Source organism: Lutibacter flavus (assembly GCF_900188355.1).
GTDB classification, from domain to species: Bacteria; Bacteroidota; Bacteroidia; order Flavobacteriales; family Flavobacteriaceae; genus Lutibacter; species Lutibacter flavus.
Genome location: NZ_FZNX01000003.1, coordinates 180514 through 504831 on the forward strand (window position 1 = coordinate 180514; position 324318 = coordinate 504831).

A 324318-nucleotide genomic window follows, 5' to 3' on the forward strand; every position below is an offset into this window, starting at 1 on the left:
CAGCGCTTTTACCTCTACCAAATAAATATTTCCAAGATTGTAAACCGTAATAAGACCAAGATATCATAGTTGAAAATGCGAATAAAATAATAGCAATTGTTAACACATAACTAAATCCTGGGATTACAGAATCAAAAGCCATAGAAGTTAAGTCTACTCCTCCAATATATTGTTGAGTTTCATTTAATAATACGGCGCTATTTACAGAATTTCCGTAATCAAAGGCTCCAGCATCCATATTAAAAAAGATAATAACTAAAGCTGTCATAGTACAAATAACTACAGTATCTATAAAAGGCTCTAGTAATGCTACAACACCTTCACTTGCTGGATATTTTGTTTTCACTGCTGAATGTGCAATTGCGGCAGATCCTGCACCGGCCTCATTTGAAAACGCCGCTCTTTGAAATCCAACTATTAATACTCCGAGAACACCCCCTAAACCGGCCTCAGGAGTAAATGCACCAGAGAATATCATTGAAAATGCATCTCCAACATATTTTATATTTGCAAAAATAATTACTAGTGAAGCTATAATATAAATTCCAGCCATAAATGGCACTATTTTTTCGGTAATCTTAGCAATTCTCTTAATACCTCCAATAATCACAATTCCAACTAATATTGCCATAATTACACCAATAATAAATCCAGAAGCTCCACCTTCTAAACCTAACATTGATTCTATTTGAACTGCTGCCTGATTGGATTGAAAAGCATTTCCCCCTCCAAATGAAGCTCCAACACATAATACTGCAAACATTACAGCCAAAATCTTACCTAAAATAGCCTTATTCTGTGCTTCAAGCCCTCTTTTTAAATAATACATTGGACCTCCATATACTGTACCATCTTCACCTACATCTCTATATTTTACTCCTAATGTACATTCTACAAATTTAGTTGACATACCAATTAAACCACAAACAACCATCCAAAATGTTGCACCAGGCCCACCAACAGCAATTGCTACTGCAACCCCCGCAATATTACCTAATCCTACGGTACCTGAAACTGCTGTTGCCAAAGCTTGAAAATGACTTACTTCACCATCTTTACTTTCATCTCCTATAGTATCAACTAAATCTCCATCAACAATATTCAAATCTGCTTTTTCCACACCATGATGATCAATCTCATCGTATTTACCTCTTACTGTATTAATTGCCAACCTAAATTTTGTAACTGCTGGAAATCCAAAATATATTGTAAAAAAAGTTGCTCCAATAACCAAAAGCAAAACTACTAAAGGAACATTATTTCCAGCGATAGGAACCGTAGTTAATACAAAACCTTCCCACCAAGTGGCGAAAGGCATAAAACCTTCATTTATTCTTTCATCTAATCCTTTTTCTGCTGATTCTTGGGCAAATGTTAAAAATGGCACTACTAATAATAGAAGTGATAGAAGCTTTTTACTCATAATTTTTTGGTTAATTTTTAAAAGTTGCTGCAATATGGCGAAAAAATGATGTTGCTACAAATAAATAATAACTAAATCTTAAAAATGTTCGTTTTTTATTCCTTTTTTAAAAAAGCGCTCGTAACTTCAGAATTTGGTCTTTATCTCCTAAAACAATTAAATAAGTATCTTTTTCTAATTGAGTTTTTGCATCAGGATTTATTAAGTAATCACCTGCTTTGGTTTTAAAACCTATTACATTACATCCCGTTTTTTTGCGCAAATCAAGATCCAAAATTGTTTTATCAATATACTCTTTAGGTAATTCATTTACAGAGATTTCTTCTAAATTAGCTTCAACATCGCCCGCAATAGTAAGTCTATCAACAAATTCAACTAAATCTGGAGTCACAACTAATGAAGCCATATGCGCCCCTCCTAATTTATCTGGCATTATAACATTTGTAGCTCCCGCAAATTTTAGCTTCCCGTATGAAGATTCATTAGAGGCCCTACTTATTATAGTGAAATCCTTATTAAATTGCCTTGCTGATAAAACAACAAATAAATTATCAGCATCAGATGGCAGAGCTGTTATTAAACTTTTTGCCCTATCCAAACCTAGTTTAGCCAAATCTTCATCTTTGGTAGCATCTCCATCAACAAACAAAATATTATCTCGTTCTAATTCAGCAATTTCAGCCGTTCTTTTTTCTATAACCACACAAGGCTGATTAAATTGAATTAATTTAGCAACCGCTTGTTTTCCATTTCTGCCATAACCACAAACCACCGTATGGTTATTCATATTTTCAATTTTCTGTTCCACCTTTTTAATTTTTAATTGTTCTAAAAATTTTCCACTTGCCAAATATTCTGTTATTGCAGTTACTGCATAACCATAAGCTACTATACTTATTAATATTAAAAATATTGTAAAAAGTTTTTCACTCGGGCTAAAAGAGTGTATTTCACCAAAACCCACAGTAGTCATGGTAATAACAGTCATATAAAGAGAGTCTACAAAATTATCTCCTGAAATTATCATGTAGCCAGAAATTCCAATAGCCATAACTATAAGTAATAATGCAATTGAAATAGATAATTTGGGTCTCAATATCATATATTATAAATCAAATACTGACCTTCTTTTAGTGTAAAACAAATCTTTTAAACGCAATAAAAAAGCCAATGTTAAGTATATCCCAAAAGAAAAACCTAAAGTTACAAATGAGATATATATAAAAAACAAACGAACGTTTGATACATTTATACCTAATCGATCAGCAAATCTTGAAGAAACAGCAAAACCGTGTTTTTCAAAAAAATGTCTTAAAGAATCTATCCACTTCACAGGCTTTAAATTTTAATGCAATATACTAATTTTCAAAATAAGATATAGTTGAATATCTAAATTGTAGTTACAATTTTTTAACTTTGCAACTTTCCAAAAATCTAATGGCAAAACACGAAGAGTATATTGAAGTATTAGGAGCCCGAGTTCATAATTTAAAAAATATTGATGTTCGTATTCCTCGAGAAAAATTGGTAGTTATTACTGGCTTAAGTGGTAGTGGTAAATCTTCATTAGCTTTTGACACTATTTATGCCGAAGGCCAAAGAAGATACATTGAAACTTTTTCTGCTTATGCACGTCAATTTTTGGGTGGATTAGAAAGACCTGATGTTGATAAAATAGATGGGCTTTCACCAGTTATTTCAATAGAACAAAAAACAACCAATAAAAGTCCGCGTTCAACAGTTGGAACCATAACTGAGATTTATGATTTTTTAAGGCTACTATTTGCCCGTGCAGCTGATGCTTATTCATACAATACCAATAAAAAAATGGTAAGCTATTCTGATGAGCAAATTAAAGAATTAATTCTAAGCGAATTTGAAGATAAAAAGATAGTAATACTTGCTCCAGTAATAAAATCGAGAAAAGGACATTATAGAGAATTATTTGAACAAATTGCTAAACAAGGTTTTGTTAAAGTTAGGGTTGATGGTGAAATTAGAGAAATTGAAAAAGGAATGCGTCTTGACCGTTACAAAATGCATGACATTGAAATTGTAATTGACAGATTATTGGTAAATACAGCTTCAGAAAAAAGATTGGAAGAAACAATTACAACTGCTTTGTATTCTGGTGAAAATGTAATTATGGTTTTAGAGCACAATACAAATACTCCTAGGTATTTTAGCCGAGATTTAATGTGTCCCGAAACAGGAATTTCATATCCAAATCCAGAACCAAATACGTTTTCATTTAATTCGCCAAAAGGAGCTTGCACAACTTGTAACGGATTAGGAAGAATTAATAAGGTTAATGTTCAAAAAATTATTCCTGATTCAAAAATTTCAATAAAAAGCGGAGGAATTGCTCCTATTGGAGAAGAAAAAAATAGTTGGATTTTTAAGCAATTACAATTAATTGGAGATCGCTATAATTTTAAACTTAGTGACCCTATTTCAAGTATTCCAAAAGAGGCTATTGATATTATTTTAAACGGTGGAAAAGAAAAGTTTGACATTGCTTCAAAAACAATGGGAATTACCCGAAATTATGAAATAGATTTTGAAGGAATTATCAATTTTATTGAAAATCAATATAAATTAAGTGAATCAACTTCCATAAAACGTTGGGCTAAAGATTTTATGAATGAAATGAATTGTGACTCTTGCAATGCAAATCGTTTAAAAAAAGAGGCTTTATATTTCAAAATAAATGATAAAAACATTTCGGAACTAGCACAGCTTGATGTTTTAGAACTTGCTGAATGGTTTTCAAAAATTGAAGATAAATTATCAGAAAAACAACTAAAAATAGCTTCAGAAATATTAAAAGAAATTAGAACCAGAATTCAATTTTTATTGGATGTTGGTTTAGATTATTTAACGTTAGACAGAAGTTCTAAATCACTTTCCGGGGGTGAAGCTCAACGCATTAGATTGGCTACCCAAATTGGATCTCAATTGGTTGGAGTGCTCTATATTTTAGATGAACCAAGTATTGGGTTACATCAGCGTGATAATGAAAAACTAATTAAATCGCTTATAAACTTAAGAGATATTGGTAATTCTGTAATTGTTGTTGAACATGATAAAGACATGATTGAGCACGCCGATTACGTTTTAGATATTGGCCCGGGCGCAGGTGTACACGGGGGAGAAATTGTTAGTGAAGGAACTTTTGAAGAGTTAAAACAGCACAAAACTTTAACAGCCGATTATTTAAATGGAACTAAGGAAATTATGGTTCCTAAAAAGAGAAGAAAAGGAAACGGAAAAAAAATAAAATTATCTGGTGCAACTGGAAATAATTTAAAAAATGTAACCGTAGAATTTCCATTAGGGCAAATGATTTGTGTTACTGGAGTTTCAGGAAGCGGAAAATCTACCCTTATAAATGAAACATTATATCCAATTTTAAACAAGCATATTTATAGAGGTGTAAAAAAACCAATGCCTTACAAATCTATAGATGGATTAGAACATGTAGATAAAGTAATTGATATTGATCAATCACCAATTGGAAGAACTCCCCGATCAAATCCAGCAACTTATACCGGGGTTTTTAGTGAAATTAGAAGTCTATATACCAAAACAAGTGAGGCTGCAATTAGAGGCTACAAAGCTGGCAGGTTCTCTTTTAATGTTAAAGGTGGAAGATGCGAGACTTGCCAAGGAGGTGGAGTTCGTGTTATAGAAATGAATTTTTTACCAGATGTTCATGTGGAATGCGAAACGTGTCAAGGGAAGCGTTTTAATAGAGAAACTTTAGAAATTAGATATAAGGGAAAATCAATTTCTGATGTTTTAAAAATGACTATTGAAGAAGCTGTCGTGTTTTTTGAAAACATTCCGAAAATTTACAGAAAACTAAAAACAATTAACGATGTTGGTTTGGGTTATATAACGCTCGGACAACAATCTACTACACTTTCAGGTGGCGAAGCACAACGGATTAAACTAGCTGCAGAATTATCTAAAAGAGATACAGGAAATACTTTTTATATATTAGACGAACCAACTACAGGCTTACATTTTGAAGACATTCGCGTGTTAATGGAGGTACTTAATACGTTAACAAATAAAGGAAATACGATACTTGTAATTGAACATAATATGGATGTAATAAAATTAGCAGATTACGTTATTGATATAGGTATGGAGGGTGGAAAAAATGGTGGCCAATTAATATGCTGTGGAACCCCAGAAGAGATTTGTTCTGATAAAAGAAGTTATACTGCTAAATTCTTAAAAAAAGAATTACATTAGGCTCCTAATTTTTTTAAAATTAAATTATTAATATCATAGAAAAGACATTTTTGAAATATGACACCAAATGACGATAAAAAAATAAGAGAAAAGTTTCAACAAAAAACATGGAACCAAATTAAAGCCAATGACTCTTGGGCCATTTTTAAAATAATGGCAGAATTTGTTGAAGGGTTTGAGCGTTTGAGTAAAATTGGCCCTTGTGTTAGTATTTTCGGTTCTGCTAGAACCAAAGAAGACCACGCCTATTATAAATTGGCAGAAAATATAGCTTATGAGTTAACAAAAAACGGTTATGGAGTTGTAACTGGTGGTGGCCCTGGAATTATGGAAGCAGGAAATAGAGGTGCGCATCGTGGTAAAGGAACCTCAGTTGGCTTAAATATTGAATTACCATTTGAACAACATGACAATCCTTATATTGATTCTGATAAAAGCTTAGATTTCGACTACTTTTTTGTTAGAAAAGTGATGTTTGTAAAATATTCACAAGGATTTGTAGTAATGCCTGGTGGATTTGGAACAATGGACGAATTATTTGAAGCCATTACGCTTATTCAAACAAAAAAAATAGGAAAGTTTCCAATTATTCTAGTTGGGCGAAAATTTTGGGCAGGTTTATTTGAATGGATTAAAAATACCCTACTTGAAGAAGGAAATATAAGTCCAAAAGATCTAGATTTAATTTCATTAGTCGATACCGAAAAAGAAGTACTTGAGGTTATTGATAATTTCTATAAAAAATACAGTTTAAGCCCTAATTTCTAAACTTAATTCTCTTGAAAAAGCACGCATTTTTATTCTTAATTTTTATAACTATTTGTTTCAATAAAATAAATTGTCAAACAAATAATATAAGAATATTTGCGGCATTAAACTCAGAAACAAACGAAATTAAGATTCAACAAGAAACTATTTTTTATAATAAATCTAAAAGTGTTCTAAATGAAATTTATTTTCATAATTGGCCTAATGCTTATAAAGACAAAAAAACTCCTTTAGCAAAAAGATTTATTGAAAATTATTCGAAAACATTTCATTTTGCAAACGATAAACATAGAGGGAATACCACCATTAACGGAATTTCTGCAAACTTTAACACAGCAAATTTTGAAATTACTGAAGAAAATCCAGATTTTTTAAAGGTTAATTTATATGAACCTCTAAAACCAAAAGATTCAGTTAAAATATCTATCACTTATTTAGTTAAAATCCCAAACGATAAATTCACTAAATACGGAGTAAATGAACTCGAATATAATTTAAGGTACTGGTATTTAACACCTGCCATTTTTGATACAAAATGGCAACTTTATAACAACTTAGATTTAGATGATTTGTATGTTGATTATACAGATTACAACATTAGTTTTAAAGTTCCAAAAGATTATGAAATAACTAGTGATTTAATCGGCTCCTATTATGTGAAAGATTCCATTAAAAGTTATGGCTTAACAGGTAAAAAAAGATTTGATATTGAATTAAATATTTCTAAAATTAATGGCTTTAAGGATTATACTTTTGATGGTCAAACAATTACTAGTAATATTATTTCTGAAGATTTAAATGACGATGTAAAAGCAAGCATATTAAAACGAGAATTTTATTTTATTAAAACATTTTTAGGTAATTATCCACATGATAAAATAGTGCTAAGCCAGATAGAATATGATAAAAATCCAGTTTATGGCTTTAATCAATTACCTTCATTTTTAGCTGCTTACAATAACGCTTTTGAGTGGGATATTAAACTTTTTAAAATGCTTTCGCAAGAATATATAGACCAGCTTTTTCTTTTTAATAAAAGAGAAGATTATTGGTTAGCTAATGGGTTACACACTTATTTAATGATTAAATATGTTGAAAAATATTATCCAGAAGTAAAAGCAATTGGAAATATATCAAAACTTTGGGGAGTTAAAAATTTTAGCATAGCAAAAATAAATTTTAACGAAAAATATCATTTTGTATATCAATTTGCAGCACGAAAAAATTTAGACCAAGCGTTAGAAACACCAGCTGACTCTCTATCCAATTTTAACAGAAAAGTAGCTAATAGTTATAAAGCTGGTTTAGGTTTAAAGTATTTAGAAAATTATATGGAAGACGCTTTTGTACCCTCATTAATTTGGAATTTTTCTTATGCAAATTCTGGGAAACAAGTAAAAAGTGAGCAATTTTTAAATTATTTAAAACAAAAAACAGAGAAAGATTTGTCTTGGTTTGAAAATGATTATTTAAAGACCAACAAAAAAATAGATTATAAAATTCAAAAAATTACTGAGAAAAATGATTCACTAGAAATTAGCATTGCAAATAGAAGAAATTTTACAGCACCTATTCAATTATATGGAATTCAGGATAAAGAAATAAAATTTAAAAAATGGCTTACAGGAATCGATTCTTTAACTACAATTACAATTCCTAAAAGTGGTTTTAATAAACTTTCATTAAATTATGAATCACAATTACCCGAATATAATTTAAGAAATAACTGGAAAGATCTAGATAGAAAAATATTTAATAGACCCTTACAATTAAAATTTCTAAAAGACATTGAGGATACTTACTATAACCAATTATTTTACACTCCTGTTTATAGATTTAATTATTATGATGGTCTCGTTTTAGGTATGGCTTTATCAAATAAAACACTTTTAAATAAAAATGTAAACTATAAAATAACACCATCATATAGTACTAAAAGTAATACGCTTTCTGGTTCTGCCTCTTTTCAATATGAATACCTGCCAGAAAACAAAAAAATAAATCGATTTGCTTTAGGAATATCCGGTAGTAGCTATCATTATGCCCAAGATTTATCTTATACAACAATAAATCCATATGCATTATTAGAATTTAGGAGAAAAAGTTTAAGGGATGTTAGAAGTAAAGCTTTAGTTGCATCTTATACATTAGTAGATAGAGAAAAATCCCCAACACAAACTCAACATATAGAAACTAATAAATACAATATTTTTAGACTTGGTTATGGATATTCTAAACCTGCAATATTAGATGATGTTAGATTTTCAACCGGATTACAAGTTTCAAATAAGTTTAGTAAACTTTCATTAACAGCTAGATATAGAAAATTAACTGATGCTAACAGACAGTTTGACTTTCGGTTTTTCGCGGGTGCATTCTTAAGGAATAAAACAGAAACAAACTATTTTGATTTTGCACTGGACCGACCAACAGATTATTTATTTCAATATGATTATTTGGGAAGGTCTGAAACTTCTGGTTTTTTCAGTCAGCAAATAATAATAAATGAAGGTGGTTTTAAATCTAAACTTCCCGTTTCTTATGCAAATCAATGGTTATCTACTTTAAATATTAGCGTTGGATTATGGCGTTGGTTTGAAGTTTATAATGACGTTGGCTTTGTTAAAAACCGAAACCAAAAAGTATACTTTGCACATGAAAATGGTGTTAGACTTAACTTTATTCAGGATATTTTAGAAGTATATTTTCCATTTCATTCTAATTTGGGATGGGAATTAGGTGCTCCTCAGTATAGTTCGAAAATTAGATTTGTATTGGTAATTAAACCAAAAAGAATTTATAATTTTGTTAAAAGAGGGTTTTATTAAATTTATCGATTTTATAATTTAATTGAATTATCCTTATTCTTTCTTTGCTTTTAATATGTATTTTACAACAATCATCTGTTCTAAAGCTTAGTTTTTAATTATCATTTAGAATCTATACCTTTGCAAAACTAAAAAAATTAAAAGTATGCCGCTAGAATCATCTAAAACAAATCATGAGCAACTTTCATTTAATCAATTTAAAAAGGAAGTTTTACATGATTATAAAATAGCCGTAATTAGCAGAGAATGCAGCCTACTTGGACGAAGAGAAGTACTTACAGGAAAGGCAAAATTTGGTATTTTTGGAGATGGAAAAGAGATTCCTCAATTGGCTATGGCCAAAGCTTTTAAAAAAGGAGATTTTAGATCTGGTTATTACAGAGACCAAACTTTTATGATGGCAATTGGTGAACTTACACCTCAACAGTTTTTTGCCGGATTATATGCACATCCAAGCTTAAAAGATGAACCTATGTCTGGTGGGAGGCAAATGGGAGGTCATTTTCTTACACATAGTTTAGATGAAAATGGTGAGTTTAAAAACTTAACTGAACAATACAATTCAACGGGTGATATTTCACCTACTGCAGGTCAAATGCCAAGAATGTTAGGTGTTGCATATGCATCAAAATTGTTTAGAAGAATTCCCGATTTAGAAAACCCAAAATTTTCTGTTAACGGAAATGAAATATCTTGGGGAACAATTGGTAATGCAAGTACATCGGAAGGTGTTTTTTTTGAAACCATCAATGCTGCGGGTGTATTACAAGTTCCAATGGTTATTAGTGTTTGGGACGATGCTTATGGGATTTCCGTGCCTGCTAAATTTCAAACAACAAAAGAAAATATTTCAGAAATTTTAAAAGGATTTCAAAGAGATGAAAACAATAAAGGTTATGAAATTTTTATAGTAAATGGTTGGGATTATCCTCAACTTATTAATATATATATTAAAGCTTCAAAAATTGCTAGAGAAGAACATGTACCGGTTTTAATTCATGTAAAAGATTTAACTCAACCACAAGGACATTCTACCTCTGGTTCTCACGAACGTTACAAATCTAAAGAGCGTTTAGTTTGGGAAAAACAGCACGATTGTATTGCCAAAATGCGAGATTGGATTTTTGAATTTGAATTACAAGATGAAAAAGGTAATCTTTTAAAGTTTATCGATTCTGAAGCTGACCTTATTCAAATTGAAAAGGATGCTAAAAAATTAGTTTCCCAAGCAAAAAGGGATGCCTGGAATGCATTTTTAACACCTATAAAGGAGCAAAAAATTAGATTAATAAATCTTTTAGAAAAACTTTTATTAAAAAGTGAGAACAAAGTATTTATAAATAAATTAAAAAATGAATTATCAGCTATTTTAGAACCATCTAGAAAAGATCTATTATCAACAGCTAGAAAAGTGGTGGTTTATGTAAGAAATGAAAATTCAATAGAAAAAACACAACTTCAAAATTGGATTACAACGTTTTTAAGTTCGGAACAACCAAAATTCAGTTCACATTTATACAGCCAAACGAGTAAAAAAGTTTCGCATGTAAAAGAAGTTTTACCAACTTATAATGAAAATGCTGAATTGGTTGATGCCAGAATAATTCTAAAAGATAATTTTGATACAATTTTTTCAAAAAATAAAAACGTTTTTATTTTTGGTGAAGATTCTGGAAATATTGGTGATGTAAATCAGGGATTAGTTGGACTGCAGGAAAAGTATGGAAAACTAAGAGTTTCCGATACTGGAATTAGAGAAGCTACAATAATCGGACAAGGAATTGGTATGGCGTTAAGAGGTTTACGCCCAATTGCAGAAATACAATATTTAGATTATTTGCTATATGCAATACAAATATTAAGTGATGATTTAGCATCTCTTCATTATAGAACTGTTGGAACACAAAAAGCACCGCTAATTATAAGAACAAGAGGCCACAGATTAGAAGGTATTTGGCATTCTGGATCTCCAATGGGAGCAATTGTTCATTTATTAAGAGGTATAAATATATTAGTGCCAAGAAACATGACAAAAGCGGCTGGTTTTTACAACACATTGTTGGAATGTGATGAACCAGCATTAGTAGTTGAAAACTTAAATGGATATCGTTTAAAGGAGAAATTTCCTAATAATTTAGGAGAATTTAAAACGCCAATTGGTGTTGTTGAAACAATTAAAGAAGGTACAGATATTACAGTTGTATCCTATGGATCAACTCTAAAAATAGTGGAAGATGTTGTTAAAGATTTAAATCAGGTTGATATAAGTATTGAAATAATTGATATACAAAGTTTACTCCCTTTTGATGTAAATCATGACATTGTTAAAAGTGTTAAAAAAACCAACAGATTAATTGTTATTGATGAAGATGTGCCAGGCGGTGCATCGGCTTATATTTTGAATGAAATATTAGAAAATCAAAATGCTTATGAATATTTAGATAGCAAACCAATAACTTTAGCAGCAAAATCACATAGACCTGCTTACGGTACCGATGGTGATTATTTCTCTAAACCAAATGCAGAAGATATTTTTGAAACAATTTACAGCATTATGCAAGAGACAAATCCATCAAAATTTAAAAAATTATACTAAGAAACAATAGTTACATCCACATAAAACATCAATAAAAACCCCTTCTCTGGGGTTTTTTCATTCCCAAAAACACCAAAATTATATGATAATTATCATGTAATTGATATATATCATACTTTTTACAATAAAATAGCTATAACTTTGAGGATAATAGAATTACAAGTCGATATTCACTCAAAAAATTATTAAAATGGCAAAAGTTAAAGGAGCGATTGTAGTTGATACCGAAGCGTGCAAAGGATGCGAAGTTTGTATTCCGGTTTGCCCAGAAGATGTAATTGGTATGACTTCAACTGTAAATAGAAAAGGATATCATTATGCTTATATGAATAATCCTGAAGCCTGTACAGGTTGTACTAATTGTGCAATTGTTTGTCCAGACAGAGCAATATCAGTATATAGGGTAAAAGTAACTGCATAACTAAAAACATTAATAAAAATGTCAGAATTAAAATTAATGAAGGGAAACGAGGCATTAGCTGAAGCTGCTATTAGAGCAGGTGTTGATGCTTATTTTGGTTACCCGATTACACCACAATCAGAAGTTATTGAATATTTAATGACTGAACGTCCAGAGGATAGAACTGGAATGGTTGTGTTACAAGCTGAAAGTGAAATTGCAGCAATTAATATGGTTTATGGAGCTGCCAGTACTGGAAAAAAAGTATTGACATCCTCTTCTAGTCCGGGAATCTCCCTAAAGCTAGAAGGAATATCTTACTTGGCTGGAGCAGAATTACCTGCTGTTATTGTAAATGTTGTTCGTGGTGGACCAGGTTTAGGAACAATTCAACCTTCCCAGGCAGATTATTTTCAATCAGTAAAAGGTGGTGGTCATGGAGATTATAAATTATATGTATTGGCTCCGGCATCTGTGCAAGAAATGGCAGATTTTGTTGAAGATGCATTTGATATTGCATTTAAATATAGAGCTCCTGTTTTAATCTTATCCGATGGATTAATTGGACAAATGATGGAAAAAGTTTTTCTAAAAGACCAGCAAGAAAGACTAACAGATGAAGAAGTTATAAAAAGACATGACAGTTGGGCTGTAACAGGAAAAACTAATAGAGAAAGAAATATAATTACATCGCTAGATTTACAATCTGAAAAAATGGAAGCTCGTGTTCGTAGATTAATGAAAAAATATGAGCAGATGGAAAAAGAAGATTTACGATATGAAGAATATCAAACTGAAGATGCTGAATATCTATTTGTAGCTTATGGATCAAGTGCAAGAATTGCTCAAAAAGCAGTTCAATTAGCACGAGCAAAAGGAATAAAGGCTGGTTTATTAAGACCAATAACTTTGTTCCCTTACCCAAAACAAGTTTTATTTGATTTAGCGGACCAAGTAAAAGGAATATTAAGTGTTGAATTAAATGCTGGGCAAATGGTTGAAGATGTTCGTCTTTCTGTTGAACATAAAGTGCCTGTTGAACATTTTGGAAGAACTGGAGGAATTATTCACACACCTGAAGAAGTATTAGAAGCATTAGAACTAAAAATAATAAACAATGAATGTATTAGACATCATTAAACCTGAAAACCAAGTATTTTGTAAGTCAAAATTAATGACTGACAATACATTATCATATTGCCCTGGTTGCGGTCACGGAACTGCACATAATTTAACAATGGAAGTAATTGATGAAATGGGAATTTCTGAAGATACCATTGGAGTTGCTCCAGTAGGCTGTTCGGTATTAGCCTATGACTTTATGAATATAGATATAACTCAGGCAGCTCACGGACGTGCACCTGCAGTTGCAACAGCAATAGCGCGTACCTGGCCCGAAAAATATGTATTTACGTATCAAGGAGATGGTGATTTAGCAGCCATTGGTACTGCTGAAACTATTCATGCTTGTAATAGAGGTGAAAATATTGTAATTATTTTTGTTAATAATGGAATTTATGGAATGACTGGTGGTCAAATGGCACCAACTACTTTAGAAGGAATGAAATCTTCAACTTCACCATATGGTAGAGAAATTGAATCAATGGGTTCACCATTAAAAATGACTGAGTTAGTTGCCAATCTTCCAGGTGTGCATTATGTTACGCGTCAAGCGGTACATACACATAAACACGCTCGAAAAGCAAAAAAAGCAATAAAAAAAGCTTTTGAAAACACACGATTAAAAAAAGGGCTATCTTTTATTGAAATCGTTTCAAACTGTAATTCTGGTTGGAAAATGACTCCACTTGAATCAAATATTTGGATGGAAGAAAATATGTTTCCATATTTTCCACTTGGAGATATTAAAGTAAATGGAGTTTTAAAATAAGAAATTATGACAGAAGAAATTATTATCGCAGGTTTTGGTGGTCAAGGAGTATTATCAATGGGAAAAATATTGGCATATTCTGGAATAATGCAAGATCAAGAAGTGAGCTGGATGCCTTCTTATGGTCCGGAAATGAGAGGTGGAACAGCCAATGTTACCGTTATTTTAAGCGATGAAAGAATCAGTTCTCCTTACTTAAAGGTTTTTGATACTGCCATAATCTTGAATCAGCAATCTATGGATAAGTTTGAAGAAAGTGTTAAGCCAGGTGGTATTTTATTATACGAGCCAAATGGGATTTCACAGCATCCTACCAGAACTGATATCAACATTTATCAAATTGATGGGAATAAAATTTCCACTGAAATGGGAAATAAAAAAATATTTAATATGGTTGTTTTAGGCGCCTATTTAAAAATTAAACCCACAGTTGAATTAAACAATGTTATAGAAGGATTAAAAAAGTCTTTACCTGAACGATATCACCATTTAATACCTTTAAATGAAGAAGCAATTACAAAAGGTATGAACAGTGTTAAACTTTATACAATAGAAAATCAAGTTTGCTAAATTAATTAACAGTGTTAATCATTTTTAATATCGGTTATTTTGTAATATCTTTTCCTACAAAATAACCGATTTTATATGGCTTCAATTTTAGTAACTGGTGGCACCGGATTAATTGGCAAATATCTATGCAATTTATTAAGACAAAAAGGACATTCAGTTTCTATTTTAAGTAGAAACAAAACTTCTCAATTAAATACTTTTTATTGGAATGTTGATGCTAATTATATAGACCCAGAAGCTCTAATAAATATTGATTTTATAATTCATTTAGCAGGCGCAGGAATTGTAGATAAACGCTGGACCAAGTCAAGAAAAGTTGAATTAATAAATAGCAGAGTAAATTCAACAAATTTATTATTTGAAAAAATTAAAGAGCATAATCCAAATTTAAAAGGTTTTATTTCAGCTTCAGGAATTGGATATTACGGAGCAACAACCACTGATAAAATTTTTAAAGAAGAAGATAAACCAGGAACCGATTTTATAAGTGAAATTTGTATTCTTTGGGAAAAAGCTGTAAATCAATTTAATTCAATAGGCATAAAAACTGTAATTTTTAGAACTGGAATTGTACTAACAAAAGAAGGAGGAGCACTTGAAAAAATATCCAAACCAATAAAACTAGGTTTTGGATCTGCTCTTGGAAGTGGACACCAATATATGCCTTGGATTCATATTGATGATTTATGTAAAATGTATCTTGAAGCTATTGAAAAAGATAAATTTAATGGAATTTACAATGCTACAGCTCCTGAACATATAACTAATAAAGCATTTACAAAATCTATTGCTAAACTACTGGGAAAACATATTTGGTTACCTAATATTCCTTCTTTTATTCTTAAAATTATATTGGGTGAAATGTCTATAATTTTATTAAAAGGAAGCCGAATTTCTTGTGAAAAGTTAGAAAAATTAAACTTTCAATTTAAATATCCTAAACTAAAAATTGCACTTGAAAACTTAGTTGAAAAATAATTAAAAGGACTCTTTATTTTTCTTTTTAAATGGTCTAATAATTAGTCTTGTTTCCCTATCAAATCGAATGTAGTTATACACCCAATTAAAAAACACAACCGCTTTATTTCTAAAACCAATTAATGACAGTAAATGAACGAACATCCAAACAAACCAAGCAAAAACCCCCTGAAATCTAATCTTTTTTAAATCTACAACCGCTTTATTTCTTCCTATTGTTGCCATAGAACCTTTGCTTTTATATGCATAAGGAATCATAGGCTTATTTTCTAATTGAGCAATAATATTTTTTGCCAATTGTTTTCCTTGTTGCATCGCAGGTTGCGCCATCATTGGATGCCCTTTTGGATAATGAGAAGTTTCCATACAAGCAATATCTCCAATTGCAAATACGTTTTTGTGAGTTTTTACAGCATTAAATTCATCAACTCTAATTCTTGCGGCTCTTTCAATTACACATTCTTGACCCAATCCACCAATAGTGGCTCCTTTTACACCTGCAGCCCAAATTAGAGTGCTGGCTTCGAATGATAATTCTGTATTAGTTTCTACATTATAGCCATTATAATTGGTAACGTGTGTATTTTTCCAAACATTAACTCCAAGTTCAATTAAAAAATCTTCAGCTTTTTCAGAAGCTTTTTCACTCATTGCTTTAAGCAACCTATTACTCCCCTGAACTATATTAATTTGCATTTGTCTTATATCCAAGTCAGGGTAATCGTTTGGTAAAATACCTTTTTTCATTTCAGCCAATGCTCCGGCCAATTCTACACCTGTTGGCCCTCCCCCAACTATTACAAAATTCATTAGAGCATTTCTCTGTTCAAGATCTTTGGTCAGTAATGCATCTTCAAAATTTTCAATTATTAAGCTTCTTAAATTTAAAGATTGAGGCACATCTTTCATTGCCATACTATACTTTTCAATATTAGTATTCCCAAAGTAATTTGTTGTTGAACCCGCAGCAATAATCAAATAATCGTACTTTAATTTACCAATATTTGTATGAATTTTTCTTTTTTCAGTATCCACCTTAGAAACTTCAGCAAGCCTAAAATAAAAGTTTGGTAGATTTTTCATAACTTTTCTAAGTGGATATGCAACAGAATCTGGTTCTAATCCTCCAGTTGCAACTTGGTACAATAAGGGCTGAAAAGTATGATAATTATTTTTATCTATTAAAACAACTTGAATTTCTTGATTTTTCAAACCTTTAACTGCTGCTAAACCTGCAAAACCACCTCCAATAATTACAACACGAGGAAAACTCGTTTTAGGGATATTCATATTACTATCAAAATTAATTTTATTGACAAATTTACTTTTTTATTTAAAATCGCTTTCCAATACTTTGCTTAATTTCCTGTAACGACTTATCAGAATTAATTAACAACCCAATCAATTCTTTTCTTACAACATCAATATTTACATTAAAATATAATGCCCATTTATATTCTTTAAACAATGTTTTTATTTCTTTCAATCTTTTAAGTGCAAACTCCAAAGACATCAAAAAAATAGCTGGATTTTTTACCTCTTTTAATTTATAAATTTTTGCAGATTTTTCTTCAAAATTCACTTCTAAATAAAAATATTTTTCAGAAGATTTTAATGAATGAAAATCCAACCAATTGGCGTACCCCGTATAATAGTACTGATTTTTATATGCTGCAATTCCATTAATTTTCCACCTACAATTAGCAACTCTTCCCCAATGATTTGAATGCCTATAAACTCCTTTCTCTGTATAAAAATACAAACTCCCCGATTTACTTTTAAAATGGACTGATTTCTGATTGAAATAATCATCATTAATCATTTCAAATTCACAATAAGTATGTTTAAAAAAATTGAAATTATGATAATTCTTCAAAGTAAATTTCGCTTTATAAATATTCTCATCAAAAATATCAATTAACTAACTTAGCTACAATTAATTTTACAGGCAAAATCTCTCTTGTATATTCAATACTTGGCCCTGCAACCCATACAGTTTTGTAAGTTGCTTTAGTTGCTGCGTTAGTAACAGCGTTTGTTCCTATTAAAAAACGAATCATTTTCACCCATTTTTTTAATTTTTTATTCTTATTCAAAAATGATTCTATCCAAGTCTGTTTAGTTCCTATTTTTTGAACATATGGAGTATTTATTACGGTACAAGGAGAACCCGAAATACGCTCTGTCATTACAATATCATCTGCTCCATTTTCAATACAAGCTTGCTTATATTCTTCAGTAACATTAGCTTCTTTTGAAGCAATAAAAGGACTTCCTACAGATACACCAATTGCGCCAAAACTTAGCATTTTTTCAACGTCTGCCTTACATCCTACTCCTCCCGCAGAAATTACAGGAATATTGCATTCTGTAACGAGTTGAGTGATTAAATCTTTTGGAGAACTATTCCCTCTATGTCCTCCGGCTTCATTATTAACGGCTATAATTGCATCTGCTCCAAGGATTTCCACCTTTTTAGCAAATTTTAAATCGGTGACATCACAAAAGACTTTAATATTATGTTGATGTGCTTTATTAATAGTTTCTTCAGGACTTCCTAAAGAAGTTATAATAAAATCAGTACCTTCTTCACAGATAACTTCTAATTGCCCTTTATATTTAAGATTCGATTTATTTACAATTAAATTAAATCCAAATGAACCTCCATCAACTTTAGCTTCTTTAAGCTCCTTAATCGAAGCTCTTAATTCTTCAAGTGTTCTATAATTTAATGCAGGAATACAACCTGCAATTCCACTTTTCATAGCTTCAATAACCATTGTGGTATTTGATACTAAAAACATTGGGGCTTGTATAATTGGATACTTAATATTTAAAAGTTGGTTTAATTTAGCTGATTTCATTCTTATGATTTTTTCAAATATACTAAATATTATGCACGCATAGCAAAACGTGCTTAAACAAAAAAAGGCCTCCAATTATGGAAGCCTTTTTAATATTTCAGAAAAGAAAATTAATCTTCTTTTACTTCTTCAAAATCTACATCTTCAACATTATCTCCTTCAGCTTTTGGTTCACCGTTACCTGAAGATTCTCCAGTTGGAGCTCCTTGAGCCTGACCTTCTTGTTCTGCTTTGTACATTTCTTCACTTGCTACTTTCCAAGCTTCATTAATTTTTTCCATTGCAGCATCAATTTGTGCAATATCTTTAGATTCATGAGCTTTTTTCAATTCTGCTAAAGCAGCTTCAATTGGGTCTTTTTTATCTGCTGATAATTTTTCTCCAAATTCTTTTAATTGCTTTTCAGTTTGGAAAATCATAGAGTCAGCTCCATTGATTTTTTCCGCAACTTCTTTAGCACTTTTATCTGCATCAGCATTTGCTTCAGCATCAGCTTTCATTTTTTGGATTTCCTCATCAGTTAATCCAGAAGAAGCTTCAATTCTAATATCTTGAGTTTTCCCTGTAGCTTTATCTCCAGCTGTTACATGAATAATACCATTCGCATCAATATCAAAAGTTACTTCAATTTGAGGAGTCCCTCTTTGTGCTGGTGGAATACCATCTAAATGGAAACGACCAATAGTTTTGTTATCCGCTGCCATAGCACGTTCACCTTGTAATACGTGAATTTCTACTGATGGTTGATTATCTGCCGCAGTTGAGAATACTTGTGATTTCTTAGTTGGAATTGTAGTATTAGCTTCAATTAACTTAGTCATAACATTACCCATAGTTTCAATACCTAAAGATAAAGGTGTAACATCTAATAGCAATACATCTTTAACATCTCCTGATAAAACTCCACCTTGAATAGCTGCTCCAATTGCAACAACCTCATCTGGATTTACACCTTTTGAAGGAGCTTTTCCAAAGAATTTCTCAACAGCTTCTACAACCGCAGGAATACGAGTAGAACCACCTACTAAAATAACTTCATCAATATCACCAGTTGTTAAACCCGCACCTTTCAATGCTGTTTTACAAGGCTCAATTGTTCTTTTAATTAAATCATCAATTAATTGTTCAAATTTTGCTTTTGTTAAACTTCTAACCAAGTGTTTTGGTCCTGAAGCCGTAGCAGTAACATATGGTAAATTAATTTCAGTTGTAGCAGAAGATGATAATTCAATCTTCGCTTTTTCAGCAGCTTCTTTTAAACGTTGTAAAGCCATTGGATCTTTACGTAAATCCATATTTTCTTCAGCTTTAAACTCCTCAGCTAACCAATCAATAATTTTTTGATCTACGTCATCACCACCTAAGTGTGTATCTCCATCTGTTGATAATACTTCAAAAACACCATCTCCTAACTCTAATATAGAAACATCATGTGTTCCACCACCAAAGTCAAAAACAACTATTTTTTGATCAACTCCTTTTTTATCCATACCATATGCCAAAGCAGCTGCTGTTGGCTCATTTATAATACGGCTCACTTTTAATCCTGCAATTTCACCAGCTTCTTTAGTTGCTTGACGTTGTGCATCGTTAAAATATGCTGGAACTGTAACAACAGCTTCAGAAACTTCTGTACCTAAATAATCTTCTGCAGTTTTCTTCATTTTTTGAAGAATCATTGCCGAAATTTCTTGCGGAGTATATAATCTTCCATCAATATCAACACGAGGTGTATCATTATCTCCTTTGACTACTTTATAAGGTACACGTTCTGCTTCCATTTTAGACTCAGAATATTTATTACCCATAAAACGCTTAATTGAATAAATCGTTTTTAAAGGATTTGTAACTGCCTGACGTTTTGCAGGGTCACCTACTTTTCTTTCACCACCTTCAATAAATGCAACAATAGAAGGCGTTGTTCTTTTTCCTTCAGCATTAGGAATTACAACTGGTTCGTTTCCTTCCATTACAGAAACACATGAGTTGGTTGTTCCTAAATCTATTCCTATTATTTTACCCATAACTATTCTATTTATTTTTTATTCTTAAATTTTTTTAACTTACAACAACAAATAGTCAATGATTATGCCATTAAATTTTTTATGTCAAGTTGTCATAATTTAATTTTAACCCTAAGTTTATTTGTCATTTATTATAGGATTATTATTAATAATTTTATAAAAAAGGACATCCATATTTATTCAATAACATATATTTACAGGCTATAATAAATTAATATAAAAGAATGGAGTGTATTTCTGTTTTTGATATGCTTAAGATTGGTGTTGGTCCATCTAGCTCTCACACTTTAGGTCCTTGGCGCGCAGGAGAACGTTGGATAAATCATTTATTGAAAGAAGATCTTTTTAAAGAGATTAATTCTGTAAAAGTTGATTTATACGGCTCACTTTCGTTAACAGGGAAAGGTCATTCAACAGATTTAGCTGTTGTTTTAGGTTTAACAGGTAGTGATCCTGAACAAATACCTATTAATGAAATTCATTCGTTAGTTTCAAAAATTAACCTTGAAAAACAATTAAAATTTGGTAACAGTTTCTTAATAGATTTTGATCCAAAAACTGACATAATTTTTAATAAAGAGTTTTTACCTTTTCATGCCAATGCAATAAAGTTTACGGGCTTTAAAAACAATATTAAAATTTCTTCAGATACTTATTATTCAATTGGAGGTGGTTTTGTTGTTAGAGAAGAGTTAATTCATGCAAAGGAAAATATTGAAATTTTAAAAACATTTCCTTACCCTATTCAAAAAGCCAAAGAATTAGAGTTGTATTGCAAACAAACGCAATTAAAAATTTCAGATATTGTTTTAGAAAATGAACGATCTCTTAGATCAGATATAGAAATTGACTTTGAAATTCAAAGAATTTGGAATACTATGTTAGAATGTATGTATGCCGGATGTCATACAGAAGGTACTTTACCTGGCGGATTAAATGTTAGACGTCGCGCATTTGATATGCACAATAAACTTATTGGTAATTCCATATATAACTCACCAACAGAATGGCTGGAAACCATAAGAGGTACCGAAGTTAAATTTCGTCAAATACTAAAATGGGTTAGTTGTTTTGCCTTAAGTGTAAACGAAGTAAATGCAAGCTTAGGAAGAGTTGTAACAGCACCAACAAACGGAAGTGCTGGTGTAATTCCTGCAGTTTTAATGTACTATATTGTAATTGAAAATCATGAAGCAGATTTTAACCATATAAAACAATTTTTATTAGTAGCGAGTGAAATAGGAAGTCTCTTTAAAAAAGGAGCTACAATTTCAGCGGCTATGGGAGGCTGCCAGGCAGAAATTGGTGTGTCTTCTGCTATGGCAGCTGGAGCTTTAACAGAATTGCTTGGAGGTACTCCAGAACAAGTGTTAATGGCAAGCGAAATAGCAATGGAACATCATTTAGGTTTAACTTGTGATCCTATTGGAGGTTTGGTACAAATACCTTGTATTGAAAGAAATGCCATGGGTGCAATTAAAGCAATTAATGCTGCTGAGCTTGCTTTAGAATCCGACTCTTTAAATGCTAAAGTTCCTTTGGATAAAGTTATTTCTAGTATGTGGGAAACAGCTAAAGATATGAATTCTAAATACAAAGAAACCTCCGAAGGCGGATTAGCGGTTGGAGTAAATCTTTCAGATTGTTAAATTAAATTTAATTTTACGAAGAATATTTTTTATATTTGGTAAAAGGAATATTAATTTAATTAAAAAAAAATTCGTTACTCATGAGTAAATTAGATGAAAAAATAGCACTTTATCAAAGTGAAATGAAAAAATTAGGTATCAAATTTGATGCTGATTTATTAGCAAAAGTAACTAAAGGTTTAGGTCCATCTATCTATAAAAAAGATGCAGAAACTGTTTCTGGTTCAGATGCTAAAGAATTAGGGACTGTAAAAAAGAATTTCTTAATCAAAAAATTAGGACTTTCTGATAGTCCAAAATTAGATAGTGCAATTGAAGCTGTTGTTGAAAAAATGGGTAAATCTAATCGAAATAAATACAGAGCCATTTTCTATTACTTATTGGCAGTAGAATTTAAAAAAGAATCTGTTTATAAATAAAATTATATAAATAAAAAAACCCGCAAGTTGCGGGTTTTTTTATTTATAAGATCTTAATCATCATCACTCTCGTCAGGTATTTCTTCAATATTATTATCATCATCGTTGTCATAAACATCATCAAAGTTATCTTCATCGGCATCATAATCTTCCATTGTCTCTTCTAACTTCAAACTTATTTTAACTAAATAAATAGTATCTTCTGTTCTAACTTCTACAGCTCTTACAGTTTCATCTTTCGCATTTTTAAAAGTGATGATATCTCTATAACCATAGCCCGATGGAAATTTTTCAACTAATAAGTCTAAAATATCGCTAGTTAATTTACTATAATCTACAATTACTCGTTTCATAATCTACATGTCTAACAAATAAGCAAATATTAATGGAGCAACAATGGTTGCATCTGATTCAATTATAAATTTTGGTGTATTGATATCCAATTTTCCCCAAGTTATTTTTTCATTTGGAACTGCTCCGGAATAAGAACCATAACTAGTTGTAGAATCTGAAATTTGACAAAAATAGCTCCAGAAAGGAGTGTCTGTTCTTTCCATATCCTGATACAACATTGGCACTACACAAATTGGAAAATCTCCAGCGATACCGCCTCCAATTTGAAAAAATCCAATTCCATCTTTAGAGTTTTCGGTATACCAATCTGCTAAGAAAGTCATGTATTCAATTCCAGATTTCATGGTACTTGCTTTTAACTCTCCTTTTAAAACATAAGAAGCAAAAATATTACCCATAGTGCTATCTTCCCACCCAGGAACAACCATTGGTAAATTAGCTTCTGCAGCAGCAATCATCCAACTGTTTTTTGGATCTATTTCGTGGTATTGGTCTAATACACCTGAAAGTACTAATTTGTACATAAATTCATGTGGAAAAAAACGTTCTCCTGCATCTTCTGCATCTTTCCAAATTTTAAAAATATGCTCTTGCAAACGTCTAAACGCTTCTTCTTCAGGGATACAAGTATCGGTAACTCTATTCAATCCTTTTTCTAATAAATCCCATTCATCTTGCGGAGTTAAATCTCTATAATTTGGTACTCTTTTATAATGTGAATGTGCTACCAAATTCATGATATCTTCTTCTAAATTAGCACCAGTACACGAAATAATTTGAACTTTATCTTGTCTAATTATTTCAGCAAATATTTTACCTAATTCTGCAGTACTCATTGCTCCTGCTAAAGAAACTAACATCTTAGATCCTTTTGCTAATTGATTTTCATATTCTTTTGCTGCATCTACAACTGATGCTGCATTAAAATGTAAATAATAATTTTCAATAAATTGAGAAATTGCTCCTTTAGTAGTCATTATCTTCGTCTTCAAATTTGGTTGATTTATTATTAGGTTCTTTATAACCGGCTATATCATCATAGTCAGAATCTTCGGTATTTTCAAATTTATAGCTTAACATTTTATAGTACAATTTTGCTGCTAAAAAGTCTGATGATTTATCTTTTTCATTTGGACATAATTCTACAATATCAAATCCAACAACATTTTTCTCTTTAAATATTTTTTGTAAAAAATCTAAAGTTTCATACCAAAACAATCCTCCTGGTTCTGGTGTTCCTGTTGAAGGCATAATTGAAGGATCAAAAGCATCTAAATCAATTGTTAAAAATACATTTTCTGTCATTAAATCAATTGCATTTTCCATCCAATAATCATCAGTAGCCATTTCATGAGCAAAAAACACTTTATCCTTATCCATTATTGTTGTTTCAATAACATCCATGCTACGAATACCAACCTGAATTAAGTTTGTATTTTGGCTTGCTTCATAAACGGCACAAGCGTGGTTGCAAGAAGAACCTTCATACTCTTTTCGTAAATCTGCATGCGCATCAATTTGCACAACAGTTAAATTATTAAAGCATTCATTAAATGCTCTAATTGTACCAATTGAAATGGAATGTTCTCCTCCAAATAACGTTACAAATTTATTTTTTGTAATATATGATTTCGTTATTCCATGAACTGTTTCAACCATACTCTCAGGTGAAGAATTCTCAGTTATTGGATCGGCTAAATAAATACCATTTTTGTACACTTCTGACTTGGTTTCAATATCATAAAGCTCCATATTTTCTGAAGCTTGTAAAAAAGCTTCTGGTCCTTTATCTGCACCTTTTTGCCATGTACTTGTTCCGTCATAAGGAACCGGAATTAAAACTACTTTTGAAGTTTCAATTTTACCGTATTGTTCAGGAATTCCTGCGTAAGTTCTTTTATTCATAACCTAATATTTTTAAAAAATCGCTTGCTGTTTGTTTTTCTTTAAAAACTTTATATTCTAATTTACCTTCGTCGTTTTTTGAAATAATAATATGTTTTGGTTGTGGAATTAAGCAATGCTGTAAACCACCATAACCACCAATTGTTTCTTGATATGCACCTGTATTAAAAAATCCAATATATAAAGGTTTTTCTTCTTTATAGGCTGGCATATAAATAGCATTTATATGTTGCTCCGAATTATAATAATCGTCACTATCGCAAGTTAAACCACCTAATAAAACCCGTTCGTAATTATCGTTCCATCGGTTTAAAGGCAACATAACAAATCGTTTATTTATTGCCCAACTATCTGGCAATGTAGTAATAAACGATGAATTAATCATATTCCAACGCTCTCTATCGTTTTGTTTCTTCTGATATAATACTTTATATAAAGCACCTCCACTTTCACCTACGGTATAACTGCCAAACTCCGTAAAAATATGTGGAACCTTAACTTCAGCTTCATCACAAGCTATTTTAATTTGTGAAATAATTTCATCAATCATATATTGATAATCATAATCAAAAGCTAATGAGTTTTTAATTGGGAAACCTCCACCAATATTTAAGCTATCTAAAGTTGGACAAATTCGCTTTAAATTAATGTAAACTTTTAAACATTTACTTAATTCGTTCCAATAATATGCATTGTCTTTTATACCAGTATTGATAAAGAAATGCAACATTTTTAAATTAACTTTTTTATTTTCTTTTATATCTCTTCTATAAAAATCAACAATATTTTTATAGCCAATTCCTAAACGAGATGTATAAAATTCAAACTTAGGTTCTTCTTCAGAAGCAATTCTAATTCCAATATTTATTTTTTTGCGTAAACCATTGGTTAACAAATCAATTTCTTCATAGTTATCAATTATGGGAATGCAGTTTTTATGGCCTCCGTTTACTAATACTTGTATTTTTTGAATGTATTCATCTCTTTTAAAGCCGTTACAAAGAATAAAGGTTTTATCCGAAATTTTTCCACTCTTTTTTAGATTTTCAACAATATCAATATCAACTGCCGAAGATGTTTCAATATGAATATCGTTACTTAAAGCTTCTTCTAAAACATGCTTAAAATGAGAGCTTTTAGTACAATAGCAGTAATGATATTTTGCTTTGTATTTATTCTTGCGCATTGCTTCTTTAAACCAACCTTTAGCATTTTGAATATTTTCGCTAATTTTTGGTAAATAGGTGAATTTTAAAGGTGTTCCAAATTTTTCTGCTAATTCCATGGTATTAATATCATGAAAATGCAATTGCTTTTTAGAATCAACCTTAAATTCTTCTTGAGGAAAATCAAAAGTTTGATTTATTAAATCAATATATTTTGTGTTCATTTTTACTCTTAAATTGTATTTATTTTAAATAATTTATTTTACAGTCGGACGACTGATATTTTCATAAAAAAATAAACACCTATACAATTAACACTAAATTAGAATTCTCATTATTTGCAGTCAATGATAATTGACTGGAAATATTTAAAGTGTAGAAACTAGAAGTTGTCTTTTGCCTTAATTTTTCGTTGCGCTTCCAAAACGCATAGTAACTTAAAAACTTCTTGATAAAAAAGTTACGACCGAAAAAATATAAATTTTTCAAATTTAATTAAAAATAACGCAACAAAATTATATAAAAAATCAATACCATTTTAAAAAAATAAAAATTATCGTGTAAAAACTAATTCTTTTTCACTTGAAAGGTTAGCATCAAAACCATAACCTTCTAAATTAAAACCTTTTAACCCCTCAATTGTTTCAATATTATTATCAATTATATAACGCACCATTAGCCCTCTGGCTTTTTTTGCAAAAAAGCTAATCATCTTAAGTTTACCATCTTTGTAGTCTTTAAAAACTGGAGTAATTACAGGGACTTTAAGCAATTTTGGTTTTATAACTTTAAAATACTCATTACTTGCTAAATTAACAAAAAGTTCATCATTTTCTAACTCAGAATTAAGTGCATCTGTAACTTTTTTATCCCAAAATTGATATAAATTGTCTTTTCTGCCTACTTTTAGTTTTGTTCCCATTTCTAAACGATACGGTTGCATTAAATCTAATGGTTTTAAAATACCATATTGACCGGAAAGTATTCTTAATTTGTTTTGAAGTTCCTCTAATTTTTCCAGCGGAAGTGTATACACATCTAATCCATTATAGACTTCACCATTAAAAGCATAAACTGCCTGACGTGAGTTTTCTAAAGAAAACGGTAATTGCCATTCCTGATTTCTTTGCCAATTTAAGTCGGCTAATTTTGGAGAAATACTCATGAGTTTAGATAAAACTTTTGGCGATTTCTTTTTTAAAACATTACTCAGCTTTTCTGCCTCATTTAAAAAAATTCCTTCTGTAAATTGGGTCGTAGGAACCGTTGTTTCAAAATCTAATGATTTGGCTGGTGATATTACTATTTTCATTTTTATATTATTCTATTTAACAAAATTAAGCTATTTCAATAATTTTTCCGTTTACATATTCAAAATTATAATTGCCCTTAATAATAAAATCTGACACATAGATTTCATCATCTGTTGGAAACCATTTTTTAACACTTTTATTTACCAAAATAAATAAGCCTTCTTCATTTCCAATAGCACAAAAACGTTCAAAACTACCATCAAAAATATCAATACTTTTAATAGTGTTTATAGAATTATATATCGATTTAATATCGCTTGTACCAATTCCTATTTCACTTATATTTAAAATTGAATTTGATGAAAATGCTTCTTCACTATTTATTTTCAATTCTTTTCTTGAAATAAACTCTAAAATATTGTTATCAGCATCATAAAAATACAATGCTTTTGCATTCCAATGTTCAAATTCTATAATTTCATTGTCGCCAAATGGCAATAAATCAACTCGTTGCTTTAACCAATTTAAAGCTCGATTTTCTCTATTTAATGGTATATTAAAAGCAATATGATAAGGTGTACAATTTTCGCGAAATTTAAAAGTAAGTTTACTACATCCTACTTTTAAACTAAAACTTTTTGAAGTTTGTTTTACAAGTTCTAATTCTAAAACATTGGTGTAAAATTCCAATTGTTTATTTAAATTATTGGTAAATAATATGAGTTCTTTAATCTTCATTACAAAGTAAAATTACTATAATTAAGTATTAATAAATAGTAATTGCAATACATTAAAATTATATTTAAATAATTAAAACCTATTATAGAGAATCAATATATTGTTGCATATTATTAAGAAGTACTCCAACGTGAAAACCATCTACCAATGCGTGGTGAACTTCCACAGAAAAAGGGATTTTTTTTATTTCATTTTCTGTAAACAGTTTTCCATATACAATTTTTGGAATTCCTTTACCTGCTTCATCTCCTTTTCTTGCGTGTTTTATACTTGTAAAAGAAATCCAAGGCAAGGTTGAACAGTGAACAATAGCAAGTTCGTTTTCTTGAGGGTCAAATTTTACGCCTTTTTTATGATTTTCAATTACTTGTTTACCAATAGTATCAAACTCAAAAATTGTTGATTGATATGTAAAATCGCAAAATGAAAAGGTGTCATCATCATTTAGGACTGTTGAACCAATGTTAACACTATCAAACTGATAAATTCCATCGCTTTTAATTCGCAATTTAAATTCTAAAATTTCATTTATGCATTTTATTGCCACATATAAACAGGCCAATGAGAATGATAAATTGTGTTTTTTACAATAATCATAAAGGTTTGTAACTTCTAAATTGGAAGTTATATTAAAAAAAGGATCTTCATATGTTTTAAAAAACTCGTATTGCTGTTTTCGTTTCCAATTTTCAATATCTAATGCTTTCATTTATTTTATGCTAAAAGGGAAATTTTAAGACCCAAAAATACAACGAAAAAAGTAAATACCTGACAGTTAAATTATTTAGTTTACTATTAAATATCATAAAATCAATTCAAATTACAATATTTATTTGGAGTATGTCCAACACGAGTTTTGAACAACCTTATAAAATGCTGCGGGTATTTAAATCCTAATTCAAAAGGAATTTCATTGATAGATTTATTAGAAATAAATAGTTTATTTTTAGCCTCATCAATAATTTTGTTTTGTATATATTCTTGTGCAGATTTTCCTGTTTCATTCTTTGTGAAATCACCAAAATAATTAGGCGATAAACAAAGCTTATCAGCAAAATAAGCTACGGAAGGCAAACCTATAGTTTCTGTTCCATCAGATAAAAAATAGTCTTTTAAAAATTCGCCAAAGCTTTCTAAAAATCTTTTATTTACATTCTCTCGGGCAATAAATTCATGGTCATAGAATCGCAAACTATAATTTAAAAACAACTCTATATTTGATACAATTAATTGTTTACTATGCTTATCAATTGATTGTTCCAATTCATATTCAATTTTAGAAAAGCAATCGAACAGCAACTTTCTTTCCCGTTCCGAAAGATGCAAAGCTTCACTGGTGTTATAGCCAAAAAATTTATAATTATGAATTTTTTAGGTTCCATATCAGTAAAATTGGTATTAAAAACAGTAATTGGTATACCAAAAAGCTCATGCAAAATCTTGACATTTGTTATATTAGAAAAAATTCAACGAAGTATTTACATAATTAAAATTTTAAGCAGATGAAAAATCAGAAAGAACCACAAAAGTCCACTGAACAAGAAAAAAAGGGAAATAATCGTAGAGATTTTTTAAAATCTGGGGTTCTAGCAGGTGCTGGTTTAGCTGTTGGTACCATTGCATTTGCAAGTTGTAAAGACGAAAAAGAAATTCAAGAAAAAAGAAAACAACCACAGAATAGCAGCAAGCGTAAATTGGGTACTTTGGAAGTTTCAGCTCTTGGTTTAGGCGGACTGCCAGTTAATGGTTTTTATGGAGGTGGAATAAGAGAACAGAAGCATGTAAATAAACTTTACCAAGGAGCATATGAAAATGGCTTAACTTTTTTTGATACCGCAGAAGTTTATGGTCCGTTGACAAATGAAAATCAAGTTGGAGCAGCTGTTAAACCTTTTAGAAAAGATGTAGTTATTGCTACAAAGTTTGGTTTTAATGTTGATCAGGTTACTGGTGAAAGAAAAGGTATTGATAGCAGGCCCGAAACTATTCGTAGCGCTGTTGAAGGTTCTCTTAAACGTTTAAGAACCGATTATATAGACCTATTATATCAACACAGAGTTGATCCAAATGTACCTATTGAAGACGTAGCTGGAACCGTTAAAGATTTGATACAAGAAGGAAAAGTTTTAAATTGGGGTTTATCTGAACCAGGTTTAAACACTATCCGTAGGGCTCACGCTGTACATCCTTTATCAGCAATTCAAAATGAATATTCGCTTTGGACTCGTGACTCGGAAGCTGAAGTGCTGCCACTTTGCGAAGAATTGGGAATAGGTTTTGTTCCATGGTGTCCGCTTGGATATGGCTTTTTCGCAGGAGCAATTAATGAAAATACACGATTTTCTCAAGGTGATTTCCGAACTATTTTACCTAGAACTACACCAGAAAACCTAAAACAAAATTTACAACTATTATATTTTGTTAAAGAATGGGGACTTCGTAAAAATGCAACACCTGCTCAAATATCATTAGCTTGGTTGCAAGCTCATAAGCCTTGGATTGTACCAATTCCAGGCACTTCTAAATTGGTGCATTTAAAAGAAAACTTAAGAGCCAATAACATTAATTTTACACCTGAGGAGCTAAATGAATTTCATACGGAATTATCAAAAATTCAGGTAGCTGGAGCTAAAAATATTCAACCAATAGTTGACGATATGGGTGTTGAATCAGCTCCAAAAAAATAAATTTTATTCATTAAAAAATATAACTATTAAAATACTTAAATGATGAAGCAACTAGTTTTTATTCTATTCATATTATTTGTTACACTAACTCCTAAAGCAATCGCACAAGAAAAAATCAATACTAATTTAAAGCAAGAAATAATAAATCTTTCAAAAGATAAGTGGGATTGGATGGCAGAGAAAAATGCTGATACGCTAGATAAACTCTTCCACGAAAAATCTGTTTTTGTTCATATGGGAGGTTCTTGGGGAAAAGATCAGGAGCTTAATATTATAAAAAGCGGTGGAATTTGGTACAAAAAAGCAGATATCCATGAAGTGTCAATTGAGATTATTCGAGACACAGCCATTCTTTTGAATAGAATCAATTTGTTGGCGGAAGTTGGCGGAAATGAAGTAACAAACCCATTTATGGTTACGGAAGTATATATCAAAGAAAATGGCTCTTGGAAATTAGGTTCTCTTTCTTTTACAAAATTATTAGGTGAACATTAAAAGTTTATTTCACTTAATAGTTTATTAATAATTTTAATGAATTATTTAGTTTGCTTCTTAGCTTAAAAAAATTGAAATTCGATTATCAAACTACAAACTCAATTAAAACCAATTTTATTTAACCGTTTGGTGATAATAAAAGCCTTCTTTTTTCGTTGAAAAAATATTGAACCTTTAATAAATAGAAATTATGAAAACAATAAATTTAAAACTGGTCTTTTTATTAATTTTAGGAATAAGTTTGTTCAATTATTCTTGTTCATCAGATGATGACAATTCCAACAATTCATCAACTCTAAACGAAATTAAAACGAACATTGAATCGGGAACTTGGAGAATAACTAGCTTTATCGACTCTGGAACTGATGAGACAAATTATTTTACTGGCTACAACTTTACTTTTAATAGTTCTGGTGTTCTTAATGCAAATAATGGAACGAATAATTATAATGGTACATGGAGCATTACGGATAGCAGTAGCGATGATGATAGTCAAGATGATTTGGATTTCAACATTAATTTTAATCTTACCAATGATTTTGAAGATTTAAATGATGATTGGGATTTTATTTCACAAACAGCTACCAAAATTGAATTAATTGACATTAGTGATGGAAATAGTGGAACAGATTATCTAACTTTTGAGAAAAACTAAATTACTGCCACCAACAATGGCTATAAATGCAACCCTAAAAACCCTTCCTTCTAGTTCAAAGTATAAGTTCTCCACTTCTCCAAACAATAAAATTAGTTTCGTTGCATTTTAAAATCAAGATTTAACTAAATTATAATTCTTCAAAATTAACAGTCAAATACTATTATTTTTCCTTTAAGTGATTCTCTATATCACTAATATGAAATTTAAGTGCTTGAGCAGAAATTTGAATTTCTTTTATTAAAAGAATTAAAGAGATTATTAGTAATATCAATGCAATTCCAAATACCCAAACAGCAATAATCTGTTGATGTATGTAGATAAGAAACATCGTTAATACACATAAAAGCAAACTTGAAATTCCAAATATCTGCATCCAACGAGTGAGGTTAATTCGTAATTTTAGGTTTTTAATTTGATGAATTAAAGACTTGTCATTATTTTTCAAATATTCACTATGCAAATTTCTTATAACTGCGGCATAAGCTAAAAATCTATTGGTATAGGCAAGCATTATTAATGATATTGCCGAAAACAAAAGTGCCGGTGTAGTTAGCGTAAGTTCTTCCATAAATAGTTACTCTAATGCTCTTCCTTTTGGTTTACCGTATAGTTTCTCCACTTCTCCAAACAATCTAACATGTCTTGAGGAATTTCAGAATTAAAACGTAAAAATTCTTTTGTAATTGGATGCTCAAAACCTAAGGTTTTAGCGTGTAGTGCCTGTCTTGGTAATACTTTAAAACAATTGTCTACAAACTGCTTGTATTTAGTAAAAGTTGTTCCTTTTAATACAGCATCGCCACCATAACGTTCATCATTAAAAAGTGTGTGCCCAATATGCTTAAAATGTGCTCTAATTTGGTGCGTTCTTCCAGTTTCTAATTTACATTGTACAAGCGTTACATAGCTAAAACGCTCAATAACTTTATAATGTGTAACTGCGTGTTTTCCAAAATCTCCTTCAGGAAAAACATTCATTTGTAGTCTGTTTTTTAAACTTCTGCCAATATTTCCTTCAATAGTTCCTTCGTCTTCTTTAACATTTCCCCAAACAATTGCGTAATACAAACGCTCTGTTGTTCTATCATAAAATTGTTTCGATAAATGTGCCATTGCAAATTCAGTTTTTGCAACAACTAACAATCCACTGGTATCTTTATCAATTCTATGAACCAATCCCGGACGTTCATTAGAATTGGTTGGTAAGTTTTCTATATGATAAATTAAGCCATTTACTAAGGTTCCGCTATAATTTCCATGACCTGGGTGCACCACCATTCCGGCAGGTTTATTTACCACCATAACCTGGTCATCTTCAAATAAAATATCCAAAGGAATATCTTCTGCTACCAGCAAATTTTCGTGCGGTGGATGTGCTAAAACAATTCTAACAACATCGTTTGGTTTTACCTTGTAATTGGATTTTACAGCAACATCATTAACAAGTATATTTCCTGCTTTTGCTGCCTGCTGAATTTTATTACGTGTAGCATTTTCAATAAAATTCATTAAAAATTTATCAACACGCAAAGGTTCCTGTCCAGGTTTTGCAATACAATTAAAATGTTCGTAAAACTCTTCGTTTTCTAATTCTTCAGCACTCATTATTAATTTTTGTCAGAAGATTGTGAATATCTGCCACTTCCATTACCATCTCCTAATTTTAAGGTAATTACAGAGTTTTTAGGAATTTCGTCTCCAGCTTTTAACGTTTTTCCATCAAATAATAATCCTCTAACCACATCTTTGGCAATATCAGATACATAAATATATTTGGAATCAATTCTAAAACCAATAGCTCTTAATTGAGAAGTAACCTGTCTTTTAGTTTTTCCTAAAACATTTGGCACTTCAATACTTCTATATCCAGATGGATTTAAGGTTAAGTATATTTTTCTATTTTCTTTTACAAAATCTCCTGCTTCCGGATCTTGATCAATCACCGATTTTTTAGGATATTCTGGATTGTAACTTGCTGAATCTATTACCACCAACTTTAAATCTAATTCTTCCAATGTTTTTTCAACTTCACTTAAACTCATTTTTTCTAAACTTGGAACTTCAATTTTTTGATCGTGGTTTGTTGAAATATTTAACCATTTCATAACCACAAAAGCAAACACAACTAAACCAACAACTGCAAATAACAATTGCTTTAAAAATGTTTTTGATTTAATAAACTGAATAAGACTCATTTTTTTCTTTTTATTGAATTTTGGCAAAGATACTTTATAAATACCAACTTACAAATTACAATATCCATTCTAAATTATTACATTTTTAATAATCTAAATAAGAATTTATGTAAGTTTGTATTATTACATATAAACTTAAAATGAAAAAAAATATTGCCATAATTATGGGTGGCTATTCTTCGGAAGTAGAAATTTCTTTGAAGAGTGGGAATGTTGCTTATCAAAACATTGCAAAAGACCAATACAATTGCTATAAAATTCATATTCTAAAAAATAAATGGGTACTTGTTGATGACAACAACAATGAATATCCAATAAATAAGCACGATTTTTCAGCTGAAATAAATGGCAATAAAATAACTTTTGATTGTGTTTTTAACGCAATTCACGGTAACCCGGGAGAAAACGGAACCATTTTAGCCTATTTTGATTTAATTGGATTAAAACATACTTCTGCCCCATTTTACCAAATGGCTTTAACATTTAATAAACGAGATTGTTTAAGTGTTGTTAAGGAATATGGCATAAAAACTGCAACTTCTTTTTATCTTAATAAAGGAGATAAAATTAATCTTGACGAAATTATTAAAAAAGTAGGATTGCCTTGTTTTGTAAAACCAAACAATGCGGGTTCTAGTTTTGGAATTTCTAAAGCTAAAACTAAAGCAGCAATGCTTCCTGCTATTGAAAAAGCCTTTAAAGAAGATACTGAAATTTTAATTGAGTCTTTTTTAGACGGACCGGAAATTACTATTGGCGTTCTTAATTATGAAGGGAAAACGAAAGTTTTACCAATGACAGAAATTGTAACTGACAACGATTTTTTTGATTATGAAGCCAAATATTTAGGAAAGTCGGACGAAATTACACCTGCAAGAATTTCAGATGCAACACATAAAAAATTAGAAAAAGTAGCTAAAAAAGTTTATCGGGTTTTAAATATGAGTGGTTTTACACGATCAGAATATATTTTGGTAAATGATGAACCGTATTTCTTAGAAATGAATACTGTACCCGGTTTAACTAACGAAAGTATTATTCCTCAACAAGCAGCTGAAGCAGGTATTAGTTTACAAGAACTTTTTCATAACGCCATAAATATGGCTTTAAAAAACTAACTATGAGAAGAGCAATTTTCCCTGGATCGTTTGATCCTATTACTTTAGGTCACGTAGATATTGTAAATAGAGCTTTGCCTTTATTTGATGAAATTATAATTGCTATTGGAATTAATGCCGATAAAAAATATATGTTTTCATTAGAAGAACGTGTAAATTTTATTAAAGAAACTTATAAACATGAGCCTAAAATAAAAGTGCTTACTTATACTGGGTTAACTACCGATTTTTGTGAAAAAATAGATGTCGATTTTATTTTAAGAGGTTTAAGAAATCCAGCCGATTTTGAGTTTGAAAAAGCAATTGCTCAAACCAATAGAAAACTCACAAAAATTGAAACGGTATTTTTATTAACTTCTGCCGATACTGCTTTTATAAGTTCGAGTATTGTTAGAGATGTTTATAGACATGGCGGTGATATTAGCAAATTTGTTCCAAAAAGTGTTTTAAAAAAATAGGTTGACATTGTATGAAAAAATTAATACTGCTCCTTTTAATAATTAACTTTTCCTGTACAACTTCTGAAAAAAAACCGAATGCTGATTTTACTACAAAGTTTGAAAAATCTGAAGGAACTGAAACCACAACTTACATAGAAACTATTGAGTATTTTAAAGAATTAGCAAATTCATATCCAGAAATCTCACTCAGTGAAATTGGAGAAACCGACAGTGGAAACCCGCTAAATTTAGTAGTTTTTAATAGCTCAAAAGAATTCGATTTCAGTAAAATATCGAGCACTAAAAACACAATTTTAATAAACAATGCAATTCACCCTGGAGAATCTGATGGTGTTGATGCTACTATGTTGTTATTAAGAGATATAGTACAAGATAAAAATAAATTAGAACAATTTAAAAATATAGTAATTGCCGTTATTCCTATTTACAATATTGGTGGTACGCTTAATAGAAATAACCATTCCAGAGCCAACCAAAATGGCCCAAAAGAATATGGTTTTAGAGGAAATGCACGGAACTTTGATTTAAATCGTGATTTTATAAAAGCAGATACCAAAAACGCATTGTCTTTTTCTAAAATTTATCATTTGGTTCAGCCAGATATTTTTATTGATAACCACGTTAGTAATGGAGCAGATTATCAATATGGTATCACACATTTATTTACACAACACAATAAATTAGGAAATAATATAGGCAAGTTTTTAGAAAATGAAATGAGACCAAATATTGAAGCTTCATTACTAAAAAAAGACATTATTATTACACCTTATGTAAATGTTTGGGGAAAAACTCCTGAGGAAGGATTTAGTCAGTTTTTTGATTCCCCGCGTTATTCCAGCGGATATACAACACTCTTTAACACATTGGGCTTCATGGTAGAAACCCATATGCTAAAACCATACAAACAACGTGTTGAACAAACATATAGTTTTATGGAATCCACCTTAGAGTTTTTAGTTGAAAACGGAACCAAAATAAAAGAACTTCGAAACAGTGCAATTGCTGAAATTTTAGATAAAAAAACGTATCCAATTTCTTATGAACTTGATAGTGAAACTTTTTCAACACTTGAGTTTAAAGGTTATGAAGGAAGTTATATAGATAGCAAGGTTACCAATGGAAAGCGCTTGTTTTACGACAGAACTAAGCCTTATACAAAACCCGTTAAATATTACAATACGTTTAAAGTTACCAATGAAATTGAAATACCAAAAGCTTACATTTTAAAACAAGGATGGTGGAAAGTTTTAGAACGATTAAAAGCAAATAATATTAGGTATAAAACATTCTCAAAAGACACTACAATAAGTGTTCAAGTACAACACATAAAGGATTATAAAACCGTAACAAATCCTTATGAAAGTCATTATCCTCATTACAATACAACCGTTTCAACTTCAAAAAAATCTGTTACTTTTTTAAAGGGAGATAGTTACATTCCTGTAAATCAAAAAGGAGCTCGTTATATTATGGAAACTTTGGAAGCTTCGGCAACAGATTCATTTTTTAACTGGAATTTTTTCGATAGTATTTTACAACGAAAAGAAGGTTATTCTGCCTATGTTTTTGAAGACATTGCTGAAGAGTATTTAAACAACAATTTTGTACTTAAACTTAATTTTGATGAAAAAATGAAATCTGAAGAAGACTTTGCAAAAAATCCAAGAGAACAATTAGATTTTATTTATAAAAACTCCCCTTATTACGAACAAGCATATTTAAAACTGCCAGTTTATAAAGTTTTTTAAATCTCGTTTTAAATTAAGTAATTTAAATGTTTCGTCATTCTGAACTTAATTCAGAATCTAATTACTTTTCCTATCAATTAGAATGACAAGATACAACGAAATGATAATACGTGAGATTCTTCTCTATCGATCAGAATGACACAATCGCTTGTCATTCTGAATGAAATGAAGAATCTCATGCGGCTGATCTCAATAAATTTAACACTACCAATCTATTGGCATATAATCCTTTAAAAATTTTCCGCACCAATGTTTTCCAGTTTTAATTCCATCAAAAAGTGGATCTATAACTCTTGCGGCTCCATCAACAATATCCAAAGGTGGTTGAAAATCGTGAACCTCAACTTTTTTCTTTGACAATTCAATTGGATCTTCATCTGTAACCCAGCCAGTATCAACGGCATTCATATAAATACCTTTTTTGGCTAAAGAAGAAGCACTAGTATGTGTCATCATATTTAAAGCGGCTTTTGCCATATTGGTATGTGGATGGCGATCTTGTTTTTTAAAACGATGAAATTTCCCTTCCATAGCCGAAACATTAATAATATGCTTCATTCCTGTGTTTTCTTTCTTCATTATGTTTGAAAGTCGATTACACAATACAAAAGGAGCCACAGAATTTACCAACTGAACTTCAATCATTTCAGTAGTTTCAATTTCTCCGAGTTTTAAACGCCAACTGTTTGTTTTACGTAAATCAACTTGCTGCAAATCAACATCTAATTCACCTTCAGGAAAAACTTCACTCGTTTTTAAAGAATTGTCGAAACTATAAGGTATTTGTGATAATTTTGCCGAAGAACTTAACCCAATTCCGGGTTCTGGTCCGTGCCAGGTAACTGGCATATTCTTGTTTGGTGATGCACTTGAAGTTAAGGTTTTTAATTCATTCAAACATTCAAAGTGATCAGCCAAAACACTTTTTGCAGATTTTGGTAGTAAATCTAAATTCATCGTTTCATTTTCCATTAAATGATGATAAAAACCTGAAGGGCGACGAACTGTTTGCGCTGCATTATTTATTAAAATATCCAATCTTTTATAATGCTGCTCAATATAATTACAAAATATTTCAACACTTGGAATATGTCTTAAATCAAGTCCGTGAATTTTTAATCGGTCTCCCCATTTAGAGAAATCATCTTCTTTAGAAAAACGCAATGCTGAATCTACGGGAAAACGAGTGGTTGCAACTACAGTCGCTCCGGCACGCAACATCATTAAAGTAATATGGTATCCAATTTTTAAACGAGAACCTGTAATTACAGCTACTTGCCCAGTTAAATCTGCCGATTGAAAACGTTTTGCATAATTAAAATCACCACATTCTGTACACATCGTATCATAAAAATGATGCAATTTGGTATAAATAGTTTTACATACGTAACAATTACGAGGCGATTCTAATTCAAGTTCTTTTTCTTGTTGTTTGGTAAGCGATATTAATTTTGGAGCTTCAAAAATAGCTGCTTCACGAGCACTTCTAATTCCAGTTTCCTTACGAGCGTGACGATCTCTGGCAATCATTTTTCTCTTTGCCGTTTTCTTAGCATCCTTCTTCCATTTAGCAAAATCATCTTTATTTGGTCTTGATAATAAGCCAGCAGCCTTCAATAAAGCAACTCTTTTTTCTTCAGAAAGTTCAAAAATCTGACCTCCATTACCAACTAACTTTTCAAGCGTAGCAATACATTCATCTATTTCAGCTTCCCCAACTTTATCATTTTCCAAATCACTCATTTTCTTTATTTTAAGGCTGCAAATATACTTTATAAAATGTAGCAGCAATTAATTTATTGAAATATGTACTTTTACCAAGCTAATGGATTTAAATACAAAAGACATACAATTACAATATGAAGGTTTTTTAAACACGCCTTTTTTATGGAATTCTGATGCCGTTTTTGACTTAAAACAATTTGAATTTCTGAAAGAAAATTCTGCAACATTTAATAATGGAATTGTAAAAAATTTACGCTTAGGAAAACGTGTTGAACGTTTTGTAATGCACGAATTAATTCAGAAAAAAAACATTAATATTTTAGCAGAAAATATTCAAATTCAAAATGGAAAAACCACCGTTGGCGAAATTGATTGCATTTTAACCGAAAACGAACACCCATTTCATTTAGAAATAATTTATAAGTTTTATTTATATGATGAAACCTTTGGAACCACCGAAATAGAACATTGGATTGGCCCAAACAGAAATGATAATTTGGTTAAAAAATTAACTAAATTAAAAAACAAACAATTACCACTACTATATAATTCATTTACAAATCCCCTGTTAAAAAAAATTAACTTAAAATCGGAAAATATAGCGCAACGGGTTTATTTTAAAGCACAACTTTTTGTGCCACTTTCATTAAAAAACAACTCTTTTGACTTGATAAATAATGAATGTATTCAAGGATTTTATATTCATTTTAATGAATTAAAACAGTTTTCAGATTGTAAATTTTTCATACCTTCAAAAATAAACTGGCTACAAGCAGTTCAAACGCAAACCAGATGGTTAACCTACAATTTATTTTTAACAAAAGTTGAAGATCTTATTAAACAAGAAACTGCACCTTTATGCTGGATTAAGTATCCAAATGGAGAAGTTCAAAAGTTTTTTGTTGTTTGGTGGTAAAAATTTATCTCAAGATTCCCATAGTTTTAGCTATTTTAGCAAAAAATCAAATTAAAATATAAATGCTTAACTATACTACTTATCTTCATAAAACAGCCACCGAATGGGTTACTTTTGTACATGGTGCTGGTGGAAGTTCGTCTATTTGGTTTAAGCAAATACGCAGTTTTAGTACAAATTTTAACGTATTAGTTTTAGATTTACGAGGTCATGGAAATAGCAAAACCAAAATTAAAGATGCCTTTTCTGAAAAATACACTTTCGACTCTATAACTCATGATATTGTTGAAGTTATTGATCATTTAAAAATAAAAACCTCGCATTTTACAGGTATTTCATTAGGAACCATTCTTATTAGAAATTTGGCAGAAAAATATCCTGAACGTGTTAAAAGCATGATTATGGGAGGAGCAATTATGAAATTGAACTTTAAATCTCAATTACTAATGCGTATTGGTGTTTTATTTAAATCTATTGTTCCCTATTTAGTTTTGTACAAATTATTTGCCTTTATTATTATGCCTCGAAAAAACCATAAAAAATCACGTTTGATTTTTGTAAATGAGGCCAAAAAATTATATCAAAAAGAATTTGTTCGTTGGTTTAAATTAACTGCAGAAATAAACCCATTATTACGTTTTTTTAGAGAAACCGAAATTAATATTCCAACATTGTATATTATGGGTGAAGAGGACCATTTATTTTTGCCAGCTATAAAAATAATAGTTTTAAAGCATGTACAATCTTCGTTATTAATTATTAAAAATAGCGGTCATGTGGTTAATATTGAGCAATCAGAAACATTCAATAAAAAATCTATTCAATTTATTAACAATCAATAATTTATTCCTAACCAATTTAATTTTTAATAAAGAATTTCAAAAGAGGTTTAGATAATTAATAGAACTAAAAAAAGAGACTATTTTTAAAAAAAAAGTCTCTTTTTTAACTTTTATTTTAAAATTATTAGAATTGCAAATCCACAACTAAATCGAATTCATCATAAATAGCTTTGTCTTTCAAATCATCAAAGAAATTGCTTGAACCGTATTTTATATCATATTTAGTTCTGTCAATTTTTAATGATGCAGTCGCTTTATTTCCATAAATTGAAATCTCAAATGTAATTGGGTTTGTTTTTCCTTTAATTGTTAAATCTCCGGTTACAACATATGAGTTTTTCCCTTTTGCATTGACACTAGTGAAGACTAATGTTGATGAAGGAAAATTTTCAATTCCAAAGAAATCATCAGATTTTAAATGACCTTCTAACTTTCCTTTGTATTCACCTTCCATATCTGTATTTACAATTGTTGTCATATCAATTACAAATTCTCCTCCGGATAAAGCATTTTCTTCAAAATTTAATGAGCCTGATTTTAAATTAATCGTTCCTTCATGAGACCCTGTTACTTTATAACCTTTCCAAACAACTGTGCTGTTTTCTGTTTTAATTATCTTTTTTTCTGTTACTATCTTAGTAAAGGATAATGTAATAATTGCAACTAATGCTACTAATGTTAAAGTTTTAATCGTGTTTTTCATTTTTTTTAGTTTTGATTTATTGTACAAAAATACGTACTTTTGGTATACAATAATAACTAGTATACTTTAGTATATCGATATACTAAAGTATACCATACAGATTTAATTATGAAAGAAGAAATACAATTAGAAACCATAAAGAGGTGTTCAAGTCAATATATACTTGCCCTTAATGATACTTTAAATGTAATAAATGGCAAATGGAAACTGCCGATTATTGGAATATTACTATATGGAAAAAAGCGTTTCAAGGAGTTACAAAGGGAAATCACAAAAATAACACCTCGAATGCTTTCAAAAGAGTTGAAAGATTTAGAAAATAACGGAATTGTTAAAAGAACTGTTTATGATACGACACCAGTTATGGTTGAATATGAACTAACAGAATCTGGTAAAACCTTTAATAGAGTATTAGACACCATGGTTGAATGGGGTATTGAACACCGCGAAAATATTTTGCATAAATAACTTATTTAAGCCCTTTTATTATCTACAAATTGAGTTGCAATAAAAAGCATCCCTAGGGATGCTCCTTTTTCTTTCCTTTTAAAGCAAAAGCTGCTGGTTAATAACCAACAAACATATTTTAAAATTATTTAGGCCATTTAATAGTATCATCATCTATAAATAATGGAGACCATTGCACTTCATCACAAACCCCATTTGTTAACCAAAAATTAATTGATTTCTCATCAACTTCAATCACTTTATGATCTTCGTTATCACTGTCAGAACAATCTTCTAAATTAAGATACCCTAAATCAATTTCGTCCAATTCGTCCATCAGTTTTTTCTCTTTTAAACCAACTACTGAAGTTTCTTCTAATTCATAAAAATCTGAAGTAACAGAAATCATCATTAATCTCCAGTTTTCAGCTTCATCAAAACTAATAGATAATTCCAGTTCATCATATTCCCAAGATTCAGTTGCATCATTTGGTTCTTCTGAATGCGAATATTTATCAATATACGAAGGTTCTCCTAGCATGGTTTTCACATCATCTCTGGTCATTCCAAATTTAAGAGGACCTAGTCCATAACCGGGTTTTATTTCTTTTAATTCTTTTAACATTTTTAAATATAATTAGTAATATAATAACAAATATAGATTTTAATTCAATATTAAATTGCAGTTAATAAAAGTTTAATAATTAACCTTTTGCAAGTTTTCGTAACGCTACCCACTGTCTAAACATATCTCTGGAATCCGTGGCTGGATATCCAACAACAGATTTTCCGGCAGCAACATCATTCATTACTCCAGAACCTCCACCAACTACTGCACCTGCGTGAATTGTTAAATGGTCTTTTATTGAAGAACTTCCTCCAATAATTACACCATCTCCTAAAGTTACTGAGCCAGCTAAACCACTGCTTCCAGCCATTATACACGATCTACCTAAAACACAATTATGTGCTATTTGCACTAAATTATCTATTTTACAACCATCACCAAGAATTGTTGAACTAAACTTTCCACGATCTACTGTAGAACTCGCTCCAATTTCAACATAATTACCAATAATTACGTTGCCAATATGTGGTATTTTCACCAAACTTCTGCCGTCTTCACTTGGTCTATAACCAAAACCATCTGCTCCAATACTTACATTTGTATGAAAAATACAATTGCTACCAATTACACAACGTTCGCGAATTACAGTACCAGACCAAACCACCGTATTATTTCCAATAGTAGTTTCATCAAAAATGCTAACATTGGGATATAGAACAACTCCATCTCCTAAAACAACATCATTTCCAACATAACAATTTGCTCCGATTTTACAGCCTTCACCAATAATTGCTGATTCATGTACAACAGCTGTTGGATGAATATCTGTCTCAAATTTTGGCGGATCAGGATTAAATAACTCCAATATTTTTGCCATTGCCAAATCGGCATTTTTAACTCTTATAATTGCCCTATTTTCTCCAGGCTCAACAACTAAACTATCATTAATTATTGCAGCACAAGCTTTTGAAGTTTCCCATAAATTAACATATTTTCTATTTCCAATAAAACTAATTTGATTAGTTGTTGCTCTTTCCAATTGTTCTGGTCCATTAATTTTAAAAGTTGTATCTCCTACTATTTCACCCTTTAATATATCATTTATTTCTTTGATAGTAAATTCCTTCATTCCATAAAATTTGTTTTAGCTCATAAAAATGAGCTTGATAATTATTTTGTTAAATATATAATAATTTAACAGCTTACAATAACCTGAGTTCAATTATTATTTGATTTATATCTGGAGATTTTCGCACTATTTAATTCATTTTCAATTTCAAAATAAATGGCAATTACAATTCTATTATTTTATCTAAAAATACGTATTTTGCAAACTCTAAAATTAGTTATTAAATGAAAGTATGCATTGCGGAAAAACCAAGTGTTGCGCGTGAGATTGCCACTGTTTTAGGAGCTAACACTAAGCGCGATGGATATTTTGAAGGTAATGGATATGCCGTTACCTACACATTTGGGCATTTATGTACTTTGTTTGAACCTAATGATTATAAACCGTATTGGAAAAGTTGGGACTTAAATAATTTACCAATGTTGCCTGAAAAATTTGAAACCAAAGTTGTTGAAAACGCTGGAATTCAAAAGCAATTTAATATTGTAAAAAGTTTATTTGATAAAGCAGAAGTTATTATAAATTGTGGAGATGCCGGGCAAGAAGGTGAACTCATTCAACGCTGGGTAATAAATCAGGCAAATTATAAAGGTAAAGTGGAACGGTTATGGATTTCGTCTTTAACTACCGAAGCTATAAAAGAAGGATTTCAAAACTTAAAACCTTCTGAAAATTATGATAATTTGTTTTATGCCGGTTTTTCAAGAGCAATTGGAGATTGGTTATTAGGAATGAATGCTACACGATTGTTTACTGTAAAACACGGAGGCTATAAACAAGTATTATCAGTTGGTCGTGTGCAAACTCCAACATTGGCAATGGTTGTAAACCGATTTAAAGAGATTGAAAATTTTAAACCTCAACCCTATTGGGAACTACAAACCTTGTATAGAGAAACCCTTTTTAGTTATGAAGAAGGTAGATTCTTAAAAAAAGAAGATGGTGAAATTTTAGCGAATAAAGTTAAAGAAAGTGATTTTGAAATTGTTTCTATAACCAAAAAAGCTGGAAAAGAATACGCTCCAAAATTATTTGATTTAACTGGTTTACAAGTATATTGTAATAATAAATTTGGCTTTTCTGCAGATGAAACTTTAAAAATTGTACAGAAATTATACGAACAAAAAGCGGTAACGTATCCAAGAGTAGATACTACCTTTTTACCTAATGATGTATATCCTAAAGTAGCTGGAATTTTAAAAAACTTAACAAAATATAGTGCCTTAACTCAACCATTACTAGCAAAAAAAATTAAAAAATCGAGTAAAGTTTTTAATGATAAAAAAGTAACAGATCACCACGCAATTATTCCAACTGGCGTTCAAATTAACTTACAATACAATCAACAGCAAGTTTATGATATTATTACAAAACGCTTTATTGCTGTTTTTTACGATGATTGTACGGTTTCAAATACAGCAGTAATTGGAAAGGCTGCTGATGTTTCATTTAAAACAACTGGGAAAGAAATTATTAAAAAAGGTTGGCGAGTTGTCTTTGAAAATTCTAATTCTGCCGATAAAAAAGAATCAGGAATTTTACCAACTTTTGTAAAAGGCGAAAAAGGTCCTCACGAACCTTCGTTTTTGGAAAAACAAACAAAACCGCCCAATATTTTTACAGAAGCCACGCTTTTAAGAGCAATGGAAACTGCTGGAAAACAAGTTGATGATGACGATTTACGTGAGCTTATGAAAGAGAATGGCATTGGACGACCTTCTACCCGAGCAAATATTATTGAAACACTTTTTAAACGTAAATATATTGTCCGTAAAAAGAAACAACTTTTACCAACTTCTACTGGAATTCAACTAATTGACACTATTCAAAATGAGTTGCTAAAATCAGCTGAACTAACTGGTAGATGGGAAAAGCGTCTAAAAGAAATTGAACAAGGAACTTTTAATGCCGGTACTTTTATAAAAAATATGAAAAAAATGGTAGATCAGTTAGTTTATGAAGTTCGTTCAGAAAGTGTGAGAGCAAATATTTCTGCTGTTACTGCTGCTTCAAATAAACAAATTTCTGCTGCTGTAAATAAAACAACTAAAAAAGGGACAGGAATAACTTCAGAAAAATGCCCGAAATGTAAAAAAGGAACCATTATAAAAGGGAAAACTGCATATGGTTGTAGCGACTATAAAAATGGTTGTACTTTAAGATTGCCTTTTAACTTTTTAGAAAAGAAAATATCCGAAAATCAATACATTCGATTAATCCAAAAAGGATGTACTGTAAATTTAAAAGGATTTAAAACTGAAAATATTAAAGTAGATGGTTTAGTACGTTTTGATGACAATTTTAAGTTGAAATTGGAAGAAAAAAATACTTCGACTTCGCTAAATGTCCGCAACAAAGTACCTAAAAAAATTAGTTGCCCAAAATGTAAAAATGGAACTGTATTAAAAGGTAAAACTGCATATGGCTGTAGTGAATATAAAAATGGTTGTGATTTTATTTTTAGTTTTGATAACATCAGAAAAAAAGCAGCAGGGCAAACACTCTCAAAAGAATTAGTTTACGCTATTATAAATGGGACAAACTAAGCATCAGCATTTTATACTATTTAAACCGTATGGTTATTTGAGTCAGTTTGTGAACAATCAAACAAAACGGACTAAGAAAAAGTTGTTGGGAACCTTATATGATTTTCCTGAAAACACCATGGCAATTGGGCGTTTAGATGAACCCTCAGAAGGTCTATTATTATTAACTACTGATGGCAAAACAAGTGAGTTCATAAGAAGCAACAAAATTGAAAAAGAATATTATGCTCAGGTTGATGGTGAAATAACACAAGAAGCTATTGAACTTTTAAAAAATGGCATAGAAATTAGCACCGAAACAGGGAAATATTTAACAAAGAATTGTAGTGTTATAAAATTAGAAAAAACGCCTAAATTACCAGAACGTGCTAAAAAAATTAGAGATGAACGTCACGGCCCCACAAGTTGGGTTTCTGTTACTTTAACTGAAGGAAAATTTAGACAAGTTAGAAAAATGACAGCTATAGCAGGTTTTCCAACTTTACGTTTAGTCAGAGTTCGAATTGGAACAATTAAAATTAATAATTTACAGCCTGGAGAAATTATTGAAACAACTCAATTTTTTGCTTAATCATTTAAAACTGCTCCTAATTTAGTTAAGATTCTGTTAAACACAAATAACCCTTTTTTAAGTTTCAATAATAATTATTAACTTGTTAAATTAATCTAACTAATTAAATCAAAACAAATGATTACACTTCGTATAAACGGGGAAAAACATAAAATTGATGTTGACCCAACTATGCCTTTACTTTGGGCAATTAGAGATATAATAGGACTCACTGGAACAAAATATGGATGCGGAGAAGGTGTTTGCGGGTCTTGTAAAGTTTTATTGGATAATTCACCAGTTCAATCTTGTATGATTCCTGTTTCTGTAGCTGAAGATAAAAACATTACAACAATTGAAGGGGAATCAAGAAACTTACAATTATTGCAAGAATCCTGGGCTGAATTAAATGTTCCTCAATGTGGATTTTGTCAGCCAGGACAATTAATTGCAGCTACTGCGCTACTTGATAAAAACGACAATCCAACAGATGAAGATATTAATGCAGCAATGATTGGAAATATTTGCAGATGTGGTACTTACCAACGTATTAAAAATGCGATTCACAGAACTGTTGAACTTAAAAACCAAAACTAATTATGAGTACTATTAAAAATATAAGTCGTAGAAGTTTTGTTAGAAGTATTGGTTTAGCATCTGGTGGATTAATTTTAGCATGTAACACTTCAGTTTTTTCAGATAAAGAAAAAGCACCAGAAAATTTAATCGATTTTAATCCAAATTTATTTGTTCAGTTAAATTCAGATGGAAGTTTAATATTAGTTGCTTCTCGATCGGAAATGGGTAACGGAGTTAGAACTTCTTTACCATCTGTAATTGCTGATGAAATGGATGCTGATTGGACAAGAGTTTCAATAAAACAAGCTGTTGGAGATAAAAAATACGGTGATCAAAATACCGATGGTTCTCGAAGTATTCGTTATTTATATGAACCTATGCGGAAAATGGGAGCAATGGCTAGAGCTATGCTGATTTCCGCTGCTGCTCAAAAATGGCAAGTTCCAGAAGAAGAATGTAGCGCTGAAAATCACTTCATACTTCACACAAGTGGTAAAAAAATTGGTTTTGGTGATTTAGTTCATATTGCTAAAACTTTAGAAATTCCTGCTGAGGATACATTAACTTTTAAAAACCCAAAAGATTTCAAATATATTGGAAAACATTTAAGAAGTATTGATGTAGAAGAATATGCAAATGGTAGTGCTGTTTTTGGTTTGGATAAACGTTTACCAAATATGAAATTTGCAGCAATTGCACGTTGTCCGGTTACTTTTGGTTCGGTAAAATCTTTTGATAAAACTGCAACTTTAAAAATTGCCGGGGTTATTGATGTAATCGAAATCCCTAGAATTGAAAGACCTTTTGGTGCTCTTGGAGGAATTGCTGTTGTAGCTACAAATACCTGGGCTGCTTTTAAAGGAAGAGATGCCTTAAAAATAGAGTGGGATTTTGGCGACAATCAAGTATACGATTCTGATGAATATATGAAACAAATTACTGAAAATGTTCACAAACAAGGTAAGGTTTCAAAAGATGTTGGAAATGTTAATAGGGCATTTAATGGTGCTGATAAAATTGTAGAAAGCACATTTCAATTACCACATCTTGCACATGCACCTATGGAGGTTCCAAATGCAGTTGCTTGGGTACAAGGTGATACTTGTGAAGTTTGGGCTCCAACTCAGGAACCTCAGGCTTCAAGAACAGAAGTAGTCGAATATTTACAAACAGATAGAGAAAAAGTTACTGTTAACGTTACTTTTTTAGGTGGTGGATTTGGAAGAAAATCGAAGCCGGATTATGTTGTTGAAGCCGTTGCAATTTCAAAAGCAATTAATGCTCCAGCTCAAGTAGTTTGGTCTAGAGAAGATGATATTAGACACGGTTATTACCATACTGTTAGCGCACAATATTTAAAAGCTTCGTTAAATAAAAACGGAAATGTAACTGGCTGGCTGCATAGATTTGCACTGCCTTCTATTGTTTCAACTTTCTCTCCCGGTGTCGATTATGCAGCTGGATTTGAAATTGGAAGCGCTTCAAACGTACCTTTTGAATTAGAAAATATGAAAGTTGAAGTTGGTCAGGCACCAGCTCATGTAAGAATTGGTTGGTTAAGATCGGTAATCAATATTCCTCATGGTTTTTCATTAAATGTTTTTGCTGATGAATTAGCAATTGCAGCAAATGAAGATCCTCTTGAATTTAGATTAAAATTAATTGGTAAAGATAGAATTGAAGAAACCCAAGATCCTATAAAATACAATACTGCCAGACTTAAAAATGTATTAAAAATAGCTGCTAAAAATGCCGAATGGGGAAAAGAACTTCCTAAAGGTCACGCATATGGTTTAGCTGTTCACTATAGCTTTTATTCTTATGTTGCTTCTATTGTTGAAGTATCTGTTGTAAATAATAAAGTTCAAGTTCATAATGTATTTACTGCTATAGATTGCGGAACAGTTGTTAACAGAGATACTGTTAAATCTCAAATGGAAGGTTCTGCAGTATTTGGTATTTCTTTAGCTTTTTACGGTAAAATAACTGCTAAAAATGGAGCAATACAACAAGGAAATTATAGTGATTATCAAATGGCACGAATACATCAGGCTCCGAAAGTTCATGTAGAAATAGTTGATAGCGATGAAAACCCAACTGGAGTTGGCGAACCTGGAGTTCCCGTAATTGCACCTGCAATTATAAATGCCATTTATCAAGTTACTGGAAAACGCTATCATAATTTACCTTTATCAGATCATGGTTTAGTTTAATGCCTATGAATAATTGGATTGAGTTACTTTCAGAATTTAAACAAAAAAAACAGCCTATAGCTTTTGTAACTATTACAAAGGTTTTAGGATCTGCTCCTTGTAGAGTTGGGTCAAAAATGATTGTTACCAAACAAAAAGAAATTTTTGGAACCATTGGAGGCGGAAAATTAGAATTTCAAGTAATTGATGAGGCTGTAATTGCGATAAATAAAAATCAGTTAAAAGATTTTAAATATACACTTGGCCCTGAATTTGAGCAATGTTGTGGCGGAGTTGTAGAACTAATAATAGAACCTATGAATCAAGCTCCTGAATTATACCTTTTTGGTGCCGGACATATTGGAATAGAAATTTGCAATGTTTTAAAAGATACTCCGTTCAACATAACTTTATTAGATAGTCGAAAAGATTGGATTAACACTATTAAAATTGATAAAAGCATTAACTATAGCGATATCGATTTTGATTTGTATAAACAAACTATTAATTGGGGTCCAAATTGTTATGTGGTAATTTTAACACACGATCACAAATTAGATTTTGAAATTACCGCTTTGGCTTTGCATTCTGAAACCAACTATATTGGATTGATTGGTAGCAAAACCAAAAAGAACAAGTTCAATAATATGCTAAAAAATGAATTGAATTTTGAAGCAGGTATTTCTCCAGTTCATTGTCCTGTAGGTTTAGATTTAGGTGGTAATACACCAAAAGAAATAGCCATTAGTGTAGCTGCCGAATTATTGAAGGTTTATTATGGAAAATAAACCCGTTTTTGTACTGTTAGCTGGTGGAAAATCGGAAAGAATGGGTGTTGCCAAAGGATTGCTAAAATACCAGCGAACTTTTTGGATTTTAGAACAGTTAAACAGAATTTCAAAATCAAACATTCAAGAAGTTTATATTGGTTTAGGTTATAACTTTCAACATTATTTTGATGCAATTCCCGGGCTTGAAAAAGCTCAAGTTAAGTTTGTAGATTTTCAGGGTTTACTAGTGAAAACCATAATTAACAAAACTCCCGAGTTAGGTTCTTTTTCAACACTTCAAACTGTTTTAAAAAATATTGAATCTTCAAAAGAAATACTTTTCAACCATATAGATATTCCAATATTAAATACTTCAGAATTAAATAAAATTATCGCTACCAAAAATGAGATTGTAGTTCCAATTTTTGAAGGTAAAAAAGGACACCCAATTAAAATGAATCCTTCTTTTTGGAATGGTTTAATTAATATAAAAGTTACTAATAAAGACGCTAGATTAGATTATCAGCTAAAAAAAATTAACCCTATCAAAATTTCAATAATTGAAGTTTTTGATAGGGTAATTTTATATAATTTAAATACTAAAAAAGATTGGATTTCTTTCTTAGCAGCATCTGAAATTTAATGGATACCTGCCTGCGCAGATACGACACTCTTATTTTTCAAAAAGACCTTTTGTAAATTCTTCTGGATTTGCAGCTAAATGATAACGAGGATCATCAATAGCTTCAATAATAACCTCTCTAAATTTAGGACTCGATTTGTACAATAAAATCTTACACTCCTCACTTAAATGTTTTAAATGAATTGTTTTATTAGCGGCTTCGTATTTTTCAACTAAATTAAAAATAGCTTCAACAGCCGAATGATCTGTTACGTGAGATTCTACAAAATCAATTTCAACACTATCGGGATCGTTTTTAACATCAAACTTATCTAAAAAAGTAGTTATTGAACCAAAGAATAATGGTCCCCAAATTTCATATATTTTAGTACCATCCTCTTTCATTCTTTTTCTAGCTCTAATACGTGTTGCACTTTCCCAAGAAAATACCAACGCACTTACTATAACACCCGCAATAACTGCAATTGCTAAATCAAATAATACAGTTAATCCAGAAACTAAAATCAATACAAATAAATCTGCTCTGGGAATTTTGTTCATAATTCTAAAACTACTCCAGGCAAAGGTTCCTATAACCACCATAAACATTACACCTACTAGCGCTGCAATTGGAACTTGCTCTATATATGAAGAACCGAAAAGAATAAATATTAGTAACATAACAGCTGCCACAATACCAGATAATCTTCCTCTACCTCCACCTTTTATATTGATAATAGATTGACCAATCATAGCACAACCTCCCATACCACCAAATAAACCGGTAACAACATTTGCACTACCTTGAGCGATACATTCTTTGTTTCCATTACCACGAGTTTCTGTTAAATCATCAATTAAATTTAAAGTCATTAATGATTCAATTAAACCAATTGCTGCCAATATTAATGAATATGGCAAAATAAATTTTATAGATTCCCAATTGAATGGAATTTTAGAAAATGTTTCTAATTTTAACGTTGGTAAACCTCCCTTTAATCCTTCTCCTCCACCATCTTTAATAAATGAACCAACGGTAGCAACATCAAAGTTCATAAAAATAGCGATAAAACTAACCACTAAAATTGCAATTAAAGCTTCCGGTAATTTTTTTGCTTGTTTAATTTGAGGTAATCCCCACATTATTAACATTGTTAACGCTACTAAACCAATCATTAAATATAATTGACTTCCTTGCAACCAAACCTTTTCACCAGCAATTGTTTGTTTGAACATTCCCAATTGAGATAAAAAGATAACAATTGCTAAACCATTTACAAACCCCATCATTACTGGGTGAGGAATTAAACGAACGAATTTTCCAAGTTTTAAAACCCCTGCTAAAATTTGTATGATTCCCATTAAAATAACCGTAGCAAACAAATAATACAATCCTAAATTTTCACCCGGATTTCCTAAAGCATTTCCTTCAGAAACCAGCGAAACCATCACCACTGCCAATGCACCAGTTGCTCCAGAAATCATACCTGGTCTTCCGCCAAAAATAGATGTAATTAATCCAACAATAAAAGCAGCATACAAACCAACTAATGGATCCACACCAGCAACAAATGCAAATGCAACCGCTTCTGGCACCAAAGCTAAAGCTACAGTTATTCCAGATAAAACATCGTTCCGTACGTTAGATACTTGCTTCTTAATAAATTCAGTCATAATGAGTTATTTTCAAAAAGGGGCAAATATAGGTTTTTTAGATGGGTACTAATAATTTAATAGTGCTAGTTAACGAAATCGTTTAAACTTCATTTATTATAATTTGATCCAATATTTAATAAAAACATATTAAAACAATAACTTTATGTTCTCGTAAGTATTTTCTAATGCTTTTTTAATCTCACTATTACTTTTGTAAATAACAGCTTCTATGCCTTCTTCTTTTTGAGGTGTAAGTTTACCGGTATAATCAGTTTTCATTAAAAACCAATACGTAATTTTTAAAATAATTTTGTTTTTACGTGTGAAAATATGATACGTAGTTTCTAATTGATTTTCAACTTCTAAGTTGGTGATTCCGCACTCTTCTTGAACCTCTCTTATTGCTCCTTCTTCAATTGTTTCTCCTTTTTCTAATTTACCTTTTGGCAAATCCCATTTATTAAATCTATAAATAAAAAGCACCTCATTATTTGCATTCAAAACTTTTCCTCCAGCCGCTTCCTGAATTTTAAACTGGCTTTTAAAAGCTTCCCAATTATCCTTTAAACTACTGCATAATAAACAAATACCACCTAATTCGTTTTGAAACAAACGTTCAACAATTTGATATATTCTATCACTTTTAAATTCAACAATATTGTAAACTGATGAAATATTCTTATTATCTGTCAATATTATTGGACAGTCATTCACAAAAACTTTATACATTTGCATTATGATTATGAACAAAGATACTGCAAAAAAAACAGCCGAACTTTTATTACAAATAAAAGCTATTAAATTAGAACCAAACAATCCATTTAAATGGGCTTCTGGTTGGAATTCTCCAATTTATTGTGATAATAGAACAACACTTTCATTTCCTAAAATAAGAAATTATTTAAGAGAAAATTTAGCTGACATTATTGAAAAAGAATATGGGAAACCAGATGTAATTGCTGGTGTTGCGACTGGTGCAATTGCGATTGGAGTATTGGTGGCACAACATTTGAATGTTCCGTTTATATATGTTAGACCCGAACCAAAAAGTCACGGTAGAAAAAATCAAATTGAAGGATTTTTAGATAAAAACAAAAACGTAGTAGTTGTTGAGGACTTAATTAGTACTGGAAAAAGTAGTTTAAATGCTGTTAAAGCATTAAAAGAAGAAGGTGCAAATGTTAAAGGAATGGTTGCAATATTTAATTATGGATTTGATATTGCTGCAGAAAACTTTAAAAATGCTGACGTAAAACTAACAACACTTAGTGATTACGACCATCTATTAGAACAATCTTTAGACAGCAATTATATTTCAGAAAAAGAATTAGAAACACTTAAAAACTGGAGAGAAAATCCAAGTAAGTGGAATCAATAAAATAAAATTATGAAATTAGAAACTAAAAAATCCGTTATTAACAAATCTCAAAAAGAGTTTTTTGAATTTTTAACAGACTTAAATAATTTTGAACAATTAATGCCCGAAAACAACACTAAATTTGAAGTTGATGGTGACTCGTTTATATTTGGTTTAAAAGGAATGCCCGAAATTAGATTAGTTGTAAAAGAAAAACAAGAATTTGATAAAATAGTTTTAGGTGCAGCAAGTAGTAAATTAGACTTTTCTTTAACGGCAAATATTAGTAAAATTTCAGAAAGCACTTGTGAAGCTCAATTGTTGTTTGAAGGTGATTTTAACCCAATGATGGCAATGATGGTTAAAAGCCCACTTCAAAAATTTATTAATACACTTACTGAGAACGCTGGTAAATTATCTTAGTAAACTTTTTTAACGATTCGCAAATTTGATTTCTTTTAAATTGAATTTGCGAATTTTTTCATTTTCCAATTCTACAATCAGCCGACCTTTTTCGGAGACATCAATTATTTTTCCTATAAACACATTCCCTAAATTATCTTTAAACATTGTGGGTTTTTCAAATTTATAGAGCGCAACTATATACATTCTTTTAAGTTCCAAATATTCCTTTCTTATAATATATTGAACAAAATTCTCAATTGATTTTAATAATTTTGATAGCAGATCATCCAAAACAAAGGTTCTATTAGAAATATTATTTAATGAAGTTACATTATCAATATCTTTTGGGAATATTTCCTGATTCACATTCAAACCAATCCCAACAATAGAATATTTAATAAATGTACCTCCAATTGTATTTTCAATAAGTACACCAGCTACTTTGTCCTTAACTGCCAAAATGTCGTTGGGCCATTTTACCCAAAAAGGACAATCAGCTTCCTTTTTAAGTACATTTAAAATCCCTAATGCTACTGCCATACTTAAATAAAATTGTTCTTCAATTTTAAAACTGGGTAGACTAATTAAAATACTAAATGTCAGGTTTTTACCCCTCTCAGAAGACCAAGTGGTACCCATTTGTCCTCGCCCCGAATTTTGATGATCTGTAATAACTACTGTGAAGTTTTCTAATTCATTTTTAGACACCAAGGTTTTTAAGTATAAATTGGTAGAATCAATGGCACTAAGTTTGATTATATTCATGTAGAAAATTAGTATATTTAACAAAGTTACTGAAATGATTATTTATTATAAAAAAATAATAACTTTGTAACCAAAATAAAAAAAAGTTAATGACAAAAAAAAATGTAAGCGCAGACGATTTAATAGCAGTAATTTTAAAGGCAATTGATGAGATAAAAGGTGAGGACGTGCAAGTTTTAGATTTACGAGATATTGAAAATACAGTTTGTGATTATTTTATTGTAGCTACTGGAACTTCGAATACACATGTAAATGCTATTTCAGGAATTATACAAAAACAAGTAGGTAAAATATGTCAGGAAAAACCTTGGCACGTTGAAGGTGAAGGAAATGCTGAATGGATTTTAATTGATTATGTTAATGTTGTGGTACATGTTTTTCAAAAAAACATTCGCGAATATTATGATATTGAAAGCCTTTGGGGTGATGCAAAAATCACATTAATTCCAACTTCAAAATAATTATTATTTCAACTTATTGAAAAAACTATAAATGAGTAAAGAGAAAAAAAATACATCTAAAAATATAAAAGCACCTAAGTTTAACTTTTATTGGATTTATGGAATCCTTTTTGTGCTTTTTGTTGTATACCAAGTTTTTAACAGCGAAAGTTTATCAACAAAGAATTTAAGTCAAAATGAATTTAAAACAATTCTTAAAGATAATGACATTGATAAAATTGTTATTGTTAACAAAGACATTGCTAATATTTACATAAAAAGCGAGGCTTCAGAAAAAGAAAAACATAAAAAGAATAAAGGTTCGCTTTATTCAAGTAACTCACCAATGTACTATTATGATTTTGGTGATTTACAAAATTTTGAGAAGGAATTAAGTGAAGAAAGAATTGCTAACGATTTAGATTTTGATTCTGCAAATATTGAAAAAACCAACTTGCTAGATCAATTATTTATTTACTTACCATTTATCTTTTTAATTGGTTTGTGGATTTATTTTATGAAAAGAATGTCTGGTGGTGGTTCTGGAGGTGGCGGTGGCCAAATTTTCAGTATTGGAAAATCTAAAGCCAAATTATTTGATCAAGACCAAAAAGTAAAAACTTCTTTTAAAGATGTTGCTGGTTTAGAGGGTGCAAAAGAAGAAATACAAGAAATTGTTGATTTTTTAAAAAGTCCGGATAGATATACTTCTCTTGGAGGTAAAATACCAAAAGGAGCTCTTTTAGTAGGTCCTCCAGGTACTGGTAAAACCTTATTAGCCAAAGCTGTTGCTGGAGAAGCAAATGTGCCTTTTTTCTCTTTATCTGGTTCAGATTTTGTTGAAATGTTTGTTGGGGTTGGAGCATCTCGTGTTAGAGATTTGTTTAAACAAGCACAACAAAAAGCGCCTTCAATTATTTTTATTGATGAAATTGATGCAGTAGGTAGAGCCCGTGGAAAAAGTAATATGACTGGTGGAAATGATGAAAGAGAAAATACTTTAAATCAGTTACTAACTGAAATGGATGGTTTTGGTACAGATACAAATGTAATTGTTATTGCCGCAACTAACCGTGCTGATGTTTTGGATAAAGCCCTATTGCGTGCAGGAAGGTTTGACCGACAAATTTATGTTGATTTGCCTAACTTAACTGAACGTGCCGAAATATTTAAGGTTCATATTAAACCGATAAAACTTCATAAAGATGTTGATTTAGAATTTTTATCTCAACAAACACCAGGATTTTCAGGTGCTGATATTGCAAACTTATGTAATGAAGCGGCTTTAATTGCTGCCCGTAAAGGTAAAAAAGCTGTACATCACCAAGATTTTTTAGATGCTGTTGATAGAATTGTAGGTGGACTTGAAAAGAAAAATAAAATAATTACTCCTAAAGAAAAGAAAACTATTGCTTTTCACGAAGCTGGACATGCAACTGCAAGTTGGATGTTAGAGCACGCTGCGCCTTTAGTTAAAGTTACAATAGTACCAAGAGGTCAATCCTTAGGTGCTGCCTGGTATTTACCAGAAGAGCGACAAATTGTACAATCGGAGCAAATGTTAGATGAAATGTGTGCGACTTTAGCTGGTAGAGCCGCTGAAAAAATAATGTTTGATAAAATTTCAACGGGAGCGCTAAATGATCTTGAAAAAATTACAAGACAAGCACGAGCAATGGTAACGGTTTATGGTTTAAATGACAAGATTGGTAATATTACGTATTATGATTCTACAGGTCAATCGGATTATAATTTCACAAAGCCATATAGTGAACAAACTGCTCAAACTATCGATAAAGAAATTTCAGAAATTATTGAAACACAGTATCAAAGAGCAATTGATATTTTAACTGAAAATAAAGATAAGCTTATAACTTTAGCTGAATTATTATTAGAAAAAGAAGTGATTTTCAAAAAAGATTTGGAAGTGATTTTTGGAAAAAGACCTTTTGACAAAGAAGAAGAGGAGCCTAAAAAAATTAGCAAAGAAAAATCGGTTAAAAAATCAGAGGGGAAATCAGAGGGGAAATCAGAAGAAAAAACAACTAAAAAATCGGAAGAAAACTCCGAAAATGAAAATTCATCAAAAACGGAGGAGTAAATTCATAAGTTTTTTATAATTTTGAGTTTATTCAATAAGATAAATGAGTTTTTTCAAAAAATTATTTAATTCCCCAAAGGAAAAAGAACCTGAAGAGGCTTCTTTAGACTTACAAAACTTGCCACTTGATCAAATTTTTGTAAAAAATTTCATCAAAAATAATGGTAAGTTTTTGTATTGTACAACTTTAGAAGAAGTAACATTAAATTTATCTAATATTATTCAAGAAAATTCTTGGGATACTGTTAGTTGCAACGATATTGATTTATTAAAACTCATTAAAAGTATTAAGGTTAAAACAACAGATAAACTTTCAAATTTATTTCCAATTTTTTTAAGTTGTGAACATTTAATTGCCGAAAATGGAAGTATTTTATTTTCATCTAATCAATTAAAAGAAAATAAAATTTCTGAATTAGCTGAAAATTTTATTGTTTATGCGACAACAAGCCAATTGGTAAAATCCAAAGGCGAAAGTTTAACCGGGATAAAAACACGGTATAAAGGCAATATTCCTAGTAATATAAGTGCTGTTAAGAGTTACAATCCTAACAGTGAAGACAATGATTTTATGAATTATGGAAACACAAATTCTAAAAACTTATATTTACTACTTTTTGAAGATTTATAATTTATGGGAAAACTTTTAACACGTGCACTATCAGGGCTTGTTTTTGTGAGTGTATTAATATTTTCAATACTATTTAGTAAAATAGCATTTATTTCTCTTTTCTTTATTTTAATGATGTTTTGCCTATATGAGTTTAAGAAAATGATTAAGCTTAAAAGTGTGTTTCCTTATATTATTGGAACACTCCTATTTGTATTTGGAAACATTTTAAATGTTGAAGATGTACCATCAAAAATAATATTTGAATATGTTGGTGTTGTATTATTTTTAACAATTTTTATAACTTTTGCTTCTATCCTATTCGCAAAAAAAGAAGAAGTTATTAGTCACCTAGGAAAAATATTTTTATCCGTAATATATATTGTTGTTCCATTTACATTAATGGTCCAAATTCCATTCTTAAATTCAACATTTAATTATATAAATAATACGATTTTAGGCGTTTTTATCTTAATTTGGGTTAATGATTCTTTTGCTTTTTTAGTTGGTAAAAATCTAGGAAAACACAAGCTTTTAGAGCGTATTTCTCCAAATAAAACTATAGAAGGCTTTTTAGGAGGAATGGTTTTTACATTTATTACAAGTTTTATATTGGCACACGAATTTACAAGTTTATCACAAACTCAATGGATTGTTATTGCCGGAATTGTTAGTATCTTTGGGGTACTTGGAGATTTAATCGAATCTATGTTTAAAAGACAAGCAGGTGTAAAGGATAGTAGCAATTTTATTCCAGGTCACGGAGGTTTTTTAGATCGATTTGATAGTGTAATTTTTGCGGCACCCTTTATATTTATATATTTACAATTAGTTCAATAATTATGTTTCATAAAGAAGGTTATAAAATAATTTTAATTGCCACTATTATTTTGGGAATAGGAATTATATTAATTGAAAACTTTGTTTCAATTAACTGGCTAAATAAATTGTTAGCTTTAATATTACTTGGATTTTACATTTTAATATTGCAATTTTTTAGAAACCCTAAAAGAAATACAATTTTAAATGACAATACTATAATTGCACCAGTTGATGGTAAAGTTGTAGTAATTGAAGAAGTTTTTGAAAAAGAATACTTTAAAGAAAAAAGACAACAGATATCTATTTTTATGTCACCATTAAATGTACATGTTACAAGATATCCTGTTGGCGGAAAGGTGAAGTTTAGCAAATACCATCCTGGAAAATTTTTAGTTGCTTGGCATCCAAAAGCATCAGAAGAAAACGAAAGAACAACCGTTGTGATTGAAACTAAATCAATTGGAGAAATATTGTATCGACAAATTGCTGGCGCACTTGCAAAAAGAATTGTAAATTACGCAAAACCAGAATTAAACGTTGTTCAAGGTGATGATGGAGGTTTTATAAAATTTGGTTCAAGAATTGATGTTTTCCTTCCTTTAAATGCTAAAGTAAAAGTAAATTTAAATGATAAGGTAAAAGGAGGAGAACAAGTTATTGCTGAAATATAATTTATTTATGAATACTGCTATGAATAAAGATATAAATAAGGAATTTGAACAAGCCTACGAGACAGCATCTAAAACGGACCTTAAACTCCCGCCAGATGTTATGCTTCAATTTTATGCCTTTTACAAACAGGCCACCAGAGGAAATAATTATGAAGAATCTTCAGGTGAAGTTAAACTAAGAAATGCTTTTAAACTAAATGCTTGGGTTCAATTAAATCATCTTTCAGAGAACGAAGCGAAACAAGAATATATTAAACTCGTTAACAAACATTTAAAATCATGAAAAATAGCTATTTACTAATTTTACTAATTTTATCAATTACATTTGTAACTTCTTGTAAAGAAAATAAAAAAAAGGAAGTTGTTACTACAGAAAAAGGTTATTCTGTAGAACCTAAAACTACAACCATAAATTGGATTGCTTATAAAACTACTAGTAAAGTTCCTGTGAAAGGTCAATTTACGAAACTTAATATTGAAAATAATAAAAAATCTAAGACAGGATTAGAAGCTTTAAACAATTTAAAATTTAATATTCCTGTAAGTAGCTTATTTACAAATGACACTATTAGAGATGGGAAATTAAAAAAGTTCTTTTTTGGTTCAATGAAAAACACTTCTTTAATTTCGGGAACAATTCATATAAATAATGAAACTTCTGGAACTGTAAATATTGTTATGAATGGAATTTCTCAGGTATTACCAATAACATTTGTAATAAGTGATCAAATGGTTACTTTAGAAGCCTTAATGGATTTAGATAATTGGCAAGCACAAACTGCATTAGAAGCCTTAAATGTTGTATGTAAAGATCTACATACCGGTCCTGATGGTATTTCCAAAACTTGGTCTGAAGTAAAAATTGAAGTGGCAACTTATTTAAAATATGATTAATTTGAGCTATTATTTTTAACCCAAATAGGTGTTGTATAAACTTTCGCACACTTCACTCCTATAATCAAATAATATTATATCTCTTATTATTTTTTATTAAATAATTTGCAACTCCAATTATGGATAAAAAAGATGTATTAAAGGATTTCATCTTCTTTTTTTCTGTAATATCATTTTGATATACTTTTATTTTCTAGTTCCATCAAAAAAGAAAAATTGTAATTGGTTTGCTATTCCATACAATTAAAATTTACTCTTATTGTTTTTTGGTTATAAGCATTCAATAATCTTACAAAATATTTACGATTTAGTGAATTATTTTACGATTTGAAAACTACTTCATGAAATTTGTTTTTAATTTTATAAGAACTCCAACCTTTTTTAATAAGATTAAATCAAAGATCTAAATAAACTATTTAGAACATGTTAATTGCCAAAAAATACTGTGCAAAAAAAAATGGAGTTCTATTATTTTTAGTATTGATCTTGTTACTTTTGTTTTCTTACCTAAAATTTTATCAAAGAATTACAGTAAAAAATATTATTCATTTTAAAAACCTCCATAATGGGGATATAGTATTACGTTGTGGTAGATCTACAGAAAGTTTTACTGTTTATTTAGTAGATGACAATTCTGAGTTTACACACATAGGTATTATCTCTTTAGAAAATGACATTCCATATGTAATTCATTCAGTACCAAGTAAAACAAACTTCATACAAAAAGAAAAATTATCCATTTTTTTAAATTCAAAAAATGCTTCAAAATTTGCTATTTACAGAAGTAATTTCAATGAAGTACATTTAGATAAAGTTGTAAAAACCGCTAACAGCTATTATCTAAATAAATATGTGTTTGACCCTAAATATGATTTAACTACAAACACAAAATTGTATTGTACTGAACTTGTTTTAAAAGCATTTAATGCTGTTGGTTCTCCATTAAAAGTAAAGCCAAAAGAATTAAACTATATCATAGGGAAACATTCTATTATTTTTCCATCTGAATTTACAAAACTCCCCTTTTTTACCAGAATAATTTAATCTAAATAAATATTAATTTTAAAACTGTAATTATGAAAAATTTAAAAATTTACGCAATCCTTTTAGTATTAGCAGTAGCTTTTAGTTTAAACTCATGTTCAAGTGGAACTTCAGCGCCTGGAGATGCCATTGTAAGAGCGTATGATTTCATAAAAAACAAACAATTTGAAAAAGCTGCAAAAATGTACATTTCAGGAAAAGGTGAAAAATTTACAGAGGCAGAAACAAAAAAAATGGAAGGTTTAGCTGCAATGGCATTTGAACAACATGAGAAAAAAGATGGTGTTAAAAATATTGAAATAACAGAGGAAACAATAGGTGAAGATGAAAAATCTGCAAAAATTAAATTCATTGTTCATTTTAATAATGGAGAGACAGATAATGAAAAAGCGGATCTTCTAAATATAGATGGAAAATGGTTAATTAAAGTTAACTAATAAATTAAAACCCCTTAGTTATAAATATACCTAAGGGGTTTTAAAATTTAACTTAAAATTCAGTTCGTTAATTAAATATTAAAGTCATGAAAATAAAAATACCTATTTTTATTATTGCTCTTACCCTCTTTTTCATAAACAAAACTCTTTCTCAAAATACAAAATCTTGTACTATTGAAAATGTGTCTTCAGAAGTTGTTTGGGATGCCGTTTTTGATGCATTTAAAGAATTAAAATTACCGCGTCCTTTAATTGCTACTCAACAAGGAACTGGAGAAACTAACTATTATAATTATAAAAGTTTAATGATTAAAAATAGACTACGCTTTAGAATTAACTATCGAGAGAACAAATTAATAATATCAATATTTAAAAGACAGTATTATACAAAATCCGGTTGGACAGATAATCCTTTGCCAATGTCTAAAAAGCAAGTTAAAAAAATTTTAGACCCCCTAAAAGAAAGGATTACCAGACTCACAAAAAATAAAACTGTTACAAATATCAATAACAACACACTAACAAATCAAGGTTCAAAAAAGCTTAAAAAAGCTGGAATTTATGAAAGTTTTGCTATTGTTAGAACTGGTGATAAGGATATGGATATACTTGCTATTCACGAAAATGGTACTATTGTAGGCTATGATTTGTCGGATGATAAAAAAAATGTGAAGTCATTGGTATTCAAAGAAAAAGAAGATTCAGAAGCAATTATCATGTTCTTTGATGAGCAAGGGTTTCCGAAAGGAATGGTGACAGATCACATAATTGTTAATCTTTCTTCAATTGGAGAGAACATGGCTGAACTAGCAGTTCTCGATTTACAGGGTAACAAAATTGGCAAGAATAAAATAGAATTACCTGTTAATAGGCAAGCAGATATTAAGTTTCAGGAAGATAAAAATAGTCACGGACCATCAAGTTCAAGTGTCTTTATGTTAAATAATGAGGATTACTTATCTATGTATATTGGAACTTCATCTACTCTCACTAAGGCTGTCGCCTGTGGAACAGGAATTGCTGGCGGAATGGCTGCTGAAGCAGTAACTATAGGGGCTGCAACACCACTAGTAATAGTTGGAGTAATTGCCGCCTGCGAATCAATTTATTTTGATTTAGTAGCAAGATATGTTGGCGAAGATCATTTTATGTTTAAAGAATTAAATTTGGCTTCAGACATTTCTTCAATTATTTCAGTAATTAACCCTTTAGATATGAATAAATGGATTAATATACTGTCCATAAGTAATGATGCTATTCCTAGTTTAAAAAACGCAGTTGAGGGAGGAACGAGACTTTTTAATAAATATTCTCCCAAACCTATAGATTTCATCACTTCTAAAAATGATTTTCAAAAAGAGGTAATTATAGCAAAATCAGACGCAGCCGATAAACTAGCCATTATTTCATTAGTTCATGAGGCAAGTGAGAAAATAAGTATAATTGAAGAAAAAATAAAAGGATTACATAAAGTTGCAAACGAAACAAACTATCAGAAAATAGCTATTGATATTCAAAAGTTAGAAAAAAACATAGAACTTATAAAAATAGAATACACTGAGAAAATAAAAAAAATTGCTCAAAAAAGAACTATTAGATACACTATTGAAAAAACTGATTCAGAAGGTCCATATTATAGTGTGTCTGGAGCTGAAATTATGGGATTTAAATGGGGGGAATATGGAGGTCCAAGTGTTGAAATGGAAGTGTTCTTTATCCCAAAAAGAACAATATTAAAGGTAAAACAATTTAGTAGAAAACTTCGATTCTATCAAGATTTAAAACAATTTTCTTTTTCTTTTGAAGATGGTTCAGATAATCCATTAAAATATGCTCTTTTAATAAATGATAAAATTAGACAAGAAGGAGCAGTAAAAACTATACTTAGAATTAAAGATTTTGAAAAAGATGTAAAAAAACTTAATTTCTACAGATCAAATGCAAAAACAACTAAAATTAGTAAATAAAAAAATCCCAGCTTAAAAGCTGGGATTTTTTAAATATTATCTAATCAATTTTTTATACTTAATTCGTTTTGGCATTAAATCTCCGCCCAAACGTTTTTTCTTATTCTCTTCATAATCTGAGAAGGAACCTTCAAAGAAATACACTTGACTATCACCTTCAAAAGCTAAAATATGTGTACATATTCTATCTAAAAACCATCTATCGTGACTAATAACAACCGCACAACCAGCAAAATTTTCTAAACCTTCTTCTAAAGCACGTAATGTATTTACATCTAAATCGTTGGTTGGCTCATCTAATAATAAAACATTTCCTTCTTCGCGTAAAGTCATCGCTAAATGCAATCTATTTCTTTCACCACCAGATAGCGTATCTACTTTTTTATTTTGATCACTTCCTGAGAAATTAAATCTACTTAAATAAGCTCTGGAATTTACTTGCTTACCTCCCATTAAAATCAACTCTTGCTCATCCGCAAAATTTTGCCAAATAGTTTTCTCAGTATCTATGTTTGAATGACTTTGATCAACATAAGAAATTTTTGCAGTATCACCCACTATAAACTCCCCTTTATCAGGTTTCAATTCATTCATTATCATTTTAAAAATAGTGGTTTTACCAGCACCATTCGGACCAATAATACCAACAATTCCTGCTTGCGGTAAATTAAAATTTAAATCTTCATATAACAATTTATCTCCAAAAGCTTTTGAAACCCCTTTTGCCTCAATAACATTTGTTCCTAAACGCGGTCCATTTGGTATATAAATTTCTAATTTCTCATCCAATTTATTTTGATCTTGGCTCATTAATTTATCGTAATTCGCCAAACGAGCTTTTGATTTTGCGTGTCTTCCTTTTGGTGCCATACGCACCCACTCCAACTCTCGTTCTAAAGTTTTTTGACGTTTAGATGCTGTTTTAGACTCCAATGCAAGACGTTTCGATTTTTGATCTAACCAAGATGAATAATTCCCTTTCCAAGGAATTCCTTCTCCTCTATCCAATTCTAAAATCCATCCAGCAACATTATCTAAGAAATATCTATCGTGGGTAACTGCTATTACAGTTCCCTTATATTGTTTTAAATGATGTTCTAACCAATGCACTGATTCAGCATCTAAATGGTTTGTTGGCTCATCTAATAATAATACATCTGGCTCTTGTAATAATAATCTACAAAGTGCAACTCTTCTTCTTTCTCCTCCAGATAAATTCTTAATTGGCGTATCACCATCAGGAGTACGTAAAGCATCCATTGCAATCTCCAATTTTGTATCTAATTCCCAAGCATTAGCCGCATCAATTTTATCTTGCAATAAAGCTTGCTGCGCCATTAATTTATCCATTTTATCTGCATCAGAATATACTTCTTCCAATCCAAACATATCGTTTATCTTATTATATTCATCTAATATTGCAACAGTTTCAGCAACACCTTCTTTTACAATATCTAACACTGTTTTAGTATCATCTAATTGAGGCTCTTGTGATAAAAAACCAACAGAATAGCCTGGTGCAAAAACCACATCTCCCTGATAACTTTTTTCTAATCCTGCAATTATTCTAAGTAAAGTTGATTTACCTGATCCGTTTAAACCTAAAATTCCAATTTTAGCGCCGTAAAAGAAACTTAAATAAATATTTTTTAAAACTGGTTTATTTGCTCCTTGGTAAGTTTTGCTTACCCCTGACATTGAAAATATAACCTTCTTATCGTCTGACATCTTATCGTATTATTAATTTTTTTGATTTTTGGTGTTTAGTAGCTTGTATTAAGTATCAAGAAATTCGACTTTCAAATTTTAAAACTTTTGGCTTTAAACTTTCCACCTTTTAAACTAAGTTTTTAAACTCTCCCTTTTAAAGCATTAAATACCCAAGCATTCGCTAAAAATCCAACTCCAACAGCCGCAAATCCCCAACCAGAAACATCTCTATATCTAAATGCTCCTAAAGCAATCAGTCCTAATCCAGTTACAATCATTATAAATGTAGCCCAAGCCAATACGGTGTTTTTATTCATTAAACTCATTTAAATAAATTTATTAATTGGCTGCAAATATCGTAAAATTTAGCCAAAATCCATAAAAAACGCCCTCATATTGAAGACGTAGAAAACAAAAAACATATATTAATAGTTAAAATCGCATTGGAACTTCTATAAATAGTAACTGCGTTTTTTTAATTGCTTTTATTTCAAAATTGTTTGTTTGTTCGACACCAACAGCATCTCGTTTTGTTAACGTTTCAGTATCAATTTGTACCTCACCGTCAATAACCATCACATAAACCCCTTGAAATTCTGATTCTATTTTATAATTAAAGTCAGTGTTTTCGTCTAAATCAATTCTAGAAATTTTCGCATTTTGATGAATAGTTAGTGAACCTTCAACTTCATTAGAAATTGGAGAAACCAAAACTTGAAGCTTGTTTTTTCGTTCTGAGGCTTCAAACTTTTTTTGATCATATCGAGGTTCAACTCCTTGCTCATTTGGTATTATCCAAATTTGAAATAAATTAATTTTCTCATTTGGTGAATTATTCATTTCGGAATGCTGCACCCCGGTTCCGGCAGACATCACTTGCACTTCTCCAGTTTCAATTGGAATCCACTTATTACTCATTGAATCTCTATGCTTTAAAGAACCTTGTAATGGTATTGTTATGATTTCCATATTATCATGAGGATGTGTTCCAAAACCCATTCCACCATCTATGGTATCATCATTTAAAACTCTTAGCGCACCAAAATTCAATTTTTCCGGATTGTAATAATTTGAAAAACTAAATGAATAATTAGCTTTTAACCAACCGTAATCTGCCGTTCCTCTATCCTTTGCTCTATATATTTTTGTCTTCATTTTTTTTTAATTTAGTTAAAGTATTTCATCAAATACAAATAATAAACTTACATAAAACTCTATTTCTTCTATCATTCCAGAGAAGGCAAGAATTACAAAAAATTATTTTATCGTAATTTATCTAATAACTCGTTTAATAATTTAGCTTCTTTTTCTGAAATTTTATTCATAGAATCTCCAAGTTCATCAATCTTAATTTCATCTAATAACGCCAATCCTTCTTTATTAATTTTAACATAAACTACACGCCTATCGTTTTCGCATCTAACGCGTTCAATCAATCCTTTTTCTAAGAGTTTATCCATTAAACGTGTAGAATTTGGTGATTTTTGAACCATTCTTTCCTTTACCGTTTTAACAGAAATCGCCTCTTTTGCTCCTCTTAAAATCCTTAAAATATTGTATTGTTGTTCAGAAATATTAAAAGGTTTTAAAACTGAATTTCCAATATTATCTAAGTAATTAGCAGTAAACTTTATATTGAGTAAAGCCTTTACCCGGTCATTTGGGAACGTAGAATTTATATCTTTTGAAAAATCTCCCATCGCTAAATATTTTTTTCAAACACACTTACCAAATTCAACAGTTCCGATTTTAGTTCTAAATTAACGATTTCATTTCCTTTAAAGTTTTCGTTAAAAAAAGGAAAACTTAAACTACCAACGATATTTGCACCCATATAAGGAAACCTGTCAAGAGCAATATCTAACATCGTTTTACCTCCTCTTGCACCAGGAGCAGCTGTTAATAGTAACATTGGCTTATCTCTCCAAACTTTTCCTTCCATTCTCGAAAGCCAGTCATATGCATTTTTGAAAGCTACTGAATATGAGCCGTTATGCTCCGCTAATGAAACTATAAAACCATCTGCATTTTCAAATAGCTCATTTAACCGAATTAAATCTTTTGAAAATCCTTGCTCATTTTCTAAATCAATAGAAAACATAGGTAATTTAAAATCATTCAAATCAATTTTTACTAATTCTATATTGTTTATTAAGTCGCCCGCATATTCTGCTAAAACTTTATTTATTGAATTTTTGCTGTTACTACCTCCTATTGTAATTATATTTTTCATTTTTTTAGTTTAAATTCTTTACAAATATACATAAAATAATTTTAATTACCTAGGTAATTAAATTCTAGGTAATTATTTAACATTATTTAACATTCATTTTGTACTTTAGCTTTCATAAAATATCAATTATAAATGGACATCAACTTCAATAAAAACGAAGATTTCAACAAACTTCTGTTAACGGAATTAAAAAAGAAACTGTTAAAAGTTTATAAAGGCGGTGGAGATGCAAAGATTGAAAAACATAAAGCAAAAGGAAAATTAACAGCAAGAGAACGAATTGATTACCTCTTTGATAATAATTCTGATTCTATTGAAATTGGAGCCCTCGTTGGAGAAGATATGTACCTGGAACATGGTGGCTGTCCTTCTGGAGGTGTAGTTGTAAAAATTGGATATATTAACAATAAACAATGTATTGTTGTAGCTAATGATGCAACTGTAAAAGCAGGAGCTTGGTTTCCAATTACGGCTAAAAAGAATTTGAGAGCTCAAGAAATTTCAATAGAAAATAAATTACCAATAATTTATTTAGTAGATAGTGCTGGTGTTTATTTACCAATGCAAGATGAAATTTTTCCAGATAAAGAACATTTTGGACGCATTTTTAGAAACAACGCTGTAATGAGTAATATGGGAATTACACAGATTTCTGCTGTTATGGGCAGTTGTGTAGCAGGTGGCGCTTACTTGCCAATTATGAGTGATGAAGCGATGATTGTTGATAAAACTGGAAGTATTTTTTTAGCAGGAAGTTATTTGGTAAAAGCTGCAATTGGTGAAAGTATTGATAATGAAACGTTGGGTGGAGCAACTACACATTGTGAAATCAGTGGCGTTACCGATTATAAAGCACTTGATGACAAAGATGCATTAGATAAAATAAGAAACATTGTTGACAAAATTGGAGATTTTGATAAAGCTGGTTATAATAGAAATGACCCTATGCAACCAATTGAAAACCCAGAAGAAATTTATGGTATTCTACCAAAATCTAGAAGTGATCAATATGAAATGCGTGCTATAATTGAACGTATTGTTGACAACTCTGAATTTGAAGAGTACAAAAAAGATTATGGTAAAACAATTGTTTGCGCTTATGCTCGAATTGACGGTTGGGCTGTTGGAATTGTTGCAAACCAAAGAAAAGTAGTGAAAAATGGCAAAAAAGAAATGCAATTTGGCGGTGTAATTTATTCCGATTCTGCAGATAAAGCAACTCGATTTATTGCAAATTGTAATCAGAAAAAAATTCCTTTGGTATTTTTACAAGATGTAACTGGCTTTATGGTTGGAAGCAAAAGTGAACACGGAGGAATTATTAAAGATGGCGCAAAAATGGTAAATGCTGTTAGTAATTCCGTAGTGCCCAAATTTACAATTATAATAGGGAATTCATACGGCGCAGGAAATTATGCAATGTGTGGTAAAGCCTATGACCCTCGATTAATTGTTGCCTGGCCATCAGCAAGATTAGCAGTTATGGGAGGTGAACAAGCGGCTAAAGTTTTATTGCAAATTGAAACTGCTTCACTAAAAAAACAAGGGATAGAAATTTCAAAAGAAAAAGAACAGGAAATTTTGGAATCTATTCAACAAAAATACGATGCGCAAACTTCACCATATTATGCTGCAGCTCATTTATGGACTGACGCCGTAATTAAACCTTTAGACACCAGAAAATGGATTTCTATGGGTATTGAAGCAGCAAACCATGCTCCCATAGAAAAACAATTTAATTTAGGAATTATTCAAGTATAAAACAATTGTAAAAACAGTTACTAATAATTACATTTGCACCACTAAAAAATAGTTAATTATGGGAAGAGCCTTTGAACTTAGAAAAGGAAGAAAAATGAAACGCTGGTCTGCAATGGCAAAAATTTTTACCAGAATTGGTAAAGATATTGTAATGGCTATTAATGAAGGAGGCGGAAATCCTGATACAAACTCTCGATTAAGAGCTGTAATGCAAAATGCAAAGGCAGCAAACATGCCAAAAGAAAATGTTGAACGTGCTATAAAAAAAGCTGCTGACAAGGACACAAGCAATTATAAAGAAGTTTTATTTGAAGGCTATGCTCCTCACGGTATCGCGGTTATTGTTGAAACTGCTACGGATAATAACAATAGAACTGTGGCTAATGTTAGAGCTGCATTTAATAAATGTGACGGAAACTTAGGTACTTCTGGTTCTGTAGTTTTTATGTTTGATCATACGTGTACTTTTACATTAAATAAAGAAAATATTACAACTGAATTAGAAGAACTAGAATTAGAATTAATTGACTTTGACGTTGAGGAAGTTTTTGAAGATGAAGAAGGGATTATCATTTATGCTCCTTTTGAGCAATTTGGTGCGCTACAAAGTTATTTTGAAGAGACTAATATAGAAATTTTATCTTCTGGTTTTGAACGAATTCCAACAACAACAGTAAAATTAAATGAAGAACAACAAGCTGATGTTGAGAAATTATTAGAAAAATTGGAAGAAGATGATGATGTTCAAAATGTGTATCATTCAATGGAAATATAATTATTAAGTATGGTTTTAGTTGGTAAAAAATATTCAAAATTAAAAAGTGAAACATCTAGCGATGTTGTTTGTCCTAATTGCAAATCAGCAAACACCACAAAAGTTTTAATATTTGGCACCTATAAACATTTAATTCATATTCCTTTTTTATCTGGTAAAAAATCTGGTCATTCAATTTGTAAAAATTGCAATCAAGAATATGATTTAAAAAATATGCCAAATTCAATAAAACTGGCTTATTACGAATTAAAGGAAACTGCTAAAAATCCAATTTGGTTTTACGCAGGCTTAATTGGAATTAAAACTTTAGTACTTATTAAAATTTTCAGTAAGTATTTTTAAATAGAAAACATACTTATTTACAATTAAAAAGCTCTGATTGCGCGAACATTATAACTATTTCCTTTAAAAGAAAATTGTTGTTTTCCATCCAAAAAATTCTGCGCCCATGCACTCTCTTCATCATACTCTGTAGAACTCCAATAAAAAGAATTAATATTTAGAGGATTACCTCCTTTTGCTTTTGACGCTGCATTAATGGCCGTTTTATTAAGATATATTATTTCTAATTCATCTTTAGACGGCAAGTACCACTTCTTATATGTTTTATTCTCCTCTTTAATCTTTAATTTGGCACAGATACGTTTAGCATTAGTTTTGCTGTTTCTACGATCCTTTCTGTTTTTAGAATTAAAAATTGATTTAGATGTATTGTTTTTACTCGAAAGAAAGCCATCTTTTGTTGGCAATCTATTTTCATTCCACCTCAATCCTAAACTTTGATCATTTTTAGCGATAACTAAACCGTGCTCACCAGATTTGTCAACAAAAAAGATAACTCCACCTTCTGCAAAATCTCCAACAATGTATTTATTGTTACTCGAATTCGAATCTATTTCATTATTTCCACTTTTATTTTGAGATATAATACTTGTTGAAAATAGAAGTATTACTATAATCTTAAAAAAGAATTTCATAGATTGATAATTTTAGAATTATTAAATTAATTCAGCTATAATAGCATAAATATATTACAATATTATGCTTTTTAATTAATTAAAAAATTTTGCACACTTAATTGTTTTCTTTCTATTTATTTTTTGAGTAGGAGTTTCAATAAAATTTGTTACAAAATAAATTTCTTTAGGAACTTCAAAACGAGACAACGTTTTTAAATTTTTAATTTCATTTAATATATCAGAGGCTGAGATTTTATTCTTTTCAATAATAAGTACTAATTTTTCTCCTAAAACAACATCTGGAATTCCAGTTACAAAAAATCGTTGTGTAATTATTCCAGAAAGTTTTTCTTCAATTTGTTCAGGAATTAATTTTATGCCTCCAGAATTTATAATTGAATCAAATCTTCCTAGCCATTTAAATTCTGTTTCAGAAAACAGTTCAATCAAGTCATTGGTAATAATATTTTTAGTAGAAACTTTAGGAGCATCAATTACTAAACAATTTCTTGAATCTTGAGATAGTTTAATATTTGGAAGTGTAATATAATGAGGTTGCTTCGTTTCACTCGCAATGACGTAATCAACGTTATTAAGCCTTTTTACGGCTATATGTGTAATGGTTTCTGTCATTCCATAAGTTGCGAAAATCTCGGTATCAATATTTTGAATTTTATCTAACAATTCTTTCGAAACCATACCACCACCAACAATTAGTTTTTTTATTTTATGAATTTCATTAATAGAATTATGCAATTGCATTGGAACCATCGCAGTAAAATCGTAGCTCTTTTTACTGTTCTTAAGGGGATTTGAAATCGGTTCAACTACATCAATTTCCCAACCTGAAACTAGTGCTCTTACTAACATCATTTTTCCAGCAATAAATTTAGGGGACATACATAATAATGCAGTAGTTTTTTCAGGTAACTTAAAAAATTCGCCAGTAGCTTTAGCACTATTTATCATGTGCTTTTTATGAAGCTGAATTAACTTTGGTGTCCCAGTAGAGCCAGAAGTTTTAACTTCAATATATAATTTATCATTAAACCAATCCTTTAAAAAGGAAGCTACTTCTGGAGAAATACTCTTACTATAATCAATTAATTCTTCTTTTGAATTAAATGACTTTCCTTGTAATTTAAAGTCTATATGAAACTGTGAATTACTCAATATATTTAAGCTATAAATTCATCTTCGTTTAATACAACTGGTTTTCTTATTGTTCCAAACATTTTTTCTTTCCAATTATTCCAACCATATTTTATTGAGAAAATCCAAATTATTAATGGATATAAAACTAATACCGGAAAAAACATTTCCCAACCAACAGAAGGTTCTGATGTATCCATTAGCAAGGCATCAGTTTGAAAAGCTACCCAATCTGCAGTTACTAAAATAGCTGCAATAATATTATTGGCAGCATGAAAACCCAAAGCCAATTCCGTTCCTTCATCCATTAAAGTGAATATTCCTAAAACTAAACCTGTTCCAATATAATAAACCATCGTAATCCATCCTAATTTTTCAACTTCAGGGTTTAAACCATGTAGTAATCCAAAAATTACGGACGTTAAAATTAGAGCAACAAATCCTTTTTTAAACCAAGTTCCAAAACCTTGCATTAAATAACCTCTAAACAATACTTCTTCCATACTTGTTTGTATTGGTAAAAATAAAAATGAGACAATTACTAAAATAAAAAATGAGACCGGCTTAAAATTCCATTCATAATCTTCTGGAGCCATATAATAAGCAACGGCTGTCATTACAATTCCTACAATTGCCCAAATTGAAAATGCATATAAAACACGATTCCAATCAATTTTTTTTCTACTTGTTAAAACTGTAGTGATTTTACGTTTATGGATTGTTTTAATTCCTAAAAACAATGCTAACAAACCTCCTAAAAAAGTTATAATCATTAATAATAAATACAAATTGGAGTCCATACCAACTGACATAAAATTATCCTGAGCCGATGTAATAAAATCATCCAATCCATCAGAATAAAAATAGGCTGTGCCAACCAATGGAATAATTCCAATAAATTGCCAACCGATTAGCAATAAAACAATCGTTAATAAATATGCCCACCACTCATTAATTCCTTTATATGCTTCTTGAATAAATTTCATTTATACTTTTTTATTTAAATTTTAAAACACATTTTAAGCTAGGTACTAGAATATATTAATACTCCACTTTTTTCTATTATTATAATGCAAATGCCCATTTTCAACTTCCAAAGGACTCTCAATATTATTGGTAAATAAACTACCCGTACCTAAACCTTGAGGCATTGTATTATTTAATGTATAAGTCCATTGTGCAATTGCATTTAGACCAATATTACTTTCTAAGGCAGATGTTATCCACCAACCTATTTCTTGCTTTTCCGCTAAATTGATCCATTCTTCACTACCTTTAATACCGCCAACTAAACTTGGCTTTAAAATTATGTATTGTGGATTTATTATTTGTAGTAATTCTTTCTTTTTTGTTACATCAAAAACACCAATTAATTCTTCGTCTAGTGCAATTGGCAATGGTGTTTTGGAGCATAAGTTGGCCATTTCATTTATTTGACCTTGTTTTATTGGCTGCTCAATTGAATGAATTTCAAAATCTGAAAGTCGTTTTAACTTTTCCAAGGCTTCATTTGGATTAAAAGCACCGTTTGCATCAACTCTCAATTCTATCTCTTTTGAAGAAAAATTTTTCCGAATACTTTTTAATAATGAAATTTCAGTTTTAAAATCAATAGCTCCAATTTTCATTTTAATAGTTGAAAATCCTGCTTTTAATTTTTCTTGAATTTGTTCTGTCATAAAAGCTTCGCTTCCCATCCATATCAATCCATTTATGTTAATGGCATCTTTAGATTCGGTAAATTTAGAAGGAAATAATTCAAAAGAATTTTCATTTTTAAGTGATATTATTGCTTGTTCCAATCCAAATTGAATTGATGGAAACTCTATAAGTTCATTTAATAATTCATTAATATTATTAGTAATATTGTTGCAAACCCATTGTAATTTCGCTTCATAATCTGGTCTATCATCAAAACTTAAACCTCTAAACAAACCACATTCTCCATAACCAGTTTTTGAGCCTTGATTAATTTTTAAAAAGAAAGTTTCTTTAGTTCGCAAAACCCCGCGTGAAGTTCCGCTTGCTTGTTTAAAGTTCAAAATATATTTTTGATAAAATGCCTTCATTTTTTTTATAAAACCGAAAGGTACAAATAAATAATATTTTTTATATATTGGGAAAAATTAATACTCTCTTATGGAAATCCCAGAGTTGCCAAATTTAATCTATTACGCAATACCATTTTTTATTGTGACTGTTACTTTTGAAGGAATTGTAATTTTTAAAAAGAAACCATACAATTATAATATTAAAGACACATATGCTTCATTAATAATGGGTATTGGGAGCGTATTTATTGACCTAATAAGCAAATTATTAGTCGTTTTTGTTTTTACATTTATATATGAAAACTTTAGAGTTACAACAATTCCTTTTACTTGGTGGGCCTGGGTTTTAGTTTCATTAGCAGATGATTTTTGCTATTATTGGAATCATAGAATGGGTCATGAAAGTCGATTTTTTTGGGCTTCACATATTGTACACCATTCATCGCAAAAATATAATTTAAGTACAGCCCTAAGACAAACCTGGACTGGTGGTTTTTTTAGTTTTATATTTTATATTGCATTACCTTTTTTAGGTTTTCACCCTTTAATGATATTTGCTCAAATGTCTGTTAGTTTAATATATCAGTATTGGATTCATACAGAGCTAATTCACAAAATGCCTCGATGGTTCGAAGCTGTTTTTAATACACCATCCCATCATAGAGTTCATCACGGTTCTAATCCATTGTATTTAGATAGAAACTATGCCGGAATTTTTATTATATGGGATAGAATTTTTGGAACTTTTCAACCAGAATTAGAAAACGAAAAAGTTGTTTATGGCTTGGTATCAAATATAAATACATTTAACCCTTTAAAAATTGCTTTTCAAGAATGGATTGCATTATCTAAAGATGCTTTTACTGCTAAAACATCCTTTATTAATAAACTGAAATATTTTATAAAACCACCTGGTTGGAAACACGATGGCACTGGATTACTTTCAAATGATTTAAAAAAAGAATGGCTAAAGTCTTCTAATGAGAATAAAAAATTAAATAATTGGAAATAAAAAAGAGAAGCAAATTGCTTCTCTTTTTTATTTATATAAATTATTAATCTCTAAAAGAAATCAGCTTTATAATTACCATTATGTGGCTGATAATCTCCCGTAATAATTCGTATCATATCAATTATCCACCAAATTCCAAGACCACCTAAAGTAATTATAAAAAGCACATTAATATACCATGGATTTCCTAAATACCATTTATGACCTGCCAATCCACCTAGAAAAATTCCTAATAATAAAGCAATTCCTTGGCTTTTTTCTGATCCGGAAGCTGCTGGAGAAACTAAAACCTCAGTAACTGAGTCTTTACTAATTTCAGAAGAATTATCAATCACTGCAACTCTTTTCACAGGAAAAGAAGCATAACTAAAACTTGTAACCAATAGTATAGATACTATTGTAAATATAATTTTTAATTTCATAACATAAAAGTTTAGATTTGTAATCAAATTTAATCAAAAAATGCTCATAAAAGGAAGTTGTCTTATCTTTATTTTAACCTTTTTATTTAATAGTGGTATTATATATGGACAAACAGAACAAGAATATCTTGGAGTTATTAAATTAAACGATTCATCCTTTATCTCTTATCGATTAAATTTACTGGAAAACAATAATTTAATTTCTGGCTATTCAATTACCGATATTGGCGGTGAACATGAAACTAAATCTAATATTACTGGAAACTATAATAGTATAACCAATATGTTATCTTTTAAAGAAGTTGGAATTATTTATACCAAATCTGCAATCTCTGATTATGATTTTTGCTACATTCATTTTAATGGAAAAATGAATCATGTAGGTTCTAAAAAAAATATAGAAGGTGATTTTGAAGGACGTTATAACGATGGAAGCACTTGTATAAATGGACAAATAAAACTAAGGAATATCATTAAAATAGACAAGAAAGCTGTAAAAATTGATAAACTAATTCAAAAATCTAAATCAATAAATAAAGAAGTAAAATCCAGTGTAAGTATTGTTCAAACCTTAGATTCTTTAAAAATGAACATTTTAAAACCTGATCAAAATTTAAGTATGTTTTCATCTTCCTCTGTTCTTAAGCTATCTATTTTTGATGCTGGAAAAGTTGATGGAGATAAAATTAATATTTATGTCAACGATACTATTTTTTTAAAAAATTATATAGTTAGTAAAAAAACAAAAGAACTTATAATTCCCTTAAATTCAAAAATAACTACTATTAAGGTAATAGCTCTAAATGTTGGAACTATCGCTCCAAATACTGCGAAAATTGAAATTACCGATCAAGAAAATACCATTAATACATTAACCCGCTTAAAAACAGGAGAAAAAACTTTATTAACTATTATAAAAAATAATTAATTATTTCGCCTTTTTCACCATATAAATACCCCCTCCAAATAAAACTACAGCTAATCCCAGATAAATATAACCTTCTTCCTTACCAGATTTATCGGACATATCTACTTTTAAATCTAATAATTTCACTGATACTGAACTTTCACTTATTTTGTTAATTCCAGTATAGCCTAAAAATAAGCTTGCTAAAATTAACACAATTCCTATAATTTTATTTGTATTCATTTTAAAAATTTATATTTTAATTATATTTTCAAGTTCCCTCCTATTGGTAATAAAAATAATTCTTTTTTTGCATTTGCAAATTTTGTAAATGCTTCTTTATGATCAATTTTTATATATCCAAAAGTATCATAATGATATCCTAAAACCTTGTTACAGCTTAAAAATCTACTTGCTTTTATTGCTTCATCTATACCCATTGTAAAATTATCTCCTACTGGTAAAATTGCTAAATCTAATTCACCAATTACCTCAGGAATTAATTTCATATCATAGGTTAAAGCTGTATCACCTGCAATATATAATCTATGATGACTTGTTTCTATTACAAAACCACCTGGTTGTCCACCATAAGTTCCATCAGGAAATGAACTTGAATGAATTGCATTGGTATAATGCACAGTTCCAAAATCGAAAGTCCATTTACCTCCATGATTCATTGGATGACCAGAAATCCCCTTATTTTCAAAGAAAGTAACTATTTCATAATTAGAAATGACTTTAGCTCCTGTTCTTTTTGCAATAGCCTCCACATCTAAAATATGATCTTGATGCGCGTGTGTTACTAAAATATAATCTGCTTGTAACTTATTAATATCTATTTCCTTTGCTAACTCATTCCCTGTTATAAATGGATCAATTAATAATGTTTTATCTTTCGTTTCAATGCTTAAAGTTGAATGTCCTAAATAGGTGATTTTCATGCTGAAGTGGTTTTTAGTTGATTTACTGCAATTTAATTAAATTATTCCATAAAAAAGAACCACAGAAAAATTAATTTCTGTGGTTCCAAACAAACAAATAAGTATAGTCTAATATCTAAAACTTATACTTGAGATAGGTAGTAAAATTTCTACCTGGTTCGTAAATTCGTCCTGATAATGTATTTGAGTTACTAAATGAATAATTTAAATGCTCATAATAAGTTTTATCAAACATATTTAATACTGCAGCTCCAATTGAAAATCCTTCAAATGGAATAAATCCAACTCTTAAATCCATAGTTCCAAATCCGGGTGCTTCTTGTTCCATAAAAGAAGTTGAAATACGATCTTGTGTTGCCACTAATCTTGAATTTAACGAAATCCAAAATTTATCATCTTCAAACTTTGCTCCTAAATTTGCCATAAATGGTGGTATTTGAGCTAATGGTTCGCCAAAATCTTTGTTTTGAGCTCTTGTATATGATACATCGGATGTAAACGTTAATTTTTCAGTAGCTTTTATATTTAAAGTGAATTCTACTCCAGTTTGTGATGCTTTATCAATATTTATAAATTGTTTTGTATAAATAGGCGGTGTGGTTGGCATAAATTTTCTTGGAATGTCTTGATTTACTTTTGCCGTAATATAGTCTCTTAAAAAGGAATGAAAAACAGCTGCACCCACTTCAATTGTTTCAAATTTCTTAAGAAAAGATAATTCGATCTGATTATTAACCTCTGGCTTTAAATTTGGATTTCCTACATACTCATAAGGGTCTACTCCAACTGAAAAATGATTGATATAACGTTCAATCATTGATGCTGTTCTAACTCCTCTACCTAATGCTAATTGTGTTTGAAATCCATTTTTTTGATATTTTAAAGAGGCATTTGCACTCACATTCACTTCTGATTCATCATCAATTACACCTCCATAAAGAGCCTCAAAATCAGGTGCTGCATCATCTAATGAAGTAGTAATAAAATCTGCCCTAACACCTGTTGTTAAAACCATATAATCAGCAACTTTAAATTTTCCTTCAGCAAAAACACCAAGATCATTTATGCTGGCATCTTGCCAAATTTTATCTACAAAAACTTTAGGAGTTGGAAGCATATTTCCATTCATCATTTTTACTACTCGGGTTCTATCACCATTTCTATCAATTAAATTAGCATCAATACCTGTATAAATTCTTGAATTTGTTGAAGGACTAAACACCAACTCCGCTTTACCGCCATACGTCCAAGATTCTACAGGAGATTGTGCATCAACCATCATAAAATTAGGTCGATTTTCATTGGTCATTAAATGATCAACATTTGATATAAATGCTTTCACTGAAAAACTGTTTATCTTTTCAGAAATATCTTTTAATTTATAATCAACTCCAGCCAATAAACTATCATCATAAGGCGAATCCATCGGTAAACCAGCGTGATCAATATCTCTTGCAAAAGATTGTCTCCAAGTTAATTGAAGTCGTTGTTTTTCAGTTGGATCGAATCCTAATTTTACTGAATAATCTGTTGTTTTAAATGATGAAGGAACTTCTGTACCATCACCATCTTTATAATCTCCAAAATCTCTGTATGAACCGTTAAAATGAACATCAAATTTATTTCCAACATATAACATTGAAGCCCCAGTTACTAAATTATTTCCATTGGATTCAAAACCTCCCTCTACACTTCCGTGAAAACCAATTTGATCTTTAGTTGGATTTTTAGAAACCAAATTTATAATTCCTCCAAAGTTTTGTCCAAAACGAACTGTAAATGGACCTTTTACAATTTCTATTTTTTCAATTTCTTCTGGAATCACGTGCGTTGTGATAGGATCCATTCTATTAGGACACGCATTTAACACTTTAAAACCTCCATCGTACTGAACATTTAATTGTTCATATTTAAATGAACGAAAAACAGGCTCTGAAGCATAAGCACCTCTTTTAACAATTCCAAAACCTTTAATATCCTTAAATAAATTTCCAACACTTCTTGGTTGACTTATTCTCTTTTCTGCATCATCAATAATTACAGAATGTGATATATCTTGAAGCGGATTTGCTGCAACCAAAATTTCGTTTAACTCAATTTGAGTAGGCTCAAGTTGTATATCATTTAGATGTTGCAATACTATAATTATTGTTTTAAAACTTATATGTGAAACTTCAACTTTATCACCAATAATTGCTTTTAATGTAAACTCTCCATTTATATCTGAAGTTGTAAATACGTTGTTTTTTAAAACTTTAATTGTTGCAAATTCTATTGGTTCATTCGAGTTTTTATCTGTAATTCTACCGTTTATTTTAATAGTTTGAGCAATTGAGCCCACACTAATTAGTAGTACTAAAAAGCATAGTTTTATTTTATTAATCATTATTTTTTAATTAGTTCTTATTATTTTTTCCAATTGTATATGTTATAATAAATCAATTCTTTCAAAACTTTTGAATGAGATATTGATACTGGAAATATTAAATTTATATTTTATGTTAATTCATTACGCATCAACAACATACGATTAACTTATTATCATAGATAATTAACCAATAATATGTTTATTTTGGATTTAAAAAGCGTAATTATAAAGTTAAGAAACTAACTGGGGTGGTTTTAAAATAGAGGTATGATAATCTTGTGTAGAATAATTTATTTCCTTCAAATATTTTGAATGAAACTGTTTGAATTCTACTATTTTTAATGCATATTGATCTAATGGACTTACTGGATAATCAGCAAGATTAATTTGAGGTACAGTTGATTTATGATCGTGGTTATTATGATTGTTCTTTTTAATCTGACTCTCTAAATAACACTTACCATTACATTCCAAATAGGGCTTGTCACGGTTTTCACAAAGTACTGTTGCTATATAATCATAATTAGCATAATATTCTATTATTGGAACAATTGGACGCATCATTGCCAATAAATAAAGAAGATAAAAAAATATGCCTAAAAATTGATTTTTCATTAACACTTCTAATAACGGACAAATATATCTTTTATATTTTTAATTTTAGTAATTAATGTCACAAAAAAAAATCATTACAAAATTAATCCTAAACCAAATAATATTGAAAATAAGAATGTACTTATAGCCAACTTTTTTAATTCTGGATCTAATAACTTTAATACACTATTTTTATATACAACCATAAAATGCCTGGTTATTGGAATATATGCTATTATAAACAGAAATTGAAAAGGTGATTTATAATGGATCATCGCATACAATAAAGCAAATAAAAATGATGCTATTAATAAATAATAGTGATAGTATTTAGCAAATTCACTTCCAATTTTAACAACCAATGTTTTTTTTCCCGATTTAATATCCGATTCCCTATCACGCATATTATTCAAATTTAAAACACCAATACTCAATAATCCGATAGAAAAGGCTGGTAAAAAAATTGTAAAATCTAATTGCTTTGCAAATAAATAATAACTTCCACAAACACTTACTAGTCCAAAAAATATAAATACAAAGAAATCTCCAAAACCGCTATAACCATAAGCTTTTTTACCCATTGTATATTTTATTGCAGCAACAATACTCATAACTCCTAAAATAAAAAAGATAAAAAGATTTAAAAAATCTTCCTTTCCAAAAGAAATATAAATTAACAGTACGGCAATTACAAAGGTTAAACCAACAGCTATTTTAATAGCACTAAGCATTTGACTTGGAGTGATTACACCACTCTGTATGGCTCTTTCTGGTCCAATTCTATCCTCATTATCGGTTCCCTTTACTCCATCACCATAATCATTTGCAAAATTTGAAATAATTTGAAAACCAATTGTAGTTAATAACGCTAAAACACAAATAACTATATTAAAATAACCTTGAGAAGCTGCAATAGAACTACCAACAATAATCCCTGAAACTGATAATGGTAAAGTTCTTAAACGAGCAGCTTTAATGTAGTGTTTAATCATATACTACTATTATAATAGTTTTTATGATTATAAGTCATCGGCATTTGCAATTAATTCTGCAATATCCAACACTTCAATTTCTTCTTCTTTATTTGTGGCTTTTACACCATCAGTCATCATTGTATTACAAAACGGACAACCAGTTGCAATAATATTTGGTGTTACCGCTATAGCATCTTCCGTACGTTCAACATTAATGTCTTTATCTCCTTTTTCTGGTTCTTTAAACATTTGAGCTCCTCCAGCACCACAACATAAACCGTTGGTTTTACAACGTTTCATTTCAACCAATTCAACATCTAACTTTTTAATAAGCTCTCTAGGTGCTTCATAAATATCATTTGCTCTACCTAAATAACAAGGGTCGTGAAAAGTAATTTTTTTACCTTTAAATTTACCACCTTCAATAGAAAGTCGTCCATCATCCAATAAAGACTTTAACAATTCTGTATGATGAACAACTTCATATTTACCTCCTAATTGAGGGTATTCATTTTTAATAGTATTAAAACAATGAGGACAAGCTGTTACAATTTTTTTAATTTCATATGCATTTAAAATTTCAATGTTTGTCATTGCCTGCATCTGAAATAAGAATTCGTTTCCTGCTCTTTTAGCAGGATCTCCTGAACAACTTTCTTCAGTACCTAAAACTGCAAATTCAACATTAGCTTTGTTTAAAATTTTAACAAAAGCTTTTGTAATCTTTTTTGCTCGATCATCAAAACTCCCTGCACACCCAACCCAGAATAAAACTTCAGGTTGTTTTCCTTGTGCCATCATTTCAGCCATTGTAGGTACATTCATACTAAAATATTTTAAATTTTATTCGTGTTTTCCGTCATCAAAAACTTCAATAGTAACTTCTTTAGCTACTAAATCTGTAAACTGACCTCTATATCTTGTTGCTTTTACTAAATGGTTATCAATCCAATGGTAGTTTCCTCCTCTTGGTTTTCCCATTAATAAACTATGATATTTAAAATTGTGCTTACTTAACCACGCTTCTGTTACTTCTCTGTGCTCTTCAGTTCTTGATGTAAAGAAACAAATAATATGTCCTTCGTCATACCATTTATTTAAAGTTGCTAAGGCATCTGGAAAAGGTTCACAAGTTCCCATTCTTTCCGGCTCTTCATTCGGAACATCTTCAGTTACGGTACCATCAATGTCAATTAAGTAATTTTTAATTCCTTCAGGTAAGATAGGGCTGATATGCAATCCATCTTCTACTTTGTCATGTAACAACTTTTCAACATCTTCTTTTTTCATTCTTTTAAATTTTGATTTTTATAGTTATGTTATTCGTCTTTCCAATTTAATCTATCCATTTGGTTATACTGCCAAGGAGCTCCATTGTTTTCAATATTCGTCATCATCATATTTAATTCTTGTGAGGCTGCTGATTGCTCCATAACTAAATATCTTCTCAAATCAATTATAATTGATAATGGATCAATATTTACAGGACATTCTTCCACACAAGCGTTACAACTTGTACAAGCCCAAATTTCTTCAGCTGTTATATAATCATTCAATAATTGCTTACCGTCATCTTTAAATTCGCCATTTTTATTAATATTTTCGCCAACTTCTTCTAACCTATCACGTGTCTTCATCATAATAGCTCTTGGAGAAAGTTCTTTTCCTGTAATGTTTGCTGGGCAAGATGAAGTACAGCGGCCGCATTCTGTACACGTATAGGCATTCATTAATTGAACCCAATTTAAATCGGTAACATCACTAGCTCCAAATTTTTCTGGCATTTCATCTTCAGAGCCTTCAGGTGGAGCTGCAAATGGGTCTGCACTTGGATCCATCATCATTTTAACCTCATTAGTTACAGCTTCCAAATTTGTAAGTTGTCCTTTTGGATTTAAATTGGCAAAATAGGTGTTTGGAAATGCTAATAAAATATGTAAATGCTTAGAATAATATAAATAATTAAGAAATATTAAAATACCAGTAATATGCAACCACCAAGCACTACGTTCAATATAGTAAAGCGTACTTGAATGAAAGTTTTCAAAAAATGGCACTAAAAATTGACTAATAGGATTTCCGGAATCTGCTTGTTGAAAAGGTACATCTGTAGCATTCATTATTAAAAATAACGACATTAAAACCATTTCAAAATATAAAATATATAAGGCATCATTCTTTGGGAAACCTTTCATTTCTTTATTCCAAAAGCGAGGAATTCTTATAATCATTCTTCTTATCCAAAATACACAAACTGAAACTAAAACTAATAGTGCTAATATTTCAAAGGAACCAATTAAAAAATTATAAAAACCTCCTAAAAAATGTAAAACTCTATGTGTACCAAAAAGTCCGTCAATAATTATTTCAATTACTTCTATATTGATAATAATAAATCCAACATAAACAATAATATGTAGTATACCTGCAATAGGACGCTTCACCATTTTTGATTGCCCAAGAGCAATCATAGCCATATTTTTCCAACGAGAACCTGGGTTATCAGATCTATCTGCTTGTTTTCCAAGTTTTATATTTCTAGTTAATTTATTAATATTTCTTACAAAAAATCCAACTCCTAAAAATAGAAGAATTGCAAATAATATGTTGTCAATATAATTCATATACTTAATTTATTGATGATTCCAACTTTTTTCGTTAAAAATATCGTTTGGTGATAATCCTAATATATCATCATTTGTATTTACTCCCAGCCCTAAAACAGTTCTATTTGCATAATTAAAATATGCAACAACTTGATTTATTTCTAACACTTCTCCATTTGAAAATCCTACTTTAATAAGCTCATCTATATCAGCTTTTAAAACCTTTTCTGGATTTAAAGTGAGCAATTTAGAATAATTTAAAGCTTTCTCATATTTATTATCAAATATTTTACAAAATAAATGAGATTGTAAATTTACTATTATATTATTAAATTCCTGACTGTTATTTAATAGTTTTTCTAAACCTTTTGAATGGTGTTTTATGCAATAATCGCAATTATTTAATTTGCTTACATATACTCCAATTGTCTCTAAAAACCATTTTGGAATTGTATTTTCAGAATTATGCAACACATTTTTATAAAGTGCCATGTGCCCAGCCATTGAATGTGGCCTTAAGCTATGAGCCAACATAATGTTATCTACATTATTGTTTGGTCCTTTTACCCTATCATAAAGTTTTTTGAGTTTTCCTGTAGCTTCTTTGTATGGAATTATAGTAATCCAGCTCATTACAAGTTTATTTTATTCCTTAATCTCCGGATTATAAGCTTTTTCTTTTTTTCCAAATAATGAAAAATGAACAAAGCGTTTTGGATGTAATTTCATTTCATTTAACAGTTCTTCTAATTCTTTAGAGGCATTTGTTAAATTGTTATACATCGCTTCATCTTTTAATAATTTACCTAAAGATCCATCACCAGCTTCTAATCCAGCTAAAACCTTATTTAAGCTATTAATAGTTGATTCTATATTTTTTACTGTAGCGCCAATGTTTGCATTCATTAAAGTATCTGAAAGTTTAGACAGATTTGCTGTCATTTTCTCAGCATTATCTAATGTTTTAGAAATTTTTTCATCATTTTCCTTAACCATTTTATTAATGGATTCAGAGGCAGATTTAAAATTTGAAACAGTTCCATTTAACTCTAAAATACTAGCCTTTAAACTTTGTCTGCTTTTAACATCTAAAACATCTGTTAAACCAGTCATTAAAGAATCTGCACTTTTAATAACATTCTCAACTTTTGCTTGTAACGGGTTTAATTTTTCAGTAACAGAAGAAAATAAATCAGACTCTATTTCTCCTTGCAGAAAATCTCCTGGTTTAGCTGTTTCTCCTTCATAAGAAGGCACAATTGCTAAAGATTTTCCACCCATTAAACTTGCACTGTAAATTTTAGCTACACTATTTTTTGAAAACTCAAAATCGTTTTCAACACTGAATTCAACTATTAAATTCCCTCTTTTATCAACATCTTTATTGAAGTTAATATTTACAACTTTCCCTACCTCAACACCATTAATTGTAACCACACTAGCCGTGTTTAAACCCTGAACATTACTATATTCAGTATAATATGTTTTTATTGGTCCATCAAATATGTTTAGACCTTTCATAAAATTATAACCCCAAATAAATAATGCTATTACCGTTACTGCAACAACACCTGTTTTTAATTCTCTTGAAATTTTCAAAATATAAATAAATTTAAAGCAATATTACTAATTATTTTTGGTAGTAAATGTCAAAAATACTATGATTTTTTTAAAACTTCTTCAACTGAAATTTTTTCTCCATTTTTAAATGCAACAATAAAAGCAGTAGAATAACCTTTAGATTTTGCGATACTGTGCATTTTTTTTATTTCGGAATAATTGGAAGTATTTCCAAAATAATACTTATAACTGTTTCCTATTTTAATTCTGTCTATATTATTTAAACCCTTAAAATTATATGCTTTAGTCACTAACTTTCGAGATCCTGATGCAATTTGAACCTTAAAAAATACATTACTATCCTCTTCTGAAACTTCGGTTACTTCATCTTTTTTAATATTATCAATAGCTTCAACTTCATCAATTGCAATTGTATTTAGATTTAACTGTTCAATATATTTAGTAACACCTTTAAAAATGGATTCAGAAAATTTTTGCTGACCAATTTTAGAATTTAAATAAGTACCTTCTTTTGTATTAGTTATAAAACCTGTTTCAATTAAAATACTTGGCATATACGTTTGATGTAATACAACAAAACCAGCTTGCTTTACTCCTCTGTTTTTTCTTTTCAATTTTGTTGTAAATCCGTCCTGAATAATACTTGCCAATTGAATACTTTGGTCTAAATATTCTTCCTGCATTAAAGTTAAACCAATTAAAGATTCTGGTGAGTTTGGATTAAAGCCTTTATAATTAATCTTATAATTATCTTCCAGCAAGATTACTGAGTTTTCAGCTTTTGCAACTTCAAAATTTTGTTTATTCGCATGGGTCCCCAAAACCCAAGTTTCAGCCCCTGAAGCCTGAGTATGATGTGCATTACAATGTACCGAAACAAACAAATCTGCATCTGCTTTATTTGCAATACTACCTCTTTCTTTCAATTCAACAAAAACATCAGTTTTTCTAGTGTAAATAACTTTAACATTTTGTTGTTGCTCTAGTAATTTGCCAACTTGCAACACAATATTTAAGGCAATGTCTTTTTCTTTAAATTTTTTATAACCAACTTTTCCCGGATCTTTACCTCCATGACCAGCATCTAAAACAACTATAAAATCTTTGTTTTGTGCATAACCTTCAAAATTATTAAAAAGTATTGCAAGAAAAAATACGAAAATCATACTGAATTTCGTTGATAATTTAAATATATAAAAGAGTAGTGAGTTCATCAATAATTTTAATTATTTTTGGCAACTGTTATTTGGTGATACAATTATTGAGCCATACATTTACAAACAATCAAAAATGTGCTTGATTGATTGAAAGCTAAATTAAATAAACTTATGCTATCAACCCAATTTAAATCACGTTTTTACAAATATTTTAATTATTAAAACGCACAATAAAAAAATATATTCTCTCTTTTTTTTGATATTGGCTTTTTGCTTTATCAATTTAACCATTTATTCACAAGAAATAAAGCAAAGTTCTTCTGAAGAAATTCCGGTTAAAGTAAAAGACACCACTATAATACCTCTAAAAGATTCACTTAATTTAAAGCTAAGTGATTCGCTCCTAATTAAACCAAAAGATACTATTAAAAAACCTGTTGAATTGCTTGAAGGAATTATAGAGCATAGTGCAGATAGTTTAATAAGACAAGATATTATAAATAATAAAATTATTTTATATAATAATGCTCATATTCATTATAAGGATATTGATTTAACTGCTGGTTATATTGAAATAGACAATAATACAAATTCAGTAATTGCTAAAGGAATTATAGATAGCGTTGGAACTTATTCTCAACTCCCGGTATTTAAACAAGGTAATCAGGAATCTGTGCAGGATACTATTCAGTTTAATTTCAAAAGTGAGAAAGCAAAAATATGGAATTTAAAAACTGAACAACAAGGAATTATCATTTTAGGTGAAGTAAGTAAAAAACATAATGATTCCATTATTTTTATTGAAAATATTAGACTTACTACTTCCGATAAAGAAAAGCCTGATTACTACATTAAAATTCCTAAAGCTAAATTTATAAAGGATAAAAAATTGGTTGCTGGTTCAAGTCAATTAGTTATTGCGGATGTTCCTACTCCAATTGTATTGCCATTTGCATATATTCCATTAACCAAGGGAAGAACTTCAGGTTTTTTAATGCCAACCTGGGGAGAAAACAACAGACAAGGATATTTTTTGCAAAATGGTGGTTATTATTTTGTACTAAATGATAATTTTGATTTAGCCGTATTAGGAGACATTTATACAAATGGAAGTTGGGGTTTAAGAACTGAATCTGGTTATGCTAAACGTTATAAATTTTCTGGAAATTTTAATTTTCGATATGAAAACCTAATAAACAGCTTAAAAGGTTTTGATGATTATTCCAAGGCTACAAATTATAATATTAGATGGAGCCATTCCCAAGACGCTAAAGCAAGTCCCAATTCAAGATTCTCTGCTTCAGTAAACTTAGGAAGTAGTCAGTATTACAAACAATCTAACAACGAATACAACACCAATGCATTTTTAAATAACAATTTAAGTTCATCTATTTCATATTATAAAAACTTTGTTGGAACGCCTTTTAACGTGTCGTTATCTATGACGCATTCCCAAAATACAAATACAGAAGAAATAAATATGACTTTACCTTCTTTACAATTAAATATGGATAGAATATATCCTTTTACTGGTAAAAATGGAGTTAAAAAGAATGCGATACAAAAGACTGGTTTAACATATACTATGAAAGGAGATAATAGAATTGTTACTAATGATGAATTTTTCTTTAAAAAAGAAATGTTTGACGAAGCTAAATCTGGAATTCAGCACAATGCAACTATGAATACCAACATGAAGGCTTTAAAATATTTTACAATTTCTCCAAGTTTAAACTATAAAGAAGTTTGGTATTTTGATAGGCTAAGCAAAAAATTTGATGACATACAAAATGCAGTTGTTACTGATACAATAAGTAGTTTTAGTACATTTAGAGAATACTCAACAGCTGTTTCTTTAGGAACTACATTTTATGGAATGTTTAAATTTAAAAAAGGAAATATTGAAGCAATTCGTCATGTTGTTAGACCTAGTGTATCTTATAGTTATAGACCAGATTTTAGTTCTTACAACGAAGAGTTTCAACAAAGTGACGACCCAAATGACATAGGAGAATATTCACCATTTGCTAATGGTATTTTTGGTAAACCTGGAACCGGATTATCAAATAGTTTAAATTTTACGTTAAACAATAATTTAGAAGCAAAACTTAGAAAAAAAGATTCAACAGATACAGAAACAGAAGCTAAAAAAATTATTTTATTAAATAATTTAAATTTCTCATCTAGTTATAATATGGCTGCAGACTCTTTAAAATGGAGTCCCGTAGGCGTAAATGCAGGAACAAAACTTTTTAATAACAAGCTAAATCTTAATGTTCGAGCTACCTTAGATCCATACGCATTAGACGTTAATGGAAAAAAAATAAACACTTTTAATATTAATAATGGAGGTAGTTTATTTAGACTTACAAATGCAGGTCTTACAATGAATTATTCCTTAGCAAGTAAAAAAGATGGTAAAGGAAAGTCTAAAGAAGAGCAAAATGAAGAAGACAATAATTCTGATGGCGTATTTGGTGAAAATTTAACGGCTACCAACCAACAAACTCCTGCTGGTACTGGTAATAAATCTGAAACAAAAGAATCTAAACTATTTGAGTCAAAAATTCCTTGGACTCTAAAACTTGCGTATGCTTTAAATTATGCAAATTCTAATCGTCAAAAGGAAATATCTTCACATTCATTAATGTTTTCTGGTGATATTGAATTAACTCCAAAATGGGGAGTTGGTTTCTCCTCTGGTTACGACATGAAAAATCAAGGATTCTCTTATACGCAATTAAGGTTTTCAAGAGATCTTGATAGTTGGAAATTAAATTTTAACTGGGTTCCTTTTGGAGACAGACAAACATATTATTTCTTTATTGGAGTTAAATCATCTATGCTTAGTGATTTAAAATACGATAAACGACAAGTTCCAGATAAGCAATTATTCTAATTTATTTATTATGAAAAAAATTATAAATACTTCAAAAGCTCCAGCACCAATAGGCCCTTATAATCAAGCCGTTTTGGCTGGAAATACATTATTTACTTCTGGTCAAATTGCAATAAATCCATCATCTGGTGAATTGGTTTTAGACTCTATTGAAAATGAAACGAAGCAGGTAATGGAAAATATGAAGGCTGTTTTGGAAAAAGCGGAAATGACATTTGAAAACGTGATGAAATCAACAATATTTATAACAAATATGAATGATTTTTCAAAAATAAATGAAATTTATGGCAGCTATTTTAACAGTGAAACTGCTCCTGCACGTGAAACTGTTGAAGTTGCAAACTTACCAAAGTTTGTACATGTTGAAATTTCAATGATTGCTATTAAATAATAAAACTAAATAGATTTTATTAATAGTTCTGCTGTTGCCGGATTTGTAGCCAATGGAACATCATGAACATCACATAACCTCATTAACATTGCAATATCTGGTTCATGAGGATGCATTCCTAATGGATCTCTAAAAAAGAATACCATATCTGTTTTCCCTTCAGCAACTCGGGCAGCAATTTGAGCATCACCACCAAATGGACCAGAAAGAAATTTCTCTACTTTAAATCCTGCCTTTTCAGCATTTTTACCCGTAGTTCCAGTTGAAATTAACGTGATTTTTTTTGCTTGTAAAACCGCTTTAAAATCCATTAAAAATTGAACCATTTCAGTTTTCTTTCCATCATGTGCTATAATTGCAATTTCCATATTTATATATTTTTTTTCTATGTAAAATTAATCTTTATTTGTGAATTAAAGTGATGCAGAATATTCTATTAAATCAACTATTTTATTCGCATAACCAAACTCATTATCATACCACGAAATAATTTTAAAAAAATTCTCATTTAGCTCTAAACCTGCTGAAGCATCAAAAACTGATGTTCTTGGTTCCGATACAAAATCTTGTGATACAACTTCATCTTCTGTGTATCCTAATATTCCTTTTAACTCATTTTCAGAAGCATATTTCATTGCGCTTTTTATAGCCTTGTAATTAGTCGATTTTTTTAATCTAACAGTCAAATCTACTAATGAAACATCAACTATTGGAACTCTTACTGCCATAGCTAAAATTTTACCATCCATTTCTGGAATTATTTTAGACAAAGCTTCTGAAGCACTTGTTGTAGTTGGTATCATATTATTTAATGCCGCTCTTCCTCTTCTCCAATTTTTAGATGGACCATCTACTGTATTTTGACTAGAAGTTGTTGAATGAACCGTAGTTACCAAACCTTCAATTACACCAAAATTTTCATGTAAAACTTTAACAATTGGAGCCAAACAATTTGTAGTGCAAGATGCATTTGAAAAAACTAAATCATCTTTAGTCAATTCTTTATTATTTACACCCATTACAAACATTGGAGCATCTATAGATGGTGCCGAAATAGCAACCTTTTTAGCACCCCCTTTAAGGTGCAAAGCAGCACTATTTATATCAGTAAAATAACCCGTAGACTCAATTACAAAATCTACATCTACTTGATCCCATTTAATATTTTCTGGTTTTTTTTCTGAAGTAATTCTTATCGATTTGCCATTTACAATCAACATTTCTTTTTCTATTTCAATGGTTCCTTTAAATCGACCATGAACAGAATCAAATTTTAATAAATAAGCCAAGTGGCTTACATCTAATAAATCATTAATTGCAACAACTTCTATATTTTCTCTATTAATAATGGATCTTAATGCTAATCTACCAATTCTACCAAATCCATTTATACCAACTTTTATCATTTATCTTTACCAGATTTTCTTTAATAAAATGTAAGTTATTTCAATTAAATTGACATAATATCACTTACTCGTAATAATTCTTTATTGATATGATGATGCCCCTTTACGGCATTCTCTAAATTGGTAGTTTCAACCTTATTATTTAACAATCCAACCATTAAATTAGTTTTACCATCTAACAATAATTCTACTGCTTTAACACCCAATCTTGATGCCAAAACACGGTCAAAGCAACTAGGTGAACCACCCCGTTGCATGTGACCTAAAACAGAAACTCTAACTTCATATTGCGGTAAATTTTCTTCAACATAATCTGCCAATTCAAAAACATTTTTCCCAATTTTATCACCTTCAGAAACCACAACAATACTAGATGATTTACCAGATCTTTTAGTTCTTTTTAGTGATTCTAACAAACGCTCTAAACCTAAATCTTCCTCTGGAATTAAAATTTCTTCAGCTCCAGCTCCAACACCTGCATTTAAGGCTATAAAACCGGCATCTCTGCCCATTACCTCTACAAAAAATAGTCTGTTATGTGAGCTGGCTGTATCTCTAATTTTATCAATAACCTCAACAACTGTATTTAATGCAGTATCATATCCAATTGTATAATTTGTTCCAAAAATATCATTATCAATAGTACCTGGGATACCTATACAAGGAAAGTTAAATTCATCATTAAAAACCATTCCTCCTGTAAATGTTCCATCTCCTCCAATTAATACTAATGCATCAATACCTTCTTTTTGAATTTCTTGGTATGCTTTTTCCCTACCTTCTTTTGCTCTAAAATCTTTTGATCTTGCCGATTTTAAAATTGTTCCACCTCTGTTTATTATATTACTAACATGTCTTGCTGAAAGCAATTTAAAATCACCTTCAATTAAACCCTGATAACCTCTATATACGCCTACACATTCAATTTTATAATAAGCACATGCTCTAACAACTGCACGTATTGCAGCGTTCATTCCTGGCGCATCTCCACCAGAAGTTAAAACTCCTATTTTTTTAATTATTTTACTCATAAGCTAATTTCAAAAGTAGAATCAAAAGTAGATTTAAATTTTGAATGTAAATTATTTTAAATTAAAATATTTAATTATTTCAAATGGCTGAATTTAATATCTATAGACTATTAAAAAAGTTTTAATTACCATAAATTGATTGGATAAACACCTTTATTCTTTAATTTTTGAATTTCAGAAGTAACATATTCTTTATCTTGTTTATAAGTTACACCAAACCAACGTGCATTTGATTTTAGCACTTCCATAGTAGCTGTTTTATTAACAATGCAATGATTTACAACTAATGGGATAAAAAATTCAGCTTTTGCTTCTTTGTAATTTTCTTCTAAAAATTCTTCAAACAAAGATTCAGAAATATCAAAATATCTTGGTGTAAATCCAAAAAAGTTCATAGCAACTATTGTGTCTTCAGAAATTGGCTTCAAATCACCTTTATCATCCTTAAACATTAATTCTCCATTAACTTTTTCAATATGTGTACGTTCAACAATTCCTGTTAAAAAACCATTCTCATCAACACTACATTCTCCTCTTGAAACAAATCCGTAATCGGAAATCGTGTTTTTTAACACATAACCCATCATGTTAAAATCTGTTGAATTTTTATCAGTTTTCTTAAGCGCCTCAGCAATTCCTTCAAAAGCTTCTCTCCCGTAGAAATCATCTGCATTAATAACTGCAAAATTTTCAGAAACAGCATCTTTTGCCATTAATAAGGCATGACCTGTTCCCCAAGGTTTTTGTCTATTATTATCTTTATATTTTTCAGGAATACTATCTATTTCTTGAAAAACATATTCAACTGCTATTTTACCTTCTAATTTTGGGTTAAAAAATGCTTTAAAATCGTCTTCTATACTTTTTCTAATAATAAATACTACTTTTCCAAAACCAGCTTGAATTGCATCATAAATTGAAAAATCTAAAATAGTATCTCCTTGCTCCGAAAAGGTGTCTAATTGTTTCAATCCTCCATATCTACTTCCTATTCCAGCAGCCAAAATTACTAAGGTGGGTTTATTCATTTTTTTTATTTTTAAAATTAATTAAATTTTTATTTTTTAAAAGTTTATCATTCGTTTTAATAGGGTCAATAGAATCAGTCACTTTTTTCTTTTTTAGCCCTAATTTTTCTAATAATTCTTTTCCGTTATCAAAATCTATTTGATAACTTATTCCAACTCCTTGTGTATATCCCTCTTCATCTTGTTCTGAATATTGAATTTCGTTTTGACGATTAAATATTGACGATTTTAAGGTTCCTTCTTCATTTAATAAAATATCAATATTTACTTCTCCAATAATACTTGTTTGCTCTTTTGAATCTATTGGCACACTCGCTTTACCATTAATAATAATGCGATCATTAATTTCATAACCAAAATCAAATCCAAACTGATCTTTAATATCTAAATTATCTATTCTGTTTCTTTCACCAAATGTATAAACCGGTTTTAATCTAAACTTACTATCGCCTCTATTAACTATATTATCAAATGCATTTGAAAGTAAATCGGAAGTAGTTCCATAAACCAATCCACTACTATTTACACTTAAATCACTTTCATTATAAAAACTTCCAGTTGCAAGTAATGCCATGAAATGAATTGTTTTGCTATTTGTATCGTTATTATTTAATTTAAATGCCAACTCAGAAGCTACCGTTGAACTTGAATTAGGAATTTCGATATCAAACTCTCGTTGGGAATTAAACAATTCTCCAGAAAAACGAGTAATCAAATCAATTGGTATTTTTCTGTTTGTAGTAATATTTTCCAATAATGATTTTGGATTTGCTGAAACCCTATAAATTGCATCAATATTTATATCTGCGGTAAATGGGTCTCCACTCCATGAGACACTTCCTCCTCTTTTTACAATAAAAGGTTTATTTATTATTCCTCCATATTTAAAGTTATAAACACCATCATCTACAATAAAATCTCCATACATATCAAACTTATCCTTTGTATCTAACTCTAATTGTAAATTCCCTGTCCCGCTCGCTTTTAAATAACTTCCTGTGGCTTTATCTAAAACCATTTCTACAACAGCGTCTTTTGTAACTTCTATGTTAAAATTTAAAGAAAGCCCTTTAAGTTTGTCATAAATTAGCTCTTTTCTTGATTTTGTATTTTCTAAAACTTCCCCTTTACTTACAAACCTAATTAATTGAGAAGATTGAACCGTTTTAACATCACTGATTGGGATTACAAAATGAGTACCTTTATTTGTTTTTCCAACAACATCAATTACTAATTTGTCTGTTGGTCCTTTTATTGTTGCATTACCGCCAATATAACCTGTTCCATAATATAAAGAAGTTTCTTTTTCTTCTGTATTTAACACTAATAAATTTTTAGTAGTCAAGGCCAAATCCAGTTTCCAATTATCAAAATACTCATGAGAAATTGCCCCTCCTAATCTACCTTTTGTTTTATGCAAACTATCGCTTAATAATATATCTTCTAAATTAAAAGTTTGGTCGTTTAATGTAACAACGCTTGTTCCATCAAACTCATAATCTACATTTAAATAAGGAAAGGTGATCCCTGCCTGATCTAAATACAATTCACCCGTCATAGTTGGATTGTTTAATAAACCAGTTAAAACAACATTGCCATAAGCAAAACCTCTTATGTTTGTAAGGACATCTTCTCCTAACGGACTAAACGCATCTAATTTAAATTCTTCAAAATCTACAACTATATCTAATGTTGGTTTTCTAGGTGTAAAATCTAAATCTCCTTTTGCAGAAAAATTAATATTTCCATTTCTTTTTAAAGAAATATCTACATCATAATTTTTAACAGAATTTTTTCCTTCAATTCCTATTTTTAAATCTCCTTGATAAGAATTATTAACGTTAAAATTTGAAATTAATAAATTGGCCGTTGGTTTAACCTGCTGATTAAATTGATTGTAATTTAAAGAGCCATTGATTACTCCTTTAAAATTTAAACTATCTATTTCTGGTGTTATACTTGAAAGCTTAACGTTTTTAAAATTAAAATTAAGGTCTTTTGAAATCGTATCTTTTAAGGTTCCATAAAATTCAATTTGCTCATTTTTTGAAGCAATTAAAAATGGGTTTACATTATATATTTTAGTAGTATTATCATAAACTACTTTATTTTGTAAATTATCTTTAGGGTTAACAGTCCACTGGTTATCTTTAAAGGTAAAATTAGATTTTTGTAAACCAAAAACTGATTGATTATCTTTATTAAATGTATGATAAAATGATAAATCAAACTTTTCAGTTTTGTCTTTTCCACCATCAAATTCTGTTCTAAAATATAAAGTATCACTTAAAGTAATATTTACTAAATGAAGTTTAGAAATATCGTAATATTTAGAATTTATTTCATCTATAGTTAGCTGGGTATTAAATAATGGATTTTTATTATCTATTTGAAGGTTCAATTCATTTATAGTATTTTTATATGCTTCAACCTTTGGAGATTTTATATTTAATTTAAACAAATTATCATTTGAACTAATATTTCCTTTTATAGAGGTTGTTGGACTTAAAATTACCTCAGGATAAAAAACTTCAACTATTTTATTATAAATATTAAACCTGAAATCCAGATTTTGATTGGGTGTAACCTCAAATGGCTTATAATTCGAATATATGCTCCCTATAGAATTTTGAGTTAATTTACCCAATTCTTTAAATTTAAACTTACCAATTATTCTACCCGTTAATATTTCAGGTGAATTAATTGTTATTGTTCTAATACTATCTGTAAAAGAAGATGTTACATTAAAATCTTTAAAAAAGTAATTGCCTTTTTGATTTACATATAATGAATTTTTAAAATCAACTGTTCCAACTAAATCATCAATTGAATTTCCTTTTACATTAATATCAATATTACCTTTTATTTTGGATATACTATCTCGCTTAAAAAGATTAATTGTATTTAAATCGCAATAATCTACAGTGGTTTTAAAGTCAAATGAATAAATATCCCTAGAAAAATCGGCCAATCCATTAAAATTAAGCTTAATATTATTGTCGTTTACCTCCATTTCTCCATCAAAATGCTTGTTTTTTACAACACCATTTAATCTAATATTTTGATAGGTATAATTTTTATATTGATGCTTAGTTACTTTTCCTTTTATTGAAGTATTTAAATTATCTAAGGTAAATCCTTTACCATTAATATCAGCCTCCATAGATAGTTTACCAACTAAACTATCTTGCATAATTTCGCCTAATTTAAAGTCAATAACTTTAATGTGTCCAGTATATGATGCATTATCTATATTATCTATGTTGGTTAAAACCAATTCAGAAATCGTAGTACCTAGATCCGTTTTTAATGTTAATTTTGCATCAATTAATTTTTGAGTGATATAGGTATTTCCACTCATTGTAAATCTTCCAAGTTTATTAAAAGTAGATGGTAACGTACTTCCTAAAATTTCAGGTAATACAATTTTTAAATGGTTATAATCTGATGTTAAATTTGAAAAATTTCCATTCATTGAAAACCCATTTTCTTGATTGAAAACATTTTTAAAGTTTATATTCCCATTAATTATAGCATTTTTATCAGATCTTAATTTTAAATCGTTTAGTACAAAATCATTTAATTTTCCGTTTATAACTGTTGAAAAATGCAACACATCATTTGTACCAAATTCTTTATAAAAGTTTTTTAAATCTACTAAGGAAACATCTGCTTGCTCTACATTAGCACTTATATTTACAAGATTATTAAAATCTGAAAAATCGTCTCTGTTATATTCAAATTTTATATTTGCTAAAATTAATGAAGAATTTGTTTTTAGTTCCGTATTTTCAAAGTTCATAAAGGATTTTGTGTAGGTGAAATCGCTAGATAAACTTTCTACTTTTAATTGGTGATTTTCAACAAAGCTAAGATCTCTAATTTTTGCATTAACATTAGGCCCAGAAACTTTAAAGTTATTGGCTACACCAGTTATGTCTTTAAAAAATAGAGGTGTACTACCTTCATTATTTTCATCAAAAATTTCAACATACCCTTTATTTAGTTTTAATTTTGTGGCAGTTAATAAAAAACTTGATGGCTTGTCACTACTAGTTCCATCATCAAATTTATCTACAAAAACTGTTAAGGCATCATCATTTTCATTTTTGTAAGTTTTAATATTCAATAAAAAATCATCTAATGAAATTTGATCAAACTCCAATTTGTTTTTTATAATATTTCGATAACTAAATATTGAAGTTTCTAAGTTTTTAGCATAAATTAAGGTATCTAGATGATGGTCTTTTATAAAAACTTCTTTGAGCTTAATATCTCCAAGATAAGAAAAGTCAACTTTGTTTATATTTATATCAACATCAAATTCTTTTTGCAAATAATTAGTAGCTGTTTTACCTAATCGAGTTTGCACCGCCGGAATAGCAAATAAAATACTTGTTACTACTAAAATTAGTAGTAAGGCAAGTAAAATTTTGACAACTATTTTTTTAAATCGTTTGATAAGCGCTAAATTTGCATTTTAACGGCAATTTTCGTGCCTTTATTTGTTATTAAATGATTAAAAATAAACCAATTTACATACTTGGTATTGAATCTTCTTGTGATGATACAAGTGCTGCTGTAATTTGCAACGGAAAAATACTCTCAAATGTTGTAGCAAATCAAGAAATTCACACCAAATATGGTGGCGTTGTTCCTGAATTAGCTTCACGTGCACATCAACAAAATATTGTTCCTGTTATTCAACAAGCAATTCAACAGGCAAATATCGACAAAAAAGACTTAAATGCCATAGCTTTTACACGCGGACCTGGATTAATGGGTTCACTTTTAGTTGGAACCTCTTTTGCCAAGTCGCTTTCACTGGCTTTAGACATTCCATTAATTGCTGTAAATCATATGCAGGGACATGTTTTAGCTCATTTTATTGAAGATGAAACTCAGCAAAAACCGCCATTTCCCTTTTTATGTTTAACTATAAGTGGAGGACATACACAAATTGTAAAAATTACTAACTATTTTACAATGGAAGTTCTTGGTGAAACTATAGATGATGCTGTTGGGGAAGCTTATGACAAATCGGCAAAAATTTTAGGGTTACCATACCCTGGTGGACCTTTAGTTGATAAATACGCACAACTTGGAAACCCAAAAGCTTTTAAATTTACCAAACCAAAAGTTGACGGATTAAATTTTAGTTTTAGTGGTTTAAAAACTGGAATCTTATATTTTATTCAGAAAAAGGTTATAGAGAACCCAAACTTTATTGAAGAAAACCTAAATGATATTTGCGCTTCAATTCAATATACAATTGTTGAAATTTTATTTGACAAGCTAAAAAAAGCTGTTAAAGAAACTGGTATAAAACATATTGCAATTGCTGGTGGTGTTAGTGCCAATTCTGAAATTAGAAAAGTATTAAAATCTACTGAAGAGCGATTTGGTTGGAATACTTATATTCCAAAGTTTGAATTTACAACAGATAATGCTGCAATGATTGCTATTGTAGGGTATTTAAAATATTTGGAAAATGATTTTTCTGATGAAAATACCTCTGCTACAGCTAGATTGAAAGTAAGCGAAAACTAAAAAGCATAAAAAAACCTTCAACAAATATTGAAGGTTTTTTACTATAAATTATTATTTTTAAAACTCAGCATTTACATTCCAAGCTTCTAAACTTTCTTTAATTGCTTTAATAAACATTCCTCCTAAAGCTCCGTTTACAACTCTATGATCATAAGAATGTGATATAAACATTTTATGTCTAATACCTATAAAATCTCCTTCTAAAGTTTCAATTACAGCAGGTACTTTTCTAACTGCTCCTAATGCTAAAATTGCAACTTGTGGCTGGTTAATAATTGGTGTTCCAAAAACACTTCCAAAACTTCCAACATTGGTTACAGTATAAGTTCCACCTTGAATATCTTCTGGATTTAATTTACCAGTTCTTGCTCTAGCTGCTAAATCATTCACAGATTTAGTCATTCCAACTAAATTTAACTGGTCTGCATTTTTAATAACTGGTACAATTAAATTTCCATCAGCTAAAGCAGCTGCCATTCCTAAATTAATCGCTTTTTTCTTAATAATCTTATCGCCATCAACAGCAATATTAATCATTGGAAAACCTTTAATTGCTTTTGCTACGGCGTGCATAAAAATTGGAGTAAATGTTATTTTTTCACCTTCACGTGCAAAAAACTGATCTTTTACCCGGTCTCTCCATTTAACAATATTAGTAACATCAACTTCTATAAAAGATTGAACATGTGCCGAAGTTTGAACCGATTGCACCATATGATGTGCTACCAGTTTCCCCATTCTACTCATTTCAATTATTTCATCTTCTCCATTTACTGAAACTGGAACCGCTTTTTTAACCGTTTCTTTCACTTCAATTTTTGGCTGCTGAATTTGAACTGGATCAGCAACTTTATTTTCTATTGATTTTTCAACTTTCTTATCGCTTTTTAAATACGCTAAAATATCATTTTTAGTAACTCTATTTTCTTTCCCTGTACCAATAATGGATTCTAGTTGCTCCATTGAAATCCCTTCCGTTTCAGCAATATTTCTTACCAATGGAGAAAAGAATTTTCCAGAAGCAGAAACTTTACTTATATTCTGATTTTCAACAACATCATTTATCGTCTTTTCTAACTCAACAACTTCTTCTTTTAAATCATTTGAAGATAAGTTTTCATTTTCACTAAAACTAGTATCATCATCCGAACCTGCGGTTTCTATAATTGCAATGGTTTCTCCTACTTTAACAACTGCATCATTTTCAAATAGTATTTCAACAATTGTTCCTTCAACTTCACTTGGAACTTCAGAATCTACTTTATCTGTCGCAATTTCAACAATTGCCTCATCTTGTTCAATACTATCACCCACTTGTTTCAACCATGAGATTATGGTTGCTTCTGCAACGCTTTCACCCATTTTAGGAAGTTTTATTTCAAATTTTGCCATTGTGATTTTTTTAGGTTTTGCAAATTTACAAAAATTATGCCCTGTTTTTATAACAGAATGCTTTTTATTAATAAAAATAAAACTAAATTAGATTATTGTTTTCATAATAAGATACTCATAAAACTATACCTATTTATTAATAACACTAAAATTAATTATTTAAATTACATTTTCAACAAATTGAATTATTTCATTCAAAAAAATAATTACCCTTTGTAACAAAAATTACAGTACTCTGTAACAATAATTGCTGAAAAATATGACGAAATTACTTTTAACCATTCTAAATAAAGCTTAGTTAACTGATTTTCAGAGTTATAAAAATGCTAAAACAATGATTTAAATCATAATATTAATTTATTCAAGTTCATAAATTTATATAAGATTTAAAACAAACAAATATCTAATATTATGAAAAATTTAAAATTAATAGGATTCTTGATGATTATAGCATCAAGTTTAATGTTTATTCAATGTACTAGTGACCCAATTGCAGGACCACAAGGTTTAGCGGGGGCCGACGGTATAGATGGTATTAATGGAGTTGATGGTACCAATGGTGTAGATGGTATGGATAGCACTGCATCTTGTGTTGCTTGTCACTCTGAAAGTCACAGAGGTCCAGTTGAAGCATCATATAAATTATCTCTTCATGCAATGGACCCTTTACATACGGATCGTGGAACTGGAGATTTAATTAACACCTCAGATTACACAAATAGAGGTTCTTGCGCACAATGCCATACAAGTGAAGGTTATATTGACTATGTAAGTGGTTTTCCTGTTGCTCCTGGTGGAGGTTATCCAGATGACTTATCATATGATTACGGAAAACAAACAATTTCTTGTAATACTTGTCATAGTAGTCACAGTTCATTTGATTTTGATAATGACGGACAAGATTTTGCTTTAAGAAATGTAGCTCCTGTAACATTAGTATATGATGATGTAACTATAATTGATTTTGAAGGAACAAGTAATAATTGCACTACTTGTCATCAACCAAGAAATTCTTATGCTGTACCTGCTGGAATTGATGATTATGCAATTACAAGTTCAAGATTTGGACCACACCACGGACCACAATCAACTTTGCTAGAAGGAATACTAGGAGCAAATATTGCAGGGTCTGAAGCATATCCTGGAAGTGGGGCTGATGGAGATAACAGCCACAGAACTGGACTTGGAGATGTTGCATCAAATTGTGTTTCTTGCCATATGGGTACTACTACAGATGAAAATGATGGATTGCATTCAATGTGGCCTACAACAAATGCCTGTACAGCTTGCCATACAAATGGAGCTCCAACTGAAGTTTCTGGCTACGCGGTCGACTTTGAAACTTTAAAAGGTTTATTAATTGCTGCTGGTTCATTAACTGAATCAGGAAGTACAGTTTCTGGTACTTATCCAATAGCCGTTGCTCAAGCAACTTGGAATTGGAAAACTTTAGAAGAAGACAAAAGTAATGGTGTACATAATCCAAAATACGCTAAAGCTTTACTTAAAAATTCAATTGAAGCATTACAATAATAGTTAGATATTTTAGAAGTTCAGGAGTTTAATCAACTCCTGAACTTTATAAAATAGATGCTGTAATGATAAGATTAACTTAAAATTTCAAAATAGAAATTTAAAAGTAGAAGTTAATTAACATTAAAAATAAAACAAATGAAAAAACTATTGCAAATAGTTCTAATTAGCAGCTTAAGTTTATTATGCTTCTCTTGTTATTATGATGAAATTCCAGAACATATATTAAATCCACCTGAGATTCCAACAGATCCAGGAGATCCTAATTATGTTGAAATAACATTAAGTACTGATGTTCAACCACTTTTTACTGCTAATTGTATTGGTTGTCACAGCGATAACAGAGATCCTGATTTAACAGAAGGAAATTCATATTCAGCATTAAACCCATCCTATGTTACTGCCAATAACGCAAGTGGAAGTAAACTTTACACTATAGTTAACAGTGGACATGGCGGTTTGTCTCCAGAAGAAGTTGAATTAATCAAAGCTTGGATAAACCAAGGCGCACTAGATAACTAAATTTTAAGATATTTAATATGAAAAATTTTATAAAATTACTTTTTATCTTTTTAATATTACCTTTTGTAGCTGTTGCTCAAGAAGATGATAGTAAAGATAAAAAAGTGAAAGAAAAACTTGAAAGAGACGCCTTTGAAAGTTCTAACATTATAGATAATCCAAGTAACGTTTTATTAAGCAAAGATGCATTAGAAGTTCAAATGCAACATAGATTTGGCTTAATTAATAGTGAATCTGGTAACGATTTGGCCGGTTTCTGGGGAGATGCGAATATTAGAATTGGGCTTTCTTACGGAATTCATGAAAGACTTACCATTGGATATGGTACTACAAAGTTTAATCGTTTACAAGATTTTAACTGGAAAGTAGCTTTGTTAAGACAAACACGTTCTAATAGCATGCCTGTTAGCGTTTCATACTATGGGAACTTTACCATTGACGCACGTAAAAAAGATAAATTTAATTTAGAACAAGACAGATATTCTTATTTTAATCAATTGATTATTGCTAAAAGATTTAGCCCAAATGTATCATTTCAAATTGCACCAAGTGTATCTCATTATAACTTAGTGCACCCTGATATGAAAAATGATATGTTTTCTATTGCTTTTGGAGGAAGAGTTAAAATAAGTCCGCAAACATCTATTTTAATTGACTATAGCCAGCCTATTACTCAATTTGATGCTATGCAACCGAAACCACTTTTTAGCATTGGGGCGGAATTTGCAACATCGGCACATGAGTTCCAAATTTTCTTATCTAATAATAACGGAATTGTTGCTCAAAAAAATTATATGTATAACCAAAATGATTTCTTTAAAGGAGATTTCTTAGTTGGATTTAATATAACAAGAATCTATAATTTTTAAATTATTTTATCACCCCAAGTTGAAAACAAAGTATCGGCAAATTCTCTGATATTTTGTTTTCTTTTGGTATATAAAAAAAATAACAAAATAACACCTTAGAAGTTACTTTCACTGACAAAAATCATAATAAGATACATCTTATGTAACTAACTTTACATAAGTAAACTAAATACAGATACTCGTATAGATTTTAATATTATGGAAAACAATAAAACTGAAAAAGGAGGTACCAACAGACGTAAATTCCTAAAATTAGGGTTAATGTCTAGTGTAACAGCAGTTGCTGGTGCATCATTAATATCAAACTTAGCAATTCAAGACGAAGAAGTTACAGACTCAGGGGAAAAAATGAGATTGTTAACTCCAGATGGAAAAATAGTTGAAGTAGATGCATCTAATATTAATAAATATCCTGAAGCACTTATAACTCCAGAAGAATCCAGAAAAGGAATTCCTAACAGAAAATTTGTAATGGTTATTGATTTAGCCAAATGTAAAAATGCGAGAAAATGTGTTGAAGGTTGTCAAAAAGCTCATGATTTAGATTATAATGAAGAGTTTATGAAAGTTCAGCTGATTCAAGACAATCCAGAAGCTTCTCCTTATTGGTTACCAAAACCTTGTTTTCATTGTGATGAACCTCCTTGCGTAACTGTTTGCCCAACTGGAGCAACGTTTAAACGTGAAGATAACATTGTTTTAATTGATAATGATCGTTGTATTGGTTGTAAATTCTGTGTAACAAGTTGTCCTTATTCAGCTCGTCAATTCAATTGGGGGCATAAAGATAAATTTGATGACACATCACAACCTTACTCACCTGAAACCAGCGTTCCAGCTGCTGAAGGAACAGTAATGAAATGTGATTTTTGTCCAGATATGTTGAGACAAGGTAAACTTCCTCATTGTGCACAATCTTGCCCAATGGGAGTTATTTATTTTGGAGATAAAAATGAAGATATTGTAACAAACGGTGAAGAAACCGTTCGTTTCTCTCAATTAATAAAAGATCGTGGTGGTTACCGCCATTTAGAGCATTTAGGTACAAAACCTAACGTTTATTACTTACCTGCTGTAAACCGTCAATTCCCATTAGAACGAGGATTTAACGTAGACGAAGATATTATTGAACGCTACAAAGATGTTCCCTATGTTCAAGATTTAAAAAAACAAGGTAAAATTTAATTTTAATACTCTTAATTATGAATTTAGAAAATAGAAAAAGAGAATTAGCAAAAGAATTTTCTCCTTTACTAGAAAAAACAACCAAAACCTCAAAAATTTGGATTGGGTTTTTAATTGCCGTAATTCTTGTTGGAGTTTATGCCTTCTTTTTACAATTATTTAAAGGCCATATAGTAACAGGGATGCGTGACAATGTAGTTTGGGGAATTTATATTATAAACTTTATATTCTTTGTGTGTTTAAGTTATTCTGGTGCTTTTATTTCAGGTATTTTACACTTTTTTAAAACACCTTGGAAAAATTCAATATCAAGAATTGTAGAAATTATTACGGTACTATCTTTAATAATTGGGCCAATATTTATACTATTATGTATTGGTAGATTAGATAGATTGCATTATTTATTTCTTTACCCAAGAATTCAATCTCCTATTACCTGGGATATTATCGCTATTATGACAGATTTAATAGGTTGTTTTATCTATTTATTCCTAACCTTTATACCTGACTTTGCAATACTAAGAGACAACAGTGAAAACGCTCCAAAATGGCGTCAAAAAGTTTATAAATTTTTAGCAATAGGATACCAAGATACGCCAGAACAAAGAGAAAAACTTCATAAAGTAACTCGTACAATGTCTGCAATGGTTATTGCTTTAGCAATTGTTGCATATTCTGTACTTGCCTGGATTTTTAGTTTAACATTACAACCAGGATGGAATAGTTCCATTTTTGCACCTTATTTTATTGTTGCTGGATTATACTCTGGAGTTGGAGTAATAATTATAGCAATGTATTTAATTCGTAAATATTACAATTTAGAACATTATATTAGAAAAGTACATTTTATTGGAGCAGGTATAATTTTACTAGTTATCTCTTTATTGTTTGGATATTTTACTTTTAGTGAATATTTTTCAAGATGGTTTAGCCATAAAATTCAAGATGCAAACTTACTAAATACGCTGTTTACAAGATATTTCTGGATGTTTATTTTTGCTAACTATATTGGAGTATTAGTTCCAATTGTAATTTTATTCTTTAAAAAATTTAGAACAATAAAATCAATAACATTTGCAGCAGTTATTGCTGTTGTTGGTTTATGGTTTAACAAATACTTAATTATTGTTCCTACTTTAGAAACCCCATATTTACCTATCCAAGATACAAGACCAGAATTTATTCATTATACAGCAACTTGGGTAGAATGGGCATTAAGTTTTGCTGGTGTTGCAGCATTTATATTATTTTTTATTTTAATTATGAAATTGGTCCCAATTATTCCAATGTCTGGTATTATAGACAATGAAAGAGATCAAAAAAAGAATAAAAAAGTTTATAAAAAAATAGTAACTGAATAATAATGTTAAATTTAGAAATTATGAAAAGTAACCTATTAAAATATACATTTATTACTTCATTTATTATAACATTACTATTTAGTACTAATGGAGTTGCCCAAGAATTAGATGCTAGCAACTATAAAATTAGATTTAACCTTAAAACGGTTAAACAATCTGATAATTCTCGTTTACTTGAAGTAATATTTTTCGGGCAAAATAAAAAAGATAGAAAAGATAAAGTTCCAGTTTTTGATGCAGAAATTAAATTTTATAATGATGATACCCTATTAGGTACTTCAAAAACTTCAAATGAAGGGATTGCTCAAATTACTGTTCCAGAAAATCAGACTTACATTAAAGATAAAGACGGTTATATTACATTTAAGGCTGTTTTTGAAGGTTCTGACGGATTAGATGAAGAAGATGACGATGTGAGTATTAAAGACCTTCATCTAGAACTAAATTTAGAAGAAATTGATAGTATAAAAACAGTTATAGTTAAAGCATTTACTCTTGATAGTTTAGGCGTGAAAATTCCAGTTGAAGAAGCTGATATAATTATTTCTGTTGAAGCAATGCTTTCTAAAATGAAATTGGAAGAAGGTACTATTGAAGATGGTGAATTTGAATTTGAATTCCCAACTGATATACCAGGAGACGCAAATGGAGACTTAATCGTTTATTCAATAATTGAAGATCATGATGATTTTGGAAATGTTATTCAAAAGAAATCTGAAAATTGGGGTAATTTTCAAAATCAAATTGTTAAAGAAGAAAATAAATTATGGTCTGAAGCTGCACCAATATGGATGTATATTGTGTTAACAATTTTACTAGTTGGAGTTTGGGCTAATTATGTATATACGGCACGCTATTTATTTAAAATTAAAAAAGAAGGAAAACAATTAGAAGTAAACACAGAAAAAACAAATTAAACACAGAACAAAAGAAAAATATTATCGTTAACTTTATTGGTATTGTTTTTGATAATTAACTATTAACAACTTAAATTAATTAAAATGAAGACACTAAAAACATTAATGATTATCGGAGTTATAAGTTTAGGCCTATTCTCTTTCACAAAAGCTATGCAAGAAGAATGGAAAGTTCCTGCTAAGTATGAAAAAATGACAAATCCAGAAGAAGCTTCAAAAGAAAATTTAGCTATTGGAAAATCTTTATACGCTAAACATTGTAAATCTTGCCATGGTAAAGATGGATTAGGAGATGGACCAAAAGCTGATGAAGTAGATGGAGATTTAGGAGATTTTTCTTCTGAAGAATTCCAAGCTCAATCTGATGGAGCATTATTTTACAAAAGCTATATAGGTCGTGATGATATGCCTAACTTCGAAAAGAAAATGACTGAAGAAGATATGTGGTTAACAGTACACTTTATGAGAACTATGGGTGAATAGTTATTCAAATACTATTAGATATAAAAAATCCGAACAAGAATTTGTTCGGATTTTTTTTATGTTTTACTTTCGTTTAAAATGATTAAACCCAAAATACAGAGCCTAAAGAAGCCTTTTTCTACCTGAAACTTTCAACATTATTTTATAACCATTTCAATTATAACATAGCCTAAAAATTCATAAAATATTGATTGTCAAACTTTAAGTAATTTTCTTCTTGACATTTATCATATTATTTCTTAAAAATTTATAGTAAATTACTGGTAGATTAAAAAACTCTCTAGCAATACTTCACTATTATGAAAAGTAAATCCTTCAAAAAAAACTCAATCACAAGAAGAAAAATATTACCAATTCTGGGAAGTAGTTTGTTTTTTCCTCTTTTCGGGTTTGAAAATTCTGACAACAAACCTGCTACTGAAAATACCAACGAAGAATACCAAACTTTACTAAAATCAGATGGAACTATTGTTAAAGTAAGGGTTACCACAATTAGAAAAGCCAAAATAATTGAGAATAACATTTCTAATAAATCGCTATTCAATTGGCTAAACAAAAAACTATAATTTTAATCAATATCTATTTATTATGGCAATCAATAATAATTCAAGACGTAGTTTTCTTGACAACGGATTAAAACTAGCTTTTGTTACTGCATTAGGCGGAATTGGCCTTACTAAAATAGCTGCTAAACTATTCGCTCAAGCAAATAACGATTCAAATGATAAAACGGAATTAATGACAACTAACGGAACATTAATTCAAGTAGATTCATCAGAAATTATAAAAATGAATCATTCTAAAGATGGTGATAAAAAATATAATGTAAGAGAAGGGATGCCCAACAGAAAATTTGTAATGGTTATTGATTTAGCAAAATGTAAAAATGCTTTAAAATGTCAGAGCGTTTGCAATAAACACCATTTTATAGCTGGAGACCATGCTTGGTTAAAAGTGTATAAAATGCAGGAATCTGAAGATACTGCTCCTTATTGGATGCCAACAACCTGCATGCATTGTGATCATCCAGCCTGCGTTACTGTATGCCCTGTGGATGCCACTTTTAAAAGAAGAGACGGGCTTGTGCTAATTGATAATGAAAGGTGTATTGGTTGTCGTTTTTGTATGGCAGCTTGCCCCTATTCAACTCGCGTTTTTAACTGGAGTGAACCAAATCAAGAAATTACAATGAAAATGGACATGAACCACAATACAAATAACTCGGTAGAATATGCCGGGATGCCCAGTATAAAGGGAACTGTAGATAAATGTGATTTTTGCCCCCATACCATTAAAGAAAATAAATTACCTCATTGTGTTACTGCATGTCCAAATGGTGTATTCTATTTTGGTGATAAATATGAAGATACAGTAACAAATGGTGATGAAACCTTACGGCTAAGTAAATTATTACGCGATAAAAATGGCTATAGGTTAATGGAAAGTTTAGGTACAAAACCTAGTGTATATTATTTACCTCCTGTAAACCGTTTGGTAGATTTTAAGGATGGTTTAGAAAATTATACTGATTTTAGATCTGTTGAAAAACCTGAATAATTATGAAAAATTATAAGATTTTACTAAATGATTTAGCTCCTCAAAAATTTGGGAAAGCAGGTATTCTTTGGACTTGGACATTAATTGTAATTAGTATTGCTGGTATTATTGCTTATATCGATCAAATTATAAAAGGCCAAGTAGTTACCAATATGCATGATTATGCATTATGGGGAATTTATATTTCCAACTTCGTGTTTTTTGTAGCAACAAGTTTTGTTGGTACAGTTACAGTAGCCGTTTTAAGGCTAACCAGCAATTCCTGGAGAACTCCAATAGTTCGAATTGCTGAAATAATTTCTCTTGCAGCAATAATTATGGCAGGTATTACAATAATGATAGATATGGGTAGACCAGACCGTTTATTAAATTTGTTTATACATGGACGCCTCCAATCTCCTATTATTTGGGATGTTATAATAATTCCCATTTATATTATTATTAGTTTATTACTTCTCTATTTTCCTTTATTACCCGATTTTGCACTTTTAAAATCATTTTATAAAGAGAAAAACCCAAAACTTAGTAAATGGTATGGTAAATTATCATTGAATTGGACTGGTAGTTTGGCTCAAAAAACAATACAAGTTAAATCAATTCAATTAATTGCTGTTTTAATTATTCCAGTTGGTTTTATGCTACAAACTATTGATGCTTGGTTATTTTCAACATTATTTAGGGTTGGATGGGATAGCACTAATATGGGTGCTTACTTTATTTCAGGCGCTTCTGTTGCTGGTGTTGGTGCTCTAGTAACTGTTGTATATGTTCTACACAAGGCTTACAAATTAGAAGACTACATTACTGACTTTCATTTTGATAAATTAGGTAAATTTCTAGTATTAATGTGTTTAATTTATCTATACTTTAATTTGAATGAATATTTAATACCTCAACTTACTTCAAAAAAAGAAGCAACAACTCACGTAAATGTATTGCTAACAGGTCAATTTGCTCCATTATTTTGGTTTGTTATAATTGGTGGATTAATAATACCTATCATTGTTTTATTATTTAAAAAAGGGAGAAAACCTTTTCCTATGTTTTTAATAGGTATACTTGTTGTCGTAGGCTCATGGTGGAAACGATATTTGATAGTAACACCAACTTTATTACATCCATTTTTACCAATACAAGGTGTCCCTGAATCTTGGCATCATTATTTTCCTAGTTTTCACGAATGGCTAATAACATCGGCTACATTGGCAATGTGTTTACTAATTATTACAGTATTAGTTCGCTACTTGCCTATTGTGCCAATTCAAAGAACAGCTGATGAACAAGAATTATTAAATAATAATAAAAATACTAATTCATGAAGAGTTTATTAAATTTTCGTTATTCCATTCTGGTTTTGTTCTATATCTTTTTAAATAACTCCACCCATCAAGATACATATGCTCAAAACACTAAAAATAACATTGTAAGATTAAATGTTACATATGTAAAAATAATGAAAGGTGACATGTTTTTTGATATCAAAGCAACTTCAAAAATCGATAAAAAAAGTGTAGGTATAGCCAACATTAACTTAGACATTTACAATGAGATAGATAGTAGCGAATCTATTTTACTTGGTAAAACTACAACTAACCTGAATGGAGAAGGTAAATTTATTCTTGATAATATAAATGCTATTAAAACAGATTCAACAAATTTTTATAACATAAAAATATTATTTAAAGGAAATGATTCTTTTAAAAAAGCATCAAAATATTTTAGTTTTAAAAATGCCGACATTAATTCTAAATTAATTACAAAAGACAGTATTAATTATATATCTGCAACATTAATTGACAGAACAAATGATAGTCCAATTGAAGGAGAACCTCTAACAGTTCAGGTTCAACGATTATTTAAACCTTTAAAACTTGGGAAAGAATTAAATTTCACAAATGAAAATGGTTCTATTGTTGTTCCAATTGAAGAAGGAATACCCGGTGTTGATGAAATTTTAACATTTGAAATAGTTCTAACAGACCATGATGATTTTGGAACTATTAAAGCATTAATAAAAGCTCCTATTGGAATACCTATTGTTGAAGAATCAACTTTTAATGAAAGAACCATGTGGTCACCAAGAAATAAAACCCCAATATTTTTATTAATTATTCCAAATATATTAACTTTTGGAATTTGGGGGTTTATAATTTATCTAATTGTAAATCTTTTTAAAATTCAAAAAACATAAAAAATAAACCCTAAAAAAACCGAACTATAGTTCGGTTTTTTTAGGGTTTATTTTTTATGTTTTTATATTGTCATTGAAAATACTCGAGTCTCGGGTTTATTTTCTAACAGTCTTAAATCAAAGGCCATACAAATATTTCTAACAAACATTCTTCCCTCATCTTTCACTGTTATTTTAGTATCAGAAACTTCAATTAAGCCATCATCAATAATTTCACTTAAACGCTCAACAATTTCATTTTTAATTTTATTGTCTAAACCAATTTTCCATTCAGTTTCTAAATTACACATTAAATTTAAAATGTGTTTTCTTATTATTAAATCCTGTTCAGTTAATAAATGACCTCTAAAAATTGGAATTATTCCCTTATTTACTTTTTCAGTATAATCTTCTATTGTTTTTTCATTTTGAGCAAATGCATACCACGAATCACTAATTGAAGACATTCCTAAGCCAATCATTAGTTCAGTTTTACCTGCAGTATAACCCATAAAATTACGATGTAATTTTTTAGATTCCATTGCTTTATGAAGTGAATCTGAAGGTAATGCAAAATGATCCATTCCAATTTCTACATATCCATTATCAAAAAACAATTGTTTTCCTAATTCATACAGATGACGTTTTTCACTATCTTTTGGCAAATCATTATCATCAAAACCCCGTTGCCCCACTCCTTTAATCCAAGGCACATGTGCATAACTGTAATAAGCTATTCTATCAGGTTTTAATTCAATGGTATTTTTTATGGTATTTCTTATACTTTCTTCAGTTTGAAAAGGCAATCCGAAAATTAAATCGTGACTTATTGATTCATATCCAATTTTACGAGATAAATCATTTACACGCTTAACCTGCTCAAAACTTTGAACTCTGTGAATTGCTTTTTGAACTATAGGATCGTAATCTTGAATACCAAAACTGTTTCTTCTTGAACCTAAATCATATAAAGTTTGTAATTGATCTTCTGAAGTATGGTTGGGATGGCCTTCATAACTAAAATCGAAAGTCTCAAATTTATCAGCTCTTTTAAAAATCCCGTTTATTAATTTTCTTAAATTTTCTGAAGAAAAAAATGTTGGAGTACCTCCACCTAAATGAATTTCTCTAATTTTTGGTCTTTCAACCAATAAATCACAATATAAATCCCATTCTTTTAGTACCGTTTCTATATATGGTTGTTCAACTTCATGCCTTTTTGTAATTTTTTTATGACACGCACAAAACGTACATAAACTTTCACAAAACGGAAGATGAATATATAAGCTAATCCCCTCTACATCATTACTTTCATCAAATGATTTTTTAACTGTACGCTCCCAATCTTGTTGAGCAATTCCCTCTTTGTCCCAAAATGGCACCGTTGGATAACTGGTATATCTTGGCCCAGGAATATTATATTTTTGAATTAAATTTGTCATATTTCAAATATTTAAAACTGAGAGTCAAGCATTTAGATTTTTCTAAATACTCAATATTCAAATTAAAAAATCTACTGATTATATTCTTTTACAGCATCAATAAACGCCTTGGCATTATCTAAAGGAACATGCGGTAAAATACCATGCCCAAGATTAACAATGTATTTATCTTTTCCAAATTCATCAATCATTTGATGAACCATTTTTTTAATAACTTTTGGTGGCGACAACAATCTTACCGGATCAAAATTACCTTGCAAAGTAATTTTATTTCCAGTTAATTCTCTGGCAACTTTTGGAGAGACAGTCCAATCCACTCCTAAAGCTGAAGCATTTGAGTTAGACATTTTTTCTAAAGCAAACCAACATCCTTTTCCAAAAGCAATTACAGGAGCATCATCTTTTAACGCTTCAATAATTTGGTTGATATATTTCCAAGAAAACTCATCATAATCTGTTGGAGATAACATTCCTCCCCAAGAATCAAAAATCTGAACAGCATTTACACCCGATTTTACTTTCTCCTTTAAATAAGCAATAGTAGTATCCGTTATTTTTTGAAGTAATGTATGTGCAGCGATTGGTTGAGTAAAACAAAATTCTTTCGCTTTGTCAAAGTTTTTAGAACCTTGTCCTTGCACACAATAACATAAAATTGTCCAAGGAGAACCTGCAAAACCAATTAAAGGTATGTCATCATTTAATAATTCTTTAGTAGCTTTAATCGCCTCCATTACACAACCTAATTCAACAGTTACATCTGGTACAATTACATTATCCACATCTTTTTGAGAACGAATTGGATTAGGCAACCAAGGCCCAACTCCAGGTTTCATTTCAACCTCAATATTCATTGCTTGCGGAATTACTAAAATATCAGAAAACAAAATAGCAGCATCCATTCCATATCTGCGAATTGGTTGTACTGTTATTTCTGAAGCTAACTCAGGAGTTCTACAACGAGTAAAAAAGTCATACTTTTCACGAATTGCGATAAATTCAGGCAAATAACGGCCTGCTTGTCTCATCATCCAAACTGGAGGGCGCTCCAATGTTTCTCCTTTTAAGGCTCTTAAAAATAGATCGTTTTTAATTTTTGTCATTTTTATTTTTTCGTTTTATTAGCAACCGCTTTCATTGCTATATTTATTGCCTCTTTAACTTTGTACATATCTCTTTTGGTCATAGCTGTTGCTAAAAACCAAGACTCAAATTGTGAAGGAGGTAAAAACACCCCATTCTCCATCATTTTCCAAAAGAACGTTTTAAACTTATCTGTATCACTTGTTTGAGCAGTTTTAAAATCAACCACTTTTGTTTTCGTAAAAAATGGGTTAATCATTGAGCCAAATCTATTTACTTGTAAATCTATACCATTTTCTTTGGCAGCTGATTTCATTTCACGCTCTAAAAAAGCAGCCGTTTTTTCAAAATCTTTATATGGGTCTTGCTTTTTCAATTCTTTTAAAGTTGCAATTCCACAAGCCATTGCTATTGGATTTCCAGATAAAGTTCCAGCTTGGTACATTGGTCCTAATGGAGCAACCAATTCCATAATTTCATTTCTTGCACCATAAGCTCCCACAGGAAAACCTCCACCAACAACTTTACCTAAACAAGTTATATCTGCTTCAAACCCTAATAGTTCCTGAGCTCCACCAAATTTGGATCTGAAACCTGTCATTACTTCGTCTGCAATTATTAAGACTCCACTTGCTTTTGTAAGGTCTCTTAACTCTTCAATAAATTCTTTACTAGGTTTAATTACCCCCATATTACCAGCAATTGGTTCAATTATAACTGCTGCAATATCTTTGTGTTTCGCCAAATGAGCTTCAACACTATCAATATTATTAAACTCTGCAATTAATGTATTTTTTACAGCATCATCAGGAACACCTGCACTACCTGGAATACTTAAAGTTGCTAAACCTGAGCCCGCCGCTACTAATAAAGCATCGGAATGACCATGATAACAACCTGCAAATTTTATAATTTTATTTTTTCCAGTGAATGCTCTAGCTAAACGAATTGCACTAAAAACAGCTTCAGTTCCTGAATTCACAAAACGAACTTTGTCCATTCCTGGAAAAGCATCACAAACTAATCCTGCTAAAATAATTTCCCCTTTAGTTGAAGCACCAAAAGAGTAACCTTTTTTAAGGTATTTTTTTATGGTTTTTTCAACAACACTGTTTCTATGACCTAAAATCATTGGACCATAAGATAAAACCATATCTACATATTCATTTCCATCAACATCAAAAATTTTACTTCCTTTTGCTTTGTCAATGAAAATAGGAACCCCACCTACAGATTTAAAAGCTCTAACTGGTGAATTTACAGCACCAACTAAATGTTTTTTACCTTTAGTATATAATTCTATTGACTTTTCTAACTTCATATTAATTTATTTTTTTAATAAAACTTTCGCAACATCTTTTGCAAAATAAGTAATAATAATATCTGCTCCAGCTCTTTTCATTGAAAGTAAAGCTTCCATCATAACACGCTCTTCATCAATCCAGCCATTTGCTGCGGCAGCTTTAATCATTGCATACTCACCACTTACATTATAACAAGCAATTGGACGATCAAAGTTATTTTTTAAATCTCTTATAATATCTAAATAAGATAATGCTGGTTTTACCATTAAAATATCCGCACCTTCCTGATCATCAAAAGTTGCTTCGCGTAATCCTTCATCTCTATTAGAAGGATCCATTTGATACGTTCTTCTATCTCCAAAAGTTGGAGCAGAATCGGCTGCATCTCTAAATGGTCCATAAAATGCTGAAGAATATTTTACAGCATAAGACATTATTGGAAGATTAGGAAAACCTGTGTTGTCTAACGCTTCTCTAATTGTAGAAATCATTCCATCCATCATTCCTGAAGGAGCAACCATATCAACCCCTGCTTTCGCATGAGAAATAACTTGTTTAGCTAAATTTACTAATGTAGCATCATTATCAACATCATTGTCATGAATAATTCCACAATGTCCGTGGCTTGTATATTCACAAAAACAAACATCCGTTATTACATATAAATCTGGATAATTCTTTTTAATAAAACGTACGGCTCTCTGCATAATTCCATTATCATTCCAAGTTTCTGAGCCAGTATCATCTTTTTCTGAAGGAATTCCAAAAAGTAATACCGCAGGAATATCTAATGCCACAACTTCATCTAATTCTTTTGAAATAGTATCTAAAGAAAAACGTTTAATTCCAGGCATTGAAACAATTTCCGTTTCAATATTCTCACCTTCTTCAATAAATAGAGGATAAATTAAATCATCAATTGTTAGTTTATTTTCTCTAACTAATCGACGAATATTTTCTGTTTTACGAAGACGTCTTGTTCTATTTATCATGCTTACTATTTTTATTCTTGAAAATAATCATTAACTGATTTGATAACACTCTCAACCGTTGATAATTTTGATACTACAACATTTTTAAAATGGTCTTTAGCTTTTTTCGCAGTGGTTTCACCAATACAAAAAGCTACAATTTCATTTGCTGTATTTTCTTTTAAATAGCTTTCAACTCCAGATGGACTATAAAAAAGTATTCCTTTGTATTTATCTTCAATTAATCTTGGTGTTAATTGAGTTTGGTAGCATTCAACCTCATTTACAATAAAATAGTTGTTTAATAAAGTGGTTGGTAAATCATCCATTCTTTTATCACCACAAAAGAAAGTAACTTCTTTAGTATCTAAATTTTTCACTAAATAATCCGCTAATTTTTCCGAATTATTTTCGATATGAGTTACTTTACCAATTTTCTTTTCAATCAACCTTTTTGTTCTTCTGCCTACACAATAAATATTTTCAAAATCAAGTTCTACCCTAGAAAAATTATTTAAAAGCGCTTCAACTGCATTTTGACTTGTAAATAGTGCATTTTTAATTGGTTTTTTTACTATAACTCGTTTTAAACGATTATTTCTAATTGTAATAAAATCACTACTAGTTACACCTATTTTTGAAGATAAATTATTTGTTTGATCATGCGAAAGGCTTTTTGTTGAATAAACCAGTGTTGATTTTTCAATATCATGAACCTCACGCATTAATTTTTTACCACCTCTTTCTAAAATATAATTGGCACCGTATTCACCTAGATCAGTAGCATTATTTACTGGCACTTCTTTGTAAAACTCCATTTTATTTTTTCCATCTGGACTAAATAAAGTACCCTTAAATTTTATTTCTTCATCAAAAATCATTGCCAAAGCACCAATTGGAGCTGTACAACCACCTTCTAAAACACGTAAAAAATCACGTTCAATACCAACACAGGTTGCGGTTTCTTCGTGATTTATTTCTTTACAAGCCTCTAATATATCTTCATCTTTCTCCAAAGCAGCAATCATAACGGCTCCTTGAGCAGGAGCAGGAATCATCCAATCTAATTTTATATGCTTCTCCTTTTCTGGCAATAACTTTAACCTTTTTAATCCTGCAGCTGCAAAAATTGCTCCATCCCAATCATTATCCTCCAATTTTTGCAAACGCGTAATTACATTTCCACGTAAACCTGTAATAGTATGATGCGGGTAACGATACAACCATTGTGCTTTTCTACGCAAACTTCCTGTTGCAATAATTGCAGCATCTTTTGTGAAAAAATTCTCGTCTTCTTTAATTACCAACACATCATTAAAATCCCCTCTTTTTAAAACTGCGGCTTGCACAATTCCTTCAGGTAATTTTGTAGGTACATCTTTAAAAGAATGTACAGCGATATCAATTTCACCATTAAGTAAAGCAATATCCAAATTCTTGGTAAAAACACCAGTTATTCCTAATTCATAAAGAGGTTTGTCTAATACAATATCTCCAATAGAATCTATTTTAACAATTTCCGTTTTATGACCGAAATGCCCCAATTGCTCCGCAACTGTATTGGCTTGCCATAGTGCTAATTTACTAGAGCGAGTTCCAATTCTTATAATTTTATCCATTTTAAATTTCGGTTATTTGGGTGTTGAAAATTTTGCTTATCACATTTATACTTTGATCAACCGAAGTCTCATCATCCTTTAAATGTTTTACAAATTGTGTAGTTATTTTTTGAATCATTCTATTAGTAACAAACTCAGCATGTTCCATATTAAAATCTTTGATTTTTTTTGAATGAAAATCAAGTTCATCGTGCTGAATAACTTGTAATGATTCTTTTAAAGCATTTACTGCTGGTACATATTTTCTATGTGAAATCCAATCATTAAATTCTTGTCTGTATTTTTCAATTATCTTTTCAGCTAAAGGAATTTGTTCTTTACGAGTTTCAATAGTTTTATCAGTAATTTTTGAAAGTTCATCAACATTAATTAATTGAATATCTTTCATTGTTTTAACATCAGCTGCTACATTCTCTGGCATTGATAAATCTATAATCAATAACTCTTTTCCTTCTTTTAAATTTGCCTTACTTACAGTTGGCACATTAGAACCTGTTGCAACAATTAAAACATCCGCCTTATGTATCTCATCCGTTAATTTGGAATACTCAGCAATCTTTATATCACTATGTGATTGCTCAAAATAGGTTGCTTTTTCAAGCGTTCTATTAATTACAGTAATGTTTTTGTTTGAAGTGTATTCCAACAAGTTTTTACAAGTATTTTTACCTATTTCACCCAAACCGAAAATAAGAATATTCTTGTCATTTAAATCTTCAACAGAATCAATTATATATTGAATAGAAGCATATGAAACAGAAGTTGTTCCTGAACTTAACTTAGTGTTGTTCTTTACATTTTTACTTGCCTGCAGCACTAAATTCATTAATCGTTCTAAATAAGCATTTGTGGTTTCTAATTTCTTCGCTAATTTAAATGATTGCTTTAGCTGACCAACTATTTCGTAATCTCCTAGTATTTGACTATCTAAACCAGTTGCAATGTTAAATAAGTGCCTAACAGCATCATTGTTTTTATAAACATTTGAAACGCTTATAAAATCTTCTACATTACCATTTGAATATTTAACCATTAAACTAATTAACTCAAAAGGATGTTTTGCAAAGCCCGTAATTTCAGTTCTATTACAAGTAGATAAAACAAAAATTCCATCAATCCCCTTTGCTTTCGCTTCTTTTAATAATAGTTTTTGATTCTCTTTAGTTATACTAAAAGCACCACGTACTTTTGCATCTGCTTTTTTATAACTTAAACCTACATTGTAAAATTTTGCAGGTAGATTTTCTTGACTCATAAAATTAGTATTACCAATAAGTATCGACAAAAGTACAACTATATTTTTGCTCAAAACAACGACATAAGTACTTTTATTGTCGGCATAAGTTATTTATCATAATTTAGAATATTTCTAAATAAGCTATTTTTTAAATAAATTATGACAAAAGTCAGTAAATCCAAGGGCTTAAAACTATGACATATGTCATATTATTTGAACAAAAAAAAATTATATTCTATTTATATTTATTGTACTTTTGTAAATGTTTTAACGATAATTCATAAAAATACCTTATGAAATCCAATTTAGATAATTACAAATATGTCGACAAAAGTACTAACATTCTTTTTAATGAAGCAAACACTTTTAAAGTATTTTATTTCAATAACTTATCAGACGAAACGCAATTTCTTAAGCAACCTTTAACAAATAATTACATACAATTATTTTTTTGCACTAATCAAGATTGCACTGTTGCATTTAATTTTGAACATTGTTCTATAAACTTATCCGCAGGCAATTCAAGTATGGTTTATTTTAAAGATGAAAAAATGGATATTCTTTTTAAAATACCAGAAAAAGCTGAATTAATTACCATTTTAATTTCAATAGAATATTTTCATTCCTTGTTTTCTATAGAAGGAAATTTTTTATTTAACTTCAGTAGTTTTAAAACTGGAAAACCCATAATAGAACCAAAAGAAATAAGTTCATCTATTAAATTAATTTTAAACCAATTAATTACAAAACAAACAAATCAAAGCCTTAGACCTATTTTTATAAAAGGTAAAGTTTATGAATTATTGAGTTATTATTTTAGTACTACTTCTGAAAATGAGACTGAACATTGCCCTTACATTGCAAGTGAAGAAACAGTAAGTAAAATAAAACACGCTAAAGATATTATTATTGAAGAAATGATAAATCCTCCTTCTCTAGATGAATTAGCAAAAGAAATTGGACTTAATATTAAAAAATTAAAAACAGATTTTAAAGAGTTTTATGGCGTTCCTGTATTTACATTTTTATTAAATTATAAAATGGAATTGGCCAAAAAATTATTACAAGAACAACAATTAAATGTAAATGAAATAGCATCTCAGTTGGGATACAGCACATCAAGTCATTTTATTGCGGCATTTAAAAGAAAATATAAAATTACACCAAAACAATTTGCAAAATCATAAATTTGAAATTAGCATATTACAAAAATAAAATTAAGAAATGAAAGGAGCTTTATTAGTTAATTTAGGATCACCAAACAGCACATCTGTAAAAGATGTAAAAAACTATTTAGACGAATTTTTAATGGATAAACGAGTGATAGATTCTCCTTATCTTATAAGAGCATTCGTAGTTAAAGGAATTATTTTAAACACACGACCAAAAAAATCTGCAGCAGCTTATAAAAAAATATGGTGGCCAGAAGGCTCTCCTTTAATCGTTTTATCTGAACGGTTGCATAAAAAAGTACAGGAAAATACAAAAATTCCAGTTGAACTTGCCATGCGTTATGGAAAACCATCTATAAAAAGTGGATTGCAAAAATTAGTTGACCAAGGTGTTACCGAAATTTTCCTAATTCCATTATATCCACAGTTTGCAATGGCCTCTACAGAAACCATTGTTGTTTTAGCGAATAAATTAGTAAAAAAACATTTCCCACAAGTTACATTAACTGATCTTCCTGCATTTTATAACAAAGCGGATTATATTGAAGTTTTAAGTGAATCAATCCAAAGTGAACTAGAGAAATCAAAACCAGAACATTTACTTTTTTCTTATCACGGTCTTCCAGAAAGACATCTAAAAAAATCGGATGTCACAAAATCTCATTGTAAAATTGACGGAAGCTGTTGCAACACACCATCACCTGCACACGAGTTTTGTTACAGACATCAATGCTACGAAACAACCAAGCAGGTAGCGGAAAAATTAAACTTAAAAGAAGGGTCTTATAGCGTTTCTTTTCAATCTCGATTGGGAAGAGATCCTTGGATAAAACCATATACAGACCATGTAATTGATGATTTTGCTAAAAATGGTTTAAAAAAATTAGCCGTTGTTACTCCAGCATTCGTGTCCGATTGTCTAGAAACTTTGGAAGAAATTGGAATGGAAGCAAAAAGTTCTTTTATTGAAAATGGTGGTGAAGAATTTACTGCAATTCCTTGCTTAAATGAAAATGAAAAATGGATTAAAACCCTATCAGGCTGGATTAATAATTGGGCAGAATAATTTATGGAGTATTTATACATAAAATCGCTTCATATTATTTTTATAACCACTTGGTTCGCTGGTTTATTTTATATTATTCGGTTATTTATTTATTTTAAGGAAGCACAAGAAAAGCCCGAAATTGAAAAAAAAATTCTAACTGTTCAATACCAATTAATGATAAAACGGCTTTGGTATATAATAACCTGGCCTTCAGCAATATTAGCAACCATATTTGCAGCTTGGCTCTTGTTTTTGCAACCCGGATGGTTACAAGCCAGTTGGATGCAGACAAAACTCGTTTTTGTTGGTTTACTTTTTGCCTACCACGGTAGTTGCCAATTTATGTATAATCAAATTGAAAAAGGTTATTTAAAATATTCTTCATTTGCTTTAAGAATTTGGAACGAAGTTGCCACAATTATTCTATTTGCCTGCGTGTTTTTAGTAGTTCTTAAAAACGCATTTGGATGGATTTTTGGAACTATTGGAATAATTGGAGTTTCAATTTTATTGATGCTTGGAGTTAAATTATATAAAAAAATTAGAAAAAAGAAAAGCTGGGAGCATCAATAAAATTATTATTACAATAATTACTTTATTAATTCTTTAAATACTTTTTAATGATATCTTCTATTTTCATTAATAATTCGCAACAATCAATTCAAAATAATACATATTTAATAATCTGAATATCAGTATTTTAAATATATTAAGTTGATTTAAATCACTTATTTTTCGAAAACGTTTTCGTATTTTTATCCAATTATAAATATTATTTTATAAAAAGGAAATTTATGAAAAAACTTCTATTAGGAAATGAAGCTTTAGCACAAGGAGCAATTGATGCCGGAATATCAGGTGTTTATGCATATCCTGGCACACCTTCAACCGAAATAACAGAATATATACAACGATCTAAAACAGCAACAGCATTAAAAATTCACTCACAATGGTCTGTTAATGAAAAGACAGCTATGGAAGCGGCATTAGGAATGTCTTATGCCGGTAAAAGAGCATTGACAGTTATGAAACATGTAGGTTTAAATGTTGCCGCTGATGTTTTTATGAATATGTCAGTTTCAGGAATTAATGGTGGATTGGTAGTAGTTGTAGCTGATGATCCTTCAATGCACTCATCTCAAAACGAACAAGATTCACGGTATTATGGCAAATTTGCAATGATACCAATTTTAGAACCATCTAACCAACAAGAAGCTTACGACATTACAAAATATGCTTTTGATATTTCAGAAAATTTAGGATTACCAGTACTCTTAAGAATGGTAACTAGATTATCACATTCAAGAGCAGGAGTAACTATTTCTGGCAGAAGAGCACAAAATAATATTCATTTATCTAAAAATCCAACACAATTTCAATTAATACCAATGCACGCCAGAGGTAGATATAAACATTTAGTTGACATTCAACCAGATATCCAGGAACTTTCAGAAAATAGCTACTATAATGAGTACACAAATGCTCCAAATATATCTATCGGAATTATTGCTTCTGGTATTGCATATAACTATTTAATGGAAAACTTCGAAGATGATAAATGCCCATACCCTGTTTTGAAAGTATCCCAATATCCTCTTCCTAAAAAACCTATAAAAAAATTATTTGACACTTGTAAAAAAGTATTGGTTTTAGAAGATGGCTATCCTTTTATTGAAGAAGCCATTTCCGACTTTTTAGGAGAAAACAGAAAAGTAATTGGACGTTTAAGTGGTGACATTCCAAGAGTTGGTGAATTAACTCCTGATAATATTGCCAATGCACTAGGCTTTGACATTATTATTAATGAAAATATTCCAAAAGTAGTTTCTGGAAGACCTCCAGAATTATGTGTTGGTTGCGGTCACCGTGATTTATTTGATGCCATTAATCAATTGGGCAAAGAAATGAAAAGTCAGCAAGTTTTTGGTGATATTGGTTGTTATGCTTTAGGGGTTTTAAAACCTTATGAAAGTATAAATACCTTAATTGATATGGGTGCTTCTATAACTATGGCAAAAGGTGCTGCCGATGCAGGTATTCATCCTGCAATTGCAGTTATTGGAGATTCTACCTTTACACATTCCGGAATGACTGGTTTATTAGATGCAGTAATCGAAGACACCCCAATAACAGTGATTATTTCAGACAATTCTACAATTGCTATGACAGGAGCGCAAGATTCTTCGGCTTCCGGAAGGTTAATTGATATTTGCAAGGGTATTGGAGTTGATGAAGCCCATTTAAAAGTATTAACTCCACTTCATAAAAATTTACAAGAAAACATTGACATTATTAGAGAAGAAATCAACCATAAAGGAATTTCAGTAATTATTTCTCAACGTCCTTGTATTCAGATTCCAAAGGAGAAAAAAGACCAACTTAAAGCTTTAAAAAAGGTTAACTTAAATTAAAAAAATAAAACGAGCATGCTAAAAAGTTTATCACACAACGAAATGACTGATAGCGAACTGTATGTACCCGTTAAAAAAAATAAGAAAGACACATGAAAACAAATATTATTTTAGCAGGTGTTGGCGGACAAGGAATATTGACTATTGCAGCTGTTTTAGATACTGCTGCATTAGACTGTAATTTAAACATCAAACAATCTGAAGTACACGGAATGAGCCAGAGAGGCGGTGCTGTTCAAAGCCACGTAAGAATTTCAGATAAAGAAATTTTTTCAGATTTAATTCCTCAAGGAAAAGCAGATATTATAATTTCTGTTGAGCCAATGGAATTGTTGCGTTACTTACCATATCTAAAAAAAGGAGGTTTTTTGGTAACAGACTTAAATCCATTTATAAATATTACAAACTATCCTGAGCTAAAAGAATTGTATAATGAAATTAAATCTCACAAAAACACGATATTAATCGATGCTAAAAAAATGGCAAAAGAGATTGGAAATTCAAAAGCAACAAATATTATTTTATTAGGCGCAGCTTCGTCTTTAATTCCATTAAGCGATGAAAGTTTACAGAAAGCAATTAAAACGCTATTTGAACGAAAAGGAGAACGCATTGTAATAAAAAATTTAGAGGCTTTTGAAAAAGGAAAAGAAATTGCAGCAGAAATTGTTTCTTTAAACTAAAACGGAATGTTGAACGAAAAATTAACAAACCCAAAAAGCATTGCAATTATTGGGGCATCAAATAATTTACAAACTCCAGGAGGTCGTGTTTTAAAAAATTTAATTGATCAAAAATATAAGGGGGAATTATTTGCAGTAAATCCAAAAGAAATCATAGTACAAGGAGTAAAATGCTTTCAAAATATTGACAACCTTCCAAAAGTAGATTTGGCGATAATTGCTATTGCTGCAAAATATACACTTGATACAGTTAAAATTTTAGCTCAGCAAAAAAATACCAAGGGATTTATAATTTTCTCTGCAGGATTTAGTGAAAAAGATGAAGAAGGCAAAAAGTTAGAACAGGCAATTGTTGATGAAATTAATTCCGTTGGCGGCACATTATTAGGCCCCAATAATATTGGATTAATCAATCAAAATTTCGCAGGCGTTTTTACAACTCCAATTCCAAAATTAAATAGCAAAGGAGTTGATTTTATTTCAGGATCTGGTGCCACAGCTGTATTTATTATAGAAGCTGCAATGGCAACTGGATTAACATTTTCAAGTGTATATTCCGTAGGAAATTCTGCTCAAATTGGTGTAGAAGAAGTGCTGGAACATTTAGATGAAACTTTTGAAGAAGCAACAAGTTCAAAAGTAAAACTACTATATATTGAGAGTGTTGAAAATCCGCAAAAATTATTAAAACACGCTAATTCCTTAATCCAAAAAGGTTGTAAAATTGCTGCAATAAAAGCAGGAAGTTCTTCAGCAGGAAGCAGAGCTGCTAGTTCACATACAGGAGCTTTAGCAAACTCTGATGTGGCAGTTGATGCTTTATTCAAAAAGGCAGGGATTGTTCGCTGTTATGGGAGAAACGAGTTAATTACTGTTGCTTCTATTTTTATGCATCCTGAATTGGTTGGAAAAAACATAGTAATTATTACGCATGCTGGTGGTCCAGCTGTAATGTTAACAGATACACTTTCTAAAAACGGCTTAAATGTTCCAGAAATTAAAGGAAAGAAAAGTGAAGAATTACTTAGTAAGTTATATTTAGGATCTTCTGTTTCAAATCCGATTGATTTTTTAGCAACTGGAAATGCTGAACAATTAGAAACAATTATTGATTATTGTGAGCATAAATTTGAAGAAATTGATGCAATGGTAGTTATTTTTGGAAGTCCAGGATTATTTGAAGTTTTTGATGTGTATGATGTGCTTCATAAAAAAATACGAACATGCAAAAAGCCGATTTTTCCTATTTTACCTTCGGTAGTAAATGTTAAAAAAGAAATTGACTTTTTTATTGAAAAAGGGAATATTACTTTTCCAGATGAAGTTTTATTTGGAAACGCCTTAGGAAAAATAGTAAATACTTCGAAACCAAAAAGAATTACCAAAATAAAATCAACATTTAATTCTGATAAAATTAGAACTATAATTAAAAGCGTTACAAATGGTTATTTGCAACCTCAGATTGTAAAAGAACTATTATTGGCTGCTGATATTCCAATTGTAAATGAGGCAATTTGCACTTCTAAAAAAGAATGTAAAAAAGTAGCTAATGAATTGGAATACCCCGTTGTTATGAAAATTGTTGGGCCAGTTCATAAAAGTGATGTTGGCGGAATTATTTTAAATATTTCTTCAGAGGAAAAATTGATAGCTTCATTTGATACAATAATGAAAATTGAAGGAGCAACTTCAGTTTTAATTCAACCAATGAAAAAAGGAATTGAATTATTTATTGGAGCAAAAAAAGAAGATAAATTTGGACATTTGGTTTTATGCGGTTTGGGCGGAATCTATATTGAAGTTTTAAAAGATACACAAGCAGCACTTGCTCCTGTTTCAAAAAATGAAGCTCTTGAAATGATTCAAAATTTAAAATCGTATAAAATAATACAAGGTTTTAGAAATCAACAAGGTGTCAATGAAAACAAATTTGCAGAAATTATTGAAAAGGTATCAGATTTATTAGCAATTGCTCCTGAAATAATTGAGCTTGATTTAAATCCGCTTTTAGGAAATTCGAAAGAAATAATTGCTGTTGATGCCAGAATTAGAATTGAAAAATAATTCTATTATTCAATAATTTCAACTTGTCCTCTCACATTTGGACAAGTACTTCCAATTAAAAAGTTAGTTGTTCTTGGATGAATTTTAAAAGATACATTTTCATTTTTTAATTCTTGAAAATGTTCAATTATTTTTTTATTAGAAATTGTTAAATTATCAAAAACAATAGTATCAATTTTATTGCTTTTGATAATTTGTTTAATTTTAGAATAATCATCAATAATAGGCTCTTTTATTAATAAATATTTTTTATTTAGATAATCTACAATCAATTTATTATCGCCTAAATACAACAAATTAAAGATTGGGTTTGTATTAGTTTTTACCTTTTTAAATTTAAAGAATTTTAATAAATACCAAAACTCAATTCCAATTCTCATTATAAAATCATAAATAAGATTTAATTTGAAATGCTTTTTATAAAAAATTTCCATTGCATTATGAAAATAGCTTAAATATTTAATGTCTTTTTGAGTGCTTTCACCCTTAAAATGAATAATTTGAGTGTTGGCATAATAATAATTTTGGTATCCTTTGTTTAATAAATTCATACTTAAATCTATATCCTCACCATACATAAAATAAGCCTCGTTAAATCCTCCAACCTCATTAAAAATTACTCGGTTTACAAACATAAACGCCCCAGACGCAACATCCATAATACCCGATTCATTTTCATCTAAATGGGTTGCATAATATTTTCCAGTCCTTTTACTTGAAATCCCAAAAAGCTTGTTAAATGAAACCATTGGTGTTGGAATTCCTCTTTTGCTTTCAGGTGCAAAATCACCAGAACCATCTATTAATTTAACACCTAAAATTCCTAAATTTGGTTTTGCTTTTGCAAAAGAATATATTTTATCTAAGGTGTCTTCAGCTATTACTGTATCAGGATTTAGAATTAAAATATATTCTCCTGTTGCAACTTTAACGCCTTGATTATTAGCTTTTGAAAACCCTATATTTTCTTTGTTTTCAATTAAAATAACTTCTGGATATTTATCTTTTATTATTTTACACGAATCATCATCTGAATTATTATCTACAACTATAATTTCAACAGATAAATTTCCTGAAGCTGAATGTACACTTAAAATACACTGCTCTATAAAATACTGAACATTATAATTAATAATTACAACCGATACATCCATAAAAATTTATAGCGAATTTTCAAATGGAATTCTATTAATAATACTTCTTCCTAAAGTAATTTCATCTGCATATTCAAGTTCATCACCAACCGCAATTCCACGAGCAATTGTTGAAGTTTTAATGCTATATTTTTCTAATTGCTTAAAAATATAGAAGTTTGTTGTATCACCCTCAATAGTTGAACTTAATGCAAAAATAACCTCTTTCACAATTCCATCATTTACTTTTTCAATTAAACTATCAATTGTTAAATTATGAGGTCCAATTCCTTCAATAGGTGATATTTTACCTCCCAATACGTGATATAATCCTTTAAATTGTGCGGTGTTTTCTATTGCCATTACATCTCGTACATCTTCAACTACACAAATTATTTCTTCATTTCTAGAAGGGTTTGCACAAATCTCACATATTTCAACATCAGAAATATTATGACATTTTTTACATAACTTAATTTCATCAACTAAATTAGTTAGTGAAGATGATAATTGATGTGTTTGGGAAGCTGGTTGTTTTAATAAATGTAAAACCAATCTTAATGCTGTTCTTTTACCAATTCCTGGCAACTGAGACACCTCATTTACGGCATTTTCCAAAAGTTTTGATGAAAAATTCATTTGGCAAATGTACAATTAGCAATCGATATTCTCAATAATTTTAGTTTCTTTGTTATCTTGTAATTTTAAAATTTATTAATGCAACCAATTTATATACTTTCTTTAATTATAGTTTATTTTTGTGCACTCTTGTTAATTGCTTATTTAACTGGAAAAAACGACAACAACGAAACCTTTTTTAAAGCTAATAAAAAATCACCTTGGTATGTTGTGGCATTCGGTATGATTGGCGCTTCACTCTCAGGTGTTACTTTTATTTCAGTTCCTGGTTGGGTTCAAAGTTCTCAATTTAGTTATATGCAAATTGTAATTGGATATTTGTTTGGCTATTTTGTAATAGCATATGTTCTTATACCTATTTATTATAATTTAAAAGTCACCTCAATTTACGAATTTTTAAAACATAGATTTGGACCTGTAACTCACAAAACCGGTGCCTTTTTCTTTTTTATATCTCGTATACTAGGCGCATCTTTCCGTTTGTTTTTGGTGGCTTCTGTTCTTCAATATTTTATTTTTGACGCTTGGAATGTTCCATTTGAAATCACCGTAATTCTTTCAATATTATTAATTTGGATTTACACTTTTAAAGGTGGAATTAAAACGATTGTTTGGACAGATACTTTACAAACCCTATTCATGTTAATTGCTGTTTTTACTACTATTTTTATAATTATTGATAAATTAAATTGGTCTATTTCAGATATTTTTGCATCAGCAGAATTTGATAAATTCAGTAGAATAATTTTTACAGATGATTTTAATGATAAAAAACACTTGATAAAATCCTTCTTAGGTGGAATGTTTATTGCAATTGCAATGACTGGTTTAGATCAAGATATGATGCAAAAAAACCTTACTTGTAAAAACACAAAAGAGGCCCAATGGAATGTAATCTCATTAGGTTTTGTGCTTATTTTTGTAAATTTTGTTTTCTTAACCTTAGGCGCATTACTTTTTATTTATGCTGAAAAATTTGGAATTGCAATTCCAATAGTTGACGGAAATGCTAAAACAGATTTATTATTTCCTGAGATTGCTTTAAATGGTGGTTTGGGAATTACTATTGGAATTGTATTTATTTTAGGGTTAATTGCTGCAGCATACTCAAGTGCCGATAGTGCACTTACTTCCTTAACCACTTCATATTGCATCGATTTTTTAGATATTGAAAATATAGAGCAATCAAAACAAAAAGCCGTCCGTAAAAAAACACATATTGTAATTTCTATAGTATTAGTAATTGTTATTGTAATCTTTAGATATGTATTAGAGGATAATGTTATTAGTAGTGTATTGCAAGTAGCTTCGTATACTTATGGTCCACTTCTAGGAATATTTGCATTTGGTATTTTTACAAAATTTAATATTAAAGACAATTTTGTGTGGGTAATTGCAATTATATCAGTAATTATAACCTATTTATTAAACGCTTACTCTATTAAATTATTTAATGGTTATGTTTTTGGATACGAGCTTTTAATTTTAAATGGAATCGTTACTTTTGTGGGGCTTCTTTTAATAAAAAAGTCGGATAATAAATTAGTTGAAAACAATTAATAATGGAACGAATCTATATTTTAGACTAATGGAGAATGACTTAAGCAATTATCGCAGAAATTATAAGAAAATAGAACTCTCCAAGAATGAAATTTCTGACAATCCAATGGAGCTTTTTCAAAAATGGTTTTATGAGGTTGAAGCATATGGTGGTGATGTTGAATCTAATGCTATGACACTTTCAACTATTGGTTTGGACGGATTTCCAAAAAGCAGGGCTGTTTTATTAAAAAAATACACTTGGGAAGGATTTATATTTTTCACAAATTATAATAGTGAAAAAGGTAAAGCAATAGAAACAAATCCAAATGTGTGCTTATCTTTTCTTTGGCATAATATAGAACGACAAGTTATTATTAAAGGTGTAGCAGAGAAAATTGCAGAAAATTTATCTGATGGCTATTTTGAATCTAGACCCGAAGGAAGTAAACTTGGAGCTTGGGCCTCAGATCAAAGTGAAGCTGTACCTTCTCGTAAATATTTAGACAATCGTTTAAATGAATTTGAACAACAATTTAAAGACAATGAAATTACTCGACCCAAACATTGGGGAGGTTTTATTGTAAAACCAATAAGTATAGAATTTTGGCAAGGAAGACCAAATAGAATGCACGATAGAATTAGATATACACTCCAGGAAGATTATGACTGGAAAATTGAACGATTAGCACCATAATTTTTTTATATTTGAAATCAACTAAAATTAAATGAAAACACTTTATATAGTTAGGCACGCAAAATCTTCTTGGGAATATGAAGGAATTAAGGATATAGATCGTCCTTTAAAAAAAAGAGGAATAAAGGATGCTTATTTAGTTTCTAAAGTTTTGCACGAAAAAATTTCAACTCCAGATGTTTTTATTTCAAGTTGCGCAAATAGAGCACTTCATACTGGAATGATATTTAGCTATACATTTAATTATCCATTGGCTAACTTAAAAATTAGTAAGTCTCTTTACAATTTTAGTGATGGTTATTTAATTAAAACAGTAAAAGCTTTAGATGATGGGTTTGACTCTGCAATAATTTTTAGTCATGACCATGGCATAAGCACATTTGTAAATAAATATGGAAGTATTCAATTAGATCACGTACCAACTTGTGGTGTAGTTGGAATTAAATTTGAAACTAAACATTGGAAAAATATCAAAGCGGGAAATACTTTTATAACCGAATTTCCTAAAAATTTAAAATAATTTTATTTTGAAAATTGAAAAACTTGCAGGTATTGATATTGGATCCAATGCAGTACGATTATTAGTTACAAATGTTATTACAGACGATAACGGTGCTAATCCAAGTTTTAAAAAATCTGCTTTGGTAAGGGTTCCAATTCGTTTAGGTGCAGATTCTTTTATTAATGGTGAGATTTCTGAAAACAATAAACTGCGAATGATAAAGGCTATGAAAGCCTTTAAGTTATTAATGAATGTTCATGGTGTAATCAAATTTTATGCATGTGCAACTTCTGCAATGCGAGATGCATCAAATGGTGTAGATGTGGCTCAAGAAATATTTGAAAAAACAGCTATAAAAATTAATATTATAGATGGTAAAAAAGAAGCCGCTATTATTTTTTCAAATGATTTAGCCAGTATTATTGAAAAAACAAAGTCCTATTTATATGTTGATGTAGGTGGTGGAAGTACTGAAATAACAATTTTTTCTAATGGTAAAATTATCAATTCAAAATCTTTTAAAATTGGTACAGTACGTTTGTTAAATAAAGAAAAATCATTTCAACATGTTTGGAAAAGTATGGAAAGCTGGATTAAAGAAAATTCAGAAAAATTAAAAAATACGTATTTAATAGGCTCAGGAGGAAACATAAATAAGTTGTTTAAACTTTCCGGAAAACCAATGGGTAAGCCCTTATCAATTAATTATATTGAATCTCAATTTCAATTTTTAAAACAACTTACTTACGAAGAACGCATTCAACAATTAGATTTAAATCCTGACCGAGCGGATGTAATTGTTCCTGCAATTAAAATATACTTAAACGCTATGAAATGGAGTGGCGCTAAAAAAATATTTGTACCAAAGATTGGTCTTGCAGATGGAATTGTAAAAAGTCTTTATTTCAAAAAAATTTAAAAAACTTCACTAAGAATTTCATCCAATTTTAACATTCATTGTGACTATTAAAAAATTTGAGTGTCTTAATTACGTCTACTAACAATTTTTAGGCTAATTATTAGAAAAATCAAATTATTTAAATTACGTATTATGAAAAAACTATTATTATCTATTACTTTATTGGTCTTTGGGGTGAGTGCATTTGCACAAGATTTACCAGATAATCCTGAACCAGGGAAATGCTATGTTCGTTGTAAAACTCCAGATGTTTGGAAAAATGAAGATGTAACTGTACAAGTTAGTCCAGCTTACAAAAAAATCTCTACACGCCCTGCAGAATTTAAAACTGAAACTGAAAGAGTATTAGTTAAAGAGGCCAGTCAACGTCTTGTGTCAGTTCCTGCTGTTTATGAAAGCAGAAATATTGTTGTTGTAACTAAAGAAGCTAGTCAAAGACTAGAAAAAATTGCTGCATCTACTACAACTGCTACAGAAACAGTGGTAATTAAAGAAGCTAGTCAAAGATTAGAACTTGTACCAGCTGTATATGAAACTAAAGATGTTGTTGTTGAAGTTCAACCAGCAACTTACAAACTTGAAGTAGTTCCTGCAGTATATGAAACTAGAGATGTTATTGTTGTTACTAAAGAAGCTAGTCAAAGACTAGAAGTAGTTCCAGCAACTTATGGAAAAGAAACAATCACTTACCATAAAAAAGATTATGGTTCATCTTTAAAAGTTGTTCCAGCATCATTTTCTTCTGATTCAGAAGTTATTGAAGTGAAAGCGGCATCTGCACAATGGCAAATGAGTGATGTAGCTCCAGATTGTGAGTCTAGTGATCCTAATGATTGTAGATACTGGTGTTATAAAGAAATTCCTGCACAATTCGAAACTGTAAATAAAACAGTTTTAGCAAGTGATGCAAAAGTTGTAAGAACTCCAGATTGTGTTAATAATTCTGATGGAAAAAATTGTGGTGATGCTTCATATTCAAGAGTTACACTACTTACACCTCCTTCAACAAGAGTTATTACTATTCCTGAAGTAACTAAAATTGAGAAAAAAACAGTAATGGTTAAGCCAGCCACTACTAGAAGAATTGAAATTCCTGCAGTGTTTAAAACATTGAAAAAAACAGTAATGGTTACACCTCCTACAACAAGAGTAATAACTATTCCTGCAGAAACTACAACTGTTAAGAAAACAATTTTTACTCCTGAATCAACTAGAGTTGTAGATATTCCAGAAGTAACAAAAACTGTTAAGAAAACTGTAATGGTAACACCTCCAACTACGAGAGTTGTTGATATTCCTGCTGAATACTCAACAGTATCTAAAACTGTATTAGTTAAAGATGCTTGGGAACAAGAAGTTGCAGTTCCTGCTCAATTCAAAACAGTAACAAAAGAAGTATTGGTTCAAAAAGGTGGTTTAACTACTTGGAAAGAAGTTGATTGTAAATTAACTGAAAATAGTATCTTACCAATTAACTGGAACTTAGGTAGTGCAAGTTTAACTGCTGAAGCGAAAAGAATTATTGACACTCGTTTATTACCAGTATTAAAAACTGGTGTTGCTATTGCACTTGAATCTCATACGGATGCAAGAGGTACAAAAGAAAGCAACCAAAACCTATCTGAAAGAAGAGCAGTTGCTGTTTCTAACTACTTAATTTCAAAAGGAATTAATGCTAGTCAATTAACTGCAAATGGATTTGGAGAAAGAAGATTAACAAACAGATGTGCTGATGGTGTTTCTTGTACTGAAAAAGAACACGCTCAAAACAGAAGAACTACTTTTAGAGTTATTAATCAATAATAACTTTCTAAGTTAAAATAAAAAAAACCCGCTAAAAGCGGGTTTTTTTTATTTTACTTTATTTAGAGTATTTTCAAAAAAAGAATAATGATAACTTGTATCGCGCATTAAATTATAGCCTTTCAATTTCCCTAATTCCTTTCCTTTACTATCAACTATAACAATTGTTGGATAAGAATTAACATTGTATTTATTCTTTAATTTTAGATTATCACTTCTTTGAGAATTCGAAACTAAATTCTTATTTCTAGGAAAATCAGCTTCATATAAAACAAATTCTGAATCACTTAACTCTTTAAATCTTTCAGATTCAAAAACATCTGCAACTAACATTTTACAAGGTCCACACCAATCTGAACCCGTGAAAAATATTAAAATTGGTATATTTTTAGATTTTGACAAAGAATTAGCCTTTGATAATTTTTGTTCCCAACTTACTTTAGAATAAGAAACATCCTCAATACTATCCTGAGCTCGTAATAAACCACTTGTAACTATGGTAAAAACACAAGCCAATAATACTCTCTTCATAAATTATATTTTTATCAGATAACGCTAAAATAGTGCCACTATTATAATTTTACAAATTCTTCAACTAATTTACCTACTGTTTTTTCTGCAATTTTTGCAACTTTTTGTACTTCTTCATGAGAAACAGCTTCAACAATACCTTCAACACCTAAATCGGTAATAACAGAAATACCAAAACATTCCATTCCCATATGTTTAGCAACAATTACTTCTGGAACAGTTGACATTCCAACCGCATCTGCTCCTAATATTTTAACCATTTTATATTCTGCAGGCGTTTCAAAAGTAGGCCCTTGTAAAGCTAAATAAATTCCTTTTTGGATAGAAACATCTAATTTTTCCGCAATTAAATCCATTTTAGCAATCATTTTTCTACTATATGGCTCGTGCATATCAACAAAACGAGGTCCAAAACGCTCTTCATTTTTTCCATGAAGCGGATGAACAGGCATTAAATTAATATGATCTGTAATTACCATAACATCACCAACCTTAAAAGCAGGGTTAACCCCTCCTGATGCATTAGAGACTATCAAATTTTCTACACCTAAAAACTTCATTACTCTTACAGGTAATACAGTTTGCTCCATTGTCCATCCTTCATAATAATGAAAACGACCACGCATTGCAATTACTTTCTTTCCTCCTAAAATTCCAAAAATTAATTCTCCTGAATGACCTTCTACAGTTGAAACAGGGAAATTTGGAATTTCATTATATGAAATAGTCATTTCAATATTAATTTTCTCGACTAAATTACCTAAACCTGTACCCAATATTATACCATAATCTGGTACTGTAATTCCTTTATTTTGTAAAAATTTAACTGTCTCTTGAACTTTGTTCCACATATTTTTTTATAAGATTATCAAAATCTATTTTATGACTAATAAATTTTGTTTTTATTGATATAAAGTGCAAATTATTTATCTTTTCAAAGATACGAACATAATCTTTTTCAGTAGTTAAAACTATACTGTTTTTTGATTTAAAGTTTGCTACTCTATTATTTATTTCACGAAGATCATTATTATTAAAACTATGATGATCTGGATATTTTAAATGCTGAAATTTAATGTTTTTTTCCTTTAAATAATTTAGCAAAGGAGTTGGATTGGCTATACCTGTAATTAATAATACGTCCGTATTTTCAATTTCCAATAAGTTAATAACAGATGCTCCTTTTAGATTATTATCATATTCTATCGATGTAAAAAACACTGTTTGATAAAAGGTAGGGTTTAATTTTTTGGTTAATTCAAATTGTTCTTTATCCGAAAGTGTACTTGGACATTTTGTTACAACAATAATATTGGCTCTTTCTGCACCTGAAACTCGCTCTCTCAAATTCCCTGTTGGCAACATAAAATCATCAATATATAAATCATTAAAAGAAGTTAACAAAATATTAAAGCCCCCTTCAACTTTTCTATGCTGAAATGCATCATCTAATAAAATTACATCTGGACGATTTTTTAAACTATCTAATTGCTTTATTCCATTTATTCTGTCGGCATCTACACAAACAATAATATCGTTAAATTTTTGATAGTATTGAAAAGGTTCATCACCAATGGATTCAGCAGTTGCATTCTCATCAGCAATTAAAAATCCCTTACTTTTTCTTTTATAACCTCGGCTTAATACCGCGACTTTATAATCATTTTGCAATAATCGAATTAAATACTCAATTTGAGGTGTTTTTCCAGTTCCTCCTACACTTAAATTACCTACCACAATTGTTGGTGTTGCAAACTTTGTAGATTTTAAAACATGTATATTAAATAAATAATTACGTGTTGAAGTTATTACTCCATACAACAAAGAAAAAGGGTATAATATTTTTCTAAAAACACTCATTTAAGGCGAAAATACAAAACAAATTATAATATATCTCTCAAAAATCTTTAACTTTATTCTGTAAAATTTATCTTTGTTTTCACCAACATTAATAAAACTATGATAATTAAAGATATTACAACGTGTATTGAAGAAATTGCACCGTTAAATTATGCCGAAGGATTTGACAATGTAGGATTGTTAGTTGGAGATTACAATACTATAGTTACCGGAGTTTTAGTTACGCTAGATACCCTAGAAAATATTGTTGATGAAGCAATTGAAAAAAATTGTAATTTAATTGTGAGTTTTCACCCAATTATTTTTTCAGGATTAAAAAAAATAAATGGAAAAAATTATGTTGAACGGGTCATCTTAAAAGCAATTAAAAATGACATAGCGATTTATGCGATTCATACTGCTTTGGATAATTCAATAATTGGTGTTAACGCTAAAATTTGTGAAGTCTTAGGCTTACAAAATAACAAAATACTAATCCCTCAAAAAAATACCATAAAAAAACTCACAACTTACGCACCTAAAGAAAGTGCAGAAGAAGTTAGATTAGAACTGTTTAAAGCTGGTGCTGGCAACATTGGAAATTATGATAATTGCAGCTTTAACACAGAAGGTTTTGGAACCTATAGAGGCAATGAAAATTCCAATCCAACTGTTGGAGAAAAAGGGAAATTACACAAAGAAAAAGAAACATTTATAAGCGTAATTTTTGAAAAACATAAAGAGCAACAAATATTGGCTGCTCTTTTTCAAGCGCATCCTTACGAAGAAGTTGCATATGATATTGTTCCTTTAGATAATATTAATCAAGAAATAGGTATTGGTATGATTGGTGAATTATCTGAAGAAAAAAATGAACAAGAATTTCTAAATTTTCTTAAAAAAAGAATGAATGCTAAAGGATTAAGGCATTCTAAATTATTAAACAAAAAAATTAAAAAAGTAGCAGTTCTAGGAGGATCAGGAAGCTTTGCAATTGAAAATGCAATTAGGGCTAACGCAGATATTTATGTAACTTCAGATATAAAATATCACGAATTTTACAAGGCAGAAAATAAAATAATTATTGCAGATATTGGACATTATGAAAGTGAACAATTCACAAAAAATCTTTTAGTTGATATTCTTACAAAAAAATTCCCTAATTTTGCAATCATTTTATCACAAAAAAACACAAATCCAATTTATTACTTATAATATGGCTAAAAAGAAAGAAGTAACTGTTGAAGAGAAATTAAGAGCCCTTTACGACTTACAATTAATTGATTCGAGAGTTGATGAAATTAAAAATGTAAGAGGTGAATTACCTTTAGAAATTGAAGATTTAGAAGATGAAATTGTTGGTTTAAATAAAAGACTTGCTAATTTTGATAATGAAGTAGCTACTTTAAAAAGTGAAATTTCAGCTAAAAAGCTAGTAATTGAAGAAGCTAAAAATTTAGTAAAAAAATATGCTGAACAACAGAAAAAAGTTCGTAATAATAGAGAATTCAATTCTATTACTAAAGAAACTGAATACCAAGAACTTGAAATTGAATTAGCTGAAAAAAGGATTAAAGAGTTTAAAGCTAAAATTGAGCAAAAAAACGAAGTAATTCTTGGAACTAAAGAAACGATAGCAAAACAAGAAGAATTATTAAAACATAAATCAGCCGAATTAAATGATATCATGGGTGATACCATTAAAGAGGAAGAATTATTACTTAAAAAATCTAAAGAATACGGAGAATTAATTGACGACCACTTATTAAAAGCTTACAATAGAATTAGATCTACAGTTAAAAATGGTTTAGCCGTAGTATCTATTGAAAGAGGAGCTTCTGGAGGTTCATTCTTTACAATTCCACCACAAAGACAAGTTGAAATTGCGAGTCGTAAAAAAATTATTACTGATGAATATAGCGGTAGAATTTTAGTTGATGGTGCTTTAGCCGAAGAAGAAAAAGAAAAAATTGACAAATTATTAAAATAATAATTTCTTAATATTACATAAAAAAAGCCTCCATACGGAGGCTTTTTTATTTTTTAGTTGCCTTTATTGAATATAAAAGTGGAAATAATTTTGCCTCATCTTTTAGAGTAAACATTCTATCGCTGGTTTTTATCAATTCCGGAAAAACATTGTATGGGGATTTTTCAAATTCATGCAAAAACTCAATATGTAACCCTGCACCTGTTAATGCTGAAATTACTTCTCCCAAACCGTGATTCCAACCATACTCTTTACTAATTATTTCTGCTTCATTGTTTGTATAGGTTCCTTTATATTCCTCATAAATAGCTTCACTATTTTGATAAGGATATGATAGTTCTGGAGGTGTTTTTAAATAATCAAACATCCAAACAATAGGATGAAATTCAATTAGATAAAACACCCCTCCTTTTTTAAGTTTATTTGCTATAATTTCACCCCAAGTTTTTAAATCAGGAAGCCAACCAATTACACCATACGAAGTAAAAACAATGTCAAATTTACCTTTAACATTTTTAGGCACATCATATAAATTACTTTCAACAAATGTAGCATCCAAACCTAATTCATCATTTAATTTTTTCGCTTTCTTTATTCCTTCATCAGACAGGTCAATACCCGTGCATTTGGCTCCTAACCTACTCCAACTTAATGTATCCTGACCAAAATGACACTGTAAATGCAATAAAGATTTACCCGAAACATCTCCTACTTCTTCAAGTTCAAAAGCATTTAATGAAGTTTTACCATTTTTAAATCCTTCAATATCGTAAAATTCAGATTTTGAATGAATACCTACTTTTTTATTCCAAGTATCCTTATTTACTTCAAAGTATTTCTTGTATTTATTTTCCATTTTAAATTTTTTAATCATAATAAAATTGTAATAATCAACCATATTATTGGGATTGATTCCACCCAAAAACTTGTGTAATATTTCGATTTTTTGTCTGATGTAAACCAAAGAAAAAATCCTGTAATTAATGCTATTCTTAAATCGGAAATTAAATAATCATTATTTAAAAGACTAAAACCTAAAAATAAACCTAATAAAACTGTTCCAACTATTTTTGACTTTTCTATTCCAATTAATTGAGGTATTGTTTTTAATGATTTAAAATCTGAATTTACATCTCTAATATCAAAAGGAATTGTAATTGCTATCAAAATTAATACGCGCTGAATAAATTCAAAATAAACAATAGAATTAATTGTTACTTCAGCTTCATATAAAGGAAAAAAAACTGAAATACCCGCCCAGGCAATAGCAATACTAAATATTTTTATCGCAGGAAAATATCGAAATGAAAATTCAATTCCTTTTAATTTAAATAAAGGTACCACATAAAAAACGGTCATTAGTGCAAAAGGAAAAAGTATAATTAATGAATTTCGATTAAAATCAGTAAAAAAAGTAATATAAATAACAACAGAAATTGAAATAATAGATAAACTTAAAATCAATAATTTATTTCTATAAAACCAGCTTTTAAACCAGCTTAACCTCTTTTTTTTAATTTCATAAAATCTAATGAAATTATAAGATGCAATTATAGAAAGCCCAACAAAAGAAGGCACTAAATTAGAATTTATACCAAATTTTAGTAATGATAATTTAGTAATGCAAAAGCCAGCTAAAGCAACATGAATATTACTAAAAACATAAAAATCAAATATTCTTTTTAAAAAAGGCATCTGTCAAATTTACAATTTGTTAAAATAACAAAATCTTGGTTAACAAAATATTATAATTAAGTAAATCTGAGCTATTTTGATTGTAGTATTTTCATTAATTTTGAACCGCTTATAAATTATATACCATTTTAGTAAATGAAAACAGATTCTTTTGTTTTAAGACACGTAGGTCCTCGAGAAAACGAGACTAATGAAATGATTAAAACTATTGGAGTTTCTTCAGTAGATGAATTAATTAATAAAACCATTCCAACTGATATAAGGCTTGCAAATGAATTAAATTTGCCAACTGCAATGAGTGAATATGAATATATGTCTCATATTCAAGAGCTTTCAAATAAAAACAAATCATTTAAAAATTACATTGGTTTAGGATATCATCCAACAATTCTTCCAGGAGTAATACAGCGTAATATTTTGGAAAATCCAGGTTGGTATACTGCTTACACTCCTTATCAAGCTGAAATCGCTCAAGGTCGCTTAGAAGCTTTACTAAATTACCAAACAATGGTTACTGAGCTAACTGGTATGGAATTGGCAAACGCTTCTTTATTAGATGAAGGAACTGCGGCTGCAGAAGCAATGATAATGTTATTTAATACTAGATCCAGAGCTCAAAAGAAAATTGATGCACTTCAGTTTTTTGTTTCCGAGGAAGTTTTACCACAAACTATTGATATTTTAAAAACTAGATCAATTCCATTAGGAATTGAATTAATATTTGGTGATTATTTGAAATTTGAATTTACAGAGAATATATATGGTGCTTTACTTCAGTACCCTTCAAAAAATGGACAAGTTCACAATTATAAAAGTTTTGTTGAAAAAGCGAATACTGTTGAAGCAAGAGTAGCTGTTGCAGCCGATTTATTAAGTTTATCATTATTAACTCCTCCAGGTGAATGGGGCGCTGATATTGTAGTTGGAACAACGCAACGTTTTGGAATTCCAATGGGATATGGCGGACCACATGCTGCTTATTTTGCTACAAAAGAAGATTATAAGCGCAATATTCCAGGTAGAATTATAGGCGTAACACAAGATAAAAATGGTAACCGTGCTTTACGTATGGCATTGCAAACGCGTGAACAACATATTAAACGTGAAAAAGCGACCTCTAATATTTGTACAGCACAAGTTTTATTAGCTGTTATGGCAGGAATGTATGGCGTTTATCATGGACCAAAAGGCTTAAAATATATTGCAACTACAATTAAAAATTTAACAGCCACTTTAAATAATGGTATAGTTAAATTAGGTTTAAAACAATTAAATTGTACGTATTTTGATACATTAACTATTGAAGTTTCAAATGCTTCAAAATTAAAAGAAATTGCAGAAAACAAACAAATAAACTTCTTTTACCCAGCAACAAATCAAGTAAGTATTTCAATAAATGAAACATCTACATTAAATGATATTAATGAAATCTTGTCTGTTTTAGCTGAAGCGGAAGGAAAAGAAATAGTTAGTTTCAATAAGGTTTCCGAAAATGATTTACCTGAAGAATTAAAACGTACTTCTAATTTTATGACAAATGAGGTTTTTAAAAAATACCATTCAGAAACTGAAATGATGCGTTATATTAAAAAATTAGAACGAAAAGATTTATCATTAAACCATTCAATGATTTCTCTTGGTTCTTGTACCATGAAATTAAATGCTGCTTCAGAAATGTTACCATTAAGCTGGCCTAACTGGGGTGTTATGCATCCTTTTGTTCCAATTGAACAAGCTCAAGGCTATCATGAAGTTTTTAAAGGTTTAGAAATTGCCTTAAATGAAATCACTGGTTTTTATGCTACTTCTTTACAACCAAATTCTGGAGCACAAGGTGAATATGCAGGTTTAATGGTTATTAAGGCATATCACGAATCTCGGGAAGACAACCATAGAAATATTTGTTTAATTCCAGCATCTGCTCACGGAACAAATCCGGCATCTGCAGTGATGGCAGGTATGAAAGTTATTGTTACAAAATCTACCGAAGATGGAAACATCGATGTTGAGGATTTACGTGAAAAAGCTGACCTTCATAAAGATAAATTAGCAGCACTAATGGTTACTTACCCATCAACTCACGGGGTTTTTGAAAGTACCATTAAAGAAATTACTGAAATTATTCATAAAAATGGCGGACAAGTTTATATGGATGGCGCCAATATGAATGCTCAGGTTGGATTAACAAATCCGGCTACTATTGGAGCTGACGTTTGCCATTTAAACCTTCATAAAACTTTTGCTATCCCACATGGTGGTGGTGGTCCGGGAGTAGGTCCTATTTGTGTTGTTAAACATTTAGCTCCTTTTTTACCTTCTAATCCAATTATACCAACTGGTGGAGAAACTCCAATAACTGCAATTTCATCTGCTCCTTGGGGTTCTTCTTTGGTTTTATTAATTTCCTATGGATACATAAAAATGTTAGGAACTAAAGGCTTAAAAGAAGCAACTATAAAAGCAATATTAAATGCAAATTATATTAAAGCCCGATTAGAAAAACAATATAATATTTTATATACTGGTGAAAATGGATTTGCCGCACACGAAATGATTGTTGATTTTAGAGAATTTAAAGCAAAAGGAATAGAAGTAACCGATATTGCTAAAAGGTTGATGGATTATGGTTACCACGCTCCTACAGTTTCATTCCCAGTTGCAGGAACATTAATGATCGAACCTACAGAAAGTGAAAATAAAGCAGAATTAGATCGTTTTTGTGATGCATTAATAAGCATTAAAAGTGAAATAGATGCTATGGAAAGTGGAGACACAAATTCACCTCTAAAAAATTCACCGCACACGCAAGAAATGCTAACTAGTGATGAATGGGAGTTCCCATATACAAGACAAAAAGCTGCTTTTCCTTTACCATATTTAAAGGAAAACAAATTTTGGCCATCAGTTAGAAGAGTTGATGATGCTTATGGTGATCGTAATTTGATTTGCTCTTGTAATCCTATTGAAGATTACATAGACAATTAATATAATAGATTAATTTATACCAATATTTAATTAAAAGCCTCTGGAATCCTAGAGGCTTTTTCTTTTAATAAAATTTCTTTGACATAATAATTATCATTTCAATAAAATTGATAGCTATTTTCTTTAATAGCTTCAAAAAAGAATGATATTATTAATTATTTGGTAGTTCGAAAACATTATCGTAAAAAATATTTACACTTATTTTTATTCTATTATTCAAAATAGTACTTTTGCAATTCGATATAAATTAAATATCTTTTTATAAATGAAAAAAATAACGAAAGAAACCTATATCAATTGGTATAAAGACATGCTTTTCTGGAGAAAGTTTGAAGACAAATTAGCGGCCTTATATATTCAACAAAAAGTTAGAGGATTTCTACATTTATATAATGGGCAAGAAGCTGTATTAGCAGGTGCTTTACATGCAATGAATGAAAATGACAAAATGATTACAGCTTACCGTAACCATGTTCAACCAATTGGTTTAGGAGAAGACCCAAAAAGAGTTATGGCTGAATTATTAGGTAAAGTAACAGGTACATCTCAGGGTATGGGAGGTTCTATGCATATTTTTTCACCTAAACATAATTTTTATGGAGGTCACGGAATTGTTGGAGGTCAAATTCCATTAGGAGCTGGTTTAGCTTTTGCTGACAAGTACTTTGAAAGAGACGGTGTAACATTAACTTATTTTGGTGATGGTGCTGCTCGTCAAGGTTCTCTTCATGAAACTTTTAATATGGCAATTAACTGGAAACTTCCAGTTGTTTTTATTTGTGAAAATAATGGGTATGCAATGGGTACTTCTGTTGAACGTACTGCTAATCACGATGATATTTGGAAGTTAGGTTTAGGATATGAAATGCCTTGCGGACCAGTTGACGGTATGAATCCTGTAAAAGTTGCTGAAGCAATGCACGAAGCAATTGAAAGAGCCAGACGTGGAGATGGACCAACTTTATTAGATATTAAAACATATAGATATAGAGGGCACTCAATGAGTGATGCTCAACATTACAGAACTAAAGATGAAGTTGACGAATATAAAAAAATTGACCCTATTTCTCAAGTTTTAGAGGTTATTTTAGAAAAAAAATACGCTTCAAAAGATGAAGTAAAACAATGGGATAAAGATGTAAAAGATAAAGTTGCAGAATGTCAAAAATTTGCAGAAGAATCTCCATTCCCAGACAAACAAGCGTTATACGATATGGTATACGAACAAGAAGATTATCCGTTTTTAAAACATAGATAAATAATGGCAGAAATAATTACAATGCCACGTTTAAGTGATACAATGACAGAAGGAGTTGTAGCACAGTGGTTAAAAAAAGTAGGTGACAAGATTGAAGAAGGCGATATTTTAGCTGAAATTGAAACAGATAAAGCTACAATGGAATTTGAGTCTTTCAACGAAGGAACTCTTTTATATATTGGCTTAAAGGACGGTGAAAGTGCTCCTGTTGATTCATTATTAGCAATAATTGGTGAAGAAGGTGAAGATATAGATGTAATAGTTAAAGGATTTAAAATTGAAGGAGCATCAGAAGCTGCTCCAGCAAAAGAGGAACCTACATCAGCTCCTGCAACTTCAACTCCAGTAAAAGAAACGGCAACTCCTGCTGCAACTCAAACAGCGGTACAAGTTCCTGTTGTGAACACTGGAAGAATTGTTGCTTCTCCATTAGCTAAAAAATTAGCAGAAGAAAAAGGGATAAATTTAGCCACTGTTACTGGAACTGGTGAAAATGGTAGAGTTGTAAAACGAGATATTGAATATTTCGTGCCTGCAACTATGGCCGCTCCTGCTGCATTAAATCAAACCACTGCATTAGGTGAAGAAAGTTTCGAAGAAACTACTAATTCTCAAATGCGTAAAACTATTGCTCGCCGATTAGGTGAATCTAAATTTACAGCTCCGCATTATTACCTAATGTTAGAGATTAATATGGATAGTGCAATTGCATCACGTAAAGTTATAAATGAAATTCCTGACATTAAGGTTTCATTTAACGATATGGTTGTAAAAGCATGTGCAATGGCTCTTAAAAAACATCCACAAGTAAACTCACAATGGTTTGATGATAGAACTCGTGTAAATCACCATGTAAATATTGGTGTTGCCGTTGCTGTTGAAGATGGGCTTTTAGTCCCTGTAATTCCATTTACAGACCAAAAAAGCTTGACTCAAATTGGTGCAGAAGTAAAAGACAAAGCTATTAAAGCAAAAACAAAAAAGTTAACTCCAGCAGAAATGGAAGGAAGTACATTTACTGTTTCTAACTTGGGTATGTTCGGTATTTCAGAATTCACTTCAATTATCAATCAACCAAATTCAGCAATTTTATCAGTTGGAGCAATTGTTGAAAAACCGGTTGTAAGAAACGGAGAAATTGTAATTGGAAACACAATGAAAGTAACTTTAGCTTGTGACCATAGAACCGTTGATGGTGCTACTGGTGCAGCTTTTTTACAAACATTAAAACAATTTATTGAAAATCCTGTAACTATGTTAGCTTAACATTTCTCAGTATTTATAAAACAAAAAACCCATTACATATGTAATGGGTTTTTTGTTTAAATGGAAATAATTTTACAACCCAATTACAGCACCTTTCATAGAGTATAAAATATATAACATATCCTTTTTGGTTTCTTCATCAATGTTATGCTTACTTAAAGTCATTAAAATATCATCCACAGCACTCAAAAATTCTTTTTCCGTTGTATTCAAACCTTTATGGGCTGAAGGCAAATCCTTTCCTGTATAAGTTGCATCACCTCCTGTGCCTGCAGATAAAAATTCTTTTACATGCGTTTTGAAACTTTCAAAATGTTCTGGATTTTCTTTTAAAGGTAAAAATACATGGTTAATTACAGGGTTTTCTAAATGAGCTTGAACAATATCATCCACAATAGATGAAATCCCATCTGTCCCCCCTAAACGATCAAATAAGCTTACTTCAACCGGTTCTTCATTAACAACAACAGCCAAATTTTCATTTGAAACTTCTTGAGTATTTGGTTTCTTATTTGAACAATTAGAAACAAATACTGCTGCTAATACAATAATAATTAATTTAATAGTTTTCATATTTCTCTTGATTTAATTAGTTACTTGGTTTAATATTTTGATTTACGTTAAATAAATTAGCTGGATCATATTTCTTTTTAATTTCAGTTAAACGGTTGTAATTATGCTTATAACTGGCTTTTACACGCTCCTGGCCTTCATCCATCATAAAATTTGAGTACGCCCCACCTGATGAAAATGGATGCAAGGCATCCCAATACTCTTTACACCATTTGGTTATTTTATTTGCATCTTTTGGATTTGGAGATACTCCAACAATTACACCTGCATATTTTGCATCACGGTAAGCCCAAGGCGTATCTTCAGCTCCAACCCTACTCGCTGCACCGGTAATTGGATACAAATGCATTTGTGAAAGAGGCGTTGGAATATTTGAACCAAATTTTAAATGTTGCGCTCTAACTTCCGAACCTAATTCATTAAAAAAGTCTGCTCTCCAATACCATTGTAATCCATGAGGTAATAAACCATCAAACAAGGTTTGTATTGATGGATAAGGCATTTCTCCTACATGTTCAAAAATTGGATTTAATTCTTTAACAGTTTTAAACAATTCATTAAATTTATCCTGACCCCCAACATAGCACCAAACAATTCCACAAAACTGTTTATTATGTAAATATTCAGGAAAAGGTGGTCCGGGAATAACCATTGTAGCAATAAAACCGTTTAATTCATCAGGAGCATTTTGAATAAATTTATGATACCACTCCATAATTTCTTCAGTTCTTTCAATAGGCCATAAAGTTGGACCTCCAATAACGTTTTTAATAGAATGCGCTTGAAATTTAAAGGAAGTCACAATTCCAAAATTTCCACCACCACCTCTAATTGCCCAAAATAAATCGGTATTTTGATTAGCATTTACAGTAACAAAAGAGCCATCAGCCAAAACCATATCTGCTTCTAATAAATTATCGATTGTTAATCCGTATTTACGAGATAAATGTCCTACTCCACCTCCAAGTGTTAAGCCCCCAACTCCAGTAGTGGAAATAATTCCTGCAGGAATAGCCAATCCAAAAGGGTGTGTTGCATGGTCTACTTCGCCCCAAAGGTTTCCACCTCCAACTCTTACTGTATTATTTGAAGTATCTACACGAACAAATTTTATTCCTGATAAATCAATTACCAATCCATCATCACAAATTCCTAGCCCTCCACCATTGTGTCCACCACCTCTAACTGCTAATAATAGATTGTTATATCTTCCAAAATTTACAGAAGCCATAACATCTGCAACATCCTCGCACATAGCGAATAATCCTGGACGTTTATCTATCATTCCATTATAAACTTTTCTGGTTTCGTTATAATCGACATCTGATGGCCTAACGATGTTTCCTCGCAAATGTGTGGCAAATTCTTCAATAATTATAGCGTCTAAATTTTTTACTGAATTTTTCATAATCATTAATTTTTTTAAATAGTTAGTAGTTAGAATTCATTATAAATAAAAATGAACTCTACAAATTTGTGCTATAAAAAACTTAATCAATGTTAGTTTTAGTTCAAAAAATGATACAATTGATTCATTGTAAATTTGGAAAGAATAATTATTTATTAGAATTTATAATGAAAGCTGTTGGAAGCATTCCAAATATTTTTTTTAAAACTCTGATAAAATATATTGGAATGTTAAAACCTAAATAATATCTAGTTTCTGATATGTTTTATTGTTTTTTTTAATTTCATTAATAGCCTGAAAAAGACGTAGCTCTTATATTAATTTGTTAGGAGCTATTCCTGCTAATGACTTAATATTTCTGTAAGCTTGTGATTTACTCAGTCGTTAAGGTAAAATAATTAAGAATATTTAAACAATATGTTGTTGAATATATTTAGAAGGAAGGACTCCATATTTTTCTAAAAAACATTTTGAGAAGTAAGCCGGGCTATTAAAACCAGAATCATATGCTATTTCAGATATATTTCCATGTTGTTTATGAAGTAAATCCAAAGCTCTATGCAATCTAAATTCTTTAATGAAGTTATTTGGAGACTTCCCTGATAAATTTATCAATTTACGATATAACTGAGATTTACTATATCCTAAATCTTTACTAAAATTAGTGATATTAAAATTAGGTTTGTTCCAAATCCCCTCAATATAATCCATCAACTGAGTAAGAAATTTTTCTTCAGCAGGTTTTAGAGTTTTTACTAATTCCGTATTAATAATTGCATTTCTATTTTCACTTTCATATAATGCTTTTATTTCATTGGAAAAAACTAGTTGCTCTTTTACAACTTCACACATTCTGGTTGCCAAAACAATTGTTTCTTCAAAAATATTTTCTTTATCAGAAACTGGTACACCTGCATTTAAAGCAATATTAATTTTTCGATTTGATAAATCAAATTTTGGAGTTACATATTTAAAATTAGATTTAATTTTTAACACACAATAAACAGCATTACTTACTGATTTAAAGGAAACTAAATAATTTTCATTATCTTTTTTTACAATGCTTCCTTTAAAATACTTAATTGATTTTGAAACACTATTATGAAATTTCTTCGTAAATAAACTAAGTTGATTTGCCTCTAATCTATTTAAATAATTACTGGTTTCAATTACCATTATAACCCTAAAAGCAGGATCATTTATTATATTTAATTCCGTATTCAATGCTTTTTCAGGATCTTCAATTCTTCCTAAAAAAGATTCAACAATTGTTTCATCTACTTCAATAATTCTGTGAGGAATTTCACCATGTGCGTGATTATGCATATCATGAACAGATTGTTTATTTGGTGCTTCAACTAAACAAAAAGCAGTTTTTCTTTTATCATCAAACCAATATGTTAAACCTCTACATCCAAATTTATGCTCAATTTTTAAGTCTTCATGATGTAATTGTGCTACGTTTTCTGCAGTAACTGTTTCAGAAACATCATGACGATCCATGTATATTGGCATAGTAAGTTTTTTTCTACAAGATAAACTTTTTTTATGAAATCAGTTTAATCTGTTAAAAACGAACTATATATAAACAAAAAATCCCCAACTTTCGTTGAGGATTTTAAAATATTTTTAATTCTAATCTGCTTATTTTTTAAATTTAGCATATTTAGATTTGAACTTATCAATACGTCCTGCAGTATCTATTAATTTAGATTTACCTGTATAAAAAGGATGTGATGTTCTTGAGATCTCTAATTTTACTAATGGATATTCCACACCATCTACATCTAGAGTCTCCTTCGTGTTTACTGTTGAACGGGTTAAAAACACATCTTCATTTGACATATCTTTAAATGCTACCATTCTATAATTTTCTGGATGTATACCTTTTCTCATCGTGAACTCGTTTTAATTCTATTTTTATTTTTCAGACTGCAAATTTAACTATATTTTTGAAACTTCAAACAAATAATTTATTTTATTTACATAAATATTAATAAAAAGCTATTTTAAGTTATGTTGAACAAATCTTTTTTAGGTCTAATTCTGTTAATTTCATTGATTTCTTGTAAAAGTGAATATAAATTTATATTAAATACTCCAAGTAAAATTCAATCAAACCAAGAGTTATCTGTCTCAATTTCTGAGAAAAATAATTTACCTATCGATTCTGTACAATTTTCTATTGATGCTGTAAAAATAAGCAGCATTCAAAATACTGCTTCAATAAAAATTAATGATTATAAATTGGGTAAGCATACACTAACCGCAATTATTTTTTATCAAAATAAAACCAAGAAAGTAACCAAACCAGTTTACTTTATGGCTGATACAGCGCCTGAATTATATACATATAAAATTATAAATACGTATCCACATGATAAAGAAGCTTACACACAAGGTTTAGAATTTCACAACGGCTATTTATATGAAGGAACCGGAAGAAAAGGAACTTCTTTTATTAGAAAGGTAGAATTAAATTCTGGTAAAGTGCTTCAGCAAAAAGATTTAGACGCTCAATATTTTGGTGAAGGAATTACAATATTTAATAACAAAATATACCAACTTACCTGGCAAAGTGGAATTGGAATTGTTTACAATTTAGAAACATTTGAAAAAGAAAAAGAATTTAAATATACCAAAAGTCTTGAAGGTTGGGGATTGACAAATGATGGTGAAAAAATTATTAAATCTGATGGAACTGAACGCATTTGGTTTTTAAACCCAGAAACATTAATTGAAGAAAGCTATATTGAGGCGTACACAAATAAACAAAAAGTTGAAAAATTAAATGAGCTTGAGTATATTAATGGTAAAATATATGCAAACATTTGGCAAAAAAACTCTATACTTATTGTAAATCCATTAACAGGAAAAGTTGAAGGTGTTGCGGATTTAATTAGCCTAAAGGCTAAAATTCAACAAGAACAAAATTTAACTGAAGATGATGACGTTTTAAATGGGATTGCTTTCGACAAAGAAAATAATAGAATTTTTGTTACAGGAAAACATTGGAATAAACTTTATGAAATTGAATTGATTAAAAAATAATTTTCTATAAATTATTTTTACATTTACAAAAACAACCTTAATGCGCTATTATTTAATCATTTTAATAGTAATTAGCTTAGTAATTGTGTCTTCATGCAGAAAAGACTTTAGCGCTGAGTTAAGTACCGGAAATTTATCCTTTTCAAAAGATACGGTGTATTTAGATACTGTTTTTACAAATATTGGGTCTAGTACCTATAATTTAAAAGTTTACAACAAAAGTAATAATGCCATTTCAATACCTTCTATAAAGTTAGGACGCCAGGAAAATTCAAAATACCGATTAAATGTTGATGGAATTGCGGGTAAAAGTTTTGAAGATGTTGAAATTTTAGCAAATGATAGCATTTATATTTTTGTTGAAACTACCATTAATTATAACGAAGTTACCAATCCTATCTACCTAGATTCCATTGTTTTTGATAATGGAGAGCAGGAGCAAAATGTAAAGTTAATAACGTTGGTTAAAGATGCCCATTTTTTATATCCCTCAAAAGACTTAAACGGGCTTGTATCTTCTATTAATATTGGTATCGATGAAGATGGAGATGCAATTAAAATTAATGGATTTTATCTTGATAACAATACAACTTTTACCAATGAAAAACCGTATGTAATTTATGGTTATTGCGCCGTACCGTCAAACAAGACACTTACAATTGAAGCAGGGGCAAGTATTTATTTTCACGCTAACTCTGGAATAATTGTTGATAAAAACGCAACCTTAATTGCTCAAGGAGAATTAGATAAAAAAGTACTTTTTGAAGGTGACAGATTAGAACCATCCTTTAGTGATATTCCCGGTCAATGGGGTGCAATTTGGTTAAGAGCTGGAAGTAAAAATAACTCAATAAATAATACAATTATTAAAAATGCCACTGTTGGTATTATAATGGATTCTATTGGAAGTCATTCTACACCTACATTATCAATTAAAAATACAGAAATTTATAATAGCGCTAACTTTGGATTGTTAGGCAGAGAAACAAATATTAAAGGTGAAAATTTGGTGGTAAACAATAGCGGACAAGCATCTTTAGCCTGTATTATTGGAGGAACTTATAACTTTACACATTCAACATTTACAAATTTTTGGAACAATAGTTTAAGAGAGTACCCAAGTGTATTAATTAATAACTATTTTACTTATAGTAATGGAACTACGCAAGTTGCAGAAATACGTGATTTACATGCTGCTAATTTTACAAATTGTATTATAGATGGAAATTCAAATATTGAATTGGTTATTGATAAAGTTGAAGGGTCAATTTTTAATTATTCATTTAATAATAACCTTGTAAAATTCAACGATTATAATACAAGTTATACAAACATTCCTGAATACAATTTTGAAGATTCCAATCACTATTTTAACAATATTTTTAATGGAGAACCTGATTTTAAATCACCATTAACCAATCAATTAATTATTGGAGAAAATTCTGATAGTAATCAAAAAGCAAACCTACAAGGAAGTTCATTAGTTCCTTATGACATTTTAGGAACACTTAGAACTTCACCTGCCGATATTGGAGCTTATCAACATATAATTTTTAATTAAACTATGAAAAACGTAATTATTACAGGAACCAGCAGAGGAATTGGTTTTGAATTGGCACAGCTATTTGCTAAAAACAATTACCAAGTTTTGGCTTTATCAAGAAATTCTAAACCATTAAATAAACTCAACCTTAAAAATATCTCAACAATATCAGTTGATCTTTTATCGGAGGAAGATTTAAAAAAAGTAACATCTTTTGTTTCTGAAAATTGGAAAAGTGTAGATATTTTAATTAATAATGCTGGTAAATTAATTAGCAAACCATTTAATAAACTTTCAACCAAAGATTTTTTGGAAGTGTACCAAGTAAATGTATTTGCAGTTGCCGAATTAACAAATAAAATACTTCCATTTTTATCAAAACGAAGTCACGTTGTAAATATTAGCAGCATTGGAGGTATTCAAGGAAGTATGAAATTTCCAGGATTGGCAGCTTATAGCTCCTCAAAAGGTGCCTTATTAACATTAACAGAAGTATTAGCTGAAGAATATAAAGATGAACAAATTTCTTTTAATGCCTTAGCTTTAGGTGCTGTACAAACCGAAATGTTAGAAGAGGCTTTTCCAGGTTATAAAGCTCCAGTTTCAGCTAAAGAAATGGCGAGTTATATTTATAATTTTGCTATAAATGGGCATAAATTTCAAAATGGAAAAATAATTCAGGTTTCTTCAACAACCCCTTAATTTTATGATTAAAAAGCTTGCCAAATACCTCCCGGAAAATGCGGTTGAATATGTTGATGAAATTATTACAGAACATCCTTTAGAAATAAAAATTGTTAATGAACGAAGCACAAAACACGGAGACTTTAAAAGAACTACAAATCGTAGATTTCAAATTACTATTAATAATAATCTGAATCAATATCAGTTTTTATTAACTCTAATTCATGAAATTGCACATTTTGTTACTTTTAAGCAAAATAACCGAGTTAAACCACATGGTATTGAATGGAAAAGAAACTTTCAACATTTGATGTTGCCTTTTATAAATCCTACTATTTATCCTGAAAATATATTACCTTTATTAGCAAATTATCTTAAAAATCCAAAAGCAAGCACCGGATCAGATGTATCACTCACCTATGCTTTAAAGCAATTCGACGAAAATTCAGAAAAGAGTTTTATCTTTGAGATAGCTTGCGGGAGTAATTTTATATTTAAAAATAAAATTTACAAAAAAGGAAATTTAAGAAGAACAAGATTTGAGTGCATTGAATTAAGTAGTAAACGAACCTATTTATTCAATCAAAACGCTGAAATTGATAAATTATAGTATTATGAATAAAAATTATTACGCAGTTATAATGGCTGGAGGAATAGGATCTAGGTTTTGGCCAATAAGTACGCGTAAATTCCCAAAGCAATTTCATGATATGTTGGGTACTGGAGAAACGTTAATTCAACAAACTTTTAATAGGTTTGAAAACTTAATCCCTTCAAAAAATATACTTATTGCAACTAATAAGGAATACGAAGCATTGGTTTTGGAACAGCTTCCAAAAGCTTCATCTAAACAATTGCTATTAGAACCTGCAATGCGAAATACAGCACCTTGCATTTTATATAGCGCTTTAAAAATTTTTAACGAAAACCCAAATGGAATAATGATAGTTGCTCCATCGGATCATTTTATTGAAAATGAAACAGAATTTTTAAATAACGTTCAAACTTCTTTTGATTTTTGTGAAGATAAAGATGCATTAATGACCCTTGGGATAAAACCAACGGAACCAAATACTGGATTTGGCTATATTCAATATAAAAACTCTGAAGATACTATCAAAAAAGTAGCAAGTTTTAAAGAAAAACCAAATTTAGAAACTGCGAAAGAATTTATTAAAAGCGGCGATTACCTTTGGAACGCGGGCATTTTTGTATGGAGTGTAAAAAGCATTCTAAAGGCATTTAAAAATCATTTACCAGAAATGTTTGAACTTTTTTCAAAAGGCGAAAAAGATTATAACACTCCTAAAGAAGTTAATTTTATAGAAAATAATTATGCCTCATCACAAAATATCTCCATAGATTTTGGAATCATGGAAAAAGTAGCTAATGTATTTGTTTTGCCAGTTGATTTTGGATGGAATGATCTTGGCACTTGGGGATCTCTTTATAATAAATTAAATAAAGATGAAAATGAAAATGCAACTGTTAGTGGGAATGTTATTTTTAGAGATGCAGCAAATAATATTATTAGAACTCAAAGCGGAAAAAGAGTTGTAATACAAGGGTTAAGCAATTTTATTATTATTGAAAAAGAAGATGTATTACTTATTTGTCCAAAAGATAAAGAGCAAGAAATAAAACAAATAACCGAAGATGTTAAATTAAAATTTGGAAATGAATTTGTTTAAAAAATTAAATGATGGAAACTGAAAATACAAATCAAGAAACTGAATTTACAAACCCAGAAAAGTCTACTGTTAATGACTTTAAAGGTGTTTGGCAAAGTATCAGACAATTTATTATTGAATTACTTGATATTAGAAAAGATACAGATAAAAAAGGTACTATTGAAGATATAAAAGAAAACATTTCTATGAAAGGCCATACGGCCTGGGTATTGGTTTTTTCAATTTTAATTGCCTCGATAGGATTAAATGTAAGTTCAACTGCAGTAGTTATTGGAGCAATGCTAATATCACCTTTAATGGGACCCATTTTAGGTGTTGGATTATCTATTGGTATTAATGATATTGATACGTTAAGACGATCTCTTATTAACTTAGGAGTTATGGTTGGTTTAAGTTTAGCCACTTCATTTTTCTTCTTTTTAATTCCAATTTTTAGAAATGAAACTCCTGAATTATTGGCTAGAACAGCTCCTGATGTTCGAGATGTTTTTATTGCAATTGCTGGTGGTTTAGCGTTAATAATTGCACTTAGCAGACGAAGTAAACAAACTAATACTATTGCAGGTGTTGCAATTGCAACTGCATTAATGCCTCCTCTATGTACAGCAGGTTATGGGCTTGCAACTTGGAATTTAAGTTATTTTGGCGGAGCAATGTTTTTGTTTACAATTAACACCATTTTTATTGCGTTGGCAACCTTTGTAATTGTAAAGTTTTTACGATTTCCTATGCTTAAATATATTAATTCAACTAAAAGAAAACGAATTGCCAGAACAGCTTCTTTTGTTGCCCTTTTAGTGTTTTCTGGCAGTATTTATATGTTTTTTAATCTGTTACAAGAAAATCAATATAGACAATCCGCTCAAAATTTAATTGATGATATTAAAGAAAGTGGAATTAGTATTATTGATGAAGAGGCTGATAATATTAATTATGATAATAAAACTATAAATATTGTTGTTTATGGAAACAAGCTTTCTACTGAAGATCTAGCTAAATGGAATGCTAAACTTCCTGAATATGGTTTGCAAACTACTAAATTAATTGTTCATCAAGGAGCTGACGATTCTGACTTAAGAAGCGAAGTAAAAAACCTATCCGATTTATACGTTCAAAATCAAAAAATAATTTCTTCAAGAGATGAAACTGTAAAAGAAAAAGAGGATAAAATTAAATTATTAACAACTCAATTATCAAAATATGAAAAAAACCAAATTCCTTTTGTTCAAATAAGTAAAGAGGCCCAAATAAACTATAATGGATTGGCTAATTTAAGTTATGCAAAACTAGTACGTACTAATTTTAATACAGTAGATACAATCACCGTTTTTAATGCCAAATGGCACGATACTGTTCCAAATATAACTAATCAACAGTTATTATTGCAAAAGTGGCTTAAAACTCGTTTAAATCTTGACACGCTCCAGTTAAATAACAACTAAAAGTCTAAAATTACACCAAATCTCGGAAACATATTTCCTGAAGAATTTTCTATTTCTTCAAGGTTATATTTTGTAGCGTCTGATTGATTTATCGTGTTATTTCCATTTTCATCTTGTAAAGGAATTAAATACGATTGTGATGTAAACTCACTTTTATATAAGTTTTGAATATCTACATAAAAATTAAATGAAAGCTTTTCCCAGTACCAAGTTTTATCAATACGAATATCTAATTGATGGTAAGTTTTAAAACGTTCTGTATTTAGTTTATCATAATTTAGTATTCCGCTGTTTGAAACATCATAATTTGCAATTATTGAAGACGCTTCAAAATCATATGGCGTATAAGGTTGTCCACCAACAAGTCTAAACTTACCTCCTATTTCCCAGTTTTTTTTCAATTTTTTACCACCTGTTATAGATAATAAATGACGATTATCCCAAGAAGAAGAAATGTAGTTCTCTTGTTTGTCTTTAAATTCACTTTTAACATACGTATAAGAAAGGATTCCATACAAACCATTGTAAGATTTCTTTTGCGCTAACAACTCAATTCCATAAGACCTTCCTTTAGATGTAGATGTTACCTCCTCGTTACCAATAACTCCAAAATCGGAACCTAAATTTGCCAAACTAATTTGATCTCTTACCGAAAAAGGATAGTTTTTGTATGTTTTATAAAAACCTTCCAATGAAATTTTTGAAGTAGCATTTGGATTCATTTCAAAACCAGAAACATAATGAGTAGCTTCAATAAATTTTAATCCGTTATTTCTATTTACCAATTCATTTAAATTATTTCTATACCCCAAAATTGTATATGCTGGTAGTTGATTATAAATACCTGTTGAAGCATTTAAACTTATTTTTTCGCTTAATTTATAAGACAAAGAAACTCTTGGAGAAAATTGATTTAAAGGATTTTTCATTTCACTATTATAATCCAAAGCATCAAATCTAACCCCAATAGAAATGCCTAAGTTAGCATTCAAATATTTTTTAGAAATTTGTCCAAATAAATTATATTTCAACATAGATAATTTTGAGGAAAAATCTATTTCCTGTACTCCATCTGAAATTGCCAACTGCTGAAAAGTACTATTTGTATACGTTGCATTTTCCAAACCTATCCCAACATTTAACTTATAATTATTTTTTAATGTCGAAGTGTTTTCAAAACGCAATTTATTTTCTATTTCTTTTGAAGAGTAATCCAATAATAAATCGTTTGGACTGTTTGTATTATTAAAATATTTTTTCGCATTATTATTCCAAACATTTCTACTTAAAATAATTTCTTTCATACTATTTTCTCCGAAATGTCTGTAAACCGCTCCAACGGTATAATTCCATTGCTCTTGAATAGGAATATTACTTAAAGCATATCTATTTCTTTTCAAAGTTTCTTCATCAGTAATATTATCATTTACCTCTTCATTTAATTCAAAATTATCAATAGCTCCCAAACCTATTAAAGAAATCTCACTGTTTGATGTTAGTTGATGTTTTACTTTAAATTGAAAATCGTTGTAAGTTGGTAAAAAAGGCAATTTTATTAACTTGAATAAAAACTGTAAGTAAGATTGACGTACAGAAGCAATAAAAGTAGTTTTTGAACCCAATGGACCATCAAAGGTTATTCCGGCATCAGAAGTACCCAAAGTAACTCTAGTATTTAACTTTTCCGGGTTTCCATCCTTCTGTGTAAACTCAATAATAGAACTTAAAGCATTTCCTTCACTTGCTGAAAAAGCACTTGTAAAAAAATCTACTTTTCTAATTAAATCTGCATTAATAATACCAACCGGACCACCAGAAGAGCCTTGCGTTTGAAAATGATTTATTACTGGTACTTCTACACCATCTAAATAAAATTTATTTTCTGAAGGCGCACCACCTCTAATAATAATATCGTTTCTAAAACTTGGGTTTGAAGCAACACCTGGCAACGATTGCAATACTTTTAAAATATCTCTATTTCCTCCAGGGTTTTTTTCTATTTCTGCAATACCTAAAGATTGAACTGATACCGGACTTTCAATTGATTTCTTAAATAATTTGCTTTGTACAACAATTTCATCCAATTGTTCATTACTTTGAGATAACGCTATTAAAATAAAGGGCGTTTTGTCAATTGTAACCAAATAATCGTCTGAAAGCACTGTTTGATATCCTAAAAATGAAACAGCTACTTTAACATAACCCAACGGTACATTTTTAATTGTAAACTCACCATTTTCCTCAGAACTGTTGCCTATTGCAGTTCCCTCTACAATAATACTTACAAAAGGTAAACTTTCCCTTGTTTGCGCATCAATTACTTTCCCTTTAATAGTTCCTATATTTTGTGAGAATACTACTATTATATTTAAAAAAAGAAGGAGCAGTGCAGTTATTAATTTTTTCATTTCTAGAAATTATTTAGCAAATATACTATTTTTGTTTAATTATTTATTGTTTTCATTAAACATTTTGAATTGCTCAAAAAAAAACCTCAAACTTTTGTTTGAGGTTTTTGTGGTGAGAGAAGGATTCGAACCTTCGAAGCTTGCGCAGCAGATTTACAGTCTGCCCTCGTTGGCCACTTGAGTATCTCACCAAAATTTAAATAAAAAACTTCCCAATAACGAGAAGCTTTTTGTGACCTGGCTGGGGCTCGAACCCAGGACCACCTCCTTAAAAGGGAGGTGCTCTACCAACTGAGCTACCAGGTCGCTTTTTTCCTTTTTAGCGGGTGCAAATATAAAGGTATATTTTAAAAAAACAAACTTCTTTTTTATTTTGTTTCATTTAAATATGCTTCTCTGACTTTCTTAAATAAATTAGAAGAATAAACAAAATTCACAATTGCCTCATTTTCAGTTTTAAATATCTCTTTATTCGATCCTTCCCACGCTTTTACACCGTCTTTTAAAAAAACTATTTTTTCTCCAATTTCCATTACCGAATTCATATCGTGGGAGTTTATTACGGTAATCATTTGATATTCTTTTGTTATTTCCTGAATTAAATTATCAATTACAGTTGCAGTATTTGGATCTAATCCTGAATTAGGTTCATCGCAAAAAAGATATTTTGGATTCATTACAATTGCTCTGGCAATTGAAACTCTTTTTTGCATTCCTCCTGATATCTCTGCAGGAAATTTTTTATTTGCATTAACTAAATTAACTCTATCCAATACAAAATTTACTCGTTTTAACATATCTGAATAAGAATCCCTAGTAAACATTTTTAAAGGAAACATTATATTTTCTTCAACTGTTAAAGAATCATACAATGCACCTCCTTGAAATACCATTCCAATTTCTTTTCTCAATTGCCTACGCTGCTTTATATCCAGTTCGGTATGTTTTCTTCCATCAAAACAAATTAATCCGCTTTCTGGCACATGCAAACCAACTAAACATTTTAAAAATACTGTTTTACCGGATCCACTCTGACCAATAATCATACTGGTTTTCCCTTTTTCAAAAGTTGTTGAAATACCTTTCAAAACAGGAACACCATTAAATTCTTTATATAAATCTTTTACTTCAATCATTAACCTAAAAGCATTTGAGTTAAGAAATAATTCAATAAAATTATCACAACACTTGTCCAAACAACAGCCTGTGTACTTGCCCTTCCCACCTCTAAAGAGCCTCCTTTAACATAATAACCATGATAAGCAGGTATGGTTGCAATTACAAATGCAAAAACAAGCGTTTTTATTAAGGCGTATTTAACAAAGTAAGGATCAAAGTCTAATTGAACACCATAAATATAATCTTCACTAAAAAACTTACCTGTTAATAATCCAGCAACATAACCTCCATATATCCCTAAAAACATAGCTAATATTATTAACAATGGATAAAATAATAAGGTCGCCATTATTTTAGGCAAAACCAAGTAATTTAAGGAATTAATACCCATTACCTCTAATGCATCTATTTGTTCAGTAACACGCATTGTACCTATACTTGAAGATATATATGAGCCTACTTTTCCTGCTAAAATAACTGACATAAAAGTTGGTGCAAATTCTAAAATTACAGATCGTTTTGTTGCAAAACCAATTAAGTATTTTGGAATAAATGGGCTATCAACATTTAAAGCTGTTTGGATAGCTACAACACCTCCAACAAAAAAGGAAATAAATGCAATTATCCCTAAGGATTTCAAACCTAAATCTTCAATTTCTCTAAAAAACATTTCTCTAAAAACAGACCACTTCTGTGGTTTTTTAAAAACTTGTTTTAGCATAATAAAATACTTTCCTATATGCTTTAAGTAATTCATTTAATTTTCTTTTTGCTAAAATATTAAATTAAAACTACGATTAATCTATTTGTAACATAAAATTCATATGGCCGAATAAAAAATTAGTATTTTTGGAACATCTTATTTATTACAAAAAATATTTAAAATGAAAAAATTATTTATAATCCTGTTAGTTAGTTTTACTTTAACGCAATGCATAGCTATAAAAGCCGAATCAACTACAAGTACACCTATTGAAAGCTCAACAAAAACCTTTCAATCAAAACTTCAAAAAAATCCAAAATTAATTGTAGGTATTGTGGTAGATCAAATGCGATACGATTATTTAATCAAATTTTACAACAAATACGGTGAAGGTGGTTTTAAAAAGTTAATGAATGAAGGTTATAATTTAAAAAATGTTCATTATAATTACATACCAACTTATACGGCAGTTGGACATACTTCAATTTATACTGGAACAACTCCAGTTAATCACGGAATTATATCAAATAATTGGTACGATAAATACGAAAAAAAATCAATTTACTGTGTAGATGATGCCAATTACGAAACTATTGGAGCTCAAACTGGAGGGAAAAAATCTCCTCATAAAATGCTAACAACAACTGTAACCGATCAGTTAAAATTAGCTCAAAATATGCAGGGAAAATCTATTGGTATTGCCATAAAAGATAGATCAGCCATTTTACCTGCGGGGCATACTGCAGATGCCGCTTACTGGTTTGAAGGTGGAGATGAAGGGAAATTTATTTCAAGTACTTTTTATATGAATGAATTACCGAATTGGGTGAATGATTTTAACAATTCTGGAAAAGCAAATGGCTATTTAAATGAAACTTGGAATACCTACTATAATATTTCAACATATACCGAAACTTTGCCAGACAACAACAAATTTGAAGGTTTATTTGAAGGAAAAACCACGCCAACTTTTCCATATAATTTAGCTGAATTACGAAAACTAAATGGAAATTACAGTCTTTTAAAAGCAGTTCCATCGGGTAATACAATTACAACCGATTTTGTTGAAGCAGCTATAAAAGGCGAAAATCTGGGAAAAGGAAATTTTACCGATTTTTTAGCAATTAGTTATTCCAGTACCGACTATGTAGGTCATCAATTTGGTGTTAATGCTAAAGAGTTAGAAGATACTTATATTAGATTAGATAAAGATTTAGAACGTTTATTAAATTATTTAGATGCTGAAGTTGGAGAAAATAATTACACTATTTTCTTAACAGCCGATCACGCTGCAGTTCAGGTACCATCTTATTTAAACTCCTTAAAAATTCCAGGAGGGTATTTTGATAATGATAAATTTGAAGAATTTGTAAATAACATTACTTTGGAATATTTTAATTCTAAAGAGTTAATTGAAGATATATCTAACTACCAAATTTTCTTGAATAAGGAAAAAATTAAGCAATTAAATCTTGACATTCATAAAGTATCTCAAACCATTGCTGATGAAATTATTTCTTTTGAGAATGTTTATAAAACCGTAACAGCTCATACTTTACAAACCACTAGTTTTACTTCTGGTATATTGGAAACACTTCAAAATGGGTATAACCAAAAATTATCTGGAGATATATTATTTGTCCCAAATCCATCAACTATCTCTTATTCAAAAACCGGATCCACACATGGATCAGGTTATGCATATGATACCCACGTTCCTTTAATTTTTTATGGTGCAAACATTGATTTCGGTAGCTCAAATAAATACTATCCAATTATTGATATTACACCAACCATATCAAACTTTTTAAATATAACAGAACCTAATGGTTCTACAGGAAAAGCAATACTTGAAGTATTAAAATAATTAGAAGCTATTTAAAAAGTAAAATTTTTGACAACCTGTTTTTCAACTCTGCATCCAGTTATTGAGCTCAGTAGAAATACAGGTTCTCATCATAATTATTGATTATCCGTGAGATGAGATTCTTAAATCGAAGATTCACGAATTCCTTACTCTTAAGTAAGGAAAAGATGAGTAAATAAATACAGAATGAGTGACTTTTAAAAATTTCATCAAAATCTTTAATTATTACTTTTTGAAAGTTAATTGACTTTAAAATGAAAATTTAATACTTGCTAAAACCTGAGAAGGTCTTAGTTTGTAGCTATTTTCTACATACGTAAACTCGTTGGTATAAACATTTACAAATTCATTTGTATTTAAAACATTGTTCCAACTTAAATTTAAATCAATATTTGATTGTTTAAAAGTGTATTGATAACTAAAATTTAAAAAATAATTAGAAGAATTTTTTTCTGAAAGAGAATTACGATAATACTCATTAGTACACTTTAAATATTGATTATCTGTTAAGTAAAAGAATAAATTTAAAACATGTTTATTCGTTTCTACCTGTCTCAACTGAACTTCATCAAAAGATGATTTATAAATTGAAATTGCAGCAACATATTGTAAGCTTAACCAACTAAAAATTTCTGTATCTAAATTTGCATCCATATGGATATTGTTCTTTTCTACATTTGTAAAAGTATCATTTAGAAGTTGCTCTTGATTTGATTGATTGTATCTAGCATTTAGTTTAATTGTGGTTTTTATTTTTTTAAAGTATTTACTTCCTCCCAAGCTATAATTATTATAATTTATAAAATTATCATTTTCTATTGCCTCTAAAATAATAGCACCATTTTCGTCTATTTCATTTTTATACAGCAAGTTGTTTTTAGTACGAGAAAAAGAATATGCTCCATTAATAAAAATTTGTTTTATAGGGTTTCTATAGGATACAGCTCCTCTATAAATCTGATTAACTTGTTGTGAAATTGGAGCATTGTAACGATTTAAATTCCTGTAATTCGTTAACATAAAACCAGAATACAAACGACTAACGTCACCATAATTATAGTTTAATCCAGCAGTAAAACTAGTTTCCCAAAAAGCAGTTAATTTCTTTTTTAAATAGAAATTGGGTTCAAAAACCAATCGATTTAAAGCTCGGTTATTTGAATAGTTTTGATCTTCTAATTTAATATGTAGCATTGAAATTGGCATTTTTAATCTCAACTTCCAAAAATCATCCTTGCTTTTAAATTGTATTACGTTTTCAAAATAGCCTTTTGAAGTTGTAAAATCAAGCCGATTTAAAAAATCCAGGTCTGTATTTTGTTTATTTTCAAACACTTCTAAATCACTATTTAATTGCTGGTTTTGAATGGAAAACCCAATTTTTGATGCAATTGTAAATTGTTTTAATGCCTTTGTTAAACTTGCTGAATTATCGGCAAATAAACGAGTAGATTCTAATAATTGGTTAATTTTAGAATATGGTTTTCCATTATTTAATAAATTTAAAAATTGACCTGGGGTTACTTCTAAATCTTGATTGGTTTTGGTATATCCTATATTAGATTGAAAATCTATTAGTTGCTTACCAAGAGTTGTAATTAGTTGTAATTTGTTACGAATAGCAATAAATGGATTGCTTAAATTTTGTTCTAAACTAGTTTCTGTCAATTGTGTTATTCCTCTTTTTGAATTCCAATACTTGTTAACTTCAAAATTATTTTTAATATAATTACTTTTCGTATTCTTTTCAATTATTAGTTTACTCTGAAGGTTACTAGTGAATAGCTTATTCTGATTGTTTTCTAGTAAATTAATGGTATCGGTAGGTGTAAAAAAACGGGTGTTGGAATTTCCACTTTGCTTTTGAAAATCATTTAAATAGGAAACATTTAGTTTTAGAATAACATCCTTTTTAATTTGTTGTAAAACATTTACAGAAGCTAAATGCACATTATTATCTAACCAAAGTTCTTGTAGAAATGGCGGTTTAGAAAGTTGGGTAATAGATAACCAATTTGTTTTTTCTATGCTGATATTATTACCTGTGTTTTCACTTGAAAAATTATAAATTTGACGTGAAATATCGGTGCCGGTATTGTTACTCTGATAGGTTACTATAGCTTGCCGTTTTTTGGAAAACAACATTGGCGTAAATTTAGCCTTCCAAAGTAGTGGTGAGAATCCTGCTCCAAGCTCTGCATTTCCACTAATTGTTAATTTTTTTTTCAATTTAATATTTAGAGAAGATCGCTCTGAAAAAACTAAACTATCAAGAATTTTTAAAGGTTGGTGGTTTTCCAAGATTTGTACTTTAGATACATCATCTGCAGAAATATTTTCATTAGCCAAATTATAACGCCCTTCCATCAAATCCAAACCTTCTATATAATATTTCTGAATAGGTTTTCCTTGATATAATATTGCTCCACTAGGCATAATTTCTATACCAGGCATTTTTTTTATCACATCAGCAATCACACGATCTTTTTGATCTTTAAAAGCAGCTACTGAAAAACTGAGTGTATCTCCATGTTGTTCAATAATTTTTCTTTCTACAAATACTTCTTTTAGATTTTCCGTTGAAGGAAATAATTGAACCAAAAGTTGCTGCTTTTTATTATAAATATTTTTAATCCATGTAGTATAACCTAGATAAGAAACTTTAAATATTAATGAGCCAGTTATATCTTTTACATTAGTTTTAAACTTTCCTTGAGTGTCTGATATGTCATATGCCAAAATAGAAGTACTGGTCTTTTTACTAATAATTACAGTTGCTCCACTTAATGGTTGTCCTTTTTCATCATTAATTACCCCCGAAATTACAGATTGTGAATAGTTTTTAAAAAAAACTAAAGAAAACATCAAAAAAATATAAGTTTTAAAACTCCTCATATTATTTTAGTTCGAGAGGGTTATTTTCTTTGTTTAACATTTCCGTCCAATACTTCAAGTATTTTTTATGATTTTCGGGAGAAATTTTCATATTGGGGTTATTAGCATAAGTAAAAGGATCGCTTCGATATCTATGCCAGAGATCTAACAATTCTTCTTTTTCTGTTTTTACATATTGTTTCAGATTGATTTTATATGGAAGTTTAGGAGTAATTTTTTCGAGCCCAATAAACTCGAACACATAATCGTTATCTGTATCGGAGATTTCTAGGATTAGACCTGGTAGTCCATTAAACTTGTAAGGACCTTCAGCAATAGGAATTTCAGGGCTGAACCAGGCGATGTAATCTCTCTCTGCAAATGAGGTAGTGGCTTTTTGAACTTTATATCCTTTAATAATTTTTGTTTCTTCTGATATTTTCCAATTAAATAGACCTTTATCTTGTATATAATAAAATTGGTCCTGCATCTTTGGAATTTGTAGTGTGTAATACAATTTATCGGTTCGATTATCCTTTAGAATTTCATAATGAAATTTGGTTAGTGCAAATCTAGAGGTGTGCCCGGAATTACCTCTAATCACTATAGGATTCGCCAATGTTTTTGCTCGACTTGAAAATATAGAAAGATTATCTCCAAGATAGAGAATCATTAATTCCGATTTTGGTTTATCTAAACTAGTAGAATCTAGCTTATAAGTTAAATTATAAGTAATTTTGTAATTGAATTCATCTTTCAATTTGTTTTGTGAAAAACCAATGAAATTGATTGATGTAAAGAATAAAAATAAATAAAGAGTTTTCATAGTTTCTTTTTTAAAATAAAGTTTATTAATCATCAAATATTATTCCATAACTATATAATGAATTTATACATTATAATATAATTATAAGATTTTCAGAGCAATTAAAGCTAAAACCCGACAACGAAGATTTACAAATTCTTTAAAGAAATACATTGGAATTAATTTATAAATTAAGGTTGATGAAAATTCCACTTTTCAGAGCACCACTAAATATATTTTTAATTTTAGTGTATCTAAAATTTAAATTCAAATCTTCAAGTGATTTTACACCAACCATATCAAACTTTTTAAATATAACAGAACCTAATGGTTCTACAGGAAAAGCAATACTTGAAGTATTAAAATAAAAAAAGCCCTCAATTGAGGGCTTTTTTTATTTTAAGAATTATTTTTAATACCTATAAACAATAGCATTAATATTCATTCCCGCTCCAACTGAAGCAAAAATAACAACATCTCCTTTATTAATTTCTTGGTTTTCTAGTTTACCTCTTTTAACTAAATCAAGTAAAGTTGGAACCGTGGCTACAGAACTATTTCCTAATTTATATATACTCATAGGCATAACATCTTTAGGCACTTTAGATTTATATAAACGATAAAAGCGTTTAATAATGGCTTCATCCATTTTTTCATTTGCCTGATGAAGAAATACTTTTTTAACTTCTGAAATATCTATTCCGCTTTTATCAAGTGCCGATTTCATTGCTAAAGGCACATGATTTAAACCATATTCATAAATTTTACGTCCAAGCATTTTAATATAGCCAACATCTTGATTTTCTTTTTTATTATATGATTTTCCGAAATATAAATAATAGCACTCGTCTACAGTATTTGTTTGGGCAGCATGACTTAAAATACCTTCAAATCCATTTTCAACAGCTTCAACAATACAAGCACCTGCTCCGTCAGAAAAAATCATTGAATCCCTATCAAATGGATCAATAACTCTTGATAGTGTTTCTGTTCCAATAACCAAGCATTTTTTTGCTATACCCGATTTTATAAAAGCTTCGGCTTGAATAACTCCTTGTATCCAACCTGGACAACCAAAAAGTATGTCGTATGCAACGCAATTTGGATTTTCAATACCAAGCCTAAATTTAACTCTTGAGGCTAAACTCGGCAACATATCACTTTGAATAGAATTACTCTTTACATCTCCAAAATTATGAGCTAAAATAATGTAATCTATATCTTCTTTATTAATTTTAGCATCTTCAATCGCTTGTTTAGCAGCAAAATAGCCTAAATCTGATGAATTTAGATCGTCTGATGCATATCTCCTTTCCTCTATTCCCGTTATCGCCTTAAACTTTTCTATTACAACTTCATTTTCGTATTCAAAAGGGGTTCCATCTTCGTTTAAAAAAACACTATTTTTAAAATCTGAATTCTTTTTTACTACACTAGGAATATAGCTTCCAACTCCTGTAATTACTGATTGTATTTTCATTATAAAATTTTATACAACAAATTTAAAATGTATTAAGAATTCTGCTCTGAAATTTTAATTTCCATTACGATGGCTATCGACTGAGCTCGTGACTTTATCGCATGTGAATTTTCACCTTCAAAAAACTCATCTACTGTAGAGCTAAAGCTTGATAACCAGCACTTAAAGTGTTCTGCCTTGAATGGTTTTCTTTGATGTAATTTTAGATGAGGAGCCATTGAATTTTTACGATACCCACCAGTGTAAAACAGAATGTTTTCCCAAAAATCGACAAGTGTTTGTAAATGTTCTTCTAAGAGCTCTGGTTGAGTAAAATCTATAAAAAAATGACGCATCATTTCGTCATTCATTAACTTTACATAAAACTCTTTAACCAATAAATAAATATCAGCTCTATCTTCTATGTCCTTTTTCATAAAATAAATTATAGAAAAGATTTGTCAAATGCAATTGGAAGTAAATCTAATACCGAATCTGTTTTAATTATTTTTCCCTCTTCACCCATAAAATAAACTTCAAACTTTTCCTTCTGATTTAGCTCATATTCAGACAAAGTTTGTCTGCATCCACCACAAGGAGCTATAGGTTCTTTTAATATATGAGATGAAGAACTAGCAGAGATTGCCAATTTTAAAATTTTTATATTTGGATAATCTGAAGATGCTTTCCAAATAGCTACTCGCTCTGCACACATACCAGACGGGTATGCAGCATTTTCCTGATTATTTCCGGTAATTATAAGTCCATTCTCTAAAAGTAATGCCGCACCAACTTTAAACTTTGAATAAGGCGCATATGCATTCTTTTTTGCTTCAATTGCTTTTAGCATTAAACCATTAGCTTCTTCTGGTAGCTCAGCAATAGAATCATAAACTGAAATTCTAGTTGTAAGTTCAACTTTTTTCATTAAAATATTTCTAATTAACTATTAATTTACTTCAAAAATATCCCCAAAATCAAAAGACAATGAGAATCGAAGTGTATTTTCTAAAGGGTTATTGATATCTGAAGCATTAAATAAATATGAAATATCTAATTTAGAACTTTTAAAGTTAAATCCAGATCCGATTGTAAAGTACTTTCGTGCACCTTTTATATCACTCTCATTAAAATACCCTGCTCTAATGGCAAATGAATTGTCATATAAATATTCAGCTCCTAATCCCCAAGTAAACTCTTTAAGCTCTTCGCTAAAACCACCTGGAGCATCTCCAAATGAAGAAAATATTCCATTAAAAAAGCTTACATCATCTTGAGAATATGGAGGTTCTCCATCATCTGATATACTTGGTGTTGGAACCAATAACTTATTAAGCTCTAAATTTAAACTTACTTTATTATAATTGTCTAAAATAAAATCAAATCCTCCTCCAACTTTCATATTAGTTGGAATAAAATTATCCTGTCCATCATCCGAATAAGATACTTTTGGTCCTATGTTAGAAACATTAAATCCACCTCGCCAAACACCGTTAAAATCACCGTAATTTTTTTCATCAGATTGAAAATAACCAGAAATATCAACAGCAAAAGAATTTACAGGGTTTATTGTGGAGTTAGCCGATTCTATTCCTAAATCTGATCGAATATAACGCAAAGTTACACCCATTGAATACGTTTCACTTAATTTTATTGAATAAGAGCCATCTACCGAAAATTCATTCAGTTTTTCAGTTCCTTCAGGAGCTCCATTTATATCGGTTAAATCAATTTGACCAAGGTTAAAATACTTTAAACTTGCAGCCCAAGCGCTTCTTTCATCAATTCTGTTAGCAAAAGTAAAACCACCTAAAAACACGTCATTTGTAAGTTCTCTTAACCAAGGAGTGTAAATAATGCCAACCGTAAATTGCGATTTCATAAAAGCATATTTAGAGGCATTCCAATGTTGAGAGTTTGAATCTGGAGAAGTTGCAACTCCAACATCTCCCATTCCTCCTGCTCTTGCATCTGGAGCAATTAAAAGAAACGGTGCTGCTGTAGTTATTGGATTTGGTATTTCTTGGGCGTTACTATTTGAAAATGCAAATAAAACAGTTAGGGAAACTAAAATTATTTTTTTCATTTAAGGGATTTTAATTAATTTAATTAATTATTAAATTCTTATTGCAATATTACTAATTTTTCAATTTTTTGAGCTGAAGTATTAGAATTATTTGATTTTACTTTAATTTTATATACATAAACTCCTTTTCCTATTTTTGCTCCAAAATCATCTAAACCATTCCAAACAATCGTTCTGCTCAAATTTCCGTCCGATTGAATTGTTTCATTAATAGTTTTTACTAATTTTCCTGAAACAGTAAAAATTTGAACCTGAACATTTAATATTTCATTAGGTTTGTTATGATTAAACCAAAACTCGGTATAATTAACAAATGGATTTGGATAATTTAATACATTAGTCAACTCTAAATCACTATTATCCTCTACAAAAAAAGAAAACGAAGATTCTGTTAAATTATTGTAAGTATCCCATACTTTTAAAGAAATTGTGTGAAAACCTATTGTAAGATCTCTAAATTGATAATTTAATTTCCCCTTTTTGTAATCATTTAAATCTGTTTGATAAAAATCATTTAGAATTATTGGATTGGTTTGATCGTTATCTAAAATTGCAACAATGTCATGATCAACTGCAGTTATTGATGTATTTATTCCATTTTCATCTTCTAACAAAACAATAAAATTTGGAGAACTGCCAACAGTTCCACCATCAATAAAATTTAAATCATTCATAAACAATTGTACAACAGGCCCCGTATTATCCTCAGGTGCATTGCTATTAATTCCACCAATAGTAACATCAAAACTATAACCAGCTTTGTCAATTATTTTATTTGATGCATAAAAACTAAGTTTACCTTTTCCAAAGGCAACTCTTAAATCTTTAGGGGCTACAAAATCAAATGAAAAACTTCCGTTTTCTACCATTGATCTTCCTGTAAAAACTTTGCTGTTAATTTCTTCAAAATCCATAACAAAATTTCTATTATCATTATCAAGAGTTGATTTAATAATTTCCTTATCAAAAACCGAAATATCTATCTCTCCATTATAATCATTTAAAAAATTACCTTCTTGATCTACAATATCACCTTCAAATTGAACATAGGACAAGGCTTTAATAGTATCTAACGATTGAGAAACATCCTTACCATTCATAGTTTTTAACTTAACAGAAGGGCCTGGAACACTCAAGTGCATTGCAGGATCTCCAAAACTATAAATAAAGAATCTTTGAGTTGTAGAAAATTGATTTTTAACCATCATTAATGATTCTGCAATGGTTAAATTTTCATTATTAAATTTTAAAAGTAGCTTAATCAAACGTTCATTCAACGCCTGCCCTACGCTAATATAAATTTCTCTAGTTGTTGAAATTAATGAACCTGCTCCATAACTAGGTTTCCAAAATAAATACTCTCCAGCAGTTTTTCTTAAAGGATTATCAAATCGAGAAAACTCGCAAGTAACTGTAATAAATAAAGGTAATTTGTATTGATTTTTTAAACTTTGTATTTCTGGCAATCGAAAAATACCTTCGCCAGCCCAACCATCTTCACCTCCATGTCCAAAATAATCAACTAACAAAGTTCCTTTATCAATTTGATTTACAATATCTAAATTAACAGTAGGATATCTACTCCCAGATGATCCAGACTCCTGGTTATAAGCGTCTAGATATATTTTTTTTAAATTAAAAACAGGTTTATTTTTTGAAATAGAATCTGCAATTTTTTCCATATTCAATTCCAAAATTTCTTCACCAGACCTATCAATGTCATCAGCTATTAAAGTAATTTTAGAGCGCCAATCTCCAAATGAATTTTCATGATAATAATCCAAGATTTTATCAACAACTTGCTCGGCCTGAATCACATCCGAAACTGGAATTCTCCCAGTAACAACGTCTTGTCTATCAAATGAATTTAACTCACCTTCATTTGCATCCATCATACCATAAAAATCATCTGTAACAAATGAAGCTGCCAAATTAAAACTATTAAAAGCTTCAAAAACAGGAACAATATTATTATTGCCTTCTATTCTATCTTTATAATCATAAGAAGCATCTCCAAATAAACAGACATATTTAATTTGGTTTGTAGTTGCATTATCATAAAAATGTTTTACAAAATCTCTAATTGCTGTAATATCTTGTGAACCAGAAGAGAATTCATTGTATATCTCATCTAAATGAACAACCTTTGTAATTAGCCCAGAATTTTCGGAATGGTAATCTGCCAATTTCTGAGCCTGATTAGTTAAAAAATCTTGAGTAATTATTAAATAATCAACATTTTGTAAACTATGTAAATTTTGATTTTCAACAGAACTTATTTCAAGTAATTTCGGTTCTAAAAAATCATCTTCTGGAATAACAATATATTCTAATAACTGACCTCCATTTACTTTGAAAGTAAAATTAGAATTTGAAGATTGATTTTCTATAATTTGTGGACTTATTGGGTTGGTAATATCCCAAATCCAATTTATTTTAGAAGCATTTTCAATTTGATATTCAAATACTCCATTTATATTTAATAGATTAAAATTTCTAAATGCAAATTGAAAATCTTTGGCAATTAATTTCCTTTTTCCCAAAACTTCTATATAGTCTAAAAAAGCTTTTGCTCCGGGGTTTCCATTATTATTAAAAGAAATTTCAACATCAACTGAATTTCCTGTTAGATTAATACTCCCAGCATTTTCGTTAGCAACTGCATGTGTTAACCCACTTATAGCAATGTAACTTATGTTAAATAAATTTTGATTATTAACACTAATATCCATTTGAGAAGATTGCAATGATTCCGCAACCCCTCTAACTCTTACTAAAACAGGTTCATTTTCATCTATTTCTTCAAAAGGAATTGTATAAGAACGTACATTTTCTATGCTAAACCCATCCCCAAACCATTGCTGTCCAACAGCAAATAAATTAATCTCATCTTCTTCGAAAAAAGTAAAATCATCGAAATTATTAATTGTTGAATTACTTTGAGTAGTTATTGGTGTTTGGGTAGAAATTCTTTTGCCTTCTGAATCACCAATAGTTAAAAAGTAAAAAGATTCATCTGAAAAAATATTGAATTTATGCCCAGTACTATTTAAACTTGGATTGGAACCAAAATCCCAAGAATGAGGCCCTTTTGCATAAAAAAGAATATAATCTTCATTATCAAAATTATTATCATTTTCTCCTGTTACAATAATTGAATTTTCTTGCAAACCATCATACCTGAATTCACTGTTTTTGAAAGGAAGCATTGATCCTCCATTTCCATAAATTTTAATATTTTTTGGGTTTATAGCGTTCACATTTACCCCTAAATCTTTTAAAAACTCTTTATCAATTTTGTACACTCCTGTTTCAGATATGGAAAACTTAAACCATTCTCCAGTTGCTAGAACTGAATTTTTTACTGAAGAGTATTTTGCTGTTTTTTTATTTGAACTTGAAGTAGTATATTCTAAATCAAAGGAAATTACTCTTTTAATTTGACTGTCTTTTTTAATTAATGGGACTAAATTTAAAACTGCATAAGATCCATTTCTTGAATTAGTAATATTAAAATCTATATCGATTTCCGATGGAATAAAATCAATATTATATTTTTTACGTGAATTAGAAACTGTTTGATAAACAATGTTCTTAATATTAAATTCAACTACTTCATCACTTGAAGATACTTTCCAAATTGAATTATAAGTTGGATTTAAATTTTCGTCTAAAAAATTATCTTCAATTAAATCTGTACTAATTTTAGTATTCTTGTTTACAACAAACGAAGTATCGTCTATCCAATTTAAATTAAATGATTTTAAATTATTTTGCTGCGCATAAAGAACGTTTCCAAAAGCAATTAAAAGTAGAATTATTATTTTTTGATATTGCTTCATTAAATCGAAAACGTTTAGATATTAGAAGTTATTTTTTAATTTTATACAACATTACATATAATAAAGAACAAAAACAATCGTTAAAAAAACATAATTAAATATTTTCTTGTGAAAAAATTAATTTAATGTAAATTGCAACTCTTAAAACCCTAATAAGTTTACTATGAACTTAAGTCATATTAAAAATATTACAAAGGTACTAATAACTATGTTACTAATAGTGTCTCTTGTAAGTTGTCATAACAGAAATCCCAGAAAAATTGTATCCCTTACTGGGTGGAGTGGAAAGGACAAAAGCGCAGTTGGATTTTCAGAATCCAAAAATGGATACAGAGGTCAAACAGCTCCTCCCGGAATGGTTTTAGTTGAAGGAGGGACTTTTACAATGGGACAAATCCAGGACGATGTGCTTTTTGACTGGAATACAACACCTGTAAAACAACAAGTTCGTTCATTTTATATGGATGAAACGGAAGTAACAAATTCAGAATATTTATTTTATTTAGATTGGATGGAGAAAGTTTTCCCTCCTAATAATGTAAATTATGAACACATTTATGAATCTGTGATTCCAGATACTTTAGTTTGGAGAGATGTTCTTGGGTTTAATGAGTTATTGACTGAAAATTATTTAAGACATCCTGGTTATGCAGATTATCCTGTAATAGGAGTTAGCTGGGTTCAAGCCACACAATATTGTACTTGGAGAACAAATAGAGTAAATGAAAAAATTCTTATGGATAAAGGTGTTCTTAAACCTTTATTTGAATTAGATTCTTTAACAGTTGAAGGTAAAAACCATTTTGACACAGAAACTTATATTTTAAATCCAACCGCTCTTTTTGATGGTGACTCAACAATTTATAAAAAAGGTTTACCAAGTAACATGCCTCGTAAAAAAGGAGAGAAAAAGGCAGCGAGAGGATCATTTACCGGGAGACATGTAAAAATATCAGATGGAGTTTTATCTGCAAAATTTAGACTTCCTACTGAAGTAGAATGGGAATATGCTGCAAAAGCAGTGGTTGAAGGAAGAGAATATAATAATGTTCGTGGTAGAAAAAAATATGCTTGGAGTGGTAAATATACTAGAAATAAGAACAAACGTTATATGGGTGACCAACTTGCAAACTTCAAACAAGGAAAAGGAGATTATAGTGGTGTTCCAGGTTGGAGTAATGATGGTGCTGATATAACAATTCAGGTAAAATCATATGAGCCAAATGCTTTTGGGCTTTATGATATGTCTGGAAACGTTGCTGAATGGGTTTCTGATGTTTACAGACCAATTATTGATAATGATGCCAATGATTTTAATTATTTTAGAGGAAACATTTTTACTAAAAAAATGATTGATGCTGAAGGTAAAGTTGTTGTTGCTGATAATTATACCGTTGATTATGATACATTAGACAATGGCCGCATTGTTCCTAAAGCACTACCTGGAAGTGTAAAGTACACGCCAGTTACAAAGCGAGATGCCTATATGAGAAATAATTATGAAAAAGCTTATAATGTAGATGCAGAAGATGGTGATTTAGCCTCAACTAAATTTTATAACAAAGAAGAAGATGAGTTAGAATCTAAACCTCGCATGTATAATTCACCAGTCAAACCAAGAGAGATAGGTGAAAGTGGATTTATAAAGCAACAATATGACACTAAAAAAAGAACTACCTTAATAAGTGATAAATCACGTGTATATAAAGGAGGTTCTTGGAAAGATAGAGAATACTGGTTAGATCCTTCACAAAGAAGATATTTACCAGAATATATGGCGACAAATTTTATTGGTTTCAGATGTGTTACAGACAGAATTGGTCCAATGACATATAAGAGAAGAATGCCTACAACTACAAAAATAAGATATTAAAATATTTTAATTGAAATTTAAACCTCATTGAAAATTCAATGAGGTTTTTTTTATCTTTAAATTATGAAAATCGAACAATTATATACATTATTTAAACAAAATTATTTAGTAGATACTGACACCCGAAAAATAAGAAATGGGAGTTTGTTTTTTGCTCTAAAAGGAGATAATTTTAACGGAAATAAATTTGCAAAAGAGGCTTTAAGTAAAGGTGCACGTTTTGCTATAATTGATGAGGAAATTTATAATACGGAACCAAATACAATTTTAGTTAAAGATGTTTTAACTACACTTCAAAAATTAGCAAATTATAACAGGAGGCAACTTAATATTCCAATAATTTCATTAACTGGAAGCAACGGAAAAACAACTACAAAAGAATTAATTAATGCTGTGCTCTCAAAAAAGTATAAAACTACGGCTACTTTTGGAAATTTAAACAACGAAATTGGTGTACCGCTTACGTTACTTTCAATGACACCAAAAACAGAAATTGGAATTGTAGAAATGGGAGCCAATCATTTAAAAGAGATTGAGCTTTTATGTACTATTACTGAACCAAATTATGGCTTAATAACAAATTTTGGAAAAGCTCATTTGGAGGGCTTTGGAGGTTTTGAAGGAGTTATTAAGGGAAAGTCAGAGTTGTATCAATTCCTTAGAAATAACCATGGTAAAGCCTTTATTAATTCGGATGATGAGCTTCAATTAAAACAGTCTATTGGAATAGATTCTATAGAGTTCAATAGAAATAAAATAAAATTTATTGATGCAAATCCTTTTGTCTCTGTTGAATTCAATAAAACACAAATTTCCAGTAATTTAATTGGAAAATACAATTACAGCAATATCGCAGCAGCGATTGCAATTGGTAATTATTTTAAAGTTTCAGAAGAGCATATTAAGACTGCTATTGAAACTTATATTCCAACTAATAATAGGTCTCAAATAATTGAAAAGGGTGATTTAAAAATAATATTAGATGCTTACAACGCAAACCCAAGTAGTATGCAGGCAGCTTTGGAAAACTTTAATCAATTAAAAGATAAGAACAAAATTGTTTTTTTAGGAGATATGTTTGAGCTAGGAAATACAAGTGCAATTGAACATCAGAAAATTGCTGAATTAGCGACGTCTTTTAATTTTGACAACGTATTTTTAATAGGAAAAGCATTTTCTACAACTAGTGTAAAAAATGCTTTTATTTATTCTAATTTTGAAGATTTTAAATCTTCAAACAAAAATTTAATTTTAAATAATTCCACAATTTTAATTAAAGGATCTCGTGGAATGGCTTTAGAAAGAATTTTAGACTTGTTCTAATTTTAATTTTTCTCTATGATACTCAATTAAACCATCAATTGGTCTTCTAACAATTTTACCTAATTGTACATTATATTTTTTAGCAACTTTCTCAATAATATCTTTAGCAAAAAAAGCGATTGAACCTACAAAATGTACAGGTACAGTTTTAACTTCTTTATAAGTCAATATTCTAGTTTTAAAAAATACATTTATTCCTTTTTCCAGAACCTTATCAGAATATGAATTTCTTTCGTTTCTAAAAATAAATTCAGCAAAATTGGCCAAATATGTATTAGGGTTGTTCTCTTTATAAATATTTCTTTTAATAGTATCAGCCTCTAAGTCAAACTGAGTTTCAAACTTCTTTGCACTCTTTTTCGGCATTCTCTTATAGTAATAATCTCTAATTAATCTTTTACCAAAATAATTACCACTTGCTTCATCCATTAAAATAAAACCTAATGAAGGAACTCCATTAATTACATCTGTTCCATCAAAATAACTACTGTTAGATCCAGTTCCCAAAATACATACAATTCCAGGTTCAGTAGTTACCGCATAAGTTGCAGCATATGTATCTTCCTTAACTTCAACTAATGCATTAATAAAAAATGATTCAAATACTGATTTTAAAAGCAACGTAGGTTTTTCGGTACCACATCCTGCACCATAAAAATAAACATTTGTAATTTTATCTTTATATTTGGATAAGTCCTCATTCTCCTGAATGCGTTTTAACATTAAATCCTCACTAGAAACAGCTGGATTTAACCCTCCAGTTCTAGTTTTAAGCAATTGTTCACCCGATTTATCAAGTAAAATCCAATCTGCTTTTGTGGAACCTCCATCAGCTATTAGAATCATTTTTTATTGTGTTTTTCTTGAATAATAAATTATTTTACGTTGTGAATGTATTCAGCTAAATCAACTAATTTTGTTGAGTAACCAAATTCATTATCGTACCAAGAAACTATTTTTACAAAATTGTCATTTAATGCCATACTTGCGTTTGCATCAAAAACACTTGTTCTTGGTTCAGATACAAAATCTTGAGAAACAACACCTTCATCAGTATATCCTAAAATACCTTTTAATTCGTTTTCAGAAGCTTTTTTAATAGCTGCTTTAACTTCTTCAAAAGGAGCTCCTCTTTCTAAACGACATGTTAAATCTACAACAGATACATCTACAGTTGGAACTCTAAATGCCATACCTGTTAATTTTCCGTTTAATTCAGGAATAACTTTCCCTACTGCTTTTGCAGCTCCTGTTGATGCAGGTACAATATTATTTAAAGATGCACGACCTAATCTGAAATCTTTTCTAGATGGACCATCAACTGTAAATTGAGTTGCAGTTGCAGCGTGAACAGTTGTCATTAATCCTTCAACAATACCAAAGTTATCATTTAATACTTTAGCGATTGGTGCTAAACAGTTAGTAGTACAAGATGCATTAGATACAATAGTATCAGCAGCAGTAATGTTATTACTATTTACACCCATAACAAACATTGGTGCATCTGCAGATGGTGCAGAAATAGCTACTTTTTTAGCTCCAGCTTTAATGTGTTTTCCTGCTCCTTCTAAATTTGTAAAGATACCTGTACAGTCTAATACAACATCAGCTCCAACAGCATCCCATTTTAAATCTTCTGGGTTACGTTCTGCAGTAATTCTAATTTCTTTTCCGTTTACAATTAATTTACCATCTTTCACATCAATAGTTCCGTCAAACTGACCGTGAACTGAATCGTACTTTAATAAGTAAGCTAAGTGATCTACAGCAAGTAAATCGTTAATTCCTACAACTTCTACATTTGGTCTACTTGCAGCTACTCTAAAAGCTAATCTACCAATTCTACCAAATCCGTTAATTCCAATTTTAATTGTTGACATTTTTATTGTTTTTATCTATTAATCTATTTTTACACTGAAGTTATTTCAGCTACTTTAAGTAATTCTTTATCTATATCGTTATTCATCTTAATCGCCTTGTTAAGACCAACAGTTGTCACTTGATTGTTTGTAATACCAACCATAACTCCAGATGATCTATCTAACAAGTGCTCAACAGCTGCAACTCCTAATCTACTTGCTAAAACTCTATCTGAACAACTTGGTGATCCTCCTCTTTGCATATGCCCTAAAACAGAAACTCTAATATCATAATCTGGAAATATTTCCTTAATATGGTCTCCTAGTTCAAAAACATTTTTACCAATTTTATCTCCTTCAGATACAACAACTATACTAGAAGTTTTTCCTTTTTCTTTGCTTATTTTAAGAGATTCAACTAATCTCTCTAATCCTAAGTCTTTCTCTGGAATTAATATTTCTTCAGCTCCTGCACCAATTCCAGCATTTAAAGCAATAAATCCTGCATCACGTCCCATTACTTCAATAAAAAATAATCTATTATGAGAACTGGCAGTATCACGAATTTTATCAATTACTTCAACAACCGTATTTAGGGCTGTATCATAACCAATAGTTCTGTCTGTACCATAAATATCATTATCAATTGTTCCAGGAATACCAATTACAGGAAAATTAAATTCCTGAATAAATTTTAGCCCTCCGGTAAAAGTTCCATCACCACCAATTATAACCAAAGCTCCAACGCCTTTCTCTTTTAAATTGTTGTATGCCTTTTCTCTGCCTTCTTCAGTAAAAAAATCTTTGGATCTAGCCGATTTTAAAATCGTTCCTCCTTTATTTATAATATTGCTTACATGTCTTGCTGAAAGATCTTTAAAATCTCCTTCTATTAATCCTTGGTATCCTCTATAGACACCAACGCAATCAACTCTGTAATATGTACAAGCTCTAACAACTGCGCGTATTGCTGCATTCATTCCTGGAGCATCTCCTCCAGAAGTTAAAACTGCTATCTTTGATATTGGTTCATTCATAGGTTAAAATTAATTATTCAAAGGTACTTTGTAATGCTATTTCATCCTACAAATCTACACAATTTTAACTAAAACGATTTCGCTCTTAAACCTCTAAAAACAAGTGCTTTTAGAGGTTTAAAAAATCCGAATAGAAAACTAACTTTCAGTTATTTACGATAAATTTAATCAAAAAATATTTTATACTCCCAAGCTTTCAAAAATATTTTTTTATCTTTCAAAAAGTTAATTTTTTCATTTGTAAAAAAATCGACAGATTCTCCTTCTTTTTCTGAAGTAAATTCCACATCATTTTTAGATAAGTTTGCCATAAAAGTAATTTTATCACCTTCTTTTTCTCTTGAAAAAATTAAAATATTTTCATTATCTGAAGACTGAATTTTAGAATATGAAGCTGCATTTTTCCCTCCATTTAATGCTTTATTATTTTTCTTTAATTCTGCTAATTTTTGCATTAAAGGCCAAACTTTTCCTTTTTGTTTATTGATAGTATCTTTTTCAAAAAACAATAATCTTTTATTCATATCATATTCTTGACCACTATAAATTAAAGGCATTCCTGGTGCACAATACGATAAAGCCAACATTGCTTCTGAAGCATCTCCCATACGCTCTTTTACAGTCCCATTCCAAGAGTTTTCATCGTGATTAGTAACAAAGTTCATTAAAATATCATCATCTGCATATAAAGTGTCTATTTGCGCCATTCTTGCGTCCCAATTTTTTACATTTTCTTCGCCTTTAGCAATATGATTCATCCTATGGTGCGTGTCCCATCCATAATTCATATCAAAAGCATTTTCTAATAAATTTGATTCCCAAGCTTCTGCCAACATAAAAACAGGTTTAATTTTTTTAAGTTCTGCAACTGTATGCTCCCAAAAATCAACTGGAACCATTCCTGCAACATCACATCTAAACCCATCTACATCTACTTCATTTACCCAATACTTCATGTCCTCCAACATTTCTGCACGCATTTCCTGGTTATCATAATTTAAATCTGCAACATCTGTCCAATCAGTTCCAACAGTATGTGTAATTTCTCCAGCCTCATTTTTTGTATAATATTCCGGATGTTCTTTTAACCAAACATGATTCCAACCTGTATGATTTGCAACCCAGTCTAAAATTACAAACATTCCATTTTCATGTGCCGTTTTTACCAATGCTTTTACATCCTCTAAATTTCCAAATTCAGGATTTACTTTTGTGTAATCTGAAATAGCATAATAACTTCCTAATGTCCCTTTACTTTTTGTTGTAGAAATTGGGTAAATAGGCATTACCCATATTATTTTCACACCTAATTCCTTTAATTGAGGAATGTCTTTAGTAAATTCATTAAAAGTTCCTTCAACTGAATATTGACGGATATTTGCTTCATAAATTATTGCTGTCTCCAAATCTTCATCAGATATTGATGCTACTGTTTTGATTTCTTCTTTCATGTTCTCTTTCTTTTCTGTTTTACAAGAAATTAAAACGATTATAACTACTAATAAATAGATTAATTTTTTCATTATTTTATTTTATTTTGTTGGTTTTAAACTTATTGCGAAACCTCCTCCAGCGGCTAATTTCATAATTAGTTTTGATTGATTTGTAAGTTCTATTTTTCTGATATTTATTGCTGTTGGATTGTTATCCCAATGGGCATTTTCTCCGTCTTCATAAATTACAGCTTTATAAGTTGTATTTGGAGATAAAAAATCAAAATTTATTTCCATTTCTCTTGCTTCCTCATCTGTAATTCCTCCAACAAACCAATTTTCTGAATTTTTCTCTTTTCTGGCTATAGTTACAAAATCTCCTATTTCACCATTTAATACTTTAGATTGTTCCCAATCTACACCAACATCTTTTATAAACTGAAGTGCAGGATTTCCTTCGTAATTTTCAACCAAATCAGCCGCCATTTGTACAGGGCTATATATAACTACATAAAGCGCTAATTGCTGAGCAATAGTTGTATTTACCTGATTGTCTTTTTTCCATTTATCAAATTTTATATCAAAAATTCCAGGTGTAAAATCTATTGGGCCTGCCAACATTCTTGTAAACGCTACAATAGGTAAATGCTCTGGAGGATTTCCTCCATCACTTGCCCAAGCATTAAATTCTTGTCCGCGTAATCCTTCTCTTGAAATTGTATTAGGATATGTTCTACGCAATCCTGTTGCTTTAATTGGCTCGTGAGCATTAATTGCTACTTCATACTTAGCAGCTTTAATTACGGCGTTGTTGTAATGATTTACCATATATTGCCCATGGTGAAATTCTCCTTTTGGTAATATTTTACCAACATACCCAGTTTTTACAGCGTGAATTCCTAAACTTTGCATTAAAGAATAAGCTGTATCTTGTTGTTTTTCGTAGGTTTCAGTTGCTGCAGAAGTTTCATGATGCATAATAATCTCCACTCCTTTTTCTCTTCCGTAACGCACTACTTCTTTTAAATCGTAATCTGGATAAGGAGTTACAAAATCAAAAACACCTTCTCTATCTTCAAAACCTATCCAATGTTCCCAGCCAGTATTCCAACCTTCAACTAAAACTCCTCCAATATTGTTTTTTGCTGAAAAGTCTATAAATGCTTTTGCATTTTCCGTAGTTGCCCCGTGTTTCCCATGAGGTTTCGCATCTGTTGTAAAAGAAGTCATATCCTGATTCCCACTATAATCCCAAGTAGATTTCCCTAAATGCATTTCCCACCAAATTCCAGTGTATTTTGTAGGTTTAAACCACGAAATATCACCTAATTTATTCGGCTCATTTAAGTTAACAATCAATTTTGATTCAATTAGATCACCTGCTTTTTCACTTATTTGAATTGTTCTCCAAGGTGTTGTAAAAGGAACTGTTCTTTTAACTTTATAATCATTATTATTTGAACCTACCAATTCACTAACCATTGATAAATTATCTTTATCAACTTTTAATGTCATGCCTGAATAATCAACCAAAGCGGCTTCGTGAAAACTCAAATACAATCCTTTATCAGTTTTCATTGTTACTGGCGTATTTACCGCATTTTCAGGAATAGATGTTTGTGCTAAATCATTATGATTTGCTTTTGACTTTGCATCAATTTCTGTAAATTGAGTTGTACTATATAAATGCTCATAAATATCCCAATCTCCAGGAATCCAAAAAACCTTATGGTCTCCTGTTAAATTAAACTGTGTATTTTCATCAGTAATAAATACTTCTGAAAGATTTTCTTGTTCAGGAAATTCATATCTAAATCCAATACCGTCATTATAAACTTTAAAAACAATGTTTATTTTTCGCTTTAAATCACCTGTTTCTTGCAATTCCAATTTAAGCTCATTGTAATTATTTATAACTTCAGATTGTTCTCCCCAAGGCATTTCCCATGTTTCATTAAAACTGCTAACTGTAGAATTATTTATAAAAAATCCTTCTTTTAATGAAGGTGCATCTTTTAAATCAAATCCTAAGCTAGAAGTATTAATAACATTTTCATTTTTATAGGTAACTTGATAGGTTGGCTCTCCTTTATCGGTTAAAATAAATTCAACAGCTAGAGAATCATCTGGAGATGTAATTTTTGTTTCCGTCTTATTAGAACTAGTGCAGGAAAGCACTCCTAAACTCAATAACAGTATGCTAAATTTTAAAAGTTTCATGTTGATTTATATTTAATTTTTAATTTCTAATAATACAATTGAAAATGGTGAATCTATAGTTACAATACCATTTAATACTTTTGCTTCTTTTTGAGAATAAGCATCTGTTAAAATAGCGCCTTCTTCAAATGCATTTTCAATTTTAAGTTCTTTTTTTCCTTCATTTAAATCCAATCCAATTACAACAGTATCTGAAAAGCTATCTTTAGAATACGTTCTTGTAAAAACATACGGACTTTCACTTAACATTTTATGAACTCCAGCACCAATTGAAGGGTGGTTGTTTCTGAATTTTCCTAATTTTTGCCAATGTCCAAGAACGTTTTTTGTTTCTTGATTATTTTCAATTGCATCCCAGTTCATATTAGAACGTAAGGTTGCGTCACCAACTGTCCCTTCAATAATTAATGTTCTGGCAGATTCATCTCCATAATAAACTTGTGATGCTCCCGGACATAATAATAATTTGGTTGCAGATTCATATGGTTTAGTTCTATCTTTATCAAACGGAGAGCCATCATCATGAGAACTTACATAATTTAAAACTCCAAACCCTTTTAACTGATCATTTAAGATATTAGAATATCTAGAAAACAATTCTTCATACGTGTTTTGTGCAGCATTCCACTTAAATTCAAAATTGATTAAACCATTAAATCCATTTTTAAAATAGTTTACTTTTTTATCTCCAAAATCATAAAATTGACCTCCGCCAATATTATAATTATACACTTCACCAACCATATAAAACTTGTTATCGTCCAATATTTTTGTAGGGTTGCTTAATTTCCATTGTTCAAAAGCATACTCACATTCATTTTTAAATTCGCCCCAAATACCTTCTTCGGTATGTTTAACAGTATCAGCTCTGTAGCCATCAATTCCAAATTCACTGATATAATCTGTCAGCCATTTCATAATATAAAATCGTGGAGCTTTTGGATAACCCGTTCTAGCAAAGAATTCATCTAATTCCTTTATTTCTTGATCATATCTGCCTTCAGCCTTCCATTTTTCAATTAATTGCTTTGGAAGTTCAACATTCTCATTACTTTCTGTTCTAATATCCGGTAAGTTTTTAACTAAGGTACACATTACGGTAGATTCATAATCTTTATATGAACATTGTACATCTGTTCTAACCCAATCACTTGGCCAAACTGGATCGATCTCTGTCACCGGTCCTGTGTGATTTATAACAGCATCCAACACAATTCTAATTCCGTTTTTATGAGCGATTTCCACTAAGTTTTTCAAGTCTTCTTTAGTTCCAAAATTTGGATCTAAAGTTGTCCAATCTTTAGCCCAATATCCGTGAAAACCATAAGTTGCACCTGTTCCTTCATCAACATCACCGTGAATTTGTTCCACAATTGGTGTTAACCAAATTGCATTTATTCCTAAATCAGAAAAATAACCTTCCTCAATTTTTTTGGTGATTCCAATAATATCTCCACCTTCAAACCCCCTTAGTTTTGAAGTTTCTTTTACTCTATTAAAATTTACATCGTTAGATGAATCTCCATTATTAAATCGATCCGTTAATAAAAAATAGATATTTGCATTTTCCCATACAAATGGAACTTCCTTAATTGGTTTTGTTGAAGCCATTTCTTGTTTATTTTCTTTACAACTTGCGACTAAAATTACTGCTATAAATATAATTGCGTATTTTTTCATTCTTTAAAGAATTTTATTTTTATTATTTTTTCTGAAGGTTTATTAAGTAAGACCGGAATCTTTAACGTGTTATTCTCTGCATTCCATATAAAGTTATGACCTTTTACTTTTCTTGGTTTTTTTGAAATATTGTGAATTATTAAATTGATTTCTTTTGAGTTAAACTCAAAATTATCTCCAAGTTCTGTCTCTATTTCAATTTTTAAACAATTCTTTTTAAACTCACTTTCGAATTTAATTAGTTCAAACATTCCTTTTTCAAATGCATTTGGGGTTTCACCATCATCATTATAAACCGCATCTTCACTTTCTTTAACGGCATTGTCAAAATAAAAATGTAAATCAAAATTATCTAACTTGTATTCTGCAGTATTTTTAATTTTTGAAAGCATTGGAATAAAAGCACCTCCTCTTACATAGGTTGGAATGCTTTCTGCATTTAACTGAACTATCTTCGTTTGTCCACCTTCAATTTTTTCTTCGGTATAAAAATTATACCAATTTGAATTTGGAGGAAATGTAACTTTTTGGTTTTCTATTCCTGATTTCACAACAGGACTTACCAAAAAATGCTCACCCCATAAATAAGTTTTATCGTTATTTAAAGAATTATTATCAGTTGCATTATCAAAAAACAAAGGTCTCATTAAAGGAGTTCCTTTTTGATTATTTTCAAAAACAAGATTATAATTATATGGTAATAATCTGTAACGTAATTCAATTGATTTTTTTGCCAACGCTTTCGTTTTTGGCTCTCTAAAAACTGGTTCAGAAGGAACTTCCTCCTGTGCATGGGGTCTATAAATTGGTTGAAAAACTCCATATTGTAACCAGCGTGTATATAATTCATCATCTAAATTAGCACCTGCAAAACCTCCTAAATCTGAGTGCATATAGCCTAAACCTTGCATTCCCATTTGCAGGGCAATTTCAACTTGCGATTGCAAACCACCCCAAGATCTATTTACATCTCCAGACCAAGGAATCATTCCATAATGTTGCGAACCAGAATATCCTGCACGCATTAAAATAAACGGACGCTGTTTTGGAAAGTCTTTTTGATACCCTTCAAAAATCAGTTTTACCCAATCGTGTCCATAAATATTATGAACCTCATCGGCAGTTCCTGTAGCATGCAATAAATCTGAAGGATGTAATTCCGGCTCTCCTAAATCTCCCCACCAGCCTGCAACGCCATAATCTGTAAATTTCTTATAAATATTCCAAAACCATTCTTTCCCAAGTGGATTATAGATATCTATAATACCAGTATTTCCAAAATAGAAATCGTATGTATAAGGCTTGCCCTTTTTATTAAAACCTAAAATATTTTTCTCAGCAGCTTCAACCCATTTACTTGATGTTGTTAAAACAAATGGCTCCGTTATTAAAATAGTTTTAACGCCTTTTTCTTTTAAATCAGCAATCATTTTTTTAGGATCTGGAAATGAATCTTTATCAAATTCAAAATTCCCCATTGTTCCTTTTATATCTTTTCCGAACCAATATAAATCCAAAATGATTGCATCAACAGGAATTTCTTCCTCTAAAAATTTATCAATAGTATTAATTGTTTCCTCTTGTGAATGGTAACCAAATCTACTTGAAAAATTACCTAAAGCCCAACGAGGAATCATCGGTTGCTTTCCAGTTAAACTTGTATATTGATTTATTAAATCCAACCAAGAATCACCTGCAACAACCTGATAGGTTTTTCTACCAGAGATAGTTTCATATTGTAAAGAGTTATCTTTTTTACTATCTAAATCCAAAAAACCAATTGGTGCATTGTCAAAATGAACAGCATATAAATTTGAAGAATATACTAATGGAATTGTAAAATTCATTAATTCCGAATGTGTCTCGTAACCATAATGAGCTTTATTATATAATTCCAATCTATATCCTCTTCGGTTCATTCCTAAAGCACGTGCACCTCCACCAAATAAAAGTTCCTCTGAAGTTAAGTTAAAGTCTAAAACTTCATTTTCATCATTTTTAACGTATCCCTTTCTTTCCGAAATCAACGATTTTCCATTATAGAAATAAGATATTTGAAAAGGCGATTTTATAATTTCAACTGAAAGTCCTTTTGTTTTTAAACTGATTGAATTTTCATTTTGAGAAATTCTAAAATTTACTGCAACTGGTTTTAAAACAACTGCGTGAGAACTTGAATTTAAAATTTCTCCATTAGGAATAAAAGAAGTCTCTACTATTTTTTCAGAATAAGGTTTTATTACATATAATCCATCATTGGTTTTTACCTCAATATGAGATTCCTTCTCTGAAAAACTAATCAATTGCCTATCACTATTTTGTGCTTTTAATACAAAACTTAAAAATAAAAACAGAATAATATTTAACTTTAAAATATTCATTTATTATTTTTTTAGTAAAAATTCAACAGGAATTTGAAAGCGTTGGTTCCATGAATTTTCAGAATGATCGTGACCTTCAAATTTTAAATTTCTAGCCTTAGTTTTATCGTACCCTTTCTTTTTCAATATTTCATCTACTCTATGTTGATACGGTAAATAAAACTTATCCAATGTTTCGGTACCATAATCAAAATATATTTTATGTCTTTTTGAAGCAGGTAAAGATTTTTCTAAATACTTAAAAAATGTTTCAGGAACAATTGAATTTTCTTGCGGCATAAAACCTGGCCAGTGTGTAGATAAGCAAGCTGCTCCGCCAAATATTTTGGGATATTCACATAATGCATACATTGATATTAATCCACCCATACTAGAACCTGTGATAAAAGTGTTTTCCGGATTTTTATAAACAGAAAATGTTGAATCAATAAAAGGTTTAACTTCTTCAACAATAAACTTTAAATAATTATCCGATTGTAACTCTTTAAAAGATGTACCAAACTGTTTTTGACCTTCAGAAAAAATGGAATCTCTAAATTTTTGTGGTAATAAATTAAATGGTTTTTGTGGGTAATAATCTGAATGTCTAATGTCTGAATGATTCCAAATTGCAACTACTATTGTATTTTTTATTTTCCCCTCTGAAATTAAACCACCAACAATCTCATCAACTTTCCATTCTTGTTTATTCCACGTAGTTTCAGCATCAAATAACATTTGACCATCATGCATATACAAAACTGCATATTTTTGCTTGTCTGAATAATTTTCTGGCAACCAAACATCAACAGTTCTTGGACGCACATATTTTGATGGAAAGCTGTCAATTCTTTTGATAATTCCTGAACTTAATTCTCCAGAATAATCTAAAATTTCTATACTAGTTTCTAAGGTTGCCCCTTGTTGTTTTTCTTTACAAGAAATGAATATTAAAACTAATGTAATAAATATAATACTTTTAAAAGCTTTCATTATTTACTTTTTAGTAGTTATAATTGTAACTCCTTTTTTGTCAATTTTAAAAGAATTTTTCCAAATTAAAGTTTCTTCAGAAATAATATTTTTTACTTGTTTACCCTTCAAGCCAACTTCCTCAAAACGGTTTAAATCTAAGTTAATTGGCTTGTCATTTTTATTTAAAATAACACAAACAACTTCCTCATTTAAAATTCTAAACAGCACATATACACCTTTATCTGGGGCAAAATGTAACGTTTTTCCAGTATGTATTGCCTCGCTATGTTTACGATAGTTTAGAACTTTCTTTAAATAGGATTGCATGTCTTTTTGATCTTTTGACAAACCTTGTCCCGTAAAAGCATTAACTTTATCTTTTTCCCAACCTCCTGGGAAATCTGTTCTAATTAACCCGTGGTCTCCTGGTTTTTCCGCATCACTTATTAAAACTTCAGTTCCATAATATACTTGTGCAATTCTTGGCATTGCTAATAGATAACCCAAAGCCATTTTTGTTTTTACAACATCCTCACCTAACTGAGTATAAATTCGGCTCATATCATGATTGTCAGGAAAGATCATAATTTTGTTTGGATGTACATACGAAAAATCATTTGCCAATCCTTCATACATTTTTACAAAACCTTTATCCCAACTTTCTTCTTCATTTAAAGCTTCTACAATCGCATTTTGCATTGGAAAATCCATTGAAGAGGTTAAATTTGATTTATAACCATCATTATTATTTTTTCCATCTTGCCAATAACCAACCAATAAAGGATTTAAACTCCATTCTTCACCAACTATGCTAAAATTTGGATATTCTTCCATAATAGCTCCTGCCCAATTAGCCATAAACTCTTTATCTGGATAAGGATAGGTATCTTGTCTAATTCCACCTAAATCAAGTGTTTCCACCCACCAAATACTGTTTTGAATCAAATAATTTGCAAGTAATGGATTGCGCTGATTTAAATCTGGCATTGCAGATACAAACCAACCTTCACTCATTAAAGCTCTATCCTTTTTAGATGCATAACTATCTTGATTTGTTGTTCTTCTATGGTTTGTGGTAACAATATTTCCTTCCAAAAATTCTTTCTGATAATTTACCCAATCATTAGTTGGTAAATCTTTCATCCACCAATGTTCAACTCCAATATGGTTTTCAACCATATCCATTATCAACTTAATACCTCTCTCTTTAGATTTTGTTGCTAACTCTATATACTCATCCATAGTCCCAAATCTTGGATCTGGCTGATATAAATCCGTAATAGCATACCCGTGATACGAACTTCTTTTCATATCATTTGTTAAAACCGGAGTTGACCAAATTGCCGTAAAACCCATTTCATCTATATAATCTAAATGATTTGTAATTCCTTTAATATCACCACCATGACGCGCATAATCTTCTTTTCTATTAATTTTAGTTTCACGTAAACCTTTAACTATATCATTTGAAGTATCTGCATTTGAAAAACGATCTGGAGTTATCAAATAAACAACATCAGAACTATTAAATCCTTCTCTTAATTCTGAATCTTTTTTTCGCTCTTTTAACTCATAATCTATGCTGAAATTATTTCGTTTCCCTTTTTTTAAGAAATCAATTTTAAAATTACCAACTTCAGCTTTTGAAACATCAAGTGTTAAAAAAAGATAATTCTTATTATCAGTTCTTTTTACTTGTTTTAAATCAATTGAATTATTATTAATGGAAGGTGTATAACTTGAAACATTTTCACCGTGTATTAATAATTCAACCTGATCATGTTTCATACCTATCCACCAGTTTGGTGGCTCAATTTTATCTATTTTTTGAGCATAATTATTAAATCCTAAAACTAATAGTATAATAAGTATCTGATATTTTTTCATGTTTACTGTATATTTTAAATAAGATTACTTTCTTGGAGGAATGACAAATTAATTAAATTGTTACCAACTGATTTGCTGGAATTTTAACTTCTTTATTGTTTACAAACATCTTAACATCTTTCCCAGATTCATTTAAAAATTTACATTCGGTCTGACTTTTATAAACTTTTATAGTACTTCCTCTAAAATTGATTGTAAATGAATACGATTTCCATTCTTCGGGTATTTGCGGATTGAAAGACAAAATTCCATCTTCCCAAACACGCATTCCTCCAAATCCTTGAACAACTGACATCCAGGTTCCTGCCATACTTGTAATATGACAACCTTCGTGCACTTCGTGATTGTAATCATCTAAATCTAAACGAGAAGTACGCACGTATTGTTCATATGCTTTTGGCATTCTGTCTATTGAAGCTGCCAAAATTGAATGTACACATGGTGATAACGATGATTCGTGAACAGTTAAAGGTTCGTAAAAATCGAAATGACGGGCCAATTCTTCTTTAGAAAATCTGTCTTCAAATAAAAACATTCCTTGTAAAACATCTGCTTGTTTTATATAACAAGATCTTAAAATCCGATCCCAAGACCATTTTTGATTTATCGGTCGTTGTGATTTATCCAATTTATCAACTGGAATCAATTCTTTATCTAAAAATCCATCTTGTTGCAAAAACACCTGTTTTTCTTCATCAAATGGAAAATACATGTTATCAGAAATCTTTAACCACTGATACATTTCTTGTATAGATAAATTAGTTTTATCCATAATACGATCAAAATCTGAAACATAATTATGTTTTACCTTATTAATACACTCAACAGCATATTCTATACACCATTTAGCTAAATAGTTCGTATAATAATTGTTATTTACGTTATTTTCATATTCATTTGGACCTGTAACTCCTAAAATTACATATTGACCTTTCGCTTCAGAAAAATTAGCTCTTTGATGCCAAAAACGTGCAATTGCTATCATAACTTCAAGCCCGTTTTTCACCACATAATCAAAATCTTGAGTATAATTTACATAATTGTAAATACCATATACCATGGCTCCATTTCTATGAATTTCTTCAAAAGTAATTTCCCATTCGTTATGGCATTCTTCACCGTTCATTGTAACCATTGGATACAAAGCCGCACCATTTTTAAATCCTAATTTTTGCGCATTTTCTATGGCTTTTCCTAAATGATTGTAGCGGTACAACAATAAGTTTTTAGCAACCGTTGCATCTTTTGTAGCCATATAAAATGGAATACAATAAGCTTCGGTATCCCAATAAGTGCTTCCTCCATATTTTTCACCGGTAAATCCTTTTGGTCCAATATTTAAACGGGAATCGGTTCCCATATACGTTTGGTTCAACTGAAAAATATTAAATCGTATTCCTTGTTGTGCTTTTATATCTCCCTCAATTACAATATCGGCAGTTTTCCAAATTGCTTCCCAAGACTTTTTTTGAGAATCTAATAATTGTTTAAAACCTAATTCTTTTGCATTTTGAACATTTGAAAGTGAAGCGCTATTTAATTCTTCAATGTTATAATTTAATGAACTTGTATAGCTTCCATATTTGTAAATAGTAGCTGTATCACCTTCATTAACATTCAATTTATAAGAATATGTTAGTTTTTTATCTTCAATTGTTGTTTTTTGAGGAACATTTATTTCAGAATTATTTATTGCTAACGAAACCTGCATTGCAGTACTAACATGAAATTCTGTTTTTAGAGTTTTAGATAAAATGCATCCGCTGTTTTCGCCTTCAACAATTTCCAAAATTTCCCAGAAAAATTCATCGTAGTTTGTGTCTTCATTCATAATACCAGCATCAACATAAGGAGAATAGGTAATTTCCCCTGAAAAATTTAATGCTTTTATATGATACTCAATTACTCCTGTTTCATTAAATTCAACACTAATAAAACGCTTTGTTTTAACTTGAATTTGTTCTCCTGAAGTTAATTCTGCCGCAAAAGAACGACTTAACCATCCTTCTTTCATATTTAATTCGCGCTTAAAATTTGAAACTTTACAAGTATGTAAATCAAATTTAATTCCGTTAATTTCAATATGAATACCAATCCAGTTTGGTGCATTTAAAACTTTTGCAAAATACTCTGGATATCCATTTTTCCACCATCCAACTCGTGTTTTATCTGGGTAGTAAATACCACCAATATAACTTCCTTGAAATGTAGATCCCGAGTAATCTTCCTCAAAATTTGCACGCTGCCCCATTGCTCCATTTCCAATACTGAATAAGCTTTCGGAAGCTTCAACATTCTCATTATCAAACCCATCTTCGATAATAGACCATTCGTTTGGAACTATATAATTCTTGTTCATTTCTTAATTCATTATTTTTTTTAAAAACTCAGCTGTAAATCCTGAGGTATCTTTTAACACATGGGTAGCTTCATTTAAAAATTCAGCATCTCCAATTCCTATACTCACCATATTTGCAGCATTTGCTGCTTCAACACCAGCAATTGCATCTTCAACCACAATACAATTTTCAGGTTTCATATTTAATTTTTTTGCTCCAATTAAAAACACTTCAGGATCTGGTTTTGCTTTTGAAACATCATTTCCATCAACCAAAGCTGTAAATCTATTTAAAAGTCCAACTTTTTCTAATATCAACGGAGCATTTTTACTTGCTGAGCCCAATGCATATTTAATGTTATTATCATCTAAATAATTTAACAAGTTATTAATTCCAGGTAAAATTTCATCTGAAGTCATTTTGTTAACATACCCCAAATACTCTGTATTTTTTGCAATTAATAAGGTTTCTTTTTCTTCATCCGAAATTGTTACGTTGCCAATATTCAATAAAATTTCAAGGGAACGAACTCTACTAACACCTTTTAACAATTCGTTGTGTTCTTCAGTAAATTCAAATCCTAATGACTGAGCTAAATTTCTCCAAGCCAAAAAGTGATACTTTGCCGTATCGACAATTACGCCATCTAAATCGAATATAAATGCTATTTCTTTTTTCATTTTTAATTATTTGTAATAATTACTGTATCATCAACATCTTTTACTTTTGTAACTAAGGCTGCTGCAATTAACAAGGAAACACCACTTAGAATTAAAGCAAATATTGGATTTCCACCATACACATATTTCACAATTGGCCCACCTATTAATGCATTTATTATTTGTGGCAATACTATAAAAAAGTTAAAAATACCCATATAAACACCCATTTTTTTTGCAGGAATTGAACCTGCTAAAATGGCATAAGGCATTGCTAAAATACTTGCCCAGGCAATTCCAATTCCGAACATTGATAAGAATAACCAATTTTCGTTTGGCACAAAATAAATTGATATAAGACCTAATCCTCCAAAAACTAATCCAATTGCATAGGTCATTTTTCTTCCTAATTTTTTAGCTATTGCAGGTAAAAAGAAAGCATAAATTGCTGAAACACCATTGTAAACACCAAATAGAATACCTACCCAATCACCCGCCCTTTGAAAAGCATCTCCGTGATCATCTAACGCTAAACCATAAACATGATGTGCAATTGCCGGTGTTGAAAACACCCACATTCCAAATAACCCAAACCAAGAAAAGAATTGAACAGAACTCAATTGTTTCATTGTTAAAGGCATTTTTCTGAAATCTGAAAAAATATCAAACAGACTTGAAGATTCTTCTTCAATTTCTTCATCAGCTTCACTGAATTGCGCCATTTCTTCTGGCGAATATTCTTTTGTTGTAAACACAGTAATTAAAATACTGCATACTAGCACTGAAGCACCAATAATAAAAGATAATAGTAAATTGGTAGGAACTTCCCCAGGACCAGATTCGTTTAATACACCAAACCAATTGGTTAATACATAAGGTAACCAAGATCCAATTACTGCACCAATACCAATTAATACTGTTTGAATACTAAAGCCAAGTGTTCTTTGATCTGATGGTAATAAATCGGCAACTAAGGCTCTAAAAGGTTCCATTGCCACATTAAAAGAAGCATCCATAATCATTAACATACCAGCTCCAACCCACAAAGCAGGCATAAAGGCTGTGAACATATCTGCATTTGGCATTAAAATTAATCCCATTGATGCTAATAATGCTCCTGTTAAAAAATAGGGTCTTCTTCTACCTAACTTTGTCCAGGTTCTATCACTATAATATCCAATAATTGGTTGAACAATTAAACCTGTTAAAGGTGCAACTATCCAAAACCAAGATAATTCATGAACATCTGCTCCAAAAATTTGTAATATTCTACTGGCATTGGCATTTTGTAATGCAAAACCCATTTGAATTCCCAGGAATCCGAAACTCATGTTCCAAATATCCCAGAAACTTAGTTTCCTTTTTTCCATAAATGTTAATATTAAATAATAATACAATCCAAAGCAAAATTGCTTTAATTGTGTTTGTGAAGTGTGAAAAAAAATAGTAGTTGTAAAATTGCTTTTACAAGGCAAATATATAATTAATTTTTTTATTTTTTTTAGATTTAAAACAAAAAAAAGTAAGCCAATTAAATTAACTCACTACTATAACCTTTGAGTTAAATATTATTTTTTTTATGAAATAATAAAAATAACAATCTATAATCCAATTATTTAACAAAATTAACCATCTATAAAGGTAGATTTCCTAATTTTAAGATTGGTTGAAATCACTTCTTTTTGAAAATCCTTTGGAGCTGTATTTTCAATACGGTTAATTAATAATTCAGCTGCTTGTTCACCCATTAAATAACCATGTTGCTCAACACAAGTTAATGGTGGTGAAGTAAATTCAGAGATGAGCCCACTTGTAAAACCAATGATTGCAATATCGTTTGGAATAGATAATCCTCTCTCTTTAGCTATAATTAATGCATTAGCAGCATATATTTCATTTACGGCTAAAATTGCATCTGGTGGATTAGGAACATTGATAACTTTTTCAATTTGTTGATATAAGTTTTTGCTATCATCAATATAATATATTAAACTTTCATCAATTGTAATTCCTTTGTTTTTTAAAGCTTTTAAATAACCTTGCTTTCTTAATGAACCAACAGTTACATAATCTTCAGTTGTTATAAGGGCAATCCGTTTTGCACCAACTTCCATAAGATGATTTGCCGCTTTATATCCCCCTCCAACATCATCAATAACAACTTTATCACAGTTAATTTCATCTATAATTCTATCAAATAATACCAATGGAAATTCGTCTTTTGTCAAAGATTTAAAATGATCGAATTTTTGATTTTCTTGTGTTTCTCTTGCAACGGATACAATTAATCCATCAACACTTCCATTAGTTAATACATTAAAATTTAACACTTCTTTTTCGTAAGATTCATTTGAAACACAAACCATAACATTATACCCCTTTTGATTTGCATAATGCTCAATACCGTCTATTACTGTTGAAAAAAAATGATGTACAATTTCAGGAATAATAACCCCAATAACTGAGGTTTTTTGATTTCTAAGTTGTAAGGCTAAATTGTTTGGTTTGTAGTTATAATAATCTGCATACGCTTGAATTCTTTCACGCACTTCTTCACTTATTTCATGGCTTCCTTTTAATGCTTTAGAAACTGTTGAAATAGAGACTCCAAATTCACTTGCTATTTTTTTCAGGGTAATTCTCGGTTTCATTTATTTATAGGCTGTTTTACTAATTTACAAATATAAAATTAAATAGATTAGGCAATGTGCTTTATTTTTTATTAATTTACAAATGTAAAAAATACGCTTATTAATTATTTTAAACCTAAAACTAGTATGAACAAATTAATTTAGATGAAAAAAATCAGACTAAAAAGGGTAAAACTATCCTTTTTAGTAATTAATTATGTAATGAATTAACACTTTTTGATAATGATTTACCTTTTTTTTCAATTTTTTAAGGAAAAAAGCCCATCAACTCTAACGTTAGAGTAAAAAAGTTATAAACACGAAAACGTTTGCGTAGGTGTCAAAGTAACATAAATCGTTGTTAAGTAAATGTTAACTTCTTAACTTCACACTGTGAAATGTAGTAAAAAATAGTACAATTATTTAAAACAAACCTTAATTATTAATTAACTTAAAATAGATGAAAAATTTTAGATTTTATTTGTTTAGTGTCGTACTTCTATTTCCTGTATTAATGTTTTCTCAACAAACAATAAAAGGTACAGTTACAGAAGCAACAGGTAATACAGTTTTACCTGGTGTAGGCATTATAATTAAAGGAACTACTAAGGGTGCAGCTACTGATTTTGACGGAAACTATTCTATAGAGAACGTTAAATCAGGAGATATCTTAGTATTCTCCTATATTGGATTTATTGCACAGGAAATTACTGTTGGAAACAACAATACTATTAATGTCTCTTTAAAAGAAAGTGCAGAATCTTTAGATGAAATTGTTGTTATCGGTTATGGTACTACAACTATTAAAGATGCAACCGGATCCGTTGCTGCCGTTTCTGAAAAAGATTTTAACAAAGGAAATATTGTTACGCCTGCTAGTTTAATTTCTGGTCGTGTTGCTGGTGTTAACATTACAACAGATGGTGCTCCAGGTGGAGGTTCTGCTATTAGAATTAGAGGAGGGTCTTCTTTGGGAGCTTCTAACGATCCTTTAATTGTAATTGATGGATTACCTATTACTAATTCATCTGCAGATGGATCCAGATCCATTTTAGCGTCGATAAACCCAAATGACATTGAGTCAATGTCAATATTAAAAGATGCATCTTCAACTGCTATTTATGGTTCAAGAGCATCAAATGGGGTAATTATTATTACTACCAAAAAAGGGAAATCAGGATTTAATATAGATATTAATTTTAAAGCTGGTTACCAAACTATAGCAAACAAAATAGATGTATTTAGCGGTGACGACTTTAGAAATTTAATTACTGAAAGAGTTGCTGCAGGTCAAGGTGGCATAAGTATTGATCAACTTGGAAATGCCAACACAAACTGGCAAGATGAAATTTACGAAGAAAAATTTACGTTTGATCAATCAATTGCAGTAAGTGGAGCTTTATTTAAAAATGTTCCTGCCAGAGTATCTTGGGGTAATACCAAACAACCTGGTTTAAGAAAAACTTCCAAATTTGAAAGAAACTCTTTAGCATTTAATATTAACCCATCTTTATTAGAAGATCATTTAAAAATTAGCATTAATGCTAATATTAGTTCTGAAAATAACAGATTTGCGGCTGGCGTTGAAGGTGCTGCTCTTTATTTTGACCCTACACAACCTGTGTACGATGCAACATCTCCATTTGGTGGTTTCTTTGAATACCACACAAATGGTATTAGAGACAATGCAGGTAGAAACCCTGTAGCTAATTTAATGTTAAGAGATGATACTAGTATTGTTGATAGATTGTATGGGAACGTAAAGTTTGACTACAAAATTCATTCATTACCTGAATTAAGTGCTGTTGTTAACTTAGGTTACGATAGATCTTATGGTGTTGGATCAAACATACTTTCAGCAGAAAGCATTAATGGTTTTAGATTTGAAGAAGATGGTGTTGTATCTTACATTGGTGAAGAAACTGAATATACTAGTGAACGGAAAAATGTATTATTAGATGCATACCTTGCTTATAATAAAGAATTAGAAAATTTAAATATAGAAGCTACTGCAGGTTATTCTTATCAAAAGTTTACTTCTGAAGATTTTAGTACTGGAAATATGAGAGATCCGGAAGCTGAAAGAGATGTAGCTACAGATCCTGATGTTGTTTTACTTGGTTTCTTTGCTAGAACTAATTTATCTTTTATGGATAAATATTTATTGACCTTATCTTATAGACGAGATGGAACGTCAAGATTTAATTCAGATAACAGATGGGGTAATTTCCCGGCTGCTGCATTAGCCTGGAAAATTAGTGAAGAAGATTTCTTAAAAGATTCTGAAGTAGTTTCAAGTTTAAAATTACGTCTGGGATGGGGTATTACTGGTCAACAAGATATTCCTGCTTCTTATGCATTCTTAGGAAGACATCAAACTGGAGATAGTTTTTCACAATACATTTTTGGAAACTCTGCAGTGATAGTTGGTATTCCACAATCTAAATTTGAAGATATTAAATGGGAAGAAACAACCACATACAACATAGGTTTTGATTATGGATTGTTTAATGATAAAGTTTCAGGTTCTATTGAAGTTTATTTGAAAGAATCTAATGATCTTTTAGCAAATGTAGCTGTTGCCGATGGTTCTAACTTTAGTAATGCTGGTTGGCAAAATATTGGTCAGTTTACTTCAAAAGGTTTAGAATTCTCTATAGGTTCTGATATTGTAAGTACAGATGATTTGAATGTGAATGTAAGTTATAATTTAAACCTAAACAATACTGTAATTGATGAGCTTGCCTTTGGTCAAGATATTGAAGTTGGTGGTATTGGTGGTGGTACTGGATCTAGAATTCAGGTTCACAGAGAAGGATTTGCTCCTTATTCCTATTTTGTATATAAACAATTATATGATAACGCTGGTGCTCCTATTGAAGGTGCTTATGCAGATATTAACCAAGATGGGATTATTAATACCAGCGACCGTTATATCTACAAAAAACCAAATGCAGATATAAATATGGGGTTCCAAACAGGAATTAATTATAAAGACTTTGATTTCTCTTTTAATTTAAGAGCTAGTTTTGGAAATTATATGTATAATAATGTTAACTCATCCAGAGCTCAATATAATTTATTGCAAGATGTAACTGCTTTAGGAAATATTCCAACAGCTGTATTAGAAACTAATTTTGTTGAAACATCAAATGTTTTAATTTCAGATTATTTTTTAGAAAATGCATCTTTTCTTAAAATGGACAATTTAAATTTTGGTTATACATTTAACAATTTCAAAAAGGATATCTCAAGTATTCGTGTTTGGAGTGGTGTGCAAAATGTATTTACCATTACTAATTATAGTGGATTAGATCCTGAAATTTTTAGCGGTATTGATAATACAATTTATCCAAGACCAAGAACTTTCTTAATGGGTGCTAATATTAAATTTTAAAAAAACAGAAAATGAAAACAAAAAATATATTTAAATTATTATTTTTCTTTTTTGGGATCCTAATTTTCTTTAGTGCTTGTACTAATGAATTAGATGTGTCTCCAAAAGATGATGACGAATTTTTATCTGAAGATTTTTATAGCAGCTCTGATTCATATAGACAGGCATTAGCTGGAATCTACGGAAACCTTTCGTTAACTGGAACCACAGGACCAGCCTCTTCTAACTTGCAAGGTATCGACGCAGGTACTAGTCAATATGCAAGAGCATTATGGTACCTAGAAGACTTAGCTGCTGATGAAGTAATTTGGTCTTACGAAAATGATGAAGGTGGAGCTGTAAAGGCAATTCAAAGAAATACCTGGAGTGCTTCAAACACAATACTTTTAGGATTTTTTAGTAGAGCTATGTTTAGTGTAGCATTGACAAACGACTTTTTAAGACAATCTTCAGAAGAATCATTAGCTTCTAGAGGTCATTCAGCAATGTCAAGTGAAATTAAAACTTACAGAGCTGAAGCTCGTTTATTAAGAGCTTTATCATATTATCATTTAATGGATTTATTTGGGAAAGCTGCATTTGTAACAGAAAATGACCCAATTGGTGTTTATCAAGGTCCTGAATATAACAGAGAACAATTATTTCAATTTATTGAATCAGAATTGTTAGCAATAGAAGGTGATCTTGTTGGATCAAATCAAAATGAATATGCAAGAGCTGATAAAGCAGTAGCTTGGATGATTTTAGCAAAAATGTATTTAAATGCTGAAGTATATCTTGGTCAGAATAAATATTCTGAGTGTTTAACTTACTGTAACAAAATAATTAATGGAGGCTTCTCATTGTCTTCAGATTATTTTTATAATTTCCTTGCTGATAATGATTTTAATGAAGCAGGTCAAAACGAGATTATTTTCCCATTAGTAGTTGATTCTAAAGTGACTCAAAATTGGGGAGCTACAACTGTTATTATTAATGGTGAAGTTGGTAGTCTTGAAGGAAATGCCGTTCCTCTTGGTGTAGATAATGGATGGGGAGGTGCATTAAGAGTTAGAGAACAATTTGCAAATAAATTTTTAAATGGAGATGTTCCTTTAACTGACGCTAGAAATACATTAATTACAGAAGGGCGCGAAGCTACAATTGAAGATGTTGGAGATAGAGATGCTGGTTATGTAATTACTAAATTCAAAAATATTGGTGTTGATGGAAGTCGTGGTGGAACTCACTTTGAATTTGTAAATACTGATTTCCCTTTATTTAGACTTGGTGATGTATATTTAATGTATGCAGAAGCAGTTGTTAGAGGTGGTTCTGGTGGAACTATGAATGAAGCCGTTGATTATGTGAATGCATTAAGAAACAGAGCAAATTCAGCTACAATAACTTCAAACGATTTAACATTAAATTTCTTAATTGATGAAAGATCGAGAGAATTACATTGGGAAGGACACAGAAGACAGGATTTAATAAGATTTGGTCTTTTTACTGGAGGAAATTATAATTGGGCCTGGAAAGGTGGAAGCCCAAACGGTATCGCATTATCAAGCCATTTGGATATTTATCCAATGCCAGCAAACAATATGGCTGCCAATCCTAATTTAACTCAAAACCCTGGTTATTAACATAAAATCAAATTTAAGATGAAAAACATATTTAAATTTTTGTTCTTGTTAACCTTTGTTGCATTTATATCTTGTGACAATGAAGATCAAGAACTCTTAACAATATCGGCGGTGGGAAGCAGTCAAATTACTGCCCCAGCCACAGGAGCTGTTTATGTTCTTAATCCAGAAGAAGAACTAACAAACACAATAATTACTTTAACTTGGAACGATGCTGATTATGCTGTTCCAACTGCAGTAAATTATAAGGTTGAATTTGCAAAAGCAGGAACCTCTTTTGCTGAACCATTTTTAGCAGGAGCAACTTCAAACACTTTCTTATCTTGGAATATAACTGAATTTAACGGCGCAGCTGTGAGTTCTGGTTTAACTCCATTTTTAGAAGAAGGTATGGACATTAGAGTTACTTCAACAGTAGGCTCTTTAGACAGTACGCCTCAGGTTTCTGAGCCAATTACTGTTTATGTTACTGCATTTACTACAGATTTACCAAAAATAGCTGTACCAGGAAATCACCAAGGTTGGGATCCTGCATCAGCACCATTATTAGCTGCTTCAGGATTTGGTCAAACAGATTATGTTGGTTATGTATGGTTAGATGGTGGTTATAAATTTGTAGCTCCAAATGAAACCGGAGGTTTCTTCTGGGGAAATACAGATTGGGGAGACGATGGTACTTTTACTGGTAAATTAGTAGAATCTGATGAATCAGATGGTACTGCAACTGCTGGTTATTATTATGTAAATGCTGATACTGCAGAGCTTACTTATTCTGCTACTCCTGTAAATTGGGGAATAATTGGTGCTGCAACTCCAACAGGTTGGGATAGCGATACTGATTTAGTTTATGATGCTGCATCTAAAACTTTATCTGTTGATATTCATTTAGTGCCTGGACCTTTTAAATTTAGAGGTAATAATGAATGGGGAGCATTTGATATAGGAACTTTAGATGCTGATGGATTTTTACAAGGAGGTGGTGATTTAACTTTTGACGGTTCAGAAGGAAATTATCACGTTGTTTTAGATTTAAGTAATCCTAGAGAATATACTTATAGTGTTACAGCTAATTAATTAAATTAACTTTTTAAAATGATGAAATATTTAAATAAAATAATAGTTCTTTTGGTTTTCTCAATGGCATTTATTGCTTGCGATGAAAACGAGAACTTTGAAATATTACCAGCTCAGGAAAGTTTTCAAATAGTTACACCATCAAACGGTAGTGTAATTGTTTTAAATGATACTAATTTAGATAATAATGCTTTATTTATTTCTTGGGAAGCGAACAACCAAACTGATGCAACATTTAATGTTGAAGCAGCTAAAACAGGTACTGATTTTGCTACTTCTTATTTAATAGGAACAACTCAAGAAAGTAGCTTTGGTTTAACAGTTGATGAACTAAATGATTTTTTATTAGATGTTATGGATTTAAATCCTGAAGAAGCATCTAGTATAGATCTTAGAATTTCTGCGAATGAAAATGTATCGCAAGTGGTATCAGTAATTTTAACTCCTTATAAAGTTGAATATTCTGAATTCTATTTGGTAGGTTCTCTAACAGGTTGGGATCCTGCAACTTCATTACCAATGACAAATACAGGTTTTAACACTTTTGAAATTACAGTTGACCTTGCAGATGGCGATGCGTTTAAATTCCTTCCACAAAATACTGGATGGGATGGTGATTGGGGTAAAGACCCTAATAATGACGGTTCTTTAATTTCAGAAGGAGAGCAAGATTTAAGTGGATTTACTGCTGGTAAATATAAAATCAATATCGATTTAAACACTTTTACGTATACTGTTGAAGAAATTACCTCTCCAGGTGAATTATACATTGTAGGTTCATTAAATGGATGGGATCCTGCGAATGCTTATCCAATGAATTTGGTAAGTGAGGGTGTATTTGCATTAGCTATTGATATTACAGATGGTACTGAATTTAAATTCCTTCCTCAAAATACCGGATGGGATGGAGATTGGGGTAGCGACCCTAACAATCCAGGTTCAATAATTCAAGATGGTGAAAACAATGTAAGTGGTTATGCTGCTGGAAAATATGTAGTTATTGTAGATTATAACACACTAACTTTTAATGTTTCTTCTGTAAATAGCCTAAATGTAGTTGGTTCAATTAATGGATGGGACAATGGTTCTGCTCTTCAAATGGGTGAAGCTAGTTTAGGAGTTTTCTCTCTTGTAATGGATTTACCTGATGGTGCAGAATTCAAATTTTTACCAACTCTTGGAAGTTGGGATGGAGATTGGGGTGCTGACCCTAATAATGACGGTATGGTAGTACAAGATGGTGAAAATAACCTTAGTGGATTTGCCGCTGGAAAATATATAGTTTCAGTTAATTTTAATACACTTAGTTATAACGTTTCTAGTATTACTGGTGCTCCTTCTTCTGTTTTTATGGTTGGATCATTTAGAGGTTGGAGTAATGATGCAGATAATCCTGAATTTACGCAAACAGCTGATGGTGTGTTTGAAATCACTCAAGCTTTAGGTGCTGGTGACGAATTTAAATTCGTTCCTGTTGCTGGAAGCTGGGATAACGACTGGGGGCAAAGCAACGCTTCAAAAGGTGTTTTAGAACAAAACAGTGAAGACAATGTAAAAGTTGAAACTGCAGGTAATTATAAAATCACCCTCAATTTTAACACTGGAACCCTCTCAGTTTCTTTACAATAATTTATATTGCAAAGGCTGTTCTAAAGAACAGCCTTTGTTTTTATTAATAATCATAATTAACATTTAAAAGCTCATTTTGTATGAAAAAAGTAGTATTCTTAATTACTTTAATTATTAGCAACCTTGCTTTTTCACAAGTTAGCACTTCGCCTGCATTACCAACATCAACAAGTGAGATCACAATTTTATTTGATGCTACAGGAACAGGTTTAGACGGTTATACTGGTGATGTATACGCTCATACTGGTGTAAAAATAAATGATGCTGATTGGCAAAATGTTATTGAATCTTGGGGAAACAATACTACACAACCTAAATTAACTCGAATCTCAGGAAATCAATACGAATTATTAATAACTCCTGACGTTTATTCATTTTACAATGTTGCCACAAGTGAAACAATTACTGGATTAAATTTCGTTTTCAGATCTACTGATGGAAATCAACAAACAGCTGATTTATTTGTAACTCTATATGAAGAAGGGCTAAATTTAACTTTTACAGAACCTGAAAATGGCAGTGCTTATAATTTAAACTCAACTATTACTATTTCGGCAGAAGCATCAACAAATGCTGATTTAGAACTTTTTGTGAATGGTATTTCGCAAAAAACAACTTCAAATACAATTAGTATATCAACCTCATATAAATTTACTTCAACAGGTACATATACGCTAAAAGCTACTGCAACTTCTAGTAGCGAAACCAAAGAAACTGAAATTTCAGTTTATGTTAAAAACCCAACTCAAAACCAAACAATGCCTAGTGGTGTTAAAAATGGTTTTAGTGATAACGGAGATGGAACCGTAACATTTGTGTTATTAGCTCCAAATAAAACTGATGTTTTATTAATTGGTGATTTTAATAACTGGGCAATTAATGAAAATTATCAACTTTATAAAGACGGCGAATATTTTTGGATTACTTTAAATAATTTAGATCAAAATACTGAATATGCATATCAATATTTAGTTGATTACACTATTAAAATAGCCGATCCTTATTCAGAAAAAATTTTAGATCCTTGGACGGATCAATACATAAAAGATGGAAATTACCCTAATTTAAAAGCATACCCTGATGGTTTAACAACAGGTTATGTTTCTACATTCAAAATAAATGAGGAAAATTATTCTTGGAATATTTCAAATTTTTCAAAACCAGATCAACATAATTTAATTATTTATGAATTGTTGGTTAGGGATTTTACTGAAAGTGATTCATATACAGAGGCAATAACACATTTAGATTATTTGGCTTCGTTAGGTATTAACGCAATCGAGTTAATGCCTGTAAATGAATTTGAAGGAGCTGATAGCTGGGGATACAATCCAGCTTTGTATATGGCTTTAGATAAATCATATGGAACAAAAAATGATTTTAAAACTTTTGTGGATGCCTGTCATGAGCGTGGAATTGCAGTATTAGCAGATGTTGTTTTTAATCATTCATACGGCCAATCTCCAATGCTTCAAATGTATTGGGATAATTTAAACAATAGACCTGCAGCAGATAATCCTTGGTACAATCAACAAAGTAATTTTTCAAACCCAAGTGCACAATGGGGTTACGATTTTAATCATGAATCTTCTTATACAACCTCTTTTTTTAATGATGTTTTGGATTATTGGATGACTGAATACAAAATAGACGGATTTCGATTCGATTTTACAAAAGGATTTTCAAACACGCCTTACGGAACATCAAGTTGGGGAAGTACTTATGATGCATCAAGAATTGCTATTTTAAAAAATTATGCTGATCAGGTTTGGAATCACAGTCCTTCAAACAAACCATATGTAATATTTGAGCATTTAGCAGATAATTCAGAAGAAACAGAATTGGCTAATTATGGAATTATGCTTTGGGGAAATATGAATCATGGTTACAGTCAAAATACAATGGGCTTTAACAGTGAAACTGATATTTCCTTGATTTCATACAAGCAACGCGGCTGGAACAGTCCAAATGTTGTTGGTTATATGGAAAGTCACGATGAGGAGCGCTTAATGTATAAAAATTTAGAATTTGGAAATAGTAGTGGCGATTATAACGTAAAAGATTTATCTACTGCATTATCAAGAGAGGAAACCGCAGGAATGTTCTTTTTTACCATTCCAGGGCCAAAAATGATTTGGCAATTTGGAGAATTAGGTTATGATTTTTCAATTAATACTTGTGACGATGGAACAACCGTTAGTAATGACTGTAGATTATCAAGAAAACCAATTAAATGGGATTATGCAACTAATGTAAACCGGAAACAAATTTACAATACTTGGGCTACCATGATTGCATTTAAAAAGGAATATCCTGAAGTTTTTAACACAACTGATTTCAATTTAAATGTGGGTGGTTTGGTTAAATCAATTGTACTAAAACATGCATCCATGGATGTGGTAATTATAGGTAATTTTGATGTAACTAATAAATCTATTACAACCAATTTTACTAAAACCGGAATCTGGTATGAATACTTTACTGGTGAAGAGAAAAATGTAACGAATACAACCCAAGCATTTACTTTAGTTCCTGGCGAATATAAAATGTATTCAACTCAAAGAGTGTTTGATCCAAGGGGTGGAACATCAAATGATGACAGTGACAATGATGGAGTTGTTGACACCGAGGATTTATGTCCAAATACACCTTTAGGGCAAAATGTGAGTACAACAGGTTGTCCAACTTTTTCATTGGCCTCCAATAATTTTGAAATTGAAATCATAAGTGAAACTTGTCCAAATAAAGATAACGGACAACTAATAATAAAGGCAAATGAAAGCCATAACTATTCAGTTACAGTAAATGGTAAAGTATATCCATTTACAACTGATTTAACTGTAAGTGATTTACCTCCTAATACTTATAATTTTTGCATAACAATTAATGGAACTACCTATGAGCAATGTTATTCTATAGAAATAAGTGAAGGAATAGTAATTTCTGGAAAAACAGCTTTAAGCTCTAAAACTGCAACCGTTGAAATTACTGATGGAACAGCACCATTTGAAGTGTTTGTAAATAACAAAGTTATTTTTAAAACCAACGCACCTTCATTTAATATTGATGTTAAACATGGAGATATTGTTCAGGTTAAAACAGCTGTATCTTGTGAAGGAATTTACTCTAAACAAATCGATTTATTTGACAAAATTACAGCCTACCCAAATCCAACAAAAGGATTGTTTGAAATTGTATTACCAATTTCAAACAAAGAAGTTCTAATTGAGGTTTACAATATTCAATCTCAATTAATTTCAACAAAGACTTACACTGTTTTGGATGGAAAAGCACAACTTAGCTTATCAAACAATCCTACTGGATTGTATTTTGCAAAAGTTTATTTAGAAGAACCTAAACTTCTTAAAATTTTAAAAAATTAGTTATTACAATTAAAAATCTTAAGCAAAGAGTACTATTTATTACTCTTTGTCTTAAGTAAAAACTTTAAAAAAGCATTCCAGTAAGCCTCATTTCCATCGGTTGAATCCCATAATGCTTTGGCTCCATGAATCCCATCATTTGTTGGTATAAAATGTGTTAGATTTTTTTTATCAATTAATGAAACTAATTCCTCTAAAGCCACTGCCTCTTTTTTAGATGATGCAACAAAAACTGGTTTTGAAATATTTTCAATAGAATTTTGAACGTTAATTGTTTTAAAATACTCTCCCGGACTAAAAGCTACTACCGATTTTACTTTTTCTGAATTCGTTCCAATTAATAATGCCAATGTTGCCGAATATGAGCTTCCTACAAGAATAATTTGTTGTCCTCCATTCATTTCATACATATAATCAATAGCGGCCTCTATATCTTGTTTAGCATCTAAATAATTAGTTGGCAATTTTTTTTCTTTTGCTTTAGCCGCTGTTTGATTTTTGATACCATTAACTTCCCCTCCAGACCTCTGATCAATGGCAATACTTGAAAAACCATAATTGCATAACTTTCTGGCAATCTCTTTATACTCTCCTCTGCTATAACCTGCCTGATGGCATAATAACAAGGTAGGTTTTTTATTATTTACTTCATAAAGATCTCCAGAAATTGGTAAACTATCTTTTGAATAAAAAATAGTTTTAACTACAAAAATATTTGGAATCTTTAAAGTATCTAAATCTTCTGAAATAACCATCGCTTGGCTATCAACTTCACTTTTTTTATTTGATAAATCACACGAGATTAATATCAAACTAATTGCTATTAATAGATATCGCATTTTAATAATTTTAACTTAAATATACAAATTAAAAATTTGATTTATATAACCTAGAACACACTGCAAATCCAAATTTAATTCAAACCCAAGAATTCTAAAATTTTAATTACATTTAAACTAATAATATTATTTTAAATTAAATTGAAGTAATTATTAACTAAATAAAAACCCTCTCAAATTTGGGGTTGGAGAGGGAAAATTGCTATGAAAAAGATATAAGCTAAGTGCTTATACCACAAATGTAACTTAAATAACATAAAATAAACATGACAAAAATCAGGGATTCAAATATTTTTATAAAATTAATAATCCAACCTATCTTAAAAGAATTTCTTAGAAAAAAACAACCAATTACACAAATTTTTAGTTCTTCCAAATTTTACGAATAAGCTAACTTTCAAAACAAAACTAACCACATTTATTAAATAGAAACATTCCTAATTATTTTTTAAAAAAAGTAAATGTAAATCCATAGGGTAAAAAATATTTTTGATGAAAAAATATAAAATCCCAATTTTAGGTTCCAGAATATTTCGTATTTTTAATTTGTTATTACCTGCAATTAAAACTTGGTTTTAAAAATGAGGATAATGTTGTGGGTCTAATTCTATACATAATATTTTTTATGAGACTTGCTTCAATTGATATTTTAAGGGCAATTACAATGGTTCTTATGATTTGGGTTAATGATTTTTGGACATTAACTGACATCCCAAAATGGCTAAAACATGCAAATGCAACCGAAGACTATTTGGGGTTTTCTGATATTATTTTTCCATTATTTTTATTCATTGTTGGTTTAAGTATCCCTTTCGCTATAAAAAATAGGTTAGATAAAGGTGACTCAAAATTATCAATTGCTAAACACATAATTATTAGATCTGTATCATTATTACTGATTGGATTTTTTATGGTCAATTATGAAACTGCTCATGACGAAAGTATAATTATTGGAAAAACATTTTGGGAATTATTAATGGCATTTGCTGTTGTATTGATTTGGACAAATTGGAAAAAGAGCCCTCTTAATAAGAAATGGCATTCGTATTTACAGATTTTAGGTTTTGCTATTCTTATTTTTTTAGCAATCATTTATAAAGGCGGTGAAGATGGAGCCACTTGGATGACAACACAATGGTGGGGTATTTTAGGACTTATTGGTTGGGCTTATATTATAAATGCATTGGTTTATTTGTACTCAAAAAGATCTTTAGTAATAATGTCATTATTATGGTTAATATTGATTTTATTGGCAATGATAAATCACTCTGAATTATCTATAAATTTTGGCGGTTTTTCCAGCTACTTTTCAACTATCTTAACGGGAACTATTCCAGCATTTACTGCGGCAGGAATTGTTGCAACGCTGCTATTTAAAAAAATGTATAAATTAGGTGTTAAATGGAGTTATTTAAGCCTTTTAGTTTTAGGAGTTCTAAATTTAATATTTGGTTTTGGAACAAGATCAATTTGGGGAATTTCAAAAATACAAGGAACTCCATCTTGGTTAGGAATTTGTACAGGAATAGGTTTTTTACTTTTTGCTCTTTTATACTATATAGCAGATGAGAAAAAAATAACAAATTGGGCCAAAATAATTGCTCCTGCCGGCACAGCTACTCTAACCTGCTATTTAATCCCTTATTTTATTTATCCTTTAAGAAGTATTAGTGGAATAAGCCTTCCTGATTTTTTAACTCACAATAGTATTGGACTCATAGCCTCCTTTGCTTTTGCTATTTTGATTGTCCTATTCACAGGTTGGTTAGAAAAAAAAGGATTTAAATTAAAACTATAATCACTTAAATATAATTAAATGAAAAAACCGATTATTTTACTGTTTGTATTTCTTTTTAATACTATTTTTTCTGAAGCTCAATCCAATTTTCCAGTTGTAGGTTTTTGTATTTCTGCGCCTTCTAAAGAAAATGTTGAAGAATTTGTCCGCTTTATTGATACTGAATTAGCGCCTTCGGGAATTAACACCTTAATTTTAAGAGTAGATTTTAACTATGCTTATAAATCGAGACCAGAGCTTCGAGATGACAATCCATTATCCTTAAAAGATGTAAAATCGTTAGTTGCAATTTGTAAAAAGAATAATATTAATTTAATACCTCAAGTGAACTTATTAGGTCATCAAAGTTGGGAAAGTACTTTAAACAAATTATTAAAAGTATATCCTGAATTTGATGAAACCCCTTTAGTAAAACTCCCAAAAAAATATGAATGGCCAAATTCTGATGGGCTTTATTGTAAAAGTTATTGCCCTTTGCATCCAGAGGTTCATGAGGTAGTTTTTGACTTAATTGATGAAATTACAGAAGTTTTTGAAGCAAAGGATTTTCACGCTGGTATGGATGAAGTTTTTTTCATAGCCGATTCTAATTGTCCAAGATGCAAAGATAAAGACCCTGGTGAATTATTTGCAGGTGAAGTTTCTTTACTAAGCAATCATTTAAATGAAAGTAACAAAAGGCTGTGGATTTGGGGAGACCGATTAATTGATGGTTCCGTTTCTGGTATTGGAATGTGGGAAGGAAGTTTAAATAATACCCAAAAAGCTATTGACTTAATTCCAAAAAACGTAGTGATTTGTGATTGGCATTATGAAAAGGCATTACCAACTCCGGCATATTTTTCTTTAAAAGGCTTTGACGTGTTGGCTTGTTCCTGGAGAAAACCGGAGGTAGCTCTTGAACAAGTTAATATGATTGACAAATTTAGAAATAATTCAACACCAGAAATGAGAAATCATTTTTTAGGAGTTATGCATACTTATTGGTCCTCTGCAAAAAATTTCATGGATAATTACAAAGAAGTAAATCCTCCTAACAATGAAGAAGGAAATGAAATTGAATGCTTTAAGGAAATGGTTAATAATGTTAAAAAACTAAGTGCAAAATCAAATTAATTTTTAGTCGGTTTTAAAATTCCATATTTGCCCAATTGTTTCTCCTCCTTTGCCATCTTTAACAACTACGTACCAATAATAATTTTTAGAATTTTCAATAGTTATATTTAACGATTTAACTGCAAGATTTGATTCTATTTTTGTATTTGGAGGATTCATGGTATCAAAAAAGACATCAAACAATAATGGGTCATTGTCAACATCACTAGCATCCCAATTTAAAGTGGTTGTTTCTTCTGTTTGTATAGAATTTAATTTTGGAGTTATAAGATCTGGAGAAAATGGAAGGTGATTGATTTCTCCTTCCCCCTCGGTATAAAAACTATAAACGGATGAAAAGCTACTTGCTAAATTTTTACTGTCAATTGCTTTTACATGCCAATAATAGGCAACTCCTTTCTCTAATGATATAGATTGTTCTGTTGCCGATGTGGTATAAGTAAATTCTATAGAACTAAAATAATTGTCTTTTGAAACTTGAATTTGATAAGTTAAAATATCTCCATCTGGATCAGTTGAAGAACTCCAATCAAAATTTAAAACATTATCTGTACATAACAAATCATCAGTTGGATATACTAATGAGGGTACAGTTGGAGCATTATTAATTGGATTCGGGGGTTGAACAGGTTCATCCCCTCCCCCTCCACAAGAAACTAATATTAATGCAATAAATACAATATTGATACACTTTTTCATTTTATTTATTGTTTAATAATTTTTAGAGTAACAATTTCATCTAAATAAACCTTAGCTACATAAATTGCGGCTGGTACATTCTTAATATTTAATTGAACTTTTCCATTATTAATAGAATAATTTCTATTTGAAATTAATTTTGATGAAATAGAAAATAATTCAATTTTCACTTCCTTAATTGAGATTGGAACTTCAATTTCAAATTCCCCTGTCGTTGGGTTTGGATAAGCTATTAATTCCTTGTATAAATCAATAGGTTTTGAGTAGACTCCTTCACAAGTATTTGCAGCTTTAACTTCAATTAAATCTCCATGTTTCAAATCTTCAATAAAAAATATTGAATTTATTGTTTGAAACATCCTTTTCCCATTAATAAATATAGAATACGGTATTGTTCCATCTATTATTTCAATTGTTGCTTTATTGTAATTAATAGTTGACTTTCCAGAAATCGTGATTCCTTCATCTATAGTAATGGAATAACATTGAGAAAAATTATCAAAACCCGGAATAGTTATACAAAACTCATATTTCTCTGGTGCTAAATTTAATATTGTTTGAGACTCATTAAAATTATATTGTACTCCGTTTAGTGCAAGATTGTAATTATAGCTATTATCTAAAGCTGTAATAATTAGTTTACCATTGTTTTTATTTGGACAAGTTTCACTAACTGTTTCAATTGTAAAGTTACTTGATGGTAAAAAGAAACAACCATTAGCATCTACTGTAGCTCCTATTGGAGTATTTGGACAAATATCAATACTATTTATAATTCCATCTTCATCCTCATCTTTATCCACTTGGCTATCTGAGCATCCAATTTCATTAACAACTTCACCCGCTGGTGTATTTGGGCATTGATCAATGTCATTCATAATACCGTCCTCATCATCATCTTTCTCACTCTCTGAACAACCCATGTCATCTACTGCTTCTCCATTTGGTGTATTTGGACATTGATCTTCATCATTCATAATTCCATCCTCATCGTCATCTTTTTCACTCTCCGAACATCCTATTTCATCTACTTCTTCACCAATTGGTGTATTTAGACATTGATCAATGTTATTCATAATACCGTCTTCATCATCATCTTTTTGACTTTCTGAACAACCAGTTTCATCTACTTGTTCCCCGATTGGTGTATTTAGACATTGATCTTCATCATTCATTATACCATCCTCATCATCATCTTTTTGACTTTCTGAACAACCAGTTTCATCTACTTCTTCCCCGATTGGTGTATTTGGACATTGATCTTCATCATTCATGATACCGTCTTTATCATCATCTATAAAATCTGAACAATCAATACTATAATCAGCATTATCATCTTTCTCCCAATCTTCAGGAATATTATTAATTAAGGATTGATCAACCTGAATACAAGTTAATTCGGAATTATTCAACGCATTTAAAAAAATAAGTTTTGAATTTTTAGAAATATCAATTCCTCCTGACATTTGATTGTTTTCAAAAATTAGATATAATAAATCAGCATTATTATTTAAGTATAAATTAGAAAGTTGATTCTCCTCACAATCCAAATATTCTAAGGTCAGATTATTGCTTACATCTAAATTAGTAAGTTGATTTGACCATACAACTAAGGCTTTTAGCAAAGTATTATTACTAACATTTATTGAAGGTATCTGATTACTAAAACAATCTAATTCTTGTAATAAAGTATTTGCACTTATATCTAAACTTTCAATGTTATTTATTCCACAAAATAAAGTTTCTAAAACTGTATTTTTACTAAGGTCTAAACTTGTTAATAGGTTTTCCTCACAATCCAAATATTCTAACAATGTATTTGAGCTTACATTTAAATCTGTTAGTTGATTTAACCAAACTGTTAATGAAGTTAACAAGCTGTTTTTACTTAGATCTAATGCCGTTATTTCATTATTATAACAATCTATTTCTTTAAGCAAGGTGTTGTTATTAACATTTAAACTTGTTAGAGAATTTACTCCACAATATAAGTTTTCTAAAACAGTATTTTTACTAACATCTAAATTGTTAAGCTTGTTCTCTTCACAATCTAAAAGTTCCAATGCAGTGTTGGCGCTTACATCTATATTTGTTAATTGATTTATCCAAGTAGATAATGACGTTAATAAGCTGTTTTTACTTAAATTTATTGAAGTTATTTTATTATTATAGCAATCTAATTCTTTTAATGCGGTGTTGTTACTAACATCTAAGCTTGTAAGGGAATTTACTCCACAATATAAAGTTTCTAAAGCTGTATTTGTACTCAAATTTAAATTTGTGAGTTGGTTTTGTTCACAATCTAAATATTCTAAAGCTGTATTTGTACCTAAATTTAAATTTGTCAATTGATTTACCCAAACCACCAACCCCATCAATTTGGTGTTTTTACTTAAATCTAATGAAGTTATTTTATTACTGAAACAATCTAATGCAATTAATTCCGCATTCTCTCTTACATCTAAATTTGTGAGTGAATTTAAGCCACAATACAATGTTTCTAATTCTTTATTTGTGCTTAAGTTTAAACTTGTTAGTTTGTTATCTTCACAATCCAAATATTCCAATGCTGTATTTGCACTTAAATTTAAAAATGTGAGTTCATTATAATAACAATATAACTCTCTTAATACTTTATTATCACTTACATTTAGACCTACTAAATAATTCCCTCCACAGTACAATGTTTCTAACTTTGTATTCTTGCTAATATTTAAACTACTAAGTTGATTTTCCTCACAATCTAAATATTCTAATGCTGTATTTGCAGCTAAATTTAAACTTGTAAGTTGATTTACCCAAACTACCAATGTAATTAACAAAGTATTTTTACTTACATCTATAGTAGTTAATTGATTGTTATAGCAGTCTAATTCTGTTAATGCAGTATTTGTAGATAAGTTTAATTCAGCAAGTAAATTTGAGCCACAATAAAGAGTTTCTAATTCTGTATTAGCCGTAATATTTAAATTGGAAAGTTCGTTCTCAGCACAATCTAAATAAAGTAGGGCTTTATTATTAATAATATCTAAACTTTCAAGTTGATTTTTCCAAACCGTTAAATGTGTTAATGCAGTATTTTTACTAACATCAATTGTTGTGAGTTGATTGTCGTAGCAATTTAAATCTTTAAGGCTAACAAAATCTTGAATACCCGTTAAATCTGAAATATTTTTAGATTCTAAATTTAATGAAATAACAGCATTGATATTACTTGTATTAACATAATCATCTAATACATCATCTAAACCCAAATCAATTAAGGCCTGTTCAAAATTATCATCAGGAACATATGTTTGATTTACAATATCGATACTAATAAAACCACTGCTAAATAAAAAGATTATAACTACTGTGAGTGTGTGAAATTTATTCAAAAACATTACAAAATAATTTAAATAAACCTGAATTTACAAACCTATTTAATTATATTAAATGACATTCATCAAAAATAGATATGACATTTATCAACTCGTAATATATTATTTATTATTTTAATATTTTCTCTACTTATTTATTCTTATTTCAACAATTAGAATTACCCTTCTGCAGTAAAATTTTATAAACAAAAAAAGATGGTAATAATAAGGCAATCAGATTTATAAAAATAAATCACCTTAGCAATTAACTTTTAAACTTTTTTCCTAGAAGTTGACTTTCAGCAGAAAATAAACAATTAATAAAAAAGATATTAAGGGTATTAAATCGAAGGAAATTTGGAAAATCATTTTTGAAATATTTAGCTTATTTTTAGTAATAACATTTGGTTATATTCTAATTCTCATTTTAAATTTTACATCTCAAAAAACAAAAATTCAAAATTAAGTTTCCGATTTATTAAAACATTACTTTTAGAAGCACCTTATAATTATATATAAAAATCATTTATATAGACCCCCTCTCCCTTGTATTGAAGCAATAAAAAAGCCTAATTATCCTTTTAATCGAATTATACATATCTTAAGAACAAACAGAATAATGGGTCTATTAATATTCCTACTTTTATATTTTAAACATTAAAACTCTTATTTAGTATCTCAAAAATGTTTTGAACCTCTTTTTTTACCTTACGATTAGTGAGAAGTAGTATTTTTTCAATGATGGAAAAAATAATTACATCATTTTAAAAAATTAACAATCTTAAATCAGCTTATTTTATGACGAAAATCAATAGCTATTATGCAACACATCATTGCTATCAATCATAATTCTTATTATTTTTTACTAATTATATAATCAAATCATTTGATTATGAGAAAAAATTATTCAATACGAAAATTTCTCTCATTATTTATTCTTTTCACTATCATAAATACTTGTTCTAAAGATGAATCTAACGCACTTTGTAATACTTTTTTAGAATGCCAAGAAGGTACTGTTTGGATTGATAATGCCCTATATACTGATGAAATAACATATATTAGGTTTATAAATAAATATGAATATATTATTAGAAGTATTCAACAAGTTTATGACAGCAAAAAGAGAGTGCTATAGCAACCATTATATAAGTCAATTCTGGGGCAAAATAAACATTGTAGAAAATACTATGAATAATTTGGAATTTACAATCTTACCACCTGACTGGGAACTAAATACAGTTGAGTTCACATTCATAAAATCGGATAAAACTCTAAATTTGACTTTTTGTATTTATGATGAATATGATAGTCTAATATTATCTACCGAGAGTGTTTTAATTAAATCAATTGTAGATGTTAATGAATTCTCTATTTGCAATGTGGACAAATTTTTATTTAATAAAAAATCCTACTATTTCTAGTAGGATTTACTTTGGTGGGCAATGAGGGATTCGAACCCCCGACCCCCTCGGTGTAAACGAGGTGCTCTGAACCAACTGAGCTAATTGCCCTAAGCGGATGCAAATATATAATTAGATTTTAATTACACAAAGCTTTTTCACAAAAAATTTAAATAATTTTCAATAAAAATTCACCCTTAAATTAAAATATAAAAAAACTCTGAACCAATAAGTTCAGAGTCAATAATTTAATATAATATATTATTTTGCGAGTTCAGGAACATTTTGGTAAATATAATCCCCATGTCCCGAAAATATCTTACTGTAACTTTTAAAAAAAGCTTTTCTTTTATCTTTATCAGGCCAATATGCCTCAACTAATTTTTGTGTTTCATCAAAAGAGCCTTCAATATCTGACAATTTATCAAAAACAAAAACTTCGATCATATCTCTACTATTAGCTCCCCACCTATGTCTATGAGTATAATAGCCTCTTAAAAAAGAATTTTTCATTGTTATATTTTCAAAATACTCATTAAATCCTTTTCCTCCTTCTCCTAATTTATTTCTTTTTACATAGTAAATTAAAGGTTTTTTAGACTCCGTTTTAAGTGGTTTTCTAAATTTTGTAGTTTGATATATCTCATCACTATGCATAGCGCTATAATAACTAGATTGTTTTTTAAAAAAAGCTTCTCTCTTATCTTTGTCCGGCCAACCTTCTTCAATTAGTCTATCCGTAATTCCACTTGCATTTTCAAGATCTTCCCAATTTTGGTAAACCGATACAAATAATATTTCTGAATTATCCGGTGTAAAATAATGTGTATAATAGCCTGAACCAATTATTAAATCATTTTTCTTTGTTACTTTATTAAAATACTCTTGCTCGGTTTTAAGCCAATCAGTATAATCAGTGTCGGGATCAGAGTTCCAATGCCCAGTAGTAATAGTTATATAAACGGGTTTATACTCTTCTTTTTCTTGAGCAACAGACGTAAAAGTAAATGTAATCAATAAAAATCCTAGCAATATTCTTTCAATTGTTTTCATGTTAAATTAATTTAGTTAGTAAATAAATTAGTAGATAGATCAATATTTAAATATGATCTAATGTAGATTTTGAAATTGCTGTTTTAAGCAATAATTAAAAAGTTAAATAATATCTCAAAAACAATGAGGTTATCAGTAGCAATAAATTGAGGTTTTGCTATAAATATCAATTAATATTGCTAATATACTAAAATTTTTGATATAAAACTACTGAAATCGTATTCGCAGAGGGGTTTAACTAAAAATCAATAATGTTTGTTATTTCAATTTAAACTACTTCTGCAACTACAAAAGTGCTTCCTCCTATAAAAATTACATCATTTTCTAAAGAATTCTTTAATGCATATTTATAAGCATCCTTTACAGAATTATAAACTTTTCCTTCTAATCCAAATTCAAAACACTTCTTTTTCAATTCCAGTGCGTCTAATCCTCTTGGAATATTTGGTTTACAAAAATAATAGATTGCTTCTTTTGGAAACAATGGAAGAATAGTAGTTAAGTCTTTATCGTTTACAACTCCAAAAACAAAATGTAATTTATTATACTTTTCTTTTCGCAATTGGTCCAAAACATATTTTAACCCTTCTTTATTATGGCCAGTATCACAAATGACTTTTGGTTCATTTTTTAAAATTTGCCATCTCCCTAAAAGTCCTGTATTTTTAACAACATGCTGTAAACCATTTATTATATGCTCCTGTGAAATATTAAATGCTTTCGTTTTTAAAATTTTAAAGGTTTCTATTGCTGTTTTAATATTATTGATCTGATAGCTTCCTTTTAAATCTGACAAATAATTCTCATTAACGTTTTTTGAAGCTAAAAATAATGGCGCTTCTTTTTCTTTGGCTATTTTTTCAAAAACAGAAAATATTTCTTCTTGATATTCTCCAATTATAACTGGAATATTTTCTTTTATAATTCCAGCTTTTTCAAAAGCAATTTCAGCTAGGGTTTCTCCTAAAAATTGAGTGTGATCTAAACCAATATTTGTAATTACAGAAACTTCTGGAGAAATAATGTTAGTAGAATCTAATCTTCCTCCTAAGCCCACTTCAATAATAGCAACATCAACATTTTGTTTTGCAAAACAATCAAATGCCAAACCGACTGTCATTTCAAAAAAAGAAAAATTATGGGCTTCTAAAAACGACTTATTCTTTTTTATAAAATTGATAACATCAATTTTTCTAATTAATTCACCATTAACTTTTATTCTTTCTCTAAAATCTTTTAAATGCGGAGAAGTATATAAACCCACTTTATAACCTGCTTCTTGTAAAACAGATGCAATCATATGGCTGGTTGAACCTTTACCATTGGTTCCAGCCACATGAATTGTTTTAAAATTTTGTTCTGGATAATTAAGATGTTTAGACAGTGCTAAACTATTGGTTAAATCCTTTTTAAATGCTGTTTTTCCTTGCCTTTGATACATTGGCAATTGCGAAAACATCCAATCTAACGTATTCGTGTAATTCATTAAAAATTATTGAGATAATGAAAATCTATATTTTATAGTACCAACTTGCTTAGAGGGCGCCTTAGCATCTGGCTGCCATTTGGTTTTTAAGGCCGCTTCTTTTGCCTGTGACAATAAACAGGCTGCTGTATTGGTTGATCCTTTTACACCGGGAGTAGCTTTTATAACCCTACCATTTACATCAACTTCTATGCTCACAACAACTAATCCCTCTTCATTACAAATGTAATTTGGCTTTGGTCTACTTAAAGGTTTTCGATTTCCTAATTGGTAATCTCCTCCAGAACCACTGCCACCATTTCCATAATAACCACTTGCATTTGGATCTCCGGTTGTGCTTCCTTTATCTCCAGATTGATTGTCGTTTCCTTCACCACCAGTAGCTGTTCCGTCAGAATTACTTACCCCGCCAATTAAAGCATCTAATTTTCTTCTTTTAGCTTCTTCTTCAGCTCTTTGTTTAGCTATTGCTGCTTGTTTTTCTCGTTCAACTCTTTCTTTTTCTAATTGAACTTTTTTTGCAATTTCATCTGCTTTTTTCTTGGCTTCTTGTTCTTTTTTAATTGCAATAGCTTCCTCATTATCTTGAGTTGCTACATCTTCAGATTTTGTGATAGCCTCTTCAACAACTTTAGGTTCACTTATTTCCTGAACTTCTTCTTGCTGTTCTTCTATAACTTTTTCTTCTGAAACAGCTGCTTTAAGTGGTTCTGTAGGTTGCACATTTCCACTACCAACATTTGATGTTCCAAAATTTACAGCAATTCCATATTCTTCTGGTGGATCTAAATATTTCATACCAAAGAAAAATAGTGCAATAAGTAACAAGCTCATAATTACACTTGTTAATGCTGCCGATTTTCTTTTATATTTTGTATTTAAAAAACTAAACATTTCTTATTTTGGTCTTACTGCTAATATTACTTTAAATCTGTTTCGGTTGGCTATATCCATTACTTTAACTGCCTTTTCAATAGGAACTCCTTCTTCTGCTCTTAAAACTATTGTTGGACTTTCTTTACCTGCCAATAATACAAGCAAATCTTGTTCCAATCTAGTTTCATTCACTTTTTTATTATCAATATAATATGCTAAATCTTTAGTTATACTAACAGCTATTGATTTTCTATTTTCAGTTTTCCCACTCGCTTTTGGCAACAAAATATCCAATGCACTTGTAGTAACTAAAGTTGAAGTTATCATAAAAAATATAAGCAGTAAAAACACAATGTCCGTCATTGACGACATGTTGAAATTAGGATTTACTTTATTTCTACCTCTAATATCCATATTAAATAGGTTCGTTTAATAAATCTAAGAACTCAACAGATTTAGCTTCCATTTCATATACTACTTTATTAGTTCTAACAACTAAATGATTGTATTGAATATATGAAATAATACCTACAATTAAACCCGCAACAGTGGTTGTCATAGCGGTATATAACCCATCTGAAAGCATTTTTATATCAATTTGACCACCTGCATTTGCAATTTCATGAATTGCGATAATCATTCCAATTACAGTCCCTAAAAAACCAATCATTGGAGCTGCTCCTGCAATAGTTGCAAGCACGCTTACATTCTTTTCAAGTTTATAAATCTCTAATCTACCGGCATTTTCAATTGCAGTATTAATATCTGCCAATGGTTTCCCTATTCTTGAAATTCCTTTTTCTATTAAATGTGAAGCTGGGGAATTTACCTGAGCACATAAAACCTTAGCTGAATCTAATTTGCCATGAGATACGTGATCTCTAATTTGATTCATAAAATTACTATCTGTTTTTGAAGCCGCTTTAATTGCAAAAAATCGCTCAAAATAAATATAAAGTGCAACTGCTAATAACACCACTAACAATGCAATAATAATTTGACCACCTAGACCACCATCCATTATTAATTTATAAATGGACAATGTTCTTTCTTCAGAAACAGCTTCGCTTAATTGTTCTCCTGAATCTTGTAATATTGTTAAAAGCATAGATTGTATTTTATTTATTTTTCTTTAACGAAAATACTTATTTAAAATTGTTGCTTATTTTTTAAATAAAAAAAAACCCAAGAATAAATTTTCTTGGGTTTAGTATATTTTAAAAGTTTCTTAAAAACATAAAGGCTACTGCCCCAACAACAAAACCTATAGCTGCCAACCAAGCTATATTTTTAAAGTACCAAAAGAAATTAATTCTTTCCATACCCATTGCAACAACTCCAGCAGCAGAACCAATAATAAGCATGCTTCCTCCTGTACCAGCTGAATATGCCACAAAATGCCATAAATGACTATCAATAGGTTCTTGGAACATTCCCATACTTGCAGCAACTAAAGGTACATTATCTACTACAGCAGATCCTACACCTAATAACATTATTACAACATCTGTATTTGGAATTATTGTTTTTAAATGCTCTGCACCAATAAATAACATTCCTAAAGATTCTAAAGCCGCAACAGCCATTAAAATACCAAAGAAAAATAATACGCTTGGCATTTCAATTTTTGATAAGGATTTATGTACAGGACTATGAAATCCTTCAGAATTATCACCTTCTATATCAATAGGATGTGATATGCTAAACTGAGATCTACTATATATTTCCGCAAAAATACCCACTACTGATAATGACAACATCATACCAACATAAGGAGGTAAATGTGTAACTGTTTTAAATATAGGCACAAAAATAATAGCTGTTAAACCTAAATATAACATTGTTGCACCATATTTACTTTTAGAACCACTTATTTCACCTTCTACAATGTCTAAGCTTCCCTTAAAAGGCTTCAAAAATGAAGCTATTAAAACAGGAACAATAACACATAATAATGAAGGAATTATTAAATATTCTATCAGCTTAACCGTAGTCACTTTTTTACCAATCCATAGCATTGTTGTTGTTACATCTCCAATTGGAGACCAGGCCCCACCAGCATTAGCCGAAATAACAATTAAACCAGCAAACCATAATCTCGTTTCTTTATCTTTTATAATCTTTTGTAAAATGGTTATCAACACAATTGTTGCAGTTAAATTATCAATTATTGCTGATAAAATAAACGCAAGACTTGCAAAAATCCATAATAGTTTTTTCTTCTTTTTAGTTTTAATATAATTTTTAAAGGTTGCAAACCCATCAAAATAATCTATAATTTCAACTATAGTCATTGCTCCTAATAAAAAAAATAAAATTTCTGCAGTTTTTCCTAAATGGTGTAACAGCGTCTCTTCCAATAAATGATGTTTCTCATCCATCCCAAACCCAGAAAAACCTTCAACTAAAGCATGTGCAGAAGAATCGAACCAATTTGTAAAATCTTCAATACCAAAAGCAACCAGTGCCCAAAGTATTGCCATCATTCCAAGAGCAGGAATAAGTTTATCTAATTTTAAATTGTGCTCTAGTGTTATGGCTAAATAACCTAATATAAAAATTATAATAATGAGTGTTTCCATACTTTTTTAAGAGTTAGTGCTTTTTAGTTAATTTTTATTTGTTTTGATTTCTTTTTGCAATAAATGATCTAATATATACTTGCAATTATTTATGCTTCTAATTAACAAATTTATTCTCTAATAATTAAAATTTTATTAAGATTTAATATTAGCGAATACTATTTTGCATATTTATCAAGCTTAGCAAATATAGTGAAAACTTAAACTATTTTAGAATAGATTTTTCCAGAACTATGGTCCTTCACTGCTCCTGTCACGCTACTTAAACAATTCACCTGATTTTCAGAGCGTAAGACACCTAAAAGTGCAAATATTAATGCTTCTTTATAATCAACAATTTCATTTGAAGGAATAACAATTTCATTTTTAGAATGGTTATTTAATTCATTTATTAAAAATTTATTGAAGGCTCCACCTCCAGTTACCAAAACTTTCGAATTTTTGTTATGCTCTAAACAGGCTGTAATTTGGATAACTACATGGGCTACAAATGTTCTTAAAATATCTTCAACTTTTAAATTTCCTTTATCAATTATTGGAAAAACAACTTCTTTCACAAATTCAAAGCCTAACGATTTTGGAACGGCTGCTGAATAAAAAGATAGATTATTTAATTCATTTAATAATGGTTGATCAACTTTTCCTGTACGCGCAATCTCTCCACCTTCATCAAAATTGAAACCCAATTGTTTTACATAATGGTTCAACACAATATTTACCGGACAAATATCAAAAGCTATTCTTTCGTTATTTTTTTGAAATGAAATATTAGCAAAGCCTCCCAAATTTAAACAATAATCATATTTTGAAAATAATAATTTATCTCCAATTGGCACTAAAGGAGCTCCTTGCCCTCCAAGTTGAACATCTTGAGTTCTAAAATTACAAATTACTTTTAAATCTGTTTTATTAACAATTTCTTGACCATCACCAATTTGAAGTGTATATCCCTCATCAGGCTTATGAAATACAGTATGACCATGGGATGCAATAAAATCAATAATATCTATCTGGTTTTTTTTTATAAATTTATTTACACAATCCCCTAAATAAATACCATATTCAATATTTAATTTTTTAATATCACTTTTTGAAGCAGAAAATGCATTTCGCAGTCTGCCTTCCCATTCATTTGAATATGGAATGGTTTCTGCGTTAATTATTTTAAATATATAATTATCATCCAATCTTGAAATATGGGTGTAAATTATATCAATTCCATCTAATGATGTTCCTGACATTAAACCGATAACATTCCAAAAATTATTTACCATAAAACATTTATTTACACTTCCTTTCAATTTACATATTTAATAAAAAAATACTTAAAAAAGGCTTATATTTACTAAATATTAAACTTTTAATTATAACTATTATTAATCATGGATTTTAATTTAACTGAAGAACAGATAATGATACGCGATGCAGCTCGTGATTTTGCTCAAAATGAGTTATTACCGGGAGTGATTGAACGCGATGAAAAACAACAATTTCCCGCCGAACAAATTAAAAAAATGGGGGAACTTGGTTTTTTAGGAATGATGGTAGACCCGAAATATGGAGGAAGTGGCTTAGATGCGGTTTCATACGTGCTTGCAATGGAAGAAATTTCCAAAATTGATGCATCCGCTTCAGTTGTAATGTCCGTAAATAATTCATTGGTTTGCTGGGGACTTGAAACATTTGGAACCGAAGAACAAAAACAAAAATATCTTGTTCCGCTTGCAACTGGTGAAATTATTGGAGCATTTTGTTTAAGTGAACCAGAAGCAGGTTCTGATGCCACATCACAACAAACAACTGCTATTGATAAAGGTGATTATTATTTATTAAACGGCACAAAAAACTGGATTACTAACGGTGGAAGTGCAAGTGTTTATTTAGTAATTGCTCAAACTCATGTTGAAAAAGGACATAAAGGAATAAATGCACTTATTGTTGAAAAAGGAATGGATGGGTTTGCTATTGGAAACAAAGAAAATAAATTAGGTATTCGGGGGTCTGATACGCATTCATTAATGTTTACAGATGTAAAAGTCCCAAAAGAAAATAGGATTGGTGAAGATGGCTTTGGATTTAAGTTTGCCATGAAAACTTTAGCAGGTGGTAGAATTGGAATTGCCTCTCAAGCTTTAGGAATTGCTTCAGGTGCATATGAATTGGCTTTAAAATATTCAAAAGAGCGTAAAGCGTTTGGTAAAGAAATTAGCCAGCATCAGGCGATTGCTTTTAAATTAGCTGATATGGCAACACAAATTGAAGCTGCTCGTCATTTATGTATAAAAGCTGCCTGGGATAAGGATGAAAAACGCAATTACGATTTAAGCAGTGCAATGGCAAAACTTTATGCTGCTGAAATGGCTATGCAAGTTACTATTGAGGCTGTACAAATTCATGGTGGTTATGGATTTGTAAAAGAATACCATGTAGAACGTTTAATGCGAGATGCAAAAATCACTCAAATTTATGAAGGCACAAGTGAAATACAAAAAATTGTAATTTCCAGAAGTATTTTAAAAGACTAAAAAAAATCAGTATTTCATAATTTTATGAAATACTGATTTTTTACTAAAACTTTTATTTAGAAAAACTTACTTATTTTAACTCTCAAGTTGTTTTAAATAATTTAATTTCGTTTTCCAAATTTCTAATTTTTCTTTATAACCATCTATTTGGTTCCTTACATTTTTAACTAACGGATTATCTTCAGATACATTTGATATAAAACCAATATTGTTTTCTAATTGTTGAATTTCTCTAACCGTTTCATCAATCTTCTTTCTAATAAATAATTGCTCAGAATCTAATTTTCTATAATCCTTTTGGTCTAAATAACTATTTACTAAGTTTTCAAACTTAATCATCTCAACCTCTTGTTTTTCGAGATCGCTTTGATCTACAATTTTATCTAACAACTTATTAAATTTAACCTCAACATGTCTCATTTCATGAGGAACTCTTCCAAGTTCACGCCAATCTTTAACAAAATCATTTAAATTATCTAATGTAATTTCTTCTTCACTTGTTAGTGCTTCTTTTATTTCCGTAAGAATCTCTTTTTTCTTAATTAAAACTTCTACTTGCTCCTGATTTCCTGCATCTTGATTTTTATGTAAACGATCAAAATAATGGTTGCAAGCGTCTTTAAACTCTTTCCAAAGTTTATCTGAATACTTTCTAGGCACGTGTCCTATTTTCTTCCAATCAGATTGAATTTTTTTCATCACTTCGGTAGTAGAATCCCATTCTTCACTATCTTTTAAAGATACCGCCTTTTCGATCAACAATTTCTTCTTATTTAAATTTTCAAAATGATCTTTTTTAACTTCCTTGAAGAATATATTTTTTTCTACATTAAATTTTCTAGTAGCTTCTTTAAATTTTGCCCAAATCTGATCACTTTTTGCCCTTGGAACTTGACCAATACTAAAAAATTTATTTCTTAAAGCTTCAATTTCATTAATACTTTTTTGCCAATCTGATCTTGTTTTATTTTTCGAAGTATCAATAGCTTCTATTGCACTAACAACTTCTAATTTCTTATCAATATTACCTTCAAATTTAGAACGCATATCCTTAAAGAAATCGTGACGATTGTCATGAACTTTCTTGGTAGCTTCACTAAACCGTTCCCAAACTTCTTCTCTATGCTCTCTTGCCACAGGACCTACATCTTCTTTCCATAATTTATGCAACACTTGAAGTTCTTTAAATGCTTCATTTACATCTTCCAACTTCACCAATTCTTCAGCTCTTACAACTAATTTAAGTTTTTCTTCAAGATTATGTTTAAAATCTAAATCTCGTAAATCATTACTTAAATGTAATAAATCATAAAAACGTTCTACATGATGATGGTATGTGCGCCATGTATCATTATATTTTGCTCTTGGAATTGGACCTATATTAACCCATTTGGATTGAATATCTTTAAACATCTTATACATAGTTGCTCCTTCAGCATTATCTATCAAATGTTTTAATTCTTCAATTACTTCAAGCTTATTCTCTAAATTAACTTTTAATCTATCTTCTTGATTTGAATAATATTCATTTCTTTTTATTTTAAAATCATAAAGAATACTATTATAAGTAGATTTAATTGGATTGTTATATTGAAAGTCTATAACATTTCCACCTTCAGCAAGAAACTTTTCCTTTTCTTCTTTTAATAATTTTCCAAATTTTAAATTGAAGATATTTTTTATCTTATTTACATTATTATTAATGCTTTGAACCTGACCTTCCTTAACGAGCCTCCCTAATTCAGCGACTAATTCTTCCAAACTTTTACCCTCATAATCAACCACATCGCCATCAACATCTTCATGATTTTCAGCGCTTTCGGCAATCTTGCTTTCAATTTCATCAACAGCAACATTTGATACTACTTTTGGCTCCTGAACTTCACTTTTTGATTCCTGCACCTCAGCTTTTGGCTCCTCAACTTCAGTTTTTGATTCCTGCACATCAGCTTTTGATTCCTGCACTTCAGCCTGTGGTTCTTGCTTTTGTTCTTGTTCTTGTTGGTCTGTGGTTTTTTCTTCTGAATTTTCAGAAACTTTAGGGGATAAACTACTTTCTTCTACGGATAATTTGTTGTCTTCGTCTAACATATTAAAATGTTTAAGGTTCAATAATTATATTCATTAATAATTCTTAATGGAAATTACAAAAATCTCCATTTTATACAAGATTCAAAAAAAAGCAAAAAGTTGCGTTAAAACTTACAGTTTATTTTCTACAAATTCCATATTTCCCATGACTTTTCAGCCTGCAACTCCAACATTTCTAATCCATTTTTTATAGTAGCTCCTTTTATCTTACCTTGTTTTAAAAATTTTGTTTCAGCTGGGTTATAAATTAAATCAAATAACAAATGTTTTTCAGATATAAACTGGTAAGGAATATTTGGTTCTTCATTAATATTTGGATGCGTTCCTATTGGTGTGCAATTAATAATAACAGTATATTCATCTATAATTTCCTTATTTAATACTGAATACAAAAAACCATTATCCATTAATCTTCTTGAAACAAACTTATATTCAATCCCTAACTTTTTCAATCCAAATGCAATAGCTTTTGAAGCTCCACCGGTTCCTAAAATTAATGCTTTTGTATGATGATTTTTTAAAAGTGGTTTTATTGAATTTATAAATCCGTAAACATCAGTGTTATAACCTACAAGCTTATGATCATCGGTGAATTTTATAGTGTTTACAGCTCCAATTTCTTTCGCATCATTTTCTATTTCATCTAAATATTGCATTACCTCTTCTTTGTATGGTATTGTAACATTAATACCACCAAATTCCTCTTCTCTATGGTAATAAATAAAAGGAAACTCTTCAATTTCCGGAATATCAAAATTTAAATATTTTAAGGTATTCAGGCCTAATTTTTCAAATTTTTCTGTAAAATATTGTCTTGAAAATGAATAAGAAATATCTTTTCCTAACAATCCAAATTTTGTTCTATTACTCATCTATAAATTCTTTGCGTTCTGTTCCATATTTATCAATTAACAATATAATTCCTATCCCTATTAAAATAAAAAATATTGCTATATAAGTTTCATTATCGGTTAAATCCGGCAAGTACCTGCTAAAATTTTCAATAATTTTTTTACCGTTTGCATCCAATAATTCTACTCCGTTTCTAACTTTATAAATTTCTCTTTTCCAAGGCCAAACCATTCCTAATGAACCAGCAATGAAGCCAATTATAATTGCTGTAACAATTTGGTGCCATCTTTTTAATACATATCCTAAAATGTGAGAGGTAACTACCAATCCAAATGCCGAACCTCCAGTAAAAGTTGCAATAATTTTAATATATCGCATTCGTTCTTCGTTATCTAAAAAACTAAAATCAAATGTAATTATTTCAGTAAAAGTTTTAACCAACATAGAAACAGAATCTACTAATAACAGGACATAATTCCCCATTAAAATTAAAATAAATGATCCTGAAAGCCCTGGTAAAGTCATTCCAGAAACTCCAATTATTCCACAGACAAAAACAAACCATAAATTATCATTTTCCTTAGCTGGAGTCATAAAACTTATTACCAGTCCTAATCCAATACCTATTATTACAGATATTATATTACTTGTTCTCCAATCATTAAAATCCTTTGAAATATAATATATTGATCCTAAAATTAATCCGAAAAAAGAACTCCAAACATACAATTCATAATGTTCCAACAAATAATCCAATACTAATGAAACACTGAAGTAACTAAACATACTACCTCCAAAAACAAGTACTAAAAAGGAACCATTTATATAATTATAAAAACTTTTAAACCTTCCATTTATTAGTAATAAAAATGCTTTATAATTTATTTTTCTAAATGAATAAATCATTTCTTCATAAAACCCTAACACAAAAGAAATTGCACCACCAGAAACTCCAGGAACTTTATTTGCTGCTCCCATAGAAAGACCTTTTAAAAAAAGGAAAAATTTATCTGATAAACTACGATCTCTCGCCATTATTTATATTTTATTTGTAGAGTTTGCTATTTTTTCTAATAATATAATAATTACAAAACCGACTACAGATAACAATATTGCCATTAATAATTGCGGGTCTCCATTAAAAGAATTTGGCAATATACTTTGCTCATTAAATGGAACTTTTATTCCGTGTGAATTTACACGCCAGGTTAGTGTTTCTTTCCAAGGCCAAATTTTATTTAATGAGCCTAGAATAAAACCAGTTAAAACAGCTAATGTTAAATTTCTATAATGATCAAATAACCATTTTAAAATTTTAGAAAATGATAACAAACCTACTATGGCTCCAATTGCCAATATTGCTAGTAATTTAAAATCTCTATTGTGAATTGCGTCTAGAACTGGTTTATAGGCACCTAATAAAACTAGAATAAAAGCTCCTGAAATTCCAGGTAAAATCATTGCGCATATTGCTAAAGCCCCTGCTAAAAACAAAAATAAAGGAGATGAATTTTCTGAAATTAATGGTTGTAATGTCGTTATATAATAAGCTAAAACCGCACCAGCAATTAATAAAAAAACTGTTAAAACATTCCATTTAGATATTTGCTTTCCAATATATAAAATACTCGCTACTACCAATCCAAAAAAGAAAGACCAAACCAAAATTGGCTTATGTTCCAACAAATATGAAATTAATTTTGAAAGTGAAACAATACTTATAAATATCCCAATTATAAGTGCTAATAAAAAACTACCATTAATTGCTTTCCAGGCAGCACTTGTTCCTTTTGTTTTCAGTAATTTAAAAGTTGTTAAATTAACTGAACTAATTGAGGTTAATAATTCTTCGTAAATACCTGAAATAAATGCTATGGTTCCTCCTGAAACTCCTGGAACTACATCTGCAGCTCCCATAGCTATTCCTTTAAGCGTAATTACCAAATATTGAAATAAATTTCTTTGTTGCATTTGCCTTTAATAAGTTTAAAGACAAATGTAATATTTTATAATGAAGTATTTTTGAATTCATTTATTATATCTGTCACTTCCTTCAACTTAAAAATTTCTGGAAATAAATCTTTAATAACAATATGATATTCAAAATCAATGCTTAATCCATTTCTTAAATATTCCTCTCCTTTGTTATAATTTTTATACATATAATAAATACAACTAAGCCTATAATCTACTTCGCAAAAATCATTAAAATACTTCTTAGCTTTTAATAAATTTTTTAAAGCATCTTCAAAATCGCCTAAATAACAAAGAACATCGCCTAAGCCAACCCAAATAGCTATGTCAAAATCTTCAAGAAAAATACAATTTTCAAAAGCTTTCACAGTTTCCTCGAAAAAATTAAGCTTTAAATTAATTTCTGCATATTTTCTCCAATATAAACTATTCTTATCATCAATTTCAATTGCTTTATTTATATAAAACAATGCTTTATTATAATCTCCTTTTGCAATTATTAATTGTGTTATTGCCAACCAACCTTTATCTAATAGTGGGTCTTCATGAACTGCTTTTTTATAATATTGAATTGCTAATGAAGTTTTGTTTAGGTTTTCATAGCACTCTCCAATTCGTAAAAAAACAAAAGAAGTTGGATCATCTAAATCTATGGTGATTTTATAATTTTCAATAGCTTCTTTATATTCTTTTAATTGCTCTAAAGTTTTTGCTTTCTCCAAATAAGCACCTACAAAATACTCATCTATTAAAACCGCATAATCAAATGCTCTTAGTGCTTCAGAATAATTTTCAACTATAAAATATTGTCTTCCTAATTGATGCCAGGCAACTTCACTATAAGGATCTTTATTAAGGTAATTATTAATATATTCTATTGCTTCCTCATGCTTATTTTGCATATCAAAGCAATAAATTACATTATATAGTGAGGAATAATCTTCAAAATCAACTTCTAAACACTTTGCAAAACTCACACGTGCTTCCTCAAAATTATCTAAATACAAAAATTCCATTCCAATCATAGATAGAATATCAGCTTCATCATCTGTATAAACCAAAGCTATTTTTAAAGAATTAATTGCACCTTGGTGATTGTCTTTTTTAGATAAAATACTTGCTTGTTGCACGTAAATTTCTTCATTAGTTGGCTCAATTGCTTGTAATTCTCTTAATAAACTTGATGCCACATCATATTCGCCATCAAAAATCATTAATTCCGCTTGCAATAATTTTAACAAAATCGAATTAGGGTGTTGTCTCAATCCTAATTTAATTGCTTTTTTAGCTAAAGAATTTTTACCTGAATCTATATAATAATGTATAATCTCCTCAAACTCAACAGAATCAAAAAAATAAACATTATTTGTTTTTAGCATAGATTCAAACTTTGATAAGGATAAATTATTTTCTTTCGGAGTTAAAGACATATCTAAGTATAAATAATTACTGTGAAATAAAAGTACAAGAACTAACAACAAACTTTATTATAAGTTCTAAATCTTTTTAACAAATTAATTAACAAAATGGTTTATATTTGTATTCCAAACAATGTTTGGTATTATAATGAGTAAAAAAATTCTACTTAACTCAAAAGAAATTCACATAATTCTTCATAGGTTAGCTTGTCAGTTAATTGAAAATCATAATGATTTTGAAAATACTGTTCTTATAGGTTTACAACCAAGAGGTATCTATTTAGCTGAGCGTTTAGTTGCAATTTTACAAAATGATTACAACATTGATTCTATAAAATTAGGACAACTAGATATTACTTTTTACCGAGATGATTTTAGACGAAGAGGCGCTCCATTAGAAGCAAATAAAACAAATATTAATTTTGTTGTTGAAGACAAAAAAGTTGTTTTTATAGATGATGTATTATTTTCAGGTAGAAGTATTAGAGCCGCTTTAACAGCAATTCAATCATTTGGAAGACCAATAGATATAGAACTATTAGTTCTTATAGATAGAAGATTTAGTAGACATTTACCAATTCAACCAGATTATAGAGGGAGACAGGTAGATGTAATAAATGAAGAAAAAGTTACCGTAAATTGGAAAGAAAAAGACGGTAAAGATGCCGTATATATTATAAACAACTAATAAGCATGAGTGAGTTAAGTGTACAAAATCTTTTAGGTATAAAACATTTAAATAAAGCTGATATTGATTTAATTTTTAAAACTGCAGATCACTTTAAAGAAGTAATAAACCGCCCAATTAAAAAAGTACCTTCGTTACGAGATATTACTATTGCAAACTTATTTTTTGAAAACAGTACTAGAACAAAACTTTCGTTTGAATTGGCTGAAAAACGTTTGTCTGCTGATGTTATAAACTTTTCAGCGAGTCAATCTTCAGTAAAAAAAGGAGAAACTTTAATCGACACTGCAAATAATATTTTATCAATGAAAGTTGATTTAATTGTGATGAGGCATCCTAATGTTGGTGCTTGCGATTTTTTATCAAAACACGTAGATGCAAAAATTGTTAATGCAGGAGATGGTACTCATGAACATCCCACACAAGCATTACTCGATTCCTATTCAATTAGAGAAAAATTGGGTAGTGTAAATGGTAAAAAAGTTGTTATTGTAGGTGATATTTTACACTCCCGTGTTGCACTTTCTAACATTTACGCCTTAAAACTGCAAGGCGCCGAAGTTAAAGTTTGTGGTCCAAAAACATTAATCCCTAAATACATTGAACATTTAGGTGTTCAAGTAGAATATAACATTACAAAAGCATTAGAATGGTGTGATGTTGCAAATGTACTTCGTGTTCAAAATGAAAGAATGGCAATTAATTATTTTCCATCAACAAGAGAATACTCACAATTATTTGGAATAAATAAAAAATTATTAGACAATCTTGGCAAGAAAATTGTAATTATGCATCCAGGACCAATAAATAGAGGTGTTGAAATTACAAGTGATGTTGCAGATGCAGATCAATCAATTATTTTACATCAAGTTGAAAATGGAGTAGCAATTAGAATGGCTGTTATTTATTTACTTGCCCAACAAATTGAAAGACACAAATAAGAATGATAATTACAAAAACTGAAAAATATACCTTATTAAAACCAGACGAAAATTCGATAGATTTATTTTTTGAATCATTTAAAACTAAGTATTCGAAATTTGAAGGCGAACATTTAATTTTAGATTTTTCAGAAAAAATTAACACAAAATTAAAAGATTTATTGTTATTTTTGGAGTTAAGTTCTCAACATAGAGAAAACGGCACAAGTTTTGTGCTAATTTGTAAAGGAATTGATATAGATGAAATTCCTGAAGAAATTAATGTTGTACCAACAATTACAGAGGCTGTAGACATTTTAGAAATGGATGCAATTGAACGGGATTTAGGATTTTAAAACGAAGTTGCTTATTGATGAAAAAATTACTTTTAATAACATTTTTACTTTTAATAACCTTTTCTTTTGCGCAACAAAAAGAAAAAGACAGTATTGTTATTAAAAATACAGTAACATTATCTTCTGTTTCTGCATATCCTAACCCATTTACAATTAAAACTAAAATTAATTTCCGCTCTAACAAAAATCAATTAGTAGAATTTACAGTTAAAAACCTTTTAGGAAAAACTGTTTATGGCGAAAGAATTGATTCTAAATATGGTATGAATTCAATCTCTTTTAATCGCGATAACTTAACTAAAGGGATGTATATTTACTCTTTACAAACCGAAACTGAAGTTGTATCAAAAAGATTGGTGATTAGATGAGTTTAAAACTCACTATTTTAGGTTGTCATTCTGCTACACCGAGAGTTAATGCAAATCCTACAGCTCAATTTTTAGAAATAAAAAATCATAATTTTTTAATAGATTGTGGAGAAGGTACTCAAGTACAACTTCGTAAATATGGAATTAAATTTTCAAAAATCAATCATATTTTTATTTCCCATTTACATGGAGATCATTTTTATGGTTTGGTTGGTTTAATATCAACATTCAGACTTTTAAACAGAGAAAATGAACTTCATGTTTATGGTCCAAAAGGCATTAAAGAAATAATTACATTACAATTAAAACTTTCCAGCTCTTGGACTCAATATCCATTATATTTTCATGAACTTTCTTCGGATAAAAGCGAACTCATTTTTGAGGATGCAAAAGTAGAAGTGCATACAATTCCATTAGATCACAGAGTTTATACAAACGGTTTTTTATTTAAAGAAAAAATAGGTGAACGCAAATTAGATATGAACGCTATTTCAAACTATAAAGAAATTGAAATTTGTGATTATCAAAACCTGAAAAATGGAAGAGATTTTAAATTAAATAATGGAACAATTATAAAAAATAAAGAATTAACTAAAGATCCTTCAAATCCAAAAAGTTATGCTTTTTGTAGTGACACTTCTTATTTTCCAGAAATTGTACCAATTATAAAAAATGTAAATTGCTTATACCACGAAGCTACTTTTTTAAAAAACAAAGAGGCTCTTGCTAATACAACTAAGCACTCCACTGCTGCACAAGCTGCAAGTATTGCCAAACTGGCTGATGTTGATCAATTAATTATTGGGCATTATAGCGGGAGATATAAAAACAAAGAAGATTTTCAGGTTGAAGCGCAAGAAATTTTTGAAAATACCCAATTAGCTATCGAAGGCAAAGTATTTGAAATTCTATAATAATTTAATATTCCCCGATACTTAATAAAACTAAAGTACAGGCTCTTTCAAAATCAATTTTGTTCTTATTTAGTAAACTTTCTAATTCTACATTTTCTGTTCCTGGATTAAAAATAACACGTTTTGGGTTTATTTTTAAAAAATAATCATAATACTCCTCTTGATTTTTTTTATTTAAATATAAAGTGATTGTATCTATATTTTTAAATACTTTTTTATTCGCAAATATTTTAACCCCATTAACATCCCCTTCTTTTCTTCCTATTGCTTTTACCTTTATTCTATTAGCTAATAGCCTATTTATTGCAATATTAGAATATCTGTTTGGGTTAGTTGAGGCTCCTATCACTAAAGTTTTTTTCATTATAAATTAACTAATTAACTATTCTTTAACATTTTAAGTGTAATATTTAAAGGGAACAGTCGTCTTTATTATGTAACTTTTAATTAAATAAAAACTTCAAAATATTAAAAAGGATATTGAAATTATTTGAATTAATTTATTAATACCTTTTAAAAAAGCCTCTAAACTTGCAGTTAGAGGCTTTTTATTTTTTTTATATCTCAAAAAGTATTACCATCTAATAATTACACTTCCCCAAGTAAACCCGCTACCAAATGCAGCCAAAACTACTAAATCGTTGTCTTTTATTTTACCTTTTTCCCAAGCTTCCGTTAAAGCAATAATTACAGAAGCAGCTGTTGTATTACCATACTTCATTATATTATTATAAACTTGATCATCTTCCAATTTAAATTTCCTTTGAATAAATTGAGAAATACGTAAATTAGCTTGATGAGGAATTAACATATTAATGTCCGAAACTTGTAAATTATTGGCTTCCAAACCAGCCATAATAGCTTCCGAAAAACGAACTACAGCATGTTTAAACACAAATGTACCATTCATATATGGATAATAAGATTCGTCATTTTCATCATTTGCTGCAATTATTTCAGGCACCCAGTGTCTAATACTTGGAGCTAATACTGTTAGTTCTTCAGCATGCTTTCCTTCAGAAAATAAATGAGATGACAAAATTCCTTTTGTATTATCTTCAGTTCTAGATAACACTGCCGCTCCTGCTCCATCACCAAAAATAACAGAAACTCCTCGTCCTCTAGTTGATTTATCTAAACCACCTGAGTGGAACTCAGATCCAACAACTAAAATATTTTTATACATTCCTGTTTTTATAAATTGATCTGCAACAGACATCGCATAAATAAAACCAGAACATTGATTTCTAACATCTAATGCTCCAACGGTTCTTAATCCAAGCATTTCTTGAATTTGAACTCCACAACCTGGAAAATAATAATCTGGACTTAACGTTGCAAATACAATAAAGTCTATATCTTCATTCTTTAAACCAGATCTTTCAATTGCAATTCTAGATGCTTTTGCACCCATAACAGCAGAAGTATCTTCACTCCCTTCTTCAATCCATCTTCGCTCCTTAATTCCTGTTCTTTCCTGAATCCATTCATCATTGGTATCCATAAATTTTGCCAAATCATCATTGGTAACAACATTTTCAGGAACATAATAACCAAGACCCGTTATTTTCGAATTATACATAATTTTTGATATTAGTTTTAATAAATTCAAACATAGTGAAAACTTCATATTTTAACAACTATATTTTTATTAATTCCTAAATTTTTAACGTTTCAAAAAAGTTTAAAATTTGCTTTTAACATTTCCTTAATAAGATTAAAATAACGTTTTATTAGTTTTGATATAATTACATTTTTAATCAAACACAAATAATTATGAAAAATTTACTTTTTGTAATCGTCATGTTTTTAGGCTCAATCCTATATTCCCAAGAAAACATAACTTACCAAAAACCACCACAAGAAATTTTAGAACTTGCCGAAGCACCATTAGCTCCTTCAATTAGAATGGACAACAAAGGTGAAAAAATCGTTTTTTTATACCGGAGTAATTTTAAAAATATTGAAGAACTTTCAGAAACCGAAATGCGTTTGGGAGGCCTAAGAATAAACCCGGTAACCAATATTGGTAGTAGACAAAATTATTATACAAATATTAAAGTTAGTTTAGGTAGAAATGAAAAAGAAGAAACCATAAACGGTTTACCCGAAAATGGAAGATTTGCTTACTTTACTTGGTCTCCTAATCAAAATAAAATGGCCTTTACAAATACTGTTTCCAATGGAGTTGAACTTTGGGTTTTAGATCTAAAAACAAAATCAGCAACAAAATTAACTGAAGCAAATCTAAACGCCAATACAGGAAGTCCTTTTTCTTGGTTCAAAGACAACAATTCTTTACTCGTAAAATTAATTTCAAAAGAGAAAAAATCTCTAATTGATACAAAAACTGCGATTCCTTCCGGACCAACAATATCAATAAGTGAAGAAGGTAAAAAAGCCCAAAATAGAACATATCAAGATTTATTAAAAAACAAAAGTGATGAGCATAATTTTGAACAATTAGCTTTATCTGAAATATATAAAGTGAACCTAAATGGTGATAAAATCTTATGGAAAGAAAGTGATATGTATAGAAGTCTTTCATTTTCACCTGATGGGAACTATATTATGGCCACAACAATAAATAAACCTTTTTCATATTTAGTTCCTTATAGAAGATTCCCTTCAAAAACAAACATTTATAACACCCAAGGAAATCTTGTAAATACTATTTTAGAGGTTCCACTTATAGAAGATTTACCAAAAGGATTTATGTCTGTAAGAAAAGGAAAAAGAAATCTTTCATGGAGAGATGATAAACCTGCAACTCTTTATTGGTGTGAAGCTTTAGATGAAGGAGACCCAGCTAAAGAAGTTGAATACAGAGATGAAGTATTTGAGTTAAATGCACCATTTACAGGAAAAGAAACTTCATTATTTAAAACTATTGGTCGTTTTTATGATATTGAATGGGGAAATGATAAAACAGCGATTGCCCATGATTATTGGTGGAATACAAGAAATACAAAATCTTATTTATTTAACCCTTTAGATAACACTATAAAACCTGAAATTATTTCTGATAGAAATTATCAAGATCGTTATAATGATCCCGGTACCTTTGTAACTAAAAGAAATAAATTTGGACGTTATACATTAGACTTAGTTGATGATAATGCCTATTTAATTGGAGATGGTTTTAGTGAAAAAGGTAAGTTCCCATTTATTGATGAAATTAGTTTAAGCAATCTAAAAACCAACAGATTATACCAATCTAGCTTAATAGATAAAGTTGAAGGTATCTCTTATGCTTTAGATATGAAAAAAGGAGAAGTTTTGGTTAGAATTGAATCTAAAAATGAATATCCTAATTATTATGTAAGAAATATTAAAGGTCAAAATAAATTAGTTCCTGTAACTCATTTTGAAAACCCTTTTAAAAGCATACAAGATGTTCATAAAGAAGTAATTAAATATAAACGTGAAGATGGATTAGAATTATCTGGAACTTTATATCTACCTAAAGATTTCGAAAAAGGCAAAAAATACCCAATGGTTATGTGGGCATATCCGGAAGAATTTAAAGATAAAAGTAGTGCTGGGCAAAGTACTTCTAACTCAAATGAATTCACATATCCTTGGTACGGATCTCCTATTTACTGGGTAACTAGAGGCTATGTTGTACTTGATGATGCCTCATTTCCTATTGTTGGAGAAGGAGATGAAGAACCAAACGATACGTTTATTAAACAGCTAGTTTCTAATGCTAAAGCCGCAATTGATGCAGTAGACAATTTAGGTTATATTGATAGAAACAAAGTTGCCGTTGGTGGACATTCTTATGGTGCCTTTATGACAGCTAATTTATTATCACATTCAAATTTATTTGCTGCAGGAATTGCAAGAAGTGGTGCTTATAATAGAACATTAACTCCATTTGGTTTTCAAAGCGAAGAGCGCAACTACTGGGAAGCACCTCATATTTACTATAATATGTCACCTTTTATGCACGCTGATAAAATGAAAACTCCGTTACTTCTTGTACATGGTGAAGCAGATAATAATTCGGGAACTTATCCATTACAAAGTGAGCGTTATTTTAATGCCTTAAAAGGACTAGGCGCACCTGTACGTTTGGTAATGTTACCAAAAGAAAGTCACGGTTATAGAGCAAAAGAATCTGTTTTGCATATGCTTTGGGAACAAGATCAATGGTTAGAAAAACATGTAAAAAACAGAGCAACAGAAGAACAAGCAATTATTCAAAAAGAAAAAGAAATAAAACATTAATTATTGAAAATTCATAATTTAAAAAAAGTTCTAAAAATAAATTATTAAAATTTATTTTGTCAAACTGAGCTTGTCGAAGTTATAAAATGTTAAAATATTTCGACGGGCTCAATATGACATTAAATTTACCTTTGAGACAGCCTTTTAATATAATTTCATAACAACATCAAGTGATTTCCTTTTAATATCGGGCACATATGTTTTTTCAGCTTCATAACCAACAGGTAATAATAAAAAAGCGCGCTCATTATTTGGTCGGTTTAATATTTTTTCTAAAAACCTCATTGGACTAGGCGTATGTGTTAATGTTACCAATCCTGCATTATGAATTGCTGAGATTAAAAACCCACAGGCCAAACCAACAGATTCGTTTACATAATAATTCTGATGCTTTTTTCCTTCTGAATCAATTTCATAAGGACGCTTAAAAACTATAATTAAATAGGGTGCTTTTTCTAAAAATGGCTTGTTTGCATCTGTGCCCAAATGTTTTAAATCGTTGAGCCACTCATCACTCATTCTTTCAGAATAGCTTTTTCGCTCTTCTTCTTCAGCAGCAAATCTAATTTTCTTTTTAATTTCAGCACTTTTCACAACACAAAATGTCCAAGGTTGTTTATTAGCTCCTGATGGTGCCGTTGAAGCTGTTTTAATTAAGTTTTCAATTACTTCAATCGGAATATCTTTCTCTGAAAAATCACGAATAGACCTTCGCTTGTTTAAATTATTATAAAGACTTTTCGATTTTCTCAACATTTCCTGTTCATCAAAACTTTCTTGTATATGTCTTATATGTTTAAAACCATCTACTAAAATAAAATCATTCGTATTCATAAATTCTATAATTTATATTCAAATAAAATATCCTATTTTTCTTTTGAAGGAATTTTACTCATTGCATGTTCTGTTATTGCTGTTATTGAAAGAGACGGATTAACACCTGGATTGGCTGAAATAATAGAACCATCACAAACCAACATATTTTTATATCCAAAAACTTGATTGTTTTTATCAATTACGCCTTCAGAAATATCTTTTCCCATAACTGCACCGCCTAAAATATGTGCCGTTGTTGGAGAACCCAAAAGGGCGTCAGTAAAATTAGCATACGGAATTCCTTTTACTTTTTTACCAAATTGTTTGCCCAACAAGAGCGCTTCCGAAATAAATGCATTTGGTTTTTCACCTTGTTCAGTCACCGTCTTCATTTTGGTTAATTTACCCAATTTTATTCTTAACGTGCTATCCAAAGTTTGCATAAACAACAAAACTGTTGTTCTTTTTGCATAACTCCTAGCAAATATGGTTTTAAATATTTTAAATGGATTTTTTAAAAACAACAATAAAACTCCCAAAAATCTAAATAGCACAAATTTATTATGAATGGTTGGAACTGTTAAGACTCTAAAAAAGCCAGAACCTTCGCCATAGCGAACAGGCTCTAAATGACTGTTTTCATCGGTATGTAAAATAGATCCAATTGCCAATCCTTTAGAATAATCTTTTGGCTTTTTTTCTGTGGATGTTACCACTAATAATGATTCATTATTTGTTCTTACATTACAACCAACCTTGTCAGATAAATTGGGTAATGAATTTTCTTTTAATTTTAAAAGTAGTGGAACTGTTCCCATTACTCCACCAGAAAAAATTACTCCTTTTGTAGTAATAAAATCTTGTTGTTTTTTTCCAACACTCGATTTAAATTCAATTTTGTATCCATTAGAACCATCACTTGTTCCTATAGTTGAAACATTAAAAACTTCTTTTTCTGCAATAATTTTAGTACCCAATTTTTGAGCTAAATACAAATAATTTTTATCTAAACTGTTTTTTGAATTATACCTGCAACCAGTCATACATGCTCCACAATGTATGCATCCTGTTCTATCTGGACCTTCTCCATTAAAATAAGGGTCTTTTACTGCTTTTCCTGCATCACCGAAATAAACTGCCACTTTTACTGCCTCAAAATTATTTTCTTTTCCAAGGTCTTTGGCAATTTCTTTAACAGTTAAATCAGCTGCATATAGTTTTGGATTTTGTGCAGCACCTAACATTTTATAAGCAGTTTCATAAAAGGGTTTTAATTCTAATTCCCAACTATTCAGTTTTGCCCAACTTCCAGAGTTAAAAAAATTACTTTTTGGAACAGGCAATGTGTTTGCATAAGTTAAAGAACCTCCACCAACTCCAACCCCAGATAAAACGGTAACATGATTTAAAAAAGTCATTTTAAAAAAACCTTTTAAATTTAATTTAGGTTCCCAAATCCATTTTTTTAAATTCCAATTTGTCTTTGGAAAATCTTCACTTTTAAACCATTTCCCCTTTTCAATAACCAGCACTTTATAACCTTTTTCTGATAAACGCAATGCACTTACAGAGCCACCAAACCCGCTGCCAATAATTATGTAATCAAAATTATTTTTCATAAGTTTTTAAATGTAGTTCTAAAAATTTATTTCTACAAGTCAGTATAATTATAAAATTTTAATAATAGTGTCAGTTTGTCACAGATACCAGTTTGGTATTCTATTTGACAATTAGAAAGCATTAAACTAATAAATTTAAAAATAAAAAAATATGGCAACTGGAAATATTAATGTAACTGCTGAAAATATTTTTCCTATCATTAAAAAATTCTTGTATTCAGATCACGAAATATTTTTACGTGAGTTGATTTCAAATGCAACGGATGCAACTTTAAAATTAAAACACTTATCAACTTTAGGTGAAATTAAAGGTGATATTGGAAATCCAATAATTGAAATAAAGGTAGATAAAGATAAAAAGGAAATAAGAATTATTGACCAAGGAGTTGGTATGACTGGTGAGGAAGTTGAAAAATACATTAACCAAGTCGCTTTTTCTGGAGCTGAAGAGTTTGTTGAAAAATATAAAGACAAAGTTGAAGATTCAGGAATTATTGGTCACTTTGGTTTAGGTTTTTACTCTTCTTTTATGGTAGCTGAAAAAGTAGAAATTTTCTCAAAATCGTTTGCTGAAGGTTCAAAAGCAGTTCGTTGGGAATGTGATGGAAGTCCAAAATATACTCTAGAGGAATCTGATAGAACAGAAAGAGGAACTGAAATTGTTTTACATATTGATGATGATTCTTTAGAATTTTTAGAAGAAAGTAAAATTAATGAGCTTTTAAATAAGTACAATAAGTTTATGCCTATTCCAATTAAATTTGGAACTAAGGAAGAAGCTTTACCTTTACCAGAAGGCGCTGCGGACGATGCAAAACCTGAAACAATTACAGTAGATAATATTGTAAACAATCCAAACCCAGCTTGGACAAAAAACCCTACTGAATTAAGTGATGAAGATTATAAGGTGTTTTACAGAGAAATGTATCCAATGCAGTTTGAAGAGCCTTTATTTAACATTCACTTAAATGTAGATTACCCTTTTAACTTAACTGGTATTTTATACTTCCCAAAGCTTAGTAGAAATATTGATCAATCAAAAGACAAAATTCAGTTGTACCAAAATCAAGTTTTTGTAACTGATAATGTTGAAGGTATTGTGCCTGACTTTTTACAAATGTTAAGAGGAGTTATTGACTCTCCAGATATTCCATTAAACGTTTCCAGATCTTATTTACAAGCTGATGGAGCTGTTAAAAAGATCTCAAGCTATATCACCCGTAAAGTTGCAGATAAACTAATTAGTTTATTTAAAAACGACCGTAAAGCTTTTGAAGAAAAATGGGACGATATTAAAATTATTATTGAGTACGGAATGCTTTCTGAAGATAAATTCTTCGAAAAATCTGACAAATTTGCATTGTACCCAACAGTAGATAAAGAGTACTTTACTTTAGAAGAATTAATTGAAGAAATTAAACCAGCTCAAACAGATAAGGATAATAAAGTAGTTATTTTATATGCTTCGGATGTAAAATCTCAACATAGTTATATCGATGCTGCGAAAGAAAAAGGATACCAAGTATTATTATTAGATTCTCCAATTGTTTCGCATTTAATTCAAAAATTAGAAGGAAGCAAAGAAAATATTCAATTTGTAAGAGTAGATTCAGATCACGTTGACAACTTAATTAAAAAGGACGAACAACAATTGAGCAAACTTTCTGACGAAGAAAAAGAAACGTTAAAGCCAATTATTGAAGAAGCTATTCCAAAGGAAACTTATACTGTTCAATTAGAAGCTATGGATTCTAATGCTAATCCGTTTATGATTACGCAACCAGAATTTATGCGTAGAATGAAAGAAATGCAAGCTACTGGAGGTGGTGGAATGATGGGAATGGGTAATTTCCCTGAAATGTACAATTTGGTTGTTAATACAAACAACGAATTGGTTGGTGAAATTTTAAACACTAAAACTAAAAAGAAACAAGAACGTTTAATTCAACAAGCATTTGATTTAGCAAAACTATCTCAAGGCCTATTACACGGTGAAGAATTAACTAAGTTTATTAAACGTAGTTTTCAAATGGTAAAATAAGAAATTAAATAATTTTTAGAAAAGCCTTAACAATTGTTAAGGCTTTTTTTTATTATTTTTACCTCCAAATTAAGCTTTTACCACTATTGGCATTTTTTTTGCTATTAAATGAATTAAAACCTGAAAATGAATATTTCATTAAAATTACTTCTTGGTCTTTTATTAATCAGTGTCGTTTCGGTTAATTCATATTCGCAAAACGATACTACAAAAATTAAAAGAATTGACAATGAAACTAACCAAACCAAAAGTACTAATCAGTTAAAAGCAAAATCCTTAAACATAAAAGCAAATCCAAATTCGCAAATTGATTTAACTATTGATAAAAAATTAAATACAGCTGCAATTGATAAGAATTTGAATGAAAATAAAGCTAACAGAAATCAAAATTTCATGTTAGAAAATTTACCGGAAGACAACGATATTATTGGTAAAAAATATTGGAAAGGTAAAGATGTTACGCATCAAAAATTAGCAAGTAATTTTAGCTTAGGAACTGTTAATAGTAAAACTAAAACCGTAAAGGTTGAATGTAGAGACTATAGTTATGTTGACGGAGATAGAATTAGAATTTACGTTAACGAACAAGTTGTGAGTGACAATATTGGCTTAAAAGCAAATTATTATGTTTACTATATAAATTTAGAAAAAGGATATAATAGAATTGATTTTCAAGCATTAAACCAAGGCCTTTCCGGCCCTAATACTGCAGAATTAACTTTGTATGATGCCAACGGAAACCTTATTTCCTCCAAAGAATGGAATTTAGAAACTGGGCAAACTGCCACTTTAGGGGTGCTACATAATTAAAATTATCTATGGTTCTTGCTGCTTCTGGTATCATTTTAGAAAACAAAAAAATACTGTTATTACAACGTTCAAATTACACCGAAATGTATGCTGGTTATTGGGGTTGCCCGGGTGGACGAGCTGAAAAAGGTGAAACAGCAGAACAAAATGTAATTAGAGAAGTTAAAGAAGAATGCAATTTAAATTTTTCTCCAACAAAAATAATTAAAACTGGTATTTGGCAAGAACGAACCTATTATCGTTTTTTAGGTAATTGGTCTGGCGAAATAATAATTCAGGAAGAGGAAGTTATCGATTATAATTGGTTTTCATTCGATAGCGCTATTAAACTTCAACTATCATTTGATTATAAAGAAATATTAGAAATTCTTCATAAAAACAACTTTTTATAAATTATACTTTAACAATAAATTAATACCTCTAAAACAATGAAATTGTAACTTTTTTGTTTTAAAAACGTCTTTATTACTACAATGAAGACATTAACTAACCATAAATTAGATACCATTAAAATAATTCATTCTCATATTGTTCCAAAAAATACACTAAAAATTCGACTGCAAGAGTATGCTCCAAAGATTTTTGAAGTATATATCCCTTCAAATAGTGGAGTTAAAAAAGCAATTAAACGTGGACAAATTTTATCAAATGGTGAAATTGCACAAACTGGAACTTGGGTTAGTGATGGTCAACTATTACAGCTTATTGAAGATCCAGAAGCTAAACCAAAAGTTTTTGAATATAATTTAGATGTTGTTTTTGAAGATAATCATATTGCGGTTATTAACAAACCTCCAGGTATTACGGTTAGTGGTAATTCATTTAAAACTATATTTAATGCATTGCCTTTTAATTTAAAAAAAAGCACTGAACTCGATGGGCTTTTTAAACCAACTCCTGTGCATAGATTAGACAACCAAACTTCTGGATTATTACTTGTTGCCAAAACAAAAACCGCTCAAATTGAATTAGGGAAACAATTTGAAAATCAGACTATTCAAAAAAAATATTCCACGATAGTTATTGGTGAAGTTCACAAAAACAGAATTATTAATTTACCTATAGAAAATAAAGCTGCTGAAACTCATTTTGAAATAATAAAAGTTGTTAAATCATTAAAATATAAAGAGTTATCATGTTTAAAAGTGTTTCCTAAAACAGGTAGAACTCATCAAATTAGAATTCACATGGCCTCCGTTGGACATCCAATTTTAGGCGATAAATTATATGGTAACACAGAAACTATACACAAAGGAAAAGGGTTGTTTTTGTGCGCTTCAGAAATAAAGTTTTTACATCCAAAAACGTTTTTACCAACCCATATTAAAATTGACATCCCACATAAATTTAAATCCCTGCTCGCTAGAGAAAAAAGACGATGGAATACTTATAATTTGTAATCTATCAACTAAAAAAAACATTATTATTTAAGTTTTATTGTAATTCCTGCCTTCGAAGAATTGACAATACTCAATGTCATACCTGCGTAAACATGTATCCATATTTAAAATTAATAATGGGAAAACCATATCACACTAAATAGATTCCTGCCTTCGCAGGAATGATAGCATAAGACGGAATGATAGGGTAAAAAGTATTAACTAAACAATTCATTTAAAACTTTGGCGAGTCTAATTCCTCCTTTTTGTAATTGAGAACGCACCAAACCAAAATTATCATACATATACTTATATCGTAAATTTTCACCTACTTCTGCCGAACCATAAGCCTTAATGGCAAAGCTCTGTGTTTCATTTACCCAATCTTCTAAGGTTCCTTTTTGTAAAAATTTCACCTGTTCTTTAGATATTTCATCTGAATTTTCAGCTAGTTCGGTAAAGGTCATATTATAATACTCAATCATTTTGGAGTCCCAAACAGAATGTAAATTTGTACCATTATCAAACCATTGAACCTGAACTGTATTCCCCCCTTTATCTTCTGCTCTACCAACGTGCATTGGTTGATGTAAATCTCCAATAAAATGCACTAATAACTTCAAATAAAATGCCTTATCATCTTTACTAGAATTTTCATCCAAAATAATTTCCTGGCATTTTTTTATACCAGTAACTAAATCTCCATTAGGGTTTTTCTCTGAATCTTGATAACTAACATCAAATGACATATTTACATAATGCCAGGTATAAAACTCTCTATAACGTTTGTCAGATTTTATATCGTCTCCAAAAGTAGATACCAATGCCAAACTTTGTCCATCTAATAATTCCGCAATTTTACGCTTTGTTTTTCCTTTTAAATACCCTTCAGCAATTTTACCAACAGTTCTATGTCCAGTTGCTCCCCAATCGGGCGTTGTTGCATTTACCGTTGAAAAAGTAATTAAAAAGCCTAATAATATATAAATTGATTTTACTGATTTCATTTCTTATAATTTTCATCAAAGATAAAAAGAATGTTGTTAAATTATTTGTAAATGTCGAAATATTTTTTATATCTTTACGATATCATTTTAATATCACTTTAAATTTACAATTATGACACAAGAAAAAACAATAAAAGTCTCAAGTGGATACTTAATGCTGCTAATTTTAGTAATTCTTATAGTATCAATAATTTATGGAATAACTCAAGCGAATCCATTTATAATAATACCATCTTTCCTTTTATTTGTTTGTATTATTCCTGGCTTTATACTTGTAAATCCAAATACATCAAAGGTATTATTACTATTCGGGAAATACATAGGTACCATAAAAGAGAACGGGTTTTACTGGGCGAATCCTCTATACAAAAAAAGAGGTATTTCGCTTAGAGCAAGTAACTTTGATAGCGAACGCGTTAAAGTAAACGACAAATTAGGAAATCCAATTATGATTAGTACAATTTTAGTTTGGAAAGTAAAAGATACTTTTAAGGCTGCTTTCGATGTTGATAATTACGAGAATTTTGTACGTGTTCAATCTGATGCAGCTGTAAGAAAACTAGCTAGCTTGTATCCTTATGATAATTTTGAAGATGATGGTCAAGATGAAGAGATTACACTTCGTGCTAGTGTAAATGAAGTTAGTGAAGCCTTAGAAAAGGAACTTTCGGAACGTTTAGATATGGCAGGAATTGAAGTTTTAGAAGCTCGAATAGGTTACTTAGCATATGCACAGGAAATTGCAAACGCTATGTTAAAACGTCAACAAGCAACGGCAATTATCGCTGCAAGGCATAAAATTGTTGAAGGAGCGGTAAGTATGGTTGAAATGGCAATTGAAAAACTAGGAAAAAACAATATTGTTGAACTAGATGAAGAGCGAAAGGCTGCAATGGTAAGTAATTTAATGGTGGTGCTTTGTTCAGATAAAGACACTACTCCAATTGTGAATACAGGAACTTTAAATCATTAAAATGGTTCTATTTTTAATATATATCACCTTAATAATCTGTAACTTAATTTATATTACATTTTTTATTTAAAAACTCGAATCAATGAAAGAATATAAAGTTATTAAAAAGAATTTTTGGAAAAAAGACGATGTTTTTGAAGATGCCTTAAACCAATTTTCTAGAGAAGGCTGGGAAGTTAAGAGCGCAGTTGGAAACGGACATGGAGATTTTTCAAAAGTAATTTTAGAAAGAGAGAAAAACCGATAAACAAGCAAGCACTAAAAGATGAAAATATATTTGCTAAATTAGTGCTTATAGATTCTATGAATCATGTACTAAAGATTGTAAAAAACCCAATGGAAAATCAACAATCCTATTTTTTGGATAATTTTCCTTTATCAACAAAACTAATAGCAAACATAGTAGCATTTATAAAAGAATAATTAATGTCTAAAAAGAAAGCATTTGCATTACGAATTAACGAAGACATGCTCAAAGCAATAGAAAAATGGGCAGCTGATGAATTTCGTTCCACTAACGGACAGTTAGAATGGATGCTAAACAAATGCTTAAAAGAAGCAAAAAGAGCCCAAAAAAAAAATAATCCAGAAGATTAATGTATAGCATAAAGATTAAGAAAAACGACAACCCACTTCTAAATGAAGTTATAATTTCAAACGAAAACATAAAATTTAAAAGTATAATATATCCCAATTTAGGCGCTTCAATTCAAAAGTTAAAGCAAAATGAAATTGATATAATTGACGGAATATCAAATAATCAAGCCGGATTAGATGTATACAAATCAAAATATAATTCATCTTGGTTATTTCCATTTCCTAATAGAATTCCAAATGGAAAATATTCTTTTGAAAATAAAGAATATGAGTTAGAAATAAATGAATCTAATTTAAACAACAGATTACACGGCCATATTTTTAACAAAAGTTTTTCGATTAAAAACCATGAAGCAGCTAATAATAGTGCAAGCGTTACTTTTAGTTATTCTGATGAGGGTTCAAGCAAAGGATATCCTTTTCCTTATGAATTGGAAATTACTTATAATTTTTCACCAAATAAATTAAATGTTGATTTTTATGTGTTAAACACTGGAAAAACGGCATTTCCTTTTGGAATTGGTTGGCATCCATATTTCAACTCAAACAACATTAGCAATAGCGTTTTAGATTTTAAAGCTGACAACCAATATTTGATAGATGCTCAAATGATTCCAATAACTGAAACTCCATTAAAATTTGAAACTCCGTTAGAATTGAATGGTACTTTTTTAGATGATTGCTTTATAACTAAACAATCTGAAGCATCGTTTAAAACAGATACCTATAAAATTGATATCGATTTTTCTTCTGATGTTCCAAATAGTTTTTTACAAGTTTATACTCCTGACACACGAGATTGCATTGCCATTGAACCTATGACATGTGCTCCAAATAGCTTTAATAATAAAAATGGATTATTAACTTTAGAGCCTACAAAAAATTATAACTGGAAAGTTGATTTGAAGTTTTAAATAAGGTGTTCTATTTTTTATAAAAAAGGCTGTCTAAAAAGTGAAATTCTGTGTCATATTGAGCCTGTCGAGATATATTAATCTTCTTGAAATCAACTTCGACAGGCTCAGTCTGACATAACAAATTTTATTTACTTTTTAGACAGCCTCTTTATATTATTACAAAACCTAAATTTTAATTTTTAGGATGTACAATTGTCATTTCATCAATCAGGTTTTTTGCTCCAGCATATTTATCAATTATAAATAATACATATCTAATATCTACTGAAATACTTCTAACAATATCAGCATCAAAATACAAATCACTCATAGTTCCTTCCCAAGTTGTATCAAAAGCTAATCCAATCATATTTCCATTTGCATCAAGTATTGGGCTTCCAGAGTTCCCACCAGTCATATGATTTGTTGTCAAAATATTTACTGGCATTTTTCCATTTTCACCATATTGTCCATAATCTTTAGCATCATATAAATCACGTAATTTTTGAGGAACATCAAACTCATAATCTCCAGGCACATATTTTTCCATCACACCTTTTAAAGTAGTTCCAGTTGTATAAGCTACGCCATCTTTTGGCTCATACCCTTTTACCATTCCATAATTTACTCTTAAAGTACTATTTGCATCTGGAAAGAAACGTTCATTCGGAAAAACCTCCATTAAAGCCTTCATATATTTTTTCTGAACTGCTTCCAACTCCAGATTTACTTGTTGAAATTTTGGTTCAATTTTATTATAAAATGCTCCGTGTAATTCTTTACCAAATTGATATGCCTTATCTTCATTTAATCTTTTAATTACTTCTTCAGCAGAACCTGATAATAATTCGGTTGCACCTTCTAATGTTGTTAACTTAGAATTTAAATAAATATCATTAGTTAAAGATGTAAAATCAACATTTGCCATATTTGAAGGCAAATATTCTTTAGGAGATTTGTCAGCATATAACTTTACCAATTTTTCAAAAACTGGTTTATCAACCATAGCGCTATAATTTTTAAACTTTCCTTCATAACCGTTTAAAACAGCTTCTCTTCTATTTTCAAAGGCATCAACTCCACCTCTTAAAAAAGCCTGTTCTAATTGGTATGCACTAAATGTAATATTTAACAATTCAACATTTCTATAGGCAACTTCAATCCAATAATCACGTGCTAAAGAAACACTTTCAATTTCTTTATACAATCTCTCAAAATCAGATAACAAGGTTTTATATCCAACTAAATCTTTTTCTTCAACAATTTTAGAAAACTCAGCTTCTAATTCACGCTTTTTCTCAATTGCATTTGTTTGATTTATCCCCTGGCTTTCTCCAATCCATTTTTTCCAATAATTAGCTATTGAAGCAAACTTAGAAGCGTATTTTATTTTTATTGCATCATCCTTACGCATATAAGAATCAACAATTTTTAATGCATTGTCTCTTATTTCTATTTTAGCTGGGTTTAGAACATTTGCAATTTGGTTTACACCAACTGCTGGTAAATATTCATTTGTTCTTCCAGGAAATCCAAATACTAACGTAAAATCATTTTCTTCAACACCATCTAAAGATATTGGTAAATAATGATTTGGTTTATAAGGTTTATTGTCTTTTGAAAATGCCGCCGGACGGTTATTTGCATCAGCATAAATTCTAAACATAGAAAAATCTCCGGTATGGCGCGGCCACATCCAATTGTCTGTATCTGCTCCAAATTTCCCAATAGATGTTGGAGGTGCTCCAACCAAACGTACATCTGTAAATTTTTCAGTTACAAATAATAAATACTGATTTCCTTTAAAAAAGGATCTAACATAAGACTCTTGCCAAGCTTCCTTTGCAACCTCTTTATTTACTTTTAAAATATTTTGGTTAATTAATTTCATTTTTGAAGCTTCGTCCATATCATCATTAACACCTTCAAAAACTTGAACTGTTACATCGTCAATTCTTTTAATAAAAGTTGCACTTAAGCTTTCATTTGGTAATTCTTCTTCATAACTCATAGCCCAAAAACCATCTTTTAAATAATCGTGATCAACAGACGAATGAGATTGAATTACACCATAACCACAATGATGGTTAGTTAACAACAATCCGTTTGGAGAAATTACTTCAGAAGTACAACCACCACCAAAGTGAGCAATTGCATCTTTTAAACTTGAATTATTTACATCATAAATATCATTTACAGACATTTTCATACCCAACTGAGCCATTTCATCGGCATTCATTCCTTCCAATAATGAAGGAACCCACATTCCTCCTTGAATATCTCTAGTATCCTGTACTGTTGGTATTTCTGCTTTTTTAACTACTGTTGTTGTTTCCTGAACTGTTTTACAGGAAGCTACTAATAATGCTACTATTAAATAGAGTTTTATATACTTCATCGTTTTATATTTTTACTTTTTTGGGTGAACTAATGTCATTTCTTCAATTAAATTTTTTGCTCCTGCATATTTATCAACAATAAACAGCACGTAACGGATATCAACCATAATGTTTCTACAAATGTCTGGGTCATAATTCATATCACTCATTGTACCTTCCCAAACTCGGTCAAAATTCAATCCTATTAAATTTCCTTGCGCATCTATTGCCGGACTTCCAGAATTACCTCCTGTTGTATGGTTTGTACCAATAAAGCACACAGGCATTTTTCCATTTTCAGCATATTGTCCGTAATCTTTTGCTTTGTATAAATCTTGTAATTTTTGAGGAACATCAAACTCATAATCTCCAGGTACATATTTTTCCATAACACCATCTAAATAAGTGGTAGTGTTATAATAAACTCCATCTCTTGGTTCGTAACCTCTTACCTGTCCGTAAGTTACACGCAACGTACTATTAGCATCCGGGAAGAATCGTTTGTTTGGAAAAACTTCCATTAAACCTTTCATATATTGTTTTTGAACAGCAACCAATTCCATATTTAATTGTTGGAATTTAGGTTCAATTTTATTGTAAAAAACAGCATGTAATTCTTTTCCAAATTGATATGCCTTATCTTCATTTATATTCTTAATAACCTCTTCAGGAGAACCAGTTAGCAATTCCTTTGCTCCTTCTATTGATGTAAGCTTAGAATTTAAATAAATATCATTTGCTAAGGCTCCAAAATCAACACCAACCATATTTGTTGGCAAATATTCCTTTGGAGATTTCTGTGCGTATAAAGCAACTAATTTTTCAAAAACCGGTTTATCAACAACAGCACTATAATTTTTATAAACACCTTCAAATCTACTTAAAGTAGCTTCTTTAGTTTTTTCAAACGCTTCTACACCTCCTCTTAAATAAGCCTGTTCTAATTGATATGTTCTAAAAGTTATTCCTAACAATTCAACATTTCTATAGGCAACTTCAACCCAATAATCACGCGCTAGTGAAACACTTTCAATTTCTTTGTATAATTTTTCAAAATCTGACAACAACGTTTTGTAACCGGTTAAGTCTTTTTCTTCAACAATTTTAGAAAATTCAGCTTCTAATTCTCTTTTCTTCTCAATTGCATTTGATTTTTCAATTCCCTGATTTTCACCAATCCATTTTTTCCAATAGTTAGCAATAGATGCAAATTTAGATGCATATTTGATTTTAATTGCAGGATCTTTACGCATATAAGAATCAACAATTTTTAAAGCATTTTCTCTTATTTCAATTTTTGCAGGATTTAATACATTAACAGTTTGGTCTACTCCAACGGCAGGTAAATACTCATTTGTTCTTCCTGGAAATCCAAATACCAACGTAAAATCTTTTTCAGCAACACCATCTAGTGATATTGGTAAATAATGATTTGGTTTGTAAGGCACATTATCTTTTGAATATTTCGCCGGGCGATTATTTGCGTCCGCATAAATTCTAAACATAGAAAAATCTCCGGTGTGGCGAGGCCACATCCAGTTATCTGTATCTGCACCAAATTTTCCAATTGATGTAGGTGGAGCACCAACTAAACGAATATCGTTATACTCTTCAGTTACAAATAAAATGTATTGATTTCCATTGTAAAATGACTTAATATTGGAATTTTGCCAAGCTTCCTTTTGTGATTCTTTGTTTACTTTTAAAATATTTTGATTGATTAACTTCATTTTAGAAGCTTCATCCAAATCATCAGAAACTCCTTGAAAAACCAAAGTAGTAACATCATCTATTCTTTTGATAAAAGTTACAGACATACTTGGATTTGCCAATTCATCTTCATAACTCATAGCCCAAAAACCATCTTTTAAAAAATTGTGATCTACAGAAGAATGTGACTGAATTGCTCCATAACCACAGTGATGATTTGTTAATAACAATCCGTTTGGAGAAATAATTTCTGACGTACAACCTCCATTAAAATGAACAATGGCATCTTTTAAACTTGAGTTGTTTACATCGTAAATGTCTTTGGCAGTCATTTTACTACCTAACTGTTGCATTTCTTTTTCATTTACACCTTCTAACAAAGAAGGAATCCACATTCCACCTTGAATTTCTCTGGTATCAACTACTTCGGGCTCTGCAATTTTTACAGCTTGGGTTGTTTCCTGCACTGTTTTACAAGAAACTATAAATAAGGCTAATAAAAAATAAAGTTTTATATATTTCATTTGGTTAAATTTTATCTAGCAAATATAAGAAACCAAATATTGATTTTTTACGAATAAACACATAAAAATTGTTAATTTAGCCCAAATTCAAAATAAACGTATGGATACTACACCCTTTTTTACACAAGACACAATTGCCTTTGGAATTTTAATGTTAACACTAGGTTTTGTTTTCTACACTTCTTCAAGTGAAAATAAAGGATGGAAAAAGTTCTATAAATACGTTCCTGCGCTATTAATGGCTTATCTATTGCCAGCCATTTTTACCTCTGCCGGTATAATTGCTCCTGAATGGGAATCAATTAATGAAATTGGGGAAGTAACAACACATAGCTCTCAACTTTATTACGTAGCTAGTCGATTTTTACTACCTGCTGCTTTAATTTTAATGACATTGAGTATCGATTTAAAAGCGGTTTTTAATCTAGGCCCAAAAGCCTTAATTATGTTTTTAACAGGTACCGTTGGAATTATAATTGGTGGTCCAATTGCTATTATGTTAATTTCAATGGTATCACCAGAAACTGTTGGTGGCGCTGGACCAGATGCTGTTTGGAGAGGTTTAGCCACATTAGCAGGAAGCTGGATTGGTGGCGGTGCAAACCAAGCCGCAATGTTAGAAATTTATGAATACAATCCAAAGAAATATGGAGGAATGGTTTTAGTTGATATAGTAGTTGCCAATTTGTGGATGGCAATTGTTCTAATTGGAATTGGAAAATCTGAAAAAATAGATAAATGGTTAAAATCAGACACTTCTGCAATTGAAGAATTAAAAGAAAAAGTTTCGTCTTATTCATCAAAAATTTCAAGAAACCCATCATTATCAGATTTAATTATAATTTTATCAATTGCATTTACAATTGTGGGATTCTCTCATTTTGGTGCCAATGCAATATCAGGGTTTCTAAAAGATAACTTTGAAGCCGTTAGCGATAAAAGTTCGGCGCTTTCCTCGTTTGGATCTCAATTTTTCTGGATGATAAGTATTGCTACCATTTTAGGAATTATTGCATCTTTCACAAAATTAAAAACATATGAAGGTGCAGGTGCCAGCAAAATAGGAAGTGTTTTTATTTATATTTTAGTTGCTACCATAGGGATGAAAATGGATTTAAGTAAAATTTTAGAAAACCCAGGTCTTATATTAGTAGGTGTTGTTTGGATGACCATTCACGTTATTTTATTGGTTTTGGTTGCAAAACTTATTAAAGCACCTTACTTTTTCTTAGCTGTTGGAAGTCAGGCAAATGTAGGTGGTGCTGCATCAGCACCAGTTGTGGCAGCAGCTTTTCATCCATCACTAGCCACCGTTGGAGTTTTATTAGCTGTTTTTGGCTATGTAGTTGGTACCTATGGAGCTATGCTTACCACTGAATTAATGCGAATAGTTGCACCTTAATTTTTATATAAATTAAAATAAAAATTAGATATTTGCCCTATAAACTTTATTAAATGAAAAAAATAGTTAGCTGTATTGTTATTATCGCATTTTTAGCGTCTTGTTCTAAAGAAAAAACAGGAAGTATGGTTGTTAATGGAAACATTGACGGTTTAAAAAAAGGAACTGTTTACCTGCAAAAAATTAAGGATACTTTGTTAATTTCTGTTGACTCCGTTCAATTAAATGGAAATAGTAATTTTGTGCTTGTAGATGAAATAACTAGTCCTGAAATATATTATATTACGCTTGACAAGAAAGAGAACGAAAAAATTGAATTCTTTGGTGAAAACGGAGAAATTACAGTAAATTCTAAATTAGCTAAATTAACAACCTCAGTTAAAATTAGTGGCTCTAAAAATCAAGAATTATTAGATCAGTATTATAATATGATAAAACAATTTAGAGGGAAAGAGCTAGATTTTATTAAATCTAAATTTGAAGCTCAACGAGATAATAATGACTCATTATTATTAAATCTGGAAAAAGAAGAAGCTAATTTAATAAAGCGAAAGTATTATTATTCTACAAATTTTGCAATTCAGAATAACGATAAGGAAGTTGCACCTTATATTGCTTTAACAGAATTATACAATGCTAATATTAAATTATTAGACACCATTAATAATAGATTATCAGAAAATATAAAAACATCAAAATATGGTTTGAAATTGGATAAATTTATTAAAACCATTAAAACTAACGAAGAATAAAATTTAAATAATGATATAAAAAAAGCAACTCAATTGAGTTGCTTTTTTATTTTAACTCTAAAGTTGTAACATTTTAATTTTAAATGCTACATATAATAGAAACTAACTCAAACCTGTGAACAAAGAACTTGAACATAAATTTATTTCTGAGTTTCAAGAACATCAGAAAATAATTCATAAAGTATGTAGGATATATACTAACAATCAAGAATCTCACAATGATTTGTTTCAAGAGATTACAATTCAACTTTGGAAAGCATATCCAAAGTTTAGAGGCGATTCGAAACTAAGTACATGGATGTATAGAATTGGGTTAAATACCGCAATTACATTGTACAGAAAATCTAAGCGTACCATAAAAACGCAAGATTTTGACACTGTTTTACATAGAATTAAATCTACAGATTATGATAATACGGAAGAAGAGCAATTGAATTTAATGTATAAAGCAATTCACCAATTATCAGACATCGACAAAGGTTTAATTTTCTTGTATTTAGAAGATAAGAATTATAGAGAAATATCGGAAACATTAGGTATTTCAGAGGTTAATGCACGAGTGAAAATGAATAGAATTAAGACTCGCTTAAAAACAATATTAAATCCGTAAACTATGGATGAATTAGAATTATTAAAAAAAGACTGGAAAAAGCAGGACGCTAATTTTCCAAAACTATCTTATAATGAGATCTATAAAATGATTCATAAAAAATCATCTTCAATTGTGAAGTGGATTTTTATAATATGCATTGCTGAACTCTTTTTCTGGAGTGCTATAAACTTGTTTGTTCCAGAAAAATATTTAGAAATTTATGAGAAATTTAATCTAAAAACCTTTTTATATATAACTCAAGGATTACATTATTTTGTTATACTCGTATTTATTTATTTGTTTTATAAAAATTACAAATCAATATCTGTTATTGACAACACCAATTTGTTAATGCAAAAAATTATTAAAACTAGAAAAACTGTAAACTACTATGTTTATTACAATATTACATTATATGTTTTATTATCAATTGTAGTAAATATTATTATGTTTTCAAATCCTGAAACTTTAATTGAAGCTCTAAATCCCGATAATAAAGCAATTGATGATGATAAGTTTTTTAATATTATGCTAATTGCCCAAGTAATTGCTTTATTTGTTGTTCTTGGACTATTATGGGGTTATTATAGAATAATATATGGGATCCTTTTAAAAAGATTAAATAGAAACTTTAAAGAGCTAGAAACTTTAAATGATTAAATAAAAAAACCGAAGCTAAGCTTCGGTTTTTCTATTTTTATATTCTGTTATCGCCATCTAAAATATCTCCAATACCACCTAAAATACTTCCTTCTCCTCTACGCTTTGTGCCAGTTTGAGGTGCTAAAGCCAACACTCTACCAGCTAACCTACTAAATGGCAAAGATTGTACATACACAGTTCCAGGGCCTTGTAAAGTAGCAAAAAACAACCCTTCACCTCCAAAAACAGTATTTTTAATTCCTCCAACAAATTCTATATCGTAATTAACTTCTTTAGTAAAACCAACAACACAACCTGTATCAACTTTTAAAATTTCTCCTGGCTGCAATACTTTTTTAGACATATTTCCACCAGCATGTACAAATGCCATTCCATCACCTTCCAATTTTTGCATTATAAAACCTTCACCTCCAAAAAATCCTCTTCCCATTTTTTTTGAAAACTCTATTCCAACAGAAACTCCTTTCGCAGAGCACAAAAAAGCATCTTTTTGGCAAACAAACTTACCTCCTAACTCACTTAAATCAATCGGGATAATTTGACCTGGATATGGTGCTGCAAAAGAAACTTTCTTCTTTCCAACTCCAGCATTTGTAAAAACGGTCATAAACAAACTTTCACCAGTTAACAATCGCTTCCCAGCTGAAAAAAGTTTACCCAAAATCCCTTCATCCTGGTTTGAACCATCTCCAAAAATAGTGTCCATTGTTATTCCATCGTTCATCATCATAAAACTACCAGATTCTGCAACAACTCCTTCTTGTGGATCCAATTCAATTTCAACATACTGCATTTCTTCCCCATGTATGTGATAATCGATTTCATGTGCGTTCATAATAATTGTTTTAAGTTATTTTTTTGATTTCAATTTAACACTCCATTCAAATTCATACACTGAGACCTGCTCACCTTGCTCATTTAAACCAACAGATTTCATTGTTATTGTTTGCCCTTCACCTGTGGAAATAGTTCTTTTCAAAGCTTCATCAATTAAGGCGCCATCATTACAAGTAAATGTAATTAAACCAGTAGCTTTTTTAGTAAACTTACCATTGTGATTTGTAACTAACATAGATATTGGCTTACCACTTTCTTTGATTTTTTTTATAACAATAGCTCCTGTAGAAAGCTCTGATGCCATAGATTGAACCGCAAAATACATTGATTTGAAAGGGTTTTGATTTATCCATCTGTGACGAACGGTAACGATGGCTTTTGAGGAATCTAAAATTTTTAATTTTACCCCACATAAAAAAGCGGAAGGTAATTTAAACATTAAAAATTTATTCATTTTTTTTACGGTAACCTCCATATATTTTATTTTGAGGTTAAATTAAAAAAAAGATATAGTTAATTTGTTATTTTGGTAAAATATTTACTTTTTTATAAAGCACATTCAAGGTCGAAAATAAATTTACTTCCTAATTCAAGTTTACTTTCCACTCTAATTTCGCCATCATTTTTAGAAATAAACTCTTTACAAAGTATAAGTCCTAATCCTGTACCAGTTTCATTATTAGTACCTTTTGAAATAAAATTATGTTCTATTTTAAATAGTTTATTTAAATCTTCATAACTCATTCCAATCCCATTATCTTTTATCTCAGTTTCAATAACTTTTTTATTATTCACAAGTAATTCTTTCGATGAAACAACAATTTCACCTCCATTTGGTGTAAATTTAATAGCATTAGAAATTAAATTTCTTACAACTGTGGAAATCATTTTTTCATCAGCATTAACAACCAAGTTTTCATCAAATTGAGAATTAAAATGAATATTTTTTGCTAAGGCTTGTGGCGTGTGCCCCTCAATATTTTTATTTAATAAACTACTTAAATTAATGTTGTTTTTTTCTGATTTCAAACTTCCATTTTGAATTCTTGCCCAATTCATTAGATCATCTAGAATTTCTAATGAAAACATTGAAGATTCATAAATATATTGAATAAAGCTTTTAATTTGTTCCGTTTTCAATTCATCAAAATCTTCTTTTAACAATTCAGAAAATCCAATAATATTAGCTAATGGGTTTTTTAAATCATGTGAGATTATTGAAAAAAACTTATCCTTAGTTGCATTTTGACGTGCTAATTCTTCCGTCTGATTTTTTAATTTAATATGAGTGTTTATTCTAGCCAATAATTCTTCACTATAAAATGGTTTTGTTACAAAATCAACACCACCTGCTTTAAATGCCTCATTAACACTTTCCGAATCTGTATTTGCTGTTAAAAAAATGATTGGAATATTATCAGTTTCTTTATTTTTCCTTATTCTCCTACACGTTTCATAGCCATCCATTTCAGGCATTTGAATATCCAAAAGAATTAAATCAGGTTTAGTTTTTTCTAAAATGCTTAGGGCTAATTTACCACTTTTGGCCATCCTAAAATCATAATTACTTCCCGTTAGAACATTTGCAATTAATTTGAGGTTATTTGCATTATCGTCAACAATTAGTATTACTTTTTTTAAAGTTTCCATAATATTGTATTAAGATTTAAACCAATTAATCACCTCTTCAAATTCCATTTCATTTATACAATTCTCTATAAAATCATATGAGCTATTTGTTTCTATTTTAAGATCTTCTAACAAGTTCTGAAGTAATATAAAATCGCCTTCAGCAGCTGCAGAACAAATTTTATCTTTCATTATTAGCGGTACTTCTAAAGGAGTACTTTCCTGATTTTCCACTATTTTTCTATTTCTCTTTTCATAAATAAAATCAACACCACCTTTATCTTGTAATTCAAATAATAATACATTAAATATTACAGGTTTTTTTATAAAAACTGTAGCTCCTAAATCCATTATTTCTTTTTGCTCCGATTCCAATGCACTTGCACTCACCACAATTATTTTAACATTGTGATTCCCTGAAATTTCAAATATCCTTCTGGTTGCTTCAATTCCATTCATAATTGGCATAACAACATCCATTAATATAATATCTGGTTTCCATTTTTCATATAATTCAACAGCTTCTTTACCATTTTCAGCCATTTTAATATCAAAACCTAATGGATTTAACTTTTTAAATAATATATCTCTATTTTCAAATCTGTCATCTACAATAGCTATTTTTAAATTTTTATTGTTTTCACTTAATCCAATAACTTGTAATTCTTCCATTTCTTCTTTTAAAATAGTTTCCAAGCTCTCAGAATATTCAAAATTAAAAGAAAACGTAGAGCCTTTTCCTAATTCGCTTTCTAAAACAACATCGCCATTCATAAGATTAGAAAACTTTTTACTTATTGCCAATCCTAAACCTGTACCACCTATCACTCTATCTCCATTTTGAGCTTGTTCAAAAGGTTTAAATATAGTTTCTTGTTCTTCTTTTAAAATACCTTGCCCACTATCTTTTACATTAACCTGCAATATCCCATTAGATATTTTCGATACCGAAACTTGAACAAATCCTTGTTTAGTAAACTTAATTGCATTTCCAACTAAATTAATAATTACTTGTTTAATCTTAGATTCATCTGCCTTAATTACCTTAGGTACATCCTTTTCAATATTGAAAGATAAATCTATTTTATTTTGAGTTGCTTTAATTCTGAATAACTGCTCAACTTCTTTTAAAACTTCAGTAAAATTGAAGTCACTTAATTTTAATGAAATTCTTCCCGCTTCTATTTTAGACATATCTAAAATATCATTTATTAATGCTAGTAAATGCTCACCGCTTTTATTAATGGTTTTTAAATTTTCCTGTTGCACTTTAGTTAAATTATCATCTTCCTGTAAAAGTTGAGAATACCCTAAAATAGCATTCATTGGAGTTCTAATTTCATGACTCATATTAGATAAAAAAGTGGACTTTGATAGATTTGCAGCAATGGCTTCATCTGTTGCATTTTTTAATTTCTCATTTGATTTTACGCGCTCAGTAATATCATTTGAAGTTCCTATAATACCAATTATTTCATTATTTTGATTTACAAAAGGAAGCTTGTTAGAACTAAATATAAGCTGCTCTCCATCATCTATAAAAGTTTCACGAAATTTTAATTTTGGAATTCCAGTATTCATAATCTCGAGCTCATCGTTCCTTGTAATATCTGCAACTTTTTTACTATTCAAATCATAGTCCGTTTTACCAATAACCTCTTTATCACTTTTAAAAGATAATGCTTCATAAAAACATTTATTACAGCCTAAAAACCTCGATTCTTTATCTTTCCAAAAAACTCTTATTGGAATATTATCTAACACTTTTCTTAAAATTTCTTTAGCAAGTGTCGCTTCTTTTATTGCTTTTTTTAACTTAATTTCACCTTCTTTACGCTCCGTAATATCTTCTGAAGTACCTATAATACCTATAACGTTATTGTTTTCATCAAAAAATGGCAATTTACTTGTTGTAACCCATCTTTTTGTACCATTTATAATAAGTTGCGTATGATAATTTAATTTTGGTTTTCCACTTAACATAGTGGCAACATCGTCTGCCCTATATTTTTTTGCATCTTCCTTATTATTAAAATCAAAATCGGTTTTTCCAATTACTTCATTTTCATTACTAAAAGAATTTACCTCTAAAAATGATACATTACAACCCAAAAATTTAGATTCTTTATTTTTCCAAAACACTTTTACAGGAATATTATCCAGTACTTTTCTTAACACCTCTTTTGAAATTGCTAACTCTTCTAAATTCCGTTTTCTTCCTATTGCTAAACAAATTTGTGATGAAACAAACTTTAGCAGGTCAATGTCACTTTCCTTATATGCGTTTTCATCATCATAGCTTTGTAATACAATAGCACCAATTACAACATTATTCAGTTCTAAAGGAACACCCAACCATACTTTAGACATTCGACCCATTAATTCAACTTCCCCAGATTTAATAAGATTTTGGAACTCTTCAGATTTAATTAGTAGTGGTTTTTTACCTTTTATTAAAAAGCCTGTCAATGACTTTCCAACTGGGAAATCTTCTTTTCCATTTTCACCAGAAACAAATGGTATGTTAATAGTTTGGTTTTCATTATTATAAAATGCAATATAAGAATTCGAAACATCAATTAATCGACCTAACTGATTGATTATATATTCATTATAATTTTTTAAGTCTTGGTCCTCATATCCATACTGAGAAATGTTTAATAATACCTCTTGTATATCATTTGCTCTTTTAATGTCTGTAACATTTCTTATGATACCTTCATAGTATAAAATATTTCCACTATCATCATATATATTTCTTCCGTAATCTTCAATCCAAATTATTGACCCATCTTTTTTGTAGACACGATGCATTTCTTTCTCTTTGTCACAAAACTGATCAATAACACCTTCTCTATCTTTTAAATTAAGGTAAAGTTGTGTTTTAATGTTTATTTCTAACAATTCTTCTTTAGAATCATATCCTAACATTTCAACCAATGCAGTATTAACAACTATAAATTTTCCATTAGGATTGCTTTTATAAATTCCGTCCAAAGAATTATTAAAGATATTTTCACATTTTCTATTATCATGTTGCATAGAATATATAATATCCTCTTTTTCTTTTAAAAGAATAAGGAGTTCTTCTTTAGTTAAGTTTTCATAAAAATTATTTTCAACTCTCATTGTCAAGTAATTATAGTTTTTAATGTTTTAAACCATTTATATTATAAACACAACCATTTATATATATATTCAAGTCAAATATACAAATATTTAAGAAGCCGAAATAATTATTTAACATTAAATAAAGCATTTAACAATATTTAAATTTGTTAAAATATTGTTAATTTATAGTACTATGTCTTGCATACTACTATCTTTTATACATATATTTGCATAAGAAACTAATAAAACCATTAATTATGATAACTCAAAATGATAAAAATTACAGTTCAATCACACATTTAAGTGGTTTTGCCGGATGGTTTTTTCCATTTGGAAATATTATTGCGCCACTTGTATTATGGTTAGCTAAAAAAAATGAAAGTACCTATATAGATGCTCACGGAAAATCTGCAGTAAATTTTCAACTTAGTTTAATTTTTTATTGCTTTTTATTAGCCTTACTAATAATCCCTATTGCAATTTTAACTCTTGGCCTGGGTTTAATAGCAATTTTAATAGGAATTATCCCAGCAGTAATTTTAAAATTTATATTAATAATTTCTGCGAGTATAAAAGCAAATAATGGTGAAGATTATCATTATCCATTTACAATTGAATTTATAAAATAGCAATACGCTTTTAATATATTAAATCTTAACAAATGAAGATAGAAAACACAAAAGCACAAATGCGAAAAGGAGTTTTAGAGTTTTGCATACTTTCCATTTTACAACATGGAGATGCATACACTTCTGAAATTTTATCGCAGCTAAAAGATGCAAAACTATTAGTTGTAGAAGGTACAGTGTATCCTTTACTAACTAGATTAAAAAATGCCGGCTTACTCAGCTATCGCTGGGAAGAATCGACATCTGGACCACCAAGAAAATATTATGCCTTAACTGAAACAGGAAAATTATTTTTAAAAGAATTAAACACAACTTGGAGTGACCTTGTAGAAGCAGTAAACTTAGTAACTACCAATAAACCAACCGAAAATGAATAAGACAATAAATATAAATTTAGGAGGTATCTTCTTTCATATTGATGAAATAGCTTATCAAAAATTGAAACTTTATTTAGATGCCATTAGACGATCTTTAAGTGATGATCCACAAGGAAGAGATGAAATTTTAAATGATATTGAACATAGAATTGGTGAATTACTTTCTGAAAGAATTAAAGACGAACGTCAAGTTGTTAATGAAAACGACATTGATGAAATTACTAAAATCATGGGGAAACCTGAAGATTATTTAGTTGATGAAGAAATTTTTGAAGATGAACCAAAATATAGATCTAAATCACCTTCAAAAAAATTATTTAGAGATGGTGACGATAAATTTTTAGGAGGAGTTTGTTCTGGATTGGGTCACTATTTTGGAATTGATACCATTTGGATGCGTATAATTTGGTTAGTACTAGCGTTTGGATTTGGATTTGGATTTTTAGTTTACCCATTATTATGGATACTTATTCCGCAAGCCGAAACCACTGCAGAGAAGCTACAAATGAAGGGTGAGCCAGTAAACATTAGTAACATCGAAAAAAAAATTAGAGAAGAATTTCAAGATGTTTCTACAAGAGTTAAAGATGGCGTTAATGATGTAACTGAAAAAGTAAAAAGTTCTGATTTTAAAAAAAACGTTGAGAACAAAACAAAATCAGGAATTCAAGAAATATTGGATACTTTAGGTAAAATACTAATTACATTATTCAGCATTTTTGGTAAATTTATTGGTGCCCTGCTAATTTTCATTGCAGCTGCAACTTTAATTGGACTTATAATAGGTGCATTCTCATTAGGTAGCTTTGGAATTTTAGGATTTGATCACGGATTTATTCATCATCCCCCATTCTTTTTCGATTCCATTATACCAACCTGGTTACTTATCATATTTACTTTTATAGCAATTGGAGTACCGTTTGTAGTACTGTTTATGCTCGGGCTTAAAATATTATCTAGCAACGTAAAATCATTTAGTACAACAACAAAACTGTCACTTCTTGGAATTTGGATAATATCTCTTCTAGGCATAGGCTTTGCAGGTATAAATTTTGCTTCTCAAAACGCATATGATGGAGTATATATCCAAACAGAACAATTACCTTTTGTAGCAAACGATACTTTAAAAGTAAAAATGATTGGTGATGATAATAATTTATCAAATAGGAGTGAACTTACAAGACGCTATAGTTATGAGACTGTTTATGATCGGGATATTAAAAAATTGTATTCAACAAGAATAAATGTTGATCTTAAAACAACAGACAACTTAAATGCTTTTATAAAAATTAGAAAAGAATCATCCGGAAAAAACAGATTAAAAGCAAATAACAATGCCGAATCCGTTGAATACCAATTTAATTTATCTAATAATGATTTATTGCTAAATGGATATTTTTTAACTGATTTTCAAAATATGGCTAAAGAACAATTAATAGACATAACTGTTTATTTACCAATCAATACCATTATTTATTTAGATAATTCTACCCGTACATTTTTAGATGATGTGGATAACATTCAAAATATTAATGACCTAGATATGGCTAAACATTACTATAAAATGACCGAAAACGGTTTGGAATGTTTAGACTGTGATCCAAGTATTTTTGGTGAACGATACAAAAGAGAAAATGAACATTTTAAATTGAATATTGATAGTAATGGTGTTGAAATTAAGGTGAATGACGGCGATAATAATGCTCAAATAAAGATTGATGAAAACGGAGTGAAAATCGAATAATAACAGTTCGTACTAAAATATCAACAGTTCATCCAACTTAATTAAATTCTAAGCTAAAATCGACATAAGTTTGAAAAACTAAAAATTATAAACAATGAAAATAATAACCAAAATTATCGCAATAGTTATTCTTCTAATTTCTACCACATCTTGTTTTATTGATGGGTTTACCGGAATTAAAGGAAACAACCATGTAGTAACAGAAGATAGGACTATTAGTTCCGACTTTGATGTAATTAAAGTACAACAAGGCATTCAGTTACATTTAACACAAGATAATTCAACAGAGTTAAAAGTTGAAGCCGATGAGAATATTATAGATATTCTAATTACAGAAGTTCAAAATAATGAATTAAAAATATATTTTGAAAAAAATGTATACAGAGCAAAAGCTAGAAATGTTTATTTAACTACAGAAAACATTAAAAAAATTAAAGCTTCTAGCGGAGCTTCTGTTAAATCAGAAAACACACTTCAATCAACATCGTTAGAGTTAGATGCTAGTAGTGGAAGTTCTATTAAAGTATATGTTAATGCTAATGATGTAAACAGCGAAACATCAAGTGGTGCCAATATAGATGTTTTTGGAAAAACAACTACATTTTCCGCAAGCGCTAGTAGTGGAAGCTCAATTGATGCTGATGAATTAAAATCAGTTGATGCTTATGCAAAAGCTAGTAGTGGGGCAAATATTAATGTAAACGTCTCAGGAAAACTAACCGCAAAAGCTAGTAGCGGTGGTGATATCGATTATGAAGGAAATCCAAAAGATGTTAACAAAGACACCTCTTCTGGAGGCAGTGTATCAGGAAGCTAATTCCAATTTATATATTTAAATTGTTAAGCCAGTTCACTTTAAGTGTGCTGGTTTTTTTCATAAACTATTGTGAAAATTACCCTATATATGATAATTGTCAGTTTTATTGAAGGGTTGTTAATTACTTTTGCCACTTAGCATTTTTTGTCAATAAATAAAAAATAAATAATATGCAAAAACAAAAAAACCCCCATTCCTTTCATATTCCAGTAATGGGTCTTGCATTTACATTAGATAGTCCAATTAAAATTGCCAAATATGGTATTTCATCTGTAATTTCAATTGTAGATGATGTTATCGTTGAAAAAATGAACGAATATTATTCAAATAAATTTGAAATTCCGTTCAAAGCAATTTCAACTAAAGTAGAAGATTATAGGGCTAAAAGAATTACCTCTTATCTTAATACTGTAGACTCTATTGTAAATAATACTTTTGAAAATTTAAAAAAGAGTTTTGAAGAAAAAAGTAGTGAATTCGATAAATATATTGAAATGCTACCTGATTTTTCAGAAATAAAACAAAGTTTTGTAAATACTATTCAACATAATTCTTTAAAAGAAGACGTTTCTAATTGGATTGAAAACCATTTAAAACCTGGAAGTATTGATGTAAATATCATGACAAAGCTTGATAAAGCTAATTTTAAAGGAAAGGAAAAACTTCCAACGGAATTTAATGATGCCCACGCAGCCTTAAGAGGTTTTGCAAATAGTAATTTAGAATCTTCAATAGTTTTATCTGCAGGAATGAATCCAAGATTGTATGCTTACTTTGAAAGTTTCAATGATTTTTTTCCTGATGAACAAGGAAATATAAAAAAGAAAATAATATTAAAAGTAAGTGATTATAGATCCGCATTAATTCAAGGGAAATTTTTAGCAAAAAAAGGACTTTGGGTTTCTGAATACAGAATTGAATCTGGATTAAATTGTGGTGGTCATGCTTTTGCTTCTGATGGTTATTTATTAGGGCCTATTTTAGAAGAGTTTAAAGGTAATAAAAACGCTTTAATTGATGATGTTCATAGCATATTAATAAATGCTTTGGAAACTAAAGGTAAGGCAATTCCAGCATCAAAATTAGATTTAAACATTACTGTACAAGGTGGAGTTGGAAATTCAAAAGAACAAGAGTTTTTATTAGATAATTATAACATTGATTCTGTAGGTTGGGGAACACCCTTTTTATTAGTTCCTGAAGCAACAACAGTAGATTCTGAAACTATTGAAACATTAAAAAAAGCAACAGAAAAGGATTTGTTTTTGAGTAATGTTTCTCCTTTAGGTGTGCCTTTTAATAGTTTAAAAAACAGCACCAACGAAATTATTAAAAACAATAGAATTGAAAATAATAAAGCTGGAAGTTCTTGTCCTAAAAAGTTTCTTGCATTAAGCTTAGATTCAAAAGGAAGACCAATTTGTACGGCTTCAAAAAAATACCAAACTCAACAATTAGAAGAGTTATCTCTAGAAAATTTAGAGCAAACAATTTTTGAAGCAAAGTCAAAACAAATTACAGATAAAACTTGTTTGTGTGAAGGCCTTGCAAATGCTGCAGTTATAAATTATAATATGCCTCATAAAGGTGAAGATCAAGGTGTCGCAATTTGTCCTGGTCCAAACATGGCTTATTTTTCAAAAGAACTTTCTTTAAAAGAAATGGTAAGCCATATTTATGGTAAATCTAATGTTGTTTCAACAACAAGCAGACCTCATATGTTCATAAAAGAATTATCTATGTATGTTGATTATTTTTCAAATAAAGTAGAAGAATTTAAAGACACCTTCAGTAAAAAGCAAGAAAAATATTTAAACACATTTAAAAATAATTTAAATGATGGTATTGAATATTATCAGATATTATTTTCTAACACCTTAAATAATTTTGAAGTTTCTAATGATCAGTTATTATTGGAGTTAGTTCATTTAAAAAATGAATTATTCGAAATAAAAATTCCTATACTAGAGAAAGTATAAACATAAAAAAGGGGCTTCGAATTGAAAGCCCCTTTTTTATCCTTTTTAATATTTCAATATTTTTAATCACCACAGTGAAAATCTTTTAAAGTTTTATTTTCTAAAACTTTTAGAGTACTATCTCTCACTTCAACCATTAATCTATTTATACTACAAAGTTCTTCACTCTTGCAGTCATCACATTTTTCGTAATAGTTTAAACTAACACAAGGTAACATTGCTATTGGCCCTTCCAGCACTCTAATAACTGTTGAAATTTTAATTTCACTTGGCTTTTTAAGTAAATAATAGCCTCCTCCTTTACCTTTCTTTGAGGCTAGAATGCCATTCTTCTTTAAAATAAGTAAAATACTCTCTAAAAATTTTTTAGATATATTTTCTGATTCAGAAATATCAGAAATTAAAACAGGCTCATTAATGGGTTGCTTAGCAAGATAACTAAGAGCCTTAAGTCCGTATTTTGTTTTTTTAGAAAGCATCTTTAAATTTACAATTTTTCGATTTAATTATAACTCTTTTGGTAAAAAAACTTCGGCCATCATGCAACGTGCACTTCCTCCTCCACAAGCTTCAATTGTAGCTAAAGAACTATGCAAAATTTCACAATGTTTTTCAATTCTGTTAATTTGCTGCTTACTTAAACAATCATAAGCAGCTGTTGACATTACTAAGTATTTTTCGTCATTTGAGCCTAAAACTTGTAACATATTCCCTGCAAAACTATTTACTTGGTCTTCAGTAATAGTAATAACCTCTTTTTTGTCTTCCTTTAAATGTTTTAAGACCTCTTTTCTTTCCTTCTTATCATCAATACTATCCAAACAAATTATCGCAAATTTTTCTGCAAGAGCCATCATCACATTTGTATGATATATTGGCAATCGTTTTTCTTCTACTGTTTGAAATGAAACAAATGGAACGGGTGTATATTCAAAGTCTTCACAGAATTCAATAAACAAATCTTCATCTGCCCTAGGTGAAAGAGCACAATAAGCTTTTCTGTTAACTCTATCTAATAACAAGCTTCCTGTTCCTTCTAAAAAAACCCCCTCATCTTCAGCAGATGTATAATCAACTATATTATTTATTACAAATCCTAATTCTTCAAGTTTATTAAAAATATCTTCTCGTCTTTCTAAACGTCTATTCTCTGCAAACATAGGATACAAACCTATATCTCCGTTTTCATGAAAAGAAATCCAATTATTTGGAAAAATTGAATCAGGAGTATCGGTTTCTTTGGTATCGTTAATAACAACAACATTCACTCCAATGTTTTGTAATTTCTCAACAAAACTATCAAATTCTTGTAACGCCTTAAATTGAACAGTTTCTGGAGTTAAATTATCAAGTACTTTCTGATAATAATTATTAACCGATGTTTGCTCATTCATCCTAAATGAAACCGGACGAATCATTAAAATAGTATTTGTTATTTGTTTCATACTAATCTCTTATTAATGGTATTGTTGTACATCTTAATAAACCTTCCTGCTTTCCAATTTCGGCATAGGGAACTTCTTCTACTGTAAAACCCTGTTCTCTTAGCCAATTATTCAATCTTGTAAAGTTTTTTTCGGAAACTACTACTTGATCTGATATTGAAAAAACATTTGAAAACATTTGATACATTTCATCTTTTGAAATATGAAACAAGTTTTCCATACCAAATAAGTTTACCAAATAATTATAATCTTCTTCATTTTTAAAACCCTCTTTATGAATAATTGCTTTATCCTTTCCAACAGGTTGAAAACAACAATCTAAGTGCAACGAATTATCTCTAGCTATAGTATTTGATTTAACCAAATCAAATTCTTTAACAATTTTATTTGGAAACAGATTTTTAATAAAATTAACTCCTTTCATATTAGTTCTGGCAGTAATTATATCCTTATAATCCTCACCTTTATAAGTGCCAATAAAAATATGATTATTCCACAGCATTACATCTCCGCCTTCAAAATGAATATCATCCGTTGTTTCAATAATTTTAGCAGGATTAATCTGATCTAAAATATACTGTATTGCATTAATTTCTTTTTCTCTATCTGGTAAGATATTAGATTTTACCAACTTATCTTCAATAACAAATGCAATATCTCTGGAAAATATTTGATTGTAATTAGGAATTACTTTTGGCCTATAAACTTTAACATCATATTTTTTAAAAACCTTGTTTAAAGCTTCCATTTCTTGAATCATATCTTTTTCAAGAGGATAAGTTCCTGCCTTTATATGTTCAATTGATTTAGGATCATAAGCATCTTCAACTTTTGGTATTGGACCGTTGCTTTCTGCAATTCCAAGAATAACAGCTCTAAGACGAGAAGTTTCGTCTTGAACATTCAATTTTATCATATTCTAAATATTTTTCAGTAAAAATAACAAAACCTCATAAATTAATATGAGGTTTTGTTAATATTTTAATTTTTAAATATTTTATCTTTTACTTTCTTCTACAAAAGGTCTAAGAGTAGCTCCTATATAAAGTTGTCGTGGTCTACTAATTGGTTCCTTTTTAATACGCATTTCTTTCCATTGTGCAATCCAACCAGGTAATCTACCTAAAGCAAACATTGCTGTAAACATTGGTACTGGAATTCCAAGAGCTCTATATATAATTCCTGAATAAAAATCTACATTTGGATACAAATTACGAGATTTAAAATATTCATCACTTAATGCCTCTTTTGCCAATCCTCTGGCAATATCTAAAACTGGATCATCAATCCCTAAATCATTTAAAACTTCTTCTGCGGATACTTTAATTATATTAGCTCTAGGATCAAAGTTCTTATACACTCTATGTCCAAATCCCATTAAACGGAATGGATCGTTTTTATCCTTTGCCTTTTCAATATATTTTTGATAACCTCCACCATCTTCTTTTATTTCTTCTAACATTTCAATTACTGCCTGATTGGCTCCACCATGAAGTGGTCCCCAAAGTGCTGAAATACCTGCAGAAATTGATGCAAATAAACCTGCATGAGATGAACCTGCAATTCTAACTGTTGAAGTAGAACAGTTTTGCTCGTGATCAGCATGTAAAATAAGTAACTTATTAAGTGCTTTAACCACTGTTTGGTTCATTTTATATTTTTCATTAGGAAGTTCAAACATCATTTTTAAGAAGTTTTCTACATATCCTAAAGAGTTATCTCCATAACTTAAAGGTAAGCCTTCTTCTTTTCTGTATGCCCAAGCAACTAAAACCGGAAACTTACCAAGAATTTTAACAATTGCTCTGTACATATCCTCTTCAGAATCTACATTTACACTTTTAGGATTAAATGCAGTTAAAGCACTTGTTAAAGCAGATAAAACTCCCATTGGATGGGCAGATTTAGGAAATCCATCTAAAATTTTCTTTACATCTTCATCTACCAATGCGGTTTTTTGAATATCACTATGAAATTTTGCATTTTGTTCTTTTGTAGGTAATTCACCAAAAATTAATAAATATGCTACTTCTAAAAATTCAGATTTTTCAGCTAACTCTTCAATTGAATATCCTCTATAACGCAAAATACCTTTTTCCCCGTCTAAAAATGTAATAGCACTTTTACAAGAACTTGTATTTTTAAATCCAGCATCTAGCGTTGTAATACCACTTGTAACAGTTCTTAGAGTACTAATATCTATTGTAATTTCGTTTTCCGATCCTTTTAAAACTGGAAATTCATATTTCTTCCCTTCTACTTCTAAAGTTGCAATATTGGACATAGTATATATTGGGTATATTTATATTATTAATTTATTAAATTTAAGTATAGCGAATTTAATGAATTTTCAACTATTTTAAAAGAATTTTAAAAATCATTTACTAAATATGTATATATTGTTACATAAATAAAAAAAGCCGAGAAAATTCTCGACTTTTTAATAATTCTTTATTATTTAACGAATTAAATTTTGAATGCTTTATCTTGTGGATAGTAAGCAACACTGCCTAATTCTTCTTCAATTCTTAATAATTGGTTATATTTTGCCATTCTATCAGAACGAGAAGCAGATCCTGTCTTAATTTGACCACAATTTAATGCAACTGCTAAATCTGCAATTGTATTGTCTTCCGTTTCTCCAGATCTATGTGACATAACAGAAGTGAACCCAGCATTATGAGCCATATTAACCGCTGCAATAGTTTCTGTTAAAGTCCCTATTTGATTTACTTTAATTAAAATAGAATTTGCAATCCCATTTTCAATACCACGAGATAAACGTTCTACATTTGTAACAAATAAATCATCACCAACTAATTGAACTCTGTCTCCAATTTTCTCTGTTAAGTATTTCCATCCTTCCCAGTCATTTTCATCCATTCCATCTTCAATAGATATAATTGGGTATTTTGCAGATAATTCAGCTAAATAATCAGCTTGTTCTTCTGAAGTTCTAATTACACCTTTATCACCTTCAAATTTTGTGTAGTCATATTTTCCGTCAACAAAAAATTCAGCTGCAGCACAGTCTAATGCTAATTTAACTTCAGCACCTGGTTTGTAACCAGCATTTTCAATAGCTCTTAATACAGTTTCAATTGCATCTTCCGTTCCATCAAATGTTGGAGCAAATCCACCTTCATCACCAACTGCAGTACTTAAACCTCTATCGTGAATTAATTTCTTTAAATTATGAAAAATTTCACTTCCCATTTTTAAAGCTTCAGTGAAGTTTTTTGCCATAACTGGCATAATCATAAATTCTTGAAAAGCAATAGGAGCATCAGAGTGAGATCCACCATTAATAATATTCATCATTGGTACTGGCAAAGTGTTACCACTTACACCACCAACATAACGATATAATGGCATTTCTAATTCATTTGCAGCTGCTTTTGCAACAGCCAAGGAAACACCCAAAATTGCGTTAGCTCCTAATTTAGATTTATTTTTTGTACCATCTAACTCAATCATCATTTGATCGATATAGTTTTGTTCAAATACAGAAGTTCCTAAAAGTTCTTCAGCTATAATTTCATTAACATTTTTTACAGCTTTTAAAACTCCTTTTCCCATATAATCTTTTCCACCATCACGCAATTCCATTGCTTCATGTTCTCCTGTAGAAGCTCCTGACGGAACCGCTGCTCTACCTAATACACCATTTTCTGTAACTACATCAACTTCTACCGTTGGATTTCCTCTTGAATCAAATATTTGACGTGCATGAACACTTAAAATTATACTCATTTTTTTATTATTTTTAAAATTTATTTTCTTCTTCAAAGTTACGAATTTTAAGGCAATTTTATATTCAATTTCACACCTTTTATACGATAACGTTTTCGTTTTTTATAATTAAAAAAAGCCATTAACTAGTTTAGTTAGTGGCTTTTATATTTTATACTTTTGATACTTTTATATTATCAATAAACTGATCAAATAAGTAGGAGGAATCATGCGGTCCGGGACTAGCTTCTGGATGATATTGCACTGAAAAACAATTTTTATTTTTCATTTTCATACCTGCCAAAGTATTATCATTTAAATGAATATGTGTTACTTCAAAATCTTCATGATTCTCTACATCTTCTCGTTTCACTACAAAACCATGATTTTGAGAAGTTATTTCACCTTTTCCTGAAATAATATTTTTTACCGGATGGTTAATACCTCTATGCCCATTATGCATTTTATAGGTTGAAATTCCATTTGCTAATGCAATTACCTGATGTCCCAAACAAATACCAAATAATGGTAAATCTTCTTTAATAATTTCTTTAGCAATTTCTTGAGCTTCTTTTAACGGATTAGGATCTCCAGGTCCGTTAGATAAAAAATAACCATCAGGGTTAAAAGTTTTCATATCCTGAAATGAAGCATTGTACGGGAAAACTTTGATATAACATCCTCGATTCGCTAAATTTCTTAATATGTTCTTTTTAATCCCAATATCTAATGCTGATATTTTAATAGGAGCATTTTCATCTCCAAAACAATAAGTTTCTTTAGTAGATACTTTTGATGCTAATTCCAATCCTTCCATATTTGGTACAGATTGCAATTTTTCTTTTAACATATTTAAATCAGTTTCGGTAGAAATAACAGCATTCATAGCTCCTTTATCTCTAATATATCTAACAACAGCTCTAGTATCAATATCAGAAATTGCCATTAAGTTCTGCTTTTCAAAATAATTATCAAGAGAATCTTGGGCATTTTCCCTAGAATAATTAAAACTAAAGTTCTTACAAACTAAACCCGAAATTTTAATAGAATCTGATTCTACTTCTTCATCATTTATTCCATAGTTTCCAATATGAGCGTTGGTTGTTAACATTAGTTGACCAAAATAAGAAGGATCCGTAAATACTTCCTGATAACCTGTCATACCAGTATTATAACAGATTTCTCCAAAAGCCGTTCCGTCTCTTCCGATTGATTTCCCTTCGAAAACCGTTCCATCTGCTAATAATAAAATTGCCTTTTTTCTTTTAGTATATTTCATATTTATACAAATAATTATTTTTAAAGATCTTTATTTAAAATTTTAAAACCAAACTTAAGTATTTTAATAACATCATTTTCTTTTTTATATGATAATCTTTCTTTGTCAACAAACTGCTCTATACTGTCATTATATTTATTATCTACAAACAACTCTGTTATTCCTTTTTTATTAAGTTCTAATTTTTTAAAATCCCCATTTAATTTAACTAAGAAATTATAAATTAAATATGTTCTAGTTCTACCAACCTTACCATCCAAACGATTAATTGCCCCCTCTCTATACTCAATATCGTGCTTTTTCAAAAAAGCATTTTCTCCCTTTTCAAATAAAACCTCGTAAAATGTATTATTAATATTCTTAAATAAGTGATTATTAATTTTAATTGAATCAATCAACGAACTTTTAAATGAAAATAATTTATCTCTTTTTATTCTACTTTCAAAAGAATTAGTTGTAGCATTAAAATTTATATTAGAAATAATATATTTCTGATTAGCATAATATAAAACTCCTTCATTGCTGTAATTAGGGTAAAGATAGGTGTCGTTACTTAAATCCTTTAGTTCACCAACAAATTCAACTCCCTGATGAGTAATTAATCTGCTTTCAATATTCTTTATTGTTATTTTTTGTGAGTAGGAAAAATTATAAATTAAAAAAGTAACTAAAAGAATTAAAACTCTTTTTTGAAATATCATAAATTCTTATATTTAAAAAAAGGATAAACTATAAATAGTTTATCCTTCTAAAATTATTAAAGACTTTACATTAATTATCGTCTTTCTTTTCTTGTATTGTTTCAACAGACTCAGAAGCTTTTGCTTCAACAGTTTCAGCAACTTTAGATTTACCTCTACGGGTAGTTTTCTTTTTCTTTTTACTATTAGGATTATATGAAGTATTATAATCAACTAATTCAACCATAGCCATAGGAGCATTATCTCCTTGACGGTTTCCTAATTTTATAATTCTTAAATAACCTCCTGGTCTATCTGCTACTTTTACAGAAACTTCTTTAAATAATTCTGTTACAGCAAATTTATTTCTTAAATAACTAAATACAACTCTACGGTTATGAGTAGTATCGTCTTTTGATTTTGTAATTAAAGGCTCTACGAATACTCTTAAAGCTTTAGCTTTAGCAACTGTAGTATTAATACGCTTGTGTTCTATTAATGAACAAGCCATATTAGCAAACATAGCTTTTCTATGAGCTGTTTGTCTTCCTAAGTGATTAAATTTCTTTCCGTGTCTCATCTCTATCTTAACTTAACTAAAACCTAAGTTTTAAATTAATCTTTGTCTAATTTATATTTGCTTAAATCCATTCCAAAGTTCAACCCTTTATTGTGAACTAATTCATCTAATTCGGTTAAAGATTTTTTACCGAAATTACGGAACTTCATTAAGTCGTTTTTATTAAATGATACTAAATCACCTAAAGTATCAACTTCAGCAGCTTTTAAACAATTAAGTGCTCTTACAGATAAATCCATATCCACTAATTTTGTTTTAAGCAACTGACGCATATGTAATGATTCCTCATCATATGTCTCAGTTTGTGCAATTTCATCCGCCTCTAAAGTTATACGCTCGTCAGAGAATAGCATAAAGTGGTGAATTAAAATTTTGGCAGCTTCAGTTAAAGCATCCTTTGGTGCAATAGATCCATCAGTAGTAATATCAAACACTAATTTTTCATAATCAGTTTTTTGCTCTACACGAAAGTTCTCTACAGCATATTTTACATTTTTAATTGGTGTAAAAATAGAATCTGTAAAAATTGTTCCAAGGGCTACGCCAGACTTTTTATTTTCTTCAGCAGGCACAAAACCTCTCCCTTTTTCAATAGTTATTTCGAAATCTAAAGAAACTGACTTCTCCATATTACAAATAACCAAATCATGATTTAATACTTGAAAACCAGAAATATATTTTTGTAAATCCCCTGCAGTTAACTGTTCTTTATTTGAAATTGAAATATTTACAGTTTCTCTATCAGAATCTTCAATTTGCTTCTTAAAACGAACTTGTTTTAAGTTCAAAATTATTTCAGTTACATCTTCTACAACACCTTTAATTGTAGAAAATTCATGCTCAATACCTTCAATACGAAGTGAAGTAATTGCAAAACCTTCTAGCGAAGATAAAAGCACTCTTCTTAAAGCATTACCAACAGTTAAACCAAATCCAGGTTCTAACGGTCTAAATTCAAATCTACCGTTAAAATCGGTAGAATCAATCATTATTACTTTATCGGGCTTTTGAAAATTTAAAATTGCCATAATTGAATTGGTATCTTTAAAATTATTTAGAATATAATTCTACTATTAATTGTTCCTTAATGTTTTCTGGAATTTGAATTCTTTCAGGTACACTAACAAAATTTCCTTGCTTAGTATCTGAATTCCAAGTAAGCCATTCATAAACATCATTTCTATTTGCTAAAGAATCTTCTATAGCAACTAATGATTTAGATTTTTCTCTTACGGCCACAACATCTCCAGCATTTAAAGAAAATGAAGGTATATTTACTAACTCTCCATTTACAGTTATATGTCTATGTGAAACTAATTGACGAGCACCACTACGACTGCGAGAAATCCCTAATCTATAAACAACGTTGTCTAAACGAGATTCACAAAGTTGTAATAAAATTTCACCAGTTACACCAGTAGATGCAGATGCTTTTTTAAATAAGTTAGAGAATTGTCTCTCTAATATACCGTAAGTATATTTTGCTTTTTGCTTTTCAGCTAATTGCATAGCGTATTCAGATTTTTTTCCTCTACGTCTATTATTACCATGTTGTCCTGGAGGATAATTTCTTTTTTCAAAAGATTTATCTTCTCCAAAGATCGCTTCGCCAAATTTACGAGCAATTTTTGTTTTTGGTCCTGTATATCTTGCCATTTCTTTTAAATTAATGATAGGGATTATGAATTAAGGCTTATCCTTCGATAATCTAAAATCCTATCGGTTAAAATATTATTTAATTAATTATACTCTTCTTCTTTTTGGAGGTCTACAACCATTATGTGGTAATGGAGTAACGTCAATAATTTCAGAAACTTCAATTCCTAAATTGTGAATTGATCTAATTGCCGATTCACGTCCGTTACCAGGCCCTTTTACATAAACTTTCACTTTTCTCATACCTGCTTCATGTGCTACTTTTGCACAATCTTCAGCAGCTAATTGAGCAGCATAAGGAGTGTTCTTTTTAGAACCTCTAAATCCCATTTTTCCAGCTGATGACCAAGAAATTACATCACCTCTTTTATTTGTAAGTGAAATAATAATATTGTTGAACGAAGCTGTGATGTGTGCTTCACCAACTGCCTCAACAATAACTTTACGTTTTTTAGTACTTGCTTTCGCCATAATCTTAGTTATTATTTAGTTGCTTTTTTCTTATTAGCTACAGTTTTACGTTTACCTTTTCTAGTTCTAGAATTATTTTTGGTTCTTTGACCTCTTAAAGGTAATCCTGATCTATGACGAATACCTCTATAACATCCAATATCCATTAATCGCTTAATGTTTAATTGAATTTCTGAACGTAATTCACCTTCAATTGTTAAAGTACCAACAGCTTCACGAATATCGTGAATCTCTTCATCAGTCCAATCTTGAACTTTAGTGCTTTCGTCAACTTTTGCTTCAGCTAAAATTTCTTTAGCTTTACTCCTACCAATTCCAAAAATATATGTTAATGCAATAACACCTCTTTTGTTTTTTGGAATATCAATACCTGCTATTCTTGCCATAACTATCCTTGTCTTTGTTTAAATCTAGGATTCTTTTTATTGATTACATATAATCTGCCTTTTCTACGCACAATTTTGCACTCGGCACTTCTCTTTTTTACTGATGTTCTAACTTTCATCGGTTTATATACTTTAATATCTGTAAGTAATTCTTGCTTTTGTTAAATCGTAAGGACTCATTTCCAACTTCACCTTATCTCCAGGTAATAATTTAATATAATGCATACGCATTTTACCTGAAATATGTGCTGTTACAATATGTCCGTTTTCCAACTCTACACGAAACATTGCATTAGACAATGCTTCTGTAATTGTTCCATCTTGTTGTATTGCTGGTTGCTTAGCCATTATGCTACTGATTTTCTTTTAGTTCCCTTTTTCATTAATCCATCATAATGACGATTTAATAAATGAGAGTTAATTTGTTGTATCGTATCAATTGCAACACCAACCATAATTAGCAATGACGTTCCACCATAAAATAATGCCCAAGATTGTGTCAATCCAAATTTAACAACAATAGCTGGTAAAATTGCAACTATTGCTAAGAACAATGATCCTGGGAATGTTATTAAAGATAAGATACGGTCTAACATTTCAGCAGTATCTTTACCTGGTCTTATACCCGGAACAAAACCACCGCTTCTCTTTAAATCATCAGCCATTTTATTTGTAGGTATGGTAATTGCAGTATAAAAATAACTAAAAATTATAATTAAGAATGCAAATAATAGATTATACCACAATCCAAACATATTAGAAAATTCTATACCAATAGATTTAATCGTTTCATTTTCAGATCTAGCCAATAAAGCAGGAGCAAACATAATTGCTTGTGCAAAAATAATTGGCATAACACCTGAAGAGTTCAATTTTAACGGTAAATAATCTCTTGCTCCAGAAACATTCTTAATATTTCCAGCAACCGTTTTTCTAGCATATTGAACTGATATTCTTCGAACCGCTGTAACTAAGTAAACACATACTAAAATTACTAAGAACCATAATATAACTTCAATCAACATCATTATCATACCTCCATTAGATGCCGTAACTTTCGAAACCGCCTCTTGAATAAAAGATCCTGGAAAACGAGCAATAATACCAATCATAATTAATAATGAAATACCATTACCAATACCCTTATCTGTAATTTTTTCACCCAGCCACATTGCAAATATTGTTCCGGCCGTTAAAATTACCATAGAAGTTATCCAAAACATACTTCCACTAATATAAAATGCAGAAGAAGGTATTAATTGGTAAATATTAGTAATATACGCAGGCCCTTGAACCATTGTAATTGCTATAGTTAACCAACGCGTAATTTGATTAATCTTTTTTCTACCACTTTCACCATCCTTTTGAAGTTTCTGTAAATAAGGAACCGCAATTCCCATTAACTGAACAACAATAGAAGCAGAAATATAAGGCATAATACCTAAAGCTACAATAGATGCTTGAGCAAATGCTCCACCAGTAAACATATCTAGTAAACCTAAAATACCTCCTCCACTTGTTTGATTTTGAAGAGCAGCCTGAGCTACAGTAATGTCAATACCTGGAAGTGGAACTTGAGCAGCAAAACGATATATAGCCATAAACCCAAGTGTTAATAGAATCTTATTTCTAAGTTCTTCTATACTCCAAATGTCTTTAATGGTTTGAATAAATTTTTTCATCTAATTGAGATTATAACGTTTCAGCTGTACCACCAGCATTTTCGATTGCAGTTTTAGCAGTTGCCGTAAATTTATGAACTGTTACATTTAATTTTGCTTTTAACTCACCATTACCTAATATTTTAACTAGATCATTTTTACGAGCTAAACGATTTTCTACTAATACATCGAATGTAACCGAATCCTTAATTTTACCATTATCAACCAATTCTTGAAGTTTATGTAAATTTACACCTACATATTCTTTACGATTAATATTTGTAAAACCAAACTTTGGTACACGTCTTTGTAATGGCATTTGACCACCTTCAAATCCTATCTTTCTAGAATAACCTGAACGTGACTTAGCCCCTTTATGACCTCTTGCAGCCGTACCTCCTTTACCAGAACCTTGTCCTCTACCAATTCTTTTTCCTTGGCCCTTAACTGATCCTGCAGCAGGTTTTAAGTTATTTAATGTCATCTTATATAAAATGTTATTTAACTTCTTCTACAGAAATTAAGTGTTTAACTGTATTTACCATTCCAAGGATAGCCGGAGTAGCCTCATGTTCCACCACTTGATTCAACTTACGTAAACCTAAAGCCTCCAAAGTTCTTTTTTGGTTCTGAGGACGTCTAATTTGACTTTTTACTTGTGTTACTTTTATTTTTGCCATCTCTCCTTGTTTTATCCTTTAAATACTTTTTCTAAAGAAATTCCTCTTTCCTTAGCAATCATACTAGCACTACGCAATTGTAATAAAGCATCAAAAGTAGCCTTTACAACATTATGTGGGTTTGATGAACCTTGTGATTTTGATAATACATCATGTACACCAACAGATTCAAGTACCGCACGCACTGCACCACCCGCAATAACTCCTGTACCATGTGAAGCTGGCTTTAAAAACACCTTAGCTCCACCAAATTTACCTTTTTGTTCGTGAGGTAAAGTTTGCTTAATAATTGGAATTCTTACTAAATTTTTCTTTGCATCTTCAATTGCCTTAGCAATTGCAGAAGCAACATCTTTAGACTTACCTAATCCGTGACCAACAACACCATTACCATCTCCAACTACCACAATAGCTGAAAAACCAAATGCTCTACCCCCTTTTGTTACTTTCGTAACTCTTTGTACACCTACTAAATGATCTTGTAGTTCTAACCCGCTAGGTTTTACTCTTTCTACGTTTTTGTATTTATGATACATATTTACTAAAATTTTAAACCTGCTTCTCTCGCAGCGTCTGCTAGAGCTTTAACTCTACCGTGATACAAAAATCCATTTCTATCAAATGCAACAGTTTCTACACCTGCTTTAATTGCTTTTTCAGCGATACTTTTACCTACTGCTTTTGCAACATCAGATTTTGAACCTGTAGATTCAATTTCTTTATCTCTTGATGAAACTGATACTAACGTAGCACCTGCGTTGTCATCTACTAATTGAGCATAAATTTCTTTGTTACTTCTAAACACAGATAATCTCGGTTTAGATTCAGTTCCAAATACTATTTTTCTAATTCTATGCTTAATTCTAATTCTTCTTTCAAGCTTTGATAATGCCATAATATAATAACTTATTATGCAGATTTACCTGCTTTTCTTCTTAATATTTCTCCTACAAACTTAACTCCTTTTCCTTTGTATGGTTCTGGTTTACGCATAGAACGAATCTTTGCAGCCACAGCACCAACAAGTTGCTTATCAAATGAAGATAATTTTATAATTGGATTCTTTCCTTTTTCTGAAATAGTTTCAACTTTCACTTCTGGAGCTACATCTAAAATTATATTGTGAGAAAATCCTAAAGCTAATTCCAAAACTTGACCTTGGTTACTTGCTCTATATCCAACACCTACTAATTCTAATTCTTTAGACCATCCTTGTGAAACTCCTGTAATCATATTATTTAATAAAGCTCTGTATAAACCATGCTTTGCTTTATGGCTTTTACTTTCAGAAGGTCGTTCTAAAACAACTGAACCTTCTTCAACTTTTACAGTAATATCATCCTTTATTTCCTGAGTTAACTCTCCCAATTTTCCTTTAATAGTAACTACATTCTCTTTTACATCAAATGTAACACCTTCAGGTAATGTGATTGGGTTTTTTCCTATTCTTGACATCTTTGCTTAGTTCTTTATTAATATACGTAACATAAAACTTCTCCACCAACATGTTCTTGACGAGCTTGCTTGGTTGTCATAACACCTTTAGATGTAGATATAATTGCTATACCTAATCCATTTAAAACACGTGGCATTTCATCTGCACCAACATATTTCCTTAATCCAGGCGTACTAACACGTTGTAATTTTTTTATTACCGAAGCTTTAGACTCTTTGTCATACTTCAAGGCAATTTTAATTGCACCTTGAAAACCAGTTTCATCGAATTTATAACTTAAAATATAACCTTGATCAAATAAAATCTTAGTTATTTCTTTTTTAATTTTTGAAGCCGGAACTTCAACAACTCTATGGCCTGCCATAATTGCGTTTCTAACTCTAGTTAGATAATCTGCGATTGGATCTGTAATCATTTATATTAATTTGCGGTTTTGGTTTTCAATATTTTAATCGAACCTAAAACCAATTTATAATTTTACCAACTTGCTTTTCTAACACCTGGTATTAAACCTTGATTTGCCATTTCACGAAATGTAACACGCGAAATACCAAACTGTCTCATATACCCTTTAGGTCTTCCTGTTAATTTACAACGATTGTGTAAACGAACTGGTGATGCATTTTTTGGAAGTTTTTGTAAGGCTTCAAAATCACCAGCTTCTTTTAAAGCTTTTCGTTTTTCAGCATACTTATCAACCATCTTTTGTCTCTTAACCTCACGGGCTTTCATTGATTCTTTAGCCATTCCTTAATTTTTTTTAAAGGGTAAACCTAATTCACTTAATAACGATTTTGCTTCTTTATCCGTTTGAGCAGATGTTACAAAAGTAATATCCATACCACTAATTTTGTTTACTTTATCTATATCAATTTCCGGGAAAATGATTTGTTCAGTAATTCCTAAATTGTAGTTTCCTCTACCATCAAAACCCGTAGCCTTAATACCTCCAAAATCTCTCACACGAGGTAAGGATGCAGTTACTAATCTATCTAAAAATTCGTACATTTTCTCACCTCTCAATGTTACTTTAGCACCAATCGCTACACCTTTACGTAATTTAAAGGCAGCAACATCTTTTTTAGATAACGTAGATACAGCTTTTTGACCAGTAATTTTAGTCAATTCATCTACAGCATAATCAATTAATTTTTTATCGGCAACAGCTGCACCAACTCCTTTACTAATTACGATCTTTTGTAATTTAGGAACTTGCATAATGCTTTTGTAACTAAATTCTTCAGTAAGAGTTTTTACTACTTTAGTATTATACTCTTCTTTAAGTCTTGGTATATAAGCCATAACTAAATTGCTTTATCAGTTTTTTTAGAGAACCTAACTTTCTTTTCATCTTCAATTCTATAACCAACTTTTGTCACGCCACCATCTTCTAGCAACATTAAATTAGAAATATGTATTGAAGCTTCTTTTTTCACAATACCACCTTGAGGATTTTGTGCGCTTGGCTTTGAATGTTTAGATATCATATTAACACCTTCAACAATCGCTCTATTTTTATTTGGAAAAATTGTAACAACCTTTCCCTCTTCTCCTTTATGATCACCTGTCATTACTCTAACAGTATCTCCTGATTTTATCTTTAATTTCATCTCTTAAATAATTTATTAAAGCACTTCAGGTGCTAATGATACAATTTTCATAAATTGTTTTTCACGAAGCTCTCTTGCTACAGGACCGAATACACGAGTTCCTTTCATTTCACCAGAAGTACCATCTAATAACACACATGCATTATCATCAAAACGTATATAAGATCCGTCTTTTCTTCTGATTTCTTTCTTCGTTCTAACAACTACTGCTTTAGAAACTTGACCTTTTTTAACCGATCCATTTGGTGTAGCATCTTTAATACTAACAACAATTTTGTCTCCAATTGATGCATAACGCTTTTTAGTTCCTCCTAAAACACGAATTACTAAAACTTCTTTAGCTCCAGTATTATCTGCGACTCTTAATCTTGATTCTGTCTGTAACATAATTATTTAGCTCTTTCTAGGATTTCTACTAATCTCCAACGTTTAGATTTACTCATTGGACGTGTTTCCATAATTCTAACAGTATCTCCAATATTGCAATCATTTGTCTCATCGTGTGCAACATATTTCTTTGTGCTTAACACGAACTTTCCGTACATAGGGTGTTTCACTTTTTTAACTTCAGCAACAACAATAGATTTCTCCATTTTATTACTAGAAACTACACCTATTCTCTCTTTTCTAAGATTTCTTTTTTCCATCTTTTACTTCTGAATACAATTATTGTAATTCTCTTTTAGTTAATTCAGTAGCTACACGCGCTACAGTTCTTCTAAGCACTCTTAATTGCAACGGAGTTTCCAACGGTGAAATTGAGTGAGCCATTTTTAGATCTGTATAGCTCTTTTTTAAACTTCCAAGTTGTTCTTTTAACTCTTCAGTTGATAATTCTATAATTTCTGATTGTTTCATTTTCTTAATCGGTTATTAAGCGTTATCAAAATCTCTAGCTACAACAAACTTTGTTTTTACAGGAAGTTTTTGTGCCGCCAAACGTAAAGCTTCTTTTGCTATATGTGCTGGTACTCCACCAACTTCAAACATAATTCTACCAGGTTTAACAACTGCAACAAAATATTCAGGAGCACCTTTACCTTTACCCATACGTACTTCTAATGGTTTTTTGGTAATTGGTTTATCCGGAAATATTTTTATCCATAATTGACCTTCCCTTTTCATATGACGAGTAGCTGCAATACGAGCTGCTTCTATTTGACGAGATGTAAGTAAGTTCTGTTCCAAAGATTTGATCCCAAACATTCCATTAGAAAGTTGGTGCCCTCTTTGAGAATTTCCAGTCATATTCCCTTTCGCCTTCTGTACTTTACGATATTTAACTCTCTTTGGCTGTAACATTTTAATTTCTAAATTTTAAAAATTTATTTCCTTTTGCGATTTTGTGGTCTTTTAGAATTTCCACCTCTATCAGAACCCTTTCCTTGTTTTTTAGAAAGACCAACTAGTGGTGATAATTCTCTTTTTCCATAAACCTCGCCTTTCATAATCCATACTTTTACACCCAAACGGCCGTAAGTTGTATGAGATTCTACAAGTGCATAATCAATATCAGCTCTAAAGGTAGAAAGAGGAATTCTTCCTTCTTTATAGTGTTCAGAACGAGCCATTTCTGCTCCGTTTAAACGACCTGAAATTTGAACTTTTATTCCTTCAGCATTCATACGCATTGTAGCAGCAATTGCCATTTTTATAGCTCTTCTATATGAGATTCTATTCTCAATTTGACGTGCTATACTGCTAGCTACTAAACGTGCATCTAATTCCGGACGTTTAATTTCAAATATGTTAATCTGAACTTCCTTGCCAGTAATTTTTTTAAGTTCTTCTTTTAACTTGTCTACCTCTTGTCCACCTTTCCCAATAATAATACCAGGTCTAGCAGTAGTGATAGTAACGGTTACAAGTTTAAGTGTGCGCTCAATAATTACAGTTGAAACACTTGCTTTTGATAATCGGGCATGTATATACCTTCTTATTTTATCATCTTCAGTAATTTTATCACCGTAGTTTCTTCCTCCATACCAGTTAGAATCCCATCCTCTGATAATTCCTAAACGATTTCCTATTGGATTTGTTTTTTGTCCCATACTACTTATGATTGTTTGCTTACATTTTTACTTCCTAAGACTAAAGTTACATGATTAGAACGTTTTCTAATTCTATGTGCACGCCCTTGAGGTGCAGGTCTTAATCTTTTTAACATTCCTGCGCTATCTACAAAAATTTCTTTTACAAATAATCCCGCGTCTTCAATGCTTGAATCTTCGTTTTTCGCTTGCCAGTTTGCAATTGCACTTAACAATAATTTTTCTAAATTTATTGATGCTTCTTTTGAATTAAATTTTAAGATTTGAAGTGCTTTTTCAACTTCAACTCCTCTAACTAAATCCGCAACTAAACGCATTTTTCTAGGTGATGTAGGACAACCTGTAAGTTTAGCAAAAGCCATTTGCTTTTTCTCCTCTTTTATCTGTTGTGCTCTTATTTTTTTTCGAACTCCCATGATTTCCTACTATTTTTTTCCTTTATTTTTTCTGTCTGCACCATGTCCTCTATATGAACGTGTCGGTGAAAACTCTCCTAATTTATGCCCTACCATATTCTCAGTTACATAAACTGGTACAAATTGACGTCCGTTATGAACTGCAATTGTTTGACCAACAAAATCCGGAGTAATCATTGATGCTCTCGACCAAGTTTTGATTACTGCCTTATTTCCTGATTCAATTTTATCTTGTACTTTCTTCTCAAGTTTATGAAAAACGTAAGGTCCTTTCTTTAATGAACGTGCCATATATCAATTATTTTTTTCTACGTTCTATAATATATTTATTACTCGCTTTTGTCTTAGATCTGGTTTTAAAACCTTTTGCAGGTATTCCGTTTCTAGATCTAGGATGTCCTCCTGAAGATTTACCCTCACCACCACCCATTGGGTGATCAACTGGATTCATTACTACTGGTCTTGTTCTAGGTCTTCTTCCCAACCAACGACTTCTTCCAGCTTTCCCTGAAACTAATAATTGATGATCTGAATTAGACACAACTCCTATTGAAGCTGAACAAGTAACAAGCACTAATCTTGTTTCCCCTGATGGTAATTTAATAGTTGCATACTTTCCATCTCTTGCCATTAATTGTGCAAACGAACCAGCGCTACGAGCCATAACAGCCCCTTGACCAGGATGTAACTCAATACAAGAAATTGTAGTACCTAAAGGAATTTCACTTAATAACATCGTATTTCCAACATCAGGAGTAGCTCCCTCACCAGAAATAACTGTTTGACCAATTTGTAAACCATTTTGAGCGATTATATATCGCTTCTCTCCATCTTTATAAAATAAAAGAGCAATAAATGCTGTACGATTTGGATCGTATTCAATTGATTTAACTGTTGCAGGAATACCACTCTTATCTCTTTTAAAATCGATAATACGATATTGTTTTTTATGACCACCACCAATATAGCGCATCGTCATTTTACCTTTACTGTTTCGACCTCCAGACCTTTTTTTCGGAGCTAATAAACTTTTCTCCGGCTTATCAGTAGTTATGGTGTCGAACCCATTTACTACTCTAAAACGCTGACCTGGTGTTACTGGTTTTAATTTTCTAACTGACATTTTTATCTTTAGATATTGCTATAAAAATCAATACTTTCTCCTTCTGCTAACTGAACAATTGCTTTTTTATAAGCTCCTTTCATTGCTTGTACAATTCCACTTTTTGTGTATTTTGTATTACGCTGAACTGGATAATTCATTGTTTTTACACTTTCAATTTCAACACCGTAAGCTTTTGCAACAGCATTTTTAATTTCAAGTTTATTAGCTTTCTTATTTACAACAAAAGCATAACGATTAAATAATTCGCTATCATTTGTTGCTTTCTCCGTTATAATAGGTTTAATTAAAATATTCATATCTGCTACCTATTTACTTAAATTAGATTCAATCCCTTCCAAAGAACCTTCTGAAAGGATTACTTTATTTGCATTTAACAATTCATAAGTGCTTAAACCTGTGTTTATTACAGTTTTTGAACGTTTTAAATTGCGCGATGACAAATATACATTATTATTTGATTCGGCCAACACAAAAAGAGATTTTTTCCCTTCTAAACCAAATGCTTGCAAAATTGAAGTAAAATTTTTGGTTTTAGGAGTTTCAAAATTGAAGTCTTCTACAACTATAATATTGTTCTCTTTTGCTTGAATACTTAAAGCTGATCTACGAGCTAATCTTTTTAAATTTTTATTTAATTTAAAAGAGTGATCTTGTGGTCTCGGTCCAAATACTCTACCTCCACCTCTAAAAACAGGAGATTTAATACTACCTGCACGTGCTGTACCTGTACCTTTTTGTTTCTTGATCTTTCTAGTACTTCCAGAAATCTCAGCTCTCTCTTTAGCTTTGCTAGTTCCTTGTCTTTTATTCGCCAAAAAATGTTTTACATCTAAGTAAACAGCATGATCATTTGGCTCTATTCCATATACAGCATCAGAAAGTTCAACTTTTCTACCTGTATCTTTTCCTTGTATGTCTAAAACTGATACTTCCATTATTTCTGAATGATTACATAAGCGTTTTTATGTCCAGGAACTGCTCCCTTAACAACAAGTAAATTCTTTTCTGGAACTACTTTTAAAACTCTTAAATTTTGAACTGTAACTTTACTTCCTCCCATTCTACCTGCCATACGCATTCCTTTGAATACTCTTGCAGGATAAGATGCAGCACCTATTGATCCTGGTGCTCTTAAACGGTTGTGTTGACCGTGAGTAGCTTGACCTACACCGGCAAAACCGTGACGTTTTACAACACCTTGAAATCCTTTACCTTTTGAAGTAGCTGATACATCAACAAATTCTCCTTCAGTAAAAACTTCAACTGTTAGTTGATCACCTAAATTGTACTCCTCATCAAAACCTTGAAATTCGATAACTTTTTTCTTGGCAACGGTTCCAGCTTTTTTAAAGTGACCATCTAAAGCTTTATTAGAGCTTTTTGCCTTCTTGTCATCGAAACCAAGTTGAAGGGCTTTATACCCATCTACTTCTTCGGTTCTGACTTGGGTAACTACGCATGGACCTGCTTCGATTACTGTACAAGGAATATTTTTCCCGTTTTCATCAAATAAGCTGGTCATTCCGATTTTTCTTCCTATTAACCCAGACATTTTAATTTAATTTAATTAATAATTTATTTTTATTTCAAAAAAATAGGGTTGAAAATAATTCAACCCTGAATTTATTTTCTTTCCGTTTTTCCTTCGTCAATCGCTCCGGACATGTTTATTGAAAGTTCCCTTTCAATATTAAAGTAACTAAACTTTAATTTCTACCTCAACTCCACTTGGAAGTTCTAATTTCATTAAAGCATCAATAGTTTTAGATGATGAACTATAAATGTCTAATAATCTTTTGTAAGAACTTAATTGGAATTGTTCTCTAGATTTTTTGTTTACGTGTGGTGAACGTAATACTGTAAAAATCTTTTTATGAGTTGGCAATGGAATTGGTCCGTTTACAACTGCACCAGTACTTTTTACCGTTTTTACGATTTTTTCAGCAGATTTATCTACTAAATTGTAATCGTACGATTTTAATTTTATTCTAATTTTTTGACTCATCGTTATTAATTTAGAGATTAACCTTTTGCTTTTGCTATAACTTCTTCTGAAATATTACTTGGAGTAGCTTCATAATGTGAAAATTCCATTGATGAAGTTGCTCTACCAGAAGATAATGTTCTTAATGTTGTAACGTATCCGAACATTTCTGACAAAGGCACTGTTGCTTTAACAACTTTAGCTCCTGATCTATCATCCATTGCAGTTACCTGACCTCTTCTTCTATTTAAATCACCCACAATATCACCCATATTTTCTTCTGGAGTAACCACGTCAATTTTCATAATTGGCTCAAGAATTACAGCTTTTGCAGATTTTGCAGCAGCTTTAAAACCCATTTTTGCGGCTAATTCGAACGATAATTGATCAGAATCCACTGCGTGAAAAGAACCATCATACAATGTAATCTTCATGCTATCCATTTCAAATCCTGCTAAAGGACCATTTTTCATAGCCATTTTGAACCCTTTTTCAATTGAAGGAACAAATTCTTTTGGTACGTTACCACCTTTAATATTATTTTCAAATACTAATCCAGTTTCACCTTCTGCTACTGGCTCCATAATAAATTTGATATCTGCAAATTTACCACGTCCACCAGATTGCTTTTTATAAACCTCACGGTGATCTGCTTTCGCTGTAATAGCTTCTTTGTATTCAACTTGAGGTTGACCTTCGTTTACTTCAACCTTAAATTCACGCTTTAAACGATCTACAATAATTTCTAGGTGTAATTCACCCATTCCAGAAATAATTGTTTGACCTGAAACTTCATCAGTTTTTGCAGTAAAAGTTGGATCTTCTTCAGCTAATTTAGCTAAGGCCATTCCTAATTTATCTACATCAGCTTTTGTTTTAGGCTCAACTGCAATACCAATTACTGGGTCAGGGAAATCCATAGATTCCAATACAATTGGATGCTTCTCATCACACATAGTATCTCCAGTTCTAATATCTTTAAAACCTACACCTGCACCAATATCTCCAGCTTCAATATAATCGATAGCGTTTTGCTTATTAGAATGCATTTGGTAAATTCTAGAAATACGTTCTTTTTTACCAGAACGAGTATTCAAAATATATGAACCAGCATCTAAACGACCTGAATAAGCTCTAAAAAATGCTAAACGACCAACAAATGGATCTGTAGCAATTTTAAATGCTAAAGCCGCAAAAGGCTCTTTTACATCAGGTTTACGTAACTCTTCTTTTTCTGTATTTGGATTAATTCCAATTACACCTTCTTTATCAGTTGGAGAAGGCAAGTAACGACATACAGCATCCAATAAAAATTGAACCCCCTTATTTTTAAATGCCGAACCACAAACCATAGGAATTATTGACATATCCATAACTGCAGCACGAAGCGCAGCATGCACCTCATCTTCAGTAATAGAATCTTCATCTTCCATATATTTTTCCAAAAGATTTTCATCATAAGCAGCAACTTCCTCAATAAGTTTACCTCTTAATTCTTTTGCTTCTTCTTTTAGTTCTTCAGGAATTTCAACTACATCAAAAGTAGCTCCCATTGTGTGATCGTGAAAAATAATCGCACGATTTTTTATTAAATCAACAATTCCTTTGAAATTTTCTTCATCACCAATATTAATAACGATAGGAACTGCATTAGAACCTAACATTTCTTTAACTTGTTGACAAACTCCTAAAAAATTAGACCCTTGACGGTCCATTTTATTAACGAAACCAATTCTAGGAACTTTATAATTATCAGCTAATCTCCAGTTAGTCTCAGACTGTGGCTCAACACCATCAACAGCACTAAATAAGAAAACTAACCCATCTAACACACGTAAAGAACGGTTAACTTCAACTGTAAAATCAACGTGACCTGGAGTATCGATAATATTAAAGTGATAACCCTTTGCATCCGCAGTTGGCTCCCCATTCTCAGTTGGGAATTTCCACTCACACGTAGTTGCAGCAGAAGTAATTGTAATACCTCTTTCTTGCTCTTGTTCCATCCAGTCCATAGTTGCAGCACCATCATGTACTTCACCTATTTTATGAGAAACTCCTGTATAATATAAGATACGCTCTGTACATGTTGTTTTACCAGCATCAATATGAGCAGCAATTCCTATATTCCTTGTATATTTTAAATCTCTTGCCATTTTCTAACTATAATTAAAATCTAAGATGAGAGAATGCTTTATTAGCATCAGCCATTTTGTGAACATCAACTCTTTTCTTAACAGCAGCACCTTCTTCTTTTGCAGCAGCTAATACTTCAGCAGCTAAACGTTGAGCCATTGATTTTTCATTACGTTTTCTTGAATATGAAATCAACCATTTTATAGCCATTGACACTTTACGGTCTGGTCTAATTTGCATTGGAATTTGAAAAGTAGCACCACCTACACGACGGCTGCGTACTTCTACTTGAGGCATTACATTACTTAATGCATCTTTCCAAATTTCTAATGATGATTTTTCTTCGTCTTGTTTCTTTTGTTCTACAATATCTAAAGCATCGTAAAACACTTTAAAAGCTACAGATTTTTTACCGTCCCACATTAAGTTATTCACAAAACGTGTTACTAACTGATCGTTAAACTTTGGATCTGGTAAAAGAACTCTTTTTTTCGCCTTTCTTTTTCTCATGTCTTTACATTAAAGTTTTTAAAATTACTTTTTAGGTGCTTTTGTACCGTATTTAGAGCGACGTTGTGTTCTTCCATCAACACCTGCAGTATCTAATGCTCCACGAACAATATGATACCTAACTCCTGGTAAATCTTTAACCCTTCCACCTCTAACTAATACTATCGAGTGCTCTTGTAAATTATGTCCTTCTCCTGGAATATATGCATTTACCTCATTACCATTTGTTAACCTTACCCTTGCAACTTTACGCATTGCTGAGTTAGGTTTTTTTGGTGTAGTTGTGTAAACACGTGTACATACCCCTCTTCTTTGAGGACATGAATTTAAAGCAGCCGATTTACTCTTCTTAGTTATTTTGGTTCTTCCTTTTCGTACTAATTGCGAAATTGTTGGCATACTAAAATCTTGTTATAAATTATATTTTATTCTCTTAGGTCTTTTCTAAGAGTGCGCAAATGTACAAATAATTTCTTGTTTTTCAAATATGTACATATTTAATTTTTATTTTTTGAATTAACACTATATTTACAATGTATAATCACACTATAATTTTTAATGCTTTGCAGCGTATTTATCATTCAATACTTTTATTATTATTTTTTATAACCCCACTAATAAGTGTGGATGCTCAAAGTTTTGAATTGAAAATTTATTCAAAAAAAAGTACTCTTGAAAAAGATTTAGATTCTATTTTATTTAAGAATACTTATTTAAATAAATATGATATCTATAAAGTTGTTGATTCAATTTCATATGATTTTGCGTTAAAAGGATTTATAAACAATAGCTATTTATTAAAAGAAAAGGATACTGTTATAAATTGCTTTTTCACACTTAATACCAAAATTGACTCCGTTAGAATTTTCTATGACCAAAATTTGATAGCACTTAATTTTATTAAAACCATTTCAAATAATTATACTGAAAATTATTTTGAAGTTCATACTTCCGATTTACAAAAAACACTTAATGCTGTTTCCCAATATTTTGAAACAAAGGGCTTTTCATTTTCTAAAGTTTCTTTAAATAATTTAATTTTAAAAAATAATAAAATTGAAGCGGATCTTGATTTGGAAGTTTCAACTAAAAGAAGAATTAACGCTATTTTTATTAAAGGCTATGATGATTTCCCTAAAAAATACTTAAAGCACTATTTGGATATAGATGCCAATAAAATTTTCAATTATAGATCACTTCTTAAAACTCAGGAGTTAATAAACACAATTCCATTTATTACTCAAATTAAAAATCCAGAGGTCTTATTCACAAAAGATTCAACTACATTGTTTTTGTATTTAAAAAAGAAATCTATAAGTAGCTTTGATGGAATTATTGGCTTTTCAAATGAACAAAAAAGCAAAAAAATTAAACTGAATGGACATTTAAATTTGTTATTAAATAATATTTTTAATAATGGTGAATCAATTGGGTTAAATTGGAGAAATACTGGAAACGAAATTAACATCTTAAAACTAAGCCTAAATACACCTTATATATTAAGGAGTAAGTTTAGTGCATTCGGAAGTTTCAATATTTTCAAACAGGATTCTACTTATACAAACACGAACAATGAATTAAAATTAAATTACAGTTTCAACCGAAATCAATCCATTAGTAGTGTTTTTAACTTTGAAAATTCAAATACATCAACCCCCCAAAACACATTGAATTTTAAAAATTATAATAAAATTTTTACAGGTATATCTTACTCATATTTACCTGCTATAATTCAAAACAAAAATCATTTTAATTTAGTATTAAGTTATTTAATAGGATCAAGAACAACTAAACAATTAAAAAGCAAACAAAATAAAGCTCAGTTTTATTTAGAATATTTAATTCGCTTGAACCAAAAAAACAACATTTTAATTAAAAATTCAAGTGAATTCCTTAATGCATCAGAAATATTAGAAAACGAATTGATTACTATTGGAGGTGTAAATTCAATTAGAGGTTTTGATGAATTTAGTATCCCAACTTCAAAATATTCCATTACCAATATTGAATACCAATTTTACACAAACAACACAAATTACGTTTATACCATTGCAGATTTTGCATTTGTAAAGAATGACTTTTTGGGCATCAAAAATAATTTGTTAGGTATCGGCTTAGGATATAGTTTTAAATCTAATAAAAGTATAATTAATTTTGGGTATGCTATTGGCAAAACAAACAATCAAGCATTTAAAATAAATAATGCTAAAATCCACATAAAATTTTCATCTTATTTTTAAATTTTAATATTGCATATTTAATCACTTCTTCATCCTTAAAATTATGTGGTAAATTACCATTGTTAACTTTAAAACATCTCCCCATCAAATGACTTCAATTTTAACACATCCTTAACCTATTTTAACATTTTATAACATTTTAACATACAAAAGTTAGGAATATTAACAAATTATTAAGATTTTTGGCATAATTAATTCAAATAATTATATAATGAGAACAAAGTTTAATGGTTTATTAACTCTTTTATTAGCGTTAATAGTGCAATTTTCGTTTGCACAAGAAAAAACTGTTACTGGTAGTGTTTCCGATGCAAGCGGACCCTTACCTGGAGTAACAGTTGTTGTAAAAGGTACCAATACGGGTACACAAACTGATTTTGATGGAAATTATTCTATCACGGCTGCTGTTGGAGCGGTATTGAAATATAGTTACATTGGTATGCAACCTTCCGAAAGGAAAGTTGGAGCATCTAACGTAATAAATGTTACAATGCAAGAAAGCGCTGAAGCCTTAGAAGAAGTTGTGGTAACTGGATTTGGTAGAAAAGTTGAAAAAAGATCTGCAACTTTTGCTGTTCAGCAAGTTGGAGGTGAAGAAATGAGTCAAGCTCGTGAATCTAACATTGTAAATTCTCTGTCAGGAAAAATTGCCGGAGTTCAAATTACAAATAGTTCTGGTGCTGTAGGTTCTTCTTCAAGGGTTGTTTTAAGGGGAGCAAGTTCTCTTACCGGAAGTAACCAACCGCTATATGTGGTAAATGGGGTTCCTCTAGAAAGTGGGAACTTTGGTAATGCCGGTTCAGGTGGTGGTGCTGATTTACCAAATGGTGTATCAGATATTAATCCCGATGATATTGAATCAATTTCTGTTCTTAAAGGACCTGCCGCTGCTGCACTTTACGGTGTAAGAGCTGCAAATGGAGTTATTCAAATAAAAACTAAAACAGGAAGAGCAAGTTCTGCATTAGGTATTTCAGTTAATTCTACTGTTTCTTTTGAAACTCCTTTAATGTTACCAAATTATCAAAACTCATATGGTCAAGGTGGAAACCATGATTATTTTGAATGGATTGATGGTACTTCAGGTGATGGTGGTGTTGATGAAAGTTGGGGACCTCCTTTAGATGTTGGTTTAGAATTTGTTCAATGGAATTCGTATACTGTTGATGGAGCTCCTTTACCTTGGGTTTCTCAACCTGACAATATTAAAAATTTCTATGATACAGGATTAACTTTAAACAATAACGTATCATTTACTGGTGGTGCAGAAAATATTGGATATAGATTATCTGTTGCTTCAATGGATCAAACAGGTATGGTACCAAATACTGACCTTAGAAGATTTTCAGTTGGTGGGTCATCTACTTACACAATGTCTGATAAGTTAACTTCATCAGTTGATTTTAACTATACACGTTCTAAGAGTGATAATTTTGTAACTCAAGGGTACAACAACGAAAACCCGGTTCAACAGATGATTTGGGCAGGTAGAAACGTTGACTTTGAATTATTAAGAGATTGGGAAAACTTACCTTTATCTCCAGCTGGAACTGCTGCTGCAGGAACTCCAATTAACTGGAATACAGTTTTTCAAAATAACCCTTACTGGGTATTAGATACAAATACAAGAGAATATAACAGAGACAGAATTGTTGGAAACATTGCTTTAAATTATGCTTTTAACGATAGCTTTAGCATTAGTGGTAAAGTTGGAACAAACTTCTGGAATAGTAGACAAAATAGAAGACAAGCTTTTGGAAGTAACAATGCTCCAAATGGCTCTTATTCTGAAACTTCTCGAACATATACGGAAACCAATTCAGAGTTGATCGCTTCATATAATACAAAAATTACTGAAGACTTAGCATTTGAATTGAGTGCTGGTGGTAATTCTATGTATAGAAAATCTGAGTTAGCTCAAACAATTGCACCTCAACTTCAATTACCGGGACTTTACAATGTAAGTAACTTGGCAGCAGGAAGTAGTTGGGTAGTTAATAATTCTTTTTCTGAACAAAAAATTAATAGTTTATTTGGTTTCGGAAAATTCTCATATAAAAACTACTTATTCTTAGAATTTTCAGGAAGAAATGACTGGTCTAGTTTATTACCTGTAAGTGATAATTCTTTCTTTTATCCTTCAGTTACTGCAAGTGCTGTTGTTACAGATATGATTGATGTAAATTCTGATGTTTTATCATTCTTAAAAGTTAGAGGTGGATGGTCTCAAGTTGGTGGAATTGGAGCTTTAAATCCATATAGTTTACAACCAACTTACTCGTTATCTACAGAAACTTGGGGTGGTAATTCAGTGGCTTTTTTACCAAGTCAGTTAAACAATCCAAATATTAAATCTGAAACTACTTCAGGTACTGAATTTGGGATTGATGTTAGATTACTTAATAGTAAAGTTCGTTTCAACGCTACGTACTACGATCAAACAAGTAAAGATTTAGTTGTACCTGTTCAAGTAACGGCTGCATCTGGGTATACTAGTGCCGTACAAAACGTAGGTGAATTAAATAATAAAGGAATTGAATTACAATTAGGAGCTACTGTTGTTCAAAAAGGAGATTTCCAATTTGACGTTGATGTTAACTTTGCCAAAAACACAAACAAAGTTGTTTCATTGGGTGGTTTAGAATCATTAGTATTAGGAGGTCAATGGTCAATGACTTTAGAAGCTAGAGAAGGGCAGCCTTATGGATCTATTGTTGGTACTTATTTTGATAGAAGCCCAAGTGGTGACGTAATTTATGAAAATGGATTGCCTAAAATTGCTGCTGGTACAAAAGAACTGGGTAATATAACACCTGATTGGACTGGAGGAGCGAACTTCACATTTAAATATAAAAACTTTAGTTTAAATGCTTTAATAGACGCTAAAATTGGTGGTGATATCCACACAATGACATATACTTGGGGTAGATATGCTGGTATTTTAGCAGAAACAGCTTTAGGTAGAGAAACTGGTATTGTTGGGGATGGTGTTATGCTTGTTGATGGGAACTATGTACCAAACACAGTTACTGTACCTGCTGAAAACTATAACAAAAGAGCTTATTCTAATAGTGTAGTTGAAAGTGCAGTATTTGATGCTTCATATGTTAAACTTAGACAAGTAATGTTAACTTACAAATTACCTAAAAACTTAATTGGAAATACTTTATTTACTGATATTAATTTTTCTTTAGTAGGTCGTAATTTAGCCATTTTGCATAAAAATACACCACACATTGATCCTGAATCATCTTTTAGTGATTCTAACGCAAATCAAGGTCAGGAATTTGGTCAATTACCTTCAGCAAGAAGTGTAGGTTTTAATATTCAATTAAAATTATAAACTAAATAAAAAAATATTAAACATATGAAACGATTTAAAATTATAGCATTATTATTATTTAGCTTACTAGTTTCGGTGAGTTGTGATAGTGATTTTGAAGAAATAAACCAGGATCCTAACAATCCAATAGCAGTACCTTCTAGTCTGTTAATTCCTGGAGTTGTAAGAGCTGCTCAAAACAGATCATACAGTACATTTGTTGGAGGCGATATGGGAGCTTGTTGGTCTCAACAATTTTCTAAAGTTCAATACAACGATGAAGAAAGATACCAACCTCGTCAAGGTGTTATTACACAAGTTTGGGGTGATTTTTACGAAGACGTAATTTCAGATGCAAAATCTATGCAAGAAATTGCAATACAAGAAGAAAATAATAACATGCAAGGTGTTGCAATAACATTGCAAGCTTATGGTTATGCCTTTTTAACAGATGTTTACGGAGATATCCCTTTTTCTGAAGCTATAAAAGCAGGAGAAGGAATTATTTCACCTGTATATGATTCTCAAGAAGCTGTTTATACAGGTATATTGGCTATGTTAGATGAAGCAATATCTTTATTAGGAACTTCTGGATCTATAGATGGTACAAACGATATTGTATACGGCGGTAACGCTAACTTATGGAAAAAATTCGCTAGTTCATTGAAATTCAGAGCATTAATGAGAGCTTCTGGTAAAATGGATGTTTCTTCTCAATTACAGGCATTGGTTTCTTCTGGAAATTTATTTGCTAGTAATAGTGATGAAGCTAAATTAGTTTACTTAAGTGCTAATCCAAGCTCAAACCCATTATACGAATCAATCGTTTTTGGTACAAGAGGTGAATGGAAAGTGAACTCTGTAATTGTAGATATTCTTGCTACAAGCAATGATCCTAGATTACCAATTTATGCTGCTAAAAATGCAGATGGAGATTACAGAGGAAAACCTTCTGGATATGTAGATGTACCAAATGATGATTACAATTACGAAAATGTTTCTCCATTAGGTGATTTCTATTTACGTCCTGAACTTCCTGGATATTTTGTTTCAAATGCTGAGTTAAAGTTTTTAATGGCTGAAGCAGCTACGAAAGGATTTATATCTGGTGATGCGAATGCTCTTTATCTTGAAGCTATTACAGCATCTTTAGAATATAATGGAGTAGCTGGACCAGATATTGCAGCATTTTTAGATGAGAGAACGTTAAGTGCCTCAACTTCAACAGCTTTAGAGCAAATAGCAACTCAAAATTGGATTGCATTGTTTAGTCAAGGTGTAGAATCTTGGACAGAATGGAGAAGAACAGGGTATCCTGCGCTTTCACCAGCAGCCGAAGCTGATTTAAATGAAATTCCTTCTAGATATAATTATCCTACAACGGAAAGTTCTATTAATAAGGCTAATTATGATGCAGCTGTTGCATCTCAAGGAGCTGATTTATTAACTACGCCAGTTTGGTGGATGAATTAATTTTAAATAAAAACATTAAATATGAAAACAATTAAAAAAATAAGCATATTATTTTTATCGTTAATTACATTTTTAGCTTGTAATGATGATAATTTAAATGTGGACAATCCTGACGGTAATGCTGTTGAAGGAGGATTATTAGATGTTAAAAACACATCTATCAACTATGTGGTTGGTAATCCAGGTCCATATAGCGCAAGTATAAGAGTATATCAAGGAGCAGTGAAATCCACAAGTATAAGAGTCGCTAAAACTTTTTATAGTGGAGACTTTGTTTCTAATACTGTTGATACATTTAAAACAATTGCTATTTCTGATACAAATCAAAATAGTTTTGTTAATTATGACTTTTCATTTCCTGAAATGGTAGAAGGTTTAACAGGCGCTAATGGCAGCCCATTATCGGCAACGGATACTGATTATCAAATTGGAGATTATTGGAAATTTGATTATTATGTAACAAATAGCAATGGTGAACATTTAAACTACGCAAGTACTAAAGCAACTATTTCTACTAGATTTGCAGGTACTTATAGAGTAGTTGAAAGTGCTTATTGGAATTCTGGTGGTTTTAACGGAGACTGGAATGGAGATCAATTTGTTATAGAATCTATTGATGCAAATATTTATAAGCATAATGGGTTAGCATTCTGGTCAGATAACACTTACTATTTTACAGTTGATAGTGGTACTGGTGCAATTACAATTTTAGGAAAAGATTTAGATGATGCTGATGTATTATTAAATACTTCTCCTATTATGACTTGTGAGGGAGATTATACTTTTGAATCACTTACTTGTATTAACCAAGCCACTGCAAATGATGTAACAGGTGAAGATGTACTAGAATTTACAACCGGCTATTTTAGAGGTGTTGGAGCAACTCGAGAATTTTATGAAAAGATGGTGAAAATTGTAGATTAATTTAACAATATAAAAAATGATAAAAATGATAACAAAAAATTATAAAAGTATTTTTTCATATTTTTCAGTTCTTGCTATAAGTTTCTTTATAGTAAGCTGTGATCAGGAAGAAAATACTGGGTTAAGTACATTTATCCCTACTGCGCCTACCTTATCGGTAACAACTTCAGTAAGTTCAAAATCACTTATTGAAGATAATTCAGAATATACCTTTACTGCGTCGTTAAGTGAAGCTCAATTAGTAGATGTTAAATTATTTATTTCTCAGGTTGATGGTAATGCTTCTTTTGGAAGTGATTATGATGTTTCAGGAAGTATAGTAATTCCTGCTGGAGCTACATCTGGAAAAGGAAAAATAAAAATTCTTTCTGACGATGTAATTGAAGAAACTGAAACTGTAAAAATTCAAATTGGAGATAATAAAACTTCTAATGCAAGTATAACACCTGTATTTATGGAGTTTTCCATTATGAATTATACAGAAGGTGATTTAGCAATTGATTTAAGTTGGGAATTAGCTTCTGCAACAACTACTAATTCTGGTGATGAAATAGATGCAACTGATTTTGCAGATATGAGATTACTTATTTCATCTACTCCTACTAATTCTGGAGATATTGGTGAAGCTGATGGTGGTAGCTTTGAAAGTTTTGTTTTAGCTTCTGATACACCTGATGGTGAATATTACGTAGTTGCTGACTTTTATGATGCTAATAGTGATATTTATAGAGATATAAATTTAGATGTTACTTTTAATCAAGTTGGAGTAATTACTAATAATCACTTATCTTACCCAGCTGCTTTAAACAATAAAAATGTTTGTGAAAACAACTTCTATGTTTTAACAAAAATAATTAAATCTGGTTCTTCATATACAATTGAAGATGTTAGAATTAATAATTTTGAAAATCAAATAGTTAGTTGGTCAGGTACAGATGTAGATTATGACAGTCAAGTAAAAACTGGTGTTGATTGTGAAGGTTTAGTAATATCTGGAATTAATGCAGATTGGATGTTAGATTGGTGGGGAGAACCTCAGATAGATGCTGGAACTGTGTACTATACAGTTGATGCTGCAGGTGTTGTAACTATTGAATCTCAATTTTTATATACAACAACATATAATGGAGCGGTTCAACCAGATTATTATATAGATGGGACTGGTACTTATGATGCTGCTACAGGTAAATTATATATTGAATACCATTTAATACAAGATGGTTGGGATTTAACTGGATGGATGTTTGACAACGGATATTCAGCTACCCCTTATTTTATTGCTGATTTATCATTATAAAATAAATTATTAAAAATTAAAAGCCATCAAAATATACATTTTGATGGCTTTTTTATTTCATTTATATTTAGTGTTAAGGTAACTTATACTATAAAAAAATAACCCTTTATAATTATCCTTTCTTAAACTTATACTTCAAAGTTATATCAAAAATTAACTATTTAAAACAACCTTTTCTATAAATCAACAAAATTATTAAATCAGTTACTTTTTATAAAATTGAATACATAAGAATTAATAATATTTAAATTCAAATAGTTTGTTGGATAGGTAAAGGTATAGATTAGGAAAGCCAAATAAAAACTGGTCTTCATTGCAAAGGCTTGGTAGTCTATGGAATTAATACAGAATAGATATTAGATTGGACCCTTGAACCTTTTACAGATGCTGGAACCGGCACCTATGATTCTTCCAGAGGTGAATTATATACTGCAAACCCATAATTTAATATGGTTGGGAATTAAATTGATGGATGTTCAACAACTGATATTCAAATTATTATAATTTTACTATTGATTTATCATTATAATATTATAGTAAATAAAAAAGCCATCAAAATGTATATTTTGATGGCTTTTTTATTCTTTTATATTTGAAAATTATAGAGAATAATAGTAATTCACTAATTTCATAACATCAGCTTCTTTACTAAATTTAATCTTATTGGCTTTAATATAATTCTCAACTAAACTTTTATTATTATTTAAGACAGCTAAAACATCATTTTTTTTAAGGCGAACTTTAACATATAATTCTTCCCCGTTTTTAATATAATATATCACTTTGTCCTCATATTTTAAAGGTTCATTGTTTATTATTTGAGTTCCTTTGCTCTTATTTGGATCATATATTTCTTTTAAATTCTTTTTAATGAAATAATTTGTATTCTGTAAATTAAATACTATTTCATAAAACCCATTATTAGCTTCATTTAAAAAGTTTATTTTTTTAAGGCTTACAAAATCATGCTTAATATTATTTTTATGTTCAATAATTGAAAAACCCGTTAATGTATTATCATCAATTTCAATTATCTCTTCCAAATTATTCATGTTTTTTAACAAGACTCTGTCTAATAAAACATCATACCTTAAATAATCCTGAACAGAAAAGATACTATCATCAAGAACAACCAAACCCTTATTCCAATCATCATAAATAAAATCATTTCCTATAATTTCACTACTCTTATTTAAAACTACTCTACCTCCACCCTCTTGAAATAAATTTCTTGGACTTTGTCCTAAAACACTTGTAAAAACTAAACTAAAACATACTAAAAATAAATTTCTCATAATAATTAACATTTTTATGCAATTTAAAAAAATTTAATCAATAAAAAATATTAACACAAATATTTACGCAACCTAAATATAAAAATCCCATCTATATATAAGTAAATTGTATATAATTATTAAATTAATCCTAGATTAGGTTTTTTTAACATTTAATTAATACCAATTGGGTTTTTTTTAACATTTTATTAGGTTTAATTGTAATTATTTATGATTTTTGAACATTAATTCAAACAAATATATAATGAAAACAAAGTTAAATGGAATTTTAACGCTTATACTTGCGTTATTAGTGCAGATTTCTTTTGCACAAGAAAAAACGATTTCAGGTACTGTAACAGATGATGGCGGGCCATTACCAGGAGTAAATGTTATCGTTAAAGGTACCAACAATGGTACACAATCTGATTTTGATGGTAATTATTCCTTAAAAGCAAACACTGGAGACGTTATTGTCTTTAGTTATGTAGGAATGATATCTCAAGAGAAAACAGTAGGGACATCTAACATAATTAATGTAATTATGACTGGTTCTAACCTATTAGAAGAAGTTGTTGTTGTTGGATATGGTACATCTACAAAAAAATCTTTTGCAGGAACTGCTACAACTGTTAAAAGCGAGCAATTAGAAATAAAAAATGTTTCTAATGTTGTAAACGCACTTACAGGGGAGGTAGCTGGTGTTACTATTATTAACGAATCTGGTCAACCTGGATCAACTCCAACAGTTAGAATTAGAGGGTATGGTTCTGTAAATGGTAACCGTGATCCTCTTTATGTTGTGGATGGGGTGCCTTTTTCAGGAAGTTTAAACTCTATTAACCCGGCAGATATTAAAAGTACAACAGTACTAAAAGATGCAACTGCAACAGCAATTTACGGTTCAAGAGGGGCAAATGGTGTTGTTTTAATTACTACTAAAGTAGGAACTTCAGGTGAGTCTTATATCGAAGTTGATATTAAAAGTGGTATTAACGACCAAGTTATTCCTAGATACGATGTTGTAAAATCTCCTGAAGAATACATTGGTTATGTTTGGGATGGTATTTATAATAGAGGAGCAATTAATGGAGAAGCTGATCCTGCTGCTTATGCTAATGCAAATTTATTTTCTCAAAACTACGTTCCAGCAGGTTACAACATGTGGAATGTTGCAAATGGTGGTGAACTAATTGATCCTGTAACACGTACTGTAAGACCGGGAGTATCAAGAAAATATACACCTTTATTGTATTCAGATGCTGCATTTGATTCTGCTTCACGTACTGAAACGAATTTACGTATGGGTGGTGGTTCTGATAAAACAAAATATTATACTTCATTTGGTTATTTAGCTGATGATGGTTATGCACTGAGAACTAGCTATAATAGATATACTACTCGTTTAAATGTAACTTCAAAAGTTAAAGAATGGGTTGAAGTAGGTTCTAACATTGGTTATGCTTATTCTGAAAGTAAAAATAATGGTCAGACTGTAGGGTCAGAAAATTTATTTGAATTTGCTGATAAAATGGCTCCTATTTTTCCTGTTTTCTTACGTGACAACAATTTTGAATTGGTTCCAGATCAAATATTTGGAGGCAATCAATATGATTACGGTGCATCGTCTGGTTTTCGTGCACGTCCAAATGCTGATGGTTTAAACCCAATTGCATCTGCTTACTACGATGATGTTTTTTCAAATCGTCATGAAATTAATGGAAACTTTTTTATGAATCTTAAATTTACTGAAAACTTAAGATTTGAAACACGTTATGGTGCACAATATTCAATGGACCGTTATAAAAGTTTTAGCAACCCATTTTACGGTACAGGAATATCTGATGGAGGTAATCTTAATACTATTGACAGAGAAAGAATAACACAAAACTTCTTACAATTATTACGTTATACGAATGAGTTTGGAGATCACTCAATTGAAGTATTAGCAGCACATGAAAGCAATGAATATACATATAAAGAAGCTACACAATACAAAGGATTGGCTGTAGTTCCAGATCTTTTAGAGTTAGATAATTTTGTAGTAAATATTTCACCTGCAACTGGTTTTTCAGAAGGAAGTTCTTTAGATTCATACTTTTCACAAGTAAACTATAACTACGCTGATAAATATTATTTTACAGGGTCTGTTCGTCGTGATGGATCTTCAAGATTTGTAAACGAAAAATGGGGTACTTTCGGTTCTCTTGGGGGAGCTTGGATTATTTCTAGTGAAGACTTTTTTAGAAGTGAATTAGTTGATTTCTTGAAGTTTAAAGTATCTTACGGTATAACGGGAGATCAAGCTGGAGTTGGTTACTATTCAGGATATGATACCTTTAACTCTAGTAATTTAGGAGGTATTTCTATATCGCCTAATACAAATGGAAATCCTGATTTAACTTGGGAAACTTCTAAAATGTTTCAAACAGGAGTTGAATTTACTTTAGGATCTTTCCTTGATGGTTCTGTTGATTATTATAGCAAAAATACAGACAACTTAATTTTTGATCGTAGAGTTGGTCCATCTCAAGGTATTGCAGTGATAACTGTTAATGATGGTGAACTAAAAAACCAAGGTGTTGAATTTAGCCTTACTGGTCATTTATTAGATAAAGATGATTTTAAATTAGATCTTACTTTTAATGGTGAGTTGATTAAAAATGAAATTATTACTATGCCATTAGAACCTTCTACAGGTTTGCCTAGAATACTAGATACATCTGCTGGAGATTATGCTTATAGTAAAGGTGGTTCAATTTATGATTTTTACTTACGTGAGTGGGCTGGTGTTGATCCTGCTGATGGAGCGCCAATGTGGTACCAATATTATAATGATCTAAACGGAAACAATGTTTTAGACGGTGATGAAGAAGGAATTTTATCTATGACCCAATACTTAACTGATAATCCAGATGCTATTGTTGCAAAACAGACTACAAAGACGTATGCTAGTGCAACTGATAAATTTGTTGGAAAATCGGGTATTCCAGACCTTCGTGGTGCTTTTCGCTTAGCGGGAAACTATAAAAATTTCAATTTTGCAACACAGTTCACTTACAGTATGGGTGGTTGGGCAAGAGACAATCAATATGGGGAATTAATGTCTGATAGATTTGGTGCTGTTGGAAACAACTTCCATACTGATATTTCTGATAGATGGCAACAGCCAGGTGATATTACTAACGTACCACGTTTAGCTGATGGTATAGATCAAAACAGTACATCATCTTCTACTCGTTTTTTAACTAAAACTGACTATATTGCTCTTAATAACGCAATGGTAGGATATACAGTTCCTTCAAAATTTCTTGATAATATTGGTATCAACCATATAAACATTTGGGTATCTGGTGATAACTTATTTATGAAAACGGCAAGAGAAGGATTTAATCCATCAGTAAGAGAAGATGGTAGTTCAGAACGCAGAATATATGCGCCTTTAACTACATATACTATGGGAGTAAGAGTTAAATTTTAAAAATGAAAAAAATGAAAAAATTAATTAAAATAACATTATTCGTAGTTACTTTAGTGATTGCTTATAGTTGTCAAGACGACTTTTTGGAAAAAGAGCCTTCTGAGTTCTTAACAACACAACAAATTGCGGATGCCGCTTCAAAAAATCCTGATGTTGTAAAGGGTACCTTAACTGGTATTTATGCTTTACAATTTGAAACAGGAACTGGTGGAACTACAGGACATGATGACTTTGGTCAAAAAGGGTACGATATATTTGGAGATATGATTTCTGGAGATATGGCATTATCTGTGAGTACTTATGGTTGGTATAGAGCTAGTATTACAGAATTACAATGTACTACAGATTTTACATTTACAGATAATTATCAAGTTTGGAGATATTACTATCGTATTATTAGATCTGCAAACACAGTTATTGATGCTTTAGGAGGTAATGAAGCAATTCCTGAATTACAGGAAAATAAATATCTTTTAGGTCAGGCAAAAGCGATGAGAGCACATTCATACTTTTATTTAACACAATACTTCCAAAAAAGTTATAATCCTTCGGAAGAAATTTTACCGTTGTATGATGACTTATTAGATCAAAATAGCGCAAAAGTACCTGCATCTGAAATTTACACTCTTATTGAAACTGATTTATTATCAGCAATTTCATTGTTAGATGGATTTGGAAGAGCTACCAAAACAGAAGTGAATCAAAATATAGCTAAAGCTATTTTAGCATATGTTTACGGAGCAATGGGAAGAGATGGTGAAGTTAAAACTTTAACATCACAAGTTATTAATTCTGGAGAACATACTTTAATGAGTGCAGATGAAGTATTGGGAGGATTTAATGATGTAAACACATCTGGTTGGATGTGGGGTGTAGATTTAACTGCAGATACTGCTTTATATTTAGTGTCTTGGTGGGGACAAATGGATTTTTTCTCTTATAGTTATGCTGCTTTTGGTGATGCAAAATCTATCGACTCAGATCTTTATGATGCCATACCAGATAATGACGTAAGAAAAGGGCAGTTTTATACTGCTGGTTCATTTGAATTGATGCCAATAGGGAAATTTTATGATGATGATAGACAACGATACGGAGCCGCTCAATTGGTAACTGCAGATTATATTTATATGAGAATTGCTGAAATGTATCTTTTAAATGCTGAAGCTGCTGCTAAGACTGGTGACGATGGAACCGCAAGAACTAGCTTAAAGGCTTTATTAACTGAAAGATTACCAGACGTTTCTTATGTTGATGGCTTATCTGGTCAAGCTCTTTTAGATGAAATATACTTACAAGGTAGAATAGAACTTTGGGGTGAAGGAAAGGCTTACTTATCTTTAAAAAGAAATAAAAGATCCACTACAAGAGGTGCTAACCACTTATCTTTAGTTGGTGAAACTATTCAATATGATGATGAGAGACTTACATTTGAAATTCCAGAATCGGAAATTCAAAATAACCCATTCATCAGCGATCAAAATTTATAAATAGACATTTAAAATGTTTATAATTTATTAAACAAAATTTAAACTTTATGAAAAAAATAGCAAATATCTTTTTGATACTATTAGTAAGTATCTCTTTACTTAATTGTGAAGACACGTATCTACCTCCTGCTTTGGACTATGTTACGTTTGGAACAGATACATATTCAACTGGAGTAGATCCTGGAGGATCAACTACTTTTGATATACCTGTATATACAGCTAAAGTAAATAGTGCTGCCACAACTTATAACGTAACTGTAGATGGTTCTAATGCAGCGGCTGGTTCATATGATGTGCCTGCTTCTGTAACTATTGAAGGTGGAACAAACGAAGGAATTTTAACTGTTTCTTTATCTGATGTAAACTTAGGTATTGGAGTAAATAAAATTACTATTAACTTTGAAAATGTAGTGGGATTAAATAATGGAGGTTCAACTACTCTTGAGTATATTCAAAACTGTAACGAAGTTACCGGAACATTAGATATTACTTTTGATTACTATGCTGAGGAAACTGGATGGCAGATTATTGATGCATTAGGAGGCGTTGTAATGTCTAAACCAGAAGGATCCTATGTTAATGGTCAAGCACCTGTATCTGAAAACATCACATTATGTGCTGGAAGAGATTACACGTTAACTTTTACAGACGCTTATGCTGATGGTATGAATGATGGTGATAACCTTGGTTCTTATTCTTTAACAATTGGTGGCGCAGTAAAAGCTACAGGTGGTGGAAGTTTTGGAGCTAGTGAATCCAATACGTTTGACACAAACTAAATCTATTTTAAATAAAAGATAGAATTTTATAAAACCACCGCAATTGCGGTGGTTTTTTTATTCATACAATATAACTACATTTGCAAAATGGAAAACGAAGTATCAAAAATATTTGGAATTAGAGCAATAATTGAGGCAATTAATTCTGGAAAAACAATTAGTAAAGTTTTTATACAAAAAGACTTAAGTGGTCATTTATTTTCAGAATTAAACTCACTAATTAAAAAGAATAATATTGCCACTAGCCATGTTCCTGTTGAAAAGCTAAACAGACTTTCAAAAAACAGCAATCATCAAGGTGTAGCAGCTCAAATATCTCCAATTGAATTTGCAGATCTAGACACTTTAATTTTAAATACTTTAGCTGTAAATCCTACTCCATTATTTTTATTGTTAGATCAAATTTCCGATGTTAGAAACTTTGGTGCAATTATTAGAACTGCGGAATGTACTGGTGTTAGTGGAATTATAATACAAAAACAAGGAAATGCTCCTATTAGCGCTGATACTGTAAAAACATCTGCTGGTGCAGCTTTTAAAATTCCAATTTGTAAAGTTGATCATATTAAAGATGCTATTTTTCAATTTCAAGCAGCAGAAATACAAATTGTTGCTGCTACCGAGAAAACTGAAAACTTAATCTATGATGTCGATTTAACTTTGCCTACTGCTCTTATTCTGGGATCTGAAGATAGAGGAATAAATCCATCAATACTTAAAATAGTAGATCATAAAGCTAAACTTCCATTACTAGGAGAAATCGAATCTTTGAATGTATCTGTTGCTTGTGGTGCACTTTTATATGAGGCCACGAGACAAAGAATAAAAGTTAAGAGTTAATTATTATTATCTTTTACCTCTATATCTAATTTTTCTTCGAGTTCTTCGGGAGGATTATAGTTTCCATCTTCATCGAATAATTTTTCAAATTCTTCGTTTTTAATAAAATTGAATTTTTCGGGTTGCGGTCCCATTTTTCGAAATATAAATGAAAAAATAAACCCAACTAAAAAACCAGATAAGTGTCCTTCCCAAGAAATCCGTTCTTCAGTAGGAAAAATATACCAAACCATACCTCCATATAAAAAAACGACTATTAAAGATAATGCTGTTAATCTGTAATATTTTCTAAATATTCCACTAAAAAAAACAAAGCTTACCAACAAATATACGATTCCACTAGCGCCAATATGCATAGCTGGACGTGCAATTAACCAAGTTAAAAGACCCGATAGAATTAACCCAAAAAAAAGCACTCTATTTGCTATTTTGTTATAAAAATAATACAAACTAGTTAACATTACTGCCAATGGAATTGAATTATTAAATAAATGGTTGGCATTACTATGTATAAATGGTGAGAATAAAATTCCTCTTAGCCCTTTAAATGTTTTAGGATAAATCCCATATTTATTAAAATTATAAGAAAATTTTATCTCAATAAAATAAATAAGCCAAATTAGAACAATGGCAATAATAGGGACCATTAATACACTTCTGCGATATTTAAAAGTTTGATCTTCCATAAGGTCTTAAAGTATCAAATATAAGTCCAAAAAACTATATTCTGAAATATTGACAGTAACAATAAAATATAGCTTATTAATTTATTATTTTTACCATATGAATGAGCCTTTAGCAGAACGAATTCGTCCTAAAACACTTGATGACTATATTAGCCAGCAACATTTAATTGGAAAAAATGGAGCATTAACCCAACATATTAAGCGTGGAATAATTCCTTCTTTAATCTTTTGGGGACCACCAGGTATCGGGAAAACAACATTAGCTAATATAATTGCTCAAGAATCTAAACGCCCTTTTTATACATTAAGCGCTATTAGTTCGGGTGTAAAAGATGTGCGAGATGTAATTGCTAAAGCAAAACAAAGTGGAGGGTTGTTTACTGAAAAAAATCCGATTTTATTTATTGATGAAATTCATAGGTTTAGTAAATCACAACAAGATTCTTTGTTAGGTGCTGTAGAAAAGGGTTGGGTTACACTAATTGGTGCAACTACCGAAAATCCAAGTTTTGAAGTTATTCCTGCCCTCCTATCACGTTGTCAGGTTTATATTTTAAATTCTTTTAGTAAATCTGATTTAGAAGAATTATTAGAACGGGCTTTGCATAAAGATGAATTCATTTCAAAAAAGAAAATTGAAATAAAAGAAACTGAAGCGTTATTAAGAGTTTCCGGTGGAGATGCAAGGAAGCTGTTAAACATATTTGAATTGGTTGTTAATTCAGAAAATGAACCTATCACAATTACAAATGATATGGTCCTTTCTAAAATTCAAAAAAACACCGTTTTATATGATAAAACCGGTGAGCAACATTATGATATTATTTCTGCATTTATAAAATCGATAAGAGGAAGCGATCCTAATGCAGCGGTATATTGGTTAGCAAGAATGATTGAAGGTGGTGAGGATGCTAAATTTATTGCCAGAAGGTTATTAATTTTAGCCTCAGAAGATATAGGAAATGCAAATCCAACGGCATTGATAATGGCAAACAACACCTTTCAAGCTGTAAATATAATTGGATTTCCTGAGTCCAGAATTATTTTAAGTCAATGTGTAGTATATTTAGCTACTTCTCCTAAAAGTAATGCCTCTTATGAAGCCATTGGAAAGGCTCAGGCGTTAGTTCGTGAAACAGGCGATTTATCTATACCCTTACATTTAAGAAATGCACCAACAAAGCTTATGAAAGAGTTAGATTATGGTAAAAACTACAAATACGCGCATAGTTATGAAAATAACTTTATTGAGCAAGAGTTTTTTCCTGATGAAGTAAAAGGCACTAAATTATTTGAACCTGGAAATAATGCCAGAGAAAACAATCTTAGAGATTTTTTAAAAAACAGATGGAAAACAAAATACGATTACTAATTTACTTTTTTATAAATTTTTATACCATTAGAAGTATCAATATTCAAATTTCCCTCATTAGTAATTTCTAATAATTGTGGCTGTTTAAAAGCCAACCATTTAATAATGTAAATATTAGGTTTTGAAGTTTTGTAAATAGTGGCAAATTCAAAATGTTCATCTCCCCCAATTACTGAATAATTATCTCCTTTTTTAGAAATTGAACTTTTACCCCAATTGTCAATAAGATAATTTCCTTCAAGCGCAAAAACTACTGGTTTAAAAACTCTTTTTTCAATTTCATCCTCTGCTTTTACAACCACTGCTCTTTCGACACCTTTAATTTCTTTAACATCAATTATTTTATCAACTGGTTTTGAAACATTTTTCTCAATTTTTTCTTTCTCAACAACCTCATTACCAACCTCTTCTTCTAAAGTTATTTCCTCAACCTCTTCAGCTTCTAAAACTTCAACTGGCTCGGAAATAACTATTTTACCAGAACCTGAATAGGTGTAATTTAATGCTTCAACATCTTTAAAAGACTTTCTAACAACTTCTTGGTAAGCCTTTTTATAATCTTTCTCTTTTGATTTAACTTCTTTTGATGAAAATACTGATCTATTATTACAGTCTATTAACTCCATTTTCATTTTTGTACTTAAAAAACTAGAATTATTTTTCATATTAACTCTTAAAGCTAAGCATCTATCTGATGCTAAGTCACTCGGATAAGAATCATTTTCAAAAAACACATTAAATCCTTCTCTTTCAAATAAAAATTTAACTAAAGAATTTATTTGATAACTATCTTCTGTTTTTTGAAATTCAAATTGTTTTGGAACCAAAATATATTTGTAAGAATTAATACTTTTTTGGGCAAAAGTAAATGTACTTAACATTAGAAAGAATGCTAATAAAAATGATTTTTTCATATAAAAATTATTAAAGATATTTTTTAATTTGACTTAAGTTAGAAACAGATTTTATACTTTCAGAAACTGGTTCCTTGTTAAAATTACAAAATATAACATCAAAACCTGCACTTTTAGCCCCCATTATATCAGCTTCCCAATTATCACCAATCATTATTGATTCGTTTGAGACTGCATTTGCTTTATTTAAAGCAAATTGAAAAATATGTGGATTTGGCTTTTTTACTCCAGCTTCTTCGGAGGTGATTATTTTATCAAAATATTTTGACAATCCAGAATTATCTAGTTTTTTAAACTGTACTTCATTAAATCCGTTGGTAATTATATGTAACTCATAATTAGGATGTAAATAATCTAAAATCTCATATGTACCTTCAAATAGGATATTATTATTAGGTAAAAATTCAATATAATCAATAGCTAAATAATTAACCACATCATTACTAACATTGTATTTTATTTTTGCAAAAGTATCTTTTAATCTCCCCTCTCTTAAATCTTCCTTCGAAATTTTTTCTTCTCTATATAACTTCCAATATTTCTGGTTGATTCCTCTATAATAATTCAAAAACTTATGTAAATCTATTTTTAGATTATGCTTTTTAAAAATAGCATCAAATGCAATATCAGAATTTGTTTCAAAATCCCAAAGAGTGTGATCTAAATCGAAAAATATATGATTGATTTTCATTCTCTAAAATTATAAATATAATTAACACTAAAAAACCTATTTTAGCAATAATGTTTAAAAATTAAAATTGGATAAAAAACTTCACATATTATTTTTAAGTAGTTGGTATCCATCAAAAGTTTCACCTTCAAATGGTGACTTTATTCAAAGACATGCGGAAGCTGTTGCTACCAAACACAATGTAACGCTGATTCATGTTATTTCTGATAAAAATTTAAAAATAAATAAAAATACTTTTCAGGTAATTAACAATGTTAAAACACATATTTTTTACCTTCCAGAAACCAATAATCGTATATATAAATTATATAATTTTTTTAAATCATATATTTCCACAATAAAAACCATAAAATATTTTGATGTTGTTCATGTTAATATAACCTTCCCAGTAGGTATGATAGCCTTATATTTAAAATGGTTTAAAAATAAAAACTACATAATTTCTGAACATTGGAGCAAATACCAATACCCACACAATATATCAATAGGCATTTTAGAGAAATTTATCACCAAAATTATTGCTAAAAACGCTTCTTTTATTAGTCCAGTTACCAGGCATTTGCAACATGAAATGATTGACTTTGGACTTAATGGAAATTTTCATCCAATACCAAATGTTGTAAATACCGACTTCTTTAACATTTCCAAAAACAAACCAAAGGAATTTACAATCACACATGTTTCAGGAATGGATACTAAAATTAAAAATATTGAAGGTATTTTAAGAGTAATTTCAAAATTACAAACCAAAATTCCAAATATAAAATTCAACCTAATAGGAAATAATTCAATTAAATATAAAACATTTATAGAAGAATTAAAAATTAAAAATATTCAGTTAATTGAACAAATTCCAAATCATGAAGTAGCCAATTATATGCAAAATTCTAACGTTTTTGTTATGTTTAGTAACTATGAAAACTTACCCTGTGTAATATTAGAATCATTTGCATGTGGTGTTCCTGTAATTTCAACTAATGTTGGAGGTATAAAAGAATATTTTCCTAGTAATTTTGGTTTTTTAATTCCTTCAAAAGATGAAGTTGCGCTTGAAAATGCTATTTTAAAAATATCTAATAATGATATTAGGTTCGATAAAATATTGATACATAATTATGCTAGAGAAAATTTTGGAGTAAAAACTATTTCAAACTCATTTTCGAAATTGTATTTTAAAATATTAACTTAATAAGCAATACACAACTTTTGTTAAAGAAGTTTTAAAATACTTGAGATTGTAAATTAATTTATCTAGAATATAATATTTGACCAAGATAATCCTCTAAAATTAAGTAAACACTACATCACCGTCTCCACTTTGAACAGATAAATTTTTAATTTCTGGAAATTCTTTTAACAATTCTTTTGACACAAAATAATTCTGAGTAAATTTTTTTCTTTTCAATTTTAAAATTTTCCCGTTTAATAAACTTTCGTTTAGCTCTTGGTTATAAATAGTAATATAATTTAGCTTTTTACTTAAAATTAACTTTAAAATCTCATTCTTTAAAGTCAAAATAGCCTCTGGATTGCTATAAAAATATGGAATTTTCAATTGTTTATCTCTTGCATTTATTAAAGCAACACCAAGAATCTTATGCGTATTTCTATTATAAATTTTATGCCAATTTGTTTCAAAACTACAAGCATATGATGAAAAATGATATTGTTCTGAATTTTCTTTAGTTTCACTATCTGTTTTAATCCATGGGTAGTTAATTATCCATTCAAAAATTTTCTTATCTCTTTGAAAAAGTTCCTTTTTTTTATAAGGTTTTAAAAAACTCTCTATCTCAATATCCAATTTTTCAATTTTCTCAAACTTATATAAACTAAACCTTTTAACTTTAAATAATTTAAACCTAAAATCAAAAATTAAATTTAAGATGTTATCTAAATAACCCAATATGTTTTTGTTTTTTTTCCAAAAAATGGACTTTGGAGGTAATAATTCTTTAAAACAAAATCTAAAATAATACCTATAACCTTCTAGCTTGTTTAACAATTCAAATTTGCCCGTTTTATCATATACTGCTTTAGATTCTTTAGCGTAATTTGTATACATTAACCTTCCTCTCCAGTCTTTATAAACTTCCTCAAACAACAAAGAAGAAACTCCACGTCTTCTAAAGTTTTGATGCGTCCATGTTCCGCTAAGCCAGCCAAATTTAACTTTAGAATTATTAGATATAAAGGTATCAGCAAAAATACTTTTATAGCCAATTAATTTATTATTTTTAAAGCCTAAATAGAGAACAATATCATTATCATCTGCATTTGGATTTTTTAAATAAGAAATGGATCTAGCTTCTGAAATTGGTTTCTCTTCAAAACTTAAATATTCGTTGGATTTAATAAAAGTTTCTAAATCCTTTAATTTTATTTTTCTTATTGTTACCATTATTTTAGCGCTTAATGATACTTTTACCTAAAGGAATTTTTAAAAAATAGTTGAAATATTCTTTTATCAAAAACAGTTTAATATTACTTGGTGCACGTTCAAAGGAAATTCTCTGAAAATTATTTTTTACAGAATCCCTCTTTATCCCAGATGTTCCAAAACTTATATCCATTTCATCTGATAACTTCTCAAAAAATGCTTTAGGTATACCAATATCATGAAATGGAAAAGAAAACGCTTTAACGCTTTGGTTTAATTCTTTTTTAACCCAATTTATACTATTAAAGGTTTGTGCTAATTGTTCCTCTCGCGTCAACTCATTAAAAAAAGGGTGATTTTCTGAATGGGCACCAAATGTAAAACCTTCTGTTATTAGTTCTTTAATTTTAATTTTAGATAGATAAGGTTTCTCAATTTTTAAAAAATAAGAAAAGTCATAATTCAAAACATCTGCTAAATCATCTAAAATACTTCTATTTTGATATTTTATAGTTAATAAAAAAGCACGAACATTTGTACCAGTATAATTATTTTTCTTTAAAAATTTATAAAATAAATTTTTAACATCAACAGTCGAATTAAGGTATTCACCTAAAAGTAAACTTGCTTTATACCTAAAAAATAACTCCTTATTATCAACAAAATCTGTATTTAAAAATATAGTAGCTGGTATGTTCTTTTTTTTCAATATTGGAGCAACAATTTCATAAAAATTATCAAGACCATCGTCAAAAGTTAGATGAAAATAATTTTCATTTCCCTTTAGTTCTGATTTTGTTAATTTAGTTAGTTCTTTTAAAGAAATAGGTTTATAAAACTCTAATAAAGTATCTAAATCACGTTCAAAATTTACAATGCTTCGAGGCCTGTATAAATGTTCTACAAATGGAGGTGCCTCATCTGAAACAGCATGATAAAACGGAATTAAAATCCTCTGATTTGAAATACTGATAAGACTTTTTAATATGTATGAACTTAATTTTTTCATGAATTAGTGTAGCAATGGTAATTTTGTGAAACGGCTCCAAACGACTTAAAAAAATTTGCAACACCAGATATCATCGACCCCTCAAAATCAAAAATCAAACAATTATTAATATTCTCTTTAATTAAATAATCAAAAAGAAACGACGTTGCTCCATATTTTTTCCCCTTTTCGCTTGTTGCCGAGAATAAATGTATCAATCGCCCATTGTAATTTGTAAAAAAAGCGGCACTAATAAGCTCATCCTTAACATAAACTCCATAAATACTACCAATTTTTCTAAATTTTAGCTCATTTACTAAATTCTCAAATTTTTCTATATTTTTACTAGAAATTTTATGCTTTGCAGTTTGTTTTTTTATTGAAATTAGATTTTTTAAAGTAACATCGTTGGATATTTCTAATTGATTTTTTTCCGCTTTAACTATAGTTCTCTTTAAATTATTTGAGTAACTCTTATAAATTATATTGTAATCATTTGAAAGAATTAATTCATAATTTTTTCTTTCTTCAATACTCTTTTTAACAGCTGGTTCTCCAATAAAATTCATTGAATTAAAATTATATTGCTTCGGAAGCATTTTTATAAAATTATCTAAAAACAATTCAAAATCTTCTTTAGATAATTCTTGCAGAAAAAAAACACCCAACTGCTGACAAAATGGTGGTTGAAGAATTTTTTTAAAAAATAAATTTCTTTTTGTTTTTAAATATGTGATAGGCATCACAGCTTCATAATCATTTAAAACCAATGCATCCCAATTATCAGCAACAATATCTAAATACCAACTAAAAGCATAAATACGTGAATTTAAAGACAATTTAATACAATTATCATATTTTATTACATCTAACTGATTTCTCTTTAAATAACGAATCATAAAATAGTTTAATTAACCATTTTCTTATAAATATCACTCCAACCTTCCCACTTCTCATTTTCACTTAAAGTTTCATTATGAAACAAACTTATAAAAGTTCCATTTACGTTTTTAACTTCATTTTTCAACTCCAATATTTTATTTAAACTTTCTTTATTTGAAAGCTGCATATAATCTTTTAAAGCAACATCCATTATTGCAAATGGAAATAATTTTAACGGAGTTTGAATTTCAAAATCAAGATCATAAAAATAAAAAGGAGTACAAGTACTTGCTCTAAACCCAACATATTTAGCATATCCCATTGTATAATCTTCTTGAATATCTAAATCAATTAAATTTTGATATGTTTCAGGAATAATTAACCTTAAATAATGCTGTCTTGAAAAAACAACAGGCGTATTAATTATTCCTTCTAAACGTGCTTTTTCTTTTTTAAGCTTTTCATCATTTCTTATTGAAAAATAGGATGGATGCAATCCTATTTTAGCATAATCAGCAATTGATTTTATTAAAGATTTAAATTTTGTATTTGAAAAAGAAATATTCTTATCATAAGTCGTATAATCACCAATTAAAAAGAAAAATAATGTTGATATATTATGTTCTTTTTTAATTTTTAAAATTTCAGAAAATGTGTCGAAAGGATCTTCCCTAAAATTTAAATTGGTTAATAATCGATGCCATAAATTAACAAATCTTAAATGTAAAATATCATTAATATAACCACCAATTGATCTAACAATACCTTTGTTTTTATAGGCAAAAGCCGAATCAACATCTATTGTTGAAATAAAATTAAATTCTCTTGTATTGAAATTATATTTTGGAAATTTATCTTTTAAAAGCTCTAAAAACTTAAAAGCCCAAATATCTACTACAGGTTTTTCTAAAAACCCATTTTTAAATGCCAAACTTTCATCGGCAGGAAAACGTTCATGAATATCTTGCACGTGAGGTAAATACTCTTCATACCTACTTATTAAATAAAAACTTGCTGCAAAAATATCAAATGGAATACTTGAAGCTTCTCCCGCAGGAAAAAAACAAGGAACATCATCCCAATTTGAGATATTTATATCAATATCATTAATTCCTTGATCAAATAACAGATCGTTACTTCTAATAAAAAATTCTGATCCTAATGGATTTTTTGAATAACTAATTTTTGGACCATTATGTGCTACAAATTCATCTACTTTTGTTGAAAAAGTAACAGGTATTTGCAATATTCTAACAAAAAAATGTTTAAAAATATAATTAAGTCTGGGAGTTATTTTATACGTATAAACTAGAAGCATTATTCTCTGTTGTTGGCTATTGATTATTTTATAAAAATATTCATGTTTCTAAATTACATTAAATTTTCATCGGCAAAGCTAAAATACGCATTTTCAGTTATAATTAAATGGTCTAAAACTTTAATATCTAATGTCTCTCCTGCTAGTTTTAATTTAGTAGTAATTGACTTGTCTGCACTACTTGGCTGTAACTTCCCCGAAGGGTGGTTGTGACATAAAATAATAGCCGTTGAAAACAATTCAATTGCTTTTTTAAATACCAATCTTACATCAACCAAGGTACCTGTTAAACCTCCTTTGCTAGACTGCTCTTTATATAAAACTTTGTTAGAATTATTAAGATAAATTATCCAAAATTCTTCGTGATGTAGCTCCCCAATAATTGGCTGCATAATATTAAAAACTGCACTGCTACTAGTAATTTTAGGTAATTCCAAAGCTTCTTCCAGTCTTCTTCTTCTACCAAGCTCCAACGCTGTAATTATTGAAATTGCTTTCGCTTCACCAATTCCTTTAAATTTTTGTAAATCGGAAACTGATAATTTTCCTAATTTATTAATATTATTATCTATGGAGGCTAAAATTCTTTTAGATAAATCTACTGCGCTCTCACTTCTGTTCCCTGAACCAATTAAAATTGCAATTAATTCAGCATCAGACAATACCGACTTCCCTTTTAATATTAATTTTTCCCTTGGCCTGTCATCTTCAGCCCAAGACTTTATAGAAAACGATTTATTCTCATAACCCATAACAATATTTTTTTTTCAAAGATAAGAGTAATATCTTTGCATAAATATTTCTACACATGAAAATTATAATTGCAGGTGCAGGAGATGTGGGGTTTCATTTGGCGAAACTACTTTCTTTTGAATCTCAAGATATTTATTTAGTTGATACAGATTCTGAAAAATTAGATTACGCAAGCAGTCATATAGATGTTATTACTAAAAAAGGTGATGCTACTTCAATAAAACTTTTAAAAGAAATAAATATTGATAAAGCAGATATTTTTCTGGCGGTAACAGAATCTCAAAATACAAATTTTACAATAGCAGTTTTAGCAAAGAAATTAGGAGCCAAAAAAACAATTGCCAGAATTTCCAATCATGAGTTCACAAAAAGTTCAGAAATAGATTTTACAGAATTGGGTATCGATAGTATGATTTCTCCAGGTGAATTAGCTGCTGATGAAATAGAAATGCTCTTAAATCAATCTGCTTTTAATGATACTATTCAGTTTGAAAATGGAACCTTAAATATTTTAGGAAGCACCTTAGAATACAATTCGCCTTTAATAAATTTAACAGTACACGAAGCACGTAATAAGTTTTTAGATATAGATTTTATAACCATAGCAATAAAACCTGAAAATAGCAGCGAAACCATTATACCAAGAGGAAATACAGTTTATAGAGCAAACGATCAAATTTATTTTTCAACACCAAAAGAAAGCATAAAACAACTCTACAAATTAATGGGTAAAACTCAGTTTGGAGTTAAAAATGTAATGATTTTAGGTGGAGGAAAAATAGGTGTAAAAGCAGCAAGAAATCTTTGTGATAATAAATTTAATATTAAATTACTTGAAATTAATAAAGTACGTGCAAAAGAGATTGCCGAAAAGCTTCCAAATGTGCTTGTAATTAAAGGAGATGGTAGAAATGTTGAATTGCTTGAAGAGGAAAATATTGCAGATATGGATGCATTTGTTGCCGTAACTGGTAATTCCGAAACAAATATTATGTCATGTTTGGTTGCAAAATCTAAAGGTGTTAAAAAAACCATCGCTTTGGTTGAAAATATGGATTACATAAACATCTCCCAAACTATTGGAATTGATACTTTAATTAATAAAAAATTATTAGCTGCAAGTGCCATTTTTAAACATGTAAGAAAAGGTGATGTTTTAAAATTAGCCAACCTACACAATGTTGATGCAGAAGTATTAGAATTTAGGGTTAAAGAAAATTCAGCAGTAACAAAAAAGTTAGTAAAAGACATAAATTTAACTAAAAATGCTGTTTTTGGCGGCGTAATTAGAAATGGAATTGCTCATATGACATTTGGTGATTTTCAAATTTTAGCTGGAGACAAAGCGGTAGTATTTTGCTTACCTGAAGCTATTCATAAAGTTGAAAAATTATTTAACTAATCGTATGAAGAACCTCAATTTTAAAATAATCATAAGTTTTTTAGGACTTACATCTATACTGAATGGCTTATTTATGTTAGTTGCAGTTCCTTTTAGCATATACCATAATGAATATGAAAAATGGGGCATTCTAGAAGCTGGTATCACAACAATTGCAATTGGTTTTATTTTATGGTTTTTTAATAGAAATGCAAAAAAAAATATAGGTAAAAAAGAAGGCTATTTAATTGTAACTTTAGGATGGTTAATGCTTACATTAACTGGAACTTTACCTTATGTTTATACTAACACTATTCCGGTATATGCAGATGCTTTTTTTGAGACTCTTTCAGGATATTCAACCACAGGCTCATCAATATTAACTGATATTGAAGCTATGCCAAAAGGAATTTTATTTTGGCGAAGTGCAACCCACTGGATTGGTGGTATGGGAATTATTGTGCTTACAGTGGCCATTTTACCTTTGTTAGGTATTGGAGGAATGCAGCTGTTTATGGCTGAAGCTCCCGGACCATCTGCAGATAAAATGCATCCACGAATTACAGAAACCGCAAAAAGACTTTGGTTAATATATTTCTCTTTAACATTTACAGAGTTTTTTCTATTAAAGTTTGCCGGAATGACTTGGTTTGATGCTATAAATCACGCGATGGCTACAATGAGTACTGGTGGATTTTCAACTAAAAATGCAAGTATTGCACATTATAACGGTTCACCAATAATACAGTATATAATTATAGCTTTTATGTTTATTGCCGGTGCTAATTTTGTTTTAACATATTTTGCTTTAAAAGGAAAAATTAAAAAAGTTTTTAGGAGTGAAGAATTTAGATATTACTTCTTTGGAACTATTGGAGTCACTCTTTTAATTACCTACTTAATTGTGAATCATCAAGATTCAAATTTAGTTACAAGTTTAGACCATCCAAAAATTTGGGGGGCAAATGAAAGTGCATTTAGACATGCGGCTTTTTCAGTGGTTTCGGTACTCACAACAACTGGTTTTGTTTCTGCTGATTTTACAATGTGGAGCGCAATGGTGACAGTAATAATATTTTCTCTATTTTTTATTGGTGGATCAGCAGGGTCTACAAGTGGTGGTATTAAAATTGTACGGCACATTGTAATGATTAAAAGTAGTTTTTATGAATTTAAAAAATTACTACATCCAAATGCTATAATACCGGTTAGATACGATGGCGGAAGCGTTCCTAAAACTATTATCTACAACATTCTCTCATTTTTTGTTCTATACATGCTTATTTTTATAATGAGCACTGTATTACTAACCTTTTTCGGTTTAGACTTCATGTCAGCTTTGGGAGCAACCGCATCCTCATTAGGTAATATTGGTCCAGCAATTGGTTCAGTTAGCCCGGTGGATAACTTTGCTCATTTAACTATTCCAGCAAAATGGTTTTGTTCTTTTTTAATGCTTATTGGTAGATTAGAACTATTTACAGTCTTAATTCTATTAACTCCTTTCTTTTGGAAGAAGATTTAAATTAAGTCTTTAAACTTATTAAAGTCTAGACCTCCATAATTACCAGAGCTCATTAATAATAATGCTAAATTTTCAAAATTTTGGCTGAACAAAAAAGTTTTAAATTCTTCAGGATTGGTATAGATTATTAAATCATCCCTGTTAAAAGCATCTTTAATTTGTTGTTTTGTAACTTTTTCCAATTTTTTAATTTCAACAGCATGTGGTGAATAAAAAACCACAGCTACATCAGCCTTATTCAAGGCCCCTTCATATTCCTTTAAAAAATCTGCATTTAAACTGCTATATGTATGCAACTCTAGGCAAGCCATTATTTTTCTAGTTAGATACTGCGCTTTTACTGCATTACAAGTAGCTTCTACCTTACTTGGTGAATGGGCAAAATCTTTAAAAACAACTGCAGAATCATTTTCTGCAATTTTTTCTAAACGCTTACTTGCTCCTTTAAAACTAGCAATGGCTTCATAAAATTCATCTTCATCAACCCCCATATGTTGGCAAATCCATTTAGCTCCTGCTAAATTTTGAAGATTATGTTCTCCAAAAATTTCTAAAGGCATTTCTCCTAAAGCTGTATTAATAAATGTAGTTCCGTTTTCAATTCTATAGTCTAAAGTTTTATACGGATATTTCTTAATTGTATTTTCTGTATTTTCAACTATGTCTTTTAATACTTCATCCTCCTCATTATATACCATAATTCCACCCTTAGTTAGAGAGTTTATAAAAATTGAAAACTGCTCTATATAATTTTCAAAAGTTGGAAAAACATTGATATGATCCCATGCTATTCCACTTAATAGGGCAATATTTGGTTTGTATAAATGAAATTTAGGTCGCATATCAATTGGACTTGACAAATACTCATCACCTTCTAAAACAATAAACTCATTTTCTTGTGTTAGATGTACCATAGTATCAAAGCCCTCTAACTGAGCGCCTACCATGTAATCAACTTTAATATCATGATAGTTTAACACATGTAAAATCATAGAAGTAATTGTTGTTTTCCCATGAGAACCTCCAATTACAACACGAGTTTTATCTTTAGATTGTTCGTATAAAAACTCAGGGTATGAATATATTTTTAAACCTAATTCCTGAGCTTTTAATAATTCAGGATTGTCTGGTTTGGCGTGCATTCCTAATATAATTGCATCTATAGATTTTTTTATTTTTTCAGGAAACCAACCAAATTTTTCTGGTAATAACCCTCTTTTATCTAATCGAGATTTTGACGGTTCAAATATGGTATCATCACTTCCAGTAATTTGATACCCTTTTTGATTTAAGGCAATAGCTAAATTGTGCATCGCACTTCCTCCAATAGCAATAAAATGTATATTCATTTATATATAAATTTTGTAAATTCAAATGTAAGTAAACTCTTAAAAAGAATAAATATCAACAGATAAAAATTTTAAAACATACAAACAACTTGATTTGCTAAATAATTAACTTGTTTTTATTAATAAATGGTATTTTATTCTTATTTTTACATATATGTAAAAATTAAAAATTGCAGTTTAACGAAAATATCTAATCAACTTAAATTCAATGGAAAAAGAAAAATTTTCATTAGCCCGTATATATTTTATATTTATATTTTTAGTAAGTATATTTTTTTATTCTCATACTGGATTTGCACAATGTACAAATCCAGATACCACTGGAGAATCGTCTCAAACCTTTTGTAAATCTGATAATAGCACTATTGAAAGTTTAGTTGCATCTGGGGGAACAATTGTCTGGTTTGATGCTATCACTGCTGGTAGCCAATATAACCCGTCAACACCTCTTATAGATGGCAATACTTATTATGCTGATGATATTAATGATGGTAATTGTAGCCCAAATAGATTAGCTGTATTAGTATCAATTTATGGCCAACCCCCTTCAAATGTTGATGTTTTTGTTGGAAAATGCGCTATTGATAACCCAACAATTTCTGATTTATCAGCAACTGGGTTAAATATTGCCTGGTACGATGCTCAAAGTGGTGGAAATTTATTTAACTCTTCGGATCTATTAATAGATGGATCAACTTATTGGGTTCAACAGACAGAAAATGGGTGCACAAGTGAAAGACTTCCTACAACCGTAACAATGGTTAATCCACCAGCTCCTAACGTCGACCAAAATCAAACATTTTGTTCTTCTTCAAATCCTACAGTAGCAGATTTAAAAGCAACTGAGACAAATATAACATGGTATGAATATGAAACAAGTACAGAACCCTTAAATTTGAATTTACCATTAATTGATGGTAAAGATTATTGGGCTGCACAAACCACTTTTCCTTGTGAAGGAACTGTACGCTCATTGACCAATGTAGTTATTGATATAAGTCCAAATGCTGGTACTGATGGAACATATTCAGAATGTGAAGCAAATTTAACAGCAACAAATTTATTTGAATTATTAGGCGGAACTCCAGACAATACAGGAACATGGTCCGGTCCAAGTACATTAACTGGTGGCTATTTAGGAACTTTTGAACCTGGTGTTAATACTGAAGGAACTTATACCTATTTGGTATCCAGCAGTATTGGTATTTGCCCAAATGATACGTCAAATGTTAATGTATCTATTATCACTACGCCACCACCAACAGCAATTGAAACAAGTCAAACTTTTTGTGAAGTTGACAATCCAACTGTAGCCAATTTAAATGCTACTGGTAATGGAATATTGTGGTATGATACTGGTTCATCATCTATCCCTTTAAATGTAGATGATATTTTAATAAATGGTGAAGATTATTGGGCTACACAAACTGATACTTCTGGTTGTGAAAGTTCTACAAGATTAATGGTAACAGCTTCCATAATTTCGCCACAACCTCCAACAACGACAGAAACCAATCAAACTTTTTGTGAAGTTGACAATCCAACTGTAGCGGATTTAAATGCTACTGGTAATGGAGTGCTTTGGTATGATACGGAAACTTCAACTTCTGCTTTAAACGATACAGATTCATTAATAAATGGTGAAGATTATTGGGCTACCCAAACTGATACTAATGGTTGTTCAAGTGCAACAAGATTGGCAGTAACCACATCTATCATTTCAACTCCACCTCCAACAACTTCAGAAAGCAATCAAACTTTTTGTGAAGTTGACAATCCAACTGTAGC

Annotated in this window: 296 protein-coding genes, 3 tRNA genes and 1 pseudogene (1 of these 300 only partly in view); 130 read left to right on the forward strand and 170 right to left on the reverse strand. The window is 30.0% G+C overall.

What is annotated here, in order from left to right:
- The 3 genes from CHB63_RS09725 to CHB63_RS09735 all read right to left on the reverse strand — a co-directional run.
- On the reverse strand, positions 1 to 1423 hold the 5' portion of the coding sequence (locus tag CHB63_RS09725) for an alanine/glycine:cation symporter family protein (RefSeq protein WP_089378551.1). 203 nt of this gene lie to the left of the window's left edge; the window shows 1423 of its 1626 coding nt (coding positions 1–1423); its start codon is at positions 1421 to 1423; its stop codon lies beyond the left edge, outside the window.
- Positions 1424 to 1529: 106 nt separating this feature from the next.
- Complete coding sequence (locus CHB63_RS09730) at positions 1530 to 2525, reverse strand: potassium channel family protein (RefSeq protein WP_089378273.1); 996 nt, start codon at positions 2523 to 2525, stop codon at positions 1530 to 1532.
- A 3-nt stretch (positions 2526 to 2528) separates the two neighbouring features.
- On the reverse strand, positions 2529 to 2756 hold the full coding sequence (locus tag CHB63_RS09735; RefSeq protein WP_089378274.1) for a PspC family transcriptional regulator: 228 nt from the start codon (positions 2754 to 2756) through the stop codon (positions 2529 to 2531).
- Between the two features lie 104 nt (positions 2757 to 2860).
- On the opposite strand from CHB63_RS09735, the gene uvrA reads away from it, so the two are divergent.
- From uvrA to CHB63_RS09780, 9 genes are all read left to right on the forward strand, one after another.
- The gene (gene uvrA / locus CHB63_RS09740) at positions 2861 to 5686 is read left to right on the forward strand and encodes an excinuclease ABC subunit UvrA (RefSeq protein WP_089378275.1); all 2826 of its coding nucleotides are present in this window, start codon (positions 2861 to 2863) and stop codon (positions 5684 to 5686) included.
- A gap of 57 nt (positions 5687 to 5743) precedes the next feature.
- Positions 5744 to 6454: an LOG family protein gene (locus tag CHB63_RS09745; protein WP_089378276.1), complete on the forward strand. Its 711-nt coding sequence runs from the start codon at positions 5744 to 5746 to the stop codon at positions 6452 to 6454.
- 11 nt (positions 6455 to 6465) lie between these two features.
- Positions 6466 to 9282, forward strand: a complete 2817-nt coding sequence (locus tag CHB63_RS09750; RefSeq protein WP_089378277.1) for a gluzincin family metallopeptidase — start codon at positions 6466 to 6468, stop codon at positions 9280 to 9282.
- A gap of 145 nt (positions 9283 to 9427) precedes the next feature.
- On the forward strand, positions 9428 to 11878 hold the full coding sequence (locus tag CHB63_RS09755; RefSeq protein ID WP_089378278.1) for an alpha-ketoacid dehydrogenase subunit alpha/beta: 2451 nt from the start codon (positions 9428 to 9430) through the stop codon (positions 11876 to 11878).
- A gap of 190 nt (positions 11879 to 12068) precedes the next feature.
- Complete coding sequence (locus tag CHB63_RS09760) at positions 12069 to 12299, forward strand: 4Fe-4S dicluster domain-containing protein (RefSeq protein ID WP_089378279.1); 231 nt, start codon at positions 12069 to 12071, stop codon at positions 12297 to 12299.
- Positions 12300 to 12317: 18 nt separating this feature from the next.
- Positions 12318 to 13418, forward strand: a complete 1101-nt coding sequence (locus CHB63_RS09765) for a 3-methyl-2-oxobutanoate dehydrogenase subunit VorB (protein WP_217898407.1) — start codon at positions 12318 to 12320, stop codon at positions 13416 to 13418.
- Positions 13396 to 14169, forward strand: a complete 774-nt coding sequence (locus CHB63_RS09770; protein WP_089378280.1) for a thiamine pyrophosphate-dependent enzyme — start codon at positions 13396 to 13398, stop codon at positions 14167 to 14169. The genes CHB63_RS09765 and CHB63_RS09770 overlap by 23 nt, the downstream gene beginning before the upstream one ends.
- Positions 14170 to 14175: 6 nt before the next feature.
- The gene (locus tag CHB63_RS09775; protein WP_089378281.1) at positions 14176 to 14739 is read left to right on the forward strand and encodes a 2-oxoacid:acceptor oxidoreductase family protein; all 564 of its coding nucleotides are present in this window, start codon (positions 14176 to 14178) and stop codon (positions 14737 to 14739) included.
- Positions 14740 to 14814: 75 nt separating this feature from the next.
- The gene (locus tag CHB63_RS09780) at positions 14815 to 15717 is read left to right on the forward strand and encodes a TIGR01777 family oxidoreductase (RefSeq protein ID WP_089378282.1); all 903 of its coding nucleotides are present in this window, start codon (positions 14815 to 14817) and stop codon (positions 15715 to 15717) included.
- On the opposite strand, the gene CHB63_RS09785 is transcribed toward CHB63_RS09780, so the two are convergent.
- From CHB63_RS09785 to dnaK, 4 genes are all read right to left on the reverse strand, one after another.
- Positions 15718 to 17007 carry an NAD(P)/FAD-dependent oxidoreductase gene (locus tag CHB63_RS09785; protein WP_089378283.1) on the reverse strand — a complete coding sequence of 430 codons (1290 nt, stop codon included), beginning with the start codon at positions 17005 to 17007 and terminating at the stop codon, positions 15718 to 15720.
- A 43-nt stretch (positions 17008 to 17050) separates the two neighbouring features.
- On the reverse strand, positions 17051 to 17593 hold the full coding sequence (locus CHB63_RS09790; RefSeq protein ID WP_141107294.1) for a hypothetical protein: 543 nt from the start codon (positions 17591 to 17593) through the stop codon (positions 17051 to 17053).
- Between the two features lie 37 nt (positions 17594 to 17630).
- Complete coding sequence (locus CHB63_RS09795; RefSeq protein ID WP_089378285.1) at positions 17631 to 18581, reverse strand: NAD(P)H-dependent flavin oxidoreductase; 951 nt, start codon at positions 18579 to 18581, stop codon at positions 17631 to 17633.
- A 110-nt stretch (positions 18582 to 18691) separates the two neighbouring features.
- Entirely contained in the window at positions 18692 to 20605 is a 1914-nt protein-coding gene (gene dnaK, locus CHB63_RS09800; RefSeq protein WP_089378286.1) for a molecular chaperone DnaK, read from the reverse strand.
- A 224-nt stretch (positions 20606 to 20829) separates the two neighbouring features.
- Between dnaK and CHB63_RS09805 the strand changes: the two genes are divergently transcribed.
- Positions 20830 to 22254: an L-serine ammonia-lyase gene (locus CHB63_RS09805; RefSeq protein ID WP_089378287.1), complete on the forward strand. Its 1425-nt coding sequence runs from the start codon at positions 20830 to 20832 to the stop codon at positions 22252 to 22254.
- Positions 22255 to 22334: 80 nt separating this feature from the next.
- Complete coding sequence (locus CHB63_RS09810) at positions 22335 to 22673, forward strand: DUF2853 family protein (RefSeq protein WP_089378288.1); 339 nt, start codon at positions 22335 to 22337, stop codon at positions 22671 to 22673.
- Between the two features lie 53 nt (positions 22674 to 22726).
- Here CHB63_RS09810 and CHB63_RS09815 read toward each other — a convergent pair whose 3' ends face one another.
- The 8 genes from CHB63_RS09815 to CHB63_RS09850 form a co-directional block, all read right to left on the reverse strand.
- Positions 22727 to 23026: a hypothetical protein gene (locus CHB63_RS09815; RefSeq protein WP_089378289.1), complete on the reverse strand. Its 300-nt coding sequence runs from the start codon at positions 23024 to 23026 to the stop codon at positions 22727 to 22729.
- Between the two features lie 3 nt (positions 23027 to 23029).
- Complete coding sequence (locus tag CHB63_RS09820; protein ID WP_089378290.1) at positions 23030 to 24004, reverse strand: deoxyhypusine synthase family protein; 975 nt, start codon at positions 24002 to 24004, stop codon at positions 23030 to 23032.
- On the reverse strand, positions 23994 to 24932 hold the full coding sequence (gene speB / locus CHB63_RS09825; RefSeq protein WP_089378291.1) for an agmatinase: 939 nt from the start codon (positions 24930 to 24932) through the stop codon (positions 23994 to 23996). The genes CHB63_RS09820 and speB overlap by 11 nt, the downstream gene beginning before the upstream one ends.
- Positions 24925 to 26322 (reverse strand): type III PLP-dependent enzyme domain-containing protein, encoded by a 1398-nt coding sequence (locus tag CHB63_RS09830; RefSeq protein ID WP_089378292.1) that lies wholly within the window; start codon positions 26320 to 26322, stop codon positions 24925 to 24927. Before CHB63_RS09830 ends, speB begins: the two co-directional genes overlap by 8 nt.
- 329 nt (positions 26323 to 26651) lie before the next feature.
- A complete protein-coding gene (gene yaaA / locus CHB63_RS09835) occupies positions 26652 to 27410 on the reverse strand; it encodes a peroxide stress protein YaaA (protein WP_089378293.1) in 759 nt (252 codons plus the stop codon).
- A 25-nt stretch (positions 27411 to 27435) separates the two neighbouring features.
- Entirely contained in the window at positions 27436 to 28089 is a 654-nt protein-coding gene (locus tag CHB63_RS09840) for a VOC family protein (protein WP_089378294.1), read from the reverse strand.
- Positions 28090 to 28171: 82 nt separating this feature from the next.
- The gene (locus CHB63_RS09845) at positions 28172 to 28798 is read right to left on the reverse strand and encodes a CatA-like O-acetyltransferase (RefSeq protein WP_089378295.1); all 627 of its coding nucleotides are present in this window, start codon (positions 28796 to 28798) and stop codon (positions 28172 to 28174) included.
- A 101-nt stretch (positions 28799 to 28899) separates the two neighbouring features.
- Positions 28900 to 29352, reverse strand: coding sequence for a helix-turn-helix domain-containing protein (locus CHB63_RS09850; protein WP_245856890.1), 453 nt, complete (start codon positions 29350 to 29352; stop codon positions 28900 to 28902).
- A gap of 239 nt (positions 29353 to 29591) precedes the next feature.
- On the opposite strand from CHB63_RS09850, the gene CHB63_RS09860 reads away from it, so the two are divergent.
- The 3 genes from CHB63_RS09860 to CHB63_RS09870 all read left to right on the forward strand — a co-directional run bounded on the left by CHB63_RS09860 (position 29592) and on the right by CHB63_RS09870 (position 31926).
- Positions 29592 to 30776, forward strand: a complete 1185-nt coding sequence (locus CHB63_RS09860) for an aldo/keto reductase (protein ID WP_089378298.1) — start codon at positions 29592 to 29594, stop codon at positions 30774 to 30776.
- A 39-nt stretch (positions 30777 to 30815) separates the two neighbouring features.
- On the forward strand, positions 30816 to 31271 hold the full coding sequence (locus CHB63_RS09865) for a nuclear transport factor 2 family protein (RefSeq protein WP_245856892.1): 456 nt from the start codon (positions 30816 to 30818) through the stop codon (positions 31269 to 31271).
- Between the two features lie 190 nt (positions 31272 to 31461).
- Entirely contained in the window at positions 31462 to 31926 is a 465-nt protein-coding gene (locus CHB63_RS09870; RefSeq protein WP_245856894.1) for a hypothetical protein, read from the forward strand.
- Positions 31927 to 32089: 163 nt separating this feature from the next.
- On the opposite strand, the gene CHB63_RS09875 is transcribed toward CHB63_RS09870, so the two are convergent.
- From CHB63_RS09875 to CHB63_RS09885, 3 genes are read right to left on the reverse strand one after another with little or no spacing between them, the layout of a single operon-like run.
- Positions 32090 to 32497, reverse strand: a complete 408-nt coding sequence (locus tag CHB63_RS09875; protein ID WP_089378299.1) for a DUF2721 domain-containing protein — start codon at positions 32495 to 32497, stop codon at positions 32090 to 32092.
- A gap of 11 nt (positions 32498 to 32508) precedes the next feature.
- Positions 32509 to 33534 carry an RluA family pseudouridine synthase gene (locus CHB63_RS09880; RefSeq protein ID WP_089378300.1) on the reverse strand — a complete coding sequence of 342 codons (1026 nt, stop codon included), beginning with the start codon at positions 33532 to 33534 and terminating at the stop codon, positions 32509 to 32511.
- A gap of 2 nt (positions 33535 to 33536) precedes the next feature.
- On the reverse strand, positions 33537 to 34124 hold the full coding sequence (locus tag CHB63_RS09885) for a PASTA domain-containing protein (RefSeq protein WP_089378301.1): 588 nt from the start codon (positions 34122 to 34124) through the stop codon (positions 33537 to 33539).
- Between the two features lie 140 nt (positions 34125 to 34264).
- Between CHB63_RS09885 and CHB63_RS09890 the strand changes: the two genes are divergently transcribed.
- The 3 genes from CHB63_RS09890 to CHB63_RS09900 are packed head-to-tail and all read left to right on the forward strand — an operon-like array spanning position 34265 to position 37454.
- Positions 34265 to 35242, forward strand: a complete 978-nt coding sequence (locus tag CHB63_RS09890) for a D-alanine--D-alanine ligase (RefSeq protein WP_089378302.1) — start codon at positions 34265 to 34267, stop codon at positions 35240 to 35242.
- Between the two features lie 2 nt (positions 35243 to 35244).
- Entirely contained in the window at positions 35245 to 35700 is a 456-nt protein-coding gene (gene coaD / locus CHB63_RS09895; protein WP_089378303.1) for a pantetheine-phosphate adenylyltransferase, read from the forward strand.
- Positions 35701 to 35711: 11 nt separating this feature from the next.
- Positions 35712 to 37454 (forward strand): M14 family metallopeptidase, encoded by a 1743-nt coding sequence (locus CHB63_RS09900; RefSeq protein WP_089378304.1) that lies wholly within the window; start codon positions 35712 to 35714, stop codon positions 37452 to 37454.
- Positions 37455 to 37658: 204 nt separating this feature from the next.
- On the opposite strand, the gene CHB63_RS09905 is transcribed toward CHB63_RS09900, so the two are convergent.
- Positions 37659 to 39197: an SDR family oxidoreductase gene (locus CHB63_RS09905; protein WP_089378305.1), complete on the reverse strand. Its 1539-nt coding sequence runs from the start codon at positions 39195 to 39197 to the stop codon at positions 37659 to 37661.
- An 82-nt stretch (positions 39198 to 39279) separates the two neighbouring features.
- On the opposite strand from CHB63_RS09905, the gene CHB63_RS09910 reads away from it, so the two are divergent.
- Positions 39280 to 40095 (forward strand): DUF1853 family protein, encoded by an 816-nt coding sequence (locus tag CHB63_RS09910; protein WP_089378306.1) that lies wholly within the window; start codon positions 39280 to 39282, stop codon positions 40093 to 40095.
- Between the two features lie 62 nt (positions 40096 to 40157).
- On the forward strand, positions 40158 to 40937 hold the full coding sequence (locus tag CHB63_RS09915; protein WP_089378307.1) for an alpha/beta fold hydrolase: 780 nt from the start codon (positions 40158 to 40160) through the stop codon (positions 40935 to 40937).
- A 124-nt stretch (positions 40938 to 41061) separates the two neighbouring features.
- Here the strand turns inward: CHB63_RS09915 and CHB63_RS09920 are convergent, their stop codons facing one another.
- Positions 41062 to 41640 (reverse strand): YceI family protein, encoded by a 579-nt coding sequence (locus tag CHB63_RS09920; RefSeq protein ID WP_089378308.1) that lies wholly within the window; start codon positions 41638 to 41640, stop codon positions 41062 to 41064.
- Between the two features lie 108 nt (positions 41641 to 41748).
- Here CHB63_RS09920 and CHB63_RS09925 point away from each other — a divergent pair, with 108 nt between their 5' ends.
- Positions 41749 to 42108 (forward strand): winged helix-turn-helix transcriptional regulator, encoded by a 360-nt coding sequence (locus tag CHB63_RS09925; protein ID WP_089378309.1) that lies wholly within the window; start codon positions 41749 to 41751, stop codon positions 42106 to 42108.
- A gap of 124 nt (positions 42109 to 42232) precedes the next feature.
- On the opposite strand, the gene CHB63_RS09930 is transcribed toward CHB63_RS09925, so the two are convergent.
- Positions 42233 to 42712 (reverse strand): hypothetical protein, encoded by a 480-nt coding sequence (locus tag CHB63_RS09930; RefSeq protein WP_089378310.1) that lies wholly within the window; start codon positions 42710 to 42712, stop codon positions 42233 to 42235.
- Positions 42713 to 42791: 79 nt separating this feature from the next.
- Entirely contained in the window at positions 42792 to 43784 is a 993-nt protein-coding gene (gene lpxD / locus CHB63_RS09935; RefSeq protein ID WP_089378311.1) for a UDP-3-O-(3-hydroxymyristoyl)glucosamine N-acyltransferase, read from the reverse strand.
- Positions 43785 to 44008: 224 nt separating this feature from the next.
- Here lpxD and CHB63_RS09940 point away from each other — a divergent pair, with 224 nt between their 5' ends.
- The 6 genes from CHB63_RS09940 (at position 44009) to CHB63_RS09965 (ending at position 51064) form a co-directional block, all read left to right on the forward strand.
- Complete coding sequence (locus tag CHB63_RS09940; protein ID WP_089378312.1) at positions 44009 to 46330, forward strand: DNA topoisomerase 3; 2322 nt, start codon at positions 44009 to 44011, stop codon at positions 46328 to 46330.
- Positions 46317 to 46901, forward strand: a complete 585-nt coding sequence (locus tag CHB63_RS09945) for a pseudouridine synthase (protein ID WP_089378313.1) — start codon at positions 46317 to 46319, stop codon at positions 46899 to 46901. Before CHB63_RS09940 ends, CHB63_RS09945 begins: the two co-directional genes overlap by 14 nt.
- 117 nt (positions 46902 to 47018) lie before the next feature.
- Entirely contained in the window at positions 47019 to 47477 is a 459-nt protein-coding gene (locus CHB63_RS09950; RefSeq protein ID WP_089378314.1) for a (2Fe-2S)-binding protein, read from the forward strand.
- Between the two features lie 2 nt (positions 47478 to 47479).
- Complete coding sequence (locus tag CHB63_RS09955) at positions 47480 to 49672, forward strand: xanthine dehydrogenase family protein molybdopterin-binding subunit (RefSeq protein WP_089378315.1); 2193 nt, start codon at positions 47480 to 47482, stop codon at positions 49670 to 49672.
- A 5-nt stretch (positions 49673 to 49677) separates the two neighbouring features.
- The gene (gene xdhC, locus CHB63_RS09960; RefSeq protein ID WP_176420331.1) at positions 49678 to 50439 is read left to right on the forward strand and encodes a xanthine dehydrogenase accessory protein XdhC; all 762 of its coding nucleotides are present in this window, start codon (positions 49678 to 49680) and stop codon (positions 50437 to 50439) included.
- Positions 50429 to 51064, forward strand: a complete 636-nt coding sequence (locus CHB63_RS09965; RefSeq protein ID WP_089378317.1) for an NTP transferase domain-containing protein — start codon at positions 50429 to 50431, stop codon at positions 51062 to 51064. The genes xdhC and CHB63_RS09965 overlap by 11 nt, the downstream gene beginning before the upstream one ends.
- A gap of 30 nt (positions 51065 to 51094) precedes the next feature.
- Here the strand turns inward: CHB63_RS09965 and CHB63_RS09970 are convergent, their stop codons facing one another.
- A complete protein-coding gene (locus tag CHB63_RS09970; RefSeq protein WP_089378318.1) occupies positions 51095 to 52717 on the reverse strand; it encodes a SulP family inorganic anion transporter in 1623 nt (540 codons plus the stop codon).
- A 129-nt stretch (positions 52718 to 52846) separates the two neighbouring features.
- Positions 52847 to 53428 (reverse strand): NUDIX hydrolase, encoded by a 582-nt coding sequence (locus CHB63_RS09975; protein ID WP_245856896.1) that lies wholly within the window; start codon positions 53426 to 53428, stop codon positions 52847 to 52849.
- A gap of 7 nt (positions 53429 to 53435) precedes the next feature.
- On the opposite strand from CHB63_RS09975, the gene pyrE reads away from it, so the two are divergent.
- Both pyrE and CHB63_RS09985 read left to right on the forward strand, forming a co-directional pair.
- Positions 53436 to 54077: an orotate phosphoribosyltransferase gene (gene pyrE, locus CHB63_RS09980; RefSeq protein WP_089378320.1), complete on the forward strand. Its 642-nt coding sequence runs from the start codon at positions 53436 to 53438 to the stop codon at positions 54075 to 54077.
- A 9-nt stretch (positions 54078 to 54086) separates the two neighbouring features.
- Positions 54087 to 54479 carry an orotate phosphoribosyltransferase gene (locus tag CHB63_RS09985; protein ID WP_089378321.1) on the forward strand — a complete coding sequence of 131 codons (393 nt, stop codon included), beginning with the start codon at positions 54087 to 54089 and terminating at the stop codon, positions 54477 to 54479.
- A gap of 9 nt (positions 54480 to 54488) precedes the next feature.
- On the opposite strand, the gene CHB63_RS09990 is transcribed toward CHB63_RS09985, so the two are convergent.
- Complete coding sequence (locus CHB63_RS09990; RefSeq protein ID WP_089378322.1) at positions 54489 to 55226, reverse strand: biotin--[acetyl-CoA-carboxylase] ligase; 738 nt, start codon at positions 55224 to 55226, stop codon at positions 54489 to 54491.
- A gap of 89 nt (positions 55227 to 55315) precedes the next feature.
- Between CHB63_RS09990 and rsfS the strand changes: the two genes are divergently transcribed.
- From rsfS to CHB63_RS10040, 11 genes are all read left to right on the forward strand, one after another.
- Complete coding sequence (gene rsfS / locus CHB63_RS09995) at positions 55316 to 55687, forward strand: ribosome silencing factor (protein ID WP_089378323.1); 372 nt, start codon at positions 55316 to 55318, stop codon at positions 55685 to 55687.
- Positions 55688 to 55718: 31 nt separating this feature from the next.
- The gene (gene ftsH / locus CHB63_RS10000; RefSeq protein WP_089378324.1) at positions 55719 to 57767 is read left to right on the forward strand and encodes an ATP-dependent zinc metalloprotease FtsH; all 2049 of its coding nucleotides are present in this window, start codon (positions 55719 to 55721) and stop codon (positions 57765 to 57767) included.
- A gap of 43 nt (positions 57768 to 57810) precedes the next feature.
- On the forward strand, positions 57811 to 58398 hold the full coding sequence (locus tag CHB63_RS10005; protein ID WP_089378325.1) for an LUD domain-containing protein: 588 nt from the start codon (positions 57811 to 57813) through the stop codon (positions 58396 to 58398).
- 3 nt (positions 58399 to 58401) lie between these two features.
- Positions 58402 to 59217 carry a phosphatidate cytidylyltransferase gene (locus CHB63_RS10010; protein WP_089378326.1) on the forward strand — a complete coding sequence of 272 codons (816 nt, stop codon included), beginning with the start codon at positions 58402 to 58404 and terminating at the stop codon, positions 59215 to 59217.
- Positions 59218 to 59219: 2 nt separating this feature from the next.
- Positions 59220 to 59870, forward strand: a complete 651-nt coding sequence (locus CHB63_RS10015; protein ID WP_089378327.1) for a phosphatidylserine decarboxylase family protein — start codon at positions 59220 to 59222, stop codon at positions 59868 to 59870.
- Between the two features lie 19 nt (positions 59871 to 59889).
- Entirely contained in the window at positions 59890 to 60153 is a 264-nt protein-coding gene (locus CHB63_RS10020) for an acyl-CoA-binding protein (RefSeq protein WP_245856898.1), read from the forward strand.
- Entirely contained in the window at positions 60150 to 60764 is a 615-nt protein-coding gene (locus CHB63_RS10025; protein ID WP_089378328.1) for a YceI family protein, read from the forward strand. The genes CHB63_RS10020 and CHB63_RS10025 overlap by 4 nt, the downstream gene beginning before the upstream one ends.
- Before the next feature lie 11 nt (positions 60765 to 60775).
- A complete protein-coding gene (locus tag CHB63_RS17320; RefSeq protein ID WP_262494208.1) occupies positions 60776 to 60868 on the forward strand; it encodes a DUF6122 family protein in 93 nt (30 codons plus the stop codon).
- 319 nt (positions 60869 to 61187) lie between these two features.
- Positions 61188 to 61808 carry a YiiX/YebB-like N1pC/P60 family cysteine hydrolase gene (locus CHB63_RS10030; protein WP_089378329.1) on the forward strand — a complete coding sequence of 207 codons (621 nt, stop codon included), beginning with the start codon at positions 61188 to 61190 and terminating at the stop codon, positions 61806 to 61808.
- A gap of 32 nt (positions 61809 to 61840) precedes the next feature.
- A complete protein-coding gene (locus CHB63_RS10035) occupies positions 61841 to 62245 on the forward strand; it encodes a DUF4878 domain-containing protein (protein WP_089378330.1) in 405 nt (134 codons plus the stop codon).
- Positions 62246 to 62331: 86 nt separating this feature from the next.
- Positions 62332 to 64212: a hypothetical protein gene (locus CHB63_RS10040; protein ID WP_089378331.1), complete on the forward strand. Its 1881-nt coding sequence runs from the start codon at positions 62332 to 62334 to the stop codon at positions 64210 to 64212.
- Positions 64213 to 64248: 36 nt separating this feature from the next.
- Here the strand turns inward: CHB63_RS10040 and ettA are convergent, their stop codons facing one another.
- From ettA to CHB63_RS10065, 5 genes are all read right to left on the reverse strand, one after another.
- Entirely contained in the window at positions 64249 to 65940 is a 1692-nt protein-coding gene (ettA, locus tag CHB63_RS10045) for an energy-dependent translational throttle protein EttA (protein ID WP_089378332.1), read from the reverse strand.
- 122 nt (positions 65941 to 66062) lie between these two features.
- A complete protein-coding gene (locus CHB63_RS17165) occupies positions 66063 to 66239 on the reverse strand; it encodes a CAL67264 family membrane protein (protein ID WP_089378556.1) in 177 nt (58 codons plus the stop codon).
- A gap of 115 nt (positions 66240 to 66354) precedes the next feature.
- Positions 66355 to 67077 carry a pirin family protein gene (locus CHB63_RS10055; protein ID WP_089378333.1) on the reverse strand — a complete coding sequence of 241 codons (723 nt, stop codon included), beginning with the start codon at positions 67075 to 67077 and terminating at the stop codon, positions 66355 to 66357.
- A gap of 107 nt (positions 67078 to 67184) precedes the next feature.
- Entirely contained in the window at positions 67185 to 67622 is a 438-nt protein-coding gene (locus CHB63_RS10060) for a MarR family winged helix-turn-helix transcriptional regulator (RefSeq protein ID WP_089378334.1), read from the reverse strand.
- 2 nt (positions 67623 to 67624) lie between these two features.
- Positions 67625 to 68155 carry an NADPH-dependent FMN reductase gene (locus tag CHB63_RS10065; protein WP_089378335.1) on the reverse strand — a complete coding sequence of 177 codons (531 nt, stop codon included), beginning with the start codon at positions 68153 to 68155 and terminating at the stop codon, positions 67625 to 67627.
- A gap of 132 nt (positions 68156 to 68287) precedes the next feature.
- On the opposite strand from CHB63_RS10065, the gene CHB63_RS10070 reads away from it, so the two are divergent.
- From CHB63_RS10070 to CHB63_RS10080, 3 genes are read left to right on the forward strand one after another with little or no spacing between them, the layout of a single operon-like run.
- On the forward strand, positions 68288 to 69916 hold the full coding sequence (locus CHB63_RS10070; protein WP_089378336.1) for an acyl-CoA carboxylase subunit beta: 1629 nt from the start codon (positions 68288 to 68290) through the stop codon (positions 69914 to 69916).
- A 58-nt stretch (positions 69917 to 69974) separates the two neighbouring features.
- Positions 69975 to 70691 carry a YebC/PmpR family DNA-binding transcriptional regulator gene (locus tag CHB63_RS10075; RefSeq protein ID WP_089378337.1) on the forward strand — a complete coding sequence of 239 codons (717 nt, stop codon included), beginning with the start codon at positions 69975 to 69977 and terminating at the stop codon, positions 70689 to 70691.
- A 9-nt stretch (positions 70692 to 70700) separates the two neighbouring features.
- Positions 70701 to 71033 (forward strand): hypothetical protein, encoded by a 333-nt coding sequence (locus CHB63_RS10080; protein WP_089378338.1) that lies wholly within the window; start codon positions 70701 to 70703, stop codon positions 71031 to 71033.
- A gap of 23 nt (positions 71034 to 71056) precedes the next feature.
- Here CHB63_RS10080 and CHB63_RS10085 read toward each other — a convergent pair whose 3' ends face one another.
- The 4 genes from CHB63_RS10085 to CHB63_RS10100 form a co-directional block, all read right to left on the reverse strand.
- Entirely contained in the window at positions 71057 to 71668 is a 612-nt protein-coding gene (locus tag CHB63_RS10085) for an Lcl C-terminal domain-containing protein (RefSeq protein ID WP_089378339.1), read from the reverse strand.
- 75 nt (positions 71669 to 71743) lie between these two features.
- Positions 71744 to 72823 (reverse strand): AMP-binding protein, encoded by a 1080-nt coding sequence (locus CHB63_RS10090; protein WP_089378340.1) that lies wholly within the window; start codon positions 72821 to 72823, stop codon positions 71744 to 71746.
- Positions 72824 to 72828: 5 nt separating this feature from the next.
- Positions 72829 to 73788 carry a CPBP family intramembrane glutamic endopeptidase gene (locus tag CHB63_RS10095; protein ID WP_089378341.1) on the reverse strand — a complete coding sequence of 320 codons (960 nt, stop codon included), beginning with the start codon at positions 73786 to 73788 and terminating at the stop codon, positions 72829 to 72831.
- Positions 73789 to 73833: 45 nt separating this feature from the next.
- The gene (locus CHB63_RS10100) at positions 73834 to 74871 is read right to left on the reverse strand and encodes an o-succinylbenzoate synthase (protein WP_089378342.1); all 1038 of its coding nucleotides are present in this window, start codon (positions 74869 to 74871) and stop codon (positions 73834 to 73836) included.
- A 70-nt stretch (positions 74872 to 74941) separates the two neighbouring features.
- Here CHB63_RS10100 and CHB63_RS10105 point away from each other — a divergent pair, with 70 nt between their 5' ends.
- On the forward strand, positions 74942 to 75865 hold the full coding sequence (locus tag CHB63_RS10105; protein ID WP_089378343.1) for a sterol desaturase family protein: 924 nt from the start codon (positions 74942 to 74944) through the stop codon (positions 75863 to 75865).
- A 50-nt stretch (positions 75866 to 75915) separates the two neighbouring features.
- Here CHB63_RS10105 and CHB63_RS10110 read toward each other — a convergent pair whose 3' ends face one another.
- The gene (locus CHB63_RS10110; protein ID WP_089378344.1) at positions 75916 to 76287 is read right to left on the reverse strand and encodes a TM2 domain-containing protein; all 372 of its coding nucleotides are present in this window, start codon (positions 76285 to 76287) and stop codon (positions 75916 to 75918) included.
- 40 nt (positions 76288 to 76327) lie between these two features.
- Here CHB63_RS10110 and CHB63_RS10115 point away from each other — a divergent pair, with 40 nt between their 5' ends.
- The gene (locus tag CHB63_RS10115; protein WP_089378345.1) at positions 76328 to 77215 is read left to right on the forward strand and encodes a hypothetical protein; all 888 of its coding nucleotides are present in this window, start codon (positions 76328 to 76330) and stop codon (positions 77213 to 77215) included.
- Here CHB63_RS10115 and CHB63_RS10120 read toward each other — a convergent pair whose 3' ends face one another.
- The 11 genes from CHB63_RS10120 to CHB63_RS10170 form a co-directional block, all read right to left on the reverse strand.
- Positions 77216 to 77437: a hypothetical protein gene (locus CHB63_RS10120; RefSeq protein WP_089378346.1), complete on the reverse strand. Its 222-nt coding sequence runs from the start codon at positions 77435 to 77437 to the stop codon at positions 77216 to 77218. It abuts the gene before it with no gap.
- A 20-nt stretch (positions 77438 to 77457) separates the two neighbouring features.
- Positions 77458 to 78138 (reverse strand): metal-dependent hydrolase, encoded by a 681-nt coding sequence (locus tag CHB63_RS10125; RefSeq protein WP_089378347.1) that lies wholly within the window; start codon positions 78136 to 78138, stop codon positions 77458 to 77460.
- A 115-nt stretch (positions 78139 to 78253) separates the two neighbouring features.
- Positions 78254 to 80524: a TonB-dependent receptor gene (locus CHB63_RS10130; RefSeq protein ID WP_089378348.1), complete on the reverse strand. Its 2271-nt coding sequence runs from the start codon at positions 80522 to 80524 to the stop codon at positions 78254 to 78256.
- Between the two features lie 213 nt (positions 80525 to 80737).
- Positions 80738 to 81121 (reverse strand): hypothetical protein, encoded by a 384-nt coding sequence (locus CHB63_RS10135; protein WP_089378349.1) that lies wholly within the window; start codon positions 81119 to 81121, stop codon positions 80738 to 80740.
- Between the two features lie 74 nt (positions 81122 to 81195).
- Positions 81196 to 82089, reverse strand: coding sequence for a 1,4-dihydroxy-2-naphthoate polyprenyltransferase (locus CHB63_RS10140; protein ID WP_089378557.1), 894 nt, complete (start codon positions 82087 to 82089; stop codon positions 81196 to 81198).
- Positions 82090 to 82119: 30 nt separating this feature from the next.
- Complete coding sequence (locus CHB63_RS10145) at positions 82120 to 82899, reverse strand: (Fe-S)-binding protein (RefSeq protein ID WP_089378350.1); 780 nt, start codon at positions 82897 to 82899, stop codon at positions 82120 to 82122.
- An 18-nt stretch (positions 82900 to 82917) separates the two neighbouring features.
- Positions 82918 to 83364, reverse strand: coding sequence for an LNS2 domain-containing protein (locus CHB63_RS10150; RefSeq protein ID WP_089378351.1), 447 nt, complete (start codon positions 83362 to 83364; stop codon positions 82918 to 82920).
- A gap of 29 nt (positions 83365 to 83393) precedes the next feature.
- Entirely contained in the window at positions 83394 to 84698 is a 1305-nt protein-coding gene (locus tag CHB63_RS10155; protein WP_089378352.1) for a (Fe-S)-binding protein, read from the reverse strand.
- Between the two features lie 9 nt (positions 84699 to 84707).
- A complete protein-coding gene (locus CHB63_RS10160) occupies positions 84708 to 85313 on the reverse strand; it encodes a carboxymuconolactone decarboxylase family protein (protein ID WP_089378353.1) in 606 nt (201 codons plus the stop codon).
- Between the two features lie 12 nt (positions 85314 to 85325).
- Positions 85326 to 86279, reverse strand: a complete 954-nt coding sequence (locus CHB63_RS10165; RefSeq protein ID WP_245856900.1) for an MlaD family protein — start codon at positions 86277 to 86279, stop codon at positions 85326 to 85328.
- A gap of 59 nt (positions 86280 to 86338) precedes the next feature.
- Positions 86339 to 87427: an N-acetylmuramoyl-L-alanine amidase family protein gene (locus CHB63_RS10170; protein ID WP_089378354.1), complete on the reverse strand. Its 1089-nt coding sequence runs from the start codon at positions 87425 to 87427 to the stop codon at positions 86339 to 86341.
- Positions 87428 to 87680: 253 nt separating this feature from the next.
- Between CHB63_RS10170 and CHB63_RS10175 the strand changes: the two genes are divergently transcribed.
- Together CHB63_RS10175 and CHB63_RS10180 are read left to right on the forward strand one after the other, a co-directional pair.
- Entirely contained in the window at positions 87681 to 90317 is a 2637-nt protein-coding gene (locus CHB63_RS10175) for a putative LPS assembly protein LptD (protein WP_245856901.1), read from the forward strand.
- Between the two features lie 10 nt (positions 90318 to 90327).
- Positions 90328 to 90708 (forward strand): RidA family protein, encoded by a 381-nt coding sequence (locus CHB63_RS10180; protein WP_089378355.1) that lies wholly within the window; start codon positions 90328 to 90330, stop codon positions 90706 to 90708.
- Positions 90709 to 90713: 5 nt separating this feature from the next.
- On the opposite strand, the gene CHB63_RS10185 is transcribed toward CHB63_RS10180, so the two are convergent.
- The 5 genes from CHB63_RS10185 to CHB63_RS10205 form a co-directional block, all read right to left on the reverse strand.
- On the reverse strand, positions 90714 to 91076 hold the full coding sequence (locus CHB63_RS10185) for a methylglyoxal synthase (protein WP_089378356.1): 363 nt from the start codon (positions 91074 to 91076) through the stop codon (positions 90714 to 90716).
- Positions 91077 to 91121: 45 nt separating this feature from the next.
- The gene (gene gap / locus CHB63_RS10190; RefSeq protein ID WP_089378357.1) at positions 91122 to 92114 is read right to left on the reverse strand and encodes a type I glyceraldehyde-3-phosphate dehydrogenase; all 993 of its coding nucleotides are present in this window, start codon (positions 92112 to 92114) and stop codon (positions 91122 to 91124) included.
- Between the two features lie 44 nt (positions 92115 to 92158).
- The gene (pfkA, locus tag CHB63_RS10195) at positions 92159 to 93145 is read right to left on the reverse strand and encodes a 6-phosphofructokinase (protein WP_089378358.1); all 987 of its coding nucleotides are present in this window, start codon (positions 93143 to 93145) and stop codon (positions 92159 to 92161) included.
- A 125-nt stretch (positions 93146 to 93270) separates the two neighbouring features.
- A complete protein-coding gene (locus CHB63_RS10200) occupies positions 93271 to 94173 on the reverse strand; it encodes a nucleotidyltransferase family protein (protein ID WP_089378359.1) in 903 nt (300 codons plus the stop codon).
- On the reverse strand, positions 94166 to 98509 hold the full coding sequence (locus tag CHB63_RS10205) for a translocation/assembly module TamB domain-containing protein (RefSeq protein WP_141107295.1): 4344 nt from the start codon (positions 98507 to 98509) through the stop codon (positions 94166 to 94168). Before CHB63_RS10205 ends, CHB63_RS10200 begins: the two co-directional genes overlap by 8 nt.
- Positions 98510 to 98688: 179 nt before the next feature.
- Here CHB63_RS10205 and tsaD point away from each other — a divergent pair, with 179 nt between their 5' ends.
- Positions 98689 to 99723: a tRNA (adenosine(37)-N6)-threonylcarbamoyltransferase complex transferase subunit TsaD gene (gene tsaD, locus CHB63_RS10210; RefSeq protein WP_089378361.1), complete on the forward strand. Its 1035-nt coding sequence runs from the start codon at positions 98689 to 98691 to the stop codon at positions 99721 to 99723.
- A gap of 57 nt (positions 99724 to 99780) precedes the next feature.
- On the opposite strand, the gene CHB63_RS10215 is transcribed toward tsaD, so the two are convergent.
- Positions 99781 to 101115 carry a dihydrolipoamide acetyltransferase family protein gene (locus tag CHB63_RS10215; RefSeq protein WP_089378362.1) on the reverse strand — a complete coding sequence of 445 codons (1335 nt, stop codon included), beginning with the start codon at positions 101113 to 101115 and terminating at the stop codon, positions 99781 to 99783.
- A gap of 411 nt (positions 101116 to 101526) precedes the next feature.
- Here CHB63_RS10215 and CHB63_RS10220 point away from each other — a divergent pair, with 411 nt between their 5' ends.
- The 11 genes from CHB63_RS10220 to CHB63_RS10270 all read left to right on the forward strand — a co-directional run bounded on the left by CHB63_RS10220 (position 101527) and on the right by CHB63_RS10270 (position 111733).
- Entirely contained in the window at positions 101527 to 102648 is a 1122-nt protein-coding gene (locus CHB63_RS10220; RefSeq protein WP_089378363.1) for a multiheme c-type cytochrome, read from the forward strand.
- Positions 102649 to 102786: 138 nt separating this feature from the next.
- On the forward strand, positions 102787 to 103170 hold the full coding sequence (locus tag CHB63_RS10225; RefSeq protein ID WP_089378364.1) for a c-type cytochrome: 384 nt from the start codon (positions 102787 to 102789) through the stop codon (positions 103168 to 103170).
- A gap of 17 nt (positions 103171 to 103187) precedes the next feature.
- Complete coding sequence (locus CHB63_RS10230; protein WP_176420335.1) at positions 103188 to 104039, forward strand: DUF5777 family beta-barrel protein; 852 nt, start codon at positions 103188 to 103190, stop codon at positions 104037 to 104039.
- A 198-nt stretch (positions 104040 to 104237) separates the two neighbouring features.
- On the forward strand, positions 104238 to 105224 hold the full coding sequence (locus tag CHB63_RS10235) for a 4Fe-4S dicluster domain-containing protein (protein WP_089378365.1): 987 nt from the start codon (positions 104238 to 104240) through the stop codon (positions 105222 to 105224).
- Between the two features lie 17 nt (positions 105225 to 105241).
- A complete protein-coding gene (nrfD, locus tag CHB63_RS10240; protein WP_089378366.1) occupies positions 105242 to 106585 on the forward strand; it encodes an NrfD/PsrC family molybdoenzyme membrane anchor subunit in 1344 nt (447 codons plus the stop codon).
- 20 nt (positions 106586 to 106605) lie between these two features.
- On the forward strand, positions 106606 to 107502 hold the full coding sequence (locus tag CHB63_RS10245; protein WP_141107296.1) for a hypothetical protein: 897 nt from the start codon (positions 106606 to 106608) through the stop codon (positions 107500 to 107502).
- An 84-nt stretch (positions 107503 to 107586) separates the two neighbouring features.
- Positions 107587 to 107985, forward strand: a complete 399-nt coding sequence (locus tag CHB63_RS10250) for a c-type cytochrome (protein ID WP_245856903.1) — start codon at positions 107587 to 107589, stop codon at positions 107983 to 107985.
- Positions 107986 to 108284: 299 nt separating this feature from the next.
- Positions 108285 to 108551 carry a hypothetical protein gene (locus CHB63_RS10255; protein WP_089378368.1) on the forward strand — a complete coding sequence of 89 codons (267 nt, stop codon included), beginning with the start codon at positions 108285 to 108287 and terminating at the stop codon, positions 108549 to 108551.
- A gap of 22 nt (positions 108552 to 108573) precedes the next feature.
- On the forward strand, positions 108574 to 109542 hold the full coding sequence (locus CHB63_RS10260; RefSeq protein WP_089378369.1) for a 4Fe-4S dicluster domain-containing protein: 969 nt from the start codon (positions 108574 to 108576) through the stop codon (positions 109540 to 109542).
- 2 nt (positions 109543 to 109544) lie between these two features.
- The gene (gene nrfD, locus CHB63_RS10265) at positions 109545 to 110861 is read left to right on the forward strand and encodes an NrfD/PsrC family molybdoenzyme membrane anchor subunit (RefSeq protein ID WP_089378370.1); all 1317 of its coding nucleotides are present in this window, start codon (positions 109545 to 109547) and stop codon (positions 110859 to 110861) included.
- Positions 110858 to 111733, forward strand: a complete 876-nt coding sequence (locus CHB63_RS10270; RefSeq protein WP_141107297.1) for a hypothetical protein — start codon at positions 110858 to 110860, stop codon at positions 111731 to 111733. The genes nrfD (CHB63_RS10265) and CHB63_RS10270 overlap by 4 nt, the downstream gene beginning before the upstream one ends.
- Positions 111734 to 111795: 62 nt before the next feature.
- On the opposite strand, the gene hemN is transcribed toward CHB63_RS10270, so the two are convergent.
- The 6 genes from hemN to hemA all read right to left on the reverse strand — a co-directional run bounded on the left by hemN (position 111796) and on the right by hemA (position 119386).
- Complete coding sequence (hemN, locus tag CHB63_RS10275) at positions 111796 to 113154, reverse strand: oxygen-independent coproporphyrinogen III oxidase (RefSeq protein ID WP_089378372.1); 1359 nt, start codon at positions 113152 to 113154, stop codon at positions 111796 to 111798.
- A 71-nt stretch (positions 113155 to 113225) separates the two neighbouring features.
- Positions 113226 to 114257: a uroporphyrinogen decarboxylase gene (gene hemE, locus CHB63_RS10280; RefSeq protein WP_089378373.1), complete on the reverse strand. Its 1032-nt coding sequence runs from the start codon at positions 114255 to 114257 to the stop codon at positions 113226 to 113228.
- A 2-nt stretch (positions 114258 to 114259) separates the two neighbouring features.
- Positions 114260 to 115558: a glutamate-1-semialdehyde 2,1-aminomutase gene (gene hemL, locus CHB63_RS10285; protein ID WP_089378374.1), complete on the reverse strand. Its 1299-nt coding sequence runs from the start codon at positions 115556 to 115558 to the stop codon at positions 114260 to 114262.
- Between the two features lie 6 nt (positions 115559 to 115564).
- On the reverse strand, positions 115565 to 116530 hold the full coding sequence (gene hemB / locus CHB63_RS10290; RefSeq protein WP_089378562.1) for a porphobilinogen synthase: 966 nt from the start codon (positions 116528 to 116530) through the stop codon (positions 115565 to 115567).
- 14 nt (positions 116531 to 116544) lie between these two features.
- Positions 116545 to 118131: a hydroxymethylbilane synthase gene (gene hemC / locus CHB63_RS10295; protein WP_089378375.1), complete on the reverse strand. Its 1587-nt coding sequence runs from the start codon at positions 118129 to 118131 to the stop codon at positions 116545 to 116547.
- Between the two features lies 1 nt (position 118132).
- Positions 118133 to 119386, reverse strand: coding sequence for a glutamyl-tRNA reductase (hemA, locus tag CHB63_RS10300; protein ID WP_089378376.1), 1254 nt, complete (start codon positions 119384 to 119386; stop codon positions 118133 to 118135).
- Between the two features lie 275 nt (positions 119387 to 119661).
- Between hemA and CHB63_RS10305 the strand changes: the two genes are divergently transcribed.
- From CHB63_RS10305 to CHB63_RS10330, 6 genes are all read left to right on the forward strand, one after another.
- Positions 119662 to 120555: a helix-turn-helix domain-containing protein gene (locus CHB63_RS10305; RefSeq protein WP_089378377.1), complete on the forward strand. Its 894-nt coding sequence runs from the start codon at positions 119662 to 119664 to the stop codon at positions 120553 to 120555.
- A gap of 37 nt (positions 120556 to 120592) precedes the next feature.
- Entirely contained in the window at positions 120593 to 121606 is a 1014-nt protein-coding gene (gene hemH, locus CHB63_RS10310; RefSeq protein ID WP_089378378.1) for a ferrochelatase, read from the forward strand.
- Between the two features lie 3 nt (positions 121607 to 121609).
- A complete protein-coding gene (locus tag CHB63_RS10315; RefSeq protein ID WP_089378379.1) occupies positions 121610 to 122161 on the forward strand; it encodes a CopD family protein in 552 nt (183 codons plus the stop codon).
- Positions 122162 to 122382: 221 nt separating this feature from the next.
- Positions 122383 to 123999 carry a thiamine pyrophosphate-dependent enzyme gene (locus CHB63_RS10320; RefSeq protein WP_089378380.1) on the forward strand — a complete coding sequence of 539 codons (1617 nt, stop codon included), beginning with the start codon at positions 122383 to 122385 and terminating at the stop codon, positions 123997 to 123999.
- 92 nt (positions 124000 to 124091) lie between these two features.
- Positions 124092 to 124682, forward strand: coding sequence for an indolepyruvate oxidoreductase subunit beta (locus CHB63_RS10325; RefSeq protein WP_089378381.1), 591 nt, complete (start codon positions 124092 to 124094; stop codon positions 124680 to 124682).
- A 6-nt stretch (positions 124683 to 124688) separates the two neighbouring features.
- Positions 124689 to 126746, forward strand: coding sequence for an acetate--CoA ligase family protein (locus CHB63_RS10330; RefSeq protein ID WP_089378382.1), 2058 nt, complete (start codon positions 124689 to 124691; stop codon positions 126744 to 126746).
- Between the two features lie 5 nt (positions 126747 to 126751).
- On the opposite strand, the gene CHB63_RS10335 is transcribed toward CHB63_RS10330, so the two are convergent.
- On the reverse strand, positions 126752 to 127900 hold the full coding sequence (locus CHB63_RS10335; RefSeq protein ID WP_089378383.1) for a glycosyltransferase family 2 protein: 1149 nt from the start codon (positions 127898 to 127900) through the stop codon (positions 126752 to 126754).
- 6 nt (positions 127901 to 127906) lie between these two features.
- Positions 127907 to 128518, reverse strand: coding sequence for a recombination mediator RecR (gene recR / locus CHB63_RS10340; RefSeq protein WP_089378384.1), 612 nt, complete (start codon positions 128516 to 128518; stop codon positions 127907 to 127909).
- Positions 128519 to 128596: 78 nt separating this feature from the next.
- Between recR and CHB63_RS10345 the strand changes: the two genes are divergently transcribed.
- From CHB63_RS10345 to CHB63_RS10365, 5 genes are all read left to right on the forward strand, one after another.
- On the forward strand, positions 128597 to 130078 hold the full coding sequence (locus tag CHB63_RS10345; protein ID WP_089378385.1) for a sodium:solute symporter: 1482 nt from the start codon (positions 128597 to 128599) through the stop codon (positions 130076 to 130078).
- Positions 130079 to 130106: 28 nt separating this feature from the next.
- Positions 130107 to 130754 carry a pyridoxamine 5'-phosphate oxidase gene (gene pdxH / locus CHB63_RS10350; RefSeq protein ID WP_089378563.1) on the forward strand — a complete coding sequence of 216 codons (648 nt, stop codon included), beginning with the start codon at positions 130107 to 130109 and terminating at the stop codon, positions 130752 to 130754.
- Between the two features lie 31 nt (positions 130755 to 130785).
- Positions 130786 to 131274, forward strand: a complete 489-nt coding sequence (locus CHB63_RS10355) for a SixA phosphatase family protein (protein ID WP_089378386.1) — start codon at positions 130786 to 130788, stop codon at positions 131272 to 131274.
- 4 nt (positions 131275 to 131278) lie between these two features.
- The gene (locus CHB63_RS10360) at positions 131279 to 132175 is read left to right on the forward strand and encodes a Ppx/GppA phosphatase family protein (RefSeq protein WP_089378387.1); all 897 of its coding nucleotides are present in this window, start codon (positions 131279 to 131281) and stop codon (positions 132173 to 132175) included.
- Between the two features lie 132 nt (positions 132176 to 132307).
- Positions 132308 to 133978: an OmpA family protein gene (locus tag CHB63_RS10365; protein ID WP_089378388.1), complete on the forward strand. Its 1671-nt coding sequence runs from the start codon at positions 132308 to 132310 to the stop codon at positions 133976 to 133978.
- A gap of 48 nt (positions 133979 to 134026) precedes the next feature.
- Here CHB63_RS10365 and CHB63_RS10370 read toward each other — a convergent pair whose 3' ends face one another.
- From CHB63_RS10370 to lpxK, 3 genes are read right to left on the reverse strand one after another with little or no spacing between them, the layout of a single operon-like run.
- Positions 134027 to 134509 (reverse strand): thioredoxin family protein, encoded by a 483-nt coding sequence (locus CHB63_RS10370; RefSeq protein ID WP_089378389.1) that lies wholly within the window; start codon positions 134507 to 134509, stop codon positions 134027 to 134029.
- A gap of 41 nt (positions 134510 to 134550) precedes the next feature.
- Complete coding sequence (locus CHB63_RS10375) at positions 134551 to 135360, reverse strand: purine-nucleoside phosphorylase (protein WP_089378390.1); 810 nt, start codon at positions 135358 to 135360, stop codon at positions 134551 to 134553.
- Positions 135332 to 136369 (reverse strand): tetraacyldisaccharide 4'-kinase, encoded by a 1038-nt coding sequence (gene lpxK / locus CHB63_RS10380; protein WP_089378391.1) that lies wholly within the window; start codon positions 136367 to 136369, stop codon positions 135332 to 135334. The genes CHB63_RS10375 and lpxK overlap by 29 nt, the downstream gene beginning before the upstream one ends.
- Before the next feature lie 99 nt (positions 136370 to 136468).
- On the opposite strand from lpxK, the gene CHB63_RS10385 reads away from it, so the two are divergent.
- Positions 136469 to 137563, forward strand: a complete 1095-nt coding sequence (locus tag CHB63_RS10385; RefSeq protein WP_089378392.1) for a Nif3-like dinuclear metal center hexameric protein — start codon at positions 136469 to 136471, stop codon at positions 137561 to 137563.
- Position 137564: 1 nt separating this feature from the next.
- Positions 137565 to 138338 (forward strand): zinc ribbon domain-containing protein, encoded by a 774-nt coding sequence (locus CHB63_RS10390; protein WP_089378564.1) that lies wholly within the window; start codon positions 137565 to 137567, stop codon positions 138336 to 138338.
- Positions 138339 to 138384: 46 nt separating this feature from the next.
- On the opposite strand, the gene CHB63_RS10395 is transcribed toward CHB63_RS10390, so the two are convergent.
- Both CHB63_RS10395 and CHB63_RS10400 read right to left on the reverse strand, forming a co-directional pair.
- The gene (locus CHB63_RS10395; protein ID WP_089378565.1) at positions 138385 to 139194 is read right to left on the reverse strand and encodes a class I SAM-dependent methyltransferase; all 810 of its coding nucleotides are present in this window, start codon (positions 139192 to 139194) and stop codon (positions 138385 to 138387) included.
- Between the two features lie 14 nt (positions 139195 to 139208).
- Entirely contained in the window at positions 139209 to 140033 is an 825-nt protein-coding gene (locus CHB63_RS10400) for a UbiA prenyltransferase family protein (protein WP_089378393.1), read from the reverse strand.
- Positions 140034 to 140168: 135 nt separating this feature from the next.
- Here CHB63_RS10400 and gcvP point away from each other — a divergent pair, with 135 nt between their 5' ends.
- From gcvP to CHB63_RS10415, 3 genes and pseudogenes are all read left to right on the forward strand, one after another.
- Positions 140169 to 143018, forward strand: a complete 2850-nt coding sequence (gene gcvP / locus CHB63_RS10405) for an aminomethyl-transferring glycine dehydrogenase (RefSeq protein ID WP_089378394.1) — start codon at positions 140169 to 140171, stop codon at positions 143016 to 143018.
- A 265-nt stretch (positions 143019 to 143283) separates the two neighbouring features.
- Positions 143284 to 144276, forward strand: coding sequence for a pyruvate dehydrogenase (acetyl-transferring) E1 component subunit alpha (gene pdhA, locus CHB63_RS10410; RefSeq protein WP_089378395.1), 993 nt, complete (start codon positions 143284 to 143286; stop codon positions 144274 to 144276).
- Between the two features lie 9 nt (positions 144277 to 144285).
- Positions 144286 to 145542 (forward strand): annotated as a pseudogene (locus CHB63_RS10415) (pyruvate dehydrogenase complex dihydrolipoamide acetyltransferase); the annotation flags it as partial.
- Positions 145543 to 145614: 72 nt separating this feature from the next.
- Here the strand turns inward: CHB63_RS10415 and CHB63_RS10420 are convergent.
- From CHB63_RS10420 to CHB63_RS10435, 4 genes are all read right to left on the reverse strand, one after another.
- A complete protein-coding gene (locus CHB63_RS10420; protein WP_089378397.1) occupies positions 145615 to 146115 on the reverse strand; it encodes a group I truncated hemoglobin in 501 nt (166 codons plus the stop codon).
- Between the two features lie 16 nt (positions 146116 to 146131).
- Positions 146132 to 147523: an FAD-binding oxidoreductase gene (locus tag CHB63_RS10425; RefSeq protein WP_089378566.1), complete on the reverse strand. Its 1392-nt coding sequence runs from the start codon at positions 147521 to 147523 to the stop codon at positions 146132 to 146134.
- A gap of 408 nt (positions 147524 to 147931) precedes the next feature.
- A complete protein-coding gene (locus CHB63_RS10430; RefSeq protein WP_089378398.1) occupies positions 147932 to 149038 on the reverse strand; it encodes a nickel-binding protein in 1107 nt (368 codons plus the stop codon).
- 129 nt (positions 149039 to 149167) lie between these two features.
- A complete protein-coding gene (locus CHB63_RS10435) occupies positions 149168 to 149419 on the reverse strand; it encodes a type B 50S ribosomal protein L31 (RefSeq protein ID WP_089378399.1) in 252 nt (83 codons plus the stop codon).
- 120 nt (positions 149420 to 149539) lie between these two features.
- Between CHB63_RS10435 and CHB63_RS10440 the strand changes: the two genes are divergently transcribed.
- Genes CHB63_RS10440 through CHB63_RS10465 form a run of 6 tightly spaced genes read left to right on the forward strand, consistent with a single transcriptional unit; the run spans position 149540 to position 155934 of the window.
- A complete protein-coding gene (locus CHB63_RS10440) occupies positions 149540 to 150574 on the forward strand; it encodes a glutaminyl-peptide cyclotransferase (protein ID WP_089378400.1) in 1035 nt (344 codons plus the stop codon).
- 40 nt (positions 150575 to 150614) lie between these two features.
- Positions 150615 to 152135 (forward strand): hypothetical protein, encoded by a 1521-nt coding sequence (locus CHB63_RS10445; protein WP_089378401.1) that lies wholly within the window; start codon positions 150615 to 150617, stop codon positions 152133 to 152135.
- Between the two features lie 3 nt (positions 152136 to 152138).
- Positions 152139 to 152819: an SDR family NAD(P)-dependent oxidoreductase gene (locus tag CHB63_RS10450; RefSeq protein ID WP_089378402.1), complete on the forward strand. Its 681-nt coding sequence runs from the start codon at positions 152139 to 152141 to the stop codon at positions 152817 to 152819.
- Between the two features lie 4 nt (positions 152820 to 152823).
- On the forward strand, positions 152824 to 153411 hold the full coding sequence (locus tag CHB63_RS10455) for a SprT-like domain-containing protein (RefSeq protein ID WP_089378403.1): 588 nt from the start codon (positions 152824 to 152826) through the stop codon (positions 153409 to 153411).
- A gap of 4 nt (positions 153412 to 153415) precedes the next feature.
- Positions 153416 to 154492 (forward strand): mannose-1-phosphate guanylyltransferase, encoded by a 1077-nt coding sequence (locus CHB63_RS10460; RefSeq protein ID WP_089378567.1) that lies wholly within the window; start codon positions 153416 to 153418, stop codon positions 154490 to 154492.
- A gap of 11 nt (positions 154493 to 154503) precedes the next feature.
- On the forward strand, positions 154504 to 155934 hold the full coding sequence (locus tag CHB63_RS10465) for a DUF389 domain-containing protein (RefSeq protein WP_245856905.1): 1431 nt from the start codon (positions 154504 to 154506) through the stop codon (positions 155932 to 155934).
- On the opposite strand, the gene CHB63_RS10470 is transcribed toward CHB63_RS10465, so the two are convergent.
- The 5 genes from CHB63_RS10470 to CHB63_RS10490 form a co-directional block, all read right to left on the reverse strand.
- Entirely contained in the window at positions 155931 to 158342 is a 2412-nt protein-coding gene (locus CHB63_RS10470; RefSeq protein WP_089378405.1) for a TonB-dependent receptor, read from the reverse strand. The genes CHB63_RS10465 and CHB63_RS10470 overlap by 4 nt on opposite strands.
- A 110-nt stretch (positions 158343 to 158452) precedes the next feature.
- Positions 158453 to 158533 (reverse strand) — tRNA-Tyr (locus CHB63_RS10475).
- A 42-nt stretch (positions 158534 to 158575) separates the two neighbouring features.
- A tRNA-Lys gene (locus CHB63_RS10480) sits at positions 158576 to 158648 on the reverse strand.
- Positions 158649 to 158710: 62 nt separating this feature from the next.
- On the reverse strand, positions 158711 to 159478 hold the full coding sequence (locus CHB63_RS10485; RefSeq protein WP_089378406.1) for an ABC transporter ATP-binding protein: 768 nt from the start codon (positions 159476 to 159478) through the stop codon (positions 158711 to 158713).
- On the reverse strand, positions 159478 to 160218 hold the full coding sequence (locus CHB63_RS10490; RefSeq protein WP_089378407.1) for an MlaE family ABC transporter permease: 741 nt from the start codon (positions 160216 to 160218) through the stop codon (positions 159478 to 159480). Before CHB63_RS10490 ends, CHB63_RS10485 begins: the two co-directional genes overlap by 1 nt.
- A 127-nt stretch (positions 160219 to 160345) precedes the next feature.
- Between CHB63_RS10490 and pafA the strand changes: the two genes are divergently transcribed.
- On the forward strand, positions 160346 to 162031 hold the full coding sequence (gene pafA / locus CHB63_RS10495) for an alkaline phosphatase PafA (RefSeq protein WP_089378408.1): 1686 nt from the start codon (positions 160346 to 160348) through the stop codon (positions 162029 to 162031).
- Positions 162032 to 162280: 249 nt separating this feature from the next.
- On the opposite strand, the gene CHB63_RS10500 is transcribed toward pafA, so the two are convergent.
- Both CHB63_RS10500 and CHB63_RS10505 read right to left on the reverse strand, forming a co-directional pair.
- The gene (locus CHB63_RS10500; protein ID WP_245856908.1) at positions 162281 to 164896 is read right to left on the reverse strand and encodes a carboxypeptidase-like regulatory domain-containing protein; all 2616 of its coding nucleotides are present in this window, start codon (positions 164894 to 164896) and stop codon (positions 162281 to 162283) included.
- Positions 164897 to 164927: 31 nt separating this feature from the next.
- Positions 164928 to 165731 (reverse strand): GLPGLI family protein, encoded by an 804-nt coding sequence (locus CHB63_RS10505; protein ID WP_089378568.1) that lies wholly within the window; start codon positions 165729 to 165731, stop codon positions 164928 to 164930.
- 179 nt (positions 165732 to 165910) lie between these two features.
- Here CHB63_RS10505 and CHB63_RS17170 point away from each other — a divergent pair, with 179 nt between their 5' ends.
- Positions 165911 to 166078 (forward strand): hypothetical protein, encoded by a 168-nt coding sequence (locus tag CHB63_RS17170; RefSeq protein WP_176420339.1) that lies wholly within the window; start codon positions 165911 to 165913, stop codon positions 166076 to 166078.
- 44 nt (positions 166079 to 166122) lie between these two features.
- Here CHB63_RS17170 and CHB63_RS10510 read toward each other — a convergent pair whose 3' ends face one another.
- Genes CHB63_RS10510 through porU form a run of 5 tightly spaced genes read right to left on the reverse strand, consistent with a single transcriptional unit; the run spans position 166123 to position 173097 of the window.
- On the reverse strand, positions 166123 to 167190 hold the full coding sequence (locus tag CHB63_RS10510) for a 3-oxoacyl-ACP synthase III family protein (protein WP_089378410.1): 1068 nt from the start codon (positions 167188 to 167190) through the stop codon (positions 166123 to 166125).
- Positions 167191 to 167222: 32 nt separating this feature from the next.
- Entirely contained in the window at positions 167223 to 167606 is a 384-nt protein-coding gene (locus tag CHB63_RS10515; RefSeq protein WP_089378411.1) for a group III truncated hemoglobin, read from the reverse strand.
- An 8-nt stretch (positions 167607 to 167614) separates the two neighbouring features.
- The gene (gene cdd, locus CHB63_RS10520; RefSeq protein ID WP_089378412.1) at positions 167615 to 168097 is read right to left on the reverse strand and encodes a cytidine deaminase; all 483 of its coding nucleotides are present in this window, start codon (positions 168095 to 168097) and stop codon (positions 167615 to 167617) included.
- A gap of 21 nt (positions 168098 to 168118) precedes the next feature.
- Entirely contained in the window at positions 168119 to 169255 is a 1137-nt protein-coding gene (gene porV, locus CHB63_RS10525) for a type IX secretion system outer membrane channel protein PorV (RefSeq protein WP_089378413.1), read from the reverse strand.
- Between the two features lie 38 nt (positions 169256 to 169293).
- A complete protein-coding gene (gene porU, locus CHB63_RS10530; protein ID WP_089378414.1) occupies positions 169294 to 173097 on the reverse strand; it encodes a type IX secretion system sortase PorU in 3804 nt (1267 codons plus the stop codon).
- Positions 173098 to 173260: 163 nt separating this feature from the next.
- On the opposite strand from porU, the gene gldJ reads away from it, so the two are divergent.
- Positions 173261 to 174970 carry a gliding motility lipoprotein GldJ gene (gldJ, locus tag CHB63_RS10535; protein WP_089378415.1) on the forward strand — a complete coding sequence of 570 codons (1710 nt, stop codon included), beginning with the start codon at positions 173261 to 173263 and terminating at the stop codon, positions 174968 to 174970.
- 63 nt (positions 174971 to 175033) lie between these two features.
- Positions 175034 to 176293, forward strand: a complete 1260-nt coding sequence (locus CHB63_RS10540; protein ID WP_089378416.1) for a UDP-N-acetylmuramoyl-tripeptide--D-alanyl-D-alanine ligase — start codon at positions 175034 to 175036, stop codon at positions 176291 to 176293.
- Here CHB63_RS10540 and CHB63_RS10545 read toward each other — a convergent pair.
- The 13 genes from CHB63_RS10545 to CHB63_RS10605 all read right to left on the reverse strand — a co-directional run bounded on the left by CHB63_RS10545 (position 176279) and on the right by CHB63_RS10605 (position 195393).
- Positions 176279 to 177139, reverse strand: coding sequence for an N-acetylglucosamine kinase (locus CHB63_RS10545; RefSeq protein WP_089378417.1), 861 nt, complete (start codon positions 177137 to 177139; stop codon positions 176279 to 176281). The genes CHB63_RS10540 and CHB63_RS10545 overlap by 15 nt on opposite strands.
- Positions 177140 to 177168: 29 nt before the next feature.
- Positions 177169 to 178173: a type I glyceraldehyde-3-phosphate dehydrogenase gene (gene gap / locus CHB63_RS10550; protein ID WP_089378418.1), complete on the reverse strand. Its 1005-nt coding sequence runs from the start codon at positions 178171 to 178173 to the stop codon at positions 177169 to 177171.
- Between the two features lie 29 nt (positions 178174 to 178202).
- Positions 178203 to 179189, reverse strand: coding sequence for a 6-phosphofructokinase (gene pfkA, locus CHB63_RS10555; protein WP_089378419.1), 987 nt, complete (start codon positions 179187 to 179189; stop codon positions 178203 to 178205).
- Positions 179190 to 179353: 164 nt separating this feature from the next.
- Positions 179354 to 180712, reverse strand: a complete 1359-nt coding sequence (locus tag CHB63_RS10560) for an alpha-amylase family glycosyl hydrolase (protein WP_089378420.1) — start codon at positions 180710 to 180712, stop codon at positions 179354 to 179356.
- Between the two features lie 9 nt (positions 180713 to 180721).
- A complete protein-coding gene (locus CHB63_RS10565) occupies positions 180722 to 182842 on the reverse strand; it encodes a glycoside hydrolase family 97 protein (protein WP_089378421.1) in 2121 nt (706 codons plus the stop codon).
- A gap of 12 nt (positions 182843 to 182854) precedes the next feature.
- Positions 182855 to 184522 (reverse strand): alpha-amylase family glycosyl hydrolase, encoded by a 1668-nt coding sequence (locus tag CHB63_RS10570; protein WP_089378422.1) that lies wholly within the window; start codon positions 184520 to 184522, stop codon positions 182855 to 182857.
- Positions 184519 to 186903, reverse strand: coding sequence for a glycoside hydrolase family 31 protein (locus tag CHB63_RS10575; RefSeq protein ID WP_089378423.1), 2385 nt, complete (start codon positions 186901 to 186903; stop codon positions 184519 to 184521). The genes CHB63_RS10570 and CHB63_RS10575 overlap by 4 nt, the downstream gene beginning before the upstream one ends.
- Positions 186904 to 186906: 3 nt before the next feature.
- Complete coding sequence (locus CHB63_RS10580) at positions 186907 to 187875, reverse strand: alpha/beta hydrolase (RefSeq protein WP_089378424.1); 969 nt, start codon at positions 187873 to 187875, stop codon at positions 186907 to 186909.
- 3 nt (positions 187876 to 187878) lie between these two features.
- Positions 187879 to 189744 carry a glycoside hydrolase family 13 protein gene (locus CHB63_RS10585; protein WP_089378425.1) on the reverse strand — a complete coding sequence of 622 codons (1866 nt, stop codon included), beginning with the start codon at positions 189742 to 189744 and terminating at the stop codon, positions 187879 to 187881.
- A 52-nt stretch (positions 189745 to 189796) separates the two neighbouring features.
- A complete protein-coding gene (locus CHB63_RS10590) occupies positions 189797 to 192103 on the reverse strand; it encodes a family 65 glycosyl hydrolase domain-containing protein (RefSeq protein ID WP_089378426.1) in 2307 nt (768 codons plus the stop codon).
- Positions 192104 to 192106: 3 nt separating this feature from the next.
- A complete protein-coding gene (gene pgmB, locus CHB63_RS10595) occupies positions 192107 to 192763 on the reverse strand; it encodes a beta-phosphoglucomutase (protein ID WP_089378427.1) in 657 nt (218 codons plus the stop codon).
- Positions 192764 to 192765: 2 nt separating this feature from the next.
- Positions 192766 to 194112 carry an MFS transporter gene (locus CHB63_RS10600; RefSeq protein WP_089378428.1) on the reverse strand — a complete coding sequence of 449 codons (1347 nt, stop codon included), beginning with the start codon at positions 194110 to 194112 and terminating at the stop codon, positions 192766 to 192768.
- Between the two features lie 255 nt (positions 194113 to 194367).
- Entirely contained in the window at positions 194368 to 195393 is a 1026-nt protein-coding gene (locus tag CHB63_RS10605; RefSeq protein WP_089378429.1) for a LacI family DNA-binding transcriptional regulator, read from the reverse strand.
- A 439-nt stretch (positions 195394 to 195832) separates the two neighbouring features.
- On the opposite strand from CHB63_RS10605, the gene CHB63_RS10610 reads away from it, so the two are divergent.
- The 5 genes from CHB63_RS10610 (at position 195833) to CHB63_RS10630 (ending at position 206480) form a co-directional block, all read left to right on the forward strand.
- Complete coding sequence (locus CHB63_RS10610) at positions 195833 to 198769, forward strand: SusC/RagA family TonB-linked outer membrane protein (RefSeq protein WP_089378430.1); 2937 nt, start codon at positions 195833 to 195835, stop codon at positions 198767 to 198769.
- 11 nt (positions 198770 to 198780) lie between these two features.
- Positions 198781 to 200394: a RagB/SusD family nutrient uptake outer membrane protein gene (locus tag CHB63_RS10615; RefSeq protein ID WP_089378431.1), complete on the forward strand. Its 1614-nt coding sequence runs from the start codon at positions 198781 to 198783 to the stop codon at positions 200392 to 200394.
- An 18-nt stretch (positions 200395 to 200412) separates the two neighbouring features.
- Entirely contained in the window at positions 200413 to 201468 is a 1056-nt protein-coding gene (locus tag CHB63_RS10620; protein ID WP_089378432.1) for a SusE domain-containing protein, read from the forward strand.
- Between the two features lie 18 nt (positions 201469 to 201486).
- Positions 201487 to 203097, forward strand: coding sequence for a SusF/SusE family outer membrane protein (locus CHB63_RS10625; protein WP_089378433.1), 1611 nt, complete (start codon positions 201487 to 201489; stop codon positions 203095 to 203097).
- Between the two features lie 80 nt (positions 203098 to 203177).
- On the forward strand, positions 203178 to 206480 hold the full coding sequence (locus tag CHB63_RS10630) for an alpha-amylase family glycosyl hydrolase (RefSeq protein ID WP_089378434.1): 3303 nt from the start codon (positions 203178 to 203180) through the stop codon (positions 206478 to 206480).
- Positions 206481 to 206512: 32 nt separating this feature from the next.
- Here the strand turns inward: CHB63_RS10630 and CHB63_RS10635 are convergent, their stop codons facing one another.
- Entirely contained in the window at positions 206513 to 207319 is an 807-nt protein-coding gene (locus CHB63_RS10635) for an alpha/beta hydrolase (protein ID WP_089378435.1), read from the reverse strand.
- A gap of 625 nt (positions 207320 to 207944) precedes the next feature.
- Here CHB63_RS10635 and CHB63_RS10640 point away from each other — a divergent pair.
- Both CHB63_RS10640 and CHB63_RS10645 read left to right on the forward strand, forming a co-directional pair.
- A complete protein-coding gene (locus CHB63_RS10640; RefSeq protein WP_089378436.1) occupies positions 207945 to 209117 on the forward strand; it encodes a heparan-alpha-glucosaminide N-acetyltransferase domain-containing protein in 1173 nt (390 codons plus the stop codon).
- 18 nt (positions 209118 to 209135) lie between these two features.
- Positions 209136 to 210233, forward strand: coding sequence for a family 20 glycosylhydrolase (locus tag CHB63_RS10645; protein WP_089378437.1), 1098 nt, complete (start codon positions 209136 to 209138; stop codon positions 210231 to 210233).
- A 3-nt stretch (positions 210234 to 210236) separates the two neighbouring features.
- Here the strand turns inward: CHB63_RS10645 and CHB63_RS10650 are convergent, their stop codons facing one another.
- Both CHB63_RS10650 and CHB63_RS10655 read right to left on the reverse strand, forming a co-directional pair.
- Positions 210237 to 210932: a hypothetical protein gene (locus CHB63_RS10650; protein WP_089378438.1), complete on the reverse strand. Its 696-nt coding sequence runs from the start codon at positions 210930 to 210932 to the stop codon at positions 210237 to 210239.
- A gap of 5 nt (positions 210933 to 210937) precedes the next feature.
- Positions 210938 to 214315: a leucine-rich repeat domain-containing protein gene (locus CHB63_RS10655; RefSeq protein WP_089378439.1), complete on the reverse strand. Its 3378-nt coding sequence runs from the start codon at positions 214313 to 214315 to the stop codon at positions 210938 to 210940.
- Positions 214316 to 215183: 868 nt separating this feature from the next.
- Between CHB63_RS10655 and CHB63_RS17050 the strand changes: the two genes are divergently transcribed.
- Complete coding sequence (locus CHB63_RS17050) at positions 215184 to 215429, forward strand: hypothetical protein (protein ID WP_141107298.1); 246 nt, start codon at positions 215184 to 215186, stop codon at positions 215427 to 215429.
- A gap of 298 nt (positions 215430 to 215727) precedes the next feature.
- Here the strand turns inward: CHB63_RS17050 and CHB63_RS10665 are convergent.
- From CHB63_RS10665 to CHB63_RS10700, 8 genes are all read right to left on the reverse strand, one after another.
- A tRNA-Val gene (locus tag CHB63_RS10665) sits at positions 215728 to 215805 on the reverse strand.
- A gap of 150 nt (positions 215806 to 215955) precedes the next feature.
- Positions 215956 to 216747 carry a hypothetical protein gene (locus tag CHB63_RS10670; RefSeq protein WP_089378441.1) on the reverse strand — a complete coding sequence of 264 codons (792 nt, stop codon included), beginning with the start codon at positions 216745 to 216747 and terminating at the stop codon, positions 215956 to 215958.
- Between the two features lie 268 nt (positions 216748 to 217015).
- Positions 217016 to 218233, reverse strand: a complete 1218-nt coding sequence (locus CHB63_RS10675; RefSeq protein WP_089378442.1) for a bifunctional folylpolyglutamate synthase/dihydrofolate synthase — start codon at positions 218231 to 218233, stop codon at positions 217016 to 217018.
- Between the two features lie 6 nt (positions 218234 to 218239).
- Entirely contained in the window at positions 218240 to 219127 is an 888-nt protein-coding gene (locus CHB63_RS10680; protein ID WP_089378443.1) for an energy transducer TonB family protein, read from the reverse strand.
- A 3-nt stretch (positions 219128 to 219130) separates the two neighbouring features.
- Complete coding sequence (locus CHB63_RS10685; protein WP_089378444.1) at positions 219131 to 219523, reverse strand: ExbD/TolR family protein; 393 nt, start codon at positions 219521 to 219523, stop codon at positions 219131 to 219133.
- 1 nt (position 219524) lies between these two features.
- Positions 219525 to 220217 carry a MotA/TolQ/ExbB proton channel family protein gene (locus CHB63_RS10690; protein ID WP_089378445.1) on the reverse strand — a complete coding sequence of 231 codons (693 nt, stop codon included), beginning with the start codon at positions 220215 to 220217 and terminating at the stop codon, positions 219525 to 219527.
- A 109-nt stretch (positions 220218 to 220326) separates the two neighbouring features.
- Entirely contained in the window at positions 220327 to 221691 is a 1365-nt protein-coding gene (gene nhaD, locus CHB63_RS10695) for a sodium:proton antiporter NhaD (protein WP_089378446.1), read from the reverse strand.
- 200 nt (positions 221692 to 221891) lie between these two features.
- Entirely contained in the window at positions 221892 to 222965 is a 1074-nt protein-coding gene (locus CHB63_RS10700; RefSeq protein WP_089378447.1) for an anhydro-N-acetylmuramic acid kinase, read from the reverse strand.
- Between the two features lie 108 nt (positions 222966 to 223073).
- Between CHB63_RS10700 and CHB63_RS10705 the strand changes: the two genes are divergently transcribed.
- Positions 223074 to 224216, forward strand: a complete 1143-nt coding sequence (locus CHB63_RS10705) for an acyl-CoA dehydrogenase (RefSeq protein ID WP_089378448.1) — start codon at positions 223074 to 223076, stop codon at positions 224214 to 224216.
- Positions 224217 to 224291: 75 nt separating this feature from the next.
- Here CHB63_RS10705 and CHB63_RS10710 read toward each other — a convergent pair whose 3' ends face one another.
- The 5 genes from CHB63_RS10710 to CHB63_RS10730 form a co-directional block, all read right to left on the reverse strand.
- A complete protein-coding gene (locus CHB63_RS10710; protein WP_089378449.1) occupies positions 224292 to 226307 on the reverse strand; it encodes a DUF349 domain-containing protein in 2016 nt (671 codons plus the stop codon).
- Between the two features lie 125 nt (positions 226308 to 226432).
- Positions 226433 to 227179, reverse strand: coding sequence for a shikimate dehydrogenase family protein (locus CHB63_RS10715; RefSeq protein ID WP_089378450.1), 747 nt, complete (start codon positions 227177 to 227179; stop codon positions 226433 to 226435).
- On the reverse strand, positions 227172 to 228194 hold the full coding sequence (locus CHB63_RS10720; RefSeq protein WP_089378451.1) for a DUF368 domain-containing protein: 1023 nt from the start codon (positions 228192 to 228194) through the stop codon (positions 227172 to 227174). The genes CHB63_RS10715 and CHB63_RS10720 overlap by 8 nt, the downstream gene beginning before the upstream one ends.
- Positions 228195 to 228197: 3 nt before the next feature.
- The gene (locus CHB63_RS10725) at positions 228198 to 229130 is read right to left on the reverse strand and encodes a DUF368 domain-containing protein (protein WP_089378452.1); all 933 of its coding nucleotides are present in this window, start codon (positions 229128 to 229130) and stop codon (positions 228198 to 228200) included.
- A gap of 35 nt (positions 229131 to 229165) precedes the next feature.
- Complete coding sequence (locus CHB63_RS10730) at positions 229166 to 230512, reverse strand: tetratricopeptide repeat protein (RefSeq protein WP_245856914.1); 1347 nt, start codon at positions 230510 to 230512, stop codon at positions 229166 to 229168.
- Between the two features lie 187 nt (positions 230513 to 230699).
- On the opposite strand from CHB63_RS10730, the gene pyrR reads away from it, so the two are divergent.
- Genes pyrR through CHB63_RS10755 form a run of 5 tightly spaced genes read left to right on the forward strand, consistent with a single transcriptional unit; the run spans position 230700 to position 233797 of the window.
- Positions 230700 to 231239, forward strand: coding sequence for a bifunctional pyr operon transcriptional regulator/uracil phosphoribosyltransferase PyrR (gene pyrR, locus CHB63_RS10735; RefSeq protein WP_089378569.1), 540 nt, complete (start codon positions 230700 to 230702; stop codon positions 231237 to 231239).
- A gap of 5 nt (positions 231240 to 231244) precedes the next feature.
- Positions 231245 to 232180, forward strand: coding sequence for an aspartate carbamoyltransferase catalytic subunit (locus tag CHB63_RS10740; RefSeq protein WP_089378454.1), 936 nt, complete (start codon positions 231245 to 231247; stop codon positions 232178 to 232180).
- Between the two features lie 2 nt (positions 232181 to 232182).
- Positions 232183 to 232515, forward strand: coding sequence for a hypothetical protein (locus CHB63_RS10745; protein WP_089378455.1), 333 nt, complete (start codon positions 232183 to 232185; stop codon positions 232513 to 232515).
- A 17-nt stretch (positions 232516 to 232532) separates the two neighbouring features.
- Positions 232533 to 232883, forward strand: a complete 351-nt coding sequence (locus CHB63_RS10750) for a T9SS type A sorting domain-containing protein (RefSeq protein ID WP_089378456.1) — start codon at positions 232533 to 232535, stop codon at positions 232881 to 232883.
- Complete coding sequence (locus CHB63_RS10755; RefSeq protein WP_089378457.1) at positions 232880 to 233797, forward strand: ribonuclease Z; 918 nt, start codon at positions 232880 to 232882, stop codon at positions 233795 to 233797. Before CHB63_RS10750 ends, CHB63_RS10755 begins: the two co-directional genes overlap by 4 nt.
- Before the next feature lie 4 nt (positions 233798 to 233801).
- On the opposite strand, the gene CHB63_RS10760 is transcribed toward CHB63_RS10755, so the two are convergent.
- Both CHB63_RS10760 and CHB63_RS10765 read right to left on the reverse strand, forming a co-directional pair.
- Complete coding sequence (locus tag CHB63_RS10760; protein WP_089378458.1) at positions 233802 to 234161, reverse strand: CoA-binding protein; 360 nt, start codon at positions 234159 to 234161, stop codon at positions 233802 to 233804.
- Between the two features lie 210 nt (positions 234162 to 234371).
- Positions 234372 to 235379 (reverse strand): 3-oxoacyl-ACP synthase III family protein, encoded by a 1008-nt coding sequence (locus tag CHB63_RS10765; protein ID WP_089378459.1) that lies wholly within the window; start codon positions 235377 to 235379, stop codon positions 234372 to 234374.
- Positions 235380 to 235573: 194 nt separating this feature from the next.
- Here CHB63_RS10765 and CHB63_RS10770 point away from each other — a divergent pair, with 194 nt between their 5' ends.
- The gene (locus CHB63_RS10770) at positions 235574 to 238030 is read left to right on the forward strand and encodes an alpha/beta hydrolase family protein (RefSeq protein WP_089378460.1); all 2457 of its coding nucleotides are present in this window, start codon (positions 235574 to 235576) and stop codon (positions 238028 to 238030) included.
- Between the two features lie 144 nt (positions 238031 to 238174).
- Here the strand turns inward: CHB63_RS10770 and CHB63_RS10775 are convergent, their stop codons facing one another.
- Positions 238175 to 238864, reverse strand: a complete 690-nt coding sequence (locus tag CHB63_RS10775) for a nitroreductase family protein (protein WP_089378461.1) — start codon at positions 238862 to 238864, stop codon at positions 238175 to 238177.
- A gap of 32 nt (positions 238865 to 238896) precedes the next feature.
- Positions 238897 to 240465: a GMC oxidoreductase gene (locus CHB63_RS10780; protein WP_089378462.1), complete on the reverse strand. Its 1569-nt coding sequence runs from the start codon at positions 240463 to 240465 to the stop codon at positions 238897 to 238899.
- Positions 240466 to 240616: 151 nt separating this feature from the next.
- Between CHB63_RS10780 and htpG the strand changes: the two genes are divergently transcribed.
- From htpG to CHB63_RS10800, 4 genes are all read left to right on the forward strand, one after another.
- Positions 240617 to 242506 (forward strand): molecular chaperone HtpG, encoded by a 1890-nt coding sequence (gene htpG, locus CHB63_RS10785; protein ID WP_089378463.1) that lies wholly within the window; start codon positions 240617 to 240619, stop codon positions 242504 to 242506.
- A 126-nt stretch (positions 242507 to 242632) separates the two neighbouring features.
- Positions 242633 to 243316, forward strand: a complete 684-nt coding sequence (locus tag CHB63_RS10790; protein ID WP_089378464.1) for a hypothetical protein — start codon at positions 242633 to 242635, stop codon at positions 243314 to 243316.
- Positions 243317 to 243324: 8 nt separating this feature from the next.
- Entirely contained in the window at positions 243325 to 243708 is a 384-nt protein-coding gene (locus CHB63_RS10795) for an NUDIX hydrolase (RefSeq protein WP_089378465.1), read from the forward strand.
- Positions 243709 to 243789: 81 nt separating this feature from the next.
- Positions 243790 to 244716: an RluA family pseudouridine synthase gene (locus CHB63_RS10800; RefSeq protein WP_245856917.1), complete on the forward strand. Its 927-nt coding sequence runs from the start codon at positions 243790 to 243792 to the stop codon at positions 244714 to 244716.
- A 197-nt stretch (positions 244717 to 244913) separates the two neighbouring features.
- Here CHB63_RS10800 and CHB63_RS10805 read toward each other — a convergent pair whose 3' ends face one another.
- Positions 244914 to 245702, reverse strand: a complete 789-nt coding sequence (locus CHB63_RS10805) for a S1/P1 nuclease (protein WP_089378466.1) — start codon at positions 245700 to 245702, stop codon at positions 244914 to 244916.
- Between the two features lie 112 nt (positions 245703 to 245814).
- On the opposite strand from CHB63_RS10805, the gene CHB63_RS10810 reads away from it, so the two are divergent.
- The 4 genes from CHB63_RS10810 (at position 245815) to CHB63_RS10825 (ending at position 248186) form a co-directional block, all read left to right on the forward strand.
- Positions 245815 to 246675, forward strand: a complete 861-nt coding sequence (locus CHB63_RS10810; RefSeq protein WP_089378467.1) for an SPFH domain-containing protein — start codon at positions 245815 to 245817, stop codon at positions 246673 to 246675.
- 82 nt (positions 246676 to 246757) lie between these two features.
- Positions 246758 to 246922, forward strand: coding sequence for a DUF4177 domain-containing protein (locus tag CHB63_RS10815; protein ID WP_089378468.1), 165 nt, complete (start codon positions 246758 to 246760; stop codon positions 246920 to 246922).
- Positions 246923 to 247101: 179 nt separating this feature from the next.
- Positions 247102 to 247272, forward strand: coding sequence for an Arc family DNA binding domain-containing protein (locus tag CHB63_RS10820; protein WP_089378469.1), 171 nt, complete (start codon positions 247102 to 247104; stop codon positions 247270 to 247272).
- The gene (locus CHB63_RS10825; protein WP_089378470.1) at positions 247272 to 248186 is read left to right on the forward strand and encodes an aldose 1-epimerase; all 915 of its coding nucleotides are present in this window, start codon (positions 247272 to 247274) and stop codon (positions 248184 to 248186) included. The genes CHB63_RS10820 and CHB63_RS10825 overlap by 1 nt, the downstream gene beginning before the upstream one ends.
- Positions 248187 to 248361: 175 nt before the next feature.
- Here the strand turns inward: CHB63_RS10825 and CHB63_RS10830 are convergent, their stop codons facing one another.
- The gene (locus tag CHB63_RS10830) at positions 248362 to 250566 is read right to left on the reverse strand and encodes a S46 family peptidase (protein WP_089378471.1); all 2205 of its coding nucleotides are present in this window, start codon (positions 250564 to 250566) and stop codon (positions 248362 to 248364) included.
- A gap of 12 nt (positions 250567 to 250578) precedes the next feature.
- Positions 250579 to 252780: a S46 family peptidase gene (locus tag CHB63_RS10835; protein ID WP_394335314.1), complete on the reverse strand. Its 2202-nt coding sequence runs from the start codon at positions 252778 to 252780 to the stop codon at positions 250579 to 250581.
- Positions 252781 to 252880: 100 nt separating this feature from the next.
- Here CHB63_RS10835 and CHB63_RS10840 point away from each other — a divergent pair, with 100 nt between their 5' ends.
- From CHB63_RS10840 to CHB63_RS10855, 4 genes are all read left to right on the forward strand, one after another.
- Positions 252881 to 254182, forward strand: coding sequence for a DUF819 family protein (locus CHB63_RS10840; protein ID WP_089378472.1), 1302 nt, complete (start codon positions 252881 to 252883; stop codon positions 254180 to 254182).
- A 53-nt stretch (positions 254183 to 254235) separates the two neighbouring features.
- A complete protein-coding gene (locus tag CHB63_RS10845) occupies positions 254236 to 254934 on the forward strand; it encodes a DUF4369 domain-containing protein (protein ID WP_089378473.1) in 699 nt (232 codons plus the stop codon).
- A 115-nt stretch (positions 254935 to 255049) separates the two neighbouring features.
- Positions 255050 to 255544, forward strand: a complete 495-nt coding sequence (locus CHB63_RS10850) for an RNA polymerase sigma factor (RefSeq protein ID WP_089378474.1) — start codon at positions 255050 to 255052, stop codon at positions 255542 to 255544.
- A gap of 3 nt (positions 255545 to 255547) precedes the next feature.
- Entirely contained in the window at positions 255548 to 256186 is a 639-nt protein-coding gene (locus CHB63_RS10855) for a hypothetical protein (RefSeq protein ID WP_089378475.1), read from the forward strand.
- 37 nt (positions 256187 to 256223) lie between these two features.
- Here CHB63_RS10855 and CHB63_RS10860 read toward each other — a convergent pair whose 3' ends face one another.
- From CHB63_RS10860 to CHB63_RS10875, 4 genes are all read right to left on the reverse strand, one after another.
- Positions 256224 to 257024, reverse strand: a complete 801-nt coding sequence (locus CHB63_RS10860) for a TIGR00266 family protein (RefSeq protein ID WP_089378476.1) — start codon at positions 257022 to 257024, stop codon at positions 256224 to 256226.
- Between the two features lie 15 nt (positions 257025 to 257039).
- Positions 257040 to 257501, reverse strand: coding sequence for a DUF4442 domain-containing protein (locus CHB63_RS10865; RefSeq protein ID WP_089378477.1), 462 nt, complete (start codon positions 257499 to 257501; stop codon positions 257040 to 257042).
- Positions 257502 to 257572: 71 nt separating this feature from the next.
- Positions 257573 to 258676, reverse strand: coding sequence for a hybrid sensor histidine kinase/response regulator (locus CHB63_RS10870; protein ID WP_089378478.1), 1104 nt, complete (start codon positions 258674 to 258676; stop codon positions 257573 to 257575).
- 9 nt (positions 258677 to 258685) lie between these two features.
- Entirely contained in the window at positions 258686 to 261784 is a 3099-nt protein-coding gene (locus CHB63_RS10875) for a PAS domain S-box protein (RefSeq protein WP_089378479.1), read from the reverse strand.
- Between the two features lie 239 nt (positions 261785 to 262023).
- Between CHB63_RS10875 and CHB63_RS10880 the strand changes: the two genes are divergently transcribed.
- The 5 genes from CHB63_RS10880 (at position 262024) to CHB63_RS10900 (ending at position 267312) form a co-directional block, all read left to right on the forward strand.
- The gene (locus tag CHB63_RS10880; protein WP_089378480.1) at positions 262024 to 262395 is read left to right on the forward strand and encodes a DUF4870 domain-containing protein; all 372 of its coding nucleotides are present in this window, start codon (positions 262024 to 262026) and stop codon (positions 262393 to 262395) included.
- 32 nt (positions 262396 to 262427) lie between these two features.
- Complete coding sequence (locus tag CHB63_RS10885) at positions 262428 to 262772, forward strand: PadR family transcriptional regulator (protein WP_089378481.1); 345 nt, start codon at positions 262428 to 262430, stop codon at positions 262770 to 262772.
- Complete coding sequence (locus CHB63_RS10890) at positions 262765 to 264516, forward strand: PspC domain-containing protein (RefSeq protein WP_089378482.1); 1752 nt, start codon at positions 262765 to 262767, stop codon at positions 264514 to 264516. Before CHB63_RS10885 ends, CHB63_RS10890 begins: the two co-directional genes overlap by 8 nt.
- Positions 264517 to 264610: 94 nt before the next feature.
- Complete coding sequence (locus tag CHB63_RS10895; RefSeq protein ID WP_089378483.1) at positions 264611 to 265333, forward strand: head GIN domain-containing protein; 723 nt, start codon at positions 264611 to 264613, stop codon at positions 265331 to 265333.
- A gap of 170 nt (positions 265334 to 265503) precedes the next feature.
- The gene (locus tag CHB63_RS10900) at positions 265504 to 267312 is read left to right on the forward strand and encodes a hypothetical protein (protein ID WP_245856919.1); all 1809 of its coding nucleotides are present in this window, start codon (positions 265504 to 265506) and stop codon (positions 267310 to 267312) included.
- A 62-nt stretch (positions 267313 to 267374) separates the two neighbouring features.
- On the opposite strand, the gene CHB63_RS10905 is transcribed toward CHB63_RS10900, so the two are convergent.
- From CHB63_RS10905 to rpsL, 39 genes are all read right to left on the reverse strand, one after another.
- Complete coding sequence (locus tag CHB63_RS10905) at positions 267375 to 267791, reverse strand: RrF2 family transcriptional regulator (protein WP_089378484.1); 417 nt, start codon at positions 267789 to 267791, stop codon at positions 267375 to 267377.
- 27 nt (positions 267792 to 267818) lie between these two features.
- On the reverse strand, positions 267819 to 268757 hold the full coding sequence (gene ctlX, locus CHB63_RS10910) for a citrulline utilization hydrolase CtlX (RefSeq protein ID WP_089378485.1): 939 nt from the start codon (positions 268755 to 268757) through the stop codon (positions 267819 to 267821).
- Between the two features lies 1 nt (position 268758).
- On the reverse strand, positions 268759 to 269673 hold the full coding sequence (locus CHB63_RS10915) for a dimethylarginine dimethylaminohydrolase family protein (protein ID WP_089378486.1): 915 nt from the start codon (positions 269671 to 269673) through the stop codon (positions 268759 to 268761).
- Between the two features lie 81 nt (positions 269674 to 269754).
- Positions 269755 to 271041, reverse strand: a complete 1287-nt coding sequence (locus CHB63_RS10920) for a citrate synthase (protein WP_089378487.1) — start codon at positions 271039 to 271041, stop codon at positions 269755 to 269757.
- A gap of 182 nt (positions 271042 to 271223) precedes the next feature.
- Complete coding sequence (gene eno, locus CHB63_RS10925) at positions 271224 to 272510, reverse strand: phosphopyruvate hydratase (protein ID WP_089378488.1); 1287 nt, start codon at positions 272508 to 272510, stop codon at positions 271224 to 271226.
- Between the two features lie 151 nt (positions 272511 to 272661).
- The gene (gene carA / locus CHB63_RS10930) at positions 272662 to 273768 is read right to left on the reverse strand and encodes a glutamine-hydrolyzing carbamoyl-phosphate synthase small subunit (protein ID WP_089378489.1); all 1107 of its coding nucleotides are present in this window, start codon (positions 273766 to 273768) and stop codon (positions 272662 to 272664) included.
- A gap of 20 nt (positions 273769 to 273788) precedes the next feature.
- Positions 273789 to 274469, reverse strand: a complete 681-nt coding sequence (locus CHB63_RS10935; RefSeq protein WP_089378490.1) for a hypothetical protein — start codon at positions 274467 to 274469, stop codon at positions 273789 to 273791.
- Between the two features lie 70 nt (positions 274470 to 274539).
- Positions 274540 to 275028 (reverse strand): 50S ribosomal protein L17, encoded by a 489-nt coding sequence (gene rplQ / locus CHB63_RS10940; protein WP_089378491.1) that lies wholly within the window; start codon positions 275026 to 275028, stop codon positions 274540 to 274542.
- 35 nt (positions 275029 to 275063) lie between these two features.
- Entirely contained in the window at positions 275064 to 276056 is a 993-nt protein-coding gene (locus CHB63_RS10945) for a DNA-directed RNA polymerase subunit alpha (RefSeq protein ID WP_089378492.1), read from the reverse strand.
- Between the two features lie 22 nt (positions 276057 to 276078).
- Entirely contained in the window at positions 276079 to 276684 is a 606-nt protein-coding gene (rpsD, locus tag CHB63_RS10950; RefSeq protein WP_089378493.1) for a 30S ribosomal protein S4, read from the reverse strand.
- Positions 276685 to 276771: 87 nt separating this feature from the next.
- Entirely contained in the window at positions 276772 to 277155 is a 384-nt protein-coding gene (gene rpsK, locus CHB63_RS10955) for a 30S ribosomal protein S11 (protein WP_089378494.1), read from the reverse strand.
- Between the two features lie 11 nt (positions 277156 to 277166).
- On the reverse strand, positions 277167 to 277541 hold the full coding sequence (gene rpsM / locus CHB63_RS10960; protein WP_089378495.1) for a 30S ribosomal protein S13: 375 nt from the start codon (positions 277539 to 277541) through the stop codon (positions 277167 to 277169).
- A gap of 2 nt (positions 277542 to 277543) precedes the next feature.
- Positions 277544 to 277660: a type B 50S ribosomal protein L36 gene (ykgO, locus tag CHB63_RS10965; RefSeq protein ID WP_081932050.1), complete on the reverse strand. Its 117-nt coding sequence runs from the start codon at positions 277658 to 277660 to the stop codon at positions 277544 to 277546.
- A gap of 13 nt (positions 277661 to 277673) precedes the next feature.
- Positions 277674 to 277889, reverse strand: a complete 216-nt coding sequence (gene infA / locus CHB63_RS10970; protein WP_068206835.1) for a translation initiation factor IF-1 — start codon at positions 277887 to 277889, stop codon at positions 277674 to 277676.
- On the reverse strand, positions 277889 to 279223 hold the full coding sequence (gene secY / locus CHB63_RS10975; protein ID WP_089378496.1) for a preprotein translocase subunit SecY: 1335 nt from the start codon (positions 279221 to 279223) through the stop codon (positions 277889 to 277891). The genes infA and secY overlap by 1 nt, the downstream gene beginning before the upstream one ends.
- Positions 279224 to 279233: 10 nt before the next feature.
- Positions 279234 to 279686, reverse strand: coding sequence for a 50S ribosomal protein L15 (gene rplO, locus CHB63_RS10980; RefSeq protein ID WP_089378497.1), 453 nt, complete (start codon positions 279684 to 279686; stop codon positions 279234 to 279236).
- Between the two features lie 13 nt (positions 279687 to 279699).
- Complete coding sequence (gene rpmD, locus CHB63_RS10985; protein WP_089378498.1) at positions 279700 to 279882, reverse strand: 50S ribosomal protein L30; 183 nt, start codon at positions 279880 to 279882, stop codon at positions 279700 to 279702.
- An 11-nt stretch (positions 279883 to 279893) separates the two neighbouring features.
- Positions 279894 to 280418 carry a 30S ribosomal protein S5 gene (gene rpsE, locus CHB63_RS10990; protein ID WP_089378499.1) on the reverse strand — a complete coding sequence of 175 codons (525 nt, stop codon included), beginning with the start codon at positions 280416 to 280418 and terminating at the stop codon, positions 279894 to 279896.
- Between the two features lie 5 nt (positions 280419 to 280423).
- Positions 280424 to 280777: a 50S ribosomal protein L18 gene (gene rplR / locus CHB63_RS10995; RefSeq protein ID WP_089378500.1), complete on the reverse strand. Its 354-nt coding sequence runs from the start codon at positions 280775 to 280777 to the stop codon at positions 280424 to 280426.
- 14 nt (positions 280778 to 280791) lie between these two features.
- Positions 280792 to 281337 (reverse strand): 50S ribosomal protein L6, encoded by a 546-nt coding sequence (gene rplF / locus CHB63_RS11000; RefSeq protein ID WP_089378501.1) that lies wholly within the window; start codon positions 281335 to 281337, stop codon positions 280792 to 280794.
- 17 nt (positions 281338 to 281354) lie between these two features.
- Complete coding sequence (gene rpsH, locus CHB63_RS11005) at positions 281355 to 281753, reverse strand: 30S ribosomal protein S8 (RefSeq protein ID WP_089378502.1); 399 nt, start codon at positions 281751 to 281753, stop codon at positions 281355 to 281357.
- A 62-nt stretch (positions 281754 to 281815) separates the two neighbouring features.
- On the reverse strand, positions 281816 to 282085 hold the full coding sequence (rpsN, locus tag CHB63_RS11010) for a 30S ribosomal protein S14 (RefSeq protein WP_089378503.1): 270 nt from the start codon (positions 282083 to 282085) through the stop codon (positions 281816 to 281818).
- Between the two features lie 3 nt (positions 282086 to 282088).
- Positions 282089 to 282640 carry a 50S ribosomal protein L5 gene (gene rplE / locus CHB63_RS11015; RefSeq protein WP_089378504.1) on the reverse strand — a complete coding sequence of 184 codons (552 nt, stop codon included), beginning with the start codon at positions 282638 to 282640 and terminating at the stop codon, positions 282089 to 282091.
- Positions 282641 to 282642: 2 nt separating this feature from the next.
- A complete protein-coding gene (gene rplX, locus CHB63_RS11020; RefSeq protein ID WP_089378505.1) occupies positions 282643 to 282948 on the reverse strand; it encodes a 50S ribosomal protein L24 in 306 nt (101 codons plus the stop codon).
- Between the two features lie 15 nt (positions 282949 to 282963).
- On the reverse strand, positions 282964 to 283335 hold the full coding sequence (gene rplN, locus CHB63_RS11025; RefSeq protein ID WP_089378506.1) for a 50S ribosomal protein L14: 372 nt from the start codon (positions 283333 to 283335) through the stop codon (positions 282964 to 282966).
- Positions 283336 to 283337: 2 nt separating this feature from the next.
- Entirely contained in the window at positions 283338 to 283595 is a 258-nt protein-coding gene (rpsQ, locus tag CHB63_RS11030; RefSeq protein WP_089378507.1) for a 30S ribosomal protein S17, read from the reverse strand.
- A gap of 19 nt (positions 283596 to 283614) precedes the next feature.
- Positions 283615 to 283806: a 50S ribosomal protein L29 gene (gene rpmC / locus CHB63_RS11035; RefSeq protein ID WP_089378508.1), complete on the reverse strand. Its 192-nt coding sequence runs from the start codon at positions 283804 to 283806 to the stop codon at positions 283615 to 283617.
- Between the two features lie 15 nt (positions 283807 to 283821).
- Positions 283822 to 284250, reverse strand: coding sequence for a 50S ribosomal protein L16 (gene rplP / locus CHB63_RS11040; RefSeq protein ID WP_089378509.1), 429 nt, complete (start codon positions 284248 to 284250; stop codon positions 283822 to 283824).
- A 23-nt stretch (positions 284251 to 284273) separates the two neighbouring features.
- Positions 284274 to 284999 carry a 30S ribosomal protein S3 gene (gene rpsC, locus CHB63_RS11045; RefSeq protein ID WP_089378510.1) on the reverse strand — a complete coding sequence of 242 codons (726 nt, stop codon included), beginning with the start codon at positions 284997 to 284999 and terminating at the stop codon, positions 284274 to 284276.
- Positions 285000 to 285004: 5 nt separating this feature from the next.
- The gene (rplV, locus tag CHB63_RS11050) at positions 285005 to 285415 is read right to left on the reverse strand and encodes a 50S ribosomal protein L22 (RefSeq protein WP_089378511.1); all 411 of its coding nucleotides are present in this window, start codon (positions 285413 to 285415) and stop codon (positions 285005 to 285007) included.
- 9 nt (positions 285416 to 285424) lie between these two features.
- A complete protein-coding gene (rpsS, locus tag CHB63_RS11055) occupies positions 285425 to 285706 on the reverse strand; it encodes a 30S ribosomal protein S19 (protein ID WP_089378512.1) in 282 nt (93 codons plus the stop codon).
- Positions 285707 to 285713: 7 nt separating this feature from the next.
- The gene (gene rplB, locus CHB63_RS11060; RefSeq protein WP_089378513.1) at positions 285714 to 286538 is read right to left on the reverse strand and encodes a 50S ribosomal protein L2; all 825 of its coding nucleotides are present in this window, start codon (positions 286536 to 286538) and stop codon (positions 285714 to 285716) included.
- Positions 286539 to 286546: 8 nt separating this feature from the next.
- Complete coding sequence (gene rplW, locus CHB63_RS11065; protein WP_089378514.1) at positions 286547 to 286837, reverse strand: 50S ribosomal protein L23; 291 nt, start codon at positions 286835 to 286837, stop codon at positions 286547 to 286549.
- A gap of 9 nt (positions 286838 to 286846) precedes the next feature.
- The gene (gene rplD / locus CHB63_RS11070; protein ID WP_089378515.1) at positions 286847 to 287476 is read right to left on the reverse strand and encodes a 50S ribosomal protein L4; all 630 of its coding nucleotides are present in this window, start codon (positions 287474 to 287476) and stop codon (positions 286847 to 286849) included.
- Positions 287476 to 288093 carry a 50S ribosomal protein L3 gene (gene rplC, locus CHB63_RS11075; RefSeq protein ID WP_089378516.1) on the reverse strand — a complete coding sequence of 206 codons (618 nt, stop codon included), beginning with the start codon at positions 288091 to 288093 and terminating at the stop codon, positions 287476 to 287478. Before rplC ends, rplD begins: the two co-directional genes overlap by 1 nt.
- A gap of 147 nt (positions 288094 to 288240) precedes the next feature.
- Complete coding sequence (rpsJ, locus tag CHB63_RS11080) at positions 288241 to 288546, reverse strand: 30S ribosomal protein S10 (RefSeq protein ID WP_089378517.1); 306 nt, start codon at positions 288544 to 288546, stop codon at positions 288241 to 288243.
- A 17-nt stretch (positions 288547 to 288563) separates the two neighbouring features.
- On the reverse strand, positions 288564 to 290681 hold the full coding sequence (fusA, locus tag CHB63_RS11085; RefSeq protein WP_089378518.1) for an elongation factor G: 2118 nt from the start codon (positions 290679 to 290681) through the stop codon (positions 288564 to 288566).
- Positions 290682 to 290694: 13 nt separating this feature from the next.
- The gene (gene rpsG, locus CHB63_RS11090; protein ID WP_089378519.1) at positions 290695 to 291171 is read right to left on the reverse strand and encodes a 30S ribosomal protein S7; all 477 of its coding nucleotides are present in this window, start codon (positions 291169 to 291171) and stop codon (positions 290695 to 290697) included.
- Positions 291172 to 291195: 24 nt separating this feature from the next.
- Positions 291196 to 291570 (reverse strand): 30S ribosomal protein S12, encoded by a 375-nt coding sequence (gene rpsL, locus CHB63_RS11095; protein ID WP_068206887.1) that lies wholly within the window; start codon positions 291568 to 291570, stop codon positions 291196 to 291198.
- A gap of 134 nt (positions 291571 to 291704) precedes the next feature.
- Between rpsL and CHB63_RS11100 the strand changes: the two genes are divergently transcribed.
- The 5 genes from CHB63_RS11100 (at position 291705) to CHB63_RS11120 (ending at position 300427) form a co-directional block, all read left to right on the forward strand.
- Positions 291705 to 293411 carry a BamA/TamA family outer membrane protein gene (locus CHB63_RS11100; protein WP_089378520.1) on the forward strand — a complete coding sequence of 569 codons (1707 nt, stop codon included), beginning with the start codon at positions 291705 to 291707 and terminating at the stop codon, positions 293409 to 293411.
- 211 nt (positions 293412 to 293622) lie between these two features.
- On the forward strand, positions 293623 to 296754 hold the full coding sequence (locus tag CHB63_RS11105; RefSeq protein WP_089378521.1) for a SusC/RagA family TonB-linked outer membrane protein: 3132 nt from the start codon (positions 293623 to 293625) through the stop codon (positions 296752 to 296754).
- A 24-nt stretch (positions 296755 to 296778) separates the two neighbouring features.
- Positions 296779 to 298206, forward strand: coding sequence for a SusD/RagB family nutrient-binding outer membrane lipoprotein (locus tag CHB63_RS11110; protein WP_089378522.1), 1428 nt, complete (start codon positions 296779 to 296781; stop codon positions 298204 to 298206).
- Positions 298207 to 298227: 21 nt separating this feature from the next.
- Entirely contained in the window at positions 298228 to 299130 is a 903-nt protein-coding gene (locus tag CHB63_RS11115; RefSeq protein WP_089378523.1) for a hypothetical protein, read from the forward strand.
- Between the two features lie 25 nt (positions 299131 to 299155).
- On the forward strand, positions 299156 to 300427 hold the full coding sequence (locus tag CHB63_RS11120) for a hypothetical protein (RefSeq protein WP_141107299.1): 1272 nt from the start codon (positions 299156 to 299158) through the stop codon (positions 300425 to 300427).
- Between the two features lie 599 nt (positions 300428 to 301026).
- Here the strand turns inward: CHB63_RS11120 and CHB63_RS11125 are convergent.
- Positions 301027 to 301722 carry a hypothetical protein gene (locus CHB63_RS11125; protein ID WP_089378525.1) on the reverse strand — a complete coding sequence of 232 codons (696 nt, stop codon included), beginning with the start codon at positions 301720 to 301722 and terminating at the stop codon, positions 301027 to 301029.
- A 244-nt stretch (positions 301723 to 301966) separates the two neighbouring features.
- On the opposite strand from CHB63_RS11125, the gene CHB63_RS11130 reads away from it, so the two are divergent.
- From CHB63_RS11130 to rlmB, 4 genes are all read left to right on the forward strand, one after another.
- The gene (locus tag CHB63_RS11130; protein WP_089378526.1) at positions 301967 to 305182 is read left to right on the forward strand and encodes a SusC/RagA family TonB-linked outer membrane protein; all 3216 of its coding nucleotides are present in this window, start codon (positions 301967 to 301969) and stop codon (positions 305180 to 305182) included.
- 11 nt (positions 305183 to 305193) lie between these two features.
- Entirely contained in the window at positions 305194 to 306672 is a 1479-nt protein-coding gene (locus tag CHB63_RS11135; RefSeq protein WP_089378573.1) for a RagB/SusD family nutrient uptake outer membrane protein, read from the forward strand.
- A gap of 47 nt (positions 306673 to 306719) precedes the next feature.
- Entirely contained in the window at positions 306720 to 307451 is a 732-nt protein-coding gene (locus CHB63_RS11140) for a hypothetical protein (protein WP_089378527.1), read from the forward strand.
- A gap of 87 nt (positions 307452 to 307538) precedes the next feature.
- A complete protein-coding gene (gene rlmB / locus CHB63_RS11145) occupies positions 307539 to 308291 on the forward strand; it encodes a 23S rRNA (guanosine(2251)-2'-O)-methyltransferase RlmB (RefSeq protein WP_089378528.1) in 753 nt (250 codons plus the stop codon).
- On the opposite strand, the gene CHB63_RS11150 is transcribed toward rlmB, so the two are convergent.
- On the reverse strand, positions 308288 to 308977 hold the full coding sequence (locus CHB63_RS11150) for a rhomboid family intramembrane serine protease (protein WP_089378529.1): 690 nt from the start codon (positions 308975 to 308977) through the stop codon (positions 308288 to 308290). The two genes, rlmB and CHB63_RS11150, sit on opposite strands and share 4 nt — an antisense overlap.
- 97 nt (positions 308978 to 309074) lie before the next feature.
- Between CHB63_RS11150 and CHB63_RS11155 the strand changes: the two genes are divergently transcribed.
- Complete coding sequence (locus CHB63_RS11155; protein ID WP_089378530.1) at positions 309075 to 310349, forward strand: replication-associated recombination protein A; 1275 nt, start codon at positions 309075 to 309077, stop codon at positions 310347 to 310349.
- Here CHB63_RS11155 and CHB63_RS11160 read toward each other — a convergent pair.
- Positions 310346 to 311263, reverse strand: coding sequence for a hypothetical protein (locus CHB63_RS11160; protein ID WP_141107300.1), 918 nt, complete (start codon positions 311261 to 311263; stop codon positions 310346 to 310348). The two genes, CHB63_RS11155 and CHB63_RS11160, sit on opposite strands and share 4 nt — an antisense overlap.
- A gap of 10 nt (positions 311264 to 311273) precedes the next feature.
- Positions 311274 to 311954: a YjjG family noncanonical pyrimidine nucleotidase gene (locus tag CHB63_RS11165; protein ID WP_089378532.1), complete on the reverse strand. Its 681-nt coding sequence runs from the start codon at positions 311952 to 311954 to the stop codon at positions 311274 to 311276.
- Between the two features lie 67 nt (positions 311955 to 312021).
- Here CHB63_RS11165 and CHB63_RS11170 point away from each other — a divergent pair, with 67 nt between their 5' ends.
- Positions 312022 to 313143: a glycosyltransferase family 4 protein gene (locus CHB63_RS11170; RefSeq protein ID WP_089378533.1), complete on the forward strand. Its 1122-nt coding sequence runs from the start codon at positions 312022 to 312024 to the stop codon at positions 313141 to 313143.
- Positions 313144 to 313242: 99 nt separating this feature from the next.
- Here the strand turns inward: CHB63_RS11170 and CHB63_RS11175 are convergent, their stop codons facing one another.
- From CHB63_RS11175 to radC, 5 genes are read right to left on the reverse strand one after another with little or no spacing between them, the layout of a single operon-like run.
- Positions 313243 to 314355 carry a GNAT family N-acetyltransferase gene (locus tag CHB63_RS11175; protein WP_089378534.1) on the reverse strand — a complete coding sequence of 371 codons (1113 nt, stop codon included), beginning with the start codon at positions 314353 to 314355 and terminating at the stop codon, positions 313243 to 313245.
- Positions 314356 to 314359: 4 nt separating this feature from the next.
- The gene (locus tag CHB63_RS11180) at positions 314360 to 315343 is read right to left on the reverse strand and encodes a polysaccharide deacetylase family protein (RefSeq protein ID WP_089378535.1); all 984 of its coding nucleotides are present in this window, start codon (positions 315341 to 315343) and stop codon (positions 314360 to 314362) included.
- Entirely contained in the window at positions 315340 to 316221 is an 882-nt protein-coding gene (locus CHB63_RS11185; RefSeq protein ID WP_089378536.1) for a GNAT family N-acetyltransferase, read from the reverse strand. The genes CHB63_RS11180 and CHB63_RS11185 overlap by 4 nt, the downstream gene beginning before the upstream one ends.
- An 8-nt stretch (positions 316222 to 316229) precedes the next feature.
- On the reverse strand, positions 316230 to 317522 hold the full coding sequence (locus CHB63_RS11190) for a polysaccharide deacetylase family protein (protein WP_089378537.1): 1293 nt from the start codon (positions 317520 to 317522) through the stop codon (positions 316230 to 316232).
- A gap of 53 nt (positions 317523 to 317575) precedes the next feature.
- Positions 317576 to 318274, reverse strand: a complete 699-nt coding sequence (radC, locus tag CHB63_RS11195) for a RadC family protein (RefSeq protein WP_089378538.1) — start codon at positions 318272 to 318274, stop codon at positions 317576 to 317578.
- A gap of 56 nt (positions 318275 to 318330) precedes the next feature.
- On the opposite strand from radC, the gene trkA reads away from it, so the two are divergent.
- Together trkA and CHB63_RS11205 are read left to right on the forward strand one after the other, a co-directional pair.
- Positions 318331 to 319677: a Trk system potassium transporter TrkA gene (trkA, locus tag CHB63_RS11200; protein WP_089378539.1), complete on the forward strand. Its 1347-nt coding sequence runs from the start codon at positions 318331 to 318333 to the stop codon at positions 319675 to 319677.
- A gap of 4 nt (positions 319678 to 319681) precedes the next feature.
- On the forward strand, positions 319682 to 321181 hold the full coding sequence (locus CHB63_RS11205; RefSeq protein WP_089378574.1) for a TrkH family potassium uptake protein: 1500 nt from the start codon (positions 319682 to 319684) through the stop codon (positions 321179 to 321181).
- Here the strand turns inward: CHB63_RS11205 and CHB63_RS11210 are convergent.
- Complete coding sequence (locus tag CHB63_RS11210; protein WP_089378540.1) at positions 321178 to 322530, reverse strand: UDP-N-acetylmuramate--L-alanine ligase; 1353 nt, start codon at positions 322528 to 322530, stop codon at positions 321178 to 321180. The genes CHB63_RS11205 and CHB63_RS11210 overlap by 4 nt on opposite strands.
- Before the next feature lie 208 nt (positions 322531 to 322738).
- Between CHB63_RS11210 and CHB63_RS11215 the strand changes: the two genes are divergently transcribed.
- A partial coding sequence (locus tag CHB63_RS11215; RefSeq protein WP_141107301.1) for an Ig-like domain-containing protein occupies positions 322739 to 324318 on the forward strand: 1580 nt, incomplete at its 3' end.

What these genes read in the sequence shown, in the direction of transcription:
- CHB63_RS09730 (WP_089378273.1), bottom strand. Translation starts at nt 2,525, where the DNA reads ATGATATTGAGACCCAAATTATCTATTTCAATTGCATTATTACTTATA.
- uvrA (WP_089378275.1), top strand. Translation starts at nt 2,861, where the DNA reads ATGGCAAAACACGAAGAGTATATTGAAGTATTAGGAGCCCGAGTTCAT.
- CHB63_RS09745 (WP_089378276.1), top strand. Translation starts at nt 5,744, where the DNA reads ATGACACCAAATGACGATAAAAAAATAAGAGAAAAGTTTCAACAAAAA.
- CHB63_RS09755 (WP_089378278.1), top strand. Translation starts at nt 9,428, where the DNA reads ATGCCGCTAGAATCATCTAAAACAAATCATGAGCAACTTTCATTTAAT.
- CHB63_RS09760 (WP_089378279.1), top strand. Translation starts at nt 12,069, where the DNA reads ATGGCAAAAGTTAAAGGAGCGATTGTAGTTGATACCGAAGCGTGCAAA.
- CHB63_RS09765 (WP_217898407.1), top strand. Translation starts at nt 12,318, where the DNA reads ATGTCAGAATTAAAATTAATGAAGGGAAACGAGGCATTAGCTGAAGCT.
- CHB63_RS09770 (WP_089378280.1), top strand. Translation starts at nt 13,396, where the DNA reads ATGAATGTATTAGACATCATTAAACCTGAAAACCAAGTATTTTGTAAG.
- CHB63_RS09775 (WP_089378281.1), top strand. Translation starts at nt 14,176, where the DNA reads ATGACAGAAGAAATTATTATCGCAGGTTTTGGTGGTCAAGGAGTATTA.
- CHB63_RS09780 (WP_089378282.1), top strand. Translation starts at nt 14,815, where the DNA reads ATGGCTTCAATTTTAGTAACTGGTGGCACCGGATTAATTGGCAAATAT.
- CHB63_RS09785 (WP_089378283.1), bottom strand. Translation starts at nt 17,007, where the DNA reads ATGAATATCCCTAAAACGAGTTTTCCTCGTGTTGTAATTATTGGAGGT.
- CHB63_RS09795 (WP_089378285.1), bottom strand. Translation starts at nt 18,581, where the DNA reads ATGAAATCAGCTAAATTAAACCAACTTTTAAATATTAAGTATCCAATT.
- dnaK (WP_089378286.1), bottom strand. Translation starts at nt 20,605, where the DNA reads ATGGGTAAAATAATAGGAATAGATTTAGGAACAACCAACTCATGTGTT.
- CHB63_RS09805 (WP_089378287.1), top strand. Translation starts at nt 20,830, where the DNA reads ATGGAGTGTATTTCTGTTTTTGATATGCTTAAGATTGGTGTTGGTCCA.
- CHB63_RS09810 (WP_089378288.1), top strand. Translation starts at nt 22,335, where the DNA reads ATGAGTAAATTAGATGAAAAAATAGCACTTTATCAAAGTGAAATGAAA.
- CHB63_RS09815 (WP_089378289.1), bottom strand. Translation starts at nt 23,026, where the DNA reads ATGAAACGAGTAATTGTAGATTATAGTAAATTAACTAGCGATATTTTA.
- CHB63_RS09820 (WP_089378290.1), bottom strand. Translation starts at nt 24,004, where the DNA reads ATGACTACTAAAGGAGCAATTTCTCAATTTATTGAAAATTATTATTTA.
- speB (WP_089378291.1), bottom strand. Translation starts at nt 24,932, where the DNA reads ATGAATAAAAGAACTTACGCAGGAATTCCTGAACAATACGGTAAAATT.
- CHB63_RS09830 (WP_089378292.1), bottom strand. Translation starts at nt 26,322, where the DNA reads ATGAACACAAAATATATTGATTTAATAAATCAAACTTTTGATTTTCCT.
- yaaA (WP_089378293.1), bottom strand. Translation starts at nt 27,410, where the DNA reads ATGAAAATAGTAATATCACCAGCCAAATCATTAGATTTTGAAACAACG.
- CHB63_RS09840 (WP_089378294.1), bottom strand. Translation starts at nt 28,089, where the DNA reads ATGAAGATTAAAGAACTCATATTATTTACCAATAATTTAAATAAACAA.
- CHB63_RS09845 (WP_089378295.1), bottom strand. Translation starts at nt 28,798, where the DNA reads ATGAAAGCATTAGATATTGAAAATTGGAAACGAAAACAGCAATACGAG.
- CHB63_RS09860 (WP_089378298.1), top strand. Translation starts at nt 29,592, where the DNA reads ATGAAAAATCAGAAAGAACCACAAAAGTCCACTGAACAAGAAAAAAAG.
- CHB63_RS09865 (WP_245856892.1), top strand. Translation starts at nt 30,816, where the DNA reads ATGATGAAGCAACTAGTTTTTATTCTATTCATATTATTTGTTACACTA.
- CHB63_RS09870 (WP_245856894.1), top strand. Translation starts at nt 31,462, where the DNA reads ATGAAAACAATAAATTTAAAACTGGTCTTTTTATTAATTTTAGGAATA.
- CHB63_RS09875 (WP_089378299.1), bottom strand. Translation starts at nt 32,497, where the DNA reads ATGGAAGAACTTACGCTAACTACACCGGCACTTTTGTTTTCGGCAATA.
- CHB63_RS09880 (WP_089378300.1), bottom strand. Translation starts at nt 33,534, where the DNA reads ATGAGTGCTGAAGAATTAGAAAACGAAGAGTTTTACGAACATTTTAAT.
- CHB63_RS09885 (WP_089378301.1), bottom strand. Translation starts at nt 34,124, where the DNA reads ATGAGTCTTATTCAGTTTATTAAATCAAAAACATTTTTAAAGCAATTG.
- CHB63_RS09890 (WP_089378302.1), top strand. Translation starts at nt 34,265, where the DNA reads ATGAAAAAAAATATTGCCATAATTATGGGTGGCTATTCTTCGGAAGTA.
- coaD (WP_089378303.1), top strand. Translation starts at nt 35,245, where the DNA reads ATGAGAAGAGCAATTTTCCCTGGATCGTTTGATCCTATTACTTTAGGT.
- CHB63_RS09900 (WP_089378304.1), top strand. Translation starts at nt 35,712, where the DNA reads ATGAAAAAATTAATACTGCTCCTTTTAATAATTAACTTTTCCTGTACA.
- CHB63_RS09905 (WP_089378305.1), bottom strand. Translation starts at nt 39,197, where the DNA reads ATGAGTGATTTGGAAAATGATAAAGTTGGGGAAGCTGAAATAGATGAA.
- CHB63_RS09910 (WP_089378306.1), top strand. Translation starts at nt 39,280, where the DNA reads ATGGATTTAAATACAAAAGACATACAATTACAATATGAAGGTTTTTTA.
- CHB63_RS09915 (WP_089378307.1), top strand. Translation starts at nt 40,158, where the DNA reads ATGCTTAACTATACTACTTATCTTCATAAAACAGCCACCGAATGGGTT.
- CHB63_RS09920 (WP_089378308.1), bottom strand. Translation starts at nt 41,640, where the DNA reads ATGAAAAACACGATTAAAACTTTAACATTAGTAGCATTAGTTGCAATT.
- CHB63_RS09925 (WP_089378309.1), top strand. Translation starts at nt 41,749, where the DNA reads ATGAAAGAAGAAATACAATTAGAAACCATAAAGAGGTGTTCAAGTCAA.
- CHB63_RS09930 (WP_089378310.1), bottom strand. Translation starts at nt 42,712, where the DNA reads ATGTTAAAAGAATTAAAAGAAATAAAACCCGGTTATGGACTAGGTCCT.
- lpxD (WP_089378311.1), bottom strand. Translation starts at nt 43,784, where the DNA reads ATGAAGGAATTTACTATCAAAGAAATAAATGATATATTAAAGGGTGAA.
- CHB63_RS09940 (WP_089378312.1), top strand. Translation starts at nt 44,009, where the DNA reads ATGAAAGTATGCATTGCGGAAAAACCAAGTGTTGCGCGTGAGATTGCC.
- CHB63_RS09945 (WP_089378313.1), top strand. Translation starts at nt 46,317, where the DNA reads ATGGGACAAACTAAGCATCAGCATTTTATACTATTTAAACCGTATGGT.
- CHB63_RS09950 (WP_089378314.1), top strand. Translation starts at nt 47,019, where the DNA reads ATGATTACACTTCGTATAAACGGGGAAAAACATAAAATTGATGTTGAC.
- CHB63_RS09955 (WP_089378315.1), top strand. Translation starts at nt 47,480, where the DNA reads ATGAGTACTATTAAAAATATAAGTCGTAGAAGTTTTGTTAGAAGTATT.
- xdhC (WP_176420331.1), top strand. Translation starts at nt 49,678, where the DNA reads ATGAATAATTGGATTGAGTTACTTTCAGAATTTAAACAAAAAAAACAG.
- CHB63_RS09965 (WP_089378317.1), top strand. Translation starts at nt 50,429, where the DNA reads ATGGAAAATAAACCCGTTTTTGTACTGTTAGCTGGTGGAAAATCGGAA.
- CHB63_RS09970 (WP_089378318.1), bottom strand. Translation starts at nt 52,717, where the DNA reads ATGACTGAATTTATTAAGAAGCAAGTATCTAACGTACGGAACGATGTT.
- CHB63_RS09975 (WP_245856896.1), bottom strand. Translation starts at nt 53,428, where the DNA reads ATGTATAAAGTTTTTGTGAATGACTGTCCAATAATATTGACAGATAAT.
- pyrE (WP_089378320.1), top strand. Translation starts at nt 53,436, where the DNA reads ATGATTATGAACAAAGATACTGCAAAAAAAACAGCCGAACTTTTATTA.
- CHB63_RS09985 (WP_089378321.1), top strand. Translation starts at nt 54,087, where the DNA reads ATGAAATTAGAAACTAAAAAATCCGTTATTAACAAATCTCAAAAAGAG.
- CHB63_RS09990 (WP_089378322.1), bottom strand. Translation starts at nt 55,226, where the DNA reads ATGAATATAATCAAACTTAGTGCCATTGATTCTACCAATTTATACTTA.
- rsfS (WP_089378323.1), top strand. Translation starts at nt 55,316, where the DNA reads ATGACAAAAAAAAATGTAAGCGCAGACGATTTAATAGCAGTAATTTTA.
- ftsH (WP_089378324.1), top strand. Translation starts at nt 55,719, where the DNA reads ATGAGTAAAGAGAAAAAAAATACATCTAAAAATATAAAAGCACCTAAG.
- CHB63_RS10005 (WP_089378325.1), top strand. Translation starts at nt 57,811, where the DNA reads ATGAGTTTTTTCAAAAAATTATTTAATTCCCCAAAGGAAAAAGAACCT.
- CHB63_RS10010 (WP_089378326.1), top strand. Translation starts at nt 58,402, where the DNA reads ATGGGAAAACTTTTAACACGTGCACTATCAGGGCTTGTTTTTGTGAGT.
- CHB63_RS10015 (WP_089378327.1), top strand. Translation starts at nt 59,220, where the DNA reads ATGTTTCATAAAGAAGGTTATAAAATAATTTTAATTGCCACTATTATT.
- CHB63_RS10020 (WP_245856898.1), top strand. Translation starts at nt 59,890, where the DNA reads ATGAATAAAGATATAAATAAGGAATTTGAACAAGCCTACGAGACAGCA.
- CHB63_RS10025 (WP_089378328.1), top strand. Translation starts at nt 60,150, where the DNA reads ATGAAAAATAGCTATTTACTAATTTTACTAATTTTATCAATTACATTT.
- CHB63_RS10030 (WP_089378329.1), top strand. Translation starts at nt 61,188, where the DNA reads ATGTTAATTGCCAAAAAATACTGTGCAAAAAAAAATGGAGTTCTATTA.
- CHB63_RS10035 (WP_089378330.1), top strand. Translation starts at nt 61,841, where the DNA reads ATGAAAAATTTAAAAATTTACGCAATCCTTTTAGTATTAGCAGTAGCT.
- CHB63_RS10040 (WP_089378331.1), top strand. Translation starts at nt 62,332, where the DNA reads ATGAAAATAAAAATACCTATTTTTATTATTGCTCTTACCCTCTTTTTC.
- ettA (WP_089378332.1), bottom strand. Translation starts at nt 65,940, where the DNA reads ATGTCAGACGATAAGAAGGTTATATTTTCAATGTCAGGGGTAAGCAAA.
- CHB63_RS17165 (WP_089378556.1), bottom strand. Translation starts at nt 66,239, where the DNA reads ATGAATAAAAACACCGTATTGGCTTGGGCTACATTTATAATGATTGTA.
- CHB63_RS10055 (WP_089378333.1), bottom strand. Translation starts at nt 67,077, where the DNA reads ATGAAGACAAAAATATATAGAGCAAAGGATAGAGGAACGGCAGATTAC.
- CHB63_RS10060 (WP_089378334.1), bottom strand. Translation starts at nt 67,622, where the DNA reads ATGGGAGATTTTTCAAAAGATATAAATTCTACGTTCCCAAATGACCGG.
- CHB63_RS10065 (WP_089378335.1), bottom strand. Translation starts at nt 68,155, where the DNA reads ATGAAAAATATAATTACAATAGGAGGTAGTAACAGCAAAAATTCAATA.
- CHB63_RS10070 (WP_089378336.1), top strand. Translation starts at nt 68,288, where the DNA reads ATGGACATCAACTTCAATAAAAACGAAGATTTCAACAAACTTCTGTTA.
- CHB63_RS10075 (WP_089378337.1), top strand. Translation starts at nt 69,975, where the DNA reads ATGGGAAGAGCCTTTGAACTTAGAAAAGGAAGAAAAATGAAACGCTGG.
- CHB63_RS10080 (WP_089378338.1), top strand. Translation starts at nt 70,701, where the DNA reads ATGGTTTTAGTTGGTAAAAAATATTCAAAATTAAAAAGTGAAACATCT.
- CHB63_RS10085 (WP_089378339.1), bottom strand. Translation starts at nt 71,668, where the DNA reads ATGAAATTCTTTTTTAAGATTATAGTAATACTTCTATTTTCAACAAGT.
- CHB63_RS10095 (WP_089378341.1), bottom strand. Translation starts at nt 73,788, where the DNA reads ATGAAATTTATTCAAGAAGCATATAAAGGAATTAATGAGTGGTGGGCA.
- CHB63_RS10100 (WP_089378342.1), bottom strand. Translation starts at nt 74,871, where the DNA reads ATGAAGGCATTTTATCAAAAATATATTTTGAACTTTAAACAAGCAAGC.
- CHB63_RS10105 (WP_089378343.1), top strand. Translation starts at nt 74,942, where the DNA reads ATGGAAATCCCAGAGTTGCCAAATTTAATCTATTACGCAATACCATTT.
- CHB63_RS10110 (WP_089378344.1), bottom strand. Translation starts at nt 76,287, where the DNA reads ATGAAATTAAAAATTATATTTACAATAGTATCTATACTATTGGTTACA.
- CHB63_RS10115 (WP_089378345.1), top strand. Translation starts at nt 76,328, where the DNA reads ATGCTCATAAAAGGAAGTTGTCTTATCTTTATTTTAACCTTTTTATTT.
- CHB63_RS10120 (WP_089378346.1), bottom strand. Translation starts at nt 77,437, where the DNA reads ATGAATACAAATAAAATTATAGGAATTGTGTTAATTTTAGCAAGCTTA.
- CHB63_RS10125 (WP_089378347.1), bottom strand. Translation starts at nt 78,138, where the DNA reads ATGAAAATCACCTATTTAGGACATTCAACTTTAAGCATTGAAACGAAA.
- CHB63_RS10130 (WP_089378348.1), bottom strand. Translation starts at nt 80,524, where the DNA reads ATGATTAATAAAATAAAACTATGCTTTTTAGTACTACTAATTAGTGTG.
- CHB63_RS10135 (WP_089378349.1), bottom strand. Translation starts at nt 81,121, where the DNA reads ATGAAAAATCAATTTTTAGGCATATTTTTTTATCTTCTTTATTTATTG.
- CHB63_RS10145 (WP_089378350.1), bottom strand. Translation starts at nt 82,899, where the DNA reads ATGAATGTACCTACAATGGCTGAAATGATGGCACAAGGAAAACAACCT.
- CHB63_RS10150 (WP_089378351.1), bottom strand. Translation starts at nt 83,364, where the DNA reads ATGAAAAAAGAAGATGTTGAAAAGTTGTTACATGACAAAGTAGAAGAT.
- CHB63_RS10155 (WP_089378352.1), bottom strand. Translation starts at nt 84,698, where the DNA reads ATGAATTATATTGACAACATATTATTTGCAATTCTTCTATTTTTAGGA.
- CHB63_RS10160 (WP_089378353.1), bottom strand. Translation starts at nt 85,313, where the DNA reads ATGAGCTGGATTACTATAATTCCATACAAAGAAGCTACAGGAAAACTC.
- CHB63_RS10170 (WP_089378354.1), bottom strand. Translation starts at nt 87,427, where the DNA reads ATGATTTTCGTATTTTTTCTTGCAATACTTTTTAATAATTTTGAAGGT.
- CHB63_RS10180 (WP_089378355.1), top strand. Translation starts at nt 90,328, where the DNA reads ATGAAAAAAATTATAAATACTTCAAAAGCTCCAGCACCAATAGGCCCT.
- CHB63_RS10185 (WP_089378356.1), bottom strand. Translation starts at nt 91,076, where the DNA reads ATGGAAATTGCAATTATAGCACATGATGGAAAGAAAACTGAAATGGTT.
- gap (WP_089378357.1), bottom strand. Translation starts at nt 92,114, where the DNA reads ATGATAAAAGTTGGTATAAATGGATTTGGTAGAATTGGTAGATTAGCA.
- pfkA (WP_089378358.1), bottom strand. Translation starts at nt 93,145, where the DNA reads ATGAGTAAAATAATTAAAAAAATAGGAGTTTTAACTTCTGGTGGAGAT.
- CHB63_RS10200 (WP_089378359.1), bottom strand. Translation starts at nt 94,173, where the DNA reads ATGAATAAACCCACCTTAGTAATTTTGGCTGCTGGAATAGGAAGTAGA.
- tsaD (WP_089378361.1), top strand. Translation starts at nt 98,689, where the DNA reads ATGATTAAAAATAAACCAATTTACATACTTGGTATTGAATCTTCTTGT.
- CHB63_RS10215 (WP_089378362.1), bottom strand. Translation starts at nt 101,115, where the DNA reads ATGGCAAAATTTGAAATAAAACTTCCTAAAATGGGTGAAAGCGTTGCA.
- CHB63_RS10220 (WP_089378363.1), top strand. Translation starts at nt 101,527, where the DNA reads ATGAAAAATTTAAAATTAATAGGATTCTTGATGATTATAGCATCAAGT.
- CHB63_RS10225 (WP_089378364.1), top strand. Translation starts at nt 102,787, where the DNA reads ATGAAAAAACTATTGCAAATAGTTCTAATTAGCAGCTTAAGTTTATTA.
- CHB63_RS10230 (WP_176420335.1), top strand. Translation starts at nt 103,188, where the DNA reads ATGAAAAATTTTATAAAATTACTTTTTATCTTTTTAATATTACCTTTT.
- CHB63_RS10235 (WP_089378365.1), top strand. Translation starts at nt 104,238, where the DNA reads ATGGAAAACAATAAAACTGAAAAAGGAGGTACCAACAGACGTAAATTC.
- nrfD (WP_089378366.1), top strand. Translation starts at nt 105,242, where the DNA reads ATGAATTTAGAAAATAGAAAAAGAGAATTAGCAAAAGAATTTTCTCCT.
- CHB63_RS10245 (WP_141107296.1), top strand. Translation starts at nt 106,606, where the DNA reads ATGAAAAGTAACCTATTAAAATATACATTTATTACTTCATTTATTATA.
- CHB63_RS10250 (WP_245856903.1), top strand. Translation starts at nt 107,587, where the DNA reads ATGAAGACACTAAAAACATTAATGATTATCGGAGTTATAAGTTTAGGC.
- CHB63_RS10255 (WP_089378368.1), top strand. Translation starts at nt 108,285, where the DNA reads ATGAAAAGTAAATCCTTCAAAAAAAACTCAATCACAAGAAGAAAAATA.
- CHB63_RS10260 (WP_089378369.1), top strand. Translation starts at nt 108,574, where the DNA reads ATGGCAATCAATAATAATTCAAGACGTAGTTTTCTTGACAACGGATTA.
- nrfD (WP_089378370.1), top strand. Translation starts at nt 109,545, where the DNA reads ATGAAAAATTATAAGATTTTACTAAATGATTTAGCTCCTCAAAAATTT.
- CHB63_RS10270 (WP_141107297.1), top strand. Translation starts at nt 110,858, where the DNA reads ATGAAGAGTTTATTAAATTTTCGTTATTCCATTCTGGTTTTGTTCTAT.
- hemN (WP_089378372.1), bottom strand. Translation starts at nt 113,154, where the DNA reads ATGACAAATTTAATTCAAAAATATAATATTCCTGGGCCAAGATATACC.
- hemE (WP_089378373.1), bottom strand. Translation starts at nt 114,257, where the DNA reads ATGACAAAAATTAAAAACGATCTATTTTTAAGAGCCTTAAAAGGAGAA.
- hemL (WP_089378374.1), bottom strand. Translation starts at nt 115,558, where the DNA reads ATGAAGTTAGAAAAGTCAATAGAATTATATACTAAAGGTAAAAAACAT.
- hemC (WP_089378375.1), bottom strand. Translation starts at nt 118,131, where the DNA reads ATGGATAAAATTATAAGAATTGGAACTCGCTCTAGTAAATTAGCACTA.
- hemA (WP_089378376.1), bottom strand. Translation starts at nt 119,386, where the DNA reads ATGAGTCAAGAAAATCTACCTGCAAAATTTTACAATGTAGGTTTAAGT.
- CHB63_RS10305 (WP_089378377.1), top strand. Translation starts at nt 119,662, where the DNA reads ATGAAATCCAATTTAGATAATTACAAATATGTCGACAAAAGTACTAAC.
- hemH (WP_089378378.1), top strand. Translation starts at nt 120,593, where the DNA reads ATGAAAGGAGCTTTATTAGTTAATTTAGGATCACCAAACAGCACATCT.
- CHB63_RS10315 (WP_089378379.1), top strand. Translation starts at nt 121,610, where the DNA reads ATGGAGTATTTATACATAAAATCGCTTCATATTATTTTTATAACCACT.
- CHB63_RS10320 (WP_089378380.1), top strand. Translation starts at nt 122,383, where the DNA reads ATGAAAAAACTTCTATTAGGAAATGAAGCTTTAGCACAAGGAGCAATT.
- CHB63_RS10325 (WP_089378381.1), top strand. Translation starts at nt 124,092, where the DNA reads ATGAAAACAAATATTATTTTAGCAGGTGTTGGCGGACAAGGAATATTG.
- CHB63_RS10330 (WP_089378382.1), top strand. Translation starts at nt 124,689, where the DNA reads ATGTTGAACGAAAAATTAACAAACCCAAAAAGCATTGCAATTATTGGG.
- CHB63_RS10335 (WP_089378383.1), bottom strand. Translation starts at nt 127,900, where the DNA reads ATGGATGTATCGGTTGTAATTATTAATTATAATGTTCAGTATTTTATA.
- recR (WP_089378384.1), bottom strand. Translation starts at nt 128,518, where the DNA reads ATGAATTTTTCATCAAAACTTTTGGAAAATGCCGTAAATGAGGTGTCT.
- CHB63_RS10345 (WP_089378385.1), top strand. Translation starts at nt 128,597, where the DNA reads ATGCAACCAATTTATATACTTTCTTTAATTATAGTTTATTTTTGTGCA.
- pdxH (WP_089378563.1), top strand. Translation starts at nt 130,107, where the DNA reads ATGGAGAATGACTTAAGCAATTATCGCAGAAATTATAAGAAAATAGAA.
- CHB63_RS10355 (WP_089378386.1), top strand. Translation starts at nt 130,786, where the DNA reads ATGAAAACACTTTATATAGTTAGGCACGCAAAATCTTCTTGGGAATAT.
- CHB63_RS10365 (WP_089378388.1), top strand. Translation starts at nt 132,308, where the DNA reads ATGAAAAAACTATTATTATCTATTACTTTATTGGTCTTTGGGGTGAGT.
- CHB63_RS10370 (WP_089378389.1), bottom strand. Translation starts at nt 134,509, where the DNA reads ATGAAGAGAGTATTATTGGCTTGTGTTTTTACCATAGTTACAAGTGGT.
- CHB63_RS10375 (WP_089378390.1), bottom strand. Translation starts at nt 135,360, where the DNA reads ATGTGGAACAAAGTTCAAGAGACAGTTAAATTTTTACAAAATAAAGGA.
- lpxK (WP_089378391.1), bottom strand. Translation starts at nt 136,369, where the DNA reads ATGAGTGTTTTTAGAAAAATATTATACCCTTTTTCTTTGTTGTATGGA.
- CHB63_RS10385 (WP_089378392.1), top strand. Translation starts at nt 136,469, where the DNA reads ATGATAATTAAAGATATTACAACGTGTATTGAAGAAATTGCACCGTTA.
- CHB63_RS10390 (WP_089378564.1), top strand. Translation starts at nt 137,565, where the DNA reads ATGGCTAAAAAGAAAGAAGTAACTGTTGAAGAGAAATTAAGAGCCCTT.
- CHB63_RS10395 (WP_089378565.1), bottom strand. Translation starts at nt 139,194, where the DNA reads ATGGAAAATAAATACAAGAAATACTTTGAAGTAAATAAGGATACTTGG.
- CHB63_RS10400 (WP_089378393.1), bottom strand. Translation starts at nt 140,033, where the DNA reads ATGCCTTTTTTAAAAAGAATATTTGATTTTTATGTTTTTAGTAATATT.
- gcvP (WP_089378394.1), top strand. Translation starts at nt 140,169, where the DNA reads ATGAAAACAGATTCTTTTGTTTTAAGACACGTAGGTCCTCGAGAAAAC.
- pdhA (WP_089378395.1), top strand. Translation starts at nt 143,284, where the DNA reads ATGAAAAAAATAACGAAAGAAACCTATATCAATTGGTATAAAGACATG.
- CHB63_RS10420 (WP_089378397.1), bottom strand. Translation starts at nt 146,115, where the DNA reads ATGAAAACTATTAAATTAATTATTATTGTATTAGCAGCAGTATTTGTT.
- CHB63_RS10425 (WP_089378566.1), bottom strand. Translation starts at nt 147,523, where the DNA reads ATGAAAAATTCAGTAAAAAATTTAGACGCTATAATTATTGAAGAATTT.
- CHB63_RS10430 (WP_089378398.1), bottom strand. Translation starts at nt 149,038, where the DNA reads ATGCCAATATACATGGATCGTCATGATGTTTCTGAAACAGTTACTGCA.
- CHB63_RS10435 (WP_089378399.1), bottom strand. Translation starts at nt 149,419, where the DNA reads ATGAGAAAAGGTATACATCCAGAAAATTATAGAATGGTAGCATTTAAA.
- CHB63_RS10440 (WP_089378400.1), top strand. Translation starts at nt 149,540, where the DNA reads ATGTTGAACAAATCTTTTTTAGGTCTAATTCTGTTAATTTCATTGATT.
- CHB63_RS10445 (WP_089378401.1), top strand. Translation starts at nt 150,615, where the DNA reads ATGCGCTATTATTTAATCATTTTAATAGTAATTAGCTTAGTAATTGTG.
- CHB63_RS10450 (WP_089378402.1), top strand. Translation starts at nt 152,139, where the DNA reads ATGAAAAACGTAATTATTACAGGAACCAGCAGAGGAATTGGTTTTGAA.
- CHB63_RS10455 (WP_089378403.1), top strand. Translation starts at nt 152,824, where the DNA reads ATGATTAAAAAGCTTGCCAAATACCTCCCGGAAAATGCGGTTGAATAT.
- CHB63_RS10460 (WP_089378567.1), top strand. Translation starts at nt 153,416, where the DNA reads ATGAATAAAAATTATTACGCAGTTATAATGGCTGGAGGAATAGGATCT.
- CHB63_RS10465 (WP_245856905.1), top strand. Translation starts at nt 154,504, where the DNA reads ATGGAAACTGAAAATACAAATCAAGAAACTGAATTTACAAACCCAGAA.
- CHB63_RS10470 (WP_089378405.1), bottom strand. Translation starts at nt 158,342, where the DNA reads ATGAAAAAATTAATAACTGCACTGCTCCTTCTTTTTTTAAATATAATA.
- CHB63_RS10485 (WP_089378406.1), bottom strand. Translation starts at nt 159,478, where the DNA reads ATGATTGAAGTAAAAGATTTATATAAAGAATTTAATGGTGTTCCTGTT.
- CHB63_RS10490 (WP_089378407.1), bottom strand. Translation starts at nt 160,218, where the DNA reads ATGAATTACTTAAAGCATATAGGAAAGTATTTTATTATGCTAAAACAA.
- pafA (WP_089378408.1), top strand. Translation starts at nt 160,346, where the DNA reads ATGAAAAAATTATTTATAATCCTGTTAGTTAGTTTTACTTTAACGCAA.
- CHB63_RS10500 (WP_245856908.1), bottom strand. Translation starts at nt 164,896, where the DNA reads ATGTTTTCTTTAGTTTTTTTTAAAAACTATTCACAATCTGTAATTTCG.
- CHB63_RS10505 (WP_089378568.1), bottom strand. Translation starts at nt 165,731, where the DNA reads ATGAAAACTCTTTATTTATTTTTATTCTTTACATCAATCAATTTCATT.
- CHB63_RS17170 (WP_176420339.1), top strand. Translation starts at nt 165,911, where the DNA reads ATGAAAATTCCACTTTTCAGAGCACCACTAAATATATTTTTAATTTTA.
- CHB63_RS10510 (WP_089378410.1), bottom strand. Translation starts at nt 167,190, where the DNA reads ATGAAAATACAATCAGTAATTACAGGAGTTGGAAGCTATATTCCTAGT.
- CHB63_RS10515 (WP_089378411.1), bottom strand. Translation starts at nt 167,606, where the DNA reads ATGAAAAAGGACATAGAAGATAGAGCTGATATTTATTTATTGGTTAAA.
- cdd (WP_089378412.1), bottom strand. Translation starts at nt 168,097, where the DNA reads ATGAAAAAAGTTGAACTTACAACTAGAATTTCAGTTTATGATTCTATT.
- porV (WP_089378413.1), bottom strand. Translation starts at nt 169,255, where the DNA reads ATGAAAAAAATAATTTTAGTTTCCCTAACTGTTTTATTTGCATTTTCA.
- porU (WP_089378414.1), bottom strand. Translation starts at nt 173,097, where the DNA reads ATGAAGCAATATCAAAAAATAATAATTCTACTTTTAATTGCTTTTGGA.
- gldJ (WP_089378415.1), top strand. Translation starts at nt 173,261, where the DNA reads ATGAACTTAAGTCATATTAAAAATATTACAAAGGTACTAATAACTATG.
- CHB63_RS10540 (WP_089378416.1), top strand. Translation starts at nt 175,034, where the DNA reads ATGAAAATCGAACAATTATATACATTATTTAAACAAAATTATTTAGTA.
- CHB63_RS10545 (WP_089378417.1), bottom strand. Translation starts at nt 177,139, where the DNA reads ATGATTCTAATAGCTGATGGAGGTTCCACAAAAGCAGATTGGATTTTA.
- gap (WP_089378418.1), bottom strand. Translation starts at nt 178,173, where the DNA reads ATGTCAACAATTAAAATTGGAATTAACGGATTTGGTAGAATTGGTAGA.
- pfkA (WP_089378419.1), bottom strand. Translation starts at nt 179,189, where the DNA reads ATGAATGAACCAATATCAAAGATAGCAGTTTTAACTTCTGGAGGAGAT.
- CHB63_RS10560 (WP_089378420.1), bottom strand. Translation starts at nt 180,712, where the DNA reads ATGAAAAAATTAATCTATTTATTAGTAGTTATAATCGTTTTAATTTCT.
- CHB63_RS10565 (WP_089378421.1), bottom strand. Translation starts at nt 182,842, where the DNA reads ATGAAACTTTTAAAATTTAGCATACTGTTATTGAGTTTAGGAGTGCTT.
- CHB63_RS10570 (WP_089378422.1), bottom strand. Translation starts at nt 184,522, where the DNA reads ATGAAAAAATACGCAATTATATTTATAGCAGTAATTTTAGTCGCAAGT.
- CHB63_RS10575 (WP_089378423.1), bottom strand. Translation starts at nt 186,903, where the DNA reads ATGAATATTTTAAAGTTAAATATTATTCTGTTTTTATTTTTAAGTTTT.
- CHB63_RS10580 (WP_089378424.1), bottom strand. Translation starts at nt 187,875, where the DNA reads ATGAAAGCTTTTAAAAGTATTATATTTATTACATTAGTTTTAATATTC.
- CHB63_RS10585 (WP_089378425.1), bottom strand. Translation starts at nt 189,744, where the DNA reads ATGAAAAAATATCAGATACTTATTATACTATTAGTTTTAGGATTTAAT.
- CHB63_RS10590 (WP_089378426.1), bottom strand. Translation starts at nt 192,103, where the DNA reads ATGAACAAGAATTATATAGTTCCAAACGAATGGTCTATTATCGAAGAT.
- pgmB (WP_089378427.1), bottom strand. Translation starts at nt 192,763, where the DNA reads ATGAAAAAAGAAATAGCATTTATATTCGATTTAGATGGCGTAATTGTC.
- CHB63_RS10600 (WP_089378428.1), bottom strand. Translation starts at nt 194,112, where the DNA reads ATGGAAAAAAGGAAACTAAGTTTCTGGGATATTTGGAACATGAGTTTC.
- CHB63_RS10605 (WP_089378429.1), bottom strand. Translation starts at nt 195,393, where the DNA reads ATGAAACCGAGAATTACCCTGAAAAAAATAGCAAGTGAATTTGGAGTC.
- CHB63_RS10610 (WP_089378430.1), top strand. Translation starts at nt 195,833, where the DNA reads ATGAAAAATTTTAGATTTTATTTGTTTAGTGTCGTACTTCTATTTCCT.
- CHB63_RS10615 (WP_089378431.1), top strand. Translation starts at nt 198,781, where the DNA reads ATGAAAACAAAAAATATATTTAAATTATTATTTTTCTTTTTTGGGATC.
- CHB63_RS10620 (WP_089378432.1), top strand. Translation starts at nt 200,413, where the DNA reads ATGAAAAACATATTTAAATTTTTGTTCTTGTTAACCTTTGTTGCATTT.
- CHB63_RS10625 (WP_089378433.1), top strand. Translation starts at nt 201,487, where the DNA reads ATGATGAAATATTTAAATAAAATAATAGTTCTTTTGGTTTTCTCAATG.
- CHB63_RS10630 (WP_089378434.1), top strand. Translation starts at nt 203,178, where the DNA reads ATGAAAAAAGTAGTATTCTTAATTACTTTAATTATTAGCAACCTTGCT.
- CHB63_RS10635 (WP_089378435.1), bottom strand. Translation starts at nt 207,319, where the DNA reads ATGCGATATCTATTAATAGCAATTAGTTTGATATTAATCTCGTGTGAT.
- CHB63_RS10640 (WP_089378436.1), top strand. Translation starts at nt 207,945, where the DNA reads ATGAGACTTGCTTCAATTGATATTTTAAGGGCAATTACAATGGTTCTT.
- CHB63_RS10645 (WP_089378437.1), top strand. Translation starts at nt 209,136, where the DNA reads ATGAAAAAACCGATTATTTTACTGTTTGTATTTCTTTTTAATACTATT.
- CHB63_RS10650 (WP_089378438.1), bottom strand. Translation starts at nt 210,932, where the DNA reads ATGAAAAAGTGTATCAATATTGTATTTATTGCATTAATATTAGTTTCT.
- CHB63_RS10655 (WP_089378439.1), bottom strand. Translation starts at nt 214,315, where the DNA reads ATGTTTTTGAATAAATTTCACACACTCACAGTAGTTATAATCTTTTTA.
- CHB63_RS17050 (WP_141107298.1), top strand. Translation starts at nt 215,184, where the DNA reads ATGAGAAAAAATTATTCAATACGAAAATTTCTCTCATTATTTATTCTT.
- CHB63_RS10670 (WP_089378441.1), bottom strand. Translation starts at nt 216,747, where the DNA reads ATGAAAACAATTGAAAGAATATTGCTAGGATTTTTATTGATTACATTT.
- CHB63_RS10675 (WP_089378442.1), bottom strand. Translation starts at nt 218,233, where the DNA reads ATGAATTACACGAATACGTTAGATTGGATGTTTTCGCAATTGCCAATG.
- CHB63_RS10680 (WP_089378443.1), bottom strand. Translation starts at nt 219,127, where the DNA reads ATGTTTAGTTTTTTAAATACAAAATATAAAAGAAAATCGGCAGCATTA.
- CHB63_RS10685 (WP_089378444.1), bottom strand. Translation starts at nt 219,523, where the DNA reads ATGGATATTAGAGGTAGAAATAAAGTAAATCCTAATTTCAACATGTCG.
- CHB63_RS10690 (WP_089378445.1), bottom strand. Translation starts at nt 220,217, where the DNA reads ATGCTTTTAACAATATTACAAGATTCAGGAGAACAATTAAGCGAAGCT.
- nhaD (WP_089378446.1), bottom strand. Translation starts at nt 221,691, where the DNA reads ATGGAAACACTCATTATTATAATTTTTATATTAGGTTATTTAGCCATA.
- CHB63_RS10700 (WP_089378447.1), bottom strand. Translation starts at nt 222,965, where the DNA reads ATGGTAAATAATTTTTGGAATGTTATCGGTTTAATGTCAGGAACATCA.
- CHB63_RS10705 (WP_089378448.1), top strand. Translation starts at nt 223,074, where the DNA reads ATGGATTTTAATTTAACTGAAGAACAGATAATGATACGCGATGCAGCT.
- CHB63_RS10710 (WP_089378449.1), bottom strand. Translation starts at nt 226,307, where the DNA reads ATGTTAGACGAAGACAACAAATTATCCGTAGAAGAAAGTAGTTTATCC.
- CHB63_RS10715 (WP_089378450.1), bottom strand. Translation starts at nt 227,179, where the DNA reads ATGAGTAATAGAACAAAATTTGGATTGTTAGGAAAAGATATTTCTTAT.
- CHB63_RS10720 (WP_089378451.1), bottom strand. Translation starts at nt 228,194, where the DNA reads ATGGCGAGAGATCGTAGTTTATCAGATAAATTTTTCCTTTTTTTAAAA.
- CHB63_RS10725 (WP_089378452.1), bottom strand. Translation starts at nt 229,130, where the DNA reads ATGCAACAAAGAAATTTATTTCAATATTTGGTAATTACGCTTAAAGGA.
- CHB63_RS10730 (WP_245856914.1), bottom strand. Translation starts at nt 230,512, where the DNA reads ATGCTAAAAACAAATAATGTTTATTTTTTTGATTCTGTTGAGTTTGAG.
- pyrR (WP_089378569.1), top strand. Translation starts at nt 230,700, where the DNA reads ATGAGTAAAAAAATTCTACTTAACTCAAAAGAAATTCACATAATTCTT.
- CHB63_RS10740 (WP_089378454.1), top strand. Translation starts at nt 231,245, where the DNA reads ATGAGTGAGTTAAGTGTACAAAATCTTTTAGGTATAAAACATTTAAAT.
- CHB63_RS10745 (WP_089378455.1), top strand. Translation starts at nt 232,183, where the DNA reads ATGATAATTACAAAAACTGAAAAATATACCTTATTAAAACCAGACGAA.
- CHB63_RS10750 (WP_089378456.1), top strand. Translation starts at nt 232,533, where the DNA reads ATGAAAAAATTACTTTTAATAACATTTTTACTTTTAATAACCTTTTCT.
- CHB63_RS10755 (WP_089378457.1), top strand. Translation starts at nt 232,880, where the DNA reads ATGAGTTTAAAACTCACTATTTTAGGTTGTCATTCTGCTACACCGAGA.
- CHB63_RS10760 (WP_089378458.1), bottom strand. Translation starts at nt 234,161, where the DNA reads ATGAAAAAAACTTTAGTGATAGGAGCCTCAACTAACCCAAACAGATAT.
- CHB63_RS10765 (WP_089378459.1), bottom strand. Translation starts at nt 235,379, where the DNA reads ATGTATAATTCGAAAATAACGGGTCTTGGTTATTATGTTCCTGAAAAT.
- CHB63_RS10770 (WP_089378460.1), top strand. Translation starts at nt 235,574, where the DNA reads ATGAAAAATTTACTTTTTGTAATCGTCATGTTTTTAGGCTCAATCCTA.
- CHB63_RS10775 (WP_089378461.1), bottom strand. Translation starts at nt 238,864, where the DNA reads ATGAATACGAATGATTTTATTTTAGTAGATGGTTTTAAACATATAAGA.
- CHB63_RS10780 (WP_089378462.1), bottom strand. Translation starts at nt 240,465, where the DNA reads ATGAAAAATAATTTTGATTACATAATTATTGGCAGCGGGTTTGGTGGC.
- htpG (WP_089378463.1), top strand. Translation starts at nt 240,617, where the DNA reads ATGGCAACTGGAAATATTAATGTAACTGCTGAAAATATTTTTCCTATC.
- CHB63_RS10790 (WP_089378464.1), top strand. Translation starts at nt 242,633, where the DNA reads ATGAATATTTCATTAAAATTACTTCTTGGTCTTTTATTAATCAGTGTC.
- CHB63_RS10795 (WP_089378465.1), top strand. Translation starts at nt 243,325, where the DNA reads ATGGTTCTTGCTGCTTCTGGTATCATTTTAGAAAACAAAAAAATACTG.
- CHB63_RS10800 (WP_245856917.1), top strand. Translation starts at nt 243,790, where the DNA reads ATGAAGACATTAACTAACCATAAATTAGATACCATTAAAATAATTCAT.
- CHB63_RS10805 (WP_089378466.1), bottom strand. Translation starts at nt 245,702, where the DNA reads ATGAAATCAGTAAAATCAATTTATATATTATTAGGCTTTTTAATTACT.
- CHB63_RS10810 (WP_089378467.1), top strand. Translation starts at nt 245,815, where the DNA reads ATGACACAAGAAAAAACAATAAAAGTCTCAAGTGGATACTTAATGCTG.
- CHB63_RS10815 (WP_089378468.1), top strand. Translation starts at nt 246,758, where the DNA reads ATGAAAGAATATAAAGTTATTAAAAAGAATTTTTGGAAAAAAGACGAT.
- CHB63_RS10820 (WP_089378469.1), top strand. Translation starts at nt 247,102, where the DNA reads ATGTCTAAAAAGAAAGCATTTGCATTACGAATTAACGAAGACATGCTC.
- CHB63_RS10825 (WP_089378470.1), top strand. Translation starts at nt 247,272, where the DNA reads ATGTATAGCATAAAGATTAAGAAAAACGACAACCCACTTCTAAATGAA.
- CHB63_RS10830 (WP_089378471.1), bottom strand. Translation starts at nt 250,566, where the DNA reads ATGAAGTATATAAAACTCTATTTAATAGTAGCATTATTAGTAGCTTCC.
- CHB63_RS10835 (WP_394335314.1), bottom strand. Translation starts at nt 252,780, where the DNA reads ATGAAATATATAAAACTTTATTTTTTATTAGCCTTATTTATAGTTTCT.
- CHB63_RS10840 (WP_089378472.1), top strand. Translation starts at nt 252,881, where the DNA reads ATGGATACTACACCCTTTTTTACACAAGACACAATTGCCTTTGGAATT.
- CHB63_RS10845 (WP_089378473.1), top strand. Translation starts at nt 254,236, where the DNA reads ATGAAAAAAATAGTTAGCTGTATTGTTATTATCGCATTTTTAGCGTCT.
- CHB63_RS10855 (WP_089378475.1), top strand. Translation starts at nt 255,548, where the DNA reads ATGGATGAATTAGAATTATTAAAAAAAGACTGGAAAAAGCAGGACGCT.
- CHB63_RS10860 (WP_089378476.1), bottom strand. Translation starts at nt 257,024, where the DNA reads ATGAACGCACATGAAATCGATTATCACATACATGGGGAAGAAATGCAG.
- CHB63_RS10865 (WP_089378477.1), bottom strand. Translation starts at nt 257,501, where the DNA reads ATGGAGGTTACCGTAAAAAAAATGAATAAATTTTTAATGTTTAAATTA.
- CHB63_RS10870 (WP_089378478.1), bottom strand. Translation starts at nt 258,676, where the DNA reads ATGGAAACTTTAAAAAAAGTAATACTAATTGTTGACGATAATGCAAAT.
- CHB63_RS10875 (WP_089378479.1), bottom strand. Translation starts at nt 261,784, where the DNA reads ATGAGAGTTGAAAATAATTTTTATGAAAACTTAACTAAAGAAGAACTC.
- CHB63_RS10880 (WP_089378480.1), top strand. Translation starts at nt 262,024, where the DNA reads ATGATAACTCAAAATGATAAAAATTACAGTTCAATCACACATTTAAGT.
- CHB63_RS10885 (WP_089378481.1), top strand. Translation starts at nt 262,428, where the DNA reads ATGAAGATAGAAAACACAAAAGCACAAATGCGAAAAGGAGTTTTAGAG.
- CHB63_RS10890 (WP_089378482.1), top strand. Translation starts at nt 262,765, where the DNA reads ATGAATAAGACAATAAATATAAATTTAGGAGGTATCTTCTTTCATATT.
- CHB63_RS10895 (WP_089378483.1), top strand. Translation starts at nt 264,611, where the DNA reads ATGAAAATAATAACCAAAATTATCGCAATAGTTATTCTTCTAATTTCT.
- CHB63_RS10900 (WP_245856919.1), top strand. Translation starts at nt 265,504, where the DNA reads ATGCAAAAACAAAAAAACCCCCATTCCTTTCATATTCCAGTAATGGGT.
- CHB63_RS10905 (WP_089378484.1), bottom strand. Translation starts at nt 267,791, where the DNA reads ATGCTTTCTAAAAAAACAAAATACGGACTTAAGGCTCTTAGTTATCTT.
- ctlX (WP_089378485.1), bottom strand. Translation starts at nt 268,757, where the DNA reads ATGAAACAAATAACAAATACTATTTTAATGATTCGTCCGGTTTCATTT.
- CHB63_RS10915 (WP_089378486.1), bottom strand. Translation starts at nt 269,673, where the DNA reads ATGATAAAATTGAATGTTCAAGACGAAACTTCTCGTCTTAGAGCTGTT.
- CHB63_RS10920 (WP_089378487.1), bottom strand. Translation starts at nt 271,041, where the DNA reads ATGTCCAATATTGCAACTTTAGAAGTAGAAGGGAAGAAATATGAATTT.
- eno (WP_089378488.1), bottom strand. Translation starts at nt 272,510, where the DNA reads ATGAGTATAATTTTAAGTGTTCATGCACGTCAAATATTTGATTCAAGA.
- carA (WP_089378489.1), bottom strand. Translation starts at nt 273,768, where the DNA reads ATGAAATATACTAAAAGAAAAAAGGCAATTTTATTATTAGCAGATGGA.
- CHB63_RS10935 (WP_089378490.1), bottom strand. Translation starts at nt 274,469, where the DNA reads ATGATATTTCAAAAAAGAGTTTTAATTCTTTTAGTTACTTTTTTAATT.
- rplQ (WP_089378491.1), bottom strand. Translation starts at nt 275,028, where the DNA reads ATGAGACACGGAAAGAAATTTAATCACTTAGGAAGACAAACAGCTCAT.
- CHB63_RS10945 (WP_089378492.1), bottom strand. Translation starts at nt 276,056, where the DNA reads ATGGCAATTTTAAATTTTCAAAAGCCCGATAAAGTAATAATGATTGAT.
- rpsD (WP_089378493.1), bottom strand. Translation starts at nt 276,684, where the DNA reads ATGGCAAGATATACAGGACCAAAAACAAAAATTGCTCGTAAATTTGGC.
- rpsK (WP_089378494.1), bottom strand. Translation starts at nt 277,155, where the DNA reads ATGGCGAAAGCAAGTACTAAAAAACGTAAAGTTATTGTTGAGGCAGTT.
- rpsM (WP_089378495.1), bottom strand. Translation starts at nt 277,541, where the DNA reads ATGGCAAGAATAGCAGGTATTGATATTCCAAAAAACAAAAGAGGTGTT.
- ykgO (WP_081932050.1), bottom strand. Translation starts at nt 277,660, where the DNA reads ATGAAAGTTAGAACATCAGTAAAAAAGAGAAGTGCCGAGTGCAAAATT.
- infA (WP_068206835.1), bottom strand. Translation starts at nt 277,889, where the DNA reads ATGGCTAAGCAACCAGCAATACAACAAGATGGAACAATTACAGAAGCA.
- secY (WP_089378496.1), bottom strand. Translation starts at nt 279,223, where the DNA reads ATGAAAAAATTTATTCAAACCATTAAAGACATTTGGAGTATAGAAGAA.
- rplO (WP_089378497.1), bottom strand. Translation starts at nt 279,686, where the DNA reads ATGACATTAAATAACTTAAAACCTGCTGCAGGATCAGTTAAGGGCCAA.
- rpmD (WP_089378498.1), bottom strand. Translation starts at nt 279,882, where the DNA reads ATGGCAAAAATAAAAGTAACACAAGTAAAAAGTCAAATTAGACGTCCT.
- rpsE (WP_089378499.1), bottom strand. Translation starts at nt 280,418, where the DNA reads ATGTATCATAAATACAAAAACGTAGAAAGAGTAAAACCTAGCGGGTTA.
- rplR (WP_089378500.1), bottom strand. Translation starts at nt 280,777, where the DNA reads ATGGCATTATCAAAGCTTGAAAGAAGAATTAGAATTAAGCATAGAATT.
- rplF (WP_089378501.1), bottom strand. Translation starts at nt 281,337, where the DNA reads ATGTCAAGAATAGGAAAAAACCCAATCACATTACCTGAAGGTGTTACA.
- rpsH (WP_089378502.1), bottom strand. Translation starts at nt 281,753, where the DNA reads ATGATTACAGATCCAATCGCAGATTATCTAACTAGAGTTAGAAACGCA.
- rpsN (WP_089378503.1), bottom strand. Translation starts at nt 282,085, where the DNA reads ATGGCTAAAGAATCAATGAAAGCCCGTGAGGTTAAGAGACAAAAGATG.
- rplE (WP_089378504.1), bottom strand. Translation starts at nt 282,640, where the DNA reads ATGGCTTATATACCAAGACTTAAAGAAGAGTATAATACTAAAGTAGTA.
- rplX (WP_089378505.1), bottom strand. Translation starts at nt 282,948, where the DNA reads ATGAAATTAAAGATAAAATCAGGAGATACTGTTAGAGTAATGACAGGT.
- rplN (WP_089378506.1), bottom strand. Translation starts at nt 283,335, where the DNA reads ATGTTACAGACAGAATCAAGATTAAGAGTCGCAGATAATACTGGAGCT.
- rpsQ (WP_089378507.1), bottom strand. Translation starts at nt 283,595, where the DNA reads ATGGAAAAAAGAAATCTTAGAAAAGAGAGAATAGGTGTAGTTTCTAGT.
- rpmC (WP_089378508.1), bottom strand. Translation starts at nt 283,806, where the DNA reads ATGAAACAATCAGAAATTATAGAATTATCAACTGAAGAGTTAAAAGAA.
- rplP (WP_089378509.1), bottom strand. Translation starts at nt 284,250, where the DNA reads ATGTTACAGCCAAAGAGAGTTAAATATCGTAAAGTACAGAAGGCGAAA.
- rpsC (WP_089378510.1), bottom strand. Translation starts at nt 284,999, where the DNA reads ATGGGACAAAAAACAAATCCAATAGGAAATCGTTTAGGAATTATCAGA.
- rplV (WP_089378511.1), bottom strand. Translation starts at nt 285,415, where the DNA reads ATGGGAGTTCGAAAAAAAATAAGAGCACAACAGATAAAAGAGGAGAAA.
- rpsS (WP_089378512.1), bottom strand. Translation starts at nt 285,706, where the DNA reads ATGGCACGTTCATTAAAGAAAGGACCTTACGTTTTTCATAAACTTGAG.
- rplB (WP_089378513.1), bottom strand. Translation starts at nt 286,538, where the DNA reads ATGTCAGTTAGAAAATTAAAACCAGTAACACCAGGTCAGCGTTTTAGA.
- rplW (WP_089378514.1), bottom strand. Translation starts at nt 286,837, where the DNA reads ATGAATATTTTAATTAAACCTATTATAACGGAGAAAGCAACAAATGAT.
- rplD (WP_089378515.1), bottom strand. Translation starts at nt 287,476, where the DNA reads ATGGAAGTATCAGTTTTAGACATACAAGGAAAAGATACAGGTAGAAAA.
- rplC (WP_089378516.1), bottom strand. Translation starts at nt 288,093, where the DNA reads ATGTCTGGGTTAATAGGAAGAAAAATCGGAATGACCAGCTTATTTGAT.
- rpsJ (WP_089378517.1), bottom strand. Translation starts at nt 288,546, where the DNA reads ATGAGTCAAAAAATTAGAATAAAATTAAAATCGTACGATTACAATTTA.
- fusA (WP_089378518.1), bottom strand. Translation starts at nt 290,681, where the DNA reads ATGGCAAGAGATTTAAAATATACAAGGAATATAGGAATTGCTGCTCAT.
- rpsG (WP_089378519.1), bottom strand. Translation starts at nt 291,171, where the DNA reads ATGAGAAAAAGAAAGGCGAAAAAAAGAGTTCTTTTACCAGATCCAAAG.
- rpsL (WP_068206887.1), bottom strand. Translation starts at nt 291,570, where the DNA reads ATGCCAACAATTTCGCAATTAGTACGAAAAGGAAGAACCAAAATAACT.
- CHB63_RS11100 (WP_089378520.1), top strand. Translation starts at nt 291,705, where the DNA reads ATGTATAATCACACTATAATTTTTAATGCTTTGCAGCGTATTTATCAT.
- CHB63_RS11105 (WP_089378521.1), top strand. Translation starts at nt 293,623, where the DNA reads ATGAGAACAAAGTTTAATGGTTTATTAACTCTTTTATTAGCGTTAATA.
- CHB63_RS11110 (WP_089378522.1), top strand. Translation starts at nt 296,779, where the DNA reads ATGAAACGATTTAAAATTATAGCATTATTATTATTTAGCTTACTAGTT.
- CHB63_RS11115 (WP_089378523.1), top strand. Translation starts at nt 298,228, where the DNA reads ATGAAAACAATTAAAAAAATAAGCATATTATTTTTATCGTTAATTACA.
- CHB63_RS11120 (WP_141107299.1), top strand. Translation starts at nt 299,156, where the DNA reads ATGATAACAAAAAATTATAAAAGTATTTTTTCATATTTTTCAGTTCTT.
- CHB63_RS11125 (WP_089378525.1), bottom strand. Translation starts at nt 301,722, where the DNA reads ATGAGAAATTTATTTTTAGTATGTTTTAGTTTAGTTTTTACAAGTGTT.
- CHB63_RS11130 (WP_089378526.1), top strand. Translation starts at nt 301,967, where the DNA reads ATGAAAACAAAGTTAAATGGAATTTTAACGCTTATACTTGCGTTATTA.
- CHB63_RS11135 (WP_089378573.1), top strand. Translation starts at nt 305,194, where the DNA reads ATGAAAAAATTAATTAAAATAACATTATTCGTAGTTACTTTAGTGATT.
- CHB63_RS11140 (WP_089378527.1), top strand. Translation starts at nt 306,720, where the DNA reads ATGAAAAAAATAGCAAATATCTTTTTGATACTATTAGTAAGTATCTCT.
- rlmB (WP_089378528.1), top strand. Translation starts at nt 307,539, where the DNA reads ATGGAAAACGAAGTATCAAAAATATTTGGAATTAGAGCAATAATTGAG.
- CHB63_RS11150 (WP_089378529.1), bottom strand. Translation starts at nt 308,977, where the DNA reads ATGGAAGATCAAACTTTTAAATATCGCAGAAGTGTATTAATGGTCCCT.
- CHB63_RS11155 (WP_089378530.1), top strand. Translation starts at nt 309,075, where the DNA reads ATGAATGAGCCTTTAGCAGAACGAATTCGTCCTAAAACACTTGATGAC.
- CHB63_RS11160 (WP_141107300.1), bottom strand. Translation starts at nt 311,263, where the DNA reads ATGAAAAAATCATTTTTATTAGCATTCTTTCTAATGTTAAGTACATTT.
- CHB63_RS11165 (WP_089378532.1), bottom strand. Translation starts at nt 311,954, where the DNA reads ATGAAAATCAATCATATATTTTTCGATTTAGATCACACTCTTTGGGAT.
- CHB63_RS11175 (WP_089378534.1), bottom strand. Translation starts at nt 314,355, where the DNA reads ATGGTAACAATAAGAAAAATAAAATTAAAGGATTTAGAAACTTTTATT.
- CHB63_RS11180 (WP_089378535.1), bottom strand. Translation starts at nt 315,343, where the DNA reads ATGAAAAAATTAAGTTCATACATATTAAAAAGTCTTATCAGTATTTCA.
- CHB63_RS11185 (WP_089378536.1), bottom strand. Translation starts at nt 316,221, where the DNA reads ATGATTCGTTATTTAAAGAGAAATCAGTTAGATGTAATAAAATATGAT.
- CHB63_RS11190 (WP_089378537.1), bottom strand. Translation starts at nt 317,522, where the DNA reads ATGCTTCTAGTTTATACGTATAAAATAACTCCCAGACTTAATTATATT.
- radC (WP_089378538.1), bottom strand. Translation starts at nt 318,274, where the DNA reads ATGGGTTATGAGAATAAATCGTTTTCTATAAAGTCTTGGGCTGAAGAT.
- trkA (WP_089378539.1), top strand. Translation starts at nt 318,331, where the DNA reads ATGAAAATTATAATTGCAGGTGCAGGAGATGTGGGGTTTCATTTGGCG.
- CHB63_RS11205 (WP_089378574.1), top strand. Translation starts at nt 319,682, where the DNA reads ATGAAGAACCTCAATTTTAAAATAATCATAAGTTTTTTAGGACTTACA.
- CHB63_RS11210 (WP_089378540.1), bottom strand. Translation starts at nt 322,530, where the DNA reads ATGAATATACATTTTATTGCTATTGGAGGAAGTGCGATGCACAATTTA.